Annotated in this window: 449 protein-coding genes and 6 tRNA genes (2 of these 455 running past the window's edge); 201 read left to right on the forward strand and 254 right to left on the reverse strand. The window is 48.3% G+C overall.

What is annotated here, in order from left to right; genetic code table 11:
• The 6 genes in view from ribBA to ASG34_RS02460 are tightly spaced (at most 12 nt apart) and all read left to right on the forward strand, a layout consistent with a single transcriptional unit that may run on beyond the window.
• On the forward strand, nt 1–498 hold the 3' portion of the coding sequence (gene ribBA, locus ASG34_RS02435; RefSeq protein ID WP_055826084.1) for a bifunctional 3,4-dihydroxy-2-butanone-4-phosphate synthase/GTP cyclohydrolase II. Its footprint begins 612 nt before the window's first position; the window shows 498 of its 1,110 coding nt (coding positions 613–1,110); its start codon lies off the left edge, out of view; its stop codon occupies nt 496–498.
• Nucleotides 495–1,100 (forward strand): YqgE/AlgH family protein, encoded by a 606-nt coding sequence (locus ASG34_RS02440; protein ID WP_055826085.1) that lies wholly within the window; start codon nt 495–497, stop codon nt 1,098–1,100. Before ribBA ends, ASG34_RS02440 begins: the two co-directional genes overlap by 4 nt.
• Entirely contained in the window at nt 1,093–1,593 is a 501-nt protein-coding gene (ruvX, locus tag ASG34_RS02445; protein ID WP_055826087.1) for a Holliday junction resolvase RuvX, read from the forward strand. Before ASG34_RS02440 ends, ruvX begins: the two co-directional genes overlap by 8 nt.
• A 12-nt stretch (nt 1,594–1,605) precedes the next feature.
• Nucleotides 1,606–2,169: a bifunctional pyr operon transcriptional regulator/uracil phosphoribosyltransferase PyrR gene (pyrR, locus tag ASG34_RS02450; RefSeq protein WP_055826089.1), complete on the forward strand. Its 564-nt coding sequence runs from the start codon at nt 1,606–1,608 to the stop codon at nt 2,167–2,169.
• Between the two features lies 1 nt (nt 2,170).
• Entirely contained in the window at nt 2,171–3,127 is a 957-nt protein-coding gene (locus ASG34_RS02455; protein WP_055826091.1) for an aspartate carbamoyltransferase catalytic subunit, read from the forward strand.
• Nucleotides 3,124–4,422: a dihydroorotase gene (locus tag ASG34_RS02460; RefSeq protein WP_055826093.1), complete on the forward strand. Its 1,299-nt coding sequence runs from the start codon at nt 3,124–3,126 to the stop codon at nt 4,420–4,422. The genes ASG34_RS02455 and ASG34_RS02460 overlap by 4 nt, the downstream gene beginning before the upstream one ends.
• Nucleotides 4,423–4,522: 100 nt before the next feature.
• On the opposite strand, the gene ASG34_RS02465 is transcribed toward ASG34_RS02460, so the two are convergent.
• On the reverse strand, nt 4,523–5,683 hold the full coding sequence (locus tag ASG34_RS02465) for a PilT/PilU family type 4a pilus ATPase (protein ID WP_055826095.1): 1,161 nt from the start codon (nt 5,681–5,683) through the stop codon (nt 4,523–4,525).
• 8 nt (nt 5,684–5,691) lie between these two features.
• Nucleotides 5,692–6,735 (reverse strand): type IV pilus twitching motility protein PilT, encoded by a 1,044-nt coding sequence (locus tag ASG34_RS02470; RefSeq protein WP_055826097.1) that lies wholly within the window; start codon nt 6,733–6,735, stop codon nt 5,692–5,694.
• 63 nt (nt 6,736–6,798) lie between these two features.
• On the opposite strand from ASG34_RS02470, the gene ASG34_RS02475 reads away from it, so the two are divergent.
• Genes ASG34_RS02475 through ASG34_RS02485 form a run of 3 tightly spaced genes read left to right on the forward strand, consistent with a single transcriptional unit; the run spans nt 6,799 to nt 8,917 of the window.
• Nucleotides 6,799–7,533 (forward strand): YggS family pyridoxal phosphate-dependent enzyme, encoded by a 735-nt coding sequence (locus tag ASG34_RS02475; RefSeq protein ID WP_055826100.1) that lies wholly within the window; start codon nt 6,799–6,801, stop codon nt 7,531–7,533.
• A 2-nt stretch (nt 7,534–7,535) separates the two neighbouring features.
• Nucleotides 7,536–8,366, forward strand: coding sequence for a pyrroline-5-carboxylate reductase (proC, locus tag ASG34_RS02480; protein ID WP_055826102.1), 831 nt, complete (start codon nt 7,536–7,538; stop codon nt 8,364–8,366).
• A 14-nt stretch (nt 8,367–8,380) separates the two neighbouring features.
• Nucleotides 8,381–8,917 carry a YggT family protein gene (locus tag ASG34_RS02485; RefSeq protein WP_235559636.1) on the forward strand — a complete coding sequence of 179 codons (537 nt, stop codon included), beginning with the start codon at nt 8,381–8,383 and terminating at the stop codon, nt 8,915–8,917.
• Between the two features lie 50 nt (nt 8,918–8,967).
• On the opposite strand, the gene rng is transcribed toward ASG34_RS02485, so the two are convergent.
• Together rng and ASG34_RS02495 are read right to left on the reverse strand one after the other, a co-directional pair.
• The gene (rng, locus tag ASG34_RS02490) at nt 8,968–10,434 is read right to left on the reverse strand and encodes a ribonuclease G (protein WP_200934435.1); all 1,467 of its coding nucleotides are present in this window, start codon (nt 10,432–10,434) and stop codon (nt 8,968–8,970) included.
• A gap of 49 nt (nt 10,435–10,483) precedes the next feature.
• Entirely contained in the window at nt 10,484–11,050 is a 567-nt protein-coding gene (locus ASG34_RS02495) for a Maf family protein (protein WP_055826108.1), read from the reverse strand.
• A gap of 175 nt (nt 11,051–11,225) precedes the next feature.
• Between ASG34_RS02495 and ASG34_RS02500 the strand changes: the two genes are divergently transcribed.
• The 6 genes from ASG34_RS02500 (at nt 11,226) to ASG34_RS02525 (ending at nt 15,040) form a co-directional block, all read left to right on the forward strand.
• Nucleotides 11,226–12,086 carry an ATP-binding protein gene (locus tag ASG34_RS02500; protein ID WP_055826110.1) on the forward strand — a complete coding sequence of 287 codons (861 nt, stop codon included), beginning with the start codon at nt 11,226–11,228 and terminating at the stop codon, nt 12,084–12,086.
• 2 nt (nt 12,087–12,088) lie between these two features.
• On the forward strand, nt 12,089–13,042 hold the full coding sequence (locus tag ASG34_RS02505; RefSeq protein WP_055826111.1) for a Nudix family hydrolase: 954 nt from the start codon (nt 12,089–12,091) through the stop codon (nt 13,040–13,042).
• Between the two features lie 2 nt (nt 13,043–13,044).
• Nucleotides 13,045–13,485 carry a septal ring lytic transglycosylase RlpA family protein gene (locus ASG34_RS02510; RefSeq protein WP_055826113.1) on the forward strand — a complete coding sequence of 147 codons (441 nt, stop codon included), beginning with the start codon at nt 13,045–13,047 and terminating at the stop codon, nt 13,483–13,485.
• A 337-nt stretch (nt 13,486–13,822) separates the two neighbouring features.
• The gene (locus ASG34_RS02515; protein WP_055826115.1) at nt 13,823–14,254 is read left to right on the forward strand and encodes a DoxX family protein; all 432 of its coding nucleotides are present in this window, start codon (nt 13,823–13,825) and stop codon (nt 14,252–14,254) included.
• A gap of 187 nt (nt 14,255–14,441) precedes the next feature.
• Nucleotides 14,442–14,792 carry a hypothetical protein gene (locus ASG34_RS02520; protein WP_055826117.1) on the forward strand — a complete coding sequence of 117 codons (351 nt, stop codon included), beginning with the start codon at nt 14,442–14,444 and terminating at the stop codon, nt 14,790–14,792.
• 23 nt (nt 14,793–14,815) lie between these two features.
• Nucleotides 14,816–15,040, forward strand: a complete 225-nt coding sequence (locus tag ASG34_RS02525; RefSeq protein WP_055826119.1) for a VF530 family DNA-binding protein — start codon at nt 14,816–14,818, stop codon at nt 15,038–15,040.
• A 20-nt stretch (nt 15,041–15,060) separates the two neighbouring features.
• Here the strand turns inward: ASG34_RS02525 and ASG34_RS02530 are convergent, their stop codons facing one another.
• From ASG34_RS02530 to ASG34_RS02550, 5 genes are all read right to left on the reverse strand, one after another.
• Nucleotides 15,061–15,933 carry an alpha/beta hydrolase gene (locus tag ASG34_RS02530; RefSeq protein ID WP_055826122.1) on the reverse strand — a complete coding sequence of 291 codons (873 nt, stop codon included), beginning with the start codon at nt 15,931–15,933 and terminating at the stop codon, nt 15,061–15,063.
• 563 nt (nt 15,934–16,496) lie between these two features.
• Entirely contained in the window at nt 16,497–16,685 is a 189-nt protein-coding gene (locus tag ASG34_RS02535; RefSeq protein WP_055826124.1) for a DNA gyrase inhibitor YacG, read from the reverse strand.
• A complete protein-coding gene (gene zapD, locus ASG34_RS02540; RefSeq protein WP_055826127.1) occupies nt 16,685–17,458 on the reverse strand; it encodes a cell division protein ZapD in 774 nt (257 codons plus the stop codon). The genes ASG34_RS02535 and zapD overlap by 1 nt, the downstream gene beginning before the upstream one ends.
• A gap of 69 nt (nt 17,459–17,527) precedes the next feature.
• Nucleotides 17,528–18,130: a dephospho-CoA kinase gene (gene coaE, locus ASG34_RS02545; RefSeq protein WP_055826129.1), complete on the reverse strand. Its 603-nt coding sequence runs from the start codon at nt 18,128–18,130 to the stop codon at nt 17,528–17,530.
• A 27-nt stretch (nt 18,131–18,157) separates the two neighbouring features.
• A complete protein-coding gene (locus ASG34_RS02550) occupies nt 18,158–19,030 on the reverse strand; it encodes a prepilin peptidase (RefSeq protein WP_055826131.1) in 873 nt (290 codons plus the stop codon).
• Nucleotides 19,031–19,241: 211 nt separating this feature from the next.
• Between ASG34_RS02550 and ASG34_RS02555 the strand changes: the two genes are divergently transcribed.
• Nucleotides 19,242–19,640 (forward strand): hypothetical protein, encoded by a 399-nt coding sequence (locus tag ASG34_RS02555; protein ID WP_055826133.1) that lies wholly within the window; start codon nt 19,242–19,244, stop codon nt 19,638–19,640.
• Nucleotides 19,641–19,684: 44 nt separating this feature from the next.
• Here the strand turns inward: ASG34_RS02555 and ASG34_RS02560 are convergent, their stop codons facing one another.
• From ASG34_RS02560 to recA, 7 genes are all read right to left on the reverse strand, one after another.
• The gene (locus tag ASG34_RS02560) at nt 19,685–20,617 is read right to left on the reverse strand and encodes a polyprenyl synthetase family protein (protein WP_055827283.1); all 933 of its coding nucleotides are present in this window, start codon (nt 20,615–20,617) and stop codon (nt 19,685–19,687) included.
• Nucleotides 20,618–20,923: 306 nt separating this feature from the next.
• Nucleotides 20,924–21,000, reverse strand: a tRNA-Arg gene (locus ASG34_RS02565).
• A gap of 58 nt (nt 21,001–21,058) precedes the next feature.
• Nucleotides 21,059–21,152 (reverse strand) — tRNA-Ser (locus ASG34_RS02570).
• A 118-nt stretch (nt 21,153–21,270) separates the two neighbouring features.
• Nucleotides 21,271–22,500, reverse strand: a complete 1,230-nt coding sequence (locus ASG34_RS02575) for an aspartate kinase (protein ID WP_055826136.1) — start codon at nt 22,498–22,500, stop codon at nt 21,271–21,273.
• 25 nt (nt 22,501–22,525) lie between these two features.
• Nucleotides 22,526–25,177, reverse strand: a complete 2,652-nt coding sequence (gene alaS, locus ASG34_RS02580; protein ID WP_055826138.1) for an alanine--tRNA ligase — start codon at nt 25,175–25,177, stop codon at nt 22,526–22,528.
• Nucleotides 25,152–25,625 (reverse strand): recombination regulator RecX, encoded by a 474-nt coding sequence (recX, locus tag ASG34_RS02585; protein WP_055826139.1) that lies wholly within the window; start codon nt 25,623–25,625, stop codon nt 25,152–25,154. Before recX ends, alaS begins: the two co-directional genes overlap by 26 nt.
• Before the next feature lie 5 nt (nt 25,626–25,630).
• On the reverse strand, nt 25,631–26,659 hold the full coding sequence (recA, locus tag ASG34_RS02590; RefSeq protein ID WP_055826141.1) for a recombinase RecA: 1,029 nt from the start codon (nt 26,657–26,659) through the stop codon (nt 25,631–25,633).
• A 201-nt stretch (nt 26,660–26,860) separates the two neighbouring features.
• Here recA and ASG34_RS02595 point away from each other — a divergent pair, with 201 nt between their 5' ends.
• On the forward strand, nt 26,861–27,205 hold the full coding sequence (locus ASG34_RS02595) for a hypothetical protein (RefSeq protein WP_055826143.1): 345 nt from the start codon (nt 26,861–26,863) through the stop codon (nt 27,203–27,205).
• A 5-nt stretch (nt 27,206–27,210) separates the two neighbouring features.
• Here the strand turns inward: ASG34_RS02595 and ASG34_RS02600 are convergent, their stop codons facing one another.
• Genes ASG34_RS02600 through mog form a run of 5 tightly spaced genes read right to left on the reverse strand, consistent with a single transcriptional unit; the run spans nt 27,211 to nt 30,123 of the window.
• On the reverse strand, nt 27,211–27,714 hold the full coding sequence (locus ASG34_RS02600) for a CinA family protein (RefSeq protein WP_055827287.1): 504 nt from the start codon (nt 27,712–27,714) through the stop codon (nt 27,211–27,213).
• On the reverse strand, nt 27,714–28,220 hold the full coding sequence (locus ASG34_RS02605; RefSeq protein WP_055827290.1) for a phosphatidylglycerophosphatase A family protein: 507 nt from the start codon (nt 28,218–28,220) through the stop codon (nt 27,714–27,716). The genes ASG34_RS02600 and ASG34_RS02605 overlap by 1 nt, the downstream gene beginning before the upstream one ends.
• A complete protein-coding gene (gene thiL, locus ASG34_RS02610) occupies nt 28,204–29,163 on the reverse strand; it encodes a thiamine-phosphate kinase (RefSeq protein ID WP_055826145.1) in 960 nt (319 codons plus the stop codon). The genes ASG34_RS02605 and thiL overlap by 17 nt, the downstream gene beginning before the upstream one ends.
• Nucleotides 29,156–29,515: a hypothetical protein gene (locus tag ASG34_RS02615; RefSeq protein WP_235559637.1), complete on the reverse strand. Its 360-nt coding sequence runs from the start codon at nt 29,513–29,515 to the stop codon at nt 29,156–29,158. Before ASG34_RS02615 ends, thiL begins: the two co-directional genes overlap by 8 nt.
• Nucleotides 29,512–30,123, reverse strand: a complete 612-nt coding sequence (gene mog, locus ASG34_RS02620) for a molybdopterin adenylyltransferase (RefSeq protein WP_055826149.1) — start codon at nt 30,121–30,123, stop codon at nt 29,512–29,514. The genes ASG34_RS02615 and mog overlap by 4 nt, the downstream gene beginning before the upstream one ends.
• Nucleotides 30,124–30,244: 121 nt before the next feature.
• Here mog and ASG34_RS02625 point away from each other — a divergent pair, with 121 nt between their 5' ends.
• Both ASG34_RS02625 and ASG34_RS02630 read left to right on the forward strand, forming a co-directional pair.
• Nucleotides 30,245–31,045 (forward strand): PDZ domain-containing protein, encoded by an 801-nt coding sequence (locus ASG34_RS02625; RefSeq protein WP_235559638.1) that lies wholly within the window; start codon nt 30,245–30,247, stop codon nt 31,043–31,045.
• A 48-nt stretch (nt 31,046–31,093) separates the two neighbouring features.
• Nucleotides 31,094–33,094, forward strand: a complete 2,001-nt coding sequence (locus ASG34_RS02630) for a site-specific recombinase (protein WP_055826151.1) — start codon at nt 31,094–31,096, stop codon at nt 33,092–33,094.
• A 61-nt stretch (nt 33,095–33,155) separates the two neighbouring features.
• Here ASG34_RS02630 and ASG34_RS02635 read toward each other — a convergent pair whose 3' ends face one another.
• Nucleotides 33,156–33,392: a sulfurtransferase TusA family protein gene (locus ASG34_RS02635; RefSeq protein WP_088178513.1), complete on the reverse strand. Its 237-nt coding sequence runs from the start codon at nt 33,390–33,392 to the stop codon at nt 33,156–33,158.
• 158 nt (nt 33,393–33,550) lie between these two features.
• Nucleotides 33,551–34,063, reverse strand: coding sequence for a ribosome biogenesis factor YjgA (yjgA, locus tag ASG34_RS02640; protein ID WP_229007692.1), 513 nt, complete (start codon nt 34,061–34,063; stop codon nt 33,551–33,553).
• Between the two features lie 107 nt (nt 34,064–34,170).
• Between yjgA and pmbA the strand changes: the two genes are divergently transcribed.
• Nucleotides 34,171–35,493 (forward strand): metalloprotease PmbA, encoded by a 1,323-nt coding sequence (pmbA, locus tag ASG34_RS02645; protein ID WP_055826153.1) that lies wholly within the window; start codon nt 34,171–34,173, stop codon nt 35,491–35,493.
• A 94-nt stretch (nt 35,494–35,587) separates the two neighbouring features.
• Here pmbA and ASG34_RS02650 read toward each other — a convergent pair whose 3' ends face one another.
• The 6 genes from ASG34_RS02650 to panC form a co-directional block, all read right to left on the reverse strand.
• Nucleotides 35,588–36,664: an MlaA family lipoprotein gene (locus ASG34_RS02650; RefSeq protein ID WP_055826155.1), complete on the reverse strand. Its 1,077-nt coding sequence runs from the start codon at nt 36,662–36,664 to the stop codon at nt 35,588–35,590.
• 221 nt (nt 36,665–36,885) lie between these two features.
• Entirely contained in the window at nt 36,886–38,316 is a 1,431-nt protein-coding gene (locus tag ASG34_RS02655) for a cryptochrome/photolyase family protein (RefSeq protein ID WP_055826157.1), read from the reverse strand.
• Nucleotides 38,309–38,785: a 23S rRNA (pseudouridine(1915)-N(3))-methyltransferase RlmH gene (gene rlmH, locus ASG34_RS02660; protein ID WP_055826159.1), complete on the reverse strand. Its 477-nt coding sequence runs from the start codon at nt 38,783–38,785 to the stop codon at nt 38,309–38,311. The genes ASG34_RS02655 and rlmH overlap by 8 nt, the downstream gene beginning before the upstream one ends.
• Before the next feature lie 148 nt (nt 38,786–38,933).
• Nucleotides 38,934–39,305 (reverse strand): ribosome silencing factor, encoded by a 372-nt coding sequence (gene rsfS, locus ASG34_RS02665; RefSeq protein WP_055826162.1) that lies wholly within the window; start codon nt 39,303–39,305, stop codon nt 38,934–38,936.
• Between the two features lie 17 nt (nt 39,306–39,322).
• A complete protein-coding gene (panD, locus tag ASG34_RS02670; protein ID WP_055826164.1) occupies nt 39,323–39,703 on the reverse strand; it encodes an aspartate 1-decarboxylase in 381 nt (126 codons plus the stop codon).
• 102 nt (nt 39,704–39,805) lie between these two features.
• On the reverse strand, nt 39,806–40,660 hold the full coding sequence (gene panC, locus ASG34_RS02675) for a pantoate--beta-alanine ligase (RefSeq protein WP_055826167.1): 855 nt from the start codon (nt 40,658–40,660) through the stop codon (nt 39,806–39,808).
• A 154-nt stretch (nt 40,661–40,814) separates the two neighbouring features.
• On the opposite strand from panC, the gene mscL reads away from it, so the two are divergent.
• A complete protein-coding gene (mscL, locus tag ASG34_RS02680) occupies nt 40,815–41,231 on the forward strand; it encodes a large conductance mechanosensitive channel protein MscL (RefSeq protein WP_055826169.1) in 417 nt (138 codons plus the stop codon).
• Between the two features lie 62 nt (nt 41,232–41,293).
• On the opposite strand, the gene ASG34_RS02685 is transcribed toward mscL, so the two are convergent.
• On the reverse strand, nt 41,294–41,677 hold the full coding sequence (locus tag ASG34_RS02685) for a hypothetical protein (protein ID WP_055826171.1): 384 nt from the start codon (nt 41,675–41,677) through the stop codon (nt 41,294–41,296).
• 77 nt (nt 41,678–41,754) lie between these two features.
• Entirely contained in the window at nt 41,755–42,615 is an 861-nt protein-coding gene (locus tag ASG34_RS02690) for an HlyC/CorC family transporter (protein WP_055826173.1), read from the reverse strand.
• Nucleotides 42,616–42,774: 159 nt separating this feature from the next.
• Between ASG34_RS02690 and ASG34_RS02695 the strand changes: the two genes are divergently transcribed.
• Nucleotides 42,775–46,464: a DUF748 domain-containing protein gene (locus ASG34_RS02695; protein WP_055826175.1), complete on the forward strand. Its 3,690-nt coding sequence runs from the start codon at nt 42,775–42,777 to the stop codon at nt 46,462–46,464.
• Between the two features lie 56 nt (nt 46,465–46,520).
• On the opposite strand, the gene ASG34_RS02700 is transcribed toward ASG34_RS02695, so the two are convergent.
• From ASG34_RS02700 to ASG34_RS02710, 3 genes are read right to left on the reverse strand one after another with little or no spacing between them, the layout of a single operon-like run.
• Nucleotides 46,521–47,159, reverse strand: a complete 639-nt coding sequence (locus ASG34_RS02700) for a site-2 protease family protein (protein ID WP_055826177.1) — start codon at nt 47,157–47,159, stop codon at nt 46,521–46,523.
• A 30-nt stretch (nt 47,160–47,189) separates the two neighbouring features.
• Nucleotides 47,190–47,801, reverse strand: coding sequence for an L-threonylcarbamoyladenylate synthase (locus ASG34_RS02705; protein WP_055826179.1), 612 nt, complete (start codon nt 47,799–47,801; stop codon nt 47,190–47,192).
• 5 nt (nt 47,802–47,806) lie between these two features.
• The gene (locus ASG34_RS02710) at nt 47,807–48,658 is read right to left on the reverse strand and encodes a 3',5'-nucleoside bisphosphate phosphatase (RefSeq protein WP_055826182.1); all 852 of its coding nucleotides are present in this window, start codon (nt 48,656–48,658) and stop codon (nt 47,807–47,809) included.
• Between the two features lie 143 nt (nt 48,659–48,801).
• Between ASG34_RS02710 and ASG34_RS02715 the strand changes: the two genes are divergently transcribed.
• The 13 genes from ASG34_RS02715 to ASG34_RS02775 all read left to right on the forward strand — a co-directional run bounded on the left by ASG34_RS02715 (nt 48,802) and on the right by ASG34_RS02775 (nt 62,275).
• Nucleotides 48,802–49,344 carry a septation protein A gene (locus ASG34_RS02715; protein ID WP_055826184.1) on the forward strand — a complete coding sequence of 181 codons (543 nt, stop codon included), beginning with the start codon at nt 48,802–48,804 and terminating at the stop codon, nt 49,342–49,344.
• Between the two features lie 21 nt (nt 49,345–49,365).
• On the forward strand, nt 49,366–49,665 hold the full coding sequence (locus ASG34_RS02720; protein WP_055826186.1) for a YciI family protein: 300 nt from the start codon (nt 49,366–49,368) through the stop codon (nt 49,663–49,665).
• The gene (locus ASG34_RS02725; protein WP_055826188.1) at nt 49,665–49,928 is read left to right on the forward strand and encodes a BolA family protein; all 264 of its coding nucleotides are present in this window, start codon (nt 49,665–49,667) and stop codon (nt 49,926–49,928) included. The genes ASG34_RS02720 and ASG34_RS02725 overlap by 1 nt, the downstream gene beginning before the upstream one ends.
• Nucleotides 49,929–49,978: 50 nt before the next feature.
• Complete coding sequence (locus tag ASG34_RS02730; protein ID WP_055826189.1) at nt 49,979–50,794, forward strand: peptidylprolyl isomerase; 816 nt, start codon at nt 49,979–49,981, stop codon at nt 50,792–50,794.
• A 156-nt stretch (nt 50,795–50,950) separates the two neighbouring features.
• Nucleotides 50,951–51,196: a FeoA family protein gene (locus ASG34_RS02735; RefSeq protein ID WP_055826191.1), complete on the forward strand. Its 246-nt coding sequence runs from the start codon at nt 50,951–50,953 to the stop codon at nt 51,194–51,196.
• Nucleotides 51,193–52,983, forward strand: coding sequence for a ferrous iron transport protein B (feoB, locus tag ASG34_RS02740; protein WP_055826193.1), 1,791 nt, complete (start codon nt 51,193–51,195; stop codon nt 52,981–52,983). Before ASG34_RS02735 ends, feoB begins: the two co-directional genes overlap by 4 nt.
• A 157-nt stretch (nt 52,984–53,140) precedes the next feature.
• A complete protein-coding gene (gene purL, locus ASG34_RS02745) occupies nt 53,141–57,049 on the forward strand; it encodes a phosphoribosylformylglycinamidine synthase (RefSeq protein WP_055826195.1) in 3,909 nt (1,302 codons plus the stop codon).
• A gap of 56 nt (nt 57,050–57,105) precedes the next feature.
• The gene (locus ASG34_RS02750; protein ID WP_055827301.1) at nt 57,106–57,591 is read left to right on the forward strand and encodes an ankyrin repeat domain-containing protein; all 486 of its coding nucleotides are present in this window, start codon (nt 57,106–57,108) and stop codon (nt 57,589–57,591) included.
• Nucleotides 57,592–57,789: 198 nt separating this feature from the next.
• Nucleotides 57,790–58,164: a c-type cytochrome gene (locus ASG34_RS02755; RefSeq protein WP_055826197.1), complete on the forward strand. Its 375-nt coding sequence runs from the start codon at nt 57,790–57,792 to the stop codon at nt 58,162–58,164.
• Between the two features lie 5 nt (nt 58,165–58,169).
• Nucleotides 58,170–59,459, forward strand: coding sequence for an NAD(P)/FAD-dependent oxidoreductase (locus ASG34_RS02760; RefSeq protein WP_200934423.1), 1,290 nt, complete (start codon nt 58,170–58,172; stop codon nt 59,457–59,459).
• A 28-nt stretch (nt 59,460–59,487) separates the two neighbouring features.
• Nucleotides 59,488–60,729: a PQQ-dependent sugar dehydrogenase gene (locus tag ASG34_RS02765; RefSeq protein ID WP_055826201.1), complete on the forward strand. Its 1,242-nt coding sequence runs from the start codon at nt 59,488–59,490 to the stop codon at nt 60,727–60,729.
• 80 nt (nt 60,730–60,809) lie between these two features.
• A complete protein-coding gene (locus ASG34_RS02770) occupies nt 60,810–61,391 on the forward strand; it encodes a hypothetical protein (protein WP_055826204.1) in 582 nt (193 codons plus the stop codon).
• 8 nt (nt 61,392–61,399) lie between these two features.
• Entirely contained in the window at nt 61,400–62,275 is an 876-nt protein-coding gene (locus ASG34_RS02775; RefSeq protein WP_055826205.1) for an SMP-30/gluconolactonase/LRE family protein, read from the forward strand.
• Nucleotides 62,276–62,399: 124 nt separating this feature from the next.
• Here the strand turns inward: ASG34_RS02775 and ASG34_RS02780 are convergent, their stop codons facing one another.
• Nucleotides 62,400–62,588 (reverse strand): hypothetical protein, encoded by a 189-nt coding sequence (locus ASG34_RS02780; protein ID WP_235559639.1) that lies wholly within the window; start codon nt 62,586–62,588, stop codon nt 62,400–62,402.
• A gap of 173 nt (nt 62,589–62,761) precedes the next feature.
• On the opposite strand from ASG34_RS02780, the gene ASG34_RS02785 reads away from it, so the two are divergent.
• From ASG34_RS02785 to ASG34_RS02800, 4 genes are all read left to right on the forward strand, one after another.
• On the forward strand, nt 62,762–63,439 hold the full coding sequence (locus ASG34_RS02785) for a response regulator (RefSeq protein ID WP_055826210.1): 678 nt from the start codon (nt 62,762–62,764) through the stop codon (nt 63,437–63,439).
• Complete coding sequence (locus ASG34_RS02790) at nt 63,436–64,881, forward strand: sensor histidine kinase (protein WP_235559640.1); 1,446 nt, start codon at nt 63,436–63,438, stop codon at nt 64,879–64,881. The genes ASG34_RS02785 and ASG34_RS02790 overlap by 4 nt, the downstream gene beginning before the upstream one ends.
• The gene (locus ASG34_RS02795) at nt 64,832–65,638 is read left to right on the forward strand and encodes a ferritin-like domain-containing protein (RefSeq protein ID WP_055826212.1); all 807 of its coding nucleotides are present in this window, start codon (nt 64,832–64,834) and stop codon (nt 65,636–65,638) included. The genes ASG34_RS02790 and ASG34_RS02795 overlap by 50 nt, the downstream gene beginning before the upstream one ends.
• 283 nt (nt 65,639–65,921) lie before the next feature.
• Nucleotides 65,922–66,665, forward strand: a complete 744-nt coding sequence (locus ASG34_RS02800; RefSeq protein WP_235559641.1) for an EAL domain-containing protein — start codon at nt 65,922–65,924, stop codon at nt 66,663–66,665.
• Nucleotides 66,666–66,694: 29 nt separating this feature from the next.
• Here the strand turns inward: ASG34_RS02800 and chrA are convergent, their stop codons facing one another.
• Together chrA and serB are read right to left on the reverse strand one after the other, a co-directional pair.
• Nucleotides 66,695–68,041: a chromate efflux transporter gene (gene chrA, locus ASG34_RS02805; protein WP_055826216.1), complete on the reverse strand. Its 1,347-nt coding sequence runs from the start codon at nt 68,039–68,041 to the stop codon at nt 66,695–66,697.
• 65 nt (nt 68,042–68,106) lie between these two features.
• Nucleotides 68,107–68,946, reverse strand: coding sequence for a phosphoserine phosphatase SerB (gene serB / locus ASG34_RS02810; RefSeq protein ID WP_055826218.1), 840 nt, complete (start codon nt 68,944–68,946; stop codon nt 68,107–68,109).
• Between the two features lie 163 nt (nt 68,947–69,109).
• Between serB and ASG34_RS02815 the strand changes: the two genes are divergently transcribed.
• From ASG34_RS02815 to ASG34_RS02850, 8 genes are all read left to right on the forward strand, one after another.
• Nucleotides 69,110–69,880 (forward strand): hypothetical protein, encoded by a 771-nt coding sequence (locus ASG34_RS02815; protein WP_055826221.1) that lies wholly within the window; start codon nt 69,110–69,112, stop codon nt 69,878–69,880.
• Between the two features lie 135 nt (nt 69,881–70,015).
• Nucleotides 70,016–71,185, forward strand: a complete 1,170-nt coding sequence (gene sucC, locus ASG34_RS02820) for an ADP-forming succinate--CoA ligase subunit beta (RefSeq protein WP_055826223.1) — start codon at nt 70,016–70,018, stop codon at nt 71,183–71,185.
• Between the two features lie 2 nt (nt 71,186–71,187).
• The gene (gene sucD, locus ASG34_RS02825) at nt 71,188–72,069 is read left to right on the forward strand and encodes a succinate--CoA ligase subunit alpha (protein WP_055826224.1); all 882 of its coding nucleotides are present in this window, start codon (nt 71,188–71,190) and stop codon (nt 72,067–72,069) included.
• A 165-nt stretch (nt 72,070–72,234) separates the two neighbouring features.
• Entirely contained in the window at nt 72,235–73,140 is a 906-nt protein-coding gene (locus tag ASG34_RS02830; protein ID WP_082504804.1) for an ankyrin repeat domain-containing protein, read from the forward strand.
• 11 nt (nt 73,141–73,151) lie between these two features.
• Nucleotides 73,152–74,753 (forward strand): NAD+ synthase, encoded by a 1,602-nt coding sequence (locus tag ASG34_RS02835; protein WP_055826226.1) that lies wholly within the window; start codon nt 73,152–73,154, stop codon nt 74,751–74,753.
• Nucleotides 74,754–74,850: 97 nt separating this feature from the next.
• Nucleotides 74,851–75,189 (forward strand): P-II family nitrogen regulator, encoded by a 339-nt coding sequence (locus ASG34_RS02840; RefSeq protein ID WP_055826229.1) that lies wholly within the window; start codon nt 74,851–74,853, stop codon nt 75,187–75,189.
• Between the two features lie 69 nt (nt 75,190–75,258).
• Entirely contained in the window at nt 75,259–75,603 is a 345-nt protein-coding gene (locus ASG34_RS02845; protein ID WP_055826230.1) for a DMT family protein, read from the forward strand.
• A gap of 132 nt (nt 75,604–75,735) precedes the next feature.
• Entirely contained in the window at nt 75,736–76,227 is a 492-nt protein-coding gene (locus tag ASG34_RS02850) for an FxDxF family PEP-CTERM protein (protein ID WP_229007724.1), read from the forward strand.
• 84 nt (nt 76,228–76,311) lie between these two features.
• Here ASG34_RS02850 and kdsB read toward each other — a convergent pair whose 3' ends face one another.
• The 9 genes from kdsB to ASG34_RS02895 all read right to left on the reverse strand — a co-directional run bounded on the left by kdsB (nt 76,312) and on the right by ASG34_RS02895 (nt 85,682).
• Complete coding sequence (gene kdsB, locus ASG34_RS02855) at nt 76,312–77,055, reverse strand: 3-deoxy-manno-octulosonate cytidylyltransferase (protein WP_055826234.1); 744 nt, start codon at nt 77,053–77,055, stop codon at nt 76,312–76,314.
• A 9-nt stretch (nt 77,056–77,064) separates the two neighbouring features.
• A complete protein-coding gene (locus ASG34_RS02860; protein ID WP_055826237.1) occupies nt 77,065–77,247 on the reverse strand; it encodes a Trm112 family protein in 183 nt (60 codons plus the stop codon).
• Nucleotide 77,248: 1 nt separating this feature from the next.
• A complete protein-coding gene (lpxK, locus tag ASG34_RS02865) occupies nt 77,249–78,262 on the reverse strand; it encodes a tetraacyldisaccharide 4'-kinase (protein WP_055826239.1) in 1,014 nt (337 codons plus the stop codon).
• Complete coding sequence (msbA, locus tag ASG34_RS02870; RefSeq protein ID WP_055826241.1) at nt 78,262–80,016, reverse strand: lipid A export permease/ATP-binding protein MsbA; 1,755 nt, start codon at nt 80,014–80,016, stop codon at nt 78,262–78,264. Before msbA ends, lpxK begins: the two co-directional genes overlap by 1 nt.
• A gap of 86 nt (nt 80,017–80,102) precedes the next feature.
• Nucleotides 80,103–80,531, reverse strand: a complete 429-nt coding sequence (locus ASG34_RS02875; protein WP_055826243.1) for an ExbD/TolR family protein — start codon at nt 80,529–80,531, stop codon at nt 80,103–80,105.
• A gap of 36 nt (nt 80,532–80,567) precedes the next feature.
• Entirely contained in the window at nt 80,568–81,173 is a 606-nt protein-coding gene (locus tag ASG34_RS02880; protein WP_055826245.1) for a MotA/TolQ/ExbB proton channel family protein, read from the reverse strand.
• An 84-nt stretch (nt 81,174–81,257) separates the two neighbouring features.
• Nucleotides 81,258–83,666: a DNA internalization-related competence protein ComEC/Rec2 gene (locus ASG34_RS02885; protein ID WP_055826247.1), complete on the reverse strand. Its 2,409-nt coding sequence runs from the start codon at nt 83,664–83,666 to the stop codon at nt 81,258–81,260.
• 8 nt (nt 83,667–83,674) lie between these two features.
• Nucleotides 83,675–84,382, reverse strand: a complete 708-nt coding sequence (locus ASG34_RS02890) for an ABC transporter ATP-binding protein (RefSeq protein WP_055826249.1) — start codon at nt 84,380–84,382, stop codon at nt 83,675–83,677.
• On the reverse strand, nt 84,375–85,682 hold the full coding sequence (locus ASG34_RS02895) for a lipoprotein-releasing ABC transporter permease subunit (RefSeq protein ID WP_055826251.1): 1,308 nt from the start codon (nt 85,680–85,682) through the stop codon (nt 84,375–84,377). The genes ASG34_RS02890 and ASG34_RS02895 overlap by 8 nt, the downstream gene beginning before the upstream one ends.
• A 252-nt stretch (nt 85,683–85,934) precedes the next feature.
• Here ASG34_RS02895 and ASG34_RS02900 point away from each other — a divergent pair, with 252 nt between their 5' ends.
• The gene (locus ASG34_RS02900) at nt 85,935–86,138 is read left to right on the forward strand and encodes a CsbD family protein (protein WP_055826253.1); all 204 of its coding nucleotides are present in this window, start codon (nt 85,935–85,937) and stop codon (nt 86,136–86,138) included.
• 74 nt (nt 86,139–86,212) lie between these two features.
• Here the strand turns inward: ASG34_RS02900 and ppc are convergent, their stop codons facing one another.
• Nucleotides 86,213–89,002, reverse strand: a complete 2,790-nt coding sequence (gene ppc / locus ASG34_RS02905; RefSeq protein WP_055826255.1) for a phosphoenolpyruvate carboxylase — start codon at nt 89,000–89,002, stop codon at nt 86,213–86,215.
• Nucleotides 89,003–89,245: 243 nt separating this feature from the next.
• On the opposite strand from ppc, the gene ASG34_RS02910 reads away from it, so the two are divergent.
• Complete coding sequence (locus ASG34_RS02910) at nt 89,246–89,470, forward strand: hypothetical protein (RefSeq protein ID WP_229007732.1); 225 nt, start codon at nt 89,246–89,248, stop codon at nt 89,468–89,470.
• Between the two features lie 15 nt (nt 89,471–89,485).
• Here the strand turns inward: ASG34_RS02910 and ASG34_RS02915 are convergent, their stop codons facing one another.
• The 5 genes from ASG34_RS02915 to rsmD are packed head-to-tail and all read right to left on the reverse strand — an operon-like array spanning nt 89,486 to nt 91,520.
• Nucleotides 89,486–89,746 (reverse strand): hypothetical protein, encoded by a 261-nt coding sequence (locus ASG34_RS02915; RefSeq protein WP_055826257.1) that lies wholly within the window; start codon nt 89,744–89,746, stop codon nt 89,486–89,488.
• Complete coding sequence (gene gloA / locus ASG34_RS02920; protein ID WP_055826258.1) at nt 89,739–90,146, reverse strand: lactoylglutathione lyase; 408 nt, start codon at nt 90,144–90,146, stop codon at nt 89,739–89,741. Before gloA ends, ASG34_RS02915 begins: the two co-directional genes overlap by 8 nt.
• Nucleotides 90,147–90,185: 39 nt before the next feature.
• On the reverse strand, nt 90,186–90,434 hold the full coding sequence (locus tag ASG34_RS02925) for a YfhL family 4Fe-4S dicluster ferredoxin (RefSeq protein ID WP_055826260.1): 249 nt from the start codon (nt 90,432–90,434) through the stop codon (nt 90,186–90,188).
• A gap of 8 nt (nt 90,435–90,442) precedes the next feature.
• Nucleotides 90,443–90,928 carry a pantetheine-phosphate adenylyltransferase gene (gene coaD, locus ASG34_RS02930; RefSeq protein WP_055826263.1) on the reverse strand — a complete coding sequence of 162 codons (486 nt, stop codon included), beginning with the start codon at nt 90,926–90,928 and terminating at the stop codon, nt 90,443–90,445.
• A 31-nt stretch (nt 90,929–90,959) separates the two neighbouring features.
• Nucleotides 90,960–91,520: a 16S rRNA (guanine(966)-N(2))-methyltransferase RsmD gene (gene rsmD, locus ASG34_RS02935; RefSeq protein WP_055826264.1), complete on the reverse strand. Its 561-nt coding sequence runs from the start codon at nt 91,518–91,520 to the stop codon at nt 90,960–90,962.
• 180 nt (nt 91,521–91,700) lie between these two features.
• Here rsmD and ASG34_RS02940 point away from each other — a divergent pair, with 180 nt between their 5' ends.
• Nucleotides 91,701–91,850: a PLDc N-terminal domain-containing protein gene (locus ASG34_RS02940; protein ID WP_235559642.1), complete on the forward strand. Its 150-nt coding sequence runs from the start codon at nt 91,701–91,703 to the stop codon at nt 91,848–91,850.
• A gap of 58 nt (nt 91,851–91,908) precedes the next feature.
• Here ASG34_RS02940 and ASG34_RS02945 read toward each other — a convergent pair whose 3' ends face one another.
• Together ASG34_RS02945 and ASG34_RS02950 are read right to left on the reverse strand one after the other, a co-directional pair.
• Nucleotides 91,909–93,219 carry a M16 family metallopeptidase gene (locus ASG34_RS02945; protein WP_055826267.1) on the reverse strand — a complete coding sequence of 437 codons (1,311 nt, stop codon included), beginning with the start codon at nt 93,217–93,219 and terminating at the stop codon, nt 91,909–91,911.
• Nucleotides 93,220–93,281: 62 nt separating this feature from the next.
• Complete coding sequence (locus tag ASG34_RS02950) at nt 93,282–94,673, reverse strand: M16 family metallopeptidase (RefSeq protein ID WP_055826269.1); 1,392 nt, start codon at nt 94,671–94,673, stop codon at nt 93,282–93,284.
• A gap of 176 nt (nt 94,674–94,849) precedes the next feature.
• Between ASG34_RS02950 and ftsY the strand changes: the two genes are divergently transcribed.
• The 3 genes from ftsY to ftsX all read left to right on the forward strand — a co-directional run bounded on the left by ftsY (nt 94,850) and on the right by ftsX (nt 97,459).
• Entirely contained in the window at nt 94,850–95,833 is a 984-nt protein-coding gene (ftsY, locus tag ASG34_RS02955) for a signal recognition particle-docking protein FtsY (RefSeq protein WP_055826271.1), read from the forward strand.
• Between the two features lie 61 nt (nt 95,834–95,894).
• Nucleotides 95,895–96,572: a cell division ATP-binding protein FtsE gene (ftsE, locus tag ASG34_RS02960; RefSeq protein ID WP_055826274.1), complete on the forward strand. Its 678-nt coding sequence runs from the start codon at nt 95,895–95,897 to the stop codon at nt 96,570–96,572.
• Entirely contained in the window at nt 96,569–97,459 is an 891-nt protein-coding gene (ftsX, locus tag ASG34_RS02965) for a permease-like cell division protein FtsX (protein ID WP_055826276.1), read from the forward strand. Before ftsE ends, ftsX begins: the two co-directional genes overlap by 4 nt.
• A gap of 289 nt (nt 97,460–97,748) precedes the next feature.
• Here the strand turns inward: ftsX and ASG34_RS02970 are convergent, their stop codons facing one another.
• Nucleotides 97,749–99,395 carry an electron transfer flavoprotein-ubiquinone oxidoreductase gene (locus ASG34_RS02970; RefSeq protein WP_055826278.1) on the reverse strand — a complete coding sequence of 549 codons (1,647 nt, stop codon included), beginning with the start codon at nt 99,393–99,395 and terminating at the stop codon, nt 97,749–97,751.
• Between the two features lie 28 nt (nt 99,396–99,423).
• On the reverse strand, nt 99,424–100,362 hold the full coding sequence (locus ASG34_RS02975) for a LysR family transcriptional regulator (protein ID WP_055826279.1): 939 nt from the start codon (nt 100,360–100,362) through the stop codon (nt 99,424–99,426).
• Between the two features lie 150 nt (nt 100,363–100,512).
• Between ASG34_RS02975 and ASG34_RS02980 the strand changes: the two genes are divergently transcribed.
• From ASG34_RS02980 to ASG34_RS02995, 4 genes are read left to right on the forward strand one after another with little or no spacing between them, the layout of a single operon-like run.
• Nucleotides 100,513–101,265, forward strand: a complete 753-nt coding sequence (locus ASG34_RS02980) for an electron transfer flavoprotein subunit beta/FixA family protein (RefSeq protein WP_055826281.1) — start codon at nt 100,513–100,515, stop codon at nt 101,263–101,265.
• Nucleotides 101,262–102,191 (forward strand): electron transfer flavoprotein subunit alpha/FixB family protein, encoded by a 930-nt coding sequence (locus ASG34_RS02985; RefSeq protein ID WP_055826283.1) that lies wholly within the window; start codon nt 101,262–101,264, stop codon nt 102,189–102,191. The genes ASG34_RS02980 and ASG34_RS02985 overlap by 4 nt, the downstream gene beginning before the upstream one ends.
• A gap of 50 nt (nt 102,192–102,241) precedes the next feature.
• Nucleotides 102,242–103,024 carry a ferredoxin--NADP reductase gene (locus ASG34_RS02990; protein WP_055826285.1) on the forward strand — a complete coding sequence of 261 codons (783 nt, stop codon included), beginning with the start codon at nt 102,242–102,244 and terminating at the stop codon, nt 103,022–103,024.
• A gap of 56 nt (nt 103,025–103,080) precedes the next feature.
• On the forward strand, nt 103,081–103,548 hold the full coding sequence (locus tag ASG34_RS02995; protein ID WP_055826287.1) for a GNAT family N-acetyltransferase: 468 nt from the start codon (nt 103,081–103,083) through the stop codon (nt 103,546–103,548).
• Nucleotides 103,549–103,572: 24 nt separating this feature from the next.
• On the opposite strand, the gene ASG34_RS03000 is transcribed toward ASG34_RS02995, so the two are convergent.
• Nucleotides 103,573–104,991: an MFS transporter gene (locus ASG34_RS03000; RefSeq protein ID WP_055826290.1), complete on the reverse strand. Its 1,419-nt coding sequence runs from the start codon at nt 104,989–104,991 to the stop codon at nt 103,573–103,575.
• Between the two features lie 178 nt (nt 104,992–105,169).
• On the reverse strand, nt 105,170–105,961 hold the full coding sequence (locus ASG34_RS03005) for an SDR family NAD(P)-dependent oxidoreductase (protein ID WP_055826292.1): 792 nt from the start codon (nt 105,959–105,961) through the stop codon (nt 105,170–105,172).
• A gap of 435 nt (nt 105,962–106,396) precedes the next feature.
• Between ASG34_RS03005 and ASG34_RS03010 the strand changes: the two genes are divergently transcribed.
• The 4 genes from ASG34_RS03010 (at nt 106,397) to ASG34_RS03025 (ending at nt 111,907) form a co-directional block, all read left to right on the forward strand.
• On the forward strand, nt 106,397–106,813 hold the full coding sequence (locus ASG34_RS03010) for a DUF6152 family protein (RefSeq protein WP_229007741.1): 417 nt from the start codon (nt 106,397–106,399) through the stop codon (nt 106,811–106,813).
• Between the two features lie 42 nt (nt 106,814–106,855).
• Nucleotides 106,856–107,659 carry a hypothetical protein gene (locus ASG34_RS03015; protein WP_229007742.1) on the forward strand — a complete coding sequence of 268 codons (804 nt, stop codon included), beginning with the start codon at nt 106,856–106,858 and terminating at the stop codon, nt 107,657–107,659.
• Nucleotides 107,660–107,715: 56 nt separating this feature from the next.
• The gene (locus ASG34_RS03020) at nt 107,716–108,738 is read left to right on the forward strand and encodes a hypothetical protein (protein WP_055826294.1); all 1,023 of its coding nucleotides are present in this window, start codon (nt 107,716–107,718) and stop codon (nt 108,736–108,738) included.
• 361 nt (nt 108,739–109,099) lie between these two features.
• Nucleotides 109,100–111,907 (forward strand): TonB-dependent receptor, encoded by a 2,808-nt coding sequence (locus tag ASG34_RS03025; protein ID WP_162239321.1) that lies wholly within the window; start codon nt 109,100–109,102, stop codon nt 111,905–111,907.
• Between the two features lie 70 nt (nt 111,908–111,977).
• On the opposite strand, the gene ASG34_RS03030 is transcribed toward ASG34_RS03025, so the two are convergent.
• From ASG34_RS03030 to ASG34_RS03130, 21 genes are all read right to left on the reverse strand, one after another.
• The gene (locus ASG34_RS03030; RefSeq protein WP_055826298.1) at nt 111,978–112,349 is read right to left on the reverse strand and encodes a hypothetical protein; all 372 of its coding nucleotides are present in this window, start codon (nt 112,347–112,349) and stop codon (nt 111,978–111,980) included.
• Nucleotides 112,349–113,803 (reverse strand): DUF1501 domain-containing protein, encoded by a 1,455-nt coding sequence (locus ASG34_RS03035; protein WP_055826300.1) that lies wholly within the window; start codon nt 113,801–113,803, stop codon nt 112,349–112,351. Before ASG34_RS03035 ends, ASG34_RS03030 begins: the two co-directional genes overlap by 1 nt.
• 60 nt (nt 113,804–113,863) lie before the next feature.
• Nucleotides 113,864–116,179: a DUF1549 and DUF1553 domain-containing protein gene (locus ASG34_RS03040; RefSeq protein WP_082504779.1), complete on the reverse strand. Its 2,316-nt coding sequence runs from the start codon at nt 116,177–116,179 to the stop codon at nt 113,864–113,866.
• A 398-nt stretch (nt 116,180–116,577) separates the two neighbouring features.
• On the reverse strand, nt 116,578–117,510 hold the full coding sequence (locus tag ASG34_RS03045) for a response regulator (protein WP_055826302.1): 933 nt from the start codon (nt 117,508–117,510) through the stop codon (nt 116,578–116,580).
• Nucleotides 117,507–120,941, reverse strand: coding sequence for a hybrid sensor histidine kinase/response regulator (locus ASG34_RS03050; protein WP_055826304.1), 3,435 nt, complete (start codon nt 120,939–120,941; stop codon nt 117,507–117,509). The genes ASG34_RS03045 and ASG34_RS03050 overlap by 4 nt, the downstream gene beginning before the upstream one ends.
• A gap of 217 nt (nt 120,942–121,158) precedes the next feature.
• Nucleotides 121,159–121,722: a HupE/UreJ family protein gene (locus ASG34_RS03055; RefSeq protein ID WP_055826307.1), complete on the reverse strand. Its 564-nt coding sequence runs from the start codon at nt 121,720–121,722 to the stop codon at nt 121,159–121,161.
• A gap of 160 nt (nt 121,723–121,882) precedes the next feature.
• Nucleotides 121,883–122,536: an urease accessory protein UreG gene (ureG, locus tag ASG34_RS03060; protein WP_055826309.1), complete on the reverse strand. Its 654-nt coding sequence runs from the start codon at nt 122,534–122,536 to the stop codon at nt 121,883–121,885.
• Nucleotides 122,533–123,216 (reverse strand): urease accessory protein UreF, encoded by a 684-nt coding sequence (locus ASG34_RS03065; RefSeq protein WP_055826311.1) that lies wholly within the window; start codon nt 123,214–123,216, stop codon nt 122,533–122,535. Before ASG34_RS03065 ends, ureG begins: the two co-directional genes overlap by 4 nt.
• Nucleotides 123,209–123,697: an urease accessory protein UreE gene (gene ureE / locus ASG34_RS03070; RefSeq protein WP_055826312.1), complete on the reverse strand. Its 489-nt coding sequence runs from the start codon at nt 123,695–123,697 to the stop codon at nt 123,209–123,211. Before ureE ends, ASG34_RS03065 begins: the two co-directional genes overlap by 8 nt.
• An 86-nt stretch (nt 123,698–123,783) precedes the next feature.
• Nucleotides 123,784–125,487, reverse strand: a complete 1,704-nt coding sequence (ureC, locus tag ASG34_RS03075; RefSeq protein WP_055826314.1) for an urease subunit alpha — start codon at nt 125,485–125,487, stop codon at nt 123,784–123,786.
• 37 nt (nt 125,488–125,524) lie between these two features.
• Nucleotides 125,525–125,833 (reverse strand): urease subunit beta, encoded by a 309-nt coding sequence (locus ASG34_RS03080; RefSeq protein ID WP_055826316.1) that lies wholly within the window; start codon nt 125,831–125,833, stop codon nt 125,525–125,527.
• Between the two features lie 161 nt (nt 125,834–125,994).
• The gene (ureA, locus tag ASG34_RS03085; protein WP_055826318.1) at nt 125,995–126,297 is read right to left on the reverse strand and encodes an urease subunit gamma; all 303 of its coding nucleotides are present in this window, start codon (nt 126,295–126,297) and stop codon (nt 125,995–125,997) included.
• Nucleotides 126,298–126,361: 64 nt separating this feature from the next.
• On the reverse strand, nt 126,362–127,231 hold the full coding sequence (locus tag ASG34_RS03090; RefSeq protein WP_055826320.1) for an urease accessory protein UreD: 870 nt from the start codon (nt 127,229–127,231) through the stop codon (nt 126,362–126,364).
• 125 nt (nt 127,232–127,356) lie between these two features.
• Complete coding sequence (gene urtE, locus ASG34_RS03095; RefSeq protein WP_055826322.1) at nt 127,357–128,046, reverse strand: urea ABC transporter ATP-binding subunit UrtE; 690 nt, start codon at nt 128,044–128,046, stop codon at nt 127,357–127,359.
• 11 nt (nt 128,047–128,057) lie between these two features.
• On the reverse strand, nt 128,058–128,801 hold the full coding sequence (gene urtD, locus ASG34_RS03100) for an urea ABC transporter ATP-binding protein UrtD (RefSeq protein ID WP_055826325.1): 744 nt from the start codon (nt 128,799–128,801) through the stop codon (nt 128,058–128,060).
• Nucleotides 128,798–130,081 carry an urea ABC transporter permease subunit UrtC gene (gene urtC, locus ASG34_RS03105; RefSeq protein WP_055826327.1) on the reverse strand — a complete coding sequence of 428 codons (1,284 nt, stop codon included), beginning with the start codon at nt 130,079–130,081 and terminating at the stop codon, nt 128,798–128,800. Before urtC ends, urtD begins: the two co-directional genes overlap by 4 nt.
• A 115-nt stretch (nt 130,082–130,196) precedes the next feature.
• Complete coding sequence (gene urtB / locus ASG34_RS03110) at nt 130,197–131,114, reverse strand: urea ABC transporter permease subunit UrtB (protein ID WP_055826329.1); 918 nt, start codon at nt 131,112–131,114, stop codon at nt 130,197–130,199.
• Nucleotides 131,115–131,222: 108 nt separating this feature from the next.
• Nucleotides 131,223–132,461 (reverse strand): urea ABC transporter substrate-binding protein, encoded by a 1,239-nt coding sequence (gene urtA / locus ASG34_RS03115; RefSeq protein WP_055826331.1) that lies wholly within the window; start codon nt 132,459–132,461, stop codon nt 131,223–131,225.
• Nucleotides 132,462–132,603: 142 nt separating this feature from the next.
• A complete protein-coding gene (locus ASG34_RS03120; protein WP_055826332.1) occupies nt 132,604–132,942 on the reverse strand; it encodes an FmdB family zinc ribbon protein in 339 nt (112 codons plus the stop codon).
• Between the two features lie 53 nt (nt 132,943–132,995).
• Nucleotides 132,996–134,219, reverse strand: coding sequence for a formamidase (gene fmdA / locus ASG34_RS03125; RefSeq protein ID WP_055826334.1), 1,224 nt, complete (start codon nt 134,217–134,219; stop codon nt 132,996–132,998).
• A gap of 40 nt (nt 134,220–134,259) precedes the next feature.
• Nucleotides 134,260–135,432: a hypothetical protein gene (locus ASG34_RS03130; protein WP_055826335.1), complete on the reverse strand. Its 1,173-nt coding sequence runs from the start codon at nt 135,430–135,432 to the stop codon at nt 134,260–134,262.
• A gap of 162 nt (nt 135,433–135,594) precedes the next feature.
• Here ASG34_RS03130 and ASG34_RS03135 point away from each other — a divergent pair, with 162 nt between their 5' ends.
• From ASG34_RS03135 to ASG34_RS13755, 3 genes are all read left to right on the forward strand, one after another.
• Entirely contained in the window at nt 135,595–136,230 is a 636-nt protein-coding gene (locus tag ASG34_RS03135) for a hypothetical protein (RefSeq protein WP_235559643.1), read from the forward strand.
• A 255-nt stretch (nt 136,231–136,485) separates the two neighbouring features.
• Nucleotides 136,486–136,959, forward strand: a complete 474-nt coding sequence (locus tag ASG34_RS03140) for a hypothetical protein (protein ID WP_055826338.1) — start codon at nt 136,486–136,488, stop codon at nt 136,957–136,959.
• Nucleotides 136,960–137,082: 123 nt separating this feature from the next.
• On the forward strand, nt 137,083–137,412 hold the full coding sequence (locus tag ASG34_RS13755) for a DUF2171 domain-containing protein (RefSeq protein WP_082504780.1): 330 nt from the start codon (nt 137,083–137,085) through the stop codon (nt 137,410–137,412).
• 138 nt (nt 137,413–137,550) lie between these two features.
• Here ASG34_RS13755 and ASG34_RS03150 read toward each other — a convergent pair whose 3' ends face one another.
• From ASG34_RS03150 to ASG34_RS03170, 5 genes are read right to left on the reverse strand one after another with little or no spacing between them, the layout of a single operon-like run.
• Complete coding sequence (locus tag ASG34_RS03150) at nt 137,551–138,198, reverse strand: tetratricopeptide repeat protein (protein ID WP_055826340.1); 648 nt, start codon at nt 138,196–138,198, stop codon at nt 137,551–137,553.
• 18 nt (nt 138,199–138,216) lie between these two features.
• Entirely contained in the window at nt 138,217–139,008 is a 792-nt protein-coding gene (locus ASG34_RS03155; protein ID WP_055826342.1) for an SDR family oxidoreductase, read from the reverse strand.
• Nucleotide 139,009: 1 nt separating this feature from the next.
• Nucleotides 139,010–139,675 (reverse strand): TenA family transcriptional regulator, encoded by a 666-nt coding sequence (locus tag ASG34_RS03160; protein WP_055826343.1) that lies wholly within the window; start codon nt 139,673–139,675, stop codon nt 139,010–139,012.
• Nucleotides 139,672–141,165, reverse strand: coding sequence for an AMP-binding protein (locus tag ASG34_RS03165; RefSeq protein ID WP_055826345.1), 1,494 nt, complete (start codon nt 141,163–141,165; stop codon nt 139,672–139,674). Before ASG34_RS03165 ends, ASG34_RS03160 begins: the two co-directional genes overlap by 4 nt.
• 4 nt (nt 141,166–141,169) lie before the next feature.
• Nucleotides 141,170–141,811: a thermostable hemolysin gene (locus tag ASG34_RS03170; protein ID WP_055826347.1), complete on the reverse strand. Its 642-nt coding sequence runs from the start codon at nt 141,809–141,811 to the stop codon at nt 141,170–141,172.
• A gap of 532 nt (nt 141,812–142,343) precedes the next feature.
• Here ASG34_RS03170 and rpoH point away from each other — a divergent pair.
• A complete protein-coding gene (gene rpoH, locus ASG34_RS03175) occupies nt 142,344–143,198 on the forward strand; it encodes an RNA polymerase sigma factor RpoH (RefSeq protein ID WP_200934437.1) in 855 nt (284 codons plus the stop codon).
• Between the two features lie 69 nt (nt 143,199–143,267).
• Here the strand turns inward: rpoH and ASG34_RS03180 are convergent, their stop codons facing one another.
• Complete coding sequence (locus ASG34_RS03180; RefSeq protein WP_055826348.1) at nt 143,268–145,223, reverse strand: dynamin family protein; 1,956 nt, start codon at nt 145,221–145,223, stop codon at nt 143,268–143,270.
• Nucleotides 145,224–145,458: 235 nt separating this feature from the next.
• Here ASG34_RS03180 and ASG34_RS03185 point away from each other — a divergent pair, with 235 nt between their 5' ends.
• The 6 genes from ASG34_RS03185 (at nt 145,459) to ASG34_RS03210 (ending at nt 151,973) form a co-directional block, all read left to right on the forward strand.
• Nucleotides 145,459–145,836: a gamma-butyrobetaine hydroxylase-like domain-containing protein gene (locus ASG34_RS03185; protein ID WP_055826350.1), complete on the forward strand. Its 378-nt coding sequence runs from the start codon at nt 145,459–145,461 to the stop codon at nt 145,834–145,836.
• A 1-nt stretch (nt 145,837) separates the two neighbouring features.
• On the forward strand, nt 145,838–146,605 hold the full coding sequence (ubiE, locus tag ASG34_RS03190) for a bifunctional demethylmenaquinone methyltransferase/2-methoxy-6-polyprenyl-1,4-benzoquinol methylase UbiE (RefSeq protein ID WP_055826352.1): 768 nt from the start codon (nt 145,838–145,840) through the stop codon (nt 146,603–146,605).
• 4 nt (nt 146,606–146,609) lie between these two features.
• Complete coding sequence (locus ASG34_RS03195; protein ID WP_055826354.1) at nt 146,610–147,203, forward strand: ubiquinone biosynthesis accessory factor UbiJ; 594 nt, start codon at nt 146,610–146,612, stop codon at nt 147,201–147,203.
• Nucleotides 147,204–147,205: 2 nt separating this feature from the next.
• Entirely contained in the window at nt 147,206–148,753 is a 1,548-nt protein-coding gene (gene ubiB, locus ASG34_RS03200) for a ubiquinone biosynthesis regulatory protein kinase UbiB (RefSeq protein ID WP_055826356.1), read from the forward strand.
• 135 nt (nt 148,754–148,888) lie between these two features.
• A complete protein-coding gene (locus ASG34_RS03205; protein ID WP_055826358.1) occupies nt 148,889–150,358 on the forward strand; it encodes a sodium:solute symporter family protein in 1,470 nt (489 codons plus the stop codon).
• Between the two features lie 151 nt (nt 150,359–150,509).
• A complete protein-coding gene (locus ASG34_RS03210) occupies nt 150,510–151,973 on the forward strand; it encodes a sensor domain-containing diguanylate cyclase (protein ID WP_055826360.1) in 1,464 nt (487 codons plus the stop codon).
• A 41-nt stretch (nt 151,974–152,014) separates the two neighbouring features.
• Here the strand turns inward: ASG34_RS03210 and mutM are convergent, their stop codons facing one another.
• The 5 genes from mutM to ASG34_RS03235 are packed head-to-tail and all read right to left on the reverse strand — an operon-like array spanning nt 152,015 to nt 156,986.
• The gene (gene mutM, locus ASG34_RS03215) at nt 152,015–152,869 is read right to left on the reverse strand and encodes a bifunctional DNA-formamidopyrimidine glycosylase/DNA-(apurinic or apyrimidinic site) lyase (protein WP_055826362.1); all 855 of its coding nucleotides are present in this window, start codon (nt 152,867–152,869) and stop codon (nt 152,015–152,017) included.
• A 3-nt stretch (nt 152,870–152,872) separates the two neighbouring features.
• Entirely contained in the window at nt 152,873–153,781 is a 909-nt protein-coding gene (locus ASG34_RS03220) for a DUF4340 domain-containing protein (protein ID WP_055826364.1), read from the reverse strand.
• A gap of 53 nt (nt 153,782–153,834) precedes the next feature.
• Complete coding sequence (locus ASG34_RS03225) at nt 153,835–155,220, reverse strand: GldG family protein (RefSeq protein ID WP_055826365.1); 1,386 nt, start codon at nt 155,218–155,220, stop codon at nt 153,835–153,837.
• 30 nt (nt 155,221–155,250) lie between these two features.
• A complete protein-coding gene (locus ASG34_RS03230) occupies nt 155,251–155,994 on the reverse strand; it encodes an ABC transporter permease (RefSeq protein ID WP_055826367.1) in 744 nt (247 codons plus the stop codon).
• 38 nt (nt 155,995–156,032) lie between these two features.
• Nucleotides 156,033–156,986, reverse strand: a complete 954-nt coding sequence (locus tag ASG34_RS03235) for an ABC transporter ATP-binding protein (RefSeq protein WP_055826368.1) — start codon at nt 156,984–156,986, stop codon at nt 156,033–156,035.
• Between the two features lie 294 nt (nt 156,987–157,280).
• On the opposite strand from ASG34_RS03235, the gene ASG34_RS03240 reads away from it, so the two are divergent.
• From ASG34_RS03240 to pth, 8 genes are all read left to right on the forward strand, one after another.
• On the forward strand, nt 157,281–158,987 hold the full coding sequence (locus ASG34_RS03240) for a tetratricopeptide repeat protein (RefSeq protein WP_235559644.1): 1,707 nt from the start codon (nt 157,281–157,283) through the stop codon (nt 158,985–158,987).
• A 74-nt stretch (nt 158,988–159,061) separates the two neighbouring features.
• Nucleotides 159,062–159,622 (forward strand): lipoprotein insertase outer membrane protein LolB, encoded by a 561-nt coding sequence (gene lolB / locus ASG34_RS03245; RefSeq protein ID WP_235559645.1) that lies wholly within the window; start codon nt 159,062–159,064, stop codon nt 159,620–159,622.
• Between the two features lie 93 nt (nt 159,623–159,715).
• Nucleotides 159,716–161,155, forward strand: a complete 1,440-nt coding sequence (locus tag ASG34_RS03250) for a carbonic anhydrase (RefSeq protein ID WP_200934425.1) — start codon at nt 159,716–159,718, stop codon at nt 161,153–161,155.
• 80 nt (nt 161,156–161,235) lie between these two features.
• Nucleotides 161,236–162,111, forward strand: a complete 876-nt coding sequence (gene ispE, locus ASG34_RS03255) for a 4-(cytidine 5'-diphospho)-2-C-methyl-D-erythritol kinase (protein ID WP_055827337.1) — start codon at nt 161,236–161,238, stop codon at nt 162,109–162,111.
• Nucleotides 162,112–162,147: 36 nt separating this feature from the next.
• Nucleotides 162,148–162,224: transfer RNA gene (locus ASG34_RS03260), tRNA-Gln, on the forward strand.
• Between the two features lie 125 nt (nt 162,225–162,349).
• A complete protein-coding gene (locus ASG34_RS03265) occupies nt 162,350–163,285 on the forward strand; it encodes a ribose-phosphate pyrophosphokinase (protein ID WP_055826374.1) in 936 nt (311 codons plus the stop codon).
• Nucleotides 163,286–163,403: 118 nt separating this feature from the next.
• Nucleotides 163,404–164,024 carry a 50S ribosomal protein L25/general stress protein Ctc gene (locus tag ASG34_RS03270; protein ID WP_055826376.1) on the forward strand — a complete coding sequence of 207 codons (621 nt, stop codon included), beginning with the start codon at nt 163,404–163,406 and terminating at the stop codon, nt 164,022–164,024.
• Nucleotides 164,025–164,189: 165 nt separating this feature from the next.
• Entirely contained in the window at nt 164,190–164,762 is a 573-nt protein-coding gene (gene pth, locus ASG34_RS03275) for an aminoacyl-tRNA hydrolase (RefSeq protein ID WP_055826378.1), read from the forward strand.
• A gap of 42 nt (nt 164,763–164,804) precedes the next feature.
• On the opposite strand, the gene ASG34_RS03280 is transcribed toward pth, so the two are convergent.
• Entirely contained in the window at nt 164,805–167,567 is a 2,763-nt protein-coding gene (locus tag ASG34_RS03280; RefSeq protein WP_055826379.1) for a bifunctional diguanylate cyclase/phosphodiesterase, read from the reverse strand.
• Between the two features lie 214 nt (nt 167,568–167,781).
• Here ASG34_RS03280 and ychF point away from each other — a divergent pair, with 214 nt between their 5' ends.
• The 3 genes from ychF (at nt 167,782) to ASG34_RS03295 (ending at nt 170,540) form a co-directional block, all read left to right on the forward strand.
• A complete protein-coding gene (ychF, locus tag ASG34_RS03285; protein WP_055826381.1) occupies nt 167,782–168,867 on the forward strand; it encodes a redox-regulated ATPase YchF in 1,086 nt (361 codons plus the stop codon).
• 81 nt (nt 168,868–168,948) lie between these two features.
• Nucleotides 168,949–169,025: transfer RNA gene (locus tag ASG34_RS03290), tRNA-Met, on the forward strand.
• A gap of 90 nt (nt 169,026–169,115) precedes the next feature.
• Complete coding sequence (locus ASG34_RS03295) at nt 169,116–170,540, forward strand: DUF6538 domain-containing protein (protein WP_055826383.1); 1,425 nt, start codon at nt 169,116–169,118, stop codon at nt 170,538–170,540.
• Between the two features lie 1,093 nt (nt 170,541–171,633).
• On the opposite strand, the gene ASG34_RS03300 is transcribed toward ASG34_RS03295, so the two are convergent.
• Nucleotides 171,634–172,215 (reverse strand): recombinase family protein, encoded by a 582-nt coding sequence (locus tag ASG34_RS03300; protein WP_055826385.1) that lies wholly within the window; start codon nt 172,213–172,215, stop codon nt 171,634–171,636.
• 220 nt (nt 172,216–172,435) lie between these two features.
• Here ASG34_RS03300 and ASG34_RS03305 point away from each other — a divergent pair, with 220 nt between their 5' ends.
• Nucleotides 172,436–172,822, forward strand: coding sequence for a hypothetical protein (locus ASG34_RS03305; protein ID WP_156376449.1), 387 nt, complete (start codon nt 172,436–172,438; stop codon nt 172,820–172,822).
• 35 nt (nt 172,823–172,857) lie between these two features.
• On the opposite strand, the gene ASG34_RS03310 is transcribed toward ASG34_RS03305, so the two are convergent.
• The gene (locus tag ASG34_RS03310; RefSeq protein WP_055826390.1) at nt 172,858–173,850 is read right to left on the reverse strand and encodes a hypothetical protein; all 993 of its coding nucleotides are present in this window, start codon (nt 173,848–173,850) and stop codon (nt 172,858–172,860) included.
• Nucleotides 173,851–173,978: 128 nt separating this feature from the next.
• Between ASG34_RS03310 and ASG34_RS03315 the strand changes: the two genes are divergently transcribed.
• A complete protein-coding gene (locus ASG34_RS03315) occupies nt 173,979–174,467 on the forward strand; it encodes a Pycsar system effector family protein (protein ID WP_055826391.1) in 489 nt (162 codons plus the stop codon).
• A gap of 15 nt (nt 174,468–174,482) precedes the next feature.
• A complete protein-coding gene (locus tag ASG34_RS03320) occupies nt 174,483–175,184 on the forward strand; it encodes an adenylate/guanylate cyclase domain-containing protein (RefSeq protein WP_055826393.1) in 702 nt (233 codons plus the stop codon).
• Nucleotides 175,185–175,691: 507 nt separating this feature from the next.
• Here ASG34_RS03320 and ASG34_RS03325 read toward each other — a convergent pair.
• From ASG34_RS03325 to ASG34_RS03335, 3 genes are read right to left on the reverse strand one after another with little or no spacing between them, the layout of a single operon-like run.
• Entirely contained in the window at nt 175,692–175,994 is a 303-nt protein-coding gene (locus ASG34_RS03325; protein WP_055826396.1) for a hypothetical protein, read from the reverse strand.
• A 26-nt stretch (nt 175,995–176,020) separates the two neighbouring features.
• Complete coding sequence (locus tag ASG34_RS03330; RefSeq protein WP_055826398.1) at nt 176,021–176,953, reverse strand: hypothetical protein; 933 nt, start codon at nt 176,951–176,953, stop codon at nt 176,021–176,023.
• A gap of 13 nt (nt 176,954–176,966) precedes the next feature.
• Nucleotides 176,967–177,890, reverse strand: coding sequence for an HNH endonuclease (locus ASG34_RS03335; RefSeq protein ID WP_055826400.1), 924 nt, complete (start codon nt 177,888–177,890; stop codon nt 176,967–176,969).
• A 156-nt stretch (nt 177,891–178,046) separates the two neighbouring features.
• Between ASG34_RS03335 and ASG34_RS03340 the strand changes: the two genes are divergently transcribed.
• The 10 genes from ASG34_RS03340 (at nt 178,047) to ASG34_RS03385 (ending at nt 186,362) form a co-directional block, all read left to right on the forward strand.
• Nucleotides 178,047–178,394, forward strand: coding sequence for a YkvA family protein (locus tag ASG34_RS03340; protein WP_055826402.1), 348 nt, complete (start codon nt 178,047–178,049; stop codon nt 178,392–178,394).
• Between the two features lie 1,253 nt (nt 178,395–179,647).
• Nucleotides 179,648–179,932, forward strand: a complete 285-nt coding sequence (locus ASG34_RS03345; RefSeq protein ID WP_055826404.1) for a hypothetical protein — start codon at nt 179,648–179,650, stop codon at nt 179,930–179,932.
• A gap of 95 nt (nt 179,933–180,027) precedes the next feature.
• The gene (locus ASG34_RS03350) at nt 180,028–182,277 is read left to right on the forward strand and encodes an ATP-dependent DNA helicase (protein ID WP_055827340.1); all 2,250 of its coding nucleotides are present in this window, start codon (nt 180,028–180,030) and stop codon (nt 182,275–182,277) included.
• Between the two features lie 93 nt (nt 182,278–182,370).
• Nucleotides 182,371–182,661 carry a hypothetical protein gene (locus tag ASG34_RS03355; RefSeq protein WP_055826407.1) on the forward strand — a complete coding sequence of 97 codons (291 nt, stop codon included), beginning with the start codon at nt 182,371–182,373 and terminating at the stop codon, nt 182,659–182,661.
• A gap of 171 nt (nt 182,662–182,832) precedes the next feature.
• Nucleotides 182,833–183,339, forward strand: coding sequence for a hypothetical protein (locus ASG34_RS03360; protein ID WP_055826409.1), 507 nt, complete (start codon nt 182,833–182,835; stop codon nt 183,337–183,339).
• A gap of 175 nt (nt 183,340–183,514) precedes the next feature.
• The gene (locus ASG34_RS03365) at nt 183,515–183,853 is read left to right on the forward strand and encodes an ArsR/SmtB family transcription factor (protein WP_055826411.1); all 339 of its coding nucleotides are present in this window, start codon (nt 183,515–183,517) and stop codon (nt 183,851–183,853) included.
• Nucleotides 183,850–184,314, forward strand: a complete 465-nt coding sequence (locus ASG34_RS03370; protein WP_055826413.1) for an ArsI/CadI family heavy metal resistance metalloenzyme — start codon at nt 183,850–183,852, stop codon at nt 184,312–184,314. The genes ASG34_RS03365 and ASG34_RS03370 overlap by 4 nt, the downstream gene beginning before the upstream one ends.
• Nucleotides 184,301–185,344: an ACR3 family arsenite efflux transporter gene (gene arsB / locus ASG34_RS03375; RefSeq protein WP_055826415.1), complete on the forward strand. Its 1,044-nt coding sequence runs from the start codon at nt 184,301–184,303 to the stop codon at nt 185,342–185,344. The genes ASG34_RS03370 and arsB overlap by 14 nt, the downstream gene beginning before the upstream one ends.
• 16 nt (nt 185,345–185,360) lie before the next feature.
• A complete protein-coding gene (locus ASG34_RS03380) occupies nt 185,361–185,837 on the forward strand; it encodes an arsenate reductase ArsC (RefSeq protein ID WP_055826418.1) in 477 nt (158 codons plus the stop codon).
• A 90-nt stretch (nt 185,838–185,927) separates the two neighbouring features.
• Nucleotides 185,928–186,362 (forward strand): GlcG/HbpS family heme-binding protein, encoded by a 435-nt coding sequence (locus ASG34_RS03385; RefSeq protein WP_055826420.1) that lies wholly within the window; start codon nt 185,928–185,930, stop codon nt 186,360–186,362.
• 180 nt (nt 186,363–186,542) lie between these two features.
• Here the strand turns inward: ASG34_RS03385 and ASG34_RS03390 are convergent, their stop codons facing one another.
• Together ASG34_RS03390 and ASG34_RS03395 are read right to left on the reverse strand one after the other, a co-directional pair.
• Nucleotides 186,543–187,706 carry a PEP-CTERM sorting domain-containing protein gene (locus ASG34_RS03390; protein ID WP_157256764.1) on the reverse strand — a complete coding sequence of 388 codons (1,164 nt, stop codon included), beginning with the start codon at nt 187,704–187,706 and terminating at the stop codon, nt 186,543–186,545.
• 351 nt (nt 187,707–188,057) lie between these two features.
• Nucleotides 188,058–188,960 (reverse strand): LysR family transcriptional regulator, encoded by a 903-nt coding sequence (locus tag ASG34_RS03395; RefSeq protein WP_055826426.1) that lies wholly within the window; start codon nt 188,958–188,960, stop codon nt 188,058–188,060.
• A gap of 118 nt (nt 188,961–189,078) precedes the next feature.
• Here ASG34_RS03395 and ASG34_RS03400 point away from each other — a divergent pair, with 118 nt between their 5' ends.
• Entirely contained in the window at nt 189,079–190,065 is a 987-nt protein-coding gene (locus ASG34_RS03400; protein WP_055826429.1) for an MBL fold metallo-hydrolase, read from the forward strand.
• Between the two features lie 58 nt (nt 190,066–190,123).
• Here ASG34_RS03400 and ASG34_RS03405 read toward each other — a convergent pair whose 3' ends face one another.
• Complete coding sequence (locus tag ASG34_RS03405; RefSeq protein WP_055826432.1) at nt 190,124–190,879, reverse strand: SDR family NAD(P)-dependent oxidoreductase; 756 nt, start codon at nt 190,877–190,879, stop codon at nt 190,124–190,126.
• 116 nt (nt 190,880–190,995) lie between these two features.
• Between ASG34_RS03405 and ASG34_RS03410 the strand changes: the two genes are divergently transcribed.
• On the forward strand, nt 190,996–191,910 hold the full coding sequence (locus tag ASG34_RS03410) for a LysR family transcriptional regulator (protein WP_055826434.1): 915 nt from the start codon (nt 190,996–190,998) through the stop codon (nt 191,908–191,910).
• Between the two features lie 60 nt (nt 191,911–191,970).
• Here the strand turns inward: ASG34_RS03410 and ASG34_RS03415 are convergent, their stop codons facing one another.
• The 3 genes from ASG34_RS03415 to ASG34_RS03425 all read right to left on the reverse strand — a co-directional run bounded on the left by ASG34_RS03415 (nt 191,971) and on the right by ASG34_RS03425 (nt 193,753).
• Entirely contained in the window at nt 191,971–192,282 is a 312-nt protein-coding gene (locus ASG34_RS03415) for a hypothetical protein (protein WP_055826437.1), read from the reverse strand.
• Between the two features lie 32 nt (nt 192,283–192,314).
• Nucleotides 192,315–192,842, reverse strand: a complete 528-nt coding sequence (locus ASG34_RS03420; RefSeq protein WP_235559646.1) for an RNA polymerase sigma factor — start codon at nt 192,840–192,842, stop codon at nt 192,315–192,317.
• Between the two features lie 101 nt (nt 192,843–192,943).
• Nucleotides 192,944–193,753: an AraC family transcriptional regulator gene (locus tag ASG34_RS03425; protein ID WP_055826444.1), complete on the reverse strand. Its 810-nt coding sequence runs from the start codon at nt 193,751–193,753 to the stop codon at nt 192,944–192,946.
• A 103-nt stretch (nt 193,754–193,856) separates the two neighbouring features.
• Here ASG34_RS03425 and ASG34_RS03430 point away from each other — a divergent pair, with 103 nt between their 5' ends.
• Complete coding sequence (locus ASG34_RS03430; RefSeq protein ID WP_055826446.1) at nt 193,857–194,390, forward strand: carboxymuconolactone decarboxylase family protein; 534 nt, start codon at nt 193,857–193,859, stop codon at nt 194,388–194,390.
• A 72-nt stretch (nt 194,391–194,462) separates the two neighbouring features.
• On the opposite strand, the gene ASG34_RS03435 is transcribed toward ASG34_RS03430, so the two are convergent.
• Genes ASG34_RS03435 through ASG34_RS03445 form a run of 3 tightly spaced genes read right to left on the reverse strand, consistent with a single transcriptional unit; the run spans nt 194,463 to nt 196,754 of the window.
• A complete protein-coding gene (locus ASG34_RS03435) occupies nt 194,463–195,212 on the reverse strand; it encodes an alpha/beta fold hydrolase (protein WP_055826448.1) in 750 nt (249 codons plus the stop codon).
• A gap of 37 nt (nt 195,213–195,249) precedes the next feature.
• Nucleotides 195,250–196,185: a Kiwa anti-phage protein KwaB-like domain-containing protein gene (locus tag ASG34_RS13935; RefSeq protein ID WP_055826451.1), complete on the reverse strand. Its 936-nt coding sequence runs from the start codon at nt 196,183–196,185 to the stop codon at nt 195,250–195,252.
• A complete protein-coding gene (locus ASG34_RS03445) occupies nt 196,182–196,754 on the reverse strand; it encodes a hypothetical protein (RefSeq protein ID WP_055826453.1) in 573 nt (190 codons plus the stop codon). Before ASG34_RS03445 ends, ASG34_RS13935 begins: the two co-directional genes overlap by 4 nt.
• Nucleotides 196,755–196,940: 186 nt before the next feature.
• Between ASG34_RS03445 and ASG34_RS03450 the strand changes: the two genes are divergently transcribed.
• The 4 genes from ASG34_RS03450 (at nt 196,941) to ASG34_RS03465 (ending at nt 199,626) form a co-directional block, all read left to right on the forward strand.
• Nucleotides 196,941–197,249, forward strand: a complete 309-nt coding sequence (locus ASG34_RS03450; RefSeq protein WP_055826456.1) for a BON domain-containing protein — start codon at nt 196,941–196,943, stop codon at nt 197,247–197,249.
• Between the two features lie 270 nt (nt 197,250–197,519).
• Entirely contained in the window at nt 197,520–197,816 is a 297-nt protein-coding gene (locus ASG34_RS13940) for a hypothetical protein (RefSeq protein ID WP_055826459.1), read from the forward strand.
• A complete protein-coding gene (locus ASG34_RS03460) occupies nt 197,728–198,138 on the forward strand; it encodes a Pvc16 family protein (protein ID WP_082504781.1) in 411 nt (136 codons plus the stop codon). The genes ASG34_RS13940 and ASG34_RS03460 overlap by 89 nt, the downstream gene beginning before the upstream one ends.
• A 3-nt stretch (nt 198,139–198,141) precedes the next feature.
• Nucleotides 198,142–199,626, forward strand: coding sequence for a phage tail sheath family protein (locus tag ASG34_RS03465; protein WP_055826464.1), 1,485 nt, complete (start codon nt 198,142–198,144; stop codon nt 199,624–199,626).
• Nucleotides 199,627–199,697: 71 nt separating this feature from the next.
• On the opposite strand, the gene ASG34_RS03470 is transcribed toward ASG34_RS03465, so the two are convergent.
• From ASG34_RS03470 to ASG34_RS03495, 7 genes are all read right to left on the reverse strand, one after another.
• Complete coding sequence (locus tag ASG34_RS03470; RefSeq protein ID WP_055826468.1) at nt 199,698–200,036, reverse strand: four-helix bundle copper-binding protein; 339 nt, start codon at nt 200,034–200,036, stop codon at nt 199,698–199,700.
• Nucleotides 200,037–200,142: 106 nt separating this feature from the next.
• A complete protein-coding gene (locus tag ASG34_RS03475) occupies nt 200,143–200,448 on the reverse strand; it encodes a hypothetical protein (protein ID WP_235559648.1) in 306 nt (101 codons plus the stop codon).
• Nucleotides 200,449–200,570: 122 nt separating this feature from the next.
• Nucleotides 200,571–201,104, reverse strand: a complete 534-nt coding sequence (locus tag ASG34_RS03480) for a c-type cytochrome (protein WP_055826471.1) — start codon at nt 201,102–201,104, stop codon at nt 200,571–200,573.
• A gap of 256 nt (nt 201,105–201,360) precedes the next feature.
• Nucleotides 201,361–201,528, reverse strand: a complete 168-nt coding sequence (locus ASG34_RS13945) for a hypothetical protein (RefSeq protein ID WP_156376450.1) — start codon at nt 201,526–201,528, stop codon at nt 201,361–201,363.
• A gap of 234 nt (nt 201,529–201,762) precedes the next feature.
• Nucleotides 201,763–202,197, reverse strand: coding sequence for a hypothetical protein (locus ASG34_RS03485; protein WP_055826474.1), 435 nt, complete (start codon nt 202,195–202,197; stop codon nt 201,763–201,765).
• A 208-nt stretch (nt 202,198–202,405) separates the two neighbouring features.
• The gene (locus ASG34_RS03490; RefSeq protein ID WP_055826476.1) at nt 202,406–203,269 is read right to left on the reverse strand and encodes an SDR family oxidoreductase; all 864 of its coding nucleotides are present in this window, start codon (nt 203,267–203,269) and stop codon (nt 202,406–202,408) included.
• 139 nt (nt 203,270–203,408) lie between these two features.
• Nucleotides 203,409–203,732: a hypothetical protein gene (locus ASG34_RS03495; protein ID WP_055826479.1), complete on the reverse strand. Its 324-nt coding sequence runs from the start codon at nt 203,730–203,732 to the stop codon at nt 203,409–203,411.
• Nucleotides 203,733–204,179: 447 nt separating this feature from the next.
• Here ASG34_RS03495 and ASG34_RS03500 point away from each other — a divergent pair, with 447 nt between their 5' ends.
• The 5 genes from ASG34_RS03500 to ASG34_RS03520 all read left to right on the forward strand — a co-directional run bounded on the left by ASG34_RS03500 (nt 204,180) and on the right by ASG34_RS03520 (nt 209,008).
• Nucleotides 204,180–204,383: a hypothetical protein gene (locus ASG34_RS03500; protein WP_055826482.1), complete on the forward strand. Its 204-nt coding sequence runs from the start codon at nt 204,180–204,182 to the stop codon at nt 204,381–204,383.
• Between the two features lie 35 nt (nt 204,384–204,418).
• Nucleotides 204,419–205,765 (forward strand): SAM-dependent methyltransferase, encoded by a 1,347-nt coding sequence (locus ASG34_RS03505; RefSeq protein WP_082504782.1) that lies wholly within the window; start codon nt 204,419–204,421, stop codon nt 205,763–205,765.
• Between the two features lie 38 nt (nt 205,766–205,803).
• Nucleotides 205,804–207,135 (forward strand): PQQ-dependent sugar dehydrogenase, encoded by a 1,332-nt coding sequence (locus tag ASG34_RS03510; protein WP_055826485.1) that lies wholly within the window; start codon nt 205,804–205,806, stop codon nt 207,133–207,135.
• Between the two features lie 72 nt (nt 207,136–207,207).
• Complete coding sequence (locus tag ASG34_RS03515) at nt 207,208–208,311, forward strand: DNA topoisomerase IB (protein WP_055826488.1); 1,104 nt, start codon at nt 207,208–207,210, stop codon at nt 208,309–208,311.
• Between the two features lie 79 nt (nt 208,312–208,390).
• Nucleotides 208,391–209,008 carry a LuxR C-terminal-related transcriptional regulator gene (locus ASG34_RS03520; RefSeq protein WP_055826491.1) on the forward strand — a complete coding sequence of 206 codons (618 nt, stop codon included), beginning with the start codon at nt 208,391–208,393 and terminating at the stop codon, nt 209,006–209,008.
• A 93-nt stretch (nt 209,009–209,101) separates the two neighbouring features.
• Here the strand turns inward: ASG34_RS03520 and ASG34_RS03525 are convergent, their stop codons facing one another.
• Nucleotides 209,102–209,704, reverse strand: coding sequence for a Yip1 family protein (locus tag ASG34_RS03525; protein ID WP_055826494.1), 603 nt, complete (start codon nt 209,702–209,704; stop codon nt 209,102–209,104).
• Between the two features lie 400 nt (nt 209,705–210,104).
• On the opposite strand from ASG34_RS03525, the gene ASG34_RS03530 reads away from it, so the two are divergent.
• The gene (locus ASG34_RS03530; RefSeq protein ID WP_055826497.1) at nt 210,105–210,569 is read left to right on the forward strand and encodes a PA2169 family four-helix-bundle protein; all 465 of its coding nucleotides are present in this window, start codon (nt 210,105–210,107) and stop codon (nt 210,567–210,569) included.
• A 65-nt stretch (nt 210,570–210,634) separates the two neighbouring features.
• Here the strand turns inward: ASG34_RS03530 and ASG34_RS03535 are convergent, their stop codons facing one another.
• Nucleotides 210,635–210,877, reverse strand: coding sequence for a DUF2171 domain-containing protein (locus ASG34_RS03535; protein WP_055826501.1), 243 nt, complete (start codon nt 210,875–210,877; stop codon nt 210,635–210,637).
• Nucleotides 210,878–211,187: 310 nt separating this feature from the next.
• On the opposite strand from ASG34_RS03535, the gene ASG34_RS03540 reads away from it, so the two are divergent.
• Entirely contained in the window at nt 211,188–211,385 is a 198-nt protein-coding gene (locus ASG34_RS03540) for a hypothetical protein (RefSeq protein WP_055826504.1), read from the forward strand.
• A gap of 66 nt (nt 211,386–211,451) precedes the next feature.
• On the forward strand, nt 211,452–211,946 hold the full coding sequence (locus ASG34_RS03545; protein ID WP_055826508.1) for a pyridoxamine 5'-phosphate oxidase family protein: 495 nt from the start codon (nt 211,452–211,454) through the stop codon (nt 211,944–211,946).
• A gap of 66 nt (nt 211,947–212,012) precedes the next feature.
• Here the strand turns inward: ASG34_RS03545 and pqqA are convergent, their stop codons facing one another.
• From pqqA to ASG34_RS03565, 5 genes are all read right to left on the reverse strand, one after another.
• Entirely contained in the window at nt 212,013–212,084 is a 72-nt protein-coding gene (gene pqqA, locus ASG34_RS14210; RefSeq protein ID WP_081624291.1) for a pyrroloquinoline quinone precursor peptide PqqA, read from the reverse strand.
• A gap of 114 nt (nt 212,085–212,198) precedes the next feature.
• Nucleotides 212,199–213,353, reverse strand: coding sequence for a Na+/H+ antiporter NhaA (gene nhaA, locus ASG34_RS03550; RefSeq protein WP_055826513.1), 1,155 nt, complete (start codon nt 213,351–213,353; stop codon nt 212,199–212,201).
• A gap of 57 nt (nt 213,354–213,410) precedes the next feature.
• Nucleotides 213,411–214,496: a phospholipase A gene (locus ASG34_RS03555; RefSeq protein ID WP_055826516.1), complete on the reverse strand. Its 1,086-nt coding sequence runs from the start codon at nt 214,494–214,496 to the stop codon at nt 213,411–213,413.
• A gap of 67 nt (nt 214,497–214,563) precedes the next feature.
• Nucleotides 214,564–215,622: an aldo/keto reductase gene (locus ASG34_RS03560; RefSeq protein ID WP_055826518.1), complete on the reverse strand. Its 1,059-nt coding sequence runs from the start codon at nt 215,620–215,622 to the stop codon at nt 214,564–214,566.
• Nucleotides 215,622–216,194 (reverse strand): hypothetical protein, encoded by a 573-nt coding sequence (locus ASG34_RS03565; RefSeq protein WP_055826521.1) that lies wholly within the window; start codon nt 216,192–216,194, stop codon nt 215,622–215,624. Before ASG34_RS03565 ends, ASG34_RS03560 begins: the two co-directional genes overlap by 1 nt.
• Before the next feature lie 281 nt (nt 216,195–216,475).
• Between ASG34_RS03565 and ASG34_RS03570 the strand changes: the two genes are divergently transcribed.
• From ASG34_RS03570 to ASG34_RS03580, 3 genes are all read left to right on the forward strand, one after another.
• On the forward strand, nt 216,476–216,934 hold the full coding sequence (locus ASG34_RS03570; RefSeq protein WP_235559649.1) for a hypothetical protein: 459 nt from the start codon (nt 216,476–216,478) through the stop codon (nt 216,932–216,934).
• A gap of 4 nt (nt 216,935–216,938) precedes the next feature.
• On the forward strand, nt 216,939–217,496 hold the full coding sequence (locus ASG34_RS03575) for a YMGG-like glycine zipper-containing protein (RefSeq protein WP_055826527.1): 558 nt from the start codon (nt 216,939–216,941) through the stop codon (nt 217,494–217,496).
• A 214-nt stretch (nt 217,497–217,710) separates the two neighbouring features.
• Nucleotides 217,711–218,568: a DUF6279 family lipoprotein gene (locus ASG34_RS03580; RefSeq protein ID WP_055826531.1), complete on the forward strand. Its 858-nt coding sequence runs from the start codon at nt 217,711–217,713 to the stop codon at nt 218,566–218,568.
• 65 nt (nt 218,569–218,633) lie between these two features.
• Here the strand turns inward: ASG34_RS03580 and ASG34_RS03585 are convergent, their stop codons facing one another.
• Nucleotides 218,634–219,392 (reverse strand): SDR family oxidoreductase, encoded by a 759-nt coding sequence (locus tag ASG34_RS03585; protein WP_055826534.1) that lies wholly within the window; start codon nt 219,390–219,392, stop codon nt 218,634–218,636.
• A gap of 113 nt (nt 219,393–219,505) precedes the next feature.
• On the opposite strand from ASG34_RS03585, the gene ASG34_RS03590 reads away from it, so the two are divergent.
• Nucleotides 219,506–220,402 (forward strand): LysR family transcriptional regulator, encoded by an 897-nt coding sequence (locus ASG34_RS03590; RefSeq protein WP_055826537.1) that lies wholly within the window; start codon nt 219,506–219,508, stop codon nt 220,400–220,402.
• Here the strand turns inward: ASG34_RS03590 and ada are convergent.
• Together ada and ASG34_RS03600 are read right to left on the reverse strand one after the other, a co-directional pair.
• The gene (gene ada, locus ASG34_RS03595; RefSeq protein WP_055826540.1) at nt 220,399–221,469 is read right to left on the reverse strand and encodes a bifunctional DNA-binding transcriptional regulator/O6-methylguanine-DNA methyltransferase Ada; all 1,071 of its coding nucleotides are present in this window, start codon (nt 221,467–221,469) and stop codon (nt 220,399–220,401) included. The two genes, ASG34_RS03590 and ada, sit on opposite strands and share 4 nt — an antisense overlap.
• A 110-nt stretch (nt 221,470–221,579) precedes the next feature.
• On the reverse strand, nt 221,580–222,503 hold the full coding sequence (locus ASG34_RS03600) for a LysR family transcriptional regulator (protein WP_055826543.1): 924 nt from the start codon (nt 222,501–222,503) through the stop codon (nt 221,580–221,582).
• 115 nt (nt 222,504–222,618) lie between these two features.
• Between ASG34_RS03600 and ASG34_RS03605 the strand changes: the two genes are divergently transcribed.
• Nucleotides 222,619–222,870, forward strand: a complete 252-nt coding sequence (locus ASG34_RS03605; RefSeq protein WP_055826546.1) for a DUF2798 domain-containing protein — start codon at nt 222,619–222,621, stop codon at nt 222,868–222,870.
• A gap of 64 nt (nt 222,871–222,934) precedes the next feature.
• Here the strand turns inward: ASG34_RS03605 and ASG34_RS03610 are convergent, their stop codons facing one another.
• Nucleotides 222,935–223,588, reverse strand: coding sequence for a nucleoside-diphosphate sugar epimerase (locus ASG34_RS03610; RefSeq protein WP_055826549.1), 654 nt, complete (start codon nt 223,586–223,588; stop codon nt 222,935–222,937).
• A 143-nt stretch (nt 223,589–223,731) separates the two neighbouring features.
• On the opposite strand from ASG34_RS03610, the gene ASG34_RS03615 reads away from it, so the two are divergent.
• Nucleotides 223,732–224,865 (forward strand): MFS transporter, encoded by a 1,134-nt coding sequence (locus tag ASG34_RS03615; protein WP_055826552.1) that lies wholly within the window; start codon nt 223,732–223,734, stop codon nt 224,863–224,865.
• A gap of 304 nt (nt 224,866–225,169) precedes the next feature.
• On the forward strand, nt 225,170–226,267 hold the full coding sequence (locus ASG34_RS03620) for a hypothetical protein (RefSeq protein ID WP_055826555.1): 1,098 nt from the start codon (nt 225,170–225,172) through the stop codon (nt 226,265–226,267).
• Nucleotides 226,268–227,551: 1,284 nt separating this feature from the next.
• Here ASG34_RS03620 and ASG34_RS03625 read toward each other — a convergent pair.
• The 8 genes from ASG34_RS03625 to msuE all read right to left on the reverse strand — a co-directional run bounded on the left by ASG34_RS03625 (nt 227,552) and on the right by msuE (nt 235,786).
• A complete protein-coding gene (locus ASG34_RS03625) occupies nt 227,552–228,325 on the reverse strand; it encodes an ABC transporter ATP-binding protein (RefSeq protein ID WP_055826558.1) in 774 nt (257 codons plus the stop codon).
• 277 nt (nt 228,326–228,602) lie between these two features.
• Nucleotides 228,603–229,949, reverse strand: a complete 1,347-nt coding sequence (locus ASG34_RS03630; protein WP_055826561.1) for an ABC transporter substrate-binding protein — start codon at nt 229,947–229,949, stop codon at nt 228,603–228,605.
• A 128-nt stretch (nt 229,950–230,077) separates the two neighbouring features.
• Nucleotides 230,078–231,145 (reverse strand): branched-chain amino acid ABC transporter permease, encoded by a 1,068-nt coding sequence (locus tag ASG34_RS03635; protein ID WP_055826564.1) that lies wholly within the window; start codon nt 231,143–231,145, stop codon nt 230,078–230,080.
• 11 nt (nt 231,146–231,156) lie between these two features.
• Nucleotides 231,157–232,038 carry a branched-chain amino acid ABC transporter permease gene (locus ASG34_RS03640; protein WP_055826566.1) on the reverse strand — a complete coding sequence of 294 codons (882 nt, stop codon included), beginning with the start codon at nt 232,036–232,038 and terminating at the stop codon, nt 231,157–231,159.
• 32 nt (nt 232,039–232,070) lie between these two features.
• On the reverse strand, nt 232,071–232,847 hold the full coding sequence (locus ASG34_RS03645; protein ID WP_055826568.1) for an ABC transporter ATP-binding protein: 777 nt from the start codon (nt 232,845–232,847) through the stop codon (nt 232,071–232,073).
• Nucleotides 232,848–232,877: 30 nt separating this feature from the next.
• Nucleotides 232,878–234,041 carry an AMP-binding protein gene (locus ASG34_RS03650; RefSeq protein ID WP_055826571.1) on the reverse strand — a complete coding sequence of 388 codons (1,164 nt, stop codon included), beginning with the start codon at nt 234,039–234,041 and terminating at the stop codon, nt 232,878–232,880.
• A 24-nt stretch (nt 234,042–234,065) separates the two neighbouring features.
• Nucleotides 234,066–235,154 (reverse strand): dimethylsulfone monooxygenase SfnG, encoded by a 1,089-nt coding sequence (gene sfnG / locus ASG34_RS03655; protein WP_055826575.1) that lies wholly within the window; start codon nt 235,152–235,154, stop codon nt 234,066–234,068.
• Between the two features lie 59 nt (nt 235,155–235,213).
• The gene (msuE, locus tag ASG34_RS03660; protein ID WP_055826578.1) at nt 235,214–235,786 is read right to left on the reverse strand and encodes an FMN reductase; all 573 of its coding nucleotides are present in this window, start codon (nt 235,784–235,786) and stop codon (nt 235,214–235,216) included.
• A 454-nt stretch (nt 235,787–236,240) separates the two neighbouring features.
• On the opposite strand from msuE, the gene ASG34_RS03665 reads away from it, so the two are divergent.
• Entirely contained in the window at nt 236,241–237,494 is a 1,254-nt protein-coding gene (locus ASG34_RS03665) for an SfnB family sulfur acquisition oxidoreductase (RefSeq protein WP_055826580.1), read from the forward strand.
• Between the two features lie 98 nt (nt 237,495–237,592).
• Here ASG34_RS03665 and ribB read toward each other — a convergent pair whose 3' ends face one another.
• Genes ribB through ssuD form a run of 4 tightly spaced genes read right to left on the reverse strand, consistent with a single transcriptional unit; the run spans nt 237,593 to nt 241,607 of the window.
• On the reverse strand, nt 237,593–238,303 hold the full coding sequence (ribB, locus tag ASG34_RS03670) for a 3,4-dihydroxy-2-butanone-4-phosphate synthase (RefSeq protein WP_082504783.1): 711 nt from the start codon (nt 238,301–238,303) through the stop codon (nt 237,593–237,595).
• A 13-nt stretch (nt 238,304–238,316) separates the two neighbouring features.
• On the reverse strand, nt 238,317–239,177 hold the full coding sequence (locus ASG34_RS03675) for an amidohydrolase family protein (protein WP_055826583.1): 861 nt from the start codon (nt 239,175–239,177) through the stop codon (nt 238,317–238,319).
• A gap of 21 nt (nt 239,178–239,198) precedes the next feature.
• Entirely contained in the window at nt 239,199–240,464 is a 1,266-nt protein-coding gene (locus ASG34_RS03680) for an acyl-CoA dehydrogenase family protein (protein WP_082504784.1), read from the reverse strand.
• 9 nt (nt 240,465–240,473) lie between these two features.
• Nucleotides 240,474–241,607: an FMNH2-dependent alkanesulfonate monooxygenase gene (ssuD, locus tag ASG34_RS03685; RefSeq protein ID WP_055826587.1), complete on the reverse strand. Its 1,134-nt coding sequence runs from the start codon at nt 241,605–241,607 to the stop codon at nt 240,474–240,476.
• 380 nt (nt 241,608–241,987) lie between these two features.
• Here ssuD and ASG34_RS03690 point away from each other — a divergent pair, with 380 nt between their 5' ends.
• From ASG34_RS03690 to ribA, 3 genes are read left to right on the forward strand one after another with little or no spacing between them, the layout of a single operon-like run.
• A complete protein-coding gene (locus ASG34_RS03690; protein WP_055826590.1) occupies nt 241,988–243,196 on the forward strand; it encodes an acyl-CoA dehydrogenase family protein in 1,209 nt (402 codons plus the stop codon).
• A 5-nt stretch (nt 243,197–243,201) separates the two neighbouring features.
• Entirely contained in the window at nt 243,202–244,314 is a 1,113-nt protein-coding gene (locus tag ASG34_RS03695; RefSeq protein ID WP_055827354.1) for a sigma-54 interaction domain-containing protein, read from the forward strand.
• Nucleotides 244,301–244,930 (forward strand): GTP cyclohydrolase II, encoded by a 630-nt coding sequence (ribA, locus tag ASG34_RS03700; RefSeq protein ID WP_055826592.1) that lies wholly within the window; start codon nt 244,301–244,303, stop codon nt 244,928–244,930. Before ASG34_RS03695 ends, ribA begins: the two co-directional genes overlap by 14 nt.
• A gap of 301 nt (nt 244,931–245,231) precedes the next feature.
• On the opposite strand, the gene ASG34_RS03705 is transcribed toward ribA, so the two are convergent.
• From ASG34_RS03705 to paoA, 3 genes are read right to left on the reverse strand one after another with little or no spacing between them, the layout of a single operon-like run.
• Nucleotides 245,232–247,502 carry a xanthine dehydrogenase family protein molybdopterin-binding subunit gene (locus tag ASG34_RS03705; protein ID WP_055826594.1) on the reverse strand — a complete coding sequence of 757 codons (2,271 nt, stop codon included), beginning with the start codon at nt 247,500–247,502 and terminating at the stop codon, nt 245,232–245,234.
• 2 nt (nt 247,503–247,504) lie between these two features.
• On the reverse strand, nt 247,505–248,518 hold the full coding sequence (locus ASG34_RS03710; protein WP_327037584.1) for an FAD binding domain-containing protein: 1,014 nt from the start codon (nt 248,516–248,518) through the stop codon (nt 247,505–247,507).
• Complete coding sequence (paoA, locus tag ASG34_RS03715; RefSeq protein WP_055826599.1) at nt 248,452–249,099, reverse strand: aldehyde dehydrogenase iron-sulfur subunit PaoA; 648 nt, start codon at nt 249,097–249,099, stop codon at nt 248,452–248,454. The genes ASG34_RS03710 and paoA overlap by 67 nt, the downstream gene beginning before the upstream one ends.
• Nucleotides 249,100–249,612: 513 nt before the next feature.
• Here paoA and ASG34_RS03720 point away from each other — a divergent pair.
• The 3 genes from ASG34_RS03720 (at nt 249,613) to ASG34_RS03730 (ending at nt 252,499) form a co-directional block, all read left to right on the forward strand.
• Nucleotides 249,613–249,900: a co-chaperone GroES gene (locus tag ASG34_RS03720; RefSeq protein ID WP_055826602.1), complete on the forward strand. Its 288-nt coding sequence runs from the start codon at nt 249,613–249,615 to the stop codon at nt 249,898–249,900.
• Between the two features lie 113 nt (nt 249,901–250,013).
• Complete coding sequence (gene groL / locus ASG34_RS03725; protein ID WP_055826605.1) at nt 250,014–251,651, forward strand: chaperonin GroEL; 1,638 nt, start codon at nt 250,014–250,016, stop codon at nt 251,649–251,651.
• 233 nt (nt 251,652–251,884) lie between these two features.
• Nucleotides 251,885–252,499: an FKBP-type peptidyl-prolyl cis-trans isomerase gene (locus ASG34_RS03730; protein ID WP_055826609.1), complete on the forward strand. Its 615-nt coding sequence runs from the start codon at nt 251,885–251,887 to the stop codon at nt 252,497–252,499.
• Nucleotides 252,500–252,593: 94 nt separating this feature from the next.
• On the opposite strand, the gene ASG34_RS03735 is transcribed toward ASG34_RS03730, so the two are convergent.
• The 5 genes from ASG34_RS03735 to ASG34_RS03755 all read right to left on the reverse strand — a co-directional run bounded on the left by ASG34_RS03735 (nt 252,594) and on the right by ASG34_RS03755 (nt 256,046).
• Nucleotides 252,594–253,529: an SdiA-regulated domain-containing protein gene (locus ASG34_RS03735; RefSeq protein WP_082504785.1), complete on the reverse strand. Its 936-nt coding sequence runs from the start codon at nt 253,527–253,529 to the stop codon at nt 252,594–252,596.
• A 208-nt stretch (nt 253,530–253,737) separates the two neighbouring features.
• Nucleotides 253,738–254,730: an NAD(P)H-dependent glycerol-3-phosphate dehydrogenase gene (locus ASG34_RS03740; RefSeq protein WP_055826612.1), complete on the reverse strand. Its 993-nt coding sequence runs from the start codon at nt 254,728–254,730 to the stop codon at nt 253,738–253,740.
• A gap of 69 nt (nt 254,731–254,799) precedes the next feature.
• Nucleotides 254,800–255,276 (reverse strand): protein-export chaperone SecB, encoded by a 477-nt coding sequence (gene secB, locus ASG34_RS03745; protein ID WP_055826615.1) that lies wholly within the window; start codon nt 255,274–255,276, stop codon nt 254,800–254,802.
• A gap of 105 nt (nt 255,277–255,381) precedes the next feature.
• The gene (gene grxC / locus ASG34_RS03750; RefSeq protein ID WP_055826622.1) at nt 255,382–255,639 is read right to left on the reverse strand and encodes a glutaredoxin 3; all 258 of its coding nucleotides are present in this window, start codon (nt 255,637–255,639) and stop codon (nt 255,382–255,384) included.
• A gap of 50 nt (nt 255,640–255,689) precedes the next feature.
• A complete protein-coding gene (locus ASG34_RS03755) occupies nt 255,690–256,046 on the reverse strand; it encodes a rhodanese-like domain-containing protein (RefSeq protein WP_235559651.1) in 357 nt (118 codons plus the stop codon).
• 189 nt (nt 256,047–256,235) lie between these two features.
• Between ASG34_RS03755 and gpmI the strand changes: the two genes are divergently transcribed.
• The gene (gpmI, locus tag ASG34_RS03760) at nt 256,236–257,786 is read left to right on the forward strand and encodes a 2,3-bisphosphoglycerate-independent phosphoglycerate mutase (RefSeq protein WP_055826627.1); all 1,551 of its coding nucleotides are present in this window, start codon (nt 256,236–256,238) and stop codon (nt 257,784–257,786) included.
• Nucleotides 257,787–257,875: 89 nt separating this feature from the next.
• The gene (locus ASG34_RS03765; protein ID WP_235559652.1) at nt 257,876–259,189 is read left to right on the forward strand and encodes a murein hydrolase activator EnvC family protein; all 1,314 of its coding nucleotides are present in this window, start codon (nt 257,876–257,878) and stop codon (nt 259,187–259,189) included.
• A 275-nt stretch (nt 259,190–259,464) separates the two neighbouring features.
• Here the strand turns inward: ASG34_RS03765 and ASG34_RS03770 are convergent, their stop codons facing one another.
• From ASG34_RS03770 to ASG34_RS03790, 5 genes are all read right to left on the reverse strand, one after another.
• On the reverse strand, nt 259,465–259,764 hold the full coding sequence (locus tag ASG34_RS03770) for a hypothetical protein (protein ID WP_055826632.1): 300 nt from the start codon (nt 259,762–259,764) through the stop codon (nt 259,465–259,467).
• Between the two features lie 57 nt (nt 259,765–259,821).
• A complete protein-coding gene (locus ASG34_RS03775; RefSeq protein ID WP_055826634.1) occupies nt 259,822–260,241 on the reverse strand; it encodes a secondary thiamine-phosphate synthase enzyme YjbQ in 420 nt (139 codons plus the stop codon).
• Nucleotides 260,242–260,339: 98 nt separating this feature from the next.
• The gene (locus ASG34_RS03780) at nt 260,340–260,870 is read right to left on the reverse strand and encodes a hypothetical protein (RefSeq protein WP_229007848.1); all 531 of its coding nucleotides are present in this window, start codon (nt 260,868–260,870) and stop codon (nt 260,340–260,342) included.
• Between the two features lie 85 nt (nt 260,871–260,955).
• Complete coding sequence (gene clpB, locus ASG34_RS03785) at nt 260,956–263,538, reverse strand: ATP-dependent chaperone ClpB (RefSeq protein WP_055827363.1); 2,583 nt, start codon at nt 263,536–263,538, stop codon at nt 260,956–260,958.
• Nucleotides 263,539–263,668: 130 nt separating this feature from the next.
• Nucleotides 263,669–264,859, reverse strand: a complete 1,191-nt coding sequence (locus ASG34_RS03790; RefSeq protein ID WP_235559653.1) for a sialidase family protein — start codon at nt 264,857–264,859, stop codon at nt 263,669–263,671.
• 138 nt (nt 264,860–264,997) lie between these two features.
• On the opposite strand from ASG34_RS03790, the gene ASG34_RS03795 reads away from it, so the two are divergent.
• Nucleotides 264,998–267,943 carry an EAL domain-containing protein gene (locus ASG34_RS03795; protein WP_055826638.1) on the forward strand — a complete coding sequence of 982 codons (2,946 nt, stop codon included), beginning with the start codon at nt 264,998–265,000 and terminating at the stop codon, nt 267,941–267,943.
• Nucleotides 267,936–269,216: an HD-GYP domain-containing protein gene (locus ASG34_RS03800; protein WP_055826641.1), complete on the forward strand. Its 1,281-nt coding sequence runs from the start codon at nt 267,936–267,938 to the stop codon at nt 269,214–269,216. The genes ASG34_RS03795 and ASG34_RS03800 overlap by 8 nt, the downstream gene beginning before the upstream one ends.
• 86 nt (nt 269,217–269,302) lie before the next feature.
• On the opposite strand, the gene ASG34_RS03805 is transcribed toward ASG34_RS03800, so the two are convergent.
• From ASG34_RS03805 to ASG34_RS03825, 5 genes are all read right to left on the reverse strand, one after another.
• Nucleotides 269,303–269,776 carry a copper chaperone PCu(A)C gene (locus tag ASG34_RS03805; protein ID WP_055826645.1) on the reverse strand — a complete coding sequence of 158 codons (474 nt, stop codon included), beginning with the start codon at nt 269,774–269,776 and terminating at the stop codon, nt 269,303–269,305.
• The gene (locus ASG34_RS03810) at nt 269,773–271,140 is read right to left on the reverse strand and encodes a PepSY-associated TM helix domain-containing protein (RefSeq protein WP_055826649.1); all 1,368 of its coding nucleotides are present in this window, start codon (nt 271,138–271,140) and stop codon (nt 269,773–269,775) included. Before ASG34_RS03810 ends, ASG34_RS03805 begins: the two co-directional genes overlap by 4 nt.
• 54 nt (nt 271,141–271,194) lie before the next feature.
• Nucleotides 271,195–273,261 carry a TonB-dependent receptor family protein gene (locus tag ASG34_RS03815; protein WP_055826652.1) on the reverse strand — a complete coding sequence of 689 codons (2,067 nt, stop codon included), beginning with the start codon at nt 273,259–273,261 and terminating at the stop codon, nt 271,195–271,197.
• Between the two features lie 71 nt (nt 273,262–273,332).
• Entirely contained in the window at nt 273,333–273,581 is a 249-nt protein-coding gene (locus ASG34_RS03820) for a helix-turn-helix domain-containing protein (RefSeq protein WP_055826655.1), read from the reverse strand.
• Between the two features lie 66 nt (nt 273,582–273,647).
• Nucleotides 273,648–274,082 (reverse strand): DUF2946 domain-containing protein, encoded by a 435-nt coding sequence (locus ASG34_RS03825; RefSeq protein ID WP_235559654.1) that lies wholly within the window; start codon nt 274,080–274,082, stop codon nt 273,648–273,650.
• 62 nt (nt 274,083–274,144) lie between these two features.
• Between ASG34_RS03825 and ASG34_RS03830 the strand changes: the two genes are divergently transcribed.
• Together ASG34_RS03830 and ASG34_RS03835 are read left to right on the forward strand one after the other, a co-directional pair.
• Nucleotides 274,145–275,035: a DUF808 domain-containing protein gene (locus ASG34_RS03830; protein ID WP_055826658.1), complete on the forward strand. Its 891-nt coding sequence runs from the start codon at nt 274,145–274,147 to the stop codon at nt 275,033–275,035.
• 46 nt (nt 275,036–275,081) lie between these two features.
• Nucleotides 275,082–277,388 (forward strand): putative bifunctional diguanylate cyclase/phosphodiesterase, encoded by a 2,307-nt coding sequence (locus tag ASG34_RS03835; RefSeq protein ID WP_200934426.1) that lies wholly within the window; start codon nt 275,082–275,084, stop codon nt 277,386–277,388.
• Here the strand turns inward: ASG34_RS03835 and ASG34_RS03840 are convergent.
• The 8 genes from ASG34_RS03840 to murJ form a co-directional block, all read right to left on the reverse strand.
• A complete protein-coding gene (locus tag ASG34_RS03840; protein ID WP_055826661.1) occupies nt 277,385–277,705 on the reverse strand; it encodes a DUF1905 domain-containing protein in 321 nt (106 codons plus the stop codon). The genes ASG34_RS03835 and ASG34_RS03840 overlap by 4 nt on opposite strands.
• Nucleotides 277,706–277,750: 45 nt before the next feature.
• Entirely contained in the window at nt 277,751–278,224 is a 474-nt protein-coding gene (gene lspA, locus ASG34_RS03845) for a signal peptidase II (RefSeq protein WP_055827373.1), read from the reverse strand.
• A 7-nt stretch (nt 278,225–278,231) separates the two neighbouring features.
• A complete protein-coding gene (gene ileS / locus ASG34_RS03850) occupies nt 278,232–281,090 on the reverse strand; it encodes an isoleucine--tRNA ligase (RefSeq protein WP_055826664.1) in 2,859 nt (952 codons plus the stop codon).
• A gap of 63 nt (nt 281,091–281,153) precedes the next feature.
• Complete coding sequence (locus tag ASG34_RS03855) at nt 281,154–282,056, reverse strand: bifunctional riboflavin kinase/FAD synthetase (RefSeq protein ID WP_055826667.1); 903 nt, start codon at nt 282,054–282,056, stop codon at nt 281,154–281,156.
• A gap of 12 nt (nt 282,057–282,068) precedes the next feature.
• Nucleotides 282,069–282,638 carry a PsbP-related protein gene (locus ASG34_RS03860; RefSeq protein WP_055826670.1) on the reverse strand — a complete coding sequence of 190 codons (570 nt, stop codon included), beginning with the start codon at nt 282,636–282,638 and terminating at the stop codon, nt 282,069–282,071.
• Nucleotides 282,639–282,662: 24 nt separating this feature from the next.
• Entirely contained in the window at nt 282,663–283,817 is a 1,155-nt protein-coding gene (locus tag ASG34_RS03865) for a M48 family metallopeptidase (protein ID WP_055826672.1), read from the reverse strand.
• Nucleotides 283,814–284,545: a hypothetical protein gene (locus ASG34_RS03870; protein WP_055826675.1), complete on the reverse strand. Its 732-nt coding sequence runs from the start codon at nt 284,543–284,545 to the stop codon at nt 283,814–283,816. Before ASG34_RS03870 ends, ASG34_RS03865 begins: the two co-directional genes overlap by 4 nt.
• Before the next feature lie 41 nt (nt 284,546–284,586).
• Entirely contained in the window at nt 284,587–286,131 is a 1,545-nt protein-coding gene (gene murJ, locus ASG34_RS03875) for a murein biosynthesis integral membrane protein MurJ (protein ID WP_055826677.1), read from the reverse strand.
• A 241-nt stretch (nt 286,132–286,372) separates the two neighbouring features.
• Here murJ and rpsT point away from each other — a divergent pair, with 241 nt between their 5' ends.
• Nucleotides 286,373–286,774 carry a 30S ribosomal protein S20 gene (gene rpsT, locus ASG34_RS13770; RefSeq protein WP_082487973.1) on the forward strand — a complete coding sequence of 134 codons (402 nt, stop codon included), beginning with the start codon at nt 286,373–286,375 and terminating at the stop codon, nt 286,772–286,774.
• A 362-nt stretch (nt 286,775–287,136) separates the two neighbouring features.
• On the opposite strand, the gene ASG34_RS03885 is transcribed toward rpsT, so the two are convergent.
• From ASG34_RS03885 to ASG34_RS03915, 7 genes are all read right to left on the reverse strand, one after another.
• Nucleotides 287,137–288,330 carry a 5-(carboxyamino)imidazole ribonucleotide synthase gene (locus tag ASG34_RS03885; RefSeq protein WP_055826680.1) on the reverse strand — a complete coding sequence of 398 codons (1,194 nt, stop codon included), beginning with the start codon at nt 288,328–288,330 and terminating at the stop codon, nt 287,137–287,139.
• Between the two features lie 92 nt (nt 288,331–288,422).
• Nucleotides 288,423–288,917, reverse strand: a complete 495-nt coding sequence (gene purE, locus ASG34_RS03890) for a 5-(carboxyamino)imidazole ribonucleotide mutase (protein WP_055826681.1) — start codon at nt 288,915–288,917, stop codon at nt 288,423–288,425.
• Between the two features lie 89 nt (nt 288,918–289,006).
• Complete coding sequence (proB, locus tag ASG34_RS03895; protein ID WP_055826684.1) at nt 289,007–290,128, reverse strand: glutamate 5-kinase; 1,122 nt, start codon at nt 290,126–290,128, stop codon at nt 289,007–289,009.
• 23 nt (nt 290,129–290,151) lie between these two features.
• The gene (gene obgE, locus ASG34_RS03900) at nt 290,152–291,228 is read right to left on the reverse strand and encodes a GTPase ObgE (protein ID WP_055827376.1); all 1,077 of its coding nucleotides are present in this window, start codon (nt 291,226–291,228) and stop codon (nt 290,152–290,154) included.
• A 219-nt stretch (nt 291,229–291,447) separates the two neighbouring features.
• Entirely contained in the window at nt 291,448–291,705 is a 258-nt protein-coding gene (gene rpmA / locus ASG34_RS03905; protein WP_055826688.1) for a 50S ribosomal protein L27, read from the reverse strand.
• 30 nt (nt 291,706–291,735) lie between these two features.
• Nucleotides 291,736–292,047, reverse strand: a complete 312-nt coding sequence (gene rplU, locus ASG34_RS03910; protein WP_055826691.1) for a 50S ribosomal protein L21 — start codon at nt 292,045–292,047, stop codon at nt 291,736–291,738.
• A gap of 115 nt (nt 292,048–292,162) precedes the next feature.
• Complete coding sequence (locus ASG34_RS03915; protein ID WP_055826693.1) at nt 292,163–292,510, reverse strand: hypothetical protein; 348 nt, start codon at nt 292,508–292,510, stop codon at nt 292,163–292,165.
• 121 nt (nt 292,511–292,631) lie between these two features.
• Here ASG34_RS03915 and ASG34_RS03920 point away from each other — a divergent pair, with 121 nt between their 5' ends.
• Together ASG34_RS03920 and ccoG are read left to right on the forward strand one after the other, a co-directional pair.
• Nucleotides 292,632–294,056: an aminotransferase-like domain-containing protein gene (locus tag ASG34_RS03920; RefSeq protein ID WP_055827378.1), complete on the forward strand. Its 1,425-nt coding sequence runs from the start codon at nt 292,632–292,634 to the stop codon at nt 294,054–294,056.
• 88 nt (nt 294,057–294,144) lie between these two features.
• Nucleotides 294,145–295,557: a cytochrome c oxidase accessory protein CcoG gene (gene ccoG / locus ASG34_RS03925; protein WP_055826696.1), complete on the forward strand. Its 1,413-nt coding sequence runs from the start codon at nt 294,145–294,147 to the stop codon at nt 295,555–295,557.
• A gap of 38 nt (nt 295,558–295,595) precedes the next feature.
• On the opposite strand, the gene ASG34_RS03930 is transcribed toward ccoG, so the two are convergent.
• Complete coding sequence (locus tag ASG34_RS03930; protein WP_055826698.1) at nt 295,596–296,987, reverse strand: exonuclease domain-containing protein; 1,392 nt, start codon at nt 296,985–296,987, stop codon at nt 295,596–295,598.
• A 273-nt stretch (nt 296,988–297,260) separates the two neighbouring features.
• On the opposite strand from ASG34_RS03930, the gene ASG34_RS03935 reads away from it, so the two are divergent.
• Nucleotides 297,261–297,698 carry a MarR family winged helix-turn-helix transcriptional regulator gene (locus tag ASG34_RS03935; protein ID WP_055826701.1) on the forward strand — a complete coding sequence of 146 codons (438 nt, stop codon included), beginning with the start codon at nt 297,261–297,263 and terminating at the stop codon, nt 297,696–297,698.
• A gap of 71 nt (nt 297,699–297,769) precedes the next feature.
• Here the strand turns inward: ASG34_RS03935 and ASG34_RS03940 are convergent, their stop codons facing one another.
• From ASG34_RS03940 to ASG34_RS03960, 5 genes are all read right to left on the reverse strand, one after another.
• Nucleotides 297,770–298,009: a hypothetical protein gene (locus ASG34_RS03940; protein WP_055826703.1), complete on the reverse strand. Its 240-nt coding sequence runs from the start codon at nt 298,007–298,009 to the stop codon at nt 297,770–297,772.
• Nucleotides 298,010–298,038: 29 nt separating this feature from the next.
• Entirely contained in the window at nt 298,039–298,323 is a 285-nt protein-coding gene (locus ASG34_RS03945; RefSeq protein WP_229007869.1) for a hypothetical protein, read from the reverse strand.
• 10 nt (nt 298,324–298,333) lie between these two features.
• A complete protein-coding gene (locus ASG34_RS03950) occupies nt 298,334–298,543 on the reverse strand; it encodes a hypothetical protein (protein ID WP_055826707.1) in 210 nt (69 codons plus the stop codon).
• Between the two features lie 167 nt (nt 298,544–298,710).
• On the reverse strand, nt 298,711–300,963 hold the full coding sequence (locus ASG34_RS03955; protein ID WP_235559655.1) for a putative bifunctional diguanylate cyclase/phosphodiesterase: 2,253 nt from the start codon (nt 300,961–300,963) through the stop codon (nt 298,711–298,713).
• A 311-nt stretch (nt 300,964–301,274) separates the two neighbouring features.
• Entirely contained in the window at nt 301,275–302,420 is a 1,146-nt protein-coding gene (locus ASG34_RS03960; protein ID WP_055826710.1) for a GGDEF domain-containing protein, read from the reverse strand.
• Nucleotides 302,421–302,620: 200 nt separating this feature from the next.
• Between ASG34_RS03960 and ASG34_RS03965 the strand changes: the two genes are divergently transcribed.
• The 3 genes from ASG34_RS03965 (at nt 302,621) to ASG34_RS03975 (ending at nt 306,538) form a co-directional block, all read left to right on the forward strand.
• A complete protein-coding gene (locus ASG34_RS03965; RefSeq protein ID WP_055826712.1) occupies nt 302,621–303,643 on the forward strand; it encodes an LLM class flavin-dependent oxidoreductase in 1,023 nt (340 codons plus the stop codon).
• A 379-nt stretch (nt 303,644–304,022) separates the two neighbouring features.
• A complete protein-coding gene (locus ASG34_RS03970) occupies nt 304,023–305,672 on the forward strand; it encodes a histidine kinase famiy protein (RefSeq protein WP_055826713.1) in 1,650 nt (549 codons plus the stop codon).
• A gap of 347 nt (nt 305,673–306,019) precedes the next feature.
• Nucleotides 306,020–306,538, forward strand: coding sequence for a hypothetical protein (locus ASG34_RS03975; RefSeq protein WP_200934427.1), 519 nt, complete (start codon nt 306,020–306,022; stop codon nt 306,536–306,538).
• Nucleotides 306,539–306,678: 140 nt separating this feature from the next.
• On the opposite strand, the gene ASG34_RS03980 is transcribed toward ASG34_RS03975, so the two are convergent.
• The 9 genes from ASG34_RS03980 to ASG34_RS04015 all read right to left on the reverse strand — a co-directional run bounded on the left by ASG34_RS03980 (nt 306,679) and on the right by ASG34_RS04015 (nt 314,529).
• Entirely contained in the window at nt 306,679–306,978 is a 300-nt protein-coding gene (locus tag ASG34_RS03980) for a hypothetical protein (protein WP_055826715.1), read from the reverse strand.
• Nucleotides 306,979–307,168: 190 nt separating this feature from the next.
• Nucleotides 307,169–307,510, reverse strand: coding sequence for a PilZ domain-containing protein (locus ASG34_RS13775; protein ID WP_082487975.1), 342 nt, complete (start codon nt 307,508–307,510; stop codon nt 307,169–307,171).
• Nucleotides 307,511–307,729: 219 nt separating this feature from the next.
• On the reverse strand, nt 307,730–308,407 hold the full coding sequence (locus ASG34_RS03985) for an alternative oxidase (protein WP_235559656.1): 678 nt from the start codon (nt 308,405–308,407) through the stop codon (nt 307,730–307,732).
• Nucleotides 308,408–308,616: 209 nt separating this feature from the next.
• On the reverse strand, nt 308,617–309,714 hold the full coding sequence (locus ASG34_RS03990) for a catalase family protein (RefSeq protein ID WP_055826718.1): 1,098 nt from the start codon (nt 309,712–309,714) through the stop codon (nt 308,617–308,619).
• Nucleotides 309,715–309,781: 67 nt separating this feature from the next.
• Nucleotides 309,782–310,069: a hypothetical protein gene (locus ASG34_RS03995; protein ID WP_055826722.1), complete on the reverse strand. Its 288-nt coding sequence runs from the start codon at nt 310,067–310,069 to the stop codon at nt 309,782–309,784.
• A 163-nt stretch (nt 310,070–310,232) separates the two neighbouring features.
• Nucleotides 310,233–310,469, reverse strand: a complete 237-nt coding sequence (locus ASG34_RS04000; RefSeq protein ID WP_055826725.1) for a hypothetical protein — start codon at nt 310,467–310,469, stop codon at nt 310,233–310,235.
• A gap of 45 nt (nt 310,470–310,514) precedes the next feature.
• Nucleotides 310,515–310,754, reverse strand: coding sequence for a hypothetical protein (locus tag ASG34_RS04005; RefSeq protein WP_055826728.1), 240 nt, complete (start codon nt 310,752–310,754; stop codon nt 310,515–310,517).
• Between the two features lie 281 nt (nt 310,755–311,035).
• The gene (locus tag ASG34_RS04010; RefSeq protein WP_055826730.1) at nt 311,036–312,196 is read right to left on the reverse strand and encodes a hypothetical protein; all 1,161 of its coding nucleotides are present in this window, start codon (nt 312,194–312,196) and stop codon (nt 311,036–311,038) included.
• Nucleotides 312,197–312,402: 206 nt separating this feature from the next.
• The gene (locus ASG34_RS04015; protein ID WP_055826733.1) at nt 312,403–314,529 is read right to left on the reverse strand and encodes a molybdopterin-containing oxidoreductase family protein; all 2,127 of its coding nucleotides are present in this window, start codon (nt 314,527–314,529) and stop codon (nt 312,403–312,405) included.
• 400 nt (nt 314,530–314,929) lie between these two features.
• On the opposite strand from ASG34_RS04015, the gene ASG34_RS14105 reads away from it, so the two are divergent.
• Nucleotides 314,930–315,127, forward strand: coding sequence for a hypothetical protein (locus tag ASG34_RS14105; RefSeq protein ID WP_235559657.1), 198 nt, complete (start codon nt 314,930–314,932; stop codon nt 315,125–315,127).
• A 414-nt stretch (nt 315,128–315,541) separates the two neighbouring features.
• On the opposite strand, the gene ASG34_RS04025 is transcribed toward ASG34_RS14105, so the two are convergent.
• Genes ASG34_RS04025 through ASG34_RS04035 form a run of 3 tightly spaced genes read right to left on the reverse strand, consistent with a single transcriptional unit; the run spans nt 315,542 to nt 317,733 of the window.
• Nucleotides 315,542–316,591 carry an aldo/keto reductase gene (locus ASG34_RS04025; protein WP_055826736.1) on the reverse strand — a complete coding sequence of 350 codons (1,050 nt, stop codon included), beginning with the start codon at nt 316,589–316,591 and terminating at the stop codon, nt 315,542–315,544.
• A 17-nt stretch (nt 316,592–316,608) separates the two neighbouring features.
• Nucleotides 316,609–317,181 (reverse strand): TetR/AcrR family transcriptional regulator, encoded by a 573-nt coding sequence (locus ASG34_RS04030; RefSeq protein WP_055826738.1) that lies wholly within the window; start codon nt 317,179–317,181, stop codon nt 316,609–316,611.
• Nucleotides 317,182–317,229: 48 nt separating this feature from the next.
• Entirely contained in the window at nt 317,230–317,733 is a 504-nt protein-coding gene (locus ASG34_RS04035; protein ID WP_235559658.1) for a GlcG/HbpS family heme-binding protein, read from the reverse strand.
• Between the two features lie 385 nt (nt 317,734–318,118).
• Here ASG34_RS04035 and ASG34_RS04040 point away from each other — a divergent pair, with 385 nt between their 5' ends.
• The 3 genes from ASG34_RS04040 to xth all read left to right on the forward strand — a co-directional run bounded on the left by ASG34_RS04040 (nt 318,119) and on the right by xth (nt 323,245).
• Nucleotides 318,119–319,633 carry an ATPase domain-containing protein gene (locus ASG34_RS04040; protein ID WP_055826744.1) on the forward strand — a complete coding sequence of 505 codons (1,515 nt, stop codon included), beginning with the start codon at nt 318,119–318,121 and terminating at the stop codon, nt 319,631–319,633.
• A 4-nt stretch (nt 319,634–319,637) separates the two neighbouring features.
• Complete coding sequence (locus ASG34_RS04045; protein ID WP_162239322.1) at nt 319,638–322,091, forward strand: hybrid sensor histidine kinase/response regulator; 2,454 nt, start codon at nt 319,638–319,640, stop codon at nt 322,089–322,091.
• A 362-nt stretch (nt 322,092–322,453) separates the two neighbouring features.
• A complete protein-coding gene (xth, locus tag ASG34_RS04050; RefSeq protein ID WP_055826749.1) occupies nt 322,454–323,245 on the forward strand; it encodes an exodeoxyribonuclease III in 792 nt (263 codons plus the stop codon).
• Nucleotides 323,246–323,291: 46 nt separating this feature from the next.
• On the opposite strand, the gene cheY is transcribed toward xth, so the two are convergent.
• Complete coding sequence (gene cheY, locus ASG34_RS04055) at nt 323,292–323,684, reverse strand: chemotaxis response regulator CheY (RefSeq protein ID WP_055826752.1); 393 nt, start codon at nt 323,682–323,684, stop codon at nt 323,292–323,294.
• Between the two features lie 615 nt (nt 323,685–324,299).
• Here cheY and ASG34_RS04060 point away from each other — a divergent pair.
• Genes ASG34_RS04060 through ASG34_RS13780 form a run of 4 tightly spaced genes read left to right on the forward strand, consistent with a single transcriptional unit; the run spans nt 324,300 to nt 329,261 of the window.
• Nucleotides 324,300–326,261 carry a TonB-dependent receptor plug domain-containing protein gene (locus ASG34_RS04060; protein ID WP_055826757.1) on the forward strand — a complete coding sequence of 654 codons (1,962 nt, stop codon included), beginning with the start codon at nt 324,300–324,302 and terminating at the stop codon, nt 326,259–326,261.
• Nucleotides 326,258–326,767, forward strand: coding sequence for a YfiR family protein (locus tag ASG34_RS04065; RefSeq protein WP_157256766.1), 510 nt, complete (start codon nt 326,258–326,260; stop codon nt 326,765–326,767). The genes ASG34_RS04060 and ASG34_RS04065 overlap by 4 nt, the downstream gene beginning before the upstream one ends.
• Entirely contained in the window at nt 326,767–328,887 is a 2,121-nt protein-coding gene (locus ASG34_RS04070) for a putative bifunctional diguanylate cyclase/phosphodiesterase (protein ID WP_055826763.1), read from the forward strand. Before ASG34_RS04065 ends, ASG34_RS04070 begins: the two co-directional genes overlap by 1 nt.
• 5 nt (nt 328,888–328,892) lie before the next feature.
• Entirely contained in the window at nt 328,893–329,261 is a 369-nt protein-coding gene (locus ASG34_RS13780) for an AraC family transcriptional regulator (RefSeq protein ID WP_255352313.1), read from the forward strand.
• Between the two features lie 179 nt (nt 329,262–329,440).
• Here ASG34_RS13780 and ASG34_RS14215 read toward each other — a convergent pair whose 3' ends face one another.
• The 4 genes from ASG34_RS14215 to ffh form a co-directional block, all read right to left on the reverse strand.
• Nucleotides 329,441–329,566 carry a hypothetical protein gene (locus ASG34_RS14215; protein WP_268776149.1) on the reverse strand — a complete coding sequence of 42 codons (126 nt, stop codon included), beginning with the start codon at nt 329,564–329,566 and terminating at the stop codon, nt 329,441–329,443.
• 222 nt (nt 329,567–329,788) lie between these two features.
• Nucleotides 329,789–330,988, reverse strand: a complete 1,200-nt coding sequence (locus ASG34_RS14110) for a PEP-CTERM sorting domain-containing protein (protein ID WP_235559659.1) — start codon at nt 330,986–330,988, stop codon at nt 329,789–329,791.
• Between the two features lie 85 nt (nt 330,989–331,073).
• Nucleotides 331,074–331,149 (reverse strand) — tRNA-Lys (locus ASG34_RS04075).
• Nucleotides 331,150–331,287: 138 nt separating this feature from the next.
• Complete coding sequence (gene ffh, locus ASG34_RS04080; RefSeq protein ID WP_055826767.1) at nt 331,288–332,649, reverse strand: signal recognition particle protein; 1,362 nt, start codon at nt 332,647–332,649, stop codon at nt 331,288–331,290.
• Nucleotides 332,650–332,731: 82 nt separating this feature from the next.
• Here ffh and ASG34_RS04085 point away from each other — a divergent pair, with 82 nt between their 5' ends.
• A complete protein-coding gene (locus ASG34_RS04085) occupies nt 332,732–333,565 on the forward strand; it encodes a cytochrome C assembly family protein (RefSeq protein WP_055826770.1) in 834 nt (277 codons plus the stop codon).
• 184 nt (nt 333,566–333,749) lie between these two features.
• Nucleotides 333,750–334,859, forward strand: coding sequence for a porin (locus ASG34_RS04090; RefSeq protein WP_088178515.1), 1,110 nt, complete (start codon nt 333,750–333,752; stop codon nt 334,857–334,859).
• Nucleotides 334,860–334,911: 52 nt separating this feature from the next.
• Here the strand turns inward: ASG34_RS04090 and ASG34_RS04095 are convergent, their stop codons facing one another.
• From ASG34_RS04095 to pssA, 4 genes are all read right to left on the reverse strand, one after another.
• The gene (locus ASG34_RS04095; protein ID WP_055826773.1) at nt 334,912–335,580 is read right to left on the reverse strand and encodes an HAD family hydrolase; all 669 of its coding nucleotides are present in this window, start codon (nt 335,578–335,580) and stop codon (nt 334,912–334,914) included.
• A 24-nt stretch (nt 335,581–335,604) separates the two neighbouring features.
• Nucleotides 335,605–336,498, reverse strand: a complete 894-nt coding sequence (gene yedA, locus ASG34_RS04100; protein ID WP_055826776.1) for a drug/metabolite exporter YedA — start codon at nt 336,496–336,498, stop codon at nt 335,605–335,607.
• Nucleotides 336,499–336,705: 207 nt separating this feature from the next.
• Nucleotides 336,706–338,241 (reverse strand): 2-isopropylmalate synthase, encoded by a 1,536-nt coding sequence (locus tag ASG34_RS04105; protein WP_055826779.1) that lies wholly within the window; start codon nt 338,239–338,241, stop codon nt 336,706–336,708.
• Between the two features lie 149 nt (nt 338,242–338,390).
• A complete protein-coding gene (pssA, locus tag ASG34_RS04110; RefSeq protein ID WP_055826782.1) occupies nt 338,391–339,179 on the reverse strand; it encodes a CDP-diacylglycerol--serine O-phosphatidyltransferase in 789 nt (262 codons plus the stop codon).
• 155 nt (nt 339,180–339,334) lie between these two features.
• Here pssA and ASG34_RS04115 point away from each other — a divergent pair, with 155 nt between their 5' ends.
• The 11 genes from ASG34_RS04115 to ASG34_RS04170 all read left to right on the forward strand — a co-directional run bounded on the left by ASG34_RS04115 (nt 339,335) and on the right by ASG34_RS04170 (nt 355,188).
• Nucleotides 339,335–340,558, forward strand: coding sequence for a tRNA guanosine(34) transglycosylase Tgt (locus tag ASG34_RS04115; protein WP_055826784.1), 1,224 nt, complete (start codon nt 339,335–339,337; stop codon nt 340,556–340,558).
• 479 nt (nt 340,559–341,037) lie between these two features.
• Nucleotides 341,038–341,352, forward strand: a complete 315-nt coding sequence (gene yajC, locus ASG34_RS04120) for a preprotein translocase subunit YajC (protein ID WP_055826787.1) — start codon at nt 341,038–341,040, stop codon at nt 341,350–341,352.
• Between the two features lie 46 nt (nt 341,353–341,398).
• On the forward strand, nt 341,399–343,228 hold the full coding sequence (gene secD / locus ASG34_RS04125; protein WP_055826790.1) for a protein translocase subunit SecD: 1,830 nt from the start codon (nt 341,399–341,401) through the stop codon (nt 343,226–343,228).
• 47 nt (nt 343,229–343,275) lie between these two features.
• Nucleotides 343,276–344,220, forward strand: coding sequence for a protein translocase subunit SecF (gene secF, locus ASG34_RS04130; RefSeq protein WP_055826793.1), 945 nt, complete (start codon nt 343,276–343,278; stop codon nt 344,218–344,220).
• A gap of 160 nt (nt 344,221–344,380) precedes the next feature.
• On the forward strand, nt 344,381–345,649 hold the full coding sequence (locus ASG34_RS04135) for an HlyC/CorC family transporter (protein ID WP_055826796.1): 1,269 nt from the start codon (nt 344,381–344,383) through the stop codon (nt 345,647–345,649).
• A gap of 99 nt (nt 345,650–345,748) precedes the next feature.
• The gene (gene clpS, locus ASG34_RS04140) at nt 345,749–346,060 is read left to right on the forward strand and encodes an ATP-dependent Clp protease adapter ClpS (RefSeq protein WP_055826799.1); all 312 of its coding nucleotides are present in this window, start codon (nt 345,749–345,751) and stop codon (nt 346,058–346,060) included.
• A 316-nt stretch (nt 346,061–346,376) separates the two neighbouring features.
• On the forward strand, nt 346,377–348,632 hold the full coding sequence (gene clpA / locus ASG34_RS04145) for an ATP-dependent Clp protease ATP-binding subunit ClpA (RefSeq protein ID WP_055826803.1): 2,256 nt from the start codon (nt 346,377–346,379) through the stop codon (nt 348,630–348,632).
• Nucleotides 348,633–349,301: 669 nt separating this feature from the next.
• Nucleotides 349,302–350,552, forward strand: a complete 1,251-nt coding sequence (locus ASG34_RS04155; protein ID WP_229007909.1) for a TolC family protein — start codon at nt 349,302–349,304, stop codon at nt 350,550–350,552.
• Nucleotides 350,553–350,562: 10 nt separating this feature from the next.
• Entirely contained in the window at nt 350,563–351,714 is a 1,152-nt protein-coding gene (locus ASG34_RS04160; protein ID WP_055826809.1) for an efflux RND transporter periplasmic adaptor subunit, read from the forward strand.
• 3 nt (nt 351,715–351,717) lie between these two features.
• On the forward strand, nt 351,718–354,819 hold the full coding sequence (locus ASG34_RS04165) for an efflux RND transporter permease subunit (protein WP_055826812.1): 3,102 nt from the start codon (nt 351,718–351,720) through the stop codon (nt 354,817–354,819).
• A gap of 36 nt (nt 354,820–354,855) precedes the next feature.
• Nucleotides 354,856–355,188, forward strand: coding sequence for a P-II family nitrogen regulator (locus ASG34_RS04170; RefSeq protein ID WP_055826814.1), 333 nt, complete (start codon nt 354,856–354,858; stop codon nt 355,186–355,188).
• A 65-nt stretch (nt 355,189–355,253) separates the two neighbouring features.
• On the opposite strand, the gene ASG34_RS04175 is transcribed toward ASG34_RS04170, so the two are convergent.
• From ASG34_RS04175 to dapA, 3 genes are read right to left on the reverse strand one after another with little or no spacing between them, the layout of a single operon-like run.
• Nucleotides 355,254–356,021 (reverse strand): MBL fold metallo-hydrolase, encoded by a 768-nt coding sequence (locus ASG34_RS04175; RefSeq protein ID WP_055826815.1) that lies wholly within the window; start codon nt 356,019–356,021, stop codon nt 355,254–355,256.
• 11 nt (nt 356,022–356,032) lie between these two features.
• Entirely contained in the window at nt 356,033–357,289 is a 1,257-nt protein-coding gene (bamC, locus tag ASG34_RS04180; protein WP_055827391.1) for an outer membrane protein assembly factor BamC, read from the reverse strand.
• 18 nt (nt 357,290–357,307) lie between these two features.
• Nucleotides 357,308–358,186, reverse strand: coding sequence for a 4-hydroxy-tetrahydrodipicolinate synthase (gene dapA / locus ASG34_RS04185; protein WP_055826816.1), 879 nt, complete (start codon nt 358,184–358,186; stop codon nt 357,308–357,310).
• Nucleotides 358,187–358,478: 292 nt separating this feature from the next.
• Here dapA and rsxB point away from each other — a divergent pair, with 292 nt between their 5' ends.
• From rsxB to ASG34_RS04205, 4 genes are all read left to right on the forward strand, one after another.
• A complete protein-coding gene (rsxB, locus tag ASG34_RS04190) occupies nt 358,479–359,177 on the forward strand; it encodes an electron transport complex subunit RsxB (RefSeq protein WP_055826817.1) in 699 nt (232 codons plus the stop codon).
• Between the two features lie 41 nt (nt 359,178–359,218).
• Nucleotides 359,219–359,878, forward strand: a complete 660-nt coding sequence (gene nth / locus ASG34_RS04195) for an endonuclease III (RefSeq protein WP_055826818.1) — start codon at nt 359,219–359,221, stop codon at nt 359,876–359,878.
• 2 nt (nt 359,879–359,880) lie between these two features.
• Entirely contained in the window at nt 359,881–360,330 is a 450-nt protein-coding gene (locus ASG34_RS04200) for a DUF1841 family protein (protein WP_055826819.1), read from the forward strand.
• Nucleotides 360,331–360,830: 500 nt separating this feature from the next.
• Nucleotides 360,831–361,298: a MarR family winged helix-turn-helix transcriptional regulator gene (locus ASG34_RS04205; protein ID WP_055826821.1), complete on the forward strand. Its 468-nt coding sequence runs from the start codon at nt 360,831–360,833 to the stop codon at nt 361,296–361,298.
• Between the two features lie 87 nt (nt 361,299–361,385).
• On the opposite strand, the gene ASG34_RS04210 is transcribed toward ASG34_RS04205, so the two are convergent.
• The 3 genes from ASG34_RS04210 to ASG34_RS04220 all read right to left on the reverse strand — a co-directional run bounded on the left by ASG34_RS04210 (nt 361,386) and on the right by ASG34_RS04220 (nt 365,368).
• A complete protein-coding gene (locus tag ASG34_RS04210; protein WP_055826822.1) occupies nt 361,386–361,574 on the reverse strand; it encodes a DUF1289 domain-containing protein in 189 nt (62 codons plus the stop codon).
• Between the two features lie 46 nt (nt 361,575–361,620).
• Nucleotides 361,621–364,359: a preprotein translocase subunit SecA gene (gene secA, locus ASG34_RS04215; protein WP_055826824.1), complete on the reverse strand. Its 2,739-nt coding sequence runs from the start codon at nt 364,357–364,359 to the stop codon at nt 361,621–361,623.
• A gap of 106 nt (nt 364,360–364,465) precedes the next feature.
• On the reverse strand, nt 364,466–365,368 hold the full coding sequence (locus ASG34_RS04220; protein ID WP_055826827.1) for a M23 family metallopeptidase: 903 nt from the start codon (nt 365,366–365,368) through the stop codon (nt 364,466–364,468).
• Nucleotides 365,369–365,482: 114 nt separating this feature from the next.
• On the opposite strand from ASG34_RS04220, the gene ASG34_RS04225 reads away from it, so the two are divergent.
• Together ASG34_RS04225 and ASG34_RS04230 are read left to right on the forward strand one after the other, a co-directional pair.
• Entirely contained in the window at nt 365,483–365,929 is a 447-nt protein-coding gene (locus ASG34_RS04225) for a DciA family protein (protein ID WP_055826831.1), read from the forward strand.
• A 237-nt stretch (nt 365,930–366,166) separates the two neighbouring features.
• A complete protein-coding gene (locus ASG34_RS04230; RefSeq protein WP_055826833.1) occupies nt 366,167–368,197 on the forward strand; it encodes a sodium-translocating pyrophosphatase in 2,031 nt (676 codons plus the stop codon).
• 71 nt (nt 368,198–368,268) lie between these two features.
• On the opposite strand, the gene ppa is transcribed toward ASG34_RS04230, so the two are convergent.
• The 4 genes from ppa to gap (ASG34_RS04250) form a co-directional block, all read right to left on the reverse strand.
• A complete protein-coding gene (gene ppa / locus ASG34_RS04235) occupies nt 368,269–368,817 on the reverse strand; it encodes an inorganic diphosphatase (protein WP_055826835.1) in 549 nt (182 codons plus the stop codon).
• Nucleotides 368,818–368,887: 70 nt separating this feature from the next.
• Entirely contained in the window at nt 368,888–369,184 is a 297-nt protein-coding gene (locus ASG34_RS04240; RefSeq protein ID WP_055826839.1) for a YkvA family protein, read from the reverse strand.
• A 12-nt stretch (nt 369,185–369,196) separates the two neighbouring features.
• Entirely contained in the window at nt 369,197–370,096 is a 900-nt protein-coding gene (locus tag ASG34_RS04245) for a phosphoribosylaminoimidazolesuccinocarboxamide synthase (protein WP_055826841.1), read from the reverse strand.
• A 101-nt stretch (nt 370,097–370,197) separates the two neighbouring features.
• Nucleotides 370,198–371,256: a type I glyceraldehyde-3-phosphate dehydrogenase gene (gap, locus tag ASG34_RS04250; RefSeq protein ID WP_055826844.1), complete on the reverse strand. Its 1,059-nt coding sequence runs from the start codon at nt 371,254–371,256 to the stop codon at nt 370,198–370,200.
• Nucleotides 371,257–371,407: 151 nt separating this feature from the next.
• Between gap (ASG34_RS04250) and ASG34_RS04255 the strand changes: the two genes are divergently transcribed.
• Entirely contained in the window at nt 371,408–372,397 is a 990-nt protein-coding gene (locus tag ASG34_RS04255) for a sensor domain-containing diguanylate cyclase (protein WP_055826848.1), read from the forward strand.
• A 32-nt stretch (nt 372,398–372,429) separates the two neighbouring features.
• Here ASG34_RS04255 and ASG34_RS04260 read toward each other — a convergent pair whose 3' ends face one another.
• A complete protein-coding gene (locus ASG34_RS04260) occupies nt 372,430–373,623 on the reverse strand; it encodes a phosphoglycerate kinase (RefSeq protein ID WP_055826851.1) in 1,194 nt (397 codons plus the stop codon).
• A gap of 95 nt (nt 373,624–373,718) precedes the next feature.
• The gene (gap, locus tag ASG34_RS04265) at nt 373,719–374,720 is read right to left on the reverse strand and encodes a type I glyceraldehyde-3-phosphate dehydrogenase (protein ID WP_055826854.1); all 1,002 of its coding nucleotides are present in this window, start codon (nt 374,718–374,720) and stop codon (nt 373,719–373,721) included.
• A gap of 201 nt (nt 374,721–374,921) precedes the next feature.
• Between gap (ASG34_RS04265) and msrA the strand changes: the two genes are divergently transcribed.
• Nucleotides 374,922–375,431: a peptide-methionine (S)-S-oxide reductase MsrA gene (gene msrA, locus ASG34_RS04270; RefSeq protein WP_055826857.1), complete on the forward strand. Its 510-nt coding sequence runs from the start codon at nt 374,922–374,924 to the stop codon at nt 375,429–375,431.
• Between the two features lie 14 nt (nt 375,432–375,445).
• On the opposite strand, the gene ASG34_RS04275 is transcribed toward msrA, so the two are convergent.
• Nucleotides 375,446–375,988, reverse strand: coding sequence for an RNA pyrophosphohydrolase (locus ASG34_RS04275; protein ID WP_055826861.1), 543 nt, complete (start codon nt 375,986–375,988; stop codon nt 375,446–375,448).
• Nucleotides 375,989–376,129: 141 nt separating this feature from the next.
• Nucleotides 376,130–376,849 carry a hypothetical protein gene (locus tag ASG34_RS04280; protein WP_055826864.1) on the reverse strand — a complete coding sequence of 240 codons (720 nt, stop codon included), beginning with the start codon at nt 376,847–376,849 and terminating at the stop codon, nt 376,130–376,132.
• 247 nt (nt 376,850–377,096) lie between these two features.
• On the opposite strand from ASG34_RS04280, the gene ASG34_RS04285 reads away from it, so the two are divergent.
• The 9 genes from ASG34_RS04285 to folE2 all read left to right on the forward strand — a co-directional run bounded on the left by ASG34_RS04285 (nt 377,097) and on the right by folE2 (nt 384,748).
• Nucleotides 377,097–378,068, forward strand: a complete 972-nt coding sequence (locus ASG34_RS04285; protein ID WP_055826867.1) for a beta-propeller fold lactonase family protein — start codon at nt 377,097–377,099, stop codon at nt 378,066–378,068.
• A gap of 162 nt (nt 378,069–378,230) precedes the next feature.
• Entirely contained in the window at nt 378,231–378,776 is a 546-nt protein-coding gene (locus ASG34_RS04290) for an SRPBCC family protein (RefSeq protein WP_055826870.1), read from the forward strand.
• Nucleotides 378,777–379,226: 450 nt separating this feature from the next.
• Entirely contained in the window at nt 379,227–379,589 is a 363-nt protein-coding gene (locus tag ASG34_RS14250) for a pilin (protein WP_055826873.1), read from the forward strand.
• Between the two features lie 120 nt (nt 379,590–379,709).
• Nucleotides 379,710–380,066, forward strand: coding sequence for a pilin (locus ASG34_RS14255; protein ID WP_055826876.1), 357 nt, complete (start codon nt 379,710–379,712; stop codon nt 380,064–380,066).
• Nucleotides 380,067–380,150: 84 nt separating this feature from the next.
• The gene (locus ASG34_RS04305; protein ID WP_055826878.1) at nt 380,151–380,801 is read left to right on the forward strand and encodes an alpha/beta hydrolase; all 651 of its coding nucleotides are present in this window, start codon (nt 380,151–380,153) and stop codon (nt 380,799–380,801) included.
• A gap of 81 nt (nt 380,802–380,882) precedes the next feature.
• Nucleotides 380,883–381,128: an exodeoxyribonuclease VII small subunit gene (gene xseB, locus ASG34_RS04310; RefSeq protein WP_055826881.1), complete on the forward strand. Its 246-nt coding sequence runs from the start codon at nt 380,883–380,885 to the stop codon at nt 381,126–381,128.
• A 24-nt stretch (nt 381,129–381,152) separates the two neighbouring features.
• On the forward strand, nt 381,153–382,043 hold the full coding sequence (locus ASG34_RS04315) for a polyprenyl synthetase family protein (protein WP_055826884.1): 891 nt from the start codon (nt 381,153–381,155) through the stop codon (nt 382,041–382,043).
• A 2-nt stretch (nt 382,044–382,045) separates the two neighbouring features.
• On the forward strand, nt 382,046–383,890 hold the full coding sequence (gene dxs / locus ASG34_RS04320; protein ID WP_055826886.1) for a 1-deoxy-D-xylulose-5-phosphate synthase: 1,845 nt from the start codon (nt 382,046–382,048) through the stop codon (nt 383,888–383,890).
• A gap of 51 nt (nt 383,891–383,941) precedes the next feature.
• Nucleotides 383,942–384,748: a GTP cyclohydrolase FolE2 gene (gene folE2 / locus ASG34_RS04325; protein ID WP_055826888.1), complete on the forward strand. Its 807-nt coding sequence runs from the start codon at nt 383,942–383,944 to the stop codon at nt 384,746–384,748.
• Between the two features lie 59 nt (nt 384,749–384,807).
• Here the strand turns inward: folE2 and ASG34_RS04330 are convergent, their stop codons facing one another.
• Together ASG34_RS04330 and aroC are read right to left on the reverse strand one after the other, a co-directional pair.
• A complete protein-coding gene (locus ASG34_RS04330; RefSeq protein ID WP_055826891.1) occupies nt 384,808–385,980 on the reverse strand; it encodes an MFS transporter in 1,173 nt (390 codons plus the stop codon).
• Between the two features lie 89 nt (nt 385,981–386,069).
• Nucleotides 386,070–387,161 carry a chorismate synthase gene (gene aroC / locus ASG34_RS04335; RefSeq protein ID WP_055826894.1) on the reverse strand — a complete coding sequence of 364 codons (1,092 nt, stop codon included), beginning with the start codon at nt 387,159–387,161 and terminating at the stop codon, nt 386,070–386,072.
• A gap of 140 nt (nt 387,162–387,301) precedes the next feature.
• On the opposite strand from aroC, the gene corA reads away from it, so the two are divergent.
• Nucleotides 387,302–388,393 carry a magnesium/cobalt transporter CorA gene (gene corA, locus ASG34_RS04340; RefSeq protein ID WP_055827394.1) on the forward strand — a complete coding sequence of 364 codons (1,092 nt, stop codon included), beginning with the start codon at nt 387,302–387,304 and terminating at the stop codon, nt 388,391–388,393.
• 9 nt (nt 388,394–388,402) lie between these two features.
• Here corA and ASG34_RS04345 read toward each other — a convergent pair whose 3' ends face one another.
• The 5 genes from ASG34_RS04345 to waaC form a co-directional block, all read right to left on the reverse strand.
• Nucleotides 388,403–389,185 (reverse strand): ParA family protein, encoded by a 783-nt coding sequence (locus ASG34_RS04345; protein WP_055826897.1) that lies wholly within the window; start codon nt 389,183–389,185, stop codon nt 388,403–388,405.
• 460 nt (nt 389,186–389,645) lie between these two features.
• Entirely contained in the window at nt 389,646–390,779 is a 1,134-nt protein-coding gene (gene dnaJ, locus ASG34_RS04350) for a molecular chaperone DnaJ (protein ID WP_055826900.1), read from the reverse strand.
• Nucleotides 390,780–390,905: 126 nt separating this feature from the next.
• Nucleotides 390,906–392,828 carry a molecular chaperone DnaK gene (dnaK, locus tag ASG34_RS04355; protein WP_055826902.1) on the reverse strand — a complete coding sequence of 641 codons (1,923 nt, stop codon included), beginning with the start codon at nt 392,826–392,828 and terminating at the stop codon, nt 390,906–390,908.
• A gap of 126 nt (nt 392,829–392,954) precedes the next feature.
• Nucleotides 392,955–393,485, reverse strand: coding sequence for a nucleotide exchange factor GrpE (gene grpE, locus ASG34_RS04360; RefSeq protein ID WP_055826905.1), 531 nt, complete (start codon nt 393,483–393,485; stop codon nt 392,955–392,957).
• A gap of 134 nt (nt 393,486–393,619) precedes the next feature.
• Nucleotides 393,620–394,615 carry a lipopolysaccharide heptosyltransferase I gene (gene waaC, locus ASG34_RS04365; RefSeq protein WP_055826906.1) on the reverse strand — a complete coding sequence of 332 codons (996 nt, stop codon included), beginning with the start codon at nt 394,613–394,615 and terminating at the stop codon, nt 393,620–393,622.
• A 29-nt stretch (nt 394,616–394,644) separates the two neighbouring features.
• On the opposite strand from waaC, the gene ASG34_RS04370 reads away from it, so the two are divergent.
• Complete coding sequence (locus tag ASG34_RS04370) at nt 394,645–395,793, forward strand: glycosyltransferase family 4 protein (RefSeq protein ID WP_055826909.1); 1,149 nt, start codon at nt 394,645–394,647, stop codon at nt 395,791–395,793.
• Between the two features lie 85 nt (nt 395,794–395,878).
• Entirely contained in the window at nt 395,879–396,625 is a 747-nt protein-coding gene (rfaP, locus tag ASG34_RS04375; RefSeq protein WP_055826912.1) for a lipopolysaccharide core heptose(I) kinase RfaP, read from the forward strand.
• Nucleotides 396,626–396,690: 65 nt separating this feature from the next.
• Here the strand turns inward: rfaP and ASG34_RS04380 are convergent, their stop codons facing one another.
• The 6 genes from ASG34_RS04380 to bioB are packed head-to-tail and all read right to left on the reverse strand — an operon-like array spanning nt 396,691 to nt 402,294.
• Complete coding sequence (locus tag ASG34_RS04380; protein WP_055827397.1) at nt 396,691–397,740, reverse strand: rhomboid family intramembrane serine protease; 1,050 nt, start codon at nt 397,738–397,740, stop codon at nt 396,691–396,693.
• Nucleotides 397,741–397,758: 18 nt separating this feature from the next.
• Nucleotides 397,759–398,409: a dethiobiotin synthase gene (gene bioD / locus ASG34_RS04385; protein ID WP_055826915.1), complete on the reverse strand. Its 651-nt coding sequence runs from the start codon at nt 398,407–398,409 to the stop codon at nt 397,759–397,761.
• A 3-nt stretch (nt 398,410–398,412) separates the two neighbouring features.
• Nucleotides 398,413–399,285: a malonyl-ACP O-methyltransferase BioC gene (bioC, locus tag ASG34_RS04390; RefSeq protein ID WP_055826918.1), complete on the reverse strand. Its 873-nt coding sequence runs from the start codon at nt 399,283–399,285 to the stop codon at nt 398,413–398,415.
• Nucleotides 399,286–400,080, reverse strand: a complete 795-nt coding sequence (gene bioH / locus ASG34_RS04395; protein WP_055826921.1) for a pimeloyl-ACP methyl ester esterase BioH — start codon at nt 400,078–400,080, stop codon at nt 399,286–399,288.
• The gene (bioF, locus tag ASG34_RS04400; protein ID WP_055826925.1) at nt 400,077–401,252 is read right to left on the reverse strand and encodes an 8-amino-7-oxononanoate synthase; all 1,176 of its coding nucleotides are present in this window, start codon (nt 401,250–401,252) and stop codon (nt 400,077–400,079) included. Before bioF ends, bioH begins: the two co-directional genes overlap by 4 nt.
• Before the next feature lie 7 nt (nt 401,253–401,259).
• Complete coding sequence (gene bioB, locus ASG34_RS04405; RefSeq protein ID WP_082504791.1) at nt 401,260–402,294, reverse strand: biotin synthase BioB; 1,035 nt, start codon at nt 402,292–402,294, stop codon at nt 401,260–401,262.
• 155 nt (nt 402,295–402,449) lie between these two features.
• On the opposite strand from bioB, the gene ASG34_RS04410 reads away from it, so the two are divergent.
• Nucleotides 402,450–403,145: a ComF family protein gene (locus ASG34_RS04410; RefSeq protein ID WP_082504792.1), complete on the forward strand. Its 696-nt coding sequence runs from the start codon at nt 402,450–402,452 to the stop codon at nt 403,143–403,145.
• Nucleotides 403,146–403,187: 42 nt separating this feature from the next.
• On the opposite strand, the gene ASG34_RS04415 is transcribed toward ASG34_RS04410, so the two are convergent.
• The 15 genes from ASG34_RS04415 to ASG34_RS04485 all read right to left on the reverse strand — a co-directional run bounded on the left by ASG34_RS04415 (nt 403,188) and on the right by ASG34_RS04485 (nt 419,369).
• Complete coding sequence (locus tag ASG34_RS04415; protein ID WP_055826932.1) at nt 403,188–404,444, reverse strand: tetratricopeptide repeat protein; 1,257 nt, start codon at nt 404,442–404,444, stop codon at nt 403,188–403,190.
• A gap of 21 nt (nt 404,445–404,465) precedes the next feature.
• On the reverse strand, nt 404,466–405,356 hold the full coding sequence (locus tag ASG34_RS04420; protein ID WP_055826934.1) for an ExeA family protein: 891 nt from the start codon (nt 405,354–405,356) through the stop codon (nt 404,466–404,468).
• A 9-nt stretch (nt 405,357–405,365) separates the two neighbouring features.
• On the reverse strand, nt 405,366–407,117 hold the full coding sequence (locus ASG34_RS04425; protein ID WP_055826937.1) for a secretin N-terminal domain-containing protein: 1,752 nt from the start codon (nt 407,115–407,117) through the stop codon (nt 405,366–405,368).
• A gap of 64 nt (nt 407,118–407,181) precedes the next feature.
• Complete coding sequence (locus tag ASG34_RS04430; RefSeq protein WP_229007949.1) at nt 407,182–407,571, reverse strand: hypothetical protein; 390 nt, start codon at nt 407,569–407,571, stop codon at nt 407,182–407,184.
• 1 nt (nt 407,572) lies between these two features.
• On the reverse strand, nt 407,573–408,292 hold the full coding sequence (gspM, locus tag ASG34_RS04435; protein WP_055826940.1) for a type II secretion system protein GspM: 720 nt from the start codon (nt 408,290–408,292) through the stop codon (nt 407,573–407,575).
• A 15-nt stretch (nt 408,293–408,307) separates the two neighbouring features.
• Nucleotides 408,308–409,177 (reverse strand): PilN domain-containing protein, encoded by an 870-nt coding sequence (locus tag ASG34_RS04440; RefSeq protein WP_055826944.1) that lies wholly within the window; start codon nt 409,175–409,177, stop codon nt 408,308–408,310.
• Nucleotides 409,174–410,112 (reverse strand): type IV pilus biogenesis protein PilM, encoded by a 939-nt coding sequence (gene pilM / locus ASG34_RS04445; RefSeq protein ID WP_055826946.1) that lies wholly within the window; start codon nt 410,110–410,112, stop codon nt 409,174–409,176. The genes ASG34_RS04440 and pilM overlap by 4 nt, the downstream gene beginning before the upstream one ends.
• 279 nt (nt 410,113–410,391) lie before the next feature.
• A complete protein-coding gene (locus ASG34_RS14125) occupies nt 410,392–413,442 on the reverse strand; it encodes a DUF6701 domain-containing protein (RefSeq protein WP_235559661.1) in 3,051 nt (1,016 codons plus the stop codon).
• Nucleotides 413,443–413,455: 13 nt separating this feature from the next.
• Nucleotides 413,456–413,899: a hypothetical protein gene (locus ASG34_RS04455; RefSeq protein ID WP_055826949.1), complete on the reverse strand. Its 444-nt coding sequence runs from the start codon at nt 413,897–413,899 to the stop codon at nt 413,456–413,458.
• Complete coding sequence (locus ASG34_RS04460) at nt 413,896–414,675, reverse strand: prepilin-type N-terminal cleavage/methylation domain-containing protein (RefSeq protein WP_055826952.1); 780 nt, start codon at nt 414,673–414,675, stop codon at nt 413,896–413,898. The genes ASG34_RS04455 and ASG34_RS04460 overlap by 4 nt, the downstream gene beginning before the upstream one ends.
• A complete protein-coding gene (locus ASG34_RS04465; protein ID WP_055826955.1) occupies nt 414,659–415,273 on the reverse strand; it encodes a type IV pilus modification PilV family protein in 615 nt (204 codons plus the stop codon). The genes ASG34_RS04460 and ASG34_RS04465 overlap by 17 nt, the downstream gene beginning before the upstream one ends.
• A gap of 24 nt (nt 415,274–415,297) precedes the next feature.
• A complete protein-coding gene (locus ASG34_RS04470) occupies nt 415,298–415,783 on the reverse strand; it encodes a pilus assembly FimT family protein (RefSeq protein WP_055826959.1) in 486 nt (161 codons plus the stop codon).
• Nucleotides 415,784–415,790: 7 nt separating this feature from the next.
• Complete coding sequence (locus tag ASG34_RS14260) at nt 415,791–416,246, reverse strand: prepilin-type N-terminal cleavage/methylation domain-containing protein (protein WP_055826962.1); 456 nt, start codon at nt 416,244–416,246, stop codon at nt 415,791–415,793.
• A 196-nt stretch (nt 416,247–416,442) separates the two neighbouring features.
• A complete protein-coding gene (locus ASG34_RS04480; RefSeq protein WP_055826966.1) occupies nt 416,443–417,657 on the reverse strand; it encodes a type II secretion system F family protein in 1,215 nt (404 codons plus the stop codon).
• Between the two features lie 5 nt (nt 417,658–417,662).
• On the reverse strand, nt 417,663–419,369 hold the full coding sequence (locus tag ASG34_RS04485; protein WP_200934428.1) for a GspE/PulE family protein: 1,707 nt from the start codon (nt 419,367–419,369) through the stop codon (nt 417,663–417,665).
• An 85-nt stretch (nt 419,370–419,454) separates the two neighbouring features.
• Between ASG34_RS04485 and trmL the strand changes: the two genes are divergently transcribed.
• Both trmL and ASG34_RS04495 read left to right on the forward strand, forming a co-directional pair.
• Nucleotides 419,455–419,919: a tRNA (uridine(34)/cytosine(34)/5-carboxymethylaminomethyluridine(34)-2'-O)-methyltransferase TrmL gene (gene trmL / locus ASG34_RS04490; protein WP_055826970.1), complete on the forward strand. Its 465-nt coding sequence runs from the start codon at nt 419,455–419,457 to the stop codon at nt 419,917–419,919.
• A gap of 248 nt (nt 419,920–420,167) precedes the next feature.
• The gene (locus tag ASG34_RS04495; protein WP_055826973.1) at nt 420,168–422,336 is read left to right on the forward strand and encodes a UvrD-helicase domain-containing protein; all 2,169 of its coding nucleotides are present in this window, start codon (nt 420,168–420,170) and stop codon (nt 422,334–422,336) included.
• 97 nt (nt 422,337–422,433) lie between these two features.
• Here the strand turns inward: ASG34_RS04495 and ASG34_RS04500 are convergent, their stop codons facing one another.
• The 4 genes from ASG34_RS04500 to ASG34_RS04515 all read right to left on the reverse strand — a co-directional run bounded on the left by ASG34_RS04500 (nt 422,434) and on the right by ASG34_RS04515 (nt 425,444).
• Nucleotides 422,434–423,225 (reverse strand): BPSS1780 family membrane protein, encoded by a 792-nt coding sequence (locus ASG34_RS04500; protein ID WP_055826975.1) that lies wholly within the window; start codon nt 423,223–423,225, stop codon nt 422,434–422,436.
• Nucleotides 423,226–423,246: 21 nt separating this feature from the next.
• On the reverse strand, nt 423,247–424,173 hold the full coding sequence (locus tag ASG34_RS04505) for a homoserine kinase (RefSeq protein WP_055826979.1): 927 nt from the start codon (nt 424,171–424,173) through the stop codon (nt 423,247–423,249).
• Between the two features lie 46 nt (nt 424,174–424,219).
• Nucleotides 424,220–424,561 carry a DUF2782 domain-containing protein gene (locus ASG34_RS04510; protein ID WP_055826982.1) on the reverse strand — a complete coding sequence of 114 codons (342 nt, stop codon included), beginning with the start codon at nt 424,559–424,561 and terminating at the stop codon, nt 424,220–424,222.
• A gap of 157 nt (nt 424,562–424,718) precedes the next feature.
• Complete coding sequence (locus ASG34_RS04515) at nt 424,719–425,444, reverse strand: TIGR00730 family Rossman fold protein (RefSeq protein ID WP_055826985.1); 726 nt, start codon at nt 425,442–425,444, stop codon at nt 424,719–424,721.
• Between the two features lie 276 nt (nt 425,445–425,720).
• Here ASG34_RS04515 and polA point away from each other — a divergent pair, with 276 nt between their 5' ends.
• The 5 genes from polA (at nt 425,721) to ASG34_RS04540 (ending at nt 430,372) form a co-directional block, all read left to right on the forward strand.
• Nucleotides 425,721–428,480 (forward strand): DNA polymerase I, encoded by a 2,760-nt coding sequence (polA, locus tag ASG34_RS04520; RefSeq protein ID WP_055826987.1) that lies wholly within the window; start codon nt 425,721–425,723, stop codon nt 428,478–428,480.
• A 56-nt stretch (nt 428,481–428,536) separates the two neighbouring features.
• Entirely contained in the window at nt 428,537–428,755 is a 219-nt protein-coding gene (locus ASG34_RS04525; protein ID WP_055826990.1) for a hypothetical protein, read from the forward strand.
• A 190-nt stretch (nt 428,756–428,945) separates the two neighbouring features.
• Nucleotides 428,946–429,185, forward strand: coding sequence for a GlsB/YeaQ/YmgE family stress response membrane protein (locus tag ASG34_RS04530; RefSeq protein ID WP_055826995.1), 240 nt, complete (start codon nt 428,946–428,948; stop codon nt 429,183–429,185).
• Nucleotides 429,186–429,351: 166 nt separating this feature from the next.
• Entirely contained in the window at nt 429,352–430,092 is a 741-nt protein-coding gene (locus tag ASG34_RS04535) for a competence/damage-inducible protein A (protein WP_082504793.1), read from the forward strand.
• 4 nt (nt 430,093–430,096) lie between these two features.
• Nucleotides 430,097–430,372 (forward strand): zinc/iron-chelating domain-containing protein, encoded by a 276-nt coding sequence (locus ASG34_RS04540; protein WP_055827410.1) that lies wholly within the window; start codon nt 430,097–430,099, stop codon nt 430,370–430,372.
• Here the strand turns inward: ASG34_RS04540 and lgt are convergent.
• The 5 genes from lgt to ASG34_RS04565 form a co-directional block, all read right to left on the reverse strand.
• The gene (lgt, locus tag ASG34_RS04545; RefSeq protein ID WP_055827001.1) at nt 430,369–431,160 is read right to left on the reverse strand and encodes a prolipoprotein diacylglyceryl transferase; all 792 of its coding nucleotides are present in this window, start codon (nt 431,158–431,160) and stop codon (nt 430,369–430,371) included. The genes ASG34_RS04540 and lgt overlap by 4 nt on opposite strands.
• A gap of 50 nt (nt 431,161–431,210) precedes the next feature.
• The gene (locus ASG34_RS04550) at nt 431,211–432,509 is read right to left on the reverse strand and encodes an MFS transporter (RefSeq protein ID WP_055827005.1); all 1,299 of its coding nucleotides are present in this window, start codon (nt 432,507–432,509) and stop codon (nt 431,211–431,213) included.
• 103 nt (nt 432,510–432,612) lie between these two features.
• On the reverse strand, nt 432,613–434,064 hold the full coding sequence (locus ASG34_RS04555) for an efflux transporter outer membrane subunit (RefSeq protein WP_055827413.1): 1,452 nt from the start codon (nt 434,062–434,064) through the stop codon (nt 432,613–432,615).
• Between the two features lie 8 nt (nt 434,065–434,072).
• Entirely contained in the window at nt 434,073–437,207 is a 3,135-nt protein-coding gene (locus ASG34_RS04560; protein WP_055827008.1) for an efflux RND transporter permease subunit, read from the reverse strand.
• Nucleotides 437,208–437,300: 93 nt separating this feature from the next.
• Complete coding sequence (locus ASG34_RS04565; protein ID WP_055827011.1) at nt 437,301–438,488, reverse strand: efflux RND transporter periplasmic adaptor subunit; 1,188 nt, start codon at nt 438,486–438,488, stop codon at nt 437,301–437,303.
• Nucleotides 438,489–438,675: 187 nt separating this feature from the next.
• On the opposite strand from ASG34_RS04565, the gene ASG34_RS04570 reads away from it, so the two are divergent.
• The 8 genes from ASG34_RS04570 (at nt 438,676) to ASG34_RS04605 (ending at nt 447,509) form a co-directional block, all read left to right on the forward strand.
• Nucleotides 438,676–439,302, forward strand: coding sequence for a TetR family transcriptional regulator (locus tag ASG34_RS04570; protein ID WP_055827013.1), 627 nt, complete (start codon nt 438,676–438,678; stop codon nt 439,300–439,302).
• An 89-nt stretch (nt 439,303–439,391) separates the two neighbouring features.
• On the forward strand, nt 439,392–440,423 hold the full coding sequence (gene dusB, locus ASG34_RS04575) for a tRNA dihydrouridine synthase DusB (RefSeq protein ID WP_055827016.1): 1,032 nt from the start codon (nt 439,392–439,394) through the stop codon (nt 440,421–440,423).
• A complete protein-coding gene (locus ASG34_RS04580) occupies nt 440,423–440,659 on the forward strand; it encodes a helix-turn-helix domain-containing protein (protein ID WP_055827018.1) in 237 nt (78 codons plus the stop codon). Before dusB ends, ASG34_RS04580 begins: the two co-directional genes overlap by 1 nt.
• A 71-nt stretch (nt 440,660–440,730) precedes the next feature.
• Entirely contained in the window at nt 440,731–442,335 is a 1,605-nt protein-coding gene (gene purH / locus ASG34_RS04585) for a bifunctional phosphoribosylaminoimidazolecarboxamide formyltransferase/IMP cyclohydrolase (RefSeq protein WP_055827021.1), read from the forward strand.
• Between the two features lie 117 nt (nt 442,336–442,452).
• Nucleotides 442,453–443,724, forward strand: a complete 1,272-nt coding sequence (gene purD, locus ASG34_RS04590) for a phosphoribosylamine--glycine ligase (RefSeq protein ID WP_055827024.1) — start codon at nt 442,453–442,455, stop codon at nt 443,722–443,724.
• 3 nt (nt 443,725–443,727) lie between these two features.
• Nucleotides 443,728–444,642 carry an oxygen-dependent coproporphyrinogen oxidase gene (hemF, locus tag ASG34_RS04595; protein ID WP_055827027.1) on the forward strand — a complete coding sequence of 305 codons (915 nt, stop codon included), beginning with the start codon at nt 443,728–443,730 and terminating at the stop codon, nt 444,640–444,642.
• Nucleotides 444,643–444,644: 2 nt separating this feature from the next.
• A complete protein-coding gene (locus ASG34_RS04600) occupies nt 444,645–445,949 on the forward strand; it encodes a M18 family aminopeptidase (protein WP_055827030.1) in 1,305 nt (434 codons plus the stop codon).
• 162 nt (nt 445,950–446,111) lie between these two features.
• Nucleotides 446,112–447,509: an amino acid permease gene (locus ASG34_RS04605; RefSeq protein ID WP_055827032.1), complete on the forward strand. Its 1,398-nt coding sequence runs from the start codon at nt 446,112–446,114 to the stop codon at nt 447,507–447,509.
• 78 nt (nt 447,510–447,587) lie between these two features.
• Here ASG34_RS04605 and ASG34_RS04610 read toward each other — a convergent pair whose 3' ends face one another.
• From ASG34_RS04610 to ASG34_RS04630, 5 genes are all read right to left on the reverse strand, one after another.
• Entirely contained in the window at nt 447,588–447,911 is a 324-nt protein-coding gene (locus ASG34_RS04610; RefSeq protein WP_055827416.1) for a c-type cytochrome, read from the reverse strand.
• 206 nt (nt 447,912–448,117) lie between these two features.
• Entirely contained in the window at nt 448,118–449,053 is a 936-nt protein-coding gene (locus ASG34_RS04615) for a D-hexose-6-phosphate mutarotase (protein ID WP_055827035.1), read from the reverse strand.
• Nucleotides 449,050–450,909, reverse strand: coding sequence for a dihydroxy-acid dehydratase (gene ilvD, locus ASG34_RS04620; protein WP_055827038.1), 1,860 nt, complete (start codon nt 450,907–450,909; stop codon nt 449,050–449,052). The genes ASG34_RS04615 and ilvD overlap by 4 nt, the downstream gene beginning before the upstream one ends.
• Nucleotides 450,910–451,169: 260 nt before the next feature.
• Entirely contained in the window at nt 451,170–451,349 is a 180-nt protein-coding gene (locus tag ASG34_RS04625; RefSeq protein ID WP_055827041.1) for a YbdD/YjiX family protein, read from the reverse strand.
• Between the two features lie 27 nt (nt 451,350–451,376).
• On the reverse strand, nt 451,377–453,440 hold the full coding sequence (locus ASG34_RS04630; protein WP_055827043.1) for a carbon starvation CstA family protein: 2,064 nt from the start codon (nt 453,438–453,440) through the stop codon (nt 451,377–451,379).
• A 251-nt stretch (nt 453,441–453,691) separates the two neighbouring features.
• On the opposite strand from ASG34_RS04630, the gene ASG34_RS04635 reads away from it, so the two are divergent.
• Nucleotides 453,692–453,925, forward strand: a complete 234-nt coding sequence (locus ASG34_RS04635; protein ID WP_055827046.1) for an ANTAR domain-containing protein — start codon at nt 453,692–453,694, stop codon at nt 453,923–453,925.
• Between the two features lie 163 nt (nt 453,926–454,088).
• Nucleotides 454,089–454,164 (forward strand) — tRNA-Val (locus tag ASG34_RS04640).
• A gap of 28 nt (nt 454,165–454,192) precedes the next feature.
• On the opposite strand, the gene radC is transcribed toward ASG34_RS04640, so the two are convergent.
• On the reverse strand, nt 454,193–454,867 hold the full coding sequence (radC, locus tag ASG34_RS04645; RefSeq protein ID WP_055827049.1) for a RadC family protein: 675 nt from the start codon (nt 454,865–454,867) through the stop codon (nt 454,193–454,195).
• Between the two features lie 19 nt (nt 454,868–454,886).
• On the reverse strand, nt 454,887–455,654 hold the full coding sequence (locus ASG34_RS04650) for a hypothetical protein (RefSeq protein WP_055827052.1): 768 nt from the start codon (nt 455,652–455,654) through the stop codon (nt 454,887–454,889).
• Nucleotides 455,655–455,751: 97 nt separating this feature from the next.
• Between ASG34_RS04650 and coaBC the strand changes: the two genes are divergently transcribed.
• The 5 genes from coaBC (at nt 455,752) to rpmG (ending at nt 460,253) form a co-directional block, all read left to right on the forward strand.
• Nucleotides 455,752–456,957, forward strand: coding sequence for a bifunctional phosphopantothenoylcysteine decarboxylase/phosphopantothenate--cysteine ligase CoaBC (gene coaBC, locus ASG34_RS04655; RefSeq protein WP_055827055.1), 1,206 nt, complete (start codon nt 455,752–455,754; stop codon nt 456,955–456,957).
• Between the two features lie 108 nt (nt 456,958–457,065).
• Complete coding sequence (locus ASG34_RS04660) at nt 457,066–459,165, forward strand: TonB-dependent receptor family protein (RefSeq protein ID WP_055827058.1); 2,100 nt, start codon at nt 457,066–457,068, stop codon at nt 459,163–459,165.
• Nucleotides 459,166–459,280: 115 nt separating this feature from the next.
• Nucleotides 459,281–459,733: a dUTP diphosphatase gene (gene dut, locus ASG34_RS04665; RefSeq protein WP_055827061.1), complete on the forward strand. Its 453-nt coding sequence runs from the start codon at nt 459,281–459,283 to the stop codon at nt 459,731–459,733.
• Between the two features lie 95 nt (nt 459,734–459,828).
• Entirely contained in the window at nt 459,829–460,065 is a 237-nt protein-coding gene (gene rpmB / locus ASG34_RS04670; RefSeq protein ID WP_055827066.1) for a 50S ribosomal protein L28, read from the forward strand.
• A gap of 32 nt (nt 460,066–460,097) precedes the next feature.
• On the forward strand, nt 460,098–460,253 hold the full coding sequence (rpmG, locus tag ASG34_RS04675; protein ID WP_011478679.1) for a 50S ribosomal protein L33: 156 nt from the start codon (nt 460,098–460,100) through the stop codon (nt 460,251–460,253).
• 79 nt (nt 460,254–460,332) lie between these two features.
• Here the strand turns inward: rpmG and ASG34_RS04680 are convergent, their stop codons facing one another.
• Nucleotides 460,333–461,373 carry the 3' portion of a mechanosensitive ion channel family protein gene (locus ASG34_RS04680; RefSeq protein WP_055827068.1) on the reverse strand. The gene runs 261 nt beyond the window's last position, so 1,041 of the gene's 1,302 nt are visible here — the last part of the coding sequence; its start codon lies beyond the right edge, outside the window; it ends in the stop codon at nt 460,333–460,335.

Here is a 461,373-nt window from a genome sequence, read left to right on the forward strand (position 1 = left end):
GAAACCCTGATTGAGCGCAGTGCCGAGCGCAAAATTGAAACGGCTTTCGGCCCCATGCAACTGATAGCCTATCGCGACAATATTGCGCAGGAAACGCATCTGGTGCTGGTGAAAGGTGATCCGTTAACCGCTACTGAAACCCTGGTACGGGTGCATGAACCTTTATCCATGATTGACCTGCTGGATAGCAGCCATCAATCGCATAGTTGGAATCTGTTACAAGCCATGCGTACCATCAGCAATGCGCCGTGTGGTGTAATTGTGTTAATCAACCATGATGAAGATGGCCTGGGACTGACAGACAGGATTTTACGCGCAGACCAGAAAATCACACTCAACCAGGAATTACGAAACTACGGCATCGGCTCACAAATCCTGCTCGACCTGGGCGTGAAGAAAATGCGCCTGATGGCTGCACCGCGCAAAATGCCAAGCATGGATGGTTTCGGCCTTGAAATCACCGGCTACCTCAGCGAAGAAGAGGCGTCACCCTTATGAGTGAACAATTACCTTTGTCCGATATCAGCGAACGATTAAACCTGACTGGCCAGATTCTCATTGCCATGCCAGCCATGCAAGACCCCTATTTCAGCAAAAGCGTGATCCTGATTTGCAGCCACGACCATGATGGCGCCATGGGTATGATCCTCAATCATCCGTTACAACTCAATGTCGGAGACCTGTTTGAGCAACTGGATATGCCATGCGACGCCCCTCACCAACAGGACCGTCTGGTACATTTTGGTGGGCCGGTGCAGGTCGAGCGCGGCTTTGTGCTGCACACACCTGCTACTGAATTCAACACCACGCTGGGCTTGTCTGAAGGGCTGGCGATGACTTCTTCCAAGGATATCCTGGAAGCGGCAGCACGCGATGAAGCCCCAAAGGATATGTTTATCGCTCTCGGTTATACCGGCTGGTCTTCAGGCCAACTGGAGGATGAAATCCAGGCCAATGCCTGGCTCACCCTGCCGCTGGATGACCGCGAGCATTTACATAAGCTCATCTTCAACCTGCCCAATGATGACAAAGTGTTGTGGGCCATGCAGCAGTTAGGCGTAGATTACGCCACCCTGTCCGAGGTTGCAGGGCATGCCTGAGATCAAGCACAGCAAGCAACCCTTAACGCAAAGTCACCTGCCTATTACCGAACGCCTTTATCCAGATATTAGCGGCAGTGTGCTCGCGTTTGATTTCGGTGAAAAAAGGATTGGCGTCGCAGTGGGTGAAACCCTGCTCGCACTGGCGCATCCGCTGCTCACCATTGAAGCGGAAGATAATGCCGGAAAATTTGACCGCATCGCGGCTATATTGCAGGAATGGCAACCGGTTCTACTCATCGTTGGACTACCCATGACCATGGACGGCGACGCCCATGCGATGACCGCCCTGGCACAGAAATTTGCGCAGCGCCTTGAGGGCCGCTTTAACTTACCCGTGATGATGATAGATGAGCGCCTGACTTCAGCCGAAGCGTCACAATCACTGCGCGAAGCAGGGGTCCGGGGCCGTGCGCAAAAACAACATTTGGACCAGGTTGCCGCACAAACTATATTACAATCTTACTTTGACGCCTATCACTCACGTTCATAGCACAGGACTCTCATGATACTGCCTGACCCCGAACAGTTGCTGGATCAGCTTTACCAACAATTAAAACCCCGCGTCCATGAAAATACCGCTTTGGTCGGCATCTACACCGGCGGCGTGTGGCTGATGGAAAAATTGCTGCAACGCCTGCAAACCGAACTGGGGCGTGACATTGCCCATGGAAAACTGAATGCATCCATGTACCGCGATGACTACGCCAGACGCGGCATGAAAACCACCGCCCAACCCGGCCACATCCCTTTTGACGTGAATGACAGGCATATCATCCTGATCGACGATATTTTCTACACCGGCCGCACAGTGCGCGCTGTGATTAACGAGCTATTTGATTATGGTCGCCCTGGCTTGATAGAACTGGCCGCACTGATCAACCGTGGTGGCGCACAATTACCGATTCGTCCTGATATCGTTGGCGCCGATATCCCATTGCTGGCCCACCAGGCATTTGAACTTTCCATCAATACGCAGGGACGTTTGCACCTGACGGTGACAGATTCCAGCCAGTCTGCTACCCATTCCCCAGAAGCCAATCTGCCTAACGACAGTGGAGCCAATTAACATGTACAACCCGCAACTGAACGCGCAGGGGCAACTACAACACCTGCTCAGTATCGAGGGCCTGCCCAAACGTATCCTGACTGATATTCTGGACGCTGCTGAAAACTTCGTCGGGGTAGCTGAGCGCGAAATCAAGAAAGTGCCGCTATTACGTGGCAAAACGGTCTGCAACCTGTTTTTTGAAAACAGTACCCGTACGCGCACCACCTTTGAAATTGCTGCCAAACGTTTGTCTGCCGATGTGTTAAACCTGAATGTCAGCACCTCATCGCAATCCAAAGGCGAGACCATACTTGACACGGTCAACAACCTGATTGCCATGCATGCCGACATGTTTGTGGTGCGCCACCAGCAGAGCGGCGCCGCTCACTTTATCGCACAGCATGTACCGCCGCATATCAGCGTAATCAATGCCGGTGATGGCCGCCACGCGCACCCTACCCAGGGCTTGCTGGATGTATTTACCATCCGCAAATACAAACCTGAAATGCATAATCTGCGCGTTGCAATCGTGGGAGACATATTGCATTCCCGCGTGGCACGTAGCGAAATTCACGCACTCGCCACGCTAGGTGTACCTGAAATCCGTGTCATTGCACCCCGCACCTTATTGCCTGCAGAAGTGGAAAAACTGGGCGTACAGGTTTATCACAATATGGATCAAGGTTTGAAAGACGTTGATGTGATCATGATGCTGCGCCTGCAAAACGAACGCATGTCCGGCGCCCTGCTGCCAAGTACACAGGAATTTTTCCAGACCTTTGGCCTGACACCCGAGCGGCTGACGCTGGCAAGGCCAGATGCGATTGTCATGCACCCGGGGCCAATGAACCGTGGGGTTGAAATCGACTCCAGCGTGGCGGATGGGAAACAATCGGTCATTCTTCCGCAAGTCACCTATGGCATCGCGGTACGCATGGCCGTGATGGCAATTCTTGGGGGAGGCAACGCGGCATGAATATAGTCATCAAGCAAGGCCGTGTGATCGATGCCAGCCAGCAACTGGATCAAGTCTGCGATATCTATATCAGTGGCGATAAAATTACCGCCATCGGCAATGCACCAGCCGGTTTCAAGGCAGACCAGACGCTGGATGCCAATGGCAAATGGGTACTGCCCGGCCTGGTAGATTTGTGTGCGCGCCTGCGTGAACCTGGTAGCGAATACAAAGCTACCCTGTTGAGCGAATTACGTGCAGCTATGGCCGGTGGTGTCACCAGCCTGGCATGCCCACCGGATACCGATCCGGTACTGGATGAACCTGGGCTGGTTGAAATGCTCAAGCACAGGGCGAAGTCACATGCCCTGGCAAATGTCTATCCTTTAGGTGCCGTTACCCGCCAGTTAGAAGGCCATTTCCTCACTGAGATGTTTGCCCTGACGTCAGCCGGTTGCGTCGGTTTTTCACAGGCTGACACACCGATTGTCGATACGCAAGTGCTCTGGCGTGCCTTTGAATACTCTGCCACCTTCGGCTATACCCTGTTTATGCGTGCAGAAGATCCGTATCTGGCAAAAAACGGTGTTGCACATGATGGCGAAGTTGCTTCCAGGTTAGGCCTGAAAGGTATCCCGGTTGCAGCTGAAAGCATCGCCCTGCAAACCATGCTGCGTATTGCCCAAAACACTGGCGCTTCATTACATATTGCCCGTGTTTCCACGGCGGAGTCTGTGGAATTGATACGCCAGGCCAAACAAGCTGGTGTACGCCTGACTGCTGATGTCAGCATTCAGCACCTGCACCTGACAGAAATGGATATAGGATTTTTTGACAGTATGGTGCACCTGAAACCACCAGTACGTACCCAGCGCGACCGCGACGCTTTGCGCGCCGGTTTGCTGGATGGCACGCTGGATGCCATTTGCTCTGACCACACACCGGTTGATGATGACGATAAAGCCTTGCCTTTCGCCGAATCCCGCCCCGGCGCGTCAGCACTGGAATTATTGCTCCCATTGACTTTAAAATGGGCAGCGCAAGCCAAGCTTTCACCCGCACAAGCGCTACTGAAAATCACGCAAACGCCTGCCAATATTTTAGGCGTGCCGGCAGGCACCCTCAAAGTCGGGGCGATTGCCGATGTAGTGATTTACGACCCGGAAATCGAATGGCGTGTAGATAGCCGCGTGTTGGTCAGCCAAGGAAAAAACACACCGTTCCTGAATCAGTCACTGGCAGGAAAAGTCTCGGCAACTTTCACCAGCGGTGAATTGGTATTCCAGCAGGAATCATTGCAGCAAACCAAGTCCTAAGCAGTTGCAGGTGCCAGAAATAAACAAGCCCCACTAACCAACGCTAGTGGGGCTTGCTATATTCAACTCTTATTCTTTACGACTGTCTCAAAGAATCACTTTATAAAATATCAAGGTTGGAAATCTTGTTTTGATCCTGATTTTCCGGGTTTGCCAGCTTGCTGTTCAGTTTAATTTTCAGTCGCAAATCATTCACCGAGTCGGCATTACGCAATGCATCGTCATAAGTGATTTTGCTGGCTTCATAAAGCTCAAACAAGGCCTGGTCAAAGGTTTGCATACCTAACTCACGCGATTTGGCCATGATCTCTTTAATCGCGTGCACATCGCCTTTGTAAATCAGGTCAGAAATCAATGGCGAATGTAGCAATACTTCAACCGCCGCCACACGACCACTGCCATCGACTTTGGGAATCAAGCGCTGCGAAGCGATACAACGCAGATTGAGTGATAAATCCATCAGTAATTGCTGACGTCGTTCTTCGGGGAAAAAGTTAATAATCCGGTCTAATGCCTGGTTGGTACTGTTGGCGTGCAAAGTCGCCAGGCACAGGTGGCCGGTCTCAGAGAAGGCAATCGCATAATCCATGGTCTCACGATCGCGGATTTCGCCAATCATAATCACGTCCGGCGCCTGGCGCAGGGTATTTTTCAGCGCCGCGTGCCAGTTCTCAGTATCTACACCTACTTCGCGCTGGGTAACGATACAGTTTTTGTGGCCGTGGATAAATTCCACCGGGTCTTCAATGGTAATAATATGGCCATAGCTGCTTTCATTACGATGGCCTAGCATTGCCGCCATCGAAGTAGATTTACCCGAACCGGTACCACCGACAAAAATCACCAGTCCGCGCTTGGCCATCACTACGTCTTTAAGGACTGGCGGCAGTTTCAAATCATCAAATTTTGGAATATTGGTATTAATGACGCGGAATACCAGGCCCACCGCGCTACGTTGAATAAACGCATTCACGCGGAAGCGGCCAACTGACGACATGCTAATCGCAAAATTGCATTCCAGGGTTTCTTTAAACTCCTGGGCTTGCTTGTCATTCATCACTGCACGGGCAATTTCGGCAGTTTGCTGCGTATTCAGAGTTTGCGATGACACCGGTGTCAGTTTGCCATCAATCTTCATGGCGGGCGGAAAACCGGCTGTAATAAACAAGTCAGACGCTTTTTTGGTGACCATCAGCTTGAGCAGGTCGTTCACAAACTTTTCAGTTTGTGCTCGGTCTTCGCCTGTTTGTATAGTATCCATCCTGTTTCTTAGCCCATGATTGAGTCGCGGTTTGCTGCTTTGGTACGTGCTTCATCTGCACTGATCACATTGCGCTTTACCAGATCCTGCAAGTTCTGGTCCAAAGTTTGCATGCCTACGTTTTGCCCTGTTTGAATCGCAGAGTACATCTGTGCGATCTTGTTTTCACGAATCAGGTTACGGATCGCCGGTGTGCCTATCATGATTTCATGCGCTGCCACACGGCCTTGCTCATCTTTGGTTTTACAGAGTGTTTGCGAGATCACCGCACGCAATGATTCGGAAAGCATGGAGCGCACCATTTCTTTTTCAGCGGCAGGGAACACATCGACCACCCGGTCTATGGTTTTTGCAGCAGAGCTGGTGTGCAAGGTTCCAAATACCAAATGACCGGTTTCCGCAGCTGTCAGCGCCAGGCGTATGGTTTCGAGGTCACGCATCTCACCTACCAGAATCACATCCGGGTCTTCACGCAGTGCCGAGCGCAAGGCATTATCGAACGACTGTGTATGTGGGCCGACTTCACGCTGGTTGATCAGGGATTTCTTAGAGGTATGCACAAATTCGATCGGGTCTTCCACGGTCAGGATATGCGACATTTGCGTCTCGTTGATGTAATCAACCATGGCTGCCAGGGTGGTGGATTTCCCGGAACCGGTAGGACCGGTCACCAGCACAATGCCACGTGGCGTATCTGCAAGGTCTTTAAATACCTTGGGTGCATTCAATTCTTCCAGCGTAAGCACTTTGCTCGGAATAGTACGAAATACGGCACCGGCACCACGTTGCTGGTTAAATGCATTGACCCGGAAACGTGCCAGGTCAGGGATTTCAAACGAGAAATCGCATTCCAGGTTTTCTTCATACACTTTGCGCTGGCTGTCATTCATGATGTCATACAGCATGCGATGCACTTCAGCGTGCTCCATGGCCGGCAAATTGATTTTACGCACATCGCCATGCACACGGATCATCGGTGGCAAACCGGAAGATAAATGTAAGTCTGACGCTTTATTTTTAACAGAAAATGTCAATAAATCTGAAATATCCACATTTGACTCCAGTGATTTTTATATAATGTTATTTTGTCTTTCAAACTGCATACCGGCACACCCATGACTGCGCTTAACAACCTGGCCGATAATATTGCCGATATTCAGCAACATATTGCCCAAGCCAAAACGAGCTTTAAAGCGCCACAACAAGTAACGCTATGTGCAGTCAGCAAGTCGCAACCACCCGAGGCCATTCGCAGGGCTTTTGAGGCAGGTCAAACCATATTTGGCGAAAACTATCTGCAAGAAGCGCTGATGAAACAGCAGCAATTACAGGACTGTGCAATAGAATGGCATTTTATTGGGCCGATTCAAAGCAACAAAACACAGCAAATTGCCCGTCAATTCGATTGGGTACACTCAGTTGACCGCCTGAAAATCGCACAACGCTTGTCAGATGCACGCACTGCAGAACTCGCGCCGCTGAACATTTGCCTGCAGGTAAATATTAGCGAAGAGGCAAGCAAGAGTGGTGCCAGCGGCCAGGAACTGCTGGAACTTGCCTTAAATATCAAACAATTGCCGCATTTACGCTTGCGCGGACTGATGGCGATTCCGGCGCCCCAACAGGATTTTGATGCGCAACGTGACCAATTCCGGCAGGTGCGGGTATTGTTAGAGCAATTGAATAGCCATGGCCTACAACTCGATACTTTGTCGATTGGCATGAGCGGTGATTACCAAGCTGCCATCGCCGAAGGCGGCACATTGGTACGTATAGGTACCGCAATCTTTGGTGCACGTTTGCCGAAAACTTCCCCAGATTCAGATTTAGCTACCAAAGGAGCTGTTTAAACATGTCCTCACTCGCATCGCCCCGTATCACTTTTATTGGTGGCGGCAATATGGCGCAAGCACTTATCACCGGCCTTAGACAGCGCGATTTTGCCATGCAACAGATTACCGTGATTGATCCGGATGCCAGCAAGCAAGACAGATTGCAGCAAACCCTGGGAGTCCGCACCGCACAGGCGCTGTCGGCGGAAGCTTTGCAGGCGGATGTCATTGTACTGGCGGTAAAACCGCAGCAATTGAAAACAGTCGCTGAATCACTTGCACCCTACCTGCAGTCACAACTGGTTATTTCAGTGGCAGCAGGTATTCGTACCACCGATTTAAGCCGCTGGTTAAATGGCTACAGCACGTTGATACGCACCATGCCGAATACACCGGCACAAATCCAGGCGGGAGTGACCGGCGTTTACGCACTAGCGAGTGTCAGCGAAGGCCAGCGTCTACTGGCAGATAGTTTGCTGCAAGCGGCAGGTGACGTGGTGTGGCTGACCGATGAAGCACAACTGGATGCCGTCACCGCCATTTCCGGCAGTGGCCCGGCCTATGTATTTTTGCTGATTGAAGCACTCACCGATGCGGGAGTCGCGCTGGGGCTGGATAAAGACCAGGCATTACAACTGAGTGTGGCGACTTTTAAAGGCGCCAGCCTGCTCGCCGCCGCAAGCGAGACACCCATTGCCACATTACGTGAGCAAGTCACTTCCAAAGGCGGCACCACCGAACAAGGTTTGCTGAGCCTTAATCAGCATAATATTCATGCCATCATGCAACATGCGGCACAACAAGCGGCCAACCGGGCAAAAACCCTGGGCGACGAACTGGGAGGACAATAACAATGTTAGGTGAAATGAGCATATTTTTGCTGAGGACAGTATTCGGGATTTTGACGTTTTTACTGGTGTTACGTTTTTTGATGCAATGGACCCGCACCTCGTTTCAGAACCAGCTCGGGCAAATGACTGTGGTGCTGACCGACTTTATGGTCAAACCTGCGCGCAAGCTGATACGCCCGGTCAGGCAATGGGATATGTCGACTTTATTGCTGGCCTTGCTCATGCAGGTGATTTTATTCGCGCTGCTTTCCACCCTGTCCGGATTGCCGCCTGCACCGCTGTTCTGGTTATGGCAGGCCGTAGTTGGCGTATTGGCGCAAATCATTGACGTATTTTTCTATGCGATTCTGTTGATGGCAATCTTAAGCTGGGTTAACCCTTACAGCCCGATTTACGGCGTACTCAACCAGCTGAGTTCGCCTATCCTTGACCCGTTGCGCCGTGTATTGCCGCAGATTCAAGGCTTTGATTTTTCAGCATTGGTCGCGCTGATCTTATTGCAAATGATCAGCCGAGTGGTGATACCAGGGTTGGCAGTCGGCGTTATTTAATTGGATTACCGGGCGGCTGAAAGGTCGCCCGGCTTGCATCGTGACTATTTTTACATCCATACGATATCGAACTCTTCACGCCCGTACTGGGTATCCGGGTGCAGTGTCACCGGCTTTTTAATAAAGTCGGAAAGGCTGGCGAGGCTTTGTGACTCCTCATCGCCCAGCATATTGATCACTTCTGGCGACGCCAGGATTTTAAAGGCATTGGCACTCTTGAACTGCCTGGATTCACGCAGCAATTCACGCATGATTTCGTAACTGATGGTTTGTGCCGTTTTCAGTTCGCCACGTCCCTGGCATGCCTTGCAGGATTCACACAACAAATGCGCCAGGCTTTCACGCGTGCGTTTACGCGTCAGTTCCACCAGGCCTAAAGCAGAAAAGCCGTTGACGTTGATACGCGCCCTATCCAGGGTGACCGCTTTGCGCAATTCCTCGAGTACTGCTTCCCGCTGTGCGTCTTCATCCATATCGATAAAATCAACAATGATAATGCCGCCCAGGTTGCGCAAACGCAGTTGGCGGGCGATGGTTTGTGCCGCCTCAAGATTGGTTTTGAAAATGGTGTCGGACAGGTTTTTACCGCTGACAAAACTGCCGGTATTCACATCGACAGTGGTGAGCGCTTCCGTCTGGTCAAAGATCAGGTAGCCACCGGATTTAAGCTCTACTTTACGTGACAGCGCTTTTTCGATTTCATTTTCAATATCATAAAACTCGAACAGGGAACGCTCGCCCTTGTAATGTGTAAGAGGTTTTACTGCGTGCGAAACATATAATTCAGCAAACTCTTTCAAGCGCTCAAACATTTCGCGGGAATCCACACGGATATTGGTGGTTTCCTTGCACACCACATCACGCAAGATCCGGCGCGGCAAACTGAGGTCGTAAAAAATCAGCGAACGCTCACCGACGGTTTTGCTCTCGGTCTGGATCTTGCTCCACACCCGGCGCAGGTACTCAATGTCAGCCAGCAACTCTTCATCAGTAGCAGCCTCTGACATAGTGCGGATAATGTAACCACCTTCGCGATCTTCCGGCAGCAAACCAAGCAGACGATTACGTAAAAATTCGCGCTCTTCCTCAATATCAATCCGCTGTGAAACGCCGATATGTTTTTGATAAGGCAAATAAACCAGGAAACGGCCGGCAATACTGATTTCAGTGGTCAGGCGCGCACCCTTGGTGCCAATCGCTTCCTTGATCACTTGCACGATAATCGATTGGCCTTCGTGCAGTACTTCCTGAATCGGCCGGTCAGTTTTAACATCGCCTTCTTCAGCATGGCAATCCATGATATCCGCTGCATGCAGAAAAGCCGCGCGGGGCAAGCCTATTTCAACAAACGCAGATTGCATACCTGGTAACACGCGCACGACCGTGCCGCGATAAATGTTGCCGACAATACCAAGTGAAGATGCACGTTCAATATGCAACTCCTGAACGACACCCTGTTCCAGAATCGCCACCCGAGTCTCCTGCGGCGTGACGTTAATTAGTACTTCCTGCGCCAATGACATTTTGCTTTACCCGATCCCAACTATTATCGTTTTTTTCCAGAGTTTACCACGCGTGCAACAACTGCGCCGTTTCATGCAGCGGTAAGCCCATCACCCCGCTGTAACTGCCGTCAATGCGCGATATCCAGGCACCTGCGCGGCCCTGTATTCCATAGGCACCGGCTTTGTCCATCGGTTCACCGCTAGCCACATAATCCTGCAAAACATCCTTAGGCACTTGCATCATTTCCACGCGCGTTGTGTTCAATAAAGAGTGCACCTCCCCTGCCTGGTAAACCGCCACCGCGGTATGCACCAGATGCACGCTGCCACTCAGGCGGGACAACATCGCCATCGCCTCTTCAGCATTCTCTGGTTTGCCAAGAATGTCTTGTCCCAGCGCCACCGTGGTATCCGCAGCCAGAATGGGTATTCCGCTATCCGCATAAGTAGCAGCAATCGCCAGCGCCTTGGCTTTTGCCAGACGTTGTACATATAGTGCCGGGTCTTCTCCTGTGAGGGTGGACTCATCAATATCTGCCGGCACGATTTCGCACTGCACACCAAGTTGCGCCAGTAGCTCGACACGGCGCGGGCTGCGCGACGCCAGAATAATCTTTTGTTGTTGCATAGTTAAGTAGCCTGTTGAAATTGAAAACGTGACTGGTATAAGCCCGACAAGTTACCACAAAGGCGCCGATATTTTCGGTAAAGCCCTTTTGCCAAAGCAACACTGCCACTGACAGCCCTTTCCGGCATTGTGTACAATAGCCGCTCAGCTCACATCATGATTTAAGAAAACCTGCATGAATTCGATTGAACACCTGCTACAGCGCGCCGAACAACTAATCACGCGCCTGGAAACCCTGTTACCTGCTTCACTGGCAGAACCTAACTGGCAAGTGACCGCCTGGCGCTGGGTCAAACATGGTGCGCAAAGCCAGTTGCAAGCAGTCGAACACCCACATACGGTTTCACTGGAAGATATCCGGTTTATCGACAGGCAAAAAACTGAAGTAGTACGCAATACCAAACAATTCCTGCAAGGCCTGCCTGCCAACCATGTATTGCTGACGGGTGCGCGTGGCACCGGCAAATCGTCATTGGTAAAAGCCTTGCTGAATGCTTATTCAGACACTGGTTTAAGGCTGATCGAAGTCGATAAACAAGATTTAACCGACCTGCCACAAATCACGCAATTGATCAGGAACCGCCCGGAAAAATTCATTATTTTCTGTGACGACCTCACGTTTGAAGCGAATGACACCGGCTACAAAGCCTTGAAAGTCATCCTCGACGGCTCAATTGAAAACGCCTCTTCCAATTTGTTGGTATACGCAACTTCCAATCGCAAAAACCTCATGCCTGAGTATATGGCGGATAACCAGCCGATACTGGAAAAAAGCGGCGAAATTCGCCCGAATGACACCATAGATGAAAAAACCTCATTAGCAGAACGCTTTGGCTTGTGGTTATCGTTTTACAGTTTTGACCAGGATGAATACCTGAGCATTGCAGAACACTGGCTGCAAACTTTTGGCGTCAGCATGGATGACACTGCCCGCCATGCTGCCTTGCAGTTTTACCATACCCGCGGTGCCCGCAGCGGACGCGTCGCTTACCAGTTTGCCAAGGATTATGCCGGCAAACTGCAACTGAAATCTTAATAATGGCAAAACTAGTCCAAGTCGCGGTCGCCATCCTGATACGTCCAAACGGTGAATACCTGCTCGCCAGCCGGCCTGATGGCAAGGGCTGGGCAGGCTGGTGGGAATTCCCCGGTGGCAAGATCGAAGCTGGCGAAACTCCGGAACACGCATTGATCCGTGAATCACAAGAAGAGCTAGGTATCACACCGACAAAGATTCAACCCTGGATAAAACGCCGTTACGACTACCCTGCCACGCATGATGCAGAAGCCAAAACCGTGCTGCTGCATTTCTTTTTTGTCAGCGAATGGGAAGGAGAATTGCAGGCACGTGAAGGCCAGCAGTTTGCCTGGCAGCATCCTCAAAAGCTCAATGTCAGCCCGGTGCTCCCCGCAAATGCCCCTATCATGCAGGCGCTATCATTACCCTCTGTGTACGCCATCAGCAATGTGCAGGAAATGGGGGAACATGCTTTCTTGCAAGCATTGAGAAAACAACTGGATCAAGGCCTGCAACTGCTGCAAATCCGCGAACCGCAACTCGACAAAGACAACCTCACTCAGTTGAGCACAAAAGTATTGTCATTGTGTGCGCCTTACGACTGTCGCTGCCTGTTGAATGGCAGCCCGGAGCAAGCCATGCAACTCGGCTACCAAGGTGTGCACCTTAACAGCCAGCGCCTGATGACCATGATGACTAAGCCAGGCAACCTGCTCATTGGCGCTTCCTGCCACGATGCTGGGCAACTGCAAAAAGCACAAGCCCTGCAACTCGATTTTGCGCTACTCTCGCCTGTATTACAGACACGCAGTCATCCGGAATCACCTAGATTAGGCTGGGAGAAATTTGGTGAAATGCTCAATGGTCTGGAAATACCGGTTTATGCGCTGGGCGGAATGCAACTGGAACACTTGGCACATGCCCAAGCCTATGGTGCGCGCGGCGTCGCTATGCAACGGGCGATCTGGATATAACTATGACTGTATCCAACCTTGCATCGCATCTGTCTTCAAAACATAAACTCAAAGCAGGGATTAAATTGACAAGGTATCTTTTAATTTTTATCGCTTTCGTTATTAGTGGATGTAGCACCCTCAGCCCAAGGTCGAATGCAGACTGGGTTGGATACAAGGAAAGTGGAAAGGCGTCATATTACGCCAACAGCCACCAGTCAAAAAAGACGGCAAGCGGTGAGCTATATAAACAGGAACTTAAAACAGGTGCACATAAAGTTTTGCCATTTGGTTCGCTGGTTAAAGTGACAAACGTCGATACTGCTAAATCGGTGATTGTCAAAATCAATGATCGTGGTCCCTATGTAAAGGGACGGGTAATTGATCTTTCAAAGTCTGCATTCAGTGAGATCGGCAGCATTTCAAACGGTGTTATTGATGTGCAAATCGAGGTTATCGAATAATATCTCACTCAAGCGTTTGATCTTATATAACTCGAGGACTTTCAACTCTGCCTGGCGCTGGGCATTTTAGCGCCAAAGTTTAGCGCGCAGCGACTATACATGGTGGAAACCGAATTCTTAAGGGCAAAGTGCATACGAATGGGCGAGTTGCAAATCGCGCAGGATAATTTTCGAATTGCCAACGCGAAATCAGAGGGCCGGGCATTTCACAGCGAGGACAAAAGTACAAAAGCTGCTAACTGAGAAGATCAGCAGCTAACAAATCATTTCAGGCGTTCGGCTTCGCCAGCGCCTGCATTACAACGCTAGCCATGAGCACAAATTTTGGAAACTAAGAATGCGGTCAAAAAATACTGAGAAAGTCCTACACCCAAAGCTTGGGTTTCCCAGAATTCTCGCGCTTGCTTTTGTTTTCTTATGGTTTTTTATTGGTGGAATTGCGCATTTTGCCTTTACTGAACTCGAGATGAAAATTATGCCTCCCTGGTTGCCGGCACACAGGGAACTGGTGCTGATTAGTGGCTTCTTTGAGTTGGCAGGCGCTATCGGGATTTTATTTGCCCGCACTCGTCGTATTGCGGGTTGGGGACTGATTCTTTTAACTATTGCAGTAACACCTGCGAATGTTTTTATGTTGCAAAACGCGAGCCAGTTTCCCGAGGTGCCTTATTGGGCGCTAGTCGCTCGCTTACCTTTGCAGATACTGTTGTTGTTATGTATTTGGTGGGCAACCAAGCCTCCGGTACTACATTTTCGCGCAACTAAATAAAATCCATATTGTGCTGTACCAAGGCTGCAATTTAAGTCGAGATAAAACCTGATAATTTTAGAAGTGTATTGAAACGCTCATTGTCTTATAGGCTGGGAACAGGAAGTTAATTTTTTAAAGGCCTAACCTACTACCAAAGCATGATTAGCTAACTTCCGCACCTTTGCTTTAGGCTACAATCGTTATCATGTACGAATCAAAAAATAAGCCACCTATTCCACATAGACTGTTCGCCAAGCGTGTGGCGCTCCATGCTGTAATAGCTATCGGTTTGCTGATGCTTTCACTGGCTATAGGGATGGCGGGCTACATGCATTATGAGCAGCTCGCGTGGCGCGATGCCTTTTTAAACTCGGCAATGCTAATGGGTGGCATGGGGCCTGTGGATGCGCCAAAAACAGATGATGGAAAAATCTTTGCCGGCCTGTATGCACTATATGCGGGGCTTGTTTTTATAGTCACGGTTGGTTTGGTTCTTACGCCAATTGTGCATCGCATCATGCACAAATTTCACTGGCAGCAAGATAGCCAGGCTTAATAAAAAAACATAACCTGCCCCAAATGACTACCTCTAAACCTGCTCAGCCAAATAATCCCTTACATGGTGTCACCCTTGAAAGTATCGTGACGAGGCTTGTTGACCATTACGGCTGGGATAAACTTGGCGATAAAATCAATATCAATTGCTTTAAGAATGATCCATCGGTGAAATCCAGCCTCAAGTTTTTACGCAAAACACCCTGGGCCAGGGAACAGGTGGAAAACCTTTATCTTTCCACTTTCTAACTAAGTAGCTGGCAACGGCTTTAATGCTGTTTTATAAACGCTGCAATCGTATCTAACATACGTTTGTCACGTAGCGGTTTTGCCAGTTTGGCAGCCATATCGACATGGCCATACCCAGCAAACTCGGCGACCTCTACCGGCCCGCCTGCAGCCTTGATTTTAGCCGCCAGGTTATACGTGTTTCTGGGCCAGACGGTGCCGTCTTTGGTACCTACCATTAGCAACATGGGTGGATTGTTGCCAGTGACAAAATTGATGGGTTGCGATTTGGCCCGCTGGTCTTCCGGGCCAAAAATTGTTTTTAATCGATTACTTTTGAGCGGCAGAAAATCATACGGGCCAGCCAATCCTATCATGCCGGCGAAGTCTTTTGGTTTGCTGTTCTGCTCTGCAAGAAACTCAGTATCTAATGCCAGCATGGCGGCGATATGCGCACCGGCAGAATGGCCTGCCAGGAAAATGCGATCAGGGTCGCCTCCCAATTCGGCTGCGTGCAATTTCACCCATTTAGCAGCTTTGGCAGGGTCTTCCATAAAGCCTGGAAATAGCACCTCAGGGTAAACGCGATAATCGGGAATGATGGTGATAAAACCCTGCGATGTCATGGCTTCGCCTATAAACTTATAACTCCCGCGATTGCCGGAATCCCAGCTTCCGCCGTAAAAGAACACCACGACAGGCAGGCCTTTGTTGGTAGTGCCAGTGCCAGCAATATCCTTTGAGGTATCTGGCTGCGCATTATTAGCCAGCAAACGATGTTTAGGGATATAGATATCTAATGCTTGCCTGGGTAAGTCACCATAAGCCACCCCCTCTCTCAATTGATATTCTTTATCCGAAATGACAGCATTAAGTATGTTGACCGGCGAGCAAGCAGTGGCGAGAAAACCCATGATAATTAAAACAATATAGTAAAAACTGGTTGGGAAGATCGATGGACTGGCATGGCAATGAGGCATAAATTGTTATTAGTGTCGGCAATAAGCATCAGTGGATGAATGAATAGCGTATAAATGAATTACACCGATATGAGCTTTAAATGCTGAAAAAATTCATTTCAAAGCCAGAGTAAGTGTGCGTAAAGTCCTGCCAGAATTTTCGAGTTAGCTATTTTGCTAACCATCATGATGCCTGCAAATGAAAATTGCAGTTTAAGCAATTACTTGTGTATAAATATTTCTTTAACAGGTAGTGTTTGGCCTTCCAGCCGTTACAGCTCAAATGGCAAAGGTGGGGCGTAATAATATGCCGTAGATTTTTCTCGCATCGCAATGATTGTCATTGCTTTATAACCCGTTTTACTAATCGTCTTAGATGATAAAAGGCACTTGAATTCATTGAGCTTTTTATTATTTAACGGTGCTATTACCTGGAGTGAATACTGCCAGCGAAAAAAGGCATGTTAATTATTTGTGCGAGAATTCAATAATTACACTCGCGTGTAACCATTAAAGTTTTATTCAGGCTCGTCAAGATCGGGGGGCGTGGTATCAGGAATCCTGAATTTTTCCGTAGCCCAGTCGCCTAAATCCATCAACTTACAGCGTTCGCTGCAAAACGGCCTGTATGCATTGGCGGTCGAATACTCTGTCATTTCGCCACAGCCCGGGCAAGCAACCTTGCGTGGCTTTACTGCTGCTTGCATCAATTGTGTCCTGGCCCAGTAAAATTGCAGATAATCATCTTAAAAGGGATATCTTGCTCGCAAGCCTTAGGCCGTTGCACAAAATCCAGTTTCTGGAAACGGATATTGATGGCGTATTTATTGGCACTCACCTCGGGGAAACACTCATCATGGCTAATTTCAATCCGCAATAGTTGTGCAGGTTTGTGCCCTGAAAGTTGCTGTTGGTAAGCGCCTTTATGCGCCACCAAGGACATGACTTGACCGCTGCCGCGCAGCAATTGCAGGAGCATGCGTATCGCTTCGTACATTGGCATCAGGCGGCCCAGCCATTGCGCAAAGTCGGTTCTACGACGATCTACACTCAAATACAGCCAATGCCGGTAGGAAGGCAGGTCAAACTCGCAGACACCGCCTGGAATACCGGCACGCTGTTTCACGCTCATCAACCAGTCATTGTCACGTAACGATTGGCCCAGTTTCTGGTGATCTGATCTTAATAGCGTGGCACACCGGTCCAGGCTAGCCAGGGTTTCACCAAGGGCATTTTGATCAATATTCGGATTGCCCTGCAAGAATGAAAGCTGGACTTTATGCCTGTCCAGTTCCTGCAATAAATCGACTTTTAAATCGCCACGATCAATCAGGTCCAGGATTTGTAACAGCGTTAGCAGCGCCACATGGTGATTCACCTCATGGCCTACTTCAATGTGATGCAGCATCTTTACAAACAAATCTTCCAGGCGGAGATATGTTCTGATGCGCTCGTTAAATGGAAACTCGTAGCTAGACACGGCAGCCTTTTCTGTCAGCTGATACTTGAAAAGTATGCAATAAAAGCCTGATTATGAAACCCTTTTTACTCAGTGGCAAGTTTTTGAGAAAATTTGATGAAAGTTAAGCACTTTTTCACGTAAATTTTCCAGGGTTTGATTGTTTTCAATGACTGAATCTGCAATTTCCAAACGCGCTTCGCGACTGCTCTGCGCGGCGATAATAGCTTCTGCCATGGCTTCGGATAGCGCACTACGTTGCATCACTCGCGAGATTTGTATTTGCTCAATGCAATCGATCACCAGCACATGGTCAATCATGCGCCAGTCATCACGGCTTTCGACCAATAGCGGAATCGCTAATACGACATAAGGCTGTGCAGCATAATGTGCAATCTGCTGTACAGCCTCTTCACGGATGGCAGGATGCATAATGTTATTTAATTTATCCAGCGCATCTGGTTCTGAAAATACCAGCTCGCGCAATTTGGTACGGTCCAGCTGACCCTCAGCGTCAAACATCGCATCCCCGAAAGCCTGACGCACAGCCTGCATGGCTACGCTGTCGGGAGTGCTCATTGCACGGGCGATTTCATCCAGGTCTACCACTGGCACACCCAGTTCAATAAAGGTTTTACACACCTCGCTTTTGCCACTGCCTATGCCGCCGGTAACGGCCACTACTTTAGTCATTGATAATATATTCGGGTACGAAGGAAATTAAGGGGCCAGGTAAAAAGAGGCCAAAGCTTGCCCATAAAACAGTGCGGCTATACCACCCAGAGCCAGAAAAGGACCGAACGGAATGGCAGTCTGGCGGGTTTTACCTTTGAATAAAATAAGCGCTATGCCAATCACACTACCGACCACTGAGCTGAGCAATATGACCGCTGGCAGTAATTGCCAGCCAAACCAGGCGCCAATAGCAGCCAGCAGTTTAAAGTCACCATAGCCCATACCTTCTTTACCAGTCACCAGCTTGAACAACCAATACACAGCCCACAGCACCAGGTAACCTGCCATCGCACCTACAACTGCTGAAGTGATGTCGGTGAACCCGTTATTTAAATTCAGCAGCAAGCCCAGCCACAACAATGGCAAAGTGATGTCATCCGGCAATAACTGGGTATCAAAGTCTATAAAAGTTAATGCGATTAATGCAAAGACGAATATCAGGGCAAATAATGTCAGGTGGCTATAACCATATTGCACTGCCACTGCCAGCGACAGTGCCCCGGACACAGCCTCTACCAGGGGATACCGCGCTGAAATAGAGGCTTTACAGGCTTTGCAACGCCCGCGTAAAAACAGGTAGCTGACGACAGGGATATTTTCCAGTGCACCTATCATGTGTCCGCAATGAGGGCAGGTAGAACGCGGAACTACCAGGTTATATTTAGGCTGCTCGGGTACAGGTTGGCCTTGCAAATCCAGGCAGTTAGCGTGCCACTCACGCTCCATCATTTTGGGCAGGCGATGTATGACTACGTTAAGGAAACTGCCAACCAGCAAGCCCATCACCAGGCATACACCCTGCAGAAAATGTGGTTGCGTTCTCAACAAACTTAAAACAGGCTCAAGGATTTCTGTCATGATACCGATAACACTATTAAGGTTGCTGCATCATCTCATCGTTAATACAAGTAATCAAGGCTAAAAGCCTGTGACGCATGGTAAAGCCTGTTAGAAAGCGGAAATTACTGCCTTGAAAACAGGTTCAATGTCACCATTTATGTGTAAGATGAGAATTGCACTCCAGCCGAGTGACTTCGAATCCGAATCTTATTAGTGAAGGAAGTTGCCTATGTCTGATCAAATCAAATTCACGCCTCCCAGCGAAGTCGAACTGGGCCAGGTAGAACATCCTGCCTGGGATGAACCGGTTATCTGCCGTGTTGAAGTCGACCTGCCAGGATGGTTGGCAAACCTGACCGGACAATCACACTGGGAAGTTTACAGTGAAGAGGAAGAGGAAAATTGCGTCAGCTTCGCCATGCGCGCATCACAAAAACATGGCCTGCATACCATTACCAGTCGTATCGACAATGCATTGCAAGCTGAAGTGACGCTTTACCATAATGGTTACGCAGTGGTAGATGTCAATGGCGAATCATTGTTTGATGGCGCGTTGACTAACGCAACCAATGAATGCGCAAGACTCAGTTATTACCATGCCAGTGGTGAACCGATAGCGCTAAACTAACGTAAGAGGTGTGGCATGCATTGAAAAATGCATGCTGCCGGTTCTTATTGTTGGCGGCTGACTGAAAACCTGGCTAAATCCAGCAATGCTTGCTTAGCCGGGCTTGTTTCAAAAATATCTAGTGCTTCACAGGCGAACTGTGCTTCTTTTTGTGCAACCGAACGCACATAATCAAATGCTTTTACTGCATGCAGGATTTCCAGTACTTGTTCGAGGTGCGTAACCTGCCCTTCCAGTAATGCCTGTTTTACCAGTTCTGATTGTGCGGTTGGCGCTTGCTGGATCGCATACAGCATCGGCAATGTGACCTTACCCTCTGCCAGATCATTGCCTAGCGTTTTACCAAATTTTTCACTATCTCCGGTCAGATCCAGTACATCATCAATCAACTGAAATGCCGTACCTAAATGCATGCCATAGGTTGCCAGCGCTTCTTCGCGTTCGGGGCTAGCCTGGCATTGCACGGCTCCCAGGCGGGTGGCCGCTTCAAATAACTTGGCTGTTTTAAAATGGATAACTTGCAGGTAATCCTGCTCACTGACGCCTATATTGCGCACATTGAGCAATTGCAGGACTTCGCCTTCAGAAATAGTATTAGTAGCGTCAGCCAGAATTTCCATCACGCGCATGTTCTGCAGCTTGACCATCATCTGGAAAGCACGGGAATACAAGAAATCACCCACCAGTACGCTGGCTGGGTTGCCATACACATGATTGGCGGTGGATTTACCGCGACGTAAGTCAGAAGCGTCTACTACGTCATCATGCAGCAAAGTCGCCGTGTGAATAAACTCAATGATGACTGCCAGCTGATGATGTGCAGGCGTGACTCGTGTGCCAGCCAAATCTCCCGACATTAACACCAATGCCGGACGCAGGCGTTTGCCGCCACTATGGATGATATATTCCGAGATTTGATTAATGAGCGGAACTTGCGATGACAAAGACTGGCGAATAACGACATCCACCTGCTGCATATCGTCTGCAATCCGCGCCAAACAGGCATTTAAAGACACTAACATACCAATAAAAAAACAAAGCTAGAGCATATCATATCTGACACTCCTCTCGCTATGCAGGAATGCTAGTGCAGGCAATACCGATACGCTGAATATTTAGCCCAGTTTGATTGGAAAATTAACGATTAAGACTTTTCTTACGTTTGATGCGTTTAAAAATCTAGGGCTACTTTTAAAAGATTTTCTTTTTAATAAGAGAATATAATTGAGATGGAGTGGAAAAGAAAAAAGCCTTGTTTCGTGAGAAACAAGGCTTTTATTTTTTGGCGCGCCCGGAGCGATTCGAACGCCCGACCCTTTGGTTCGTAGCCAAATACTCTATCCAACTGAGCTACGGGCGCCAAGGTGTTACAACGCTGTTGCAACAAGGTCAGCATTATAACACAAGTTTAAATTTTTTGGCGGTGAGCGAGGGATTCGAACCCTCGATACAGGTTTAAGCCCATATGCTTCCTTAGCAGGGAAGTGCCTTCGACCACTCGGCCAGCTCACCGTTTTAAACGAGTACTACATTACTGCTCAACACAGTATTGCTACTGCATCGAAGGGCGCCATAGTACGCGAAAACCCTTCGTAAATCAACGCAAAATTAAAGAATGTTTTTAGTCAGATTACGCATCATCCAAAGCAAAAGCTTTATGCAACACACGCACTGCCAGTTCCATATATTTCTCTTCAATCACCACGGCAATTTTGATTTCACTGGTGGAAATCATCTGGATATTGATGCCTTCTTCCGCAAGAGTGCGGAACATCTGGCTGGCGATGCCCACATGTGAACGCATACCAACACCCACTACAGATACTTTAGCAATTTTGTCGTCGCCACTGATTTCACGTGCCTGGATATGGCCCTGCACTTTGTCACGCAAAATACCCAGCGCTTTGTTCATTTCATTCTTGTGTACGGTAAACGTAAAGTCGGTGGTGCCATCTGCGCCGACGTTCTGGATGATCATGTCCACATCAATATTGGCATCGGCCACCGGGCCTAAAATCTGGTAAGCGATACCCGGTTTGTCAGGCACGCCTGCCACAGTCACTTTTGCTTCATCGCGGTTAAATGCAATGCCGGAGATGATTGGATCTTCCATGTTTTCCTCATTTTCTTCAAACGTAATCAATGTGCCATCGCCCTCTTCCTCAAAGCTGGAAAGCACACGCAGTTTCACTTTATATTTGCCGGCAAACTCCACTGAGCGAATTTGCAATACTTTGGAACCTTGAGATGCCAGTTCCAGCATCTCTTCAAAGGTAATTTTTTCAAGGCGGCGCGCTTCTGGCACCACGCGCGGGTCCGTGGTATATACGCCATCGACATCTGTATAAATCTGACATTCGTCCGCACCCAGGGCCGCAGCCAAGGCGACGCCGGTGGTATCAGAACCACCGCGACCAAGGGTCGTAATATTGCCATTGGCATCTACACCCTGGAAACCGGCGACGACACAGACATAGCCATCATCAAGGTCTTTTTTCAGGTGATGTTGATCAATATCCAGAATACGGGCTTTGGTATGCGCATCATCGGTCAGAATTCTCACCTGTGAACCGGTATAGCTTTTAGCTTTAATGCCCAGCTCCGACAATGCCAGTGCCGTCATGCCTATCGTCACCTGCTCGCCGGTAGACAACATCACATCGAGTTCACGCGGATCCGGATCCGGCATGATTTCTTTAGCCAGTGCAATCAGACGGTTGGTTTCACCGGACATGGCCGACACTACCACTACGACCTGATGACCCATGGCTTTATAACGCGCGACGCGCCTGGCCACATTGCGGATACGCTCAGGATTTGCCACTGAGGTACCACCATATTTTTGTACTATTAATGCCATTATTAAGCTCTAATTATCAAATAAATTAATGTAATTTTTGTTTTACCCACTCAGGTACACTACTTAATGCCTGTGGCAGTTTGCTGGCATCTGTACCGCCCGCCATTGCCATATCTGGCTTACCGCCACCCTTACCACCTACCTGGCCGGCAACATGGTTCACCAGCTCACCAGCTTTAAGCTTGCCAATCAAATCCGCAGTCACACCTGCAGCCAAACTGACTTTGCCGTCAGACACACTTGCCAGCACAATCACGGCCGATTTGAGTTTGTCTTTCAGTTTATCCATGGTTTCACGCAGGGCGTTGGCATCAGCACCTTCCAGAGTCGCTGCCAACAAGTTAACACCATCGACATTCTGCACCTGGTTCACCAGGTCATCGCCCTGCGCGCTGGCCAATTTCGATTTCAGACGCGCCAGTTCTTTTTCAAGGGACCTGACGTTATCCAGCACCTGGGAAATTTTGGCCGGTAATTCGTGTGCAGGTGCTTTGAGTTCACCAGCCACCTTATTAATCAGCACTTGCTGCGCTTGCACCAGTTTGAGTGCACCCTCGCCAGTGGTCGCTTCAATACGGCGTACGCCCGCAGCAACACCGCTTTCAGATGTGATTTTGAACAGGCCTATATCACCAGTGCGGCTCACGTGTGTCCCACCGCATAATTCTCTTGAAGTCCCGATATCCAACACGCGTACTTCATCGCCATACTTTTCCCCAAACAGCATCATGGCACCTGTTTGCTGAGCGGCTTCAATATCCATTAGTTTTGCCAGTGTGTCGGTATTGGTCAAAATCTCGGCATTGACCAGCGCCTCCACTTTGGCGATTTGTGCATCGGTCACCGGTGAATTGTGCACAAAGTCAAAACGGGTTTTTTCAGTATCGACGAGGCTGCCTTTTTGCTGCACATGTTCACCCAGCACTTCACGCAACGCTTTATGCATTAAATGTGTGGCTGAGTGGTTACGCATGGTCGCGTGGCGTGCTTGCAGGTTGACCTTGGCCGTTAAAGCATCACCCACAGACAGGGTCCCGGTTTTCAGCACCCCGTGGTGGCCGAATACCGCTGCCTGGATTTTCTGGGTATCTTCCACTTCAAAAATACCATTAGCAGATTTAAGCTCACCACTATCGCCAATCTGGCCGCCGGACTCGGCATAGAAAGGGGTGTCATCCAGCACGACTGCGCCAAGGTCGCCTTCATTCAATGATTTAACAGGGCTGCCGTCTTTATACAAGGCTAATACTTTGGCTGGTGTTTCCAGTTTTTCGTAGCCATGAAAACTGGTGGCCTGGCCTGCATATTCCAGGTTAAGTGCCATTTTGAATTTACCGGCCGCACGTGCCTGGTCTTTCTGGCGTGCCATGGCTGCATCAAAACCGGCCGTATCGACAGTAACACCGCGTTCACGGCAAATATCCGCAGTTAAATCCAGCGGAAACCCGAAAGTGTCATGTAGTTTAAACGCCAGATCACCATTGAATACCGCTGGCTTGGTCGCCAATTCTGTTTCCAGAATCTGCATGCCATTTTCGATTGTTTCAAAGAACCGGTCTTCCTCCTGTTTAAGCACTTGTGTAATACGTGCTTGATTACTGATCAATTCAGGATAAGCCTCACCCATTTCCAGCACCAGATCTGCCACCAGCTTATGGAAAAATGCAGCACGACAGCCCAGTTTGTAGCCATGGCGAATCGCCCGGCGAATGATACGGCGCAGCACATAGCCACGACCTTCATTGCCTGCAATCACACCATCAGCGATCAGGAAAGAACAGGCGCGAATATGATCAGCCAGCACTTTCAGGCTAGGGCTTTCCAAATCGGCAGTTTTAGTTTCACGTGCCGCGGCTTTAATCAGTGCCTGAAATAAATCGATTTCGTAGTTGGCATGCACGCCTTGCAATACCGCAGAAATCCGCTCCAGGCCCATACCGGTATCTACCGAAGGTTTAGGTAAAGGATGCATGACGCCCGCTTCATCACGGTTGAATTGCATGAACACGTTATTCCAGATTTCGATAAAACGGTCACCATCTTCATCGGGGCTGCCTGGTGGGCCTCCAGGAATATGATCGCCGTGATCATAGAAAATCTCGGTACAGGGGCCGCATGGGCCGGTATCGCCCATCATCCAGAAGTTATCTGAGGCATAACGCGCACCCTTGTTGTCGCCAATGCGTACAATCTTGTCAGCAGGCACGCCGATTTCCTTGTTCCAGATGTCATAAGCTTCATCATCTTCAGCATAGACCGTCACCATCAGGCGCTCTTTAGGCAAGGCGTATACTTGAGTCAGTAACTCCCAAGCGAACGTAATTGCGTCGCGCTTGAAATAATCGCCAAAACTAAAGTTACCCAGCATCTCGAAAAATGTATGGTGACGCGCGGTATAACCCACGTTTTCCAGGTCATTATGCTTGCCACCTGCACGCACACATTTTTGCGAAGAAGCGGCACGGGTGTAAGCGCGTTTATCAAAACCGAGGAACACATCCTTGAACTGGTTCATACCCGCATTTGTGAACAACAAGGTGGGGTCACCATGTGGCACCAGCGAGCTGGAAGCCACCACCTGATGGCCTTTAGAAGCAAAAAAATCCAGGAATGCCTGGCGGATTTGCTTGCTGGAAGGTTTACTTCCGTAACTAACTGTAGTCTTCTGGAATGTCATCTTCTGCGTGTCTATTCAAAATTTTCTTGATTACATCAAACGTAAAACCCCGGCTCTGTAAAAAACGGGCTTGTTTAGCCCATTCTTCACGCGTGGTCGGGGACGCTTTAAACTTTTTGCGCCAGACTTCACTGGCGCGTTCCACTTCATTGACCTGTAATACAGCCACTGCCTCGGCTACCAGAGCATCGTCAACGCCCTTCTCTCTTAGCTCATTAGCCACACGTGCAGCGCCGAACTTCACCTGACGGGCATGTATCATTTGCTCGGTGTAGCGGGCATCGCTTAACCAGCCGCGCGTCTTGAAATCAGTAATCAATGCAGGAATATCATCCTCTTCATTGGCATAGGCTTTCAGTTTCTGCGCCAGTTCAGCCTCGGAATATTCCCTTTTACTTAGATATTCCAGGGCACGCTGACGCAGTGACTTTGCAGGCTGCTCACGCAAATGCTTTAATCATCCTCAGTTCTGGCAGCAGTCATGCCATCTGCCAGGATGTTGGAATTGGCACGAATCTGCGCTTCAATTTCAGCGGCAATGGCCGGGTTTTCGCGCAGGAATTCCTTGGCGTTTTCTTTACCCTGGCCGATTTTTTCACCCTTGTAGCTATACCATGCGCCAGACTTCTCAACCAGTTTGGCGTTAGAACCTAACTCAATCACTTCGCCCAAACGGGAGATACCTTCGCCATACATGATGTCGAATTCAGCCTGCTTGAATGGAGGCGCGACCTTGTTTTTGATCACTTTGACGCGCGTCTCGGAACCAGTGACTTCATCACCCTTTTTGATGGCACCGGTACGGCGGATATCCAGGCGAACAGAAGCGTAGAATTTAAGCGCGTTACCGCCAGTGGTCGTTTCAGGGTTACCGAACATGACACCGATTTTCATACGGATCTGGTTAATAAAGATCACCAGCGTATTGGTACGTTTGATATTGCCGGTCAATTTACGCAAAGCTTGCGACATCAGGCGTGCCTGCAGGCCCATGTGGCTATCGCCCATTTCGCCTTCAATTTCGGCACGTGGAGTCAAGGCGGCAACCGAGTCGACCACCACGATATCCACTGAACCGGAACGCACCAGCATATCTGCAATTTCGAGCGCCTGCTCGCCCGTATCCGGCTGCGAGATCAACAAATCAGGCACATTCACACCCAGTTTGGCTGCGTATTGCGGGTCCAGCGCATGCTCGGCATCAATAAATGCAGCAACGCCACCCAGTTTCTGCATTTCGGCAATCACTGACAAGGTCAATGTGGTTTTACCTGAAGATTCAGGACCGTAAATTTCGACAATACGGCCACGCGGCAAACCACCGACGCCAAGGGCAATATCCAGGCCTAACGAGCCGGTTGATACCACCTGTAAATCTTCACCGATATCAGCATCGCCCATACGCATAATGGAACCTTTGCCAAATTGCTTTTCAATCTGGGAAAGTGCGGCGGCGAGTGCTTTGCTTTTGTTGTCATCCATGGTGTTGCCTTCTGTATGTAGGGGAAAATGCGTTTTTAATTTAAACGCTATATAATCAGATAAATAACTGCTAATTATTTCATAAATCGACCATCAGTGATATGGCATTCGAACGATTAGTGTAGTGAATTGTCAACCGTAATAAGGCATACACGTTTAATAGCCATCATGCTTTAATCGTTTTCCGTGAGAGGAGCCTTTATGAAGATCGTTAAATACATTTTAGGTGTTGCATTAAGCAGCATAGCAGCATTATCTGCCCATGCTGATAACAACTGGTCAGTCGGTGTAGTAGTGGGTAACCCTTATGCAGCTCCACCCGTTTACTACGCGCCACCACCGGTGTATTACGCACCACCGCCAGTGGTAATTTATCGTCACCCGCATAGTACTTACTACGGTGCACCAGCGGTCGGTTATGCGCCACCAGCACCCGGCTTTATCCAGTTTGGTTATGGTAACGGCGGGTACCGGAATTATGACCGAGGCCCCCGCGGCGGTTGGGGACGTGGTCATGACCATGGTCACCACCACCATCACCATTAGCGCGGTCAGGTTTCTTTAATCAGTGTTAGCAAGCCTGCCAGTGAATAACTGGCAGCTTGTTGACGAATGTCTGCTCTATCCCCATCAAAATAGCGTGTTGCTACCAGCAGTTTTTTCGGTTGCTTGTTGTTGAAGCTTATCGCCCAGCCGAAACAAACCATTCCCACTGGCTTTTGCACAGAACCTCCGCTTGGGCCAGCGATGCCGGTCACGGAAGCACTGATATTGGCGCGACTATGTTGTAATGCGCCTAAAGCCATCGCTTGAGCGACCGGTTCACTGACTGCGCCATGCTTACCAATCAGGGTTTCAGGCACGCCTAGCATTTCTGTTTTTGCTTCATTGCTATAAGTAACAAAGCCACGGTCAAACCAGCCTGAGCTTCCGGCGATAGCAGTGATCGCTTGTGAAATCATGCCACCGGTACATGATTCAGCCAGAGCCAGTTGCAAATTTTTAGCTTGCAACGCTTTTCCCACGGTTTGGCTTAACGTTTCGAGGTCATCCATTACAGCGACCATTTAATCAGTTGCAAAACGATGATTGCCATCATTGCTGCCAGTGCATCATCCAGCATCACACCCAAGCCACCTTTGACGTGCCTGTCTGCCCAACTGATTGGAAACGGTTTCCAGATATCAAACAGGCGGAATGACACAAATGCGGCCAATCCCCAGCCCCAGGTCAATGGCACGGTGATAAGAATCGCTGCCATGGCGACAATTTCATCCCAGACAATGGCACCATGATCATTTACGCCTAACGCGCGACCGGTAAAAGCACTGCACCAGATACCAAATATAAACATCAACAGAATAGCCAGCCATTGTTGCGATTCCGGCAAGTGCATGATGACCCAGAATAACGGAAAACCTAACAGCGTGCCTGCTGTGCCTGGCGCTTTGGGAAACAGCCCAGTACCTAGTCCCAGACTGAAGAAATGCAAAGGATGCGAGAAAAGCAGCGCCCAGTCAGGATCAGTGGCTGGATAACGGTGGTTAGCCAAAATGCAAATATCCTTTCTGCGATAACTCGATCTGAACTTCACCATCCGTGACGTTCAGGCCAGTTGCTTCGGTAATACTACCTATCCGCGTTAAAGGCAGATTAAGTTTGTCTGATAATGCCAATACTTCGTCACGTCGCTGCGCAGATACAGTAAAACATAATTCATAATCATCGCCTCCAGCCAGCACTGCCTGCTGAAGTACTGACTGCGCAATATTGTTGACCAATTGAGGTTTGGAGAATAACGCCCAATCAAGCTCGGCGCCTTTGCCGGAAGCCTGGAGGATATGGTTCAAATCCGCCAGCAAGCCATCTGAAATATCAAGTGCTGTATGCGCGATGTCACGCAATGCCAGCCCCAGGGTCACCCGAGGTTGTGGTTGATGCATGGCAGGCGCAAAATTCGCTACATCTTCCGCATGCAAATCAAGCTTACCCAGTTTATTTTGCAACCACAATGCCGCTTTACCTAGCGTACCGCTGACCCAGATATCATCACCAACCTGCGCCCCACTACGCTTAATCGCTTTGCCCAGCGGCACTTCACCTAAAATATTAATCGCTATGTTTAATGGTCCGCGCGTGGTATCACCACCAATCACTAAGACGCCATAGTTATCGGCACAGGCGAATAAGCCCTGGCTAAAACCTTGCAACCAGTCATGATTGATTTCCGGCAAAGCAATCGACAATGTTGCCCATTTAGGATTGGCGCCCATGGCTGCCATATCACTGATATTGACCGCCAGGGCTTTCCACCCTATTGAGTAAGGATCAGCCTCAGCAAAAAAATGCGTCCCTGATACGGACATGTCGGCAGAGACAGCCAGTTGATAGCCTGGCATTACGCTGATCAATGCTGCATCATCACCAATACCCAAATCGGGATTACTCACATCTGCTGTGCCCGGACGGGTAAAGTATTGAGCGATAAGATCAAACTCAGCCATGCCGTTTTTTCCACCAGCGTTCTAGCGAAACTATCACTAGCCAGGCCAAGCTGATGCCTGCTAAATCTGCGAACCAATCATAGACGCTGGGCTGACGTGTGGTTGTCAGCACACCTTGCAACACTTCCATTAATGCACCAAACACCGTCAATCCAATCGCGATAGACAGTCTGTGCGTTGGGAAAGCCATCAGGCCCCAGAACGTCACACCGCCAAAAGCAATAATGTGTTGTATTTTGTCTTTGTAGATGGAGACATCATTAGATGGCGGCATTTCCATTAATAACAAATAGGTCAATATGCTGAAACAGGTGATAAAAATCAGGGTGGAAATCTTTTTGTAATTCATCATTCATTCGTTTTTTGACGTTGGGCAGATTTGGGTCTAAAAGACTTAACAATACTTTCTGCAGTTTCAAGATACGGCATAGGCTGATTGACTGTCGCCAGTAAATCGAGGCAATATGGCACCGCTGCAAAAATCCCCGGCACCAATGTATTGCCCTCGGCATCTTTTAATCCTTCCAGCGTTTCCTGAATTGATTTTGGCTGCCCTGGCAAGTTTATTACCAGGCATTGCTTGCGAATCACTGCCACCTGCCGTGACAAAATGGCAGTGGGAACAAAGCGTAAACTGATTTGACGCATTTGCTCACCAAAACCAGGCATTTCGCGATCTGCAATTGCAAGCGTGGCTTCCGGGGTAACATCTCTAACCGAAGGTCCGGTGCCCCCGGTGGTGAGGATCAAATGACATTGTTCTTCATCGACTAATTGCTTGAGTGTGTCTGAAATGGTGGCCTGCTCATCGGCAATCAAGCGGGTCACGATTTCAAAAGGTGAAGTCAGGGTTTTTTCAAGCCAGGAAGACAATGCTGGAATGCCCTTGTCTTCATAAACGCCTTGCGAAGCGCGATCACTGATGGAAACCAGCCCAATGCGCGTGAATTGTTGTTGCATAACTTGAGGTCTATGTTAAGTTGGTCTGTATTGAGATGGTCTGTGTTAATGTACCAGCACATCATAACATTACCCGACACATCAGTAAGCTGAAAAGGTGTCATTCGTCATGGAGAGTCAGATGAAAGTCTTATGCAAAGCAGCGCGTGTAACAGGTCGAGCCGCCTCGCCTCGCCAGTGGTTTATTCTATTGCCTTCGCTGGTAATCATTACCTTGCTGATGTTCTCGAAAACAGTATTGGCAAATGAAAACCCTTATGCTGCCAATTACCAGGCACAAAACCAGGGTAATTTACATTCACTGCAAAACAATCCCGAGCCGCAATTACTTATTGGTACCCGTCGTGATGCCGACAATATCAAAATGCTGGAAAACGGCTATGACCTGATGGGCCTGAGTGAGTTTGAAGCAGGAGACATCGCACCCGAACAGGCGATTGTTCATGGACGCAATATCCAGGCGGATACCATACTGGTGTATGTTAAAAAATCCGGTAATGCGACACCGGCCTCCAAGATGGAAGTGATTAAAGAAGCCGTCAAAAAAGGCCAATCGCTGACTGAAAAAGATATGGCGATAGACCCAGGCAAATACCGCTATTACGCAACCTACTGGGCCAAATTGCCGCCGCCAGTGCTAGGCGTGCATGTGATTAAACTGGTTGCCCGTAAATCTTCTCAACAGGATGAACAAGCCCAGGCGACTGATGTCAATGAAGGCGTTAGAGTGATTGCTGTGATACATGGCTCTGCTGCAGAGCAAGGCGGGTTATTGCGCGGAGACCAGTTACTGAGCCTCAACCAGGAAAAAGTAAATGATGCTGCGACTTTATCCAGCCTGGTGAGACGCTTCAAAGGCAATACGGTCACCATAAAAATTCAACGGCAATCTGAACAGCTTTCGTTAAAAGTCGCCCTTTAACTGCGAGCCATTCTGAACTGTCATCATATTAAATAGAAAGTGTTTCAAATGTTTCAAGTTACGTTCGAGCATCAGGCAGCCCGCATAGCGTCTGGTCATATCGACGACATCCAGTTTTTACGGGCGCTGCTTGATGATATTCGCCCTCGTCACTCAAGCGATACCGAAAGTGCAAGCAAGTCGATACAGGCGCTGTGTTTCTTGCTACAACAGCAACCTTCATTTGCCCTGGAATTGCGAAACAGCATCCTGCGCCTTTTGAACGAAAAAAGTGTGATTTCACTGTATTCCGAGCATGGCATCCAGTCTGACTTAGGATTTTTTACTGAAATCTACCGGCGGTTTTCCCATAAATTATTACCTGAAGTCCCAGACCCTAGATACCTGAAAGATGAATTTGGCCAAGTCTTTCACCACACTCATGATGCCAACTGGGTAACCGGCGTGCCAAATACCGTATGGCGCGACTTTATACATACCCTGGCATTAGGTGAAGGAAATGATTTGCAGCAGGAGAGCTGCATTCAAGAATTGAAAGATGCATTACAGGTACTCTCTTACCGCTTATCCGCTTCTGGCCTGGACCCTGAGCTTATTTTGCAGCATGAAGACCTGGAAAATAACACTTCGCCATTCATCACCCAGAATATCGAAATCCAGAAATTTCTGTCGCTCACCACTACCACTGCAGACGACATACAGCATATTTATGACGTATTGAAACGCTGCCAGAACCTTAACGATGAAATCCGCAAAGCGAATGCAAAGACCGGTACCAGCATTTCGCTGACTGCCCTGATGCAAAGAATGCAGCAGCAAATTCATCGCATGCAATTATTAGTGGATATTCTGCACGGGCTTTTACTCAAGCATGATGTCAGTGATGCGATTACGCGTTTGTTCAAGCAACTGGTATATGCAGAGTGTAAAAAGAATAACCTGTCCGAATATTGGCGTCATAACACCGAGTTACTGGCCCTGCGCGTGACTGAAAACGCCAGCCACACCGGTGAGCATTACATTGCACAGCATCGGCAGGAGTATTTCAAGCTGATGGGTTCAGCCATGGGCGCCGGGGTCATTATTGCCTTTATGGCCATGTTTAAAATCATCATCGCCAGCTATCACTTTGCCCCGCTTGCCGAAGCCATTTTCTTTAGCCTGAATTATGGCTTAGGGTTTGTCCTGATTCATCTGCTGCATTTCACAGTTGCCACCAAACAACCGGCGATGACGGCGGCAACAATTGCATCAGCGATTGATGATGACGGGCACGATAGCAAAAATATACATAGTCTGGTCAACATTGTCGCGCAGACGACCAGCAGCCAGACAATCGCCATTCTGGGTAATGTGATCGTCGTGATTCCGATGGCAATGTTTATCGACTGGCTGGTAGTGCAATATAGCGGCCATCATTTTATAGGTGAGGCCAAAGCCAATATCTTGCTGGACTCCAACAATCCATTGATCAGCCTCAGCGCGCTGTATGCTGCAGTGGCTGGTGTGTGCCTGTTCTTGTCCGGCCTGATTGCGGGCTATCATGACAATTTGGCGGCTTATAACCGCATTCCTGAACGTATTGCCCACCTGCCGTTTTTACAACGCCTGCTGGGGAAAGCGCGCCTGCACCGTATTTCAGAATATATACGCCATAATCTGGGCGCACTGGCCGGTAACTTCTATTTTGGCTGCCTACTTGGGTTTGCCTCCGGGTTGGGAGTGATGCTTGGCTTACCTCTGGATATCCGTCACGTGACTTTTGTAGCGGCATTCTCGGGCTATGCATTTTCTGCACTGGATTTCCAGATCACCTATTACATGCTTGGTACAGCCTTACTCGGGATTTTTGTGGTGGCGACCATTAACTTGCTGACCAGCTTTGGTTTAGCCATTTTTGTCGCCATGAAATCACGGCAAGTACGCTACCGGCATTGGAAAGCTTTTGCGCTGGAATTACTGACTTTGCTTTATCGCCAACCTTGGAAATTCTTTTTGCCACCTAAAAAGATGGGGATGGAGACTAGACTTGAGAAAACTAGCCACTAAGTAAAAGCAACTTAGTGGCTATTTAATAGATTTCTTTGTTTCCTATGTGGAGCTTTTGTTATCAGGAAGTTTTTTCTATTACAAAGTGAAATATGCCGTCTTCCTTTTTAAAGGATAGCAAGGTCACCGGATGATTGGTAATCAAGTTACGGATATTTTGCTCGCTACCTAGTGCTGTTGTTTTAACCAGGATAATCTGGCCAATGGACAGTTTATCTATTGCTTCCTTGGTTTTTAACATCGGTTCAGGACTTTCCAGCCCTGTTAAATCCAACTCTAAATCAACGTTCTGTTTCACGATAACCCCTAGATAGACAGTACTTCGGCAAATGCCAGGTACTTTTTTAAATTGTAGTGCATTATTGGGAGCCGTAAAATTACCCACTTTACAGGCAGCATATAAACTTGCATTAAACGACAAGCTAGCCGTCTGACTTTACGGCCCCAACTTAACCACTATTCGGTATGTTCATCCGGCGCGTTTGTAGCACCTTCAGCCAGGTCCCGTATCATCTTGAATAACTCACGGCTGCTCTTGGGCGGCTTATTGGCAGCCAGCTCTTTTTGCGCATTGCGGATCAATGTACGCATATGCTGCACATCGGTATGCGGATATTCCACCAGAAATGCCTCAACCGCCTTTGCGTCTTCTATCAGGCGTGTACGCCAGCGTTCCATCTGGTGAAAGCGGGCATTTTCTTCCACATGCTTACCTTCCCATTTCTGCAGTTGCTCTACGATTGGCGCCAGGTCAATGTCACGCATTAAACGTCCAATATATTGCAATTGGCGGCGGATAGCCCCGTTGGCAGTCAAGCGCTTTGCTTCGGCAATCGCGTCACTCAAGGCTTCGTCCAGTTGTAACTTTTTTAATCTCTCTTTTGGCAGTTCAAGTAATTGCCGTCCGATCTCCTGCGCGGCATCGGCTTCTGCTTTTAATTTGGTTTTACTGGGTTGGGAATCTTCCATGGGTTTAGCTATCATTCGCGGTTGTGCAGTTATGGTAAAAGCAATCTCTGCCAAATCACGGTATGATACCAGCTTTAATTGCCAAGCAAAAAACAAGCGCTCATAGCATGCAACTGGAACAACTCAAACAAATCTCTGAAGATATTATTCAACTGGCCAGGCAGGCAGGGGCCAGCAGTGCCGAGGCCGATGTCAGTTTCGGCACCGGCCAGAATGTTTCTGTCCGCCAGGGCGAGACTGAAAATATTGAGTACAACCGTGACAAAGGTTGTTCGGTGACGGTGTATTTCGGGCAGAGAAAAGGCTATGCCAGCACTTCTGACCTTAGTTTACAGGCGCTTAAAGATACCGTCGAAGCCGCCTGTAATATTGCGAAATATACTGCAGAAGATCCTTTTTGCGGCCTGGCCGATGCTGAATGCATGGCAAAAGAACTCCCGGACTTGTCGTTACACCATCCGTGGGCTATCGATGTCGATCAGGCGCTGGAATTAGCCAGGCGCTGTGAAGCAGCAGCACTTGCAGTAGACCCGCGCATCAGCAATAGTGAAGGCGGCAGCGTTTATAGCCAAAATGGCGCATTTGTATACGCAAATAGTCACGGTTTTGTTGGCGGTTACCCTAGCTCACGCCATAGCATTAGCTGTTCAGTGATTGCCGAATCCAACAACCAGATGCAACGCGATTACTGGTATAGCAGTGCGCGTGATGCGCTGGACCTGGAGTCACCAGAGCAAGTGGGCCAAATCGCAGGCTCACGCACGGTCAAAAGATTAGACGCCCACCCACTCAAGACAGGCCAGTATCCGGTGTTATTTGAAGCACCGTTGGCAAGTGGACTTATCGGTACGCTGCTGAGTGCAATTTCAGGAGGTAATCTATATAGAAAATCTTCTTTTTTACTTGATAGCCTGGGGCAAACAATTGCCAGCCCGTTATTGCATATCGATGAAGATCCTTTCATTCTCAAAGGTGCTGGCAGCAGCCCGTTTGATAATGAAGGCGTTGCCTGCCAGAAACGTACCCTGATAGAGAATGGCGTGCTGCAGGGTTATTTGCTTGGCAGCTACTCTGCACGCAAACTGGGCATGCAATCCACCGGCAATGCCGGTGGCGCCCATAACATCCTAGTGCGGTCTACCGGTCATAACCTCGAACAATTATTACAGACCATGGGCACCGGAATACTGGTGACAGAACTACTTGGTCATGGCATGAATATGATTACGGGTGATTACTCACGTGGTGCTGCTGGTTACTGGGTTGAAAACGGGGTCATTAGTCACCCGGTAGAAGAGATCACGATTGCCAGCAATATGCAGGAAATGCTGAAAGGTATAGTTGCGATTGGCAACGATATTATTCCGAATAGCTCCAAGCTGACCGGCTCAATATTAATTGATCGCATGACCGTCGCCTCGGCTGACTAGCCCTAGAGAATGCGGTACAAATAAAAAAGGCTTTGCATCACTGCAAAGCCTTTTTTGTCGCACTAACCAATGATCGCTAAAAGGATCAAGCCCCTTATTTAGCTTCCAGTGTTAGTAAAGTATCGTCGATACCTGCAACTACTTCTGTGGCAGTGCTTTCCATTACCACAGGCTCTACAGGAGTTGGTTGCTCGCTCACTTGATCAAGTAATGGTGGCAACGCCTCTTCTGGTGCAGATTCAATGGCTGGTGTTTCAGCCAGGTCAGCAGAAATATCAGGTGTTGTTTGCTCAGTGGATACTGTCGACTCTTCAACAGCAGGCTGTTGAACTTCTACCGTTGCCGCATCTGTAGTCAGCATGCCTGCTTGCTCCTCAATCGGTACAGCTGATTGCAATACAACGGTTTCAGAAACAGCTGGCTCAGCTGCAGCACCATTTGCAGCTGGTTCATCTTCTGGCTCAAATTCATCCTGCAACAACTCTGCCGGCACAATGCCATCCTGAACCATGCTTGCTCGGCGTTGCAGGTAGGCATCACGCATGAAAGCATACGGGTCGATAGAGGCATCATCTACCAGGTCTTTGGCATCCAGCAATTGCGTACGTTTGTCTATAAACTGCACTAAACGCACCTGGTTATGCGCGCGGATCTGGCCGGTGTTATGCAGGTAGGTAATCGGGTCTGAAGTCACAGTATCAAATGCCAGACCACCCGCATCCCGCACAGTACTTGGTCCCAAAATCGGCAATACTAGGTAAGGGCCTGTGCCGACGCCCCAGTGACCTAAAGTCTGACCGAAGTCTTCCTGATGTTTTGGGAAGTTGTCTTTACTGGCGACATCGATCACGCCAGCGATACCGAAGGTGGTATTGATCACAAAACGACCCGCATCGGTAAATGCCTGCGCAAATTTGAGTTGCAGCAAGTCGTTAACCACTGTGGTCAAAGTACCCAGGTTATTGAAAAAGTTGGTGATGCCAGTACGCACTGGTGATGGTGTAACTGCCTTATATGCCTTGGCAACCGGCTTCATAGCATATTTATCGACCACATCGTTGAATTTGTAAATCCCGCGGTTAACCCCTTCAAGCGGATCTTTATTGGTGGTTGCACACCCTGAAAGGCCAACAAGTACGGCAATCAATAAAACGGCTTTTAGTTTATTCATATTTGTCATTATATTTAGATCAAGCGCCTTGGTATCAATAGCATTAAAAAATCATCTTGGCGTGTAACAAGCGTAGACTTGAAACACCCTGCAATCACTTTTATCGGCGCCTTCTTCAATAATTGAAGGGCAACAACGCTATCGCGATCTACTACAGAATCCTTACTACTAGCTTAATAACTGCAAAGTAAAACGAGTTTATTCTACATCAAATGTCATTTTTACTTCACATTATTTTTGTATAGCGATAATGCCTCTTGCCTTTGTACAGCATGGTCTACAATAGCCATGGGATAATGTATTTGAGGCATACTGACGAGCAAATCTTTCTTGTTTGAAGTATCCGCATATGGAGCATGAATCTTCCTGTCATCTAACCCCGTTAACTCAGGTACATATTTGCGGATAAACTTGCCTTTTGCATCAAACTTTTCCGACTGTGACTGCGGATTAAAGATCCTGAAATAGGGCTGCGCATCACATCCGGTGGAAGCCGCCCATTGCCAGCCGCCATTATTGGCAGCAAAGTCAAAATCAATTAATTTCTCGGCAAAATATTGCTCGCCCCAGCGCCAGTCGATCAGCAAATCCTTAACCAGAAAACTAGCTACCACCATACGCAAGCGATTATGCATATAGCCGGTCTCATTCAACTGCCGCATCGCTGCATCCACAATTGGATAACCGGTACGCCCTTCACACCATGCCGCAAACCAGTCGCGGTTATTGGGAAAAGGTAACTGGTCATACTCCAGCCTGTATGCGCGCCGTTCCAGTTGCAAATCCGGCCGGTGATAACACACCTGGAAGTAAAAATCGCGCCAGATCAATTCACTCAGCCAGGTTGCAGCACCTTCATTACCTGCCAAAGACAATTGCCAGGCTGCATGGGCCAACTGGCGAATTGAGATAGTGCCAAATCGCAAATGCACCGACAAATAAGAGACACCTTTGATGGCAGGATAGTTGCGTGCATCATGATAATCTTCTATGCGCTGTAAAAAGTCATCAAACAACTGTTGCGCACCCTTGATGCCTGTCGGCAAGCGCATCGTTTTCAAGTTGGTGCGGGAGAAACCCATACTTTCCAACGACGGCATACTTTCAGCCTTGCCACCGGCCAATGACTTAAGGTAACGTTGTACCGGATAGGCCTTTAAGTAAAACGGATTCAACTTGGCCAGATGCGCACGTTTATAAGGCGTGAATACGCCATAAGGCTTACCGGTCTGGGTCAGGATTTCGTCCTGTTCAAATAGCACCTGATCTTTGAACAAATGGAGCGTTTTGTCTACGCGCAATAAAGCCTGTGCCACCTTCTCATCTCGTGCAATAGCCAGCGGCTCGTAATCACGATTGGCGTACACTGCGGCGACTTCGAGCTGTTGTGCCAGCCTGGGTATTTCTTCTATGGCTTTGCCATGGCGTATTAAAAGGTCGCCGCCCTTTTGCTGAAGTGCCAGTTTAAGTTCATTAAGACTTTCCCAGATAAATTCAACCCGCCGGTCGTATTTATCAGGCAAGGCATCCAGTATATCGGTATCAAACACAAACGCCACGTACACTTGCGCGTGAAGCTTCAAGGCGTGATACAAGGCAGCATGATCGTCAATGCGCAGGTCGCGACGCAACCAGACCAAAGCTTTAGACATGATTATCCCGGTGATAAGGATGACCACTTAGGACCGTGTGGGCGCGATAGAGTTGCTCGGCGAGCATTACACGCACCATTCCATGTGGCATGGTGAGCTTGGAAAGACTGAATAACCACTGTGCCTGCGTCTTCAGTTGCGGGTGTAAACCATCCGCGCCGCCTACCACCAGCGCCACATCGCGGCCCATTTCCTGCCAGCCTTTTAACTTGTCTGCCAATTGCAAGGTAGTCACGGCTTGACCGCGCTCATCCAGCGCCACCAGGTAATCCTTGCCGACCACTTCAAGAATGCGCCTGGCTTCCGCCTCTTGCACCACTTCGCTATTTTTTCCTGCTGCCCGTTTGTCAGGTTTGATTTCGATAATGCGGGTTTCAAGCTCGCGCGGCATGCGCTTTAAATACTCGGCACAAGCCGATTCAACCCAGTCGGGCATTTTATGTCCCACCGAGATGATATTCAGCTTCATACAGGGATGACGAAGATTGTGCTGGAGAAATTACTGTTTGCGTTCACACGCAAAACCTTGGTGCAAACAAAAACTCACTCCGGTTTTGGTGTCCGGTGCAATGTGCACGTTCTTATGCGCGTACATAGTGAGTAGGCAGATCGCTTAATTAAGCAGCGGAAGCAGCGCGGCGCGATTGCGATTCGCTCCACAATTGCTCAAGGTTGTAATAAGCGCGGGTGGCAGGCACCATCACATGAATAACGATCTCGCCCAGGTCAACAAGCACCCATTCACCGTCTTTTTCACCTTCAATGCCACGCGCATCAACGCCTTTTTCTTTCAGTTTCTCGCGAACGTTATCCGCAATCGCCTTACATTGGCGGGTGGAATTACCGCTCGCTACAATCATGTAGCTGGTAACGGTGGTCATCTGACGCACATCCATTACCGTAATATCAAAGGCTTTAATATCTTCCAGCGCGTCTACAACGGCTGCTTTTATATCTTCAAGAGGGAGAGTTTTATCTATAGGTTGCATAGGCACATTCAATGGGTTCAGGCAGCTTGCGCCGGGATATGGTCTTTTTGTTCGACGACACGGTTGTGTGTATCGACATAGACCAGTTGTGGATGGTAGTTGGCCAATTCGGCTTCGGTGTATTGTGAATAACTTGCAATGATGATCAGGTCATCCGGATCTGCTTTGTGCGCTGCGGCCCCATTGACTGAAATGACACCAGAGTGACGCTCAGCGCGAATCGCGTAGGTTGTAAACCGCTCGCCATTGTTGATATTGTAAATCTGGATCTGCTCATATTCATGGATATTGGCAGCTTCCAGCAAGGCTTCATCGATGGCGCAACTACCTTCGTAGTGCAGCTCGCTGTGCGTCACACGCACCCGATGCAGCTTTGATTTCAACATGGTTCTTTGCATTGCATCCCTTCGGTTAATTTCCGCCAGCGCGGAAAAGGTCGTAATTATAAAGTTATCAATAGCTTAGCGCAAAATAATTTTCATAAAACCGTGACGATTTCTCTAAAGATTGACTTCACAATTATCAATCAAACGGGTATTACCCAGTTTGGCCGCCGCCACTATCACTAGTTCAGTTTTATCTGGGGATGGATCACTCAAATCCGTTTGAGAGCGGATATCTACATAATCTACCTGCCAGCCCTGCTTTTCCAGACTGGAAATGCTTTCCTGGCAAAGCGTAACATAATCACGCCTGCCATGTTCCAAGGCAGTTCGCATCTGCTGTAATTGTGCATATAACTGGGCCGCCTGATGCTTTTGTTCTGGTGTCAGATAGCCATTGCGGGAGCTCATCGCCAGGCCTGAAGGTTCGCGCATGGTATCCACACCCAATATTTCAATGCCAAAATTAAGCTGGCGCACCATTGTGCGTATCACCATCAGTTGCTGGCAATCTTTTTTACCAAACACCGCCAGGTCAGGTTTAACCATATTGAATAATTTGGTCACCACCGTGGCGACGCCGGCAAAGTGGCCTGGACGGCTGGCTCCGCACAATATATCGGCCAAAGGCGGTGGTTGCACAATCACCTGTTGCATTAAATCCTGCCCATTAAAGTCAGGGTACATTTCATCTACCGCAGGCGCAAACACGACATCTGCACCCACAGTACGTAACTGATCGCAATCGGCTCGCAACGTACGCGGATAGCTGCCGAAATCTTCGTTGGCACCGAATTGCAGTGGATTGACGAAAATACTGACTACCACGATATCGGCTCGGCCTTTAGCCTGGGTTACCAACTGGCAATGCCCAGCATGCAAGTTACCCATGGTCGGCACAAAACCAATACGCTTGCCTGCACAACCATCGAGGAAAGCGCGCAACTCGCGCAAAGTATGAAACAACTGCATGCTAGTGCTTACCCTTTAAAGGCTTAAGATCGCAGCAATATAACACAGCGCAGTTTGGCATTCGATGCTGTCAGCCAATTGACAAGCAGGCGAACCAACGCCTATAGTCGGTTATGCAATCTTGTATAAATAACAATTAGAGGAGTGTGAAGTTATGAGTGTGGCATCCGAATTCAAACAATTTGCGCTAAAAGGCAACGTCATGGATCTGGCAGTCGGTGTGATCATCGGCGGTGCATTTGGTAAAATCGTGGACTCTCTGGTCAATGATATTATCATGCCAGTGATCGGCAAGATTTTCGGTGGCTTCGATTTCAGTAATATGTATTTCCCGCTGAACGGGCAATCTGCCGACCTTGCCTTGGTAGAAGCAAAAAAACTGGGGGCTGTACTTGCTTATGGTAACTTTATTACCATTGTGCTCAACTTCATTATCCTGGCTTTTATCATCTTCCAGATGGTGAAATTCATGAATAGCTTGAAACAAGCTGAACCGCCACCAGCACCAGCTGCTACGCCGGAAGACATTGTATTACTACGTGAAATTCGCGATAGCCTGAAGAAGAAATAAACGATTCAGTATGCATCAACAATAAAGGGCGCCCAGGCGCCCTTTATTTTGAACCTAAAATCTTAAGGTGTTGGTTGTATTTCATAAGTCTGGCCCGATGTCGCATCTGAACCATCATTATTCAAAAATACAATCACGCTCACCTGGTCATCAATCAGGTCCAGCTCCGTGGTCGGGTAATAAGCGCCCTGCGGATCCTTATTGATATTATGATAATGCCAGATAGAAGCCACTACACGACCACTGTCCTTTAGCTTCACATCTTCGGCTCGTGCCGGCTCACCCAGCAACGCAATAATTTCAGAGCGCTTAAGCTTGCCAATGGCAGTGACAAAGCCCTGCTCGTCTTGCGGGAGTTTTTCAGTCGTATTGCCCGCCAACACGGAAGTGCTTAAAGTAACCAGCGCCAACGTTGCCAAGAGGGTAAACCAGGATTGTGTTTTCATTTTAACGCTCCTTTTCAGATACTAAGGCAATCAAAACAAAAATTGGTTCGCACCAGTGAGGCACTCACACAATTTCTTTAAACAGATTCAATCGGGTAAACTTCTTCCGGCAACTGTTCGACCATCAATACATGTACCCGACGGCTATCTGCATGCACCACAGTAACACTGAGGTTACCTATGCGGATCTGCTCGCCTCGTTTAGGTAAATGGCCGAAATGATTAACCACCAGACCACCTACGGTAGAAAACTCTTCGTCGCTAAAGTCGGTGCCAATCGTCTCATTTAGCTCGCCAATTTCAGTCAGCGCCTTGACGCGGTATTTGCCGGCGTCTTGCAGAATAATGTTGCCTTCATCCTCGTCGTCGTCATATTCATCTTCAATATCGCCGACAATTTGCTCGAGTACATCTTCAATGGTGACCATACCTGCCACGCCACCATATTCATCCACCACGATGGCGATATGGTTGCGGTTGCTGCGAAACTCTTTCAACAGCACATTCAAGCGTTTGGATTCGGGAATAAACACTGCCGGACGCAGCATGTCCCGTAATTCAAAGGTTTGATTGGCGTAATAACGCAGCAAATCCTTGGCTAGAAGAATCCCTATCACATCGTTTTTATTATCTTCAATAACCGGGAAACGGGAGTGGGCTGTTTCAATGACAAATGGCAGAAAGGTCTCGGCGGGTTGCGCAATATCGATCACATCCATTTGTGAGCGTGGGATCATGACATCCCTGACTTGCATCTCGCTAACCTGTAGGACACCCTCAATCATGGCGAGGGAATCGCCATCCATCAGGTGGTTTTCATAAGCCCCGTGCAGCAACTCAACCAGCTGCTCGCGATCTTCTGGCTCGCGCAGAAGGAAATGACTTAATCGTTCTAATAAAGAGGGTTTATGGGACAACTTTTCCGGCTCAGAAGCCATATGTACTGCTGAAAACAGCATCCTGTGTAAAGAGATGATTTAAGCATACATTAAAAACGATGAATATGTCACCTCCGGCCACTGGCCTACTGTGGATTTATGCCTGATTTAAGGTGGTTATTGGCACTTTTCGGCACAAATCTGCTAAATTATCTCGCTATGTTAAATCGCTTTTTTCTCCTGCTGGCTGCGCTGCGTGCATCGCTTATCTTTAAAATTATTGCCGGATTACTTATTTTCTATTTTTTGTTCGCCTGGCTAGCCATTAATCCCCTGGCGAAATGGCTGCTACCTAAAATCGCCGAAACCCAATTGGCGAGTAAAGCCTCCGTTGAAAAAGTCATTTTTGATCCTTTCCGCCTGATAGCGACGATAGAGCACCTTGCGCTGGCTGAGAAAAGCGGCGCACCGTTAGCGTCTTTTGACAAATTGGTCGTAGATATGGAATTCAGCGGGCTGTTTAGCTGGGCCTGGAAAATGAAACATATCGAATTAACTGCACCCCAAGTGAACGTCCATATTTCCAAGCAAGGAAAACTCAACTGGTCAGACCTGATTGCCAAGCTTAACGAAGAGCCATCTCCGCCAGAAAAAGACCTGCCGCGTGTGATTATTGAAAATATTGATATTCGTAAAGGTGATATCGAATATCTGGATGACCAGCATTCAACACCGCTACAAGCCTCCTTAAAACCGCTGGACTTCGAACTGGATGGCTTCTCGACCTTGCCTGAAGACCGTGGTGATTACCTGATAGCCGCCAAACTGCCTTACCAGGGTGGGACGTTGAAGTGGAAAGGTAACTTTGGTGTTAATCCACTGGCATCGCAAGGCTCACTTGCCATAGAAGGGTTGAAAATTGCGAAACTCGTACAATGGGTGAACACTCAATCATGGCCATTTCAACCAGATGCAGGCACCTTTTCCAGTCAGTTAAACTATGATTTTTCACTACCAGACCAGCATCCTAAACTGTTAGTAGCTAATGCGACATTTGCGATTGATACCTTGGCGGGAAAACTGGCACAAGGTGATCGAGTAACATTCAACCAGATCAAGCTCCTGATCAGGCAATTTGCATTTACCCAGCCATCGCATACCACGATTACAACACAAGGCATTACCCTTAATCTTGATCAACTCAAGTTACAAAAACCGCAAGCAGAATTTACACTGGCCTCAGCCAATGCCACCTTACCCATGCTTGAGTTTACCGATAAGGACCATGCGCAAGTCACTTTTGAAAATCTCAACTTGCAATTTGCGCAATTGCTATTGCAGCATCAGCAAAAAAGTCTTTTCCAGCTCCCCGCATTATCTGTAGAGCAAGTCAGTCTGAATCTGGCCGAACGCCAGGCAGACGTCGGAAAAATATTGCTGGCGGATGGCAAATTTTCTGCAACCCATCACGCCAATGGCACACTGGATTGGCAGCAGGCATTAGCCACCGCAACCGCATCAAAAACAGAACAAAAAGTGTCTGCAAATAAGGAAAAATCCGAGGCTACGCAAAAACCGGATGCCCCTTTCCATTTAAATATAGGCGAAGTTGCGCTAGAACATTGGCAACTCGCTTACCTTGACCAGCAGTTTGCGAAACCCTTGGAAGCGAATATCGCCGACTTTAACTTGCATCTGGCGCTAGACCAGCAAACAGACACACAGATAAAACAAATCAAGGCCGAAGCCAAGCAGCTCAGCGTGCAATCGGACAAGAAACCAGTCGCGCAACTGGGCAGTCTGGCGCTTACTGATGGTTCATTGGGATTGGCTCAACAAAAAATCAATCTGGGCGCCCTTCAACTTACCGGTCTCAAAACCAGTGTGATCAGGCAAGCTGACCAGCAGTTAAACTGGCAGGCATTACTTGCCCCGGCGGCTAAAATGGCAGAAGTCATGCCGACACAAGGAAACAGCATTTCTGTGCCAAGCAAGCCAAAAGCGACTACTTCTGCAGCATCGGAAAAATCTGCCTGGGCATTTGGTTTAAAACGTTTTACCTTGCAGAAGGCCGATATTCATATTGAAGACAATACCACCGCTACACCGGTGATATTGGATGTCGCAGATGGTAGCATTGAGCTTGCTGACCTGAGCCAGCAGATGACACGTGCATTACCGGTGAAAGCCGCTTTCAAAGTAAAGCAGGGCGGGCAGTTCAGCGCCCATGGCAAATTATCTCCTTCACCCTTTAAGACTGACTTGCAATTATCGCTGGTCGATTTATCACTCAAACCATTCGCTCCCTATATCCAGCAAGTCGCCTTGCTCAACTTGCAAGATGGAAGCGCCAGTATTCAGGGGAAACTCCAGAAAATCAGCAATGGTGCGACCACCTTTGATGGCGGATTCAATGTCAAAAATTGGTCACTGCTGGAAGAAGCCAGCCAGCAACCTTTTCTGCGTTGGGAATCATTGCAGGGAGATAGACTTGCCCTTTCGCTGGCACCCAACCGCCTGCAAGTAAACACGCTAACGCTGAATAGCGCGCAAACAAAATTTATTATTTACCCTGACCGTAGCCTGAACATTTCCAAGGTCATGCGAACCTCGCCGACTACAGCCAGCAAACAAACTGCCACCAAACCAGCCGGCAATGAGCCACCCGTGACAGCGGCTGACACTAAGCCAGCGAATACAAATAACCATTCACCGGACTTTCCTGTCAGCGTGGATACGGTGCGTATCAATGGCGCCAAACTCGAATTCGCGGATTTGTCATTGCCACAACCTTTTGGGACCAACATCCACTCGCTTGGCGGAGTCATCAACGGCATTTCAACCAATCCCGTTGCAACAGCCCAGGTAGAGCTTGATGGCAAGGTAGATGAATATGGGGCAGCGCGTATTCAAGGGTCGTTGCAACCATTCAAAGCAACTGAGTTTACCGATATCAAACTGGCGTTTAGCAATCTTGATATGAACCGGCTCACACCCTACTCCGGCAAATTTGCCGGGCGCAAAATTGAATCCGGCAAACTATCGGTGGACCTCGAGTACAAGATCAAACAGCGCCAGTTGACGGGTGAAAACAAATTTGTGCTCAAGAAACTGACGTTAGGTGAAAAAATAGATAGCAAAGATGCGCCTGACCTGCCACTCGACCTTGCCATCGCCATCCTGGAAGACAGTGACGGTGTGATTGACCTGGATTTACCGATCAGCGGCAGCCTGGATGACCCTAAATTCAGCTACGGCGGTATTATGTGGAAAGCCTTTACCAACGTGCTGACTAAAATTGTGACCGCCCCATTCAGCGCATTAGGCAAACTGTTTGGCAGTAGCGAAAAACTAGAGGCTATTGTGTTTGAGGCAGGAAAAACTGCAATTTCGCCTCCGGAACTGGAAAAGCTGCACGCAGTCAGCAAAGCACTGGAAAAACGCCAGCAATTGAAATTAGGTATTATTCCTGGTTATGACACGGCAGCGGATACCCGTGCCATCCAGGAAATGATACTGCGCAAACAAGTCGCTGAAGAGATGGGCATACGTCTTGAAGCGGGGCAATCGGCCGGGCCAATAGACTTGAATAACCCAAAAGTACAAATAGCCATAAAAGCTTTACACGACCGTCTGACCAATAAAGGCCTGCTCAAACGCCTGGCCGCCAAACTGGAAAAAGTACCCGAAGGTTTTTACCCAAAGGCGCAAGAAGCATTAACCACCAGCATTCAGGTCACGGAAACCGACTTGCAGAACCTGGCCAAATCCCGTGCAGACTCTATTCAGAAAACATTGCAAGAGGCGGGAGTCAGTGCGCAAAGAGTGACGTCAGAGAATCCCGTGACGGTCAAAGGGGATAGAAACCAGGTGCCAAGTAAATTGACACTGGATGTGATAAAAAATTAGCTGGAGCTACAGAATCAAGGTCATTAAGAGTGACCTTGATTAATTGATTGGAAAATCTACATTACCAGTACCGTCAGTAACTGCTGAAAAAACCTCAATGCCGGTGACAGGATCATACTTAATACGCCGGTAAATAACAGCGCAATCAAGATCAGCATACCGTAACGCTCTACCTTGGAAAATGCGATTGCTGCTCGCATCGGCAACAGACTCACAGCCATCCTGCCACCATCTAATGGGGGTAATGGCAATAAATTCAGTACTAACAGCACCAGGTTAATCTGAATGCCGGCAATACTCATTTGTGAGAGGAAATCCTGCGCTGACAGCGGAAACAGTTCAATCCTGGCAAGAATCAAACCCCAGCCTATTGCCATGACAAAGTTGGAGGCAGGCCCGGCCAATGCGACCCATAGCATATCTTTTTTAGGATGACGCAAATTAGCGAAATTCACCGGCACTGGCTTAGCCCAGCCAAACAACACGCCACCCAGCATCACGCTTAATGCAGGTAATAAAATAGTGCCGACAGGATCAATATGCTTAAACGGGTTCAGCGTAATCCTGCCCATACGCTCAGCCGTCAAATCCCCAAAATATTTCGCCGCATAGCCATGCGCGGCTTCATGCACGGTAATCGCGAACAAGATGGGTAATGCATAAGCTGCGATTTTTTGTATGACGGTTAATTCCATTTGATTTCAAATTCCTAAATTCTGACCTAGTCAAGGCCAGGGAGCAACACCGGCACGTACCAGCTCTGGTGGGTCTTGGGTCAAATCCAGCACTGTGGTTGCGCCAACATGCGCAATATCACTATCTATCACCGCATCCACCTGGTGTTCGAGTGTCTCGCGTATTTCCCAGCCGACCGACATCGGCACATCATCGCCAGGCAATTGCAAGGTCATGCTTATTAAAGGCATATTCAACGACTCAAGCAATTCTTGCGTGACGATATGCTTGGGTACGCGTAATCCTATGGTGCTGCGTTTAGGGTGCTGCAGGCGGCGAGGCACTTCGCGACTGGCTTCCAGCAAAAAGGTATAAGCGCCGGGAGTTAAGGCTTTGAGTAAACGGAACTGGCTGTTATTTACTTTGGCATAGGTGCCAATCTCGGCCAGGTCGCGGCAGATTAAAGTAAAAGGATGGTCATCATCCACGCCGCGCATGCGCCGGATACGCGTTTGTGCGTCCTTAAACTCCATCGAGCAGACCAGTGCATAACTGGAATCTGTCGGGCAGGCAATCACACCGCCCTGCTGTATCAACTGGGCTGCCTGCTGGATCAATCTGGTCTGCGGATTTTCCGCATGAATAATAAAATATTGTGCCATCGTAACTATTGCAGCAGGCTTGCTTCCGGCCAATCCTGCCAGACAGGCACGCAGCCGGCTGGCAAATCCGGCAAGCGCCCCATTTCCATGTAGGACATACCAGGCCCATGGTAATCAGACCCTTGTGAAGCTTTCAGGTCAAAACGGTGCGCAAGTTTGGCAAACTGTGCATATTGTGGTGGCTGATGGCTCCCAGTGACCACTTCCAGCGCCACACCCCCTTGATCCCTGAACTCATTCAATAGCAAATGCATATTAACGAAGCCTAGGCCATATCTGCCCGGATGCGCCAGCACCGCTTGGCCACCGCTATCTTTAATCAGCGTCAGCGCCTCTTCGAGGCTCATCCACTCATGATTCACATAGCCAGGCTTGCCTTTAACCATGTATTTTTTAAACACGGATTTAATGTTTTTTGCGTGCCCCTGTTTCACCAGGAACTGGGCAAAATGGCTACGCGTCATTACGCTATTGCCGGATATTTCCCGTGCACCCTCATAGGCATTGGCAATACCGGCCTTCGCCAGCCCCTCGGCTATCTGGCGGGCACGCGCATCGCGTCCCTCCCGCACTCTGGCAAAAGCCTCCAGCAGTGCAGGATGCTGAGGATTAACGCGCAATCCAACAATATGCAAAGTTCGCTTTTTCCAGGTGGCTGAAATCTCAACCCCATCAATCAAATGAATGCCATGCTGCTCGGCGGCCACACGTGCACGTGCCAGCCCACTCACTTCATCATGATCGGTCAATGCCAGCACACGTACACCTTTACTGGCGGCGTGAGCCACAAGCTCTTCAGGCGAAAGCAAACCATCAGACATGGTTGAGTGGCAATGCAAATCGATGGGGACTGTCATGATTGATGATAATGCTGATTCGGTAATTGGGAGGAAACTTCGCCTGTTCTGACCTTCGTTAGGAAACGAACTTTGCAATTCGACAGAAATCATAGCAAAATAGTGCCCTCACAGATAGCAGGAATTCAGTCACCTGATCCCACATGCAAGTCATTATCGATTTATTGCCCGTCATCCTCTTTTTTATCGCCTATAAAAAAGCAGGTATTTTTGTAGCCACCTCTGTTGCTATTATCAGCACATTAGTACTCATGCTGGTCGTGTGGCTAAAACGCGGCAAAATTGACAAGATGCTGATGATTAATGGCGCGGTAATCACAGTGCTTGGCGGTATCACCTTATTGCTACACGATAAAACCTACATCATGTGGAAGCCAACCGTGATTTACTGGATAGGCGCACTGGCACTTTTATCCAGCCGCTACATTTTCCAGAACAACCTGATTGCCCGCATGCTGGGCAAAATAATAGCCCCGCCAAATAATGTATGGGATAAGCTAAACCTGTGCTGGGTACTCTTTTTAGTAGGTTTGGGCAGTTTAAACCTGTACGTGGCTTTTCATTATGATGAGAATGCCTGGGTAAATTTCAAATTATTCGGCACGACCAGCATCATGTTCATATTCATTATTTCGCAGGTGTTTGTGCTAAAAGATTATTGGATAGAGCACACACCGCCTGCCTGAGAAAACTGACGGATAGTCCTTATGTTATACATGATTTACGCCCAGGATAATGCCAACAGCCTGCCGTTGCGCCTGCAGCACAGGCCTGCCCACCTGGAGCGCCTGCAGCAGTTGCAAGCCGAAGGCCGCTTGGTACTGGCAGGCCCGTTACCTGCCATTGATAATATAGACCCGGGCGAAGCCGGTTTTAGCGGCAGCCTGATCGTGGCAGAATTTGAGTCATTACAGGCCGCTACCGAATGGGCTGACAACGACCCTTTCAAGCATGCAGGCGTCTATGGCAACATTGTAGTGAACCCTTTCCGCAAGACGTTGCCATAATGCTGCAAACTGAAATTACACAACGTCTGCAAGCACTTCAGCCCGAACAACTCGACATCGAAGACGACAGTGCTTTGCACAAAGGACACGCAGGAAACACGGGCGGCGGGCACTTTACCATCACGGTGAAAAGCTCGCTATTTTCAGGAAAATCACAGATAATGCGCCATCGCATGGTATATCAATGCTTGCAAGATTTGATGCCTCATCGCATACATGCGCTCAGTATCAACGCATTATCCACTGATGAGTCATCTGATTGAAACAATTCTGTTTTTTAATATTGCACCATTTCGTTTTTTAAGGATATTGCATGAAATTTTTGAAAATGATGTTGGCGATTGCATGCTTCAGCGCATTGCCACATGCTTACGCAGCTGATGCTGATGCCATTGCTACTGTTAACGGTAAACCAATCAAGAAAACCTGGGTTGAATTTATCTTAAGAGATGCTGAAGCACGTACTGGCCAAAAAGCCAACGATGGCATGAAAGCCGCTGTCGTGAATGAACTGGTAGGTTCTGAACTGGCTTACCAGGAAGCGCAAAAAGCAGGCATTGATAAACAGCCTGACTTTATCGCGAGTGAAGAACTGGCTCGTCGCAAACTGTTGGTAAATGCGTTCCTGGCTGATTTCATCAGAAAAAACCCAGTGACTGAAGCCGAGAAAAAAGAAGGTTACGAGCAGTACAAAAAAGAGCTGGGCGACAAGGAATACAACGCACGCCACATTTTGGTTAAAACCGATGTTGAAGCAAAAGCGATTATTGCAGACCTGAAAAAGGGCACTGACTTTGCCAAGATTGCCAAAGAGAAATCATTGGACCCTGGCTCTAAAGAAAAAGGTGGCGACTTGGGCTGGTTCTCACCGGCTGGTATGGTTAAACCATTTGCAGACGCATTGCTAGTGTTGAAAAAAGGCGAAACAACACCTGAGCCGGTTCAGTCTCAATTCGGCTGGCACGTAATTAAACTTGTGGATACACGTGCATTGCAAGTGCCTCCTTTTGACAAAGTTAAAGAAGGCATTGAGCGTACTATTCAGCAACGCAAGCTTGAAAAATACATGTTGAGCCTGAAAGACAAAGCGAAAATTGAAGTAACAGGCGTTGAGAAAAAAACACCTTAATCGCTTCAGTGTTGATGAGTTAAAAGCCAGCCCATGCTGGCTTTTACTTTTTAATGTGCCTGTAAATTGCAGTAATCGCCATTTAAGGTTTTACTCACCTCTGGGTTCTGCGATAAAATCAAGAATTGTTCTCATTTGCAGGCTTGCTTAGCCCCTATGCAACTCAACGCACTCAAACCCGGCGAATCCGCAATCATCAATGGCATCCAGGCCGAACAGGCACTGGTACAACGCCTGCATGCCTTAGGATTTCGCCCGGGAAAGCAGGTGCAAGTTGTCCGCCAGGCCGCCTTCAACGGACCTTTACATATCCGTATAGGCTCAACGGATGTAGTGATCCGCGTGCAAGATGCGCAGGCCATTCATTTAGCTAACCCTTCACCTGAATCCTTGTCCGCATGAAACGTGTTGCTCTACTCGGCATGCCCAACACGGGCAAATCCACCTTGTTTAATCGATTAAGCGGTGCCTCGGCACGGGTCGGCAACTGGCCAGGAATGACAGTAGACCTGTTGAGCGCCAAAATTTTACTTGGCGGCCATATTGCTGAACTCGTGGATTTGCCTGGCCTGTATGACCTGCACGGGTTTTCAGATGATGAAGAAGTCGTCAGGCATTTCCTTAGTAATCATCCGATCGACCTGGCGCTGATTATCCTCAACAGCGCGCAGATTGACCGGCAACTCTCTCTAGCTTTGCAGATCCGCGCATTGGGTTTACCAACCGTGTTGCTACTGAATATGGAAGACGAAGCGAAACGCGCTGGCATCACCATAGACACCAAGCAGATGAGCCAGGAACTTGGCATGCCGGTGCTGACTATCAGCGCCAAATACGGCAGCGGTTGCCCGGAAGCTTTGCAATTGGCAGCCAGAGTGCTTGAAAAAAAAACACCTGCAAGCGACCCCCAGCTGATTGCTACTCAGCTGCAAGCCGACAATGCCGTCGAACAGGAAATGCAACGCATTATTGACCGTTCGGTGCAAATGCCTTTGCAGCTGAATACGTCGACGACTGATCGCATTGACCGTGTGCTCCTGCACCCGTGGTTTGGTTTACCTTTATTTTTTCTCGCTATTTTTCTGTTATTCCAGTTTATTTTCACCATAGGTGCTCCGTTACAGGATGCCACTGCCTGGATTTTTGACACTTTACGGGGTGAAATACTGGATCCGGCATTGTCAGGACTGCCAACATGGCTCAATGGATTATTACTGGACGGGCTTTATACTGGCCTGAGCACGGTCGCCGCTTTTGTGCCGATTATTGTGCTGTTTTTCCTGGTGATGAGTATGGTGGAAGATAGCGGCTATCTCTCCCGAGCTGCTTTCCTCATGGATACATTGATGGCCAAAATGGGGCTGGATGGACGTGGATTCGTGATGGTACTGATGGGGTTTGGCTGTAACGTACCGGCGCTGATGGGCACCCGTGTCATGCGTAGCCGCCCTATGCGCCTGCTGACCATGCTGACGATCCCCTTGTCACTGTGTTCTGCACGTTTGCAGGTATTCCTGTTTATGATCGCCATACTCTTCCCTCCTTCACAGGCAGCAATGGCACTGTTCTCGCTATATATGGTGAGTTTTTTCACTATTTTCCTCACTGCCATCCTGTTCAAACAGAAATTTGTCAGCAGTGAACCGTTTGTGCTCGAATTACCTCCATATCGTTTCCCTACGCCAAATCAAATCTGGATACGTGGCTGGCAGGAAGTCAAACATTTCCTCTATCGCGCTACTAAATTTATCGTCATCGGGGTGTTGATGGTCTGGCTGTTAACGCATTTGCCTACCACGGCAGTCCCGGCAAGCTCAGAAACCTGGGCCGGCAGCATAGGTCGCTTTTTTGCGCCGGTGCTTGACCCGATCGGCATTGATAATCACCTGGCGATTGCGCTTATATTTGGTTTTGTCGCCAAAGAGATTGTCGTGGGTTCGCTGGCCGTGATTTATGGTTTACAGGGAGATGCGCTTAGCCATCAGATCGCCGCCAATATTGATTGGGTACAAGGCATGAGTTTTATGCTGTTTACACTGATTTATACGCCGTGCCTGTCAACCATTGCCACTTTGCGGTCAGAAAGCAAAAGCCGCGGATTTATGTGGCTTTCGCTTGGCTGGTCACTTGGCCTGGCGTGGCTCATCAGCCTGGCTTTCTATCAAGGCGTTCGCGCACTTGGCTATTAATCAGCCAAAAGCTGCATTTAAACTCAAATCGATCCAGACAATTTCACGGCAACTCGCGGCTGCTGTTTTTAACCGGCGCTTGTTTTTGGCACTGCGGGACTGTTCACTTTCTGCTAAAATAGCGGTTTGAATTTTCACCGAAAAATCCACTCGCCTCATGTCTAATCAAGCGCAATTTTTAAGCCTGCGCGGCAGTGCCGCCCTCTCCCAGTTCCGTCTCGATAAACTCTATAGCACACTCAAAGTCAGCGCCCCGAATATTGCGCATATTGCTACGGAGTTTGTGCATTTTGCTTTTAGCGAAAATGCATTAAGCGCGGCAGAGCAAGATACCCTTCAGCAGATTTTGACCTACGGCCCACAAACCAAAGCCGAGACTGCCGCCGGCGAATTGTTGCTGGTGATTCCACGCATAGGCACCATTTCACCATGGGCTTCCCGTGCCACCGATATCGCGTACAACTGTGGTTTGCACTTATTGCGCCTTGAACGTGGCATTGCCTATTTCGTCACCACCCGCGATGGACAGCCACTGACGGACGCTGAAAAACAGGCTTTGCGTGCAGTGATACAAGACCGCATGACTGAAACGGTGATTTACAGCGTGGCAGATGCCGAAAAGCTGTATCACCATGCCGACCCGAAACCATTAGCAAGCATTGATATCCTGGCCGGTGGTAAGGCAGCTCTAGAAGCCGCCAATAATGAAATGGGCCTGGCACTGTCTCCGGACGAAGTGGATTACCTGCTTGAGAACTACCTTAAAATGGGCCGCAACCCGACCGATGTCGAGTTGATGATGTTTGCGCAGGCCAACTCCGAGCATTGCCGCCATAAAATCTTTAATGCCGACTGGGTGATCGACGGTGTACAACAAGAGCTGTCGTTATTTAATATGATCCGCAACACGCATAAGCTGAACCCGGGCACGACCGTGGTCGCTTATTCGGATAACAGCTCGATTGTGCAAGGCCAGAAAACCAAACGTTTTTACCCATCGGCCGACCGCAGCTACCAGTTCGTTGAAGATGACATGCACTACCTGATGAAGGTAGAAACCCATAACCACCCAACCGCCATTTCACCATTTGCCGGGGCTGCCACTGGCGCCGGCGGCGAAATTCGTGATGAAGGTGCTACCGGTATCGGTTCCAAACCCAAAGCAGGCCTGGCTGGATTCTCGGTTTCCAACCTCAACCTGCCTGACTTTGAGCAACCATGGGAGTCGAACTACGGTAAACCTGGCCGTATCGCCAGCCCGTTGCAAATCATGATCGACGGCCCATTAGGCGGTGCAGCGTACAACAACGAATTTGGCCGTCCTAATATTGCCGGTTACTTCCGTACATTTGAGCTGGAAACCACTGGTGCCGATGGCAATGCTGAAGTCCGCGGCTACCATAAACCGATTATGCTGGCCGGTGGTGTCGGTAATATTTCCGGCAGCCATAGCCATAAAAACACTATTCCTGCGGGCGCAGCGCTTATTCAGCTAGGTGGCCCTGCTATGCTGATTGGCCTCGGCGGTGGTGCGGCATCCAGCATGGATACGGGGGCCAACACTGAAAACCTGGACTTTGACTCAGTGCAACGCGGCAACCCTGAATTACAGCGTCGTGCCCAGGAAGTCATTGACCGTTGCTGGCAGTTGGGCGACAAAAATCCGATTGTAAGCATTCACGATGTCGGTGCCGGCGGTATCTCCAACGCTTTTCCTGAGTTGGTTAACGATGCCAAAGTCGGTGCGATATTCCAGTTGCGCGATGTGCATAATGAAGAACCTGGCATGGCTCCACGTGAATTGTGGAGTAACGAAGCGCAAGAACGTTATGTGCTGGCAGTGACCCAGGATCAGTTGCCATTATTTGAAGAAATTTGTGCCCGCGAACGCTGCCCATTTGCGGTGGTGGGCATTGCAACTGCTGAACGTCATTTGACGGTGGAAGATAGCCACTTTGCCAATAAACCGGTGGATATGGATTTATCCGTATTGCTGGGCAAACCACCAAAAATGTTGCGTGATGTGAAGTCTAGCCAAAAAACTTTATCTGCATTCGATACCAGTAAGATTGATTTACAAGAGGCTGTTGCCCGGGTATTGCGTTTGCCTGGCGTGGCTGACAAAACTTTCCTGATTACCATTGGTGACCGTACGGTCACTGGCCTGATTGCGCGCGACCAGATGGTCGGCCCATGGCAAGTGCCTGTCAGCAATGTCGCTGTGACGTGTGCCGGTTACGAAACCAACGAAGGTGAAGCGTTTGCCATCGGCGAAAAAGCGCCTTTGGCATTGCTAGATGCGCCAGCTTCAGGCCGTATGGCGATTGGTGAAGCGATTACCAATATTGCCGCCGCTTCAATTAGCGACATCGGCAACCTGAAACTTTCCGCGAACTGGATGGCACCAGCGGGCCACCCGGGTGAAGATGCTGCCTTATACGAAACGGTAAAAACGGTGGGGATGGAGTTATGCCCTGCCCTTGGCATCAGTATCCCGGTGGGTAAAGATTCCATGAGCATGAAAACAGTGTGGAATGAAGATGGCCAGAACAAAGCTGTCACATCACCCATTTCACTGGTGATTTCAGCGTTCGCCAATACTTCAGATGTGCGCAAAACACTGACGCCACAATTGCGTACCGATCTCGGCGACAGTGAATTAATCCTGATTGACCTGGGTAATGGCAAAAACCGCATGGGTGGCTCGTCACTGGCGCAAGTGTATAGCCAGCTAGGCGACACGGTGCCGGATGTAGATCAGCCTTCACAGCTGAAAGCATTTTTTACCGCCATCCAGCAATTGAATGCTGATGGCAAACTGCTGGCTTACCATGACCGTTCTGATGGCGGCCTCTATGTGACTTTGGCAGAGATGGGGTTTGCCGGTCATTGTGGCTTAACTGTGGATTTGAGCAAGCTGCCGGGCGACAGCATCAGCGTTTTGTTTAATGAAGAACTGGGTGCCGTATTGCAAGTGCGCGCAGCTGAAGCTGCAGACATTAGTAGCTTGTTGCAACAAACATTGGGCAGTAGCGTTCACCGCATAGGCAACGTTAACAATGGTCACGACATTGTCATCAAGCATGGCGCCACTCACTACCAGGCCGCTCGTATAGACCTGCATCGCATGTGGTCTGAAACCACTTACAGGATGCAAAGCCTGCGTGACAATCCAGCCTGTGCGCAGCAAGAATACGACCGTATCCTGAATGCAGATGATGTAGGCCTGCACGCAAAGTTAACGTTTGATATTAACGACAATATTGCCGCGCCTTATATCAATACCGGCAAACGCCCGAATATGGCGATCTTGCGCGAGCAAGGCGTTAATGGCCAGACTGAAATGGCCGCTGCATTTGATCGTGCCGGGTTTAACAGCGTTGATGTGCATATGAGCGACGTCATCAGTGGCCGCGTGTCACTGAAGGACTTCGCTGGACTGGTGGCCTGTGGTGGCTTCTCGTATGGCGACGTGCTTGGTGCCGGTGAAGGCTGGGCAAAATCCATCCTGTTCAACAACCGTGCGCGCGATGAATTCAGCGGCTTCTTCAACCGTGGTGACACGTTTGCACTAGGCGTGTGTAACGGTTGCCAGATGATGAGCAACCTGCACAGCATTATTCCTGGCGCTGACCTCTGGCCGCATTTTGTGCGCAATAAATCAGAACAATTCGAGGCACGCTTTGCGCTGGTAGAGATTTTAAGCTCGCCATCCATCTTTTTTGATGGCATGGCAGGCAGCCGTATGCCGATTGCTGTGGCCCATGGTGAAGGATTTACGGAATTTACTGATGCCAACGCTGTCACAAATGTGCTAAAACAGCAGCTGGCAAGTGTGCGTTTTGTGGATCATGCGTCAACGCCGACGGAAGTCTATCCGTTTAACCCTAACGGTTCCGCCCAGGGGTTGACCGGATTCACCACTCCGGATGGGCGTTTCAGTATCATGATGCCACATCCGGAACGCGTGTTCAGGACTGTGCAGAACTCATGGCATCCGGATGACTGGCAGGAAGATAGCCCGTGGATGCGTATGTTCCGCAACGCCCGCAAGTTTGTTGCTTAAGCAATAAAGCAAAGTTGTTAATTTTAAAAAATGAAAATCAGGTGTTTGGAGAAATTATGAAATCGATTAAATGTTTACTGGCCTTACTCGCCTTGTCCTTTTCACTGCAGGCTTTTGCGCTGTCAGATGAAGAATATATGGAGTTTACTGAAGCGCTTACCGGCGGCAATGTTAAAGTCGTCAAGAAATACGTAGAAACTGACCCAAGCCTGGTTAACCAGAAGTTTTTCGCTTGGGAACCCTTGCAAATGGCGGCTTCTAAAGGTCGAATGGACGTAGTGAAATACCTGATTTCAAAAGGTGCTGACAAAGATTACGTTCACCCGGCCAGCAACAATACGGCTTTTCATATGGCTGCCTTTATTGGCGACGAAAAATTAATGAGATATCTGGCCGCACAAGGGGCTGATGTGAATAAAAAACTGAAAGGTGATGTTTCATTGATCCGTTATTTCAGGGAAGAGCACAATGAAAAAATGGTTGCGTTACTCACAGAGCTCGGCACTAAAGATGACGGCTGTAAGGAAGAAAAATGCTTTTAATGTATGGTAAATACCATCATTAAAAACAAAAAAACGGTCATGGCTTGCATGGCCGTTTTTTTTGCATGAAATCTCTGCAGTCCAGCGATGTAATTTTTAGTAAGCGGATTCTCTAATGTAACCAGAGTCACGCACACCACCGCGATGACTTAGAATAATATAAAACAAGAATAACTAAACCAGACTCCTGGGGGATTGATGAAAAGATTGCACCTGAGTATTGCACTGGCTTGTAGTGTGACGTGGATAATGCCACTGTCCCTTTATGCTCAAGACAATGATGCACAAAATATTTCTCATGCGATAACGACACTCGCCGCCTCTTGTGCCGCTTGCCATGGCCCTCAAGGAAACAGTTTGGGTGGTACGCCTACCCTGGCGGCGTTAAATAAAGACTATTTTATCCAACGCATGCAGGGTTTCAAAAACGGCTCAATTTCATCTACCGTGATGCATCATCATGCCAAGGGCTTGAAGGATGAAGAAATCACCGCATTGGCAAATTACTTTGCTCTCCAGCAAAGACACACGCCCACAGTTGCACCACATCAGTCTTTTCAGGGGGCACAATAATGCGTATGAACAAACACCTCCCCTCAGCTCTTGAAACGTCATCCCGCAGACAATTTGTTCGCTCAGTTATTTATGGAGGCCTGGCTTTTTATGGCATGCCTGCGTTTGCGCGTGCCAGTAAACCACCTCTTGGGCATGTAGTGATCGTAGGTGCCGGTTTTGCCGGGCTGACAGCCGCCAAATATCTTCGCGAATGGAGTCTGGGCAATATCAAGGTGACTATTGTTGAACCGAATCCACAGTTTATTTCCTGCCCGCAAAGTAACCTGGTATTAGGCGGCAGCCGCACGCTGGATGATTTAAGTTTTTCTTACGCGCTGGCACGCAAGCAGCATAACCTGCAATGGATTAAAGATGCGGTCACCGCGGTAGATATCGCAAACAAACAGGTGACCCTGTCACGCGGGAGTTTACGTTATGACCGCCTGGTACTGGCGCCAGGTGTAGATTTTGATTACAGCCGAATCCCTGGCATGCCTGCGCCGATTGCTGATATTCCACATGCCTGGAAAGCGGGCAAACAAACATTGCAATTACGCCAGCAACTGGAAAGCATGCCGGATGGCGGCGTATTCGTGATGACCATTCCGGCAGGCCCTTACCGTTGCCCGCCCGGGCCTTATGAGCGTGCCTGCCAGGTCGCGCATTATTTCAAACAATACAAGCCAGGTAGCAAGGTCATTATCCTGGATGCCAATGCCGATATCACTTCTAAAAAAGGCCTGTTTTTGCAGAGCTTTCAAGGCGCCTATCAGGGCATCATTGAATACCACAATAACAGCGGCATTTTGCAATTAGACACCGCCAGTAAAACCATCAAGACAGACTTTGAGACAGTGAAAGCGGATGTACTGAATGTGATTCCACCACAACTGGCAGGCAAAGTGGCTCAAACTGCTGGGCTGGCCAATGTTGATCAGCGCTGGTGCGAAGTAGACTTTACAACCTATGCTTCAAATGTAAATTCGGATGTACATATTATTGGTGACAGTATTTCGGCGGGTTTGCCAAAATCTGCGCACATGGCGACTTCGCAAGCCAAAATCTGCGCTGCCGCCATTGTTGATATTCAGTCAGGCATCCCGCCGAATCCGCTGCCGGTATTTGCTAACACCTGCTACAGCTTTGTCGACGACAAACAGGCAATGCACGTGGCAAACGTCTACCGTTATGATCCTGCCAAAAAATCCATGGTGTCCGCTGAAGGCGGTGGTGTGTCTACGAAAGCCACGGACCAGGAAGGTGACTATGCTCAAGCCTGGGTGCAAAACATCTGGGCGGATACATTGACATAATGACTGTCCACTTGAATCTGCCGCTGCAATGAAATTATCAAAACGTCTGTTAACAGGCTTACTCGGCGTATGCAGTGTCGTCGCGGTAGTTTTCATTCAAACTATTGCTTTAGCGCAAACTGAAGTCCCGGCTCAAAAGCAAACCACAGCCCCAGCTTCGCTGAAACAAGACCCAAAAGTGCAAACAGCGCTGTCCAGATTAAGCGTTGCAGACGGTCTGAAAATCGAACTTTTCAGTGATGTAAGTCAATGGGGATCGCCACGCATGCTGGCCCTGGACAAACAGGGTCGCTTGCTGGTGAGCCTGACAGATCAAGGTCGCGTCATTCGATTGAATCAGCAGGGAGAGGTTGAAGTCATTGCCCAGGGATTGGATGCGCCGCATGGCATAACGCTCCTGGGTGAAGATTTGTTGATTGCCGAGCAGACAGGAGTAGTGAAACTGGTCAAACAAGGTGATCGCTGGGCATCACCCCAACCTTTTATCCGCAACCTGCCTGGCGGCGGACACAGTTCAAAAACGGTAAAAGTATCTTCCGATGGTTTTATCTATATTAATGTCGGTTCCAGCTGCAATGTATGCACTGAAGAGAATGCCATGCGTGCTACGTTGCTGAGATTCACTGCGGATGGTCGCCCGGCGGGTGCTTTGCAAACGGTTGGCCGGCATGCGCAAGGCGCCATCTGGGCCACAGGGCTGCGCAACACGCAAGGGTTTGCCTGGCACCCAGAAACCGGCGACCTGTTTGCCACCAATAACGGTGCTGATAACCGCAGTGGTGTTAAAAATGGTCCCGCAAATGATGACTTGCCTCCGGAGCACTTGAACCAGATCATACCCGCCAAAAATTACGGCTGGCCTTATTGCTGGGCAGACATCAAAAATCAGGGGCACATGTTTCAAGATCCAAACTTTACCGGCGAAGCCGATGTATGCAAACAAACACAAGCACCAGCCATTACCCTGCCGGCACATAGCACACCCATAGGATTAACATTCTTGCACCGGAGCCGTTTGCCGGAAAACATGCAACAGGATGCGATTGTCGCCTTGCATGGTTCATGGAATCGCCGACAGTCAAGTGGATATGCTTTGTACCGTATAAAATTCAGGAACCATCAACCGGTCGCCACCGTCCCATTCATTGAAGGCTGGTTGCAAGGTAACCAGTCGTGGGGAAGACCAGTAGATGTGATTGTTGGCGCTGATGGCTGGCTTTATGTCAGTGATGATCAAACTGGCTGGATTTATCGCGTACGCAATGACTAAGTCCAGTTGCAATCCTTATGTGTGATCCCCATTTGGGATAGTGAATCAGCCATTTAATGCTGATATAACAGGAGCAAGGCATGAAGCAAATTTTAATGACCGTGGGCTTGATCTGTGCAAGCTGGATCGGCGTCGCTAACGCTGCAACTACGCCGGCATTAGTCATTCAGGTACCGGATACTTTTTACCAGCATCCGGTACGTTTATTACACCCTTATGCCAATTACTGGCATAACCGTGGAGAGTCGGCTGATAAAGTAAGTGCATCTGCTTTTCAGTCCCAGCATTACACCACCTCAAGTTGCACAGCAGATGCGAATGGCCAGGCGCTGGTTGTTATTGAGCCGAATATGTTTTATAACCCGCAAATGGGCGTATTTCATAGCCAGATCACTGCACGTGTTTATACCAAAGCAAGCGCAGACAGCGCCTTGGGTAAACCGCTATTGACCGCCAAAGGCGAAGGCCAGTCACGAGGCTGGATCACTTACAATGTTGAAAACTTTGCCCAGAAATCTTACCAGCAGGCATTCGACCAGGTGATTCAGCAGTTACAGAAAGATCCTGTGTTCAAACAATCAGTTGAGCAAGCGTCTGTACAGAATTTTGAGGCTTTATGCGATAGTATCAACACTATTACCCAACCAAAATTATTCTTTTAGGAGCAACCATGTTGTCTTGCTATCGTCACCGCGTTATCTCAAGTTTATTCGCAGCAGCGTTCTTTTCTTTAAGCAGCTATAGCCATGCACATGGGCTGGATCCGGTTAACGGATTGCTTACCCCTGAATCGGTCATTCAGGCAGCAGATGGCAAACTGTATGTATCCGAAATTAACGAGTTTGGTAAAGATGGCGATGGCCAGATCCGCGTCATTGATCACGGAAAATCCAGCGTGCTGGTGCAAGGCCTGGATGATCCCAAAGGATTGACCATCATCGGCACTGACCTGTTTGTGGCTGATAAAAGCAGAGTATGGCGCGTATCACTCAACCAAACCCCAGCTAAGGCCGAGGTGTATATCGCTGCTACTGAGTTTCCTCAAGTACCGCAATTTTTGAATGACTTGGCTGCAGATGCAAACGGCAATCTATATGTCAGCGACAGTGGCGACATTATGGGCACCGGCAAAGGCGGTGCAGTTTATAAAATTACGCCGCAACGCAAACTCAGCCTGGTGATTGATGGCAAAGCAGATCCGCGGGTGCTGGCGCCTAACGGCTTACTGGCAGATGCCAAAGGCGAACACCTGTTAATCGTTGATTTTACCTCCGGTATTCTTTACAACTATGATCTGGCAGCCCGTAAGTTACAGGAAATTGCCAGTGGATCTGGCGGCGCTGATGGCATCGTTCGTCAGGCAAACGGTACGGTTTATGTGAGTGACTGGAAAAACGGCAAGGTTTACCGTGTCGATAACAACAAGGCTGTGCTGCTTAAAGATGGTTATCAGTCTGCCGCAGATATCGCGCTCAGCCAGGATGATCATCATCTGCTGGTACCGGATATGAAAGCAGGCGCGCTGGATGTCATCCGTCTGAAGTAACTGAACGAGATCGACAGACAAAAAAAACCACGCTTGCGCGTGGTTAAGTGAGAGGATACACACGAAACCGCTAATTGTCTCAGCTATACCGCAGGGAATACAGCTAGCTTTGGCAACATCACAGTTACTTGCTTTGCGCAGTTTTTTTGTCAACCTCCTTTCGGGGGTTAACCACTGGCTGCGCACCAGCGTGTTTGGCAGACCTGAGATGCTTGTTCATCTCGACTTGTTCTTGAGGAGTCGGGTTGGTTCTCGCAGTACAGGCAATCGAAATCAACAAGCCTAGCATTACGATAGAACGCTTCCTCATCATCGCTCCTTACATATGTTCCAATGGCGCTTTTTAAATTTTTTCATCGCACGGTGATATGTATTCCGTGTCGTCACCATTGCACAATACGCCCCTCCCCTTACAGCCAACTTACAAACCAAAAAGACAGATAATTTGGAGTACACTGCACTCGTTCATATTGATTGGCAGACATAATGCGCTTATTAATTGTTGAAGATGATTTGGTCATTGCAAACGGGCTGGTGCGCGTACTGACGCAGGCAGAATATGCAGTGGACCATGTGGCAGATGGCAAACAGGCCATACGTGCCATTCAGGATGGTGTTTATGACTTGGTGATTTTAGACCTGGGATTGCCGACGATGGACGGCACGCAGGTATTGTCGCACTTACGACAGCAGGCAAACCCGGTAGCGGTGTTGATACTCACAGCGCGAGAGGATGTCGCCACGCGCGTACAGGCGCTGGACCTGGGCGCTGATGACTTCCTTACCAAACCTTTCCACCTTGAAGAACTCGAGGCGCGCGTGCGGGCGCTCATACGCCGCAGTAAACTAGGTAATAACTTACCGTTGCAATGCGGCAATCTGAAGCTGGATGTTCCTAACAAATTGGCTAGCATTAACGAGCAGGCAATTACCTTGTCAGCCCGTGAACTGCATCTGCTGGAAACCCTGATGATGCGCATGGGTAAGATTATCGCTAAAGAACAGATTATGGAATCGCTTTGTAACTGGGACGAGTCCCTCGGTGACAATGCGATTGAAGTGTATATCCACCGCCTGCGCAAAAAGATCGAACCAAGTGGTGCACGCATCCGCACCGTTCGTGGCCTGGGTTACATGCTGGAAGCTGAACATATCAACCCATGATGGCACCACCCCGCTCGCTCAAAAACCAGTTACGTTTATGGTTGCTGCTCACCATGTTGTTTGTGCTGGGCATTTCTGCGGCTATCTCTTACTCGCGCGCATTGCATTATGCAACGCAGGCTTATGACCAGGCGTTGCTGCGTACGGTGCTGGCACTTTCCGACGAAGTGATCGTCGATGAGCATAACCAGGTCAAAATCGAATTGCCGGAAATCGCCAGCCATTTACTCAGCTACAACGAAGGTGATCATATCTATATCCGCATTACCGGCCCCGAAGGCAAGCTGGTATTTGGTGAAGCCCACCTGCCGTTACCCACACACCCGGTGATAGGCAATCAGGAGATATATTACAACAGCACCTACAAGGGCGAACCTATTCGTGTGGTGACTTTCGCGTTACCGGTCAGCACCGAGCCCAATGCAGGGAATATCCTGATTAGCATGGCGGAAACCACCGCCAAACGGGACGCGATGGTGGCAGAGATGGTGGAGGAAATGTTGCTGCCGCAAGTACTGATGATGATACTGGCCGCCATCGTGATCGAGCTAGGTATTTTTTTCGCACTCAAACCGATGCAAGATTTAAAAAACGCTTTGCATGAACGTTCTTACCGCGATTTAAGTGCACTAGATACTGACTCCACGCCACACGAGCTTCAGCCTTTGGTACAAGCCATGAACGCCTTGCTGGAACGGGTCAAATCCGGACTACAGCAACAGCAGCAATTTATTGCGGATGCCTCACATCAATTACGCACTCCCATTGCCGGCTTGCAAACGCAGGCTGAACTGGCCCTGCGCAGTGAGCCGCCAGAGTCAGTGAAAGAACCGCTTAATTTCATATTGCGCAGTACTACGCGGCTATCGCACCTGATACAGCGGCTATTGAGTATGGCCAGAACAGATGCGGCAACCACTCAATTGAAATTCCAGACAGTATCGCTGACCAGCATTATTTACGAAGAATGCGCACGCTGGATAGGCCCGGCAACTGACAAAGGGCTTGAGCTCGAAGTGTTGATTGAAACCCAGCATGATCATGTCTGGGGCGATGCCTTGATGTTGTCCGAGATGCTTAACAACCTATTGGAAAACGCTATTCTGTATACGCCTGAACAAGGGCTGATCAAAATCAGGCTATGGCAAACCGCTAGCGATGTGTTTTTGCAGGTCACAGATAACGGGGTGGGCATTCCCCCAGAACAGGCTGCTCGCATATTCGAGCGCTTTTACCGGCTCAACCCCAATCAGGGCAACGGTTGTGGTCTTGGCTTGGCGATTGTGGCCGAAGTAGCCGAGCATCATAACGCCACGATTAATGTCAGCCCTGGATTAGAGCATCCGGTGACACACGACACCGGTAGCCAATTCACGGTAAAATTCGGCTGCTATGATGCCCTGCCTCAGAACACTCGCCCTGCAAATACTCACGCTCAGTGACCCGCGACTAAAATGCACACGAGTGCATTTGCTGTGGGATGACTTGAATACAGGAAATTTGCACCTAAATACCTCGCTTAAATTACATAGTGATGCGCCTATTCCAGGCCGGCCTGAGCGCCCAGCGTTAGTCCCGCCCAGGGAGCTTAAACGCCGCGCCATGAATACGGTTGAAGGGCGTGCTGCCCTGATTCACGCACTCGCGCATATCGAATTCAATGCTATCAATCTCGCCTTAGATGCCGTCTGGCGGTTTGCAGACATGCCAGCAGAGTATTACAGAGACTGGTTGCAAGTGGCGAAAGAAGAGGCTTATCACTTCACCTTACTGCGGAAACACCTGCAAAATCTTGGGTTTGATTACGGTGATTTTGATGGTCACAACAGCTTGTGGGAAATGGTCGAAAAAACACAATCCGATGTGCTGGCCCGCATGGCATTGGTGCCGCGAACCCTGGAAGCACGTGGCCTGGATGCAAGCCCGCCGTTAAAACAAAAGCTGGCACAAGCCGGTGACCATGCGGCAGCGGCTATCCTCGATATTATTCTGCGTGATGAAATAGGCCATGTCGCCATTGGTAATCGCTGGTTCCACTTTTTGTGTGATCAACGTGGTCTTGACTCAATCGCAACGTTTGAAGAACTGTGTGCTCAATTCCAGGCCCCCAAATTAAAACCGCCATTTAATATGCAAGCACGCAAACAGGCCGGATTTACCGATCAGGAATTAGCCTATTTAAACGGGGAATTTGTTTAAAAACTGGTATCCCCCTTTATTTATTTTGCCACCTGACAACTATCTTAATATCTGTAATTACACGGTTATTTGCAAACCCTAGTCTCAACAAAGTACCGTTTTCGGTAATATTTATATCCAAAACATACTTTTTTTAAAACTAGAAAGCCTAAACTGACGTAAGAACTATCTTTTATTTAAACAATCGCAATATGAGTGAAATCATTAAAATAGGCTTCTATTTAGCCTGCACAAGATTTCAGGTCTGTTTTAGTTACTTATAATGCAAAAGGAACCAATTGAAATGAATTGCGGCAAGTGTAATCCACAAGATCTGGGAATTGATTTCTCAATGGCTTTTCAGCCGATTGTGGCATTTCAAGAAAAGAACGTGTGGGGTTACGAATCGCTGGTGCGTGGCCTCAACAATGAACCCGCTTCTTTCATCCTTGATCAGGTGAATGGATCAAAAGTGCACAGCTTCGACCAGATCATCAGGTCACGATCCATCAGACTCGCCAATAAACTTCAATTTGACCAGATACTCTCTATCAACTTTTTGCCTAACGCAGTCTATAACCCTGAAAACTGTATTCAGGCGACTTTAAAAGTGTGTGATGAATTGGGTTTTGATAAAAAACGTATTATGTTTGAAGTGACAGAAGCAGAAAAAATTACTGACCACGCACATTTGAAGAATATTTTTACTGAATACAAGAAGCACCAGTTTCTGACAGCGATTGATGATTTTGGCGCAGGTTACTCAGGTCTCAACCTGTTAGCGGAGTGGCAACCGGACATTATCAAGCTGGATATGAATCTGATCCGCGATATTGATAAAAACAAAACCAAACAATTGATTGTGAAAAGTATTTTGGATGTATGTCATGGCTTGAATATCACCGTGATTTCCGAAGGTATAGAAACGGGCGGTGAATTGTCAGTCATGGTGGATTTTGGCGTCAATCTATACCAGGGCTATTATTTCGCCCGACCACTTTTCGAGAACTTGCCTGCGATTCCTGAGGAATGTTTTAATCTCGGTTGATTCGGCACACTTTAGCCTATTGATTCACATTAAATTAACCATTGCGCCACCGCACCCACCAACCCGCTCACTAAAATCACAATCGCCACATTTACGCGATATTTGAGCACCGCAATCAGCGCCAGTAAGCTGAGCACAATTGAAAACCAATCGATACCGTTTGCCATACCCTGCGGCCAGAAGATATGCCATGCAAAAAATAAAGCCAGATTAAAAATAACGCCCACCACGGCGGCAGTCACACCGCTCAAAGGTGCGGTAAACTTGAGGTTACCATGCGTGGTTTCAATCAAAGGTCCGCCTAGGAAAATAAAAACCAGGCTAGGTAAAAAAGTAAAAAAAGTCACAATGGTTGCTGCCACAATGCCTGATAAACCGGCATGTCCCGCACCCAGTATTTCGTTGTTCCAGCCACTGACATAAGCAACAAATGTCACGACCATAATCAGTGGGCCGGGCGTCGTTTCACCGAGTGCCAGTGCATCCATCATCTGGCCTGCCGTTAACCACTGGTAGTGCTCAACAGCCCCTTGATAAACATAAGGCAATACCGCATAAGCGCCACCAAAAGTGAGCAGCGCTGCCTTGGTAAAAAACCAGCCCATCTGCGTAAAATCGCCTTGCCAGCCATACAGACCAACCAGTATCAGCATCACTGTTACCCACAGAAAAATAGCACATAAGATCACATGCCGGAAACGTTGCCAGCTGAATATCGCATGGAGCGGCGTTGGAGTAGCGTCATCAATCAATGCCGGAGAATGGGCTTGATGGGTTACAGCATGCCCGCTTATCTGTTGGAAATAATGAGGAAAGTAATAACCACCGGCCACACCAGCCAGGGCGGCAAACAATACAATCAGCGGAAACGGCAGCTTAAAGAAAAAAATACCGATAAATGCCAGGATGGCAATGCTCCACAGCAATGGATTTTTGAGGGTTTTGCTACCTATGCGGTAAGCAGCAAATAAAACAATGGCGATCACCGCCGGTTTGATACCATGAAAAATACCTGCCACGGTGGGGATTGAGCCATAAGCCATATACACCCATGCTAAAGCGACTAGCATAAAAAATGATGGCAGAAAGAAAAGGATACCGGCAATCAGGCCACCTGCCGTACGGTGCATCAGCCAGCCGATATAAGTCGCCAGTTGCTGCGCTTCAGGGCCAGGCAATAGCATGCAGTAATTCAGTGCATGTAAAAAGCGGCTTTCTGATATCCAGCGTTTCTGTTCAACCAGGTCATGGTGCATCAGTGCAATCTGACCGGCTGGGCCGCCGAAGCTGATACATCCCAACTTAAACCAGTAGAGGCTGGCTTCGGTTAACGAGACCGCCTGTGGCGGAGAATCTGTTTCTGTGGACACGCTCATGACGCCTTCTCAACAAGGTTATGCTACCAACATACACGTCCGATATGACAATTACCGATGTGGGACTACATCGTTAACAGGTTTGCCACACCATCAAGGCCGACTATATTTAATGCATACTTGGCCTGTTGCTGTACCACAGGCTTGGCATGATAGGCCACCCCAACTTCAGACACTGACATCATTTTCAGATCATTGGCACCATCACCAATCGCAATTGTCTGTTGGGCGGTTAAGCCAAGCTGGTCACGCAGTTTGACCAGCTCGTCGGCTTTGCGCTGGGCATCGACAATATCGCCCAGCACTTGACCAGTCAATTTGCCATCAACGATTTCGAGAGTGTTGGAAACGGCGTAATCCAGCCCTAGCGTTTGTTGCACATAATGCGCAAACACAGTAAAACCACCCGATACCACCATGGTTTTAATGCCGTGCTGTTTACAGGTATCTATCCACTGCGGAACGCCGGGATTAAAACGTAATCGTTCATCTATTACTTGTTGCAGTGCTGTTTCCGGCAAACCTTTGAGGAGTGCAACACGCTTGCGCAAACTGGCGGAGAAATCGAGTTCACCACGCATGGCTGCTTCGGTGATCTCGGCCACTTGCGGTTTGATATTCATCATGTCTGCAATTTCATCTATGCATTCGATCGAAATCAGGGTGGAATCCATATCCATGACGCACAGACCAAATTTTGCCAGACGATGCGCGTCTTCAACCAATGCACAATCAATTTGCTGGCTGGCACAAAATGCTTTCACCTCCACATAATCGCCTTCGGCAACCGGCAGGTAATATGCATGCTGAGCGACTTGTGCAAACTGGTTATAGCCACCAACCAGGCCATGAATGTGCGTGAGATGCGCCATGCTGATGGCAGGCCCTTGAACCACTAAACGCATGATGAAATCAATTCGAATTTAAAGGCTGAATTATACCAGCGGAAGCCACAATGCCTGATTTTGTATTGTTCAGGCATATTTCTGTTTTAGGATTCGCTCCGCCGATGGTATGCTTGCCAAAAAATTTGAAACTTAGTATTCAACATCTCACCTGGGGAAAGTAATGAAACAAGCGTCTCAAACATTACCGTGGCTTAACCTGCCTAACCTGCCATTGCCGCTTAAAGCTTTGTTCGTAGGTTATTTGCTGGTGGTTGGCGTGGGCTTGTGTATGGCCGGTTTGCAAATCATGCTGACACACGGCATGGCTGACGGTAAATTTGGTTTATCTGTAAACGACATTGTATACAGCTATTACGGTGACCGTAGCGGCACTAAACTGGCAAGCAAACTGAATGGTTCGATGTCAGACAAAGCGCCGCTGGAAGTGCGTCAGGACATTATCAAGTGGGCGCAGCAAGGCGCTCCACAAGACCAGTGGGAATCACACTATAAACAGATTTTTGCCCAGCACTGTGTCATGTGCCACAGCAATATTCCCGGCATTCCTGACTTTACCAAATATGAAGAAGTCAAAGCGCGCGCTGAAGTGAATGAAGGCGCGACTATTAGTGGCTTGACCCGCGTGTCGCATATCCACTTATTTGGTATCAGCTTTATCTTCTTTTTCATTGGCCTTATTTTCAGCTTCGCTGTCAATGTGCCAAAAACCGCCAAAGTGATTGCTATCGGCTTTCCTTTCGCCTTTTTGATTGCCGATGTGATGTCATGGTGGCTGACCAAATGGTCGCCCCATTTTGCATGGTTAACCATTATCGGCGGCATGGGCTATAGCTTGGCTTCCAGCTATATGTGGATTATCAGCATGTATCAGATGCTGATACTTTCGCGCAATGGAAAAGTTTACGGCAATGCCTGGGCTGAAGACCTCTAAGCAATAAGTTCGTATAGCCAATACCGCACTTTAGCCAGAAAACCGCACTTGGGTGCGGTTTTTTTGTTTGCAGCCTAGCTTTGAGTGGGTATTTGCGCGAAAATAACAGCTTAATCATAAAAACAGTTTATTTTCATGAATCTGCACGAATATCAGGCTAAACAATTACTGCAAAAGTATGGTTTGGTCACTCCCGCCGGCCTGGTTGTCCAATCCGAAGAAGCTGCTGCAGCCGCCACCAAAGAACTGGGTGGTGAAGCCTGGGTGGTGAAAGCCCAGGTACATGCCGGTGGCCGTGGTAAAGCTGGTGGCGTAAAGGTCGTGAAATCGGCCCTGGAAGCGCAAACAATGGCTGGTGGCCTGCTCGGCAAACACCTCGTCACCTACCAGAATGCACCTGATGGCCAGCCTGTACATCAGGTGCTGGTGGAGCAGACATTGCCGATTGCGCGAGAACTGTATCTTTCAATGCTGGTAGACCGCAGCCTGGAACGTGTGGTCATGGTCGCTTCCAGTGCAGGCGGTATGGATATTGAAGAAATCGCAGCTACGCAGCCAGACAAAATTCTGCAGGAAATCTGTGACCCGCTGAATGGCCTGGTCGACTACCAGGCGCGTAACCTAGCGTTTGGCTTAGGCTTAAGTGGTGACCAGATTGCGGCTTTCACCAAACTGGCCAAAGGCCTGTACAAATTATTCAAGGATAACGATTTATCCCTGCTGGAAATCAACCCACTGGTGGTGACCACTGAAGGAAAACTGGTCGCGCTCGATTGCAAGATGACCGTTGATGATAACGCGCTCTATCGCCAGAAACCGTTTGCGGAAATTCGCGACTGGTCACAGGATGATGCCAAGGAAGCTGAAGCGCATCACAGCGGACTGAATTACATTGCACTGAATGGGAACATCGGCTGTATGGTGAATGGCGCCGGCCTGGCGATGGCAACCATGGACCTGATCAAGCTACATGGCGGCATGCCGGCTAACTTCCTGGATGTCGGCGGCGGTGCCACGGCGGAAACCGTGACCAAGGCATTCAAAATTATCCTGGCAGACCAGAACGTAAAAGCCATCCTGGTGAATATTTTCGGCGGCATTATGCGCTGCGACATCATTGCGACCGGCATTATCACTGCTGTGAAAGAAGTAGGCATGACTATTCCGGTTGTCGTTCGACTGGAAGGCACCAATGTGGAGCTGGGTAAACAAATGTTGCGCGAAAGCGGCCTGAATATTATTTCGGCAGAAGGCCTGACCGATGGGGCAAAACAAGCAGTTAAAGCAGTAAGTGAAGGTGTGTAGTCATGGCAATTTTAGTTGATAAAAATACCAAAGTATTGTGCCAGGGCTTTACCGGTAAACAGGGCACATTCCATTCTGAACAAGCCTTGGCTTACGGCACTCAAATGGTCGGTGGCGTGACGCCGGGCAAAGGTGGCCAGCTTCATTTAAACCTGCCGGTGTTTAACACCATGCGCGAAGCGGTCAAAGAAACCCAGGCCAATGCCAGCGTGATTTATGTACCACCGCCATTTGCCGCTGACTCTATCCTTGAGGCTGCTGATGCCGGCATAGCACTGATTGTGTGTATCACTGAGGGTATTCCGGTGCTGGATATGCTGAATGTGAAAGCAGCCTTGCTTGCTAACGGCACCCGACTGATTGGCCCCAATTGCCCTGGCGTGATTACGCCGGATGAATGCAAAATCGGCATTATGCCGGGCAGCATCCATCAACGCGGCAAGGTTGGCGTGGTTTCCAGGTCTGGCACATTGACTTATGAAGCCGTACATCAAACCTCTGCGCTTGGATTAGGTCAGACGACCTGTGTCGGCATTGGTGGCGACCCGATCAAAGGCCTGAACTTTATTGATTGCCTGGCACTCTTCCAGAATGACCCGGAAACCGAAGCGATTATCATGGTGGGGGAAATTGGTGGTAGCGATGAAGAGGCCGCGGCTGACTTTATCAAACACCATGTGACCAAACCAGTGGCGGCTTATATTGCCGGGTTGACTGCCCCTAAAGGTAAACGTATGGGCCATGCAGGTGCCATTATCTCCGGCGGTTCTGGCCGTGCTGAAGACAAAATCACAGCGTTGGAAGCCGCGGGCTGCGTGGTAGCTGATTCACCTGCAGGCCTGGGTGAAGCGGTATTGGCGGCGATTCAACGTGCTGCAAAATAATTGTTTGGAGATAGCATGAAGCGTATTGCGCGGACGACTTATTGGACCAGCTTGTTGTTGTGTGGCACCGTACTGTTGCTAGGCTTGTCCTTGACCGCTGAAGCTGCAAGCAAAAAAAAGAGTAAAACCAGCCCCGACGAAGCGACCATAGTCGATAAATCAGCCATGGATGCGCCGCCGGTAGACGCCAGCGCAAACATTTCCTATCTGCTGATTGCATCCTCCAAAGGAGATGTCGCAACGGTAAAAGCGTTGCTCAAAAGCGGCGCTAATCCCAATGTCACCGATGCAGAAAAAATAACACCTATCATGTATGCCGCGCGTAAAAACCAGGCAGAAGTCATACGTGTCTTATTGGAAAGTGGTGCCAGCATCAATGCCAAAGACCAGGGTGGCTGGACTGCGCTGATGTTTGCCGCCAAGAAAAACAATATTGATGCCGTGAAAGTATTGCTGGATAAAGGCGCTGATGTAAAAGTCCGTGATCCGGATGGCTGGAGTGCGCTTGGCCTGGCGGCGACTTCAGGCTACAGTGATCTGGTCGGCATGATCATCGCGAAAGGTTTTGATGCCAATGTGCGCGCCAGTGATGGCAAAACAGTGCTGATGTATGCAGCTAAAAGTGGCAGCGTGCCTACTATCACTGCGATTCTTAAAAACGGCGCTGATCCTAACCTGAAAGATAAGCTCGGCACTACTGCGCTAATGATTGCAGCCCGCGAAGGCTTTACGCCTGCCGTGATCTCCTTGCTCGAACAAGGTGCGAAAATTGATGAAGAAGATGAACACGAATGGACAGCGTTGACCTGGGCGGTAAAAAAAGACCAGAAGGATGTCGCCAAAGCTCTGCTGGAGCGCAAGGCGGATATTGATCATCAGGATAGCGAAGGCACACCGCTACTACATTTGGCCGTCAGCAATAATTCACCAGACATGGCGGACTTGCTCCTTAAACACGGTGCCAATGTCAAAACACGCGACCAGTATGGCCTGACTGCTTATGTCTATGCTTTAAAAGCGCAAAACCCGGCCATGGTCGAACTGATTAAAGCCGCAGGTGGCAAATACTGAATGTCCGCTGCATGAAACTCGCCATAGCCCAAATGAATAGCATGGTTGGCGCCATGCAACAGAATGCTGAACATATACTGGAACGCGCCAGCCTGGCCTATGCCGAAGGCGCGCGGCTGCTGCTGACCCCTGAACTGTCACTGTGCGGATATCCGCCGGAAGATTTATTATTCAGGCAGGATTTTTACGAGGCGAATCAACGCGCATTGCATTGGCTGGAACAGCAGTTGCCAAGCGATATGGCAGTGGTGATTGGTCACCCTCAGGAAATTGCTGGCAACCGCTACAATGCAGCTTCCGTGATCCATTCAAAACGTATTCAGGCTACTTACCATAAGCATCACCTGCCCAATTACAATGTGTTTGATGAAGAACGTTATTTTGAAGCGGGCGAGCTACCAGTGGTGTTTGAATGGCAAGGCACGCGTTATGGCATTTTAATCTGTGCAGATATCTGGGAACCGGCGCCCGCACTGCAATCCTTGCAGGCAGATGCGCAAGTCTTGCTGGTGATTAATGCATCCCCCTATCACATGCACAAGCAGCTCACTCGCTACCAGGTTTTGCGAGACCGTATCCGCGAAACCGGCCTGCCGATTATTTACGCGAATATGGTGGGGGGGCAGGATGAACTGGTGTTTGATGGTGGCTCATTCGCTATGAACAATCAGGGCGAGCTCATGCAAGAATTACCGATGTTTGAAGATAAGCTGAGCTATGTGTTACTGGAAAACAACCAACCGGTTGCTACGACACTTGAGACGCATCCGCCATTAGAAGCGACGGTTTATCAAGCTTTGCAATTAGGCTTAAAAGATTACGTCAATAAAAACCGTTTCCCTGGTGTGGTGCTGGGTTTATCGGGTGGCATTGACTCTGCGCTGACACTGGCAATCGCGGTCGATGCATTGGGTAAGGAACGTGTGAAAGCAGTGATGATGCCTTCGGAATTCACTGCAGATATCAGCATTGACGATGCCGCAGAAATGGCCAGACTGCTGGATGTGGAATATAGTGTGTTGCCGATCAAACCTTTATTCAATGGCTTTTGTCAGGCGCTGGCTGAAGAGTTTACTGGTAAGGCATTTGATACCACTGAAGAAAACTTGCAGGCGCGTATCCGAGGCATGTTGCTGATGGCGATCAGTAATAAATTCGGTAATATGGTGATTACCACCGGCAACAAATCAGAAACAGCAGTTGGTTACAGCACCCTGTATGGTGACATGGCGGGTGGTTTTGCGTTAATCAAGGATGTGCCTAAAACGCTAGTTTATAAACTCGCCCGCTACCGCAATAGTCTCGGCCAAGTCATTCCAGAGAGAATTATCACACGTCCCCCAAGTGCCGAATTACGTGCTGACCAAACCGACCAGGATAGTTTGCCGGCCTATGAAATACTGGATGCGATTATGGAAGCTTATGCCGAGAAAGACCTCAGCATTGAAGATATTATCCAACAAGGCTATGCAAGGGCAGATGTCGAAAGAGTGACCCGCCTGATAGACAGAAACGAATATAAACGCAGGCAGGCTGCAGTGGGGGTCCGTATCACTGAGCGTGGATTCGGCAAAGACCGACGTTACCCGATCACCTGCAACTTATCATTTTAGTTTTACAAATTAATTACTCAGTCATTCAGTAACCATGGCATTTGAATTAAAAGCAGCGGTTGCGTAGAATGTTTTAAAAATTAATCACGGAGCACTTATGAAAAAACTAGAAGCCGTCATCAAACCATTCAAACTAGACGAAGTGCGCGAGGCCTTATCAGAAATTGGTGTCAACGGACTAACCGTCACAGAAGTCAAAGGATTTGGACGTCAGAAAGGCCATACCGAGCTTTACCGTGGTGCGGAATATGTGGTGGACTTTCTGCCAAAAATCAAAGTAGAAGTTGTCCTGGCAGAAAACATGCTGGATAACGCGATCGAAGCGATTATTAAGGCTGCGCACACCGGCAAGATCGGTGATGGCAAAATTTTTGTAACTTCGGTAGAGCAAGTGATTCGTATCAGAACCGGTGAAACAGGCGAAGCCGCTATTTAAGCCAAATTACTTTATTCCCATGGCAACTTTGACCTGAAGTTGCCATTCTTACTTCCTACAGGAAAACCAATGAGTTTTACCCTCCTTAAAACCATTGTACTGCTTAGCATTTCCAACCTGTTTATGCTGTTTGCCTGGTATGGCCATCTCAAAAACCTGAATAGCAAACCCTGGATCATCGCCGCCCTGATTAGCTGGGGTATCGCCCTGATTGAGTACCTGTTCCAGGTACCGGCCAATCGCATAGGATTCACACAATTAAACCTGGCGCAACTTAAAATCCTGCAGGAAGTGATTACACTGGTGATCTTTGTACCGTTTGCCATTTTCTATATGCAACAGCCGCTGAAGTGGGACTACCTTTGGGCAGGCTTGTGCATAATGGGCGCGGTATACTTTATTTTCCGCCATTGACTTTCGCCAGCGGCTTACCAGCGTTCTACATGCTCATTGACCCTAACGGGCTATTTCATTTAATAGTCCGCATCCTTATGATTGCCACATTAACAAATCCAAATAACCAATCTTAATCAGGGAAAAAATATCATGAAAAAATTACTTGCCGCAGCGTTGTTGTTAGCCAGTACTTCCGTTTTTGCTACCACCACTACATTTAGTGGCTATGACCAGCCAGGTACAAGCAATTCAAAAACCACCAAAATCAGTATTTCTTATCTGGATGGTAGTTTTGACCTGTCAGGCGTATTGGATCCTAGCTTCAGATTGATTAATGAGCATAACTCAGGTTTCTATAACGGTTTAACTCTGATTAGCGATGCGGATGATACTTTTACATACTCTCCTATCATTTTCCCTTTGCACGATTTTGACCTGACAAGATACACATTCAGCTTCTCAAATCTGGCTGCTGGTACTTACACATTGCAATTCAACCTGATTGCAGGTGGTCACTACAACGGTAGCTACACTATTTCGCCAGTCACCATTCCGGTACCGGAGCCAGAAACTTATGGCATGATGCTGGTAGGCCTGGGCCTGATGGGTACCATTGCACTGCGCCGCCAGAAAAACCGCTAGTTTTTAGCTTTAGTCTTAAATAAAAAGCCTCAATTAATGAGGCTTTTTTTATTGCTCGCAAAACTGAATAACGTTTTAGCATGCCTATGATTGCATGGCAAAAATCTGTCGTACCGCTTCTAAATCGGCGGCGGTATCCACGCCACTGGCCGGTGCGTTCTCAGTCACTGTCACAGCCACCTGGTAACCATGGTATAACACGCGCAACTGTTCCAGACTCTCAATCTTTTCAAGGGCAGTGGCTGGTAAACTGGCATATTGCTTAAGAAAACCAACGCGATAGGCATAGATACCAATGTGCCTATGGGCGATTAACTGCTCCCGGAATTCTGAATCACGTGGATAAGGAATAGGCGCGCGACTGAAGTACAGCGCCTGGTTGTGAACATTTAACACCACTTTGACGATATTGGGATTCTCAAAAGCTGCGCCGTCATGAATGGGATGGCAAGCCGTTGCCATGACTGCTTGCGTATCTTTGGCCAAAGCCTGTGCGACCTCATTGATCAATATCGGATCTATTAGCGGCTCATCGCCTTGTACATTCACCACAATCGTCTCATCGGGCCAGCCCATTTTTTGGACGACCTCGGCAATCCGGTCAGTGCCTGAAAGATGATCTTCACGTGTCATCACTGAGGCAAATCCAAACTGTTCGGCCACCTGTGTAATGGGAGTGTGGTCAGTTGCAATCACCACTTCGCCTGCCTGGCTTTTATTAGCCTGGATAGCTACCTGGATTACCATAGGTTTGCCGGCAATATCCAGCAAAGGCTTACCCGGCAGGCGGCTACTGGCAAAACGGGCAGGAATTACCACTTTAAACATGCGTCTGCCCTACTCTGTGTATTCGTGTTCTTCCAAACGGCGGGCTTCGTCTTCCAGCATGACCGGAATGCCATCACGCACCGGATAGGCCAGGCGGGCCGACCTGGAGATTAATTCCTGTTTTTGTTTGTCGTATACCAGCGGCCCTTTGGTGACCGGACAGACCAGAATTTCCAGTAATTTGGGATTCATTTTAAATTTCCTTCGCGTTTTTTAGCAGGCCCAATACGCAGCCTGCCAAGGTTTGCTGATGTCCTATTGGTGTCAGTTCGGCAGTCACTGGTAGAAACCAGGCATTGTTTAAATCAAGATGTCGACATTTTACGGCATCTTTCTCGGTCATCAGTAGGGTTTTGCCTGCCGCATCCTGAAAATCTTGTCTGGTATATGCATAATGGTCGGCAAAAACTCTCGTCTCAAATACCAGCCCCATTGCAATCAGTGAGTCGAAAAACCTGTGCGGATGTCCTATTCCTGCTATAGCTAACAACGGTTTCTGTTTCAATGCCTGCGCTGAGATTGGACTTGAAAAATCAGAAACAGCCGTCCACTCACCGGCTTGCAAAGATTGTTGAAAACAAGGTTGTTCGAGGGGGACGATTGGTAATTGCCCGGTCTCAACGATGACATCAACTTTTTGCAGGCGGCTCAGGGATTCGCGCAATGGTCCAGCAGGTAATAAACGACCATTACCCAGGCCATGCGGACGCTGCACAACTGCAATTTCAATATCCCGCTGCAAATCATAATGCTGAAGGCCATCATCACAAATTAGGACATCTGTTTGCGGATACGCCTGTAATAAAGCCCGGCCACTTTCTGCACGTAGCGGGTGCACCCACACCGGGCACGCAGTCCGATGTGCGATCAGCACCGGCTCATCACCATATTCAGCAGGCATACTGGTTGGGGTGACTTTGCCAGTGTGCTGTCCCCCATATCCGCGACTCAAAATACCCGGATGGTAGCCAGCTGCCCGTAAAGCATTGGCGAGATAAATGACCAGTGGAGTTTTGCCTACGCCACCTACTGAAATATTGCCCACCACAATAACGGGAACCGGCAGCTTGCTGCTGGAAAACAATCCAGCTCGATATAGCGCTCTGCGCAAGGCGGCCAGGCTTGCGAACAGCCAGGTTAATGGCAACAGCAGGCATTGCGCCCAGCCTTTATATTGCCACTGCTGTTCAAACCATCTGCGCCACATTAATCGTCTTTAAACTCTTTGTGATAGAGCTTGTTGTAGTATCCGTTCAGCGCCAGCAGCTCTTGATGTGAACCGGTTTCAATAATTTTTCCGTGATCCATTACGAAAATCCGGTCAGCATTTTCAACAGTGCTCAGCCGGTGCGCAATCACAATAGTCGTCCGGTTCTGCATCAATCTATCCAGCGCATTTTGCACATGCAACTCAGACTCGCTATCCAGTGCAGAGGTTGCCTCATCCAGCAATAGTATAGGCGCATTTTTAAGGATAGCCCGCGCAATGGCAATGCGTTGTCGTTGACCGCCAGATAAACGCACGCCTCTATCGCCTATTTCACTTTGCAAGCCAAGCGGCATGTGCTCGATGAATTCCCAGGCGTTGGCAGCTTTGGCTGCTGAGATCACTTCTTCTTCGCTGGCGTTACGCAACGCACCGTAGGCGATGTTGTTAAAAATGGTGTCGTTAAATAATACGATATCCTGGCTTACCAGTGAAAACTGGGCACGCAGACTATTCAACTGGTAATCGCGCACATTCACACCATCAAGCGATACTGTTCCCTCTTGCACTTCGTAAAAACGCGGCAACAGGTTGACCAATGTTGTTTTGCCACTGCCGGAACGGCCAACCAGCGCTACTTTCTCACCGGCCCGCACATCAAAACTAAGCTGGTTTAATGCACTTTTCTTGGCCTGGGGGTAACGCACAGTCACGTCCTTAAAGCTTAGCTCTCCCCGCGCATGCGCAATGCGGTAGTCGCCACTTTCACGCTCGTTATCCAGGTCCATCAGCTCGAATACGCTTTGCGCAGCTGCCAGGCCAACCTGTACATCTTCATTTGCGGCAGTAATATGTTTGATGGGGGCAATCAGCATCAGTAAGGCCCCAACAAAAGCGGCAAATTCACCCACTGTGAACTGACCCAACGCGTAGTAAACCACCAGGCCTAAAGCGACTGCGGACAAAATTTCAATCACAAAGCTATTCAGGCCGGAGATTCTGGCAGTGCGTAATTCCAGTGTGCGATTTTTTGCGACTACATTGGCAAATCGCTCATTCTCGAATGTTTGCGCGCCAAAAATCTTGACGATACGCTGGGCTGAAATCGCTTCTTCAGCCGTTTTGGTGATTTCCCCCACCGCTTCCTGGACTTTTTTAGCATTGGCACGTAATTTTGGCGTTGAGCGCGCGAGATACATACCCATCAATGGCGCCACCGCAGCAAACACCAGCGTCAGCTTCCAGTCCAGGTAGAGCATGTAAGCGACCAGCCCGATGACTGTCAGCACGTCGCGTAAAACATTCAACGCCGAACGGGTAACTACGTTGGAGAGACGTTCAATGTCGTAAGTGAGTTTTGAAACCAACAATCCGTTGGAATTGGCATCAAAGAAACTGACAGGCAGCATCAATAACTTGGAAAACACCTGGTTGCGTAATATCTCAACTACGCGCCGCGCAACAATACGCAAGCTATACGATGAAAAGAACCCTGCCAAGGCGCGAATAGCCATCAGGCCAAACAGCATTAATGGCAATAGCAGCATTTCCTGTGCAGACTCTTTCACAAACCCATCGTCAGTGATTTTTTTAATCAATGCCAGAAATGCGGTGTTACTAGTAGAGAGGACAGCGGTGGCCACCATGGAGACCAAGAAATGGAATTTAAATTGCCAGGCATAAGCAATCAACCGGCGGTATAACTGGCCGGGATTAATGATTTTATTCTGCTCAGATTTCTGTCTACGGGACATGCAAATTCTCGGATACTATAAACAAATAGCCCGCCAAAGTTGACGGGCTTGTTTGCAGGCAATCACAGCAAGCTGCAACTCACACATCAATGCGAGTTTACCTGTGTTGCAAAGGTAATATGGGTGTAATTCGCCATGCGCGAGGCTTCCATAATATTAATGACCGACTGATGCGTGGCTTTTGCATCCGCGTTAATAATGATGGTTGGCTCTTTACCGGCCGGGCCACTGGCAGCTGCTTGGGTTAATGCGTTCGACAAATCCGCGACTACCGCACCATTCGCCTCTTTACCGTTTACCAGGTAACGGCCACTGGCATCGACTTCAACCGTAATCGTCAATGGTTTTTCCTGCGGCGAACTGGCGTCCGCGGTAGGTAAATTGATTTGCAGTTCACTGGTACGTGAAAAGGTGGCACTGACGATCAGGAAGATAATAATCACCAGCAACACATCAATCAGTGGAATAAAGTTAATTTCCAACTCTTCGTCGCGGACACCACGCTTGAAATTCATAAATTGCCTTAGCCTTGTATCTTGACTGTGATCAGCTTAATTGCGATCGCCATGAATAATTTCAACCAGCTTGATGGCTTGCTGCTCCATATCCACCAGGAAACCGTCTACTTTACTGCGGAAATAGCGGTAGGCAATCATGGCTGGCACAGCGACCACAATACCAGCGGCGGTGTTGTACAGTGCCACTGAAATACCGCGTGCGAACTGGGCCACATCGTGACCGCTGTTGGTAAACGAACCAAACAGTTCTACCATACCAATCACAGTACCCAGCAAGCCGAGCAATGGGGCGACAGTAGCGATTGTGCCCAGGGTTGGCAAATACTGTTCCAGCTTGTGTGCGACGGCACGGCCGGTTTCTTCAATCGCTTCTTTTGTGATTTCACGGGAGTTACCGATATTGGCAAGTGCGCTGGCGAACACTTTTCCTAACAGGGAGTGGGCTTCCAGGCGGCTTAAGGTTTCACGGGTGATGCCACCTTGCTTAAGCCAGTTTTGTACTTCAGGCAATAATTGATCAGGAGTGACGACCGATGCGCGCAAGGCCCAGGAACGCTCCACAATAATCGCCAGTGCAATGACTGAAGCAATAACCAGAGGCCAGATTGGCCATCCGGCCGCTAAAATGATTTCCCACACAGCAAACACTCCAGTTGTTTTTAAACTTCCGCTACTTTAGCGTTAACCAGCCTTAAGGGCAAGTTTTGTCCAGTATCTGCGCCGTTACAATTCCCAGTAATGCGGTTCTATTTGCCGCCATCGTTTGACTACTGGCGCCTCGCCTGATAAGAAATCAATCAAGATGGCGCCATCGTTGTCTGATCGCAATACTGTTGTCTCGATTGCTTGATAACGTGAAATCACCTCCGGTTTGGGATGACCGAAGCGGTTAAGGTAACCGACAGTGGCGATGGCAATCGCAGGTTTGGTCGCATTAACAAAGCCGATGGTGGAAGAAGTTTTACTGCCATGATGAGGCATGGTCATCACGGTTGTCGCTAACTGATCCGGTTCGGATGCCAGTAAGCGGCGTTCGGCTTCCTTCTCGATATCCCCCGTCAGCAGCAAGCTACCATGAGGTGATTGGACTTGAAGCACGCAACTTTTATCATTATCTTTTAAATCTGTATCGGTGTTTTTTTCGGGTGACAGCATGCGGAAACTAATATTATCCCACTGCCATTGCTGACCCTGATAACACGGTTGCGGCCGCAAAACTGGCGGATTCGGTAAGGTTTGAATTTGTTTGAAAAAATCAGACGCCGGCGTTAGCGAGCTTAGAAAATTATCGACCGATACGCCTGCCAGCACTGAAGCCATACCGCCAGAATGATCATTATCATCGTGAGAAATGACTACTGCATCCAGATGACTCACCCCCAAATGGCGTAAATAAGGAAGTACGATGCGCTGACCGGCATCGCTTTCTTCATTATAAGCAGGCCCGGCGTCATACAGCATAGTATGGTGAGCGGTTTGCACCAGCACACTGAGTCCCTGCCCGACATCCAGCACCGTTACCCGCATTTGACCAGGCTGCAATGCGACTTGCGTAGGTAATAAGAGTGGAAGCCACAACAATAGCCCGGCCCAGCGCAACGGCCAGCCACGCGGCATTAACCAGACCAGCATGCCTGCCATCGCCAGCAGCCAGGCCCAGATCGGTGGCGTGGATAAATAGCAGACCGCGCCCGGCAGTTGGCGTAACCAGTGCAATCCATGTGCGCACCATTCCCACAGAGTAGCGGACAGGTGTAACAAAAAGTCGAGCGGCAGTATAGCGCCATCGATGGCAAGCGGCACGATAGCCAGGCTCACAATGGGAATGGCCAAACCATTCGCCAGTGGTGAAATCAGCGAAAGCTGATTAAAAAGTAAAATAAGTACCGGCACAAACGCCAGCGTGATCACCCACTGGGTTTGCAATGCACTTTGCCACCAGCGCGCGGGCCGCAAACGGCCACTCATGGCAAAAGCCAGAATAGTCACCGCGCCAAATGATAGCCAAAATCCGGGTGCCATTACCGCCCAGGGATCCACCACTAACACCACCCACACCGCGGCACTCAATACCCATGAAAAAGGCAATCGCTGCTTGAGGCTAAGCATGACGATCATGGTCAGCAGCATCAATAATGTACGTTCGGTGGGGATTGAAAAGCCGGCCAGTGCAGAATAGGCAATCGCCACCAGCGCACCACCGACCCCTGCCGCCAGCCTTGACGGTATTCGCAAAGCAAGGCGTGGGCGCAATCGCCAGGCCCAGCCAGTAAGCAGATATCCCATAGACGCCAGCATGGTGATATGTAGCCCTGAAATGCTGATGAGATGATTGATGCCAGTATCCACAAACAGCTGCCAGTCTGCCCGAGCAATCTGGCTATCATCGCCGATCACTAACGCCCGCAATACAGCGCTTTGCGGGGTCGTTCCCAACACTTTTTCAATGCGATTACCGACAGCAGCACGCCAATGAGCAATAAGTGCCGATGGTTTCCACACTAGTCTTTGCAATCGGAGCATAGGTGTTTTGCTCACAATGGCCCCACTAGCGCCGATGTTATTAGACAGGCACCACGCCGCATAATCAAAGCCATGCGGGTTTCTAGTGGCATGCGGGCGCTTTAGCCTGACACTCCATTGCCAGCGCTCTCCTGCCTGCAAGATCGGTAATACAGGAGATGCTTTAGCTGACTCGCCACGATAGGATTGATGATAGAGATGCAACCTTACCCGTTTAGGCATGGGGCAATCTGCCGTGAAACTGCGCTCAACAGCAAAATCCACATGTTGCCCGCGGGCATCACGTTCAGGCACACTGACAATCACGCCTTGTACAGCAATGACCTGTTGCTCGCAGTCTGAGGGTAGTTGCGTTTGCAGGCGGTCCCATGCAAGCAACTGCGCCCAGGCAAACCCGAGTGCAGCAATCAATACAATAATGAATAGTTTACGGAAGGTATGTTGATAAGGAATATGCCGAGCGGCTATCACCTGATTGCCATAGGCTAAGCACCCGATGAGGATTAAGGCTGCCAGCCAGCCCAGCCATGCACTAACTGACCACAGATGCGGTTGTTGCTGAAACAGCCACACACCAAACAACAACCCGACTGTGGCGCCCGGCAGCATGGTATGCGTTACACCGGGGTAAGCGCTGGCTCGGAAATAGATTCAAGGGGTTGCAGTGTGCCGTCTTGCAACCGGTATTGCTTGTGCATGCGTGCAGCCAATGATAAATCATGTGTCACCACCACCAGCGCAGTGCCGCGCTCAACCTGGATGTTTAACAATAACTCAAACACCTGCTCGGCGGTTTGCCGGTCAAGGTTACCGGTTGGCTCATCTGCCAGCACGCAACGCGGCTCTGTCACCAACGCACGTGCAAGTGCAGCCCGCTGCCGTTCACCGCCGGACAATTCGCCTGGGGTATGTTCCAGTCTATGGGCAAGACCGACCAGAGTCAGGTAATACTCGGCTTGTGCCAATGCTTGCGCACGTGGAATGCGGCGGATAAACAAAGGCATGGCTACATTTTCCAGCGCACTGAATTCTGGCAACAAATGATGAAACTGGTACACAAAACCCAGGTACTGGTTACGCATGGCGCTTTTTTCCACTTCGGATAACGTGGTCAACGGTTTACCCAGCCATTGCACTTCGCCGTGCGTAGGCGCATCCAGCCCGCCTAGCAAATGCAACAGCGTACTTTTGCCGCTGCCAGAAGCACCGACAATCGCGATATGTTCACCGGCAGCCAGGCTCAGATCCACTCCGGTTAACACCGAGGTATCCAGGCCCTGATAGGTTTTAGCCAGGCCCTGGCACTGCAAAATCAGATTACTCATAGCGCAAAGCCTCCGCTGGATTCATTTTGGAAGCGCGGCCACTTGGATACAGTGTCGCCACCAGGCTCAGGAAAATGGACAAGCCGATAATCGTTGTGACATCCGACCACATCAGCTTGGAAGGCAGATCACTGATGTAATACACGTCTTTGGATAAAAACTGCACATTAAAAGTACGCTCTATCCATGGCACCACCGTTTCAATATTCAGCGCCAGGATCACACCAAGCAATGCACCAGAGACAGTACCAATCACGCCTATCATGGCGCCTTGCACGACAAACATACGCCGTATCGCCTGCGGCGTGGCGCCCATGGTCCGCAAAATCGCGATATCGGCACGCTTGTCGGTCACAGCCATGACCAGCGTCGACACGATATTAAACGCAGCCACGGCCACAATCAGCGCCAGGATAATAAACATCACGCGTTTTTCCAGCTGAATCGCCTTAAAGAAATTGGCATGCTGTTGGGTCCAGTCAGTAATGTAATAGTTCGGCCCCAGCGCTTGCATCAACTCACGGCTAACGCGGTCTGCAGCAAACAGGTCAGCCAGTTTCAAACGCAAGCCGGACACCTGGTCGCCCAAGCGATATAGTTTGGCAGCGTCATCCAGGTGTATCAATGCCAACCCGGCATCATATTCATACATACCCACCTGAAAAATACCGGTCACGGTAAATTGTTTGATACGTGGTACCAGACCCGCTGGCGTTACCTGGCCTTGCGGTGCCATCAGCACCACCTTTTCGCCTATGCGCACGCCCAGTGCCTGCGCCAGGTCACCGCCGAGGACGATATTGAATTTCCCCGCCTGCAAATCCTCTAATTTACCTATTTTCATTTGCGTCGATAAATCCGACACTGCGCCTTCGGCCGAAGGCAGCACCCCACGAATTAACACGCCTTGCACTGCCTGGTCACGCGTCAGCATGCCTTGCGCCATCACATAGGGCGCCATGCCTTGTACCGGGCTGGAGAATGTTTTTGGTGGCAGGGATTGAATCTGGCTTTGCACATGCTGCCAGTCAGACAAGCCAGCATCAAAACTGCGTACTTCTATGTGTGAAGCCACACCCAGAATGCGTTTACGCAATTCGTCCTGGAAACCATTCATCACAGACAATACGACAATCAAAGCCATCACACCCAAAGCGATGCCTATCATGCTGGTCAGTGAAATAAATGAAATGAAATGATTGTTACGTTTGGCACGTGTGTAGCGCCAGCCTATCCACAATTCATAAGGTAGCCGTTGGGCCAACGCGTGTTTAAACGCGGAAAAAGAAGCTTTATTCATGCTCGCATGTTAACAGGTTTAAAGCCTAATTTGATCGCAAAAGCGCAAGGTTTAAACGAGTTGTGATACATCCATACCGGCTTCAAACTCATAAAACGGGTGATGTCCTAAATAGAGAGTGTGCGATTAATTGTCAGTCAAGTCTTACGCACAAATACTCGATTCACCGACTTATCTCCAAACTAATTCTGGATACTATGATTCCCAGGTCGTTGACCGATACTAATCCAAAAAACTAAGGAGACTTACATCATGAATAAAGACATTTTTGAGGGTAACTGGAAACAACTTAAAGGTAAGGTTCAAGAGCAATGGGGCAAGTTGACCAATGACGACCTTGATGTGATCGAAGGTAAACGCGAACAAGTGGTTGGTAAAATCCAGGAACGTTACGGCATCACTAAAGATGAAGCTGAAAAGCAAATCAACACATGGGAAAACGATCACCGCGGATAATCCGTGATTGATTCTCAAAAAAGGACAAGCTCAGCTTGTCCTTTTTTACTATCTAAAACACTAAAACTTCAACACTAACCGGTATTCCTCAATCCAGCCGCAATCCCGTTAATCGTCAGCGGGATTGCCAATTTGAGTTTTTCATCAGTCTCGCCGTTGCGGTAACGTTGAATCATTTCCACCTGCAAGTGATTGAGTGGATCCAGATAAGGCAAACGCTCACGTATAGATTTTGCCAATACCGGCTGGCTGGCAAGCCTTTGCGTGCTTCCAAGTAACAAATTCACTACCTCTGTGGTCAATTTGTGTTCCTGCTCTATACGGCTAAAAATTTCTTCACGCAAAGTGCGGTCAGGCAGCAGGTGTGCGTAATGCCTGGCAACGATGAGGTCGGTTTTGGCTAGCACCATATCCACGTTATTGATCAACGTTTTGAATATAGGCCAGCCAAGCAGCATCTCTCTTAGCAGTGCCAAACGGGATTCTTTATCACTGCCTGGCTGGTGTAGGTATTGATGAATTGCACTACCCAATCCATACCAGCCTGGCAACAATAAACGGCACTGCCCCCATGAAAAGCCCCAGGGGATGGCGCGCAAGTCTTCAATGCGCCGCGTAGATTTGCGCGAGGCCGGGCGGCTGCCTAGATTCAATCCGGCAATCTCCTCAATGGGCGTGGTACTGAAAAAGTATTCGGCAAAGCCCGGTGTTTCATAAACCAGGCTCCGATAAGTGGTCATGGCAGTGGCGGAGAGCGTTTCCATCACACTCTCGAATGCACGCCGTTTAGCCGGCTCCAGCTGATCAGAAGGAAATAAGCTGGCATCAAGTGTCGCGGCAATCAGCGTTTCTAGGTGCTGGCGCCCGACCACCGGGTCTGCATATTTATTGGCAATGATTTCGCCTTGCTCGGTTAACCTGATCTGGCCATCGACCGTGCCTTGCGGCTGCGCCATGATTGCCTGGTAAGTCGGCCCACCGCCACGCCCCACCGTACCGCCGCGCCCATGAAACAAGCGCAGCTTCACTTTAGCCTGCTGGAACAACTCCACCAGTGAAATTTCGGCTTTGTATAACTCCCAGTTAGAAGTCAGGAAACCGCCATCTTTATTACTGTCCGAATAACCAAGCATGACTTCCTGCTCACTGCCCTGATTGCGGATCACGTGCCGAATGCCCAGCAAGCTCAACCATTTGCCCATAATCATAGGGGCGTCGCGCAGGTCGGCAATGGTTTCAAACAGGGGAACGATATTTAAATCTACCTGGATATTCGCCGAACCCCATACGCCACGCAGCAAGCCCGCTTCGCGTTGCAGCAGGGCGACTTCCAGCAGGTCGGACAGTGTTTCAGTATGCGAAATAATATACTGGCGCACGGCGTGGCTGCCAAAGCGTTCCCGCATTTCCCGCACAGCTTCCAACACGCCGATTTCTTTGTGCACCAGCTCGGAATATTGCTGGAAAGGCGAGAACAGCAGCCGTGGCTGTTTCAACTCTTCCAGCAAAATACCTATTTTTTCATCTTCATTGAATCCGGCATAATCAAATTCATAGCCCGCTTTTTGCAATAGCTCGGTGATCACGGCTTCATGTACATCTGAAGACTGGCGTACATCCACGGTCGCCAGATGAAAGCCAAAAGACTCAATCGCTTTCATCAGCTTGCCCAGACGCGGATAGATCAGCGCCTCACCGTGATGTTTGCGTAAAGACTCCGCAATGGTCTGCAAAGGTTGCAGCAACCCTTCGTAACCTTCATATGGTAAAAGATCGCTATCGCTGTCATCTGCCCAATTGCAAGACGGCAGCAAATTTTTTGCAGTCACCAATAAACGGTCATGAATGCCATTCAGTGCCAAGCGATAAGGCTCATCCATGCGATGTGCAGACTGGTCACGCGACGCTTTGGCCAGCGCCAGCACGCCCTCTTCCACCGCGATCAGTCGGGTGGAGACACCTAGCTCACGCTTAAGTTGGGCTAGTTCCTGCAGATAAAAACGCAACACGGTCGCCGCCTGCAAACGCAACGCTTCACGTAAGGTAGTACCATCGACAAACGGATTACCATCCCGGTCGCCCCCGATCCAGCTACCCATGCGTAAAAAAGCTGGCAAGTGATAGTGGTTGCCTGCTGGCAGCAGTGCCTCCAGATCACGTTCCAGATCCTGCAACAGTTCAGGAATGGCATGCAAAAACGTGCTCTCGTAATAGGTCAGTGCATTTTCTATCTCATTCACTACGGTCAATTTTGAAAAACGCAGCATACGGGTTTGCCACAAGGCAGCAACCGCTCCCTGCAGCAGCAAGGTATTACGTGTCAGCTGGCGTTCTGCCATTAAGTGGGCACGCTCTGCCAGCAACTCTACAATGCGGCGCTCAATATCAAGCACGCTTTTACGTTGTACTTCAGTAGGATGCGCTGTCAATACTGGCGACACCAATGCATCATCAAAAAACTGGTGCACAGTATCAAAAGGGACTGCCTGGTCGCGCAACAGTGCCAATGAATGTGCCAGCATTCCTGCCACTGCGATACCTTGGTTAGAATTGGCGATTTGCTGGCCATACAAATCTTCAGCCAGGTTTACCAGATGCTTGTAATAACTCAGCGCGCGGACGACACACACAGTTTGTGCTGGTGTCAGCGCTGCCAGCAATTGCTCCAGCTGTAATGAGGCATTCTGATCGTGCGTGTGGTGGAATTTGGTCGCCGCCTGGCGGATAGAGTCGATCTGTGCAAAAACGGCTGGCCCGTCTACTTCCTGAATGGCCTGGTCAAGCAAATTCCCCAATAGATGGATATTATCTGCCAGTCGCGCTTCTGCCGAAACAGTGCTGCTGGCCTCTGGTTTTTTTATCATGGTGTCTTCTCCCCTAGCTCAGTGATACACTAGCAACAAGCAGGCCACCTCTATATTGGGATTTTCCACTTAAAAATCATAAGCTTAAAAAAATCATGCTACGGATTTTTTTAACTGCATTTAAAAAGTGCACCGATTTGGCCCACATTGAAATAGGCTCAGGGTTACAAGCGGGGATTGAGCACCTTTATTACAATGAATGTGCAAGACAATGAACTATATAACGCATCATGGTCATATTTGATGGATATAAAACAGATGGATGAAAATCGATTGATACAACAATTGCTGAGTATCTGGCAATCCATGGCCCCGCAAGGCGCGTGGGTTCAGGATGGTTTTTTGTTGTTCATGAGTGTGATTGCAGTGGTGATGCTGTTTTTTTCAGGCACAGTGATAGGTCTTTTTGTGCAATCGCTATGGGGAATTTTTGTGACCCATCGTCACGCTGTAGAATCTGAAACTTAGTTAACAATCCTGGTATTACTTCAGGTTAGAAGCCAATAACTGCCTGATGGCCTCCAGTTCACTTTGTACATCATCTGCATAATCCTCATACTTGCGGCCATCGGTTTTCGCATACCAGTATTTACTATTCCAGGTATCCCCTTCGACTTTATGCAACACCGCATGTATCCAGTTTGCCGTGGAGTCACTGTAATCCTGCGCAATCATGTGCGCAGCATCCCAGTCACTGACCTGCGCCAGTTCCACGGCCTCAAGCAAATGCGCTTGGTTAGACATGCTGCGGATACTCGATAGTCCCCTTCTGGATAAATTCGATCTTATAGCCGTCCGGGTCTTCAATAAACGCAATTATAATCGTGCCGTGTTTCATCGGCCCGGCTTCACGTATCACCTTGCCGCCCTGGGCTTTCACCTGTTCACAGGCCTGGTAGGCATCATCCACTTCAATCGCCATATGGCCATAGGCTGCACCCATATCGTAACTAGATTTGCCATAGTTGTAGGTCAATTCCAGCACCGTATTGTTGTATTCGTTGCCATAACCGACGAATGCCAGCGTGAATTCGCCATCCGGGTAATCCTGGGTACGAATTAATTTCATACCCAACACGCCAGTGTAAAAATCGATAGAACGTTGTAAATCGCCAACGCGCAACATGGTATGTAAAATTCGCATCATTACCCCTTATATTATTACTGCTCTCAATATTGATACTTACACACTGGTAATGCGCAAGTACTTTTCCATTAACTGTTCCTGTGTTTCCGGTCGGTCCGGGTCTAGCGGAATACAACTGATTGGGCATACCTGCTGGCATTGCGGCTCTTCAAAATGTCCTACGCATTGCGTGCACAGGTCGGGATTAATTTCATAAATCTCTTCGCCTTGCGATATGGCTTCATTAGGGCACACGGGCTCGCACACATCGCAATTAATGCATTCATCAGTAATAAATAAAGACATACGTAGTATTAAGCCGCCAGCTTTTGTTTGATAGCCGCTTCAACGCCAGGAGAAACAAACTGGTTTACATCACCGCCCAGACGGGCAACTTCTCGCACCAAGCTGGATGAAATAAACATATACTCTTCTGCCGGCGTCATAAACAAGGTTTCCAGTTTTGGGTACAGCTTGCGGTTCATGCCTGCGAGCTGGAATTCGTATTCAAAATCGCTCGCTGCTCGCAAGCCACGAATCACCATTTGCGCGCCCTGTGATTGTACAAATTGCATTAACAGGCCATCAAAACCCACCACCTTGATGTTCTCGCCAGCAAATACCGATTGCGCCAATGCCACACGCTCTTGCAGGCTGAACAGGGTTTGTTTGCTGGTACTGCCAGCCACGGCCACGATGACATCGTCAAAGAGGTTGGCAGCACGGCGCACAATATCTTCATGCCCCATGGTAATCGGGTCAAAAGTACCCGGATAGACTGCAATTCTGGTTTTGCTCATTCACTGATATTCCCGAAAGTCATGCGCACGCTTAGACAGCTGTTGCTGTCGCTGGCGTGATTGCTGGCTGCAGCAGATGGTAATAGACTTGCCCTGCCTTGCCAGACTTGACCACTTGCCAGTCAGAATCAGATTTTAACGCATATTCGGCTTCTACATACAGCCAGCCGTCATTGGACAAATGGGCAGCCAAGTGTGGCAGCAATTTATCCAGCCATTGTTTATGATACGGCGGATCGCAAAAAATAACATCGTATCGTTGCGTGTTTTGCGCCAGGAACTTTAGCGCATCAGCCTGGCGGATATCGGCTTTTGTCGCATCCAGCAATTGCTGATTCTGCACCAAGGCCTGGAATGGCGCTTTGGCGAGTTCCAGCATGGTGACTTTGCTTGCATTGCGGGACAGCGCTTCAAACCCTAGCGCGCCGGTGCCGGCAAATAAATCCAGGCAGGTTTTTCCTGTCAACTCTTGCCCCAGCCAGTTAAACAAGGTTTGACGCACGCGATCAGAGGTAGGACGCAAGCCCTCAGCATCGGGAAATTTTAATACCCGACTACGCCAGACCCCTGCATTTAGACGAACTTGATTCATGAATACTACTCAATTCATTAGCGACCAGGTCAGCATTATAAAGGGGATGCATACAGAAGGCATCGCGTTTAACCCATAAAACGGATCGTGCTATTATTCACAGCAATTAATAAAGGAAATTACATCGAATTTTTATTTGGATTTGGTCTGCTAGGCAGCTTAATAGGGTTAGCGCTAACATTGTTTTGGGTATGGATGCTGGTCGATTGCCTTGCCGATCAGAAAGAAGACAAACTGGTCTGGTTCCTGGTGATTTTCTTCCTTAATCTGGTGGGCGCTGTTTTATATTACTTCCTGGCACGCAAAAAACGTAAGGGTTCAGTACTTTAAAACAATCAAGCCATTATCAAAAAAGCCGACAATTTGTCGGCTTTCCTTTTTCACTCAGCTACTCGGATCCAACAATCACAGTGGCAAAATTCTCAGGATGCAAGCGGCGTTTGAACGCATCATTCACTTGCTGCACAGTTACTTGCGCAACGCGATCATTAAAACTGTCCAGATAGTCCAACGGCAATTTGTAGAAGCCAATAATATTCAAATACTCCAGAATCTTGCCATTGCTGTCGATACGTAACGGGAAACCACCGATCAGGTTATCCTTGGCTGCCTGCAGTTCTTTTTCGGTCACACCTTTATCAATAAACTGCTGTACGGTTTGCTTGACCAGCTGCAATCCTTCTTCCGCCTGCTCTTTCTTGGTTTGCAAGCCGATCTGGAACGGGCCTAACTCTGCCATCGGTAGAAAATAGCTATAAACGCTGTACGCCAGGCCGCGTTTTTCACGTACTTCTTCGGTCAGCCGTGAAACAAAACCGCCACCCCCTAAAATATAGTTACCGACATATAGCGGGAAGAAATCTGCATCACCGCGCTTGTTACCGGGCTGGCCCAACAGAATATGCGCCTGCAAGGCAGGATGCGGTAACTTTTTCACGCTGGCAGTTTTCAGCGCTGGTACTGGCGGCACCGCTGCCACCGCCGGGCCTTGCGGCAAACCTGCACTTAGGCGCTCGGCAATCTGTTTGGCCTGTGCCGCCGTTAAATCACCTATCAATGAAATTACTGCTGACTTGGCTGTGTAATGTGTCTCATAAAACTGGCGCAAGTGCGTCACGGTTAAGGATTGCACCGTATCAATTTCACCGCTCTGGTCGAGACTGTAAGGATGCGTGCCATACAGCGAGCGCATAAACGCTTTTTGCGCGATGCTGTCAGGCTCGGTTTCGGCTTCCTGCAAGCCCGCAACAATCCGCGCCTGTTCACGCTTCAATACCGCCTCGGGAAAATCGGGTTTGTGCAACACAAAACTAAAGGCTTCTAGCGCAACGGCTTGCTCACTGGTCAGTGTACGTAACTTGAATCCGGCACGGTCCGCATCAAAGTTACCACCAAGCACAGCGCCAATATCGGCAAAACGGTTGGTCAGGGTTTCTTCATCCAGCCCGCCAGCGACGAGTGCCATCAGGTGTTGTGTCACTCCCGCAGCGCCTGAAGTTTCCGGCGAATCGTGCGCGCTGCCTGCCGGGAAATTGACGCTGATATCCATCATAGGCAAAGCATGGTTTTCAACAAAATAGACCTCACTGCCCTGTGCGGTGGTCCAGTGCTGAATGTTCAAACCAGCCAGCACATTGATGGCATGGCTTTGCAGCAACAATGCCAGCAGCGTGATTTTTAAATACTTAAAAGCTTTCATTCTGTTTCCTACACAACGTGTGTTACGCGATTTCCGTTACGGATTTAAATTTATTGCCAGCTTTAATGCTGGTGTGGTCGCCCGGCCGGTTTGGCATTCGGGTCCATCGGTTGCGGATCCAGCGTAACCAGGGTCATCTGGTCCGGGACCAGGTATTTCCTGGCTACCGTCTGCACCTGTTCGGAGGTCACTGCCTGTACGCGTGCTGCGTTTTTTTCCAGCAGGCTCAATGGATAACCCATGGTTTCCAGTTGGCCGATCTGCATCGCCTGGTAAAACATCGAATCCCGTTTATAGACATCTGCGGCAATCACGGCGGCTTTTACCCTGTGCAACTCGGCAGCCGTAACACCCTTGTTTTTTACTTCTTCCACCAGCTCCCAAATGGCTTTTTGCAGTGCCTCCAGCGCGACGCCTTCACTGGGTGAAGCGGCAATCTCAAACATCGACTCCTGGCCACGGTTGGTACCGTCATAACCACTATCTACATCCAGCGCAATCGCCTGCTCACGGACCAGTTTCTGGTTGAGTCGCGATGCATCATTGCCACTTAAAATACTGGATAACACTTCCAGCGCGTATGGCTCCCAATCCTGCTCATTGTAAGCAGACCCGTTTTTCATGGCTGGCGCGTGAAAGCCCATCGTAAAATAAGGTAACTTGGCCGGTGCCTTGACAATCGCACGCCGCTCACCCAGCTGTGCGGGTTCCACCTGGGGTTTACGCACAGGCAACGGTTTGGCCGCCAGCTTGCCGAACGTGTCTTGCGCCAGCTTGAATACTTCTTTGGCATTGACATCCCCGACCACCACGACGGTGACATTGTTGGGTGTGTACCAGGTGTTGTACCAGTCACGAGCATCTTGTGCCGTCATGTTGTCGAGGTCGTTCATAAACCCCACCACCGGGCGGCCATAAGGATGCGCACGATAAGATGATGCTTCAAACTGTTCATTGACACGCGACTGGGGTTTATCTTCTGTACGCCAGCGACGCTCCTCCTTGACCACTTCAATTTCCTTGGCAAATTCGGCATCGGTAATCTGCAGATTGGCCATACGATCAGCTTCCAGCTTGAAGGATAATGGCAGTTTTGATTTTTCCAGCTGCTGGAAATAACAGGTGTAATCCTTGCTGGTAAACGCATTTTCCTTACCGCCTGCGGCTGCCACCTGGCGTGAAAACTGTCCGGCCGGGACTTTTTTCGTGCCCTTGAACATCATGTGTTCCAGCACATGGGCAACCCCTGTTTTGCCATTGACCTCGTCCAGCGAGCCGGCGCGGTACCATACTTGTGAAACCACCACCGGCGCCCGGTGGTCTTCCTGCACAATCACCTTGAGGCCATTTTTCAAGGTGGTTTGCACAATTTCGGCCGCTTGCAAGTGACTGGCACTTAATAACGTAGCCAGAATCAAGATTGCCTGATTACGCATGGGAAAACTTTTTGTCATGGATGAAATCACTATAGAAACAGGTTTTAAAAGCAGAGGTGTGACCGAATGCTTGACTACTAAGTTCGCCAGACTATAACGTTATCTGTACAACACATATATTCCAGAACGCCTTTGCCGTGGCGGTAAAGCGCGATTCGGCATAAAATAACCATATTACCGAGTTTTAAGCTGCCATGTTCAATCCCTTTGCCAAAAAAACCGAGTCTTCTGCCCCTCCTCCTGAAGAAACTACCAGCCTGAGCTGGGCACAACGCCTCAAAAATGGCCTGGCGAAAACCCGCCTGCAGCTGGGCGGTCAACTAAGCGCCTTATTCGGTGGCGGCAAGATAGATGAAGACATTTATGAGGAACTGGAAACTATCCTGTTGACCTCGGATGTCGGTATCAATGCCACACAGCATTTGCTAGAGCAGCTACGCGCCCGCGTCAAACGGCAAGAATTACAAGACACCATTGCACTAAAGCAGGCACTGAAAGAAACGCTTTCTGACCTGCTCTCTCCGTTACAAGTGCCGCTGGATGTCAGCGGCCACCAGCCTTATGTGATGATGATGGTAGGCGTCAATGGTGCCGGTAAAACCACCACCATAGGCAAACTGGCAAAATACCTGCAGGCGCAAGGGCATAGCGTTTTGATCGCAGCCGGTGATACTTTTCGTGCTGCGGCACGTGAACAATTGCAGGTGTGGGGAGAGCGTAACGATGTACATGTGATTGCCTCGGAAAGTGGCGACCCTGCCGCAGTGATTTATGATGCAGTCAACTCGGCTATTGCCAGGAAAATAGATGTGGTGATTGCCGACACCGCTGGCCGTTTGCCGACACAGTTGCACCTGATGGATGAGATCAAGAAAGTCCAGCGCGTGATTGACAAGGCATTGCCAGGGGCACCGCATGAAATCCTGCTGGTGCTGGATGCCAACACAGGCCAGAACGCGGTTAACCAACTGAAAGCCTTTAACGATGCGCTTGGCGTCACCGGCCTGGCACTAACCAAACTGGACGGCACTGCCAAAGGCGGCGTGATTGCAGCGATTGCGCATTTGAGCCAGCAATCTGCACATAGCACCCCCGTACGTTTTATCGGTGTCGGCGAAAGTATTGATGACTTGCGTCCCTTTGACGCCAATGACTTTATTGATGCCCTGATTGATTAGACGTGACACTCTTTAACTATCCATTGTTAAACCAGAATGTTAAAACCAGATTATCAAAAACATGATTGCATTTAACAACGTCAGCATGCGTTACCCGAATAGCGCGCACCTGTTCCGCCAGGTCAGTTTCAACATAGAAAAAGGTGACTTTGTGCTGATCACCGGCCAGTCCGGCGCCGGGAAAAGCACTTTGCTCAAACTGATGGCAGGCATAGAAGCGCCCTCCGGCGGCCATATCCTGATCAACGAACAGGATATCAGCCAGTTGCATCAAAACGCCATTCCCTACCTGCGCCGCCGTTTTGGGCTGGTGTTCCAGGATCACAAACTACTTTATGACCGTAACAGCTTTGAAAATGTCGCCCTCCCACTAAGCATACAGGGCATTACCGGCGAAGAAGCTGCCCGCCGTGTGCGTGCTGCATTGGACAAAGTAGGCTTGCTAAACAAAGAAAAAGCCATGCCTATCACCTTGTCTGGCGGCGAACAACAGCGGCTGGCCATTGCACGGGCGGTAGTGAGCCGTCCCTCAATCGTTATTGCCGATGAACCTACAGGCGGCCTGGACAGGGTCGCTTCGCTGGAAATCATGCAACTGCTGAAAGCCTTTAATGATGTCGGCGTCACCGTTGTCATCGCCATGCATGATGTGGCGCAAGTGAGCACCATCGCCTATAGAACCTTGCATATAGACCAGCAGACAATCACGGCGATGCCAGCCCAGGTGGGTATGCTATGAAAAACTGGCTCAATCAACATACGCTTGCGATTAAATTGGTTATGCAGAGGCTGAAGTCGCACTGGCTGAACACCCTGACCATTTGCCTAGTGATCGGTATTACTGTCACCTTGCCAGGCTTGTTGTTCGTCGGCGTGGACAATCTGCAAGACGCCTCGCGCTCCATCAAGCAGGACGCGCAGATGAGTGCATTCCTCAAACCTGCGCTGAACGGCAATGTCATACAGCGTTTAATTAATGATGTGCAGGAATTACCCCAGGTAAAAGAAGTACGCTTTGTCTCCAAGGAAGACGCGATAAAACAGCTGGGGGAACAATTCCTGCAAAAAGACCTGCTTGCAGATTTGCCGCAGAACCCGTTACCGGATGCTTTGTTTATCACCTTGGCCGACACAAACCCGATTACAGCCAAATCGGTGCAGGATATCCTGCAAAAACGGGCAGAAGTGGAAGAACTAGTCATCGATAGCGTCTGGATGGAACGCCTGAACTCCATGCTGGTGCTTGGTAAACGCATTGCGCTGATCTTTGCCAGCCTGCTGGGGATCGCCATGATCACAGTCATCAGCAATACGGTACGCATGCAGGTGCTGACACATGAAGCCGAGATTGAAGTGAGCCGGTTGATTGGCGCGACACACAGTTTTATCCGCCGCCCGTTTTTATATATGGGTAGTGTGTATGGCTTGGGTGGTGGTCTGATTGCGGTTGGCTTGTTGTTTGCGATCGTCTGGAACCTCAAACAGCCAGTGCAGCTGCTGGCAAATAATTACCAGAGTAATTTCCAGTTGGTGTTTCATCTGGTGAATATTGGCGGATTGATTTTATTGGCTTCGACGTTGATAGGCTGGATCGCGGCGTTTATTGCTTTGACGCAGAAACGTTAAGCGACCTCGCTGGGGAGACTGCTGGCGGATACTGGATCCATCTTACTCAATAACAGTTCGGCATACGGGCGTTGGCCGAAACCCAGGTAGTGTTCATATAGAGCTTGGAACAACAATGAGAGAATGTTTCACTTTCTGTGAAATTCTAATCGTTATTTCTTTAGAACTTCTATTAAGCACGACCTTAGCTCTTTTATCGTAACCAAACCAAATATTACTCTCGCCTGGATTCTCCCTTGCAGGGCGCGCTGGCTTCTGCATAAGCCAGCCGTTACGTAGGTGACCTAAATTACTGCGAAACGTAATTTGGCCCGCTGCCACCCTCTGGTGGTACCCACGTAATATTCTGCGTAGGGTCTTTGATATCGCAAGTTTTGCAATGAATGCAGTTTTGCGCATTAATCTGCAACACTTGCGTCCCTTCCTGCTCAATAAACTCATACACCCCCGCCGGACAATACCGCTGTTCCGGGCCCGCATACTTCGGCAGATTAACCCGCTCGGGAATATCCTTCACCGTCAATTTTAAATGGCATGGCTGCTGGTCATCATGCCCGATATTGCACAGGCTAACCGAGCTCAGCTTATCAAAAGTCAGTACACCATCTGGCTTAGCATACTCAGGCTGCCGACTATTTTTGGCTTCATCCAGCGTGGAATGATCAGCAGTGGTGTGTTTCAAAGTCCAGGGCAAAGTAATACCGAAGCCGGACAACCACATTTCCGCACCACCCAGCACAGTGCCTACCCACGTGCCCCAACGCGACAAGTAAGGTTTCACGTTGCGCACAGCAGTTAAATCCTGCCATACCCACGATGCCCGCAGCTTTTGCGGATAACTGGTCAATATTTCCGGTGCGCCCTGCTGAATGGCGTCAAACACCGATTCTGCCGCCAGCATGCCGGATTTCATTGCGTAGTGGCTACCCTTGATCTTGGGCACATTTACCAGGCCAGCGCTGCATCCCAGCAATGCACCACCAGGAAATGCCAACTCTGGCAATGCCTGTATGCCGCCTTCTGAAATAGCACGTGCGCCGTAACTGATTCGTTGCCCGCCTTCCAGCAATGCTTTCAGTTTCGGGTGGGTTTTATAGGTCTGGAAAATATCAAATAAAGACAGGTACGGATTGCTGTAATCCAGGTGCACCACATAGCCGACTGACACCTGGTTTTCACCATGATGATAGATAAAGCCACCGCCACCGGTATTAGCATCCAGCGGCCAGCCTAACGTATGCTCAATCTGGCCTTTCTGATGCAGGTCCGGTTTGATGCGCCAGATTTCTTTGAAGCCCAAGCCGTATTTGGCCGGACTGGAAGCCGCGCGTAAACCATAACGTGCTTCAAGCTGTTTGGTCAGCGAACCACGTGTGCCTTCGGCCACCAAGGTATATTTGGCACGGATCTCGATCCCAGGCGTGTAATTTCCAGTGGGATTGCCTTGTTTATCCAGGCCCATATCACCGGTAATCACGCCTACCATGCGGCCGGCGTCATCATAACTTGGCGTTTGTGCAGAAAAGCCTGTGTAGATTTCCACACCCAATTCTTCCGCTTGCGTAGCCAGCCAGCGGCAAACTTCACCCAGGCTGACAATATAGTTGCCGTGATTGCGCATCAGCGGCGGCAACGTCCAATCGGGCAATGCCCAGTCTTTTTCCTTACCCAGCACGACAAAAGTATCTTTACCCACCGGCGTATTCAAAGGTGCGCCCAAAGCTTGCCAGTCTGGCAATAGCTCCTGCAAGGCCCTGGGGTCCAGCACTGCGCCGGAGAAGATATGACTGCCGACTTCGGCACCCTTTTCCAGAATACAAACACTCAGTTCCTGACCTTGCGTCTGTGCTAATTGCTTGAGACGGATGGCGGCTGATAATCCTGCCGGGCCAGCCCCGACAATCAGCACATCATATTCCATTACATCTCTTTCCATGCTTCCTCCAACATTCAGGTTCCCGCCATTAGGCAATTGCCGGGATATCAATTAAATCGCTACGCGTCGCCCCTTGGGTGAACGCCTGGCAAAACGCCAGGAACTGGCGGATACCGCCGGTCTGGTACTTTTGTCTATGCCATAAAAAATAAAAATTTCGGTGAAACTGCAAACTATGGTTTTCGATCGGCACCAGGCTGCCGCGCCGGAATGCATCTTTAAGTGCCAGCCTGGAAATACAGCCTATGCCCAGCCCCGACTCCACCGCACGCTTGATGGCCTCGGTATGTTCCAGCTCCAGCGTGATATTGAGCCTGGAATAATCCTGGCTGAATGCGCGGTCAAATGTCTCACGCGTACCAGAGCCTTTTTCACGCACTATCCACGGTTGCAACAGCAAGTCAGACTTATAGATGGTTTTACCTGTCTGCGCTAATAGCGCCAAGGGATGCGAAGGTGCGGCAAAAATGACCAGCTCATCTGCAATCCAGGGCGCTACAGCAATATCCGGATGATTACACTCGCCCTCTATCATACCCAAATCCAGTGTATGATTCGCAATTTGCTCAACGATGGTACGGGTATTTTGCACTTGTAGCTGGATGTGGCTTTGGGGATATTGCTGCAGGAATTTGGCAACCAGCAAGGTGACCAGGTAATTGCCGACGGTGAGTGTAGCGCCTATTTTCAAATGCCCATAGCCTTGCTGGCCATGCAGCATGCGTTCGATTTCACGGGCGCGGTCCAGCAACTCGACGGCTTTAGGCAGTAATTGTTGCCCGGATTCATTGATACGCAGGCTTTTACCGACGCGGTCAAACAACTGGATTTCAAATTGCTTTTCCAGCTCGATCAAGGCGGTGCTGGCAGCGGATTGAGACAGGGCCAGTTGCTCACAGGCACGGGAGACACTGCCAGCCCGGCTGATGGCGACGAAAATCTCTAATTGCCTGAGGGTGTATTTCATTAAGTAAAAGGATTATGCGAGATTTACGTCGCATCAATATCAATCTATAAAATAGATATATATTATTATAATAATCAATTTAATAAATATTACAAGCTAGCTTAAAATGCTCGGCTACGAGCAAGAACATCTCAGAGAAAGCAACGTTTTATGAAAGCATTAATAGCGATCAAAAGGGTCGTTGATTATAACATTCAAGTCCGCGTGAAAGCCGACGGTTCCAATGTGGATATTGATGGCGTCAAGATGGGCATCAACCCTTTCGATGAAAACGCGATTGAAGAAGCCATTCGCCTGAAAGAAAAAGGCATCGTCAGCGAGATCGTTGCAGTGACTATCGGTGGCGCGGCCAACCAGGATATATTGCGCCACGCGCTGGCGATGGGTGCAGACCGCGCCATGCTGATTGAGACACAGGAAACCTTGCATTCCCTGGGTGTGGCTAAAGTATTGAAAGCGGTAGTAGAGCGCGAACAGCCAAACCTGATTTTGCTCGGTAAACAGGCCATTGATGATGATGCTGGCCAAACTGGCCAGATGCTGGCAGCCTTGCTGAAATTGCCGCAAGCCACCTACGCTTCGCAAATCACGATTGAAGGTAACCAGGCAACTGTAGTCCGTGAAATTGATGGTGGTACGCAAACACTGGCTGTCAGCCTGCCAGCCGTGATTACTGCTGACTTGCGCCTGAACGAACCACGCTATGTCAAACTGCCTAACCTGATGATGGCGAGAAAAAAACCACTGGAAAACGTGCCATTGGACTCCCTGAATATTTCCCTCAGCCACAATGTGCAGCAACTGAAAGTTGCCACACCACCTGCCCGCCCAGCTGGCGTGATGGTGAAAGATGTGAATGAATTACTGAGCAAATTGCGTACGCATGAGGGGATTTTGGGATGAGCACACTGATTATTGCCGAACACGACGGCCAGCATTTGAATGAACAGCTCGCGCGTGCCATCACTGCTGCGCAGCATTGGAAGCAGCCGGTAGATGTGCTCATTGCCGGGGCCCAGCCAGATGACCTGGCCTCACAGATTGCTGCCTTACAGGGTGTGAATAGCGTATTGGTCGCAAGTGATGCGGCCTTGCAACATCCGACTGCCGAACACCTGACTGATATCATCGTGCCGCTGGCTGCCAATTACAACGTAGTGCTGGCTGCGCACAGCGCCTTTAGCAAAAATGTGCTGCCTCGCGTTGCTGCCTTGCTGGATGTGAATATGCTGTCCGACGTGCTGGAGATTCTGGATCGTAACACTTACGTGCGTGGCATTTATGCCGGTAACGTACTGGCAACCGTGCATAACCAGGATGCGACGCAAGTGTTAACCGTGCGCGGCAGCAAATTTGCCGCTGCACCGTCTGGCGCTACAGCAGAGATTAAAGCAATTGCAACGCCAGCCGCCCCGCAAGGCAGCCGCTGGGTATCTGAAGCATTTAACAAGTCCGAACGCCCCGCCCTGACTGCTGCCAAAGTGGTGGTTTCCGGTGGCCGCGCCCTAGGTAGTGCAGATGCTTTCGCCCAGGTGATCGCGCCATTGGCGGATAAACTGCATGCAGCCATTGGCGCCAGCCGTGCAGCCGTAGATGCCGGTTATGCGCCCAACGATTTACAAGTGGGACAGACCGGCGTAGTGGTTGCCCCCGAACTGTATATCGCCGTCGGTATTTCCGGCGCGATCCAGCATGCGTACGGCATGAAGGACAGCAAGGTGGTTGTGGCTATTAACCAGGACCCGGAAGCACAAATCTTCAAGATTGCAGACTACGGCCTGGTGGCAGACTTGTTTGAAGTCGTGCCTCAGTTGACAGCTGCGTTATAATAATCCCTTTAAATTCAAACCCTTTGCCTAGTCGCGAGTAAAAATAAAACATGAGTAATAAAAAATATTCCACCGAAACGATCCTGAGCGTTCACCACTGGAACGACACCCTGTTTAGTTTTAAGTCCACGCGCGACCCAGGTTTGCGTTTTGAAAACGGCCAGTTTGTGATGATAGGCATGGAAGTTGACGGCCTGCCACTGACTCGCGCCTATAGTATTGCCAGCCCTAATTACGAAGAGCATCTGGAGTTTTTCAGTATTAAAGTGCCTAACGGCCCGCTGACTTCACGCCTGCAGCATCTTAAAGTGGGCGACCCATTACTGGTGAGCCGCAAGCCGACCGGTACACTGGTGACGCATGATTTGAAACCAGGTAAAAACCTGTATTTCTTCTCTACCGGAACCGGCCTGGCGCCTTTCATGAGCCTGATCCAGGATATCGAAGTATATGACCGCTTTGAAAAAGTCATCCTGATTCATGGCGTACGATATGTAAATGAACTGGCCTATGAAGAATTCATCACCAAAGATTTGCCGAATAACGAATTCTTTGGTGAAGAAGTGAAGAACAAGCTGATCTACTACCCGACAGTGACACGCGAACCATTCAGAAACCAGGGCCGCCTGACTGACCTGGTGGAAAGCGGCAAGCTGTTTGAAGACATCGGCCTGCCACCGCTAAACCCGGAAACTGACCGCGCCATGATATGCGGTAGCCCGGCCATGCTGGTAGACACCGCTGCCATGCTGGACAAACGCGGGTTCAAGGTTTCACCGCGTATCGGCGAGTTGGGTGACTATGTGATTGAGAAGGCTTTCGTAGAAAAATAAGCCTACTCACAAAAACTAACACAGCAATATGATCGCAGTGTCCAGATATCAATAGTATGAGCAAGATATCTGACACTGCGATTTCTTTTGAGCAAGCTGAGCTCTCTGACCTGCCGGCATTAAGCGCCCTGCTCACCCTGCTGTTTTTGCAGGAGCAAGAATTCACACCTGACCCTGCCGCCCAGCAATTAGGCCTGGCTGCTATTCTTGAGCAACAGGACAGCGGCCGTATCCTGGTGGCACGATATCAGGGTGAAGTAATTGCCATGGTAAGTTTACTGTTTACAATCTCCACCGCATTGGGTGGCCGTGTTGCTTTGCTGGAAGATATGGTCGTAAACCCGACACATCGTGGCAAAGGCATAGGCTCGCAATTGCTGGCCTATGCCCTGGCGTTTGCCCGGACGGAGCAGATACTCAGAATTACCTTACTCACAGATCACGACAATCTAGCCGCTCAGCACTTCTATCAACAGCATGGTTTTCAGCAGTCCGGCATGCAAGCGTGGCGCTTGATACTTTAAACTTCTGAGTTGGAATCGGGCGAATTAACGTCGGGCATCTTTCATGCCGATGGCAACCACAATCGCCAGCACAAACACGACGGAAAGTAACAAAAAACCTTGCGCATATGCCTGGAAGGTTCCGGCAGAGGTTGCGCCGCACATTTCCTGCCGCCATTCAAGAAACACTGCCATCATAGTCACACCGACCACGCCACCCAATTGTCTGGCATAACTGACCACCACCGAAGACTGCCCTAAATCTTGCGGCTCCATCTCGTGCAAGGTAGCAAGATTGAGTGCGGGCAGGATCATACCGAGGCCGATACGGCCAACCACAGTGGCGGCGACAATTTCCCAGTATTGCACCGTATCGGCCGCGACGACAAACACCAAAAACGAGGCGCCAAATATAGACAAGCCTGCCAGCGTGATGCGCCTGGGGGACAATTTATCCGCCATTTGCCCGGCAAACGGGATCGTCAGTACCAGCGCGATGCCGGAAGGGAGCAGCAACAATCCGGCGTCAGTGGCACTGAAAGACAAGGCTGTTTGTAAAAATACCGGTATCAAATAGGTAGAGGCAAATAAACCAAAGCCATAGGCAAACGCCACAAAAGTACCGCGGCTAAAAGTTGGCTTGGAGAACAGGTGCAATTGAATAATAGCGTGCGGCAACCTACGCGCATGGCGTATGTAGCATGCCATGGAGACGACTAGCAAAGTGGCATAACCCAAAGTCCAGAATGCTATCAAGCCGCTATGATGCAAACTTGATACAAACTCGATTAATCCTATGGAGGCGGCAGATAGCCAGCCCAGGCCTGACCAGTCAAATGGTTGCACCTCCCTTTTGCGTGGCGCCGGCAACCAGATGCGGGCGGCGATCAGCGCCAGGAATGCAAACGGCACACCTAACAGGAAAATAGCTTGCCAGCCAAATTGGTCCAGCATCCAGCCGCTGATGGAAGGTGCAATCGCAGGCGTAAAAGCAATGCCGACAATCAGGATGCCTGATGCACGCCCCTGGATATTAGGTGGAAATAAGCGCATTAATGCCATGATGCCCAGCGGTTGCAACACGCCCGCTGCCAGGCCTTGCACCAGGCGTGCGATAACAACGTGGACAAAGGTATGCGAATAAAACCCTGCCACACTGGCGGCAATCAACAGCCATAAGGCCGCCATAAATACACGCCGCAGGCCAAAGCGCTCAAGCAGCCAGGCGGCAGGCAACATGGCAATGGTCATGGCAGCCAGGAAAGCCGTCATCGCCCACTGCACATGGTCTTGCCCCAAATGGAACGTTCTCGTTAACGCTGGCACCGCCACATTGAAACTGGAGGTGCATAATACCCCGGCTATCGTGCCCAGGCCGATGATGCATAACACCATCCACTTATACTGCTCACCATAATGCTGCGTTAAGGCATCATAGGAATGCACTCGTCTAAACAATCTCACAGATTTCGCCTGTTCTTTTTATTCAGCGTAAATAGCCATACAGCATTGTGACTTACAATTACCGAAGCCGGTTCACCATGAAATGAAATAGACTAGCCCCGCACTATATGGTTATCGTTAAACCACCAGGACGCTTAAGTGATTAAGCCTTCGCGCCAAAGCTTGAAAACATACCCGGCTAAAACGCGCTCTTGATGACGCCGCCATCTACGCGTAAAGCAGCACCTGTCGTTGCGGAAGATAAGGGGCTGGCAATATAGGCCACCAGATTAGCGACTTCTTCAGTGGTAGCAAATCGCTTGATCAGCGAGGTTGGCCTGACATGTTCAAAAAACTCCTGCTCGAATGCTTCCTGTGATTTGTTTTCTGCCTGAGCAAGTGCTTCAACAAAGTCGCCTACCCCACGGGATCGTGTAGGCCCGGGCAATATGCTGTTGACGGTAATCTGCGTCCCCGCCAAAGATTCCGCCAGACCACGCGCGACCGCAATCTGGGCAGATTTTGTCATGCCGTAATGAATCATTTCCGGCGGAATCTGCACGCCGCTTTCACTGGAAATAAACACGATACGGCCCCAGTCTTTTTGCTTCATGCCGGCCAGGTAAAGCCTGGCGAGACGAACACCACTTAATACATTCACATCAAAAAAACGCTGCCAGTCAGCGTCAGGAATATCTTCAAAATTCTTGGGCTCGAAGATCCCCAGATTATTCACCAGTACATCGATTTCCGGATAGTCCGCCACCAGCTTCTCGGCCACCTCTGCCTGCGTTAAATCTCCGGCAAAGCCCGAAACTTTTTTACCGGTCGCATGCTGAATATCCTCGATCGCCTGCTGCACCGAACGTTCAGAACGCCCGTTAATGACTACTTCTGCCCCTTCTTTTGCTAATAAGGTAGCTATTGCCAAACCGATCCCCGCCGTGGAGCCGGAGACCAATACCTTTTTACCTGCCAGTTGCAAGTCCATAACCGCGCCTTTCCATTTAGTTTAAAAATTGACAGTTATTCTATTGCGACTTGAGTATTTGCGCCATGCAAGAAAAGATGCTTCGGCGTTTCGGAATTTTCTTGAGAATAGCCTCTGCAATCGGCTCAAAATCTATAGAGATACCTCCCTTATCTATGTGCTGTCAAAGCACCAGCAGCTTTACCTTTGCTGTTTATACGGCAACATAAAAATTCAATCATTCTCACAATTCCTAATCCAATAAAAGAATAATCATTTAAATTAAATCAATCACTTAGCCGAAGTGAGCAAATGACGCAATCCGCTTTTCCAAGCTGGCATGCTAGATGCTAAAGAGATCAGCACCAGAAACGAATAAAGATTGACCTGCCATACGGGATCATCATTCAAAAGATATGACCCGACTATCATTTTTTCAAAATCAAGGAGATACCTTTGAAAACCGCCCATCCATTAGGCATCGCAGCGCTTGCACTGACTACAGCCACTTCATTCATCGTACCTGCGAATGCACACCATGCCTTTTCAGCTGAGTTCGATGCCAATAACCCTGTTGAAGTTAAAGGGGTAGTTACCAAGCTGGAGCTTACCAATCCACACAGCTGGTTATACATAGACGTTAAAAACCCTGATGGAAGCGTGACGAACTGGGGTTTTGAATTCGGGGCGCCGTTCAGCCTGCGCGAAAAAGGAATTAATAAAACCGTTCTCAAAGCAGGGGTAGAAGTTTCAATCAAAGGCTACCGTTCTAAAAACGATAAAGAATATGGTTATGCAGTGACTACTACCCTTGCGGATGGCCGTAGCTTCAAAACAGGCGGCGCGCAGGATGCTCCTACAGTAAACCCATAAACATTTTAATAATCATCCATTTAAGGAAAACAAGGAGTCACTTTGAAAACGCTATCCTTACAGCTCGGCAAGCCATCCTGGCGCGTCGGCTTGCACGCTTTGATCCTGGTCGTGGCAAGCACCCTTACCAGCCAGGCTTATGCCGCTGAAAAACTGCCGCGCCTGGCTAATGGCAAGCCTGACTTTTCCGGCATCTGGCAAACCACCAGCGCAGCCGATTATGATCTTGAGCCACACTCTAATCGCAAAGACGCCCCGCCAAGTGCCGGCAACGTTGAAGGCAACCTGATTCCCTACCTGCCCAAAGCATTGGAGCAACGTAAGAAGAACTTTGAAGCACGTGCCACCGACGACCCCGCGTTAAAAGGTTATACCTTGGGTGCCGTACGCGGTGTGTACTATCCTGAGCCCTTCCAGATTTTCCAGCGCGCCAATGACTTGTTCGTTGTACACCAGTTCGGCCATTCGGTACGCACTATCTACACCAACGGTACAGACCATCCGCTGGAACCTAATGACTGGTGGTTAGGCGACTCCCGCGCAAAGTGGGAAGGCGACACGCTGGTAGTGGACGTCAAGCACTTCAATGGCAAGACCTGGCTGGACCGTTCCGGCAACTTCCACAGTGATGCACTGCATGTGGTTGAAAAATGGAAATACCTGGACGCCAATACCATCGAGTACAAAGCCACGCTGGAAGATGAAAACGTCTACAGCAAACCCTGGACACTGAGCGTAATCTTGTACCGCCACCGCGAAAAGAACTTCCAGTTGATCGAGGATTACCGTTTCACCCTTGATTACGATGAGTACTATCCACCTAAACGCCCGGCCAACGCCGAATAGCTCCTTTACGACATCGCGATCACTAAAGATAAGTAATCTATCAAGAGAGAATAAGTATGCAAACCAACTCATCTATCAAGCATCCGCTGGCCTCGTTGTCAAATGTGGTGGCGGGTTGCCTGTTACTCACCCCGCTGCTTGGTATTTCTGCCGATCAGCCAGCAAAAACGCCACCGGCTAAACCAGTTGCAGCGACAGCTGGCAGCACGCAAGGTACGCCCAACCCTGAAGTGGCCCGCTGGGAAAAAGAATTTCCGGCCATCGCTTCAGGCAAATGGACTGGCGCACGTACTGCGGACGGTCAACCGGATATTTCAGGCCACTGGTCCAACACCATTGCCAACCACAACAATTTCACTGACCCGCAAGGCGGTATTCCTCACGACCCCAATCCTAACCGCCTGGCCAAAGGCCCGCGTAATGAACGTGCGCCTAGCCGCGTCAGCGATCCGGCAGACGGCCAATTGCCATTACGGCCATGGGCTTTGGAAAAAGTGAAGGAGTTCCAGATCGGTTTCCACGACCCGAAAAAACCTGAATACATAGAGCCATTGGCACGTTGCGCGCCGGGTGGCGTTCCCAAGACCTTTACCTGGCATGGTTTTGAGATCAGCCAGTATCCAGGTTATGTGCTGTTCCAGTTCAATTCCGGCACCCGCATTATTCACCTGGATAACAAACCGCACCTGCCGGACTACATCAAGCTGTGGAACGGTGATTCGCGCGGCCACTGGGAAGGCAACACACTGGTAGTGGATGTAAGCAACCATAACGGTAAAGCCTTATTTGGCCGTTCTGGCGAGTTCGTTAGCGAAAATGCAAAAATCCAGGAACGCTATATTTTTGATAAAGACAACAAACGCTTTAACTATGTTGCGACGTTCGATGACCCTGAGGTTTATACGCGACCATTTACAGTGACCATACCCGCCAAACGCTGGACAGCTGCTGATAAGACCAATGGCTGGCAATTTGAAGCCACTATTGCCAATCACCCACAGGGCAAAGTTTTTCTAGATCGAGAAGAACGTATTTGTACCGAAAATAACGGTGGATTCGGTTTAGGCGCCCGTAGATAAGAAACTGTTAGAGACTCAAAAGCCGGAAGCGAATGCTTCCGGCTTTTTTATAAATTATTTTGTATCTAAAATGATACAAATTGAATCTATCATTCATTATTAATCATTAAAATGACGTCAAAAACAAACATCATGTTTCTGTATAAACAGTTTGCTTGAAATATGTTTTATCATCAACAAAATAACTCATCCCCCCACGTATTTACATAAAAAAACACAATACTCAATGTTTATTTTTCATTAAAAATCAGTTACTTATTAAATCACATATAGATCACACCGATTAAAACTCCCTTACTCTGGATATGGAATGCAAGTTGCTAAAGCCATGGCACCTCAAACAAGTAAAGGGACTCTAAAAGTGAACTATATAAAAAAATATCCGGCCGATCAGATTGTCCGGCCGCTCTTTCGACGAACATTGATTAGCATTGCCGTTGCCGGACTTTCGCTGACTGCAGTTAATCCAGTCTACGCGGCTGACGATCAGGAAGTGAACGAACTAAGGCAAGAGGTCGAACGATTGAAACAAGCGCTTAGTCGTTCTGAAAAAGCCTTGGCGGAGGAAAAGTCTGAGAAAACGGGTACTGAAAAGACTGAAACCGAGGCAACAACCACTCAGTCACCGCAACAGGCACAAACAACGCGGCCGGAAGATGCGAATGAACTGGATTCGCTGGTCGTTACCGCTCGCAAGAAAAATTCATTAGAAAAAGTGAAGGACAAATCCGCTTCTATTTCCATAGTCAGTGGTGAAGAACTGGATCGCTTCCAGGCAACAAATATAACCGAAGTATTGCGTCGCGTAGGTAATGTTAACTTTAACTATGGCAACCCGCGAACAGGCTCTTTGACATTGCGCGGTATTACTACCGGATCAAGCGACCAGATTGACCCGACTGTCGGCGTCGTTATCGATGGCGTAAGCATTGCTTACACACCTTTGGCAAATGGATATATTTACACAGACATAGATACCGTTGATGTCACCCGCGGCCCGCAAGGAACCGCTGGGGGTAAAGCCAGTAATATTGGACGCATAACATTTAAAACGAAAGAACCAACGTTTTACCCGGTCGCCAGTGTTTCACAAACATTTGGCGAGTGGCATACATCAAAAACCCAAGCCGTCGTTGGCGGGCCTATTATTGATGACCTGTTAGCCTGGCGCGGTAGTTTTGTACGTGACCAGCAAGAAGGGCCATTTAAAGAACAGTTTCCAGATTCTGAAGGTCGAGGCAGCTATCAGAATACAGACCGTACATTTGGTCGAATCCAATTTCTACTTACTCCATCTGAGAACTTTAACGCCAAGCTCAGCTACGAGCTTCAGCCTAAAGGTTCAGAATTTGTGAATGGCAATACTGTCAGGCATCCAGAACCAACGACTTATAGTGATGGGGTTGCCAGACCAGCCAACCTTGTAGATACCAATTATAAAAAATATGTTAATCGCTCCTGGTTTAACCAGTCACCATCCACGTGGAATCCATCAACAGACTTTTATAGATATATGACCAATACCGACAATAATGGTGCGATCATCACCAGTTCGGAAGGCTTGACCGCTAATCTATATTTAAATGCCGTTGGACATGAGTTTAAGTCGATTACAGGCTGGCGCAATCACTGGTTCAGCGCCTCTAACGATGAAGGAACTCCGTATGACATCACCAAAAGTGGGGGTTATATTACTGACTTTAAGCAACTCAGTCAGGAGTTTAGATTCAACTCAATCAAAGATGAAAACAGCCTCGTTGATTACCAAGGTGGTTTGCTATATTTAAAAACAGATAATCACTCTTTAGGAAGTCGCACGCGTTATGGTAATGATGCTGGTGCATTTCAGGCCAGCGATGCTTTGTATAATAGTTTGAATGCATCTGCTGCTGGCCAGGCTTTGTTGAAAGATTCTCTAAACCTGGCATATCGCTCACAAAATACAATAGTAGAAAACAAGAGTATAGGCCTGAATGCGCAAGCAGATTGGCATTTAAGCAAGCCACTTACCTTGACCACTGGATACGCTATTTCGGTAGAGGATAGAAGTACGACACAAGGATTATTTTTACTTGATCCAGGCGTGGGTGTCGACCTGACAACCGCTTTTGGCAACAGTGCGACCACCACAGGTATTGGTGGCTCGGCAGAAGCACAAGCGGCGGCTGATAGGCTTGCTGCACGGTATTTTGGCACTGGTTCAACCTTTGCCGGCCTTACCGCCCCTCAACAAACGCTGTTACGTGATGCAGCGCGTGTGCGTAACGGAACTTTGCAACCAGGCTCAGCCTATCCTTACGTCAAGGCAAAACCTTGGGAAGGAGCCGTACAATCCGGTGTTGTAACCTTGACGGATAAGATCAACGACCAGCTCTCTGCTTACGGATCCGTACAATACGGTGAAAAAGCAGGTATCGCACAGATCAGTGCAGGCGGAGTGCCTAGCCTTATTGATAAAGAGCGTACAACCGGTCTGGAATTTGGTGTGCGTACATCCCTGCTGGATAACCAGTTGCTATTCAATGCCAACGTTTATCTCAACGACATCAAGAACTTCCAGACCACGGTCGCCAATGTAGACCCGGTGGCCACTGCCATCAATGTCGCTGGAGGTAATTGTAGCGGTGCCGATTGCCAGGCATATATTAGCCAGGTCGGCAACGTGCCAAAGGTTCGTGCGAAAGGCCTGGAAATCGATGCTACCTATCTCGGCTTGGAACACTTCAACTTCCGCTTGGCTGCTGCATATAACGATGCCCGCTATGCAGATGATGTGTATTTCGCTTTTCCTAGTGAGCAAAATCCAGGAACATTACCTGCCAACCAGCGCTTCTACAATGCCAAAGGTGACACACTAACCCAGGCGCCTAAATTTACCAGCAACCTGTATGCGGGCTATAACTTGCCAGTATTTGGCAATTATGTGTTTCATGCAGACGCCAACTACAAATACTTCAGTAGTTACTTCACCAGCACCTCATCTTATGACAAAGTCGATGGTTATGGTCTGCTGGATTTAGGTGTGGGTATAGGCCGCAGGGATGGCTTATTTGATGCAAACGTACTGGTAAAAAATGCGTTTGATAAAGAATACAACCCATACGGTTTTGCCAGCTATACCCCCTCGCTACCGCGCTGGATCGGGATTGTGTTCACTAGCAAACTGTAACGAAACTTTTAATAGTTAAAAAAACCAGCGTGAAAACGCTGGTTTTTTATTGGGCATTACAACAAGTTTTTTATAAATCGTGGCAGGACTTGCAGGTACGGGATAACACAGTCGCCTTTTGCCCGGCATGCTCGAAATCACCGGCATCCACCAGGAATTTAATCTCTTTGGTGAGCTCATGGCTTTTTTGTGCCAGCCCTAACTGCTCGTCAGAATCAGCCTTAAGCGTGTAATAAGACTCCACCTTGGAGAACATGCCTATCAATCTCTGCACGTCGTCATTGCTGGCTGTCTTGTTATTCAACGCCAAGTGATTAGTCAGGCTTTTGCTGGTATCTTCAACTTCATGCATGAAGTCTTCATCGACTTCAAAATCCCCTGCTTCTACACTCCAGCTGGCGGCAAGCATGACCGCCAGCATCATGACTACCCGCAAACGCATTATGCCAGCAGTTCATCAATCACCCGGCCATATACCACAGTCGGTCTCTCAGAACGTCCATTATTCAGATAGGTTACTTTGAGGTGATCCAGGCCTAACAGATGCAGGACCGTTGCATGGAGGTCATACGTGTCAACAGCATCATCTTTATTTGTTACCTTCAGGCCAATGGCATCGGTTTCACCATAGGAGGAACCTGCTTTCACACCACCGCCAGCAATCCATTGGGTGTAGCCAAAGGCATTATGGTCACGACCTGTGCCGCTTTCACTCCAGGGTGAGCGGCCAAATTCTGAAGCCCATACCACCAGCGTACTATCCAGCAAACCACGTGATTCGAGGTCAGCCAGCAAACCTGCGACCGGTTTATCCACCATACGTGACATCAGGCCATGGTTGCCGTCCAGGTCATGGTGCGCATCCCAGTCATCGGCAGAACCTTCCGGCCTGTTATCTGGCGCGGCGGATACCACTTGCACAAACCGTACGCCTCGTTCCACCAGACGACGTGCACGTAACAAGGTAGCGCCATACCCTTCACTGGTGTTGTCATCCAGGCCATAAAGGGCTTTGGTAGCAGCGGATTCTCCTTTAAGGTCTACGGCTTCAGGCGCTGTCAGTTGCATACGTTCAGCCAGTTCATATGACCGTAACCGCGCTTGCAACTCGGTATCATGGGTGTGTCCCAAACCACGCAACCGGTCTAACTGGTTAAGTAAGTCCAGCGAATTTCGCTGTTGTGAAACTGAGCGCAGTTCGGGGCGATCCAGATAAACAATAGGGGAATCACCAGGACGGAAAGCAGTACCCTGGTACACAGCCGGCAGGAAGCCGGAACTCCAGTTGACCGAACCGGCATCCGGTTCACGCATGCCGTTGTACAGTACCACATAAGAAGGCAGGTCGCGGTTGGCTGAGCCAAGTGCATAATTCACCCAGGCGCCCAGTGAAGGCCGGCCAGGGTTTAAATCCCCGGTATTCAGCTTGAGGATAGAAATATCATGCGTGGCACCCACGGTCACGCTGGAGCGAATAAATGCCATCTTGTCGGCCTGACTGGCCATGTTAGGCAGCAGATTTGAAAACCAGGCACCACTGTCACCATGCTGCTTCCAGTCACGGTTGTTAGCCGCATACAGTTTGCCTACGCCCCCTTGAGTAAAGGTTTTAAGCCCTCTGAGGAAAGAGGCTGGTACATCTTGCCCGGCCAGCCTAATCAGTTCCGGTTTATAGTCAAACAAATCGAGTGAGGAAGGCGCACCTTTCATATGCAGCCAGATCACCGACTTCACCTTGCCAGCAAAGTGCGTCGGTTTTGGTGCGAGCGGATCCACCAGGTCGGACGCCATGGCCGTCCCAATAAAGCCAACGCCTGGAATAAATCCAGCCGCAGCGGCTGCGCCACCCAGGCCTAAACCGGCATTGATCAAAAACTTCCTGCGACTGTCATTCATTGTTTTCCCCAAAGCTTAAAAACGTTAATCCTAGAAACTCACATTTAAGGTAATACGGACTTAGAACCTGTATACAAACTCATTGGTATTCACCAGGCTTTGCACCATATCGACGAAAGCTGCGGTACGTACCGGGTTAAGGTGGCTGGTATCTGCCACACCTATGGGAACGGCGACAGCAAATCGGCCATCCTTGGCCTGCGTTTTAATGATGTTTTCCTGCTTATTCAGGAAATCCTGCAATGAGGCGCGCTCCTGGTTGCTAGGCAAGCGGGAGAAAATCACCTGATACAACCGGTCCAGCTGTGCTTTTTCATTGGTACCGGCTTCATTAATCACACGGCCAGCCAGCGACTGCGACCAGTTGACCACCAGCGGGCTGTTGAATAAGGTCAACGCCTGCAAGGGGGTAGTGGTGACATCACGTTTGTGATGGGCCTTGGAAGGATCCGCCGGATCAAAATTCTGCAACATCGGATAGGGCAAGCTGCGTTTACTGTAGATATAGATCGAACGGCGGTTCCAGTCAGATGTAGTTTTTGAAACCGGCCACAGGCGGTTGCCATTCTCATCCACAGGCCCCTGATCGCCCGCCGTCACAGGCGGCAATACCGATGGGCCGCCTACTTCCTCGTTTAGCACGCCGGCTACATAGAGCAAGGAATCACGGATCACTTCAGCTTCCAGTCGTTTGCGCGGATAAGTGGCCAGTAATTTGTTTTCCGGATCGACTTTGGCCGCTTCCGGACGCTCTGCTGAAGACTGGCGGTAGACGCTGGACAGCAGAATCTGGCGATGCAGTTTCTTGATGCTCCAACCCTGCTCGGTGAAGTTAGTCGCCAGCCAGTCAAGCAGTTCGGGATGCGTAGGTTTGTCGCCGGCACGCCCAAAATTCTCAGCCGTGGAGATAATGCCGCGGTCAAAGTATTGCGCCCACACGCGGTTGACATATACACGGGCAGTGAGAGGATTTTCCGGGCTGGCCAGCCAGTTAGCGAGCGCAGTCCTGCGGCCTGAAGAAGCGGCGGTCGGCTTGATGTCGAGTGTGGCATTACCCCACAGCTTTGGCAGGCCTGGCTGCACAGCTTCGGTTGGCCGCTCATGAATACCACCGAACCGTACAAAGGTCGGTGGGATATCAGTCGCGCTCAGCTCTGTCGCTGCCGTGTAATTTGAGGAACCACTGGCAGGTTTCAGGTCATCAAACTTGCGCAATTCTTTCTGCAGGCGCTGGTATTCATCCCACGCAGCCACCTTATCCGGCGTATGCTCCGGATGCTCCTTGGTTTCAGCCACCAGTTTCAGGTAGCCGGTGCCACCATTCACGCCAGACACAGACTGCCAGCGGAAATTAATCCATTTATCCAGCCCGTTCTGTTCCTTTTCCGGCTTTTGCAAGGCAGCCAGGGTGTCGGTGATATAGCGCGACTTCTGGTACTGAATGCTGGCATCCTTGTATGGATCCAGCACTTTGCGTTGAGCATCACGGATATGTTTGGTTGCGGCCTGGTATTTGACAAACTGCTCCACATATTGCTTGTCCCAGACACTTTCAGAACCTTTTGCTAGCTCTTTTTTGGTATCAAACACCGTGTTGGAGAACACCGATTGGAACTGGAAATACTCTTTCTGACTGATTTTGTCCTGCTTGTGGTTATGGCAACGCGCACATGCCATGGTGGTGGCCAGGAAAGTCTCGCTCACATTGTCAGCAATATCGGTTTCAATCTGGTATTTGCGCTGTATCATGTCGCGCGAATTGCTGTTATCAGGATAGCCAGCGAGATAACCCGTGGCGATTTTTGCTTCCTGGCTGTCCGGCCATAATTCATCCCCGGCAATTTGCTCCTTGATAAACAGGTCAAACGGCTTGTCCTGGTTAAAGGCCGCAATCACATAATCGCGATAGCGCCAGTTATTTGGACGCCCGGCATCATTCTCAAATCCTGCACTATCGGCATACCGCGCCAGATCCAGCCAGCGACGTGCCTGACGCTCCCCGAAGCGAGGAGATGCCAGCAGGCGATCTACCAGCTTTTCATAGGCGTCAGAAGACCTGTCAGCGGCAAAAGACTTCACCTCTTCGGGGGTAGGTGGCAAGCCCCAGGCATCCAGGGTAGCCCGGCGGATAAAAGTTACTCGATCAACTTCTACAGCAGGCTTTAACTGTTTACTTTCCAGCTGCGCCAGAACAAAACTATCGATAGGCGTGCGTACCCATGCTTTTTGCGACACCACCGGCACAGCAGGTTTTTGCGCTGTCTCATAAGGTGACCAGCGTTTTTCTGTCACTGAATTAGCCGGACTCCCCTCTTCAGCCATTAACGGACCAGCAAATAAGACTGACAGTAAAGCCAGGCACTGTATGTTCTTCATTGTTTTTATTTCCATCATCAGGTAAATGTTAGAAAACGCACCGTATCGGTTACGACACCATTACATCGGCTACAGGGGATATAGCAAACGCTATACCAGATGATAAAAATGCTTACATCACATAACTTATTGCAATAGAAACAATGAGATAAGGATTACTAAAGGCAGGCCGGGAGATAAGAAAAATAATTTAACAAAAGAAAATTTGTTTTAAATAAAACAGTAGGCTGTTGCAGCAACAACAGCTTAAAAATCCAGATCAGCAAAAAATACCAACAAAAAAACCATCACCAGGCCTGGTGATGGTTTTTCTGATGACATCAGCTTTGAACTGCTAACCGAGTTAGCGATTACCGGATAAAAATTAAAATACTTATTCAACCCCCTGTGGGTTAAAACTAGAATTTAATTTTTGAAGCGACCAGCGAAGCGGCAGCTGTCCTGGTTTCCACCCCGAGTTTCTGGAACACGTGTTCAAGATGTTTATTGATAGTGCGCGGGCTGGTACCCAGGATCTCACCAACGTCCTTATTGGTTTTGCCCTTGACTGTCCAGTAAAGCACTTCTGATTCACGTTTGGTGAGCTGGAATACCTTACCCAGTGATTCAATCTGCAGTTCGTCCGAGTGCTCGCGCAGCACGATTACCCATTGCTCTTCACTGGTATTGGCTACCGTGAGGCTGAGCCGCGCACTGCCTTGATTAACATTCAAGGTTTGCATGGTTTGCTTGGCGGAAAATTGCTGTACACAGTTTTCCAGCCATTGATAAATCATGGGTGGCAAAGTCTGCACTGCGCTGTAAGCCTCTTTGGCTACCCATTCGGCGAAATACTGTTCCAGGTATTGCTTGGCTAAAGGCGTTTGCCAGACCAGCCGTTTATCCGCAGGTAGAATGGCTATCGTGGCCTGGCCAAAGGCATCCAGGGCAGAAGTGGCCTGATGCATTTTTGTGGCATTCTGCACATGCGCTTTCACACGGGCCAACACTTCCGCCGGACGCACGGGCTTGGTCACATAATCCACGCCACCGGCGTCAAACGCCATGGTGACGTGTTCAATTTCAGTCAGGCCGGTCATGAAAATCACCGGGATATGCTGGGTTTCGGCGGTGGCCTTGATGCGCCTGCAGGTGGCAAATCCATCCAGGCCAGGCATCATCGCATCCATCAGGATCACATGCGGCTGCATCAGGTGGGCGACCTGCAAGGCCATTTCACCTGAATTGGCGACACAGACCTGATAGCCAGACTCATCCAGGGCATCATGCAGATAAGCCAGGTTTTCCGGCACATCATCTACAATCAACACGGTATAGTTTGGGTTGGTCATTTTGCATCCTCAATCAAGCGTTGCAGTGTAGCAAAATCAAAGCGGTCTATGGCTTGTTGCAGAGCGTTAATCAATGTTTGATGATGTGAATATTTTTGCGCCAATGTCGCAAGTACTTCTCGCGCACCTTTTACATAGCCGACCTTGGCATACTGCATCAGGTTTTCCATTAATTCTGCCGGAATAGCGGGGGCGTCTTTTGGAACTGGTATCGCCTGAGCGTCTGACAGCAGTAACTGGGTCTCTTTGTTGCTATCTACATACCGCCAGACCAGGCCCAGGCGGTGCCCTACCCAATCCAGCACTTCGTCCAGATTCACCGGTTTAACAAAGAAATCCTGTGCCGGTATTTTGGCCTGGTTATCCAGGCTGCGGTCGTAGGCATTGGCAGACACAATCGCGATAGGAATCTGCGAGTGATGCACCTCGCGGATAATATAAGCGGCTTCCCAGCCATCCATCACCGGCATCGCCAGATCCATCAAGATCAAATCAGCTTTCACTGTCCGATACTGATTTACACAAGCCTGGCCATTGGCCGCCTCATGGATAATAAACCCCAGTGGCTGCAAGGTATCCCGCAACAACTCTCTATCGACTTCTTCATTATCCACCACCAGAATAGTGCGGGGCGAGCCTTCGTAGCCGGTACGTTGCCTGACCGCCTGTTTGGATAAATGCGCAGTCTCGCGGATTTGCGGTAAAAACAACCGGATGTCAAAACGTGTGCCATACCCAACCACGCTGTCGAAATGAATTTCACCACCCATCAGTTGCGTTAACAGCTTGCTGATCGTCAAACCCAAGCCAGTGCCCCCAATGCCGACCACATTCGCTGCACTGCCCCGCTCAAATGGCTCAAAGATTTTCTCAACCTCATTCGGAGCAATACCGGGGCCGGTATCCTGAATTTCAATCTGTGCAATTTCACGTGCGTAGCTGATGCGGAAAATCACACTACCCTTGGTGGTAAATTTCACCGCATTACCGAGGATATTTACCAATATCTGCATCAGGCGCTTGTGGTCTGCACGCACATATTCGGGCAAGGTGCCGCTCTGTTCAAACTTGAAAGTCAGGCCTTTATTTTGTGCCTGGATTTCAAACATACTCACCATATGGCTGATGAATTCGGGAAAATGCAGTGGCTTCACATCAAACGCCATTTTGCCACTTTCAATACGCGCGATATCCAGCGTACTCTCAATCAGTGACAGCAAATGCTCACCGCCACGGCTGATGGTTTTGATTGCCTGTTTACGATGCGCAGGGATACTGTCATCGTTAGTCAATAATTGGGCATAGCCAAGAATGCTATTGAGTGGCGTGCGCAATTCATGGCTGATGCCGGTAATGTAACGGCTCTTGGCCTGGTTAGCCTCTTCAGCCAAGCGGCGGGCTTTTTGCAATTGGGTATCGGTTTTTTTATGAGATTCAATCTCTTCCAGCAACAGGCCTGTCTGCCGGTTGGATTCTTCCTGTGCGACGCGGCGGCTGGCAGAAGTCAGCACCAGCCACCAGGCCACAATGCCGCCCAAAAACAGCAATGCAACAAACACCTTGAGATAGCCAGAGCGGAAGCGTGCCATCAGTTCAGGATACTGCTGCCCTATGGTCAATGAATCATGCAGGTAAATCAAGCTGATGGTCGCGCCAAATAACAGCATGGCTATCACCATCAGCAACAAGAAGTGCGCCACACCACCGTTAAGATGTGGCCAAAAGCGCTTTGGCAGGATTTTTCTATTGACTGCTTCCCACTGCGCACTTAACCGTGCCTGCGGTTTACAGGCATCATGACATCTTGCGTCCAGGCAGCAGCATAAGGAGCAGATCGCGCCGCCATATGCCGGGCAATGCGCCATATCGCTGACTTCATATTCACGTTCACAAATCACACATTGCTTGGTCGCTGAAGGTTGCAGATAGATCGGGCGCTGCCTGGCCAGGTAATACTTGCCTTTGGTATACCAGGCAATCAGCGGCGATAGAAGCATCGCGGTAAATAATGAAATAAAAGTAGAAAAGGATTGCGCTACTACACCCATGACACCGGTGTAAGCCGCAATCGAAATCGCCGATGCAATAAACATGGCCCCCACGCCAACCGGGTTGATGTCATATAGATAAGCACGGCGGAATTCAATGCCTTTCGGGCTTAACCCGAGCGGTTTATTAATGACCAGATCAGCAACCACTGCAGCAATCCAGGCAATGGCAATATTGGCATACAGCCCGAGGATTTCTTCCAGTGCCTGGAACACATTCAGCTCCATCAGCACAATGGCAATCATCACGTTGAAGGCTACCCAGACGATACGCCCTGGATGGCTATGGGTGAGCCGCGCAAAAAAATTAGACCATGCCAGTGAGCCGGCATAGGCATTGGTCATATTGACCTTGATTTGCGACACACAGACAAATAAGGCCGTGATTGCCAGCGCAATGTCGTGATTGCTGAACACATGCTCAAAACCAACCAGATACATGTGCGTCGGGTTGACCGCAGAGCTGATTGGCATATTCCGAGTAAATACCAGGTAGGCTAACAAAGCCCCTGCCAGCATTTTGAGCATGCCGAGAATGACCCAACCGGGGCCAGCCATTAATACACCAATATTCCAGCGCCAGTAATTTTCTTTAGTTCTCGCCGGCATAAAGCGCAAAAAGTCGACTTGCTCACCAACCTGCGGAATCAGCGCCACACCAACAGCGGTCGCCGCACCAAACATCAACCAGTTGAAATGCCCACCATTGGTGGATGTCCCGGCAAAATTACTTAGCCTGTGCAACACATCGGGATCCGCATGCAGAATCGCAAAAAATGGCAGGAACATCAGCGCGATCCAGATCGGCTGAGTGATCATCTGGATGCGGCTGATCAGGGTCACGCCATGTGTGACTAACGGAATGACAATCAGTGCGCTGACCAGGTAACCCAGGTATAGCGGCAAATGGAAATAGAGCTCAAGCGCATAGCCCATAATCGCCGCTTCCAGCGAAAACAGGATAAAGGTGAACGAGGCATAAATAAAAGACGATATCGTCGAGCCGATATAACCAAATCCGGCGCCGCGGGTCAGCAGATCCATATCCAGCCCATATTTGGCCGCGTAATAGCTGATAGGCAGACCGGTCAGGAAGATAATCGCGCCGACAGCCAAAATCGCCCATAAGGCATTGGGGAAACCGTAATTAATGGTGATTGTGCCGCCAATCGCTTCCAGCACCAGGAAAGAAATGGCGCCCAACGCAGTATTGGATACCCGTAAAATGGACCATTTGCGAAAGGCACGCGGCGTGTAGCGCAGCGCATAATCCTCAATCGTCTCGTTCGCTACCCAATTGTTATAGTCGCGACGAATCTTGACGATACGCTGTATCGGTTCGGCAGTAATTTCGCTAGCTAATCCGGGAGACGGCGTAGACAATCAATAACCCTTTAATGATGACAGGCTTTAATAACATGCCTGTGGCAATGCACCACAGACCAAAAACTTTCCCCACGCTATATTAAGGTCTGCAGGTAAATCAATCATTACGTTAATTGACGTAGCGATGAAAGGCAAGCAACATCACAGGCCTTTACATTAAAAAAGCGGATCTCAATGATCCGCTTCAAGGTGATTCGTATTTATAAATTCGTGATCAGGCAATCAGCCAGTAAGCGCCCAAGCCCATCATCATGCCGCCCAGCAATTGCGTAGTGGCTTTTAGCCACGGCTGTTGCTGGCGACCCAATATCCAACCCAGGCCATGCAGCGTGGCTGTTGCCAGCACCATGCCAGTTAATGAACTCCAGCTTTGGCCAAGCTCAACACCATGCACATAACCATGCGCAGCCGCTACCAATCCCACCAGGCTAAACTGCGCCCATTTAGATAATTCCACTTTTGCAATCAGTAAACCACCCATCACCAGCACACTTGCCGCCACCATGACTTCCGCCAGTGACATCGGCAACCACACCATCGCCAGTGCCGCGAACACTGCCATCACACTGACAAACAACACTGGTAATTGCCAGCCCTGTTGCGTCTGGCGACGTGCTGCCCAGATACCTAAGGACAACATTACCAGCAGATGATCCCATCCGGTCAGTGGATGTAAAAAGCCAGTTGCGAACCCCGCCTGTAAGTCATGTCCAGGATGCGCGTATGCCACACCCGATAACACACTAGCCCCGATACCTAAAAGAATACTTTTTTTCATAGAATCTTCTCCCACAGAATTGTAACTATTTATTTAGCTCGCCCATGATCATCTACTTAAAGCTGAACGCTGCTTGTTTGTGGCAAGGCGCATGAGCGCAGACAGTACAAATAGTACGGCAAGCCCATGCAACACCGCCACAGACAGGCAGCGTTCAGCTTTATTGCATGAGGCCTTGTTTTTCGATGAAGGAGACAATCTCCTCCAGCCCCTGCCCACTCTTCAGGTTACTGAAAATAAACGGTTTTTCACCTCGCATGCGTTTTGCATCCTGATCCATCACTTCCAGCGAAGCGCCAACCATAGGCGCCAGGTCAATCTTGTTGATCACCAGCAAATCAGACTTGGTAATGCCCGGGCCGCCCTTGCGCGGGATTTTCTCACCGGCGGCTACGTCGATCACATAAATCGTCAGGTCAGATAGCTCAGGGCTGAATGTTGCCGCCAGGTTATCGCCACCGCTTTCGACAAACACAATATCCAGCGTCTGGAAGCGTTTACTTAACTGATCCACCGCTTCCAGGTTCATGGAGGCATCTTCACGAATCGCCGTATGCGGACAACCGCCGGTTTCCACGCCGATGATACGCTCAGGCGATAACGCCTCGTTGCGCGTCAGGAATTCGGCATCTTCCTTGGTATAGATATCGTTAGTCACCACGGCAATGTTGTACAGCTCACGCAAACGCTGGCAAAGCGCAAGTGTTAAAGCCGTTTTACCGGAACCGACCGGGCCACCAATGCCGATACGCAAAGGCTCTTTGTACTCGGTAACCGCGGGGGTGGGTGTTTCAAATTGGGTATGTATTTTCATGATCTGAATAATCTACTGTATTGCGTTTCGTGTTGGCAGCCGGCAATGCTGAGTAACGGGTTAAAGTTGCTCATGGCATCATCCGGCAATTGCATAGCGGCCTCTATCACTTGTGGCAAGCGCTCTCCCAAGCTAAGCAGGATGGTCTGCCCGGCCACCTGACCAAGCGGCACCGCTTTCATGGCAGCGCTGGCCTGATTTTCCAGCCAGCCCCAGATATAACCATGCAGCAGCTGTTCAGCCGGAATTTGCCAATGCTGGGCAATGGCTGCATACAAAGTCGGGAAAGATGGTGATTCCAGTGCGTTAATCTGTGCCACCAATGCGGGCGACATGGGCTTGAGGTCATTCAGCAGTCGCCGCAGGGAGTAGCCCATTTGCCGTGTCTCTGCCCATCCTTCAGCGGTGTCCCGCCCTGCCTGGTAAAACATGTCCCACTCTTGCACTGCGACTAAATCCTGTGCCTGCCAGGCCTGGTATAAACGGTACAGCACCGGCAATTCAAAACGGGCCTGATAAATCTGCAAACTGTCGCCTATCCAGGCTTGTGCGGTTGCAACACTGGTAACTTCACCCGATTCAATCGCCCATTCCAGTCCTTGCGAATAGCCATAAGCACCGACTGGCAACAACGGGCTAGCCAATTGCAGCAAGCGACTGAGTGCCAGGGCATTAACCATGCGCACGTCCACTATTTTTTGGTCGTAACGAATGCAAGGCATCTTCCCCATGGCGATGACCGCCACCGTAAGCGCCGGCTTCCGGCTCAAAAGGCGCGTTAACCTCGCTCACCTGCATGCCTAACCCCAACAGCATATCTCTCAGCACATAATCCTGCTCCAGGCGTAACCAGCCATCGCCAATTTGCAATGGCACGTGACGGTTACCTAAATGATAGGCTGCACACATCAGGTCGCGAGGTGTAGGTGCAATGACGTTATAGACCGGCTCTTGCGCTGCCACAATCTGGACGACCAGGCCATTCTCAGACTTGAGTAGATCGCCACCACGCAGGATGATGCCCCGGGTTAAAAACAATGCCGCTTCGTTGCCCGAAGCCAATTTCACGCGCAGGCGACTTTTCTGCCGCAGGTCAAAAGGCAGTTCCAGTGTGTCGTCTATATGACCACTGACAGTAATACGTTCGGTGAGATGAATCATTTTTATCTTTTATAAACTCAGTTCCATCAATGAGCGAGCGGGATAAAGTACAAAGTGCCCGGAACGATGCAATTTGCCCACATTGATCAGAATAAAAAGTAGCGTTGTGCCATAGGCAACACTTCCGCCGGTTCACAGACCAAGGGCATGCCATCAGCAAGCACTTCATAAGTTTCGGGATCGACGTCGATCTTGGGTAACCAGGTGTTATGCACCATGTCGGATTTTTTAACGTCACGTGTACCTTTGACAGCGACTAGTGTTTTTTGCAACCCCAGTGCCTTCAGTTCAGGATTTTCCAGCCCGGCTTGCGAAACAAAGGTCACTGCCGTTTTCAAGCCACCGCCATACGCGCCAAACATGGGACGGTAATGCACGGGTTGCGGGGTTGGAATGGAAGCATTGGGGTCACCCATTGCAGCCGCCGCAATCATGCCGCCCTTAATAATGGTAAAAGGCTTCACCCCAAAGAATGCCGGTTTCCAGACCACCAGGTCAGCCAGTTTGCCCACTTCAACAGAACCGACCACATGCGAGACACCGTGCGTAATGGCAGGATTGATGGTGTATTTGGCTATATAGCGCTTGATACGGAAATTATCATTACCAGCTGTGTCTTCCGCCAGTGGTCCACGCTGAATTTTCATCTTATGCGCGGTTTGCCAGGTGCGGATAATTACTTCACCAACTCGCCCCATGGCCTGTGAATCAGACGACATCATCGAGAAGGCGCCAAGGTCATGGAATATATCTTCCGCAGCAATTGTTTCGCGGCGGATACGGCTTTCGGCAAACGCGATATCTTCTGCAATTGCAGGATCCAGGTGATGACAGACCATCAGCATATCCAGATGTTCGTCGATGGTATTAACGGTAAATGGTTTTGTTGGATTAGTAGAGGAAGGCAATACATTCGGATAGCCAGCCGCCTTGATAATATCCGGCGCATGGCCGCCACCCGCCCCTTCGGTATGGAACGTATGGATGGTGCGGCCCTTGAACGCACCAATAGTAGTCTCAACAAAGCCTGATTCATTCAGGGTATCCGAATGAATGGCAACCTGCACATCCATTTCGTCAGCGACGCTCAGGCAATTATCAATGGCTGCCGGTGTGGTTCCCCAGTCTTCGTGCAATTTAAGCCCGATCACACCCGCCCGTACTTGCTCACGCAGTGGTTCAGGCAAACTCACGTTCCCCTTACCCAGAAAACCCAGGTTCATGGGGAAAGCATCTGCGGCCTGCAACATACGATGGATATGCCATGGTCCTGGTGTACAGGTAGTGGCGAAAGTGCCAGTCGCCGGGCCGGTACCGCCACCAATCATGGTGGTGACGCCGGACATCAATGCTTCTTCGATCTGTTGCGGGCAAATAAAATGGATATGCGTATCAATACCGCCTGCAGTAATGATCATGCCTTCACCGGCAATGACTTCAGTACCTGCGCCCACTGCAATTGTGACGCCGGGCTGGATATCAGGATTGCCTGCCTTGCCGATGGCAGAAATATAACCACCTTTGATACCAATATCGGCTTTAACAATACCCCAGTGATCAATAATCAATGCATTTGTAATCACGGTATCAGCAACTTCAGCTGCCAGGCCTTGCCCCTGGCCCATGCCATCGCGGATCACTTTGCCGCCGCCAAACTTCACTTCCTCGCCATAGATGGTGAAGTCTTTTTCGACCTCCACCCACAACTCGGTATCCGCCAACCTTACCTTGTCACCGACAGTCGGGCCGAACATTTCAGCATAGGCGCGTTTATCCATTTTCACTGTCATTGTTTTTCCTTATTGCTCTGACTTTATTGCTCGCCTGCTATTTCAGGGCGCCCATGACTTTACCGGCAAAGCCGTAGACTTCACGCTTGCCCACCAGTTTGACCAATTGCACTGTACGCGTCTGGCCTGGTTCAAACCGCACCGCCGTCCCCGCCGCAATATTCAAGCGGGCACCGTAAGCTAAAGCCCGGTCAAAAGACAACGCTTCATTCGTCTCATAAAAATGATAATGTGAGCCGACCTGGATCGGCCGGTCACCCGTGTTCGCCACATCCAGCGTCACCGTTTCACGCCCTGTGTTTAATTCGATGTCGCCTGCTGCGACCTGCATTTCGCCAGGAATCATTAATTACTCCAGTCGTTTCTTACTTTATTTTCAAACATTATTTCTCTGCATATTCAGGCGTGGAGTTGCAAGCGTGGAGGGCAAGGTGCACAACCGCAGACAGTACAATAAGTACGGCAAGGATAAGCAACACCGCCATCTGCGCTTGCAACATCGAGCCCTTATGGAATCGGGTGGTGGACGGTGACTAGCTTCGTCCCATCCGGGAATGTTGCCTCTATCTGGATATCCGGAATCATCTCCGGCACCCCTTCCATCACTTCATCACGTGCCAGCAAAGTCGTGCCATAACTCATCAGTTCCGCCACCGTTTTGCCGTCCCGCGCCCCTTCCATGATCGCCGCGGAAATAAAAGCGACGGACTCAGGATAATTCAGCTTCAAACCACGTGCCTTGCGCCGCTCGGCCAACAGAGCGGCGGTGAAAATCAATAATTTATCTTTTTCTCTTGGGGTTAATTCCATAAGCGGCTAATTCCATAAATGGTGAGCTACGTAGACAAATGCTCTTTGACTATTTCTTTGGCGATCAGGTATTCCAGATACGTGGCCTGATGGCGTCTTTTTGATAATACCACGGCCTTAAAATCTGCCAGCAATGCTCAAAGTATTGCCTGGCCTGCTGCGATGCATTACCAATATAACGGATACACAGCACATCAGGTAAGGCTGTGATACCTACGTTGGCATTTGATAACACTATCTCACGGCAGGCTTGTAACAATTCGGCAGGTACAGCGCCTGCACATACCAGAAAGGTGCCGAATACCGCTGCACCCCCCAAACCAACTCGACTGGTCTTGACCAGGTCATCCGCCTGCATGCGCGCACGCTCGTTCCAGATCAATCTACCATTTCGAGTGATACGCTGATTTAATTGGTAAAAACCAGTTTGCCAGATTTCCTGTTGCGCCTGGCGGCCAAGGCAAACGATATCCCACGCCGCCAAAGTGGCATCTGCTGCCAGCGCTATCTCTGCAGAAAAACCTACTTCTGCAGCATCAAATAAAATATTTTCCTGTGGCAACCATTCTAGGCCACTGCCTGCCGCCAATTGAAAGGTGAGCGTTTGTGTCGCTTTGGTACCATTGGCCTTGTACCACTTGCCTGCACCAGGCGTCGTCAACAAGGCTCTTGCACCTTCTCCGACTTGTACCTGTAAATGCAGTGCGTCGCCACCTGCCACCCCACCGGGAGGATGCACCACTACCGCATGACAGATATCTTCGCCTTCAGGATGCAGGCTTTTCTGAACAACCAATGGTCCATGATGCAGACGATGTGCCAGGTAAGAGCGTGCATCACGCCTGGCGAAGCCAAGCTCAAGCCTTGCTTGCCAGTGTTTTGTGGCAGTGAGCTTTAAGGGTGGCGATACGATCGCAGGCTTTAAATCATCCATAACGGCATCATGCCACAGCTTAGAAAATTATTTTAATACTTGGCACAGAGAACACTGAGTTCACTGAGAAAAACTTAACTCAGCATTTGAAATCTGTGTTCTCTGTAGCTAAAACAATCCTAAAGCTAAACAGACAAATAGCTTTTCACCTTGGCAGCATCGACATTATCGCGGGTATCTTCATGAATAAAGCGGCCTTTATCAATCACGATAATACGGTCAGCCACTTCCATCGTGAAACTCAACACCTGCTCTGAAACAATGATGGTGATTTCACGCATTTTGCGGATTTCGTTCAATACCCTGGCAATATCCTTGATGATAGAAGGCTGAATCCCTTCGGTTGGCTCATCCAGCAATAACACTTTAGGATTAGTCACCAGCGCACGGGCAATCGCCAGTTGCTGTTGCTGACCACCAGACAGGTTACCGCCCTTGCGCTTGCGCATTTCATGCAGCACGGGGAACAAGGCAAAAATATCATCGGGGATCTCGCGGCTGGAAGATTTCTCCAACCCGGTTTCGATATTTTCCTGCACCGTCATGTTAGGGAAAATCCAGCGGCCTTGTGGTACATAAGCCAGGCCCTTCATCACTCGATCATGCGTAGCGGCACCTTGCAGATCCACGCCGTCCACAGTGGCCTTGCTGGATTTGCTAGGCAAAATACCCATCAATGACTTGAACAAGGTCGTTTTACCCATACCATTGCGGCCCATAATCGCCAGGGTTTCGTTTTTATTGGCTTTGAAGTTCAGGCCATGAATCACCTGGCTTTGGCCATAACTCACCTGCAAATTCTCAATTTCAAACATGCTGTGCTCCTCTAATGGCCTAGATATACTTCAATGACTTTTTCGTCAGCTTGCACTTTTTCCATCGGCCCTTCGGCCAGGATTTTGCCTTGGTGCAGTACAGTGACCTTGTGTGCGATTTTCTTGACGAATTCCATGTCGTGCTCGATCACAATCACTGACCTGTTCTGGCAAATGCGGTTAAGCAACTCAGCCGTCTGGTCGCGTTCTTTTGCACTCATGCCAGCGACTGGTTCATCCAGCATCAGCAACTCCGGCTCCTGCATCAGCAGCATGCCAATCTCCAGCCATTGTTTCTGGCCGTGGCTGAGCAAAGCTGATTCCATATCCAGGAACTCGGTCAGCATAATGTCTTCTGCTACCTTGCGTACCCGGTCTTCCACTTCCTGTGTACGTTTGAAAGTCAGGCTGCCAAACACGCCACGGCCTTTCGGGTAAGAAACTTCCAGATTCTGGTACACAGACAGATTTTCATAAATCGATGGATTCTGGAATTTACGGCCTACCCCTGAGCGTACGATTTCGTGCTCAGAGAGCTTGGTCAATTCGGTATTGTTAAACTTGATCGACCCGGCGGTAGATTTGGTTTTACCGCAAATCAGGTCAAGCACCGTGGTTTTTCCGGCACCGTTAGGGCCCACCAGTACACGCAGTTCATTTTTGTCGATATACATGGTCAAGCTATCCACTGCTTTAAAGCCATCGAAGGAGACGGTCAAATCTTCTACTGCCAAGACGAAGTCGGTGTTACTCATGCTTCTGCTCCTCTTAATTTATTACCCTCGATTGCAGATGTTGCATCTGCTTTCTTGCGCGGTGATCTCTTGGTGGCTACACCGGTAGAGTCTGTAGCCAGGGATGTTTCAATGCTTGTTTCGGTAAGTACTGCTTGTGCTTCTACCTTAGAAGTACTTACCTCAAGCTTTTTTGCAGGTGCCTTGTCTTTGAACCAGCCATATTTAGTCGCGTATTTATCCCAGATACCAGCCAAACCGCTTGGGAAGAACATCACCACTGCGATAAACAGCCCGCCCATCAGGAACAGCCACATTTCAGGATAAGTTTCCGAAAACACGGTTTTTCCATAATTCACCAGCAAGGTGCCATAGACAGCGCCAACCAGTGAAGCACGGCCACCCACTGCACAGAAGATCACCATTTCAATTGATGGCACGATACCGACGAAGGATGGTGACATAAAGCCCACCTGCAGGGTAAACATGGCACCACCCACCGCGGACATCATCGCAGCCAGGCAGAAGATAAAGATTTTGAAATTGGAGACGTCGTAACCGGAGAAACGTACGCGCTCTTCTTTGTCACGCATCGCCAGCAACAACATACCGAACTTGCTGCTCATGATGTACTTGGACAGGAAGATCGCACCGAACAGCAACAGGCCATTTACAAAGTACAGGATGTATTTGGCAGAATCACTACGGATATCCCAGCCCAGCATGGTACGCAAATCAGTCATCCCATTCACACCGCCGGTATAACCTTGCTGTCCAACAATCAGGATACTCAGGATCAGCGCCACGGCTTGCGTAATGATGGAGAAATACACACCGCCCACCCGACGTTTAAACATGGCGTAACCGATGATGTAGGCGAACAATGCCGGAATGGTCAGCACGGCAAAGATAGTGAAAGGCAAACTCTTGAACGGCTCCCAGAACCATGGCAAGGCAGTCAGCTGGTTCCAGTCCATGAAGTCAGGAATACCAGGGGTAGACTGGATCTTGGTACTCAGCGGATCAGAAGCCTCCAGTTTAAGGAACATGGCCATGGCATAACCGCCGAGGCCGAAAAAGATACCCTGGCCTAAACTCAGGATACCGCCGTGCCCCCACAGCATGACCAGGCCGACAGCAACAAACGCGTAAGTCAGGTATTTACCGATTAAATTGAGGCGGAAGATATCTAAGCCCAGTGGCAGTACAACGAAGATGATGGCAGCCAGCACAGCCAGGCTGATCACTCCCTCTTTACCACCCAGTACAGGGCTGGCTTTCATTTTTTCCCATAATGTCATCAAGATTTCTCCTCTGTTGATGCGTTGATTCTATTGCGGCAGGGCAAAACACTTAATACGTTCATTTACTTATGGCAACGCGTGGGAAACCTGTTCACACGTTGCCATCACCCTTTTATTTACGCAGTTTGGAGGCAAACAAGCCCTCTGGTTTCATCATCAGGATAGTGACGATGACGAGCAAGGTAGACACCTTACCCATAGAGCTGGTCATAAAGAATTGCAGGATAGATTGTGCCTGGGCGATACCGAAGGCAGAGGCAATCGTACCGACGATACTTGCTGCGCCGCCAAACACCACCACCATAAAGCTGTCGACGATGTACAAGGTACCTGTGGTCGGGCCAGTGGAAGCAATGGTAGTAAACGCAGCACCAGCGATTCCGGCAATGCCGCAGCCCAGTGCAAATGTGACGCGGTCAACTTTGGAAGTGTTGATACCTACTGCACCAGCCATGGTGCGGTTTTGTACGGTAGCGCGCACACGCAGGCCCCAGCGGGACTTGTACATAAACATATACACACCGAAAGTCACCAGCGCTGCCAGCACCATCACGAATACGCCATTAATAGGAATATCAATATCTGGTGTCGGTTTAAATGACCCAAGCATCCATTCAGGCAACTCGGCGCTGACTTCTTTGGCGCCAAAGGTCGAGCGGAAAATTTGCTGCATGACCAGGCTCAAACCCCAGGTGGCCAGCAAGGTGTCCAGTGGTCGCTTGTAGAGGTGCCGGATCATAATGAATTCGATAAAATAACCGACGGCGAATGCCAGTAAAAAGGCAATCGCTATGGCAAATATAAAGTAATAATTAGTGAATCCGTAGGTCGCGGCCACTTTGGAAAGCAGGACCGTGGTATACGCACCGATGGTCATGAACTCACCATGTGCCATGTTAATTACACCCATTTGCCCGAAAATAATTGCGAGACCAAGTGCCATCAGCAGCAACACTGTAAACATGCTCAGGCCGGAAAAACCCTGCATCACCACAATATTGCCTATATCTGCCATCGAATAACCAAACATACAGGTCTCCTTGAAACTTAAAAAACACACACTAATGGGATTGAATACTTGCGCTAAACGGTAGCCGGCAAAACCGGCTACCGCTCAGGCATTTAAGACCAGACTAGTTTATTGGTAGCCTTTTGGAAATGGATCAGGTTTGATGTAACCAGAGGTGTAAACCACTTTCGCCTGGCCATCTTTACCCCACTGACCAATACGCAGTTTGGTAGTCAGGTGATGGTTAGCTTCTACAGTCACAGGGCCTTCTGGTGCATCTTTAAACTCGTAGCCAGGCAATGCTGCTTGAACCTTGTCTACATCGAAGCTGCCAGCACGTTCAACCGCTGCTTTGTACAACCATGGGCCCAGGTAAGCCGCTTGCGTCACGTCGCCGATCACAGCATCTTTACCCCAGCGTTTTTTGAAGGCTTCAACAAATTTTTTGTTTGCATCGTTGTCTTGCGACTGGAAGTATTTCATGGCTGAGTAGAAGCCAGCCAGGTTCTCACCACCGATACCTAATACTTCATCCTCGGTCACTGAGATGGTCAACATGGTTTGCTTGCTTGAGTTCAGGCCAGCTGCGTTCAACTGTTTGAACCAGGCAACGTTACTACCACCCACAACCGCTGCATAAATCACGTCAGGTCTTTTCAGTTTGATTTTGTTGATCACAGAACCAAATTGCGTATCACCCAAAGCGATGTACTCTTCACCTACCACTTTGCCGCCCAGATGTTGCTCGATGTGTTTACGGGCAATTTTCATGGAAGTACGTGGCCAGATGTAATCAGAACCGATCAGGTAGAAAGTTTTAGCTTTCTTCTCTTTAGCGATCCAGTCCAGACCTGCCAGGATTTGTTGTGTCGCTTCCTGACCTGTGTAGAACACGTTTTTAGATTGCTCTAAACCTTCGTAGAATGTTGGATAGAACAGCAAGCCGTTGTCTTTTTCAAACACTGGCAATGCAGCCTTACGTGAAGCGGATGTCCAGCAGCCCATCACAGAAGCCACTTTATCTTTTTCCAGCAGTTTCTTCGCTTTTTCAGCAAAAGTCGGCCAGTCAGATGCGCCGTCTTCCTGCACGACTTCGATCTTGCGACCCAGGATACCGCCCATGGCGTTGATCTGCTCAATCGCCAGCTTTTCAGCCTGGATAGAACCTGTTTCACTGATCGCCATCGTGCCGGTTGCGGAGTGCAGGATACCGACTTTGACGGTTGTGTCAGTCACGGCCAAGCCGGTGGTGTTCACTTTTGCTGTTGGATAGTCTGCAGCAAATGCGTGTCCGGTAACGAGACCCGCTGCCATCATGGCACCTAACATCGCGCCTTTGATAAAACCCCTTCTGTTCAAGGTACTCATTACAACTCTCCTTTAAAAATCAGTTAACTTCAAAATTAAACATTGCTCACTACATACTGTATTCAGGAACTGCTTTATTACGATGAGGGCTTTAGTCGGCTGATCAGACGAGTGTCCGATCAGCTTTACTTGGTCGATCAGACTAGTGTCCGATCATCCAGGGCCTGGCCGTTTTCTTGGTTTGCATCTGCATCGCCGGTTTGCCGTTATCAGGGTTCACCTTGGTGGTGGTTTTACAGGTATGTGAGCCTGTACAACCACAACTTGAGCGGCGACCACTGCGTGGCTCGTGGGCAGATTTCTCGTTACGTTCATGCGCAGACCGTTGTTGCTTGCCCATGATGGCCAGTTTAGGCACCGACAGGATGCGCGGACTTTCAGACCCACAGCAATCACAATCAGCTGGCAAACTGGATTCACTCATCTTGCGTAGCGCGGTAAACACACCACAGCTGTCACACTCATATTCGTAAAGAGGCATCTCGCTTTTCCTTATGCAAACTTTTAAAACGTAAACCTAAGTTTCCTTAAATCTTACGTACTTGGCGCCACATTGATTCCAGGTGGGACTTCGATCTTCGGTCCATCAGCATTTGGACGGATATCAAATTCGAAGATCTCGGTCGGGACCCACAACGTTGCACATGCATTCGGGATATCTACAATGCCGCTGATATGACCTTCTACCGGGGCCGTGCCGAGGATAGCCACCGCCTGTTCGCCGCTGTAGCCGAATTTCTTCAGGTACTCGATCGCATTCAGGCAAGCCTGGCGGTAAGCCACATGTACATCCAGGTAGTGTTGTTTACCAGCTTCATCTACCGAGATACCTTCAAAAATCACATAATCACGATAAGTCGGAGTGATCGGGCTAGGCTGGAAAATCGGGTTCTTGATACCGTATTTCTTGACGCCATCCTTGATCAGGCTGACTTTGATGTCCAGGTAGCCGGCCATTTCAATCGCACCGCAGAAAGTAATTTCACCATCGCCTTGTGAGAAGTGCAGATCACCCATGGAGAGACCACCGTCTTTCACATACACCGGGAAATATACTTTTGAGCCTTTGGTCAGGTTCTTGATGTCGCAGTTACCGCCGTGGTCACGTGGCGGAACGGTACGCGCACCTTCCGCTGCCGCTTTTTTGGCAGCATCACCTGACAAGCGGCCCATTACCGCAGATTGTGGCTCCGGTGGCAGTGCCAGCGCCGGTACGCGGTCAGGGTCGGTGGCAATCAGCGCAGCTTCACGCTCATTCCAGGTTTCCAGTAACTCACGTGATGGCAGGCAACCAATCAAGCCAGGATGCATGATGCCGGCATAACGCACCTTAGGTACATGGCGGGAAGTAGTGTAAACGCCGTGGAAATCCCAGATTGACTTGCTTGCCTTAGGGAAATGGTCAGTCAGGAAACCGCCGCCATTTTCCTTGGCAAACAGGCCGTTAAAGCCCCATTGCTGGTCTTCAAACGTACCCACGTCGAGGATATCCACCACCATCAGGTCGCCCGGTTCAGCACCTTCAACCCCGATAGGGCCACTCAGGTAGTGCACCTGGGTCAGGTCCACATCACGGATATCGTTGGCGCTGTCGTTGTTACCGATCTGGCCGCCGGTCCAGTCCATGCACTCGACACGGAACTCGTCACCAGGCTTGACCATGGCAATCATCGGCAGGTCCGGGTGCCAACGGTTATGGATCTGACCGTCCTGCTCCCAGGGTTTTTTATCCAAATCCAGTTTCACTATTGTTTTCATTACACTCATCTCCTTTGTGAGAAAGGGTTATAAGGTTTGTTTAAAATTGCATCTGTAACGCAAGTTTGAAGAAATTGTCGCTAGAGGTAGTAGGCGTATCTGTCTTGCCATAAGTTGCGGTGATCACTGAGTTGTATGGAGCAATCACATAGTTGGCACCGACTTCGAAACGTTTGGTATCTGCACCAGTACGGGTATTGACGCTGCCAGCGGTTGTCAGGCCATCTGCATCAAACTTCTGATAGCGAACGATAGGCATGATTTTTCCCCAGCCGACTGGATCATTGAACAGGTAGCCAAGTCCAGCGGAGTAAGCTTTACCTTGTTCAGCCAAAAAGACATTGTCTGTATCGTAGTAGTAGTAGGCTGCTTCGGCAGAGAATGTGCCAGGACCCACATCTTTTTTCTCAAGTAAAAAGTCAACGCTATAGGATGTGTAATCACCTATTGCGCCAGTCGTAGCCACGGCACCGTCTTTTTTCACGCGCCCTGCAACACCAATAGAAAGAATATCTTTAGCACCAAAATAATTACCTGTACCGTAATAGCCAGGCTCAGCATCCCAGAAGTTATATTGCACACGACCTGCATACATCAACTTATCTTTCACTGCTGGTGATTCACCTTGCGCACCTACACCACTGAAACGGAAAGTTTTATCGCCTTCAAATGCACCGAAAGAAACAGCCAAGTGATCTTCCAGAAAACTGGTTACAACCGCTACACCTTCATCACGGCCAATGACACCACCGTTCCAGCCATAACGTGAAGCGATATTTGCCCAATAGCCTCCACCCATGGAGTAGTAAGGACCGGCCATGTTTGCGCGGTCACTTGGAGACAGGAAACGACCTGCCCAAATTGCAACTTCAGGAGTCAATTGGAATTGCACGTTAGCGTCAATCACTTCAATATTGCTACCTACATCGCTACCGCCACCGGATTTCTCAGTGTTCAACATCCCCTTGATGTATTTATTGAATGAACCTGACAAATACAAACGTGCACTATCCAGCGCAAAATCGTTTGAGCGGTCACGGCCGTTGTTAGACGCGTCTTCAACAGAGTTGTAACTGGTGATAAAACCGAAGCCGGCACTGATATACTTGTCTTCACCAAAACTGATAGTGGCGCCCGCATTTGCCAATTGCGCACCCAAGCCACAAGCCATTGCTACAGCGGTATGCAAGGCACATTTTTTAATATTCATCATCTAAAACTCCCTTTCTCGTTAACTTCAAAACAATCACAGTCGATCAAAACTTGTGCCCAGATTAACGACAGGGAGGTGTAGGACAAATACGTCAATTTGCGTAGGATGCTAAATAGCAAACCCCGCTAGACTTCGCATAACAAATTGAGAACAGGACTCGCAATGCGTCTTTTAACTTACTTAATATTGATAGCTTTATTGACCGGTTGTGGCGAGGTTTCATATAAGCGCGGAGGTTCGCAACAGGATATAGACAGGGCGCACCAAGCCTGCCGCGGCAGCGGCGATCAACTGAGCGCCTGCCTGGCAGAACAAGGCTGGCAAAAACCAAAAGTTGACGCGATGGATCCGCTGTTTGCGACCATAGAAACCCATGACAACCACCAGGAAGTCATCAGCAAGCCGAGTCCGTTTATTGAGATCACTCCGGATAAAAAGGAAAAACCAGTCGTACCTGCTGTTGCGAAAACACCACAGAATAGTGCTACGACGTTAACCAAGCCTACAGAGATAGCTGCACCTACCGCCGCTGCAACGACAACCAGCACGACCGCTGAAGAGAAAACAGACAAGGCCGCCAGCCACTCAACAGTAAATGACGGCCCCGATGTGGAATACGCGATTAACTCCTGGTGGAAAATGGGGGCATTTCCAGACAAGCTGAAACAGGATCAAGTCTCCTGCGAGAAGAAACTGGGGCCAGATTATTTACCCAACTACAAAACCCAGACGTTCAAACGCGCCTTTGTAGTATGTATGCATGATTTGGGATGGATGGCGATCAGGAATATTAAGTAAGGTATCGCTTATTAAATTACACGCAGGAAAATTGCACTTCATTTTCCTGCATCCTTTAAGCTATCACTTTAATAAACATCTTTTCTGCTTATCTGCCACTCTCACTAGGATAAATTCCTATCCAGCTGTCAGCGCATTCTGACGAAGCTATCAGATTTATGAGACTACTTTCCTTTTGTACAGATTTTTAAAATGCCCACCATACATTTATTTCATGCTTAATCTAATAAGCATGTTTATCTGAGAGGAAATACCATGATTAAAAATGTAGCGATGGGTATAGTATTTTTAACAACTTCAGCGCTAGCCTATGCAGATGGCGTCGCTGTCAGTATTGGTCAACCGGGATTTTATGGTCAGATCGTTTTAGGTGACCCCTACCCGGCCCCACAAGTCGTCTATGCGCAACCGGTGATTATCCAACCACCACCTGTAGCTGTTGTCCAACCCCCTATGTATTTGCGTGTCCCGCCTGGCCAGATGAAAAAATGGTCACGCTATTGTGGTCACTACGGCGCATGTGGCAGACAAGTATATTTTGTCCAGGACTCCTGGTACCAAAACGTATATGCGCCACGCTATGTGTCTTATGCACATGATCATGGTGATTACAGGGGTAGAGACGACCACGGACATGACCATTATGACCACAAAGGTCACGGCCCCAAGCATGGTGATCGTGGCCCTGGTCCTGGTAAAGGACGCGGTCATGGCAAAGGCAAAGACTAGGCTTTTTTCCGTAATTCTTACAAAGTCATCAGCCATCTCCTGATAAACCTTATTGGCACTCACATTTATGATTTTGATTCGATGAAGAAAAAATAAATGATGAATGTTAAGGAGATTGGAAGTATGAATAATTCCCCAAAAAATCTGGTAGAAGAAATTATTGATAACGTTGTTACCCCAGACGCAAGTAATGAAAGTTTACTGTCGCAGGAAAGAAACTTGAATATAAACCAGATTCTTCCGGAAATGCCGGTCGTCTGTTCGCAAGGTGGTCAGTTTGCAACAGTGGATCACCTTGAAGGCACTGACTGCATCAAGTTGAATAAAGATAGTAACGGTCAGCATCACTATATTCCGACCAGTTGGGTAATCAGTACTGAAAATGGCGAAGTTGTCGTTGATCGCCCTGGCGATGAAGCAATGAAAAATTGGTCGCTAACACCAATTCATTGATGCATTCTCTGCTATTCAATGAGTATTATTTTAAACAGACTCAAGGTTAACTCTTTGAGTCTGTTTGATAATTAAGCGTCGATATCTCGCTGAAATTTTATTATCCATTCGACAAACAATTAGGCTGGTCACTTTAAGTCAGACTTTACTCTTGGCTAACTTCAACCCTGCTTCAACTTCAGCTCTGCGGCCGGCATCAGCGTCTTCGCGTCCAATCCTTGGTGCGGCAACCAATGCTTTTTCATAATACGGAATGGCTTGCTTATATTCACCTTGTTCACTCAGAAAATCCGCATAAAAAAAGTTGGGATCTATGCCAGCTGGATTTATCTGTAATGCCTTTTCAAGATAAGCTTTAGCTTTTTTCTTGTCGCCGAATCCGATTGGCCAGCCTGGTACCTTGTAATATAGTGAACCTAAACTGGTATACGCTGATCCTTGGAGCGCATTTGGATTAGACTTTTCGGCTGCAAGCAGCAAGTCACGTGCCTTTTCGGCAAGTTTAAGTGCCCCAAGCCCACCTTTCGCTTTAGCATAACCAGCATTGGCAATGCCCTCCCAGATCAGGGCTTCCGGGGCATTAGCATTTCTCTCAGTGATCAGGTGCGCTTCTTCGGACAGACTTTTGAACGCAGACTCCTGTGCATCTTTAGGGGTACTGTAATTGGCCTTCGCCCATTCGTGCTGCAAACTGGCAATACTTCCATCAAGTTTTTCATCGGCCATGACTAAGCCGGAAAATAAACTGAGTAAGAGAACGGAAATACCTAGCCGATAATGTTTCATGAGAATGCTCCTTAAAAGTTATAAAAAATGACTTGCAATGGCTGTATCTTTTTTAATACCACTGCTGACTAATTTTGGACACACGCCATTTAGCCAGGCAAAGAATGACTGTGGCTGCCCTATAAACACTTCTTGTTGATTTTTTTCAAGGCCGCGAACAATACGGTTGGCAACCACTACCGGCTCATCCATTTCACTGTTAGTCTTCTCCCACATGGCAACAGTATTGGCATCGTTCATCGCTGTGTTAATCCCTCTGGGTGCAATATAAGTGACGCCAATATTGGTACCTAATAGCTCACGGCGTAAGGATTGAGAAAATCCATGAATAGCGAACTTGCTGGCGCAGTAGGTTGCAAAATGAGGAAAACCCAAAGAGCCAAATATTGAGCCGACAAATACTAAATGGCCTGTACCCCTCAGCAGGAATTCTGCAAGCATTGCGTTAGTAAGCTGAATCGGTATGGTTACATTTGTTTCTATCATTTGCTCGATGCGCTCTGGAGTCTGCTGTTCAAATTTAATGAAATCCATGACACCTGCGTTATTGATTAAAATATCGACCCCGCCCATATATCGCCTGGCAGCTTTTGAAACGTGAGAAATTGCTCCCGTTTCACTGAGATCAATCCCAATAGTGTGCGCACTTTTGCCAATCTGAAATAACGAATTTTTCAGTTGTAGCAATTTGGCCTCATCACGGCCAACCAAGGTGAGTTCAGCGTCTCTTCTGGCAAGTGCGATTGCAAGCTCTTGGCCTAACCCGCCTGTTGCACCAGTCAGGAGAATTCGTTTTTCTTTGAGGTCCATATCAAGCCTTCCCAATGAACTGCTCACCCAAATCCCGAAAGATATCGGCATACAATTTGTAAAATACCTTGGCAGCATGCACCAATAACTGCTGATCTTTCTCATCAGAGATTTTGTTAACAATCTCCTCATAGAATTGCGTGTGCTCGACATCAAGAGCGCCATGAGAAGCCAGATAACTAAAGCAGTTGGCTGGCAGATTCAGGCTTTGAGAAATTGCTTTTGCTGCATGGCTCGCCACTGCTGTACTCGTCCCTTCAAGTACTAATACCATGCCAAAAAAGCCGATTGGATTGACACGGTTAACCATATCATATGCGTATGAAACCATCAGTTCAGTGGCCAGGCCTGGCTTGCCATGGCGTACTTTTTCTTTATCAAATCCGCAGGCTTCAATATCGTTCAGCACCCACTCCTGATGACCCATTTCTTCTTCGATATATTCACCAGTCGCCACCCGTAACCACTCGTATCGCTCCTCTAAACGTCCGCCTGTGGACATCAGTAATGGAATGGTATGTTTAACATGATGGTAAGCCTGGGTGAGGAATGCCACATAGGCTTCCAGACTCAACTCACCTGCAGCACCGAGTGTAATTAGCGGCAGACTTAACAGTGCTTTTCTGTCCGGTTCTGTTGCTTGCAAAAGCTGTTCGTAAAAGGTCATGCCAATTCCTTGTATAAGTGATCAATCGCTGCCTGGTGTACTTGATAAATTGCCTGTCGTTTCAGTCTGCCATTCAGGGTTAACTGTTGATTGGCACTACTAAATGGGCTGACCGGCACCCACTGTTTGATACGGGCGTAATCTGGCAACTGTTGATTAATTTCCGCGATTGATTCGGAAATCAATTTCTCGGATATGCCTGGTTTACATACGATGAGTGCAATATTCCATGGCTGCGCTTCTCCATAAACACACGCTTGGGCAATGTACGGAGAATTCAATAAGGCGCATTCAAGCCATTCGGGTGAAACGTTTCGACCAAACGATGTGATGAACATGTTCTTTTTGCGACCTTTGATATATACATATCCCTGCGCATCCACGGTACCTATGTCACCAGTGGCTAACCACTCATGGCGAGCAACTTCCGCTTGTCCGGTATACCCTAGGAAATGCGTACCTTTCACCAATATCTCACCATCATCGGCCAGCTTGATTTCCAGATGTTGCAAAGGTTTACCAACACTGCCGACTTGATTTTCGGACATGGTATTTAAAGCAACCACTGAGGCACATTCAGATAGCCCATAACCCTGAAAGACTGGCACTCCAAGCTTATTGGCTCTGGACAGCAATTGGCTCGCCACAGCTGCACCACCCACTGCAAGAAAGCGCAAATTGGGCAGAGGCAAGGCCCCGGACTCAATCACACTGACCAGTGCATTGAGTAGCTCTGGAATGAAAATAGCGGTGTTGGCTTGCGTGTCCGATAGTGCATAATGCAATTGCTGAGCATCTAATTGACTGCCATTTAATCCCACTTCCTGGCTGGAGAGTAAATGCACCTTTGCGCCTGCAAGCAGGGCTGCATAAACACCCGCTACATTTTCCAAAAGTGTAGCTAGTGGCAATACGCATAAATGATTCGCTTCACCAGTGATCCCGGTTGCGTGAATCACAGACTCAGCTACATTCAACATGCTTTCTACACTTAAGCACACGCCCTTCGGGGTTCCGGTGGTGCCAGAGGTATAGGTAATTTTTACAGTTCCTTTTGGTAAACGCTTTGGAGGAACACTTAACTCGATTTGCATGACGCGTTTACCTGCAATCAGTAACGTCATTTTTCTCTTGATTAAGCTTGCAAAAATTCCACTGAATCGTTCAGGCTGGTCTGTAATCAATGTCCCGACACCGGCATCCAAAACCGCATGGAAGATTTGCGTGTCAGTGAAGAAAAATGGAAGAGGCACTAACGGAATTTCACAACCTAATACAGCGATGTCCAATACAACCCATGCCGGATGATTGGAAATTGCAAAAGCAATCGGCTGACAACTACTATCCAGAGCTAACTCGCGTCTCAGTTGATCAACTCCGAGCTGCAAATGCGCATAGGTAAGTGCTGTGCTGCTACCCTGCAATGCAACGGAATGAGGGCTTAGTAAGGCATGTTTCGCTAAAGCTTGTTCAAAAGTAGCGTATTGCATTTTCTTACCTCACAGGCTGACGAACAACCACGACTTGTGGCTGGTTATCGTAGTAACGCCCCCAGTTGGCTAGTTCACCAGGGGGTAAGCGCATGGGGTCCACTGGTGATAAAGGCAGTACATCGACGCCACCTTTAATCAATCCATTTTGTAATGTGTGATGAGCAGTCGCCACACAATACTGCACCCCTGCATTGATGCTATGTTGAATTACATGTGAGATAAGGATGCCGGCGTTTCTGGGATTGGCAACAGCAAGATTGCCGATCTCAGTGATATCTGAACGTTGGATTTTGCAATTCAGGTTTTGCGATATAACGTTTTCAATAGGTTCATCCAGATACTGTTCCAGGAATAAAGATGAATCGCTTGCATCGCGCATTCCAAACGCCGCCATCAATTGATGATTCTGATCTCGTAAAGCGATCAGTTTAGGCATGAAATTTTTTACATGCGCGCCGTATGCAAAATCGAAAACTGCTGCAATGAAGTTTTCGACCTCGATTCGATCCGAATGAGTTGCATTTATTTCAAACGCGTTAATCTCTTGCAGGGTATATCTTTTGGGTTTTGCAAAGACGCGTAAATCATAGGCTCTTTCAGCATAAAAGGCCTGAGGAAACACTGGGATCGATGCGCTGAACATATAGGCTTTCCGTAAGAATACGATCCTAACTGAGCAATCGACATGCCAGTAAAAAAATTACTTTAAAATCATTAAGTTAAAGAAATTAAATTGATAATTCATGCAATAAATGCATAGCTGCGAAAGAAAAGCCCTGCAAACTTTGCAGACAATTTATCGCCTAAACTCGCGAATTAATTCTTACTTAGATTGAGGGCCGATAACTTCTCTAATAGCATGTATATCCACTCTAGATAAATAAATTGGAACACCATGTTTTTGCATCTATAGAAAATTTAGATATTTTTACCGGGCTCATATTTTTAAATTTAACTTTTCTTTCCAACTACTCTCTAAATGACGCTATGCCCCGCATTATCAATTGCTCAGTATCAATGAAAATGGGGACATTACCTGTTTTAGATTAAATGCTATGGCAACCGCCAACTTGCAAATCATCACAATTTGCCTGAACTTTTCTATCAGGCTAGCACTCTCACTCTTTGAGTGCTAAAATTAGTTTAAACCTCTTTATCAAACAAGGAGCTTTACCATTAACGCTTTAACTATACCTGTCGTTTCCTCAGCGGACAGCTTGGATAAATACCTGCAAACCATCAAGCAGTTTCCAATACTCACGCCTGAAGAAGAATACAGCTATGCCAAACGCTTGAAAGAAACCGGCGACCTTGAGTCCGCACGTGGGCTGATTGTTTCGCATCTTCGCCTGGTTGCCAGTATTGCGCGTGGTTACAGCGGCTATGGCTTACCGCAAGCTGACCTTATTCAGGAAGGTAACATTGGCTTGATGAAAGCAGTCAAACGCTTTGACCCTGAGCGCGGCGTGCGCCTGGTGTCTTTTGCCATGCACTGGATTAAAGCTGAAATTCATGAATACATTGTGCGCAACTGGCGCTTGGTGAAAACCGCGACTACTAAAGCACAACGTAAGCTATTCTTTAATCTGCGTAGCATGAAGCAAGGCTTTGAAACATTAAGCCCGGATGATGTAAATCGTATCGCTACCGAACTGAATGTAAAACCTGAAGAAGTCGTTGAAATGGAATATCGCCTGAATGGTCAGGAGATTCCACTGGATGCTCAGGTAGATGATGATGGTGAGGAAGCGTACAGCCCGATTGCTTACTTGCAGGATGAAGGTCCTGAGCCGTCAGCTTTACTTGAGACATTGCAAACAGAGCATATGCAGACTGAAGGCTTAAGTAATGCCATGCAACAGCTGGATGAGCGTAGCCGCCGTGTGTTGCAGGCGCGCTGGTTGACTGAGGGCGATGTATCTACTCTGCACGAACTTGCAGCTGAGTTCAATGTGTCTGCGGAACGTATCCGCCAGATTGAGCAAAAGGCGATGCAGAAAATCAAGACTTACATGCTGGAAAGCAAATAATAAAAACGGGTGCTTAGGCACCCGTTTTTATTTGTGTTATTCAACTATTATCTATCTCTAACTAATAATCTAAGCCGCCTGCACAATCACATCTTCGTGTTGCAGGGTATGTAAGGCTTTGCCATTTAGTTGCTCCAATTCGGCAAGTTGTTGCCTGATGGTCAGTTCGACCTGCTCCAGGTCTGCAATACGCTCTTCCAATGTATCAGTCGCCTGGTAAATACGTTTAATACTTTCCACGCGGCGTTTCAATTGCACATGATGCTCACGCATCTGGCTTTCCATAGGCGCAATCACGGCTTTCAGCCAGCTTTCAGCGTCACGGTTGGCTGCTTCATACTCAAGAATCACATGACTGGCCAATGTTTCAAAAAACTTGCTGGTTAAGGTGAATTTTTCATGCGCAATCATATTGAATGTCGTATTGAACTGATCGCGATATATGGTTTCAAGCTTATTAAGCGCTTTGAGGTAGCGCGAAGTTGAAAATGGGGGTGGGCTTTTCTGCAACAGGCCGTGTTCTTTCGAGAATTTTTCGTACATGGCTTCCATCATTTTTTTGATTTCGAGCACATGAATGTCCGCTTCCATCATGCGGCGCTTCAAGTCACTGAAAAAATCATCCATGGCCTGGCGCATGGTTTTCGTGAATGACGCTTTCATCATATTGTCGCGTGTTTCGCGCACTTTGTTTTTGAGTGCCGGCATGCCCAGGTGATGAAACAACTGGTTGGATTGCACCGAAAATACGCTACGTAGCGCTTGATAACGCTGCAAACCAATTTCAAAATTGACTTTATCCTGCTTCACCTTGCGCATCATTTGCGCAATCACATCTTCGTTTTTGCCTTGCAGGCATCTTAGCTCATCGGTTTGATCGATAACACTTTGCAAGCGCGTTTCCAAAATGCTGCGCGTTTGCAGCATCATATCTTCGAGTTCGCTATGTATGCTTTCACGCACAATTTCCTGCTTGGCAGGAATCAATTCATCAGAGAGATTTTTTTCCAGCTGTAACAAACGGCTTTTTGCCAGTAACTGATGATCTCCAGTCACTTTTGCCAGCAGGCCTTTCTGAGCAGAGGTGGGTAAAATCTGCTCACGTGAAAGGCCCAGGAGTTCGGCAGTTGTTTGCAACTGGCGAGACAGTTCGGCTTGAATTTCATCGTCAGTTTTTAGCGGATCCCATAGGCCATCTATCTTGTTGAGCACCGCCATGCGCCCTTTTTGCTTCCAGCGTGCACCACTGATGTAACGGCGCCAGACTTCCATTTCGGACTTGGTGACACCGGTATCGGCACCCAGTATAAACAGTACTGCATGCGCATTTGGCAGCATGCTCATGGTTAATTCCGGCTCGGCACCAATCGCGTTTAACCCTGGCGTATCCAGAATGACTAAACCTTGTTTGAGCAAAGCGTGCGGAAAATTAATCACCGCATAGCGCCAGCACGGGATTTCCATCAAGCCATCCTGGCCGATAAGCATTAAGTCATCGGGATGGTCAGGATGGTATAAACCTAATGCTTGCGCTTCTTCACGCGTGACGCGACGGGTGCGGCTGACCTCTTTAAAGGCTTCAACCATGCTCTCGCGGGAATGGGCGTCGAATTCAATCACCGACCATGCCTGCGGCATGCGTCTGTATTCACTGATGGATATTTGATTGGCGCCGCTCTCGATCGGCAATAATGACAGGCTGACTGGCTTGCCCAGGTCATAACGAAGTTCGGTAGGACACATCGTGGTGCGGCCGGCACCGGAAGGTAATAAGCGATGACCATAATCTGAAAAGAAAATAGCGTTGATCAGTTCGGACTTGCCACGGGAAAACTCTGCCACAAATGCGACCGTCAGTTTATCTTCCCGCAAACGGTTAAGCTGCTGCTGAATACGTTCTTCAAGTTGCACATCGCTGAGTTGCTTATCAGCCAACCAGCGCCGATACTCCCCCAATACATCAGCAATCGTCTCACGCCAGCGCGTATACAAATCAAATTGTTGTGCCAGTCTGTTATTTTCCATAGGACCTGCTTATATAGTTATCCGGTAACCTACTTAGGATTGCCTGTTTTTTCATTAATCTATCATGATTTCGTAAAAGTTCAAATAAATCATGAAGGTATAGCCATTAATTCATAAATAAAATGAATTATCAACCATAAGATTAGACATATACGCACTTATGCGTAGGTGGTTGTCATCTGCTATCATTCACATAAGCTATATAACGGTCCAAAGTACGACATTCTTCAATGCCATGAGCGGTCTTCAAGCAGAAACTCCAACCCCTACCCTGATCCAGTTACATCAGGGATCGCGCTTGCTGGAAATTCATTTCGATAACCATACCGAATGTATGCTCTCATGCGAGTTTTTGCGGGTGTATTCGCCTTCGGCAGAAGTGCGCGGTCATGGTGCCGGGCAGGAAGTCCTGCAAACAGGTAAAGAACTTGTGAACATCAGCGGAATCGAACCGGTGGGCCGATATGCTATTAAACTGATTTTTGATGATGGTCATGATACCGGCCTGTATTCATGGGATTATCTGTACTACCTGGCCCAACACTATGAAAGCCTGTGGCAGGACTACATAACCAAGCTAACCATCGCCGGCCACACCCGTAAGGAAACCTAATATGCAAGACAACACTGAGCAGGATAAAACGACCCACTTTGGCTTTGAAACGGTCGCCGAGCACGACAAGCAAAAGAAAGTCGGCGAGGTTTTCCATTCTGTGGCGCAAAAATACAACATCATGAATGATGTGATGTCGGCCGGATTGCACCGCTTATGGAAGCGCTTTGCAGTGGATGTCAGCGGCGTTGGCCAGGGTGACAAGGTGCTGGATATTGCTGGTGGCAGTGGTGACTTATCCAGCCTGTTTGCCAAAAAAGTAGGTACCCAAGCAGCACATAACCCCGGTCAGGTAATTTTGACCGATATTAATGCCTCCATGCTGAGTGTGGGCCGTGACCGCATGATAGATGCAGGGTTGAATATTCCGGCTGCCCAATGCAATGCCGAAATACTGCCATTTGCAGATGAAACATTTAACTGTGTGATCGTGGCATTCGGCTTGCGCAATATGACACATAAAGATAATGCGCTGAGTGAAATGCATCGTGTACTGAAACCGGGTGGCCGCCTGCTGGTACTTGAGTTCTCCAAAGTATGGCAACCACTTGAAAAATTATACGATACCTATTCTTTCAAACTGCTGCCCAAACTTGGTAAATGGATTGCCAATGATGAACCCAGTTACCGTTACCTGGCTGAAAGCATCCGCATGCATCCGGACCAGGAGACACTGAAACAGATGATGCATGACGCCGGTTTTGCCAAAGTGGATTATTACAACCTGACAGCGGGCGTTGTTGCCTTGCACAAAGGCATTAAACTTTAATTCTATGTTTAAACCATTGATTCAATTTGTGCTGCAACACCTGATGCAGCAAAACAGCTGGACTGCACCCCTGCTTCAGCCATATGCCAACCAGACCATCTGCATGGATTTCAAGGTGGCCCGGGTCGCCCTTACCATCCTGCAAAATGGTGAACTGGCCGTCGCTGCCGACTCCGCGACGGCGGACGCCACGATTCATTTACCCCCTAGCCTGGCCATGCGTTTGTTACGCAAAGACCCGCTCGCCTCCAGCCTGATTAAAATTGATGGTGATGTCGCTTTGGGTATTGAAATCGGCAAAATATTCTCTGCTATCCGTTGGGATGTAGAAGAGGACTTGAGCAAAATTGTCGGTGACGTCGCCGCCTACCAGGTAGTGCAACTGGGCCAGGAAAAATTCAAACAACTGCAAGCCAATGCCAAAAATCTCGGGGAAATGCTGGTGGAATACTGGCAGGAAGAGCAACCCTTGATTGCCAAGAAATCCAGTATTGAACGCTTCAACCAGTCAGTAGACCAGCTGCGCGAAGATACTGACCGTCTGCAATCGCGCGTCGACAGATTGCTGGCGGCCGCGCCCTCGACAGAAAGCCGATAAACATGCACTGGTTTCGCCTCTTCCATATTATCGGCATTTTTATCTGGTATCGACTGGACATCTTTTTTGTACGCGAAGAGAAATCCAATACATTACCGCGCCTGCTAAACCTGCTGTTCTTCTGGCGCCAGGCACCCCATCAGCGCGCGATCAGGTTACGGCTGGCACTGGAAAGACTAGGGCCGATTTTTGTTAAGTTCGGCCAGATGCTGTCTACCCGCCGCGACCTGTTACCGCCTGATGTGGCCGATGAACTGACAAAACTGCAAGACCGGGTACCACCATTTGCATTCAGCATGGTAGAAACCATCCTGATGGATGCTTTTAATGCACCACTTCAGAGTACTTATGCCGATTTCGACCCGGTGCCGGTCGCCAGCGCCTCTGTCGCGCAAGTGCATTTCGCCACCCTGCACAGTGGTGAACAGGTAGCAGTTAAAGTATTGCGCCCAGGTATTGCTGCGATTATCCATCGTGATATTGCGCTATTACGCACGCTGGCATGGTGGGTCAAAAAACTGTCAAATGAAGGCCGCCGCCTGAAGCCGGATGAAATGGTGGATGAATTTGCCCGCCATACAGAGCATGAACTAGACCTGACGCTTGAAGCTGCGCAATGCTCACAGCTGGGCCGCAACTTCAGTGACAAGCGCCTGCTAGTACCCGTTGTTTACTGGGACTATTCGCGCAAACAAGTCATGACCATGCAGCGCATGTTTGGCACACCTGTGCGTGATACCTACACATTAAAAGAAGCAGGAATCAACCTTACCCAACTCGCACACGAAGGTGTTGAAATATTCTTCACCCAGGTGTTTCGTGATGGCTTCTTCCACGCGGATATGCACCCCGGTAATATCCAGGTTGTGACCGAAGGCCCGGATAAGGGAAAATTTATTGCCCTGGATTTCGGGATTATGGGCAGCTTGTCCCCGACAGACCAATATTACCTGGCGCGGAATTTTCTGGCATTTTTCAACCGTGATTACCGCGATGTCGCGGTAGCGCATATTGAATCTGGCTGGGTGCCAGCGGATACCAACGTTGAAGCGCTGGAAACGGCGATCCGTGCCATCTGTGAACCGATTTTTGAGAAACCGCTTAAGGATATTTCGTTTGGCCGTACCCTGCTCAGCCTGTTTCAGATGTCACGCCGTTTTGGCGTCAACATTCAACCGCAGCTGATCATGCTGCAAAAAACCCTGCTCAATATTGAAGGCATGGGGCGTGAACTCGATCCCAACATCGACTTATGGCATAGCGCCAAACCATTCCTCAAACGCTGGATGAGCGAGCAGATAGGCTGGCGCAGGTTAATCAAATCCGCCAAGCATGAATTACCTTATATGCTGGCACACGCGGCTGAAATCCCAAGGTTATTCGAGCAATATTTACGTAACCAGAGTGAGTTTGCCAAACAGCAAAGCCATATTGATGCCATGCTGGCAACGCAACACAAACAAGCGATCTGGCAGAAATGGTTTATCAGCGCCATTGGCGTACTGGTATTGTTACAACTCGCCAGTTTGTTCTTGTTATTCACAAATTAAGTTGCAACACGCACGCACAAGTAAAAAAGCCTGGGTTTCAGGCTTTTTTACTTTTCCAGACAAAACAAACCCTATCCTTAAACAGGTTTTGTTTTAAAATCTGCCTTTTGCAACGGCCTTAAAAGGATAGAGATAGTGCTGCTCTGGTTTGTAATAGCGTATTTGCTGGTCTCCATTGCAATTGGCCTGTTTGCAGCCAGAAATGTTCACAGCACCAAGGACTATGCGGTCGCTGGCCGCCATTTACCGCTACCCGTCGTCATGGCGACGGTATTTGCCACCTGGTTTGGCGCCGAAGCTGTGTTTGGCGTTTCCGCGACTTTCGTACGCGAGGGCCTGACCGGCGTTGCGGCTGACCCGTTTGGCTCCAGTATGTGCCTGATCATTGCCGGTATCTTCTTTTCCAGCCGCCTGTATAAACTCAATATCCTGACCCTTGGCGACTTTTATCGCATGCGTTATAACCGCACGGTAGAAATCCTCACCACTATTGCCATCGTCGTCTCCTACATGGGCTGGGTCGCGGCACAAATCAAAGCACTGGGACTGATTTTCAACCTGATCAGCGATGGCCATATTCCGGAACAGACCGGCATGATTCTAGGCACCGCGATTGTCCTCACTTACACGACATTAGGCGGCATGCTATCTGTCGCTATCCTCGATTTTGTGCAGATGATTGTAGTGATAGGCGGGCTGCTTTATATCGCCAGCATTGTTTCCGGCCAGACGGGTGGCGTGGGTCCGGTGATAGAGCATGCACGCAATGCCGGAAAACTGCATTTTTTCCCGCAATCCACCAACTGGAGCGTCTGGCTGACTTTCCTGGGCGGCTGGCTCACCATGATGCTGGGCTCGATTCCACAGCAAGATGTTTTCCAGCGTATCACCTCGGCAAAAACGGCCAATATTGCGCTATGGGGTTCTTTACTGGGTGCCAGCATTTATTTCTGCTTCACTTTCGTGCCCATGTTCATTGCTTACGCGGCAACGTTGATAGACCCTGCCACCTTTGGTGCGCTAGTTGAATCGGACTCTCAGCGTGTGTTGCCTACCTTGGTGCTAACGCATACGCCGTTACTGGCCCAGGCAATTTTCTTTGGCGCAGTGCTGTCGGCCATCATGAGTTGCTCTTCTGCGACCTTGCTGGCGCCTTCTGTCACTTTTGCCGAAAATGTCATTAAAGGATTTGTCCCCACCATGACCGACCATGCATTCCTGCGCGTCATGCGCCTGTGCCTGGTCGGCTTTGCCGGTATGGTGCTGTTTTATGCGCTGAATTCCGAGCTCTCTATTTTCGGCATGGTAGAAAGTGCTTATAAAATCACCTTGGCTGGCGCATTTGTGCCACTCTTTTTTGGGGCATTCTGGAAACGTGCCAGCAGCCAGGGTGCGCTCGCTGCGATTATTTTTGGTATCGGCAGCTGGATACTGGTAGAAGTCATGATTGGTGACGAAAGCGTGATTCCGGCACAATTACTGGGATTGGTCATCAGCGCGATAGCGATGGTGGCAGGCTCACTGCTACCACAAAAATTTGGCGGCTCACCGCAACCGCCGCATGGTTATCTGCACGAACATGCTTCGCGCAGGCATACAGAATAAACCTTCGCAGGTAACGCTTGATATAAAATGATCGGATCCGGAACGGTATTTATGGAACTGCAGTTTATAGCCACGACTGTTCCCGCAAACAAAACAGGCGGGCATTCAGGATAATGCCGGGGCGTTTCAGCAATTTGTAAGCAAGCATTTTATGGTAGTCAACAAACGGTTTTACATCATCATCCTCAGCGTCATTGTGTTGACAGGTTTTCTGGCGACCAGCCTGATTGGTTACTTTGTGGCCAAAGACTCGTTGACCGAGCGCCTGCAGCAGGAAATGCTGCCTCTTACCAGCGACAATATCTACTCGGAAATCCAGCGTGACTTGTTACAGCCACTGCTGATTTCTTCGCTGATGGCTAATGATGTATTTGTGTTTGACTGGGTAAATGGTGGCGAAAAAGATGCCAGCAAGATGACCAGTTACCTGGCCCAGATCCAGAAAAAATATAACACCATCACCGCATTTTTCATCTCCGAAAAATCCAGGCTTTACTATCATCCATCGGGTGTATTAAAGAAAATTTCGGAAAAGCATGAAGATGAAAGCTGGTATTTTGAGGCAAAAAATTCACGAAATCCTTATGTCATCAATATTGATCGCGACACCGCAGACGTACGTCGCTTAAGCATTTTTGTGAATTACCGGATTGAGGACAAATCAGGCAATTTTATCGGCATCATCGGTGTTGGCCTGGCCTTACAATCGGTGGTTGAACTGATAGAAAACTATCAAAAACGCTATGGCCGCGAGATTTACTTCGTTAACCGCCAGGGCGAAATCATGTTGCGAAGCAGCCAGTATCATGCCGAGCTGCATAACGAAAATAAAGCGGCATTGAGCAAGGCATTTGTCAAAATCCTGACTTCTCCAAGCGCGTCATCTTCATTTAAAACCAATAATGGCAGTACGCTTTACCTCAACAGCAGGCTGGTGCCCGAGTTTGACTGGCATTTGATTGTCGAGCAGGTCAACGATCCGAGCTCTGACCGCATTGAAACTGCCTTTATTATTAATATGGCAGTAGCGCTGGTTATTAGCGTGATTGTATTGTTACTCGCACATGTGGCGGTGCGTGGTTACCATGAAAGACTGGAGTCAATGGCGACACAAGATAAGCTAACCGGTGCCACCAGCCGCCAGGTATTTGAGTTTTACTTTGGTCAGGCTGTTGCGCGCTGCAAACGGCGTGACGAATCACTGTCATTAGTTTTGCTGGATATCGACCTGTTCAAGCTGATTAACGATAACTATGGCCACCAGGCTGGCGATTTGGTACTGACCCGAATTGCCCAGCTGATTAAATCCCACGTGCGTGAAGAAGATATTGTTTGCCGCTGGGGCGGTGAAGAATTCCTGCTCTTACTGACGAGCTGCGATCTTGAGCGCGCGCGGGGAATTACCGAAATCATCCGGTCAGCAGTCGCTGGTTTGGAATTTCACTTCAACAACCAGATTGTCAGGGTGACGATTAGTGCCGGGCTGGCAGAAATGCAGCAAAGTGAAGCGTTCGCCCAAGTGGTTGAACGTGCTGACCATCACCTTTATGAAGCCAAACATGCCGGACGCAACTGCATTAAACCTGATAGCGATACGGATAACGAGACGGCTTGATAAGGCTGGCTTGATGAAGCGTTATTTGAAAATCTGGCAGTTTACACAAGTGCACGCGGCTGGCATGTCGCGCAATAAAAAGTAGAGCGCTGGCCCAGGCGTATATTAGCAATCAATTGACCACACACACGGCAAGGCTGTCCTGTACGGCCGTAGACATAGTAGGTCTGCTGAAAATAACCAGGGTTGCCATCTGCGCCAAAAAAGTCCCTCAAACTACTCCCACCAGCTTCCAGCGCCGCAAGCAATGTTGCCTTGATCTCTGCTACCAGCAACTGGCATTGTGCTAGCGTCAGACTTCTGGATGGTGTCTCCGGATGAATACGCGCCCGGAACAAAGACTCACTGGCATAGATATTCCCGACGCCGACAACAATATGCGCATCCATAATCGTTGGTTTGATTGCCGCATTACGTGAGCGTAATTGCTGGAACAAATACTCGCCATCAAACGCGGCATCCAGAGGTTCCGGCCCAAGGCTACTTAGTAATGGATGCTCAGATGGTTCTTTATCTAGCCACAAGACGGCACCAAAACGTCTTGGGTCACGCAAGCGGATTACTCGCCCATCTTCAAAGGCAATATCGACGTGGTCATGTTTCTCATGCGGAAAGTAGCGCTCCAGCAAACATAGCCTGCCCGACATACCCAAATGCAGTAACAATACGCCTTGGGAGACCGGCTCCCCAGCATCGCTAATTTCGCCGACTTCCATCAGGATATATTTGGCTCTACGGGTGAGCTGCAATACCCGTTTGCCGTGCAAATACTGTGGTAAATCAGCCGGAATCGGCCATCTCAGGCCATGATGGCGGACAGTGACTTCGCTGATGCGCGCACCCTGTACCGGCAACAAACCGAGGCGGGTGACCTCTACCTCAGGTAATTCTGGCATGCGTTATTTGCTTTTCGGGGCCTGGATATTCACCGGTGGATTGACCATAGTGAAACCAACATCGTTTGGGAAGTGATAAATAATGCCTTCATCGGGGCGTGCCAGCAGGTATTCCGGGGATTCCTGTATTTTATCAAAGTGCACTTTTTTGCCATCGCGCAGCAGCACTTCGAAAGACGCGTAAGGTTGTCTGCGATCCGGCGTATACACTTCAACTGAAGTCGCCTGCGCCTGTTTCCAGCTAAAGTCCAGCCACTCATTCATTTCATTCTGGGTAGGCTTGGCCTTGGGGTCGTTTGCTGACCATTTCCCATCAGTTGCCAGCGCAATCTTGAGGGCGTTTTCTTCCCACTGTTCAAGATGCGCCAGGTCTAGGCCAGCCAGCTGTTTGCGCTCGGCAGGTGACAGCGGTGTTTTATCTATCATCTCAATAGGCTGCGTTGACGCCGCCTCACTATATTGGCCGGATAGCATATACACATTGCCTGCGTAGCCTACATACTGCTCTTCGGTGACAGGATTATGCGTGCCGAAAATAAACACATGCTCGCCCTGCGCGCCTGACAGAGTCACTTTCAACTCCGGCTGGTCCAGTCCGTATTTCGCGGCATCCTGCAATGGCAACTTGGTACCGCTGGTGGCAGCAATCACAGACAAGGCACGCTGGACAGACATCTGGTCAGCACGTGCGGCATATGGCTTGCGCATCATCCAGTAACCATCCTGGCGTTCAAAAATGGTCGGCGCCTTGGCTGGGAATTCGATTTTCAATGCCTCTGCATCCGCCATTTTGAGGCTAGACACATCATACTTGGCAGCCAGCGCTTTTTCTTCAGGTTTCAGGTGCAGGAAAACGGCAATGCCAACCACGACTGCCAGCAGCAACAGGTTCAAAATCCATCTTTTTTTCATTGCGACCAACTCCGTGCGCGATACGACTTCAATAATTCACAAACTCTACTCAATTATGCTTTACGGCGTTTCCACCACAGGAAAAAGCCTGCGATCAGGATAATGACCGGCAACACATACTGGGTGCCATAGCCGACGACTAATGCCGCAATAGAGCCTGATGGGATATTAATATTGATATCTTTCAAGGGCATGGGTTGGATAGTAATCAAACGGTCATCACCTGCCAGCCAGTTGATGATATTAATACCCAGGTCAAGATTACCGCCATTGGTGATAAACGTATTAGCCAGGAAATTAGCATTGCCAACCACCACCACGCGTTGACCTTTTTTACCAAATTGACGCTCTAAAGCCACACCGATATTAATCGGGCCGGCTTTGTCCTTGCCCTGGTCAAAACGGACTTTAAGGTTTTGCGCACCGGCTGGTATTTTGTCCGATTCCAGCCAGCCGTTCTGGGCCACATCAATCAGGCGCCCTACTTTCCAGCCCAGGTCATCAGATGCGTGACCATCGATCTCGTGTGCCTCAGGGAATACGGTGCGCAACATGAAATTACGGGTAATCGGATGATCACCATAGAGGCTGGCAAATGACATTTTAGGGTCCGCGCCATACTGTTCAGCCGTGCGGTCAACCACCATGCCTGCTGAAACCTTGATACCAAGATAATCGGCAACCTCTTGCAAACCATGCAGGTTATCATCATCCAACAACCAGAGCACATTGCCACCGGCTTCAATATAAGCCTTGATTTTCTTGGCCTCTACCGCACTGACATCTACTTGCGGTGCTGCGATTACCAGCATGGAACCGTTAGCCGGTACATCTTGAGCAATGGTTAAATCAGGATTGGCGAACTTGAAGCCTTTGCTTTCCAGTTGCTTGCCAAACTCGCCCAGGTCATGGTTTTTCTCGCCTTGCAGCAAGCGCTCACCGTGTCCATCCAGGTACATTACCGGCTGGTTATTGGTACGTGACAGGCGTACCAGCAAATTGGTCATCTCCTGCTCGGCGAACGGCGGGTTAATGTGCTCGCTGCGTTTGTTGTATTCAACGATGGTTTCTCCATCCACCTTGACACCGGCTTCTTGCGCCAGTTTTGGCTCTTCGGATGGATTGACGAAATTGATGAACACATTTTTCTTTTCGCGCTGGTAACGGGCCACGAAATCCAGCATACCCTTGCGGAAAGTGTCTCCGTTACTGGCGTCATCCTTGGTCGCATAGACGGTAATATTGATATCACCATCCATCTGCTTGAGCACATTGATACTGCCCTGAGTGAGGATATTACGGTTGGCCTGTGTGATATCTTTTGCCCAACGGTACTGGTTAGATAGATAGCCCAGCATGACTATCATGGTTAAAAACACCAGCACGAACATCCAGTTTTGTGCCAATAACTGCAATCTAAATTTACGGTTAATTTTCATAATGCTTTCAAACTTAAAAAACAGTTCCTGTTAACCACGCAGACGATCAGCATCCAGGCGACGGATGGTCAAAGTTAAAAATGTGATGATGAATAAAATAAAGAAGGCCAGGTCAGCGGTATCGAGCAGCCCATTGGCAAATGACTGGAAATGGGTGGAGAAAGAAAACTGCCCTGCTACATTGGTAGGGTCGTTTGCGAAAAAACGCCCCAGGATCATCAGGATAAACGACACAATAAAACTCAAGATACCGGCAATAATAGGTTGGGAAGTCAGGCTGGAAAAGTAAATCCCCAGCGCACAGAAGCTCCCGGTCAATAATAGCAGTCCCAGGGTGTTCGCAATGATGTATCCAAAGTCTATGTCGGACCACAGATTGAGCGTAGATAGCATCAGGCCTATATAGAGGATCAGGCTAGACAGGAATATCATCAGTCCTAGAAATTTACCCACGACGATATCGGTAATGGACAGTGGTGAGCTAAACAGAAACGGTAAAGTTTGGCTACGGCGTTCCTCGGCAATCAGGCGCATTGAAAGTAAAGGCACGGCGAACAGCATGATAAAAGAGGCCGAACCATAGACACTCTGCGATACAGATTGCGTAATACCAAACCGCTCGGCCGGGCGAATGGCACCAGAGGCGACATCCAGGTAATCAGTCACGCCATTGGCGAAGTAGTTACCAAACATCGCGGCGATCACAGCCAGGATAATCCACCCCATAGGCGAGGCGAACATGCTTTGTAGTTCTTTTCTTGCTATATTCAACATACGTGGTCTTTCAATGTAGACAGTCTTGCAGAATCAGCTTAAGCCGCTTTTGGCAGGTCTGACGAAGTGGCAGAATCATGATAGGTCAGCTGAACGAATACGTCTTCCAGGCTGGTCTGGTCAGGAGCGATATGATACAGCCCCCAGCCATTTTTAACTGCAGCCTGCACAATCGCTTCGTGCGGCTGGCTACCTTCATGAAAGCGGATGCGCCATAAACCGTCTGCGGCTTCAACCTCTGCGACACCTTCGATGGCAGCCAGCTGCGCAACATCTGGTGACTGACGAAGACCTACCAGCAATTTGTTACCGATACGCTGCTGTTTCAGCACATCAATGCCACCATTAAACACCAGCTTGCCTTTATCGATAATCTGCACGTGGTCACACACCATTTCCACTTCCGGCAGGATATGCGTAGACACAATCACGCTATGCGCCTGGCCAATTTCTTTAATCAAAGCACGGATATCGCGAATCTGGATAGGGTCCAGACCGACAGTCGGTTCGTCCAGAATCACCACCATAGGGTTATGAATAATCGCTTGAGCGATGCCAACGCGTTGTTGATAGCCGTTAGACAGGTTCTCAATCAGGCGCTTGCTCATGTGCGTTAACCCGCAACGCTCCTTGGCATGTTCAACCGCCTTTTTAATGTGTTTGCTGGAAACGTTATGCAGTCGTGCTGCAATAGTCAGGTATTCGTCTACCGTAAACTCTTTGTACAGCGGGCGCATCTCCGGCAAATAACCGATCAATGCCTTGGCTTCCTTGGGACTTTCTATCATATCGATACCACAGATTTTCACGCTGCCGGCACTAGGTGCAAGGTTGCCGGTCAACATTTTCATCGTGGTGGATTTACCTGCGCCATTCGGGCCGAGAAATCCGAGTACTTGTCCTTGCTGCAAGGTAAAAGTCACGTCACTTACTGCGGCACGACCTCCATAAAGACGGGTCAATTCAATTGCTTCAACTGTCAAATTTGCCATAATTCTTCCACACACCTGCTTACTCAAGACTTTGCCTTACTCCGGCACAATGATGCACCGGCAAGCAAATTCCTAGACAAAGTTTTCACCAAAAAGTTATAGTGTCTACATCACGTTTTATCAGTGGCTGAAGACCGATGATAAACGCCAATTACAATTCAGTTACAAATCGCACATTATGGATGAACTTGCAGCAACTGTCACGGACTAAACTAAAACTCAGCGATCACTATTGCCCGCTTCATGACCCTCACTGCAGCCTCCATTACAAGACTTATTAAACAGGAATCAAGTATGCCTCAAACCCGCCGCCCAAAGCTTAAACCAACCTTACTGCGCCGCCCGGCGTTGGCGCTGTGGCTTGCATTATTGGCACCCCCTGTCTGGTCTGCCAGCAGCTCTCCCACGATGACCACACCCACTGCCGAATTTGTGTACAAATACCTGTTGGGAGAAGTGGCGGCTCAGCGCGGTGAGTTTGTACTAGCCAGCCAGTTGTTCCTCGATTTAGCGAAACAAACCCGCGACCCATTACTGGCAGAACGTGCCACCCAGGCGGCCACCATCGCACGCGCGCCGCAACTCGCTCTGCCTTCCGCAGAGCTTTGGTCTGAACTGGTGCCAGACTCCATCCCTGCCGCACAAGCCGCCAGCCAGTTATTAATCGCCAACGGTGAACTGAAAAAAGCGGTGCCTAATATCCAGAAAGTACTGGCGGATGAGCGCATACGCCCAAGTGCCTTTATGGAACTGAACAGTCTAATGATGCGCGTGACAGATAAGAACAGTGTGCTGGAAACCATCCAGTTGCTGGCTAAACCTTATCCTAAATTGCCTGAAGCGCATTTTGCTATCTCGCAGGCGGCTTACTTTGCGCGCAATGAAGCTTTGATGGAAAAAGAGCTGAAAGAAGCCTCGAAACTGCGCCCTGGCTGGGAAGCACCGGCACAGATCCGCGGCCAGATGCTGACTGAGAAAGACCCGCAAAAAGGCATCGCCTATTACAGGGAATTCCTGCAATCGCACCCGGAAGCTGACCAGATCAGGCTGGCGCTGGCACGCACGCTGCTTTTACAGAAAAACCCTACCGAAGCAAAAGTAGAATTCACCAAACTGGTGGAAAGACACCAGAACAATCCGGAAATGAACGTGATTGTTGGCCTGCTGGCGCTGGACGCCAAAGAATATGAATTTGCTGACCGCTATCTGCAGCATGCACTGGAGGTAGGATTCAAGGAACCGAACAAGGTCTACTTCAATCTGGGCCGCTCGGCTGCTGAACAGCATGATGATACCCGCGCGCTACAGTGGTTTGACAAAATTACCGATGGTGAACAGTTCCTGGCCGGGAGATTAGCGGCAGCGGCGATTATTGCCCGTCGCGACGGCATCGATGCCGCGATTGCCATGCTGGATAATGTCAGCGGCCTCACCCCTGAACAACAAACCCTGGTTGTGCAAAACCAGGCTCTGCTACTCAACCAGACCAAACGCACAGATGAAGCTTATGCCCTGCTGAAAAAGGCAGTGCAAAAATATCCGGATAGTCCTGAGCTTTTGTATGACTATGCGTTGAATGCCGAGCGTGTGGGTAATTTCAAGGTGATGGAAGACACCTTGAGTAAAGTGATCCAAATGAAACCGGATTTCGCGGCTGCTTACAATGCACTTGGATACTCATTTGCTGATCGCAACATCAAGCTGATCGAAGCCAAAGCGCTGATTGAAGCCGCCACCAAGTTGTCACCAGAAGATCATTACATCATGGATAGCCTGGGCTGGGTTTATTACAGATTAGGCGACATGGGTCATGCTGTTGAGCAATTACGCCGTGCTTATGCGATTCAGCAAGATCCTGAAATCGCTGCCCACCTGGCCGAGGTGTTATGGAAGCAAGGCCAGCGTGAAGAAGCCAAGCAAATCCTGGATAAGGCGCTTTCTGCCAATCCGGAAAACGAAGTGCTTGCCTCTACGGCGCAAAAACTTAAATCACCACTGTAATGCCGCTGCTTTTGAAACTGTCTACGCCCCTGGCCTGGGGCAGAATTGTTGCAAGCTGCTGTTTGGCGTTAGCCGTGGCAGCTTGCAGCATCCTGCCAAAACAGCCAGTGAGCCAGACTGCAAGCGCTGCTTCACAGCAACGCATACAAACGCTCGCAGCAGTAAAACAGTTTTCTTTAGAAGCCAAGCTGGCTGTGCAATACAACGGCAAAGGCTATACCGCAAGGCTGGACTGGCAACATGATGGTCAGGAAGATCACATGCGCATTTTCAGCCCCTTAGGCCAGCAAGTCGCGCTGATTCATCGCACTGCAAATTCCGTCACCCTCACCGACCAGGCGGGCAAACAGCATCAGGCTGGTGATGTTGCCAGCCTGACTGAGCGCTTGCTAGGCTGGAGATTGCCACTGGCAGGCCTAAGCCAGTGGATATTAGGTATTCCGCATAATGCCAGCCCATACCAGGCCAGCTATCTTCCTGGTGGCGAACCTGCTACCTTAACCCAGGATGACTGGCGCATAGAATATGATGACTACCAGACAGCTTCAATAAATGGCATCACAGCGTCGTTGCCATACACCACCCGCTTGCAACAGCAGGATGTGCGGCTAAAACTGGTGATTCAGCATTGGTAATAAATCTGTATTAAAAACAGCCGATCATCACAACCTGCGGTAAAAGCCTGCGTTCTAACTAAAGATTCATCCCCAGATGTCGATAATGGCACTATGAGCCGTTATCAGTTTTCAATCATTTACTATCGCTTTTGGCTAGCCTCCGGCCTGCTAATCCTCGCCTGCTTGCCGTCTATGGATTGCCAGGCTGCGCAATGGCTGTCGATCAAGAAAACAGATCTCAACCAACTGATGGTTGACAAGCAATCACTGGTAGAAGAAAAAAATTACATCAAAGCCTGGGTAAAAGTGGATTACCGCCAGCCGCAAAAAAATGTGGAGTCGGTAGACCGTGTTTACAATCACGCCAAAGCACTATGGTATTTTGATTGCGCCAAGCGTAAAGCAGCGACTATCCAGGTATTTCAATATGACCAGGGTGAGCTGGTCTATTCAGCTGGTACTACACTCAAACAAGCCGATTTTATCGAGCCACTGCCTGACTCCGAAGTGGAAATTACGCAGCAATATGCCTGCAAATGGCAAGCCAAGGAAAAGCAGCGCGCCGAAGCCATCGCCAATCGGGCGGCCAACCCTATCAAGCCAGCTGTTGCTAACGATAAAGATAAACCCGCTTCTCCAAATAGTGTAGCCGAACCTGCGACACCGGCTGCAGAGGCCGCACCTGCGGAGAAAACCAGCGCCGCCGCTAAACCCGCTGCAGAAAAACCTGCGCCCGCCAAAGATGAGCCAGCCAAAAAAGCTGAGCAAGCGCCTGCAACAGAGCAAACCAAAGCATCGGAAAAAGACAAGAACAAAGCCGCCAAGCAAGACAAACCTGCCCAACAAGGCAAAGAGGAGAAGCAGGATAAAGATAAAGAAGATAAGTCCTGGGCCTATAGTGGTCCGCATGGTCCTGATAAATGGGGCAGCTTAAACCCTGATTTTGCGGTATGTAATGCTGGTAGCCAGCAATCTCCGATTAACGTGGACAACACCATCACCGCAGCGCTGAAGCCGATCAAACGCTTGCAAAAGTTTCCGCTGAAGAATATTGCCCTAAAAGACCACAGCCTGATTCTAGATGCGGGTAGCGGTAATATGATGGTGCTGGATCAAAAGCCTTACCAGTTGAAATATATCAGCGTGCATGCGCCTTCCGAGCACCAGATTAAAGAAAAGTCTTATGCGGCAGAATTGCAAATGGTGCATGAAGACAAGGCCGGGCATCGCGTGATTATTGCCGTCATGCTGGAAGAAGGCACTGCGAATAGCACATTGGAAACGTTGATCAGCAGCATTCCTAAAGAAAAAGGACAAAGCAAATCTCTGGCGATCCGGGTCACACCGGCAGAGTTGATGCCAACGAAACCGGCGTACTACCGCTACACCGGCTCATTGACCTCCCCGCCTTGTACCGAAGGTGTGCAATGGATCATCATGAAGGAAGCTTTAAAAATATCCAAAGCACAGCTGACCAGATTGCAACAGGCGATTGGCGAACCAAACTTGCGTCCTATCCAGGACAGCCAGGGCCGCATGATTCTGGAATAAGGCCAGGATTTAAAGTTAGCCTCGTTCCAGAATCAATATGCATGTGCCTTTAAGTGAGGCACATGCTTTACAATACGCGCATGGATTCTTCGTTATATTTCGCGCCGTGCAAGCTCAACCTGTTTCTACATATCACTGGTCGCCGTGCCGATGGCTACCATGCCCTGCAAAGCATTTTCCTGCTGCTAGACCATGGCGATGACTTGCGCATTGGTGTACGGACTGACGGCCAAATCGTGCACCAAAACCCGCTCGCCGGCGTGCCGCCGGAAAAAGACCTCGCCGTTCGTGCTGCCCGTGCCTTAAAAACTGCCAGCGGTTGCCAGTTTGGCGCGGATATTCATTGCACTAAACGCATTCCTATGGGAGGTGGCCTTGGCGGCGGCAGTTCAGATGCCGCTACCACCCTGCTGGCCCTTAACCAATTATGGCAACTGAATTACTCGCGTGAGCAGCTGATGCAGATTGGCTTAAACCTGGGTGCCGATGTACCGGTATTTATTTTTGGCCAAACTGCCTGGGCAGAAGGTGTTGGCGAACAACTTTCGGCAGTCACTTTAACCGCTGAAATGCAGGAAAAATACTATGTGGTGATTACCCCGCAAATTCAGGTTCCAACGGCTGAAATATTTGCGCATCAAGCATTGACAAGAGATTCAAAACCATTGAGAATAGCGGACTTTTCAAACGGCGCTAATTCCAGCGCGTTCTGGCAGCAAGCCAAAAACGATATGGAACCAGTTGTTTGTGCACTCTATCCTGAAGTTAACAATACGTTGGCCTGGTTAAAACAATACGGCGATGCTCGTATGAGTGGCTCCGGTGCTTCAGTATTTGTGGCGGTAGACAGTGCAAAAAAAGCAGATGAATTGATTGCAAACAGACCAGAAAACACTTCTGGTTTTTGGGCAAAAGGGTTAAAATACCATCCGCTTTTCAGCTCGGCAAAAGATTAAATTGCCGGCAGTAAAAGTGATAGTAGAAAAGTTTTTTGGGGAGTCGCCAAGCTGGTTAAGGCACCGGATTTTGATTCCGGCATGCGAAGGTTCGAATCCTTCCTCCTCAGCCAAATATAAAGCGTGTAGATTTAACAATTTACACGCTTATTTTTTTGCAGGTTTCTGCCTCCGGCAGGAATTCGGGTTTTAAGACATCGTTTTCGCTGAAAAGGGTACAACGTTGAGTAACGCCAACATGATGGTTTTTACCGGCAATGCCAATCCGGTACTGGCACAAGAAGTTGCCACGCATTTGGGCATTGAATTAGGGCGCGCTGATGTTGGCCGGTTTTCGGATGGCGAAATCATGCTGGAGCTGCTGGAAAACGTGCGCGGCCGTGATGTATTCGTGCTGCAATCCACCAGTTATCCAACCAATGACAGCCTGATGGAAGTCATGGTCATGGTAGATGCATTGCGTCGCTCATCCGCTGGCCGTATTACCGCAGCGATTCCCTACCTTGGCTATTCTCGCCAGGACAGACGCCCGCGCTCTGCCCGTGTTGCGATTACGGCCAAAGTGGTGGCAAACATGCTTACCAGCGTCGGTGTAAACCGTTTGCTGACCATGGATTTGCATTCCGACCAGATTCAGGGTTTCTTTGATATTCCGGTCGACAATATTTATGCAACGCCGATTTTGCTGGATGACCTGGCCCTGCAAGGTTATGAAAACCTGGTGGTCGTTTCGCCGGATGTTGGTGGTGTAGTGCGTGCACGCGCCGCTGCTAAACAATTGAATGCTGACCTGGCAATTATTGACAAGCGTCGCCCAAAAGCGAACGTTGCCAAGGTCATGAATATTATTGGTGAGGTTGAAGGCCGCACCTGCGTCATCATGGATGATATGGTGGATACCGCAAATACCCTGTGCGAAGCCGCAGCAGCGCTGAAAAATCAGGGTGCGTTGAAAGTGGTGGCTTATGCTACTCACCCTGTACTGTCAGGCGGCGCCGGCGAGCGCATACTGAATTCGGAGCTGGATGAGTTGGTAGTTACCAATACCATTGCGCTAAACGACAATGCTCGGGCCTGTAGAAAGATCCGCCAACTGAGTGCGGCAACCTTGCTGGCTGAAACCATCAAGCGCATCAGCCAGGAAGAGTCAGTTTCTTCGCTGTTTATGGACTGAATGTCATAAACAGTTAAGGCTAGGATTAAAGAATAAGTTTTACACCACCAGCTGGTCGCGGCGGGTGGATTTTAGTGTAGTACCACCATTTTTCATGGTGTTTTTAGGAGTTTTCCACATGAGTATCGAAATTAAAGCCGTCAAACGTGACGTTAAAGGTACGGGTGCGAGCCGCCGTCTACGTCGCGCTGGCAATGTGCCAGGTGTAGTGTATGGTGGTGAAAAGCCAGCCATCTCTATCGAGTTTGATCATAAAGAACTGTTTATGCAGTTCCGCCACGAAGCTTTCCACGCTTCTATCCTGAGCCTGGTTCTGGATGGCAAAACAGAAAGCGTGTTACTGCGTGACTACCAACTGCACCCAGTGCGCAATACGATTCAGCATATCGACTTTCAACGTGTGTCTGCTTCAGAAAAAATCCACGTTAAAGTGCCTTTCCACTTCATCAATGAAGATGTAGCACCAGGCGTTAAACTGGGTGGCGGTAATATCTCGCACATCCAGACTGAAGCTGATATCAGTTGCCTGGCAAAAGACCTGCCAGAGTTTATTGAAATCGACCTGGGCAACCTGGAAACAGGCCATTCAGTACACTTGTCTGAAGTCAAACTGCCTAAAGGCGTTGAGTTCGTACAACTGGCACATGGTGATGACGCAGCGATTGCAACACTCCTGAAACCACGCGGTGGTGAAGAAGAAGTGGCTGCTGAAGAGGAGGCACCACCAGCAGCTGAATAATCATCGGCCAGGCCGGCGATTTAACGCTAAAATAAACGCGCACAGTTTTGTGCGCGTTTTTTTATGGCGACAGGTTATTAGATTGAATTTCCACGTGAAATATATAGGCTAATTTTATTGCAGCCACTCTTAAAGCTGTGCGCTTTTAATCATTAAAGACAACTCATGAGCGGGATCAAATTAATTGTAGGCCTGGGTAACCCGGGTGAAAAGTACACCATGACCCGGCACAACGCCGGCTTCTGGCTGGTAGATATTCTAGCGCAGCAATCTGGCAGCCGTTTATCTCCTGAAGCCAAACTGTTTGGCATCGCCGGAAAATGGTCGCCGCATGCTGACAAATGGCTTCTAAAACCCACAACGTTTATGAATGCCAGCGGAAAATCCGTCGCTGCACTCGCCAATTACTACAAAATATTACCTGCCGAAATTCTGGTGGTGCATGATGAGCTGGATTTACTACCCGGTCAGGCAAAACTGAAGTTCGGCGGCGGCCATGGTGGTCACAATGGCCTGCGGGATATTCATGCAGCATTAAACACGCCTGAGTATTGGCGCTTGCGCATAGGCATAGGTCACCCCGGCAACAAAGCAGAAGTGGTTAATTTTGTATTGAAAGCGGCCAGTAAATACGAACAGCAGGCCATCGATGACAGCATTATTAAAGCCACTACCGTGACTGATCTATTGGCACAAGGCCAGTTTGAAAAGGCCATGCTGCAACTGCATAGCAAATAACAACGCCACTATCAGCGGTGCGCTGAATGACTTCAAAACAACCTACTGCGACACGGTATGCTGCTGCCACTGGTGGACCCAATTGACAAAATCATCTGGCCGCAGTGGTTGCGAGAAATAAAAGCCTTGGCCGTGATCACAACCCATATCGCGTAATATTTCCAGCTGGCGCAGACTTTCAATACCTTCTGCAATCACCTGCATGCCCAGGCTGTGAGCCATCATGATAATGGCACGGCACAAAGCTTCATCTTCACTGGAAGTCTCCAGTTCGCGTACAAACGAACGGTCTATTTTGACGTAATTAATCGGGAATTTTTTCAGGTAAGACAATGACGAATAGCCTGTACCAAAATCATCCAGCGCCACCTGCACGCCCGCCTGCTGGTATAACGCCAGGCGTTCACTCACCTGCGAATTGGCATCCATTAACAAGCGCTCAGTGATTTCCACTACTACCATGTTGCGTTCGGTATTGCCGCTTAAAATCTCTTTTAGCCAGTCATGCTGTTTTTTATACTCGGATGCAAACTGCACAGGCGATTTATTAATCGCCACCTGAAAATCAGCATGTAAACTCTGCCGCCATGTGCAGCATTGCTGGATTGCGGTTTTAAATACCCAGTCGCCAATCGGCACAATCAGCAAGGTATCTTCTGCAATACTGATAAACTCCATCGGCGGGATAATGCCTTTAACCGGATGCTGCCAGCGTATCAGTGCTTCTGCTTTTAACACGGCGTTGGTTTGCAGATTGACCACCGGCTGGTATTCGAGGAAAAACTGCTGGCCCTTTATCGCCATATGCAGGTCATGCGACAACAGCATGCGGTTTTCAGCATGCTCCTGCATGCGGGGCGTAAAGTAGGTGAAGCAGTTACCACCCTTCTGCTTGGATGCATACATGGCCTGATCCACCCGTTTCATCAGGTCATCTTTATTGCTGGCATCATCCGGGAAAATCGCAATCCCCAGGCTGGCGGCAACATACGCATGGCTGTTTTCCAGCTTGAATGGTGTAGACAGGCTATCAATCACCTTCTGTGCAATATTCTCCACATAAGCTGCATGCGCATCGGTGAGCATCAATACAAATTCGTCACCGCCCAACCGCGCCACCAGGCCGTTTTCATCAATACATTGTGTCAGGCGTTGCCCAGCATGTTTCAGTAACAGGTCGCCCTGATCGTGGCCTTGCGAATCATTCACCTCTTTAAAGCGGTCTAGGTCTAGAAAGATAATCGCCACTTTATGGTTATTGTTCTTAACCAGTCGCAATTGCTGATCCAGGCGTTCAAAGAACATGCGCCGGTTAGGCAAGCCGGTCAACGTGTCCACATTCGCGTATTGCCAGATCGCCTCTTCAGACTGCTTGATTTTGCTGATATCTGCCAACGTGCCAAGTACCCGCAATGACTTGCCCTCGTCATCGCGTTTGAACACCATGCCGCGGTCATACACCCACTTCCAGCTACCATCCTTGCATGCCATGCGATATTCCATCGCGTAGTGGTCACGCTCGCCATCCAGCACCTGTTGCAGCATGGCCATCGCCGCCGGGTAATCATCTTCATGAATACGCCTATGCCAGCTGCCAGGCTGGTGATCAAACTCATGCGGTAAAAACCCCAGCATGCCTTTCCAGCGGTCAGAATATACAATGCGGGATTCCGGTACATACCAATCCCACAAACCATCGCCGGTACTTTCCAGTGCCAGCATCCAGCGCTGCTCGCTGGTATTAAATTCCTGGTTAAATTTCTCCAGTGCCTGCTGAGTCTGGCTGCGCATCACTGCGAAGTAGGCAATGCCGCCCAGCAACATACTGAGGAAAATCCCCAGAATACCGATACGGTTTGCCTGGCCATAATCAATTGTCGCTTCAAATGCAGGCGTGGAGCGGGCCCGCAAACTCCACTCCTGCCCATTGATGCCCAGCACATGCGACATGCCGTAAATCGCCTTCAGTGCGTGCAGTTGCGATTCGTCATTGCTGTGGTACAACGGCGTCTGTCCCTTGCCTTTGACCTGGTCAAACACATCAAAATGCACATGCCGCTGCTCTGTCTGGTGCAGCGCTTCACTTAAGAAAACCGCCACATCGAAACGCAAAAATACCCAGCCATTTAACATGCGCCTGCGGTCATGCACAGGAATATCCGTCAGCTTGCCGCGATACACCGGCGCATGTAACACATAATGTTTTTGCAGCGGCAAAATATCATCTATCATCGAATGGGTAGCCATTACCAGCTGCCCACCATCCCCAGACGTTAGCAAATCAGCCCTTATCGCTGCATGACCAAAAGCATTCTTGAATAATACTTCACGGTTGGTATCGTTTCGAGGCTCCACATAGATGATAGGCGCGAACTCGTCGCCCTTGAATGTATTGCCACGCTCCTGCAACAGTTTCTGGATAGGCATTTCCAGGTCTTTAAAAGTATCAGGGTGTTGCAGGTTGATGTATTTGATAAATCCGATCGCGCTCAGGCTGGCATCACCGGGGCGCTCGATAAAGTCATTCACATAGAGTTTGAATTCATCGGCAGAAACATGCTCTGAAGAAATATAAAGCTGTTCAACCCCCTTTAATATCTGGCGGTAGACCTCTATCCTGTGCTGAATATCTTCCGCGGCATTGACGACGGATTGCCTGAATTGTATTTCCTGCAATGCTTCCGCATGGTGACGCTCGCTGACCCACAGCAAGAGTGTAGTCAGCACCGCTCCCGAAAATATCACCCCGGCAATCCAGCGCGACATTAGGAGTTGTCGCAACGGCGCCATTTCGAAAAGAAACATTTCTCATCCTTATCCAGGAAGATGCATGACAGGATGATTATGCCCCCGCTGTCATGCAATGTATATTGTCATCATCCTGCCCGCCTGCCTGTATAAAAGCAAGTCATTGCAAGATACTTTTGTTGTATTTCTTTACTAACGGTAAAATATCACTTTTATTCAATGCCAACCGCAAAAATCTTGCGCGGCAGCACACACTGAAAGCCATTCCATTATGAAATGCGGTATTGTCGGCCTGCCAAACGTAGGCAAATCCACCCTGTTTAATGCAATTACTAAAGCCGGCATCGCCGCAGAAAACTACCCCTTCTGTACCATCGAGCCTAACGTTGGCATTGTTGAAGTACCGGATAACCGCCTGCAACCGCTGATTGACCTGGTCAAGCCGCAAAAAGTCCAGCCTGCCATTGTGGAATTCGTAGATATTGCCGGCCTGGTTGCCGGCGCTTCCAAAGGTGAAGGCCTGGGTAACAAATTCCTCGCCAACATCCGCGAGACTGATGCCATTGCCCACGTCGTACGCTGTTTTGAAGATGGCAACGTGATTCACGTAGCTGGCAAAATCGATCCGCTGGCCGATATTGAAGTGATCAATACCGAGCTGGCACTGGCGGATATGGAAACCGTAGAAAAAACCATGCAGCGCGAAGGCAAAAAAGCCAAAAGTGGCGACAAAGACGCCATCGCACTTATAAAAGTATTAGACAAAGTATTACCGTGCCTGAACGAAGCCAAAGCCGTACGCACACTGAACCTGGATTCTGATGAACTCGCATTGCTGAAACCGCTGTGCCTGATCACCGTAAAACCAGTGATGTACATCACCAACGTGATTGAAGGTGGGTTTGAAAACAATCCACACCTGGACAAAGTACTAGCCCTGGCAAAAACCGAGAAAGCACCCGTCGTGACTATCTGCGCCAAAATCGAAGGTGAAATCTCCGAACTGGACGAAGAAGACAAACTGCTGTTCCTGGAAGAGCTAGGCCAGGATGAACCAGGCCTCAACCGCGTCATCCGCGCAGCATACGATTTGCTAGGCCTGCAAACCTACTTCACCGCCGGCGTACAGGAAGTCCGCGCCTGGACTGTGAAAAAAGGTGCCACCGCACCGCAAGCTGCTGGCGTCATCCACACCGACTTCGAACGCGGCTTTATCCGCGCCGAAGTGATTGCCTACAATGACTACGTGCAATACAAAGGTGAGAAAGGCTCGCAGGAAGCAGGCAAAATGCGTCTGGAAGGCAAGGAATACATCGTGCAGGACGGCGATGTCATGCACTTCCGCTTCAATGTTTAACTGACTTAAAAGACTGCGAAAACACTATAAACGATTGTTGTCGTCCCTAGACACAACTGCTATAATCGCGGTCTTTCAAATGGTGATGTAGCTCAGCTGGTTAGAGCACAGGATTCATAATCCTGGGGTCGAGGGTTCAAGTCCCTCTTTCACCACCAAAATACTAAATAAGCCATTGATTTAATAGATCAATGGCTTATTTTTTGCCTTAATTCCGACTATGGTGGTACACAAGGGTGGTACACATCATGTCAGCCAACTTCTTGACGCAATCACGTCACAGGTCAATTTATTACTTCCGGCGCCGCATACCGTTCGACCTGCAACATCACTTCCCTAACACCATACTGAAAAAATCACTTAACACTGCCAGTAAGAAGCAGGCTATTATCCTGGCGCGTGGCCTTGCTAGCCAGGTAGACAGAATTTTTGAACATATCCGAAGTATGAAAAAGAATAACGAAGAAGACTTAATTGAAATCTCATGGGGCTTTGAGCTGCATTACGATGAGCATCAACAACCAATTCTCAAAGTTACAGATGCCCAACCTCAGGACACTGAGTCGATAACGGCTGTGGTTACAGCCGCGCTAAACGCCTCTAACAATAAACAACATAGCAAACCACTCGACCAACCGATAGGCGCGACTATAGCCCCCTCAAAATGCTTTCAGGACTATATTGAGTTGTACTTTTCAAAATCAGAGCTGAAGCCAAACACGATAGCAAACTACAAGAGCAAACTCGAAGACGCCAGGCAGTTCTTTGGTGAAAACTCAAGCCCTTTAAGCATCACACAAATCGGCATTGTTCAGTATTCAGACCACGTGAAGGCCAGAATCGAAAATATCACGACCCAAGGGCTTTACATTCAAGTTGTATTGTCATTCGTCAACTGGCACCGCATTCGTGAAGGTCTCGGAACTTTAACGTCATCTACATTGATCCCTACTCGGCTTACGCCGCAACATGAAGATAGAGAGGAATTTAGTGATGATGATATGCATATCATATTTACGAATGCGTACAGATATAGTCGTCAGCAACCACACAAGTGGTGGGTAACAATTGCTGTTGCCTTTTTAGGTTGCCGAATAGAAGAGTTATGCCAGGTGAACATCAAAAGTGACTTGTTTCATGATCAAGCTCAGGACATTTGGTATTTCAACTTTAATGAATCTCCTGACGCAGATGGCAGCCAGAAGAAATCACTTAAAAAGATGACAAGTTGGAGAAAGGTGCCTATTCACCGAACATTAATTAAACACGGTTTTATTGACTACCTTAAGTCGCAGTCTGCAAAGGGTGCAAACCGTCCATTTGAACTGCGCTGGGCGGCTAGGGTCGTTGAAGCTGATGGCATTCACAAATGGAGCCATTACGTAACTAAATGGGCAGGCAGGGAACTGACTAAGCTTGCCGAAGATAACCGGGTTGTGAAAGGCAAGAAAACATACTTCCATTCTATGCGGCATACATTCGCCAGACTAATGCAGGATGCCGGCGTGGCTGGTGAGATTAGCGAAGCACTCGCTGGTCGCAATGCCGGTATTGGTGAACAGGAACGGTATGGGAAAATTAAGAACAACTACGCTTTGCTTTACAAAGAAGGTATCGAGAAAGGCCTAGGGCCGCTCGAAGATATTTTGGAGTCAGTAATAAATCATAAGTAACACCCATATATAAATACTATTAATAGTATTTATATATGTATTAATAATAATCTTCAGGTGGGGAGACGAAACTCCCCCTAACCCCTTTAAAATTAAAGAGGTCAGTTTTATCCTGAACACAATTACCAAATTTCTTCAGTATGGGTCCCTCCTGCAATTCCTGTACTTTTATTGATTTGTAACCACTTACAGGTCCGACGATAGTTACAATCTCACTGGCACGGCTACTAGGACCTCAATTTAGTTGAGGCAACTCCACCGATAAGTTTCAGCCAGAATCCTTCTTGACTTCGCTGACATATAGCTACAATTGTGGCTGCTACTACATGGTCAACTTATACAACTGTGCCAGAACGTTTGGATGCCGCTAGCACGCACAGAGGGCTTCTAGGTACATTATAGTCAGCGATGACTTATCTTTTACGCTGTAAGCAAAATAAACTTAGCCTGGAAAATTGATTTGGCAAAACTACCTGAAAGCGGCTTCCAAGATGCCTTTAATTGCACAATAGCCCACTTGTAGAACCGCCACTTACAATCACCCACCCTACCCCATATCTACCTATAAAATATCGCGTTTAAACGTGACTTATGAAACAAAAGAAGAGTGTACGGATATTACTTATGAATGAGATTGCATCTGTATTTTCAGTTAATTACTATTAGAATGCTGTAAGTCTATTTCACAGTTCATGCCTATGCGCGAAGTCGAAAGCCATTCCCATTCATTCCTACCCGGTACGTGGCCATTTAAAGTTCCAACGACAGCTGCTGGCTTCACGACTGATCGGCTTTTAAAGGAAAACTTGCCGATCTTACGTGTGTTTCACTCCTCAGACGGAGACTGGCAATTTTTCAATGGAGATATTGCGGATGATGACGAGTGTAAGTTGGTCTGCTTAGGGTGTATGTACACACGGGATAGCACCATTGGTATCTTAAGCAGCCTTCCATGTGGATGGTTTGCAAGCAGAGAATCAATTGATAGCTCTTGGGAATGCGAGCCATATGAAGAGGATGGCTCTGAAATTTGATATTGTAGCAAAGCAAAACGGCTTGCAATTTATTCGCACCAGACATTTAAACTATCATACTAAGCAGCTCTTAAGTATTGATAGAGAGTTTCCCTGGCTATTCCATATTCACGTGCTAATGCAGCTCTGTTTTTGTGGTTATTGGCTTTATCTTTAGCCACCAGCTCAGCCATGTCATCATCACTCAATGACCTCTTACGGCCGGTATAAACACCGTTAGCCTTGGCAATAGCAATACCTTCGCGCTGACGCTCTTTAATTAGCGAGCGTTCAAACTCCGCAAAGGCACCCATTACCGACAACATCAATTTAGACATGGGCGAATCTTCGCCAGTGAATGTCATGCTTTCCTTAATAAACTGTACCGCCACGCCCCTAGCAGTTAGATCACCGACAATCCTCCGGAGATCATCTAAGTTTCGTGCAAGTCGATCCATTGAATGAACAATGAATGTATCGCCATTACGAAGATGTTTCAGAGCTGCTTGAAGTTGTGGCCGATCAACACTCTTACCACTGGCATGATCGGTGAAAAGCATATCCAGATTTAACCCTGCTAACTGATCCTCTTGCCTGGCTGTCTTTTGATCTATTGTCGAAACACGAATGTATCCAACTAGCTGACCTTTACTACCTGTCATCCTTCTTTCCCTATGCGAATGTGTCAGCATAGACTCTAGGATGATGCCTGATAGGTGTCAAGTAAATGGTGAACCAATCCTAAACTTACACAAATCTCACAATCTACTGACGTCAGGTTTAAGTACACTCCAAACTGACAGATTAACTGAGCTATTGTAGGAGTTGAGTGCAAATCCTACAATTTACAAAACTGAGTTTTATAACCTCTTGGGAGAAAAGATGATTTCAGCACTTGAATACGCGGACCTAAACGGATTACAAATTTCGGATGTGATGCAGAAAATCCATGCCGGAGAGTTAAAAGCAGTTGAGATTGAAAACATTTGGTTCATCAAAGGTTTTGATAGCCCTCTAGATAAAAAGAAATATCAGACACCTATTACATCAACAGTTATGAATACATTCGCAATACTTACATTATTCAGTGGTTTTATATTGGTGCTGTTTCTGATCACTGGCGACAATAGAATAGGTTTGTTTGGCTATAGCGCGACTGTAATTGGTGCTGTAGCATGCATTTTACAAGGGACACTATTTGTTATTTTAGGTCAGGTCGTATTTTATTTATCTAAAATAGAATTTAATACCAGAAAGAGTTCTGATTAATTCACAGCAAGGGTATTGAATCAAAAAGTATATTGCTACTCCCCCTTCTTTGGAACTAGCTTTGCTACTGAATCGAACAGTTCTTTGACAGAGCCGATCACCACGTCCGATCGATTATTGTCATTATTATGAGTAGTTGGCGCAGTGAAAATAACATTCGTTGCGCCTGTTACGATTTGATCCCGAACAGCAGGCTCACGTGTTAGGTCCCCATAGTTTGGAAGTGATGTAGCCACTGCTGCTTTATGCGCATACTCTTCTTCAAAGTCTCGTTCTTTTCTATATTGCGAAAAAGAAAAACCAAATGCTGCATACAATGGAAATAGTACTATTGAGCGAATCGCAATCGTCGCCCATAAAACTTGAGAGGTAACAGGATATTTATTTGGTGTTAATATCGCTGCGCCGATCTCGGCAGTGAATGAATATGTAGCGGTAATAGAGTAACTACCCGCAACTAATGCAATCAAACCCCAAACTATTCGACCATAAAGTAGAGTTGTTTTGCGAGAAGTGAATGCTTGCGATAAAGAACCTGCAACAGCAGGAGCAATCAAAGCTTTAACCTCTTTGCTAAGTTGATTATATTCAGATTTCGCCGTCCCTACATCATCTAGTTCGGCGCTTATTGTTCGAGTATTTCGCTCAAAAGTCAGACTACCAAAAGCCGAAGACACCATATGGTATATTCTTAAGTGGTAATCAACCGAGTCTAGATGAGAAATGAAATTGATAAAATCATTAGGATTTTTATTGACTTTGAAAGCCGCATATGAGTTGATCAAATTGACTATCATTGAGTCAACAGAGTTAAGAGTTGTCCAAGAAAATTCATCCCAGCTATCATTCTCAAGCAACTGCTTTAAAACCGCTCCAATATGGTTTGCAGTTTTCTTGGCATCTTCAAAAGACAAGCCCTCAACAGCGTCAGGAAACTCCCCCTCAAGCTTTTCAAAAGCTGGTAACAATTCCTCAACAACCGATTTGGCATTTGACTTTAATCGATTAATTACAGTTTTCTTGGCCATCCAGCTTCCTTTATAAAATTTATCCTTGATTTGCAACTTTGTTAAACATACAGGAATTCCTACATAATTTACAATCTTTGCATATTTCTAGATAAACTAACCTCAACTGATTTAAGCATTTATTCAATATGTCAAATATTCGAAATAAAATTGACGATGCCAAATGGCTATTGGAGCGAATGTTGAGTTGGGTAGCTGCAGCCGATGTTAAAACTGGAATTGTTTTAAGCATTCAAATTGCAATGTTTGGTGGGCTAGCGGCTACTTATAGTACAGCTGATATAGTCAATCGCTCAAACGCTGCCTATTTCTTCGTTGCTTTGGCTTGTGGCAGTCTAATCTCTGCTGTTTCTTGTGCTGCCGCTGCTGCAATCCCCAGAATCTCAGGTCCTATACGCTCAAATATTTACTTTGGCCGAATTGTTAAAGTTCCTGTTGCCAGCTTCAATGCTGCATTTGAAAAACTTAACGATGCGGATTTCCTGCAAGATCTCACCTCTCAGATACATCGAAATGCTGAGATTGCCAACTTAAAACATGCATGGATTCGATCAAGTATGGAGTGGACTTTTGGTAGCGCGATTCCTTGGTCGGTAGCAATTCTATTATTAATTTAATGGTTTGAGATAATTATGAGTCTACAGGATGATCTTAAAGCTCTTGTTAGCGCTACCTTTTCTGATCTTTGGGAAGTCCAGCAAACAACCAGCATTCCTGAGCCAGCTGATTTAAAACTTGGCGCGAACCATGCAAAAGACCTAGAAACTGCAACAGTACTATATGCTGACCTTGATGGCTCTACCTCCATGGTTGATAGCATGCCTTGGTATTTTAGTGCTGAAGTTTATAAAAACTACTTACGTTGCGCAGCGTTAATCATCCGAAGTGAAACTGGAATAATCACGGCTTATGATGGAGATCGCATCATGGCAGTATTTACTGGCAATGGTAAGAACACTCACGCAGTAAGAGCAGCTTTCAAAATAAGCTATGCAGTTGAATGCATTATCAACCCTGCTCTGACGAAACAATATTCCACTAGTGATTTCATTGTAAAACACGTCATTGGCATTGATACAAGTCAACTTCATGCAGCTCGTACAGGTGTTCGTGGAGATTCAGATATTGTTTGGATCGGTAGAGCAGCAAATTATGCTGCTAAATTGACATCAATGCCTGCGCAAAAAATTTGGATCACTGAAGATGTTTATAACAGACTCAATGATTTTGAAAAATTCACCACAACTGGTGAACTTGCATGGCAAGCTTCAATTTGGTTCGCAATGAACAATCAAAGAATTTATAGCTCGGATTGCGCCTGGACTGAAGTGTAGCCTTTGTAATTCCGGATGTATAAGTACAATTTCAAAAATTCTCGGAAAATTTAATCACCATACCCTCCAACACTTATAGTACCTATTTAGACTTTTTCTTTTTAAATACCCATCCAGCTTGCTATATTGCAAACCAATCTACCCTTAACTAGGGTCAATTACCGGACATATTTTTAAAATCGCTGTTTTATGGTGACATCTCCATGACAGTTCAGTGACATTTTTTGAGCTAAGTCCCTAATGCTACAAGAAAAGTTCTTAAAATCACTTCAGGCTCGAAATGTCACAATTTTGCTCAGTATTTAATTTATTCAAGGGCATTGTTGGCAAAATGTCACAGCAAGTGTCACAGTATTTGACCAAATTTGTTAAATCCACCAGCGCAGAAAATAGCTAAACAGCTGAGAATGATCTATTGATAGGACATGCACAGCACGCTCTCAAACGCATTAATTCAATAAACCTGCCCAGAAAGCGCTTATACTAAATTGGCGGTCTTGTAGCGCTTTAAATGGCGGTTTTCCTGAGATACTCCTGCTCTAATTGACACCATTGATCCGAGCTAAAGTTAACTGGCTCTTGTGCAATCATTCTTCTCTTTAACTTCAATTGACTATCCGCCTTAAATCTTTCATAGCGCATTGTGGACACCTGAATGGCTTGGTTCCAGTCTTCATCAGATGCATTTTCAATCAAAGCCTCAAGCAGAAGCTCTGGAAGAACGTTTGCATTATTGGAAAATCTTCTTAGCAGAGGAACAGCTGAGGATTCTTTAGTAGTAGATATTAAGTTTATTGCTAACATTTGCATGAAATATCCTTTACTCAAATTTAAAGTTAATTCCTCAGTAAAAAGGCGGAGACTAATGCTGCGTCGGAATTTCGATAAGTGCCTATGTATACATCAACGGCAGCACTGGAGCTTTTCAGGATTGAGATTAGTGGACTCAAAGTTTGTCTGATAGATTCATCGGCCTGAAGCTGCCCGCTACCCAATCCAAAGACTGGTATAAAAATTGAATTAAGATGATTTGTATTGCAGTAATTTATGGCAAATTCGATTATTTCTCGGTTTGCAGCCTCTTCAATGAGAACAACCCCTGACCCTCGCTTCTCAATGGCAACTGCATGAACAATAGCTTTTACGCCCCGGCTGTAAGCAGCAAAGGGGGGAGATACGAAACACTGCCCCAATCTGTATGGCCCTGAGTATGGCAAATCTTTCTTTTTTTTATTTATATAATCCCCCAAAGAATCCTCAATTAGCCCTCCACTTGCATCAAATGATGCCGCAAGACGCCTTACTCTACCCGATACTGATGTGCTGCTGAGACTAGCTATATCAAAATCTTTATTTTCAGAAGCTACTATCACATCAATATTCAAAACTCCTAGAAGTGAGCCGCAATAACAATAAACTCTAGAATTTCCTGCAGTTACAGGACCCGTCAAACTTACCGTATCTACAATTGATTCTCGTTGATTAGTTACACTTTTTTTAGCCAAATACGCAAAGATAAATGTAAGTATTAGAAAAATACCGCCAGCTAATAATGGTGACAGCGGAATTTCAGAGGGAGGGTTTGTAAAATTTGATGATAACTTTTCTAAAACTGGTTGCCACCAAGGTGTGATCCACGCCCCTGCACAAAAAGACAACGATGAAATAGCAAGTAAGCTATAAACATTGCTGGGGCGCAATAGGCGCTTCATCGCAAATTCAAATAACAATCCAATTACAAACTCAAGCTTTTTAACTATACGCCACATGCCTCAAACCCAGTCATTTTTTAAATATATTATCCCGGTGAAATTTCATAAACCCACTTTGCTCCTTGTTTAGCCCCCCACAACCATCAGTGGGGTCTATAGCCCAAGTTTTTAGTATGTCGCTAGAAAGATTACTTGAGACTAACATTGCTCCATCATCTGTAAAGCTGATATATCCACGATCAAAGAGATGATCAATATGCGGGGAAAGCAAAAGCCCATTGTTACCGTCAAGCTTCTCGTCATCAGTTGAGCTTCTCCATGGTTTGATATGGCTGGCAATTAAATGAGACTTAACATTCACTCCTGTTACCCGGCAAGCTGATTCCACATCGGCAACATTCTTACGAAACAGCCCTTGTCCACGCCTTGCCTTAATCAATTGCAGCTTGTGAGTTTCTCCAATGTCTTTGCGAGCGGAAATTTTTCTTTCTTCACTAATGTCCTGATCACTTAAACTGGTTTCATCAGCCTCAGTCTTTACAACATCAACCTGACCATCTAAAAGTCGATTTAACTCCTCTGCCATTGGCTCAGGAATTTGACATAAGTAGACTTGATTACCTTTACCATTCGACTTTATTGGTGAGTGCATTGATGGCAGCAACTCCCTTAAAGAGTCCATATGCTTTGATGGAGTCAACGGCAGTTCAATTAAACTAAAATCGACTTTAACAAGCCACCCGTCATCACTCCAGCTTGCCCCCGCTGCTCCAAACTCTGGTTTAGACTCAGATACGGCTCGTGATAACGCTATACCTATAGCGTTAATTGAACCGTTGTAATATGAATAAACAACATCCCCCGGCTCTATTTTTGTCATGTTGTCGTATGAGTTACTAGATGAGCCGTTTCTATTGCGCTTAGGCGACCACATGAAGCCTTCATAGACTTCTTGCTTATAGGTTTGCTTTTGATTCACCCACCAATATTTCATACATTTCCTTCTTTGTTATTCTTATTGAATTATTGAGTAAGCATAACACCTGGGAATAAGATCTATATCAAAGAACCTTATGCCTGATTCTGAGTTAGAATTATGTAAGTATTTACATAATTTTTAGATCTATTTTTTACGATAAGGGGATTTAGTATGTCAGAAGAAAAACATGCCTTTGAAGAAAACTATTCAGACAGCGACTTCTGGGACAAAGTAATTACGTTCGCAAAAACTGCCGGCATAGAAGTAATTCAAAAAGCTCTCTGGCTATATTACGCTGCTCAAAGCCCACTTACACCCTCATGGGCGAAAACTGTAATCTACGGCGCACTTGGTTATTTCATCTTCCCAGTTGATGCTATTCCTGACGTCGTACCTGTCGTTGGCTACGCCGATGACCTTGGTGTTCTCGCTGCAGCATTAGGCACCGTAAGCATGTATGTAGATGACGAGGTTAAAGCACTAGCCTCGCAGAAATTGAAAGATTGGTTTGGTGAGTAACCCGTATACTTGTTATTGCACATGTTCCTCAACTGACCTGCCACGTAGGTAGACGGGTAAAGCCATAAAGCTAGCAGTAATGTCTAAATAGATAGTTTCAAATAAGAAGCTCATTACTACGAATGACCTACAAGCTAACCATTCTCGACCTGCAAAGAAATACAAAAATATTTCGTTTGCAGGTCGCTAGGGCATCTCCGGGAACTGATATTTTTAAAGAGTTACCTATTTAGAAACTAATTAACTTTGGATGTATAAGGTCATTTTCAAAAACTCCAAAAAAAATTAATCACCATACCGTTCAGCACTTATATTTCCCTATAAGACTTTTTCTTTCCCACCGCGTGACAACATATCCGAAGCATTGCGACGGTGTTAATAGGGTCAATAATCATCAAGAATTCAAATAAGGCTGTTTTAGAGTGACACTTGTGCGACAGTTCGGTGACATTTCGCTCTAGAATGCGCTCTGCATGGTAGTGGTTGCTTAGTCAAATTATCCCAAATGTCACTATTTCAAGCTCGTCAAAGCTCAAAATGTCACACATTACTAAATAAATGTCATAGGAAATGTCACTATTTTGACTGAAATGTCACATTGCAATTAGGTGCAACCCACCAGTACACGATGGTGTCTGTGAAGTTATTTGCACCCCATTGAGTTTACGTACACAGGACGATCTGAGAGACACTTTATTAATTCATCAAGGGTATTGACACATACACCGACTCAATTGGCGGTCTTGTAGAGCGTCCTAGATGCATCACAGTTGCTTTTTCTTTTGCGGTTTAACTAACCCAGGCTTCTTACCGAGAGACTCTAAACCGCAGCAATTCAACCTTGCTGACAAGAAGCATAGCCACATTGCTGTTCGTTAAAGTCGGTAAATACGGTAAAGACGATATTGCATGTATTTCAGGTACAAGTTTGTCCAACGTGGCTACTTCGGTTATGCTTTTAGGTGGTACACATTTTATCAATTCACACCACCAGGCTGAATTTAGGTCTATATAAATCAACAGGTTAATTTAATCCTGGGGTCGAGGGTTCAAGTCCCTCTTTCACCACCAGATACAAAAACGGCTTCCAGAAATGGGAGCCGTTTTTATTTGTGTCATTTACTTAACCAGATATTTATTTTGATGCTAAAACTCAATGAATTCTGCTGCAATCTTAAAGCTTCACTAGACCTAAAAAGCTTTAGAATAGTGGGATTGAATCCATCTAAATATATTTCAAAGTCAACATTCGCATGGAAATCAACAACAGTTTTGAATTAGAGTTTATTGCCTGTTTTTCCATGCATCTGGAAAATATCTACAGCGAACACAACCATCCGAAAGACACCAGACAAAGGGATAGGTACTCTGAACTGATTGCCTTCATCAAAGAGTCACCTTTTGAAAGTGCGTTGGAAAAATACAGGCAAATATCACTCGCGGATACTGACATCAGCCTTTTCGACGAGTCCACGATCAAAATGGCGCAGAGACTGGCAAGAATTGAAATGGACCTGCCTCTCGTGCTTGATAATTAAAGTTCTAAATTCCCCAAAGTAGGCCAGCCATTAAGTTAGTCGCAAATTTAGCAATCTCAGAAGATCTTAAAGCCATCTTTAAGTATGTGATTTCTGTGCGCACGCTGTGTGAACTGACTGCCAAAACCGGTAGCCTGGATCAACGCTTCACGCCCGCCCCTACTGCGATAGAAGGCATGCTGGGTCATGTGGCCGTGGCCTACCGTCGCGAGCATTATTACCAGACTGAAATTACCCTCACCGGTGAATACCAGAATATCTTTGTGCGTGGCAGGGCGGATGGCTTTGACCCGGAGCTCAACCAGCTGGAAGAAGTGAAAACCTACAAAGGGCATCTGGACCGCATGCCTGAGAACCACAGGTTGCTGCACTGGGCGCAGGCCAAGGTGTATGCGCATCTGATGTGTCTGGAGAAAGAGCTCCCCTCCATCAACGTGGCCCTGGTGTATTACAACGTGACTTCCAAAGAGGAAACGCTGCTGGTTGAAGAATATTCGGCAGCTAACTTGCAAGCATTCTTTGAGTCATTGTGTCGCAAATTGCTGGTTTGGGCGGAGCAGGAACTGGCACACAGAGCCAGCAGGGATAGTGAATTATCCAGACTCAATTTCCCGTATCCTGAATTCAGGACTGGTCAAAGAGTGCTGGCAGAGTCGGTCTATAAATCAGCCATGAAACAACGGCACCAGTTGATTCAGGCCACCACAGGCATAGGGAAAACACTGGGCACTATCTTTCCCCTATTAAAAGCCATGCCAGAAGCCAAACTGGACAAGGTCTTTTTCCTGACTGCCAAATCATCCGGCCGTGAGCTGGGATTGAATGCCATCAGAACGGTACAAAAGACCAATCCAGGCTTGCCTATCAGAACACTGGAATTAACCTCCCGCGAGAAGTCGTGTGAGCATCCGGACAAATCCTGTCATGGCGAGTCATGCCCATTAGCCAATGGTTTTTATGACCGTTTGCCCAACGCCAGAAATGAGGCGCTTAAACTAAATATGATGGATAAAAGCACCATCCGAAAGGTTGCGCTTAAACACCAGATTTGCCCGTACTACCTGTCTCAGGATCTGGCTAACTGGAGCGATGTGGTGGTGGGTGATTACAACTACTATTTTGATCTGCACGCTTTGCTGTATGCGGGCACTGTGCTCAATGAATGGAAAGTCAGTGTGCTGGTTGACGAAGCGCACAACATGATCGAGCGCTCACGCAAAATGTATAGTGCAGAATTGAATTATGGCGCTTTCAACGAAATGCTGGCGCATGTGCCAAAGTCATTAAAAGGTGTACTGGAAAAACTGAATGTCAGCTGGGCGGTATTGAACCGTAGGCAGACGGTGCGTTATGAAGTGTATCCCTATATCCCTGAAGAGTTTGAAGATGCATTACAACGCGTGATCTCAAAAATCACTGATTATCTTGCGGAGTACCCCACTTTCAATGATGCCAAAGTGCTCAATTTCTATTTTGATGCCTTGCAGTTTTCCACGCTGGCTGAATCATTTGGGGATCACTCCCTATTCGACATCACTAAAACCGAAACCAGTGTCGGCCTGTTTCAGCAAGACGCCACGTTATGCATCCGCAATGTGATTCCGGCAAAACATTTAACCCCCCGCTTCCAGGCAGCCAATTCAAACACTTTATTTTCAGCCACATTAAGCCCCTCCTCATTTTTTAATGACATGCTGGGCCTTCCTGAAAATACCAGTTTTCTGGATGTGGAATCTCCTTTTGATGCCAGTCAATTGAAAGTGAAGGTAGCCAGACATATTTCAACCAGGTTTAAAGAGCGGCATTCATCCCATGAACCGATTGTGCATCTGGTGGCAAAGCAGTTCATCGAGAGACCGGGCAATTACATATTGTTTTTGAGCAGTTTTGATTACCTGAACGATGTGCAATCCTTGTTCAATAGCTTATATCCTCACATTCCAACGCGCGCGCAATTGAGGGTAATGTCGGAAATGGATAAACAGCAATTTATAAATGACTTCACCCTCACTTCAGAAGGCATCGCGTTTGCGGTATTGGGCGGCTCATTCGGTGAAGCGATTGACTTAACGGGTGACAGGTTAATCGGCGCCTTTATTGCCACCTTAGGCTTGCCACAACTCAATGATGTGAATGAGCAAATGCGCTTGAGAATGGAAAAGATATTTGGCTTGGGTTATGAATACACCTACCTCTATCCGGGATTGCAAAAAGTCGTCCAGGCAGCCGGCAGAGTGATCCGCACCACCAATGATAGTGGCGTGATTCATTTAATGGACGACCGCTACAACCAATCCAAAATTAAAAAACTGCTGCCTAAGTGGTGGCCATCCCCAGATCATTAACGTCTGCATTCAATCTAGAGCTTCAAAAAAATGAACATATTGAAGCGCATAAAATCATATAAGGTTAAACAAGTAATTGACTAACCTCTGAGAATGAAGCTTTCGGCCAAAATAAAATCAAAACGCTTAGAAATTATCCAGATCGTTGAGAAAAATCACGCGTTATATCCTCGAATACTTTTCAACGATTTACATGGCTATGATCTTGATGAAACATTTCTAGAAATCGTGGTCGACCGTACCTATGAGTTTATGCCAGAAGATATTGGCAAAATTCAACATCAACTGGAACAGCTGTTAGACGTCGCTGTATACGCTTGTACACCCAACCAGCTACCAGACGCTGATCGCGAAAGGCTATTAGCGGTTGCAAAGGTGATCTGACTTCCTGGCGCTGACGGCGTCAGTCATTGAATTAAAACATATGGCAATACTTGCTGGATGCTAATTCGTTGAGGCGCCTTCCTACATTCGAATCAGAATAATCACACTCGTCACATCACATTCCAATACCTACACTGGTCGCTCTAATAAAAAACATTTTGGAGAACAACTATGACTACAGTTACCGGTTTATTTAAAGATCAGGAAAGTGCAGAGCGTGCATATCTTTCTGCTACTGAAGCGGGTTACGGCGCGAATGACATCAGCGTCATCATGTCCGAGGAAACGCGTGAGCGCTACTACGGTAAAAATGCCACACTAGAAACTGAAGTGGGCAGCAAAGCGGCTGAAGGCGCGGCTATCGGCGGTGCACTTGGTGCAACGGCAGGTGCGATTGCAGCTGCTATCGCCGCTGTTGGTACAGCCATTGTGGTACCTGGCTTGGGTCTGGTCATTGCCGGTCCATTGGCCGCAGGTATTGCAGGTGCTGGTGCTGGCGGGGTGACCGCCGGCCTGGTTGGTGCACTGATTGGCTGGGGTATTCCGGAAGATACCCTGAAACAATACGAAACTGATGTTAAAGAGGGTGGCATCCTGATTGGTGTTAATTCAAAAAATGATGAAGACACACGCCGTTTTCAAAGCGACTGGGGTAATCCAGAACTCAATCGCGTTTAAAAGCCGGATTAAATAGCACTGCCATGAAAAACCACCTCCGGGTGGTTTTTTATCACGCCCTTTTAGAGAATGATTTATCGCTCATTGAAGCGCATCACAGTCTTTGAAGCAATCACCTTACTTAACAATCTGCCAGTGCTTGCATTATTTCCATATTTATGGAAATATAGAATCTATGGAAACGACAACAGCAGTTACGCAACTCTCAGCCATTGCCCAAGAGGCCAGGCTGGAGATATTCCGGTTACTGGTTCAGGCAGGTGCCGAAGGCCTGCCGGCGGGCTCAATTGGTGAACAGCTCAAGATTCCTGCGAGCACCTTGTCTTTCCACCTGAAAGAACTGACCCATGCCGGATTAACCAGCTCACGGCAGGTCAGCCGGTTTATTTATTACACAGCCAACTATGAAGCCATGAACACCCTGCTCGCTTACCTCACCCAGAACTGCTGCGCAGGCCAGGCTGTGTGTTGCCCTGACCTCAATTGCCACCCCGAAACGGAAAACAATCCATGAAACGTATGCACCTGCATGTCGCTGTCGACAATATCCCGCAAAGCGTCAGGTTCTACTCGGCACTTTTTGGAACCTCCCCGACGGTTGAGAAACCTGACTATGCCAAATGGATGCTGGAAAGCCCACACGTGAATTTCGCCATTAGCTCGCGCGGTGCCAAAGCGGGCCTGGACCATATCGGCATCCAGGTTGAAACAGAAGAAGAGCTGGAGGATATCAGGACACGACTGGAACAAGCCGAGATGTCACTCCTTACCCAGGAGGGGACCACCTGCTGTTACGCCAGATCAGACAAGCATTGGGTGCAAGATCCCTCAGGCATTGCCTGGGAAAGTTACCGCACGCTGGAAAGCGCGCCCACGTTTAACAATGCAGAAACCGAAAGTGCATGCTGTACGCCAGTAACGCAAGCCATACAAATCACCCCGAGAAAGTCAAAAGAACATCATGGCTGCTGCTAACCCAACTGCAATCTCTAGCTTTGAACGTAACCTGACCTGGTGGGTACTGGGCTGCATAGTGGTCGGGATAGCATTAGGCCACGCCTTTCCCGCCTTCTTCCAGGCCATAGGTGGCTTAAAGGTTGCCGAAGTAAACCTGCCAGTGGCCGTACTGATCTGGCTGATGATTATCCCCATGTTGCTAAAAATCGACTTCAGCACCATGAAAGAAGTCCTCGCGCACAGCAAGGGCATAGGCGTAACCTTGTTCATTAACTGGGTAGTCAAGCCGTTCTCGATGGCCTTACTTGCGTGGGTCTTTATAAGGCATCTGTTCGCAGACCTGCTACCGGCAGACCAGCTCGACAGCTACATCGCTGGCTTGATTCTGTTAGCTGCTGCCCCCTGCACGGCCATGGTGTTCGTCTGGAGCCAGCTTTGCAATGGTGAGCCCAGGTTCACGCTGTCGCAGGTCGCACTCAATGACACTATTATGCTGTTTGCCTTTGCCCCCCTGGTAGCGCTTTTGCTTGGCCTTTCCAGCATCGCTGTGCCATGGGACACGCTCTTTATGTCCGTGGTTGTCTTTATCATTGTGCCTGTCTTGATCAGCCAGGCTCTGCGTAAGGTCATGCTGGCAAAAGGGCAAGGCGCACTTGAAAAGTTACTTAAGCGCATCCAGCCTGTTTCCCTGTCCGCCTTACTGGCAACGCTTGTTTTACTATTTGGCTTCCAAGGCCAGCAGATCCTGGAACAACCACTTATCATCGCCTTGCTTGCCGTGCCTATCATCATTCAGGTGTACTTCAATTCCATGCTGGCTTACTGGCTGAACAAAAAACTCAAGGTCGCCCACTGTGTTGCTGCGCCATCTGCACTCATCGGTGCTTCCAACTTCTTTGAGCTGGCTGTGGCAACAGCTATCGCACTGTTTGGCTTTCACTCAGGGGCAGCGCTGGCCACTGTCGTCGGCGTGCTGGTAGAAGTCCCTGTCATGCTATCCGTCGTTTCCATCGTCAACCGTAGCCGTACCTGGTACGAGACTCAATAATGTTTGAAAGCAGTCTATGAATATCCTGTTTCTATGCACCGGCAACTCCTGCCGCTCCATCCTGGCAGAAGCCACGTTTAACGCACTAGCCCCGGCAGGCATGCAAGCCATGAGCGCCGGCAGCCAGCCTACAGGCGAAGTACATCCGCGTTCCCTGGCATTGCTTAAGCGTGAAGGCATCGCCACAGAAGGCTATTACAGCAAGTCGTGGGATAACCTGCCAGCAACGCCAGACATTGTGATCACAGTGTGTAGCAATGCTGCCGGAGAAACCTGCCCGGCTTATTTAGGGAATGTATTAAGGGCACATTGGGGCGTTGATGACCCTGCAAAAACAACGGGAAGCGAAGCTGAAATAGAAGCCTCATTCTTCAAAGCTTACTCCACGCTGCGCAAACGCATAGAGGCACTCTTAACCCTGGATGCCGCGTTGCTGGCAGATAAAAATACACTGCAAAAAGAATTGCAGCGCATAGGCGAAAGCATCTCCTAGCGGCTAATTTGGGTTTCAAACAAACTTTCAATGAATTTAAATGGGCTGCGGTAGTCGTATTTGTTCCATTCATAAAAATAAGGAAAACAAATGCACGTAAGCTTTGAAGTCGCACAAGAAATCATAGATAAAGCAGTTGAAAAATCCAAAGAGATCGGCGTCAAGATGTGTATCGCCGTACTGGATTCTGGCGGCAACCTGAAAAGCTTCACAAGAATGGATGATGCGTGGGTCGGCAGTATCGATATTGCCATCAAAAAAGCGAAAACCGCCTGTTACTTCGCCATGCCATCTGGCGAAATCGGCAAACTTTCAGTGCCTGGCTCGCCTTTATACGGCATTGAGCACTCCAATGATGGCTTGATCACTTTCCCGGGTGGGTTACCGATTGTGGATGAAGAAGGCATGTTGATTGGTGCTATCGGTGTAAGCGGGGATACGGTTGAAAACGATCACTTGGTTGCGCAAGCCGGTGTGAATGTGGCTGGTGTCTGTGATGTGCCTAAGCATCCTTGGCGTACATAGTTTCAGATCAGATCAGAAAACTAATAACAGCGCTATTTAAAAAGCAGCAGGACCCAAGCGAATACCTTGAGTCCTGCTTGCAAAATACTTCATGAGTGTCGATAAACTCTAACAAAAATCAAAGATAACTTCGGATTTTTGCTCACTGCCTTTGGCGTGATAATCACGCTACTGGATAGATTATTGTTTCCGACGCGCAAACATCATCCCGATCAATAATAATCCTGCCATCAACATCGCTTTGTTTTCAGGTTCTGGCACTGGGATTGCGACTGCAGCCATCTCAGCCTGCGAAAAGATCGTGTAGTAATTGCTACCCGAAGCCTGCGAATCCTGCGCGAGCATCACATTGTAAAAGTTAGAGCCAGGAATGTTGTGCCATACCCAATAAGACTCTGACTCATTCAGCCCACTGCTGGTATCAAAAAACGTCACAACCTGCGTGGTCTGGAAATCATTGCTTAAACCTAGTGAAGACGCAACATCATCATCAATAATCAGCGTTGCCCCGGTAAATGTTGTGGGTGTAGCACGACCAGTTTCAATTCTCAGATAAATATCATAAAAGCCACCGGTAGAACCTTGCATCACGACACTGTAACTGCCATTCGTGTTATTAGGCGGCGAATACACATTACCGCCACCGTAAAAATTTGAACCTGGAACATTTAATGTGAATGACCCACCACCACTACCGGCGACATCTGGCGTGCTATCAACCGGCACTTGATCGAAGTTGTTCCAGCCCACATACATTGAAGTTGTCGCACTACCCCATGGTGTGGCGGAATCCCATGTATCCATGGCAGCGTGTGCATTGACTGTTGTAGTGGCGGCTGTGACTAGCAACGCATGTTTGAACAATTTAACTTTTGATATTTTCTTGAGGTAAGTACTTGCCTTACGATTCAAAAATAACATGAACATAGCCGCAAGCATCAAGCTGCTACTCATTGGCTCCGGTACTGGAGTGACTGAACCAACCACTGCGATGTCTACCTGGGTGAAGTTAGTTTGATTAAAAAGATTGCCAACGTTGAGCACCTTGAATTGATATGTGCTGTCCGCCGGTATTCCCTGAAACAGCCAATAGTACTCATACTCCAGGAAATTAGAATCGGAATAGGCAACGATACTTGTAGCCATATACGAATCGGTGCTGGTAAATAAATAGGCATCCGTCAGTACCGGCGCCTTGTAGGTCTCCAGTCTCAAATACACATCAAAAGTACCCGGCAAAGTGGGGTCCATACCCGATATATTTGAGCTTAAAATTCCACTGACATTCCCAGCCGGATTCGGCATGCTCACGTTGCCACTACCGTAATATGGAGTGGGAGCCATAAAAACTGGCCCGCCATTGTAAGGATAAAAAAACACGGACCCTGTACCACTCCCAGGAGCATCGGGCGTGTTGTCTTGGGGCAGCACGTCGAACACATTCCACCCCGCATAATAAGTTGGCGAAGAACCCCAAGGTGCTGCCGCATCCCATACATCGAATGCAGCTTTGGCTGGACTTACAAAAAATAGAAAAACATATAGAACTGTCAACAAACGTATGAATTTATTCATGATTTTAACAGTGCATAAGATGCACTAAAAATGCGAATTAAATGAATATCTGCCAGAGCAACACTTTCAAACTTGCTGCACTTTCAAAGTTTGATCATTAGATTCGTGAGCTTTGATCTCCTAGAATTTAGCTTGTGTAAACTGCTGCCTTAACCAAACCATCGCCTCGTCCTCTTGAGACTTTACATGCCACGCCATGCCTAGCTCGAAAGGCGGGATTGAGAATGGCAGCTCAATCAAATCCAACGTATCTTGATACTTCTCAAGTAACTGCTTAGGTAAGGTGGCGACGCAATCGCTATTAGTGAGCACCAAAGCAATCTGGTTATAACTGGGCACAGACGCCACGATATTCCTGGTTTGCGACTGCTCGGATAACAAATGATCAATTGAGCTGGATAAGTCACCTTTTGCAGATACGATGACATGCGAGAGTTGACAATATTCATTGAGCGTCGGTTTTTTGGTGCCTCTCGCATGCCTTTTTTTCTGCGCCATGATAAAGCTGTCTTTCATTAAGTACCTGACTTTGAGGCTGTCTGGCATTTTGTTGATATCGCCTATGTATAAGTCAATATGGCCTTTCTCTAGGTCTTCTTTCACATTCACGCCAAACACTGACACGAATGAAATTTGCAGCCCGGGATTATTAAAGGAAAGAACCTTTTTTAAGACTGGCAAGCCCAGAATCGTGAATACACTATCGTTGGTTGCAATGGTGAATTTGCGGCGCGAGGTGAGTGGGTCAAAGCTGGATTTGAAATTGACGGCAAACTTAAGCTCGTTAATGGATGCCCTTAATTTATGCTGAAGGTTTAAAGCCCGCTCAGTGAGCACCATACCGCGCCCTACTTCAGCCGGAACCAGCAACGGGTCTTCAAACAGCACCCGCAGCCTGGCTAACTGCGTAGAGAGCGCTGGCTGGCTGATATTCAGTCTCTGCGCCGCCTTGGTGACGTTTTTTTCTTCCAGAAGAATATCCAGCGAAATCAATAAAGGGAGGTCGGCTCTTTTAATATCCATAATATTTATACTTCCAATACAAATATTCAATTTTAAATAATCATTAATTATACGTATTCTGACGGCAATTTAAATGAAAAGGAGAATATTGATGAGAAATGTGCAAGGCAGAAAAAGAATGAGATTCAAAAAGACGGTTTTAGCCATCGGCTTATTGTTACAGTGCCTGACTTACGCCAACACTTCTGTTGCCGGAGCTGAATTACCAGCAAGCCCTGTTGCTAAATACCATGCTGAAACTGGTTATTACACGTTTAAATTAGGTACGTATGAAATCACGGTGATTTCGGATGGCACGGTACCTCAAGACTTACATGCATTGCTAAAAGGCGCGCCCCAGCAAACGGTGGATGGCTTGTTGGAGCAGGTGCATTTGCATATCCCGGTAGAGGCATCCATCAATGTGTTTTTAATTAACACAGGCAAGAAGTTAATACTGGTGGATACGGGTGCGGGCGATTTTTTTGGCAAGGGGTTTGGCGGCAAGTTTAGTGAGCGCTTAAACAAGTTGGGCGTGAAGCCTGAGGATATTTCTGACATATTGATCACTCATATCCATACCGATCATACAGGCGGCCTGGTGCATGAGGGCAAAGCGGTTTTCCCCCATGCGAATATCTATGTAGGTAAAGCCGATGTAGCTTTTTTTCTGGATGCTAAAAACCAAAACGGGGTGAATGGCTATGACAAAGCCTATTTCCAGCAGGCACAAACTGCGATGCAGCCTTATGTGGCGTTGGGCCGTGTAAAACCGCTGAGTGGCGTACAAAAAATTCTTGCTGATTTTAATGCTTACCCGACACCCGGCCATACCCCTGGGCATTACTATTACAGGTTAGAAAGCCAGGGCCAGTCGATTACATTCATTGGTGACTCCGTGCATGTTGAAGCGGTGCAGTTTCCTCAACCTGACATCACCATTACTTACGATGTTGACCAACCTAGTGCAGCGAAACAACGACAGACTCAATTCGATCAACTTGCTAAAAGCAAGGCCATGATTGCCGCCCCACACTTGCCGTATCCTGGGATTGGCTACATTCATACGCAAAAAGAAGGGTTTGCATTTATCCGTGCAGAATTTCATGACAGGGATGGACTGTGATTAAGCAGATTTAGACGTGAAAAAGCCCTCTCAATGAGGGCCTTTATTTTAGGCTAGGTTAAATCTGTGCCTGGCCCCCATCTATAAAAAACTCAATCCCGTTAATAAAGCTGGCATCTGGTGATGAGAGGAATGCCACAGCTTTCGCGACTTCATCAGGGTCGCCCACCCTGCCCATAGGCACTTGAGCGCCTAAGTAATCCAGCAAGCCTTGTTGCTGCGCTGGGTCGTTACCGGCCAGTTCAACCAGGCCTGGGGTTTTGATCGGGCCAGGGCTGACCACATTGACACGAATACCGCGGTCTTTGAGGTCTAAAATCCAGCTTCGGGCCAGGTTGCGGATTGCGGCTTTTGAGGCGCTGTAAATACTGAATGCGGCGGTACCTTTGATGCTGGTGGTTGAGCCGGTTAATACAATAGACGCGCCATCTTTAAGCAACGGCAAGGCTTTTTGCACGGTAAAGATCACGCCTTTTACGTTCCGGCCAAAAATATCTTCATAGTGATCTTCAGTAATGGCGCCTAATGGCAACATGTTACCGCCACCTGCATTGGCGTAAATAACGTCAATTTGTGAGTGATTTTGCTGTACTGCATCATAGAGACGGTCAATGTCCGCCAGCTTGGACATATCGGCCTGGATGCCTTTCACCTTACCGCCTATGGTTTTGATGGCGGCCTCTAGTTCAGCCTGTCTGCGACCAGTGATATAGACATAAGCGCCCTGGTTTGAAAAATGTTTGGCTGTGGCCAGGCCGATACCGCTAGTGCCACCCGTAACCACGACGACTTTGTTTTCAAATGTTGTTGACATGATATTTCTCCTTAAGTAATTAAATGAACGTCACTGCATGGATGAAATATTGCCAGTGGGCCAATAAATGCACTAGACTGCTTTTTTGAGTTTAATTGTTCCAATAATGAGCCAATATGCGTGACATTAATGATTACATCTTGTTTGCGGAGGTGGTGAGTGGCGGCAGTTTTGCAGCGGCCAGCCGACGCGTACGTATCCCTAAATCCACCATTAGTCGAAGAATCGGTTTGCTGGAAGAAAGGCTGGGCGTACGCTTGATTGAACGGTCCACCAGACGGTTTCGGGTAACTGAAATCGGGCAATCGTTTTATGAGCGGTGCAAAGTGATTATGCTGGATGTAGAACAGGCGGATTCTATTGTCTCGGAGTCACTTAGCGAACCGAAAGGATTGGTGCGGTGCAGTTGCCCGCTGGGTTTGTACGAAACCCTCTCCTCTATTTTTTCTTCATTTCTGTTGGCCTTTCCCCAAGCCAAGTTGCAGCTGGTGGCCGGAGATAATGCGGTGAACCTGATCGAGGATAGAATCGATGTCGCCATCAGGGTGCGTACGGTTTTGGATACCGATGGCTCGCTGGTAATGAGGACGCTTGGCCATTCTGAACGCATCCTTGTGGCCTCACCGACGCTGGCAAAAAAAATAGATCAATCTAGCCTGGACAATTTATCCAGCCTGCCGACCATTGCGACTTCGGACCAGAACCATGCCATCGAATGGCAATTCCATCATGCTTCGTTAGGAGAAAAATCTATCTGGCATGAACCCATATTGAGTTGTGTGGATTTTTCAACGGTGAGAGAGGCGGCTATGACTGGGATTGGCATTGCATTGCTGCCTGACCATACGTGCAGCGAGGCTTTGAATGAAGGCAAACTGGTAAAGGTTTTCCCTGAATGGAAAACCACCATGGGTATTCTGCATATTGTGTTCACGACCCGACGCGGTTTGCCACCAGTGGTGCGGGCATTTATTGATCATCTGGCGGCTCAGGTGAAACAGACTGCCACTACCCCAAATTTAAAAATATAAAACGGCTTCTGTTGCCAGAAGCCGTTCTTCATATGTGGCCTTCCTTGTTTTATGCTGCCATTATGACTCCGCATCCTGTTTGAATTTAAACCGACTGAACAGGCCACAACGGACTTTTTCTGCCTCATCTGCGGTCATGGCGCCATCGCAGCAATGCCTGTGGTGATGCCCATGACGACCTCTGAATCCACCAAAAAGAATCCTGCTCAGAATCAACAGCCCGACTGCATGCCAATAATCAATCGCATGAATACCATCGGCTAATGAAATAACCACGTGGTTCCACAACAGCATGACCACATACGATAACGCTGCAATGCAGGCTACGGCTAACGCTGCAAAGCCAGTACATTTACTTTTACAACTTTTCATTCATCTCTCCAATCATTAAGTCATTAATACGATTAGTCACTGGCATGCAGTTGCTCTCTGAGGAAAGTCACTGCGTACCTTTTTCTTGCTAACAAGGTGTTGATAGAAACACCGGTTTCTGCGGCAATTTGTTTGAAGCTTTTGCCATCAATCTCATGTGCGATAAACACTTGTCGTTGCTCAATTGGTAGCTGATTAAGCGTCGCAATCACGTGTTCAACCAGCATTTTTCTTTCGTAAATTGAGGCCGGAGTTTCGTTTTCAATCGAAAGTATCGATTCCAGCCATAGGGAGTCTTCATCCTCATCCTGGTCAAGTGTGACCTCCTGCTTTTGCTTTCTAAAACGGTCAATAATGCGATTTTTTGCCACACGATATAACCACGCACCGACCTGCTCCAGCGGCTCGGGCAAGCGATAAGCCGACACAAACTCGTAGAACACATCCTGCAAAATATCATCTGCGTCACCGGCATTCGGGACACTTTTTCTGATGAAATTGCGTAGTCTGGCTTTTTCTTTATTGAATGTTTCTGTGATCACAGAATCTTGTTGGGCCATGCGCAAGTTGTTTTCTAAATGTATATCCATGCTGTGTAGACGTTTCAGCTTTGGAAATATTGTATGGAGGCTGAAATATGCTTAAAAATTGAGTGGCGCAGCTAATGCCACTCCGTCGGTGTAACGCCTAGCCGTTTTGCAAACACCCGGCTGAACGCCGCTGAACTTTGATAACCCACTTGGCTGGCGATACTTTTGAGTGGCTTGCCTTGTCGGATCAGGTTTTGCGCAATGGAGAGCCGCCAATCGGTGAGATAGTCTAACGGCGTCGTGCCTACCGTGGCTTTAAAGTTAGCCGCGAACCTGGCGCGTGACATGCCGGATACATCGGCCAGGGTTTCCAGTGTCCACGGATGTGATGGGTTTTCGTGCATGGCTTTCACGGCCTGCGCCAGGCGAGTATCGGCCAATGCTGCAAAAATGCTTTGCTGCAACTGACCGTGCTGAATCACATGCCGTAATACCTGAATCAGGAAATACTCTGCCAATCGGTCTAAGGCAGCCTGCCTTCCCAATGCTTGCTCAAATGCCTCGCTAAACAATAATTGCAGGGTGGGCGCAATGAGCTGCACTTCATTCAGAGGCACGATCACAAATTCTGGCAATGCAGTCGCCAACGGGCTACGCACACTGGCACCTAAATCAATCGAGGCACACACCAGCTCACAGGCTGAGCCCGCCACAGGCGTGAGCATATGTATGCTGGGGCGCGGGAAAAACACTACGCTGGGCTGTTCTATCTGTGAAATAGGCTGGCCTTTCCACATGAGGTCTAGCTTGCCGGACCGTAGTAAGTGGATATGTCCCACCTGCCCTGATCCATCAAAGTTTGCAATTTCACATAGATCACCGGTAAAAAATACTTTGGCAGACAGTGAAATCTGATTCAAAAGGGGTAATAATGGGTCCAAACGATACTACTGATCAACATAATGAGACCTTTGATAATCATTAGTATTGCATGATATCTCCAACGCACAAAGCGTCTTAATAAACCAAACAAGGAGATTTATCATGGCACGAATTCAAACTATCAACCGCGAAACCGCCAGTGCGGAGATCAATGCAACGCTAGACACAGTCAAAGCCAAGCTGGGCAAAGTCCCTAATTTGATTGCCACTTTTGCGCAGGCACCGGTTGCGTTAAATGCTTACCTCAGCTTAAGTGAAGGAGTCACCAAAGGCCGCTTGACCGCCAAACAAAGGGAGTCACTTGCACTTGCCATTGGGCAGGCCAATAGTTGCCAGTATTGCCTGTCTGCGCATAGCCTGATTGCCAGGGGGGCTGGCCTTAACTCAGAGGCTATCCAGGCCGCACGCCACGCCGGGGCAAACGATGAAGTGACTGATGGATTGTTGAAACTGGCGGTGAAAATTGTGCAACAGCGTGGGGTATTGTCAGAACAGGACTTGAGTGAAGCGCATTTGGCAGGTGTCGATGACGGTTTAATTCTGGAAGTGATTGCCAATGTTGCTTTAAACACATTGACCAACTACACCAACCATATTGCGCAGACGGAGATTGATTTTCCGGTGGTGGCAGTGTAAGCACGAGATCAGGCCACAACGCTGTGGCCTGATGAATTCTGTTGGTGATAATTGCTGAGGTTAATTAACTGGCTAAACAAGGAAATTTTCAACCGTTTGTATAAACAGCTGTGGCTGTTCGGCATGTACCCAATGATCCGTTGGCAGACTGATAAATTCGGCTTTAGGGAAATGCTGCTTAATCTCAGCAATATCACTTTCTTGCACATATTGACTGCGCTCGCCGCGAATAAACAGGCAAGGCTTTGCAAAGTGCGCTGAAAGTGCAGCCTGAAATTTTGGGTAGTTAACTTTGATTGCTGGCAGGTTGATCCGCCACTGTAACTGCCCTTCTACTTTTACCAGGTTAGTCAGTAAAAACTGGCGCACCATCAGGTTGCTGATCGGTGCCTTTAATGCGCGATCAACATCATTACGTGATTCCGCATGGCTTAAGTCTACGGTCATCATGGCATTGATTAAATGCGTGTGTTCATCGGCATAAGCACGCATCGCCATATCGACCACAATCAACTTGCTGACACGCTCAGGGTATTGCGTGGCAAATTGCATGGCGACCTTGCCGCCTAAAGAATGCCCCAGTAAATGAATCTGCTCTAAATCTAAGGCATCGCATAGCTCCAGCAGGTCATCTGCCATGTCAGCATAGCTTTGCGACTCACTATGCGGCGACCGGCCATGATTGCGCAGATCAATACTGATCACCTGGAAATGTTGAGCAAAATGTTTGGCGATATTGCCCCAGTTATCGGCTGAGCCGAACAGGCCGTGTATAAGGACTAACGGCAGCCCCTCGCCTAGCTTTTGATAATGTAGTTGCATACTTTAGGTATGCCGGCATTCGCCGGCAGTAATGATATTAAGTGACTTTTTTCTTGACGGCGGCATCAAACATTTCGTGGTTGATCGGCGATTCCAGTCGGCCGTTATTCAGCAATGTCAGTACCAGGTCTATCGAAGCTTCATTAATGACAATCGCGCCATTCTCGACTTGCAGACCCCAGTTTTTCAGCTGGTTGACCTTGACCAGTTCTTCCATGAATGTGGCGTCTTTGTAGTAGCCACTTTTCTGGATCGAAGACACCTTGCGCAGGTAATTCAGGTTGGCGCCTATATGTTCTTTGAGCAAGCTGGCATCGTTGAATATGTTCAGGTCTACAAATTCCTTTAGCACCACATCTCGGTTTTTCTCCATGCCGGCGCGGAAATTCAACGTCTTTTCAAACTCTTTTTTATTGGCGATGAAAGTCGTGCCGTCATAAGTGAAAAAATCCACCTGGGTATCGATGGTGAAGATCTCCTTTTCATCCAGGTCTTTCAGTTCCTGGTCTTTGAACTGGATAAAAGACACATGCGACAGGCGGGCTGCATGATTGAATTTATTGATTTTGCGGTAGGCATAGATGGCTTTGTCCTGGTGCTCGAGCTTGATCACCATCGCCCATGAATCCAGCAATTGCTCATATTGCTCGACTTTGGCGTTGGCGGTGCCTTTTTCGATCTCGGCCTGAATCAGGGTGACATCAGTCTCAGACGAAGCAATGGTTAACAGGCTTTTGTCCTGGTCGGCGGTTAGGAAGTCGTAATCATCCAGCTGGTAGTCCTGATCGAGGATTTTTTCGGTGACTGCATTTTTAAGCTTTTGCTCAAGTTTGGCATCAGTATCTACTTTTAACACCGAATATTTTGCCTGCTGCTGGCTGAGCTTTCTTTTCACCAGCCAGAAAGTGGTCACCCAATGCTTGAAATCACTGGCGCGCAGGGCCTGCAAGGTGTTTTTCACATTAGTCGTCACTGAGATACTCCTTCGCCTGCTTCCTTCGTGACTTCTACATGAGTGACAAAGTACATTAAATTGGAAAGCCGTTTGATCGCGCAATAATCACCAATCTGGAAATGCTGCTTTGACAGCAACAGACCCTGCCTCTCTTGTGTGCCATCCTTGAACTGGCAGTCATACAGCCCGTAACCGGCCAGCGCCAGCACCGGGTTAACGAATACATTTTGCGTACGATATGACAGCACAAACATGAGGCTCAAAAAGATAAACAGGCATAACAGCAATTTCCAGTCACCCAGGTCAAACTTGTAAAAAGACATCATGTAGGGGATGGTATAAGTAAACATATCGCCGGATTTATTGGATACCTTGGAAATCTTCACCGGCACGCCCTGCCTGATATTGCGCGCTGCGCTCAAGGCAAATAAAGCGCTGAGCGCGAAGATCACAAGAATGGTGAGCGCACGCATCGGGTGCTCGAAATAGAGCGTGTCTTCATTCAAGTCCTTGATGATGAGAATCAGGCCCAACGGTGCGTAGCCGCTGATAAAAATGGCTAGCGCCGATAAAAAATGCAGTTGCATATTGCAAGCTTAGATAAGTTGATCCACCCAAGAATACAGGCAGTTTGCATTGCAATCAAATGGCATGCAACGGTGGTTAAAGCAAGTCAGCCCATTCCTACGTTACTATCAGAATTTAGTGTATTCACGGCATGAGGCGATTTTTGAATAATGGAACCTCCTAAATCCACTCAAGAAGGAAACATTATGAAAAATACAATCAAATCATTATTGCTGGTAAGTGCTTTGGCTTTGCCTATGACTGGTTTTGCTGCTGACGGTGACTCATTGGGTACCAAAGTAGAAGATTCAGTGATCACTACTAAAGTTAAAGCTGCTTTCGCTAAAGACAAAGTTGTTAGCGCAACTGACATCAGCGTCGAAACTGATAGCAATGGCCTGGTACAACTGTCAGGCAATGCAAAATCTAAAGCTGAAGCTCAAAAAGCAGAAAAAATTGCTAAGAGCATCAAAGGCGTAACTGCCGTTAAAAACGAAATCGTTGTTGCTAACTAAGCAGCAATCGATACTTAGATAGACAAGACTTACAACTCGCCACATCTAAGCGCAGGACTTGCCCATAGGAATTTCAAAATTCCTATGGGTATTTAATTTTCAGGGCTCTTATTCTTGAGCTAAATACATCCTCACCATCTTCAGTTGCCACCCGGCTTTGCTTTTATCATTCATTGATTCGCAACATACAGCGTCACATTAGCGCAACGTTAAGGGTCGCGCGCCCGTGCTAACCGTCCTATAATGGCTTGAACAGTCTGGGGAGAAGCCATGATCGCGCATGCATTAACCATCATTGTGAATGAGTTAAATCATCAACTCGTAGAGGCGTACGGTATCAGTAGTAATGCCACACCAGCCGAATTGCATGATCTTTCTTCTGCAAATGCTCAGTCCGCGACGCGTGAAGGTTTGAACCTGACGCTGGTGAATATTCAGGAAGATGCCGGGTTAAAAAATTCGCCGCCGGGCATGAGCCATGAGCCCCTCCCATACCGTTTATCAATCGCCACCGCTGCAGCTAAACCTGCTTGTGTTGCTGTCCGCGACTTATGCATCCTATACTGAAGCATTGTTAATGCTTGGACGCGCCATGCAGTTTTTCCACGCACAGCCATTGTTTAGCGAAATGAATGTGAAGCACGAATCGATGACGCATAACGCGCCGACGCATGCGCTGGACAGATTGCGCGAATTCAAGCTTGCGATTGATTTATATTCCCCGACACTGGAAGAAACGCATGATGTGTGGTCGACATTGAAGGCAGTGCCAGTACCTTCTGCACTATATAAATTACGTTTACTGACCGTAGCGACAGATGCGCCGGACACCAAGGTATTACCTATGCTGGAAAGACGGCTGCCCACCCCTAACCGCGATAAAAATTAAATCATGGCCCAATACAAAACTCCAGGCGTGTATGTAGAAGAAATCGTCAAGCTACCCCCGACAGTCACCGAGGTTGAAACCGCATTTCCGGTGTTTATCGGCTATACAGAAAAAGCTGAGCGCGATGGTGCATCGTTGTTGCAGGTGCCGACCAGAATCTCGTCCTTAGTTGAATATGAATCCTGCTTTGGTGGTGCGCCTGCACAGTCTGTGACGCTATGGCTAGATGAGCAAAACCAGGTCGCTGATACCAGGGTTGATCATGTTTTTTACCTGTATGACAGCTTGCGTTTGTATTTTTTTAATGGTGGCGGCCCATGCATGATAGTGTCAGTTGGCGGCTACAGCAGTGCTATTTCCGCAGCAGCCCTTGCTCATGGATTAAGCAGTATTGAAAAGCTATCTGAGCCAACCATCATCGTGATGCCGGAAGCCGTTGCCACTGAAAAATATGGCGCGCCGCTATATATGGCTGCACTGGCGCAATGTGCAGAGGTGCACAACCGTATCGTTATTTGCGACTTGGGTTACCACTCAACCGATACTGATTTTAGCGAAGTCGTGGATACATTCAGAAACGAGATCGGTAATGAGAATCTTAAATACGGAGCGGCTTATGGGCCATGGCTGATCAGTACTCTTCCCAGAGAAATCCGGTTTGCACATTTGGCCCTCAAGCGCACAACAGATGGCACCGACATCCGGCCGGAGAGCCTGACAAGCGATGCCAGTATTCTTGAATTGATCGCACAGATCCGCCTGGCAGAAACCTCAGGAAACAGTGTTGAGATAGAAGCTACAGCAGTTAACACTCAAATTGGGCATAAATCTTTACAGCAGCTATACAACGAACTCTACTCCCAGTTTGAATTATTCAAAACTTGGGTGACTCAATCGACGGCAGCCCTGAATACCATCCCGCCAGGCGGCGTAATGGCGGGCATTTATGCACGCGTAGATGCTAATCGTGGCGTCTGGAAAGCCCCGGCTAATGTGTCTATCAATGAGGTCGTAGAGCCTGTATTTGCAATCACAGATGACCTGCAAGAAACGCTGAACGTGCATGCTACGGGTAAATCCATCAATGCTATTCGTCGTTTTAGCGGCAAAGGGACCCTGGTGTGGGGCGCGCGGACCTTGGCAGGCAATGACAATGAGTGGCGTTACATCAGTGTGCGCAGATACTTCAACTTTATCGAAGCATCCGTTAAACAAGCGATTCAGGCATTTATATTTGAACCCAACGATGCTAATACCTGGGTCAAAATTAAAGCCATGATTGAAAGTTTCCTAACACTGCAGTGGCGTGTAGGCGCATTACAAGGTGCTAAACCTGAACATGCTTTTTACGTAGCTATTGGCTTGAACAAGACCATGACAGCCTTGGATATCTTAGAGGGGCGCATGCTACTGGAGATCGGGTTGGCCAGCGTGAGGCCAGCTGAATTTATCATTCTGAAATTTAGCCAGAAAATGGCTCAGAATTAATTCTTATCAACGTTGAGACATAAAAAAATGGAGAGGCTACATTGCCTCTCCATTTTTATTCTTGATAGTGCTTATGCATACTCGGCAACACCTACCTTGAGGCATTCTTCGGCACAACGTCTGCAAGCTTCCGCACAGAGACGGCAATGCTCAGATGCATGTTTTTCACATTCTTCCGCACAGGCAGTACAAATCTCAGCACAGTCCTCGCAGACCAAATCAACAAACTCACTACCACGGGCAATAAATGAAGCTGTCAGACGGCAAAAGTCGGCACAATCCATGTCATGTTCAATGCAGGTTCGCATCATCGGGTTGGCTTCGCTTTCGCAAGCGATGGCACAGCTGTCACATGCATCTGCAGCCTTTTTACAGAGATCCATGCACAATTTTAAATTCTGTTCGTTCATCTTAATCTCCCAAATAATAAATCAGCTGTCAGGAACCACATTTGATAATAGTGACTTACGTTCTCACCCCTATTGAAAAGGAGTGAAAACGTAAATTTACAGAGGGTTATTTACCCTGTTGAACGTTAGTACCACCATCAGCAGGTTGCTCATGGAAGCGTTTGCTTTTTTCCATATTGCTGCCAGGCTTGGATTGTTTATTACCAGAGCCTTGGTTGGCACTGTTACCATTGTTGTTGTCTTGCTGTTCTTGCAGGTAATCACCATTTTTGGTGGTGTTAGGCACTTCTTTTTTCTGCTGATGCGCAGGCGGTACATCACGACCCGCTCCAGCATTAGTGTCGGCTGCAAAGGCAGCAGTCGTCGTACACATAAACAGGCCTGCAAGTAAAACTGTGAGTAATTTATTCATGGTATCTCCTCAAAAATTATTGGATTGCTTCTTATTTTAGAAGCGTGATAACCATGTTACTTACCCACGTTTTACTTGTATGTAAGCAGGGCTACGAATGTGATGTAGGATAATGACGAGCGCTAACTATCCTCGTTACCGGTCAGGCTGCCATGGCTACGAATCCAGGCAATTACCTTCAATAACTCATCCGGTGAGATACCATTATTAGGGTCGGAAGGGTCCATCAGGCCTTTACCTTTTGCACCCATACCGCCATTAGTACCATTCCATACCGTTTCAAACATGCCTTTGTTAGTGGCATCTTTGGCATAATTATAATTTGGGCCAGTCAATGCCGGGCCTACCTGGCCACCGGCTTCAGGGCCATGACACTGTGTACATGAATACAGCTGGAAAATTTTCTTACCGGCTTTAATCGCATCATCCTTACCCACATAAGGGTTTTTACCAGTGGCTAAAAATTCTTTCGCTGCTGGCGTATCAAATAACTCAGGTTTGATTTCCAATGGGGAGCCATCCTGAGTTTTCACGAATTTGATGGCCGGTCCACTGGCACCTGCAGAAGCAGCCTCACCAGAACCGGATTCATTTTTGTTACAGGCCGTAAGGCCTGTGATCAACACCAACATGCCAAGTCCGAGCTTAGTATTCATGCTTATTCTCCTTAGTATTAAATGTTCTCTTGAAAAATTATTGTAGTCACTGCTTATATAAGCATTGCTTGCAGACCGATTATGAATAAAACAGAAAGTGCCGCCCATGTAAGAATGGCGCAATCTTTTGTAGGACGATTCGGACAGAAGATTTTTTTCGCTATCAAATCTGGAAGGATTTCATCAGCCTCAGGCATTAAAAAAGCCCGGATTTCTCCAGGCTTTTCTATATGCAGCTAGTTAGAATTTGCTTACTCTAGCCGTGCTGCTTGTTACTTTGCTGACGGGACTTATCTTGCTGGCTACCAGGCGATTGCTGTTTTCCACCTTGCGCATGTTGCTGCTGATCTTTGCTGGTAGAGCCAGATATTTTAGAACTTGATTTATCCTGCTGCTGATTTTTGTTATTTTGTACATTTGCCATTGTTAAATCTCCTTCGGAATATTATTTAGTCAAACCGTTACTTGAATGACCTAAATGTTTCTTGAGAAATATAGTAACGTGAGTTCATGATAAAAGTGTTTTAGCAATGACTTTATCGTGAAAGCGCCTAATCTGCTGTCAGAATATCCAACCTTTTCCCCCATATATAACCAATTGTCAGAAACAAAAAAACCTGGATGACTCCAGGTTTTTTATGATCAAGCGTAGCAGGCATTAATTACCACTATCGCCTTCACCTTGCTTATTGCCACCTGACAAAGGCTGGCTACCAGGCGCCTCATCTTTACCAATATTGGACTGTTGCTTTTGGGCTGGGTCAAGATGCTCAGTACCTGCCCCAATGCCTTGTTGCTGTTGATCTTGCTTAGGCTGATTCTGTCCTTGTTGGCTTGAATTCTGGCCTTGCTGATTATGCTGACCCTGGTTTTTCTGATCTTGGCTGGATTGACCCTGGTTCTGCTGACCTTGTCTTTGTTGATCCTGACCTGGTTGAACCTGATTCTTCTGGTCCTGGTTGTGTTGACCTTGGTTGTGTTGACCTTGGCCTGCTTGATTTTGCCCTTGCTGGCCTTGACCTTGTTGGCTTTGATTCTGCTGACCTTGATTTTTCTGATCTTGGCCTACTTGATTATCTTGTGGATTTGACATATCGCTTCTCCTAATGTGTAGATGCAGCCAAAGGGTTAGTAGGCTGAATCCCTAATTTTAAATTTAACCCTAAGTTATCTTAGGTGACCCCAACTGCCGCGGTTATCATCCAATGACGTATTCTGTTGTCAGACAAACTAATGCTAAACGGTTAACATTTAATAAACATGTCCGCTAATTAATCTACCCGGCGACATGTGGAAAATGGTTAGCCATTCACAACTTCACCACCGTTTGCATGTAAAACCTGGCCAGTCATATACGAAGAGTCCTGGCAGGCTAAAAAAACATACGCAGGCGCAATTTCACTTGGCTGCCCTGGGCGCTTCATTGGCACCTGATTACCAAACTCACTCACTTTCTTCTCATCAAAAGTGGAAGGGATCAAAGGTGTCCACACCGGCCCTGGAGCGACAGCGTTTACATAAATCTCTTCTTCGACCAACTGCTTTGCTAATGAACGGGTAAATGAAACCACCGCGCCTTTGGTCGATGAGTAATCCAGCAGTTCAGGGCTGCCACGATAAGCGGTAACGGAAGTGGTATTAATAATGTGGCTCTTTTTCGGCAAATGCGGCAATGCCGCCTTGACCAGGTAAAACATAGAGAAAATATTGTTGCGGAAAGTATGTTCCAGTTGTCGCTGAGTAATATCGAGGATACTTTTTTGCGGAAATTGCTGGGCGGCGTTGTTAATCACAATATCCAGCTTGCCAAACTGTTTTAAAGTATTCAGCACGGATTGCTGACAAAATGCTTCATCTGAAATATCTCCCGGCAGTAACAAACATTTGCTACCGTAAGATTCGACCAGCGCTTTCGTCTTATGCGCATCCTCGTGCTCATCAAGATAGACAATCGCCACATTGGCGCCTTCAGCTGCAAAGTGCACCGCCACTGCGCGTCCAATACCACTATCACCGCCGGTAATGATGGCTACTTTATCTTTTAATTTACCACCTGCACTATATGCAGCATCAATATAAACTGGTGCTGGCTTCATCTCTTCTTCCGAACCCGGTTGATCTTCCTGATGTTGTGGCGGGTTAAGTTTTTCTTTTGCTGCTTCCATACAAGTTCTCCTAACGGCTAGTTGGCAGGATAGCTAACTAGCAAAACTACTGTGCTTCATGTGCGTATATCTGTGACATGTGTTCTAGGTGGAAAAACCAGGTTATCACCTGGCTTTTTCCAGAGTGGCTTTCTGTGACCTAATTCTGCAGATTGTTTTCAAACGAGGTAGGCTGCATAGGCTCTCGAGGGGGAGGAATATCTTTCTCGCGGTTTGGCAAACCTTCAGCAGGTACTTCTGGTGGCACAATCACGCCGCGCTCGTGTGGCATTTTCGGTGGCACATTCACGCTATCCGAATCCATATCACAGGAAGGTTTTTTTGAGTTTGGGGAGTTATCACAGGGGGGCACTGCATTATTTACCGGAGGTTTGGTGAGGGGCTTTTTAACTGGTTTATCAGCACCCCAGGCCGTCCCTATCATTGGCATCATTACAAGTATCATCACAATTAATTTACGCATAACTACTGCTCCTTTATTTATTGTTAAGGGAAATACTACTGAACCAGAAATAAACGGTTTTATTGAATTTCCACGTTATTTTAGGGGCACATTAATAACCATGTCATAGGCAAAAACTGATTTCACTGTAGGAATCGGTTTCAATTTTTGTACTAATTGAGCGTTGCAACAAGAAAAAAACGTCAAATTCGAGAGGGGTAATTTAGCCAGATATTAGCCATGAATTAGGCACCTTAACAGGCGTAAAGACTTGTGTCAGACAGGTCTGACAATACAATCAGTAGCCGACCTATGTTGAAAAACATACTTCATTTTTACACTCAAGCCTTCGTTTGACAGTAATCATCATTTTCTGAAAGCTGGAAAATTGATCTCAGCCTGACTCATGCAAAATGCTGTGGGTTCATTAGAAGTTTTCAGTTAAATCATGTATTAGCAGGAGTCTTTATGCGTAATACCAATCAAGCTCTATCCATGTACGAAAACTCGCTGTATGAAAACTCGCTGGTTTCTGCAATGAGTGTTGAGAAAGCCAGGATGGAGATCGCCAAAGCGCGTTTACTACTCGCCTGCCCTCGTCCGATGTTGGCGAATTCGTATGATTCAAACGATGCTGATTTTTCGACTAACCCTGATTCAGATAATGCCTAGCCATTGTTTTACAGATCAATTTGGAGACAGATAACATGTTAAGCAACACTCATCACCTGCTTCCATTTGATCAAGCATGGCAATTTGACGAAACCAGTTTAACTTTCTCATCCAGTTTACCTAGTGCATCCAACGAATTACCCTCGCCTGATACTGCCGGTGCAGTCAATGAAACATCGAAAGCACGTTTTATCCTGAACCGTTTATTCCAGGACTATAGTGGATCGTTTGCGGTTCGCTTATGGAATGGCAGCATGCTTTATATCGGCAACGACACACCTGCATTTACATTTTGCCTGGAACAAGCGTCAGTGTTGCGCGACATGGTGTTTTTCAGTGATCCGGCTCGTTTGGCAGAGGCCTACTTTGCCGGTGAAGTACAAATTTTAGGTGATTTCAATGCAGCTATGCAGCTGCGTTATTATTTTGAGTCGCTGTCATTGCCACTGCATGAAAAATTGGGACTGGTATTTAAAGCGCTGACACTTGCTGATAATCAGACTGATGTTGCCGAAACAGACCAACATACTGTTGCAACCAATCAATTGCAAAAAAATGAATCCCCAGCATTTACCCTTGATTACGACCTACCCAGTGCTTTTTACCGTTTGTGGCTAGATGAAAGAATGCTGCATTCATGTGCCTTTTTTAGCAATGCTTCACAAGACCTTGCTCAAGCGCAGCATAACCAGCTCGATCTTATATGCCTGAAACTGCATCTGCAACATGGCGACAGGTTATTGGATGTGAGTGGTAGCTGGGGCGGACTGGCATATTGGGCGGCTAAAAACTATGGTGCATTTGTACACACTTTAGTCCAAAACCCTGAACAATATGCGCACGTATCTGCCGAGATCAAAAAACAAGGGCTGGAAAAACTGGTGACTGTGGAGCAAGGTCGATATGACAGTTTGTCCGATTTTGCGTGCTACGACAAAGCCGTGAATATTGATGTTTGCGGACAGGTTGGCGAACAAAACCTGCGAGCTTATCTCGCTAAAATCCATCAGGTGCTGAAACCAGGCGGATTGCTCCTTCATCATGCCATCACCACTGAAAGCCCTGGTCGCCAGCATGAGCTCTCCACCGAATTCATTAACCGCCAGATATTTGCTGATGGTCCCTTAACCTCCCTATCCCATTTTCGCGAACAAATGCATGCGGCAAAGCTGGAAGTATTTAACGTGGAGGGGTTGCGTCGGCACCAGGCACTGACATTACGCCGCTGGCTGGCAAAAATGGAACAATTTCACCAAGAAATTACACAGATCGTCGGTGAGCGTACTTATCGCATCTGGCGCCTGTATATGACAGCTTGCGCCATTCAGTTTGAACAAGGCGTCACCGGCACTCACCAGATTCTCGCCGTCCGCACAACATAATTAAATTGCCATCATAAAATAGCCTGAGGAGTTACAACATGCAAACCACACCCCCACAACACCTGCTAAAAGCTTCCCTGTTAATGATCGCCCTGAGTGGCTGCTCGCAACCAGCAAAACTGCCCGAAGCAGCGGGCTTTGGTCCCGAACCCGATTTATCTTCCTATCAGACCGGTTTAATCCCTACCGTTAATGTCGCCAAGGCGGTTGGCTGGCCGGAAGGAAAAAAACCAACTTCAGCACCTGGCACTAACGTAGTTGCGTTTGCCACTGATTTACAACATCCGCGCTGGCTATATGAATTACCGAATGGGGATATTCTGGTGGCTGAAACTAACCATCATGAAAAAAGCGATGGCTTTAGCCTGAAAGGCTGGATCGCCGGTTTGTTTATGAAAGAAGGCGGTGCCGGTGCTGAGAGCTTTAACCGCATTACATTGCTGCGCGATATCGATGGCGATGGCGTCGCTGACCAAAAGCACATTTTTTTGCAAAATCTTAACTCGCCTTTTGGCATGGCTTTGGTAGGTAATACATTTTATGTCGCCAATGCGGATGCACTGGTGAAGTTTCCTTATGAAGAAGGCCAGACTGAGATCACTGCGCCGGGAGTGAAAGTGACCGATTTACCTGCCGAACGCAATCACCACTGGACCAAAAATATTCTGCCAAACAAAGATGGCAGCAAGATTTATGTCACCGTGGGCTCCAACAGCAATGTTGGCGAAAACGGTATGGAGACTGAAAAAGAGCGCGCTGCCATCTGGGAGGTGGATGCGGCTTCCGGTCAGCATAATATTTTCGCTTCCGGATTACGCAACCCAAACGGCATGACCTGGGAACCAGACAGTGGTGCCTTGTGGGTAGTAGTGAATGAACGCGATGAAATCGGCAGCGACCTGGTGCCTGACTACATGACCTCTGTCTCGCAAGGAGGATTTTATGGCTGGCCTTACAGCTACTATGGCCAGCATGTGGACACCCGCATCAAGCCACAACAGCCGGAATTGGTCGCTAAAGCCATTAAACCGGATTATGCGCTGGGTTCGCATACCGCTTCATTAGGCCTCACTGCCGCAAAAGGCAACAACCTGCCTGACCAATTCAAGAATGGCATGTTTATTGGCCAGCATGGTTCCTGGAACCGGATTCCATATAGCGGCTATAAAGTGATTTTTGTGCCGTTTGAAAGTGGCAAACCAGCAGGTAAACCGATTGATGTGCTGACTGAATTCCTCAATGTAGATGGCGAGGCACAAGGCCGTCCGGTCGGTGTCATTGTTGATAAACGTGGTCACCTGTTAGTGGCTGATGATGTCGGCAATGTTATCTGGAATGTTAAAGGCAATAATAAAACCGCGACAAAATAAGACCAGCATTTACGCTGTGCTCCTGATAGCGGGAGCGCAGCGTTTAATTATTGAAAGATATGTTTTTAACTGATGATGGACTCTGAACTGTCAAAAAATACCCGATCACTGGCTGAAGATACACATACTTCGATTGATATCGACGTTGCGCGTGAAGCCAGGTTAAACAAGCTGCATTACATCCAGGACAACACGCCTGGGTTTAGCAGGGAACGCTTTCGCGGAAAATTCAGGTATTTGGATCTGCAGGGTCAGTTGATCAAGGCAGAAAACGAAATCAGCCGCATTATTGCGTTAAGAATCCCCCCCGCCTGGGAAGCGGTATGGATTTGCGCCCGCGCCAACGGACATCTCCAAGCCACCGGCCGCGATGTGAAGGGCCGCAAACAATATCTCTACCACGCTGAATGGCGCCGACTAAGGGAAGCGAAGAAATACGAGCACATGATAGAGTTTGGACGGCAGTTACCTGCTATCCGCAAGCACATTGCACACGACCTGGCGTCATCCGGCCTGGGCAAAGAAAAAGTGCTGGCAATGATGATTTACCTGCTCGAAAACACCTTGATCCGAATAGGCAATGACGAATATGCCAAAACCAATAAATCATTTGGTCTTACTACCTTGCGCAATCGCCATGTCGAGATAGCGGGCAGCGAAGTCAAATTCCATTTCCGTGGCAAAAGCGGTGTCGAACATAGCGTCAGCTTGAAAGACCGCAGGCTGGCGCGCATGATACGCAATATGCGCGAGTTGCCGGGCCAGGCACTTTTTCAGTATGTTGATGCTGAAGGAGAACGCCACACCATAGGCTCATCAGATGTGAATGAGTATTTGCAGCAAATCACCGAAGGCGATTTTACCGCCAAGGATTTCCGCACCTGGTTTGGCAGCTTGCATACGCTGCTGGCTCTGAGCGAGCTGGAGCCATTTACCAGTGTCACCGAAGCCAAGAAAAATATAGTGGCAGCCATTCGTATTGCGGCTTCAAAACTGGGTAATACGCCGGCGATATGCCGCAATAGCTATGTGCATCCTTTTATTCTCGAACACTACCTGTCCGGCAGTGGATTTACACACGATGTGCAAGAAGCCGAATATAAGGATACCGAGCTGAATCCAGCCGAGCAATATATGTTGTGCTTATTAAAACAAAGGGTAAGCGCACAATCATGAATTTATTGATCACAAGTTTAGTTTGTAAAAAGTTATGTTTTTTGCTGACTCTTCTTCCCTTTGATCTGGAGACGAAGAAATGAAAAAAATATTATTACTCTATGGCCATGAATTAAGTCATAACGCACTAAAAGCCTTGATAGACGCCGATGGCACCATGCATCTCGCTGAAGAAGTGAGTGATGTCGGGGAAGCCATCGAAAAAATCCGCACCCAGCAATTTGATGTAGTGGTACTGGACGTTTCCGCGCCCAATAAAAACGGTTTGGAAACTTTTTGTGACCTGAAACAGGCTTACCCGAATTTAGCCATATTGATTATTAATGGCAGTGACCAGGTAGACCGGATGGCGAATTTCACCCGCCTAGGCTGCAGAGGCTATCTGTCTTACACCGCCACCAGCGCACAAGTAGTACCGGCGATTAAAGCCTTGGCACGTGGCCAGACCTATTATGCGTCGACGCATGAGAAGCTGGATGAAAGAGATCACCCTTTACTTCATGAGCGCTTGTCTATTCGCGAACTGCAGGTGTTTTTTAAACTGATTAAAGGACAGGCGGTAAATTCAGTGGCGGAAGAGCTTTCTATCGCACCCGGTTCGGTCAGTGTATTCAGGTCCAAGATACTGAAGAAAATGAATATGCATAATAATGCTTCGTTAATCCACTATGCGCTTGATCATCACCTGATTAATTAAGCGCTGAGTTGCTCGCCACCTTTAATTCACATATCAGATTAAAACAAAAAAACCTGCACTCAACCGAGCGCAGGTTTTTTTAATAATCAATATCTAGGACTTTTTGACCGCGAATTGCAATTGTTCAATCGCTTCCCATGAAATCAGGGATCCGATCATCACCACGGCAAATCCCAAGCCGGCAGTACAAACAATCGCTAGTGTCAGTGTTGCGATCGCACCACGCTCTTGTATCGTGAATATATATTTCACCCCACGATAAACCAGGCCGATTGAAATCAGCACGGCCACCGCATGCACAATCACATTAAAGCTCAGGCTAGGCACTACATAAAAAATAGAAGTTAGCCATAATGGTGTGGTGGCGATCGCAATCATCAGTAACGAGTCACGAAACGATGGCTTCCTATTCACCATTTCTGCCAGGTTCTGCGTAATCCAGGCCATCGCTAGAATGACACTGATTTGTAACAAAAGCAGCTCGGCACTGATGACCATCAAACGGTTACCGGGTAAGGTATCCATAAACTGTTTCGGGTAATTATGGTACAAACGGAAATACATCATCGCGCATGGAATCAGCGACAGCGGCAGTACATAGAACAAAATTAACTGCATGGCACTGGGTTTTTCAGCTTTAAAGCTTTTTTCCCTGCTTTTAGGCGTGACATAACTAAACAAGCGGATGAGATTCATAATGTACTCCTGACTACTATTAAAATTGGTGATGGCTTAGATTCAAAAGCCCGTTAGTAGCCATTATCCAGCGTTGCAGAAAAGTCACTACAAGACTGCGTCTGATTTGAATGTAGGAAAAAGCACATTTCGCATGAAGTAGATTCCCACAATGTTAGCCTGACTAAAATCCTGACTAAAATCATTGATACCCGCCTTTCGCGCATGCTCCGTTATTTGCTTCCAAGGCAAGACTCAATGAATAACCACGCTGAAATATCGCATAGCAAAGTTTCGTGAGCGCCTATATTTTATTGTAAAGGCATTCCTACAGGTATTTACGACTCTCTCTGATTCAGATGGCGAGATGCTGTTGGCATACTGACATTTCTACTCTTAAATTTTAACTTTGGAGAACGACATGGCAGATAACGACGAAGTAATTTCTACACTCAATGATTTGATTGAAACTTCTAAAGATGGTGAAGAAGGATTCCGCAGTTCAGCAGAAAATGTGGACGACCCACAGTTGAAAGCATTCTTTTTACGCCGATCCTTAGAAGTGGCTTCCAGCGTGAAAGAACTGCAAGGTCTGGTACGTTCATTAGGTGGCGACCCTGCCGATTCAACCACCTTGGGCGGTGCGTTGCATAGACGCTGGATTGATTTGAAAACAGCGTTGTCCAGCAATGACACAGTCGCAGTGTTGAATGAAGCTGAACGCGGTGAAGACGTTGCACTGAAGGCTTATCGTAAAGCGGCTGAAAAAGACTTGCCAATCAACGTGCGCATGGTGGTTACTCGCCAACTTGAAGGCGCTAAACGTAATCATGACGAAGTGAAACATTTGCGTGACGCAGCACGTGCTGCAGCTGAAGTACACTAAGGCGTGAAGCAGAAAAAAGCCCTGTCATATGGCAGGGCTTTTTTGCTTCTACAATGTGAAAAACGTTAAACGTTTTCCATTGATTTAGTGGTCCAGTCCTTTTTAACTTGCTCAAGCGTGCGGTTAATCTTTACCACACCGCCTTCAGTAGAAATGACCCAGCTAACCGGAATGTAATGGTGAGTGCCTGAATCATCCTTCTTCAGCTTGATCGAATCGGGCCCAGTGGTGTGATCAACTACCGCGAACTCTTCAGCTTGTGCAGTCACTACCGGCATATCTTCTTTAATTTCATGAGCTTCAATCATATTTAACTTCCCTTCGTTGGCATTAGTTAATCCAGATGCGTACTGAATTCGAACTTCTATTTTGCCTGCAAGCCGCCTCTAGCCTCTAGGGCACTATGACTGAATGTTTTGTAGGAATATTCAACTGGTTGTGACTATCCATGCTTCCTTGTGACTGACATAAAAATAAATGTTATCTGACAGCCTTATCCTTGAATGTCCTACGGCAAGTTCAAGAGTGAAAATTTATGATTACTCATAACAGGTTAGTCGTAAAGAAATATATAGAACCTATTTCTTGAGACTAGCTTTAAATACAGGAGATTATTCGATGGCTTTATTTTATGTAAGCGCTAGCAAACCCAAGCAAGACGTTCCATTCTGGACATCCAGCGTAATTGCGCAGGATATGGAAGAGAGTTACCGGATAGGCAAAGAGCGATTTGAAAGCGAAAACCCCGATTTAAATATAGAGGACTTTACCTTGGTTGCGACCGGTGAATCTGCTGAAAAATCGATTACGACTTAACTAACAAAATACCTGGCTTAACCACTATTGAATTAATTTACATTGATCTATTTAAAAGGAAAAAGAATGAAAATTCACCCTCAAACAACAGAAGAACTGACCAAACTGGGCGAGCTGATTGAAGACTTCAGAATTTCAATGCTCACCTTTATCGATGACAAAGGTGCTTTAATCAGCCAGCCTATGGGTCCGATAGAAATGGATAGTGATGGCAATATCTGGTTTTTTACTGACAGCACTTCAGAAAAAGCGCAGCACCTGGATGAATTAAACCTCGCCTTTAGCGGCGAGCCTGACGGCACTTATATTTCCCTGTCAGGTTACGGCGAGCTGGTGACAGATCAGGCGCGTAAAGAAGAGCTATGGTCGCCATTTGTGAAACCCTGGTTTCCTGATGGTCCTGATTCGCCTAATTTGGCGTTGCTTAAGTTTGTACCGCATACCGCTGAATATTGGGACGCACCGCATAGTTCCGTGGTCAGGTTGTTTGCAATGGCAGCTTCCATTGTTGCCGCAAGACCCATCGGCCTGGGCGACCATGGACATTTAAACCATCTATAACAACAGGCTTTACAAACAACAAACCCGACACTACGTCGGGTTTGTTTATGCAAGTTAACGCTTGAATTATTTGTTCATGACGTACATAGTCACTTCAAAGCCAAAACGCATTTCAGTAGCAGCTGGTTTAGTCCACATAGTCATTCTCCTAGAAGGTTAAGAGCGCATCACATGATGCATCTCGTTAGGAATAACTATACGCAGATGCCGTGCACAAGGCTTGCGTAGCATCCCTAAAAGTCAGTCATGATTTTACGTAGTGAGCGTTTTCGGTGGCAGCACGATCTTAAGCCACCACCAGCCGATAACTCCGGAAAACAATGAACCCGCCAGAATCGCCATTTTAGAGATATGGATGATTTCTTCTTCACCAACATAGGCCAGGTTGGTGATAAAAATAGACATGGTAAAGCCTATGCCGCCAAGAATACCAGCGCCGATTATATGCCCCCATCGTAACGAAGAAGGCAGCTTACATAGGCCAGCTTTCACCGCAAGCCACGCTGCCAATGCAATACCAACCGGTTTGCCAATCAGTAAACCAGCGATAATACCTATGCTATTGCTGTGAGAGAACATGTCTTGCAAACTGCGCATATCAATCGCCAGCCCGGTATTGGCAAATGCGAAAATCGGCAAAATCAGGAAAGCCACAGGCAAATAAAGGGCATGTTCAAGTTTATGCGAAAGTGAATCCTGGTCTTCCCTTGAAAAGGGGATGGTAAACGCCAGCGCAACGCCGGCGACAGTGGGATGTACACCGGATTGCAGCGTTAACCACCACACCATCACGCCACCCAGTATGTATGGCACCATGAAGCGCACCTGCCACCTGTTCAACAACAATAAGCATGCGATGACTGCCAGAGCAGCGAGCAGATAAGCCAGCGAGATGGAGGAGGTATAAAACACGGCGATCACGATAGCCGCACCAAGGTCATCAATCACCGCAAATGCCACCAGGAACACCTTCAAAGCGACGGGTACACGCGATCTCAATACCGATAGCACTCCAATAGCAAACGCGATATCCGTTGCCATCGGGATACCTATACCTGACTGGTACTCGGTGCCATGATTGAATGTCCAGAAGATCAGGGCCGGAGTTAACATACCGCCGATGGCGGCAACAGTCGGCAATAAGGCATCATTGAGATTGGATAGCTCACCGACATATAGCTCGCGCTTCAACTCCAGGCCAATCAGCAAAAAGAAAATGGCCATTAGCCCATCGTTTACCCACTCTTCCAAACTCAGATCCAACCAGTGGACATGCCAAAACGCATGGTATTCCCCGGCTAAACCGCTGTTGGCAATGACAAGCGCCAGTATGGTGAACAGCAATAGCAGTAAACTACTTGACTGATCGGACGCAAAAAGCCTGCGAAGTTGATTAAATAGCCACATAAGCCGTCATGTTACCTTGATACATACTTGCCAATACACTTTTACAGAAACTTGGAATTACTCCCCAATGGCAAAGCCAATTCCGAACATCGTTTGTGCCTGGTTGTAATCCAGCAGTGATACACCATAGCCACTTGCCAGCATGGCGTAAAATTTAACACTTTCGCTCTTGAGTGGTTTGTATTGCACATCAACCTTCACGTAGCCTTTGTTATCGCTGCGCAAATTGTTGCGCAATGTAAAACTGGCAGCCGTGTCATTGGCTTCATTATCCCAGCGCAAGCTTACGTCGCCATAACCCATGTACTTGCTGATGTCAGGGTTGTCATCTTCTGATTTACTTTCAGGAATACGCCACCATGGCTTGAACAACAGGCTGTAACGCTCGTTCAGTTGCCAGCCGCCTTGCAGGTAAATCCTGTTCCAGCTGCGTGACAGTGGCTGTGAACGCCCATTGGAGTCATGCACTATGCCCAGGTTCAACATGTCCGGCATGACTGCCCACTGTTTGGTTTCGCCAGGTTTATTAAGGCCTAATGACAAAATCAGTTCAGGGGAATAGTTGTGGTCACGCATGGGGCGCGATTGGTCTTTTTCGGTCACTTGCCAGAAAGATTGCTGGGTGTAAGCACCCCAAAGCCTCGCGCTATGTACCCAGTTATTCTCGGGCAACCAGTCAGACAAATTCATTAGTTGGGTTTTCAGGCTGATCTGGAAATGCAGGTCACTGTTACTCAAATCTCTATTCTGGGTGTTAGGCCTGGAAGGTGAGGTAGGTACATCGTTCGGGTTAGAAGAAATCGAACCGACCACGTAGTTCAGTTGATACGTTTCCAGATCGGTGAAATGCAACTCGTCATCAGGGTTCAAATGCCATTTGCGTGCCAGGAAGCCGGTTTTGGCATCCACCGTTTTCACAAGATTTTCCTGCTTGGGCGTTAAGGCCACGGCAGCGACTTGCGTGGTTGCATATTGTGCTGCAACCTGGTCAAAACACACCAGCCGGCGACTGGCATCATCGATAAACTCGGTTTTGCAGGTACGCAGAGCATTTTGCATATCATTGGTGGTCGCTGCATGTGCTCCGCTGGAAAACATTAATGCCAGCATCATCAGGCCAGTCAGCCCATTACTTTTTAACATACGATTTTCCTTATCCAATTACTTTAAACAGCATAGTGGTTACTACGCTCTATATATCTTTGATTCATCAGGGCGCTGGATTCATCATGATTAAATGCAACTGCTCAATTTCTTGCAAAACCTCATCGCTTAAGTGAACCTTATAAGCAGCAACATTTTCTTGGAGCTGCGTCATGTTGGTCGCGCCAATAATGGTAGTCCCCATAAACCAGCGGTGATAGACAAAGCTCAAAGCGAGCTGAGTCGGCGTCAGTCCGTGCGCTTTTGCCAGCGCAGCGTAGGCAGTGGAGGCGGCCAGCACACCCGGCTTTTTGTAACGCTGCGCATAACCAAGAAACATGGTGACCCGGCCCTGCGCGGCAGGATTTTTAACATATTTGCCAGTCAAATGGCCAAATGCCAGCGGTGAATACGCCGCCAGGCTGATACGTTCGCGGTATAGGATTTCTGCCATGCCAAACTCAAGACCGCGGTTCATCAGGTTATAACAGTTCTGCAATACAGAAATACGCGGCAATCCCTGTTCGCGCGCAATTCTTAAAAACTCCATCACTCCCCAGGGCTGCTCATTGCTAAGCCCGATTGTGCGCACCTTGCCTTCCTTGATCAGCTCAGCCAGCGTTTCCAGCTGGTGCTGAATAGGCACCCATGCCATCGGTTGGCCGCCGCTATCAAGTTCAGCTTCAGGATCAAACTGGTATTGGCCAAACATAGGCACGTTGCGCTCCGGCCAATGCAGGTAAAGCACATCCAGGTAATCGGTTTGCAGTCTCTGCAAGCTGTCATGCACGGCCTGGCGGATATTCGCCCTATCCATGCCGGTGGGACCTCCGCGGATCCAATGCATGCCGCGCCGCGGCCCGGCTATCTTGCTTGCCAGTACAAAGCGGTCGCGCGGTTGCTTCTTGATCCAGTGGCCAAGGATGGTTTCAGTGCGGGTGACTGTTTCGGCTTTGGGCGGCACCGGATACATTTCAGCGGTATCGATAAAGTTAATGCCTTGCGCCATGGCAAAATCCAGCTGGTTCTCTGCATCCTGTTGGGTATTCTGATCGCCATACGTCATAGTGCCCAAAGCAATTTTAGAAACGCGGATGCCGCTGTCTCCCAGATACGTCTCATCCATTAATGCAACACCTGCTTTTCTGTTGGTACCTGCATTACGATGCTGGAAACGGCTTGTGGTTCCTTCTCTGCCGGTAAAACCCAACCGGCGTCTTTACTGGCGATCATCAACATGCGGCTGATCGCCAATACCAACTCTTTATTCAAGCCCATATTGACGTTCATGCCGCCTGCACATACCAGCTGCATGCTGTTCAATTGATCATTGATAGACACAAATCTGGCCTCGATTGCCAATAACTCTTGCTCACTCACTGAAGATCCGCGTTGCTGATAAGCAGTATCAAAATCCAGCGCTTCCAGGTTTTGCACCGCTTCTGCTTCCTGTTCAAACTGGCGTGTCGCTTCTGCCGGGGATTGCATATTATCCAGCAAGGCAGCAGTCACTGAAGTCGCGGCCACCGGCAAATGCGCCTCACGGTTTAACACAATGAATATTTGCCGCGCGACGCGGAAAGTAATCCATACGCGGACTTCCTGCTCATTATTGACAGCCGCTTTCAACAGCAGGCGATCCTGCTGGTTGTCATAAGCCAAATTGATTTGCTGCACGGATTGGGATTGAGGTTGCATCTTGTACTTCCTGGAATCAAGCAATTTGCTTGCGCACTCTGTACGCACTTTGACAAGTTACTAAAAGCAGCCTTAAAAAGATAGGCTATCAAGCGGCTTTTTATGGAAATGTTTCACTTTGGGCGTGTTGGCAACAAATGTGGCTACAGGGCAATACGCTTTCAAACACTATAGATACAAACTGATACAAAACAACAAGGGTATTTATGAATAGATTTCATTATTCTCCAGTCTTAATTGCTAAGCGTATTACCGAAGTTTTTTGGGAGTAAATGATGAAAATGAAATCAAGTATTTTAGCAGGTGTGCTGGTTAGCCTGGCGCTAATCAGCAACATCGCACAAGCGCATCCACCCGGTCACCGCGGAGGCTGGCGTGGCAGTGTAGGCGTCTATGTCGGCAGCCCCTACCCGTTCTATGCGCCTCCGCCAGCGTTTGCATATTCTTATGGCTATCCTTATTACCCATACCCATATGCTTACAGCCAGCCGCAGGTGATTGTGACACAACCACCACAACCTCAGGTATATATCGAACAGGGTGGGAGTATCACTTCAGTGCCTGATGCCAACGCCAACGCTCAGCCACCAGCACAGGCTGCGCCCTCTACCAGCGCAGGTAACAGCCAGGGTTACTGGTATTACTGTGAGCAGTCAGAGACTTATTATCCATACGTGAAAGAATGCCCGGCCGGCTGGAAACAGGTGACACCAACACCTCCAGCGACTTCGGCGAAATAAGCATATGAGCAAGACAACAAATATTGCGCTTTTCAGTTTGACACTGGCTTTAACGGCCTGCGCAACAACCCCGACCGGCCCTAGCAACATGGCCTTACCCGGCACCGGCAAAGACTTCAACACATTCAGGAGTGCCGATTTATCCTGCCGGGATTTTGCCATGACGCAGATCGGTTCCAAATCGGTCAATCAGCAATATAACGAGAGCCTGGCCGCGACCACCGCAGTTGGCACTGTCATCGGTGCCGCGATAGGCGCTGCCGCTGGCGGTGGCCAGGGTGCTGCGATTGGTGCCGGTGTGGGCGCATTATCCGGCGGTGCGATTGGCGCAGATACCGCCGCGGCTAGTGGCGAGAATGCCCAGCAAAAATACGACAATGCGTATTTTCAATGCATGTATGCGGCAGGTCATAAAATCCCCGTGCCTGCCAGCATGGCTAAAACCTATACCCAGGGCACCAGCTCAACCCAAATCACCAGAACGCAAACTACAATCGGTACGCCTCCTGAGAGGTCAACTTACTACCCTCCTCCACCGCCACCCCCTGGCTATCAGCGTTAATAAACCAAACAGGCAGCCATTTTGCGCTGCCTGATGGCGACTGGTCTGTTCATTTTCTATTCCGGGCCGCGCATACGCAGGCACAGGTGCGCCTGCGTAAAGATGGTTTCGGCAAAGATAGCGCTGCTGATGAGCCAGGCCAGCTTCACAATAAAACACTAGCTATAAATCACTGCATCGCAAACTTAAGTATTGCAGGCGTGGTCCTAGAGTCATGCAAATAATTAAAAACCTGTTTATCCTGGCGCTCGCTTTTTCAACTCTCAGTTGTAGTGTGGTAAAAACCGCTTACAACAACGCGCCTGCGCTGATCGCATGGCGGCTGGATGATTACTTTAATTTCAGCGATGCGCAAAAAGCCAAACTTAAACCAGCGCTGCAGGAGTTGCATGCATGGCACCGTAAAAACGAGCTGCCTCGTTATGTGGCGTTGCTGGATGAAATAAACAACGATCTAGGCCATGAGGTGACTGCAGAAACCGCCTGCCAGCGCATTGAATCCATCAAATCAAATGCGCAGGCGCTGCAAACGAAATTCATCCCTATCATAGTGGACATTGGCGCTACCCTGAGCGATAAACAATTGCAGCATTTCCAGCAAAAGCTGGAAAAACGCAATGCAGAATGGAAAGAGGAATGGTGGCAGGAAACCGCCGAAGAACAGCGCGAGGTGAGACTGGAGAAATCCAAAGAGTATGCTGAAAAAATATATGGGGATTTAAACGAAAAACAAATAAACATCTTAAAACAAAGCATTGCCAGGAATAATGTGGATCCGGCTACTATCTACTCTGAAATTCTACGGCGTGATGAAGATGCGTTGAATATTTTAAAAGCCCTACGAAACCCTTCCACGTCAAACGAAGAAAAATCACAACTGGTCCGGGCAGGTTTTGAGCGTATGCAAAACAGTCCCAATCTGGCTTACCAGGCGCACATAGATAAAATCACGCAACAAACCTGTGAAACCATCGCCAGCCTGCATGCAAGTACAAATGCGAAACAACGGTTGCATGCTCAACAGTGGGTAGAAGATTACAAGACGCAATTCACCCAACTGCAAAGCAAATAACCTGATGGATTTAAGGTGAGAAAAAAACAGGCATGAGAATGCCTGTTTTTTTATCCATGCGCTTATTAAATCAACATCCCGCCTGATGCCTCTATCCGTTGCGCATTCACCCAGCGGTTATCTTCAGACAGCAAACTGGTAATCATGGGGCCGATATCATCCGGCACCCCAACACGGCCAAGCGCGGTTTGTGAGGCTATAAACGCATTCACATCCTTGTTGTCCCGTACCAGGCCCTGGCCAAAATCGGTTTCAATCGCACCCGGGGCCACAGTATTTACCGCAATCCCCCTTGCCCCCAGCTCTTTAGCCATATAGCGCGTCAGTACCTCGATGCCACCTTTCATGGCTGCATAAGCGCTGTAGCCAGGTAAAGTAAATCGTGCAAGACCACTGGAAATATTGATAATGCGACCACCATCAGTAATCAATGGCAGTAATTTCTGCGTCACGAAGAAAGTAGATTTCAGGTGGATATTCACCATGTCATCAAAGATCTGCTCAGTCGTTTCCGCAAACGGCGCAGTGATTCCCGTCCCTGCATTATTTATAAGAAAATCAAAGTTAGCGGTTTGCCACCGTGTATTTAAAGCCTGTTTCAAATTTGCCGCAAACACATCAAACGTGTTCACTTGAGCTACATCCAATTGCAAAGCCACCGCTTTGCGGCCCAATCCCTGAATTTCACTCACTACCTCGTGCGCCAATGCCTGATTGCTTTGGTAAGTCAGCACGACATCTATGCCTTTTCTCGCCATTGCCAACGCCGTGTTTTTGCCCAATCCACGGCTGGCACCAGTAATCAATCCAATCTTTGTAGCCATTTTTAATCTCCTGTAGTGATTTAAAGTAGCGCCAGTTTATTGTTATCACTACCAAAGATAAATATGCATTATTTGATTATACTGTTCATATTAAATGAACAATTGGCATACCTATGGATAGGAACGAGACATTAAAGCGGTTTGTACGTGTGGCAGAACTTGGCAGTTTTACCAAAGCTGCCGAAAGCCTGGCATTGCCCAAAGCCAGCGTCTCGCAAGCCATACAGCAACTGGAAACCAAACTGCAAACCCAGCTGTTTCATCGCACCACACGCAAAGTGCAACTGACACCGGACGGCCAACTGTTTTATGAAAAAAGCAAAGATGTGCTTAGTGAAATTGAAGAACTGGAAACCCTGTTCATTAGCGATGACAGTCAAATTTCCGGCGTCATCCGCGTCAATATGTCGCACCCTATGGCGCGGCATCTGGTGATTCCTGCCTTACCGGCATTCCTGCAACGCTACCCTAACCTGTCCATAGACATCAGCAGCGAAGACCGCAAGGTTGACCTGATCAGCGAAGGCTATGATTGTGTGGTCAGAACTGGCGTTGTCGAAGAATCAGGCATGATCATGCGCAAAATTGGCGAAATGCAGCAAACCAACTTTGCCAGTCCCGCCTATATTGCCGAACATGGTGAACCACGCAGTATCGAAGATTTACAGAACCACTACCTGATTCATTACCAGACCAGCACCAACAAGCGATTTGATGCATTTGAATATAGCGTAAAAGGCCAAGCGCAAAGCTATAAAATGAAAAGCCGTATCTGCGTCAATAACACGGATGCCTATCGCGCAGCCTGCGCCGCCGGACTAGGCATCATGCAAGCGCCCAGGTTTGGCGCGCATGAACTTTTGGCTAGTGGTAACCTGGTTGAGATTTTGCGTAATAGCACAGCGCCAGCCATGCCAGTTTCACTTCTTTTCCCGCATAGACGCAATCTGTCCAAGCGGGTACGTATTTTTATGGACTGGCTAAGCGAAGTGATTAAAACGCAGCTTTAACGAATCTTCATTTTCTCTGATTCAATCAACATCTTTTTACTCTCCACGCCCCAACGATAACCGGAAAGTGAACCATCCAGCCTGACCACGCGATGACAGGGGATTACCACCGCCAGTGTATTGGCGGCACACGCGCTGGCCACTGCCCGTACCGCTTTTGGCATACCCAGCTTTTGGGCTAGTTGACTGTAAGTAATGGTCTTTCCGCAAGGAATCTCACGCAAGGCTTGCCACACCCTTTGCTGGAAAGCCGTCCCTTGTATATCCAATGGCAATTCCAATCCGAGCTTGGGTGCTTCGATAAAACCGACCACCTGTGCGACAAGCGACTCATATCCAGCATCACCACCAATGAGATTTGCCTGAGGAAACTTATCCTGCAATTCACGTAATAAAGTATCCGGAGCATCACCCATGGAAATTGCACATATGCCTTTGGCACTGCTGGCTACCAGGAGGCTACCGAGCGAACATTCAGCCAGGGCAAAACGGATCTCGGTATTAGCGCCGCCTTTCTTGTATTGCGAAGGCTTCATGCCCAAGGTCTGGCTGGATTTTTCATAAAAGCGGCTATTCGATTCATAGCCTGCCGCATAAATGGCATCGGTGATATTGATATTGGCTTGTAGATTTTGACGCACGTTGTGTGCTCTATGCGCCGACGCATAAGCTTTAGGGGTTAATCCAGTCATGGATTTGAACAGCCGGTGAAAGTGATATTTGCTTAATGCTACGTGAGCGGCCAACTGCGTCAGCGTAGGCGCTACCTCAGCACTTTCTATCAGGCGACAGGCTTCGGCAACCTTTTCTGCATGTGCAGCCGACAAAACGAGTTGATCTGGTTTGCAACGCTTGCAGGGCCGGAACCCGGCTTTCTCTGCCTCGCTGGCGGTCACGTAAAATTCAACATTTTCCGGCAAAGGTAGCCGTGCGCCACACGATGGGCGACAGTAAATGCCGGTGGTTTTTACTGAATAAAAGAATGCTCCGTCTGAGTCACGGTCTCGCGTGAGCACTTGCTGCCAGCGGGGATCACTCCTGATATCTGGTTCACGGTCACTATGCATGGTCACACTATCCTGCCTGAACTTGTTTGGATAATCTCAAAGATACCCGGAAATTAAAATTCAAGAACGCCGATTCTTGCTTTTGAATTAGTGCGATGCGTTTTCCACAATTACCAGCTTTGCGGAATGGCACTCACCAGGTAGTCTACAAACGCCCGCACTTTGTTGGTGATGGCATGCCGGTCACGGAAACAGGCATAGAACTCCAGTGGAACTGTATCCGATTGAACCTCGTCAGCGCTGGCAGGATCGGGCTGAAATAATGCGACTAGCGCTCCCCGGTTAATATCTTTATTGGCGATAAATGTCGCCAGGCGCGTAATCCCCGCGCCTTCAAGCACCAGGCGATGCAGTGAGTCAATGTCATTGCAAATGATGCTGGGCGTGATTTCGGGCGCATAACGGATACCTTGACGTACAAATGTCCAGCTGAATAGACGACCATCCACAGGCACACGAAACATCAGGCAGTCATGCTGCGACAACGCTTCTGGATTGTTCGGGATGCCTTTTCGTTGCAAATAGTCTGGAGAAGCACAATAGACGACAGGTGCGGTTGCAATCTTTCTGGCGACCAGGCCAGGTTCCAGCTGTTCCTTGAAGCGGATACTGACATCAATATCTTCGGTGACGTGATCCAGGCTGCGGTCAGATAACACGACTTCAATCGACAGTTTAGGAAAATGGCGCGCAAATACCGGAATCAAAGGCATCAGGATATGCCGCCCGAAAGCCACGGAGGTGCCTACCCGTAAACGCCCTTGCGGCTGGCCATGAAACTCAGTCACTGCAGATTGCGCACGAGCCAGACCCGCAATAAGATGCTCAACTTCTGCGTAATACAGCTCGCCACTTTCCGTCATCGCCAGATTGCGTGTAGTACGAATCAGCAAGCGCGTGCCGAGTGACTTTTCAAGACGCTGTATATTCTGGCTGGCTGCAGCAGCAGTGATGCCTTGTAACCGCGCTCCGGCAGCAATGCTGCCTGCCTGTACCGCTTTGACGAAACTTTCAATACTTCTGAGCGTATCCATAACTATCGAATAATGAATGCATTCGATAGTTTATCTTTAAGATGAATAAATAATCAATCTTCTACCGGACCAGTAAAGATACAAATAAAGTGTCGCTTCGAATATGGAGGTGAAAATGAAACAAGTAAACAGTACATACAGAATTCCAAAAAGGTTTACCCCTTATGTGTTTGCTTTCTTTATGGCAGGCATCATGGCTTTTTTAATGTCCATGGTGATTGTGGCGGCGAATAGCGGCATCCATAGCGGATATATTTGGCGTGTATTGCACGCCTACACACTGGCAATGCCGGTGGCATTTTTTTGCGTGCTGATTGTCAGGCCGGTCGTGATGCACCTGATATCAGTCGTGGTACACATTGATTAAACATGACTTCAACCGGCTATCTTTTGCGGTTCTGCAAAGATAGCCAACTGCACATCCACGCTGATCATGTATTAAAACCTTGAATCTCACCCGATAGCAACACGCGTTTTCCTTGATGTCTGGGGACTTCAGAAACCAATGCCAGGGCAATTTTTCTTGCCTCAACCGCTTTGTAATTCATGGGCAGTAATGGATTCAAAAGCGTGCTGAGCCAGGTGCCTATTTTCTCGCCAACCCGTCTGGGCTGGTTCAGCTTTTCCCTGTCACCGATGATCAATGAAGGCCGGGCGATAATGAGTGTTTCTAACGCCAGGCTGGATAATGCATCTTCCAATTCGCCTTTCACCCGATTATAAAAAATGGAAGCGTTGGCGTTGGCCCCCATGGCACTGACTAAGCCCAGACGCTTTGCACCCGCCGAAAATCCTGCATGCGCGACTGCCAGATTTGCCTCAAAATCCACCGCCCGGAATGCCTCCTGGCTGCCCGCCTGTTTGATGGTAGTGCCTAACGCGAGATAGATTTCATCCAGAGGAGGCAAAGCAGGAATAAACTTAAAATCCACTACCTGGATAGTTAACTTCGGGTGTGAGATATTTAAAGGACGCCGGCCTAATACATGCACCTCTGCCACGGAACTATCCTGCAATAAATACGCCAATAGTGAGGAACCTACCAAGCCTGATGCGCCAGCCAGAACAACTCGACGATTTGCCATTTGTGATACCTCCCTGGAGTAAATCTGTTTTCCTGAAATCATTCAGACACCAATGATCTATATGATGAGTGACCGCAAAGGCGAGTGTAGGCCAAAAACATATCAACTCAAAAGAAGTACCTATAATTTTATACAGGAAATCAATGCCAGCTTTAAATAGTAACGCCGCGAGATTAGCCACCAGGCTCGCTTTTTTTGTGGGTGGATTTGGTCTTTCATGCTGGGCACCTTTGATTCCCTTTATGCGGGAGAAGCTGCATCTGGATCCCGGCGTGTTAGGTACATTATTGTTATGCCTGGGCCTAGGCTCCGTTTCTGCCATGGTGATGACCGGCGCCATCAGTGCGCGTTTTGGTAGCCGCGCCATCATCATCCTGAGTGGCTTCTCGCTTGCCATGACCGTCATGCTACTCCCGGTTGCTGAAAGCACCCTGCAACTCGCCATTACCTTATTGTTTTTTGGCGCATCGTTAGGCTCACTGGATGTATCCATGAACCTGCACGCAGTCGAGGTAGAAAAAGCTTCCGAGTGTTCATTGATGTCGGGTTTTCATGCCATGTTCAGTGTGGGCGGCTTTGCTGGTTCGGCCATCATGACCTTGATGCTGAGTTTGCATATGACCACGTTCAGCAGTGCCTTGGGCTCTGCTATTTTATTAGCCGTATTAATGTTGGCAACCTGGCCTCGGCTATCGCAAACGCCTAAAGGTGAGCAAGGACAACTTTTTTCCTTGCCCAGAGGTATTGTGCTGATCCTGGCTTTGTTGACCGGCATTGCCTTCCTGGTCGAAGGCGCCATGCTGGACTGGAGCGCCTTGCTGATTACCGATACCGGTTTAGTACCCACCGCACAAGGCGGCCTGCCCTATATTGTGTTCTCCATTGCCATGCTAAGCGGCCGTTTTATGGGAGATGGCCTGAGTAATCGTTTAGGGGATCGCACGGTTTTATTATGGGGAGGTATCATCGCAGTGCTGGGGATGTTTATCGCCGTGCATGCAAGCTCAGCGCTCGCCGCGTTGACAGGATTTCTCCTGATTGGCGCAGGCGCTTCCAATACGGCGCCTATCCTATTCAGGCTGGCAGGTGCGCAAACCCAGATGCCGACCGGTCTGGCGGTGGCGGCTATTTCCACTGTTGGCTATTCCGGCGTCTTGCTCGGCCCCGCCTTGATCGGGTTTGTCGCGCAACAAATCGGCCTGCCCAATGCATTTATCATGCTGGCATTGCTGCTTGGTTTAGTGCCGGTTTTCTCATTCATGATTACCAAAAAATAAGCCGGAAAAATAAATCGTGTTGCTGCTTCACTGGCCATTTCATGCTTGTAAAGCAGCAACTTAAGGATGCCTGATTTACCTTATTTGACCGCCACATCATGCCCTGCTGACTCAACGGCATAGCACCAGCAAACGTGCCGATTACCCAGCATACCCCATATACCAAAAAACACATTAAGCCATTGTTTTAATTAAGTTTTTATAATGGCACACTTTCTGCAATAAGCAGATTGGTATCACTTCGTTTTGCGCCTGAAAACGCTCGAAAGTCTTATTCCAATCTTTCAAACAGCAGAGAGTTAAAATGACAACAAAATTAAAAATTCATCGTAAACAGTTAGCGGTTCTCACCGGGATGATCCTCAGCAGCCAGGCTTATGCAGATCCGACTATCCAACGGGATGAAAACCTGTTCCTCAATATCGGCCTGGCTTCACGCGTGAGCTTCAGTTCGATCAGCGATGCCGCCCAGAACGGTAGAAGCCGCTCAAAAGACTTTGAAGTAGAAGAGGCGCGTTTATACACCAATGGTAAATTGCATAAAAACGTGACCTATGAATTCAACTTCGCGCGCAATGTCGCTGATGACAAAATCGAATTGCTGGATGGTCACCTGGGCCTGGAAATCAACAACTACGTGAATATCTGGGCAGGCCGCTTCCTGCCGGCAGCCAGCCGTGCATCCGCCTCGGCACCAATGTATTCCACCACCTTTGACTTCCCGATAGCGGAACAGGGTTCTTATGAATTTGCCGGTCGTGACAATGGCGCGGTATTTTTTGGCTGGGACCAAAGTGCCGCATTTAAATACTATGTGTCTGCGACCAACGGACGCCAGGGCGGCTCAAACCAGTCTGACAACTTGTCATATGCCACCCGCCTGCAATACAACTTCTGGGATACCGAGCCGGGCTTTTACAACCTTGCCAGCTATGATGGTAAAAAGTCTATCCTTTCCATCGGCGGTTCCTACCGTTACCAGAAAGACGGCACCGGGACGATTCTTAACCAGGGCGATTCCAAATACTGGAACGTGGATGCGCGCCTGGAAAAACCGTTGAGCAATGGCGCGGTGCTGGGCGCTGAAGCGTCTTATTACAATTATGACAACGACAATACCGGTGACACCGTATTACCGGAGGCAAAAGGCTTTTTCGTAAATGGTAGTTACACCTTTGCCGATACGGTATGGATAGGTAAATTCCAGCCAAAAGTGATTTACCAGGAATTTAACAACGATACCACCGGCCTGGATCGCAAGCGCGTGGATGTGGGCGTGGGTTACCTGATTGATGGTGACAGCAACAAACGTATCGATGTGTTCTACTTCAGGGAGAACCGTAATAACCTGCCGGATATCGACGGCATTAAGGCCATTTTCCATGTAGCGCATTTTTTCTAACCCGCCTGCATTCACATCTTAAAAAAACGGCTTTCTGAGCCGTTTTTTTATGGCGAACGCAAGTTTATTTACAACGAGATAAAGTCAACGCTATATTGCATGCTCGTCATTCTGGCGTAGCGATTTCGCACAGCATGCTGTGCTTTCTGCGTAACAGCTGACTTCCGCAGAAGCCAGCGCGCCCTGCAAAAATATCGTCATTCTGGCGGAGGCCAGAATCCAGGCAAGGTTGATGCCAAGCTTGATTAAATCGAAGAGCGGGTTCTACGCTTGCTGTATTTCCTAAATAGGTATTTCTTCAGAATATTCACTGTTCTTTTTCGCCTCTAGGCGAGTGTCTTTCCTTTGCTTGCCCAAAGCAAAGGCACCAAAGTAAAGGGCACCCTAGCCTCCGCTTTTTCCCTGTGTTGCTCATCAGCGCGGGCGGCCAACGAAACTCGCCCTAGCGGCTTGCATAAGACGCAAACCACCGCGGAACTCGAACAGACGCTGGCCGACAACTCCCACGCTGACTGCGCTACTCGGCGCGTCAGATAGGGGCCCGGGAAAACCACACGCTTTCGCTTGAGTGTAATTCCTTACATTGCATCACGCTCGACAATTGCGGCAAAATAAATTAAAGAATTAGAGTTACCAGAGTTTACGCTTTGTTTTCAAACCTCAAAATTCACTTAGCGCCCTCCAACCTTCATGTTCAAATATTGGTTCATCGTGGTGGTTTTAAACGGGCCCCTATCTGACGCGCCGAGTAGCGCAGGCAAAACAAGAGATAAGGGAGCGTTTGTTTGAGTCCCGCAGCAGCTCACGTTCTATGTGAGCTGCCAGGTCGAGTTTCGCGACCGCTTGTTTTGACGAGCAACGCAGGAAACAAGCGGAAGCTAGGGTGCCCTTTACTTTGGTGACTTTGCTTTGGGCAAGCAAAGGAAAGACACTCGCCTAGGGGCGAAATAAAACGGTGAATATTCTGAAGAAATATATATTTAGGATATATAGCAAGCGCAGGACTCGCTATTCGATTGACACTAAGTTAATCATCGCCTTGCCTGGATTCTGGCCTCCGCCAGAATGACGTCCTGTTGCATGACGCGCTGGCTTTTGCGTAAGCCAACAGCTCCGCAGGCGCAGAGCATGCTCTGCGAAATCCCTGCTACACCCTTCGCCGGAATGACGACCTAGTTCAATTGTCAGATTGCGCTACTGAAATAAGCTCTGACTAAATGAAACCTCAGACCAGAGAAAGCCACCTCTCCAAAATGAAGTCTCTTAAAAATAAATCATCCCCAATCACTGCTTACCCAAATACGAGTCACTCAACGCCTGACTGCTTGCTATTGTCTGCGCATCGCCATGATGCGTAATATGCCCACTCTCCAGCACATAGGCATAATCAGCATATCTCAACGCCACCGTGGCATTCTGCTCAGCCAGCAGGAAACTCAAGCCTTGCGTCTGCTGCAACTGGTGCACAATCTCGAAAATTTCTTCCACGATCTGTGGTGCCAGCCCCATGGAAGGTTCATCCAGCAGGATCAGCTTTGGGTTTGCCATTAGCGCACGCCCTATCGCCACCATCTGCTGCTCGCCACCAGAGGTATAACCGGCGTGATTCTTACGTAATAACTTGAGCCGGGGGAAAAAGTTATACACTTTCTCCAGTTCCTGCGATAACACCTTGGCGGATGGGCGGCGTACAAATGCGCCGGTCAGCAGGTTTTCTTCTACCGTTAAATGGCCGAAACAATGCCGGCCTTCCAGCACTTGCACCAGGCCTTGTGATACCAGCTGTGCAGGCGTGGCCTGGGTCACATCCAGGCCTTGGTAAAAAATCCGGCCCTGCACAATTTCACCTCGCTGCGCGGGAATCAGGCCGGAAATGGCTTTGAGTATGGTGCTTTTACCCGCCCCATTTGCGCCCAATAAGGCGACAATCGCTTGCGGCCCTACCTGTAGCGAAATATGTTTGATGGCAAAAATGACTTTTTCATAAATCACTTCAATATTATCCAGCTGCAAAATGGCATCGGCAGCCGGATTAAGTTTTTCACTGGTCTGGGACATATCTGTGCTCCTCAATTTGATCTCATGGATACTGTTGTGACATTGCCCAAGGCATCAAACTAAAGAAAACAAGGATTCAGTGGCTACGCGAACAAATTGCTGCGTTGCGCAAGCTTTTCTAATTACAGCATTGTAACCAAGCCGTACTTTTGTACTGTCTTGGTTCCTGCGTTCAGTGCGCCTTGCACTTTGTACCGCTCGCTCACTGACTCCATGTTTTCTTGAACATGCATACCGCCTCCACGGTATGCATCTCCAATCAAGACAATGTTAAGAATTACTTGGCAGCGACAGTTTCCTTGCTGCAATCACGCGGGGTGATGCCTTTTTCCTTGGCATATTCGTGTGACGATTTTTCGATGATAGGACGCAACAACTGGCGGTCAGCCTGCACCCATTCTGAAATCACGTTCCACTTGCTGCCGTCCCATTGCTGGAAGCGCACCGCACCGCCGCCTTCGTGGTCAGCGCAACTTAACTTCAATGGTTGCACCAGACCCAGGGCACCGAGTTCAGTGAGGCGTTTGTCATCCAGCTTGAGGTTCTCAAAGCCCCAGCGCACTTCTTCCCCGGTCAACGGGCGTTTGCCGAATTTGGCCTGCGCCACGCGAACCGCCTCTACGTTCAGGATGCCATTCACCACACCCAGGTTGTAATACACATTACCAAACCGTTTCGGGTCTTGCAGGTTGCCTTTGCCGGCTTTGATCACGTATTGATTGATACCTTGCAACACCGGGAAACTGGTGCCTGAGGGATGCGTGGTGATCGAGATAAAGCCTTTTGCTGCACTGCCTGCTGGCGCCGCATCATCTTCGGAGTTACTCCAGATATTGCCGATGATATGGTTGGCAGGGAAACCGGTTTTTTGTGCGGTTTTCAATGCTACCGGGTTCATCACCCCCCAGCCGCGCAGGATCACCCAGTCAGGCTTGATACGGCGGATGGTCAGCCATTGTGATTGTTGCTCGTTACCAGGATGCGGCACTTCCAGCAAAGTCAGCTCAAAGCCATATTTCTTGGCCAGCAGTTCCAGGATAGGGCTGGTTTCCTTGCCGTAAGGTGAGCCGTGATACAAGGTCACGATTTTTTTGCCTTTGAGTTTATCCAGCCCACCGGATTGAGTCGCAATGTAATTCACGATTGCAGACACTTCGCTGTACGGGTTTAACTGCAACGGGAACGCATACGGGAACACACTGCCGTCAGTCGAATCTGTACGGCCATGGTTGATGGTGATCAGCGGCAATTTGTCAGCGGTAGAGCGTTCCAGCGTGGCATAAGCGATACCGACTGATAGTGGATTGGTCGCTGCGGCTGGCGCGCCGTTCAGGCCCTTTTTCAGGCGCTCGTAGCACTCGACACCTTTTTCAACCACGTATTCCGTTTCGCACTCACTCCAGGTGAATTTGACGCCATTGACGCCGCCTTCTTTGGCATTGACGTATTGCAGGTAATCGATAAATCCGCCAAAAAAGCCTGAGCCACCGGCTGCATAAGGCCCGATCCTGTAGCTTTGTAATGGGAAATATTGTTCGTTCGCCGCCTGCACTTGCGCAGTGACGCTAGCGATGCCTAACCCTAATGCCAGCAGCAGCCAGCGATGTTTGCCTAAAAATTTCACTTTGAGACTCCTTGGTTTTAAAATAAATATTGAACTATAAAAACAGTTACTAATCGTTTTTGGTTATATAAAAAATTGTAATGAGCCTATTCAACACATGAAAAATCTCCCTTAATGCATTGGATAAACTAGAAACGTAGCGGCCAGACGCGCAGCCGTTGCTTGACGGTTTGCCAGACTTTGGCTAACCCGTTGGGCTCTTTGATCAGGAAAAATATGATCAATGCGCCGAAAATCATCTTCTGAAAATTCTCCAGCTGCCCGGGGTCAATCGCGCCGGCAAACAAGCCCGATGACAGGTTCGACAGTAATATCGGGAACAGCACAATAAAAGCCGCACCCAAAAAATTACCTAAAATGCTGCCCATGCCACCAATAATGATGATGAACAAAATCTGGAATGAGCGCGTCAAGTCAAAGCCGTGCGGCTCGACGGTACCCAGGTAAGTGAAAGCCCAAAGTGCACCTGCAATGCCCAGGTAGAATGAACTGATCGCAAAAGCCAGCAATTTGGTTTTGGGCACGGAGATGCCAATCACGGCCGCCGCAGTATCCATGTCCCGTACCGCCATCCACTTCCTGCCCAGCTCACCGCTGACTATCGTTTTGGCTAACAAGCCAAGCGCGACCACCACGGTCAACGTCAGCAAGTAGCGTCCCACCGGCGAATTGAAATCAGAACCGAACACATGCAATGGCGGCGCTGTGATCACCCCGGAAGAAGAGTTGTTGGAAAACCAGGTGAAATTGGTGAACACCCATTGCACAAAAAACTGGGCTGCAAGGGTAGAGACAATCAAATAAAAGCCTTTGATCCGCAAACTGGGCAAACCGAAAACCAGACCTACACCACCGGCAGTGAGCCCGCCTAAAATCAGACTGATGATCAATGGCAGCCCTTCAATACGAAGATTGAAGTTATAGGTGGCAAACGCACCCACCGCCATAAACGCCGCTGAACCCAAAGATAATTGCCCGGCATAGCCAGTCAGTAAATTTAGCCCCAGCCCTGCCAGTGACAGCACCAGGAAAGGAATCAGGATCGCGCTAAACCAGTAATCATTGCCTATGGATGGCACCACCAGGAAAGCAAAAGCCAGCAAAAGTGCAAATGCCAACCGCTCCTGCTTGAGCCGGAAAAATCGTTTATCAAAACGATATGTGGTTACAAACTGTCCAGATTCTTTATAAAGCATATTGCATCCTGCTAAACGCGTTCAATCGCTTTGTCGCCAAACAATCCATATGGCCTGACCAGCAAAAACAGCATCGCCAGCACATACGGAAACCAGTTTTCGATGCCGCCACCGATCAGCGGGCCGATAAATACTTCCGCCAGTTTTTCAGAGGCGCCGACAATAAGCCCGCCGACAATCGCCCCTTCTATCGAAGTAAAGCCGCCAATAATCAGTACCGGCAATGCCTTCAGGACAATCAGGGATAAAGAGAATTGCACGCCGACCCGCGCACCCCAGAGGATGCCTGCGACCAGACCGACAAACCCGGCTACAGCCCATACAATCAGCCATAAACGCTGCAATTTGATCCCCACTGCCAGGGCAGCCAACTGATCGTCAGCCACCGCTCTCAGCGAAATACCGATGCGTGTTTTGTTAAACAAAAAGCCGAGCAAGGCGACTAAACCACCGGCAATGCCGGCAGCAAATAAATCAAACTGTGACAGCAGGATGCCGAATACCTCATAAGGCTCGTCATTGATACCGATGTCGAGCGCATGCACTTGTGCGCCCCATACAGCTTGCGCCAAGCCTTCAACAATATAGCTCAGGCCCAGCGTGGCCATAAACAGGGTGATAGGCGAACGATTCACCAGCTGCCGCAGCACCAGCACTTCTATCAACCAGGCCAGCACCGCCATGGTGATCAATGTAATTGCAAATGCACCCCAGAACGGAATACCGCGTTCAACCAGGCTGACGAAGGTCAATGCGGCAAACAGCACCATAGAGCCCTGCGCAAAATTAAACACGCCGGAGGCTTTGTAAATCAGCACAAAGCCGATGGCGACCAGTGAATACATCACCCCGGCCAGCAAACCGCCGGTGAATACTTCCAGAAAAAAATTCATTGTTTCGTCATCCTCTGCCAGCCTGGGCCAATTTAGTGTTTAGTACCCAGGTAGGCGGCAAGCACTTCGGGATTGACCCGCACTTCGTCCGGTGTGCCATCGCCAATTTTCTTGCCGTAATCCAGTACCACCACATGGTCTGAAAGCGACATCACGACGCCGATATCATGTTCGATCAACACGATGGTGGTGCCAAACTCCTGGCGGGTCTCTACGATAAAGCGGCTCATCTCGGCTTTCTCCTCGGCATTCATGCCGGCCATAGGTTCATCCAGCAATAGCAACTCGGGTTCTGCCGCCAGTGCACGCGCCAGTTCAACCCGTTTCTGCAAACCATAGGGCAAATTGCCGACGATGCTGTTTCGCCAAGGTTGCAGCTTGAGGAAAGCGATCACCTGCTCGGCCTTTTGCCTTTGCTGTGGGGCGTCAGCGGGTGCCCGCCCGACATTAAACACCTGCTCTATCCAGCTGCTTTTCACTTTGAGGTTAGTGCCGGTCAGCACGTTATCCAGCACTGACATGCCTTTGAATAAGGCAATATTCTGGAAAGTCCTCGCTACACCACGCCTGGCTGCCCATTGCGGATGCATGTTTTTCCTGGCATTACCCTTGTAAACAATTTGCCCTTCATCAGCCTGGTAAACGCCATTGATCACATTTAACAGTGAGCTTTTACCAGCGCCATTGGGGCCAATCAGGGCGCAGATTTCGCCTTTTTTCACTGAAAAACTGATGTCGGTGATGGCTTTTACCCCCTTAAAGGATAAGGAGATACCATCCAGGCGTAATAGCTGCGTTGCATTTGTCATACTGCTGCGCCTTTCATATTGCCGCATCGTTCATATTGCTGCTCTAAGGTTTTTCAAACCAAAGTAATGTTCAGTATGGCTGGGTGGGCGTGGAATCACTTGTAAAGGACTGGCCTGCCAGTCTGCCTCTTCCGGCCAGTCCCGCACCTGGATACCGATTGATTTAAAGAATTGCTCCGCTTCGGCTGATAAAGGCTCGCCAACCAATAGTGGCACGCGCGCATGCCGCAAACCCAGCACATCTTTTAAAGGCAGAATCACCAGCCAGTTTGCAATTGCCGCCAGCAGCGGCACGCGTTTCTGGTAGTGATGCAGCGCCCATTTAACTAATGTAAATTGCCAGCTGGCTGGAAGCGGCCAGCGTGATTGAACCAATGTATACAGCCTTTGATAGGTCGCTGCTGTGCCTGCGACCAGGGTCGGCCCCAGTTCGCGGCGATCAGTGTCCCGGGTGGACAGGTTCTCGGGGAAATTAAGCTTGAAACCGGCCAGCAACCAGGGTGAAAGCAGGTAGCGCGCATGGCCGCTGGCGGCAAAAGCACGCGCTGCCAGCGCTTCTTCTTTATCAGTCAGTAACTCATGAACCACCAGCTGACGGCCATTTTTCAACAACTCGGCGTGGCTGAGTTCACGGTATTCCAGTTGATAGGCATCGCCCAAACGGTAAAAACGGAAAGCAACACTTTCCGGCGTCGCCACGGCGGCCAGTGTGCCAGGTACAGCTTCACCAACCGAGATGATGTTCGTGTAAGCATGAATGGCAGGATGGGTGTAATCGGCCAGGCCGCGCGCATTGGCATAAATCAGCACTGACACATCCGGCTTGGCGTCAAACACCTGGTCAACTTGCGCTTGCGCTTCAGCAAACACAAATTGTGGCCGCAAGGTATGCAACAGATCCAGCAACTGTGGTTGTGCGTAGGCCGGGTCTAATGGTGCAGCGATACCTCCCAGCCAGTGTGCTGCCAGAGACAGCAACAAGGCTTCCGGCCTTGGCTCACTGAGCAGGAACAGCGTATCGCCGCTGCCGAACCCTTGCTGCTTTAAAAATCGCGCTGCCAGCAGCACTTCGTTGTGTACTGCGTGCCAGGGTTGTGCATGCCAGATACCCAGTTTTTTATGGCGGATAGCGACCTGTGCAGGCCGCTTTTCAGCCTGCACAGCGAGCCAGTCGGGTAATGTATCAGCGGCCATCGTCTTTAGCTCTGTTAGTCTTGATCAGGCGGCCTTCGCCAGTTTTTTGGCTTCCAGCTCACGCACCAGTGGCAATACTTTTTCACCAAAGTAAGCCACCTCTTCCTGGAAGTGCAGGAAGCCGGACAGGATCAGGTCAACGCCAACAGCTTTCAATTCAACAATACGTTCAGCAATCTGTTGCGGCGTACCGATCAGGTTGGTTTTAAAACCATCGTTGTACTGCACCAGATCTTCAAACGTCGATTTTGCCCAGTTGCCTTCTTTTTCCGGGCTGGCAGCACCAGCATTTTTCACTTCATGACCAAAGGCATTCACGGCCTCCGGGTTGGCCTTATCGATAATTTCTTTCAGCACAGCCCTGGCCTCTTCTTCAGTGTCGCGCGCAATCACGAAAGCATTCACGCCGACTTTGACGCTGTGATTATTGGCAGCAGCCTTGGCGCGGATATCATCCACCTGTGCCTTGATGCCTTCCACGGTATTGCCATTGGTGAAATACCAGTCAGACACGCTGGCGGCATTATCACGGGCAGCACGCGAACTGCCACCCTGGAATATTTCCGGATGCGGCTGCTGCAATGGTTTTGGTTTCAATGTGTAGTTGCTAAAGCGGTAGAAGTCACCGCGGTAGGTAAAATTATCCTGGGTCCATATGCCTTTTAAGGCTTCGATAAATTCTTTTGAACGGCGATAGCGCTCATCATGGTCCAGCCAATGTTCACCAATCGCGGTAAATTCGCCGCGGAACCAGCCGGAAACGATATTGACCGCGACGCGGCCTTCGGTCAGCAAATCAATGGTTGCCAGCTGCTTGGCAGCCAGTACCGGGTTCCAGGGACCTGGCAGAATCGCTGCAATCACTTTCAGTTTGGTAGTCGCCGCCAGCAAGGCATGTGAAAACGAGACTGACTCATGCTGGAACTCAGCGCCATAACCGGCAGTAAAGCGAATCTGGCTCAAGGCATATTCAAAACCCGCCTTTTCGGCAATTTGTGCCAGTTTACGGTTGTAATCGATATCCCAGCTGGTGCGCTGTTCGATATTACTGACCACCAGGCCACCACTGACGTTAGGTACCCAATATGCAAATTTAATGTTTTCTGTACTCATCACCCAATCTCCAAATCTGTTTTTCTCTAATACTGGTTTTCTCTAAATACTGGCCTGCGTCAAACCGCTTGCAAGCTGGCAGCCTTCACAAGTTCACGATGTGTTAATAATGGCAACGCGCGTTCTATCGCCAGCTCGATACGCGCTTTCACGGTTTCACTTTTCACTTTGTAGTTTTCAAAGTCGCCCTCGGTGGCGTATACGCCAATAGGCAAGGTCAATGCCTGGAAAAAGCTGAATAGCGGCCTCAGCTCATGGTCGATAATCAGGGCATGGCGCTCACTGCCGCCGGTCGCTGCCAGCAATACCGGCACATCAATCAATGCTTCGTAATTGACCAGGTCAAACAGGTGTTTGAACAAACCAGTGTAAGACGCGCGGTAAACCGGCGTTGCCACAATCAGCAGATCAGCGGTTTCAATCGCTTCAATATCTTTCTGCACTTTCGCAGGCAGCTGTTTAGGGTCAAATGAAGACACCAGGCTGCTGCCGATTTCGCTCAACTCAATAGAATGCAGTTCAATCGGGATATGCTGGCCCAGCTGCTGGGTCAAGGCTTCTACCAGGGCGGCAGTGCGTGAAGGTAATTTATAGCTGCCTGATACAGCAGTAACTCTTAATGGACGACTCATGTGTGGCTCCTAAACTTTGGTTGCCGGCGCCAATTTGATGTGTTCAATATCGGTGAGCCAGCTCCTTGTAGATATAGCAGCAACCATGCCAGGAGTATTTTTTTATATATTTCAATGACTTATGAAAATTAAGTGCTGTTTAACCATGTTGAAATTTAGCAATATATGCTGATGCGCTGCTGATATAGCAGCAGCTAAAACAGAAATACAGCACCTGACTCACGCTTTACCAGCTAAAAACTGGCTATTAGGTGCTGATTAATCAGCACCCATTCAGCAGAAAGCTGTTTCTAAAAGCGCTCAACGTCATAACGAAATTAAATAAACCATTTAAATTCAATTACTTATCTATTGGCATGCTAAATGCAATAGCTACATCGACGCGCAGCGCTATTTAACAACTAAATGACTGCGCTTTTAAATCTCCCTTATTTTTAGTTAGAAGGATTCAAATATGACTGCACATGCAAGCAAAGTTGCGCATTTGCCCGAGAGCCTGAACCAGGCGCACGAACATCGCGGCAGGGATGCCGCCCATATTATTAAAAGTGATGCCGAAGCCATCGCGGTTGCACATCAGGTAGCCACTGAAATCGCCAAAGAGGCTTCAATCCGCGACAAGGAAAGACGCTTGCCGCGCAAAGAGCTGGACTTATTCTCTAGTAGCGGCTTGTGGGGCATTACCGTGCCTAAGGAGTATGGCGGCGCAGGCGTTTCGAACAAAACGCTGGCAGAAGTGATTGCAATAGTGGCAGAAGCTGACCCCAGCATAGGCCAGATCCCGCAAAACCATTTGTATATGGTGGAAGGTTTGCGCCTGGATGGCACGGATTTCCAGAAGCGCTACTTTTTTGACCTGGTGCTGCAAGGCGTACGCTTTGGCAATGCTTTTTCTGAAGTCGGCACCAAAAGCGTTAATGATGTGAAAACCAAGCTGACACCCGCCAACAGCGGCTACTTCCTGAATGGCAAAAAATTCTATTCCTCAGGCGCGTTGCTGGCGGATTGGGTGCCAGTGGTGGCCAAAGACGAAAACGATAACACCGTGGTGGCGTTTGTCCCGGCTGGCGCTGAAGGCCTCACTATAATTGATGACTGGTCCAGCTTCGGCCAGCGCACTACTGCGAGCGGCACCACCATCCTGGACAATATTTTTGTGCCCAGCGAACATGTGGTACCACATCACCTGGCGTTTGACCGCCCTACCGCCATGGGCCCGGTGGCACAAATCATCCAGGCAGCGGTAGATACCGGCATTGCCCGTGCGGCATTTAAGGACACACTGCATTTCGTGCGTAATTACACCCGTCCATGGATAGATACCGAGCTGGAACACGGTTATGAAGATCCGCACACGATTAAGGATATCGGCGACCTGCAAATCCGTATCCATGCGACGGACGCTTTATTGGCCCGCGCCGGTGAATACATCGATGAAGCGCAACGCAACCCGAACGAAGAAACTGTCGCGGAAGCTTCGATTGCAGTGGCTGAAGCCAAAGTGCTCAGTACCGAAACCGCGCTGCTGGCCGGCAGCAAGTTATTTGAGCTGGCAGGTACACGTTCTACATTGGGTGAATACAACCTGGACAGGCACTGGCGCAATGCCCGGACGCACACACTGCATGACCCGGTACGCTGGAAATACCATGCAGTGGGCAATTACAGCCTGAACAAGGTGAAGCCACCGCGCCATCCATGGATTTGATTCAAGGATTCAGCTAAAAATAAAGCCCTCGATTGAGGGCTTTATTTTATATAGCTACCTGAAAAGCACAGCGTTTTTTCAGTTACCGCCAGGCATTTTTAAATATAGCTGATTGCGGAATCCAGCAGTTTATTCTGCAAACGGCTAGGCGCCGGACGTTCGCTTTGATAAGGGAAAGTTTGCTCCAGGTCCTGCTCACGGTACATAATCATTTCAGCAATGGTGATGATTTTCAAACCATGCTTTTTAGCGAATAACAGCAGGTCCGGTCGCCTTGCCATACTGCCATCGTCATTGACGATTTCGCACAACACACCGACAGGGCTGAGGCCTGCCATCCGTGCTAAATCATAAGCGGCTTCGGTATGCCCCGGGCGTTCGAGCACACCACCTACCCGCGCCCGTAACGGGAATATATGGCCAGGTCTATGAAACTCGCTTGCCTGGCTGTTACTGTTGGCCAATGCCCTTAACGTTAAGGCTCTGTCCGCAGCAGAAATGCCGCTGGTGGTGCCGTATTTATAATCCACACTGACGGTAAAAGCAGTCCTGAACGGGTCTGCATTTTGAGCCACCATTTGCGGCAGTGCCAGCGCATTCAGTCGCTCTTCACCGAGAGCGACGCACACCAGACCACTGCTATGCCTTACCAGAAACGCCATTTGTTCAGTCGTGATCTTCTCCGCAGCGATGATTAAATCACCTTCATTTTCGCGGTCAGTGTCATCCACCACAATCACAAACTCGCCATTGGCGATAGCCTCAATCGCTTGGCTGACAGCATCAAACTTTTCAAGATTATTTTGCATTTAAAACACTTCCTTATTCTTTTTCGCCCAGATTTAATAATCCGGCTGCGTTGCTGTAAAACACTTTCTCCAATACTTCGTCCTTGAAACCCAGTTGGATGAAATCATCTATGGTTTGCTGCATAGGCCGGAAAGGATACGAGGTGCCAAACAACAGCTGGTCACCCAAAAACTTGTTTGCTGCCTGCACATAGAGCTCAGCACCCGGCTGGAAGATATACATATCAGGTACCAGGTATAAGTTGGGGTAGCGGAAAGCCGCACCAACGATTTCGTTCACAAACGGGTAATAGCCGTGAAAACAAATGATATTTAAATCCGGGTATTTCCTGGCTAGCCTGGCAACCGCATTCGGGTGCGCATAATCCAGGTCTGGCGTGGTTGGTCCGGACATCACGCACACCGGTACCTTGTGGCGTTGGCACGCCTGATAAACCGGATCAAATATCGGGTCATCTACATAACGTGCAGGCTTGCCGAAACCGGGTTCGATGTTGATGGCTTTGAACTGGTGTTGATGGATAGCCTGATCAATCGCCGCCAATGCACTCTCCACCCCGCGGGTTTCTATATCCACCGAGCCCAATCCCACCAGCTTAGGGCTGTGACTGACCAGTTGCGCGACCTGGTGATCATCTATCGTCAGATCAGGGGTTTCGCGGCCGACTACCACAGCGTAATCAATCCCAGCCTCATCAATTTCCTGCAGGTACCCTTCAACCGTGTAAGAGCGCCGGAAATGTTCAGGCTCCAGCGAGCCCACCCGCTGGTTAAGCCATTTTGCTGTTGCGTATGAAGGCGTGTTCGGGGTTGCGCCAAAAAAGTCATGCAAAAATGCAGGACGGTTGCGCATATCAATTATTTTTTGTTTCATGAAATCAATTCAATCAAGAGTTTAAGCGTAGAAACTTGGGGTTGGATAATTGCCGTTCAGCGCCCAATCCCCCAGGTCTTTCAGTTTGTAATCCACCGGGTCGTGTAAGGTGTATACCCGCAAGTTGCGCCAGTACCTGTCCATGCGCAGTTTGGCCGTGGTGGCCCTGGCACCTGCAACCTCGAATATGCGCGTCGTCACATCCAGGCCGGATTTTGTCGCATTCACCTTGGCGGAAAACACCGCCAGCGCCAGTTCACCCCTGGTTTTTTCATCCAGGGACAGATCTTTTTCCCAGGCCAGGTCAAGCAAAGCGGCTGCGTGGTCCGCAATGATGGCAGAGGCATGCAGACCGGCCCAGAATTCGCCGTAATGCAGCAGCGTAAACGGGTCCTGGTGTATGGTTTGCGCCAGCGAGCCAGACCAGACGCGGCTGTTGCTGCTGGTGTATTTGACGCCTTCTTCCAACGCGCCTTCGGCAATGCCAATGTAGATATTGGTGAATATCAATTGCGCGACCAGCGAGCGCAGGCTGGCAAAAGAAGAACTCAGCGGACCCGGATCAATCAGTAATTCGCCATCTTCGACCAATAGCTGCTCAAACTCTGCACTTCCACTGTCGGTCTGGCGCTGGCCGATATTGTCCCAATCGCCTTTCAGGTGTATGCCCTTACGCTGAGTAGGTACCGCCGCCACCAGGAACTTGCCGGTATTTTCCTCAATGGCGGAGACAATCATGTAGTCCGAATCCATAGAGCCCGAGCAAAAACTTTTCTGGCCGGTGAATTCATAACCACCGGGAATCTTGCGTGCAATGGTGCGGTTATCCAGCGGATTGAGCGCGTTGCCCCACCACAAATTATGGCTGGCGGTTAACCGGTAATAGTGCTGCCATTGATCATCACTGGCGTACAGGCGGATAGAAGTCAGCATCAGGAACTGGAAGGCAAATACCTGGGCGATGGAACTGTCGACGCGGGCGATCTGGCGGATGATGGTATAGATTTCCTGCCAGTTGCCACCCAGGCCGCCATAGGTTTGCGGGATGAGTAATTTCAATAACCCGCTATCGCGAACCGCCTGCCTTTGCTCGTAAGGCGTGCCGCCTGCCGCATCGCGCTCTACCGCTGTTTTGGCTAAATAGGCAACCAGTTGCTGCGTAACTTGCTGCGGGTTGCCACTAAACGCAATGCCATGCTGATTAAAAGTGTCCTTCTTTAATGTACCGCCGTTCAATGCTATTTCTTTGGATTCATCTTTCTGGCGGGCGTTAACTGCAAGTGTCATTACTTTCCCCTACGCCGCATGTTTAACCGGTCTGGCCGCGCCAAAGGGCCCGGTCATGTTGGTGTTGATACTCACCTCGGCTTCTACCCTGGGCTGCACCGGCAATAGCGGGAACAACAACTCGGCGACGCGGTAAGACTCTTCCAGATGCGGATAGCCGGAGAAGATAAAGTAATCAATCCCTAGCGATTGATACTCTTTGATCCTGTCAGCCACTTCCTGTGGGTTACCTACCAGCGCAGTACCCGCGCCGCCGCGCACCAAACCTACCCCTGCCCACAAATTGGGAGACACTTCCAGCTTGTCACGCAGACCCTGATGTAATTCGGTCATTTTCTTTTGCGCGACTGAATCAAAATTCGCAACTGCTGCCTGTGCAGCAGCAATCGTGTCATCGGTCACATGCGAGATTAAATCCTCGGCTGCCGCCCAGGCTTGCTCACTGTTTTCGCGCACAATCACATGCAGGCGGATACCGAAGCGGATACTGCGCCCCTGCTGTGCCGCCGCCTCGCGAATCACGCGGATTTTTTCCGCTACCGCTGCCGGTGGCTCGCCCCAGGTCAAATGCACATCCACATGCTTGCTGCTCAGTGCAATGGCTGCTTCAGAAGCACCACCGATAAATAATGGCGGATAAGGCTTTTGCAGGCTGCCGGTGGGCAGGCTGGCACCTTTCACGCGCAAGTAATCGCCTTCAAAATCAACCACTTCTTCTGCCAGTACTGCACGCCAGATAGATAAAAATTCTTCCGCTTCTGCATAGCGCTCGTCATGGGCAAGAAAGCTGCCTTCGGCCTGCTGCTCTGCCGGGTCGCCACCAGCCACTACATTGATCAGCAAACGCCCCCCGGAAATGCGGTCCAGGGTGGAGGCCATCCTGGCGGACACCACTGGGGATATAAATCCAGGACGGGTTGCCACTAAAAATTTGAGTTGTTTGGTTTCATTGATCAGGGCAGAAGAAATCACCCAGGCGTCTTCGCAGGAACGTCCGGACGGAACCAACACCCCACCAAACCCAAGCCTGTCGGCTGCCTGTGCAATTTGTTTTAAATAAGAGAATGTTGCCGGCCTGGCACCCTTGCTGGTGCCTAGGTAACGCTGGTCACCATGTGTGGGTAAAAACCAGAAGATTTCCATGATAGTGCTTTCCTTCACTCGTGCTACAGATTGAGTGAACAATTGCAAAGAGCATGCCATAAATAAAAATCAATCAATTCAGTCACTTAAATAATAGAAATTCAATGTTGCTGGATAAGCAGCACAATCAACCGGGGTGCTGCTGTATCAGCAGCATAGTTGCTGATACAGCAGCAGATGTGGTTTTAATAAGAAATACAGAGTTATTTGATTGCCACAACCGCAACCTATCTATAAATAAATAAGCTATTGTTTTATATATACTTATTGCCAATATCAACACACTATTAAAGCAGAGGCATGCTGAAAATCAGCACTCAATTGAGTTGGCACAAATCCTGCTGAATATTCCAGCATAAGCAATAAGCTGGATATAACTTTTGAATATAAATCAATTTGCCCTCATACCCACAGTGCACCTGAGTGATGGGTTGGAACCTTTGGCGGTAGCGAGACTATTGGCTGATTCATTTGCACTGACCGCAGTGGAGCGTGATCATCGCGGTGGCACACCAAAATTTGAACGTGATGCGTTGCGCAACAGCGGCCTGCTGTCGTTAATCATTCCGCAGCAATATGGTGGCTATGGTGCCAACTGGCAGGAAACCTTGCTGGTAGTACGTGAGTTTGCCAAGGTGGATAGTTCGATTGCGCATGTGTATGGCTTTCAACACCTGATGCTGGCAACTGTGCGCCTGTTTTCGCGGCCTGACCAATGGGAACGCTGGTTTGAGCAAACTGCACAACTGGACTGGTTCTGGGGTAATGCACTTAACCCTTTAGATGACAGGACGATTTCCAAATCGTACGCGCACTGGCATGAGTTTTCCGGCAAGAAAAGTTTTTGTTCCGGCGCGCTGGATTCGGAAATGCTAATTGCATCGGCTATCAAGAAAACAGATGGCGAATTGGTGATTGCGGCTATTCCCACGTTGCGGACGGGTATTACCATCATGGATGACTGGGACAATATCGGCCAGCGCCAAACTGATAGCGGCACCGTGAATTTCGAGAAAGTACGCGTTGAAGAAAACGAACTGCTGACCGAGCCGGGGCCACTCAGCAACCCTTTTGCATGTTTAAGGCCGCTGATCGCGCAATTGATCCTGACCAATATTTACCTGGGCATTGCAGAAGGCGCTTTTAATGATGCGCAAAACTACACCTTGCACGAAGCCAGGCCATGGAAGAATTCTAACGTGGCTTTGACTAGTGAAGATCCTTATATCCTCAGCCATTATGGCGAGTTTTGGGTGAGCCTGGAGGCCACACGTGCGCTGACCAACCTGGCGGCAGAAAAACTGGATAACGCCTGGGCAAAAGAACTGGCATTAACTGAAGAAGAGCGTGGCCTGGTAGCAATCAGCATCAGTGCCGCCAAAGTGCTGGCTACCCGCACCGGCCTGGATATTACCAGCCGCATGTTCGAAGTCGCGGGCTCAAGGGCAACACATGCAGGCTTGAGACTGGACCGGCATTGGCGTAACCTGAGAACACATACCCTGCATGACCCCATAGATTACAAAATCAAGGAGCTGGGTGAATGGGCGCTGAATGGCAGCTTCCCTAACCCTACATTTTACTCATGAAAATTATGGACAAATTTATCGAGCAACTGGATTACGCGAATGATGTGACCACCCGCGAGAACGAAAAGAAGCTGCTGACGCTGCCGAATTCGCGTTCGCTGACGACCTCTATCCGTGCCACGGCGCAGGTGTTTGAAGACCCTAAATCTATCGCACTGCTGAGCCGCATCAATCAGATCGCGCCCAGTGATGCTAATGTACTGATCATAGGGGAAACGGGTACCGGCAAGGAACTGATCGCCAGGCATGTGCATGAACTGAGCAACCGTAAAGGCAAACCGTTTGTCGCGGTGAATTGCGGCGCGTTTTCTGAAACCCTGGTTGAAAGCGAACTATTCGGCCATGAGAAAGGTGCGTTTACCGGCGCCTTTGTTGCGAAAGCAGGCTGGTTTGAAGCGGCTAATGGCGGGACACTGTTCCTCGATGAAATTGGCGATTTACCGCTCAACATCCAGGTCAAATTGCTGCGTGTGTTGCAAGAGCGCGAAGTCGTCCGCCTTGGCGCCCGAAAATCGACACCGATTGATGTGCGTTTGGTGGCGGCTACTAATGTCCGGCTGGAGGAAGCAGTACAGGCGGGGAATTTCCGGGAAGATTTATTCTATCGCTTACGCGTTGCCCACCTGGAATTACCAACCTTAAGAAACCGCCCTGGCGATATACTGCCGCTGGCTGAGTACTTCGTCGGTGAATACACCCGCCGCCTGGGTTATTCAGAAATCCGCCTGGATGACTCCGCCAGGCAGAAACTGCTACAGCACAGCTGGCCAGGCAACATCCGTGAACTGGAAAATGTCATCCACCACTCGCTGCTCATCTGCAAAAACAATCTGGTACGTAGCGAAGATCTGCACCTGTCCTCCATCCAATTGCACCGCCAGAAATCCGAACAGCAAGTGCAACATCAGGCTGAAGCAGATGTTCTGGAAGAAGCCTTCGACCAGTTATTTGAGTCAGGCAAAGAGGATTTGTATACCTATTTTGAAGACGCGTTCGTCAAAGCCGCCTATGACCATTGCCACCAGAATCAGGTGCAAACCGCCAAATTACTCGGCGTCAGCAGAAATGTAGTAAGGGCCAAGCTGATCAAAATGGGAGCCATTAATGCGCTTAGATGATTTGCAGCCAGCATTAGAGGCCGAGCGCATCACCCTGAAAGCGACTTCGAAATTACCCACGCAATACGGCGAATACCTGTTGCATGTGTTTGAAGACGCGCAAACCCATATTGAACATATCGCATTGGTGCTGGGTGATATTGCAGGCAAAAACAACGTGTTAACCCGCGTGCATTCAGAATGCCTGACGGGTGACGTGTTTTCATCGCAACGCTGCGATTGCGGGGACCAGTTCAAACTTGCGCAGACACTAATCCAGCAAGAAGAAAAAGGCGTCATCATCTACTTGCGCGGCCAGGAAGGCAGAGGCATAGGTATAACCAACAAGATACTGGCTTATGCACTACAAGATAGCGGGCTGGACACCGTGGACGCCAACCTTAAACTAAACCTGCCGGTGGATAGCAGACAATATGAAGCCGCTGCTGTCATTTTAAAAAAACTCAGTATCGCTTCCATCACCCTGCTCACTAATAATCCAGGAAAGGTCTCATCGTTGCTTTCCCATAAAATCGTGATTGATAAAATCCGACCTTTGCAGACAGAAGTGAACGCCTCGAATCAATCCTATTTGTATACTAAGAAATTAAAATTGGGACATGTGCTATCGATATAAAACAATCAAACTCTATAACTTGATTGATTAAGGCAGTCTGCAACGCCATGATTCCAGAAGCGTAAGCATGCCCTCCTACGCAACCAACCCAAGAAAAGCCAAATTGGCCCTACTCATATAAATCCTTACTGAAACCTTAAAAACACCAGTCACGATTTGGCATTTGAGACAGCCATGGTAATAACTATCTGTGTAGAATCATAAAAATTTATGTCTTATAAAAAAATGACTCGAACACTTTTATATATTTTATCGATAACTTTAAGCGTTCTTATTGGAGTTTCAGGGATGACTATGAAATCTATCCCACCTTGATCGAGATTTTGCCAATAAGTTTGTCGAGGGTGACAGGATAGTCACGCACACGAACACCTGTGGCATTGTAAATGGCGTTCGATACTGCTGCAGCCACACCACAGATACCCAACTCCCCGACGCCTTTGGCTTTCATAGGGGATGAGATAGGATCAGTTTCTTCCAGGAAAATCACTTCCTGGTGCGGAATGTCTGCATGTACTGGGACTTCATAACCCGCCAGGTCATGATTCACAAAATAACCATAGCGCTGGTCGACCTCCAGTGACTCCATCAAAGCAGCCCCTACCCCCATGGTCATCGCGCCAATCACCTGGCTACGTGCCGTTTTTGGATTAAGGATGCGCCCGGCTGCGCAAACGGCTAACATACGGCGAATCCTGGTTTCGCCGGTGTAAGCATCCACAGCAACCTCTACAAAATGTGCACCAAAGGTGGACTGCTGGTATTTTTTATCAAGATCACCGAATTCAATCGTATCTTCAGCGTTTATACCTTGGCTGCCCGCCAATTCCGCCAGAGTAAAGCTCTTTGAGCCATGAAGGATTTTCTCATCAGCAAAAACAGCACTCTCGATATTGAAATTTGCTTTTTGCGCGATGGCTTCCCGCAATTTGACACAGGCAGCATACACACCTGAAGTAGAACTGTTACCGCCCCACTGACCGCCTGAACCAGATGAAACCGGAAAATTCGAGTCGCCAAGTCTGACATTGACCTTTGCTAAAGGCACGCCCATCATTTCCGCCGCCGTTTGGGCAATGATGGTGTAGCTGCCGGTACCGATGTCCGTCATGTCAGTTTCAACAGTCAAATAGCCACGCCGATCCAGACGTATGCGCGCAGCTGATTTCGTGACGATGTTATCCCGATAAGCGGATGCGACTCCCAATCCAATCAACCAGCGGCCTTCACGCAATACCCCAGGCTTAGCTTTTCGTTTGCTCCATCCAAATTGTTTAGCGCCAGTTTGGAAGCACTTCACCAGTTGGCGTAAGGAAAATGGTGGATGAGGATTTGGTGGCTCTTTTTCTTCAGTTTTTTTGGATTGTGAATCTGTCGATGAAGGTTTAGCAGGAGAGTCCGGAACAGTTTGAGTGTCATTCCTGATGCGGAACTCAATGGGATCCATGCCTAATTTCTCTGCCATTTCATCCATGGCGATTTCCAGCGCCGCCAGCCCGGAAGCCTCGTTTGGCGCACGCATGGCGTTGGCTTCAGGTAGATCCAGCCTGGACACGCGATTCGAGGTCATCCGGTTTGCTCCCGCATACAGGGAGCGCGTCTGGAATGCGCCGGCCTCAGGCCCGCCCTCCGGCAAGTTGCCCGACCAGCTTTCATGGCCGATAGCGGTAATCAGTCCATCTTTATTAGCGCCAATGCGTATGCGCTGAATCGTTGCGGAACGGTGCGTTGTATTGTTAGGGATCAAAGCGCGCTGCAAACTCACTTTCACGGGGCGTTGTGCGGCCCTGGCTGCAAGGGCGGCCATTAAGGCATCAGAGCGCAAAAATAATTTGGCACCAAATCCACCACCGATATACGGGGATATCACCCGCACTTTTTCCTTGGCAATGCCGAGAGTCTTCGCCATATCTCCAACCGCCCAATCGATCATCTGATTAGAGGTCCATAGTGTTAACTGGCCGCCATCCCAGGCTGCAATCGTGGCATGCGGTTCCATCATCGAATGCGATTCATGGGAGGTGGAGTAAGTCGCATCCAACTTTAAAGATGATGATGCAAAAGCGGCGTCGAAATTACCTACGGCACTCTCACCCGCTGTACCCGTATCATCTGTGGGGACGCCTTTGGGCTTTTCTTTTTCCAGGTCATAATAGCCCTTGGATCGCTCATACTTAACCTGGATCAGGTGAGCGGCAGCCCGGGCTTGTTCAAAGGTTTCGGCCACCACAATGGCGATAGCCTGGTGATAGTGCTGAATTTCTGGGCCACCCAGCAACAGGGCTGTATTGAATTTACCTTTAGCGAGCTTTCCCGCATTTTGGTAAGTCACGATTGTGATTACGCCAGGATAAGCTTTGGCAGCTGATAAATTAAGTGAGGTAATGTGGCCTTTTGCAATACTCGATCCAAGTATGTAACCATAGGCCTGGTTTGCGATAACGTCATTCCGGTCATAGGCATAAGGCGCGGTGCCAGTGGTTTTGAGCGGGCCATCAATGCGGGAAACGGGCTGACCCACCACTTTCAGCTGGTCTATAGGGTTATTGGTTGCCGGGGTATCGAATTTCATGGTTATGCCTTCGCTTCATTGATGACCGACGCTAGCGTACGTTCCACCAGGGACACTTTAAATGCATTGTCATGTGTGGTACGCGCATTTGCCAACAACTTAGCCGACACTGCTTTGGCCCCTTTCGGCAAAGCCCGCTCAGCTTCCTCAACGCGCCAGGGCTTATGTGCCACGCCGCCTAGCGCCACTCTGCCTGATCCGTCTCGTTGAATAATGGCTGCAACAGATACAAGAGCAAAGGCATAAGATGCGCGGTCCCTTACTTTCCGGTAAATGTGAATGCCTCCAACAGGCGGCGGAAGTGTCACCGCAGTGATCAATTCCCCCTTCTCCAGCGTATGTTCAATCTGGGGTGTATTACCAGGTAACCTGTGCAACTCAGCAATAGGTATTGATCGGGTTGACCCGTTCGAACGAACAGTCTCAATCGTCGCATCCAATACCCGCATGGCAACAGCCATGTCGCTCGGATGAGTAGCAATACATTGATCACTCACGCCTACAATCGCATGATTGCGGCTATATCCACCAAGTGCCGCACAGCCAGTGCCGGGCTCCCGTTTGTTACAGGGCAGATTGGTATCATAAAAATAAGGACAGCGAGTACGCTGTAATAAGTTACCAGCCGTGGTTGCCTGATTTCTCAGTTGACCGGAGGCGCCTGCAAGCAAGGCTCTTGAAAGGACGCCATATTTGCGCCGCACAATGTCATGCGCAGCAAGGTCTGTATTGCGCACCAGGGCACCGATTCGTAAACCACCATCGGTGGTAGGTTCAATTTTATCCAAGCCAAGGTCATTGATATCAATTAAATGGCCAGGGGTCTCTACCTGCAATTTCATTAAATCGAGGAGGTTAGTCCCGCCTGCTATGAATTTCGAATTACTGATACGTGCTGCTTTGACAGCTGCATCAACCGGTAAATTGACTCTCTCATAAGTAAATGCTTTCATCTGGATACCCCGGCAACTTCTGTGATGGCTTCCTGGATATTTGAATAAGCACCACAGCGGCATAAATTACCGCTCATGCGTTCTCTGAACTCAATAGTGCTCATCTCAATTGGGTGTGTCAGATCCTCCGTGACATGACTCGGTATCCCGGCTTTGATCTCATCAAGCATCGCAACTGCGGAGCAGATTTGTCCCGGAGTACAGAATCCGCATTGATAGCCATCGTGCTTGATGAAAGCAGCCTGCATCGGATGTAGATTATTCGGAGTACCCAAACCTTCAATCGTTGTGATGTCGTGGCCTTCTTGCATCACGGCAAGGGTCAGGCATGAAGCGATACGTCGTCCGTCTACGATCACGGTACAAGCGCCACACTGGCCTTGATCACAGCCTTTTTTCGTCCCGGTGAGATGCAATCGCTCCCGCAGGGCGTCAAGTAGCGTAGTTCGTGAATCAACCAGTAACTGGTGCTCACTGCCATTCACTTTCAATAAGACATTCACCTTGGAAGGCTCGGTAGTCTGTGAAGGCTGGATAACTGATCTGGCTTCAGCTTCTGTCGCAATTTTGGCAACCGCTATCGCTCCACTTGAAGCGGCAGTATTTCTTATGAATTTACGTCTGTTTGGATCGAATTCAGCCATTCTTCACTTCCTTGAAAAAGAGATTGCCGGATTAATCAATACTATTCGCGACACCTAGAGTGATAGATAAGAGTAGATTAAGTTCCTGTTCGATACAGCGGAGACAGGAATGAGAAGAATGCAGCCCGGAAAATCTGATAGAAAATAAATAACAATCTAAGACATTCATTATTTTAAAGCCCCAGAAACAAAGGTCCTGAAGACAAGTATTTACTTACGGGTATTTGAAAAGTAATTAAAGATTTCAAATTTTCTGCACTTGAAATTTGCTAGAAAAATAACTGACCCCTAGAATTGATTCTTCACATAAATAATGAATTGTCTGTAATCGGCGCTACAGCAAATGTTTGCCTGCCCACAAATTTTTTTAATTTCCCCTCTTGAAATGTGGCTTTATACCCCAAATTAGCAATCAAGGTGCGCGAGTGCTAAAATGCGTGCTGCAACTCAACGTTGGTTATTTTTTATTAAAACGCTTCCCAAATAATACTTTAGGAATACAAGGAGACTTTTATGAGTATTCGTCCATTGCATGATCGAGTGATTGTTAAACGCGCCGCTGAAGAGCGCACAACCGCTTCTGGTATTGTGATTCCAGACAGCGCAACTGAAAAACCTGATCAAGGCATTGTGCAAGCCGTTGGTAACGGTAAAAAAGATGACAACGGCAAATCTATTCCGTTGGACGTAAAAGTGGGCGACAAAGTGTTGTTCGGCAAATACTCCGGTCAAGCAGTTAAGGTCGATGGCGAAGAGCTGTTGGTTATGCGCGAAGAAGACATCATGGCGATTGTTGAGTAATTCTGACCGCTTTGAAGGCGATTCTGCTTGCAGCATCCCTTTTTCAGCGCTTCATGATTAGACACAATTTCTGGTAAAAACTAATTGAATATTAAGCATTTAGGAGAATTTAAATGGCAGCTAAAGACGTAAGATTTGGTGATGACGTTCGCCAAAAAATGGTAAACGGTGTCAACGTATTGGCTAACGCAGTGCGCGTGACTTTGGGCCCTAAAGGCCGCAATGTGGTGTTGGAGCGTTCATTCGGCGCGCCTACTATCACTAAAGATGGTGTATCTGTTGCCAAAGAAATCGAATTGAAAGACAAGTTCGAAAACATGGGCGCACAGATGGTGAAAGAAGTGGCTTCTAAAACCAATGACATCGCCGGTGACGGTACAACTACTGCCACAGTGTTGGCACAAGCGATCATTCGCGAAGGCATGAAATCTGTAGCGGCTGGTATGAACCCGATGGACCTGAAGCGCGGTATCGATAAAGCAGTTGAAGCTGCTGTGGCTGACCTGGCTGCACAATCCAAGCCATGTACAACCAGCAAGGAAATTGCACAAGTAGGTGCGATTTCTGCTAACTCCGATAGCTCAGTTGGCCAGATCATTGCTGATGCAATGGACAAAGTGGGTAAAGAAGGCGTGATCACTGTTGAAGACGGTTCAGGCCTGACCAATGAATTAGATGTAGTTGAAGGTATGCAGTTTGACCGCGGTTACCTGTCTCCTTACTTCATCAACAATCCAGAGCGTCAAATTTCGTTGCTGGACAATCCTTTCGTGTTATTGCACGACAAAAAAATCTCTAACATCCGTGACCTGTTGCCTACACTGGAGCAAGTGGCTAAAGCTGGCCGTCCATTGCTGATCATTTCAGAAGATGTAGATGGCGAAGCACTGGCTACCCTGGTGGTGAACAACATCCGCGGCATCCTGAAAACCACTGCTGTGAAAGCACCTGGTTTTGGTGACCGTCGTAAAGCCATGTTGGAAGACATTGCTGTGTTGACCGGTGGTACCGTTATTTCTGAAGAAGTTGGCCTGAAACTGGAAAGTGTTCAACTGACTGACTTGGGCCAAGCGAAACGCATCGAAGTGGGTAAAGAAAACACCATCATCATTGACGGCGCTGGCAACGAAGAAACCATCAAAGCGCGTATCGGCCAGATCAAAACTCAAATCGAAGAAGCGACTAGCGACTACGACCGTGAAAAACTGCAAGAACGCGTAGCCAAACTGGCTGGTGGTGTTGCTGTGATCAAGGTTGGCGCGACGACTGAAATCGAAATGAAAGAGAAAAAAGCCCGCGTGGAAGATGCTTTGCATGCAACACGTGCTGCGGTTGAAGAAGGTATCGTAGCTGGTGGTGGCGTGGCGCTGATCCGTGCCCGTGATGCGATTGCTAAAGTCAAAGGTGAGAACCTGGACCAGGAAGCAGGCGTGAAAATTGTTCTGCGCGCGGTTGAAGAGCCATTGCGCCAGATCACGCAAAACGCTGGTGTTGAGCCATCTGTAGTCGTGAACAATGTAGCGGCTGGCAAAGGCAACTACGGTTACAACGCTGCTAACGAAACTTACGGCGACATGATCGAAATGGGCATTCTGGACCCAACTAAAGTAACCCGTTCTGCATTGCAGAATGCCGCTTCAGTCGCTGGCTTAATGCTGACGACGGATTGCATGGTTGCTGAGTTGCCTAAAGAAGATGCGCCAGCGATGCCGGATATGGGTGGTATGGGTGGCATGGGCGGTATGATGTAATTTTGCATTTAAGCAGTTCAGTGATACTGCGTTGCGCAAGTCTTGCCATACTAAAATGTATTGTCTTCGACTTGCGCGCCTTGTCTCACTTTCGTGCTTAACGCAAAATGCCCTAAGTAGCATTTCAGACAAAACCCGCTTTGGCGGGTTTTGTTTTATAGGCTTTCTCGGACATAATTACGCATTATGTTGTCGATACAAAGCAACATCCTCAAATCACGAAAGAACCCTTAATGACAATCGAATTGAAAACTCTGACCCAACGCCTGAGCTACATCGTGGGTGAAAACCTGGCTCACCAGCTCAAGAATGATAATCTTGAGCTGGATGCAGACGTGGTTGCGCTTGCTGTCCGCGATGTGATGACAGACCAGCCATCCCGTTTATCGAATGAAGAAAAGCAAAGCGCGGTTGAGCAGGTACAGAAAGAAAGCCAGGCAAAACAAGTGGCTGCACAGGCAAAAAACAAGGCTGATGGCGTGGCTTACCTGGCTGAGAATGCTAAAAAAGAAGGCGTGACAACTACTGAGAGCGGCCTGCAATATAAAGTACTGGTGACTGGCAATGGTGCAAAACCTGTCCCTAGCGATCGCGTAAAAGTGCATTACAGAGGCACGCTGATCGATGGCACCGTATTTGATAGCTCTTATGACCGTGGTGAACCTATCGTTTTCCCGGTGACCGGTGTGATTTCTGGCTGGGTAGAAGGCTTGCAGTTAATGCAGGTTGGCAGCAAATTCGAGCTGACCATCCCTTCTGAACTGGCTTATGGTGCTAACGGTAGCGGCCCGGTGATTGGTCCGGATGCGACGCTAGTATTTGAAGTTGAGTTGTTGGGTATCGAATAACTGCTTTAAACGAGACAAATTAGTGCAGAAAAACCCGCCAAGGCGGGTTTTTTCATTATCTCAGCTTTAAATCAGTCACTGCTAATAAGCTGACTCAAGTGCGGCTGGATTTAGGCTTGAATACGTAGAAAAGGTTAGGCTCGCTGACGATATATACATTGCCTTCATCATCGATGGAAACGCCTTCGGCTTGCGGGACATTTTCGTGCAATCCGTGAAAGCCTTTCCATAAGGCTAATGACCCCAGCGTTTGCCCTTGTTCGTTAAACTGCTTGATCAATTTGGATTCATCACTGAGCAAAAAGAAATGACCAGTACGCTCATGATAGGTCACAGAAGACAAATCCCTTAGTGCCCATTTTAACGCGGGATCAAATTGTGTCATCCGCTGCACTTCTATCTGGCTCTGTTTGTCTTCATTCGGCTCATACAAACCCGTCACAGACATCACATACTTTGGATCACGCTCTTTGACGACGATCAGCCGGTGGTGCACGCTATCCCACGTTACTCCCTCAAAATTCTTGTTACCACGCTCGTTCATGCCAAACTTCAGCAACCGTGCATCCTTGATTGAGAGTTCACGCGTCTCCGGTTTTATTTGCAGTAGCCAGAGTTTGCTTTCGCGCTCATCTGCCACGACATAATAATCTTTCTCCAGGTGTGAGATGCCTTCGAGGTCGTCAGTGCCGTGGACTTTGATTTCGCGGATAGGTTTGCCATCGCGGGTTAACTCTACAATCATGCTCATATCATTGAGCACGGTAAACAATGTGCCTGTTTCATTATTGAACGCCAGGCCAGAAGCATTTTTGTAATCAGCGAGCTGCTTGCCTTCGATGGCTACCTCATATTCGGATAGATCGAGGCCATGATGATCATGATGAGTGAATTGATGCCACACATGCCAGGCCAGCGCTTCGGCCTTCATGACATACAGGGTGGAGGCGATGGACGCAATGATCGCCAGAGTAAAGCCTGCTTTTAACAACTTTGTTTTACTAAACTGCAAAATAATCTTCTCATTCATTTGAGCTAACTACTTGACTGCGCACGCTATTGTTAGTTCCTGGTTTTATAGGACATTTACATGACAAGGATGCGATACGGTGCAATAGCCCGCGACAGGATTAGCTGGAAAAATTTTAAACAGGATCTAAGTGCCTGTGAAGCACTTAGATGAATTCATTAAAAATAAACAAATTCTAGAAACTGGACTGGAATGACTGGCAAATGAATCAGGCAGATTCCTGGCGTTGACCACGGCCTAATAGAGCACTGACGGCGTCTTGCGCGGTTTTTTGATTAGTCAGCAACTGATTCACTTCAAAAGTAATTGGCATCTCGACATGAATAACCTCAGCGCGCCGCATTACTTCCCGTGCTGTATTCACACCCTCAGCGACATGTCCGAGACCGGCCAGAATGCTTTCCAGTGATTTCCCTGAAGCCAGTTGCAATCCTACTTCACGGTTGCGGGAATATTGGCCGGTACACGTCAGGATCAGGTCACCTGCCCCGGCCAGACCCATAAAGGTATCAGCTTTAGCACCTAAAGCCATGCCAAAGCGGGTAATTTCAGCAAGGCCACGGGTAATCATGGCTGCGCGTGCATTATTACCAAAACCCATACCATCTGAGATGCCGGCGGCAATTGCCATCACGTTTTTCACTGCACCACCCACTGAGGCACCAATGACATCAGTGCTGTTGTATACACGCAGACAGCTTCCATGGATTAACTGCGCGGCTTCTTGGGCAAGTTCTGTATGGTTGGCCGCGAGCGTAATCGCGGTTGGCAAGCCACGTACCAGTTCAGCGGCAAAACTGGGGCCGCTTAATACGCCCCAAGGGTAACCACTGCCCAGTTCTTCCTGTGCCACTTCAAAAGGCAGTTTTGCAGTTTGTGGCTCCAAGCCCTTATTGGCCCAGATCAAAGGCTGGCTTATTCCCAACGCTTTCAGCTGTTGCAAAATCGGACGGAAACCCGCAGTCGGCACCACAGATAAAATCAAATCTGATTTAGCAACGGCTGTTGCGAGGTCATCTTCAACGGTCAGTTTTTCAGGGAAAGGGAATTCACCCAGGTAGAGGGGGTTGGCGCGCGCTTTACGCATACCGGAAACGTGACCACTATTACGCGCCCACAGCACCACTTCATGCCGTAATGCGATATGCATGGCAAGCGCGGTACCCCAGGCACCTGCACCCAAAACTGCGACTTTACTCATTTACATTTATCCAGAAAAAACAGGCCATCACTGACCTATTTTTTTGCTTAAATAAAATAGTCTTAAAAATTAATTAGGCGCGCCAGCGGCTTGGGCAGCCTGCTGTTGCTGTTGCAGGTACAACGCTTCAAAATTGATAGGGTTCAGCAATACTGGCATGAAACCGGCACGTGTCACCATATCGGAAATTGCTTCGCGCGCGTATGGGAACAGGATGTTAGGGCAAGCTACTGACAGGATAGGTTCAAGATTTTCTTGCGGAACATTACGGATCGCGAAAATGCCGGATTGGTTAACTTCTACCAGGAATGCAGTTTTGTCTTCAATTTTAGCAGTCACCGTCACCTTGATAGACACATTGAAAATGCCATCCTGTACTTGCTCAACCGCATTGCCCAACTCTACGTTGATTTGCGGGGTAGTACGCTCGGTGAAAATTGCTGGTGCATTTGGCACTTCGATGGATGCATCGTGCACGTACAGTTTTTCAATACTGAAAACTGGACCTGCGTTTTGTTCTGCTTGGTTTTGTGGTTCCTGAGCCATGAATCGTCCTTATAATATCTACGCAAAGCCGCTATTCTAACTGGTCATCCACGGCCTGACTATGTGTTTTTTGTGAAGGTTTTGATCTGGATTTCAATCCCGACATCAGGCCGCCAGCAATGGATCCAACTCACCGCGTACATCCAGTGCATGCAAATCATCAAAACCACCTACATGTCGCTCATCAATGTAGATTTGCGGCACGGTGCGGCGACCGGTTTTCTCCATCATTTCTGCGCGCAGTTCAGGTTGTAGATCTATACGGATTTTTTCAATCTCGGTCACACCCTTGTTGCGCAGCAAACGTTCGGCATTGATGCAATAAGGGCAGACTGCCGAGGTATACATCATTACTTTTGCCATGATTCCCTTTCCAACTTCACTTTAATGATTGTTCAAAGATTACTCAGCTGTTATTTTCCCAGAGGCATCTTGGCTTCAATCCAGGCCTGCATACCGCCTTTTAACTGATGCAATGCCGAAAACTGCTTTTCCCGGAGTACTTTCACCGCTGCGCGAGTACGGTTGCCCCGCTCGCAGACCAGCAATACCGGTTTGTCCTTGAACTTCTCCAGCTCTGCTACGCGGGTTGCCAATTGCGACAACGGGATATTGCGCGCGCCTTGCAAGTGCCCTTGCTTGAATTCATCAGGCTCGCGCACATCCAGAACCAAAACCTGCTTGCGGCTCATCAGCATCACCGCTTCAGTGACTGTTAGCAATGTGCTACCCGCTGCAGAGCGGTTTAACAGTGGAAATAGTAGAGCCACGCCTGAGCCAATTGCCAGCCCGATTAATAGTACATTTTCTTTAAAGAATTCCACTTGATCTTTTACCTAAGCTTGTTGTCGAACCTGTCGCCCGCATCACCGTTGTTAGGTATGCGCCGCCAGCGGTTGCGATTATAATAGAGTAATTCTTGAATCCGACTTTCAGTCACCACATTTAAACGGTAAGCCATGTCAATTAAACCTGTTATTTTACTGATTCTGGATGGCTTCGGTCATAGCGAAATCCCGGAGCACAATGCAGTACTGCAAGCCAACACACCTAATCTGGATCAACTCAAGGCTCATTATCCCCATGGGCTGATTAACGCCTCTGAACATTACGTTGGCCTGCCCGCAGGGCAAATGGGTAACTCTGAAGTAGGCCACCTGAATATTGGGGCAGGACGTATCGTTTTTCAAGACTTTGAGCGCATAAACAATAGCATCAGCAGTGGCGAGTTTTATAAACTGCCAACACTGGTCAACACCATGCAAACCGTCAAAGCTAACGACAAAGCTCTGCATATCCTGGGATTGCTGTCCGATGGCGGGGTCCATAGCTACCAGCCGCATATCCATGCATTAATCGAAATGGCTAAACAGCAAGGCCTGAACAAGGTTTACATCCATGCATTCCTCGACGGTCGAGATACCCCGCCTAAAAGTGCTCAACCCAACCTTGAAGCGCTGGAAAAAGAGCTGAAACTGCAAGGCGTGGGCAAGGTTGCCACAGTAGGTGGCCGTTTTTATGGCATGGATAGAGACAAGCGCTGGGAACGCGTTTCAGTCGCTTATGAATTACTGGTGAATGGTGTAGCAGAGTATGTCGCGCCGGACAGCCTGACTGCCTTGCAACAGGCTTATGCGCGCGATGAAAGTGACGAGTTTGTTAAATGTACGGCTATCAGAAACGCTGATGATGCGCCTGTGCGCATGGAAGATGGCGATGCGCTAGTGTTCATGAATTTCAGGAGTGACCGCGCGCGCCAACTCACTGATGCGTTGCTGAAACCAGACTTTGATGGCTTTGCGCGTAGCCGTGTGCCTGCATTTAGCCACTATTTGACACTTACGCAATATGATAAAAACCAGCGTTTGGCGCAACCTATTTTTGCACCTTTCACTGTGCCGAACACATTTGGCGAATATGTAGCCAACCTCGGCCTCAAACAATTACGGATTGCCGAAACCGAAAAATATCCGCATGTGACCTTCTTTTTTAACGGTGGCGAAGAAACCGTATTTACGGGTGAAGACCGCATTCTGGTGCCCTCCCCCAAGGTGGCCACTTACGATTTGCAACCGGAAATGAGCGCCCCTGAGCTCACCGACAAACTGGTGGCTGCTATTGAGTCCAGGCAGTACCAGGCGGTGATTTGCAATTATGCCAATGGTGATATGGTCGGCCATACCGGCAACCTGCAAGCGGCGATTAAAGCCGTTGAAACGCTGGATACATGCGTGGGCAGAGTCGTCGCAGCAGCACAAAAAAGCGGGGCCGAAGTCATCATCACTGCCGACCACGGCAATGCCGAAAGCATGTTTGATCACGACAGTGCCCAAGCGCATACCCAACATACCACTAATCTCGTGCCGTTCATTTACATTGGCCGCTCGGGGAAAGTAAATGAAAGTGGCGCGCTGTCTGATATTGCACCGACGTTACTGAAATTAATGGGTTTGCCAAAACCGGCAGAAATGACTGGTGAAAGCCTGGTTACATTGAATGAAGCAGCCTAAGCAAACTTTGTTGGTGCATGCCTGATATCCTGTTAGTTCGCCCCCTTTTGCGCAGATTGTTTTCAGCATCGGCCCTCCTTGCCCTGTTCATGGCCGCGCCGATCATGGCTGTGGCTGCGAACAATGACAAGGCTGAGGCAGCCAAAGGTGATCTGGAACAGGTCAAAGAAAAAATCCAGCAACTGGCCAATGCCATCAAAGCTTCGCAACTGGCGAAACAGGATGCCAATGAAGCTTTAAAAGCCTCTGAGACCGCCATCAGTGCTTCACGTAAAAAGCTACGCGAAATCCAGGATGCGCAGCAGGAAAATCGTGGCAAGTTGCAAGACCTGCAAAAACAAATGTCTTTGCTACAAAGGCAAGTGAACCAGCAACGCGAGTTGCTTAGTCAGCAGCTAAATCAGCAATATCGTCATGGCAATAATAGTCCGTTGCAGATGCTGTTACAGCAACAAGACCCGGCCAATACCACACGTAATCTGAAATATCTCGGTTACTTGACAGCTGCACACCAGCAGCAAATACAATCCCTGCAGGATAACCGTGACGCTATTGAACGCGTGCGCGCCGCTACCACTGAACAGCTGCATGAAACTGACCGGCTGGCGAATCAATATACCGAAACCACGCATAAACTGGTGAATGAAAAATCAAAGCGTGCCGAGGCACTGACCCAGCTTTCCAAACAGATCGAAACTCAGGAGCAGCAACTGGTGCGCCTGAAAAAAGATGAGGAAGCGTTATCCAGGCTATTCCAGCGACTGGCGGCAGAAGCAAAAAAACGTGAGCAGGAAGCAATCGTCCGCGCCAAACGTGAAAAGGAAGCAGCTGCCAAACGCTCAGCCGAACTTGCACGCAAGAAGAAAGCTAGTGGCCGCACGTTTGAACACTCTTCACAAGCCAAGGTAGATGCGCAGAAAGGCGATGATAGTGAATCGGAATCTCAGAGCAATACTGTAGTTGCAAAAAATGAGACCTTGCCTGAATACAACGCGTCTAAAGAAAATTTTGCTCAATTGCGTGGCCGGTTACGCTTGCCTGCACGCGGCGAAGTGATCAATCGATTCGGCAGCGCACGTGCAGATACCGGTGTCAACTGGAAGGGACTGTTTATACGCGCCAAAGAAGGCAGCGAGGTTAAATCTGTCGCCGGCGGGCAAGTGGTGTTTGCCGACTGGATGCGCGGGTTTGGTAACCTGATTGTCATTGACCACGGCAATGGCTATATGAGCCTGTATGGCAATAATGAAGCGCTGTATAAATCTTCAGGCCAGGCGGTCAAAAGTGGAGATACGATTGCTGCGGTCGGTAACAGTGGTGGCAATGCCGAGAATGGCGTGTATTACGAATTGCGCCGCAACAGCATTCCGTTTGATCCGCTGCAATGGAGCAGCGTCCGTTAACGCACAAGGCTAGACTTGGTTTGGCTAAACTGGGTGCGAATTTCATTCTCACAACCCGCATTCTTTGAATAAGCTATTGGAAATAATATTGATGGGTGGTGAAGTGCTTAGGGCTAACAGTCCCGCACTAAAAAGAAGTCTAAAAATAGAAGTTTAAGACTTTGGGAAGAACATCGAAGCCTTTACACATCAGATGAAACACTGTGCAACAGACTTCGAATGGTATATCTATTCATCAACTAGCAACTCATAGGGAGTTGCCAGGCTCAACAAGGTTATTCTGCTTTAGGTGCTTCATCAGCAGGAATTTCTGGCTGTGGTGTATTAGCAAGCGCAGCTTCTGACTGCTTTTCCAACTCTTCCTTAGAAATGGTAATACCAGGCACGCGTTCATTTTCTGCAGGCTCATAGCCACCGCCGCCGCTAGACTTTGCTGGGGCAGGTGTATCAGCCGCAGCGGCCGGGGTTGCCTCTGCTGCGGGGGCTGCTGTTTCAGGTGCGGGGGCTTCTTCTTTTCCACACGCCACCAGGCCCAACGCCAAAATAAATGTCAGCAAGTAAGTATTCCATCTCATAAGTTTCTCCTTTTATTACTTCATTATAAAATTATAGGTACTGCAAAAAACGACTGGCTATTCGCCAATCACATGCATCAACACCCGCCTGCGGGCTGGCTGATGTCTATGTTCAAACAGGAAAATTCCCTGCCATTGCCCTAGTGCCACTCCGCCGTCAATCACAGGAATAGACAAACTGGTTTGCGTTAATGCGGTTCTCACATGGGCAGGCATATCATCTGGCCCTTCCACTCTGTGTATAAACAAATCGTCACCATCCGGCGCGATTCGGTTAAAAAATGCTTCCAGATCTACCAATACATCACTGTCATAATTTTCATTGACCAGCAAACTGGCGGAAGTATGCTGAATATATAAAGTCAGTAAGCCGCTTTGTATCCCTGACTGCTTTATCCATTGCACCACTTGCGGCGTAATGTCGTACAAACGTCTACCTTGTGCATTAATTGAAAGTGTTTCATGAAGCTGTTTCATGCCGGTTTCCGCTATCAAAAAACTTAATTATACTGGCTCAAGACTAAGCGACCCATCTCTGCAATCAGTACTACAGCGGCTTCCCATCTGTTCTTTACTTACCAATAGCGCCAACCCATACCACCGCCCCAGTAAGGTCTGTATCCCCAAGGGCCGCCATAATAACCGGGACCGTAAAACCATGGGTCCATGCTACGCAGTCTGGCAGAATCACGTTCTCGCTTAAGTCGAGTCTCTGCTTCCACACGCGCTTTTTCACGCTTGTTGATTTCATCGGCAATGGCATTTTGTTGCGCCAAGGCATTGGCCTGCTGCATATAGTCGAGCACGCCTTTTGAAATTCCTTTTTGATGCCAGCTAAGCACTTCAGATGCAGTCAGTGAATAACGGGATTGGGACTGTTTTATCGCCTCAATAATTTCAGCATCTGGCTTGCCTTTTTTGCTCATGCTGGCAATCTCCTCTAGACTCAAAGTTGATTGTGCAGGTGGCACCAATGCTGCCAGTTGTTCTGGCGAGATTCTCTCAATCTGCACTGGCTGCTGCGGTTGCGTGGCGCAACCTGCCAGGCCGCCGAGTACAAAAATGGCAGAGATTAAACGCAAGAGTTTTAAGTGATTCATCATCATTTCAGTTTTTATCCCTATATTAAAAGAATAGGGCCACAATCATTGTGACCCTAAGTAATGGCGATGGTTCGCTTGCAGTATGCGATTAAGCTTTACTGAACTGCATTTTTCCTGCAGAAAAGTCCACTTTGATTGTATCCTTGGCTGCAAATTGCCCGGCCAGAATTTCTTTTGCCAGCGGATTTTCTATTTCGCCCTGAATCGCCCGTTTCAATGGCCGCGCCCCATACACCGGGTCAAACCCGGCATTGGCGATTTCCGCCAGCGCTGCATCCGTTACTTCCAGATGCATATCCATGGCAGCCACACGTTTTGCCAGCAACTGCAACTGAATGTTTGCAATGGATTTCACATGCGCTTCGCCCAGTGAATGGAAGACAATGACTTCATCGATACGGTTGATAAACTCCGGACGGAAATGCGTTTTCACCTCACCCATCACTGCCAGTTTGACCACCTGGTAATCCTGATCAGCCATACTTTGTATCATCTGGCTTCCGAGGTTTGAGGTCATGATAATCACGGTATTTTTAAAATCCACCGTGCGCCCCTGACCATCCGTCAGGCGGCCATCATCCAGTACCTGTAGCAACACATTGAATACATCCGGGTGTGCTTTCTCCACTTCATCCAGCAAAATCACTGAATAAGGCTTACGACGCACAGCCTCGGTCAGGGTGCCGCCCTCCTCATATCCGACATAGCCGGGAGGCGCACCGATCAGGCGCGAGACCGAGTGTTTTTCCATAAATTCACTCATATCTATGCGGATCAGGTGCTCTTCACTGTCAAACAAAAAACCAGCCAATGCTTTGCAAAGCTCGGTTTTACCAACACCAGTAGGCCCCAGGAACAGGAAGCTGCCATAAGGACGATTAGGGTCGCTTAAACCACTGCGCGAACGGCGAATCGCATCCGATACCAAGCGTACAGCCTCATCCTGGCCGACCACACGTTCATGCAGTTTGTTTTCCATACCCAGCAGTTTTTCGCGCTCACCGGTCATCATTTTGCTGACTGGAATGCCGGTTGCGCGGCTGACTACTTCGGCGATTTCGTCGGCACCGACTTCAGTACGCAGCATTTTATGTTTGACCTGGTGCTGCACATCAGCCGTGTCATCATGTTTTAACTGTGCTTCGAGCTGGGGCAATTTTCCGTATTGCAACTCAGACACACGCTGCCAGTCACCCTTGCGGGTAGCTGCTTCCATATCCAGCTTGACCTTTTCAATCGCTTCCTTGACGCCTGCAGAGCCTTGGACTGCGGCTTTCTCAGCCTTCCAGATTTCTTCCAGGTCGGCATACTCTTTTTCAAGCCGGTCTATTTCGTCTTCAATCAAGGTGAAACGTTTCTGGCTGGCTTCATCTTTCTCGCGCCGCACAGCTTCGCGCTCAATTTTGAGCTGGATCAAACGACGGTCAAGTTTGTCCATCACCTCCGGTTTGGAGTCAATTTCCATCTTGATACGGGACGCAGCCTCGTCAATCAGGTCGATGGCTTTATCCGGCAAAAAGCGGTCTGTGATGTAGCGATTGGATAATTCTGCGGCGGCGACAATCGCTGGGTCAGTGATTTCCACCCCATGGTGCAGTTCATACCTTTCCTGCAAACCACGCAGAATCGCAATGGTTGCTTCCACTGTAGGCTCATCGACCAGCACCTTCTGGAAGCGGCGCTCCAGCGCAGCGTCTTTTTCAATATATTTACGATACTCATCTAAGGTAGTCGCTCCGACACAGTGCAGTTCACCGCGTGCCAGGGCAGGTTTCAGCATATTGCCGGCATCCATGGCACCTTCTGATTTACCGGCGCCAACCATGGTATGAATTTCATCGATAAACACAATGGTCTGACCCTCATCCTGAGCCAGCTCTTTCAACACTGCTTTCAGGCGCTCTTCAAACTCACCTCGGTATTTGGCACCGGCCAGCAATGCTGCCATATCCAGGCTGAGGACTTTTTTGTTCTTGAGTGAATCAGGCACTTCGCCATTAACGATACGCTGCGCCAGCCCTTCGACAATGGCAGTTTTACCGACCCCTGGCTCACCGATCAATACCGGGTTATTTTTGGTGCGGCGTTGCAATACCTGAATGGCACGGCGTATCTCATCGTCACGGCCAATCACCGGATCCAGCTTACCGGCACGGGCGCGCTCGGTTAGGTCCAGCGTAAATTTCTTCAACGCTTCGCGCTGTCCTTCAGCCTCCTGGCTATTTACGGTGTCATTGCCACGCACGGCTTTAATGGCTTGTTCCAGCGTGGCCTTATTCAAGCCATGCTGTTTCAGCAATCTACCGGTTTCGCCCTTGTCATCAGTCAAGGCCAGCAGGAACATTTCGCTGGCAATGTAGCTGTCGCCACTTTTCTGGGCGAGTTTGTCGGTGACATTGAGCAGGTTATTCAGGTCTCGTGAAATAGTGACTTCACCACTGTTTTCACTGACCTTAGGCAAGGCATCTACAGCCTGTTGGAGGCTGGTTTTCAAGGCATTCACTTGCGCGCCTGCCCGTGAGAGCAAAGCGGCCACGCTGCTATCGTCCTGGTTCAGCATCGCCAGTAATAAATGTGGTGCTTCTATCGTTGGTTGGTCGGCGCCGACTGCCATGCTTTGCGCATCGGCAAGTGCCTGCTGGAATTTGGTAGTGAGCTTATCAAAACGCACGTTAAACCCTTTCACACAAAAGTCATGCCGCATACTGCGACGGGATAACCCTATAATGAGGCGGGTTTTTGTGTTTTCAATAGAGCCAGATCAAATTCGGGTCAGTTTTACAGGCTTGGGTATTACATTTCTATTGCGGATATGGCATTAAAATCAGCCCTTTTTCAGCACTGTTCACCGCCAGCATTGACTGGCCGCGAACATTCAGCCATTGCGGATAATCAAGTTTGCCCGCACTGTGAATAGCCAAGGTCGGCAAACCCCAGGTTTTACCGCCATCCAGTGAAGTCATCGTCATCATATCCATGCCTTCATTGTTGCGTTCCTGCCATGCCAGCCAGACTTTGTCTCCCACGCTCAGCAGTGCCGGATGCCCGGCGTTCTTTTTTGGGTCTCCAATGGGTCTCGGCGGTGTCATCACCCACGCTTGCCCATCCATACGCACCAGGCGCAATCCCGGCTTGTTACCGGCACCATCAAAATACGCCAGGTGGTAACCAAAACCTTCACCCACTGCAAGGGAGGCACCGTGATGCGGGCATCCATCAATCTTCCAGCGGCCATAGCTGGCACGCACGATAGCCGGCTTGCCAGCGCCTGCCTTATTTATTTCCGCCATGGCATGGTCGCGCTCGCTACCTTCGAACACATGCCGCCACAGTACAGCCACTGTGCTATCAGGTTTACTGGTCATGGCAATCCGGCAACATTCGCAACTACTATCCGCGAGCTTTTGCTCCGGCATAAAGCTTTTGCCCTGGTCGGTGGATATAGCGTAATAAATCCCGGCGCCGTTATAGGTTTTTCCGGCAGCCTTTGCCGCCACCAGGTCTCGCTTATCAACCCATGCAACGGTAATGGTGCCGTCAGCAGCTACCTGCAAGGCCTCAAACGCATGCGTGATCTCTGCCCTGTCTTGATGCACAATATATGGGTCATCAAAGTGCTTACCACCATCGGTGGAGCGAGCAAACCAGACATAGCCAGCATAGGCTTTTCTAAGTGACTCAGTCCAACTGAGGTAGATATTGCCATTACTGGCAATCGCAATCTTAGGCCTCGCCTCCGCACTGGCAGACACTTTCATTGGCTTAGTGTTCACTGCCACTTCTGGACTGAAATGTTGCCCGGCGTCCTCACTGGAAGAAACCCACACTTGACCCTTGCTTGTACGTGCCTGCCACACTCTGCCATCACTGTCTGTTGTCAGGCTGATCGCCAGTCCGGATGCAGAATGATCAGCATGGCTGTCATGCGCATTCACCTGGCTAAAATAACCAAAACCCAGGACCACCATCAATCCGTTCACCAGCCATCTCACCGCTAGATTTCCTTACTAAAATATATTAAAAAAAATAATTCTTTACAAATAACAAAGCTGCTAAAGTTAAGGGGGTCAAAAGCCGTTAACCCAAATAACTGGATGAATAACGACGACATGTCGAATAGCAATTAATTTATGACTATGCAAGCAACCTTTGATCATCATAGCACAGCGTGGCTACAGCCTTTGGCGGCCGCCATGCCGGATATGCCCATGCTGGCAATCAACCACCGGGCACAGTGCTCGGCTGCCAACGAGATTGCAAAAACGTTGCTGGGAGAAAGCATAGGCAGCTTGCCCAAAGAGATGCAACAGGCATTGATAAAAGCCATACGCGAGAATAAAACCGAACTTATAGTGCAAACCCGCTTGAATGGTTTAAACCGCGAGTTTAAATGCCGCCTGTTTTATGCCCAGAATGGCCGGCGTGCAATTGGCTTGATGCTGGAAGAACAAGAAAATACATTAGCCCAGCAATTAGTGCACATGCAATCCATTGTGCATTCATTGATTGAAATGAGCCCTGACCTGATCTGCATCAAAGACCATGACAATCGCTGGATGATGGCCAATCAGCGTATGTTGAACACCTTTCAGATCGACAATAACGATTACGAATTCCGGAATAATCTGCAAATTGCGGATAACTTGCATCCGGTATTCCGGAACAGTTTTGAACACCACGAGAAGTCTGACCAGACTGTATGGCAAACGCGCCAGCCTTACCACAATGAAGAACTGGTGCATTTGCCGCAAGGTGGTTACAAAACGCTGGAAGTGAATAAAACCGCTTATTACGACCAGGATGAACAGCCCAGCCACCTGATTAGCGTGGCGCGTGATGTCAGCGAGCAAAAGTTTATTGAAAGCCAATTAGTCAATCGAAGCGCGGTGCTGGATACGTTAATTTCTTGCGACTGGATGCTGCATTCGGCAGAACGCTGGCAAACCGTTGCGGAAAATGTGTTGCAGCAATGCTGCCTGTCTTTCCGCTTTAGCCGTGCGATTTTGCTGCAACATCACACAACAACGACTGCACGCAAAAAAACCGAAACACGTTCCAAAGCTTTATTCCACTGGGCGACCAACGGCTTCCATTCGACTTACGAGCATTGGGAGAAAATTTCATTCCACTCCCCTGAACTGAAGCGCTGGCATGAGTTGCTCTCCAAAGGGCAGCCCGTCATGTGCGATGCGCATACCTTGCCGGAAGATGAGCGTTTCCTGCTCAAATCGCATGACACCGTCAACCTGGTGATTGTGCCGCTGATGATAGATCATGAGTGGTGGGGATCAATGGTGATTGAGCGTTGTTTCGATGCCGAGAGCACCAGCTCGCAAGAATTAGGCTCTTTGATGGCGATTGGTCGTACCTTGAGCGTGGCCATTGACCGCGAGCAAACCGGCAAAAGTCTGAAACTGGCCAAGATTGCCTTCGACAGTACCACCGAGGGCATCATGATTGTGAATCCCGCCGGGGAGCTGGTAGGGATTAATGAAGGCTACACCCTGATCACTGGCTTTGATGAAGCTGAAGTACTGGGGACCAAACCGCAAATCTTCCGCCAACGCCCGCGTGGCCTGTTTGGCGCACTCAAACGTCATGGCAAATGGTCAGGCGAGATTGAGACCGTACGTAAGAGTGGTGAAAGCTATACCGAATGGATGACGATTACCGCAGTGCGCAACCATGCCAACGTGATTACCAATTATGTGGGTGTGTTTGCGGACATCACCGAAATGAAGCGCTCACAAGTGCAACTCAATTCGCTGGTCAACCACGACCCATTAACAGGCCTGCCTAACCGCAGATTGATTAATCATCTGTTTACACATGCCATTCAGCGGGCTAACCGCAATGAGCAGCAGGCAGCGGTATTGTTTATTGACCTGGACAGGTTCAAGAATATTAATGACAGCCTGGGTCATTACACAGGCGACCAGCTGCTGCTGGGCGTGACCGAGCGTATCCAGGCCTCTTTGCGAGAATCTGACATTGTCGGCCGACTGGGTGGTGATGAATTTATTGTGTTGCTGGAAAACCTGCACAACAAGGCAGATGCTGCGCAAAAAGCACAGGATATCCTGGATACGCTGAAACGCCAGTTCATGATTGATCATCATGAAATATTTATCGGCGCCAGTATTGGTATTTCCATGTATCCTCATGACGCCAAGGATGTTGAAGGCCTGATCAAGGCCGCTGACCTCGCGATGTACCAGGTCAAAAACAATGGTAAAAACCACGTGGCATTCTACGACGCTGCGTTGAGTCGTAATGCGGTGGAGCATTTCCAGCTGGAAACAGAGTTGCGCCAGGCGCTATCCAGAAAACAGCTCAAAATGTTCTACCAGGCGCAAATTGACCTGACTACCGGCATGATTATCGGGGCAGAAGCGTTGATACGCTGGCAGCACCCGACCCAGGGCTTGATTCCACCCATGAAATTTATTCCGCTGGCGGAAGAAACCGGCTTGATCTTAAGCATAGGTGAATGGGCATTGCGTGAATCTGTGCGCCAGGCGCATGCGTGGCACAAACTGCATCCCGAATTCAAAAAAATTGCGATCAATGTGTCCGCCGTGCAAATCATGAAGAGCAAGTTTGCCGATACTGTATACGGCATCCTGATGGAAAGTGATTGTGACCCGGCCATCATAGAGCTTGAAATCACCGAAAGCACGCTGATGCAACATACGCAGCATGTGGTAGATACCTTCAACCAGTTAAAGAAACTGGGTATCAGCATTGCGATTGATGATTTTGGCACCGGCTATTCATCGCTGTCGCACTTAAAACGTTTGCCATTAGACCAGATTAAAATAGACCGCAGCTTTGTCAAAGATTTGCCAGATGACAAAGATGATGCGGCTATTACCAGTGCCATTTATGCGATGGCGACCCAGTTGGGATTCACTGTCGTTGCTGAAGGAGTAGAAACAGAAGAACAGGAAAAATTTTTACAGCGTTTGGGTTGCCAGACGGCGCAAGGCTATTTGTATGCCTACCCGGTCAATTCGGACGACTTTTTGCAGTTATTAGTGTTAAATAATCAAAGAAAAATAAAACGCCATGCCTAATCACGCCTCCGATACTTTTTACATCGACATAGAACAACTCCAGATCGGACTCTACATCCATCTGGATTTGGGATGGATGGACCACCCATTCTCCATCAGCAACTTCAAAGTCACTGAAGAATCCCAGATTGAAACCATTAAATCTTTGGGGCTCACGCAATTGCGTTACGACCCGAGACGCAGTTCCAGCACACCTTTAAGGTCTGGCAGCCACAACAATGTGGTTGAATTTCCTTTGAAGAAGGCGTTTTTACCAAGACTGGAAGTGATAGACGACAGCCCTGAATTAAGCACTGCACAAAAAAAACAATTGGCACTCAAGCACGCGATTACAGAAAGCGAGCAAAAATTCCTTAAGGCCAGCTCCGATGTGTGGAACATACAGAAAATGTCTGTTGAGCATCCAGACAAAGCTTTTGGCCTGGCATCAACCGTGGTGCAAGACCTGGTAACCAGCACACTGACTGAGGGTGACGTGGCCATCCATGCCATGAATGGCCATCGTATTGGCGACCAGCATTACCAGCATGAGCTGAATATCCTGGTGCTTTCAATGCTGTTGGCAAAAAACCTGGATATTTCGGATGATGACGCCGTTATTCTAGGCATGGCCGCCATTTTGCACGATATTGGCAAAAGGCAGATCAGCGACAAGATTTTATTGAAAAAAGACCCGTTAAGTGTGCGCGAAACCGCCATTTACCAAACCCACGTAATGCTGGGCCTGAATATGCTTAAAGAGGTTTCAGTCCCCAGGAAAATACTCTCCATCATAGGCCAGCATCATGAGTTTGCCGATGGCAGTGGTTATCCGAAAGGCCTGCATTGCGATGATATTGATCCGTTATCGCATATCCTGATTATTACAAATATGTACGATAACCTGTGCAACCCTTCAAATCCGGCGTTGGCCAAAACCCCATATGAAGCCTTAAGCGTGATGTTTGCCCAGCAGCGCCACCAGTTTGACCAGACGATTCTGCGCCGCTTTATCAAGTGCCTTGGCATTTATCCTCCAGGCAGCGTGATCAGACTTTCTGACCAGAAACTGGCGACCGTATTATCGACCAATCCACAACAACCTTTGCGCCCGTTTATTCAGATGATCACGGATGACAATGACGAAGATGGTGAAATTATCGACTTGCGTGAAGTGTTGGATCTAAATATTATCCAATGCCTTAAACCTGAGCAGTTACCTACTATCCTGCAAAAAATGATGCGCCAGAAACAGCGCACCAGCTACTTCCTGGACAAAGTCATCAGCGCTTAGTTAACGTTGAAAATGCCTCCTGTGAATACAAGAGGCATTATTAATCAGGCTGTCCTCTGACCAAGTCAGCCTCTTGGTTACAGCAATCAATGATGCATATGCATATGAGAATCTGAGTCAGATTCTGGAGGCGCAGTTGCAATGGCTTTGATTGATACGGTAGCCTTGTTTCCGGCTTCATCCTGCGTCACTAAACTGATAGGCACTGTTTCACCTTCTTTGATCTGGTGTTTCAATTCCATCAGCATAATATGAAACCCGCCTGGCTTTAACTCCACCAGCTTTCCGGCTTTGAGCTGTAAACGGTCGACTCTTTTCATCCTCATGATATTGCCCGTCATCGACATTGAATGCAGCTCAGTTTTACCTGCAACTGGTGAGGATAACGCTACAATCTCAACATTTTTATCAGAGGTTAATTGCATATAGGCAGCGCCCACTGGCTGCCCCGTCACAGTCGGTTTTACCCATGCATTCGCTACCTTCAGTTCTGCATGGGCTGCGATGGTGAAACAGGACATGCTGATAGCCACCACTATTTTTTTTACATAAGACTTCATTGCTGCTCCTTTGTAATCACAAACTGCCAGAGGGTGTCGAAAATGAGTGCACATAATATGGAAACACCAAGCAACGGAAATATAACACCCAGCGCCATGGTAATGATGGCGACATTACGCGTTATTTTTCCATCTTGCCGCTTGGGTGGTGCTGCCACGCGTTTGCCGGCCGGGCGGCGCTTCCACCACATCGTTACTGAGGAAATGGTTAGCAGCAACAAGGCAATACAGCCTGCCAGCATGATCAACTGGCTGATCAAGCCATATTGCTTGCCTTGGTGCACAGAGGTTCCCCATTCAGTCACTTTGGCGACAGGTCCATATTCTGCATAACCGGTATCGATGAGTGTCTTTCCTGAGTACTGGTCAATATGAATCACCCTCTCCTGCATCGCATCGGCGGGAAACTGCAAGGCGGTATATACGCCGCCAGGCCCCATGGGGAGGCGAATCGAATACCCCGGTTTCAAGCTGGCGGACTCAAACACATGCCGCGCAGCATCCAACCCGATAGATACAATAGCGCCATTCGATGGGTCATCACTTGAAGTCGGCAAAGTGGTTTTCTCCAGCGTCCACGGCACATCGCCTTGTGACTCGAGTGGTATATTGGATTGCGGAACCGCAGCCCAGAGATAGGTGGGGAAACCCCAGCCATAGGCAGTGCTGATTTTCCCCAGCTGTTGCCCCCAGAACGCAGACCATGGCATCCCCGTCAAAGCAAGGAACAGAATAATGCCACCGCCGATCAAGCCAGTGAGCGCATGCACATCGCGCCACCACACCCGCTTGTCAGGCGTTTCACGCACACGCATAATGTTCGCACTTTTACCACGCGGCCACCAAAGATACAGGCCGGTGATGACCAGCACCATCGTCCAGCCCGCCACAACCTCCACCAGCCAGTTTGCCCAAGTGCCGACTAAGGTCAGAGAGTGCAGCTTTTTGACGATCAGCTCCCATTGCTGGCTCTCGGCGTGTGCACCCAGGATTTGACCGGTAAAAGGATTCACCAGCACCTGCACGGTTTCACCATGTGGCTGTTTGATGAGTATGCCCATGCTGCGATCAATGGTTGCTGGCGTTTGTACCAGTTTCACTTCGCCGGGATACTCGAGTAACACCTGTTGCGTCAGTCGCTGCAGGGAGATCGCCGCTTGCGAGGAAGGCGCAACGAAGCGCTCATTGTGATAAATCCAATCATTAATCTCATTTTTAAAAAGATATAGACTTCCGGTGATCGCGAGGTTAAGCAAGATTGGTAAGCATAATAATCCGGCAAAAAAATGCCAGCGCCACACACGTGCATAGAGTGCAGAACTGGCTTTTGCTGGGGGGATCAGCTTTGTATTGACTGATTGCATCTGTAGCACCGATTGTTATTTATTAAGCCCGGCATTATTTACCCGGGCTATTTATTAGTAAGTCCAAGTCACACCAAGGTAAGCGGTGCGGCCATCGCCAGGAAAAAATTGGGCTGGACTTGTAAAGGCGCGTCTTGCATCGGCGATGACACCAGTCGTCGCAGCATATTTCTGGTCAGCTAGGTTACGTCCCTCCACAAACCATGACCAATGCTGATTGATTTTCTGTCCGGCTTTGACTCCCCACAGGAAATAGCTATCTGCATATAGCGTCTCAGCAAAGTCAACATTGTAGCGTTGTGGTGACCACTCGATGGTTGGGCCGATATAGAAGTTTTCGAGAAAGTCGCTGCCCCGGTACAACAGCTCGGCCCGCAACAAAGACCGTTGAATCCCGGGCAGGCGGTTATTACCGAATGTTGGATCACCATCGAGCTTGAAATCATTGATTAACAGACTGGAACGCCATTGCAGGCTGTAAGGAAGTCTCGCCGTCAGTCCAAACTCCAGGCCACGATGGATGGTTTTCCCGGCATTGATGGTCTGGTTAGCGAAAGGTGAACCTACGGCCCCCACCTGAAGCAGCTCATCCTGCAAGCGCGCTTGATAAAGCGCGATATCCCAATCAATAAACTCACTATTACCACGTGAGCCAATTTCAAACGTAGTGCCTTTCTGTGCATTTAAGCTGCTGACGACCAGGCTATTTAACTCACCAAAACTTGGCGGCTCAAAACTGCGCGATGCATTGGCAAATAGTTGTACTTGCGGTTGCAATTGATATAGCACACCCAGTTTCGGGCTGGTCTGGCTATAAGTTTTATCAACGCTCTGGTTACCGCTGGCGGTGATCAGCTGATCCTGTGAATCGCGTTTGGATTTGGCATATTGCACACCGGCAATCACTGTCCATTGTTCGTCCAGGCTTAACCTGTCTTCGAGATAGGCTTCAAAGTTGGAAGCTTTCTGGTCAAAATTATTCAGTAACGCACCACGCTTGGCATTCACATTCACGAAGTTTTTTGCATCCGTACGTCCTCGAGTCGGAGAAAGTCCGGCAATAAACTCATTTTTAAGTCCGAACAACTCTCCCATGTGCGACCATCTTGCCGTCAGGCCCACATCGTTGGATGACTGGTCAATCACGCCGGTAGTATCGCCAAAATTGCCTATCGGGTGATATAAACTTTTATGCGAATAAAAAGCGCCTAGTTCCAGTTTGCTCTGGTCAAACAGAATGGTTGTTTTATTCGCCAGTCTGCTCACGTTAATATCCCGTTGATTAATGCCTTGCCCAGGAGTCACAGTTGCCTGCCTGGGGTCATCTTTCAATTGCGATTTGGTCAGGCTACTGGAAAGCTGCGAATCGTTGTTGACGTAACCAAAGTAAAAGCGGGTTTCAACCTGCTCATTTATTTTGATGCCCACATTACCGGTCAGGCGATCAGCACTTTGCTGCGCATTATCACGGAAGCTATCAGTGTGATATTTACTGGCAGTGACGAAATAATCTACGTCATCTTTGACACCGCCGGTGCTGATGCCCAGGCGGGCATAGCCATAACTACCGCCTTCAGTGCGTATTTCCAGCGGAGACGCCGTGTAGCCGGTGCGAGAAATAAAATTGATGCTGCCGCCCAGATTGCTTGAACCATATTGCAGGGCATTGGCGCCACGATATACTTCAATATAATCCGTCGACATCGGGTCGATGGCAGGAAAGTCAAAGCCGCCGTCAGCCAGGTTAATGGCGATACCATCTTGCATTAATTTCAAACCACGCCCGTGAAATGTGCGCTGCAGGCCGGAGCCGCGAATCGATAACCGTGTTTCTTCAGCGCCAAAACGTGACTGTGCGAGCACGCCGGTCGCCATGCCCAGCGTATCCTGCATATTACTGGTGCGCCCTTCACGTACGGTCACCATATCCACTAAGGTGGTACCGCCTGCTGTTTTCGCCAGCTCTTTTTTGGCCGCCTCAATGTCCGGCTGCGTTAGTGATGTTTTCTGTTTTTCTGAAACCACATGCACGGTATCCAGATGTTGTGTTCCCTCATGCTCAGCATGTGCGAGATAAGGTAAAGCTGACAAAATCGCCAGCCCGATGTTGGTATATTTCATTGCGAATTCTTTCTTTATTTTTAATAGGCATTCACTCTGCTTACTAACTCTTAATCAGCAGAGTGAGTTATTCAGGCAGCAAATACTTGCCTGGCGGCCGAGTCGGGCTGCCAGCTGATCAATGCCGAAATATCGCAAGTGAAATACGCACACAGCTTGTCCAGGTGCTCGGTACAAGCGTTGTAAGCAGGATTTTTGACCATGCGATGCAAGGTCATGCGGCTGATAGCCGTGGATTCGGCGATTTCTTTAAGGGTGATGTGGCGTTTCCACTCCACCTGTTTGGCAAAAATCATTGCCTGTAGGTTGATAACGATCATTGAGATGACTCCATCCATGCCTGCGAAGCAGGCATTACTCAGAATCCGGCCACCATGTGGACGGGCTTAGATTGAGTGTGGAGTCAGTGGCGGTGCGCGTGAGGGATGCGCAGTAGGGTAAAAACTGGAAACAACAGGTGGCTGATATTCGCTAAGGGCGATCTCAGCCTGAGCTTGCTGAAACAGAATGTAAGCTGGGTTAGGCGCAGGCAAGGTTATTTCATCCAGCGCCATATGGCAAAACGGGCAATGATTAAGATGGTGGCTCAGTGACACTGGCTTTTGCGAAGGCTTAAAGTCTATCAGCGTGGATAATTGCTTGCCTTGCGTGGTAATCACCTGCACCAACAGTTTACTGCCCTGGGTAGAACAGATTTGTTGCATAAACGTGCCACCGTTTTGCATGGGGAAAGCCAGGCTCAAAGTCGGGATAAGCGAAGCCAGCATGATTGCCATCAATGCCATGCGCGCCATCCATTTTTGAAATTTGACCGTCACCATGGCGTCATTCTAACGGCAATCCTTTAGAATAAACAACTCTTTCATTGTTTCAGGATATTTTCATGGCCACCCCAAGCCTGCTTGCCTTATTAGACGACATCACCACCATGCTGGATGACGTTTCCGTCATGAGCCAAGTAGCCGCCAAAAAAACGGCTGGCGTATTAGGCGATGACCTGGCATTGAATGCACAACAAGTGACCGGAATAGCGGCAAAACGCGAATTGCCGGTGGTGTGGGCGGTAGCGCGCGGGTCTTTCCTGAATAAACTAGTACTGGTACCTGCGGCCCTGCTGATCAGCGCTTTCATTCCGTTGCTGATTACTCCGTTACTGATGCTGGGTGGTGCATTTTTATGTTACGAAGGCTTTGAAAAAATCTGGCATAAATTGCATGAAAAAAAAGGCGACACACACGAAAAAGTGCATGTACCTTTGCAAAACCCTGACACTGATTTGGTTGCGCTGGAAAAAGAAAAAATTAAAGGTGCGGTGCGCACTGACTTTATTTTGTCGGCCGAGATTATCGTAATCTCTTTGGGAGTGGTGGCTGAAGCCGCATTGACCCAGCGCATTGTGGTGCTTTCGATCATTGCCGTCCTGATGACAATTGGTGTTTACGGCCTGGTGGCGTTTATCGTCAAAATGGATGATATCGGCTTGTGGTTAATGCAGCGCCAGGGACAAAATGTTACCTCGCAATCGATACGTAAACTTGGCTGGGGCATGGTGCGCATAGTGCCTTACCTGATGCGTTTGTTAAGTGTGCTGGGAACCGCCGCCATGTTCCTGGTGGGTGGTGGCATTATCGCGCATGGTATCCCTCAACTACACGGTTTGACTGAACTTGCGCTACCCTGGTCTTTACTCGTCAATGCAGGCGTTGGCATACTCACTGGCGCATTATGTTTTGTGCTGATTAGCAGCGTGAAGTTATTTATCAATAAAGACTAGTTTTTTTCTAAGCCCTTGTTAGAATTGACTTAACAAGGGGGGCTGCATGACACTTTCTCGTAAAGTTATTGGTGTTGCTTTATCCATAACCATTATCTGCCTGCTAGCAACCATTCATGCCACCCCAGAAATGTCACTGTGGCTGGATAATATTCACTGGTTCACCACCAATGCAGCCTGCCTGATATTGGCCATGCTGGGATATCTGCGCGCGAATACTACCCATCGCCCCTGCAAAGGCTGGTTTGTGATTGGCACCCTGTTCTACTTTACGGGTGGCTTAATGTGGATCTTTGAAGTCCTCTCGCAGCAATCGCAATTCCCTGCCCAGTCCGATATCTTTTACCCGTTGATGGGCCCCTGTATTATCGTCGGCTTCATCATCGCGTTACGCACTCAGCTCTCCCACTCAAAAGCCTGGGCATTTACTGTAGATGCAACGGCATTCAGCATCGCCATTCTGGGCTATGTGCTGATTTCTTACTTACCAAAATCCGCAGGAATCAGCCTGTTTCAACTTGCCGTACTCACCGCCTACCCCGCCAGCATGCTCAGTGCATCCATGGTTTCGTTGCTGTTAATTCCCTACCTGAGACCGGTATGTATGCTGCCCTGGCTATTGCTTAGCGCAGGGCTGGCACTGTTAGGAATATGCTGGATGCAATGGAATTTGAATGCGCTAAATCACCTCCCGCAAACCAGCCTGTATATTAATTACGGCTTCTCAGTGGCTGATTTACTGATAGGCAGCGGCCTCTATGGCTGGCAGGTACGCATCGCCAAAAAAACAAGCTATCATCGTCAATGCAGGCGGCTACGCGGCTGGATTCCGGTGATCGCTTTTATCTTCAGCATTTGCACATTGATACAGATCTGGTGGCAAAGTGGCCCACACCCATATGCTTATCACATTGCCATCGGCTCAGTTGTTTCTATCCTTATTTTTTCCGCGCTCAGGCAAAGCATATTGTTAAATGAAAGCGAGCGGCTGTTACGCGCCGAGAAAAAGCTGGCTGAAAAAGAACTGGAATATCAGCAACTGTCGCGGCTGGACGCGCTGACACAGTTACCTAACCGCATCACTATGTTGAGCCTGCTTGAACATAATATTATTAATGCCGCCAGCGAGAGCGGGATGGTGTCATTAATGATGATTGATTTAAGGCATTTTCAAAGCATTAACGACAGCTTTGGCCATCGCGCAGGCGATCTATTCTTGATTGAGATATCCCAACGTTTGCAATACATTGCGAATGAAAGTGGCGAGTTAGGCCGTGTGCATGGCGATAAATTTGCCTTGATTATCACCCAGCATAAATCAGACGCCGAGTTGTTAAGGCTGGCCAATAATCTATGCAAAATCGTCCATAAACCTGTGATGATTGAAGATCATGAATTGATACTTGATGCCTGCATTGGTATCAGCGTCTACCCGCGCGATGCAGAGAATGCAGACCAGCTGGCACGTAGTGCGAATACAGCGTTGGCCCATGCCAAATGCTCTACTGAACAGTCATTTTTGTTTTATTGCAAAGAACAAACCAAGCAGGCACAAAACCGGTTTAAGCTGGATGTGCAATTGCGCAAAGCGATTAAAAAGCAGGAGTTCTTTCTGGTTTTCCAGCCGATATTCAAACTAAATAAACAAAAGCAACCTCAAGTCGCCAATATAGAAGCACTTATCCGTTGGAAAAACAGCAAAGGCGAGATTATCTCGCCGATCGAATTTATTCCATATGCCGAACAGTCCGGGCTTATCCTGCCGATTGGTGAATGGGTCATCGCTGAGGCCATCCGCCATTTATCTTTACTTACATATGCACATGATCAAGCGCCAGGGCTATCCATCAATATCTCCCCGCGCCAATTTCGCGACCATCACTTGCCTTCCCGAGTGGCACAGCACTTAAAACAATATGCCATTGCCCCTGGACGTATCACGCTGGAGATCACCGAAAGCGCAGTATTTGAGCATGAAGAACAGGCACTCGAAATGCTCAATCAGCTAAAAGCGATGGGCGTGCGTGTGTCACTGGACGATTTTGGCGTGGGTAATTCTTCGCTGTTTAAACTGAAACACCTGCCAATTGACGAACTCAAGATTGACCGTGCTTTTATGGTTGATGTACCGGATAGCAGTTCGGATAGTGAAATTGTCAGCACCATCGTTAAAACGGCAGGCATTTTAGGGATTTCAGTCGTAGTAGAAGGAATAGAAACCCAGGCGCAACTCGACTTTTTAGGGAAGATCGGCTGCGATTGTATTCAAGGTTTTTTACTTGGAAAGCCTATGCCCATTCAAGATATTCAGGCACTCCTGAAATCTGACAGGACAGATCAACAGCCGGCTTAATGCTTAAACGTCAATTTCAACGTGACGGTGATTTCACTGCCAACAGTCACACCCAGCTTTTTACGAACATCCGCTTTTAAAAACAGTGCATAACGGCCACCTTCAAATACCGGAAAAATGGAGGTTTGCCATTGTTGATCCTGCACAGTGACTTCGACTTTGACTGCGCCCCAACCTCTACGCTTGGTTTGATGATATTGGCTTAGAGTGTGTATTTCATCAGACATCTGTTCAGGCAAACTGATGTAATGCCAAATGCTTTTGCTGCCCTGCCAGACTTTGATGACATCAGTAAAAGTGTAGTTCAACCCTTCCATACACACGCACTTTCATCAGCTGGTGACTGCAAAACTATGTGGCTACTAGCCAGGATTCTTAAAACTATCCAGTACCAACATAGCTACGCCCACGCAAATGGCACTATCAGCCACATTGAACGCTGGCCATGCCCATTGTTCATAATAAAACAGCAGAAAATCAACCACATAGCCCAAGGTCAGGCGGTCATACAAATTACCAAGTGCACCGCCTAACACCAGTGCGATAGCAAAGCAGAACAATGTTTTCTGTGGATACTTGACCAGCAAATAGACCATGACTACAGATGCCAGCGTAGACACCGCGGTGAAAAATCCATGCTGCCAGCCACCGGCATTCGCGAGAAGGCTGAAGGCGGCGCCGGTATTGTGATAGCGTACCAGATCAAAAAAACCAGTTACTGGCACATGTTCACCATACACAAATGCCTGCTGGATCAGGTGCTTGGTATAGAGGTCGAGCACAATCACAATTGCGCTCAACACAAACCACGGCATTGCCGACCTTATATTGCGCATAGAGACATTAAGCATACTTGCGTGCTTCACCAGTACCAAACAGGTTGCTGACGCAACGGCCACAAATGCTTGGGTGCGCCGCATCACTGCCTACATCGGCACGGTAATGCCAGCAACGGTCGCATTTCTGATATACACTTGGTTTAACCAGGATTTTCTGCGCCGCCGCATCCGCCACTTGATAAGTCTTCGCTGCAGAAGTGATGGTGACAAACCGCAAGTCATCCTGCAGGCTTTTCAGTGCGTCGAATGCCTCACCCGCCACATGGAATTCCAGTTCTGCTTGCAGCGAAGAACCGACCTTTCCTTCACCACGCAACAGTTCGATTTCCTTGGCAGCCTGGCTGCGCAAATCAATCATGATCTGCCAGTGTTGCAATTGCGTATCGCTCAAGCCATGCGCAGGCAAGCTATACCACTCTTCTTCAAACACGGTCGCTACTTCATCCAGCCTCAACGTCTGCCAGATTTCGTCCGCAGTAAAGCTCAGGATAGGGGCCATCAAACGCATCAAAGCGTGAGTGATGTGATACAGCGCACTCTGCGCGGCACGGCGTGCATGCGAAGTTTCGCCACTGGTATATAGACGGTCTTTCAGGATATCCAGGTAGAAACCACCCAGATCCTCGGAGCAGAAACCAACGAATTTCTGTACCGCCAGGTGGAATTCGTATTTATCGTAATCCGCAAGGATACCTGCCTGCAATTGCTGTGTCAGATGCAAGGCATAACGATCGATTTCCAGCCACTGCTCTATTGGCAACAAGTCTTTACTGGCATCAAAATCCGCCAGGTTAGAAAGCAGGAAGCGCAAGGTATTGCGGATACGGCGATACCCGTCAGCGACACGTTTCAGGATTTCATCACTGATGGTCAATTCACCGGAGTAATCGGTAGAAGCTACCCATAAGCGCAGGATATCCGCGCCGTAAGTGTCCATCACTTTTTGCGGTGCAACCACATTGCCTTTGGATTTGCTCATTTTATGACCGGCACCATCCACAACAAAACCGTGTGTCAGCAAGGCGTTATAAGGTGCATGGCCGTCAATCGCACAACCGGTCAACAAACTTGACTGAAACCAGCCTCTATGCTGGTCAGAGCCTTCTAGGTATAAATCTGCCACTGGTTTGCCTGCTGCTGCTCGCGCTTGTGCTTCAACCGCCAATGACGGATGTTGTGAAGAACGGATAACTGCGTAATGCGTAGCGCCGGAGTCAAACCAGACATCCAGGGTGTCGGTGACTTTTTTGTATTGCTCGGCATTTTGCGGCGCATACTGATTGAGGAAAGCATTACCATCCAGGCTAAACCAGGCTTCCACACCTTGTTGCTCAACCTGTTTGCAAACAGTCTCAAGCAAATTCAATGTGTCAGGGTGCGGTGCGCCGGTTTCTTTATGTACAAAGAAAGGCATAGGCACGCCCCAGTTACGCTGACGCGACACGCACCAATCCGGACGATTCTTAATCATCGCTTCCAAACGCGCACGGCCCCAGCTAGGGAAAAACTCGGTAGCGTCCACTGCAGTATTCGCTTGCTCACGCAAAGGTTTGCCATCTGTACCAACAGAGTTCATGCCGATAAACCATTGATGTGTCGCTAATTGCATCAATGGCGTTTTATGGCGCCAGCAATGCGGAAAGCTATGGTTCAGGCGTGCAGAGGCAAACAGAACACCGTTTTCTTGTAGCTTTGCCAGAATAATCTTGTTTGCTTCCTGACGGCTCAAGCCACGGATTTCGGTAAACTCGACCAGTTCGCTGGTAAAAAACTTGCCATCTCCACCAATCAGCACGCGCGGTTTTTCATTCGGAAAATTGGCGCGCATTACCAGCCAGTCATCGTTACCGTGTGCTGCAGCGGTATGCACCAGGCCGGTACCGGCTTCAGTCGTGACGTGGTCGCCGGTAATCACCGGCACCTGACGGTTATCGAATGGATGTTGCAATATTAATCCACGCAAGGCTTCGCCTTTTGCGCTGGCAAGCACAGCAGTGTTTTCTTCGGTATACCGCGCCAACGTTTTTTCAGCCAGCTCGCGTGCAAGGATCAACAAGCCATTGCTGGTTTGAATCAGGTCATAATCCAGCTCGGCATTCACGCTCACCGCCTGGTTAGCAGGCAGTGTCCATGGCGTCGTGGTCCAGATCACCGCGTAAGCATCACCTATTACATTAGCCCCAAACGCTTTAACCAGCGCCGCGTTATCTGCGACTTTAAAACCAACATCGATCGCTGGTGAGTTCACATCCTCGTACTCAACTTCGGCTTCAGCCAAGGCTGAACCGCAGTCAACACACCAGTGCACCGGCTTGCTACCTTGATACAGGTAACCGTTTTTATAGATATCGCCCAAAGCACGCATGATGTCAGCTTCGGTATCAAAGGCCATGGTCAGGTAGGGATGATCCCAATCACCAAACACACCCAGGCGTATAAAGTCTTTTTTCTGTTTCTCTACCTGTTCGGCAGCATAGGCGCGGCATAATTCACGGAATTTGGCCGGAGCTATATTTTTGCCGTGGGCTTTTTCAACCACCAGTTCAATCGGCAGACCGTGGCAATCCCATCCCGGCACATAAGGCGCGTCAAAACCAGACATGGTTTTGGATTTGATAATGATATCTTTGAGGATTTTATTCACTGCATGACCAATGTGAATGTCACCGTTGGCATACGGCGGACCATCATGCAAAATGAATTTTTTAGCGCCCTGGCGTTTGGTGCGAATGCGCTCATACACTTTGCGCTGCTGCCAGCCAGCTAGCCAGGCCGGTTCACGCTTGGCTAAATCGCCACGCATGGGGAAACTGGTCTCAGGTAAATTCAGTTTGTATTTAGAATCTTTATTTTGGTCAGTCATTTAAAAAATCTCAACATTGCATGCCCTGCATTTTCATAAGGCATGACACACTATTTCTTTTAACTATTTAACGGCACCGGACTGGAAGTATTGTTTAGCATGCAGAACGTCGGCTGCAATCTGTGCTGTCAGTGCGTCCAAGCCGGCAAATTTCATCTCATCACGCAATTTGTGCAAAAACTCCACATGCACATGCTGATCATATAAATCACCATTAAAATCAAACACATGCACTTCCAATTTGAGTTTGGGGATACCTTCAATGGTGGGTCGCACGCCCAGATTGGCAACTGCCGGTAAATTGTTCAATTTTACCGCATAAACCCCGGTGAGTGCAGGCCGTTCGTGGCGCATATGCACGTTAGCCGTGGGGAAGCCAAGCTGCCTGCCTAATTTTGCTCCATGCACCACCTTGCCGCTGATGCTGTAAGTGCGCCCTAGCAAAGTATGTGCTTTTGCAAAATCGCCTGCTGCCAGTGCGTTACGCACCAGGGTGCTGGACACCCGTTCACCGTCAAATTGCACTTCCGGCAAGGGGATAACGTTGAATCCATGTTCAATCAAAGTTTGTACAGTGCCTGCCCGTTTGGCACCAAAACAGAAATCTTCACCCACCATGACCACATTGGCATTAAGCTGGTGCTGCAATGTCTGCATGAACGTGGCCGGGGTCTGGGCAGCAAAAGCATGGCTAAAGCGTTGCACATAGACACGCTGCACACCAAATTCAGCAAAATACTCCAGCTTTTCCCGCATGGAGGCCAGTCGTGCAGGCGCATTTTGCGGCACAAAAAATTCGCGTGGATGAGGTTCAAACGTCATCACTGCCGGAACAATCCGGTAGGTTTGAGCAAAGGCAACTAATTGGCGTAATAACGCCTGATGCCCAAGGTGCATCCCATCAAAGTTACCGATCGCAATCGTCTGAGGTAAAGAGCTATCAGGGATGTGTCTGTATATTTTCACTGAATACTTAAATTAACCCGTGATCTTGAAGCTGGTTACTGTTTGATTAAAAGTCTGTTTATCACGTTCAAAATAATGAATTGAAGGAGCCTGATAGCTAATTCTGTAATAATTTTGGGCGCTAACCAAGCCATAAGTGACCTGCTCGAACCTCAATCCTTTTTCATTTAAATATTGAATATGCAAACGAAAGGCTTTTTGGTCAGAAACATTTTCCAAAGTGTTTTCAAGCACTTTGATACTGGCGGCATTGCTGCTCTTAGCCTTAATTTCAGCCAACTCCAATTCTGCAAGATCCGAAATAGGCATATTGGCTGCTGCTGTTTTCTTAATGCGGGAGAACGCTTTATCTGGCTTCAATGCCTCAATCCGGATTGATTGCAAACTGTAACCATCTTTTGATATCCATAGCGCATTTTCGCTTTGATATCCGTTGATCTGCACCCACCCTACCGGCAAACTCACTTTAAAGTTTTTATTGGTATCAACATACTCTGCTTTTGTCAGTCGTGTGAATGGTCCGCCACATGAAGTGAGTAATGTAATTAAACTGATGATTATAATTTTTTTATAGAAATGCATGATTTGCCTTTTTTAGTTTTCAGATTATTGTTTAGCAAGGGTTTCAAGGTAACTATTTACATAACTCTTATCACTGGCCTCTGGTACCAGCTCTAAATAACGCTTGAATTCGCTGGCTGCCTGCTCTCTCTTACTCTGACTCATTAACAGCAAACCCCTTGAGCGATATACCGGTGCAAAATCAGAATCGAGCTCTATTGCCCGGTCAAATTCACGCAACGCGATGTCAATGTCATCTTTTTCGTTACGTTTTCGGTGCGCTTCCCCCAGATAGTAATGTACTGTGGGCGGGTATCGTTTCAGTACGTTTTCATCAGACAGCAATGCAATGACATGCTTATAACGGCCAAAACTGAATTCCTGCTCTAGTACTTCAATACGCAACTGATTCACTTTGGCAGCATATTCCGCTTCATTCATAACCCCCGTGTTCGACTCTTGCGCCGCCAGCTTGGTAAAGTTGTCTACCCGATCTTTAAGTTTTGGATGGGTGGAATAAAAAAAGCCTTCCTGCGCCTCTGATAACTTCACCTCCCTAGCTAGATGTTCAAAGACTTTATGCGCTTCATGGGGATCATAGCCCGCTTGAACAAGACGCTTGAAACCCATATTATCGGCCTCAGCTTCAAGTTCACGGGAATATCCATAAATTGAGGAAGTTGCAAGGATATTACCTATCAATCCAACGATAGGAATGCCGATGACGGCAGTAATCGTAGCAAATGCAGAAGATCCCTTTATGGACTGTTGGTTGAAGTAACCATGTCTATAAACAAAATGCGCGCCTTCATGTGCAAGTACGGTTGCCAACTGTGCCTCATTGTCAAAACGGGCGAGCAGGCCGGTATGCATGTAAATATGTCCATTAGGGATAGCGAATGCATTTAATACTGGAGAGTTGACTACATGCACTTTGATAAGCCCCGCGAATTCCGGATAAAGTTTATCCATAATTCCTTGTAGATAAGTCTCAAGTTCAGGTGAGGCATAAATCTGTCCGCCTTTGCGGATGGCCTTTTCAAAATCAGTACTGGCAGACCACAGACGTTGTTCATCTGATTCCAGCTTCTGCAATGAACTCGCATCAGAATAGGGCAAACGCGATTCAGCCCATGCAACTTGCTGCATCAACAAGATGCCAGTCAGCAGCGCACTCAATGTTTTTCTGATTGTTCTCATAATCCGGCCTGGTTTTCAAGACTTACGCGGCCGGGGTAATTTAAGAACATTTCATTCATCATTTTATTGACGTCTTCGGCTATCCTAAGATCCTTACTATCCATGGCGAAGCCATAATTCATCCATAGAATATCCCCTGACCTTAAATCCACCAGAGCTGCTGATAAAAACGTTGGACTAGGAGGAAGAACCACACCAAACATGGCAGCGAATACACGTGCCGCCTTGCGGCCACCGGTTGAAATATAATCTTCACCAACAATAAACAAGGCAGCATCTGCTCCTGATCTTTCCGCCAGCGTTTTTAATCCGGAACCTAATGTATAGTCAAACTCTGTGCGTTTATGTTTCCAGGCATCAAATTCTGCACGTGAGTAATAAAATGCGTTGAATCCGACTACATCGTATAAAGCGACATGTTCATCCAGGCTGGCAATTTCTTCAGGAGATAAATTTTCTGGCAACTCCAACTTATCAAACAAATGTCTAGAAGCAATTTGAGCGGCAAGCGCCGAGCGCACGTTATTCTTGGCTTTGATTGACCATTCATCCACCTTTTCAGCCACACCACCAACAGATAGTTCCTTGACGAAAATTTCAGGTTCAATAAGTACTATTTTCTTAGGCAAACTACCCAAGTCCAGATGGGCTTTCTTAATACTGGTGTCTGCTGACCATGCTACTGAAGTGGTAAAAAATAATACAAAAGCAATCAGGTTTTTGTTCATATTGTTCCTCATTTATTATTGTCTGATAAATACTTGATGAATTAATTAACAACCCTACGTGAAAAATCTCTTGGCCTGAATCCAAGTATGCCAAGCATAGCAAAATACACAGCTATTCCTAATACCACTACACCAGCTAAATGCATTAATCGCGGCAAAACTGGCATACTCAGCCAGTCACCTGACCATGTTGCAACAAAATGAAGGCCCACTGCCATTACTGTGACGGCCAATAATAGTTTTGCGAGGAATGCCAGCCAACCTTTATTTGGCACGAAGGCTCCGGTTCTTTGCAATGTGACCCATAACAAAGTCGCATTTAAACAAGCGCCCAATCCTACTGCCAGTGCCAGTCCTGCATGGCGCAACGGGGTAAAGTAAAGGAATAGTACATTTAATATTTGCGTCATCACCAAGGTGAAGATGGCAATTTTGACTGGGGTTCTGACATTCTGGCGAGCATAAAAACCTGGCGCCAACACCTTCACCATAATCAGCCCTAACAAGCTAAGGCTATACGCAATCAATGCGCGCTCGGTTTGCGCAACGTCGATCTCGGTAAATTTACCGTAATAGAATAGGCTGGCAACCAATGGTTTAGAAAGTACAGCCATGGCGACAGCGGCAGGAATAGCAAGCATAAAGGTCAGACGCAAACCCCAATCCAGCAATTGCGAAAATTCGGCTGGAGATTTATCGACATGTGCTTTGGATAAGCTTGGCAAAAGAATTGTGCCTAGTGCAACCCCAAGTACGCCGGTCGGAAATTCCATTAACCGGTCCGCATAATATAGCCACGAGACACTGCCAGTGGGCATAAATGAAGCAAATACATTGTTAAGTACAATTGAAATTTGCGCAACAGACACGCCAAAAATGGCTGGTCCCATTAACTTAAGAATACGCCGCACACCTTCATCCTGGATATTCAGCGCATAGCGCGGCAACATGCCGATTTTTTGCAAAGAAGGTAATTGGTAAAGTAACTGAATGATGCCTCCGACAAACACTGCCCAGGCCAGCACGTAAACTGAATTATTAAAATGTGGTGCCACAAATAAAGCCGCCGTTATAAAACTGAGGTTAAGCCACACCGGCGTAAAGGCAGGCACCTGGAATTTGCTGTGTGCATTGAGTACACCACCGGCCATAGATACCAGCGAAATAAACAGAATATAGGGAAAGGTAATGCGCAATAAATCGGTGGTTAGCGCAAACTTGGCCTGATCTCCCACAAACCCTGGCGAAGTCAGTCGCACAATCAAAGGTGCCGCCAGCATACCAACGATAGTAATGGCGACCAGAAACAGTCCCAGCAAACTGGAGACATGGTTGATCAGAGCCTTGGTTGCTTCCGGCGTGCGCTGTTTGCGGTATTCGGACAAAATAGGCACGAATGCCTGGCTAAAAGCGCCCTCGCCGGAAATGCGGCGTAACAGATTGGGGATTTTAAATGCCACAAAAAAAGCATCAGTCGCCATGCCTGCGCCAAAAATACGGGCAATCAGCGTATCGCGGACAAACCCCAGCAGGCGCGAGATAAACGTCATGCCACCGACAGTGGCCAAAGCTTTAAGCAAGTTCATATGGGGTATTCAGGTTTCCGGCAGTCTGGTAAAAAATGCTAGGTGCAGGCAGCTTTTGCTTTATTATTCCGCCTGCAATTTTCAATCTTTTAGAACAATTGTTCTTGAGTCGGGCGATTTTACCATGCGACTATTTCGAATCCGCAGAAATATGATTTTCGCCTTGCAAAAACCGAGCAAAAACAGTATTATGCACGGTTTCGTATTACACCCCTTTTGAAAAGTTACAGGATAAACGAATATGGCAAACACCGCACAAGCACGCAAACGCGCGCGCCAATCCGTAAAAGTGAACGCACACAACGCTGCGTTACGTTCAACTTTACGCACTGCGATCAAAAAAGTAATTAAAGCAATTCAAACTGGTGACAAAGCTGCTGCAGTTGCGTCTTACCAGGAAAACGTGAGCGTGATTGACCGTATCGCTGACAAAAAAATTATTCACAAAAACAAAGCTGCTCGTCACAAAAGCCGTTTGACAGCTGCGATCAAAGCATTGTCAGGTGACGCACCTGCAACTTTGACTTCTGTGAAAAAAGCAGTTGCTCCTAAAGCAGCTCCGAAAAAAGCTGCTGCTAAAGCCGAAGCCGCGCCAGCCAAAAAAGCTGCCGCCAAGCCTCGCGCGAAAAAAGCTGCTGAATAATTTCAGTAGGGGTGCTTACTTAAAAAGCCAGACATATGTCTGGCTTTTTTATTGCCTGCAAGGCTGGTTATCAAGCCGTTCAAATTCTAAAGCTGTGGATTTTATATATTCAAGAATATGAGTATAACGCTCATCACTAGCACTATTAAGTTCAATAGCAATTATTGAACTTCCTCCGACATAAGCCAAGCCCGCGTATTCAGTACAATATCAACTATATCCTCTTTGGCGTGTATCGACTCGTGTCAGAATTTCAGAATTAAAGAGCTTCGACTTTAAAAGACTCCATCCCTGCTTGAACAAATACAAATAAAAAAATCTCGGCTTTTCAGCCGAGACTTGTAATACATACCTCTTAAGTACTACTCACCTATATGCAATTCACTGCGCGCCACCTTGGCTGTATTTAATACTGCCTGCGCATCATTGCCAATCACGGTGAAATGGCCCATCTTGCGGCTTTTGCGCGGCTCATGTTTGCCATATAAATGCATCTTGAGATTACCGTGTGCAAAAGCTTTGTCCCAGGCCGGCTCTTTCTGTTTCCCACTATACAGCCAGCTATCGCCAAGGATATTCACCATCACGGCATTGCTGTGCAAGCCTGGATTGCCTAACGCCTGGCCAGTAATTACACGCACCTGCTGTTCAAACTGGTTGGTAATACAGGCATCCAGCGTGTAATGGCCGGAATTATGTGGTCGCGGTGCAATCTCATTAATCAGTAACTGGTTACCGACAACGAAAAACTCCACGCCTAGCACGCCGACATAATTGAGCCTGGCTGCCAGTTTTTTTGCCAGTTCCTGTGCATTGGCCTTGATCACCTCAGAACAACGGGCTGGGGCGATGCTGATATCCAGGATGCCATTCAAATGGCTGTTTTCGGCGGTTGGAAAAGCTGCAATATTGCCATGCACATCACGCGCCAGCACTACTGACACTTCAAGGTCGAGCGCCAGCATTTTTTCCAGCACACAGACTTCCTGCTTGAAATTCTGGAATGCTGCTTTGGCTTCAGCCTGGTTAGCCACCCTCGCCTGGCCTTTGCCATCGTAGCCAAAACGCGCCACTTTAAGTACCGCAGGATACATGTCGCCATCTTCCGGCAGGTCGCTTTCACGAGTGACTGCGACAAATGGGCCAATTGGCAAACCAGCTTCTTTGAAAAAAGTTTTTTCCTTAATTCTGTGCTGGGCAATCGCTACGGCGTCGGCGCTTGGATGAACGATGGTCGATGTTGCCAGCGTAGCCAGTGTTTCAGCTGGCACGTTTTCAAATTCGGTCGAAATCGCCGCGCAGGTTTCAGCCATGGTTTTCAGCGCCGCTGCATCATCATAAGCTGCACATAAATGCACATCAGCAATCATGCCTGCCGGGCTATTTTTGTCCGGGTCGAGCACAGTGACTTTGTAGCCCATTTCGTGCGCTGCGATCACGAAAAAACGGCCCAACTGGCCGCCGCCTAACATGCCCAACATGGCGGCTGGCTGAATCACGCTGGATTCATTTGAAGGATGTAAACTTTGATTTTGAATATTTGCTTGCGAACTCATCAACAATCCCCATCATGCCCTGACAGAATTACCTTGTACGGTTATTCTAATTATGTGTAACGCTAAGCCAGGGTATGTTTATTGAAAAAAAATTAAGGCTGCTCAGGCAAGGCCATGGCATGCACTTTTTCAGCCTGCTTCTGGCGAAACTCTGCCAGTTTTTTTGCCAAAGCTGCATCCTGGTTGGCCAATACCGAGACTGCAAACAGGCCGGCATTCGCCGCGCCTGCATCGCCAATCGCGAATGTAGCTACCGGGATACCTTTAGGCATTTGCACGATAGATAGCAGTGAATCCTGACCTTGCAAATGTTTGGATGGGACCGGCACACCAAGTACCGGCAATGTGGTTTTCGCCGCCACCATGCCAGGCAGATGCGCAGCCCCGCCAGCACCTGCGATAATCACTTGAAAACCTTTTGTCGCCGCTGACTCGGCAAACTCGAACATCAGGTCCGGCGTCCGGTGTGCGGATACCACGCGGGCTTCATAAGCCACGCCAAAATCTGCCAGCATTTGCGCGGCATTTCTCATCACCGGCCAATCGCTGTCAGATCCCATAATGATGGCTACCAGAGGTTTACTCATATCACACAACCTTTTTAGTTAACTTTATTCAGTGCAAAACATGTTTTGATAAAACTTAAATCACCATGCAAGTGCATGAGTGGCTTGTTTTATAACACCACAAGGTTATCCCTGTGTATCAGTTCTTTTTCTTCTACATAGCCAAGTATGTTTTTAATCTCGCTACTCGGTTTGCGCATGATGCGACGGACTTCGCTGGCATGGTAATTCACAATGCCGCGCGCCCATTCTTTACCTTCGGCATCGACACAGGCCACTACATCGCCACGCTCAAACTGGCCAATCACCTCGACTACCCCTATCGGCAGCAGGCTTTTGCCATCCTTGCATAATACATTTACTGCACCTGCATCAAGCACCAGTTTTCCACCCAGACGTAAATGATCTGCCAGCCATTGCTTTTTGGCGATGATTTTCATTTTGCCTGCTTGCAGGTGGGTACCGATCGCTTCGCCCTGACTTAATCGTACCAGCACTTGCGGCTCACGGCCGGATGCAATCACCGTATGCGCGCCACTATTGGCGGCACGTTTGGCAGCCAGTATTTTAGTGAGCATACCGCCGGTGCCGACTGCGCTGCCAGCGCCACCCGCCATTGCTTCCAAAGCAGGATTACCTGCCATTTCGAAATGCACAAATACGGCATTGGGGTCTTTGCGCGGATCAGCAGAATAAAGACCTTGCTGGTCGGTGAGTATAATCAGTGCATCGGCTTCAATCAGGTTAGCGACCAGGGCACCCAGCGTGTCATTATCACCAAAACGGATTTCTTCAGTGACCACCGTATCATTTTCATTAATGATGGGAATCACGTTCAAATCAAGCAAGGTGCGCAAGGTAGTGCGCGCATTGAGATAGCGCTTGCGGTCGGCCAGATCGTCATGGGTCAGTAGTAATTGGGCAGTGTGCAAGCCATGTTGTGCAAAGCATTGCTCATACATTTGCACCAGCCCCATCTGCCCTACTGCCGCAGCAGCTTGCAACTCGTTGATTTCCACAGGACGTTTTTTCCAGCCCAGGCGCTGCATGCCTTCAGCCACGGCGCCACTGGATACCAGTACCACATGCTTGCCCTGCTTAACCAGGGCACTGATTTGCTCGGCCCAAGCAGCAATCGCAGCCCTGTCCAGGCCTTGGCCATTATTGGTGACCAGGCTGGATCCGACCTTTACAATCAGGGTTTTACTATCTTGAATAAGGGAGACACCCATACCGATTTTTTATTATCTGTTATTTATTCAATCACTTGTGGTGCTTGAACCGCCGGTGCTGCTTGCTGTTGGTCAGCTTCAGCATGACGCTGCACGCGCGCCTGGTCGATATGATCCATGATGGCATACGTCAGCTCTTTACAGCCAATACCGCTGATCGCAGAAATAGCGAACACGGGACCATCCCAGCCATAGGCTTTGACAAAATCTGCGACCTTCTCAGCACTGTCAGGCAGCATGTCGATTTTATTCAATACCAGCCAGCGAGGTTTGTCATATAACTCTTGATCGTATTTCTTTAACTCGTTAACGATGGCTTTAGCTTCTTTCACTGGATCGACCAATTCATCAAACGGCGCGATGTCGACCAGATGTAGTAATAAAGAAGTACGTTGCAGATGGCGCAAGAATTGATGGCCCAAACCAGCACCTTCAGCGGCACCTTCAATCAAGCCGGGTACATCAGCGATGACGAAACTGCGATTGCTATCGACACGCACAACGCCAAGATTGGGGTGCAGCGTGGTAAACGGGTAATCGGCGACTTTTGGTTTAGCAGCTGATACCGAGCGTATAAATGTGGATTTGCCTGCATTTGGCATACCCAGCAAACCGACATCTGCCAGCACTTTTAGCTCCAGGTATAGCTCGAAAGCTTCACCCGGATCGCCTTTGGTACATTGGCGAGGTGCACGGTTGGTACTAGTTTTAAAGTGAATATTGCCCAGGCCACCTTTACCGCCACTGGCGATCATCACCTGCTGGCCGTCGACATTGAGGTCAACCATGGTATTGCCGGTCGCTTTGTCGCTGATAGTGGTACCTACAGGCACACGCAGCACCATATCATCGCCACCCTTGCCGTAGCAATCTGATCCGCTACCGTTCTCACCGCGCTGGGCTTTGAAAGTTCGGGTATAGCGATAATCCACCAGGGTATTGATATTGCGGTCTGCGAGCACGAATACCGAACCGCCCTTGCCACCATCACCACCATTGGGACCGCCCATAGGCTCGTACTTTTCACGGCGGAATGTGGCTACGCCATTACCGCCGTCGCCGGCGTAAACTTTGATAGTAGCTTCGTCAATAAACTTCATGATCAATTTGCCTTTTAAGCGCATTGTTGCGTTACACGGTGCTCAATATCCTTGTGTACTTTTGTACATTCCGGTTTTTGCGTGCCGTGTGCCTTGCACTGCATCTTAAAATTTCAAATTGCCTGTGCTTATTAACAGGCAATTATACAAGGCTACAATCTGATAACTATAAAGTAAAAAGCCCCGTCAAGCGACAGGGCTTTTTACATGAATCTGCGATTAAACCGCTTCGATGCTCACTGTATGACGCTTTAACGCGCCTTTGATAGCAAATTTAACTTTGCCTTCAACCAGTGCATACAGCGTGTGGTCTTTACCCATGCCAACGTTTTCGCCAGCATGCATTTTTGTACCACGTTGACGCACGATAATGCTACCGGCGTTAACAACTGTTTCACCAAAAGCTTTTACGCCCAGGCGTTTGGCTTGTGAGTCGCGGCCGTTACGTGAACTACCGCCTGCTTTTTTGTGTGCCATGTTTGATTCCTTACTCTAGCAATCTGCCGATTAAGCAGAAATAGTATCGATTTGAATTTCAGTATAGCTCTGACGATGACCTTGAGTCTTGCGATAGTGCTTACGACGACGCATTTTAAAGATCATCACTTTGTCACCACGGCCATGTGATACCACGGTGGCATTCACTGTAGCGCCGGCTATCAAAGGTGCACCAACCGTAGTCGTTTCGCCGTTTGCAATCAACAATACTTTGTCGATCACAACAGTAGAACCCACGTCGCCAACCAATTTTTCAACTTTTAATTTTTCACCAGCGGTAACTTTGTACTGTTTGCCACCTGTTTTAATCACTGCGTACATAAAAATGCCTTAAACGTCGCCTTTTAAAGAACCCGCAATTATACGCAATTAATTCAAGAATGCAAATACATTTGCGTATATTCAACAGCGAATGCGGGTGGTGAATGGATGAGTGTCAAGCCAGCAGCGATTTAGTTGCTGGTGCCGCTCGCCAAGGCTTGATTATACCGTGTGTATAGAACGCGTACACACTTAATATGGCATTGAGAAAACCATCAGCCAATAAAGCAAAAACACCTGCTGGCGCGCGATAGTCATTAATGCGATACAGCGGCGGCATTTCAATATTATTCAATGAGCTTAATGGCTGAAAATGCACAGAGGCAACCTCCTGATCGGCCAGCATGACTTTGACATTGAACATATCCGTAATCGATAACTGCAAGGATTGCCCGTCGCTAAGCCAGAGTAGGTAATGTCTTTTGTTCAAGCGTTCAATATGACTGATGATTAGCTGGGGCATGAGGAAATATCTCAATCTGCAAAAAGCAGCATCCTAAACATAATGACACTTGCCAAACAGCTTCAGTTTGGATTTAATTTACCATATCAGTTGCCCGGCAACGATGTCGCAAGGTTACTACGTGAAAAAATACGAAATCATTGCCGAAGAAATTGCCAGCACCATCCAGCAAGGGTTACTCAATCGTGGCGACAAATTGCCTTCGATACGCCAGATTCAGGCCCTGAAACAGGTGAATGCCTCCACCGTGTTCCAGGCATATTATTTACTGGAAGCGCGTGGCCTGCTGGTCACGCGGCCACGTTCGGGCTATTACGTGGCCGGGCCATTGCGTAGCGAACGGTCACTCGCACCAGCAAGCCCTGCGCAAACCGGCCTGCCGACCATTTTGCAAATCAGCGATCTGGTCTTTACTGTTCTGGATCGCATTAAAGATCCTCAGCACGTGCCGTTCGGCTCGGCGTTTCCCAGCCCATTGCACTTTCCCCTTTCAAAACTGGCTGACCATATGGTGGCCTCTGTTCGCCGCATGCAACCGTCTGATACGGTAAGTGATATCGGGCAAGGCGATTTTGAGTTGCGACGCCAGATTGCATTGCGTTACCAGTTGGATGGCACGCAAACTGATGCAACAGATATCGTCGTGACAAACGGTGCACTTGAAGCGCTCAATCTGAGCCTGGCCGCCGTAACCCAGCCTGGTGATAGCGTGATCATAGAGTCACCGAGCTTTTATGCTGCTTTGCAGGCAATTGAAAGAATGGGGCTAAAGGCGATTGAAGTACCTAGCCATCCCGAGCATGGTATTGATCTAGCTGCGCTGGAACTGGCCATCACTCAACACCAGCCCAAAGCCTGCTGGCTGATGACCAATTTTCAAAACCCCACCGGTAGCCTGATGCCGGAAGATAAAAAGCAGGCACTCGTTGCTTTAGTGACACGACACCGATTGCCGCTGATCGAAGATGACGTCTATCGCGAATTGTATTTTGGCAAGCAGCGTCCGCTGCCAGCCAAGGCCTGGGATACGGAAGGCTGGGTCATGCATTGCAGCTCTTTTTCCAAATCGCTGGCGCCGGGTTACCGCGTCGGCTGGGTCTCGGCGGGACGGTTTACTGACAAGATCACGCGCTTGAAAATCTCGACCACCCTTGCCACGTCCATCCCGGCCCAGCATGCACTGGCAAGTTACCTGGCGAAAGGCGGTTATGATAAATACCTGCGCCAACTCAGACACCAGCTCATGTTGCAGCAACTGCAGTTTTCACAGGCCATTCATCAGCACTTTCCCGAGCAGGTACGCTTTAACCAGCCACAAGGAGGCTATTTTTTCTGGATGCAACTGCCAGAACAGTGCGATAGCTTGCAGCTTTTTCAGCAGGCAATCACCCAAAATATCAGTCTTGCACCTGGGCATATGTTTTCGTCGCAACAACAATACGCCAACTTTATCCGCCTCAATTATGGGCACCCATTAAACCCAGCAGGCCTGCAAGCTATCCAGACACTGGGCAAGCTCACTTTAAAAACACTCACACCAAACTGATATGGTTTTTTAATTAAAAACTGAATCTGTTTTAGTTTTTGCAAACAGCCTATAGTGCGCTCGTCTCCAGTCGTTTTCGAGTGTCATCATGCAAGCCTCTCGTAGCAAAACCGTGATTCCCATTGTGGCCACCCCGGTCACGGAAAAAACCATGTCCTTGTATCAGAAAACCGCGAAGATTTATCCGCGAACGGTCAACGGCTATTTCAAAAACTGGCGCTGGCTGATGATCTGGCTCACGCAAATCGTTTTTTATGGCTTGCCCTGGCTGCAATATGGCGAACGCCAGGCGTTTTTAATGGATATCAACGCGCAGCGGTTTTACCTGTTTGGGATGGTGATTTTTCCGCAGGATCTGTTTTACCTGGCGCTGCTATTAATCGTGTGCGCGCTGGGTTTGTTTTTGTTTACGGCTGTCGCCGGTCGCTTGTGGTGTGGCTTCTCCTGCCCGCAATCGGTGTATACAGAAATATTCTTATGGATGGAACGCCGCATTGAAGGTGACCGTATGGCGCGGCTGAAGCTGGATGCGCAGCCCTGGGGATTAAGAAAAACAGCTATTAAATTTAGCAAGCATGGTGTCTGGCTCGGTTTTGCGATGGTGACAGGGATATCGTTTGTCGGTTACTTCACGCCTATTCGCGAACTGACACCGGCATTGCTGAATTTTCAGCTGAGTGGCTGGGAATGGTTCTGGTTTGGTTTTTACAGTGTTGCCACTTATGGCAATGCCGGCTTTCTGCGCGAGCAGGTGTGCAAACATATGTGTCCCTATGCGCGCTTCCAGAGTGCCATGTTTGATAATCACACGCTGATTGTGGCTTACGACAGCGAACGTGGAGAACCACGCGGCGGCCGCAGCAAAGGGCAGGATTTCAAGGCCGAGGGCCTGGGCTCTTGCATAGATTGCAACATCTGCGTGCAGGTATGTCCGGTGGGGATTGATATCCGCCAGGGCTTGCAATATGAATGCATCAGCTGCGGCCTGTGCATTGATGCCTGCGATGAGGTAATGGATAAAATGCAATACCCGCGCGGGTTGATCCGATTTTCTGCAGGCGGCAATACCAGCGAACATGGTTTATTAAGCCATATGTTACGCCCGCGTGTGCTGATTTATAGCGCATTGTTTGCGCTGATATTTGGCTGGATGGCGTACAGCATGTTGCATAAACCAAACTTCAAGGTCGACATCATGCGGGACCGTAACATCATGTACCGGGAAACCAGCCAGGGTGTAGAAAACCTTTATCAGTTACACCTGATCAATGCCACCGAGCAAGCACAGCACTACCGTATTCGTGCCAAAGGGCTGCCTGAAATCAAGGTAGAAAGTGAACAGTCACTCACTGTTAACGCTACCAAGGAAGCATTAATACCGCTAAGCCTGGCGATCCCCCATTCAGAAAGAGCGGGAAGCCAGCGCATTACGATTGAAGTCACTGCGCAGCCTTCTGGCGAGACGGTATCGACCGACAGCACCTTTTATATACCACGTTAATTGACTACCTCTTCACCCGCGCAAGCCGGACTGCCGTGTTAAAGCGGCAGGTTCAGCACGCGGGTCTTTTTTTGCGCAAATACTTTATTCAGCAGTTTATAAGTATCCAGGTCGAATTTAAGCTTAGTGATTTGTGTGCTTAATCCTTGCAGGCTTTCATCACTATCCGCCACTCCCAGGTATACCCAATGCTCGAACACATGAATCTGCCTTATATCGTTTTCCAGACTGTACTCCTCAATACCAATTTTGCCTGCGAAAGGCCAGGCCTTGAGTTTGTGGGCTATTAACGCCTGTTGCAGCCGCAAGCCGTGCATCTCGGTTGATTCATGACCGCAACAGGCGCCTTTGCAGTGTTTCAACTGATACGCCAGACAAGCGCTGCTGCTGTCGCTTTCCAGCCCTAATGTTTTCAGGCATAAGCGATTTTGCTGGGCAATTTTACGCAAGGCTTCAGTTGCCTGGTGACGGCTTTTAAACGTGCCGAACATGCGATTCAACTGGCTGGAGTCCATATCCTCTTCATCAACGAGCCTGATCATTGGTTGCGCAGACGAATCCAGTAACCAGCTGCAAAGTTGGCGCTCTTGCCGCATCTGACGGTTGTAGGCCGGTGCTCGCTCCCTGATCAGGCGCGACTCCAGTATTACAGCACTCAACTCTCCGGCGGTGGGTATCCACTCCAAGCGCTTAATCTCCAGCACCAGGCGCTTATCCTTACCGGTAGCTCGCTCATTGCTAAAATGAGAGAGTACGCGGGCACGCATATTTGTCCCTTTGCCTATATATAACAGCGAGTCGTTTTCACCATAAAACTGGTACACGCCTGGTGTTTCCGGCAATTCACCAATCAGGTTTGCATCAATATGCGGCGGCAATACAGGCGATGCCATCAGTTTTTGCGCAGCGCTCTGGATGACAGTCTCACCCAACTGCTGCCTCGCATCAGCCAGCATTCTCAGGATGGCTTCGACGTCGCCCATTGCGCGGTGGCGGGCCAGGCCTTCGATTTTATGGCGGGCCACAATCGCATCTATGCCGTGGCTGAAATGTTCCGGGTATAACAGACGCGATAGCTTGACCGTGCATAACACTTTTTGCTGAAAGTTGATGCCCATACGCTTGAATTCGGTTTTGAGGAAACCATAATCAAACCTGACATTGTGAGCCGCCAGCACACTGCCTTCCAGAAAAGCCAGCAGCTGGCCTGCCACTTCAGAAAACTCGGGAGCATTTTCAACCATGGCATTGTTGATGCCGGTCAATGACTGGATAAATGGGGGAATCGCCATTTGCGGATTGACCAATGTCTGCCAGCGGGCAGTTTCGACCCCATCATCAAAACGCACCAGCGCAATTTCGGTAATGCGGTCTTTTAGCGGGGTGGCGCCTGTGGTTTCGAGATCAAGAAAAGTGATGGACGGCAGCATAATTCCGAGGAGTCAATTCGTGGCACTAAAAGTAATGTGCGCCCATATATTTTATCTTATATATTTTATCTTAATTGATACGCTTATAAGGGGCTTTAAATCTATGACTCAGGCAACGCAGAGCGGTTCTTTGCCGAGATTGACAATAATTTAAGCATGCAACAGCCAATTATACTGAATTACCTTCATAACTACGTAAAACAACTCTAGACAGTGTCAGTAATTGATGCTGTAATATTCGGATTCCATTGATGACAATTTAAAGCTCCATTCATGCCGAATTTATACCTAGAAAATCAGCTATGTTTTTCACTTTACTCCGCAACGCATGCCCTACTTCGATCCTATAAGCCCGACCTTGATAAGCTGAATCTAACGTACCCTCAATATCTGGTACTGGTCGCACTTTGGCAATACAAGCAGCTTTCAATTAAAGAAATCGCCGAAAAATTGCTGTTGGAACCGGCTACGATTACGCCTGTGGTAAAACGGCTGGAAGTGAAGAAACTGACTAAACGTACGCGCCAGAAAGATGATGAGCGGGTAGTGATTGTCAGCCTGACTGAAGAGGGTTTGAACCTGCGCAGCAAGTTGTCTGAAGTGCAAAAGCGCGTTGCCTGCGATACCGGCTTGTCTGATGCAGCCTTCCATACACTCAATAAAACCTTGAGTGAATTAACAAGAAACGTCAGCTCGAAATCTGTAGATTAAAATTTAATCTGAAAAACAAAAGGCAGTGACGGTTAAGTCACTGCCTTTTTTAATACCATTTTCTTCTGTTATCAGGCGTTTTTCAACTGACGCATAAACGCCTCAAATGAGCCTTTGGTGGCTTGCAATGCATGTAACTTGCTCACCGATTCAGTTAAAGATTCACTCATCATTTCCAGCGCATCTTCATCCAACCTCAAACTCATGGCTCCTATTTCCAGCTCAACCGTGCGGTGGGTTTCACAGTAATGTACGCGGAAACCCGCCTGGCCTGATAACAAAATTTTCTTACACATTGAATGTTCGCTCATGATTAGTTTCATTGAATTAATGGATGGAATTAGCGGCACTCTCGCATGGGGCTAGTGTGTAGCGCTGATTGCTCGTACTCATTCACCAGCAACGTCCACTGCACACACATGCGACGCGACACCCTGCAGATCAGATCTGAATCTGCATATTCAGGCGCGGTCAGCGTTTCTGCCAAACGCAAGGCTTGCTTGGCCAGCTCGTAAGTGGGCTTTTTAATATATAGCGTTGCGATGTATAGCAATGACGCCATGACGGACTCTGCGTCCGGCAGTGACGGATCAAAGCGCATTGTCTCTTTTCCGATTGCCTGCATGATGATCCTTTCAAATACTCATTTCTATCTCGGTTTGCATCACAATTCTGGCGGCAGCTTTGCGCAGCATTTCGTTAATCACAATAAAACTATCCGCTTCGAACTTGAGCGTTGTGCCGCCAACTTCAACTTCTACCGTATCTGAAGATTTGTGATAAAGCACTTTACAAGCCGTTTTACCTGCCAGCATGGTCTTGCCCACTACAGTTTGACGCTTCATTATCACTCTCCTCTTGGTTAACTTTCAAGTAAATGATAATTATTATCATTTGGGAAGTCAACTATTTTATTTTTGTGGTGCTTGTTGAAGCAGGTGGGAAATCTAAGAAAATGCACACATTAGCATGTGCATTCAGGATGGTATCAACAGAATTGCCGAATGTTTAACTATTGATTTTCCGATAAGAAAGATGTTGCATCTTCGCTACGCATAGGTCGGCTTAAATAATAGCCTTGCATCTCATCGCAGCCATGCGCCAGCAGGAATGCTTTCTGCTCGGCCGTTTCCACGCCTTCAGCGATAGTTTTTAATCCCAGGCTGCGCGCCAGCTGGATAATAGCGATCACAATCGCCTTGTCCTCATCATCGGTAGAAATATCGCGAACGAACGACTGGTCGATCTTTAACTTATAGACTTTAAACTTTTTAAGGTAACTCAGCGATGAGTACCCGGTACCGAAATCATCAATCGACAACCGGATACCCAACAGATCGAGCGCATCCATCATATTGACGGCCCCTTCAGGGTTTTCCAGCGCCACGCCTTCTGTCAACTCAAGTTCAAGCGCCTGCGGCATCACCTGGTAGCGATGCAATATTCTCTGCACCAATGCCGGCAATTCGGGATCACGGAACTGGATGCTGGATAAATTTACCGATACACAAATATTATGAATACCCGCTTGTTGCCATTGCTGTATTTGTTGCACAGCCTGTTCAAGCACCCAGCTGCCTATCGAAATAATCAAACCACTGGTTTCTGCCAGAGGAATAAATTCGGCCGGCGACACTGCACCCAATTGCGGATGCTGCCAGCGTAATAAGGCCTCTACCCCAACCAGTTTTTTGGTAGTGAGATCCATTTGCGGTTGGTAATACACTTCCAATTGTCTCAAGGAGATTGCCTGACGCAAGGCATTTGCCATTTGCAAATGCCGGGTGGTCTGGATTTGCATCTGGTTACTGAAAAAACGGTAGCCGTTACGGCTTTCCTTTTTGGTACGGTACATGGCGACATCGGCATTGCGTTGCAGAGTTTCAATATCCAGCCCATCGTCAGGATAAATGGCAATGCCAACCGAAGCGGTCACGGTTAGCTGATATTGGTCTATCACCAAAGGTTGCTCGACCGCCACGAGCAAACGCTCCACCACCTCTTTAGCAACATCATGCCCTGAACCCGCCAATAAAAACACAAACTCATCCCCGCCCAAACGGCAAATCGTATCTTCCGGGCGAACCAGGTTTTGAAAGCGCTTGGTCAGTTCAATCAGCAAGCTGTCGCCATAGCGGTGTCCCAGGCTGTCATTTACATCCTTGAAATGATCCAGGTCGAGGAACATCAAGGCAAACTGGCTATCATTCGCCCAGGCATTCTCGATTTCCTTGGTAACACGCTCATTCAACAGATTACGATTGGGCAAGCTGGTCAGCGCATCATAATTGGCTAAAAATTTTATGCGCGCTTCATAGTCTTTGCGGCGGGTAATATCGCGCAGGAAAGCGCTGTAATAGCGCTCTCCACTGCTGACTATTTCTATAATGGTCAATTCCACCGGGAATTCAGTGCCATTGCTACGCATCGCTGTAATTTCGATAGAACGGCCCAGCAGTTTGGATTCTCGAGAATGTTGCAGCCGTTGCAGACCTTTGTTGTGCGCCTCCCTGTAGCTTTCAGGGACAATCACTTCTGCCAGACTTCTACCCACGGCATCACTACGTTTATAACCAAAAATACGCTCGGCCGCTTTATTCCACTCGATGATAAAACCGCCGGTATCCATATTGATAATCGCATCCAGCGCATTTTCCATCACCTGACGCGCACGCTGCTCGCTGGCCAGCAGGCTTTTTTGATATTGCGTGCGCTCCTGCTGCACTGCAAAACGGTCCAGTGCGAAGTCAATATTCGCCACCATGTCCATCAACAGGCGCTGGGTGTCAGGATCAAAAGCGTGTTCTTCAGAGGCATATAATGAAAGGCAAGCGACCACTTTACCTTCGGTATGTAGCGGCAAGAAGGCCGCGGCTTTCCAGGAAAACTCTGCTGCAGAAGCATGCCATAAAGACGCAACCGGGTTTGTTTGAAAATCCCGTAGCCAGTAAGGCTGGTCGGTGGAAATGGCTAGCCCACAAGGACCTCTTCCATTAGGCTGTTCCGGATCTGCAGAAATAGACACTTTGTTGAGATATTCAAGCCCGGTACCAAAAGCTGCAGCCACATTCACTTGTTTTGTTTCTGGATTGACTTCGCCAACCCAGGCCATTTTCGCGTGACCGAAATCGACGATGATGCGGCAAATTTTCTCAAATAGCGCCTGCCGATCGTGGCTTTGCACAATCGCCTGGCTGCATTGACTCAGTGCAAGATAAAGCTGCGTCAATTGCTGATGATGCTTTACAGTTTGCGACGTGCTCATCAACCACTCCGCTACAGATACATATAAACACATTCATGCGCTTGTAAAATCAAGCACATGCCTGAACCCGCTAATCACAAGTACTGGTCCTGCTATTTTATTTCTTGCTGTACATGATGATATACATTCACAGTAATAAATAAAAACTATTCCTGAAACTGTCATCTACTTGCGAAACTGCCTTTATTTCTCAAACTGTAAGTGAAAGGATAAAAATCAAAGCATAGAATATGCAGAGGAAAGACCTGCAGTTTAACTATCAACTGAAGAATTTGGATATGGGTCTAGAAGAGCGTTAGAACAGGCAACTGTTAAGATGCCCAGTGTACTTTTCCACAACCTAATAATTTGGCCTGGTACATGGCTTTATCGGCCAGCGAAAGTAGCTGTTCTATCGTGTCGCCTTCTTTGCAAAGTGCCAGTCCTATGGATGCCCCTAGCTGCCGTTCAGATGCCTGAATCACGAACTCCTGCTCAAACACCATCAGGCATTTGCTGGCAACCATCTCTACCGAAGACTTGGCGTGTCCTTGCAGATCAGAAAGCACAATCACAAATTCGTCGCCACCTACCCTTGCCAGCGTGTCGCTACCACGAATGACCTTACCCAACCGGCGTGACACTTCTATGAGTGCCAGATCGCCAGCCTCGTGTCCAAGCTGGTCATTAACCGCCTTGAATCCATTCAGGTCCAGATACAAAATCGCGGTGCTGGTTTTTTTAACTTCTGCAATTTCGATCGCTTGCTGTATGCGCACAGCCAGCAATTTACGGTTTGGCAAGCCGGTTAAGTTATCGTGGTGAGCAACGTGGTTCAGCTCCAGGTTTTGCGCGGATATTTTTTGATAAGCCTCTTTGAGTGACCCGATTAAATCCTCATTCTCGAAGCTGATGCGCTGCGCCTGCCGTAACGAATGATTAAAACGATAAGTGACGCCTACCATCAGCAAATAGAAAATCACACTGAACACCGCCATCACAGCATTCGGCGTGCTGTTGCCGGTCGCAAAAATCACTACCGTAGGCAACATCGCAGGCAGGCTGAATGCAAAAAACGCAGGAATACAGGAAGCCATGGTCACCACGCCACCCATGACCATCGCCTGGATAGCCGTAATCACGATAATCTCCGTCATCGGCGGCGCATCAGTGATCAGAAAACCTAGCGCCCCCCACACTATCCCAGATAAAGCCAGGGTCAGACAATACTGATAAGCTAACTTGCGATCAAACCCCTGCCTGGCTAATTTGTTTTTGCAGCGCTGCGTTAACCACCAGCGTATCGCAATCACCACATATACAAGGAAAGCCCAGGCAAAAAACAAGTGGCGGTTATCAGAATCCAGCTGTGAAATAGAGATCAGCAAACCACCGAGGGCACTACCGATTAACGGAATATGGGCGCTCGACATCAGCCGATGAAACAGCGCTTCGTCAACACGGCCCTCTAAACTCATCAAACTTTCTCACTCTTAATGCTTGTTAAAACTAAATAAATAGCCATCTTATTTAAACTCATGCTAATACAAGCCTGCAAAAATAACCAGTTTACGATCAGGGTTTTTCATTTCATTACAATCACGCATGATTGAATTAATGTGTCAAAAAACTCACTGACTTGGTGAACGAATCACCATTAAGTAATCAAACCTATGACATGCTAAACATCGAACACACCACCAGACCCAAGTTATCAGTCCTTGATCTTTCCCCTATTGCTGAAGGCAGTCATGCAGGACAATCGTTCAAGCATACGCTGGATCTTGCCCAGCATGCAGAAAAGTGGGGTTACCATCGTTATTGGTTGGCTGAGCATCATGGCATGCCTGGTATCGCCAGTGCCGCCACATCGATTCTGATAGGTCATGTCGCAGCGGGCACGAGCAGTATCCGTGTCGGCGCTGGCGGCATCATGCTGCCCAACCATTCACCATTAGTGATTGCTGAACAATTTGGCACTTTAGAATCTCTATTCCCCAAACGGATCGATCTCGGCGTTGGGCGTGCGCCAGGTTCTGATCAATTGACTGCGCGCGCCCTGCGAAGAAATCTTGATTCGGATGCTGATGCTTTTCCTCAAGATGTAATGGAGTTACTGGATTACTTTTCTGCTGAACCCAAGCGTCCGGTAAAAGCGATTCCGGGAACGGGATTAGAAATACCGGTATGGATTCTTGGCTCCAGCTTATTTGGTGCACAGCTTGCCGCGGCTTTGGGCTTGCCTTTCGCATTCGCCTCGCACTTTGCTCCGGCCTATATGCTGCAAGCGATTGAAATTTACCGGGAAACTTTCAAGCCCTCACAATACCTGGATAAACCTTATCTGATGCTTGGATTTAATGTTTTTGCCGCAGATACTGAGGAAGAAGCCATTTTCCTGGCTTCCTCAATGCAGCAGGCATTTGTCAATTTGCGCAGTGGAAATCCAACCAGATTACCGCCGCCAGTGTTTGATCTATGGAACCAACTGGGCGGTGCTGAGCGTGCGATTCTGAACCAGGTGTTATCTTGCTCGGCAATCGGTGACGGTAAAAAAGTTATCAGTGACATACTGGCTTTTATTGCCAAAACCGGCGCTGATGAGTTGATGATTACATCGCAGATCTTTGATCATACAGCGCGGCTCAGATCATATGAAATTACGGCGAATGTTTACAAAACCACTCTATTCGAAGCGTAGGCCTGATTAGACACGCTCATTTATGTCCAACTTGGCATCTGTTTTAAAAATTACTTTTAAATTAAAACCAACCTGCAAGCATTATGATAATATTTATCACGGCAACCATAATATTTGGTGCTTATCTACATCTAGATTTATTTCCCTATCTACCCACTCTCCGGAGTGGTTTTTTTTGCCTGTTGATAGCAGATACAACCAATCCATGGAACTTAGCCCTTTTCAAGAGGACTTATTAAATATCTGACAGACAAAATACGGCTATAACGGTAATATCACGCGTTGATAAATATATTGCATAAATGTACGCAAGCATTTGGTTTTATTGAGTAAATATATTTATGCCCATTAATAACAAATACAAGCATTACAAAAATTTATGAGCAAACATCCCGAAAAGCCTTCCCATTCGCAAGGCTCCACAATTGAAGTCACCGAATACCACGATAACGCGATTGCAGAGCATAAAGACGATATCTTTTTTGCCGCGATTGAAAGTACACGCATGCCGATGCTGGTGACAGACCCGAGGCAACCGGATAATCCTATCGTGTTTGCCAACAGGGCATTTATTTCCATGAGTGGCTACAAAGCTGAAGAAATCATCGGTCATAACTGTCGTTTTTTACAGGGGCCAGATACGGATTCTCATACCGTGAATTCGATACGTGAAGCAATTGCTTCGCGCACCGAAATCACTACTGAAATTCTCAATTACCGCAAGGATGGCTCTTCGTTCTGGAATGCCCTCTACATCTCGCCGGTGTACAACAAGAAAAAAGAACTTGTGTATTATTTTGCTTCGCAACTGGATGTCAGCCGACGCCGCGATGCCGAAGATGCTTTAACGCAGGCGCAGAAAATGGAAGCGTTAGGCCAGCTTACCGGCGGTATTTCGCATGACTTTAATAATTTCCTGCAAGTGATGTCTGGCCATGTCGATATCCTCAAATTGAAGATAGACCGCCAACAAGCGGATGATGCCTCCATCCTGCGCGGGTTGGAAAGCATACGCAGTGCAGTGACCAGAGCGTCAGCACTGACACAGCAATTGCTGGCATTTGCCCGCAAGCAACGCCTGGATGGCCGTATCGTCAATCTCAACAACGTGGCGCAAGGCATTAGTGATCTTGTTCTTAAAACGCTGGGGCCTGAAATATCACTGCAACGCGAGCTTGACCCTGACCTGCACAATTGCCAGCTCGACCCGACCCAGCTTGAAGCCTGCCTGATTAACGTGCTGGTGAATGCCCGTGATGCGATGCCTAAAGGCGGCAAAGTTACCCTGGTTACCGAAAATGTAACCGTGTCACCGGAAGACATCAGCGCCTATGCTGGATTGCCACCTGGCCGCTATGTGTCGATTGCGATCACCGATACCGGCACCGGGATTCCACCGGAAATCTTGAATCGCGTGATGGATCCTTTCTTTACCACCAAGGAAGAAGGCAAAGGCACTGGCCTTGGCCTTTCAATGGTGTATGGTTTTGCCAAACAATCCGGTGGTACTGCGACCATTTATTCAGAGTTGAATGTGGGTACCACCGTGCGTATCTACTTTAAAGCGACTGACCAGACCCGCCATGTTGACCTGGCTGGCACTAAAACGCAGGCAGATCGTGGCGGCAAAGAAACAGTCCTGGTGGTGGATGACCGGCCTGAAGTGTCTGAATTAGCAATGGAAATGTTGCTGACGCTTGGCTACGAAGTGATTGTGTCCAATAGCGCGATTGAAGCGATCAATACCACCAAGAAGCTGGTTGAAAAAAAACAGCCTCCTCAATTACTGTTTTCGGACATTATTATGCCTGGCGGTATCAATGGCATTATGCTGGCGCGGGAATTGCGTAAACTGATCCCTAACCTGCCGGTTCTCCTCACCACTGGCTATGCCGGGTCACCGGATAAAGAACAGGATCAGGGTGTAGAGTTTGAAGTCCTGACCAAGCCATACAAAATGGCAGATCTGGCTAAAAAAGTGAGGTCCGTATTGGAAGGCCCTACGGTATTACAGAATCGCAGAAAATAATCCCTGCCAGCGTTTGAATCTTAGCGTATCACTGGTGAAAATTGACGGAAGATCTTTCACCAGTGATTTGCTGTCTGTTTTCATGATTGGCTATTCCTTATCGCGTTTGATATGCGTGATCATGGCTTCACGCTTTATCACAACTCTATCATGCCGCCGACTTCACAATCCCAAAACCCGCTAGACTTCATTGCATTAGCTGGCAGACTCCGATATAAATTAGGATAAATATATTGTATGATTTAAGCGGCTATTTCTTGCGCCGTGACTCCGGAGCAAGTTGAATCAGTCATCATTTAATTCGTTAGCGGATGAAGTAATCCTGATAAAAATAAAGGGAACATGCCATGCAAATATTCACTAAAAAAGCGAGCAAAACACTGTGCCAGATAGCTCTTTTTCCTTTGCTCCTGAACCCATTGTTTGGTCATACTTCAAGCGACGGTGCCAAAGTAATATGCACTTCACCACAAGCATCTTTAAATAAAGCAGGTGTTAAACAGGATGTAATTGCGCTGATGAGCATGGATGAGGTACTGCCGGACTGCACGCAGCATGTCACCCAGGCAAAGATTAAAAATGTTGCTTACAGCGAAAGCGGTATTTCATTACAAAGTATGAACTTCAAATGGCATGAAACTGATACTACCGTGCTCACCAATATCGGTGAAAATGCAGCATTAACCATTGATGAGATCCGAAGTGCAAGCCAATTTATCCAGGTTGGCAAAAGTTACCTTATGCACTTCCAATTGTGTCAAGGCGCATCGCCAAGCCTTATCAGCATGTATACACTGGGCAATGTCGGACTGAATACCAAAAAAAGTAAAGTTAAAGTAACCACCAAATCATTAAAATCGGTTTAGTAGATGGCTGATTAATGATTTGAAAATGATCGACTTCAGCGCATCAATAGACTGATTTAGTATGGCATCTAGCCAATTGCATCAGTTCACATCCCGCAGCTGCATTTTTCAGAATTGCGGTCATCCAAACCAGAATCAATTTAGTCAGGAATCCCCTCATCCGGACTAGCCAAATCAAAATCAGGTTCAATAGGATTACCAGCATCCTGATCAAGGTCAGGATCCACTTCTTCCTCTGTTAAATCATCATCCTCAACGTCCAGCGAAGGTGCATTAATCAGTTCGGGGTCTATTGTGTCGGGGTCCGCAGGATCAGCTTCATAATCTGCAGAATTTTCTGCAGGCTCCTCCTCAGGAGTTTCTACCACATTGGTAGTAGATGGGTCCAGACTGCTTTTAAGGGAATTATCGGCGCTGCCTACTTCTGACTTCAGGTCCATACTAAATCTCCAGTTTAAATGCTAAGCGGAAAGATTTGAGTTTAGTTTGGGATTTTAAGTGTGGTAAGTCAGATAGCACTGATTGTTCTGTAGGCAAGCTATTACTGAATTTGCCAACGTTAATCTTCTAAAACAAAAAACTCAAGGTATTGACCTTGAGTCTAGCCAGCTTATTAAACTTTAGCCCGGATTATCTTGCCATCACCGATTGGATCAAGGTTTTATTTTCTGGCGTTACTTCAAGAAACTCCAGGTTTGTTCTAAAACCTTTCATGCCACTGAGGGATGAGAAAACAACCCGGCAATTAAATTTGAAATGTCGAAGGGATGACCCGACAAATACAGGCACATTCACTTTGCACAATTGTCCAGCCTTATATTGCCTGTCAGCAAAAAGACTCATGCCCGTATGAGAAATATCGTGGGTGAATACTGTATATTCACCGCCCAACCCATCTACAAGTTGAGACTTCTTTTGCCAAGAACGACGGTTTGATTCTACGGAGATGCTGCGCAAACTACTGGGGGACATGGATTTCTGTTACTTTCTCTACTACTTTACATTATATGCCGGATAAGCTCTGATCTGAATAAATAAGTGCCCTGTTTGCAGGGGTTTACAGTTGCAGCCTTTCATTCATGATTATTCTGTACTGCTCCATTACTTTGAATAATCTAAGTCACTCATAGACATCATAGTGGTGTGTCATTTTACAAATGCCTGATAGAGGAAAGAAGCGCCAAAGAATACTCAGGCATTTTCCAGTTGGTTTGCGAACCCGTGATTAACATCCCTGTGTTTGGCTTCGTCTTCTCTTACCACGACCACTACATCGCGCAAGCGGGCTTCTTTTGGCAGATCCCAATATTCAATAGCAATATCCGGCGCGGGTACGTTTTCACATTTTCCAGCGTCTATTTCTGCAAGGTACTCACCATAGCTGTAGATGGCCTCCTCTTCCAGATACCCCACGATCCGATGAGCTACTTTTGAAGAGAATATATACAAAATGAAATATAAATTATAAAAAACGCCTTGAGCGATGATGACCAGCAACCGTTCGAATAAACTGGGCTTTGCAATTTGCACAAAGGTGAGCAGATGCATACGTTCATTCTCGGCTTCATCCAACAGGATATTGATCCAGCCATCATCATTTTCCATCCGCCTTAACGAACGCAAATGTTGTAAAGCACCACCCACCATGCCTGGTACAGCTGCAATCGTTTCAAGTACAACGGCACGATGCCCGTAGCGGCCTGAAAAAAATGCATCCGCAAAAAACCGCATGAATTTGACTATGGCCAAGGCAATACGGTCGGAGACACTATTTGGTTCGTGATATGGCGCGGCAGTTTTATTTTTAATCATGTTGTACGTATATTTTTTAAGAAAGTCGGCATCGGCTTTTTGACAATAATCTGACATGCAGGTGCCATGGCAAGATTCTCAAAAAAATCGAATAATTAATTTTGCCAGCTTTGACCATGCACAATTCGTACAGGAAAAGCATTGAGGTCGTTTCAGGCCTTATAAGTGCCGTATAGGCTCTTTATACGGTCATGCAAAAATACTGAAAGACCGTTACAACAGCTCCAACCAACCGCAGCCCGTTGATGCAATCAAATGCGGTTTGCTCATACCTCTTCCAAAGCGTTTATTTCTGCAATTGGGCAACCGTTAAATTGCTTGCGGAAGTTGCTGGAGCTTTGATAAACGTGGCGGCGTGCACGCATGACGGGCCCCAACGGACGATGATCCTGAACTCCATTCCATGGACTGAAAGTCAGCCTGTCCTCAATTTGTGGAAAGGTGGCATCATCCCAGGACACCTGCGGGGTTGCCTCTAAGGTGGCGACAGCAATGTATGGACTTTCCACTTCAGGCCACACCACTGAAGCATCTTCAATCGGCATAGTTTCGATGTTTGTACATAATTGCGCACGCAGCTCCCATTTCGCTGTATGCGTTTTGAAGAACGCTGAAACCGCTTCCCTGATTCCATTTTCCTTACCAGCTTCCAATGGTGCATCTTTCAAGGCGGTCAATTCAGGTGCAATGGGCACTAAAGAAAACTTCGCCATGTATTTCCCATATAGCAAAGGCACTTGCGTGAAGAAAGTCTCACCTAGAATGTTGGTTTGCGGATGGCCTCCCAGACTTTTAATGGTCGGGCTTTCGCCACCTAATCTTTCTATCAATCTTTCCGTGCCACGCAAGACTGCGGAAAACACTCTTTTTAAACCCTCTGCCTTATCTGTAGTTTTCGCAAGCAATTTCAGGCCAGGCACAAAACTCTTGGCATCGGCTTTTAAAAAGGCCGGGCCATTTACCATCAGGAAATCCTGTGTTCTGCTTGTGGGCTCTCCGGTTAAGCGTTCACCTTCAACACCCATGAGTTTGATCGCAATACCTCGCGGAGTGGAAACACTGTCGTGCATGATATCGCCAGGACTGGTGGAAAAACGCATAATCGCCGGATATATGCCTTCAGAAGCAAAAATGCCCTGTTTTAAAAAGTCCGGCGGATCTCTTTTAATGGTTAACTTACCGCGAATCAAACCATGTGGCTTTGCATGAACGCTACGTACCGCCCGGCCATAATCCTTAGACGTAATGTCGGAAATTTCCTGAAGAGTTTCTACCAACTCCTGGATAGTGTCGCCTTCATCATCCTGAATCTTTTCATAATCAGGTCTATAAATGAGGGGGTTTAAGCTGATAGTGGCGTTCATAAAGTTCCATGATCATAATTGGGGGCTGCGAATAAAAAAGAGATTGCTGCATGCAATCTCTTTTTTATTACTTGGTAGCCGCTCCTGGTGCTGGTTCTGAATCGGTAGGCTGTAATGGATTCTCTTCAGCGCCATTGGCTTTGGGATGATTGTGATTGGCTTTTTTCTGCGTATGGTTACGCTTTTTGTTATGTTTGTTGGTAGTCGTCGATTTATTACTATTTTTGCTTTGATCCTGTGCTTGTGGGGTTTCCTGGGTACCCAGTTCGGCCCCATCTGTCTGGTTATCAGTATCAGCAGCATTAGTTGTCATTGCAAATGCCGAGAATAATAATGCGATCAAAAGTTTGTTCATATCTATGTCCCTATAAAATTGAAATCATTACTGGATTTAACTCTTTTCTAGACTGCTAGCCATTTAATGACATATCTGGTCTCAGGCCTATCCGTAGTGCTCTCATTTACATGTAGGACGTGACTGACTATGAATGAATTCCAGAGTCGCTTTTGGGATTGAATTATTGTTGTGAGTCAGGCTTAACCGTCGGTTGAGCAAAATTTTGCGGCTCCCTGTCATTAATTGGGAGCGGATTGGCGGCTTCAGAGTTAGTGATGGATTTTACTGTTTCACTCAGAGGTTCAGCAGCAGGAGGTGTATCGGATTCATTCCAACTGATAAACACTAAACCAACAGCTATCGCGCCAGCCAAATAAAAAACTACTGTTGCAATAAGATTAAAGGTTTTATTCGTCATCTCTGTACTCCACATTGAGGAAGTGCGGAAGCTATATCAAGAAACTTAAATCCCGGCATCCGGATTGCTGATATCGTTCGGAAACTTCTTGTTTCGGTCATCAATATTCTGCTTATTCAAACTTCTATCCTGATTGCCTTTGTTTGCTTCATCTTTCTCATATCCCCGTGAGTCATCAGCCGGATCTGTATTGGCTGGATCAATCGAATTCGGGTTTGAAGGGTCAAGACGGCTTTCATCAATATGATTGACGCTGTGCGGGTTAGTGTATTTATTCAAGGCCATAGCAATCTCCAATTAGGTTTAGTTTTAACTCACTCAATAATGAACTCAAAGAAAACTTTGCTACATACCTTTAAAGCTGAAATTTCTGTAGGAAAACGCGTACTTAAATCATTGAAAATATCTGATTTAATCATCTATCAGAAATTTCACGAGTCACTTAGGTTTAACTAAAGAAAAACGGCTTACATTCCTGCAAGCCGCTTTTTAGTTTTGATAGGATAAGCTAATTAAACCTATGACAAACGCATCAAACGTTTAGTGTTCTCCGTGTAAAACACAACTCAATGACCTTGGCCACTCTTAAGAATATCGGTGTTAAAACCAAACACCTTACCCGCCAAAATAAACACCACCCATACCAGCACACCAAAGGGCAAATAACCTGCAAAACCCAGTAGTGGCATTTCAGCATGAATATGAATTACATTGACATAGGGGATATCGTAAAGCCAGTAATTCGGGTTGGTGACAGGTAATGTTGGATGCGCACTGCCGTAGTTCCAAACCTCCCAAAAAAATCCATTAAACAAGGAGCTGAGTGCCATCAGAAGCACCGGGCTCCAATTTCCTTTAGCCATGTCCGTAAATGGGGTCCAGATACCGCACATCATCAATATGCCAGCAATACCTATCAAAGGCGCGATCCACATTGCCCAGAATAATGGGTAAGGCCAGAACGGCACGGCAGCAAACAATAAAAAACTCAGATACAACATCGGCTTTGCTGGCAGTGCAAGCGCGGGGCCCTGGGCATAGCGCCCGGCAATTTTAGGAAAAGCATTCAACAAGGTATACCACTCAAAAACGGCAGGCCAAACGGTGCTGTAGGCAAAAATAAATATCCACACGATCGTGGCATGGCTTAACCCGGGGATCTCGGTATTTGGGTAATACCAGTTACCTAAGGCAAAGTAATCGAAATATTCAAAGAAATACCAGCCACCAATCGATACAACCGCACTAATCAGAAATGTTTTGGGGCGACTAGCGAACAGAGAGTAACCGCCAGAATAACGGAATGTCAGGCCATCAAGTACAAAGATAAAGCCCCACCACATCGGCGTAAACGCGTAATACACCAAATCACCAAATGGTGTCGTGCGCGTCCACATCAACCACCAGAAAAACAGTGTCACAACCGCCCCCACCCAAAACCACCAGGGCAAGGCACGCAGTGCAGGCTGCGGGGATGGGGCGACTGGCTTAAAACCAAACCATTGCGGAAAAATCATAAAAACAGCAAATGTCGCTTCAAGCAGGGCAACCCCAATAAAAACAATCAGATTAAACCCCGGAGGTTCTTCAACAAACTGTGGTGGAAAAACACCAAAACCGGGTGGTAGATGCGTAGACGGATAAGCAAACCAGGATGCCGTTAGCGGAATTAATAACATCGCTAAAACGGTCATCACCAGCACAGAACGTGTTGAAGTTCCAAACATAAACAATCCTCCCCTTGATTTACAAACGATTTATTACTCAACGATGAGCTTTTATTAATATTGGAATAATTAATTTGCAGCAATCATTAATATACCCTGAAAAATAAAAGATACCCAAGGTGTTCACCTTGGGTATCTTTATAAATGTAACCCCTCTGTGAGTCAAACACAGCACCTGATAGCTTGAACCCTCTGCCTCTGTTTATTCAAACCAGCTCGACTTCAACCAGGTTATCGCTAAACGTATTTGAATGACCCATGTCGCCATACTCAGCGGAACTGATACAGTTCACAGTACCATTGTTGAGTTGGCGCCAATAGCCTAATGTTGCTACGACGATTCCAGGATTTACATCTGTAGTGACGCGTGCCAGACCCTCAAAAGCACCTCTGTCATTAAATACCTTTACCACCATTCCATCCTGAACGTCTCTTGCTAATGCATCGACCGGGTTGATCATCAGGTATTGCTCTCCTTGCACGCGGATTTTGGATTCCATATTCGCGTATGAGGAATTGATGAAGCCATGGCTTTTAGGAGAAATGATGTTCAAAGGGAACCTGGCTGCCAGCACAGCATTGGTATCAGCTGATTCTCGACTTGCAATATATGCAGGTAATGGATCCAGATCTTCCCCGGGTTGAAAACCCTCGTACATCTGCCTGAAAGGCCCGGCAACGAAATTCTTCGCGCCTTCGACCATGAACATGCATTTACCAGTTGGGGTAGGGAAATTGCCCTGACGATGGGGTGCACGGTCGTCTTTGGTACCCACATTCAATCTGGCAAACCCATGCTCACGCATATAGTTGAGATCAATCCCCTTGCAAGCGGGTGAACTCCAGTCGACATAATTCTGCAGGCACTCGCCATCAGTCCATTTGAAATTGTCTTCTTCGAATCCCAACCGTTTGGCTAAGCGGCGGAATATCTCATTATTTGGTAATGCCTCTCCGGGGGGCTCGATACATTTGGTGTTATACGTCAGATACAAATGGCCCCAGGATAAAATCATGTCTTCCTGCTCCGCCCCCATGGCTGCCGGCAAGATGATATCTGCATAAGAAGCCGTATCGGAAATGAAGTGATCGGCCACGATGGTGAACAGGTCTTCCCGCTTCAAGCCTTCGATTACCTTGTCGGTTTCAGGAGACTGTGTGACAGGATTGGTATTCCACACCATGATGGATTTAATGGGCGTTTCCAGAGGCGTTTCGCCAAGCAGGGCTCTGCCTAATTGCAAGATATTCACGACAGGCGTACCTTCGGGAATGAGATCCGGCCTGCAAATCACATCAAATTTGTAGGGGTGCTCCCAGACCGGGAATTGTAGCGCCCCTCCTCCCACATGACGCCAGGCACCGATGAGTGCAGGCAGACAGGTGACTGCCCGTATCGCCTGGCTTCCACCATAATTCCGTTCCAAAGCCACGCCTATGCGGATGGCTGCCGGGGGAGTTGAAGCATATTCACGCGCGAACAACCGAATCTCGTCTGCTGGTATACCTGTTATTTCGGCAGCCCATTCCGGAGTACAGGTTTTCGCCCTTTCCGCCAGCTCTGCATACCCGACCGTATACCTTTCGACATAGTCATGATCGACCAGATTTTCTTCAATGATTACGTTCATCATCGCCATCGCCAAAGCGCCATCGGTGCCCGGCTTGGGTGCAATATGCCAATCCGCTTCTTTCGCCGTTTTGGAAGCGAAAGAATCCACCACCACGATCTTCGCGCCTCTTTTTTGCGCCTCTTTGATGATGTGCCAGTGATGTAGATTGGTGGAGACAGAGTTACATGCCCAGATCACAATGAAATTTGCATGTATGAAACTTTCGGGGTCTACCCCGGCGGTAGGCCCAACAGTCAGTAACCAGGCGGTACAGGAGCCTTCACCACAAAAGGTCCTTTCGCATACGGTAGCACCCAATCGATTAAAAAAGGCATCCCCGCCGTTGAGTCCATGTACCAGTCCCTGATTGCCCAGATAGCTGACTGGCAGTATAGAGCGGGGACCATCCTCTTGAATAAGCGTTTTCCATCGGTCAACGATAGTATCCAGCGCTTCATCCCAGGTGATTTGCTGAAATTGTTTGCTTCCTTTTGGCCCTACCCGCTTCATCGGGTATAGAAGACGGTTTGGGTGATAATGCCGCTTTTCGTAATCCTTCAATTTTACGCACAACCCGCCACGCGTCATCGGATGATTAGGATTACCTGAAACCGACACCAGCTCCCCGTTCTTGACATGGAATTGCATGGAACAGGTATCGGGACAATCATGAGGACACCCACCATGAAAGGTTTCAATTACATCTGCAACATCATTCATCTTCCACTCCTTGAAAAGCAATCAATTGATAACAGCTAAAACAAGCAGACTAAAACAATACGCCAGGCAATCTATTAAACATACTAACTTGTACGGGCTTAAAAACAAAGACTCAAGGCATTAAGCTTGAATCCTTAAATTAGTATTGCTTTTCTGTAAAATGCGAGCATGCGCTCTCCTGAACTAGAGGTATGCAAAATTGATCTTCATGAATAATCCAAGCCAACATAATGGCCAACGATTGTCACCGAGATTACCGTCGTATATTCCAATTCCTGATTTTCTGGCTATGTTTAAAGACGTGAGATTATGGGTAAGGTTTGAGGCTGCGGGCCTGAAGCTGAGTGATGTATTGGATAGTTGTGATCTTTAAATATAAGTCTCCTAATGTTATGTGAATATGAATTTATTTAAGCCCTTATTTGTTACAGTATTTATCTTTCTATCAGCGATTGCGCACGCCGGCATTGACATCAAACCTATTCAACATCCAATTGATGCATGGTATGAAAACAAAATGGCTGAAGAGATAGTTTCATCAACTGCTGACATGCGTAACATTACTAATGAAGCCAGGGTTAAGTGGATTCAGAAATGAATATCGTCTACAAGCGGCTCATGAAAAGATTGAATTCGACCCAGCAAGTGGCGCTTAGGAAAGCAACAACAATGGCTGAAGTACAGAGATACCGAAGGTAAAGCTATTAGTAAAATTATCTCATCACAGCAAGGCACTATTCACCAATTAACCGGCACAAACTTAGGCATGCAGCTAGTACGTTCCCGAGCATTGAACCTGCTCGCATATGAACAAGAGTTTGAGAAATAATATAATCAAGCTATTCATCTGCAGCCTGGATAAGTCCTGACTTCCACACCAAGCCAACATAACGGCCAGCGTTTTGCCCGGGGAAGCTGGATCAGTCAGCCCCTGATTGTTTGGCTATGACTCAAAACGTGTGACTATGAGCAGGCTTTACAGTTTGTGAATGATTTTTGAGTATTAAATGGTTTAAGCTGGTTTTATTAGCACCTGCAAATCATTGCCGCCGGACAGGCTTCTATAAGAAGAGTTTATTTGTTCATGCGGTACACCCAACGCTACTGCACTCGCTGCATCCAATCGCGCAACCATTTCAGGGGGCAAACTGATATCCAAAGCACCTAAGGTGGCATCTAATTGTTCTACTGTGCGAGGTCCTAATATTGGTATGATTGAAGTTGTCGATCTAGCGGCCTTGTCTAGCAACCAGGCAATAGCAATGTGGGTTGGACTAGCCCCCAACTCATCTGCAATGGACAAAATCGTATTGAGCAATTCAGTTTCTTTTTCTGACTTTTCAGTATGGACCAGCATACCTAGCTTAGTTAAGCGAGTGTCCACATGTTGATCCCGATACTTGCCTGTCAGAAAGCCTCCACCAAGCGGTGACCAGGTGGTAACTCCCAACCCTAAAGACTCTGACATTGGGATCAGCTCTCGATCTGGCGAACGTTCTGCCAAGCTGTATTCAATCTGAATGCCGATGATGGGAGACCACCCTTTCAAATCTGCCATCAAGTCCGCCCGTGCAATCCGCCATGCAGGAAAGTTGGAAAGGCCCGCATAAATTACTTTCCCGCTGCGCACCAAATCATCTAATCCACGCAGGATTTCTTCCATAGGCGTGACACCATCACTGATATGCACCCAGTAAAGGTCAATGCGGTCCGTTTTCAGCCGCTTTAAGCTTTCCTCAACAGCGCGCACCATGTTCTTACGGCTGTTACCGGTTCTGGAAATCCCGGCATCGGGTGCAGTTGCATTGCTATATTTGGTTGCAACGACAAATTGATCCCTATCCGAGGCAATGAAATCACCTAATAATGACTCTGACTCACCGCGTTGATATGCGTTTGCAGTATCAAAGAAATTCCCACCCGCATTTACATACTGATCAAAAATCTTTTTAGCCTCTTCAGGCGCAGCGCCATGCCCCCACCCTGTACCGAAGTTGCCCGTACCCAGTGCTAACTCAGACACCCTCAATCCAGAATTCCGGCCAAATACTTTAAATTTCATATGCGTCTTTCTTGATACTACTCATTCAAAGTCATTTTTTTCGAGGTATCCAGAATCTCTTCAGATAATTCACTCGTGCCTGCGGCTCTAGCCAATATCAATGCACCCACCCATTGAGAAAACATGGCGATAGAGTTCTCGCGCTTTTCTTGCTCAGATTCGCCAGGAACAATCTTTGATAGAAGCTTAACGACTGACTCAATACTACCTTCGAAAACTTTTTGAACTGTTATATCATGGCGTGACACTTCAGGCGCCAATGTTGAAAACACACATGTTGTAGCTAACTCGTCTCTATTTTTGGTTGAGAGATAAGAGCTGCCGATGCGAGCAAGAGGATTCTCAATTTCAGGATTGGCTATATGCTCTTCCCATCTTTTTAGAGTTTTATCGCAAGCTCGTTGGCAAGCTTGAGCGATCAAATCCTCTTTTGACTGGAAGGTTTTATAAAACCCGCCGACAGTCAATCCAGCACTTTTCATTAAATCAGCTACACCAATACCATCAAACCCATGCTCCTTAAATAGGGTTGACGCAGTGTCTAGCACCAGTTCACGATTCTCTACAGATTTAGCCCTACTTACTCTCATCAGTGTTCTTTCACATGAAATCCAACTATTTTGCTGTGACTTTCGATATTACTTATTTAAAAGTGATTGAATCGCATCGATACCCGCTTGAGCACAAGCAGCATCTTGATCAGGCATGCCACCACTGACACCTATAGCGCCTAAAAATTCTTTACCAACGCTAAAGGGAATACCCCCACCTAAAGTAACGAAACCAGGCAAGTTAGCTAGACCTGGCGCTGGCCCACCTTTTTTATCCTTACCAAAAGAAAATTCCTCAAGCGCGCTTGTTGGTAGCTGCATGCCAGCAGAATTTAACGCTTTGAGCTTTGATAATTCAGCGGAAGCAATATAAGCGCCATTCATACGTTGAAAATAGATTGGATTAGCGCCTGCATCAACGATAGTAATGCTCATTTTCCAACCTTCTTTTGTAGCTTTGGCTTGGCAACCTGCAGCTATCTTTTGCGCTGTTTCAAGATTAAGTACAGGCTGGGTTTCAAATGCATGCGCTTGGAAACTGACACTCGCTGCGGCAAATGCCAGATTGATGAATAAATGTTTGGGATTCATGTCCATGTCCTTTAGTAAATAGAAACAGCCATATGATTACGACCGTAATCTAATAATAAAGGGGCTTCTTGCACAAGTCAAATTTAGATTATGAATATAATCTATTTTGCATAATCCTATGAAATATTTGCGCAGCTGTAACCAAGACCCTAGGCGTAAACCTAGAGTCTCTCATCTATAACTGCCTATCTCACAATGGAATCTAGCCCCAAAATTCCTCACGTCTGGATAATCCTTAGCCCTTTTAAACCAACAACGTGTGGGATTATCCTGATAAGGTTGTAGGATAATCTCATGTAATAAGTTATCTAGTTATCTCTGTGTTGACGAGGTGTTACAAGACATGTAGGTTGTGAACTATAAATTTAATTTTTACTAATATTTAATGAACACTATTTCAGAAAATATCAAAATTGCAAGAACAGGCATAGAAGGGTTAGATGCTGTGCTTAAAGGCGGATTGCCTGCCGGCCGTTTTTATCTATTAGAAGGTGCCCCTGGCTCTGGAAAAACGACAGTTGCTATACAGTTTTTGATGGAAGGTTTGTCCAATGGTGAAAAGGTACTTTATGTAACTTTGTCAGAAACTGCTGAAGAATTATATGCAGTCGGGCAATCACATGACTGGAATTTAGAAACAATGCCATTGTTCGAGTTAGCACAGGCAGATGTTGCACTAAGTTTTGATCGTGAACAAAGTATTTTGCATCCTTGGGAGGTTGAGCTTTCCGAGACTATTAAATTAATCACTGATAAAGTTGAAGAAATAAAACCGAGTAGAGTTGTTTTTGATAGCTTGTCAGAAATGCGATTGCTAGCACAGGACTCGCTGCGCTATAGACGACAGCTATTGATGCTTAAACAACACTTTGCCTCAAAAAAAATTACGGTTTTACTCGTTGATGATATGACGGGAAATGCTGGCGAACGTGATGTGCATCTACACAGCCTCTGTCATGGAGTGATTACGCTAGAACGAAAAACACTTGAGTTCGGTGGAGCAACTAGGAAATTACAAGTTCAAAAGCTAAGAGGTGTTGATTTCATAGCTGGCTTCCACGACTTCGCGATAAAAAAAGGTGGAGTAAATGTTTATGCAAGATTAATTGCCTCTAAATTTCATACTGAATTTTTAGAGGAGCCTGTTCAATCTGGAATAGATGAATTAGACAAATTGCTAGATGGAGGCATGCTAAAAGGCACTACTACACTGATTACTGGCCCTGCTGGCAGCGGTAAAACGAATATTGCCCTTCAGTATGTTGCCGAAACTTGCAAGCGTGGTGAGCGGGCCGTTATCTATGAGTTTGATGAGCGTATCGGCACATTACTTACCAGATCAAAACTTTTAGGATTTGATCTACAACAATATATAGCTTCAGGTCAATTAAACATCAGGCAGATGGATCCAGCCGAGATTACACCAGGTGAATTTGCGTGTTTAGTCAAAAAGGAGGTCGAGGAATTTGATGTGAAAATGATAGTAGTGGATAGCTTGGCAGGTTACATGTCCTCTATGCCACAAGAAAAGCAACTACTTCTTCAAATGCATGAAATGCTGTCTTATCTCAACCAACAAGGTATCGTTACCTTATTAATCAATCCGCAACAAAGCCTTGTAGGAACGATGTCGGTGACAGGTTTGAATGTTAGCTATATAGCCGATACGGTAATTTTATTACGCTTCTTTGAATTTGAAGGCAGGATCAGGAAAGCCATATCCATCATCAAAAACCGTGGTGGTTCTCATGAAGATACCATTCGTGAACTGAGGATCGACTCTAAAGGATTACGCGTTGGTGAAGTGTTAGATGGCTTCAAGGGCGTGTTAACCGGTGTACCAGATTACAAAGGCAGTTCAGATCAACTATTAGAACCACGCACAGATGATACCCAATAGTTTAATGGGTAAATGCACTGTATTAATTCTCGCTTCATTTGGTAAAGATGCCGAATATTGTCTCGCATTGTTAGAAACTGCGGGTATTGAAGCTGATGTAATTCATTCAGTACATGAATTAGCGCTTGCGATAAACGATAATACAGGCTCAATTTTGTTGACCAGCGAGTCAATTGCTCGAATCAATCTCAATGAATTAGTTGAAGCGTTGAATGCGCAACCAACCTGGTCAGATATTCCCTTTATATATTTAGCACCGGCTAGGCAAGTATCTTCTTCTACAAACAGTGTTGCAGTACGTAATCTATTGCCCGAAAGAATCTCGAATGTCATGGTTCTTGAAAGACCGTTAAGTAGAGAGTCCTTAATTAGTGCCGTTAAGTGGGCATTATCTGCAAGACTCAGACAATACGTTATTCGTGATCAACTGGAACAACTGAGGCAAACATCTGAACAATTACGCGTTTCAAATGAACGTATCGATTTAGCACTCAATTCTGGCACGGTGTTAGGGACATGGATTTGGGATGTCCAACATGATGTTTTGACAGGCGATGAACGCTTAGCTAAAAGCTTTGGATCCAGCCCGGACGTATTCATAGAGGGAGTCGCTGTTGATACGTTTGTGCAATTAGTACATCCTCAAGATCAAGCCTATCTGAATCAGATGATTGCCAAAACAGTCCAAAATGGTGGAGTCTACCGAGCTGAATATCGTGTTAAAAATGGAGACGGAAACTGGCGCTGGGTTGAAGCCAATGGATATTGCGAATTAGACGCGCAGGGTGTGGCTATACGGTTTCCTGGTGTCCTGATCGACATAGATGAGCGTAAAAATGCAGAGGAGTCTTTAAAACAGAGCGAAAGTGAGCTTCGATTAGTCACAGACTCTTTACCTGTATTAATTGCATTTATTGATATGGAACGCCGGATCAAGTTTGTGAACAATGCTTGCGAAACTTGGTTTTACAGACATGAGAGTGATCTCATTGGCAATCAGATCGATAATTTTTTAGTGGAAAGAACTAATCATGGTTCTTTAGAGCACATCGCTAACGCTCTAGCTGGCAAAATTGTTCACTGCGAACTTGTTTGGCCACATATAGACGGCAAAAGAAGAGAAGCCGAAGTAAGGTTTTTACCTCGATTGTCTGAAAGTGCTGTAGTTGATGGTTTTCACTTATTTGTAATGGAAATTACAGATCGGAAAATTGCAGAAGAGATTTACCACCAATCCCAGATCGTTTTAGAACAGCGCGTTGCTGAACGTACTTTAGCCTTACAAAAAGCTATGGATGAGCGATTGGCTGCAGAAGATGCATTGCGACAGTCTCAAAAGATGGAATCTGTCGGCCAACTAACTGGTGGAATCGCACATGACTTTAATAACTTACTTCAAGGTATCACCGGTTCATTGAACGTCATTAAAAAAAGTCTGCAACTCGGAAAAACTGTAGATGTTGAACGTTATATTGATAATGCCTTGAGTGCATCTTTCAGAGCGGCTGGATTGACGCATCGGTTACTAGCTTTTTCACGTAGGCAGCCCTTAGACCCTAAGCCTGTTCAAGTCAACCCTCTCATTAGGACTATGGATGATCTATTAATTCGAACGCTAGATGAAAAGATATCGTTTGTACTAGATCTGGAAGATAAGCTATGGGAAACACTTTGTGATATCAACCAATTAGAAAGTGCAATTCTCAATCTGGCCATTAATGCTCGTGATGCCATGCCTGATGGTGGTCAGTTAAAAATTTCTACACGCAATGTAGTTGAGAAGAAGTTTGCTAGCCAAGATGATGCCGAGTTTGTCAGAATCTCTGTCAGTGATACCGGTACTGGCATGTCACCTGATGTTATTGAACGTGCATTCGATCCGTTTTTCACTACCAAACCTCAAGGTCAAGGTACTGGGCTTGGTCTATCAATGATTTATGGTTTTACCAGACAGTCCGATGGATTCAGTAAAATAGAAAGTACGCTGGGTGCCGGAACTACATTGCATCTTTATCTACCTAGACACCAAAGCCAACACGAGGCCTTGCCAGCCACTGAAGTCTCAAACTTTCCCAATTCAATTACAGCTGATGGGCAAGTCATATTGGTAGTCGAAGACGATGAAATAATCAGAGCCCTTGTTGTAGACGCCCTTGAAGATGTAGGCTTTAAAACTCTTCAAGCCAGTGATGGCCCTTCTGGTTTGGACATCTTAAAAAGCAAAGCGTCAATTAATTTACTACTCACAGATATAGGTTTGCCCGGTTTAAATGGCAAACAAATTGCAGATGCTGCTCTAGTTGATAGGGCTGAACTAAAAGTTTTATTCATGACAGGTTATGCAGAGGCTGCAGTTGCATCCTCTGGATTTTTACGTGAGGGAATGGCATTAATCACTAAACCATTTGAAATGGAATCATTGGTTACGAAAGTAACTGAGCTAGTTAAAATTATATAAGGATTACGATTGACTCCTAACTCAGCTACTGATTCTGCTCCTAAATTAAGCGATCAACAATTTCCAGAACCTTAACCTTTAATTGTTCTTGGCCAGGACGAGGTGCTTTAGCAACAGCAAGCCGAATTAAATCCTCTCCAGACACTAAGGTCTCTTGAAATTTGATTTCGAATAATATCCAGTTTATCTCACTTCAAACAAATAAGACCCAAGCCGTTAACTTTGAGTCTTTATCATTGGTCACCCTCTGTGAGTCGAACACAGGACCAACTGATAACTTATTGAGCCGACCATTTGATTTTTCTGTATATAAACTCATCAAATGATCGCTCAGCCGAAAGCCACTACAACATAATATCCATATGAAGATTGTCACTTACAACATTAATGGGATCAATAATCGGATTGAGCGATTATTGGAGTGGTTAGCCGAAACAGAGCCTGATGCAGTGTGTCTCCAGGAGCTTAAGTCAGAAACGAATAAGTTTCCAGTCAAGGCTATTGAGAAAGCGGGTTATGGTGCTTTATGGCAAGGTCAAAAAGCCTGGAACGGTGTCGCTATACTTAGTAGAGATAGTGAGCCACTTTTAATACGCCGCAGCTTACCCGGAGACCCCGCTGACAAACAAGCAAGGTATATTGAAGCGGCTGTAAATGGATTGATTCTGGCCAGTTTATATTTGCCTAACGGCAATCCCCAACCGGGCCCAAAATTTGACTATAAATTAGCATGGTTTCAGCGGTTGAACGTTCATGCTAAAGAGCTTTTAGATACCGGTTTGCCTGTGGTTCTCGCTGGCGACTATAACGTTGTTCCAACCGATCTAGATATATACAAAACCACTTCATGGGACGACGATGCCCTTTTACAGCCTGAAAGTCGTACAGCATTCGCAGATCTGGTTAAGCAAGGCTGGACAGATGCATTGAGGTCATGTCATCCCAATGAAAGCATTTACACATATTGGGACTACAAACGAAATCGCTGGTCTCGAAATGCCGGATTGAGAATCGACCACTTGTTACTGAGCCCGGTATTGGCCGCAGGTCTCCGAAATGCAAATGTGGATAAGGATTATAGAGGCATAGAAGGTGCCAGTGACCACGCGCCAACATGGGTGGAGTTTGATTGGGAGCCTGTGATTACAAACTAATTTTTTTCATGAACTCCATTTGAGTTGAGATTCATGCAAATCAAGCTTAGCCTTTATCAATTTTCTCAAAAATTTTAGTTAATTTGTCTTCCAAAGTTGCTGAGGTGAATGGCTTCACTACATAACCACTGGCTTTGGCTTGGGCGGCGGCAATAATATTTTCTTTTTTTGCTTCCGCCGTCACCATAAGAACAGGCAAATTACACAATTTAGGGTCGGCACGAATGTTTTGAAGCATAGTAAGACCATCCATATTAGGCATATTCCAATCAGACACTACAAACTCGAAATTACCGTCGCGAAGCTTTTCTAGCGCTTCAACACCATCTTCAGCTTCCTCTACATTGTTATAGCCGAGTTCCTTCAGTAAATTACGTACAATTCTTCGCATTGTAGAGAAATCGTCTACCACCAGAAATTTAGTATTTGGGTTACCCACTGTTACTCCACTGTTCTAAAAAGGTTTGATACTGGTTGATTCAAAATTGAGCTATTGGCAGCTTACTTGGGTGGAACTGTTGAAAAATAAATAGTGGGATTGTGCAGACTTTGAAAATTAGTCATGAAAAGTAGATATGTATGCTAAATCAGTTTAACAGCACAGGCATTGTTAAAACATCCAATTTCATAATATGAGCGGTAATACAACTAAAGAGTTTTCCGACGGTGGGCACAAGAATGAATCGATGTAATCATTCATCGGTGCTACAAGGTAAGGAACTCCGGAAGAGTGTTCAGGTTTGATAGGTTGTTATTAGATAACATCGTAATATAGGCACTAATGAAATGAGGACTACATCGGTGCGATTTTTGCTAATTTAGATGTTTCAATAGTGATATTATTTCCTACACTTTCTGCATGAAAGTCTAGTTGTGACTGCATAATCGTGGGCCATCTTTTGATGGCTTTTTTTCATTCATTGATGAGCAACCACATATTTAAATTGGGTTGGTACAAGAAAGCATTTTTCACAGCCATTATTTCTCGATATTGAGAGTAACAGAATGGCTGATTTTTTACTGAAGATTTATTTAATAAAGCCGTTAAACGTGAATGAAGTTCAGATCTCAAAATCGAGTTATTTATGCCTACGTCGCAATAATTGTTATACAGGGATGCACCAGTGTTTTTGCCGCATCCACCGATGTCACTGACATTCCTTTTGAACACCTTATACAGACAGACATTATCACCGCATCGAGGATCGGCCAGCAGATTAGTAACGCGCCCTCTGCAGTCAGCACAGTCACTGCGGAAGATATTCGCAAATTTGGTTATCGAACTTTGGCTGACATTATCGGCAGCATGCGCGGGTTATATACCACCAATGACCGCACCTACACCTATATGGGGGGGCGCGGATTTGGCCGGACCGGCGATTATGCTGGCAGGGTGATGTTGTTAATCGATGGCTACCAGGCCAATGACAATCTCTACAACGCTGCCTACCTGGGCAATGACGGGCTACTGGATGCCGAGCTGATAGACAGGGTCGAATATGTTTCTGGCCCCGGTGGCGTCACTTATGGAAACGGCGCATTTTACGGCATCATTAATGTCATCACTAAAAAAGGCAGTGATATCAATGGAGTGCAAACTGCTCTGGATGCCGGCAGTTTTGGCAGCCAGAAGGAACGGGTGACCTATGGCAAGACGTTGGCCAATGGCTTAAATATATTACTGTCAGCCTCACGGTTCGCCAGTGATGGCCAGACACATTATTATCCTGAATTTGATTCGCCTGCCACCAATAATGGCCGAGCAGAAAACCTGGATGATGAGCGCAACCGACGTTTTTTTGGCAAGCTAATTTTTGATAAATGGACCTTAATAGGTGCATTTGTTAGCCGCCGTAAAAGTGATCCGACTGCACAGTTTGGTGCGGACTTTAATGTCAGCCCTAATTGGATCCAGGATAGCAACGGCTTTATCGATCTCAAATACGACGCTGATTTCAACGCGCAGCATAAGGCTTCTTACCGAACCTATTATGGCCAGTATCAGTACCGTAGCCGTGCAGTGTTCACCGGGGAATTTTATTCGGAAAAAAATATGGGTCGCTGGTGGGGGGCAGAAGCAAAATTCACCAATACCAGCATCGCCAATCACAAGCTGCTCTATGGTGTCGAATATCGAAATGATTACCAGCAGGACTTTTACTTGCCAGATGCTTCGCTGGAGCACAGCCAGTACCTGATAAGTGGTTATACGCAAGATGAATATCAGTGGCTGCGTAACGTGCGCTTGAATATGGGGGCTCGTTATGACTACGGTGGAAAAAATGCCACTTTTGTCAGCCCGCGTGTGGCCGCTATTTATTCGGCAACCGAAGAAACGGATGTGAAGGTTTCGTATGCTTCGGCATTCAGGAGACCGAATGTCTATGAGAAATACTATTCCGACCCCAGTTTTCTGCTACCGAACAGGAACCTGAGGAAAGAAACAGTGGATGCGACGGAATTGGTGATTGAAAGTCGTCCGGATAGCCAGACCAAAATACAGAATTCATTTTTCTATTACACAACGCAAAACCTTATATCCGCCAGCGAAGTAGGGGGACCAGGCATCATTCAGTATGGCAACTGGGATAAGGCCATCACCAGGGGGGCGGATATCGAGCTGGACCATTTCTGGAAATCTGGTATGCATCTGAAAACCAGTTATGCCTGGCAACTGGTTGAAGATGGCAATGGACAGTGGATGGTCAATTCACCCAGACATTTGTTCAAGTCCAACTTTTCCATGCCATTACTCAGCAACCAGCTCTACCTCGGCGTGGAATTGCAATCGTTTGGCAAGCGTTTAAGCGAGCAGCGAAACGACATAGCTGGCTACAGCTTAGTCAATGTCAGTCTGTCTTCCACCCACCTGATTCCGCATGTGAATGTCAGTGCGACGGTGCGCAACCTGTTTGACCGCGATTATGCGATTGCCGCGTCGGGTTTCAATGCGCAGGAAACCATTCTTCAAGATGGCAGGAATATTTGGCTACAAATGGTGTATCAATGGCCATGAAGAAACCTCTGCTGTTGATGATGGGCCTGCTGTGCCATCATGGCCATGCTCTTGCAGCGGCAATCCCCGAATTGGATATGCGCTCTGCCTACCTATATAACTTTGCTCAATTTACAGACTGGCCAGTCAATGATCAGCCGACCTTCAATATCTGTACCTTGGAAAAAGTTAGCGATAGTATCAGCCCGGAAGTGCTGGCTAATAAAACGGTCCATGGAAAGAAAATCCGGCTTGCACGTTTTTCGGAATCGACGGATGCCACCGAGTGCCAGTTGGTTTACCTAAATTCCTCAGACGCCGCCTATGTCGCAAAAATTGCCAAGATGCTGAGCACCGAGCATGTGCTGACCGTAGGGGAAGAATTTAACGGCAGCGGTCCAGGGATAATCAACTTGTCGATCAAGAACAACCGTCTAGTGTTTGATCTTGACCTCGCACGTGCGCGCAAAGCCAATATTTCTCTGAGTTCAAAATTGATTCCGCTTGCCCAGAAAGTGCATGAATAATGTTTTCTGCCAGATTGAATAATCTGTCTATCCAGATTAAATTATTGTTGGCCCAGGGAGTAGTGACGATTTCTGCCCTATTTGTGTTGTTGGCCATCGTTCTCGGCTACGGCTACACCAGTTTCAGGAATGACTTGTACAATGACTTGGACACCCAGGCCACCATCATTGAACATAGCAGCACTGCCGCGCTGCTCTTTGATGACAAAAATGCAGCAAATGAAATATTGTCCACGTTGAATCTAATGGGCAGCATCAACCGCGCTTATCTCTTTCACGAGACTGGTCATTTGCTGGCCACCTATGACAAAAATCAACAAACCGTGCGCGCCTCCGAAATCCGCTTGCCCGCGTTACGCAAATTGAAATCCAGTTTCAAAACGCATATCCTGACCCGGGATATCGTGTTTGATCACCGTGTAATCGGCACTATTTTTATAGAAGCCAACCTGGATAAATTGAATACCCGGCTCGGCCTGCTGGTCCTGGCGGTCATGATTGCTGCCTTCATAGGATTGATCATCTCACTGCTAGTCTCAATTAGGATCAACAAATTTTTGACGCAACCCATTCTGGCCTTAACCAACCTGGTAGATAAAGTCTCCAGCAGTCATGACTACACCGTACGTAGCCACCTGTTAACTAAAGATGAGATAGGCAGCCTGTCAGTGGGGATCAACGCCATGCTGCGCAGCATTGAGCAAAGGGATGAGCTGCTGGAAGCTGAGCTGGCCAAACAGAAGCAGGCGGAGAAAGCCCTTGACCGGCTGGCCTATTTTGACACCGTTACCCAGCTGCCTAACCGACACTATTTCAACCAGCAATTGCAAAAGAAAATTATAGAGGCTGAGCGCCTCAACAAAGTCTGCTGCCTGATGTTCATTGATCTTGATGACTTCAAGGTCATCAATGATACCTATGGGCACCGGGTTGGCGACGAGTTGCTGGCGGATGTAGGGCATCGCCTTAAGGAAAACCTCAGGCCTGGCGATGAAGTATTCCGTATAGGCGGCGATGAGTTCGCTATCCTGATTTCTGATAATAACCAGTTTTCCCATGCGCGGGAATTAGCCGCTAAAGTCATCCACAACTGTGCTGAAAAATTCATCATCAATAACAATGACCTATATATCGGCGTCAGCATAGGTATTAGCGGTTCAACCCAGCCTGGCATACAGGCTACAGATTTGCTGCGCTCAGCCGACAGCGCAATGTATAGGGCAAAAAATGAGGGCAAGAATAATTTCAAACTCTTTTCCAAGGAAATTGATGATGAATCTCATTTCAGGAACTATCTGGAAACCGCGCTTAGAAGTGCACTGGGACGCAATGAATTTGAAGTGTATTACCAACCCATCATCAACCTGAAGTCCGAGCAGATCGTCGGTTTTGAGGCTTTGCTAAGGTGGCATGAACCCATTTATGGAGATATCAGCCCCGGCATTTTCATTCCATGCGCGGAGCGTATCGGTGTAATTATCCCGATAGGTGAATGGGTGTTACGTCAAGCCTGCCTGCAACAGAAAAAGTTGCGAGATGAGTTTGGTATCGATTTCATGATGAACGTGAATCTTTCAGGGAGACAGCTGCGAGAGTTTGATGTGGTGCATAAAATCCTGGATGTTGTGTCGGAAACCGGCATCAACCCGACCGCCTTGAATATTGAGCTGACTGAAAGCGTGCTGATGGATAACTCCCAGTCTACGATCAATAAATTCCATGTCTTGCGCGCTGCAGGGGTAAGCATTTCCATTGATGATTTTGGTACCGGCTATTCATCATTAAGCTACCTGAAGCGGTTCCCAATCAATACAATCAAGATTGATCGCAGTTTTATCATGGATATCTCGCACGATTCAGAGGACCAGGCCATTACGCTGGCAATCATTGCCCTGGCAAACACGCTCAAACTCACCGTTGTGGCTGAAGGTGTTGAGACGACTGAACAAAAGAGGATTTTAAGGCAAAATAATTGCGAGAAGGCTCAAGGCTATTTATTTAGTAAACCATTACCATCGCCTGCACTAGAAAGTGTGGTTAAAGCTAATTTCTCACTAAATACTCTTGAAGAGCATAATCAAAACTTGATTAATTATGTGGACTCATCAAATTTGGATTAAAGAATATCCCGAAAAATGGGCCCGTTGAGAAGCTTAACAATACGGTAGGTCAATTCATCGCTTGGAGGAAAACAACGGGGCTGTCCCCCAAAAACAAAAGCAGAACTTTTGGGATCGCTTATAACAATCCAGATACAGCTGAACCTTCACAATTTCGCTTTGACATTGCTGGCGAAGTTAAAAGTGATGTCCCAGAAAATACGCATGGAATCGTTATGAAAACTATTCCTGATGGCCGTTGCGCAGTAGTAAGGCATTTGGGATCACATAACCGCTTGGGAGAGTCAATCTATCCCTTATACCGGGAACGGCTGCCTAATAGTGGCGAAGAATTACGTGACTACCCACTTTACTTTCAATTTATTTTTTCCTAACGTTGAGCTAAAGGGCTGGCTTTGGCCAGTTCCGCTTGAATGAGGGTTAGGTTATCTTCCTTTTTAAGCTCTGCTATTCAACTATTAATTGCACTATACCAAACAAAAAAGACCCGAGGCGTTAACCCTGAGTCTCTCATCTAGTACGGCCCACCTAAAGATCGAACTTTGTACTCACGCTAAGCCACTTCCGCTTGGGCAAACTCGAACTCCCACGCCAAGCCAACATAATGGTCAACGATCTCAGCGGGGATTACCGTCGTATCAGTCAGTCCCTGATTGCTTGCCTGTGACTCAAGACGCACGACTATGGGCAGGCTTCAGGGCGGCAAGGAAGTTAGTTTTGGGAAAAAGCTGACTGGTCAATCAAAAAAATCCTGAAACGCCGAAATTCTGAAAAACTGAACCTGTTGGAAAATAGTGAAAAACTGAATTCTGAAACGCTGAAAAGAAAAACGGCTCACATTTCTGCAAGCCATCTTTATATTTTGGTAGGTGTGCGGGAATCAAACTCACGACAAAGGTTGCTAATTAACCTTTCGACGTCTTTGCATAAAAACTACCACCCCTAAACCAGCTAGCAACATGCCCAAATTTTCAGGTTCTGGAACTGACAAAACTGGACTAAGAATATATACTTTTCCAGCTACGGGAGATGAAATTAATATTTGCCCCATATCATTTATATCTAAAGGTACAACAACACCAGCCATGCCAAAATCTGAAGGTTTATTAATTAGATCTGTAATTGAACTCAGTAATCGAAAACCATTTGTGATGTCCCAAATGAAACCTTGAACTTGGTTACCAGCAATCGTGCCTAGAACACTTCCTGAATTATTTATCGCTGTTGCTGATATTTGACTTCCATTGAATTCCTCAGGGATATTTATATTAATCAATCCTTGTACGGGGTCCCAGAAGAACGGTCGACTCTGATAATAAAATTCACTTGAATCTAAAGTAAAAGACCCTACAACTTGCCCTAAGTCATTAACTGCTGCCGCTGAGCTGCCAACAAGATGGGGTAAATCAAATAAACGGGTTAAGCCATCTTGCTGAGTGCCAATCGCAGCAAAAGATCTAGCTTCGGTCAAACTTGATATTGAACCAACGACTACACCATTGTTATTGATGGAACTAATATTTACTGAAGTATTTTCTGCAAGGTTATTTGTATTTAATAACTTATGTCCACTAACAGTATCCCAAAAATAGTATTGATTAGTATCGTTATGACCAACAACCGTACCATTATTGTTAATCGCAATAGCTTTCGAGGAACCATCAGTAGCATTTATAAATTCAATCTCCTTGATACCGTTTGTTTGATTCCAAATGAATGCTCTATTCCCAGATTGACCAACTACAACCCCGCCATCATTGATGGCAGTTGCTGTACCGCTCACACCAAACATTGAGTATTCTGTTTTCACAAATCCAAGCTTTTGAAAATTGCCATTGCTATCCCATTTAAGCGGAATGAGTCCCAAATGTGGCCACGACTCTGCATCATCATAAAAATCAATTCCAAGACTCTCTCCAACAACTTCTCCAGAATTATTAATGGCATATGCATAGCTATAATTCAATCCGTTGACAGACGAGTAATCATTAAGCTGCACAAGGCTGTAGAGATCAACAGAATATGCGTTAGTCAAATGATGAAAAAAAAGAAACGATGAAAAAAATATACCGCGTGTAATTGTTTTTATTCTTTTCGACACTTTATTAATACCTTTTAATTTAATTGAACTCTGAAACGCTGAAAAGAAAAACGGCTCACATTTCTGCAAGCCGTCTTTTGTGTTTTGGTAGGGTGTGCGGGGATCGAACCCACGACAAACGGATTAAAAGTCCGCTGCTCTACCAGCTGAGCTAACACCCCATTGTTTTCTAGCTTGCTGCGCTGTTTTGCGTCAAATTTGAAAGAACGCGATTATGGGGGATTTACGGGAATTGGTCAATGCTGTTTTTGCTTTTTTGTATAAAAAGTTTATTTTGACAGAATCCCGTTTTCATGACCTCACATGCCCGGGAATTTACCGCCCATCATGCCGCCCATGCCGCGCATCATCTTGGCCATGCCGCCTTTGCTGAACATCTTCATCATTTTTTGCGTTTCTTCAAACTGGTTGAGCAGGCGGTTCACATCTTGAACCTGCACGCCACTACCGGCCGCAATACGTTTTTTACGTGTCGCTTTGATCAGTTCGGGTTTACTGCGCTCTTCCGGGGTCATGCTATTGATAATGCCTTCAATGCGGCGCAGGGATTTATCAACGTCGTCAGTATTGATTTTTTGCGCCATGCCGGCAATTTGCGAAGGCATTTTATCCATCAGCGATGCCATGCCGCCCATTTTGCGCATTTGCAGCATTTGCGACTTAAAGTCGTTGAGGTCAAACTTGGCGCCGGACTTGATTTTGTCGGCGACTTTTTTCGCCTCGTCGAGGTCGACTTTTTTATGCGCTTCTTCAATCAGGCTCAGTACATCGCCCATGCCGAGGATACGGCCTGCCATACGGTCTGGATGGAAAGGTTCCAGGCCATCGATTTTTTCACTGACGCCGATAAACTTGATTGGCTGACCTGTGACATGGCGCACAGATAAGGCGGCACCGCCACGCGAGTCACCATCCAGCTTGGTGACAATCACGCCTGTCAGTGGCAAGGCTTCGCCAAAGGCTTTAGCGGTATTAACGGCATCCTGGCCTTGCATGGCGTCGACTACAAACAGGGTTTCGGTCGGTTTGAGTAACGCGTGCAAGTCTTTGATTTCTGCCATCATGGCTTCATCAATCGCCAGGCGGCCTGCGGTATCGAAAATCACCACATCGTAGTAATTCTTTTTCGCCTGCTCCATCACCTGTGCAGCGATTTCGAGCGGCTTTTGCTGCGGATTGCTGTCGAAGCAATCAATGTCCAGTTGTTTCGCCAGCGTCTGCAACTGGGTAATCGCAGCCGGACGGTACACATCGGCACTGGCCAGCAATACTTTTTTCTTTTGTTCTTTGAGTAACTTGGCCAATTTGCCGGAAGTGGTGGTTTTACCGGCACCCTGCAAACCTGCCATCAGGATCACCACCGGAGGTACTGCCGCCAGGTTGAGGCCAACGTTGGCTTTACCCATCAATTCAGTCAATTCGTCATTGACGACTTCAATCACGGCTTGCCCTGGTGTCAGGCTTTGCAGCACTTCGCGGCCATTGGCGCGCTCTTTGACACGAGCGATAAAGTCTTTGACTACCGGCAAGGCCACATCTGCTTCGAGCAGCGCCATCCGCACTTCACGCATCGCATCGGCAATGTTGTCTTCAGTTAAACGTGCTTGGCCTCGCAGGTTTTTAATCACGCCCTGCAAACGGCCGGTCAGGTTTTCCAGCATGGGTAAACTCTCTTTAAAACAGGTCTTTGAATAAGCTAGGGATTTTACATCATGCTAGGCGAATACGCCGAGTTTTGCCATAATGCAACCCATGATTCAGCATCTTATTCCCTATCTGGTCGTCGCGTTTATCTATATGGCAGTGGCGATGGATTACTGGCGTATTGCCAGGCAAAACAAGCCTGCCAGTGAAACGCAGGCATCGTTCCAGCTTCATAGTGCCATGGTGGCATTAGGCGTGATTTTGCATGGCTGGCTGCTTTACCGCGACATGTTTGCAGTGGGTGGATTCAACCTTGGCGTCTACTTCGCCCTTTCGGCTATCCTCTGGCTGACGGTGCTGATTTACTGGATAGCTGACCTGAAGCACGCACTTCACAGCCTGCAGGCTTTTGTATTACCACCAGCCGCCTTGTTTGTACTGATGCCAGCGTTTGCCATCAAAGATTACTACGTGAATACCGCAGGCCTGTCACTGTTTAGCCTGCATATCGTTATCGCCATCTTGGCCTACAGCCTGTTTACGTTCGCTGCGCTGCATGCCTGCCTGATGCGCATGGCCGAGCGCGCCTTGCACCAGAAAAACAGCTGGCTGGCGTTGCCCGGCTTCCCGCCGTTGATGGTGATGGACGCCTTGCTGTTCAGGGTGTTACATATCGGTTTTGTATTGCTGACGATTACCTTGGTTAGTGGCATGCTGTTTAGCGAAGAAATTTTCGACCAGCCATTACAGTTCAACCATAAAACTATATTTTCGATAGCCTCCTGGCTGATTTATGCGTGGTTGCTATTTGGCCGCTTTAAATATGGCTGGCGTGGCAAAACCGCTACCCGCTGGACGCTGTTTGGTTTTGTGCTGCTGCTGTTGGCTTATATAGGTAGCCGTTTCGTGTTGCACGTGGTGTTGAATCGCTAGAAATCAGAATTCAATATTAAACGCACCTTCTTTGGTGCGTTTTTTTATTCCTGACATGATTGGAAATGCAGTTATTTTCTAACGCTCATCTGACCAATTAATTCAGTGAACATACATTATGTTTACGTAATTGATACATGGCTTATTACATACTGCCATTACCCAATCCGAGTGAATATTGCTGATGTCTATTTTACCGTTGCTGCTTGGCTTATTGATTAGTTATACCGCTTTTGCGCATGAGCCAAGCAATCTCGCCGAGCCTGCGTCTAAAGATACCTCTAGCCCTGTACTTCAATTCAGTGGTTACCTGGAAACTTATTACATTCACGATTTCAACGACCCAGGCAACCATCGCCGTCCAGAGTTCGTTTACAGCCATCATGTGACTGATAGCCCAAGTGTTAATTTGGCCATGTTAAAAGCTGCTTTAAGCACAGAGCGACTCCGCAGCAATCTGACTTTGGGATCAGGCACCTATATGCGGGCTAACTATGCGGCAGAACCTCGTGGTTTACGCAACATCTATGAAGCGAATATCGGCATTAAGCTTTCAGCAGAAAACAACTTGTGGCTGGATATGGGGGTGATGCCTTCGCATATCGGTTTTGAAAGCGCGGTGGGCCAGGATAACTGGACACTCACACGTAGCCTGATGGCGGATAACTCGCCATACTTTGAGACCGGTGCAAAACTAAGTTATATCACCAAGGATAACAAATGGCAGATCAGCGGCTTATTACTCACTGGCTGGCAGCGCATAAATCGCCCTGACGGCAACACCACGCCTGCGATCGGGCACCAGCTGGTCTATAAACCAAACGACAGGCTTACTGTTAATAGCAGCTCATTTATCGGCAACGATAAATCGGATGCCCAACGTCAGATGCGCTACTTTCACGATTTTTATGTGCAATGGCAGCTGGATGAACATTGGGGATTGATCACCGCGTTTGATATCGGCGCAGACCAAGCTGCTCCCGGCAGTGGGCGCTATCATGTGTGGTACAGCCCAAACCTTGTATTGCGCTACAGCTATTCAGACCGCCTGCAATTTGCCGCGCGGCTGGAACACTATTACGACAAACACGGCGTGATTATCAACACTGGCACTGATGATGGTTTTCAAACCACCGGTTATTCAGTCAATATGGATTACCGCCTTAACCAGCGCATGGTATGGCGGAATGAATTACGCAAACTGACTAGCCGCGATGCCATTTTTGATAAAGATGGCACTCGCAGCGTAGACAATAACTTAATGGCAGTGACAGCGCTGACGCTGAGTTTTTAAAGCACTGTCCAATTTAAGCTTAACAATTACAGATTTGTATAGCGCAAGACCCCTAGCGCAGGCTGATCATTGGCCACTGATGCGCATTGGCATAAGCCGTTAATGTAGGGTCAGCATCCACCGCAACAGGATTAGTCACCAGCTTCATCAACGGTAAATCGTTGTGCGAGTCACTGTAGAAATAACTGGTTTCAAAATCGGCCAGTGTTTGCCCTTTGGCGGCCAGCCACTCGTTCAACCGCGTCACTTTACCTTGCTGGAAGCTGGGGGTGCCGCTTACGCCACCTGTAAATTCGCCATTCACCATTTCAGGATCAGTACCAATCAGGTGTTCAATACCATAAGCGGTGGCAATCGGTTTGGTCACAAAACTGTTCGTAGCAGTAATCACCATGCACAGGTCGCCATTCGCCTTATGCTTGTTCACCAGCGCCTGCGCTTTTTGCGTCATCATCGGGCGGATCACGTTAGTCATATATTTTTTGTGCAGTTCATCCAGAAACGCCTTCGGGTGCTGCGCCAATGGTTGTAACTGAAACGCGAGAAAGGCAAAAATATCCAGGTTGCCATTTTTGTAATCGAGATAGAACTGCTCGTTACGCGCTTTATGCGTTTTCTCGTCGAGCAAACCTTCCCCAATCAAGAAAATACTCCAGTTATAGTCACTATCCCCCGCCAGCAGGGTGTTATCCAAGTCAAACAAGGCCAGGTTTTGCTTCATAAAACAACGGTCCAATCCAATTAATTAAACGATCTTTTCTTCCGGTATGGCTTCAGTTGTCGAAGTCAGCACCAGAAACACACCAACCAGAATCACAGCCAGCGCAATATATTCCATCGCATGAATCTGCTCATCGGCAAACCAGACGCCGACGACAAATGCCACTACCGGATTCACGAAAGTATTACTGCTCGCCACCATGGGACGCACATTGTGCAGCAACCAATGGTAAGCAGAAAACGCCACGATAGAGCCGAACACAATCATGAATACAATCGCAGCCCATGAGCGTGTGCTGATTTCTACCGGCCATTGCTCACCAAACGCGGCGCTGAAAACAAATGCAATCAGGCCACCGCACAACATCTGGCTGGCTGCGCCTATCAGGCCTTGTGGCATCGCCATATGTTTACTCCACACAGATCCCAGCGACCAAGAGGCTGCAGCAAACATTAGCAGAAATGCACTCAGCCAATCACCCTGCAAACTGCCGCGGGTATTCAATAGCAAAATCCCGATCAGCCCGATGGCAATACCCAGCCATTCACGACGGCTGATTCTGTGTCCCCACAGGCTGGAAAAAATCGCCATCCAGATTGGTGCAGTGGCAATCGCCAGCGCTGCGACACTGGATGAGACATGCAACTGCACATGCGAAACGGTGCCATTGCCCAACACCGGCAGTAGCAAGCCCACTAACGCGGCACCACGCCATTGAATCAAACTGGGAGCGGCGTAACCCATGCCTCGCAGGATGGCGTAAAGCAGTGCCCCGGCAACTGTGAAACGAATGCCGACCATGATAAATGGCGGAAAACTCTCAATCGCATATTTGATCGCGAGATAGGTCGAGCCCCATATGAGGTAAGTGCAGGCCAGTGCACTGATGATTAACAGCCATTTTTGCCTAGAAGACATTCAAATCCCTTACAACCTGGACCACTGTATGGAACATTTCATTTATTGATGACTTAGGGTTGAGGGCCATTTAAAAAGTGAGGGGTCTACTGAATAAACCTTCAAGCGGTTAAAACATTCATTCAAACTTTATTTCATGAAAAACCATGATGAATGTTCAATCGTTAAAGCGCACCAATCAAATGCGCTTTAACTGATTGGGTGCAATTAATCGACTTGAGGATTTAGCTTCTCAGCTTTGGCATATAGCTTGTTTAACGCATTCAGATAGGCTTTGGCTGATGCCACCACGATGTCAGTATCTGCGCCCTGCCCGTTAACCACGCGGCCACCTTTTGCCAAACGCACCGTCACTTCGCCTTGCGCATCGGTGCCGCTAGTGATGTTATTCACTGAATAAAGCAGCAATTCTGTCTCGCTATTGACCACATTTTCAATCGCTTTAAAGGTGGCATCCACCGGACCGCCGCCAGTGGCTTCGGTCCGTTGCTCGGTGCCATCACGGTTGATGGTCAATACTGCATGCGGGATTTCGCCGGTTTGCGAAGCGACTTGCAGATAAGCCAGCTTGAATAATTCAGCAGTATCCTGCACGACTTCGTCATTCACCAGCGCATGCAAATCTTCGTCAAAGATTTCCGATTTTTTATCGGCCAGTTCCTTAAAGCGTGCAAAGGCGGCATTCAGGGCGTCATCACTTTCCAGCTCAATCCCCAGCTCTTTCAAGCGGGTACGGAAAGCGTTGCGGCCAGACAATTTGCCCAGAGTCAGTTTATTCGCGCCCCAGCCCACATCTTCGGCGCGCATGATTTCGTAGGTTTCACGGTGCTTGAGCACACCATCCTGGTGGATGCCGGATTCATGCGCAAACGCATTGGCACCAACAATCGCCTTGTTTGGCTGTACTGGGTAACCGGTAATGGTGGAGACCAGTTTGGAGGCAGGCACGATTTGCGTAGTATCAATCCGCGTGGTGAGGTTAAAAATATCGCTGCGGGTTTTAATCGCCATCACGATTTCCTCCAGGCTGGCGTTACCCGCACGCTCACCGAGGCCGTTAATCGTGCATTCGACCTGGCGGGCACCATTCATCACGGCAGACAGGGAGTTTGCAACCGCCATGCCCAAATCATTATGGCAGTGGGTAGACCAAACCACTTTGTCCGCCCCTCTGACACGCTTGATCAGTTCAGCCATGCGCTCGCCCCACACCGAAGGAATACTGTAGCCGACGGTGTCCGGCACGTTGATGGTTTTGGCCCCGGCATCAATCACGGCTTCAAATACACGCACAAGAAAATCAATCTCGGAACGTACGGCATCTTCGGCAGAGAATTCAACGTCTTCGGTATACTCGAGTGCCCACTTCACTGCCTGTACCGCACGCTCGACCACTTGGTCTTCGGTCATGCGCAGCTTGTTTTCCATATGGATTTTGCTGGTGGCAATAAAGGTATGGATACGGCCTTTGACGGCATGCCTGATGGCTTCACCGGCACGGCGCACATCATTTTCACTGGCACGGGCCAGCGAGCACACGGTAGAAGTTTTAATCACCTTGGCGATTTCTGAAATCGCATCAAAGTCTCCGGGGCTGGCAGCTGCAAATCCGGCCTCAATCACATCCACACCCAGCTTTTCCAGCTGGCGCGCAATGCGGATTTTTTCTTCTTTGGTCATTGCAGCGCCGGGGCTTTGCTCCCCGTCGCGCAATGTGGTATCAAAAATAATAATTTGTTCCATGAATGTATCCTAACCTGGTAGGCGGAATTTTACCTGCTTGGCAATCAATTGACCATCAAAGTCCCGCAGGATTCGCGGACTTACATAAGTACTTTCATCACGACCAACAAAAAACGCGCCAGGTTGGCGCGTCTCAGTTTCTACATGACTCAGGTTTTATTTTTTGCGGCCATTCTGTCGCGTGTCCATAAATAGTATCCGGATAATGCATACACAAACACCACACTGAATAACACTTCCGGCGGGCTATACGAAATCAGTACAAAGGCCAGCATCACTGCCAGAATCGCGACGAAAGGCACAGAGTGTCGCAGGTTGATATCCTTACCGCTGTAAAACTTGAGATCAGATACCATGGAACCGGCAGCAAAAATAGTCAGGCACCAGGCAATCCATTTCACCTGCACCGCACCAAAAAAGATTTCGCGACCATCAATATTATATTCGTATGAAACCCAGACAAACCCAGCCAGCAATGCTGCCGCTGCCGGGCTAGGCAACCCCTGGAAATAGCGTTTATCCTGGAAAGGGTCATCAATCTTGGTATTGAAACGCGCCAGTCGCAAGGCAGCACAGGCACAATAAATAAATGCTGCGATCCAGCCCAGTTTATTCATTGGTTGCAACGCCCACACATACACAATCAGTGCCGGTGCTACGCCAAACGAAACCATATCCGCCAGGCTGTCATATTCGGCGCCGAAGGCACTCTGCGTATTCGTCATCCGCGCAACACGGCCATCCAGGCCATCTAGTACCATGGCGATAAAAATCGCTATCGCAGACTGCTCAAAATGCTGGTTCATCGCCTGCACAATGGCATAGAAACCGCCAAACAAAGAGGCAGAGGTAAACAAATTGGGCAGCAAATAAATGCCACGTTGACGCAGAGTGGTGTGTTCTTCACGTCGGGACAGGCGGGTTTGTGGGTCAGCCATAAGAGAATTCAAGAATGCAGATATGCGCATTGTTGCGGGCAATCACAAAAAATGCAAGCTCAGCCAAGCGTTAAAACGGCCCTATCAAGCAAACGGGAAGCGCACCCTCGCTGTGATAAAATAGTCGTTTATTTCAGCTATTTAACGTCATTTTCATGCAGTTTTCTTTACACAACACCGATGACCTTGCCAGACGCGGCACCGTATACCTACCCCACGGCGAAGTACAAACTCCCGCTTTTATGCCGGTTGGCACTTACGGTACGGTCAAAGCCATGTCACCACTGGAGCTGAACGAAATCCAGGCGCACATCGTTCTCGGCAATACTTTTCACCTATGGTTACGCCCCGGTCTGGAAGTAGTGGCTGCACATGAAGGCTTGCATAAATTCATGGGCTGGAATAAACCGATACTCACCGATTCGGGTGGCTTCCAGGTCTGGAGCCTGGGTGAGTTGCGCAAAATTTCTGAGGCTGGCGTCAAGTTTAAATCTCCCATTAACGGGGACAGCTGCTTTCTGACACCCGAAGAATCCATGCGCATCCAGCGTGTACTCAACAGCGACATCGTCATGATTTTTGACGAATGCACACCCTACCCAGCGACTCATCATGAAGCCAGGCAGTCGATGGAACTCAGCCTGCGTTGGGCGCAACGCAGTCGTGATGCGTTCAATGTGTACCAGAATCAAACCATCCCCCAGGCAATGGCCTTGCAGGGTGGCGAAGACGAATTAAGGCAGCTAGTACAGCACAGCGAACAAGCCAATGACAACGGCAATGCAGTCACAACAAGCCAGGAGAAAAACGCCTTGTTCGGCATTATCCAGGGCGGTATGTTTGAAGACCTACGCGATATCTCCCGCCAGGGCCTGGAAAAGATAGGTTTTGATGGCTATGCAATTGGTGGCCTGTCAGTCGGCGAACCCAAAGAGGATATGCTGCGCATTTTGGCGCATACCGCACCACAAATGCCAAAATACAAACCACGTTACCTGATGGGCGTCGGTACGCCGGAAGATTTGGTGGATGCAGTCAGCTATGGCATCGATATGTTTGATTGCGTCATGCCAACGCGGAATGCACGTAATGGCTGGCTGTTTACGCAATACGGCGATGTCAAAATAAAGAATGCTACTTATAAAACTGACACACGTCCTCTGGATGAAGAATGTGAATGTTATACCTGCCGCAACTTTAGCCGTAGCTATTTGCATCATTTGTATCGGATTGGTGAGATTCTGGGTGCGCGTTTAAACACTATTCATAACTTGCATTACTATCAGTTTTTGATGCAGGGCATGCGGGCAGCTATTGAGGAAAACAGGTTTGAGACGTTTAAACTTGAATTCGCCAAGAAGCGGGCAGAGAAGCGCTAGACACAGAATACAAATACTCTTGGATAATTCAGCTATATATTTTTAATTAACATACGTCCCTTTTCGCCCCTTGGTGAGCAACGCAGGATACAAGGGGAAGCCAGCGTGTCCAGTTCTTTGCCCTATTACTTATGGACAAGCATCAGAAAGAAGGTCGACTAGGGGCGAATAGAAAAGATTAGGGGCCAAAGAAATACCTGTTAAAACTACGAGTAAGCGCGATACTAGCTTTTCTATTGCAGCCAAGCTTAAGCAAGCACCCTCTCAGAATTCATGCCTACGCCGGAATGACGAACTGAAAATTACGCTTCAAGTCTGACAAATAACAAGCGAAGCGCCCTATCACGAATATCTGCAAATCACCGCCCAAGCGTCCTTTTAACTTGCATACCCACCCCTCTTCTCCCCGCTCGTTCATTCTTCACCTGCCTGTGCTAAAATCGCGTGTTATTTAGTAGATTGATTCAGGAAGAAAAAATATGTTGATTAGTAATGCCTATGCAGCCACTGCAACAACCAGCGATATCATGAGCTTCGTGCCTATGATTGTTATTTTCGTGCTGTTCTACTTCATGCTGATCCGTCCGCAAGTGAAACAGGCAAAACAACACAAATCCATGCTGGAAACACTTAAAGCTGGTGACGAAGTCGCGACTACCGGTGGTATCGTCGGCAAAGTAACTAAAGTAGGCGAAAGCTTTATCAGCGTTGAGATCGCCGCAAACACTGTGGTCAATGTACAAAAGCACACCGTACAGACCTTGCTGCCACCTGGCACCATAAAATCCATTTAATTCAAGTGGCCACTTTCCAGTCCTTTATTCCGTATAAGAGTTTTTTATGAACCGTTATCCATTATGGAAATACGTGCTGATTGGCACAGTCATCGTCATTGGCTTGCTATACACCATCCCCAACTTTTTTGGTGAATCGCCAGCGGTGCAAATCAGCCCGGCGAAAACCTCGCTCAAAGTAGACGAAAGCCTGTTGCAAAAAGTGGAAAGCGCTTTAAAACTGGCGAATATTCCATTTGATGGGGTGTTTCTGGATGCAAGTGGCGTGAAAGTCCGCTTTGCCAATACAGATACCCAGTTATTAGCCAAAGATAAGCTGGTATCCACTTTGGGCAAAGATTACACCGTGGCACTCAACCTGGTGCCGCAAACGCCAAACTGGCTGCAAAGCATAGGCGCCAAGCCTATGTATTTGGGCCTGGATTTACGTGGTGGTGTGCATTTCCTGTTGCAGGTGGACATGAAAGCGGCTTTGGATAAAGCTGCGGAAAGCACCGTTGGCGATTTCCGCATGTCATTGCGTAAAGAAAAAATCAATTATTACGGGATTGAGCGCCAGGGCCAGGTGGTAGTGATTAAATTTGAATCTGAAGCGGAAGCGACTAAAGCGCGCAATCTGCTGGCAAAAGATTTTTCAGACCTGACATATAAAGTCAGCGGTAGCGACAAAGACTATAGCGTGACCGCCAGCATGAGCACCATGGCACAAAAACGCATTCAGGAGTTTGCACTGAAGCAGAACCTACAAACCTTGCATAACCGGATCAATGAACTGGGTGTGGCCGAGCCGATTGTGCAGCAGCAAGGCATAGACAGGATTGTGGTGCAATTACCTGGCGTGCAGGATACCGCGAAAGCCAAAGAAATTCTGGGTCGTACAGCGACACTGGAAATTCGCATGGTTGACGAAGAGAAAGCCGATATGGCGACTTTGCAAAAAGCGCAAAACGGCCAGGTACCCTTTGGCGATGAATTATATTTTGACCGTGACAGCCGTCCGGTATTGGTCAAGAAAAGTGTCGTGCTCACTGGTGACCGCATCACAGATGCAGGCCCTGGCGTAAATGGCCAGAATGGTTCTTCTGTTGTTAATGTCACACTGGATGGTCGTGGGGCTGGCATCTTCAAAAACGTTACCCGCGAAAATGTCGGCAAGCGCATGGCGATTTTGCTGATTGAAAAAGGTAGCACCGAAGTGGTGACAGCGCCTGTGATCAATGAAGAAATCGGTGGCGGCCGTGTGCAGATCTCCGGCATGGCGAATGCGCAGGAAGCGACTGACATTTCATTGCTGCTGCGTGCCGGTGCATTAGCTGCGCCTATGGAAATCATTGAAGAACGTACCGTTGGTCCAAGCATGGGTGAAGAAAATATCAAGCGGGGCGTGCACTCTACGTTATGGGGTTTTGCAGCCATTGCGGTGATGATGATCATCTACTACATGGTGTTCGGTGGCGTTTCCGTCATGGCATTGGGTGTCAACCTGTTGCTGCTGGTGGCGATTCTTTCCATGCTGCAAGCAACGCTGACCTTGCCAGGCCTGGCTGCGATTGCGCTGGCGCTGGGGATGGCGATTGATGCCAACGTGCTGATCAACGAGCGTATCCGTGAAGAGTTGCGCAATGGCAATACGCCGCAAGCCAGCATCCACGCTGGTTATGACCGTGCGTTTGACACGATTCTCGATTCCAACGTGACTACCTTGATTGCCGGTCTGGCGCTGTTTATGTTTGGTACCGGCCCGATCAAAGGCTTTGCCGTTGTACACGTATTGGGGATTATGACTTCGATGTTCAGCGCTGTGCTGGTATCCCGTGCGATGGTCAATCTGTTGTACGGCTATCGCCGCAAAATCGAGCGTCTACCGATCGGCTAACCGATTCGGTGCAGTGATTGCTGTCACAACCTATTTGAGAACAGATTATGGAATTATTCAGAATTAAAAAAGATATCCCGTTTATGAGTTACGGGCGTCTGACCACTTCAATATCGCTGATTACCTTTATATTGGCGGTGTTTTTCCTGATGCATCGCGGCTTGCATTACGGTGTGGATTTTACAGGCGGCACAGTGATGGAAGTGCATTACCCGACCACTGCCAATATCGGCAAAATCCGTGAAGTGATCGATAACACCGGCCTCAAAGATGTGACGGTACAAAATTTTGGCTCAAGCCAGGACGTACTGATCCGGTTGCCAGTCAAAAAAGAATTATCGATTGCGCAATTGTCGGAAAAAATCTCCTCATCCCTGAAAGATGCTGATAGCGGCGCAGAAATTCGCCGGGTAGAGTCTGTCGGTTCGCAGGTCGGCGAAGAGCTTTATGAAAATGGCGCACTGGCCTTATTGCTGGTATGTGCAGGGATTATGGGCTATCTGGCCTTACGTTTTGAGTGGCGTTTTGCTGTGGCCGCGATTATCGCCAACATGCATGACGTCATCATAATTCTCGGCTTTTTCGCTTTCTTCCAATGGGAGTTCAACCTGACAGTGCTCGCTGCCATTCTGGCGGTGCTTGGCTATTCAGTGAATGAATCAGTAGTGGTGTTTGACCGGGTACGTGAAAACTTCAAAAAAATGCGCAAGGCATCTGCAGTGCATGTGATTGATAATGCGATTACCCGCACGATGTCGCGCACTATCATCACCCACTTGATGACACAAACCATGGTTTGCTCCATGTTGTTTTTTGGCGGTGAAACCCTGCACAACTTCTCGCTGGCGCTGACCATTGGTATTTTGTTCGGTATTTATTCTTCAGTATTGGTTGCCTGCCCAATCGCCATGTGGCTGGGTGTAAGCCGTGCCAATCTGATTGGCGACGCCGAGAAAAAACCTAAAGAAGACGAAGCCGCACTCGCACCTTAAATATTGATTAACGTATGGCACATTAATGATGCGCCATAAAACTCCCACAATATGTGAGCAAACGGTTTTGCTAGGGACATGCGTTGATTAGTCTGTGTTTTTCTTGATTTTTAGCCACTGGTGGGTACACTAGTGGCTTCTTGTTTTTTACCCCACTCCCTTGGACAATATTCCTTTAAGTTGGCAGATCGGCTTATTAATTCTGCTACTGTCATTCACGGCTTTTTTCTCTGTTGCTGAAACCAGCCTGATGTCCGTCAACCGCTACCGCATGCGGCATATGGCGAAACAGGGTCACCGCGGTGCAAAACTGGCCAGCCGGCTCATCGCTCAAACCGATAAAACCCTGGGTGCCATCTTATTGGGCAATACCTTTTGTATCGTCGGCTCATCTACGCTGGAAGTGATTATTGCAGAGCGCCTATTTGGTGAAGGCGATTATGTGCTGATGCTGGGCTCTTTAGCCATTACCTTTGCCATTCTGGTATTCAGTGAAATTTCCCCAAAGGTGATTGCGGCGGCACATGCGGAAAAACTGGCATTTGCCACCAGCTACCTGCTGTATCCGCTGATCTGGCTTTTCAACCCGATTGTCTGGTTTGTTAACCTGTTTGTTAAAGGCTTCGTCAAACTTTTAGGCGTAAAAGTCAATTTTGACCAGGCGCACTCTGTCACCACCGATGAATTACGCAGTATTGTCAGTGACGCCGGGCAATATATCCCTTCGCAAAGCCGCATGATTTTACTTAACCTGCTCGATCTGGAAGACATCATTGTCGACCATGTGATGACAGCGCACACACAGGTTGAGTTTGTTGATCTGGACCATCCGATTGAACAGATCATGGAACAGCTGGCGAATAGCCATCATTCCCGATTGCCGGTCAGGCAAGGCGATCATGAAGATATTGTCGGCATCGTGCATGTACGCAAAGTACTGCCATTATTACGTGACTTCCATATCGGCAAAGCGCCGAGCAAAGGCTTGTTGCAGGCTGCGATTAGCCCTCCCTACTATATTCCGTCCGGTACGCCTCTATATACTCAGTTGCAACAGTTCCAGAAACACCATGAGCGGATTGCCCTGGTGGTGGATGAGTATGGTGAGTTCAGGGGCCTGCTGACGCTGGAAGATATTCTGGAGGAAGTAGTGGGTGAATTTACTACTCAATCGCCAGAGCGCACCAAGGATTTCCACCAAAATGAAGATGGTAGCTGGCTGGTGGATGGTAGCAGTCAGTTACGCGACATCAACCGTAAACTGAAACTCTTGCTGCCAATCGATGGTCCACGTACCTTGAACGGTCTGATTCTCGAACATTTCGAAGATATCCCGGAACCAGGCACCAGCTTTAAACTGGGCGAACATCGCCTGGAGATTGTTGACGTGCAGGACCGCATCGTCAAACTTGTCAAAATTTATCTTTAAAAGCCACAGTTATTATTTTTTAAACTGTAGTTACATAGCCAGCACTTGAATTTTTTCATACAAGGCGCACAATAAACTTAAGATCAGGTATGCAAAATTATGGTACGACCCAAGCGTGATGGCGATTTGGCACTGGATCCACAAACCGCCAAACCAAAACCTCCAGAGCTATATAAAGTGTTGTTATTAAACGACGATTACACTCCTATGGAGTTTGTTGTCGCCGTGATTGAGCAGTTTTTTTCTAAAACCCGCGAACAAGCCACGCAAATCATGCTCAAAGTGCATACTGAAGGCGCCGGAGTGTGCGGTGTCTACCCGCAGGATATCGCTGAAACCAAAATGCATCAGGTGATGGAATCAGCACAAGAAGCGCAGCATCCTTTGCAATGTGTGATTGAAGCAGCTTAAGTTCGATCATGCTTTCTCAAAATACCAAGGCATTCTGAGAATATCGAGGGAATATGGCGACATTCCCGCGCTTCAAGTTTACCCGGCAGGTGTTAGGATAAGGGTGTTATATTTTAATGCGGGATGCAGAACAAATTAATTAATAAGCAGCTTCACAAATTATTACTTAATAGCTCATACGAACCATTGAAATTTTCATCATCTAGCACGATATTAGTAAACATACAGAGGCTTGTAGGTGTACATTAATAGCGTGTGTGAACATTGCGTTTTTCCTAGTGTATTTTTGTAGTGTAGTGGATTAAGGAAAGTCATCATGATTGCTCAAGAACTTGAAGTTAGCCTGCACATGGCTTTTATGGACGCCAGACAAAAGCGTCACGAATTGATTACAGTTGAGCATCTGTTGCTGGCAATGTTGGATAACCCGACTGCCGCAGAAGTGTTACGCGCATGCGGAGCAAAATTCGATACCCTGCGTAGCGAGCTTACCCAATACATTGAAGAACACACTCCCACTGTCGCTGGTACTGATGAGGTTGATACGCAGCCTACACTTGGTTTTCAGCGTGTGATTCAGCGTGCCATGTTGCACGTGCAATCCTCCGGCAAAAAAGAAGTCACCGGCGCCAATGTACTGGTCGCTATTTATGGTGAGAAAGATTCTCATGCGGTGTTTTTCCTGCATCAGCAAGGCGTGACCCGCCTGGATGTAGTGAATTTCATCTCTCATGGCGTCGCCAAAATACAGGAAAGCGAGCCGAAAGCGAGCAATACCGAACAGGAAACTGAAGGTGAAAGTGTATCTACCGGTGCGCTGGAAAGCTTTACGCTAAACCTGAATGCGCAAGTCATTGCAGGCAAAATTGATCCGCTGATTGGCCGTGGACTTGAACTGGAACGCGTAATTCAAACTTTATGCCGCCGCCGCAAGAACAACCCGCTATTAGTGGGTGAAGCTGGCGTAGGTAAAACGGCGATTGCAGAGGGGCTGGCTTCACGTATCGTGAACCAGGAAATCCCTGAGGTATTGCAAGATGCCACCGTCTATTCTTTAGATATGGGTGCGTTGCTGGCCGGTACCAAATACCGTGGTGACTTTGAGCAACGTTTGAAGGCCGTGATGAAACAGTTGGCTGAGAAACCTGAAGCCATCCTGTTCATCGACGAGATCCATACACTCATTGGCGCGGGCTCCGCCAGCGGCGGTACCTTGGATGCCAGCAATCTGCTGAAACCGGCTTTATCTAACGGTTCGCTCAAATGCATAGGTGCCACTACCTATCAGGAATACCGCGGTATTTTTGAGAAAGATCACGCCCTGTCACGCCGCTTCCAGAAAATTGATGTAGCTGAACCTAGTGTGGCTGAAACGATTGAGATTCTTAAAGGGCTGAAAACACGTTTTGAAGAACATCATAGCGTGAAATACAGCGCCAGTGCATTGACTGTGGCAGCTGAATTATCTGCGAAATATATCAATGACCGTCACTTGCCAGATAAAGCGATTGATGTGATTGATGAGGCTGGTGCTGCGCAACGCATTCTGCCGAAAAGCAAGCAGAAGAAAATCATTGGCAATAAAGAGATTGAAGAAATCATTGCCAAGATTGCACGCATTCCGCCAAAAAATATTTCTACCGATGACCGCAATGCATTGAAAACGCTGGAACGCGATTTGAAAGCAGTGGTATTCGGCCAGGATAAAGCGATTGATGTATTGGCTTCAGCCGTGAAAATGGCGCGTAGTGGCCTGGGGAATGGTAACAAACCTATTGGTAGCTTCCTGTTTGCCGGCCCTACAGGTGTCGGTAAAACAGAAGTCGCGAAACAGCTGGCATATGTCTTGGGCATTGAGTTACTGCGGTTTGATATGTCTGAGTATATGGAGCGCCACGCCGTATCGCGTCTGATCGGTGCGCCTCCGGGCTATGTTGGTTTTGACCAGGGTGGGTTATTGACTGAAGCCGTGACCAAACAGCCATATTGCGTCCTACTGTTAGACGAAATTGAAAAAGCACATCCGGATATTTTCAATATCCTGCTGCAAGTAATGGATCATGGTACGTTGACTGATAATAATGGCCGCAAAGCAGATTTCCGCAATGTGACCATTATCATGACCACTAATGCGGGTGCGGAAAACCTGTCCAAGGCCAGCATCGGCTTTACCAACAGTAAAGACGTCACTGACGAGGCGGCGGATCTGAAGCGCTTGTTCAGCCCTGAGTTCCGTAACCGCCTGGATGCGACAGTGTCATTTGGAGCGCTGAACCAGGAAATCATTCTGCGTGTGGTCGATAAATTCCTCATGCAACTGGAAGATCAGTTGCACGAGAAAAAAGTCGATGTCACTTTCAGTGATGAGCTTAAAGCTTACCTGGGTAGAAAAGGCTTTGATCCACTGATGGGCGCGCGACCAATGGCTCGCCTAATTCAGGACACTATCCGTAAAGCATTGGCCGATGAGTTGTTATTCGGCAGGTTGAATGATGGTGGTCAGGTTCATATCGACATTGACGAAAACGACCAGATCAAGTTGATTTTCAAAGAAGAAACCATTTCGGCCTAAATCAGCCTTACTGGTCCGATTGTAACTAGGCACCCACAGCGACATCTACTATAATGTCGCTGTGGTTTTTGCACATTAACAGTGCATTCGCCATCCCGACTGAGGTTGAATCCAAAAATAAGTCATCTCAGATATGTATTAAATCAATAGGTTAAGCACGCATTCATCATTGGTACGGTACTTGCTCATTTCCATGAAAAGACGCGATACCTCCCGGTGCTGATTTTGTACATGCAAAAAATTTTTTATTTTCTACATTTGTTGTGCCTAGTGTTCGCATTGCAGACAACTGCTGCTGAGCCGGTAGTCACAACCACGCTGCTACAAACAGGTACTTCCGCAATCGTTATGTCCAACGCACTAGATGATACGTTGTCCGCGGACTTTGGCGATATAAGCAGTTGTATCGATATGCTTGAAGTGGCTGAGGTTGATGTAGATAAAATCACCCTGCCCGCTTTCAGCTACCCCCTGCATATAAGCTCCCATCAAGCACCCGAGCATCATTTACCTGATTATCATCCCCTCTTCGCTTTCTGGCTGGACCGGCCTCCCCAACTCGCTTAGCACTATCCTCCCTCTATCAACATTGTTGTTTTAGAGTGCAATATTAATTATTAATTAAGGTGACTATGTCATGATAGGCAAAGTCATCTGAGAAGGATTGTTATGTTAAGTCATACCCGCTGGCGGAAAGCGTGCAGACTCCTGTGGTTGTCTTGCCTGATCTCACCAATAGCCTTTGCTGAACCAACGTTTGACCTGAAAACCCTGCTGGATAAAGCCATCGCCGAAAACCCGACAATGGCGGTCAGCAAGGCCCAGATTGAAGCTGCTGCGGCAGGCATCACCGTTGCAAGATCTTTTTCTAACCCTGATCTCGAAATCATGGCAGGCCCGGCAAGATACCGTGGTGTCCCAACACCAGGCGCAAGCGAAAGAAACTATGGTGTCACCCTTTCGCAACCGCTGGAATTTCCTGGCACTCGTGCTTCACGCAGGGAGCTTGCTGAGCAGCAACTCACCTATGCTGAGAAGGGCATACAAACAACCGGTTTTGATCTTCGCAACCTGATCAAGCAAGCATATTTAACAGTACAGCTTCGCCAGCAAGTACTTGAGATGTTTGGTGCCAACCTGAATGTATTGCGGGAGATTCAAAGCAAGATCAAACGCAAAGTAGATGTTGGCGAAGCGGCCAGATACGAATTGATCAAGGCAGATACCGAATTACTGGTAGCTGAACGGGACTATGCCAGTGCACAAACACGCATCGATGAAGCGAAAGCCATCTTACGCGGCATGATAGGGAATATGCCGGATGACTTTGACATCAAACCTCAATCTCCCGTCATTGCCCCCTTGCCAGACATCGTAACTTTACGCCAGTCTGCAGAAAACAATCCTTATCTACAGCAACTGATCACCGCCAAGGATGGCGCAGAAGCCAGGTTAAAACTCGAGAAGGATTTACGCTTTCCCGGGCTGACATTAAAGTCTGACTTCACCCAGGATCCCGACCTGAATACGTTCAGGGTAGGTGTTGTGGTGCCATTGCCGGTATGGAACCGGCGTGAAGGCCAGATCGCCCAAGCTGCTGCCGGCATCGATGAAGCAGACGCCAATATCAAATTGCAAAAGCAAGTGCTACGCAAGGAAATCGACAGTGCTTACCAGCGGAATGTCATTGCCAGCAACCAGCTCAAAGTGTTTGAAAATGGTTTATTGCAACAATCGGAAGCCACGCTCAGCCGTGCTGAAGCCGCCTATAAATTTGGAGAACGCGGTATCCTGGAATATCTGGATGCGCAACGCGTCAATCGTGATGTCAGACGTGACTATCTGATTGCCAAATTCGATTATTTTTTCAGTGTATTGCAAATCGAACGTTTCATCGGTTCTGATTTGGTCCAACCATAAGGGAATGGTCATGTCTCGTATTTTAATTTCAACTTTGTTCACCGCCGCACTGGCGGTGATGTCCACCGCGTGCTCAGAAAAACCGGCACCGGCTCCTGAAACCAAAGCAGTGGTAGACCCTAACCTGGTGACACTCACCCCTGAACTGGAAGCCAATATCAAGATTGGGGCCGTCGACGAAGTGCAGTTTATCGATACCTTACGCATCCCGGGCCGCATTCAGGTAGATGAGCAATATGAGTCCAGGGCTGGCGCTTCCATCACTGGCCGTATCAGTACACTGGATGTAAATCTAGGCGACGAGGTCAAAGCCGGTCAGCGTCTGGCCACTATAAAAAGTACTGAACTCGCCCAATATCAATTGAATTACATCAAAGCCAGCCAGCAGGTGCAATTGCAGACCAAAGCGGTTGACCGTGCCAGACAATTGCTGGAAGCCGATGTCATCAGCCAGGCAGAGCTGCAACGCCGTGAAGGTGAATTGCATGCGGCTAATGCCGAAGTGAATGCCGCGCGTGACCAGTTAGTGGTGCTGGGCATGGCACCTGGCAGCATTTCGAAACTGGGTTTGCAAAACAGCGGCATGTCTACCAGCCAGGTAAATTCGAAAATCAGCGGTACCGTGATTGCACGTAAAGCACGGCTGGGACAAGTCGTGGCCCCAGCTGAAGAGTTGTTTGTGATTGCTGACCTGTCGCACGTCTGGGCGGTAGCAGAAATTCCTGAGCAGCAGATTGCCCATATCAGGGAAGGCCAGTCCCTGAACATAGAAGTGCCTGCACTGGATGATGTTGAACTGACCGGCACCCTGGCTTTTGTCGGCGATATCGTGAACCCTGCCACACGCACGGTGATGGCACGTGCCAATATCAGCAATAACAAGATGCTGTTGAAACCTGACATGCTGATCACGATACTGCTGGAGGCCAAACCGGAAAAAGTCATTGCGATTCCTTCCACTGCAATCGTGCGTGAAAACAATGCTGACCATGTATTTTCACAAACGCTTAAATCCAAACAGTTCAAATTGTTACCTGTCACATTGGGTAGAACTTATGATGACAAAAGAGAAGTATTACAAGGACTGCAACCTGGTGATCAAATCGTGCTGGACGGCGCTTTTCACGTGAACAACGAGCGTAAGCGCAAGGAAATGGAGTAAAGCATGATTGAATCGATGATTAGGGGCGCTCTAAAACAGCGCCTGATTGTGCTGGTAATTGCCATCGCACTGATTGGAGCCGGCTTATTTGCAGTACAGAAACTGTCTGTGGATGCTTTTCCTGATGTGACCAATGTGCAGGTGATGATTGCTACGCAAGCCACAGGAAAATCACCGGAAGAAGTTGAGCGTTTTATCACGGTACCTCTGGAAATCGCAATGACCGGCCTGCCCGGTCTGACAGAAATGCGTTCGGTCAACAAGAATGCTCTGTCACTGATTACCCTGGTATTCACGGACAGCACCGATGTGTATTTTGCCCGGCAACTGGTGATGGAACGCCTGATGGAAGTCATGGAACGCATGCCTGTCGGGGTCACACCTATTCTTGGGCCAGTCTCCACCGGCTTGGGTGAAGTTTACCAATTCACGCTGGACAAACCGAGTGATGGCAAAAAGGAGCTGACGCGGGAAGACCTGACCGAGAGGCGCGCCATCCAGGACTGGGTTGTGCGTCCATTGTTGCGCGGCATACCCGGCATTGCCGAAATCAACTCACAAGGCGGTTACGTCAAACAATACCAGGTGCTGGTCAACCCTGACCGGATGACGCACTTTTCTATTAAGCTCAAAGATGTCTACGAAGCATTGGCACGTAACAATGCCAATAGTGGTGGTGGCATTCTTCCTCACTATGCAGAGCAATACCTGATTCGTGGCGTTGGCCTGGTGCAAAACCTGGATGACATCCGCAATATGGTGCTCAAGGAAGAGAACGGAACGCCGGTCTATATCCGCGATGTGGCAGAAGTGACCATAGGCCATGAAGTACGTGTCGGCGTGGTACTCAAAAATGGTGATACCGAATCGGTTGGCGGCATTGCGATCATGATGCGCGGCGGTAACGCCAAAGAAGTGGTGAGTCGTATCAAAGCCCGTGTAGAGGAAATCAACAGCAAGGGCATGTTACCGCATGGCCTGCAAATTGTGCCTTATTATGACCGTAGCGAACTGGTTGACGCCGCGCTGCACACTGTCACCAAAGTGCTGATTGAAGGCATTATCCTGGTAGTGGTTATCCTGTTCCTGTTCCTGGGCGACGTACGTTCCAGCCTGATCGTGGTGGGTACATTAATCCTCACTCCGCTGATCACTTTTATGGTGATGAATCATTACGGTATTTCTGCCAACCTGATGTCACTGGGTGGCCTGGCGATTGCGGTTGGTTTGATGGTCGATGGCTCAGTGGTGGTGGTTGAAAACGCCTTTCACCATCTTGGGCATCGCAAGGACGAGAGCAAAATCCGTGTCGTTCTGGAAGCTGCCAGTGAAGTGGCCACACCGGTATTATTTGGTGTAGGCATTATCATCCTGGTGTTCTTGCCGCTGATGACTCTCGAAGGCATGGAGGGCAAGATGTTTGCGCCGCTGGCGTATACCATTGCTATCGCCCTGTTTGTCTCGCTGGTGTTATCACTGACGATGACGCCAGCGCTCTGCTCCTATTTTCTAAAAGGCGGTAGCGGCGAAGATACCAAGCTAATACAGACGATCAAGAAACCTTACTTGTCCGCCTTGACCTGGGTACTCCATAACGAGAAGAAAACAATTCTCTTCTCGGCCCTTCTGTTTGTCGGCACGATTGCACTGTTTCCTTTTTTGGGCACATCTTTCATCCCGGAAATGAAAGAAGGTTCTATCGTTCCAGGGATTAACCGGGTGCCCAACATTTCGCTGGAAGAATCCATGAAAATGGAAAATAAAGCGATGAAGCTGATTATGGAGCAAGTGCCAGGCGTTAAATCTGCCATTTCCGGGCTGGGACGTGGTGAAAGTCCGGCGGATGCACAGGCGCAAAACGAGTCCACCCCGATTATCAGCCTGAAACCGCGTGACGAATGGCCGGCAGGCTGGAATCAGGATGACATTGCCGAAAAAATGCGTGCTGTGCTCGAGAAAAATATTCCTGGCGTGCAAATTATCATGGCGCAACCGATTTCTGACCGTGTCGATGAATTGCTGACCGGCGTTCGTGCTGATGTGGCGGTCAAGATATTCGGCGAAGACCTGGATACGTTGAAACAGAAAGCGGATGAAATTGCCAAGATTGCCGGCACTGTCACTGGCGCAACCGAAATCAAGGTGGAAAAAGTATCAGGCCAACAATACCTGAATATCACGATTGACCGCCAGGCGATTGCCCGTCATGGTATTAATACTGCGGATGTCCACGATATCGTTGAAACGGCGATTGGTGGCAAAATCGCGACCGAAATTTTTGAAGGTCAACGCAGGTTCTCGGCGGCGGTGCGTTATCCGGAGTCTTTCCGTAATAACGAAGAAGCTATCCGCAATATTATGCTGACCTCGCCTAATGGTTCACGTGTGGCACTGGATGATGTGGCGGATATTGAGGTCAAGGATGGTCCGGCACAGATCAGCCGCGAACTGGCCAAGCGCCGTATTGTGATTGGTGTCAACGTGAAAGACCGGGACTTGGGTGGCTTTGTGGCAGAACTGCAGCAAGTTCTCGGACAAAGACTGCAACTACCAGATGGCTACTATCTTGAATACGGTGGCCAGTTCCAGAACATGGAACGCGCCATGGGTCACCTGATGGTCATCATTCCGGTCACCATTGCGGCGATTTTCTTCCTGCTATTCCTGCTGTTCCAGTCGATGCGCTTTGCCACCATGATTATTCTGGTATTGCCGTTTGCTTCGATTGGCGGCGTGATTGCCTTATTTATCACGGGTGAGTATTTGTCCGTACCGGCATCAGTTGGCTTTATTGCCTTGTGGGGGATTGCCGTGCTGAATGCGGTCGTACTGGTATCGTATATCCGCACCTTGCGTGATGAGGGCAAAAGCCAGATGGATGCGATCCTGCAAGGTTGTGCCCAGCGTTTCCGGCCGGTGATGATGACTGCCACTGTAGCCATGCTGGGCCTGGTACCTTTCCTGTTTGCCACTGGGCCAGGGTCAGAGGTACAGCGCCCACTGGCAATTGTTGTGATCGGCGGCTTGATCACTTCGACCCTGCTGACCCTTATTGTGGTACCAACGCTGTATCGTAAGTTTGAAGAAAGCAAGATAGAGGCATAATGCCGGCCAGTGAGTCAGTGCTCAAAAGGATATTTTATGAAAGAAATCAAAGCAGTCATACAGCCGGCCAGATTAGCAAAAATCCGCTCGGCACTGCGTAACATCAAAGGCTTCCCCGGCATGTCGGTTAACAAGGTTGAAGGCTGCGGGCACCATTTGCAAAAACCTAGCGTCGGCGTGCGGGAAGAACTGACGGATTACAGTCCTAAAGTGTATCTGTATATGGTGGTGCCAGATGAGCTGGTTGAAGGCGTGCTGCAAACTATCGTCGAGGTAGGGCACACCGGCAATATCGGTGACGGGATTGTATGGGTCACGCCGGTGGAGCGCATGATACGGTTATCTGAACAGATTCACGTGCTGGATTAAAAATCAGCGAGGTTAGCTTGATGTTAACCAATGCCATTTTCACAAGTGACAAGCTAACCTCGTATTTATAAGGCCCGCCAGTCCAGACCTTGCTCCTGGCTGGCGATTTGCACCCAGTCAGCTTCACATTGTAATACTTCACTCAACGCCTGCTTAGCCAAAGCAGGCGTATTATTTTTCTCGCTTAAATGCGCCGCCACTAAATGTTTCAGCTTGCTGTTATCCAGTTGCGCTAACAATTGCGCACTGGTCTGATTATCCAAGTGACCCAGCCAGCCACCGACACGCTTTTTTAGGGAGTAGGCATAAGGCCCGGTACGCAGCATTTCCAGGTCGTGGTTACATTCCAGAAGCAGGCCGTCACACCCTTGCAACATGGCGACAATGTGCGGCGTCACGCTACCAACATCCGTCAATACACCAAACTTGCGTACGCCATCGGAAAATACAAACTGGGCGGGTTCGCGCGCATCATGTGGCACCGGGTAAGGGCTTACCTCAATCTCTTCCAAGGCAAACGTTGTGTGGGCGTCAATGATATGTACAGAGACACTTTGAGAGGGAAGATAACGCTGGCACATCATATATGTGCCATGCGTTAACCATACCGGCACCTGATACCGCGCTGCAAGCTTAAAGGCACCGCGCGCATGGTCATCATGTTCATGCGTAATCAGGATACCTGTCAGCTGTTCAGGCTGCAGTCCCAGCCGACCTAACCGCTGCACCGTCTCCTTGACGCTAAACCCGCAGTCAAGCAAAAGCCGGGTTTCCCCGGCTTCCACTAGAGTCGCATTGCCTGCGCTGCCACTACCTAAAGAAGCAAACCGCACGCAGACCTTAATTACTTGAGTTGTTCATACAGCAAAGAAACAATCCGATTCGCCGTCGTGGACGTATTACGCTTGTTGTCAGCGGTCAATACATACACATCTGTGGTGTCATCGGCGTTTTCCAGCACCTGGATATGATACTGTTTACTGGATTTATCACCTTCTGCAGTACCTTTCCAGAATTTGGTCTTATCACCTTGCTTCACCTCAGAAGGGGTGGCAGTTTTTTCATCCTCATCACTGCCCCAGAACTTCAGGCGTTCGAGCAAGCCTTTTTTCTCCTTGATCGGGTCTTCAGCATCGGTGTCGGCATAACGAACGTAATAGATACCTTCGTTGCGGTTTTTATCTTCGGTCACAAACCCGATACGGTCTAACGACAGACCTACACGACGCCAGGCGCGATCAAATGGTTCATTCAATTTCAGCGTCACGCTCTGGTCAGCTTCTTTAACCACATCTGCACGTTTGTCTGAAGCTGCTTGCGTCATTACCTGGTCAGCTTTCTGTTCATCCAGGCCTAGCTTGACCATCATGCGCCGCAACAGCTCTGCATCAAGATCAGCATCAAACTCCTGACCGGCTGTATTTTTATTTTCTGCTGCATTAATACGATAACCGGTGTCAATTTTACCCAGCTGCGTGTTGACGTAATTCTTACCATCATCCGGCGCACCTGCCACCGTACGATGGGTCATGTAAATTTCGGTTGTACCGTCTTTTTCACCACGCTCCAGCCGGGTGCGGAATTTTCTTCTATCTGCAAAACCAGACAACTTATCCAGCCATGCATCAAACTTTTCGCCATAACCGCGATTATCTTCTTTAGGCTTAATCGCATCCGTCTGTAGCCACTCAGTCTCAATGACCCCAATTTCAGGATTTTCCACACGTACGGCAAAGCCCTGGTCCAGCCAGAAGTCGCGCACAATCGGCCACACTTTTTCCGGAGGTGCGTTGACTACCAGCCAGCGCTGGGTTCCGGCTTTCACCATACGCACATTCTTCATATCGCTCAGTACTGGTTGCGGGCCATTCTGCTCTTGCGCTTCCTGATTCTGGCTGTAGGTAGAATAGTTGGTCGCGCCTGGCACATTATAAGTACTACTTGTGCGCACTGAAGTCAGGTCAGGTGGCACTTCCAGTGATTTGGAACGTCCGGCACCCTTGTAATCAGAACTGTTATTTAAGAATGGTATCGAGTCGCAACTTGCCAACACGATGATTAAACACATCAGCAGCGTACGCTGTACAAACACATTACTCATGTAAGTCATTTTCCTCATTTAAGATGCGATTTCCGCCTGGTTCATGGCGTGACGTAGCACTTCATGATATTGGGTTGATAGATTCACCAGTGGTAAACGAATACCGGTAGCAATCAGACCCATTTGTTGTAACACCCATTTCACTGGAATAGGATTAGCCTCTACAAATAACTTTTGGTGCAAGCCAAACAGTTTGGCATTCGCTGCACGTGCACTCTCAAGATTACCTTTTAAAGCGGAATCACACATTTCATGCATCAATCCTGGTGCCACATTCGCCGTCACAGAAATGACGCCTTTGCCACCCAGCAACATCAACGCCAATGCACTCGCATCATCGCCGCTATACACAGCAAAATCTGCCGGCACGCGGAGCAATAAATCCGTACCGCGTTCTATGCCGCCTGTAGCATCTTTGATGCCTACAATGTTAGGTACACTGGCCAGGCGCAATACCGTTTCATTTGTCAGGTCGCAGCCTGTACGTCCTGGCACATTATAAAGAATTTGCGGGATATCAACGGCTTCAGCCACCGCTTTAAAATGCTGATACAAGCCTTCCTGTGAGGGCTTGTTGTAATAAGGCGCAACCAGCAGGCAAGCGTCTGCGCCAAGCGCTTTGGCTTTTGCAGTCAGTTCGATGGCTTCTGAAGTTGAGTTTGCTCCGGTACCTGCAATGACCGGGATACGCTTGGCTACATATTCAACCGTGGTCTTAATCAACGCACAATGCTCATCGACATCGACGGTTGGCGACTCACCTGTTGTGCCGACAATCACGATGCCGTCTGTGCCCGCTTCGATATGGAAATCGATCAGTTTTTTGAGGGCATCCAGATCCAAACGACCATCTTCAAACATTGGGGTTACAATTGCCACCAAACTGCCCGTTAACATACTTCTGCCATTCAACAATAAAGCGGTTATTTTAACTGATTATGCAACCGAACGCCAAGGAAGCCGACCGCAATACCATCATCCCTTGATGCTACCTAAATAACTGCAAACAATACGATTTCTCAACTAATCTTAGAAATCAAAAAAAGACAGTAATCTTGCTGGTAAAGCTTTCTTCTAAAGCCTTGAATCAAATAGCGCAACTTAGATTCAGCTATAATATGCCGATTGATAATTGAAGGTGGAAGAACGCTGACGACGTGACCTCATGCAACCATTAAGCCATGACGCGATGGCGACTCATACAGACGCTACCGCCAACAACCAGCACAGTTTAGATGACATTCTGATTGAGCGTATTGATGCAATATTGCCACAAACGCAATGTCAGCAATGCGGCTATGCCGGATGCAAACCTTATGCAACTGCTATCGTCCAGGGTTCGGCCAACATTAATCAATGCCCACCAGGTGGTGAAGCGGGCATACATGCTTTGTCGGTGATTTTAAATGTGCCTGACCTGCCCCTCAATACCGCACACGGCTTTACCAAACCCAAAGCGGTTGCTGTGATTGATGAGCAGCGTTGTATTGGTTGCACATTGTGCATTAAAGCATGCCCGGTCGATGCCATCTTAGGAGCATCCAAACACATGCATACGGTGATCAGCCAGGAATGTACCGGCTGTGAATTATGTTTAGCACCCTGCCCGGTCGATTGCATAACAATGCAGCCCTTGACTAAGCAACATGCAGAGACTGAGAAAGCTGCAGCCGCTCTGGCACGTCGACGTTATCAAAATCGACAAGCCCGACTGGAACGAGAAATAGAAACACGCGCACAGGGATTAGCTAAACGCAATCAGTCTATGGTTGTAGCTAGGGACCCATCAGTGAATGAGTCAATGTCCGCTTCCACTAACAATGACGCCATCAAAAAATCTGCCATTGCTGCGGCGATGGCACGCGTTAAAGCGCTAAAGTCAATCTAATAAAAATTCGTGATATGTACTCTTTTGACTAAGCTATTTGTATGAATGCCGCAAAAAGACTCGCTATTTTCCAGAGGCTGGCGCAAGCCATTCCTCACCCGGCTACCGAACTGGAATACACCACTACGTTTGAATTATTAATAGCAGTCATTCTCTCTGCCCAGGCTACGGATAAAGGCGTCAATATCGCCACGCGCAAGTTATTTAAAGTGGCCAACACACCGCAAGCCATTGTTGACTTGGGCATAGATGGACTTGAAAGCTACATTAAAACTATAGGTCTATATCGCGCCAAGGCACAAAATGTATTGAAATGTTGCCTGCAACTAATCTCGCTGCATGAGGGCCAAGTACCGGACAAGCGTGAAGCGTTGGAAGCGTTGGCAGGCGTGGGGCGCAAAACTGCCAATGTCATTTTGAATACGGCGTTTGGTCAGCCTACCATTGCTGTGGACACACATTTATTCCGCGTCGGAAACCGCACCAGACTGGCGCCAGGTAAGACGGTGCTTGAAGTCGAGCAGCGATTTTTAAGCACTACCCCAAAACAATTTTTACAGGATGCTCACCACTTGTTAATTTTGCATGGACGTTATACCTGCGTCGCGCGAAATCCCAAATGTGGCATCTGCTGCATAGTCGATTTATGCGAATACCGTGATAAACAAATACATCCGGTGTTGCCTCCAACAGGAAACTAAACATGGCTTTATTCAACCCTAGTCGAGACGAAGTCAGGCAATTTTTCTTTGATGCGTGGGCTAAATTCCAGCAGCAGAAAGTGCTGACCGGCCTTGAGAAAATGGCAGTCGGTATTATGCACCTGCATCCTGAATACCAAGCCATTCTGGACGCGCCGGAACAACATTTGCAACAAGCCTATTATCCGGAAATGGGCGAAACCAACCCATTTTTGCATATGAGCCTGCATCTATCCATACAAGAGCAGATCAGCATCAACCAGCCGGCCGGCATCACACAAGCTTATGGCAAACTATGTACCCGTTACCAAGAGGAGCATGAGGCACAACATGCTTTACTCGAATGCCTGGCAGAAACCATTTGGCTAGCACAGCGCAACCAGACCAGCCTCGATGTCGCGCATTACCTGCAATTGATAGAACAACGTGCAGGCAACACCTCATCCACCTGAATTCGAGACCGCTTGAGTCGACCTCTTGCAAAGCCATCCGGCCCCTCACCTATCAAAGAAACGGCCGATCTTGCTACATACCATCATCTATTGCTGATTTCATTACTATGATTTTACGGTTAAATAACTCGCCCAATCTGCAATACCCGATCACCTTTGCAAGCTACGCGTGAGTATGGATTAGTGACTTTGCATCAGCTTTATTTATCGCACGTATCAGTGATCTCTATCAATTAATAATGGGCCTGTCTCTTTTTTACAACAGGTCATTCTTAGCAACAGTTAGCATCAATTAGCACATGTATGTGGTAGGCCGCAAACTGAGGCCGTAATTGAAATCTATAGGAATTTTTCTAATTATTTTCAGTCCTAATTAAAACACATTGATTACCACAATAATAATTACCAGACAATTTTTTTGCATCTCCAGACCTTGCTGAACGAACTCTCCTTTCAGAAAATGGTAGAATGTCAACAAAGATTCTAAAAATATATTGATTATGCAGAATTCACTAGCAAAAGAAGCACTTAAGCAGTTCCGTATCATTTTTGGAGCTGTTAGACAGCATTTTAGAGAAATTGAATCAACTTGCGGCATTTCAGGATCCCAGCTATGGCTGTTACATGAAATTTCAACGCACCCGGAATTAGGGGTTTCAAGACTCGCAGAAAATCTGTCTATTCATCAATCTACCTGCAGTTTGCTAGTTGAAAAACTGGTCAAAAAGCAATTAGTTAAAAAACAGCGTTTGACTGAAGACCAGCGTAAGGTGGGTTTGTTGGTTACCCCGGCAGGACATGCAGTGCTGGCAAAAGCACCCCAACCAGTGGATGGCATTTTGCCGCAAGTGCTGGCATCGATGGAACTGGATGCGCTCAAAAACCTGAAAACCTCTTTGGAGCTGGTGGTTTCCAAACTGGATACTAAATCAGGCACCATGGGCAATCATCCTCTCGCAGACCTGTAATCTGCTTGGGGTAAGAAATAAAAAGCCGGCAGTGCCGGCTTTTTATTTAACTACGTCGTATACATTTATACCTAATACAAGAATCAATTAATCACCGAACACTGCCGCTTCGCGTGCAGATGCTTTCTTGATGACCTCGGACTTGGTTGCGTTATCCATATCCCACCACTGCTGGATCTCTTCCAGCGTGCGGTAACATCCTTCACAAAAACCGCTGGCATCATCAATACTACAAACGCCTATACATGGCGACGCAATAATAGCCTGATCAGACATTTTGTCCCTTTCCTACTAGCTTAATGTACCCCTTAATTTGGTGCATTTAGCTCAAAGCACCATGGCAATTTTTGAAACGTTTGCCTGAACCGCATGGACAGGGTTCATTACGGCCAACACGTACTCCTTCAGGCAAGTTTAACGGCTGTTTTTCAGCAGTCTCATTGCCACTATTGCTCAGAGCATTGTCGTAATCAGTGTGTTGATATTGCACATTGCCGACATCGGTAGCACGCAATGCTTCTTCAGCGCGACGTTCTTCTGCTTCAAGTTCTTCGCGTGAACGCACTTGCACCTGCATGGTAATTTTGGTGACTTCAGTTTTTACAGTATTCAGCAAAGACTCAAATAACTCGAATGCTTCGCGCTTGTATTCCTGTTTTGGATTCTTTTGCGCATAAGAGCGCAGGTGTATGCCCTGGCGCAGATGATCCAGCGCGGCCAAATGCTCACGCCAATGATTATCTAAGCTTTGCAGCATGACCGCACGCTCAAAATTACGCATGTTATCGTTACCGGCCAACGCTTCTTTGGAGGCATAGCTTTCATTCGCAGCTTCAACAATGCGTTCACGCAAACTTTCTGCATGTAAATCAGGATTGCTTTCCAGCCACTCACTCACTGGTAAAGGCAAGCTGGCATCTTCACGCAATGCGACTTCCAGCGCAGGCACATCCCACTGCTCCTCTACGCTGCCAGGAGGAATATGGGTATTGAACAAGCTATTGACGACATCCTCACGCATCGCGCGGATAGTTTGACCAACATCGACTGATTCCAGCAATTCGTTACGTTGTTCGTAGATGACCTTGCGCTGGTCATTCGACACATCATCGTATTCCAGCAATTGCTTGCGGATATCGAAGTTGCGGCCTTCCACTTTACGTTGCGCATTTTCAATCGCGCGTGTGACCATGGCATGCTCTATCGCTTCACCTTCAGGCATATTCAGGCGTGTCATAATCGCCGCGACGCGTTCGCCTGAGAAAATACGCAGTAACTGATCTTCAAGCGACAGGTAGAAACGGCTGGAACCTGGGTCACCCTGACGGCCAGAACGGCCACGCAGCTGGTTATCGACGCGGCGTGACTCATGGCGTTCGGTACCAATAATATGCAAGCCACCTGCGGCAAGCACTGCATCGTGGCGTTGCTGCCACTCCGCCTTCAGCTGCGCGATTTTTGTCGCTTTATCCGCATCATTTAAATTGGTATCGCTGTGAATAGCGTGAATTTCGCCTTCAGAATTACCGCCTAGGACAATGTCGGTACCACGACCTGCCATGTTGGTTGCAATGGTAATCATGCCGGGACGTCCGGCTTCGGCAACAATAGTCGCTTCGCGCTCGTGCTGCTTAGCATTAAGCACTTGATGTTCGAGTTTGGACTGCGTGAGAAGCTGCGAAATCAGCTCTGAGTTTTCAATCGATGTGGTACCGACCAACACTGGCTGCCCTTTAGCCTGGCATTGCTTGATATCTTCAATTACAGCCTTGTACTTTTCCATACCGGTGCGGTACACCTTGTCCATCGCATCCGAACGTTGCACAGGTCTGTGAGTAGGAATTACCACCGTTTCCAGCGCATAAATCTGGTTAAACTCGTAGGCCTCTGTATCGGCTGTACCCGTCATACCACTCAGTTTCTGGTACATGCGGAAGTAATTCTGGAACGTGATAGAAGCCAGTGTCTGGTTTTCTTTTTGGATCGCCACACCTTCCTTGGCTTCCACAGCCTGATGCAAACCATCTGACCAGCGACGACCCGGCATCATGCGGCCTGAGAATTCATCAACGATGACGATTTCATTATTACGTACAACATAATGCTGATCTCGATGGTAAAGGTTTTGCGCACGCAGTGAGGCATACAGATGATGCACTAACGTAATATTGGCTGGCTCATACAGGCTGGAACCCGCTGGTAACATGCCGGCTTGCTCGAGCAGTTGCTCGGCATGCTCATGCCCGGCTTCGCTCATAGTGACGCTTTGGGCTTTTTCATCCACCCAGAAATCGCCTTCGCCCTCTTCTTCTTGTTGACGTACCAGTTGCTTGGCGACTTCATTGATTGCACCGTACAGGTCCACACTGTGTTCAGCCTGGCCGGAGATGATGAGTGGCGTACGCGCCTCATCAATCAAAATGGAGTCAACTTCATCCACCAGCGCATAATGCAACGGACGTTGCACGCGTTCTTCTTTGCTGAACACCATGTTGTCGCGCAGGTAGTCAAAGCCGAACTCGTTATTAGTACCGTAAGTGATATCCGAGGCATAAGCTTGTTGCTTCGCATCATGCGGCATTTGCGAAAGATTAATACCGACGCTTAAGCCGAGGAAGTTGTACAGTTTACCCATCCATTCGGCATCGCGTTTAGCCAGGTAATCATTGACTGTAACGACATGCACACCTTTACCAGTCAATGCGTTAAGGTAAGTCGGCAAGGTCGCAACCAAAGTTTTACCTTCACCTGTACGCATCTCGGCGATTTTGCCAGCATGCAGTACCATGCCACCAATCAGTTGTACATCGAAATGACGCATGCCTAATGCACGCTTGCTGCCTTCACGAACTACGGCAAATGCTTCTGGCAACAATTTATCCAGTGTTTCACCTTGCGTATAGCGTTGCTTAAATTCCTCCGTTTTTGCCCGCAGCTGTTCATCACTTAGCGCCTGAATTTCAGGTTCCAAAGCGTTTACTTGTTTGACGGTTTGCTGATATTGCTTGACCAGGCGGTCGTTACGGCTACCAAAGAATTTTTTAAACAACGAGGCTAACATGAGTCACACCGATATCCGCCAGAGCGGGGTTAAAAGAATAAACTAGGATTGTATAAGATATAGAGGCGAATTGTCTTGATTATTGCACGCAAGCAATTGAATTCAGTCAGGAATGGTTCCTGAGATATTCACGGGGGTCGAGCGGGTTGCCGTTGAGGCGAATTTCATAATGCAAATGTGGGCCCGTAGAACGGCCAGTGCTACCAATCAATGCCACTTTCTGTCCCTTGGTTACGCGCTCACCTGCTTTAACGAGCAGTCTGGAATTGTGCGCATAACGGGTTTCCAGACCAGACCCATGATCGATCTTCAAAAGATTCCCGTAATCTGAAGTTTGTACAGCAGTAGTAACAATGCCGTCAGCTGCCGCATAAACCGGTGTGCCAGAAGCAGCCGGAAAATCTAAACCTTCATGAAAAGCACGATGCCCACTCATGGGGTCGATCCGCCACCCATAACTTGAAGAGCTAAATGCCGCGTCCACCGGACTGCTATTCGGCAACATTTCTCTTAACACACTTTTAAGTAGCAACTTTGCTTCTATCTTGCCCTGGTATTCATCACGGAAATCAAGGTCAGCCGACATTTGCTCAATAGTTGCTTTCAGGTCATCTTCGGTTAGGGGCGCATCCTTAACTAAAGGCCCGCCCTGGCCGAGCACTTCATTCACCGAGGTACGTTCGTTGATAGGCTCAGCGCTGGATTTAATCCCTGCCAGTTTGGATAAACGCTGGTTTTGCGCATCGAGGCGCAGAATACGCGCCTGTAATTCGCCAATTTGCTTCGCATAGGCATCCAGATGACTTTGTGTAGAAAGCATGGCACCTCTTAAATGGGGAGGCAGAATCGCTTTAACACCCTGACTTTTAATGACTTGTTGCGGTGTAATAAAAAACAAAGTCAGCACTACCGGCACAAGTATCAGCGCCAGCACCAGACCTACGCTTTCAAACATGCCTAGCGTCTTAGGCTTGGCCATTTTTTCTGAAACAATAATGATATTAATCATGCCAGGAACTCTCGCTTTTAGCCGAATACTCAAGGGAATGGCCCGTGAGAATAATCGGTGTAGTACAATATTCAAGCACTCTGCGGACAACCACGTAATTTAAAATCCAAACGCATGTTAAAAATCAATCGGATTTTCACAAACCATCACGAATTAAAACCTCTTTTAGAAGAGGCCAATGATCGTCAACAATTACAGCGGTTATGGTCTACGGTTGCCCCGGAACTATCTAAACTTTCTCATGTGCTGGCTTTGGAAGATGGCACACTCACAATCGGTGCTTATTCAGGTGCCGTTGCCAGCAAAATCAGGTTGTTAGAAACCGGATTGCTACGAAAAATCTGGGATTTTTGTCAAAATTCCCAGAAAAACAAAGGGTTAAACCTTAGCGCAATTAAAGTTAAAGTGCAAGTCAAATCTCGTCCAAAACCCAGACAGAAACGTATCCAGTCCCCGTCAGATCAAGCCCTGAGCACGCTGGAAGCATGCGCAGACAAGATTGAGAACCCAGCACTTGAAGCCGCTTTACGTCACTTTATTGACCGCCAGCGCGATACCTGACTCTTTTTTGCAAACCTTGCACCCTGTCGTCACCGAATCGTAGGTGCGTTTCACCGTTATGCTGCTTCTAATTGCACCTTACTTGTGCGCATTCTTTAAATAGTGCCATAATGCACCACGCTGTTACACTTCATTTACAACTCACATACCTAAGGAACGATTCAGCATTTACATCTTAAGTAACAGATTTAAGTAGTCATTACGTTCAACGCAGTTTCAAAAGGAACAGGAGAACACATGTCAGTCGCATTAATGTTGGCCATAGGCGCAGCAGTTTTGGCGGTACTTTATGGCGTAGTAATGAGTAAGTGGATTTCGGGATTACCTGCAGGCAACGCCCGCATGCAAGAAATTGCAGGGGCGATTCAACAAGGCGCGGCCGCCTACCTGGCCAGACAATACAAAACGATTGCCCTCGTCGGCGTCATTCTGGCTGTGCTTATTGGGATTTTCCTGGGCTTATACACCGCAATCGGGTTTGTGGTAGGCGCTGTGCTCTCGGGCGCTTGTGGGTTTATTGGAATGAATGTTTCCGTAAAAGCAAACGTGCGTACGGCACAAGCGGCCACCAATGGCATCGGGCCGGCGCTGGATGTCGCTTTTAAAGGCGGAGCAATTACCGGCATGCTGGTGGTAGGGCTGGGATTATTGGGTGTCGCCGGATTCTATATTTTTCTCGGTGCTGAACAGGCAACCGATTTGAATCCTTTAATCGGCCTCGCGTTTGGTTCATCACTGATTTCGATTTTTGCACGTTTGGGCGGCGGGATTTTCACCAAAGGCGCTGACGTTGGTGCCGACCTGGTGGGCAAGGTTGAAGCAGGCATTCCAGAAGATGATCCACGCAACCCGGCAGTGATTGCTGACAATGTAGGCGATAACGTTGGCGACTGTGCTGGCATGGCCGCCGATTTGTTTGAGACTTACGCCGTGACCCTGATTGCTACCATGGTGCTCGGTGGGCTAATGGCAGCTGAAGCGGGCGTCAACGGTGTGATATATCCGCTGCTGCTGGGTGCGGTATCTATCGTTGCCTCCATCATTGGCTGTTTCTTCGTAAAGGCATCGCCAGGCATGAAAAATGTAATGCCTGCGCTGTATAAGGGCTTGGCTGTAGCGGGTGTGCTGTCGCTTATTGCGTTTTACTTTGTCACGCAATATGCATTTCCGCAAGGTTACACTCACGGAGAAGTGACCGTATCCAACCTGGCGTTGTTTGGCGCTTGCGCAGTTGGGTTAGTACTCACTGCGGCACTGGTTTGGATCACAGAGTACTACACTGGTACTGACTACGCGCCGGTCAAGCACGTAGCACAAGCCTCCACCACTGGACATGCAACTAACATCATTGCGGGCATCGGCGTCTCCATGAAATCCACCGCCTTGCCAGTGCTTTCCGTTTGTGTAGCGATTTATGTGGCATTCCATCTGGCAGGGCTATATGGCGTTGCAATTGCTGCTATGGCCATGCTGAGCATGGCTGGCATCGTAGTGGCGCTGGATGCCTATGGCCCAATTACAGACAACGCAGGTGGCATCGCCGAAATGGCAGAATTGCCAAGTAGCGTGCGTGATGTCACTGACCCACTGGATGCGGTTGGCAATACCACCAAAGCCGTGACCAAAGGTTATGCGATTGGCTCTGCCGGACTGGCTTCGCTGGTTTTGTTTGCTGATTACACACATAAACTTGAAGGTGCCGGCATTACAGCCAGCTTTGATTTAAGCGATCCCAATGTGATTATTGGTTTGTTCCTCGGCGGCCTGATTCCCTTTCTGTTTGCGGCGATGGCGATGGAAGCCGTGGGTCGCGCCGCTGGCAGCGTGGTAGAAGAAGTGCGCCGCCAGTTCCGCGAAATCAAGGGCCTGATGGAAGGCACGGCCAAACCCGAATATGGCAAGGCAGTCGATCTGCTGACCACAGCGGCAATCAAGGAAATGATGATTCCTTCATTATTGCCAGTAGCTGCGCCAATACTGGTCGGCCTGTTCCTCGGCCCGGTTGCTTTAGGTGGCTTGCTGATGGGCACGATAGTCACGGGTTTATTTGTAGCAATTTCAATGTGTACTGGTGGTGGCGCCTGGGATAATGCCAAGAAATACATTGAAGATGGCCATCACGGCGGCAAAGGCTCAGATGCACACAAAGCCGCAGTGACCGGGGATACTGTAGGCGATCCTTACAAAGATACCGCCGGACCCGCTGTCAACCCGCTGATTAAGATTATTAACATCGTTGCATTATTGATTGTCCCGCTTCTACATTAATTCAATCGCGCTAAAACAAAAAAGTCGGCGATTGCCGACTTTTTTGTTTTCATTCAATTAACCATGAATATTTAGAATGCAGGCTTCACTTCTAAAGCGTTATAACGCTCCACGCCCCCAAGAATTTCAGCATGTGCCTCTTCAATGCCGGCCCAACCCTCAATCTTCACCCATTTGCCTTTATCCAGATCTTTGTAGTGTTCAAAGAAATGCGCAATCATGTCCAGGCGCCAAGGCGAAACATCACTTAATGTTCTTTGGTAAGCGTACAAACCGCATACTTTTTCAATAGGCACTGCCAGCACTTTGGCATCGCCACCGGCTTCATCAGTCATCTTCAGCATGCCCAATGGACGGCAACGCACCACTACGCCTGGCAGCAGTGGTACAGGTGTAATCACCAATACATCAACCGGGTCTCCATCATCACCCAAAGTGTGTGGAATGTAGCCATAGTTACATGGGTATTGCATGGAAGTACCCATAAAACGGTCAACAAACAATGCGCCGCTTTCTTTGTCTACTTCATATTTAACCGGGTCGCCATTGGCTGGAATTTCAATAATGACGTTAAAATCGTTCGGCAAGTCTTTGCCGCTTGCTACCAAATTCAATGACATCTTTTCAAACCTATTTCAAGAAAAGCCGCCATTATAGGCGATTAACATAAACCTTTGTTTGCAAACCGCATTATTTTTGATTTTCAGCAGCGCTTGCCTGATCTCGGCAAAATTGACGCACCTCAACCGGCGTTAATTTCAGAGCGAAGTAGAGCAATGTCGGGATAATCACCAGCTCATCAAGCTGGCCGATAATCGGGATAAAGTCCGGAATCAGGTCAAAGGGTAAAACCAGGTAGCCCATCGCCAGCCATAACAATCCTTTTGCCAACCTTGGGGTTTGCTGATGCGCATGTAGCGCCCGGTAAAACGCTAATTCTTGTTTGAATCTGCTGGCCAGGGTAGCCAGCTGTGCGCGAAAACTCATTAGTGTATTGAATTAATCGACTTGCAAGGTACGGCCAGTCAGCTTGGCGAATGCTTCCATATACTTATCAGAAGTTCGCTTCGCAATATCTGCTGGCAACTCCGGGCCCGGCGCTGTTTTATTCCAGTCACAAGTTTCCAGCCAGTCACGCACATATTGCTTGTCATAACTTGGGGGATTAGCACCTACCTGGTATTGATCAGCTGGCCAAAAACGCGATGAATCCGGTGTCAGCACTTCATCCATGACGTGCAATACACCATCTGCATCCACGCCAAATTCAAACTTAGTATCGGCAATAATAATGCCTTTGGTAAGCGCGTATTCAGCAGCTTGGGTATACAGCGCAATCGCCGCTTTTTCGACTTGGGCAGTCATATCCTTGCCAATCAACGCTTCGACTTGAGGAATACTGATATTTTCATCATGCTCGCCAACCTCAGCTTTGCTGGAAGGTGTAAATAAAGGGGCGGGTAATTGTTGTGCCAGTTGCAGCCCGGCAGGTAATGGAATGTCGCAAACGGTACCTTTGGCCTGATACTCTTTCCAGCCGCTACCGACCAGGTAACCACGCACAATCGCTTCCAGTGGCAATGCTTTCAGCTTTTTGACAACCACTGCACGGCCTTTGACTTGTTCAATTTCATCTGGGGCTACGACGGATTCCGGTGCTATTCCGGTCAGGTGATTGGGCACTACATTTGCCAGTTGTTCAAACCAGAAATTAGCCATTTGTGTCAGCATGGCACCTTTGTGTGGAATACCGGTTGGCAGAATCACATCAAACGCGCTCAATCGATCAGTACTGACAAGCAACATGGTTTGCGCGTCGATATCATAAATGTCGCGCACCTTGCCTTGATGCAATTTCTTCAGGCTTTTAATCGAAGTTTCCAGCAAAGGCGCACGCATAATATCTATCGCAAAAGTAAAACCGATATTATAAATGCACTGTTAGATGACTGGCGAACAATTTACCGTGGCATGTGGCTGAGTAATCAGCTTAAGACACGTTAAGCAGCTTCTGCCTCTACGGTTTGTTCTGGCAATTGCGTTATCACCAATTTGGCTTGTGCCACATAACTGGTTAGACGTAAAAGGTTGCAGGTGTAGCCATATTCGTTGTCGTACCAGCCGATCACTTTCACAAAAGTGGAATCGAGCATGATGCCGGCGCTGGCATCAAATACACTGGCTGCCGGATACCCACGGAAATCACTTGAGACCACTTGCTCTTCGGTATAGCCAAGCACGCCTTTTAAATCACGCTCGGAGGCAAATTTCATCGCCGCACAAATTTCTGTATATGAAGTTTCCTGTTCCAACTCCACAGTCAGGTCAACGACAGACACATCCGCTGAAGGGATACGCATCGCCATGCCCGTCAGCTTCTTGTTTAATTCAGGAATCACTTTACCGACTGCCTTTGCCGCGCCGGTGCTTGAAGGAATAATGTTTTCAAACACTCCACGCCCGCCGCGCCAGTCTTTTTTCGAGGTACCATCAACCGTTTTCTGCGTAGCCGTTGCCGCATGAATCGTCGTCATCAACCCACGCTTGACCCCAAACTGGTCTTGCAATACTTTTACGATAGGCGCCAGACCGTTGGTTGTGCAAGAAGCCGCAGATACAATCTCTTCGCCTTGGTAATCCAGGTGATTCACGCCAAAAACAAACATAGGGGTATCATCTTTACCTGGCGCCGATTGCACCACAATACTTGCACCTGCGGCAATATGCGCTGCACAAGATTCTTTTGTCAGAAAAACACCGGTACACTCAACCACCACATCGACTTCAACAGCTGCCCAGTCGATGTCCGCAGGATCTTTTTCGGCAGTCAAGCGTATTCTTTTGCCATCCACCACCAGAAAATCGCCCTCTAAGTGTGCATCATATGCCAGTCGGCCATGCACTGAATCATATTTCAGCATGTAGAGCATATGGTCCGGCTCCTCGATGCCATTGATGGCAACTACGTCCAGTTCATTGAACTCTGCCTGATTTAATGCGGCTCGCAGCACCATGCGGCCTATCCTGCCAAATCCGTTAATACCTACCCGAGTAGTCATTATTGATTTCTTTCATTGTTGGTTAGTTATCACACAAGCAATTTTAATGCTAATTTACATCACGAAAGTTAGACAGGCGGTTCCCGCTTGAATAGAATAAGACTGACACGCTATTCCCGTTGTAAGTTTCAGCAACCTTGTTGGATATTTTGTGGATATTGCAGAACAATTACTGAATGGTATTTTGGACACACTGCCACTGCAAATTGCAGTGATAGATGAGACGAGCAGCATTATTTATGTCAATCAGGCCTGGCGTTCATTCGGTTTGTTTTATGGTTTGGAGTTGGATACCGACTGGTTTGGTATTGCGTACCTGGACATCTGCCGTGCCAATGAAGATACTAATCTGCCACCATTGATTTCCGGCATTGAAAAAGTGTTAAGTGGCAAAGTCGGTCACTTCAGCATGGACTATCTGTGTCATACACCCACCAAACAACCCACCTGGCTCACTTTGAGCTTGCAGTCCATGCAAACATCTCTGGCTGATAACAAGCTTTTCTTGCTATCACTGACCAACATCACGCATCATAAGCAGGTTGAGGATCGCATCTCCGCGCTCACCCACACTGACCCGCTCACCGGCCTGGCTAATCGTCGCCGGTTAGAGCAATTCATGCGGGATGAATGGTCACGTGCCATCCGCCATCAATCCAGCTTAAGTGTGATGATGATAGATGCCGACCACTTCAAACAGCTGAATGACAGCATGGGGCATGCGGCCGGAGATGAGTGTTTGCGTAAGCTGGCAGGCATTTTAAAACGTTATAGCAACCGTCCCGGCGACATGGCTGCGCGCTATGGCGGCGAAGAGTTCGTGCTGATTCTGGGCCAGACCAACCAGCAGGAAGCGATTAAAATTGCCGAACGTATCCGCCAGAAAGTGATGGAGCTGGATATCCGCTTTGCCGGGCATCGCCTGATGACGATCAGCATCGGTATTGCGTCACTGGGCGTGCAGCATTCCACCACTCACAAAGAACAACATGCACGCAATCAGGCGCTGAATTTCAGTGAAGATGGTGACTTATTGCTGGAACAAGCTGATAAGGCACTGTATGTGGCGAAAAAACAAGGCAGGAACCGTGTTGAAGTGTATGACAAACATCACCGGTTGACTGTCCCGCTAACGTTTTAAAACATTAGCGGGAGAATGTATGTGGGTCAGGATCAGCTGGCGCGCTCTTCCAGGATAGCCACCGCCGGTAATGTTTTACCTTCGAGGAACTCGAGGAAAGCGCCGCCTGCAGTAGAAATATACGAAACCTTGTCGTAAATATCATATTTCTGGATAGCGGCAATCGTGTCGCCACCACCCGCCAGCGTGAATGCTTTTGTTTCTGCAATGGCTTTGGCTATGGTTTTGGTGCCCTCGCCAAACTGGTCAAATTCAAATACGCCAACCGGGCCATTCCATACCACAGTCCCCGCATTCATGATGATATCCACCAGCTCAGCCGCCGATTTCTCGCCAATATCAAAAATCATGTCGTCGGCTGCCACTTCATCGGCAGATTTTTTGACTGCCGGCTCGTTGGCATCAAACTGCTTACCCACTACCACATCCTTTGCGATCGGTACACAGGCGCCACGGTCGGACATTTTGCTCATCAAACCTTTGGCAGTCTCCACCAGGTCATCTTCACACAGGGACTTGCCCACTTCATGACCATCAGCCTTGAGGAAAGTATTGGCAATACCACCGCCTACCACTAATTGATCCACTTTATCAGAGAGGCTTTCCAGCACGGTCAGCTTGGTGGACACTTTAGAACCGCCGACAATAGCCACGAATGGCCTGGCTGGCGCCAGTAATGCTTTACCTAATGCATCCAGCTCTTCCGTCAGCAGAATACCGGCACAGGCCACAGGCGCAAATTTGGCAATGCCATGGGTCGAGGCTTCAGCGCGGTGCGCGGTGCCAAAGGCATCCATCACAAATATGTCGCACAAAGCAGCATACTTTTTGGCTAGTGCATCATCATTTTTCTTTTCGCCGACATTAAAGCGGCAGTTTTCCAGCAGGATAAGCTGGCCATCTTCTGTACCCAAACTATCAGCGGGCGCATTGGAAGCCAGCCAGTTTTTTACCAGGCGCACAGGTTGCCCAAGCAGCTTGCTCATGACATCAGCCACCGGCTTGAGGGAGTTCTCCTCTGAGTAAACGCCTTCTTCAGGACGACCCAGATGCGAAGTCACCATCACTTTGGCGCCCGCTTTTAAAGCAAACTCAATGGTCGGCATGCTGGCCACAATACGCGCATCGCTGGTGACCACGCCATCTTTTACCGGCACATTTAAGTCAGCACGGATAAACACACGCTTGCCGCGCAAATCAAGGTCGGTCATTTTGATGAATTTCATACATGCGCTCCGTAGCGATCAAGATTGATTAATAATTAAATAGGCAAAATGGATTATGACAGATATGCAAACGGGGCAATAAGCCCCGTCATCATTTAAGCAATATGTTGAACCAGACGCAACAGATTGCAGGTATAACCATATTCATTATCGTACCAGCCGATCACTTTGACAAAAGTAGGATCCAGCATCAAACCCGCATCCGCATCAAACACACTGGCGGCAGGGCTACTACGGAAATCTGTAGAGACTACTTTATCACTGGTGTAATCCAGCACTCCTTTTAATGCACCTTTAGAAGCTTGCTGCATGGCTTCACAGATAGCTTCATAAGTGGTTTCTTTACTTAGCTCTACAGTCAGGTCAACTACGGATACATCGGCAGATGGGACTCGCATGGACATACCAGTCAGCTTCTTATTTAGCGCAGGAATCACTTTACCCACTGCCTTGGCAGCACCGGTACTCGAAGGAATAATGTTTTCAAAAACACTGCGGCCGCCGCGCCAGTCTTTCTTGGAAGTGCCATCAACAGTCAGTTGCGAGGCGGTTGCTGCATGAATGGTAGTCATCAGGCCGCGTTTGACACCAAAATTGTCATGCAGCACTTTGGCTAAAGGCGCCAGGCCATTGGTGGTACACGAGGCAGCAGAAATAATGGCTTCGCCAGCATATTCCTGATGATTCACGCCATAAACAAACATAGGCGTGTCATCTTTACCCGGCGCCGATTGCACCACTTTTTTCGCACCACGGCTAAGGTGAGGCTGACAGCTGTCCAGCGTTAAAAAGGCCCCGGTAGATTCTACAATGACTTCCGCGCCGCCTTTGCTCCAGTCAATATGATTAGGGTCTCGCTCTGCAGTCAGGTGAATGCGTTTGCCATTCACGATTAAATTACCGCTGTCTGCTTCTACTGTGCCTTGAAAACGGCCATGTACGGAATCATATTTCAGCATATACATCATATACTCGATATCATATGAGCTATTGATAGCTACTACCTCAATATCTTTGAATTCGTCTTCTTGAACCGCCGCACGCAAAACCATGCGCCCAATACGCCCGAACCCATTAATCCCCAACTTCACAGCCATAGTTTTCCCCAAAACATGCAATAGAACTAAAACTCAGCATTTTAACCTAAACCTCCTATACTGGACAGATTGTAAGTAGTTGATTTGATACGCGAGAACATCATAAACAGGTTTGGAAATATTTTTAGTTTCTCGTTAGCTTATTTTTTAAATTTTTGATTATCCATTTCTTCACCCCTTGGAAAGAGAGCGTTTTCTAATATGTCAGACAAAATAATTCTTGCCGGTGGTTGTTTCTGGGGAATGCAGGATCTGTTTCGCCAGTTACCCGGCATTATCAGTACGCGCGTTGGCTACAGCGGCGGTGATGTGCAAAATGCGACGTATCGCAACCATGGCAATCATGCTGAGGCGATGGAAATTGTATACGATGCTGATCGCATCTCTTTGCGACAGCTATTAGTTTTCTTTTTCAAAATTCATGACCCAACCACATTTAACCGTCAGGGTAATGACATGGGGCCTTCATATCGCTCAGCGATTTTTTACCTGAACGAGCAACAGAAGCAAACTGCTGAAGAATTAATTAATGAAATGGATAGCTCAGGCATCTGGCCAGGCAAAGTGGTCACTGAAGTGACACCTGCCAGTGATTTTTGGGTAGCTGAGCCCGAGCATCAGGACTATCTGGTCCGTTACCCAGACGGCTATACTTGCCACCGAATTCGTCCAGAGTGGATTTTGCCGCGTGATATAACTGAGGCTGTTTGAAATATTAAATAGAGTTACTCATCGCTTACGGTAGGTAGCGCATTATTGGCCGGCTTGCGTGTCTTGCCGCCATAACGCTTGGCAGGATTGCGCAGAAAAACAGCCAACTCATTCAGGGCCAATTGGTAAACATCGCGCTTGAATTCAATCACATCTGCCAGCGGCACCCAGTATTCACTCCAGCGCCAGGCATCAAACTCCGGGTGCTCGGTGGCACGCAATGAGACATCGGAATCACGACCGGTTAGCCGTAATAAAAACCAGATTTGCTTTTGGCCTTTATAACTGCCGCGCCATTCACGCTTGATCCAGCTGGTGGGCACTTCATAACGCAGCCAATCCCGGGTGCGACCCAAAATTTTCACGTGCTCAGGCTTGAGGCCTACCTCCTCCATCAATTCACGATACATTGCCTGCTCAGGAGTTTCACCATACTTGATGCCTCCTTGAGGAAACTGCCATGCATGCTCTTTGATACGTTTGCCCCAAAACACCTGATTGTGGGAATTACATAAAATAATCCCCACGTTAGGACGGTATCCATCACGATCTAACATAAAAACTGCCTTCAATATTTACTGCAATTTTTTCACACTTTACAGTTTAATGAAAGGACATCCATGGTGACGTGGATGAAATGGCTGGCAGCTAACAAAAAAGCCCACCAACGGTGAGCTTTTTAATGCCTAGATTGCTAATCAGAATCTACGACGCAATGACAAAGCACCCATCAAAAGCAATCCCGTAAACAGCATGGCTGAAGTCTGCGCTTCAGGCACCGGGATGACGGTCGCACTTACAAAAGTGAAGTCTGACTGGTTGGTACAGTTATGGCAAGAATGTTTGGCAACACCAGGTGATGCACTAAATACGATGCTGTCGACTGAGCGGAAGCCAAAAGGATTATTCAATAGCCATGCGCCAGTCCCACCATCCACAGCGCCACTACCGAGGGATAAGGGAGAACCTTCGCCTGTCCAGCTCGCAGTATGTTTGCCAGTTGCCGTCAAATAAAAAGTATCACTCCCTCCGTCAGCAAAATTCACCAGGAATTTCGCGACCTCTTTCACATCATTATATTCAGGGCCGTCAAACAGTAAGCCAATTGTCAGTGTTGAAAAGATGACTTCTTTAGAAAAAGTGCCGGTCAGCGTTTCATCGATATCAATCTCGCCTGGTGTTCTTCCGCCAGAAATACCTACACCTGTCATACCATCTTGTGTCTTTTTCTGGAAGGATCTGCTACCTACAAAAGTAGCAGAAGTCCCGTCTGAAAAAGACGTGCTATAACTCGATTGCCCATTTACGAAATCAGTTCCTAACACTGTGCCTGTGGTTAACGCATTAGCAGAATGTGCTGCGACCAGGAAGGATATTGCCAATATCAACTTACTACCTAAAGAAAATGTTTTTTTCATTTCAAAGCTCCTCTGTATGAATGTTTAATAATCCCCATACTTATTGTAGGGTAATTAATGGGTCGGGAGTTTTTCCTACCCTACAAAAAGAGGTTAAAAACCCTTAATTTTCATACATTTACAAATTTCGTTCCTATTTGTTGCTTCTAAACAAAATTTTATGCAAACTCCGCTGTCAACCCGATTTAAGTCAAAGCGTTTTCCTGCCATGTCCTTTACTTCGAACACATCTACGTATCTAAAATCAATGCATAGACGCAAACCTGATTTCCGGCATATCAGCATGGGCATATTGCTCTCATTGCTGTGCAGTTTGGATGTAGTTGCCGGCAATATTGCTTACATTACCAATCAAGGCAGCGATTCAGTCTCAGTACTCGATATTGAAAACAAAAAAGTCACCCACACCATACTAGTCGGCAAAGCACCTGTAGGCGTGGCAATTGCCAGCAAACAAAAGCGCGTGTATATCAGCAACGCCAATAGCCAAACCGTTTCCGTCATCAACAGCCGCACCCAGCAATTGTTACAAGAAATTCCGGTGAATATTCAGGCAGTCGGCATTGCATTAAGCCGTGACGAGAAAATACTTTACGTGGCCGACTGGGGTGGTGCACAAGTGATTGCAGTAGACACGGCGCACCCGGAAAAACAAAAAGCTTTTAAAGCAGGCAAAACACCTTCAGGAATGCTACTGAGTGCAGATAATAAAAAACTGTTTATCGCCAACCGCGATAGTAATGATGTGACCGTGGTTGATACACGTACACTGCAAACGATTGCGCAGGTCAAGGTAGGTATCCATCCGTTTGCCCTGACCTTAAGCCCAGACGGCAAGATGGTATTTGTTGTGAACGTGGTCAGTAATAGCCTGACTCTGCTAAATGTAGATTCATACCAGACCAGCTCCATTAAAACCGGGCAACACCCTTATGGCGTAGCCATCAGTCCTGATGGACATTGGGCCTATGTCAGCAACAATCATGCAGAAACTGTGTCAGTGATTGAAATTGCCAATGGAAAAACAGTCAAGACCATTGACGTTGGCGAGTTTCCTGAGGGAATTGAATATGACAAATCGACACAGCAAGTTGTTGTCGCCAACTGGGGCTCTGATACCGTTTCTATCATTGATGCCAAGACCAATACGGTGACAAACACCATTCCCAGCCCAAAACTATGCCGGTCATTTGGGCAATTTATTCTGGAAGCAAAATAATAACCGTGTTTCCACCATTTCTTTTTTTTAGTTTTTTCACAGGATTGCCCATGAATTAGTCGCAAAGAGTCTTTTTTTTAGGTAAAGTCACGGGTTATTTTAAAACTCAGAAGACTGATTACTTTTAAGCTTTAAAACATCTGTAAATATCAGGAGATTGAAATGAAAAAAATATTTGGCATCATTGCCGTTTCTTTATTGCCATTGATTCCGTTGACGGCTGCTGCGCACGGTGCTGCGGCATTACGTTTTGAAAAAACTGTCACCATCAAGGCGCCACCGGCAAAAGTATGGGCCTTGCTGAAAGACTTCGGCAACGTACAAGCCTGGCACTCCGGCGTTGAGTCTACAAAAGTAGAACAGAAAAAAGACGAAAATGGTGATGACACCACTTATCGCACGGTCAAATTGAAAAATGGCGGCACCATGTACGAAAAACTGCGCTCAATTGATGACGCAGGCATGCGCCTGAAATACGAATACATTCTGGATAAAAGCACACTGCAACTGTCAAACTTTTATCCAACCGTTTCTGTGACTGCCAAAGGCAGCGAAACTGTGGTGACTGTTAAAGGCAGCTACACACGTGCCGACTCATCTAATATTCCAAAACCAGAACAAAACGATGATGCAGCAACTAAAGCCATCAATGAGTATTTTGATCCAGGCCTGGAAAGCCTGAAAAAGGTAGCCGAATCGGGAAAGTAATTAGCCAGGGTTCTGGAAAAAGTTCGCAAGGCAACAGTAAACCCTGGTGGAAATTCTGGTAAGTCTTACGTCGTAATATTTAAGTTTTTGCAAATGCAGTCCAGGCCAAAAGTCTTACACTGTCACAAAAAAAGGGATTGTGCACAACACAATCCCTTTTTTGCTTTCTCAAGCAGTGTTGTAAGCTGACAAAAAAAATCACTTTTGTTATAAAGACTGACTAAGTCTGTCACTTTTTCTCATTTCACTCGTATTGAATCTACTCCTCAGAAATGCACTTCAATTCGAAGAACTAAGACATAAAACTTATTTAATTCTTTTTTTTCAATCACTTATTGAATTAAATTTTGGTTGGCACATCTGTTGCTTATAGTTTCACCGAACACTGTTGGAAAAGCAGTGGCTGAACTAGAAGATGTTCACTCTAAAACTTGACTTGAAGGAAATATGATGAAAAAACACGTACAACAAGGTTTTACCCTGATTGAATTGATGATTGTGGTCGCTATTATTGGTATTTTGGCTTCTGTAGCGATTCCTGCGTACCAAGATTACACACGAGATGCAGCGAATAACGCTTGCATGGCTGAAGCAGGCGCTTATGCCAAAAGAGCTTTAACAGATATCTCGATTGGCAGAACACCAGTTGCGACACCTCCAACAGGCACAGGTGGAGCATGTGGAGGCACGATAACAAGTGCCGCAGCAATGACCTCGACAACTTTGGGCACTATCACTGCTACACCAAGAAATCCAGGCACAGGTACAGTAACCTGCGATTTGGCAACTGGTGGCAATTGCACACGATCATAATATCTACATAAGCAGATTGATAAAGAGCCCTGCATGTGCGGGGCTTTTATTTAATTGCAAGCTAGAAACAGAACGCTACAGCCAAGCCATTTTAAGCTTAACGATCAAAGGGCATTAAGAATGCATAGATATCATGGCTTCACGCTAATTGAATTAACTATCGTCGTTGCCATCATAGGCATTCTTGCGACTATCGCAATACCAGCCTATCAAAATTACACGCAAGAAGCCGCTGACAATGCATGTCTAGCTGAGGCAGACGCTTACGCAAGAAGAGTGAGCACGGACATTCAACTCAATAAACCATCTGCCGACATCCCCGCCCCCATTGCACGAGCATGCAGTGAAATAAACAATGGCGTACCACTCACGTCTGCAACCACTTTTTCAGCTTTAGCGAGAACACCCGGTACAGCCAATATCACCTGCGACCTGAGCGCAGAAGTATTGTGTTCCAGGTCTGTCGCTATACTTTAAGCGACCCGATGCTCTGACTTCTGCATTATTAAGTTCTGTACTACTCAGCTGATATACTGACAGCTTAATTCTGACTGCTAAACAATGCTGGAAAAGATCATCCTCAACACAAAAGATTCGACAGCCACCGTCATCTGGATGCATGGCCTGGGTGCTGACGGTCATGATTTTAAGCCCGTGGTGCATATGCTTGACCTGCCGCATATTAAATTCATACTGCCGCATGCACCTTATCGACCAGTGAGTCTGAACAATGGCTACGAGATGCGTGCCTGGTATGACATCTTTGGTCTTCAGCCGGATAGTCCCCAAGACGAGACTGGCATCAAAGAAATGCAGGGCACGATTAATACGATGATTGAGAGTGAAATCTCTACAGGCATTTCATCAAACCGAATTCTACTGGCCGGGTTTTCTCAAGGTGGCGCGATTGCGCTGCATACTGCTACACGGTTCAACCAGCCTTTAGCTGGTGTACTCGCGCTTTCCACTTACCTGCCTTTGAAAGGTAAACTTTCCAGTGAACAGCACCCCGTAAATCAACACATGCCTATCTGGATGGCACATGGGCGTTTTGATAATGTCATCGCATTATCTACTGCGCAATCCTCGCGAGAATTTTTGGAAGACGCTGGATATCCAGTGGAATGGCACGAATACGACATGCCGCATAGCGTCTGCGAACAGGAGATAGACGATATCCGCAACTTCCTGTTACGCGTGTTACCTGCCTGATCTGCTTCCGACCTTCTGAGAATAATCCCGCAACCGAAATAGTTTTGTTAAAATGTCAGGCGTTTTAACAGGTTGACCTTCATGAGTGTTTCAAAAAAATCTCCAGATGTGGCAAGTGATTCGCAAACTTTTGCACAGCGCATGACCGCGCTGGAGACGATTGTCAGAAACATGGAGTCAGGAGAGTTGCCTCTTGAAGACGCGCTCAAAGCTTATGCTGATGGCATGCAATTACTGCAAGCCTGTCAGACATCGTTACAGCAGGCTGAACAAACAGTTTTGATCTTGAATCAGCAACAGCAATTAAAACCCTTCGAACTTGAGTGATTCGCCACAATTTCACTTACAGTCATGAGCATTTCATTATTTCCATTCGAGCCTTGGGCAACCATTCACCAACAACAGGTTGAAGATGCCCTCGCGCGCGTGATGCCTTCAGAAGAGACGTCACCTTCAAGATTGCATTCTGCCATGCGTTACGCAGTGCTAGGCGGCGGTAAGCGCGTGCGGGCATTGCTTAGTTATGCGGCTGCCGAGCTTGTCAGAGCACCAGCAAAGTCGACCGATGCCGCTGCAGTGGCTGTAGAGTTGATACATGCGTTCTCACTAGTACACGACGATATGCCGTGCATGGATGACGATGATTTGCGTCGTGGCAAGCCCAGTTGCCACAAGCAATATGGCGATGCAACTGCGTTGCTGGTGGGTGATGCGTTGCAATCGCTTGCGTTTCAAACGATTGCTGACACCAATGCGCCACAAGCTTTAAAACAAGTGCAGATATTAGCGCAAGCTACCGGCTCGCGCGGCATGTGCGGTGGACAAAGTATAGATTTGCAAAGCACAGGCCAGCTATTGACTCGCAACGAGCTGGAAACCATGCATCAGTACAAAACGGGCGCATTGATCAGGGCTGCAACGTTGCTCGGTGCCTACGCAGCAGAAAGCACTTCTGAAGCTCACATAAGTTTGCTTAATCAATACAGCGAGAACATGGGCTTGGCGTTCCAGGTGGTAGATGACATTCTGGATGCCACTGCAGATACACAAACCCTGGGGAAAACGGCTGGGAAAGATGCCTTGCAGGAAAAATCGACCTATGTGAGCCTGCTTGGTATTGAGGAGGCTAATGCATTGGTTAAGAGATTGTATGAGCAAACCTTGCAGTTACTTGCCGGGTTTGATAAGCAGGCTGATCCACTTCGCGCGATTGCCCGTTTCATTTGTGAGCGCACATCCTAATGATGACTTCCCTGCTGTCCCGCATTGATTCTCCAACCGACCTGCGCCTGCTGGAGAGGTCACAGCTAAAAGCGCTAGCAGCAGAATTACGTGAATTCCTCATTCAAAGTGTCTCCAAAACCGGCGGTCATTTGTCGTCTAACCTTGGCGTGGTAGAGCTCACGATTGCATTGCATTACGTTTACAACACACCCGATGACCGGCTGGTATGGGACGTTGGCCATCAAACCTACCCGCATAAAATTTTAACCGGACGTCGTGATGCGATGGCGCACTTACGTAAAGCAGGCGGCATCGCCGGTTTTCCCAAACGTGACGAAAGCGCATACGATACTTTTGGTACCGGCCATTCAAGCACCTCTATTTCAGCTGCATTAGGCATGGCGGTTGCTGCCAAAACGCTGGGGTCTGACCGCCGCAGCGTCGCGATTATCGGCGATGGGGCAATGACAGCAGGCATGGCATTTGAAGCGTTGAATAATGCCGGTGATATGGACACCAACCTGCTGGTGATCCTGAATGACAATGACATGAGCATTTCCAACAATGTCGGTGCATTGAACAATTATCTGGCGCGCCTGATGTCCGGCAAACTGTATGACAGCGTGCGCCGTAGCGGGAAAAAAGTACTGGATATCATCCCTCCTGTCAAAGAGTTTGCCCGCCGTGCTGAAGAGCATGCCAAAGGCATGGTCACTCCCGGCACCTTGTTCGAAGAATTCGGATTTAATTACATTGGGCCTATTGATGGCCATGATATCGCGACGCTGGTAGATACCTTAAGCAACATCCGCCAATTACAAGGCCCACAGTTTCTGCACGTCGTCACGCAAAAAGGCAAAGGCTACAGTCCGGCGGAAGATAATCCGAATAAATATCACGGTGTCAGCAAGTTCGACCCGCTGAATGGCCATTGCATGACCCAGAGTGGGTGCCCTACTTATACCCAGATTTTTGGTGACTGGCTGGTGGATATGGCAGCGGCAGATAGCCGTTTGATTGGTATCACACCAGCGATGTGTGATGGCTCGGGCCTCAACCGTTTTGCGGAAAAGTATCCGCAACGTTATTTTGATGTAGGCATTGCAGAACAGCATGCGCTCACTTTTGCGGCAGGGATGGCCTGTGATGGCTTGAAGCCAGTGGTTGCCATCTATTCAACTTTCCTGCAACGCGCTTATGATCAATTGGTGCATGATATTGCGCTGCAAGACCTGGATGTGTTGCTGGCGATTGACCGTGCTGGCCTGGTAGGCGCTGATGGCCCCACACATGCTGGTAGCTTTGACTTAAGTTTTATGCGCTGTATCCCAAACATGGTGATCATGGCCCCGAGTGATGAGCAGGAATGCCGCCAGATGCTGACTACCGGCTATAAGTACAAAGGCCCGGCGGCTGTGCGGTATCCGCGTGGTAGCGGCATAGGTGCAGCGACTTTGGCCACACTGGACACGCTGGAAATCGGGAAGGCACAATTAGTCCGCCAGGGTAAAAAAGTCGCCATCCTTGCCTTTGGCAGCATGCTGCATCCGGCATTACAAGCTGCAGAAACGCTGGACGCGACTGTGGTAAATATGCGTTTTATCAAACCGCTGGATACGGACATGGTACTTGAAATATCCCGCACGCATGACCATATAGTGACTGTAGAAGAGAATGCGATCATGGGTGGCGCCGGTGCTGCCGTGATGGAATGCCTGCAAGCCCATCATATTGTCATATCCACTCTATGTTTAGGACTACCTGACCGTTTTATAGAGCATGGCTCGCATGAAACTATGTTGAGCGACTGCGGTCTAGACAAATCCGGTATTTGTTCTGCTATTGAGAAATTAATAGCTGAGTAGTATATTCAACCATTTATCAAATCGCGGGCAACTCCCGCTTTGGAACCCCTGATGAATCAACCCGTAATCCCTGCAGTGATTGAAGACGTACAAAATACTCCCGATGTGCGTCGCCTAGACATCAACAAGGTAGGTATCAAGTCTATCCGTCACCCTGTCATTGTCAAAGATAAAACCGGTGGTGAGCAACATACCGTAGCGGTGTTTGATATGTATGTGCATTTGCCGCACAACTTCAAAGGCACGCATATGTCGCGCTTTGTTGAGATCCTCAACATGAACGAAAGCGCCATTTCGATAGACTCGTTCGAGACGATTCTGCGTCAAATGGTGGAACGCCTGGAAGCGGAATCCGGTTATGTAGAGATGCGTTTCCCGTATTTCATCAACAAGGCCGCGCCTATATCTGGCGTGAAAAGCCTTCTGGATTACGAAGTCACTTTCATAGGTGAAATCAAGAACGGCCAGTTTGAAATTACCGTTCAGGTCATGGTGCCAGTCACCAGCTTATGTCCATGCAGCAAACAGATTTCAAATTACGGCGCGCATAATCAGCGTTCGCATGTGACAGTGACTGCCTTGCTGAACGAATTCATCTGGCTGGAAGATTTGATTTCACTAGTGGAAGATCAGGCCTCCTGCCAGTTGTATGGCTTACTCAAGCGGCCGGATGAGAAATTTGTGACTGAACGTGCGTATGACAATCCAAAATTTGTAGAAGACATGGTGCGCGATGTCGCAGCACAATTAAATGAAGAAAAACGCATTGTGAAATATGTGGTGGAATCAGAGAACTTTGAGAGCATCCACAACCATAGTGCTTATGCATTGATTGAGCGTGACAAACGTATTAATTAATTCTCTATTAGCGAAACAAGAACAGCCCGCAAGCGGGCTGTTTTCACATCTGCATTTAGCTAATGGCTGAACATGCCGCTGCGGGCATAGGGTTGCGATAAATGCAGTCCGAACATGACAATCGCTGCGCCTAATAAAGGAAATAAAGCAGCCAGCGTAAAAGTGAGCTGCCCGCCTAAGTACTGCAGCGAAAACCCGCCTAGCAAGCCACCAAGGGCACCGCCTATGCCATACGCGACACTGTTATAGATGGCCTGGCCTTTGGCCTGATGGCGGCCATTGAAATATTGCGTGACCACCTCTACCGCCGCCGCATGAAAGCTGCCAAAGGTAAATGCATGCATGGTTTGCGCCAGCAATAATAAACCCAGGTGATCCGGCACCAAACCCATCATGGAAAAACGGACAACACCTATCAACAGGCTGGCGACTAGAATCGTTTTCAGTTTGAAGCGGGACATAATCCACGGCATTTTGATAAATATGCCTATTTCGCAAATCACGCCTAACGCCCACAACCAGCCTATCATGCCTTTACTGTAACCGTGTTCTGCCAGGTAAATAGAATAAAAGTTATACATCAAGCCATGTGCGGTCACCATCATGGCACAGCCAACCAGAAGGGAAATAACCGCAGGTTGCTTCAGGATTTTCCACACAGAAAAACTGTCATTTGCATGAGGCGGCACATGCGCTTCAGGGAGTTTCCAGGTTAATCCGAACAGCACGCACTGCACAACCAGGATAAACCAGAGCAGGCTTTTAATGCCAAACCAGTCGGTTAAATAACCCAGCAAGATAGACGCTACGATAAAGCCCCAGGATCCCCATAGACGGATCTTGCTGTAATGGCCGTTGGTGCTCGCCAGATGCGCCAATAACAGAGACTCGGATAGTGGCAAGGTAGAGCTGGTAAACATACTTAATGCAGCCATGACCACAAACATGGTCATAAAATCATGTGCCCAGAAAATCGCTGTGAAACCAAATAACCCTAAAAATGCAGTGGTCCGGATCCAGCGCACTCTTTGCCTGGTGTGGTCAGCCAACCAGCCCCACAGGTTCGGTGCGATGATGCGACTGACCTGGAACAAAGACATCAGTATGCCAATATCAGCCGGTGAAAAGGATTCTGAGCTGAGGTACAACCCCCAATAAGGCACAAAAGCGCCGACGAAAAAGTAATAGATGAAATAAAAACGCGAGAGATTAAAGTGTAAAGCGTGACTCATTAAATACTCGCGTTTTTAAAGAATAACCGTGATCAGCTTGGCAGCCATCAGTCGGTTAGAAAATTGAAGGTTTGGTAATCTTTATGGATTTACAATGTGGGTACTGTCGTGTGCACATCGGCATTCTGACCACGATGGCGCAGAGCATGATCCATCAGCACCAGCGCTAACATGGCTTCCACAATCGGTGTTGCCCGTATGCCTACACAAGGATCGTGACGGCCAGTAGTTTGCATCATCACCGGCTCACCAGCGTGATTGATCGAGCGACGCTCTTGAGGAATACTCGACGTTGGTTTAAAAGCCACATTGACCACGATATCCTGACCACTGGAAATGCCACCCAATACGCCACCGGCATGGTTGGAAGCGAAACCTTGTGGCGTCAGCTCATCACAATGCTCACTGCCGCGTTGCGCTATAGAATCAAACCCTGCGCCGATTTCAACGCCTTTAACGGCATTAATCCCCATCATGGCATGCGCAATATCTGCATCCAGGCGGTCAAAAATAGGTTCACCCAGGCCGATTGGCATATGCTCGGCGACAACGGTAATTCGCGCACCGACAGAGTCGCGCTCGCTGCGGATTTGGTCCAGATAAGCTTCCAGTTGCGGCAGAATTTCCACATTTGGCGAGAAGAAAGGATTACCTTCTTGCGATATCGCATCCCAGCTAACAAATGGCACTTTTATTTCGCCCAGTTGGCTCAGATAGCCACGAATCTGCACGCCGTATTTTTGTTTCAGCCATTTTTTGGCAATGGCGCCTGCGGCTACGCGCACAGCCGTTTCACGAGCACTGGAACGGCCACCGCCACGATAATCGCGAATGCCATATTTTTGGGTGTATGTGTAGTCTGCATGTCCGGGCCGGAACGTATTCATGATCTTGCTGTAGTCTTGGGAGCGCTGGTCGGTATTGCGGATCAATAACCCGATAGGCGCACCAGTGGTTTTGCCTTCAAATACACCAGACAAAATTTCAACTTCATCAGCCTCACTGCGCTGGGTCACATGACGGGAAGTCCCAGGTTTACGTCTGTCCAGGTCAACCTGCAAATCCGCTGCCGACAATTCCAAACCTGGCGGGCAACCATCAACCACCCCGCCGATGGCCGGGCCGTGCGACTCGCCAAACGAAGTCAGGGTAAACAGCGTACCAATGGTGTTGCCAGACATGCGATTCTTTCATTGAATAGTTTCGCTTATTTTATCATAGACTGGCTTGTGGCCTGCCTGTTGGCTTTGCCGCTTAGCTTTGGCTTGATTTCCGCATAATGAACGCTTATGCTAAACCCGCATTGTTGATTCGTATACTTATGGCCAAACGCAAACACTCTCACCGCAAGCATCGCTTACTTGGTACTTCCAGCCCGGGATTAACACCTGAAAATGCCACAGAAAATGAAGCAACGCCTGCCTGTATCCATAGCATCAGCTACAACGCCAATGATATGGAGTCCAGGCAACTGACCATGCACGACATCGTGGAATGGCAGGCGCCTGCAGAACATACCTCGTGGATTAATGTACATGGCGTGCTGGACATTGCGTTGCTGCAAGCGGTTGCCCGTCGTTTTAAATTGCATCCGCTGGTTTTAGATGACATTCTAAATACCGAGCAACGGCCTAAACTGGATACTTACCCGGATTACCTTTTTCTTGAAACACGTTTGTTTTATTACGATGCGGAGTCCATGAGTGTCAGCTCAGAGCAAATCAGTATTGCATTGGGCCGTGAGTGGCTACTTAGCTTTCAGGAAAGGCCATCCGGCAGTTTTGAACCGGTGCGTGAGCGGTTACGGCAAGGCCAGGTGTTGTTGCGTCAAAGTGGCCCGGATTACCTTTGTTATGCACTGCTGGATAGTTTGATGGAGCGCTATTTCCAGGTGCTGGAAGCGATCAACGAAGATGCCGAGTTGCTTGAAACGCATTTGCTTGACCAGCCCAGCCCGGAATATCTGCAAAACATACACAGGCTCAAGCATGTCACCATTGAGTTGCGTCGTGCCGTGTGGCCGCTGCGCGAAGTGCTGAACAGCCTGATTCGTAATGAGCATGGCTTTTTTAGTCCGCAAACCTTGCCCTATTTACGCGACTTGTACGACCACACCGCACACTTTACAGAATCTCTTGAAGCTATCCGTGACATGCTGAGCGGCCTGATGGATATTTATATGACCAGTATCAGCCAGCGGGTGAACCTGGAAGTGCGCGCACTGACGGTAGTGGCCATGCTGTTTATGCCAGCTACATTAATCGCCGGTATTTTTGGTATGAATTTCGAAGAGATGCCATGGACACATGATCCGTATGGTTTCTGGTGGGCGATCCTTATCATGCTTGGCATTGCATCAGTGATGCTGCTGATGTTCTGGCGACGGCAATGGCTGGGAAGCCGCCATCGCTAAATGCAGTCACTATGATGTCGAAAGTGGCAGTTTCTTGATGACATCTTGCAGCTCAAAATACAGTGTCATGTAATCACGTGCCCCGGCACTCGCAGCATCATACTCAAACACATGCTGACCCATACGTGCGCACTCTGCCAGGGCCGCATGCTCTGAGATCTGGGTGAGCAGCACTTCGTTGCCAAACAGGCGACGCATTTCCTGCGCAACTTCAGCGGTCATTTCCTTACGTTTGTCGGCACGCGTCAGTAGAAAGCGGCGCTGGATGCGCCGTTTTAACACCGGCTCCAGCGCATTGAGTGCTTTGTCGACTTTAACAGCGGAATGAATGGATAAATAATCAGCAGACACCGGCACCAGCACCAGATCACTTGCGAAAACGGCACTTAGAGAAATGACACCGATTCCGGAGAAACAATCCATTAGCACTGCATATTCAGCATGCGTAGGCTGCAATTTAGCCAAGCCTACAGCCAGCCTTTTCAAAGCTGCAGGCCCGCGGCCAAACTGCGAATCCACATTCATCAGCTCTTTATTGGCTGTAATCAGCGGCAGCCCGTTACGCAAAGGCTGAATCAACTCTAGTAACGGCGTATCAGACTGATAAAACCTGAACAAATGCTTTTGCAAATCGAGGCCGATATGTTTGTAAGTCTCAGTCAGGCGCGCCTGCGGATCCATATCGATTAACAGAACGGGCTTATGCTGGCGTTGCCAGGCAGCGCCCAAATTAAGCGCAGTCGTTGTTGCCCCTACGTCTGCTTTAGCATTAAAAATAGCGATTTTTAACATGATGGATATGTGCAGAATCAACTTTTGAAGCTGATCCTGTAATGTAATTGCTAATCATCATAAACGATGTTGCGGTTACAGACTACACGCTGCTTACCATTAATTTCAGCAAGCTCGGAATATATGCGTGATGATGTTGCGAAAGTAGCAGACAAAAAGAAACCCGCTAAGGCGGGTTAAAAGGGGGTTTGGATCAGGAGGAAATCAATGCTAGTCGTTGACAAATCAACCAAGCTAGCCATTAAACAAAACGTTTTGTGTTTCGCTTAAAGATGGCTCTAGTTTAGGAGAGAGTTATTGCAATTATTTGACCGAGCTGTAACTGAATTGTAAAAATCAAAATTTAATTGTTATTGAATTGTAACCAATGCAATTTAGTGCCTTATTCCCCTGATACAAAAAATGAAAACGGATAAAGCAAAAAATTTCGATTTATCCGTTAATCCATTCATTTAAAAAATCAGCTAAAAAAGTCGCGCGCTTTATCTACCCAGCTTTTATTTTTCGGGCTGTGTTTGCCGGCATCTGCTTGGGTACTACTCTCAAATTCGCGCAACAAGTCTTTCTGCTTTTCAGTCAGGCGCACCGGCGTTTCTACCACCACGTGCACCATCAAATCGCCATGTTCACTGGAGCGCAATGGTTTGATGCCTTTGCCACGCAAACGGAATACACTGCCCGTTTGCGTTTCGGATGGGATTTTCATTTTCGCAGCGCCATCCAGTGTCGGCACTTCGATTTCCCCACCCAGAGCAGCCGTACTAAAACTGATAGGCATTTCACAATGCAGGTTTGCGCCTTCACGCTGGAAGATCGCATGTTCTTTTAAATGGACCACCACGTACAAATCACCTGTTGGCCCGCCATTTACACCTGCTTCACCTTCACCACTCAAGCGGATACGGTCACCTTCATCAACCCCGGCCGGAATTTTGACATTCAGGGTTTTGTTCTGCTTGATGCGGCCGCCACCATGGCAGGTTGGGCATGGTTCTTTTACCATCTTGCCACTGCCATGACATTTCGGGCACGTTTGCTGCACGGAGAAAAAGCCCTGTTGCATACGCACCTGGCCATGGCCGTTACAGGTGGTACAAGTCACAGGCGAAGTGCCTGGACGCGCGCCTGAACCATGACATGTTTCACAATTAGTCTGCACCGGGATACGGATCTTAGTCTCAGTCCCTTTAGCCGCGTCCTCCAGCGAAATTTCCAGGTTGTAACGCAGGTCAGCACCACGATACACATTCGATCGCTGGTTACGACCACCGCCGCCGCCAAAAATATCACCGAAAATATCGCCAAAAGCATCACTGAAATTACCGGAGTTAAATCCGCTGAAGCCACCACCGCCCATGCTCTGGTCGACACCAGCATGACCATACTGGTCATAAGCGGCACGTTTTTGCTCGTCGCTTAATATTTCGTAAGCTTCTTTGGCTTCCTTAAAGCTTTCTTCAGCTTTGGGGTTATCCGGGTTGCGGTCAGGGTGAAACTTCATTGCCAGTTTCTTGAAGGATTTTTTAATCTCTTCATCCCCAGCATCGCGGTTTACACCCAACACTTCATAGTAATCTTTTTTTGCAGCTGCCATATTTATTCCGATTATGCATTTGCGCCATCATGCGCCTGCGCCATACAAACAAACACACTCGCTATCAACGAAGTGTGTTTGCCGGCATCATAAAGAAGGGCAAGTGTCACCACCCGCCCTTTAGGATTAGTCTTTTTTCACTTCTTCAAACTCGGCATCTACCACGTCGCCTTCCACTGTTTTTTCATCCTGTGGTTGTGCGCCGCCTTCGGTATTGGCCTGTGCTTGTTGCTCAGCATAGACCTTCTCACCCAGTTTTTGTGATGCTTCCATCAAGGCATTGGTTTTAGCTTCAATGACCTCTTTGTCATCACCATCTTTGGCGACAGCTTCCAGCTCTTTCACCGCATCTTCAATCTTGGCTTTTTCATCGGCTTCGATCTTGTCACCGTGTTCAGCCAGAGATTTCTTCACGCTGTGCAATACGCTGTCAGCCTGGTTACGGGCATCCACCAGTTCACGCAGTTTTTTGTCTTCGTCAGCATATTTAGCAGCATCTTCTTCCATGCGCTGAATTTCCTCTTCAGACAAACCTGAGTTAGCCTTGATGGTGATTTTGTTCTCTTTGCCAGTGGCTTTGTCTTTAGCAGACACATGCAGAATACCGTTGGCATCAATATCGAAAGTCACCTCAATTTGTGGCATGCCACGTGGTGAAGGTGGAATATCGCTCAGGTTAAACTGACCCAGGCTCTTGTTGCCAGCAGCCATTTCACGCTCACCTTGCAACACATGAATCGTTACTGCGTTCTGGTTATCTTCCGCTGTCGAGAACACTTGTGATGCCTTGGTAGGAATCGTGGTGTTTTTCTTGATCAGCTTGGTCATCACGCTGCCCAGGGTTTCAATACCCAGGGATAACGGTGTTACATCCAGCAGCAATACATCTTTGACGTCACCTTTCAACACGCCACCCTGGATCGCAGCACCTACTGCCACTGCTTCATCCGGGTTTACGTCTTTACGTGGCTCCTTGCCAAAAATCTCTTTCACTTTCTCTTGCACTTTTGGCATGCGACTCTGACCACCCACCAAAATCACGTCAGAAATATCTGAAGGAGACACACCGGCATCTTTTAATGCTGTTTTACATGGACTGATAGTGCGCTCGATCAGGTCTTCTACCAATGACTCCAGTTTGGCACGCGTGATTTTTACCACCAAGTGTTTAGGGCCAGTGGCATCTGCCGTGATATAAGGCAAGTTCACTTCAGTTTGTTGCGCACCAGATAACTCAATCTTGGCTTTCTCAGCAGCCTCTTTCAGGCGTTGTTTGGCCAGCAAGTCGTTGCGCAAGTCCAGACCATTTTCCTTTTTGAACTCATCCGCCAAAAAGTCGATGATACGGTTATCAAAGTCTTCACCACCCAGGAATGTGTCGCCGTTAGTAGACAATACTTCAAACTGGTGCTCGCCATCGATTTCCGTAATTTCAATGATAGACACGTCGAACGTACCACCACCCAAGTCATATACCGCGATTTTGCGATCACCTTCTTGTTTATCCAGGCCAAATGCCAGAGCAGCAGCAGTTGGTTCGTTAATAATACGTTTAACGTCCAAACCGGCGATACGGCCCGCATCTTTGGTGGCCTGGCGCTGGCTATCGTTAAAGTAAGCTGGCACAGTAATCACTGCTTCAGTCACTTCTTCACCCAAATAGTCTTCCGCAGTTTTCTTCATTTTGCGCAAAACTTCAGCAGAAATCTGTGGCGGCGCTTGTTTCTTGTCGCGCACTTCAACCCAAGCATCACCGTTGTCTGCTTTAGAAATGGTGTAAGGCATCAAATCGATGTCTTTTTGCACTTCTTTTTCATCAAAGCGGCGACCAATCAAACGTTTCACCGCAAACAAGGTGTTTTTAGGGTTAGTCACTGCCTGGCGCTTGGCCGGTGCACCTACCAGAATTTCTCCGTCTTCCTGGTACGCAATAATAGATGGCGTTGTACGCGCACCTTCAGCGTTTTCAATCACACGTGGTTTGCCACCTTCCATGACGGCTACACATGAGTTGGTGGTCCCCAGGTCAATACCAATTATTTTTCCCATTCTTCGCTTCCTTAAATTTTATTAATCACATTCATTGTTAATCAAAACCTCATGTTTCGATAATTGGGATGCCTGAACAGATTTCAAGTCCCCAATGGAAATGTGGTTAAAATGTGGTTGTATAAATTATTTTGCTTGGATGACAGTCACCAGCGCCGGGCGCAATACACGCTCATTCAGTGCATAGCCTTTTTGCAGTACGCTCAAGACTGTATTAGGCTCACCTTCCGCCTGCACCATGCTGATTGCCTGATGCTTGTTGGGGTCAAACTTTTCGCCCAATGGATTGATTTCTGCAATATTGAATTTTTCGAACACACCCAGTAATTGCTTGGCGGTCAATTCAACACCATTTTTGTAGCTAGTGACATCCGCGTTTTCGACGACCAATGCCGCATCTAGGCTGTCCTTCACTGCCAGCAGCTCATTACTGAATTTCTCCAGTGCAAACTTGCGTGCTTTATCAATATCATCGAGCGCACGGCGGCGGACGTTTTCGCCCTCGGCTTTTACATACAGCACTTGGGCTTTTGCCTCTTCCAGTGCAGCTTCCAGCTCCACAATACGTGCCTCATGGTTATCAGTTTGTTGTGGATTTATCTCGTTGACAGCTTGCTCGTTCGGCGCTGACTCTACGGATGTTTGTGGTTCTTGCATGATGATCCCCTATAGAATTCAAGACTTTTTCGTTTCACGATTTCACAAACATGGGGATGCCCCTACTGATTTCAAGGGTAAGTAAACGATTTATCTAAAATTGAATGGCAACAATCCAGTGCCAGCGGCTGATACTAAGCTGTGACGTGGTTAATTGCTGACAAAACCGCAGCGACATCGGGGATTTTCTGCTTGCCGCCGAGATTAATTGCTGCCGCTTTGCGCCCGCCTGCAACCCCGGTTAATCGTGGGTCAGTATCTGTGTACAATGCCACGACAGGAGTATCCAGCGCGGCCGCCAAATGCGACAAGCCGGTATCTACCCCCACTGCAAATTTTGCCAGGGGAATTACCTGCGCTAATTGCTGCAAACCTAATTTAGGCAATACCACCGCTTGTGACAATTGTGTCTGATTCACTTGCGAAGCTATACGCTCTGCACGTGCGCGCTCTTCCGCTGAAGCCCACGGCAAGAACATCGCCAAACCCTGTGCAGCATAGTATTGCCCCAATGCTACCCAGTGCGCTTCGGGCCATAACTTACTGTCCCGGCTGGTTGCATGCAAAGCTATCCAACACAGTTCTGGCAAATGCAATACTTCTGGTAAATCAATTACTTTTGACTGATTACTTGTTAAGCCATAGTCTGGAAAATCCTGCGGCGCAGCGTACCCTAAGCTCAACGCCACCAAAGTACGGATACGCGTCACGGCATGTTGCTGATAAGAGATAGCAAATTTATGCTGGTATAAACGACTCGCCAATGGCTCACGGATAGAATGCGCATCGTAACCATATCGTGGCCCACGTGCCCAACGTGCTACCCAGGCACTTTTCATCAGTCCTTGCACATCAATAATGGCATCATAAGCTTGCGTGGCGATTGCGCGCTTAACTGCATTAATTTCACGCCAGGTTTGGCAACTTAACAATTGCTTGCGCCAACGGCGCATGGCAATGGTGAACACCTTCTGAACATGCGGATGCAAACGGGGAATATCAGCAAAGCTTTCTTCTACCAGCCAGTCAATCTGCGCATCCGGAAAATGCTGCAATATATCCTGCACGGCTGGCAGTGCATGGATCACGTCACCCATTGAGGTTGTTTTGACAATCAGAATCCGTTTCATGGGTGCTATTTTCGCATACAATCTCGGCCATGAAGTTTGCTTTTCTGATATTCAAATATTTCCCCTATGGCGGCGTACAGCGTGACATGCTGCGTATCGCAAAAGACTGTGTTGCGCTGGGTCACCAAGTGACGATTTTCACTGGTGAATGGCAAGGGCCGCAGCCAGCAAATATTCAGGTGAAATTATGTGCAAGCAACGGCTGGCGTAACCATACTAAACATGCCAGCCTCATTAGCGCGATGCAGCAGGCGGTGCGGGCAGAACCTTTTGACCTGGTGGTAGGCTTTAACCGCATGCAGCCGATAGACGTCTATTTTGCTGCAGACTCCTGCTTTATTGCTAAAGCACATGAAGAGCGGCCGTGGTGGTATAGGCTGACCAGCCGTTATCGCTGGTTCCAGCAGGCAGAAGCATCAATCTTCTCGCCAGGCAGCAACACCCACATTCTGACGCTGACGCCACAAGAACAAACGACATTCCAGCATTGGTACCAGACACCAAGCGAGCGTTTTCACTTGATCCCGCCTATCCTGGATCCGCAGCGATTCCCCAGTTTTAACCGTGCACACGGAAAGCAATGGCTGGCAGACACATTCGGTATATTGCCTGAGCAGATTGCACTGCTACTGGTAGGCTCAGGCTTTAAAACCAAGGGGGCTGACCGCGCAGTCACGGCCATTGCCAGTTTGCCGGAAAGTATGAGAAAAAATGTCCGCATGCTGATCATAGGCCAGGATAATCCACGCTGGTTGCAGAAACATATTGAGGCACATCATTTAAGCAGCCAGATACAGGTGCTGGGCGGTCGCGATGATATTCCACAGCTGATGCAAGCATGTGACTGGATGGTGCATCCGGCCAGACGCGAACTGGCTGGTCATGTATTGCTGGAAGCCATGGCTTGCGGTTTGCCGGTAGTCACTACAAATGTGTGCGGTTATGCCCCATATATAGAAAATGCAGGTGCAGGGATCGTACTTGCCAGTCCATTTACGCAATCCGCACTTGATCAGGCGCTTGCCACAGCACTGACCTCTGAGCGTGCAACGTTTAGCAAGGCCGGGCTGGCTTGTGCTAACCAATTAATGCAAGACAACCCAGGAAAGGCTGAGGCAAAGCTACTCACGCAGTTAGCTTCGGAAAAGAATATTGGCTCAACAAACACAGCACCGTAATCCTGTGCCACCATCCTCTGATACCCATCTTTGGCTGTCGCCTAAACACGCGTCTCGCTTAACGGAATTTTCTTTTGAAGATTTTATGGCATTAGAAGGCCATACCGTACGCGCGGCTGCCAATCGTAAAACCATGCGTCTCACGATTGCCGGACAATCCTACTTCATCAAACAGCATGGCGTCACTGGCTGGCAAGAGATTGTCAAAAACTGGCTGACTTTTAAACGCCCGATTATTGGCGCCATGACTGAAGTGCGTGCAATTCAGTCACTTGAAAACATTGGCATTGCGACTACTCCGATAGCAGCGTATGGCATACAAGGTCACTGTGCTGCCAGCCAGCGCTCATTTTTGTTGACTGAAGATTTAGGTGATATTGAATCACTGGAAGATATTTGCAAAAGCTGGCAATCGCAACCTGCCTCAGCAGAACAGCGCAACGCGATGTTAATCGCAGTGGCGAAGCTGGCGAAAAAATTTCATGCCGCAGGCTTATGCCATAGAGACTTTTACCTTTGCCATATCGCCCTGCAGAAATCTGCATCCTTAACAGCGGACACCGAATTTTATTTGCTGGATCTGCACCGCGTACTGCAAGGCGTTTCACCCAATGGCACTGCAGTGCGTAAAGATATTGCCGGACTGATTTTCTCGTGTATGGATTTTGGCTTTACGCGTGAAGACTGGCAGGTATTCAAGGCACACTACTTGCCGCAATCTGACGATTTCTGGAAACGGGCTTTCACTCGGGCTCATCGTTTGCATGGCAAATTCCATAGCCCGAAACAACAAAAGAAATTCAAGCAACAGAGAGATGCGACGGATTTATAGCGCCATCGCTTTAAATTGCAGGGCTGGATTGAATACGTTTTACTGAAAACGTATGAATGCGCGTTTTACTGGGCTGCGCGACCAGGCGTAAATGGAATGTTACGTAACTTATCTGCAGCAGCTTTACTGTCTTCACTGCGTTTCAAGGCATAAGCCTTGGCTTGTTCCAGCAACGCCGCGGACGGCAGATTAGGGTCATCCGGTAGCGAGGAAAGTTTTTCAAAACTTTCCTCGTAGGTATTCGCCACTTCTTCATCAATTTGGGTAGCCATGTCGTCAAAGCTGACACTGCCCTCGCGCCCTTCCAGCATAATGGCGTTCCATTTGCGGTTGGCCTGCTGGTCTATCAGGGTAAACTTTTGCACCTGTTTGCGGATGGCGAGTTCTTCATGCCAGCGATATTTAGGTTCCGGCAAATGCGTCAGCAAAATCGCGATAGCAATCAGCCAGCTGATGCCGGAAAGAAAACGCCACTTTTGCAGATGCGGATGATGCGCTTCACTGGTCGGCAGCAATAATACTGCGCCAACAATCCCGGTCACAAAGCCGCCAATATGCGCCGAGTTATCAATGCCAGGGATAATAAATCCCATGATAATCGTCAGCGCCGAGAATGCCAGGGCACCCCAGAATAGCCAGCGGAATTCGACTTGTTGCATATGCTGCCTGGCATACCAGACATACACCAGCAGCGCACCGTAGATCCCAAAAATGGCGCCCGAAGCACCACCGGAAACTGCTTCATTGCCCTGGATCACCAGTGACAACAAGTTACCTGCAATGCCGCTGACAATATAAATACTTAAGAATCGCACCGGGCCAAACATGCGTTCAACCAGCTTGCCGCCATCCCATAAAGCCAGCATATTCATGCCTAAATGCAATGCGCCAAAATGCAGGAACATGGCAGAACCGAGTCGCCACCATTGTCCGTCTGCCGTAGCAGGCGCAAAGTTAGCGCCCCAGGTCAGTTGCACATTGTTAGGCGAATGCCAGAAGCCGGCACCACCCCAGAGCATGATCACAAACACCAATAGATTGATAGCAATCAATGCCTTTGTGACTGGCGGCACAGGTGCGTGCATGCCAATCTGGCTTAGGGGGGATTGGCCCATTTCTGACTGTTTTACCATCTAGGTTTCTTGTCCTTGATAAGGCAAATGCAAAACGGGCGGCTGCTGTACCCACTCAACCAGCGTCTGCAGGTTTTCTTGCTGCATGCTCATGTGAGGGTCAATCTGGTTAGCTACCCAACCGCAAAACGGAATTTTTTGCTGCTGCAAAACCTGCCTGGTCAGCAACGCGTGATTAATACAACCAAGTCGCATGCCTACCACCACCAGCGCAGGCAGTTCAAGCACTCGTAGCAGATCGCCCATGGTTTGGGTTTTATTGAGCGGAACCAGCAAACCGCCTGCACCTTCTACAATGACCACATCTGCCAGCTCAGTTAATGCAGTATAAGCAGCCTTGATGACATCCAGTTGAATTTCTGTACCCGCTTGCTCAGCAGCAATATGCGGGGCAATTGGCGGTTGAAAACAATAGGGATTGACCAGTTCAGTTGGTGCCTGCACATTTGAGGCGGCGATTAATTGCCTCACATCTTCATTTTGCCAGCGGCCATCTACCCAATCGCAACCGGACGCAAGAGGCTTCATCCCCACCACTTTCAGGCCTTGTGCGGCAAAGTGCTGCATCAGGCGCACTGTCACCGTAGTTTTCCCGACGCCGGTATCAGTCCCGGTGACGAAGAAATGGCGCGGCAACGAATCGATTGTCATCACTTATTCTGCTGTGACTTTGCGCGGCATCAGTTGTATCGGGCTGCTGCCGGGTTCGGTGTACGGCTGGCTACCTGTCCATGCGTGCACAAATACGACTTCATAGGTCGCTGGCAGCTTTCCCTGCTGGCGGAAACCTTCATAACCCTGGCGCAATTTCTGCAAAAACCCTTTTCCGGTCAATCCTTTAGGTCGCCCGGCAGTGGCATTATGCGCGCCAATCGCCTTGAGGTCGCGCATCACCGACTCAACGGTATCGTAAGTCAGGGTGTAATGCATGACATCCAGCACGGGTGCATTGAATCCGGCGCGGGTCATGGCATCGCCAATATCATGCATATCGATAAAACGGCTGACATGTGTATGATCGGCACCTGAAGCTGCCCGCAATTCTTTCAAGGTATCCGGCCCCAATGTAGCGAACATTAGCAAGCCATCAGGGCGTAGCACGCGACGGAATTCCTGCAAGGCGGCATCCAGATCATTACACCATTGCATAGCCAGGTTGGACCACACCATATCCACACTACCTGTGGCTAACGGAATGGTTTCGATATCCGCACAGACAAAGCGCGGCTGTGATTGCCAGAATTTATATGTTGGAAAAAGTGTACGTGTACGTGCCAGCATGCCCTCGGCGATATCCAGCGCGATGCCTTTTGCGGCTTTATATTGTTTGAGTAAGGCGTATAAACCATGCCCGGTGCCGCATCCGGCATCGAGGATGACTTGCGGTTGCAGCTTGACGACATCCAGACGGCTTAGCATTTCTTCACGCACCTGGCGCTGCAAAATGGCGGCGGCATCATACTGTTTTGCCGCACGATGGAACGCCTGCCGCATGCGCGCCTTGTCTATTGAATATTCATCCTGCATTCAAGTCTCCGCAACAGCGCGCACCGCGGAGTCTTCGGCCATAAATGTGTCTACCGCTTCGCAGAAAGCATCGGCATGCGAGAGAAACGGCGCATGCGCTGCCCCGGCAATCACACGCAGTTTTGCGCGTTGCAGATGCATAGCCAACCAGTGTGCTGCACTGACTGGTGCCAGGGTGTCACGGTCACCGTGGATAATCAGGGTTGGGTGATACAGGCGGCTGACTTCTTCACGTATATCCGTTTGCAACAGGATATCCAGCGCCAGATTCAGACTTTCCTGTGTCGGCGTTGGCTTGGCAGCGAAAGCGATACGTAACTGACGCACGGTGCTACGGGCGTCTTTGGCATGCATGCATTGTAAAGTCAGAAAGTTGAGCAAAGTTGTTTGAAAGTCTTTTTCAAAACGCTCATTGAATTGCTGAAAGTGCCTGGCCTCAATGCCGTGCGGCCAATCTGGCTTGCTGACAAAACACGGGTTATTACCCACCAGAATGAGTTTCTCAACCCGGTCCGGCTGGTTTAAGGCAATCCGTTGCGCGACTAACCCACCTAATGACCAGCCCAGGATACTGGAAACTCCCGGGATTTCCTCGGCGATGGTTTCAGCCATGCTATGCAAATGGTAGGGAGTAATCGGGCGGCTTTGGCCCATGCCGGGCAGATCCACCAGAAACAAGCGGTAGTTGGCCGACAGGCGTTTGGTGATGCGCTCCCAGACGGCACTATTCATGCCCCAACCGTGCAGCAGCACCAGCGGCTTGCCCTGACCCATCATTTCTATGAAACAACTCATGCCTGTTCCCTGACCGGAATGATGCGCTCGGCTTCATGTAATGCATCAATCAAGGCGCGCACTTCTTGCTCACCATGCGTGGCAGAAAGCGAAATACGTAAACGCGAGCTGTTGACCGGTACGGTAGGCGGACGAATAGCAGGTACGAGAATACCGCGCGTTTGCAGATATTGGCTCAGCGCAAGTGCTTCAAAATTATCGCCGACGATCAATGGCTGTATCGCAGTTTCTGATGGCAGTAAATGCCAGCGCGTGAGTGACAGCTCACTTTTCAGCAAATTGATCATGGCAAATAATTGTTGCCTGCGCGCATCGCCATGTTCAATTTCATGAACCGAAGCTAACAAAGCTGCCGATAATGGCGGTGGCGCCGGCGTGGTGTAGATATAGCTGTTGGCATACTGGATCAGGTAATCAATCACCACCTGCTCCCCGGCAACAAATGCGCCGGCAACTCCGGCAGCTTTCCCCAGCGTACCCATCATGATTAAACGTGGCGATTCCAGACCCAGATGTTTCAATGTGCCGCGGCCTTGCGGGCCCAACACACCAAACCCATGCGCATCATCTACGTAGAGATAAGCATCGTAACGTTCGCAAAGCTCAAGATATGCGGCCAGGGGTGCGATATCTCCATCCATGCTGAATACGGCGTCTGCAGTAATCAATTTGTGGCGGGCTGTACTGGCTTGCAGCAGCTTTTCCAAAGCAGCGACATCATTGTGTGGAAAGCGGTGATGATTGGCGCGCGACAAAAAAGCGCCATCATTCAGGCAGGCGTGGTTAAGCTTGTCCGAAAACACCGCGTCGTCGCGTCCCATCAAGGCACTGATCACGCCGATATTTGCCATGTAGCCGGTGGAGAATAATAAAGCCGCCGGTTTGCCTACCAATGTCGCCAATGCATGCTCAAGTTGGTCGTGATAACGGTGATGGCCGGTAATTAAATTGGAGGCACCGCTACCTACACCCGCCTCTGCCGCCGCTTGTTGCAAGGCGGTCACCAGCGCAGCATCGTTTGCCAGGCCAAGGTAATCGTTACTGCAAAATGAGAGATATCGCTGACCATTGGCGGTGATATGCTCGGCTTGCGGCGAATCCAGTAACCGACGCTGACGCGTTAGTCCCAAGGTTTTGCGCTTTTCAAGATCGGCTTGTAAAAAGTCCAGCATATGATTACTAGATTTTCTTCAGGCCTAGTTTGGCAAATAACGCATTATCAGCATCCGCTTCCGGGTTGCCGGTTGTGAGCAACTTCTCACCATAGAAAATACTGTTGGCGCCGGCCAGGAAACATAGCGCCTGCACTGCGTCGCCCATGCTTTGGCGACCTGCAGACAAACGGACAAAGCTATTCGGCATGGTGACGCGCGCAGCAGCAATCGTGCGCACGAATTCCAGTGGATCCAGCGCCTCGGTACCATGCATAGGTGTACCCTCGACCTGCGTTAACAAGTTAATCGGTACGCTTTCAGGCGGTTGCTCCATATTTGCCAGCTGCGCCAGCAAACCGGCACGCTGCGCACGGCTTTCGCCCATGCCGATAATACCGCCACAGCAGACGTTGATATCCACACTACGCACGCGATCCAAGGTATCCAGGCGATCCTGGTAAGTGCGTGTGCTGATCACATCACCGTAATATTCCGGCGCAGTATCCAGGTTGTGGTTGTAATAATCCAGGCCAGCCTCTTTAAGCTGCTCGGCCTGGCCATCTTTCAACATGCCTAGCGTAGCGCAGGTTTCCAAGCCCATGGCTTTCACTTCAGCAATCATTTTCAACACCGGGTCGAGGTCACGTTGTTTAGGTCCGCGCCAGGCAGCACCCATACAGAAACGGCTGGCACCGCTGTCTTTGGCCGCTTTGGCCGCAGCCAGCACGTCATCCAGCTTCATTAAAGGTTCGTTTTCTACCTCAGTGTGATATCGCGCAGCTTGTGGGCAATACCCGCAATCTTCTGAACAGCCACCGGTTTTAATCGACAGTAAGGTACTGACCTGTACCGCGTTCGGCTCATGGTGTTCTCTATGCACCAGTTGTGCCTTGTGTAGCAGGTCATTGAACGGCAGTTCAAACAATGCCATGATGTCATCGACCGACCAGCGTTCGACAGTCACGTGATCGCAATTACCGGCAGCTTTGAGGCCATCGATATTAATGATGGAAGTTTGCAGTTCGCTGTTACAAGCGCTAGAAGAAGTTTGTTGTTCCATAGTAATCGCAGACAGTTTTAAGATGATTTTAATTGGGCTGAATTATAGGTTGTTTACTCTGAAACGTGAAAAATTTTTACAATAGCTTAAATATTAATCACATACAACTTTTACAATGGCTACAAGCCTGGTTAAAAGCCAGCCAGCCTTGCCCTATGTGTGCAACGCCTGCCCAGAAATATCAGCACGAATATTGGTCAGAACCCAAGACAGGTCATGCACCATTTTGCAATGATTGCGCGGCCGCACTACCCTGGTATACCTCATCGCGCTGCCCACAGTGCGCACTGCCTACATTAAATGGCGATTACTGTGGCATTTGCCTGCAACATCCACCTGCATTTGACCGGACGTTTGCACCTTTCCGCTATGCTTATCCGCTAGACCGCTTGTTGCAACAATTCAAGTACCATCAGCAATTACCCATAGGCAAATTAATCACGGAGGCTGTGCTGCCGCATTTGCCGACATTGTTAGCCGCTAATATCCCGGACGTGATGATTGCCATGCCCATGCATACACAAAGAGTGCGCCAGCGAGGTTTTAACCATGCCCTGGAACTGGCAAAGCACTTACAAAAAGCATTGAAGATTCCGCTGGATATTGATGGTTGCACGCGCGTGATGGACACGCCATCGCAAGCGGGCATGGACATGAAAACCAGAATCCGCAATTTACGCGGTGCGTTTGCTTCACCAAAAGATTGGCAGGGAAAACATGTGCTGGTTGTAGATGACGTCATGACTACCGGTGCAAGCATGCATGCGCTGGCAAAGGTACTCAAACAAGCGGGGGCTGGACAAGTGTCGGCGCTGGTGTTTGCGCGCACATTAAAAAGTACAGAAGAATAAAGTGCTATTTCAGGAGAGCAATAAACTTACCGCGCTCGCCACTTACTCGTCACGCGGTTGCACTGAACCACCAAGCTGGCGGATACGCTGATTAACAAATTCGGCTAGGCGCTCACTTAATGGCATGGTCTGCGCTGACTGTAATTGTTGCAAGGCTTGCGCATTTTGGCCGCTTGCCTGTAAAGAAATAGCGTAAGCCACCACCCACTGCGCCTGACCCGGACGCAAAATAATCGCCCGCTCAAAGTAAGGCAATGCTGCCTGGTGCTGGCCCAGTTGCTGACAAGCGATTGCCTGCATCCATTGGCTTTCGGCGTCACGCGCCAACACAGTGGCAAATGGTTTTAAAGTCAGCAACACAGCCTCGGGCTGATTGTGTGACAACTGCCATTTAGCCAGGGATTTGGATAACCCGACTTGCTCTGGATTACGCTTGATGCCTGCCTGCAATACGGCTACAGCTTCAGCCTCCTGCTTGGTTTCAAACAGATAAGCGGCGAGTAATTGACGGGCATCTTCAGATTGCGGATACGTGACCAGTGCTTGGCGTAAAATGGTTAATGCTTCACTCAACCGCCCTTTTTGCTCATGATCAACTGCTTTTTGAATCAGCAAGTTCACTTCCTGTTCCGGCCGCACATGCTTGTTCACAGTACCATTGGTTTCTGTGGATGTTTCGGCAGTGGCTTTGCTTTTAACAGCGTTACCTGATTCCAGCGGCGGTTCAACGACAGAAACCACCGTGCCTGATGAATTGCTTTCGGTCGGCTTGATGGAAAATTCGCCTTCAACCTGTGGTGCTTCACCTTTGGCTGAAGTTTGCTTAGAGACAACCGTTTGTTTAGACACAGGCGCAGGCGTCACTTTTTGACGAATAGGCGGCTTGGTCACAGACTCAGCAAGCTCGGCTTGCCATTCACTAAACAGAGATTTGGTTAATTGTGGATGTGCATCCACGACTGGATTGCCTTCACTTGGTGGCGGTTGTGCTGTTTTTACAACGGCTGCTTTTGCTGGCACTGATGTGGCTGTTAACTTGTTTTGTGACTTTTTATCGCTACCCAATGGAATACTGGCTAAAGTTGATCTGTAAAACGCTGACAATTCGGTTCGGTTGAATATTATCCAAGCGACCAAGCCCGCAATCATCAATAGCCAAATCAGGCGTTTGGCCCATTGCCGGGAAGTAGAAGGTTGATGTGTCAAAACCGGTTTGACTTGTTGCCCGGCCCAGCCATCATTCATGGTCCCGCCCTGGCGCGCTTCAACATCTTTCAATACCTGATTAATTAAACTCACTGCTTATCCTCAAAGCCCTGATCAACGGCCAACACCGGCAAGAGCAGAATGAAATGCCAGCCACCATTTTAAGCCATGGCTCCACCACCGGTGTTGCGCTTTTACACTGGCTTGTGTATCGAGGATAGCGGCTTTGACATCTTCTGCAGATACACCCTGTTGGCCTCTGCCAAACGCTGACAACAAGGATTTGTGCGCCAGGATATTCAGTAACCTGGGGATGCCATTGGCATAGCGGTAAAGTAGCCGCATGCTGGCCGGTGTGAAAACCATGCCGCCCTGGTATCCGGCCACATGCATACGATGATTGAGGTAGAACCCCAATTCAGACCATTGCAAGCCTTTAAGCTGATACTCAAAACTGATGCGCTGGCGCAACTGGCGGATAGACGGATGGTTGATGCGTTCTTCCAGCTCTGGCTGCCCAAAAATCACTACCTGTATCAATTTACGTTTTTCGGTTTCCAGGTTACTTAACAGGCGTAATGCTTCCAGCGTTTCCAACGGCATCGCCTGCACTTCATCCAGGCAGACAATGACATGCGTGCCTTCTTCAGCAAAAGTAAGCAGTTTGCGATGCAGCGCATCTATCATGTCATGGTGGGTAAAATCCGGTTTGAAAGCCACGCCAAACTCGGTGGCCAAAGTCATCAGCAAGGCATGCGGGTCAAGATACGGGTTTGGGATAAACGCCACTTTGCAGGTGGGTTCAAGTGCTTTGAGCAGGCGTCGGCACAACAGCGTCTTGCCCGTGCCAACTTCGCCTGTAATTTTGACAAACCCTTCCCCGGACTGAATCGCCACCAGCAAGGTATTCAAAGCCTCTTGCAGGCTGCGCGTCGCATAATAAAAACTGGTATCCGGGGTAATGGTAAATGGATACTCTTTTAAACCAAAGTGTTGCAGGTACATAACCCGCTCCTAGAAGCTCTCACCCTTCAGTTTATCAATACGGCCCTGAGTTTCAAGCATATCTTCAGCCCAATTGTCGCCACCACGTACTACAGTGGATTTCAGAAGGATCACCAACTCGGTTTTTCTAGTGATTTCGCTCTTCTGGCGGAACAGGTTACCCAGGTATTTGATATCACCCAAACCCGGCACTTTAGTCCGTGTATTATCTATAGACTCGGACATCAACCCGCCGATTGCAATCACGTTGCCGTCCCGGGTGCGTACGATACTGTCGGTTTCGTTAATGTTGGAAGACGCAGTTGGGATAGTATATACACCACCGTTAGCACTGGACAATGTCACGGTCCTGTTGACCTGTGTCACATCGCTGACGAACGGGTGTACGTGCAGGATGATATTGTCGTTTTTATCGATCTGTGGTGTCACGTCCAGCGAGATACCGGAAAAATACGGTTGCAGCTGAATATCCGGTGTCACAATCGCACCACCAGTGGTGGTGGTCACGTTGGTTCTGACGTTAGTCACAAAAAACGCATCGTTACCGACTTTCAATACCGCTTTCTGGTTATTGATGGTTGCGATACGCGGGCTGGAAAGTACTTCCACATTACCCTGTGTTTCCAGAAAAGTAAGCAATGCAGAGAAGCCCTTGCCCTGTACAGCAAGTGCAAATACCGAGCCACCCAGTCCAATCGCAGAATTGTTATCCAGGAAACCTGGATTCGCTGCTGGCGAAGTAGTGACATTGCCATCCGTGATATTGCCAGTGTCACCATTCACAGTGCTGTTACCGCTTACATTACCGAAGGTCACATCACGGCCGCGCATAAACCTGGCTGCAGACCAGTTAATCCCTTGTTGTGAATCTTTATTCAATTGTACTTTGAGGATTTTAGCTTCCAGGATCACCTGGCGGTCTACCGTCACCTGCATCAGGCTGAGGAACTTCTCGACCTGGCGGATTTCCTTAGGCATCGCTTTGACCATGATCAGGCCGGACTGCGAGTTGATCACCACCTTGCGGCCACCCTCTTCACCGATCATGCTGTTCAGCGAGTTAGCCATCTCACCCCAGAAATCATTATTGGTACCCATGCTGACATCAGAGGCATACACCTGCAGATTGGCAGCGCCACCACCCGATGCTGCCGGTGCACCTACTGCAGTACCGCCGGAAGCTGCCGCAGCCTGACCACCGCCACCACTTGAATTGCTCACGGTGCCTGAAGTCACTTTCGTGGCTGAAGTACCTTTACGTGCTCCGCTGATGTAGTTCACCTGGAACACCCTTGTCTGGATATTTTGTGGCTCGACAAAAATCTGTTTGCCACTCATTTTGTACTCGTAGCCGTACAAATCACGCAACGCGTTCAGCGCTTCAAACAGCGTCACATCGCGCAAGTTAATCGAGATATCTCCCCTAAGGTCAGGACTCAATGCGATGCTGTAAGGACTGCCGGAGACGATACCCATCAACACCTGCGTAGCCGGCGCCTTATTGACGACCAGGTCGAATCTAGGCTCAACGCGTTTGGCAAGAGATTTGGGCGGTTCAATTTTAAGAGGCTCAAACAGTTCGTCGGTCACCTCTTTTGGCAACGGAGCTGTATGCCCTTTTGCCTGGGCAGCAGATTTGCTCAGCTCACTTTGAATTTTAGGGTTGATGGATGCATTGCTTGGCGCAAACGGATTGCTGTTGCACCCTGCCAGTCCGGCACCGATAATCACCACACCCAAGGTATTCACAAAAGTTTTCATAGCAGTCTCTCAATGTGTTTTTAACCTGAATGCTGAACATTTCAACACGCAGGTACTTATTACTTTATTTCTTTGCTTTTTTAGTCTGTTTGGCTGTTTTAGCTTTAATTTTTGCCGGTGGCTGGGCAGGCACGATATAGCTGGTCAAACCTAACCCGATCACTTTTTTCTCGCCGGTTTTACTGACGAATACCGCCTGCTGGTTTTTCACCGATGCTAGCTTGAAACCACTATAGCTCTCGCCCACTTGCACCATCTGGCCATTAACCACAGCAAATCCGCTCTTACCGTTATGCTGCAAAGCGGTCAGCTCCCATGGCTTTTCTGCCTGCATTTCTGCATTTGGCAAATACTCCATGACAGATGGCGGCGGCTTGGTGGGGTCCACCATTTCCGCAAAGGCGACACCTTGCATCAGCATTAACATCCACATTGCTTTTACCAATACGCGCATGCTAAATCCCCAACCATGCATTTTCGCCACTCAGGGTATATACCTGAACGGTCAATTCACTTTCCGGATAATCGGCTTTCAGCTCGGCGTTTTCCCATGCCACTCTCTGGCCAATCGCTTTCAGTGATTGTGCATAAGACATCAGCGCGAAGTATTTACCTTTCAGCCTGACTTTCACTGCATGCTGGTAAACATGCGGTACGTTTTTCCAGATATCTTCAGCGGTCGCATCCTGTGGATTGCTGGTGGCAGGCGCTTTTTGGTCCTGTATCAGTTTTCTTTGCTTCTCAATAAAGTCGACCACCGGCAGTGACTGCATTTCAATCACCTGCACATCGGTGTGCTTTTGCAAAAGCTTCTTCAGTAACAGCACCATTTCCTGCGGCGGCACCATATAGGCAGAAATTTTCACCAGGTCTGAGGACTGACTGGCGATTTTTGCATTCACGGCATCAATATCACGCTTAAAGCCATTGCTCTCAGGCTTTGGTGCAGCCTGGCTGGCAATAGTGGTCATCTGTTCGGTCAATGTTGTCGTGTCATTCTGTATTTTTAGAATCTCTTGTTGCGTGCCGGCTAACTGGACGCGTTGTGGCTCCAGCAAAAAGGTATCCATTAATCCAACCACGGCAAACAGGCCCGCGCCAAAAATCATCCAGCGCTCCCGCTTGGATAGCGCCAGCCATTTAGTGTTGAGTGTGTGTAACTGTTCAAATCGCATCAGGGGTGCACTTTCCTATGGCTGCTTCGCTTGTGGCTTAGCCTGGGTGCCGGTCTGGCTGACAAAGTCATCCCAGCTCAAAGCAGTGGCAGGTTTGCTTTTATCGCGTAGATCCTGGCCTTTAACATCGAATGCATAAATTTTCAGCTTGCTTGCTTCTTCAGGAACCGTTGCGTTTGCTGGTGCTGTGCTTGCAGGTGGCGTGACAGGATTATTCGTGGTGCTTGGAGTGGCAGAAGCACTTTTGCCCGAAGTGTCAGGGGTAGTCACTGGCGCAGCTGCAGGCGCAGTGGCTGGTATGGCCACAGCAGGTGCTTGTGGCGCAAGCTGCTTTTGCAATTCAACCTGTTTGAACTGCAAACCGGAAAACTGGGTACCTTCAAATACTTTTTGTGCAGATAACAAATCCAGGTACAAAGGAATTTCTTCCGTTTGCAATGCCTGGCCAGACAGTGATACATGTTGTGCAGCAGGCTCGATTTTAAAACCAGTCAACCACACGCCAGAAAGCTGCTGTGAGGCTAACCCACGCATATAATCAATCAGGTGGTAAGCATTCTCGGAAATAGATTGCTGGAAAATGGCCAGCATCTGCGATTGCATTTCAAATCGGCTATTCAGGTTTTTGAGTTCAGCTTCCAGCTGACTGTTATCAACCGGTACTGCTTTCTTGGCAAACTCCTCCACCTTTTTTTGCATGCTTTCGTACTGGATCACAGTTTGATTGCGCTGAGCCAGCAGCTGGGCATTTTCAGACTCAATACCGGTATAGAAATACACCATGACGATGGCAGCAAGAATATAGATCGCAGCTACGAAAGATAACGTGAACCAGTCTTTGGACTTGACAAGCCCGCTTTCAAACAAGTTGATTTGCTGACTCACGCGACTGCCTCCTCGCGTAAAGCTGCGCCCAGGGCGGGCAGCAACATCGCCTGTTTCTCCAGGCTGGCAAAGTCCTGGTTAGGCGGCAAATCAACGATGTCTTCCAGGTTGAATACATTGACCGGCACATACAAGCTGGTACTCAGCCCGCTCACCAGGTAATCACGATTGGCTACTGGTGACACCACCAACCGGTTAAGGCTTAAATATGGGAACTGGCGATCAAAGCTATCCAATGAACGTTGCAATTCGAGTACAAGTTTGTCGAAATTACTCTGGTATAAATCGCCCCTGTCATTCAGAAAATCTCTATCCAGCTCAATCAGGCGGGCATGATATAACTCGCCTTTGGCAGTGAATGTCAGCAAACATCCTCTGGGCAGCATGGTCAGCATCACCAGCGCACGGCCTTCGGTTTCCAGTAATTGCGCGATGTTACGCTGCACCAGCGCATGCACATCAATAGTTTTCAGGTTAAATCCCGCTTCTACAATCTGGTTACCGATCTGGGTAACCACAGATTTCTTGGCACAGATCGCCAGCATCGCCTGCTGGCGGTTTGAATACGAAGGATCAACAGGTATATCCACACCGTCTACTACGGCCTGTTCCACTGAATAGTCCAGCAGATCTTTCACCTTCCAGCGCAACGCCTGCTTAATCTCGGATTCAGGCATGGTGGGCTTTTCGATCTGCAACACATTGTATTGGTCCACATTCAGCATGACATTACACGGCATGGCCTTTAAGTCATTTTTGGTCACAAAATGTCGCAATGTGGAAGCTGCCTGCAAGGGGACCTGCTGAATCGCAGCCAATGAGACAGTTGGTTTAGCGCCATCCAGCCCGGGCGCTAACGCCACGGTGCTAACATGCATATCAGTGAAGCTTACCCCCACTTGTTGCTTGTTCTTTTGTCGTTTAAACCAACTCATATACACCCATTAGTTTGAATAATGAAATTTATTATTTAGAATCAATGCACAACAAATCAATTTTAAAGTGGATCATAAAGCATTGTCATATGATTGACTACACAAGCAACTGCGGCTTTACATATCAGATAACTTAAAATCTGCAAACTGTGGTATTTCGTTACAAAAACTGTCAGTCGCCATGCTTTTTATAACAGGTAGCAACTTTAGTGCCTGCTCTGCCAGTTCAATCCACTGATTAAAATAATAAAACCACCTGTTTAGGTGGTTTTGAGTGGACTAGAAGTTTTCTCGCATATAGATGATGGGGGCTTTGTAGACCCCGAATGTGGCGCGCCCGATGGGGTCAGGGTTTCCAAACCAATTAATAGCGCCATTAGTGGCGGCAGATTCAACTGCATTAGTACAAGTTCTTTCGGTTGGAGCTGCAGCTCCAAGATTTACTTCCAAATCCACACTACCTGTATTCGGATTAGTGCCTGTGACCCCAGGGGCACTTAAACGCAGACCAAGTTCACCTTCACTCATTGGCGAAGCAATACTCAGCTGGGTTTCGCATGCATTTAAGTTACCTCTATAATTTCTCATCGTAATGCTAGTGACGGGTATCGCTGTACAATTGTCATCTCTGTTTCTGACAAAGCCAGTTCCGTTCCAGAATTGAGCTTGAATCGGCACTGATAGAGGAAGTAACTCTGAACCATGTGCAGAGGTCACGGCGAGACGCCCAAACCTAAACCTAGGCTGAGGGACATTGGGGTCTGTTGGCGTGAGGATTTCAGCTCTGGTTGAATTAACTAACTCTGTACCATCGTTCCCTCTTGGTTGCGCAGTAATCCTATATGATCGGGGCTCCACAGGATTTGTCGGGCGCGTGACTCTATGCCTGGCCTGCACATTTGCTACGCCTGAATTCCAGGTCCCTGCAGGATTGGTCGTGCTAGCCGTGATAGTGACTCCATCAGGAATGGTCTGATTTGGAGCCACGGCCTGCAATTCAAAAAAATAATTAGCCCAGTTATTCAATCCGAATATGGCATAGTTTCCGGTGTAATACTGGGTGGTGACGTCAGCAGCATTTTTTGCCTCCAGAACAAATGGCGTGATCAAACCAGGGTCTTGATTATAGTAAGTGAAAACTCCACATCCATCCGTGTATGAAGTACTTGCCGTTATTTTGAAATGGTCCGGGATAAACCTTCCTATATAACTACTTGCAACAGTATTGCCGAACTTACACCCAAAGCGTTTTGGTGTACCGTTACCTGCAGTGTCAAACGTGTTGGTACAATCACCAGTTGCTATATCAACATCCGTGAAAGTGTCATCATAAACACCTTCGGCTTGGAATCTGAAATGCCCCACTTCGGAATATGTGAAATCTAAGCCACTGCTTACACCTGAAATTGCTTTTCCAAACAACCCATTCACCTGACCTAAAGAGGTCCCACCGGCATGTGTATCCAATTTGTTGCTATCCACTTTTGGCGTTCCGTTATAGTTAGCCTCATTTGTCGAGACAGTGACACTAAATTTATCTTGACCCGCTCTACGAACAGGGCTCGATGTGTGACTAGGAGTCAATTGCTGTGGGGCAACATTTGTAATATTTAGTGCCAAGGGGCGAACAGAAAAATTATCCGAGGAGCAACCAGTTTTATTTAGATTAAGGTCTCGTACTCTGCACCTTAAATTCGGATAAGAACCAAGTACATCAGAATTTGTAAAAGTGACTTTTTTCCTTCCGCTATCGGCAGCGGAGAAATTAACAGTTTTGCTAGCAATTACTGTAGATCCACATGTGCCGCCATTATCATTTACCAAATCGACAACAACGCCAGTTGCCGTATACGCAGTTGATTGACTTCCACTCGTTAAGACTGCCACAGCATCCAGTTCAAAACCAGTACTCATCATTTTTGTATAAATAGGATTGCGGGCAGTTGGCGTAGTTGTACGATTGTTATACGTCAGTCCATTTTCCATGCACTCGAATTTGTCTATACAAGGTGTATTGGTAAACGTAAAACTGCAACTCTGGGCGTTAGTAGTGGTATTTACGCACTTCACACCATTCAATGGTGCTCTAGCAAGATCACTGGCTCCCAAAGTGTAAGTAGCTGCAGCACTACCTTGCAGACTCACAGTATCAATTTGCGCATTCCCACCCACCTCGAATGATGAATTGGGAGAATTCACGGTAGGTGTAGTTGGCGAGACTGTTAGGTTTCCGGTTAATGAGCCAGCACTTAGAATTTGTCCAGTCGGACAAGGTACTGTAGATGACAGACAAGCTAACACCTGAATATCGACTGGACATAAGGAATTGGTACCAGGATGGCGGATTTCGAGATGATCATAACTTGGTACATAGGTCGAACCAATCACAAAATCATAGCTAAAAGTATATGTACCAGGCGATGTAAAGTCATACTCGATGGCAGCACCAGTATCAATATTGGTGGTTGAAATGGTATTGCTTAATGTCCTGGTTTTACCGATAGCGCAAGAGGTTTCCGGAGTAGTATCGTAAGTCCAGAATGTGTCCCATCTACCAACACAATAATTGCTGAACTTTCCAGACCGTTCACGAAATGACTCCACAATATCCAGATTATTGGGCAACGTGGTGCTTGAAGGGCAACCACCATTTATGACGGGATACGTCCCCACTACCTGACGACCATTGGTGTCCACATAACGGATCCCGCATCCATTGTCACTACCGCCCAAAAAGGTGTCTACAGCATGATAGTATCTGACAGGATTGCTGCTGCTAACTGGATATAATAAAGGAATATTTAGTGTGACTTCAGCTGTAACAAAAGAAAGTGGATAAGTATATTTCCACACCACTGTTACTTCAGGATTCCCCGAAACTATGCTGGTATTTGGAAGCGTGAATTTTGAAGTTGTCTGTTGCGTTTGCCCGCTTGAAGCAGTAGCTGGTGTGACTGATAAATCACCGGTAGTTGTATAAGCATTTGGATTGGAAACACCGTTTCTTGCGAACACAAAGTGGCTAGGACCATACAAGCGATTATTAGCTCTTATATATATGCCATTATCTAATCTGTTTCTGTCAGCACTTGTTGTCGGTATGCGCGAATCCTCAAACAACTGGCCTCTCACTGCGCCATTACTGTTAGGTTTGATGATTTGGATTTGACTGCCACGGTGAATGTGAATACGCAACCCGTCTGAGGCATTAGTACCGCCTCCAGCATTCAAAGTAACATCATCTGGCGGAGCAGCCATGACAATTGAAAGGTCAAATACAAAAAAAATGACCGCCATAAATGGCAATATTTTTTTTAACAATTTACACATGACATTTTTCTATTTAGTTACATTCTTCACCAGAGATAACGTCAATACACCGGCTCAATGTCACTGTTATCCTTCTCTCTATGTAATCTTTTGCTCCTACTACGCCTATTGAAGCAGTTGAAACTATCGTGTAGATGCCAATATTTTGAGTGCCGCCTTTGTCTTGTACAACGTTTTGATTGCAATTAAGAACAACATCAAAACCGTTAATTGTAAAAGGTGCAGGCGCAGCAGGACATCCTTGCATATTTGCTGGCGTCAGAACCTGAAAAGCAGTCCACTCTACTCCGGCCCTGGCTGCAAGATAGGCTTGTGCTCCTTGTACATCCTGAATAGTGCCCAAGTTGGCAAGCATCGCCAGCCGCATGGCATAGCCTACCAATGCTGCCAGTACGACCAGTAGAAATATTGCCATAGGCAACATAAAACCTTTTACACGAAAAGCGATGGGTTTCATGGCGAATTCACCACATTGATCAGATTCAATAATCTTGCTACCCCACCATTTTTTGAAAGCTCTAGCTGCACGGTCATGACGCCGGTATGTTGCATGACGCCTTGACTGTAAGTAAAACTGCAGCCTGTGACATCACCTACAACCACCCTGGCATTTGCTGCGTTAAAGTTGGCTGGGCGCACTGAAGGGATTGCGATATTGCTCACCATCAGTAAACGGTTGTTAGCCAAGTCACACACATAAGCGACAGCACCATTAACAATGTAAAAACGGCTGGCGGGAGAAGGTATCGGGAATACAGCACCGGCAAATTGCAACTGATTGACATTAGCATTGGGCGCTGTAGTGATAGTGCGGATGTTATCCCCGTCGTAAGCATCAGAACCTGGTATGCCAAGGTTGTATATTACGAGCTGGTCATTTGCGGTAACAGGCACGTTTTCTACCATCACACGCATGCTGTTAGCACCAAAGTCATCCTGATAATAACGGCCACCTGCTTTGATAGGTATGAACTCTACGAAATCGCCCCCTGGCGAGACCCATACACTATTGGGCAATGCATTTCTGATATCACGCGACATACGCCGCAATGAAATATCGGCGCGGTCTGCCAACTCGTAATAGGCTTCTGAATTCACATAAGCCATCACCGAGTGCCTGATAAAAGTTGATGAAATACCTCCGATAATGGCAGTGACAGTAATTACGATCACTAACTCTACCAAGGTAAAGCCGCTTACGTAGATTCTATATCTCTTAAACTCTCGGCGCATAACGAACCTTGAAACCAGTAAGCATGACTCTGGTATTGGAAGGCCCAGTCACAGTCACGTCGACTCTTAGAACCGCATCAGCAGGTAGGCCCGCAAAAGGTGCCGCACCACCTGCCTGCACGATAGCGACAGATGCAGCATAAGCTGTCAAACCAGGGATAGAAACGTTGCTGCCAATACGACAAATGCTTGCACACCCACCGCCTGGCATGATAAATCCGCCATAATCGGCTACATTATCGAAAGGGTTAGTTGCACCATACCGGCTCTCGCCGGCGGGTGATGGGCCGTTAAGATTATTCTGCGGGGTAGCACAATTACCGTAACCCACAGCGACTGATGCATTCGGGTCATCGGGATCACAAAATGTGAAGGGCATCTGCTGGATTTCCTGCATCAGCGATTCGGCAATCGCAATCGCCTGTTTACGCGCCAGAGGATCTGCTGAATGTCCGCTCATCCAGGCCAATGCGCCAACCACACCAGCAATAGCAGTGGTCACAATCACAATAAACACAACTAACTCCACTAGCGAAAATCCGCGATTAAATTTTCGTATGGAAGATACTATTTTATTTTTTCTTTTGAATTCAGGCATAAGACGCGGGGCTGCCAATCACGGTTACCGGATGTAGCCGGTTTCAGCTTCAACGTTCACTACTATTGATTGAGCTGGTCTATTCCTGTTAGCTACTGTATAAGTAGCTCCTGCATTAATTGCATTAATTAAAGGCTGCCCTAAACCCCTAAATTCCAAAACATTGCTGGATGGTTGTACACCAACATTTCTGGAAAAGGTCATCACATAAGGACCCTCGGTTTCAGGGTTAATGACCTCGCGTCCAGCTTGGCAGTTAACTCCGTTCACAAAACACAAAGTGACGGTATTGGGTATTGCCGCGTTGTTAGTGATTACATACACACTCGTGCGTTGCGCTATGGCAGTCTTCTGCGCATACCGTAATGTAGATGAAAGCAAACCCGCGTCACCGCGGGTTTCGAAAATATCACCATTTGCAAATCGTGGCGCGGCTATTGCTACCATGACACTCATCAGAGCAATCACAACCACTAGTTCAACAAGCGTGAATCCAGAGGAAGCCCTCATAGGTTCTTTAGTTACAATTCTGTGCAATGTTTGCTGCTGTGCCTATATTTCCAGTGTTTACGACACCGGTTTGTTCGGTATATACGAAAGAACAATTAGGAAAACCATTTAAGTTAAAGGTCATTATCCCTGCACCTGGTGTCGCAGTGAAAGTATTAGCATCAAGTTGTTGTAAAGCAGCTACTATCCCACCAGCATTCGCTTGTGGAAACCCAACGCCAGCAACTACGTTTACGTTATTGCCATCCATTAATACCTGGTTACCTTGTTGACCACCAGCAACCCATGCCGCTCTGGCCAAATTAGATGCTGAGCGCACTGAAGCTGCTAAGCCATTCATGCTAGCGCCACGAGCATTACCTTGCACGTTCACAAAACGCGGCAATGCTGTTGCTGCCAAAATACCTAGCACTGCGATAACCACAACCAATTCAACCAATGTAAAGCCAGCCTGTTTTTTCATTCCCTAGACTCCTAATCAAAATTTCCTGCCTTTATTGTCACAGTGACAGGTGCAAACTGCGTTAATTTAATGTCAGCAAAAAGCATGCCAGACAATTTTGGTCCATGTAACCGAATTTTCAAACCGTCCCCGAACCCTTACATTTACAACAGAAAGAAACTATTCCACTGTAAAAATACTTTTTATTGCTTAAAATTTAACCGCCTTTGAGCATGACTGAACTCATATCCCAGATTGGCAGGAACACCCCCAGCGCCAACACCAGGACCAGTGCGCCCAGAAACATAATCATAATGGGCTCGATTTGCGCACCTAGTGTTTTAACGTCATATTCAACGTCAGCTTGATACATATCGGCAATTTCCTGCATCAATTCATCCAGAGAGCCGGATTCCTCACCGATGGCGATCATCTGGAGCACTAAAGGGTTAAATACCCCGGTCTGTGTTGCTGTCCTTAAAATCGTCTCGCCGCGTTCAATCCCTGCAGACATGCTGAGGATTTTGATAGAAATATAGTCATTCTCTACAGTCTGGGATACCAGGCGTAAGGCGCCAAGGATAGGCAATCCGCTACGTGTCGAAAGCGCAAAGCTACGCGCAAACCTGGCCATGGTCCCCTTAAAGATAATCTTTCCTGCGATGGGAATGCGCATTTTTATGCGATCCCAGTTAGAGCGTCCGGAAGAAGTGCTGATATACGACTTAAACATATAGCCCGCACCCACTACTATTGCAATTAGCACATACCAGTAATTACGCATAAAACTGGAGAAAGCGATCAGAATTTTGGTGATGAACGGCAAATCGGCATGCATGCTGGCGAATACTTTTTCGAACTGGGGTATCACCATGATGTTAATCACAATAATAGCAATCGCCATCGCCGTCATCACGAACATCGGGTAACGCAAAGCTGACTTGATCTGCCCGCGCATGAAACGCTCGAATTCGATGTGTTCTGCCAGCCTCAGGAAAATATTATCGAGATTACCAGTGGTTTCACCGACCCGTATCATGCTGATATAAAAGTTATCAAACACTTTGGGATGCTCAGTCATTGCCATCGAAAGCTCACGCCCCGCATCCAGGCTGGTTTTTAGCTGCCCGACGACCTGAGCAAGCTTAGGGTTGCCTACCGAGCTCTGTATCCCGGTAAGCGCCCGCATGATAGGAATACCCGCCTTCAGTAAAGTAAACATCTGGCGGCTGAATAACATGATATCCAGGCTAGTGACTTTTTGTTCAAACAGGTTGAAAGCGACGGCAACTGCTGCTCTTTGCTTAATTTCAATCGGCGTGATTTTTGAAAGCATAAGCGCGCTGCCTAATGCATCCATGTCAGCAGCTTCCTGCACGCCGGAAACCATCAAGCCCTCTTCACTCCGACCTTTATATTCAAATACAGGCATAGACTTTACCCTTCAAACTGGTTATCTACACGCATGATTTCGTCCAGTGTCGTTTTACCCTGCAAAGCCAGCTGCAACGACTGATCTTTTAAGGTTTTACCTTTCAGTTTTTCACGGGCTTTCTGGATAAAAATATTGGTATCCGGCATGTTGGCTGCCATCGCCAAATCATTCGTCATTTCCAGAAGCTCATACAAGCCGATACGACCAAGATAGCCAGTGCGATTACAGTGTTGGCAACCTTTGCCATGCTTGAACACCGATGGAATTTCTTCCTGGGGTAGCACCTGACGTAACCAGACGGCCTCATTTTCGGTCGGCGTATGATCTATGGCACAGTGCGGACAAATCAATCGCACTAAACGTTGCGCCATCACACCCAACAGTGACATTGCCACCATGAAGCGCGGCACGCCCATGTCGATTAAACGCACGGGCGCAGTGGAGGCATCATTGGTATGCAATGTGGATAACACCAGGTGACCTGTCATGGAGGCGCGCAAGCCGGTTTGGGCGGTTTCTTCATCCCGCATCTCACCCACCAGCACGATATCCGGGTCTTGCCGCAAAATAGCACGTAACAGTTTGGGGAAGTCGAGCTCGATCTTTTCGCTCACCTGAGTCTGAATAATACCGGGTAAACGATATTCGACCGGGTCTTCGACGGTAATCACCTTGGTTTCAGGCGTATTGAGTTCACTCAGTGCCGAATAGAGGGTCGTTGTTTTTCCACTACCGGTCGGACCTGTAACCAGCACCATGCCACTTGGCCGGTTGATCATTTTGCGGAAGCGTGCCAGCAATTCTGGTGGCATGCCCAGCTTATCCAGCTGAAAGTGCGAAGTATTCTGGATCAGCAACCGCATCACTACAGTTTCGCCATACTGCGTAGGCATGGTAGAAATACGCATATCTACTGCACGGCCTTTGACGGTAAAGCCAAAACGGCCATCTTGCGGCAGGCGTTTCTCGGAAATATCCAGGCCGGCCATGATTTTGAGGCGCATGATCAGGGCAGACACAATTTTCATATCTGCCTGGGTCTGAAAATGCATGACGCCATCGATACGGAAACGGATCAGTAACTTGTTTTCCTGCGGTTCGATGTGTACGTCAGAAGCCCGCACTTGCACCGCATCTTCAAAAATTGTCTGCAATAACTTAACGACTGGGGCGTCATCAATACCCAGGTCTACACCCATCAGGCTGGCGAGATCGACATTGCTGGCAGCCAAGTCTTCCTGCAGCTCCAGGGCCAGTGAAGAGATTTGTTCGGTTTGCCGGTAAGAGCGGTCGATGGTCTGCATCAGCAGACTTTCCTGCACGACGACGATATCAATGTCTCGTTTAAGTAGTCTGACTAACTCGTCATAAGCATAGACATCGGAAGGATCGACCATCGCAATCAGGAAACTGTTTGGGCGTTCCTCCAGCAGAATGGCGCGGAAGCGGCGTGATTGCACTTCGGGGAGTTTCTGTACCTGTTTGGCGTCCAGTTCGTACTGGCCCAAATCCAGGAATGGGATATTCAGCTGATGTGCCACTGCCTCGGCAATCTGCCGTTCGTTGGCAAAGCCTTTATCGGCGATGACACGACCCAGGCGACGGCCAGTCTTGCGCTGCTCTTCCAGCGCTTGATCCAACTCTTCCTGTGTCATGAAATTCTGTCTGACCAGAATTTCACCTAATCTGATTTTTTCGGGACGTGCCATGGCGTTTTAATTATTTATCTAGCTACTTTTCGTTCTATCATATCACCAACATTCTAATCCTACGTTTCTAAACAAACCGCTAAAAATGTTTCATATCGTGCTTTTTGAGCCAGAAATTCCTCCCAATACGGGAAATATCATACGTTTATGTGCCAATGCCGGGGCAAAACTGCATTTGGTTAAGCCTTTGGGCTTTGAGTTATCAGACAAACACCTCAAACGGGCCGGGCTGGATTATCATGAATATGCCGACTTAACCGTGCATGAAGATTGGGGCTCCTGCTCGCAGGCATTACAAGGTAAGCGACTATTCGCACTGACCACTAAGGGCAGCACGCGGCACTCCGATTTACAGTATCAGGACGAAGATGTTTTTGTATTTGGCCCTGAATCCCGCGGATTGCCGGAAGACATCCGCGCCCAATTCGCACCTGAGCATCGTGTCAGGCTACCGATGCTGCCGCATAGCAGAAGCTTAAATTTATCCAACTCTGCTGCCATCCTGTTATACGAGGCATGGCGTCAGGTGGGTTTTCCGGGTGGAACATAAAGTATTAAGTAACTACACCCAAAAAAAGAATAAAAAAAGCCCCGATTAAGGGGTAAATCGGGGCAACAGGCCTCATCGTAAAGGCTTCCGCTCAGGGAGGAAAGAAGCGGAAAGATGATTCATCATCATCGTATCTGTATGAGTACGTGCCATTTAGAAAGTTCACAAGAATTTATTTATGCTCATGAATATCAATTTCAGCATGCAGTGTTCTCTGCTGAATTGCATCAGCATGCGATAATAATGACATGCAATCTGAAATCGATTTATTACAGGGCCTGAACGATAAACAACTGCAAGCGGTCACCCTGCCGCATGTATCTGCACTGATTCTCGCCGGTGCCGGTAGTGGCAAGACGCGGGTGCTCACTACCCGCATTGCCTGGCTGATTCAAACCGGACAGACCTCACCCATGGGTATTATGGCGGTGACCTTTACCAACAAAGCCGCAAAAGAAATGCTGACGCGCCTGACCAGCATGCTGCCGATTAACACGCGTGGCATGTGGGCGGGCACGTTTCATGGCTTGTGTAACCGCATGCTGCGCGCCCATTACCGTGAAGCCAGGTTACCCAGCACTTTCCAGATCCTGGATACGGCCGACCAGCTTTCTGCCATCAAACGCGTGATGAAAGTCATGAATGTGGATGACGAGAAATATCCACCAAAGCAAGTGATGGGCTATATCAATGGCTGCAAGGAAGAAGGTTTACGGGCAGATGCAGTGGAAGCCTATGATGGTCATAGCCAGAAACTGCGCGAGATTTATGCCGCTTACGACCAGCAGTGCAATCGTGATGGCGTGACCGACTTTGCAGAACTGCTGTTGCGTTGCTATGAGTTATTGCAGCGCGAACCGCACATCCGCGCACATTACCAGCAGCGCTTTCAATATATTCTGGTGGACGAGTTTCAGGACACCAACCGCTTGCAATATCTATGGTTAAAACTGTTGGGCGGCGCGCACAACAGTATTTTTGCCGTGGGTGATGATGACCAGAGTATCTACGCTTTCCGTGGTGCACGGGTTGGCAATATGTCCGACTTCCAGCGCGAGTTTCAAGTGGAAAACATCGTTAAGCTGGAAGAAAACTACCGTTCGCATAGCAATATTCTTGATGCAGCGAACGCGATTATTACCAACAACACTAATCGACTAGGCAAGAATTTATGGACCTCCGCTGGCAAGGGCGAGCCTATCCGTATCTACGAAGCTTATAACGATACTGATGAATCCCAATTTATTGTGGATGAAGTGAATATGCTGCAAAACGAAGGGGTGGCATTGGGCGACATCGCCTTGCTATACCGCAGTAATGCGCAGTCTCGTATCCTGGAGCATTCACTGTTCTCGGCCAATATTCCTTATCGCGTCTATGGTGGCTTGCGCTTTTTTGAGCGCGCTGAAGTCAAACATGCGCTGGCTTACATGCGCCTGATCGCCAATGCCAACGACGATACCGCTTTGTTACGCATTATCAATTTCCCGCCGCGTGGCATTGGTGCCCGCGGTCTTGAGCAGCTGCAAGAAGCCGCACGCCAGAACGAATGCAGCTTGTGGCAGGCAGCCACCAACAAAGTGGGCGAAGGCACATTAGGTGGCAAAGGGATTGATGGTTTTGTGGCTTTGATCCGCCATATGATAGACCAGACCTACGGCATCACTCTCGGTGAAACAGCAGAAATGGTCACTACCTTGAGTGGTTTGATGGCGCATTATCAAAATGACAAAGAGGGTGAAGACCGCGTAGAAAACTTGCAGGAATTAGTCACCGCTGCAGTGGCATTCAGTAATCGGGATTTGGGCAATCACCATAATATGGAAGAAGATGCTGACCTGATGACCCAGTTTCTGAACCATGCCAGCCTTGAAGCAGGCGACCACCAGGCGGATGTTGGTCATGAAGCATTGCAACTGATGACGGTGCACGCGGCTAAAGGCTTAGAGTTTCACAGCGTATTCATCTGCGGTGTTGAAGAAGGCCTGTTTCCGCATGAACAGTCTGCCTATGAAAATGGCGGCCTGGAAGAAGAGCGCCGCCTGATGTATGTCGCGGTCACCCGCGCCCGCCAGCGTCTATATTTAAGTCATGCGCAAAGCCGCATGCTGCATGGACAAGTGCGCTATGGCATTGCCTCACGTTTTATCGACGAGATCCCGGAAGAACTCACCAAACGGCTTAACAGCAAGCCGGCAGCCAAATCGTATGCCACGGGAGGCCAATACACGCCGGCAAAAAGCACGCAAGCGAGTTACCCTTTTAAAATCGGCCAAAGCGTACGTCACAACAAGTTTGGCGAAGGTGTCGTGGTCAGCTATGAAGGAAATGCCAACGATCTGGCAGTAAAAGTCAATTTTGGCAGTGCAGGATTGAAAACCTTGATGCTGGAATACGCCAAGCTGGAAAAAATATAAATCTATGTAGTTGGCGAAGTATTGATTAAGGAAATATATGTGAGCAACAAATAAAAAACGCCTGTTAAATACAGGCGTTTTTTATTATTTAATTTTGTTATGCGTGTATCACTGGCGCGGCTTTGAACACATCTTTATAACTGATATATTGAAATGCGAACATCAACGCATTAATGACCAGCAAAGCAGCGAATACCAGTAATGGCATCAGCAATTCAGCAAGCATGGGTATCAACGCGCCTAAAATCCCTATTACCAGGCCTAATCCCAGCATCACCACCAGCATGCCTAATGTCATCACCAGCCAGGATACACCCATGGGCATGGTGTATTTCAGCATGCCAGCAATGCTGGATTTAATGGCTTTTGGCAAATCGTAGCCGTTCAAGGCAATCAGCATCGGTGAGAACCAGGTAGCGATAAATAAAGGTAGCAATAAAAGAAGTACTTTCACCACAAATGACAGGGTATTTTCCAAAAACTGTGTCATTTGCGATTCACTCATGCCTGCCTTGGTTGGCGCATGCGCTACCAGGTCAGCCAGCTCGCTGCTGAGCAAATAAGTCGCCAGCACCGCATAAATCAGGCAGCTGACGCCAAGTAATACCAGCGTTTTGAAATGTGTTTGCAGTTGTTGCCAGACAATGCGTGGCGCCATTTCCCCTTGCAGATCTACCTGACGATAGAGCAAGACAACAAATGCCATGCAAGCTGGCCAGATCACTACTGAGAGCAAGCCGAGAAAGCCAAGCAAAGGCAGTGACGGCAGCACCATGAAAATCACGATATAGGCGAGCGACCATAGCATCCAGACATGTGGCTGCGTTTTAAACAAGGCCAGACTTTCACGCACCCAGCGTAAGCCCTGTTGGGTTCCGGTTTCTGTCATGACTCTCCCTTTTTAATATTTTTAATTTAAAGCTTTACGGTTAAGCAACACGCGTTCAAAATGCGCCGGATCTTTGGCATGCGTCAGCTCACCGGCCACTGGATAGTGAAAATCATACAGGCGGGATAACCAGAAACGCAAGGCAGCACGTCGCAGCAATGCAGGCCAATATGTTTTTTCGGCAGGTGTAAATGCGCGCACTGATTGGTAGGCATTCATAAACACGGCTAGCTTTTCATCCACAAATGCGCCTGTCGCATCCACACACCATTCATTCACGGCAATCGCAACGTCATACGCCAGCACATCATGGCATGCATAGTAAAAATCGATAAAGCCGCCCAGGTTGTCACCATCAAATAGCACGTTATCGCGGAACAGGTCACCATGGATGACCCCATGCGGAAGCTCGGATAAATCCAGGCCATGCTGAAACTCTAGCTCTTCCTGCAATAAATGTTGCTGTACCGGTGCCAGTTTTGGCATGACCTGCTGTGCAGTCATCACGCGCCAGCCTTGCCCACGCTGGTTGTGTGATTGATCATTGAAATCCAGCCCGGCAAAATGCATGCGCGCCAAGGTGAGCGCCACTGCCTCGATCTGCACCAGATTAGGGTTACTGACATCACTGCCTTTGAGGCAACTCACCATTAAGGCAGGTTTGCCGTGAATACGGTGTAAGGCTACGCCATTGCTATCTGTGATCGGCCTCGGGCATAACACACCATGCCGTGAAAGGTGCGCAAGCAAATGCACAAAATACGGCAGCTCATCGAAATCATTTTTTTCGAACACTGTCAGCACAAAGCGCGCATCGCTGGTCTCGACAAAATAATTGGTATTAGTGATACCAGCAGCGATGCCACGCAAAGTCTGCAATTCGCCAATATCAAAAGGCGCCAGCCACTCGCGCACTTCTTCCAAACTCAGGGTGGTAAAAACAGACATGTGATTTACAGGTCCGCCCATTTCGGGCAGACCTCAAAGATTATGATTAGAAACGGAACAGTGTCCACTTAGGTACTGATAGAGGTCGGGTCGGGCCATCATTCACCCAGTCACCATTGCGGTCTTCACGGTGCAAATAATAAGGCTTACCACTCGGCGGCGTAACTTTTACCATATATACATCGCCATTAATGCTATATTCCTCAATCTCATTTTCGCCATCTTTACGTTTGTTTATAGTCGGTTGGTCAATCGGCTGACCTTCAATGATTTTAGGAGGTGACGGTACTTCATCCAGGAGTTCTGCATTCGCAGGCGCTGCCCAGGCCGGCATCGCAAAACCGGCAGCACAAACCACTGCTAGCAAGAAACGGGAAAAATCACGCATGGAAAACTCCTTAGTTATTGGTTGCTATTCTAGCAAAAAGCCGCTTGTCAGCGACCATTGCAAGCACAATAACAAAAATAAATATCCCAGAAAAATATATAGTTGGGACAAACAAGCAATAACCATGCATTCAACTGCATGTTTAAAACTCAATACCTTATAAATAAAGCTGCATTTTGCGTTCAGCCGGGGTCAGTTCAAAACCGGTAGTTTCATAATGTTTGAAGATAGCATCCACAATTTGCTGTGGTTCATCTATGAGCTGGATTAAATCCATATCCGCTTCAGACGCCATACCCTCAGCGACCAATGTGTTGCGTAGCCAATCGATCAGTCCCGACCAATACTGGCTACCCACCAGAATAATGGGCAGCTTGCGGGTCTTCCCGGTTTGCACCAGCGTAATCGCTTCCATCAACTCATCCAGCGTGCCAAAGCCACCCGGCATCACTACAAAAGCACTGGCATACTTCACGAACATCACTTTGCGCATAAAGAAATACTTGAAGCTGATGCCGATATCCTGGTAAGGGTTGCCATGTTGCTCAAACGGTAAGCGGATGTTCAAACCCACGCTGGCACCACGTCCGGGGAAGGCGCCTTTATTAGCCGCTTCCATTATGCCCGGGCCGCCTCCTGAGAGCACGCTAAAGCCGGAATCTGACAGTAATCTTGCGATTTCTTCAGTCTGTTGATAATAAGGATGATCCGGCTTAGTCCGCGCACTGCCGAAAATGGAAACAGCAGGCATGATTGCCTTGAGATTTTCGGTGGCCCCTACAAATTCAGCCATAATCTCAAAGGCATGCCAGGATTCATGACTAGCATCAGCGCCATTGAGCAATTCCGGTTCTACCATGCTCGGCAGCTTTTGGTTATTCATACTACTGTCCTTCAAAACTCAAACAAAAATTAGTGTACATGAAGTCGCTTTGAATTGCGTAAAATACGCCATTGAATTAAGGATTCAAGTAACCAATTTTTAAGCTGGAAGCCATACGCATAGATCGTTGTAACCGATATGGTGATAAAGCGAGATTGCCGGTACCGCGCAGAGGCCTGCTCCTTGAATCCTGAATCCTTTACTTGATACCTTTTAACAAGCTTTATTCAATCAACGACACTGCATGCAGATTGAACAAGACATGAGAATACAACAATGAAAACCCTGCTTTTGGTAGACGGCTCCAGTTATCTTTACCGTGCCTTTCACGCCATGCCCGATTTGCGCAATTCAGCTAACGAACCAGTAGGCGCCATCCAAGGCGTATTAAATATGCTGCGCCGCCTGCATAAAGATTACCCTTCTGAATATAGCGCCTGCGTGTTCGATGCCAAAGGCAAAACTTTCCGCGATGATTTGTATCCTGAATACAAAGCCAACCGGGTCAGCATGCCGGATGATTTGCGGGTGCAGATTGAGCCTTTATATGAAACCATACGCGCCATGGGCTGGCCGCTGATTATTGAAGATGGCGTAGAAGCGGATGACGTGATCGGCGCACTGGCAAAGCAGGCAGAAAAAGAAGGCATTAAAACTATTATCTCTACTGGCGATAAAGATATCACCCAACTGGTGAATGAGCACATTACCGTAGTAAACACCATGCGCGACGCCTTCCGCAAAACCGATGATGTGCTGGATGTAGCAGGTGTGGAAAACAAGTTTGGCATCCCGCCAAGCAAGATTATCGATTATCTGATTCTGGTGGGGGACACCTCGGATAACGTGCCTGGCGTTGAAAAAGTAGGCCCCAAAACCGCTGTGAAATGGCTGACAGAGTATGGCTCACTTGACAACATCGTCGCCAATGCTGACAACATCAAGGGCGTGGTCGGCGATAACCTGCGCAAAGCCCTGCCCTGGCTACCAACAGCGCGTGAATTAATTACTATCCGCTGTGACGTGGGCGTGTGCGAACATTTTGATGACCTGATTCAACAGGCACCTGATATAGAAAAACTTCATAGCCTGTTTGACCATTTTGAATTCCGCACCTGGAAGCGCGAGCTGGACAAATTAGCTGACGGTTCGACCTCCAGCACTGCTCCTGCCACATCGCCACCCCCTTCAGCACCAATTGCAGCAAAAAATGATTATGTTCCCGACACCCGCCGGAAATACCAGGCGGTTTTGACAGAGGCTGAGCTGGATAGCTGGATAGCGCGTTTACAACAGGCAGAGCTGGTATGTTTTGATACCGAAACCACATCGCTAGACCCGCTACAGGCAAAAATTGTCGGTGTGTCATTCAGTGTCACGCCCGGCGAAGCGGCCTATGTGCCACTAACGCATGATTACTTTGATGCGCCTGCCCAACTGCCGTTGAATATCACTTTGGATAAATTGAAGCCTATTCTGGAAAGTCCGGCGATTAAAAAAGTCGGGCAGAATCTTAAATACGACATGCATGTACTGGCCAATCACGACATACAGCTGCAAGGCGTTGCTCACGATACGCTGTTGCAATCCTATGTGTTCGAAAGCCATAAAGGCCATGGCATGGATGAACTGAGTGAACGTCATCTGGGCATCACACCTATCCCGTTTGAGGCGGTAGCCGGCAAAGGTGCCAAGCAAGTGAGCTTTAACCAGGTGACGGTTGAACAAGCCACCGAGTATTCAGCAGAAGATGCTGATATCACGCTGCAACTGCACCGTGCGCTTTACCCGCAAGTGGCAGAGTCCACAAAACTAGACTTTATCTATACAAAGATAGAAATGCCCAGCATGCTGGCCTTGCAACGCATGGAGCGCCACGGCGTATTGATCGACAGCCATATGCTGAACCGCCAAAGCAATGAAATCGGCCTGCGCCTGATGGAACTGGAAAAACAAGCTTACGAACTGGCAGGACAGCCATTCAACCTGGGCAGCCCCAAACAGTTACAGGAAATCCTGTTTGGAAAATTAGGCATCAAGCCCTTGAAAAAAACCCCTTCCGGCGTGCCTTCCACCGATGAGGATGTATTGCAGGAACTGGCGCTGGATTACCCCTTGCCTAAAGTGCTTCTGGAATACCGCGGCCTGGCAAAACTTAAGTCCACCTATACCGACAAATTGCCCAAAATGATCAATCCTCAAACCGGGCGCGTGCACACCAACTACAACCAGGCAGTGGCGATCACCGGCCGCCTGGCAAGTAGTGATCCTAATTTGCAGAACATTCCCGTACGCACTGCCGAAGGCCGCCGTATCCGTGAAGCGTTTATCGCATCACCCGGCAGCCATATCGTGTCGGCTGACTATTCGCAAATTGAGCTGCGTATCATGGCCCATCTTTCACGGGATGCCGGTATGTTGAGCGCCTTTGCCAACAACGAAGATATTCATCGTGCAACCGCAGCAGAAATTTTTGGCGTAGCCAAAGAAGCGGTGGATAACGAACAACGCCGTTATGCCAAAGTGATTAATTTCGGCCTGATTTATGGCATGAGCGCATTCGGCCTCGCGCAAAACCTCAATATCGAGCGTAGCGCGGCACAAAGCTATATTGAGCGCTACTTTGCCCGTTACCCGGGCGTGCGTCAGTACATGAGCGAAACACGTGAACTGGCCAGACAGCAAGGTTATGTTGAAACTATTTTTGGCCGCAGATTATGGGTACCTGAAATCAACAGTGCCAATGGTAACCGTCGTGCCGGCGCTGAACGCGCGGCGATTAACGCGCCTATGCAAGGCACGGCCGCTGACCTGATCAAACTGGCGATGATTGCGGTGGATAAATGGCTGTTCGAAGAAAAACTGCAAACCAAACTGATTATGCAGGTACACGATGAGCTGGTGCTGGAAGTACCGGATACCGAACTCGAGCTGGTCAAACAGCAATTACCGTTACTCATGCAAAGTGTCGCCACGCTGGATGTGCCACTGCTGGCAGAGGTTGGCATCGGTTGCAATTGGGAAAGTGCACATTAGGCATTATGCATATGTTAAGGTAATGCTTCATTTAACTAAAAATAGGGGCATATCACATGAAATCATCTCTTGTTATCGGCATTATCTTGATTGCGCTGGGCGCAGCAGGATTGTTTTACAAAGGTTTTAGCTATGAAAGCAAAGAGACTGTAGCGAAAATTGGTTCACTGGAAGCCAGCGCTGATGTCACTAAAGATGTAGAAATTCCACAAGTGCTGAGCATTATTCTGATTGTTGCCGGTGCCGCGATTGTAGTGGTGGGCATGAAAAAATAATCTGTTCAGTACATGTTCATAACAACAGCCGTTTTAGAACAAAGCACTAAAAGGTAATCTGGAAGAAGGTAAAAACGCTATCAGTCTTTTCTGACAGGTTTTTCCTACAAATTCTGACAGATTGCAAAGCCTACACAGATTACTATGGCATTTCTTGACAACGTTTGATAACAACAATTAGGGAGCGGTTATGATTTGGACTATCGTGGTTGGCATTATTGCAGGTTGGTTGGCTGGTTTGATCATGAAAGGTGACGGCTATGGTTTGATCTGGGATTTGATCCTGGGTATTGCCGGTGCAGTTGTGGGTAGCTGGCTATTTGGTTTATTGGGTTTGAGTGCTAGCGGCGGCTTGATTGGCAGTATTATCGTAGCTACTATCGGTGCGGTATTCCTGATCTTCCTATCACGTGCATTGCGAAAAGCCTAGCATTTAACTTTTAGCTTTAAACAAAAAATGGCGGTGACTGAAAAGTCATCGCCATTTTCTATTCTTTCACAATAGCCTGGATATTACCTATCACCATAATCATCAGTGATGTTCAAACACAGTCAACGGTATAATAATCACTTTCAAACTTACAACTTTGCCGATTATGCCGTCCTTTGGAATCTATATTATTGGCGATGAAATATTGTCAGGTAAGCGTCAGGACGCGCATCTAAGCAAGGTCATTGCACTACTTTCAGCACGCGGGTTGCCATTAAGCTGGGCTTACTTTATCGCGGATATTCCCGAGCAGATCACCAGTCATTTAAAAGCCAGCATGGCGCGCGGCGATATCGTATTCAGTTTTGGCGGCATAGGCGCTACGCCGGATGACCATACCCGGCAATGTGCCGCGGAAGCAGCCGGTGTGATGATTGAGCGGCATCCAGGTGCTGTTGCCAACATTGAGGCGCGTTATGGTGCAAGCGCTTATCCTAAACGGGTGTTAATGGCTGACTTCCCTCAAGGGTGCGAACTCATTCCCAACCCAATTAATCAAGTGGCCGGATTCAGCATCAACCAGCATTATTTTGTGCCGGGCTTTCCTGAAATGGCTCACCCGATGGTTGAGTGGGTGCTGGAGACTTACTACAGACATTTATTCCATACGCTGGATCATCTGGAACAGGCAATTGTTGTGACTGAGGCTGGTGAAAGTGATTTGATCGATTTGATGAATCATATGCTGGCGCAGTATCCCGCGCTCAAACTATTCAGCTTGCCTCGCACTAATCAACGCAGGACCACCGAAGTTGGCATGAAAGGTGAAAGCTTGCTAGTTAAACAGGCCATGCTTGACCTCAAGGCGGGTGTTTCCGCGCTGGGATACCCTTGGGTGGATGTTTAGCAAAATGAACTGCCGTCCGCAGTGTGGCGCATGTTGCATAGCACCTTCTATCCACAGCCCGATTCCTGGCATGCCGAATGGCAAACCAGCCGGCACCCCCTGCATTCAACTGGATGAAGATTTCCGCTGCAAATTATTTGGCAAGCCGGAACGCCCGGCTTTTTGTGCAGGGCTACAACCTGATGTTGAAATGTGTGGCGACGCGCAGCAAGCGCGTACCTATGCCATCAACTGGTTGAGTGCGCTTGAGCTGGCGACGCGGCCAGACTCAAAACATTAAGGCTTGCGATAAGCCCAGCGCAGCATGGCCAGGCCAACCAGAATCATGGGGATGCATAGCCACTGACCCATGCTTAATCCTAGTGACAACAAACCTAAGAAGCTATCCGGCTCACGCGTGAATTCTACAAGGAAGCGGAAGCAGCCATAGCTGAGCAAAAACACCGCTGATACCGCACCTATGGGACGTTTTTTGCCGGCAAACACCCACAGGATCAAGAACATCGCTACACCCTCAAGTGCAAACTCATAAAGTTGCGAAGGATGACGCGCAAGTGTATCCACTTGCGGGAACACCATACCCCAATCTGATTGTGTGGGTCTTCCCCAAAGCTCACCATTGATAAAGTTACCCAGGCGGCCAGCGCCTAAGCCAATAGGAACTAACGGAGCGACAAAATCCATCAGCTGCAACCAGATCACGCCACGCTTGCGCGCGAATAATGCCATAGCCACCATCACGCCGATAAAGCCGCCATGGAAAGACATGCCGCCTTGCCACAGGGCGAATATCTCAAGTGGGTGTTGCAGGAAATACAGTGGCTGATAAAACAGCACATAGCCTAAGCGGCCACCTAGCACGACACCCAGCGCGATATAAAACAACATATCGTCAGGATCTTTGTGCTGCCAGGGAGAATTAGGGTCAATCTTTTTCAGGCGTTTAACCTGGTATTGCCCCAGCCAAAGTCCACCAAAAAAGCCCACCAGGTACATGAGACCATACCAATGGATACCAAAACTGCCGATTTGCAACGCGATAGGGTTAAATCCGGGGTGGATGAACATACTCAAATAGGGCTGTGATTTAAAAAGTGCATTATACCTGCTGAATACGTTCAGTCATGCCGGGTAAATCGTATGGGTTTCATTTGCCATACAGCCAGTATGCTGATGGCTGCCATAACGGACATATAAAACCCTACCCACGGTAATCCACCCTGCTGTACTAAAAACTGGGCCACTGCTGGCGCAAATGAAGCACCAAGAATACCGCCCAGCTGGTAAGCCAAACCGGCGCCGCTGTAGCGAACGGCCACGGGAAATTGCTCGGGCAGGAATGCGCCCATAGGGGCGAATGTCACGCCCATTAAAAATAGTGCTAAAAAAAGAAACAACACGATCAATACCAGATTGCCACTTGCGAAAGTGGGCGCTAGCGTGAAGCCTAATCCTAGCGCCATCAACTGGCCACTCATCAATACCGGGCGCCTGCCGACACGATCGGCCCACCAAGCGGCAAGGGGTGTCGCCACTGCCATGCCAATCACTGCGATGCATAACATGCCAAGGAATACGGGGCGTGCAATATGCAATGCCTGCGTGCCATAGCTCAAACAAAAAACAGTGGCCGTGTAAAACAGGTGATAGCACACTCCCATTGCCAGAGCTGCCAGCACAATCGCCTTGCCGTGTTGCAAGATCAATGTTTTAAGTGGCCAGCGATGAATATGCTGTTCTGACTTGGCTTGTGCAAAGGCTGGTGTTTCTGCCAATTTGAATCTGACATAAAACCCTACCATCACCAGCGCTGCACTAATGATAAATGGCACCCGCCAACCCCAAACTACAAACTGGGCTTCTGTCAGGCCCAGACTTAAACCCAGAAACGTCAGTGTTGCCAGTAAAAATCCGATTGAAGGCCCTAACTGTGGAAACATGCCATACCAGCCACGCTTACCTTCCGGTGCATATTCCGTTGCCAGCAATGCAGCACCGGCCCATTCGCCGCCCAAGCCTAGCCCCTGGCCAAAACGCAACAAGCAAAGTAACACCGGCGCCCATACGCCCAATGTGTCGTAACCGGGTAATAAACCTATTAAAAAAGTGGAAGCGCCCATCACCAGCAACGACGCTGCCAGTGTAGATTTACGCCCGATTCTGTCGCCAAAATGCCCGAACAATAATGCGCCCAAGGGACGCGCGATAAATGCCAGGCCGAAAGTTAGCAAAGCATTTAAAGATTGTATGGCCGGAGCACTGGCAGGAAAAAACACTTCCCCGATCACTAGGGCTGCCGCCATCGCATAGATATAAAAATCATAAATCTCTATGGCCGTGCCAATAAAACTGGCAAAGGCAATGCGTGCCATTGATGGTGAGTTGACGGATGGTAAAGTGGTGGATGGCGAATGCATGGCGCCATCTTAAGTGGGCTACACGCTTTTGCAAAGCAGCAAACAAAAAACCGGGTAGCGATTTCCCGCTATCCCGGTTTTACAGGCAAACAAAAGTGATCAATTACTTTTTGTAATACTCTTCCTGCTTTACGCTTTCTGGTTTCCAGCCACCACCTAATGCCTTGAATAAATCAACTGTGGCAATCAACGTATTTTGACGACTTTGCACCATGGCTTGCGTGGCTTCATTATGGTTACGTTGTGCATCCAGCACTTCCAGATAACTGGTGTAACCAGCTTGATAACGGTTTTGCGCCACTGTCAGGATATTAGCTGTGGTTTTTTCCTTGGATTGTGCAAGCGCCTCCTGCTCACGATACTGGCTGGTGTTCGACAGCGCATCGCTTACTTCGGTAAATGCAGTCTGCAAGGTATTCTGGTAACTTGCCAAGGTTTGTTTTTGCTGCGCTGTGGCCTGCTCTTCACGGGCTTTCAGACGCCCGCCATTGAAGATAGGCAGATTGATATCCAGACCCAGTGACCAGACACGGGCCGGGGATTTCAGCAGGTTGTTCAGCGCAATACTTTCCGCGCCGTACGTACCCGTCAGCGAGATACTTGGGTAGAACGCTGCGCGTGCAACCCCAATATTCGCATTCGCGGCAATCATGGCTTGCTCCGCCTGGCGTACATCCGGACGGGCTTCCATCAATGCGGAAGGCAGGCCGGTTGGCGGCGTGAGTGGTTGTGGCATGGCCATCAAGTCACCTGCCGGAATCTTCAACCCTAGATCAGTGGTTAATAAGCCCAGTTGATGCTCGCTTAAAGCCCGCTGCCTTTTCAGTTCCAGTGCTTGCGTCCGCAACGTGGTCACCACCAGCTCTGCCTGATGGGCATCCAGAATGGTAGCCACACCACCTTCAACACGGCGGTTTGCCAGATCAAAACTGTCTTGCGCAGTTTTCAGGTTCTGCTCATTCACGCGTAACTGCGCGTCTATGCTGCGTATCATCAGGTAGTTATTGGTCACCAGGCTGGAAAGAGACCAGGTAACCGCCTCTTTTGCGTAGCGGGTTGCCAGTAATTGCGCGCGTGCAGCTTCATTGGCGCGGCGCAGCTTGCCCCAGAAATCCAGCTCATAACTACCGTTCAAACCTACTTTGTAGGTTTTACGCGGGTTCTCGCCAAACACCGGGAAAATACCCGATTCGGTCACCCGGTTACGTATCCCTGAACCTGTCGCAGTCACAGTAGGCAACAAGCTGGCGCCACTTTCACGCGCAAACGCATCGGCTTCTTCAATACGCGCAACAGCGGATTGCAGGTTATTGTTTTTTGCCAGTGCGGTATCCACCAACTGATTCAGCTTGCTGTCATTAAACAATGTCCACCATTGTTGCAAGGCCAGTTGCTGCTCCTGAGTCAATTGGCCAGCTTCACCGCTGGTATATTGCGCAGGCACTACTGGCTCTGGCCGTGAATAAAATGGTCCAATCACCTGGCAACCAGCCAGTGACATGGTGACCAACCCTAACAGCAGAGACTGTTGCAATGGTTTTAAACTCAATTTCATTGTCGGTTTCATACCGATTCCTCTTCTTCAATATGACCGTGGTGACGCACTTTTTTCTCATTGGTCAACCAGGTAAAGAACAACGGGATAAAGATGGTGGCAATAAAGGTCGCCAGCAACATACCGCCAAACACGCCGGTACCCATAGACTGACGCGCTGCCGCACCCGCACCGGTCGCGAACACCAGTGGCAGAATACCTAACATAAATGCCATGGAAGTCATCACAATCGGTCTGAAACGTAAACGGGCAGCTTCCAGTGCGGCTTCAGCCAACGGCATGCCTTCTTCCATTTTCTGCGAGGCGAATTCCACGATCAGGATCGCATTTTTTGCCGCCAGCCCGATCAGGGTAATCAAGCCGATCTGGAAGTAGATGTCGTTATTCATGCCGCGTGTCAGCACTGCAATCAGGGCACCTGTCATCGCAAACGGAATCGCCATGATCACAGCTAATGGCAAGGCCCAGGTTTCAAACTGTGCCGCCAGGATCAGGAACACCATAATGGTCGCAAAGCCGAACGCAACCAGCGCCGCAGAACCGGTACGGTTCTCCTGGTAAGCTTGGCCAGTCCAGGCAATCTGGTAACCATCCGGCAGGTTTTCCCTGGCAATTTTTTCTACCAGTTTAATCGCATCGCCCGAGCTCACGCCCGGAGCACCGCTACCGAATACTTTGGCAGACAGCAGACCGTTATAACGCTCAAGTTGTTCAGCACCGACGATATTGCTGACTTTAGCCAACGCAGACATAGGGACCATATTGCCGTTTGGGCTGTCTTCCGTTGGCTGGCTACGTACATACACCTTGCCCAAATCCTCAGGCTTCATGCGGTATTCAGCTTCAGCTTGCAACTGCACACGGTAAGTACGGCCACTACGGTTAAAGTCGTTAACATATAGCGAACCCATGGTGCTTTGCAAGGTAGCGTAAATATCCGCAATCTTCACATTTTGTGATAATGCCTTGGCTTCGTCCACCTCAATAAACAATTGAGGAACAGTCGGCCGGAAGAAACTGTTAATACCGGTCAATTGCGGATTAGCTCGCATCGCATCCATAAAGTTATTCATGACTTGCGAAAGCTTGATGGCATCAGTATCGCCATGGGCTTGTACATATACTTCAAAACCACCTGCAGAACCCAGGCCACGAATCGCTGGCGGGTTCACCGCAAAGCCCATGCCGTCCGGCTGGCTCATGCCTATGCCAATCAGCTTGCCTACCATCTGGTCAGCATTGGTAGTACGCGCATCCCAGTCTGTCATACGCACAAACATGGTTGCCGCATTGGTTTTATTCGCACCGGTCAGGAGCTCAAAACCGTTCACAGCAAACTCATGCGCAGTCGCAGGATCTTTGGCTACGGCAGCACGGATATTTTCCGTGGTCTGCGAAGTACGTTTTAAAGTCGCACCATCCGGCATCACCACGATACTGATCACATAACCCTGATCCTCAGGTGGCACAAAGCCGCCCGGTACTGCACGGAACAGGAATATCATGACGATCACCATCCCACCAAACACGATAGCACCGATTACCTTGTGATGCAGGGTCAGGTTCACTGTGCCGGTATACCAACTGGTTAAACGGCCAAAACCACGGTTAAACGTCCTGAAGAAACCGTTCTCATGATGGCTGTTTTTCAGGATCATGGCGCAAAGGGCTGGGGTCAGCGTCAACGCCACCACACCCGAAATCACCACAGAAATCGCCACTGTCACCGCAAACTGGCGATACAGCTCACCGGCGATACCACCCTGGAAAGCCACCGGCACGAACACCGCACACAGCACCAGCACAATCGCCACCACCGCAGCCTGCACCTGGGCAATCGACTTTATCGCTGCCTGCAACGGATTGAGGTTTTCCTCTTTCATCAACCGTTCGGTGTTTTCCAGCACCACAATCGCGTCATCCACCACAATACCGATCGCCAGAATCATGGCAAACATGGTGAGCAGATTGATGGAGAACCCGAACAGGTATAACCCGGCAAACGTACCGACAATCGAAATCGGCACCGCAATCATCGGGATCAACGTCGCGCGCCAGCTTTGCAGGAACAGGAATACCACCAGCACTACCAAAATAAGCGCTTCACCAAAAGTGTGGAACACCTCTTCAATGGTCGCTTTTACGAAGTCACTGGTATCGTAAGGAATGTTGTAATCCATGCCCTCAGGGAACTTGGCCTTCAACTCATTGACTTTGGCCTTGATCGCTTCGGCAGTTTCCAGCGCATTGGCGCCACTTTGCAAGAAGATGGGTAATGCCACACCAGGCTGACCGTTCAATGCAGAAGCCACGTTATAGGTTTGCGCACCTAACTCAATACGTGCGACATCTTTCAGGCGCAACACACCATTCGGGCCTTGCGCGCGGATAATAATGTTACCGAATTCTTCCGGCTCGATTAAACGCCCTTTGGCGGTCACTGTAAATGACAATTGCTGGCTGGAGATTGCTGGTTCAGCACCAATCTTACCCGCAGCATACTGTGCATTTTGTGCGTTAATCGCGGCTTGAATATCGCTGGTAGAAACGCCTAGCTGCGCCATGCGGTCAGGACGCAACCAGATACGCATTGAGTAATCCTGTCCACCAAAAATGGTCACGTCACCCACGCCTTTAATACGTTTGAACTCATCCAGCACATTCAGCGTGGCGTAGTTACTCAGGAACAAGCGGTCATGCTCTTTTTTACTGGAGATCAGCATCACCACAAGCAAAATGTCGTTAGACCGTTTTTGCACAACCACACCGGTACGACGCACATCTTCAGGCAGGCGAGGCAAGGCAATGTTCACGCGGTTGCTGACGTTGAAGGTTGCCTGGTCTACATCGGTACCGATATCAAATGTGGCAGTGATGGTCAAAGTACCGCTACTGTCTGAGCTTGAGTTGAAGTAAAGCAGGTTTTCTACGCCGCTCAGCTGCTCCTCTATCGGTGCCGCCACTGTTTTAGACAGTGTCTCGGCACTTGCGCCAGGATAGCTGGCGGTAATCAGCACGGTTGGCGGCGCAATTTGCGGGTATTGCGCAATCGGCAATTTAAACGCCGCTGCCAACCCTGCCAACACGATGATGATAGACAGCACGCTGGCAAAGATCGGGCGTGTGATAAAAAATCGGGTCATATCGTTTTTCCTGAAATCGACCTGAATACTTTGTACTCAGGTCGTAAATAACATGATATTTGGTACAAAAAACGTAAGTAAAAACTTAAATACTTAGTGTTTCTCTGGCGCTGCCAGTTTTTCCTGGCCTGGTGCAGGCGCAGCTTCTGGCGCATGCGGTGCCACTGGTGCACCTGGGCGCACTTTAATCAGGTTATCGATAATCACCTGATCGCCAGCCTTCAAGCCGCTCAATACACTCCAGCGCTCACCGAACCAGCCACCCACCGTAATTGGTCGCACTGCAGCGGCGGTTTTGCCTTCTTTATCTTTTTCAACCACAAACACAAACTTGCCTTGCTGACCGGTTAAAACAGCAGTCTGCGGAATCAGGAATACGCCATCACGTTTACCCGTGGTCAAACGTACACGCACAAACTGGCCTGGCAATAAAGTGCTGTCAGGGTTCTGGAATTCTGCACGCAATTGCTGCGTGCCAAGTGCCGGGTCAATCTGGCTGGCTGAGAAGTTAATTTTTCCTAATAGTGGATATTCAGTGTTGTCACCAAGGATCAAGCGCACATCTTGTACCTTACCCGGACGCAAATGCCCGCCCAGGCTCAGCAGATCAGATTCTGACAAACTGAAGCGTACCCAGATTGGCGACACTTGCACAATCGTGCTCAGCAAAGTGGTATTGGCACTTGCCAGCGCACCTTCAGAAAGTACAAAGCGACCAGCGATACCGTTTTCCGGTGCTTTCACATGGGTATAAGACAGATTCAGTTCAGCTTCACGCAGTTGCGCCTGGTACTGCATCATGGTGGCAGTAGCGACTGAATTATCTGAAGTGGCATTATCGAACTCACGCTGGCTGATGGATTTTGTCTCCAGCAAGCCTTTCAGGCGTTGCGCTTCACGCGCCGTTTGTTCAATCCTGGCTTTTTGCTGGGCAATCATGGCTTTGGCCTGGTCGACTTGTAACTGGAACGGCATCGGGTCGATCAGGAACATATCCTGGCCAGCCTTGACTGACTGACCTTCCTGGTACAGACGCTTCAATATAATGCCGCCCACGCGAGGACGCACCTCAATTTCCTTGGCACCTTCGGTTTGTGCCACTACTTCAGTCTGGATCGGAACCGTTTCTGTAGTCACCGATTGCACTGTCACCGGCATGGCTTGCATGGCGCCGGCGGCTGGTGCCTGTTGGTTGGAAGATTTTCCGCAAGCACTTAATACAACGCCCAAAGCCAGTAAAACAAACGCACGATGAGGTTGGATACTCTGTGAAATCAACATGTTATCCCTTAATAATTTTCAAAATAAACTTGATTACATACATTCTTGGATGTATATTATATACAAACACGAATGTATGTAAATGGCTTTTGTAAAAATTTTACTAAAAGTGAGCCGACCCCTAGTCGGTAAAATACAGCACATTTAAGAAACTTTAATGATTAAAGTGAAAGAGCGATAAAAAGTTATGGTACGTAAAACCAAGGAAGACGCCGCGATTACCCGTCAACGGATTATTGATGCTGCGCGCGAAACGTTTTTGCTTAAAGGCGTCAGCCGCACCAGCCTTGAGCATATTGCCTCCCATGCTGGTGTCACCCGTGGCGCTGTCTACTGGCACTTTCAAAACAAGGCAGAATTATTTTACGCCATGCGTGAAGCCGTCTATCTGCCCTTGATTGACCGCATGGACGACACCTTATTAGGGAATGCTGATGAACGCAATCCCGACCCACTTGGCCGTATTCGCAAACATCTTGAAAACACCGTTCAAATGCTTGAAGAAGACCAGACCATGCGCGAAACCTATGAAGTCATGATGGCCAAGTGCGAATATGTCGACGAATTCGCCGATGTTCTCAAGTCCATTCTAAGCAATTGTAGCGGCCTTATCCACAAAATGGAGCAAGCTTATGCCAAAGCCCAAGAGCTCGGCCAAGTCAGCACGCAACTGACGGCTGCTGAACTGGCTTTGGATACCCATCTATTTTTCTCAGGCTTACTACATATGTGGGTGAAAGATACCGAAGGCACTTTATTTCGCGATACAGCCATGAAACTGATAGAAACACATATCAAACTGCGTAAAAAATAAGCAAAATAGCCTTTAACAATTCCATCGCTTCCGATTTGCAGTTAAAATAGTCAGTCTTTTCACTGACTTATCAGAACCTACTGATTCTCATGCAAATCGGATCCCACATCTTAAAGAACAACCTGGTTGTCGCGCCTATGGCTGGCGTCACCGACCGGCCATTCCGCATGTTATGCAAAAAAATGGGCGCAGGATTGGCCGTGTCTGAAATGGTCACTTCCAATTCTTTACTGTACGGCAGTGAAAAAACCAAACGCCGCGCCAACCATGAAGGCGAAGTCAGCCCGATCTCGGTGCAGATTGCCGGTGCCGAACCAGCGATGATGGCAGAAGCTGCCAAACACAACGTCGATAATGGTGCTCAGATTATTGATATCAACATGGGCTGCCCGGCCAAGAAAATCTGTAACGTGATGGCGGGCTCTGCCCTGCTCAGAGACGAACCGCTGGTATCGCAAATACTCAAAGCGGTAGTCAATGCCGTCGATGTACCAGTGACGCTTAAAATCCGTACCGGCTGGGACAGGCAAAATAAAAACGCCATCATGATTGCCAGAATGGCAGAAGATATTGGCGTGCAGGCGCTGACAATTCATGGCCGCACCCGCAACGACCTCTACCATGGTGATGCGGAGTACGACACCATTGCCGCCGTCAAACATGCCATCAATATTCCATTGATCGCCAATGGCGATATCACCACGCCTGAAAAAGCCAAATTTGTTTTGGATTACACCAAAGCCGATGCCGTGATGATTGGCCGTGCTGCCCAAGGCCGCCCATGGATTTTCCGAGAGACAGAGCATTTCCTGAATACCGGTGAACATATGCTGCCGCCTACCGTGGATGAAATCCACAGCGTCATGCTAGAACACCTGAATGATTTATATGTTTTTTATGGTGAGTTAACCGGCATGCGGGTCGCCCGCAAGCATATCTCCTGGTACACCAAAGGCCTGGCAGGTTCCGCCGCTTTTCGCCATAACATGAATACCCTGCAAACCATTGATTTGCAACTTAACGCCATCAATGACTTTTTCGCTGAACTCAGAGCCAAAAATGACAGGCTGGTATATGCAGAAGACAACGAACAAGAAAGCGACCAGGAGCTGGCAGCATAATGCAAACCGATAGTAAATTAAGCCTCGCCGTACGCGAGTCACTCGATGAATATTTCACCCACCTTGATGGCCAACCGCCTCATGCCATTTACAACATGGTATTGGGCTGTGTCGAAAAACCCATGCTGGAATATGTGTTGAACAAGGTAGGCGGCAATCAAAGCAAAGCCGCTGATATGCTGGACATCAACCGCAACACCCTAAGAAAAAAAATGGCCGCCTACGGCCTTGAGTGAAAACTCCCTTCCCGGCTTAACTGTTAAGCCAACCAAATTTTATAATCAAGCAACCTCTCACATTAAATACCATGACAATTAAACGCGCGCTTATCAGTGTCTCCGATAAAACCGGTGTGCTCGAACTGGCACAATCACTGCACCAACTGGGTGTGGAACTACTTTCAACCGGCGGCACCGCCAAACTTTTCCGTGACAACCAGATTCCGGTCAAAGAGGTCAGCGACTTCACTGGCTTTCCGGAAATGCTGGATGGCCGTGTGAAAACGTTGCATCCGAAAGTGCATGGCGGTTTGCTTGGCCGTCGCGACTTGCCGGAACATGTGGCCGCCATGCAAGAATATGGCATCGAGAACATCGATCTGCTGGTGGTTAACCTGTATCCGTTTGAAGCAACAGTTGCCAAGCCCGACTGTACGCTGGAAGATGCGATTGAGAATATCGATATTGGCGGTCCGGCCATGGTGCGCTCAGCAGCCAAAAACTGGAACGACGTAGCAGTGCTGACTGATGCTGCACAATATGCGGAAGTCACTGCCGAACTCAAAGCTAACAACGGTTCAGTTTCAAAAGCGACTCGCTTTAAATTATCCGTCGCCGCTTTTAACCGTATTGCCCAATACGATGCTGCAATCAGCAACTATCTGTCTGCGATTGATTTTGCTGAAACAGAATCTGCCGGCAAACCAGTGTTAAGCCAGTTCCCAGGCCAGATGAATAGCAACTTCATCAAAGTGCAGGACTTGCGCTATGGTGAAAACAGCCATCAGCAAGCCGCGTTCTACCGAGACCTTTACCCTGCTCCTGGCAGCTTGGCCACCGCCCAGCAATTACAGGGCAAAGAATTAAGTTATAACAACATCGCTGATGCAGATGCTGCCTGGGAAGCCGTGAAATCATTCAGCACACCAGCCTGCGTGATTGTGAAACATGCTAACCCATGTGGCGTGGCACTAGGTGCCAATGCATTTGAAGCTTACGGCAAAGCGTTTAAAACTGATCCGACTTCAGCATTTGGCGGCATTATTGCTTTCAATACCGTATTGGATGGTGCAGCCGCTGAGGTGGTGAGCAAGCAGTTTGTTGAAGTACTGATTGCACCTGAATACACGCCGGAAGCACTGGCTATTTTCAGCGCCAAAGCCAATGTTCGAGTGCTGAAAATAGCATTGCCAAAAGGTGGTAACAACGCTTGGGAGCAAGGGCGTAATGCCGTAGATTCTAAGCGCGTAGGTTCAGGCATTCTGTTGCAGTCGGCAGATAACCATGAGCTGCAACTTCCGGATATTAAAGTCGTCACCAAGCTGCAACCAAGCCCTGAGCAATTGCAGGATCTGCTGTTCGCCTGGAATGTGGCGAAATACGTGAAATCCAATGCCATCGTGTTCTGCGGCAATGGCATGACCTTGGGCGTTGGCGCGGGCCAGATGAGCCGCGTAGATAGCACCAAAATTGCAGCAATCAAGGCGCAAAATGCCGGTTTAAGCCTGCAAAATTCGGTGGTCGCTTCAGATGCTTTCTTCCCGTTTAGAGATGGCGTAGACGTACTGGCTGATGCAGGTGCCAGCTGCGTGATTCACCCGGGTGGCAGCATGCGCGATGAAGAAGTGATTGCTGCAGCGGATGAACGTGGCCTGGCCATGGTCGTTACCGGCATTCGTCATTTTAGACATTAAATCAATTCGCCACAGAGGACACAGGCATCACTGAGAAAAGCAGAAAATGCTTTGCAAGATTGAAATTCTCAGTGTGCTCTTCGCCCTCCGTGGCCATAACTTTGTAGGTAGTGAATTATGAAAATTTTAGTGATTGGTTCTGGCGGCCGTGAGCATGCCCTGGCCTGGAAAGTATCACACAATAAAGAAGTCAGCCGCGTGTTTGTCGCGCCTGGCAATGCCGGTACAGCTACCAATCCAGCCATGACCAATGTGCCGATTACCAAGATTGATGAACTGGTGAAATTTGCGCAAGATGAACAGATTGCCCTGACCATTGTTGGCCCGGAAGCGCCACTGTCACAAGGCGTGGTCGATGCTTTCCGTGCCGCAAACCTGAAAATATTTGGCCCGACCAAAGCCGCTGCGCAACTGGAAAGCTCCAAGGACTTTGCCAAATCCTTTATGTATCGCCACAACATCCCGACCGCAAAATACCAAACCTTTAGCGATGTCACTAAAGCGCATGAATATATTGATGCTAACGGCGCACCTATCGTGATTAAAGCCGATGGGCTGGCTGCAGGCAAAGGCGTGGTGGTGGCGATGACACTGGAAGAAGCTCATGCTGCCGTAGATGCCATGCTGTCTGATAATAAACTGGGTGACGCCGGTGCCCGCGTCGTCATTGAAGAATTCCTGGAAGGCGAAGAAGCCAGCTTCATGGTGATGGTTGATGGTAAAAACATACTGCCACTGGCCACCAGCCAGGACCACAAACGCCTGCTGGATGCTGATCAAGGCCCGAATACAGGTGGCATGGGCGCTTATTCTCCTGCACCTGTAGTCACTCCTGAAGTCCATGCAAAGGCCATGCGCGAAATTATTATCCCAACCGTAGAAGGCATGGCGAAAGATGGTATTCCTTATACCGGCTTTTTATATGCAGGGCTGATGATTTCACCCAAAGGTGAAGTAAAAACACTGGAATTCAACTGCCGCATGGGCGATCCGGAAACGCAGCCGATTATGATGCGTTTAAAATCTGACTTGGTGGCATTGGCAGCGCATGCTGCAGAGGGTACGCTTGACCAGGCCAGCGCAGAATGGGATAGCCGTTTTGCGCTAGGTGTAGTGATGGCAAGTGCTAACTATCCGGAAACACCAAAACTGGGTGATGAAATCACCGGCTTGCCGGCCGATGTACAGGACGGGCACGTATTCCATGCCGGCACTACTTTAAAAGACAGCAAAGTGCTTACAAGCGGTGGCCGCGTATTGTGTGTCACCGCATTGGGTGCGTCGGTTAAATCAGCGCAGGAATCAGCCTACAAAATCCTTGAATCCATCAAATTTGAAGGCGCGCAACACCGTAAAGATATTGGCTACCGCGCCATTAAAGCCAACTAAACCATGACAGAACAGATCCAACCTCAAGCCGTTTACGCCTTCCTGCAAGGATTACAGGCACGTATTGTCGAAGCGGTTGAGTTGGTCGATGGCAAAAATTTTTTGCAGGATAGCTGGCAGCGGCCGGAAGGCGGCGGCGGTAATTCCTGCCTGCTGGAAAATGGCAATGTGTTTGAGCGTGCCGGTGTGGGTTTCTCCCATGTACTTGGCAACAAACTACCACCAGCGGCCAGTGTTGCCCATCCGGAAGCAGCGGGCAGGCCATGGGAAGCCATGGGTGTATCGCTGGTATTCCACCCGCATAACCCTTACATCCCGACCGTGCATATGAATGTGCGTTTTTTTGTTGCCAGAGCGCAACAGGAAGGCGAGCAGGATATCTGGTGGTTTGGTGGTGGCATGGACCTCACGCCTTATTACGGCGAAGAAGAAGACTGTATCCATTTTCACCGTGTGAACAAAGAAGCGCTGGCTCCATTCGGTGCTGATTATTACACCAGGTTCAAGCAAGCCTGCGATGAATACTTTTTCCTCAAGCATCGCAAAGAACCACGCGGTGTAGGTGGTGTATTCTTTGATGATTTCAGCGAGCTGGGCTTTGAGCAGAGTTTTGCCTTGCAACGCGCGATTGGCGACGCATTTTTACAGGCTTACCTGCCTATCGTTCAAAGACGAAAAAATCAGCCTTATGGTGAGCGAGAGCGTGATTTCCAGTCCTACCGCCGTGGCCGTTATGTTGAATTCAACCTGATTTTTGACCGTGGTACCATATTCGGTTTACAGTCCAATGGCCGCACTGAATCCATCCTGCTCTCTATGCCGCCTGTAGTGAAATGGCGCTACGACTGGAAGCCCGAAAACGGCAGTCCTGAAGCCAAACTTTATACCGATTTTTTGATTGAGAAAGACTGGGTTTAAGCATGCAAGTATCAATAGAAGCCAGACAACGCGCACAGGCTCTGCTGAATTTTATTGATGTCAGCCCAAGTCCTTGGCATGCAGTAACCCAGGTAGAACAGGTACTAGCTGCACAGGGTTTTACCCAGCTGAATGAAAGTGATGCCTGGCAGTTTACTCAAGGCGGCAAATATTATGTCGTGCGTGATGGCGGGTCTATTATTGCGTTTGTACTTGGCCAAGCAGCCATCGCAGAACATGGGTTCCGCATCGTGGGGGCGCACACTGACTCTCCTGGCCTGCGCTTAAAACCCAAAGCTGCCTATAGTACTGAAGGCATCGCACAGCTTGGCGTAGAAGTGTATGGCGGGCCCATTTTAGCTACGTTTACTGACCGCGACTTGGGCTTGGCTGGGCGAGTGATTGTTAAAACAGTGTCAGGCCTTAGCTCGCACCTGGTCAAACTGGACCAGCCCATTGCCCGCCTGCCCAACCTGGCGATCCATATGAACCGCGAGGTCAATGAAAAAGGCCTGGTGCTCAATAAGCAAACCGGCCTACCCTTGATTTTCGGCCATGCCGCCAACAGCGAAGCCGCCAAACAATTACTGTCTGACACTTTAGCGAGTAGCTTGCAAGTAAACGCTGCGGATATCTTGAGCTGGGATCTGGCGTTTTATGACACCCAACGCGGCAGTTTCTGGGGTATAGAGCAAGAATTTATCGCCAACAGCCAGCTGGATAACCTGGCTTCCTGCCATGCGGCAATGGAAGCAATGATTGGCACCGAAAAACCGCAGGCGACCAGTATTTGTGCATTATTTGACCATGAAGAGGTCGGCTCTGAAAGTGCAACCGGTGCAGGTGGCAGTTTTTTACTGGATGTGATGGAGCGAATCTGTCACTCGCACGACCTGAGCCACGAAGACAAGCTGCGTAGTTATTCACAAAGCTTTTTTATCAGTGCAGATATGGCACATGCCTTTCATCCTAGCCATGCAGGCAGTTATGAACCTTGCCATCATGTACAGGTAAACCAGGGGCCGGTGATTAAAACCAACGCCAACCAGCGTTACAGCACCAACGCGGCTACCGCTGCACGCTTTATCCAGCTGTGTGACAGGGCTGGCGTGCCTTACCAGCAATATGCGCACCGCACCGATTTGGGTTGTGGCAGCACCATTGGCCCCATCATGGCCGCACAACTCGGCATTGCCACGGTAGATGTCGGCAACCCGATGTGGGCTATGCACAGCATACGCGAGAGCGCCGGGGTGCTGGATCATGAATATATGATCGCGACATTAAAACAGCATTTCGCCAGCTAGCAATCCGTTAACTCATCATCCGCAAAACAGTTTTCAAGCGACGGCCAAGTGACATTCACAACCACTTCGGCTGCAGTCTTCGAATAATTCACCCTGCCTTTCTCATCAGCATTGACGCTGGTATAACGATTGCTTTACCCTTGTAGCACAAGGGGATCAGCAATGTTCAAACAACTATTACGTAAAAAACCAATTCAACCTCATGCGCATACCGGCCTCAGAAAATGTCTGACCGCATTTGACCTGGCATTACTCGGTATCGGCGGCGCCATAGGCACCGGCATTTTTGTGCTGACCGGCATCGCAGCAGCAACACAATCCGGCCCGGCGGTCGTTCTGTCTTTTATTATTGCAGGCGTGGCCGCAGGCTTTGCTGCACTGGCTTATGCTGAACTGTCTTCCTCAATTGGTGGCTCAGGCAGTGCCTATGGTTATAGTTATGTCGCCTTCGGTGAGTTTGCCGCCTGGATGATGGGCTGGATGCTATTACTGGAATATGGTGTCGGTGCAGCAGCCGTCGCCAATGGCTGGGCTGGCTATTTCGTCAACACCGCTACTAATCTCGGCTTCCATATACCTGAACACCTGACTAAAGCGCCCGTCCTTGGCGGCACGATCAATCTTCCTGCATTCGCAATTATCTGGATATTAACCTTGCTGTTAATGACAGGCGTAAAAGAAAGTGCGCGCGCCAACAACATCATGGTGATTATCAAGCTTTCCACCATCGCGACCTTTATTGTGCTCTCCGTGGGCCATATTAATACTGATAACTGGCAACCTTTTATGCCATATGGCTGGTTCGAAACGCTGGATAATGGCAAAAACATAGGCGTTTTTGCAGGTGCATCGCTGGTGTTTTTTGCCTATTTCGGGTTTGATGCCGTGTCTACTGCCGCAGAAGAATGTAAAAATCCGCAACGGGATTTGCCCATCGGCCTGATTGCTTCTCTATTGTTTTGCACCATTATCTATATCATAGTTTCGGGTACCCTCACCGGCGTTGTTCCTTATGCAGAATTAAATACCTCATCCCCGGTGGCTTATGCGCTGACCAAGCTGGGATATCACTGGTCTTCAACCTTAGTCGCCACTGGCGTCATTGCAGGATTAATTACGGTACTGCTGGTGCTGCTCTATGGCCTGACGCGGATTCTGTTTGCCATGAGCCGCGATGGACTGATTTCGCCGATCTTTTCAGAAGTGAATCCTGATCGCCAGACGCCGAGCAAAATTATCCTGATGTGCGGCTTTGTGGTCTCTATCGTGGCCGGATTTATTCCGTTGGGTGAACTGGCTGAAACCGTCAATATTGGCACATTAGCCAGTTTCATTATGGTGTGTATCGGGGTGATTCGTTTGCGTATGACCCACCCTGACTTGGCACGACCCTTTAAGAATCCTTTTAATCCTTTAATCCCGGTTGCCGGGGTGGTGGCGTGTGGTGCCTTAATGTCATTCCTGCCTGCGGAAACCTGGCATCGTTTTATCACCTGGGCGGTAGTAGGCGCTGTTTTCTACTTTGTTTACTCTATCCGTCATAGCAAACTGGCCCGCTAGATAAACAGTGAGGCAAAAGAAATTGGCGAAATAAAAAAGCCGACTGCAAAGTCGGCTTTTTTAACTACACAAGCAATCTTAAAGAGACAGAACCCATTGAACAATCGTCTTGATATCTTCGTCTTTAACCTGCGGGCTGTTGGCAGGCATAGGAATATTTCCCCAAACACCGCTACCGCCTTTTTTCACTTTTTCAATCAGCTTAGCTTCAGCTGTTTTGTCGCCTTTGTATTTTGCCGCAACATCTTTATATGCTGGACCCAATACTTTTGCATCGACACTGTGGCAAGCTAAACAGCCACTTTTTTGTGCCAATGCTTTTGCGGCAGCTGCATCCGCCGCTTGAACCTGACCAGCCATGAGTAAGATGGCTGCTGTGATTGCAGAAAATAAAACTTTCATGCGCACTCCTTGAATATCTTTAAAATAATAAATCCCCAATGCAATTTTCATGCATGTGGCATCTTACCTGACCATCAAAATTCCACAAGTATGAAGCTGTGGAAATTTTCAGGCTAATCAAATATTTTCAATTGGATTGGTATTTTGCCAACAGGGGTAAAACGCACGTGCCGTGAATGCGTTGACACGCGCGTTTACAAAGAGATTTACAGCGTTTCGATGGAGTATTCGGCGCTTAAAATATGTTTGCGGCCAGGATTGATGACGACCATATTATCCAAGGCATTGGTGGTTTCTACACAAATGGTTTTGCGCCATTCATCACCCACACCCATATCGCCCATGGAGCCAGCTTTTTCTGCACCCGGATTCCATACGACAGTGGCATCACTGCCGGATTTTGCGATATGTACAATGCGGTTGAAGCCACTGTCATGGATCGCGCAATCAGAACTGTGATGCACATACACGCGATCATACTCACTACCATCAAAGGCTAATGCATTGTGCTCAACGTTACGTTCGTAATCCAGCAGCTTGTCCAGATAGACGCAATCCTGCATGCCGGTGATTTTGATATTTGATATATCGCTGACATTGAAATAGGTATGGAAAGCTTCACTGATGACAAATGGATGCTTAGCCAGATTGGTAGTCGCCAAATCAATACGCAAGCGGCGGCCAATTGTGATCGTCAGTGTCAATTCATACGGATAAGATAATTGGCGCTGCGCTTCTGGCGTTTGCTGCATTTCAAGGATGATGCGTGTGGCGCCGGTTGGCGTCGCATCAATATCCATCACGCGCCATGGAATCACGCGCGCAAAGCCATGCGGGCACAAGGTGCTGTCAGTCGGATGGGCACCAAACCATGGCCAGCAAATCGGGGTGCCACCACGGATAGAACGGCCTTTCACATAACGCGCATTACTTGAAAGCCACAACACCGGGTCAGCTAAAAACTTAGGTTGCCACTGCATGACATGGGCGCCCTGCAAGGCAATTTTGCCTGTCGCTAACGGGTTATCAATTTCAAGGTATTGCAAACCATTTTCGTCTTGCAGCTGGTTGACGTGCGCATGCAGTTTCAAGCGCTTTGTCATATCGGGTTGACCATGCTCCAATGTTGCGTGTGCGGTCATCTACTACCCCTTTCAATTTGTGACACATCTCTTACGGCACCTTTAGCGGCGCTGGTACTCATCGCGGCATATGCACGCAATGCAGGCGACACCACTCGCTCGCGGCTGACTGGTTTCCAAGCTTGATGCCCTTTGGCTTCCATCGTGGCACGGCGGTGCGCCATGTCTTCATCACTGATGACCAAATGGATGGTGCGATTAGGGATGTCGATCTCAATGGTATCTCCTTCCTCCACCAGACCAATTGCGCCACCTTCAGCGGCTTCTGGCGAAGCATGGCCAATACTTAAACCTGAGGTACCGCCTGAAAAACGGCCATCGGTGAGCAAGGCACATGCTTTACCCAAGCCTTTGGATTTAAGGTAAGACGTCGGGTATAACATCTCCTGCATGCCCGGTCCGCCACGCGGTCCTTCATAACGAATCACAACCACATCACCAGCCACTACCTGGTCAGCCAGAATGCTTTCAACCGCATCGTCCTGACTTTCATACACGCGCGCACGGCCGGTAAATTTCAGGATACTGTCATCGACACCGGCGGTTTTCACAATGCAACCATCCAGAGCGATATTGCCATACAGCACGGCCAAACCACCATCTTGCGAATAAGCGTGTTCCTTACTGCGGATACAGCCGTTTTCACGGTCATCATCCAGATCTGGCCACAACATGCTTTGACTGAAGGCAATGGTGGTCGATATACCGCCAGGGGCTGCGCGGTAAAACTTTTTCACCTCTTCATCTTGCGTGGTGACAATATCCCATTTGGCTAACGCTTCACCCATGCTTGCACTATGAACGGTTGGTACATCCGTATGGATGACACCGGCACGATTAAGTTCGCCTAGAATGCCCATCACGCCACCGGCTCTATGCACATCTTCCATATGATATTTACTGGTCGCCGGTGCCACTTTAGACACACAAGGTACCTGACGCGAAATGCGGTCGATATCACGCATGGTGAAATCAATCCCTGCCTCGTGCGCTGCTGCCAGCAGATGCAGCACGGTATTGGTAGAGCCACCCATCGCAACATCCAGGCTCATTGCATTCTCAAATGCCTGCATGTTGGCAATATTGCGCGGCAAGACTGAATAGTCATCCTGCTCGTAGTGCCGCTTGGCCAGATCCACAATCAGGCGACCTGCCTGCAAGAATAATTGCTTACGCGCGCCATGCGTTGCCAGCGTTGATCCATTACCAGGCAAACTCAACCCCAATGCTTCGGTCAGGCAATTCATTGAGTTCGCAGTAAACATGCCGGAACAGGAACCACAAGTCGGGCAGGCAGAACGTTCAACTTCAGCCACCTCTTCATCACTAACGCGGCTATCTGCCGCTTCCACCATCGCATCGACCAGATCCAGTTTACGTACGTTACCTTGCCAGTTAACTTTGCCGGCTTCCATCGGGCCGCCGGAGACAAATACCACCGGAATATTCAGGCGCAATGCCGCCATCAACATGCCAGGCGTAATCTTGTCACAGTTTGAGATACACACCAGCGCATCTGCGCAGTGTGCATTTACCATATATTCGACACTATCTGCGATCAAATCACGACTAGGCAAACTGTAAAGCATGCCGCTGTGACCCATGGCAATACCGTCATCCACGGCAATGGTGTTGAACTCTTTGGCTACGCCCCCCGCTTTTTCAATTTCACGTGCGACCAACTGCCCTAAATCTTTAAGATGGACATGCCCGGGCACAAACTGGGTAAACGAGTTTGAGATAGCGATAATCGGCTTGGAGAAGTCTTCATCTTTCATGCCGGTGGCACGCCAAAGTGCGCGAGCACCAGCCATGTTCCGACCTTGCGTAGTCGTGTGTGAGCGGTATTTAGGCATTTGAAATCTGGAATAATCAGTAAAGTCTTATTTTAACTGAATACGTACTGCGATGCGCGCCTGAAACAGGTTTGTTACATTCGCGTCCAAATAACTTCAGTATACAAACTTAGAAATGATGTTGGGATACAAAGGGCTTAAGGAGATTTAGTTACGAAATATCAATGTAGCGTGAACTGCAAGGCTCGACCTTGAGTATCCTGATTAAGTTAATTTTGATAACTTGAAAAAGTATTTAAAGACTAAAAGAATGTCTATCTCTAACAACACCTTTTAATGCCTTGCCACTTCTGATCCTGCCATTGCCTGAAAAATTCAGCACGTGATAATGGCGGAGTACTATCAGCCTCATCAGCATGATGCTCGGCATAATGCGCAAGATAACGTTCGTAAACGTCATCCCCTGACAATTGACGGATCCGCTGCCAAATATGTTTCATATGCTTCAAGGGATTATCTCCGTTAGCCTAGAACTTGCCCGCTACATACTTGGTTGGCACATAAGGCGTTTCCGTTGATGGCAACACCGGCTTGCCAGTAAAATAACGCAAGCTCATCACCACTACATCAATAAACACCACCCACAACACCGCTACAAAAAACAGAGTCAGCCAGGCATCTAGTTGTTGATTGAAGATTAATTGCGGCGCGACTTCTGCTTTATCAGGCGGCAATAACCCAGCAGCCAATTTGGCTGCCAAATCATTGGCTGCGGCAAAAAAACCTACCCGCGTATCACTGCTGAATATCTTCTCGTAAGCTGCGGTTGTGGTAATTGTAAGCAACCAGACTAAAGGCAAGCCGGTGATCCAGGCTTTGCCGGCTTTGCCCGACTTGATCAGAATACCCGTCCCCACTGACAATGCAATCGCGGCCAGCATCTGATTGGCAATACCAAACAACGGCCACAGGATATTTACTCCGCCATTCGGATCAATCACCCCGATATAGAGGAAATAACCCCAGCCGGCCACCACCAGCGCACTGGTGAAAATCACCGAAGGCGTATAAGAAGTTTCACCCAGTTTGGGGTGCAGATTGCCCAGCATGTCCTGCAACATGAAACGGCCGACACGGGTGCCCGCATCCAGCGTAGTCAGGATAAAAATGGCTTCGAACATTATGGCAAAGTGATACCACAGCGCCAGTAAGTTTTCACCAAACACTGTGCCTAAAATACTGGCCATACCCACAGCCAGGCTAGGCGCACCGCCTGTACGCGCAAACAACGTGCTTTCACCCATGGCACTGGCCAGGTGTTGCATCTGTTCCACCGAAACCTGATAACCCCAGCTGCTGATGGTATTTACAGCGTCGAGCGCTTCTTTACCAACCACGCCGGCAGGGCTGTTAATGGCAAAAAATACACCCGGTTCCAGAATAGTTGCGGCGATCATCGCCATCATCGCCACAAAACTTTCCAGCAACATGGCACCGTAACCTATCATGCGGATATCGCATTCACTAGTGATCAGCTTGGGTGTAGTGCCACTGGCTATTAAGGCGTGAAAACCGGAAATCGCCCCGCAAGCAATCGTAATAAACACAAACGGGAACAGCTTGCCGCCAAAGATAGGGCCTGTGCCATCAATAAAAGGCGTAATGGCAGGCATGCGGATATCCGGGCGCAACCATAAAATTGCAATTGCCAGCATCAGCACGGTACCCAGCTTCATAAAGGTGGATAAATAATCACGCGGCGCCAGCAGTAACCACACCGGCAACACTGCGGCGGCAAAACCATAAGCAATCACACTGAAAGCCAGCGGCAATCCTTCATGGTCAAACAGGGCAGCAAGCACAGGATGATGGTCTACCCAACCGCCCAATACTACTGAACCCAACAACAAAACCACACCAAGCAGCGAAGCTTCCAGCACACGCCCTGGCCGCAGGTATCGCATACAGATACCAACAATCATGGCGATAGGAATCGTTGCCGCCACGGTGGAGGTTCCCCATGGACTGTGTTTCATGGCATTTACCACTACCAGGCCTAACACCGCGATCAAAATAATCATGATCATAAAAGTGCCAAACATTGCTGCCACGCCACCAATGGCACCGATTTCGTCCCTAGCCATCTGCCCAAGGCTGCGACCATTGCGGCGGGTAGAAAGAAACAGTGTCACCATATCCTGCACCGCGCCGCCTAGTACAGCACCAATGAGTATCCATAGCGTGCCGGGCAGGTAGCCAAATTGCGCCGCCAGTGTAGGCCCTACCAAAGGACCAGGGCCGGCAATCGCGGCAAAGTGATGTCCGAATACTACCCAGCGATTGGTCGGCACAAAATCGCGGCCATTATTCAGGCGCTCAGCCGGAGTCGCGCGGGTCGCATCCAGGCTCAGAATACTTGCGGCGATCCAGGCAGCATAAAAACGATAGGCAATGGCATACACGCAGACAGCCGCAGTGATTAGCCACAATACATTCAGCGCCTCTCCTCTCGACAAGGCCACTTGCGCGACGGCAAATACTCCCAGCAATGTCAGCGATGCCCAGCCAGCGCGCCCTAACAAACCCTTCATAGTGTTTACTTTCTTTCTATTTTAATAGTTTTTATTGGAACTAAACCTTTAAGTCACGATAGAAATAGTCACAATCCGCAGCCTGGTGCAGTCGCACTGCAATAGTGCGAACTTCATCTACAAGGCTTTTATATCTGATTACCAGCATCCGGGCAATATACCTTAACAATCATGCACTTACAAATAATCGTTTAACTGGCATACAGATTGCTAATTCCTGTGGGAATTAAATTTATTTTACTTTTTAAAAAATGAGACCTAATACACCTAACCCTTCGACTGTAGCTGCCGCAGCGCAACATTCTTTGCTGAGCCAAGAAGACCAAAAGGTAGTGGATTCTGCGCGCGATATCCTGATGCGACAGCGCGCCTTGAACGAAGAGGAAGCTTATTCTTTGCTGTCTGAAATGGCGGACAAGCGAAAAACAGGAATGGCGGATATTTCATTGCAATTAATTAATATCACCAAACGATTAACCGTTTAAACTTCTGCGTACAAAAAGCTTCAAGCTTACCCATTGCTTTTACTGAAATTCCGACTTTCTGTTTGATACCCACCAGCTAATCTATTCCGACCATTAAAAACTCGCTGGCCCCTCTTGCAAGAACAAAAGGGTTAGGTATAATGCGGCCTTCGTTACAAGGCACGGGTGCTTAGCTCAGTTGGTAGAGCGTCGCCCTTACAAGGCGAATGTCAGCGGTTCGACCCCGTTAGCACCCACCAATCCCCTGCCTTTCCAAATAGTTTAGATTCAAATCAATCCCCGCTCGCTGAACGAAAATGTGTCCTGACCGGCCACAATGACATGATCCAGCACCTTCACATCCACCAGGTTAAGCGACTCTTTTAAAGTCTGGGTAAGCTGCTGATCCGCGCGACTGGGTGAAGCTGAACCGCCGGGATGATTATGACTGAGAATAACTGCAGCCGCATTGAGCTCCAGGGCACGCTTGACAACCTCTCGCGGATACACACTGGTTTGCATGAGACTGCCTTCAAACAATGTTTCGTAAGCGATCAAACGGTTTTGCGCATCCAGAAACAGGATGCCGAATACTTCGCGCAACAGATGGGATAACTGTAATTGCAAATAGGCTTTTACTTGTGCGGGAGAGCTGAAGCTATCCACTTGCTGCAGTGTTTCACCGAGCGCCCGCTTACTCATTTCCAGCACCGCCTGTAACTGGCAATATTTGCTTTCACCCATACCATGCACTTGCTGCACCTCATCCATACTGGCGGAGAAAATCCCATTCAGACTTTTGAAATGCTGCAACAGATCACGCGCCAAATCGACGGCGGTTTTACCGACCACGCCTACCCGTAAAAAGATTGCTAATAGCTCGGCGTCTGAAAGTGCGACTGCACCGGCCCGCAATAATTTTTCGCGCGGTCGCTCTTGTTCAGGCCAGTCTGTGATTGCCATCGCTCATCCTCGCATAAGCTTATTTTGCCCAGCCTATCTCTCGCGAGGTTGGCCGACCAATTATTGTCTCGTCCAGATTCCTCGCCATACGCGCCCGGTCTGGTGAAAGGGGGATTTTCCCCGCCATTATTTCGGCTATCTTTTGTGGATAAAGCGGTTGCATATAAGGCTCGGCATAACCTTGTGGTAACAAAGGTGCATTGGTGTTCAAGTCATATTTATCTGTTGCACTTAAGGTATGCAGCAACTCATGGGCGATCACCACCGTATTTCCCGCATGCTGATCACGGGCCGCGAACAAATTGACGCGCCCAATCTGGCCTTTTTGTAGCGCAGTTGAGTGTAATAGACGCGTGTGATTTTTCGCATCGTGGTACAGCAGGTATAACTTGATATCAATGGGCACCCCTACGCCAGGCTTATGTTGCCAGGCAAACCAGCGAAATTTAAGACTCCAGAGAATAATCTCCAGCCGATTTGCATTGAGGGCTGGTGGCGCTGGCGGTATTTCCGTGATGCTGGGGCCGAGATGAAAAACAATAGGCCGCGGTAATGGCAACTGATACCGGCGTGCTTCACGAGAAAAATACTGCTCTAAAACCTCAAAATCTTTTTCCTGCAAAGCCGCTATGTAGGTCTCAACTTCTGAAGATGCGTCTGCGTTGACCGGATATAAGGCCACATGCAAAGGCTTATGCCACTGTAATGCCTGATATTCATTCCAAACCTGCATAAGCGCAATCAACACCACTAAAACCCAGAAAAAAATCCGTATCTTTTTCAGCATCTACTTAACCTTTATGATTACCATATCTTAACATGTTTAAAGATGCGTTTATCCGGCCTGATTTCAAATGTACATGCTTTACAGTTAAAATACTGCCATGAATAGCGCTCATCTACAGCAAGATTATTTACAGTCACGTCATATACTGCTGGGCATCACCGGCGGGATTGCAGCTTACAAAACGGCTGAACTGATCCGCCTGCTGATCAAGCAAGGTCATACTGTTCAAGTGGTGATGACAGAAGCTGCTACTCACTTCATCACGCCAACCACCTTACAGGCGCTGTCCGGCAATCCGGTATTTATTGATAGCTGGGATTCCCGTATTGCAAATGCAATGCCGCATATTGAACTGAGTCGACAAGCAGACGCCCTTCTGGTTGCGCCAGCCAGTGCCGATTTTATTGCCAAGCTTGCGCATGGATTTGCTAACGATTTGCTGTCAACATTGTGCCTGGCACGTGAGTGCCCACTCCTGGTTGCACCGGCCATGAATAGGCAAATGTGGGAAAATGCTAGCACTCAACGCAATATTGCGCAGTTACTCAAAGATCAGGTAACAGTATTGGGGCCAGATAGTGGCGAACAAGCATGTGGTGAAGTCGGTCAAGGCAGGATGCTGGAGCCTGAAATTTTACTCGAAGGTTTGCAAACACATTTCACACCCAAGCTACTGGCAGGCAAGAAAATACTCATTACAGCCGGCGCCACCATGGAAATGCTGGATCCGGTACGTGGCATTACCAATATCAGTAGCGGAAAAATGGGTTATGCTTTGGCGAAAGTTGCCACGCAAATGGGCGCTGAAGTGACATTAGTCTATGGGCATGCAACTACTGCCAGACCGCAAGTCAGCCATGCAAGTTATGCCGGCACCGCCAACGAGATGTATCAAAGCGTCATGAGACAGATCGTAAATCAGGATGTTTTTATCGCGGTCGCGGCCGTGGCTGATTACAGCCCACTGACTCCAGCAGACCAGAAAATTAAAAAAAGTGAGGATACACTCACAATTCAACTTAAGAAGAACAAGGATATTCTCGCCGACGTCGCATCACTACCAAACCCACCCTACTGTGTTGGTTTTGCCGCCGAAACCGAGCATGTACTTGAGCACGCCACACAGAAACGGCTGGCGAAAAAGATACCGATGATCGTAGCAAACCAGGCCCGTCAGGCTTTAGGTAGTGACCATAACAGCGTTACCATCATCGATGAGACTGGTGAGTATCCCCTGGATATAGCCGACAAAACTACCATTGCAGCCAACATTCTCACTCACCTTAAGCATCAACTAAAATAATCTGCTTTAAAAGCATTACCTCTCGGTATTTTCATGAAAATACTGAGAGGTTCAACCTGACAAACAGCTTACAATCGCGCCATTTAATCCCCTTAGTATTGAGTAATTATGCGTGCTTTTGTATTTCGTTTGACGCCGGTTTGCCTGGCAATCTCATCCGCTTTTGGTTGCTTATCTGTGGCGGAGGCTGAAGAAGAAAAAACTTTGACACTTTCACCTGTTGTAGTGACTGCTACTCGTCAGGCGCAAAATAGCTTTGATTTGCCAATTGCAATCGACGTAGTGACTGAGAAAGACATCAAAGACGGCCAATTGCAAATGCAATTATCCGAGAGCCTGATTCGTGTTCCTGGCATCACAGCGCAAAACCGCACACAGCAAGCACAAGATCCCCAAATATCCAGCCGCGGCTTTGGTTCTCGCTCATCCTTTGGTGTGCGTGGTGTGCGCGTGTATGTAGATGGTATTCCATTGACCATGCCGGATGGCCAAGGTCAGCCGGGTGTTGTTGACCTTTCTGCAATCAAAAGCATAGAAGTAATGCGCGGACCTTTCTCTTCTCTTTACGGCAACTCATCTGGTGGCGTTATTCAGATGTTTACCCGAGATGCGCCACCAACACCAACTATAGGTGCTACCACCATGTTTGGTAGCTACGACACGAAAAGAAATGTATTGGAGGCGGCAGGTCAACTTGAGGGATTGGAATACATGCTGAATATCTCCAATTTTGAATCTGACGGGTATCGAGACCACAGCAGTAGTAATAAAAAAATGGCCACTGCCAAGTTTAAAATTAACATTAATGAAGGCACCAAGCTTACAACATTAATCAATTGGTTTGAACAAGATGCTCAAGATCCGCTCGGATTGACTAGAGTCGACGTTAGTAGAGATCGAAAAGCAGTGGTTGGTGCAGCAATAGGTGCTAACACTCAAGTATCTAGAAATCATACCCAAGTTGGCTTCAATTTGGAGCATGCAATCAACGAAACAAATAAGCTTTCTTTTATTCCATACGTGGGTACAAGAGAAAATTCACAAATCTTGCCATTCAATCCAACAGGGACTAATGCAAGAACTAGTCAAATATCCAGAAGTTTTTATGGCTCCGATCTTCGTTGGGACAACAATGGCATAGTTTTTGGAAGGAAATATAATGTATCTGTCGGTGTAAATTATGGAAAATCAGAAGATGATCGCTTAGATATTAATACTCAGATTGCAGGTGCGCCTGCAAATGTTACTAATCGCGATGAGGTAAACATTTCTACAAATTACGATCGTTATGTACAAGGTATGCTATCAGCTACAGAGAAGATTGATCTACATGCAGGTCTAAGAAGAACGAAAGTTAACCTAAAAGTTAAAGACAATTTAATCGCAGGCTTTGGCGATAATAGTGGTTCTGTCTCTTACAACAAAACCAATCCGGTTATTGGAGCCACTTGGAAAGTCACTCCTGAATTTAACATCTATACTAATTATGGGAAAGGTTTTGAAACCCCTTCTTTTATCGAGGCTGCTTATAACTCCACCACCAACGGAGCTACACCTAATTTAAGCCTTAAACCAAGTACAAGTGAAAACTTTGAAATAGGTACTAAAGCCTACTTAACTGACAACACAAAAGCAAACTTAACGCTCTACTACATTAAAACAGATGATGAAATTGTTGTGAGTCAAATCGACTTTGCAAATAGAAGCGTTTTTACCAATGCCAATAAATCAATAAGAAAAGGCGCCGAATTTTCCATAGAGTCAAATTTCGAAAACAACATATCAACGTACTTTTCATATACTTTATTAAGTGCAAAGTTTGACTCAGACTTTACAAGCCCAGCAAATGGATTAATCGCTTCAGGCAACCGCATTCCCGGCACTTATAGCAACCAGGCTTATGGCGAGATTCGCTGGAGATATGAGCCACTAGGCTTCTATACTGCTCTTGAAGGCCGTTACAACAGTAAAGTCTATGTGAATGACAGAAATACTGATGCCGCCTCCTCTTATGCAATATTCAACATACGCGCTGGCTTTGAGCAACTAGTGAGCAACTGGATGTTTAAAGAATTTATTCGTATTGAAAACTTGGCGGATAAGGAATTCATTGGCTCAGTACGCATTAATGATGCCAATAGCAGATTTTTTGAGCCTGCTGCTGAACGTAATTACCTACTCGGCCTCAGCGCCCAGTACAAGTTCTAAATTGCAAAATCTCTCAAGCCAGCAACCGCTGGCTTTTTTATTAGCTAGTTATCGCGCTTAGTGATTTTCATCGTTATTTGGTGTTTAATAGCGCAATCTTTTTGGAGCAAGCATTATGTCGATTACCGTAGACCTCAAAATTCTTGACCCTCGCTTGCATCACATGATGCCGACCTATGCTACGCCTGGCTCGGCAGGGCTGGATTTACGTGCCTGTATCGAGCATACACAGACCATACAGCCCGGTGAAACTATTATGATCCCTACTGGCATGGCGATTCATATTGACAATACGTACTATGCGGCGCTGATTTTGCCACGCTCCGGCTTAGGTCATAAACACGGCATCGTACTCGGCAACTTGGTAGGATTGATTGATTCAGATTATCAGGGGCAGTTGCTGGTTTCTTGCTGGAACCGCGGTAAAGAATCGTTTATTTTGAATCCTTTAGAACGTATTGCGCAGATGGTGATTGTGCCGGTGGTGCAGGCAGATTTTCATATTGTGGATGAATTTACATCAAGTGAACGTGGTGAAGGTGGCTTTGGCAGTACCGGAAAACATTAATCGCTAATTAAAGCATAACAATTGCTTGATTTAGGATTGCTTTTCATTCTATAATCTCGCTCTTTCTGAAAAAGATAAAGTATTTGGAGATAACCATGGCACGTGTATGTCAGGTAACAGGCAAAAAGCCTATGGTGGGTAACAATGTTTCTCACGCACAAAACAAAACAAAACGCCGCTTCTTGCCTAACTTGCAAAACCGTAAGTTTTGGGTTGAGAGCGAAAATCGTTGGGTAAAAATGCGTATTACTAACGCTGCTTTGCGTACTATCGACAAAAATGGTATCGACGCTGTGTTGGCTGATTTACGTGCAGCTGGCGAAAAAATCTAACTCGCGACATTTAGTCTGCAAAGGATATTATCATGCGTGAAAAAATCAAATTGGAATCAAGTGCTGGTACAGGTCATTTTTATACCACTACTAAAAACAAACGTACTATGCCTGAGAAAATGGAAATCAAAAAATTTGATCCAGTTGCTCGCAAGCATGTACTGTACAAAGAAACTAAATTGAAATAATTTATTTCTTACCGTCTTAATAAAAAAGCCTGCAAATGCAGGCTTTTTTATTGGCTGAAATATGTATTTAATTCTCAGCTTAGGCATCAGCTTGAGGCGTATTTAACGCAGCCTGGCCTGAAATAATGCGCACCTCCTGCTGAGGGTATGGGATGTGGATATTATTCTCTTTAAAACGCTGCCAGATCTCATAGTAAATATCGCTTTGCAGTCTTGCAGTAGCCTCTTCAGGATTGAGTACCCATACAGCCAGCAATAAGTCTATGCCGTATTGTCCGAATGATTTGATAGTCACATCAACTGCATTGTCATCCAGAATTGTCCTCTCATGCGTCTTACCAACTTCTTTTAATAATTGCATGGCCAGGTCCAGATCACTTCCATAGGATATCTGGACTTGAACAGGCACTTTTGCCTTGTGCGCAGCAGTCGTATGGTTGATGACCACATCCGTAATCATCATTTCGTTCGGGACAATGATTTCAGTACCATCCTGCTTGCGCAAGACCATATAGCGCGAGCGTAACTCCTTTACGATACCGTAATGACTGCTGATGGTGATGATATCCCCGAGATGAAGTGATTTGTCCATCAGGATGATAAAGCCGCTGACGTAATTGCTGGCAATTTTCTGTAAGCCAAAACCAAGGCCAACACCCAAGGCCCCACCAAATACTGATAGCATGGTGATATCTATACCCACGGCTGCCATGGACATCAGCAATGCAATCACCACGGCCACCATACGTACCAGCTTGACCATGATCACGCGCCAGTTGCTATTAATATCTGTTGAAGCCATCAGGCGCAGCTCAATCATGCGGCTGAGCCACAAAGCCACCAGCATGGTGACTACAATGGTCAATGCGCCTTGGATCAATAACAGCAAGTTAAGCTTTTGTTTGCCGGCACTGAACTGCACATCTTCCAGCACTTGTAATGCAGGCGCCAGAAAGCCGCTTATGTGCAATGCAACGATTACCCATACAGTCCAGGTGATGACGCGCTCAAACGAATGCAACCATGCACTAGGAGAGAACACATAGCGAAGTATATACACCACACTGCGAATAATCACCATCGCCAGCAGCATTCGCGCACCCAACTTCAGCAGGCCGAC

Source organism: Methylophilus sp. Leaf416 (assembly GCF_001424665.1).
Taxonomy (GTDB): domain Bacteria; phylum Pseudomonadota; class Gammaproteobacteria; order Burkholderiales; family Methylophilaceae; genus Methylophilus.

Coding starts and splice junctions, on each gene's coding strand:
- sucD (WP_055826224.1), top strand. CDS start 71,188: ATGGCAATTTTAGTTGATAAAAATACCAAAGTATTGTGCCAGGGCTTT.
- ASG34_RS04225 (WP_055826831.1), top strand. CDS start 365,483: ATGTTAAAAATCAATCGGATTTTCACAAACCATCACGAATTAAAACCT.
- ASG34_RS02765 (WP_055826201.1), top strand. CDS start 59,488: ATGAAATTATCAAAACGTCTGTTAACAGGCTTACTCGGCGTATGCAGT.
- urtD (WP_055826325.1), bottom strand. CDS start 128,801: ATGAGTAACACCGACTTCGTCTTGGCAGTAGAAGATTTGACCGTCTCC.
- ASG34_RS03265 (WP_055826374.1), top strand. CDS start 162,350: ATGATGGTTTTTACCGGCAATGCCAATCCGGTACTGGCACAAGAAGTT.
- ASG34_RS14105 (WP_235559657.1), top strand. CDS start 314,930: ATGAATTTATTTAAGCCCTTATTTGTTACAGTATTTATCTTTCTATCA.
- ASG34_RS03005 (WP_055826292.1), bottom strand. CDS start 105,961: ATGGACTTGCAACTGGCAGGTAAAAAGGTATTGGTCTCCGGCTCCACG.
- ASG34_RS03800 (WP_055826641.1), top strand. CDS start 267,936: ATGCCTAATCACGCCTCCGATACTTTTTACATCGACATAGAACAACTC.
- ASG34_RS03530 (WP_055826497.1), top strand. CDS start 210,105: ATGGCAGATAACGACGAAGTAATTTCTACACTCAATGATTTGATTGAA.
- purH (WP_055827021.1), top strand. CDS start 440,731: ATGACAATTAAACGCGCGCTTATCAGTGTCTCCGATAAAACCGGTGTG.
- ASG34_RS04165 (WP_055826812.1), top strand. CDS start 351,718: ATGATTGAATCGATGATTAGGGGCGCTCTAAAACAGCGCCTGATTGTG.
- ASG34_RS03645 (WP_055826568.1), bottom strand. CDS start 232,847: ATGACAAATGCAACGCAGCTATTACGCCTGGATGGTATCTCCTTATCC.
- mog (WP_055826149.1), bottom strand. CDS start 30,123: ATGCAACAACAATTCACGCGCATTGGGCTGGTTTCCATCAGTGATCGC.
- ASG34_RS02615 (WP_235559637.1), bottom strand. CDS start 29,515: ATGATGAATTACAAAAAGATTTCCACCCTGATTTTTATCACCTGTTTC.
- ASG34_RS04525 (WP_055826990.1), top strand. CDS start 428,537: ATGAAATCATCTCTTGTTATCGGCATTATCTTGATTGCGCTGGGCGCA.
- ASG34_RS03485 (WP_055826474.1), bottom strand. CDS start 202,197: ATGTCAAATCCACAAGATAATCAAGTAGGCCAAGATCAGAAAAATCAA.
- ASG34_RS02790 (WP_235559640.1), top strand. CDS start 63,436: ATGATGGCACCACCCCGCTCGCTCAAAAACCAGTTACGTTTATGGTTG.
- ASG34_RS02800 (WP_235559641.1), top strand. CDS start 65,922: ATGAATTGCGGCAAGTGTAATCCACAAGATCTGGGAATTGATTTCTCA.
- ASG34_RS03590 (WP_055826537.1), top strand. CDS start 219,506: ATGGATAGGAACGAGACATTAAAGCGGTTTGTACGTGTGGCAGAACTT.
- ASG34_RS02655 (WP_055826157.1), bottom strand. CDS start 38,316: ATGTCTAAAGCTTTGGTCTGGTTGCGTCGCGACCTGCGCATTGACGAT.
- ASG34_RS03475 (WP_235559648.1), bottom strand. CDS start 200,448: ATGAATAAATTACTCACAGTTTTACTTGCAGGCCTGTTTATGTGTACG.
- ASG34_RS03235 (WP_055826368.1), bottom strand. CDS start 156,986: ATGGCAAATTTGACAGTTGAAGCAATTGAATTGACCCGTCTTTATGGA.
- ASG34_RS02770 (WP_055826204.1), top strand. CDS start 60,810: ATGAAGCAAATTTTAATGACCGTGGGCTTGATCTGTGCAAGCTGGATC.
- ASG34_RS03570 (WP_235559649.1), top strand. CDS start 216,476: ATGAAATCAAGTATTTTAGCAGGTGTGCTGGTTAGCCTGGCGCTAATC.
- ASG34_RS03525 (WP_055826494.1), bottom strand. CDS start 209,704: ATGAATCTCATCCGCTTGTTTAGTTATGTCACGCCTAAAAGCAGGGAA.
- ASG34_RS03815 (WP_055826652.1), bottom strand. CDS start 273,261: ATGAAATATACCAACATCGGGCTGGCGATTTTGTCAGCTTTACCTTAT.
- ASG34_RS03320 (WP_055826393.1), top strand. CDS start 174,483: ATGAGTCTACAGGATGATCTTAAAGCTCTTGTTAGCGCTACCTTTTCT.
- rlmH (WP_055826159.1), bottom strand. CDS start 38,785: ATGAAGCTGAATATCATCTCGGTGGGACATAAAATGCCCGACTGGGTT.
- ASG34_RS03820 (WP_055826655.1), bottom strand. CDS start 273,581: ATGATCGTTATCAACCTACAGGCAATGATTTTTGCCAAACAGGTGGAG.
- pyrR (WP_055826089.1), top strand. CDS start 1,606: ATGATACTGCCTGACCCCGAACAGTTGCTGGATCAGCTTTACCAACAA.
- ASG34_RS03165 (WP_055826345.1), bottom strand. CDS start 141,165: ATGCAATACGCTACTTTTGAACAAGCTTTAGCGAAACATGCCTTACTA.
- coaE (WP_055826129.1), bottom strand. CDS start 18,130: ATGACTAAAGTAGTGGCCGTTACCGGCGGCATAGGCAGTGGCAAAAGC.
- ASG34_RS04650 (WP_055827052.1), bottom strand. CDS start 455,654: ATGCTGAAAAAGATACGGATTTTTTTCTGGGTTTTAGTGGTGTTGATT.
- ASG34_RS03225 (WP_055826365.1), bottom strand. CDS start 155,220: ATGAAAATTAACCGTAAATTTAGATTGCAGTTATTGGCACAAAACTGG.
- ASG34_RS02495 (WP_055826108.1), bottom strand. CDS start 11,050: ATGCAACAACAAAAGATTATTCTGGCGTCGCGCAGCCCGCGCCGTGTC.
- secB (WP_055826615.1), bottom strand. CDS start 255,276: ATGGCTCAGGAACCACAAAACCAAGCAGAACAAAACGCAGGTCCAGTT.
- ASG34_RS02975 (WP_055826279.1), bottom strand. CDS start 100,362: ATGAAATACACCCTCAGGCAATTAGAGATTTTCGTCGCCATCAGCCGG.
- rpmB (WP_055827066.1), top strand. CDS start 459,829: ATGGCACGTGTATGTCAGGTAACAGGCAAAAAGCCTATGGTGGGTAAC.
- dut (WP_055827061.1), top strand. CDS start 459,281: ATGTCGATTACCGTAGACCTCAAAATTCTTGACCCTCGCTTGCATCAC.
- ASG34_RS04565 (WP_055827011.1), bottom strand. CDS start 438,488: ATGTTGATTTCACAGAGTATCCAACCTCATCGTGCGTTTGTTTTACTG.
- ASG34_RS03500 (WP_055826482.1), top strand. CDS start 204,180: ATGCGTAATACCAATCAAGCTCTATCCATGTACGAAAACTCGCTGTAT.
- ASG34_RS04010 (WP_055826730.1), bottom strand. CDS start 312,196: ATGTTTGGAACTTCAACACGTTCTGTGCTGGTGATGACCGTTTTAGCG.
- gloA (WP_055826258.1), bottom strand. CDS start 90,146: ATGCGAATTTTACATACCATGTTGCGCGTTGGCGATTTACAACGTTCT.
- ASG34_RS04245 (WP_055826841.1), bottom strand. CDS start 370,096: ATGCGTGCGCCTTTGCTGGAAACTTCGATTAAAAGCCTGAAGAAATTG.
- ASG34_RS03965 (WP_055826712.1), top strand. CDS start 302,621: ATGCTAAACATCGAACACACCACCAGACCCAAGTTATCAGTCCTTGAT.
- ASG34_RS03775 (WP_055826634.1), bottom strand. CDS start 260,241: ATGAAACAGCTTCATGAAACACTTTCAATTAATGCACAAGGTAGACGT.
- ASG34_RS02685 (WP_055826171.1), bottom strand. CDS start 41,677: ATGAAAACACAATCCTGGTTTACCCTCTTGGCAACGTTGGCGCTGGTT.
- ASG34_RS04580 (WP_055827018.1), top strand. CDS start 440,423: ATGCAAACCGATAGTAAATTAAGCCTCGCCGTACGCGAGTCACTCGAT.
- ASG34_RS04570 (WP_055827013.1), top strand. CDS start 438,676: ATGGTACGTAAAACCAAGGAAGACGCCGCGATTACCCGTCAACGGATT.
- nth (WP_055826818.1), top strand. CDS start 359,219: ATGAATGCCGCAAAAAGACTCGCTATTTTCCAGAGGCTGGCGCAAGCC.
- ASG34_RS02715 (WP_055826184.1), top strand. CDS start 48,802: ATGCAAGTCATTATCGATTTATTGCCCGTCATCCTCTTTTTTATCGCC.
- ASG34_RS04510 (WP_055826982.1), bottom strand. CDS start 424,561: ATGCGTGATTTTTCCCGTTTCTTGCTAGCAGTGGTTTGTGCTGCCGGT.
- ASG34_RS02750 (WP_055827301.1), top strand. CDS start 57,106: ATGAAATCGATTAAATGTTTACTGGCCTTACTCGCCTTGTCCTTTTCA.
- bioF (WP_055826925.1), bottom strand. CDS start 401,252: ATGCTGGACTTTTTACAAGCCGATCTTGAAAAGCGCAAAACCTTGGGA.
- ASG34_RS04155 (WP_229007909.1), top strand. CDS start 349,302: ATGTTAAGTCATACCCGCTGGCGGAAAGCGTGCAGACTCCTGTGGTTG.
- msbA (WP_055826241.1), bottom strand. CDS start 80,016: ATGTCCCGTAGACAGAAATCTGAGCAGAATAAAATCATTAATCCCGGC.
- ASG34_RS03395 (WP_055826426.1), bottom strand. CDS start 188,960: ATGGATATTAAAAGAGCCGACCTCCCTTTATTGATTTCGCTGGATATT.
- serB (WP_055826218.1), bottom strand. CDS start 68,946: ATGCGTTTAGTGGTTCAAGGGCCTGCCATCAGCATGGCGCATCTCACG.
- ppc (WP_055826255.1), bottom strand. CDS start 89,002: ATGATAAAAAAACCAGAGGCCAGCAGCACTGTTTCGGCAGAAGCGCGA.
- proB (WP_055826684.1), bottom strand. CDS start 290,128: ATGGGTGTCTCCCTTATTCAAGATAGTAAAACCCTGATTGTAAAGGTC.
- ASG34_RS02950 (WP_055826269.1), bottom strand. CDS start 94,673: ATGACAAAAAGTTTTCCCATGCGTAATCAGGCAATCTTGATTCTGGCT.
- ASG34_RS04600 (WP_055827030.1), top strand. CDS start 444,645: ATGCAAGTATCAATAGAAGCCAGACAACGCGCACAGGCTCTGCTGAAT.
- ASG34_RS03335 (WP_055826400.1), bottom strand. CDS start 177,890: ATGAAATATTGGTGGGTGAATCAAAAGCAAACCTATAAGCAAGAAGTC.
- thiL (WP_055826145.1), bottom strand. CDS start 29,163: ATGGCTGAGTTTGATCTTATCGCTCAATACTTTACCCGTCCGGGCACA.
- ASG34_RS04220 (WP_055826827.1), bottom strand. CDS start 365,368: ATGATTAATATCATTATTGTTTCAGAAAAAATGGCCAAGCCTAAGACG.
- ASG34_RS03365 (WP_055826411.1), top strand. CDS start 183,515: ATGGAAACGACAACAGCAGTTACGCAACTCTCAGCCATTGCCCAAGAG.
- ASG34_RS04535 (WP_082504793.1), top strand. CDS start 429,352: ATGCCGTCCTTTGGAATCTATATTATTGGCGATGAAATATTGTCAGGT.
- ASG34_RS03360 (WP_055826409.1), top strand. CDS start 182,833: ATGACTACAGTTACCGGTTTATTTAAAGATCAGGAAAGTGCAGAGCGT.
- sfnG (WP_055826575.1), bottom strand. CDS start 235,154: ATGAGTACAGAAAACATTAAATTTGCATATTGGGTACCTAACGTCAGT.
- ASG34_RS02895 (WP_055826251.1), bottom strand. CDS start 85,682: ATGAATAAAGCTTCTTTTTCCGCGTTTAAACACGCGTTGGCCCAACGG.
- paoA (WP_055826599.1), bottom strand. CDS start 249,099: ATGGCTGAATTCGATCCAAACAGACGTAAATTCATAAGAAATACTGCC.
- ASG34_RS02985 (WP_055826283.1), top strand. CDS start 101,262: ATGAGCACACTGATTATTGCCGAACACGACGGCCAGCATTTGAATGAA.
- ASG34_RS03430 (WP_055826446.1), top strand. CDS start 193,857: ATGGCACGAATTCAAACTATCAACCGCGAAACCGCCAGTGCGGAGATC.
- ureC (WP_055826314.1), bottom strand. CDS start 125,487: ATGACAGTGAAAATGGATAAACGCGCCTATGCTGAAATGTTCGGCCCG.
- ASG34_RS03720 (WP_055826602.1), top strand. CDS start 249,613: ATGAGTATTCGTCCATTGCATGATCGAGTGATTGTTAAACGCGCCGCT.
- ASG34_RS03020 (WP_055826294.1), top strand. CDS start 107,716: ATGCAAACCAACTCATCTATCAAGCATCCGCTGGCCTCGTTGTCAAAT.
- ASG34_RS03370 (WP_055826413.1), top strand. CDS start 183,850: ATGAAACGTATGCACCTGCATGTCGCTGTCGACAATATCCCGCAAAGC.
- rpmA (WP_055826688.1), bottom strand. CDS start 291,705: ATGGCACACAAAAAAGCAGGCGGTAGTTCACGTAACGGCCGCGACTCA.
- corA (WP_055827394.1), top strand. CDS start 387,302: ATGGCCAAACGCAAACACTCTCACCGCAAGCATCGCTTACTTGGTACT.
- ASG34_RS03325 (WP_055826396.1), bottom strand. CDS start 175,994: ATGCAAATGTTAGCAATAAACTTAATATCTACTACTAAAGAATCCTCA.
- ubiE (WP_055826352.1), top strand. CDS start 145,838: ATGCAAGACAACACTGAGCAGGATAAAACGACCCACTTTGGCTTTGAA.
- ASG34_RS03915 (WP_055826693.1), bottom strand. CDS start 292,510: ATGCCCCAGCTAATCATCAGTCATATTGAACGCTTGAACAAAAGACAT.
- rsxB (WP_055826817.1), top strand. CDS start 358,479: ATGGCGACTCATACAGACGCTACCGCCAACAACCAGCACAGTTTAGAT.
- gap (WP_055826854.1), bottom strand. CDS start 374,720: ATGGCTGTGAAGTTGGGGATTAATGGGTTCGGGCGTATTGGGCGCATG.
- ASG34_RS02690 (WP_055826173.1), bottom strand. CDS start 42,615: ATGGCTTCTGAGCCGGAAAAGTTGTCCCATAAACCCTCTTTATTAGAA.
- ASG34_RS04015 (WP_055826733.1), bottom strand. CDS start 314,529: ATGAATGATGTTGCAGATGTAATTGAAACCTTTCATGGTGGGTGTCCT.
- ASG34_RS02730 (WP_055826189.1), top strand. CDS start 49,979: ATGAAATTTTTGAAAATGATGTTGGCGATTGCATGCTTCAGCGCATTG.
- ASG34_RS04515 (WP_055826985.1), bottom strand. CDS start 425,444: ATGAATAACCAAAAGCTGCCGAGCATGGTAGAACCGGAATTGCTCAAT.
- ASG34_RS03480 (WP_055826471.1), bottom strand. CDS start 201,104: ATGAATACTAAGCTCGGACTTGGCATGTTGGTGTTGATCACAGGCCTT.
- ASG34_RS04280 (WP_055826864.1), bottom strand. CDS start 376,849: ATGAAAAAAACATTTTCTTTAGGTAGTAAGTTGATATTGGCAATATCC.
- ASG34_RS04030 (WP_055826738.1), bottom strand. CDS start 317,181: ATGAGAGTAAGTAGGGCTAAATCTGTAGAGAATCGTGAACTGGTGCTA.
- ASG34_RS03295 (WP_055826383.1), top strand. CDS start 169,116: ATGTCAGCCAACTTCTTGACGCAATCACGTCACAGGTCAATTTATTAC.
- ASG34_RS04345 (WP_055826897.1), bottom strand. CDS start 389,185: ATGTTAAAAATCGCTATTTTTAATGCTAAAGCAGACGTAGGGGCAACA.
- ASG34_RS03930 (WP_055826698.1), bottom strand. CDS start 296,987: ATGCTGCCGTCCATCACTTTTCTTGATCTCGAAACCACAGGCGCCACC.
- ASG34_RS03180 (WP_055826348.1), bottom strand. CDS start 145,223: ATGGAAAATAACAGACTGGCACAACAATTTGATTTGTATACGCGCTGG.
- ASG34_RS03960 (WP_055826710.1), bottom strand. CDS start 302,420: ATGAGTTTAGAGGGCCGTGTTGACGAAGCGCTGTTTCATCGGCTGATG.
- ASG34_RS02910 (WP_229007732.1), top strand. CDS start 89,246: ATGGATATAAAACAGATGGATGAAAATCGATTGATACAACAATTGCTG.
- waaC (WP_055826906.1), bottom strand. CDS start 394,615: ATGAAACGGATTCTGATTGTCAAAACAACCTCAATGGGTGACGTGATC.
- ASG34_RS03045 (WP_055826302.1), bottom strand. CDS start 117,510: ATGACCAACCCAAACTATACCGTGTTGATTGTAGATGATGTGCCGGAA.
- ASG34_RS03620 (WP_055826555.1), top strand. CDS start 225,170: ATGACAACAAAATTAAAAATTCATCGTAAACAGTTAGCGGTTCTCACC.
- pilM (WP_055826946.1), bottom strand. CDS start 410,112: ATGAGTTGGTTTAAACGACAAAAGAACAAGCAACAAGTGGGGGTAAGC.
- ASG34_RS03230 (WP_055826367.1), bottom strand. CDS start 155,994: ATGTTGAATATAGCAAGAAAAGAACTACAAAGCATGTTCGCCTCGCCT.
- ASG34_RS04455 (WP_055826949.1), bottom strand. CDS start 413,899: ATGAAACCCATCGCTTTTCGTGTAAAAGGTTTTATGTTGCCTATGGCA.
- ASG34_RS03270 (WP_055826376.1), top strand. CDS start 163,404: ATGAGTATCGAAATTAAAGCCGTCAAACGTGACGTTAAAGGTACGGGT.
- ASG34_RS03575 (WP_055826527.1), top strand. CDS start 216,939: ATGAGCAAGACAACAAATATTGCGCTTTTCAGTTTGACACTGGCTTTA.
- ASG34_RS04170 (WP_055826814.1), top strand. CDS start 354,856: ATGAAAGAAATCAAAGCAGTCATACAGCCGGCCAGATTAGCAAAAATC.
- ASG34_RS03870 (WP_055826675.1), bottom strand. CDS start 284,545: ATGAACAAAAACCTGATTGCTTTTGTATTATTTTTTACCACTTCAGTA.
- ASG34_RS04500 (WP_055826975.1), bottom strand. CDS start 423,225: ATGACAGAAACCGGAACCCAACAGGGCTTACGCTGGGTGCGTGAAAGT.
- ASG34_RS04275 (WP_055826861.1), bottom strand. CDS start 375,988: ATGTTAGATCGTGATGGATACCGTCCTAACGTGGGGATTATTTTATGT.
- ASG34_RS04505 (WP_055826979.1), bottom strand. CDS start 424,173: ATGTCTGTTTTTACCACCCTGAGTTTGGAAGAAGTGCGCGAGTGGCTG.
- ASG34_RS02600 (WP_055827287.1), bottom strand. CDS start 27,714: ATGGATGACCTCGAAACGTTAAGCCAAACCGTGGGAAAAGCGTTGCAA.
- ASG34_RS03510 (WP_055826485.1), top strand. CDS start 205,804: ATGCAAACCACACCCCCACAACACCTGCTAAAAGCTTCCCTGTTAATG.
- alaS (WP_055826138.1), bottom strand. CDS start 25,177: ATGACATTCCAGAAGACTACAGTTAGTTACGGAAGTAAACCTTCCAGC.
- ASG34_RS03765 (WP_235559652.1), top strand. CDS start 257,876: ATGGCCGCGCCGATCATGGCTGTGGCTGCGAACAATGACAAGGCTGAG.
- ASG34_RS04425 (WP_055826937.1), bottom strand. CDS start 407,117: ATGAAAACTTTTGTGAATACCTTGGGTGTGGTGATTATCGGTGCCGGA.
- ASG34_RS04000 (WP_055826725.1), bottom strand. CDS start 310,469: ATGACGAATAAAACCTTTAATCTTATTGCAACAGTAGTTTTTTATTTG.
- dnaK (WP_055826902.1), bottom strand. CDS start 392,828: ATGGGAAAAATAATTGGTATTGACCTGGGGACCACCAACTCATGTGTA.
- ASG34_RS03705 (WP_055826594.1), bottom strand. CDS start 247,502: ATGAAATTCGATACCCCGGCAACCAATAACCCTATAGACCAGCTGAAA.
- ASG34_RS02785 (WP_055826210.1), top strand. CDS start 62,762: ATGCGCTTATTAATTGTTGAAGATGATTTGGTCATTGCAAACGGGCTG.
- polA (WP_055826987.1), top strand. CDS start 425,721: ATGAAAACCCTGCTTTTGGTAGACGGCTCCAGTTATCTTTACCGTGCC.
- dxs (WP_055826886.1), top strand. CDS start 382,046: ATGACTTCCCTGCTGTCCCGCATTGATTCTCCAACCGACCTGCGCCTG.
- ASG34_RS03615 (WP_055826552.1), top strand. CDS start 223,732: ATGCCAGCTTTAAATAGTAACGCCGCGAGATTAGCCACCAGGCTCGCT.
- ASG34_RS02630 (WP_055826151.1), top strand. CDS start 31,094: ATGTTTCAAGTTACGTTCGAGCATCAGGCAGCCCGCATAGCGTCTGGT.
- ssuD (WP_055826587.1), bottom strand. CDS start 241,607: ATGGAAATCTTCTGGTTTTTACCCACACATGGTGACCAGCGTTACCTA.
- ASG34_RS04485 (WP_200934428.1), bottom strand. CDS start 419,369: ATGGCACGTCCCGAAAAAATCAGATTAGGTGAAATTCTGGTCAGACAG.
- purE (WP_055826681.1), bottom strand. CDS start 288,917: ATGAGTAAACCTCTGGTAGCCATCATTATGGGATCTGACAGCGATTGG.
- radC (WP_055827049.1), bottom strand. CDS start 454,867: ATGGCAATCACAGACTGGCCTGAACAAGAGCGACCGCGCGAAAAATTA.
- ASG34_RS03250 (WP_200934425.1), top strand. CDS start 159,716: ATGAGCCGTTATCAGTTTTCAATCATTTACTATCGCTTTTGGCTAGCC.
- ASG34_RS03980 (WP_055826715.1), bottom strand. CDS start 306,978: ATGGACCTGAAGTCAGAAGTAGGCAGCGCCGATAATTCCCTTAAAAGC.
- ASG34_RS02925 (WP_055826260.1), bottom strand. CDS start 90,434: ATGTCTTTATTTATTACTGATGAATGCATTAATTGCGATGTGTGCGAG.
- ASG34_RS03810 (WP_055826649.1), bottom strand. CDS start 271,140: ATGCAATCAGTCAATACAAAGCTGATCCCCCCAGCAAAAGCCAGTTCT.
- pth (WP_055826378.1), top strand. CDS start 164,190: ATGAGCGGGATCAAATTAATTGTAGGCCTGGGTAACCCGGGTGAAAAG.
- ASG34_RS03490 (WP_055826476.1), bottom strand. CDS start 203,269: ATGGAAGCAGCAAAAGAAAAACTTAACCCGCCACAACATCAGGAAGAT.
- ASG34_RS03240 (WP_235559644.1), top strand. CDS start 157,281: ATGCCTCAAACCCGCCGCCCAAAGCTTAAACCAACCTTACTGCGCCGC.
- ASG34_RS03340 (WP_055826402.1), top strand. CDS start 178,047: ATGTCAGAAGAAAAACATGCCTTTGAAGAAAACTATTCAGACAGCGAC.
- ASG34_RS04540 (WP_055827410.1), top strand. CDS start 430,097: ATGAACTGCCGTCCGCAGTGTGGCGCATGTTGCATAGCACCTTCTATC.
- ASG34_RS04040 (WP_055826744.1), top strand. CDS start 318,119: ATGAACACTATTTCAGAAAATATCAAAATTGCAAGAACAGGCATAGAA.
- ASG34_RS04090 (WP_088178515.1), top strand. CDS start 333,750: ATGTCTATTTTACCGTTGCTGCTTGGCTTATTGATTAGTTATACCGCT.
- ASG34_RS04495 (WP_055826973.1), top strand. CDS start 420,168: ATGCAATCTGAAATCGATTTATTACAGGGCCTGAACGATAAACAACTG.
- ASG34_RS02520 (WP_055826117.1), top strand. CDS start 14,442: ATGTACGAATCAAAAAATAAGCCACCTATTCCACATAGACTGTTCGCC.
- ASG34_RS02515 (WP_055826115.1), top strand. CDS start 13,823: ATGCGGTCAAAAAATACTGAGAAAGTCCTACACCCAAAGCTTGGGTTT.
- urtB (WP_055826329.1), bottom strand. CDS start 131,114: ATGTTTGGTTATTCGATGGCAGATATAGGCAATATTGTGGTGATGCAG.
- ASG34_RS03405 (WP_055826432.1), bottom strand. CDS start 190,879: ATGTCAACAACATTTGAAAACAAAGTCGTCGTGGTTACGGGTGGCACT.
- ruvX (WP_055826087.1), top strand. CDS start 1,093: ATGCCTGAGATCAAGCACAGCAAGCAACCCTTAACGCAAAGTCACCTG.
- bamC (WP_055827391.1), bottom strand. CDS start 357,289: ATGAGTAATGTGTTTGTACAGCGTACGCTGCTGATGTGTTTAATCATC.
- ASG34_RS13940 (WP_055826459.1), top strand. CDS start 197,520: ATGATCGCGCATGCATTAACCATCATTGTGAATGAGTTAAATCATCAA.
- ASG34_RS03280 (WP_055826379.1), bottom strand. CDS start 167,567: ATGTTTCTTTTCGAAATGGCGCCGTTGCGACAACTCCTAATGTCGCGC.
- hemF (WP_055827027.1), top strand. CDS start 443,728: ATGACAGAACAGATCCAACCTCAAGCCGTTTACGCCTTCCTGCAAGGA.
- ASG34_RS03450 (WP_055826456.1), top strand. CDS start 196,941: ATGAAAAATACAATCAAATCATTATTGCTGGTAAGTGCTTTGGCTTTG.
- lspA (WP_055827373.1), bottom strand. CDS start 278,224: ATGCGCAATATAAGGTCGGCAATGCCGTGGTTTGTGTTGAGCGCAATT.
- murJ (WP_055826677.1), bottom strand. CDS start 286,131: ATGAACTTGCTTAAAGCTTTGGCCACTGTCGGTGGCATGACGTTTATC.
- ASG34_RS03415 (WP_055826437.1), bottom strand. CDS start 192,282: ATGAAAAGTTGTAAAAGTAAATGTACTGGCTTTGCAGCGTTAGCCGTA.
- ASG34_RS03710 (WP_327037584.1), bottom strand. CDS start 248,518: ATGCCGCTGTGGTGCTTATTCAAATATCCAGGAAGCCATCACAGAAGT.
- ASG34_RS02900 (WP_055826253.1), top strand. CDS start 85,935: ATGAATAAAGACATTTTTGAGGGTAACTGGAAACAACTTAAAGGTAAG.
- ASG34_RS02525 (WP_055826119.1), top strand. CDS start 14,816: ATGACTACCTCTAAACCTGCTCAGCCAAATAATCCCTTACATGGTGTC.
- ASG34_RS04635 (WP_055827046.1), top strand. CDS start 453,692: ATGAGACCTAATACACCTAACCCTTCGACTGTAGCTGCCGCAGCGCAA.
- ASG34_RS04085 (WP_055826770.1), top strand. CDS start 332,732: ATGCAACCCATGATTCAGCATCTTATTCCCTATCTGGTCGTCGCGTTT.
- dapA (WP_055826816.1), bottom strand. CDS start 358,186: ATGTTAACGGGCAGTTTGGTGGCAATTGTAACCCCAATGTTTGAAGAT.
- ASG34_RS13755 (WP_082504780.1), top strand. CDS start 137,083: ATGAATAATTCCCCAAAAAATCTGGTAGAAGAAATTATTGATAACGTT.
- ASG34_RS04530 (WP_055826995.1), top strand. CDS start 428,946: ATGATTTGGACTATCGTGGTTGGCATTATTGCAGGTTGGTTGGCTGGT.
- ASG34_RS03975 (WP_200934427.1), top strand. CDS start 306,020: ATGCAAATATTCACTAAAAAAGCGAGCAAAACACTGTGCCAGATAGCT.
- sucC (WP_055826223.1), top strand. CDS start 70,016: ATGAATCTGCACGAATATCAGGCTAAACAATTACTGCAAAAGTATGGT.
- ASG34_RS03380 (WP_055826418.1), top strand. CDS start 185,361: ATGAATATCCTGTTTCTATGCACCGGCAACTCCTGCCGCTCCATCCTG.
- urtE (WP_055826322.1), bottom strand. CDS start 128,046: ATGTTTGAAATTGAGAATTTGCAGGTGAGTTATGGCCAAAGCCAGGTG.
- ASG34_RS04410 (WP_082504792.1), top strand. CDS start 402,450: ATGTGTGCAACGCCTGCCCAGAAATATCAGCACGAATATTGGTCAGAA.
- ASG34_RS03385 (WP_055826420.1), top strand. CDS start 185,928: ATGCACGTAAGCTTTGAAGTCGCACAAGAAATCATAGATAAAGCAGTT.
- ASG34_RS04305 (WP_055826878.1), top strand. CDS start 380,151: ATGCTGGAAAAGATCATCCTCAACACAAAAGATTCGACAGCCACCGTC.
- ASG34_RS03780 (WP_229007848.1), bottom strand. CDS start 260,870: ATGATGATGAATCACTTAAAACTCTTGCGTTTAATCTCTGCCATTTTT.
- ileS (WP_055826664.1), bottom strand. CDS start 281,090: ATGACTGACCAAAATAAAGATTCTAAATACAAACTGAATTTACCTGAG.
- ASG34_RS02850 (WP_229007724.1), top strand. CDS start 75,736: ATGAAAAAATTACTTGCCGCAGCGTTGTTGTTAGCCAGTACTTCCGTT.
- ASG34_RS02970 (WP_055826278.1), bottom strand. CDS start 99,395: ATGGAAAGAGATGTAATGGAATATGATGTGCTGATTGTCGGGGCTGGC.
- ASG34_RS03680 (WP_082504784.1), bottom strand. CDS start 240,464: ATGACACTTGCAGTTAACGCCCGCCAGAAAGATGAATCCAAAGAAATA.
- lgt (WP_055827001.1), bottom strand. CDS start 431,160: ATGTTCATCCACCCCGGATTTAACCCTATCGCGTTGCAAATCGGCAGT.
- ASG34_RS03675 (WP_055826583.1), bottom strand. CDS start 239,177: ATGAAACAAAAAATAATTGATATGCGCAACCGTCCTGCATTTTTGCAT.
- ASG34_RS03065 (WP_055826311.1), bottom strand. CDS start 123,216: ATGGTTAATGCCCTGGCACTCAGTCGCTTGCTGCAATTGGCTAGCCCG.
- ASG34_RS14125 (WP_235559661.1), bottom strand. CDS start 413,442: ATGTGTAAATTGTTAAAAAAAATATTGCCATTTATGGCGGTCATTTTT.
- groL (WP_055826605.1), top strand. CDS start 250,014: ATGGCAGCTAAAGACGTAAGATTTGGTGATGACGTTCGCCAAAAAATG.
- ASG34_RS04615 (WP_055827035.1), bottom strand. CDS start 449,053: ATGACCGCACACGCAACATTGGAGCATGGTCAACCCGATATGACAAAG.
- ftsE (WP_055826274.1), top strand. CDS start 95,895: ATGATTGCATTTAACAACGTCAGCATGCGTTACCCGAATAGCGCGCAC.
- grxC (WP_055826622.1), bottom strand. CDS start 255,639: ATGGCAAAAGTAATGATGTATACCTCGGCAGTCTGCCCTTATTGCATC.
- proC (WP_055826102.1), top strand. CDS start 7,536: ATGTCCTCACTCGCATCGCCCCGTATCACTTTTATTGGTGGCGGCAAT.
- fmdA (WP_055826334.1), bottom strand. CDS start 134,219: ATGAAAACAATAGTGAAACTGGATTTGGATAAAAAACCCTGGGAGCAG.
- ASG34_RS03080 (WP_055826316.1), bottom strand. CDS start 125,833: ATGATTCCTGGCGAAATGCAGGTCGCAGCAGGCGACATCGAATTAAAC.
- ASG34_RS03560 (WP_055826518.1), bottom strand. CDS start 215,622: ATGGATGAGACGTATCTGGGAGACAGCGGCATCCGCGTTTCTAAAATT.
- ASG34_RS14250 (WP_055826873.1), top strand. CDS start 379,227: ATGAAAAAACACGTACAACAAGGTTTTACCCTGATTGAATTGATGATT.
- ASG34_RS02550 (WP_055826131.1), bottom strand. CDS start 19,030: ATGACAGAAATCCTTGAGCCTGTTTTAAGTTTGTTGAGAACGCAACCA.
- ASG34_RS02840 (WP_055826229.1), top strand. CDS start 74,851: ATGAAAAAACTAGAAGCCGTCATCAAACCATTCAAACTAGACGAAGTG.
- msrA (WP_055826857.1), top strand. CDS start 374,922: ATGTCAGACAAAATAATTCTTGCCGGTGGTTGTTTCTGGGGAATGCAG.
- rpsT (WP_082487973.1), top strand. CDS start 286,373: ATGGCAAACACCGCACAAGCACGCAAACGCGCGCGCCAATCCGTAAAA.
- ASG34_RS02440 (WP_055826085.1), top strand. CDS start 495: ATGAGTGAACAATTACCTTTGTCCGATATCAGCGAACGATTAAACCTG.
- urtA (WP_055826331.1), bottom strand. CDS start 132,461: ATGAGTACCTTGAACAGAAGGGGTTTTATCAAAGGCGCGATGTTAGGT.
- ASG34_RS02625 (WP_235559638.1), top strand. CDS start 30,245: ATGAAAGTCTTATGCAAAGCAGCGCGTGTAACAGGTCGAGCCGCCTCG.
- ureG (WP_055826309.1), bottom strand. CDS start 122,536: ATGAAAATACATACCCAATTTGAAACACCCACCCCCGCGGTTACCGAG.
- ASG34_RS02695 (WP_055826175.1), top strand. CDS start 42,775: ATGTTAAATCGCTTTTTTCTCCTGCTGGCTGCGCTGCGTGCATCGCTT.
- ASG34_RS02510 (WP_055826113.1), top strand. CDS start 13,045: ATGACTGTATCCAACCTTGCATCGCATCTGTCTTCAAAACATAAACTC.
- ASG34_RS02700 (WP_055826177.1), bottom strand. CDS start 47,159: ATGGAATTAACCGTCATACAAAAAATCGCAGCTTATGCATTACCCATC.
- kdsB (WP_055826234.1), bottom strand. CDS start 77,055: ATGTTTAAAGTGGTAATTCCTGCCCGTTTTGCCAGTAGCCGCCTGCCG.
- ASG34_RS04285 (WP_055826867.1), top strand. CDS start 377,097: ATGCATAGACGCAAACCTGATTTCCGGCATATCAGCATGGGCATATTG.
- ASG34_RS02775 (WP_055826205.1), top strand. CDS start 61,400: ATGTTGTCTTGCTATCGTCACCGCGTTATCTCAAGTTTATTCGCAGCA.
- obgE (WP_055827376.1), bottom strand. CDS start 291,228: ATGAAGTTTATTGACGAAGCTACTATCAAAGTTTACGCCGGCGACGGC.
- ASG34_RS02720 (WP_055826186.1), top strand. CDS start 49,366: ATGTTATACATGATTTACGCCCAGGATAATGCCAACAGCCTGCCGTTG.
- ASG34_RS03345 (WP_055826404.1), top strand. CDS start 179,648: ATGGAAATCAACAACAGTTTTGAATTAGAGTTTATTGCCTGTTTTTCC.
- ASG34_RS03315 (WP_055826391.1), top strand. CDS start 173,979: ATGTCAAATATTCGAAATAAAATTGACGATGCCAAATGGCTATTGGAG.
- ASG34_RS03390 (WP_157256764.1), bottom strand. CDS start 187,706: ATGGCTCCCACTCCATATTACGGTAGTGGCAACGTGAGCATGCCGAAT.
- bioC (WP_055826918.1), bottom strand. CDS start 399,285: ATGCAGGATGAATATTCAATAGACAAGGCGCGCATGCGGCAGGCGTTC.
- ASG34_RS02485 (WP_235559636.1), top strand. CDS start 8,381: ATGAGCATATTTTTGCTGAGGACAGTATTCGGGATTTTGACGTTTTTA.
- msuE (WP_055826578.1), bottom strand. CDS start 235,786: ATGAGTCGTCCATTAAGAGTTACTGCTGTATCAGGCAGCTATAAATTA.
- feoB (WP_055826193.1), top strand. CDS start 51,193: ATGAAACGTGTTGCTCTACTCGGCATGCCCAACACGGGCAAATCCACC.
- ASG34_RS02760 (WP_200934423.1), top strand. CDS start 58,170: ATGAACAAACACCTCCCCTCAGCTCTTGAAACGTCATCCCGCAGACAA.
- yedA (WP_055826776.1), bottom strand. CDS start 336,498: ATGTCTTCTAGGCAAAAATGGCTGTTAATCATCAGTGCACTGGCCTGC.
- ASG34_RS03400 (WP_055826429.1), top strand. CDS start 189,079: ATGAGATTCAAAAAGACGGTTTTAGCCATCGGCTTATTGTTACAGTGC.
- ASG34_RS03435 (WP_055826448.1), bottom strand. CDS start 195,212: ATGCAACTACATTATCAAAAGCTAGGCGAGGGGCTGCCGTTAGTCCTT.
- ASG34_RS04605 (WP_055827032.1), top strand. CDS start 446,112: ATGTTCAAACAACTATTACGTAAAAAACCAATTCAACCTCATGCGCAT.
- lpxK (WP_055826239.1), bottom strand. CDS start 78,262: ATGTGGCGCAGATGGTTTGAACAGCAGTGGCAATATAAAGGCTGGGCG.
- ASG34_RS04065 (WP_157256766.1), top strand. CDS start 326,258: ATGAAGAAACCTCTGCTGTTGATGATGGGCCTGCTGTGCCATCATGGC.
- ASG34_RS03465 (WP_055826464.1), top strand. CDS start 198,142: ATGGCCCAATACAAAACTCCAGGCGTGTATGTAGAAGAAATCGTCAAG.
- ftsX (WP_055826276.1), top strand. CDS start 96,569: ATGAAAAACTGGCTCAATCAACATACGCTTGCGATTAAATTGGTTATG.
- ASG34_RS03120 (WP_055826332.1), bottom strand. CDS start 132,942: ATGCCTCTTTACGAATATGAGTGTGACAGCTGTGGTGTGTTTACCGCG.
- ASG34_RS03945 (WP_229007869.1), bottom strand. CDS start 298,323: ATGCAGGCAATCGGAAAAGAGACAATGCGCTTTGATCCGTCACTGCCG.
- ASG34_RS04200 (WP_055826819.1), top strand. CDS start 359,881: ATGGCTTTATTCAACCCTAGTCGAGACGAAGTCAGGCAATTTTTCTTT.
- ASG34_RS03555 (WP_055826516.1), bottom strand. CDS start 214,496: ATGTTAAAAAGTAATGGGCTGACTGGCCTGATGATGCTGGCATTAATG.
- ribB (WP_082504783.1), bottom strand. CDS start 238,303: ATGCAAAATAATCTTGAAAAGTTTGATGCTGTCAGCCAAGCGATTGAG.
- xth (WP_055826749.1), top strand. CDS start 322,454: ATGAAGATTGTCACTTACAACATTAATGGGATCAATAATCGGATTGAG.
- yjgA (WP_229007692.1), bottom strand. CDS start 34,063: ATGGAAGATTCCCAACCCAGTAAAACCAAATTAAAAGCAGAAGCCGAT.
- yajC (WP_055826787.1), top strand. CDS start 341,038: ATGTTGATTAGTAATGCCTATGCAGCCACTGCAACAACCAGCGATATC.
- panD (WP_055826164.1), bottom strand. CDS start 39,703: ATGCAAAGAACCATGTTGAAATCAAAGCTGCATCGGGTGCGTGTGACG.
- ASG34_RS03605 (WP_055826546.1), top strand. CDS start 222,619: ATGAAACAAGTAAACAGTACATACAGAATTCCAAAAAGGTTTACCCCT.
- ASG34_RS02815 (WP_055826221.1), top strand. CDS start 69,110: ATGAAACAAGCGTCTCAAACATTACCGTGGCTTAACCTGCCTAACCTG.
- ASG34_RS03540 (WP_055826504.1), top strand. CDS start 211,188: ATGGCTTTATTTTATGTAAGCGCTAGCAAACCCAAGCAAGACGTTCCA.
- chrA (WP_055826216.1), bottom strand. CDS start 68,041: ATGAGCGTGTCCACAGAAACAGATTCTCCGCCACAGGCGGTCTCGTTA.
- ychF (WP_055826381.1), top strand. CDS start 167,782: ATGAAATGCGGTATTGTCGGCCTGCCAAACGTAGGCAAATCCACCCTG.
- ASG34_RS02710 (WP_055826182.1), bottom strand. CDS start 48,658: ATGACAGTCCCCATCGATTTGCATTGCCACTCAACCATGTCTGATGGT.
- ASG34_RS03740 (WP_055826612.1), bottom strand. CDS start 254,730: ATGAGTAAAGTCGCAGTTTTGGGTGCAGGTGCCTGGGGTACCGCGCTT.
- coaBC (WP_055827055.1), top strand. CDS start 455,752: ATGAATAGCGCTCATCTACAGCAAGATTATTTACAGTCACGTCATATA.
- ASG34_RS03955 (WP_235559655.1), bottom strand. CDS start 300,963: ATGAGCACGTCGCAAACTGTAAAGCATCATCAGCAATTGACGCAGCTT.
- ftsY (WP_055826271.1), top strand. CDS start 94,850: ATGTTCAATCCCTTTGCCAAAAAAACCGAGTCTTCTGCCCCTCCTCCT.
- ASG34_RS04610 (WP_055827416.1), bottom strand. CDS start 447,911: ATGAAAGTTTTATTTTCTGCAATCACAGCAGCCATCTTACTCATGGCT.
- ASG34_RS03735 (WP_082504785.1), bottom strand. CDS start 253,529: ATGAATGAGAAGATTATTTTGCAGTTTAGTAAAACAAAGTTGTTAAAA.
- ASG34_RS03040 (WP_082504779.1), bottom strand. CDS start 116,179: ATGAAGAACATACAGTGCCTGGCTTTACTGTCAGTCTTATTTGCTGGT.
- ASG34_RS02995 (WP_055826287.1), top strand. CDS start 103,081: ATGAGCAAGATATCTGACACTGCGATTTCTTTTGAGCAAGCTGAGCTC.
- gpmI (WP_055826627.1), top strand. CDS start 256,236: ATGTCAATTAAACCTGTTATTTTACTGATTCTGGATGGCTTCGGTCAT.
- ASG34_RS03460 (WP_082504781.1), top strand. CDS start 197,728: ATGAGCCCCTCCCATACCGTTTATCAATCGCCACCGCTGCAGCTAAAC.
- ASG34_RS03130 (WP_055826335.1), bottom strand. CDS start 135,432: ATGATGAATATTAAAAAATGTGCCTTGCATACCGCTGTAGCAATGGCT.
- recA (WP_055826141.1), bottom strand. CDS start 26,659: ATGGATGACAACAAAAGCAAAGCACTCGCCGCCGCACTTTCCCAGATT.
- dusB (WP_055827016.1), top strand. CDS start 439,392: ATGCAAATCGGATCCCACATCTTAAAGAACAACCTGGTTGTCGCGCCT.
- ASG34_RS03795 (WP_055826638.1), top strand. CDS start 264,998: ATGACTATGCAAGCAACCTTTGATCATCATAGCACAGCGTGGCTACAG.
- ASG34_RS03055 (WP_055826307.1), bottom strand. CDS start 121,722: ATGAAAAAAAGTATTCTTTTAGGTATCGGGGCTAGTGTGTTATCGGGT.
- ASG34_RS02475 (WP_055826100.1), top strand. CDS start 6,799: ATGACTGCGCTTAACAACCTGGCCGATAATATTGCCGATATTCAGCAA.
- ASG34_RS04035 (WP_235559658.1), bottom strand. CDS start 317,733: ATGAATCCCAAACATTTATTCATCAATCTGGCATTTGCCGCAGCGAGT.
- ASG34_RS03030 (WP_055826298.1), bottom strand. CDS start 112,349: ATGCGTTTGCGGGTAGTCATGATGCTGGCGGTCATGCTTGCCGCCAGC.
- ASG34_RS03420 (WP_235559646.1), bottom strand. CDS start 192,842: ATGGCCCAACAAGATTCTGTGATCACAGAAACATTCAATAAAGAAAAA.
- arsB (WP_055826415.1), top strand. CDS start 184,301: ATGGCTGCTGCTAACCCAACTGCAATCTCTAGCTTTGAACGTAACCTG.
- grpE (WP_055826905.1), bottom strand. CDS start 393,485: ATGCAAGAACCACAAACATCCGTAGAGTCAGCGCCGAACGAGCAAGCT.
- nhaA (WP_055826513.1), bottom strand. CDS start 213,353: ATGTGGCTATTTAATCAACTTCGCAGGCTTTTTGCGTCCGATCAGTCA.
- ASG34_RS02735 (WP_055826191.1), top strand. CDS start 50,951: ATGCAACTCAACGCACTCAAACCCGGCGAATCCGCAATCATCAATGGC.
- ASG34_RS04550 (WP_055827005.1), bottom strand. CDS start 432,509: ATGCATTCGCCATCCACCACTTTACCATCCGTCAACTCACCATCAATG.
- ASG34_RS03580 (WP_055826531.1), top strand. CDS start 217,711: ATGCAAATAATTAAAAACCTGTTTATCCTGGCGCTCGCTTTTTCAACT.
- ilvD (WP_055827038.1), bottom strand. CDS start 450,909: ATGCCTAAATACCGCTCACACACGACTACGCAAGGTCGGAACATGGCT.
- ASG34_RS03410 (WP_055826434.1), top strand. CDS start 190,996: ATGCGTGACATTAATGATTACATCTTGTTTGCGGAGGTGGTGAGTGGC.
- ASG34_RS02530 (WP_055826122.1), bottom strand. CDS start 15,933: ATGGGTTTTCTCGCCACTGCTTGCTCGCCGGTCAACATACTTAATGCT.
- ASG34_RS03825 (WP_235559654.1), bottom strand. CDS start 274,082: ATGGTGACGGTCAAATTTCAAAAATGGATGGCGCGCATGGCATTGATG.
- ASG34_RS03520 (WP_055826491.1), top strand. CDS start 208,391: ATGAAAAAAATATTATTACTCTATGGCCATGAATTAAGTCATAACGCA.
- ASG34_RS04380 (WP_055827397.1), bottom strand. CDS start 397,740: ATGGGCCAATCCCCCCTAAGCCAGATTGGCATGCACGCACCTGTGCCG.
- ASG34_RS03805 (WP_055826645.1), bottom strand. CDS start 269,776: ATGAAGTCTTATGTAAAAAAAATAGTGGTGGCTATCAGCATGTCCTGT.
- ribA (WP_055826592.1), top strand. CDS start 244,301: ATGCGCTTAGATGATTTGCAGCCAGCATTAGAGGCCGAGCGCATCACC.
- ASG34_RS02725 (WP_055826188.1), top strand. CDS start 49,665: ATGCTGCAAACTGAAATTACACAACGTCTGCAAGCACTTCAGCCCGAA.
- coaD (WP_055826263.1), bottom strand. CDS start 90,928: ATGAGCAAAACCAGAATTGCAGTCTATCCGGGTACTTTTGACCCGATT.
- ASG34_RS04330 (WP_055826891.1), bottom strand. CDS start 385,980: ATGAGTCACGCTTTACACTTTAATCTCTCGCGTTTTTATTTCATCTAT.
- trmL (WP_055826970.1), top strand. CDS start 419,455: ATGTTTCATATCGTGCTTTTTGAGCCAGAAATTCCTCCCAATACGGGA.
- ASG34_RS02755 (WP_055826197.1), top strand. CDS start 57,790: ATGAAAAGATTGCACCTGAGTATTGCACTGGCTTGTAGTGTGACGTGG.
- ASG34_RS03770 (WP_055826632.1), bottom strand. CDS start 259,764: ATGAGATGGAATACTTACTTGCTGACATTTATTTTGGCGTTGGGCCTG.
- ASG34_RS03305 (WP_156376449.1), top strand. CDS start 172,436: ATGATTTCAGCACTTGAATACGCGGACCTAAACGGATTACAAATTTCG.
- ASG34_RS04290 (WP_055826870.1), top strand. CDS start 378,231: ATGAAAAAAATATTTGGCATCATTGCCGTTTCTTTATTGCCATTGATT.
- ASG34_RS02990 (WP_055826285.1), top strand. CDS start 102,242: ATGAGTAATAAAAAATATTCCACCGAAACGATCCTGAGCGTTCACCAC.
- ASG34_RS02455 (WP_055826091.1), top strand. CDS start 2,171: ATGTACAACCCGCAACTGAACGCGCAGGGGCAACTACAACACCTGCTC.
- ASG34_RS03990 (WP_055826718.1), bottom strand. CDS start 309,714: ATGAACGCCACTATCAGCTTAAACCCCCTCATTTATAGACCTGATTAT.
- ASG34_RS04370 (WP_055826909.1), top strand. CDS start 394,645: ATGAAGTTTGCTTTTCTGATATTCAAATATTTCCCCTATGGCGGCGTA.
- ureE (WP_055826312.1), bottom strand. CDS start 123,697: ATGATTCATCTCACCGAACGTATTACTGTCAGTGGTCATATAGACGAC.
- ASG34_RS03730 (WP_055826609.1), top strand. CDS start 251,885: ATGACAATCGAATTGAAAACTCTGACCCAACGCCTGAGCTACATCGTG.
- ASG34_RS04025 (WP_055826736.1), bottom strand. CDS start 316,591: ATGAAATTTAAAGTATTTGGCCGGAATTCTGGATTGAGGGTGTCTGAG.
- ASG34_RS03970 (WP_055826713.1), top strand. CDS start 304,023: ATGAGCAAACATCCCGAAAAGCCTTCCCATTCGCAAGGCTCCACAATT.
- ASG34_RS02830 (WP_082504804.1), top strand. CDS start 72,235: ATGGATGCGCCGCCGGTAGACGCCAGCGCAAACATTTCCTATCTGCTG.
- gspM (WP_055826940.1), bottom strand. CDS start 408,292: ATGCGATTTGAACAGTTACACACACTCAACACTAAATGGCTGGCGCTA.
- ASG34_RS02505 (WP_055826111.1), top strand. CDS start 12,089: ATGGCAAAACTAGTCCAAGTCGCGGTCGCCATCCTGATACGTCCAAAC.
- ASG34_RS04630 (WP_055827043.1), bottom strand. CDS start 453,440: ATGAAGGGTTTGTTAGGGCGCGCTGGCTGGGCATCGCTGACATTGCTG.
- ASG34_RS03135 (WP_235559643.1), top strand. CDS start 135,595: ATGCGTCTTTTAACTTACTTAATATTGATAGCTTTATTGACCGGTTGT.
- ASG34_RS03515 (WP_055826488.1), top strand. CDS start 207,208: ATGATGGACTCTGAACTGTCAAAAAATACCCGATCACTGGCTGAAGAT.
- ASG34_RS03860 (WP_055826670.1), bottom strand. CDS start 282,638: ATGCATTTCTATAAAAAAATTATAATCATCAGTTTAATTACATTACTC.
- purL (WP_055826195.1), top strand. CDS start 53,141: ATGTCTAATCAAGCGCAATTTTTAAGCCTGCGCGGCAGTGCCGCCCTC.
- rfaP (WP_055826912.1), top strand. CDS start 395,879: ATGGCATTAGAAGGCCATACCGTACGCGCGGCTGCCAATCGTAAAACC.
- ASG34_RS03940 (WP_055826703.1), bottom strand. CDS start 298,009: ATGAGCGAACATTCAATGTGTAAGAAAATTTTGTTATCAGGCCAGGCG.
- ASG34_RS03160 (WP_055826343.1), bottom strand. CDS start 139,675: ATGACCTTTTACGAACAGCTTTTGCAAGCAACAGAACCGGACAGAAAA.
- ASG34_RS03565 (WP_055826521.1), bottom strand. CDS start 216,194: ATGCAACCTCAATCCCAATCCGTGCAGCAAATCAATTTGGCTTATGAC.
- ASG34_RS04230 (WP_055826833.1), top strand. CDS start 366,167: ATGTCAGTCGCATTAATGTTGGCCATAGGCGCAGCAGTTTTGGCGGTA.
- ASG34_RS03505 (WP_082504782.1), top strand. CDS start 204,419: ATGTTAAGCAACACTCATCACCTGCTTCCATTTGATCAAGCATGGCAA.
- folE2 (WP_055826888.1), top strand. CDS start 383,942: ATGAATCAACCCGTAATCCCTGCAGTGATTGAAGACGTACAAAATACT.
- ASG34_RS03220 (WP_055826364.1), bottom strand. CDS start 153,781: ATGAAAAAAAGATGGATTTTGAACCTGTTGCTGCTGGCAGTCGTGGTT.
- secA (WP_055826824.1), bottom strand. CDS start 364,359: ATGTTAGCCTCGTTGTTTAAAAAATTCTTTGGTAGCCGTAACGACCGC.
- ASG34_RS03695 (WP_055827354.1), top strand. CDS start 243,202: ATGGACAAATTTATCGAGCAACTGGATTACGCGAATGATGTGACCACC.
- xseB (WP_055826881.1), top strand. CDS start 380,883: ATGAGTGTTTCAAAAAAATCTCCAGATGTGGCAAGTGATTCGCAAACT.
- rpmG (WP_011478679.1), top strand. CDS start 460,098: ATGCGTGAAAAAATCAAATTGGAATCAAGTGCTGGTACAGGTCATTTT.
- ASG34_RS02575 (WP_055826136.1), bottom strand. CDS start 22,500: ATGGCATTAATAGTACAAAAATATGGTGGTACCTCAGTGGCAAATCCT.
- ASG34_RS04660 (WP_055827058.1), top strand. CDS start 457,066: ATGCGTGCTTTTGTATTTCGTTTGACGCCGGTTTGCCTGGCAATCTCA.
- ASG34_RS02835 (WP_055826226.1), top strand. CDS start 73,152: ATGAAACTCGCCATAGCCCAAATGAATAGCATGGTTGGCGCCATGCAA.
- ASG34_RS03470 (WP_055826468.1), bottom strand. CDS start 200,036: ATGAACGAACAGAATTTAAAATTGTGCATGGATCTCTGTAAAAAGGCT.
- ASG34_RS03640 (WP_055826566.1), bottom strand. CDS start 232,038: ATGAATTTTTTTCTGGAAGTATTCACCGGCGGTTTGCTGGCCGGGGTG.
- ASG34_RS03495 (WP_055826479.1), bottom strand. CDS start 203,732: ATGCGTAAATTAATTGTGATGATACTTGTAATGATGCCAATGATAGGG.
- ASG34_RS03535 (WP_055826501.1), bottom strand. CDS start 210,877: ATGATTGAAGCTCATGAAATTAAAGAAGATATGCCGGTAGTGACTGCA.
- ASG34_RS02845 (WP_055826230.1), top strand. CDS start 75,259: ATGAGTTTTACCCTCCTTAAAACCATTGTACTGCTTAGCATTTCCAAC.
- ppa (WP_055826835.1), bottom strand. CDS start 368,817: ATGTCATTGAATTTGGTAGCAAGCGGCAAAGACTTGCCGAACGATTTT.
- ASG34_RS02500 (WP_055826110.1), top strand. CDS start 11,226: ATGAATTCGATTGAACACCTGCTACAGCGCGCCGAACAACTAATCACG.
- ASG34_RS03310 (WP_055826390.1), bottom strand. CDS start 173,850: ATGGCCAAGAAAACTGTAATTAATCGATTAAAGTCAAATGCCAAATCG.
- ubiB (WP_055826356.1), top strand. CDS start 147,206: ATGCACTGGTTTCGCCTCTTCCATATTATCGGCATTTTTATCTGGTAT.
- ASG34_RS02875 (WP_055826243.1), bottom strand. CDS start 80,531: ATGAATTTCAAGCGTGGTGTCCGCGACGAAGAGTTGGAAATTAACTTT.
- ASG34_RS14260 (WP_055826962.1), bottom strand. CDS start 416,246: ATGAAAAAACAGGCTGGCTTTACATTGGTTGAATTGGTTGTGGTTATC.
- aroC (WP_055826894.1), bottom strand. CDS start 387,161: ATGTCTGGCAACACCATTGGTACGCTGTTTACCCTGACTTCGTTTGGC.
- clpS (WP_055826799.1), top strand. CDS start 345,749: ATGGTACGACCCAAGCGTGATGGCGATTTGGCACTGGATCCACAAACC.
- ASG34_RS04555 (WP_055827413.1), bottom strand. CDS start 434,064: ATGAAATTGAGTTTAAAACCATTGCAACAGTCTCTGCTGTTAGGGTTG.
- ASG34_RS04430 (WP_229007949.1), bottom strand. CDS start 407,571: ATGCGCGTATTGGTAAAAGCAATGTGGATGTTAATGCTGATGCAAGGT.
- ASG34_RS02535 (WP_055826124.1), bottom strand. CDS start 16,685: ATGCAAGCAGCAGTAAAGCCACGCAAGGTTGCTTGCCCGGGCTGTGGC.
- ASG34_RS13775 (WP_082487975.1), bottom strand. CDS start 307,510: ATGTCCCCCAGTAGTTTGCGCAGCATCTCCGTAGAATCAAACCGTCGT.
- ASG34_RS04105 (WP_055826779.1), bottom strand. CDS start 338,241: ATGGAACAAATTATTATTTTTGATACCACATTGCGCGACGGGGAGCAA.
- ASG34_RS03445 (WP_055826453.1), bottom strand. CDS start 196,754: ATGCAACTGCATTTTTTATCGGCGCTAGCCATTTTTATCAGCGGCTAC.
- ASG34_RS02945 (WP_055826267.1), bottom strand. CDS start 93,219: ATGAAAGCTTTTAAGTATTTAAAAATCACGCTGCTGGCATTGTTGCTG.
- ASG34_RS03885 (WP_055826680.1), bottom strand. CDS start 288,330: ATGAGTTCGCAAGCAAATATTCAAAATCAAAGTTTACATCCTTCAAAT.
- ASG34_RS04460 (WP_055826952.1), bottom strand. CDS start 414,675: ATGCGCCGAGAGTTTAAGAGATATAGAATCTACGTAAGCGGCTTTACC.
- secD (WP_055826790.1), top strand. CDS start 341,399: ATGAACCGTTATCCATTATGGAAATACGTGCTGATTGGCACAGTCATC.
- ASG34_RS02560 (WP_055827283.1), bottom strand. CDS start 20,617: ATGCAGCAGGTGGATGTCGTTATTCGCCAGTCTTTGTCATCGCAAGTT.
- ASG34_RS03610 (WP_055826549.1), bottom strand. CDS start 223,588: ATGGCAAATCGTCGAGTTGTTCTGGCTGGCGCATCAGGCTTGGTAGGT.
- rsfS (WP_055826162.1), bottom strand. CDS start 39,305: ATGCAACCTATAGATAAAACTCTCCCTCTTGAAGATATAAAAGCAGCC.
- ASG34_RS04470 (WP_055826959.1), bottom strand. CDS start 415,783: ATGAGGGCTTCCTCTGGATTCACGCTTGTTGAACTAGTGGTTGTGATT.
- ASG34_RS02860 (WP_055826237.1), bottom strand. CDS start 77,247: ATGAATCCCAAATTACTGGAAATTCTGGTCTGTCCGGTCACCAAAGGG.
- ASG34_RS04115 (WP_055826784.1), top strand. CDS start 339,335: ATGCAGTTTTCTTTACACAACACCGATGACCTTGCCAGACGCGGCACC.
- ureA (WP_055826318.1), bottom strand. CDS start 126,297: ATGGAATTAACCCCAAGAGAAAAAGATAAATTATTGATTTTCACCGCC.
- ASG34_RS02705 (WP_055826179.1), bottom strand. CDS start 47,801: ATGGCACAATATTTTATTATTCATGCGGAAAATCCGCAGACCAGATTG.
- rsmD (WP_055826264.1), bottom strand. CDS start 91,520: ATGAATCAAGTTCGTCTAAATGCAGGGGTCTGGCGTAGTCGGGTATTA.
- ASG34_RS03185 (WP_055826350.1), top strand. CDS start 145,459: ATGAGCGGTCTTCAAGCAGAAACTCCAACCCCTACCCTGATCCAGTTA.
- mscL (WP_055826169.1), top strand. CDS start 40,815: ATGAGTGTGGCATCCGAATTCAAACAATTTGCGCTAAAAGGCAACGTC.
- ccoG (WP_055826696.1), top strand. CDS start 294,145: ATGCAAGCCTCTCGTAGCAAAACCGTGATTCCCATTGTGGCCACCCCG.
- bioH (WP_055826921.1), bottom strand. CDS start 400,080: ATGAGTTGTTTCATAGAAATGATGGGTCAGGGCAAGCCGCTGGTGCTG.
- ASG34_RS02460 (WP_055826093.1), top strand. CDS start 3,124: ATGAATATAGTCATCAAGCAAGGCCGTGTGATCGATGCCAGCCAGCAA.
- rplU (WP_055826691.1), bottom strand. CDS start 292,047: ATGTACGCAGTGATTAAAACAGGTGGCAAACAGTACAAAGTTACCGCT.
- ASG34_RS03995 (WP_055826722.1), bottom strand. CDS start 310,069: ATGAACAAACTTTTGATCGCATTATTATTCTCGGCATTTGCAATGACA.
- ada (WP_055826540.1), bottom strand. CDS start 221,469: ATGCATAGTGACCGTGAACCAGATATCAGGAGTGATCCCCGCTGGCAG.
- ASG34_RS03170 (WP_055826347.1), bottom strand. CDS start 141,811: ATGTTCAGCGCATCGATCCCAGTGTTTCCTCAGGCCTTTTATGCTGAA.
- ASG34_RS04060 (WP_055826757.1), top strand. CDS start 324,300: ATGAAGTTCAGATCTCAAAATCGAGTTATTTATGCCTACGTCGCAATA.
- ASG34_RS04625 (WP_055827041.1), bottom strand. CDS start 451,349: ATGAAACATATTTGGCAGCGGATCCGTCAATTGTCAGGGGATGACGTT.
- ASG34_RS04070 (WP_055826763.1), top strand. CDS start 326,767: ATGTTTTCTGCCAGATTGAATAATCTGTCTATCCAGATTAAATTATTG.
- ASG34_RS02980 (WP_055826281.1), top strand. CDS start 100,513: ATGAAAGCATTAATAGCGATCAAAAGGGTCGTTGATTATAACATTCAA.
- ASG34_RS02915 (WP_055826257.1), bottom strand. CDS start 89,746: ATGTCTAACCAAGCGCATTTGCTTGAGGCCGTGGAACTGGCGCAGGTC.
- ASG34_RS03090 (WP_055826320.1), bottom strand. CDS start 127,231: ATGGATGATTTAAAGCCTGCGATCGTATCGCCACCCTTAAAGCTCACT.
- purD (WP_055827024.1), top strand. CDS start 442,453: ATGAAAATTTTAGTGATTGGTTCTGGCGGCCGTGAGCATGCCCTGGCC.
- ffh (WP_055826767.1), bottom strand. CDS start 332,649: ATGCTGGAAAACCTGACCGGCCGTTTGCAGGGCGTGATTAAAAACCTG.
- ASG34_RS03585 (WP_055826534.1), bottom strand. CDS start 219,392: ATGGCTACAAAGATTGGATTGATTACTGGTGCCAGCCGTGGATTGGGC.
- ASG34_RS02795 (WP_055826212.1), top strand. CDS start 64,832: ATGATGCCCTGCCTCAGAACACTCGCCCTGCAAATACTCACGCTCAGT.
- panC (WP_055826167.1), bottom strand. CDS start 40,660: ATGCAGTTGTTTCATACTTTGCGCGAGTTGCGCGCTTTCCTCGATGGT.
- ASG34_RS04045 (WP_162239322.1), top strand. CDS start 319,638: ATGGGTAAATGCACTGTATTAATTCTCGCTTCATTTGGTAAAGATGCC.
- ASG34_RS03155 (WP_055826342.1), bottom strand. CDS start 139,008: ATGGACCTCAAAGAAAAACGAATTCTCCTGACTGGTGCAACAGGCGGG.
- ASG34_RS03140 (WP_055826338.1), top strand. CDS start 136,486: ATGATTAAAAATGTAGCGATGGGTATAGTATTTTTAACAACTTCAGCG.
- ASG34_RS02595 (WP_055826143.1), top strand. CDS start 26,861: ATGAAGATCGTTAAATACATTTTAGGTGTTGCATTAAGCAGCATAGCA.
- ASG34_RS03635 (WP_055826564.1), bottom strand. CDS start 231,145: ATGCTTTATAAAGAATCTGGACAGTTTGTAACCACATATCGTTTTGAT.
- ASG34_RS04160 (WP_055826809.1), top strand. CDS start 350,563: ATGTCTCGTATTTTAATTTCAACTTTGTTCACCGCCGCACTGGCGGTG.
- ASG34_RS03665 (WP_055826580.1), top strand. CDS start 236,241: ATGACTGCACATGCAAGCAAAGTTGCGCATTTGCCCGAGAGCCTGAAC.
- ASG34_RS04420 (WP_055826934.1), bottom strand. CDS start 405,356: ATGTACCTGCAACACTTTGGTTTAAAAGAGTATCCATTTACCATTACC.
- secF (WP_055826793.1), top strand. CDS start 343,276: ATGGAATTATTCAGAATTAAAAAAGATATCCCGTTTATGAGTTACGGG.
- ASG34_RS03150 (WP_055826340.1), bottom strand. CDS start 138,198: ATGAAACATTATCGGCTAGGTATTTCCGTTCTCTTACTCAGTTTATTT.
- urtC (WP_055826327.1), bottom strand. CDS start 130,081: ATGACATTATGGGAAAAAATGAAAGCCAGCCCTGTACTGGGTGGTAAA.
- gap (WP_055826844.1), bottom strand. CDS start 371,256: ATGACTACTCGGGTAGGTATTAACGGATTTGGCAGGATAGGCCGCATG.
- ASG34_RS04315 (WP_055826884.1), top strand. CDS start 381,153: ATGAGCATTTCATTATTTCCATTCGAGCCTTGGGCAACCATTCACCAA.
- ASG34_RS03830 (WP_055826658.1), top strand. CDS start 274,145: ATGGCCACCCCAAGCCTGCTTGCCTTATTAGACGACATCACCACCATG.
- ASG34_RS02890 (WP_055826249.1), bottom strand. CDS start 84,382: ATGAGTAATCTGATTTTGCAGTGCCAGGGCCTGGCTAAAACCTATCAG.
- ASG34_RS03210 (WP_055826360.1), top strand. CDS start 150,510: ATGGTAGTCAACAAACGGTTTTACATCATCATCCTCAGCGTCATTGTG.
- ASG34_RS02650 (WP_055826155.1), bottom strand. CDS start 36,664: ATGAATAAACTAAAAGCCGTTTTATTGATTGCCGTACTTGTTGGCCTT.
- ASG34_RS03865 (WP_055826672.1), bottom strand. CDS start 283,817: ATGAGAACAATCAGAAAAACATTGAGTGCGCTGCTGACTGGCATCTTG.
- ASG34_RS03355 (WP_055826407.1), top strand. CDS start 182,371: ATGAAGCTTTCGGCCAAAATAAAATCAAAACGCTTAGAAATTATCCAG.
- ASG34_RS04210 (WP_055826822.1), bottom strand. CDS start 361,574: ATGTCTGATCAGGCTATTATTGCGTCGCCATGTATAGGCGTTTGTAGT.
- dnaJ (WP_055826900.1), bottom strand. CDS start 390,779: ATGGCAGCTGCAAAAAAAGATTACTATGAAGTGTTGGGTGTAAACCGC.
- ASG34_RS03300 (WP_055826385.1), bottom strand. CDS start 172,215: ATGACAGGTAGTAAAGGTCAGCTAGTTGGATACATTCGTGTTTCGACA.
- bioD (WP_055826915.1), bottom strand. CDS start 398,409: ATGACAATCGATTCGTTGCCGCGCCATTTCTTCGTCACCGGGACTGAT.
- ASG34_RS04095 (WP_055826773.1), bottom strand. CDS start 335,580: ATGAAGCAAAACCTGGCCTTGTTTGACTTGGATAACACCCTGCTGGCG.
- ASG34_RS03835 (WP_200934426.1), top strand. CDS start 275,082: ATGACACTTTCTCGTAAAGTTATTGGTGTTGCTTTATCCATAACCATT.
- ASG34_RS04480 (WP_055826966.1), bottom strand. CDS start 417,657: ATGCCTGTATTTGAATATAAAGGTCGGAGTGAAGAGGGCTTGATGGTT.
- ASG34_RS02780 (WP_235559639.1), bottom strand. CDS start 62,588: ATGATGAGGAAGCGTTCTATCGTAATGCTAGGCTTGTTGATTTCGATT.
- ASG34_RS04240 (WP_055826839.1), bottom strand. CDS start 369,184: ATGAGTTTTCGCGCACAGCTGGCTACCCTGGCCAGCAGATTCAAACAA.
- ASG34_RS03650 (WP_055826571.1), bottom strand. CDS start 234,041: ATGGCCGCTGATACATTACCCGACTGGCTCGCTGTGCAGGCTGAAAAG.
- clpA (WP_055826803.1), top strand. CDS start 346,377: ATGATTGCTCAAGAACTTGAAGTTAGCCTGCACATGGCTTTTATGGAC.
- ASG34_RS03625 (WP_055826558.1), bottom strand. CDS start 228,325: ATGTCCCAGACCAGTGAAAAACTTAATCCGGCTGCCGATGCCATTTTG.
- ASG34_RS03840 (WP_055826661.1), bottom strand. CDS start 277,705: ATGGAAGGGTTGAACTACACTTTTACTGATGTCATCAAAGTCTGGCAG.
- ASG34_RS04260 (WP_055826851.1), bottom strand. CDS start 373,623: ATGAAATTCATCAAAATGACCGACCTTGATTTGCGCGGCAAGCGTGTG.
- ASG34_RS14255 (WP_055826876.1), top strand. CDS start 379,710: ATGCATAGATATCATGGCTTCACGCTAATTGAATTAACTATCGTCGTT.
- ASG34_RS03600 (WP_055826543.1), bottom strand. CDS start 222,503: ATGGATACGCTCAGAAGTATTGAAAGTTTCGTCAAAGCGGTACAGGCA.
- ASG34_RS04465 (WP_055826955.1), bottom strand. CDS start 415,273: ATGCCTGAATTCAAAAGAAAAAATAAAATAGTATCTTCCATACGAAAA.
- mutM (WP_055826362.1), bottom strand. CDS start 152,869: ATGCCAGAATTACCTGAGGTAGAGGTCACCCGCCTCGGTTTGTTGCCG.
- ASG34_RS03195 (WP_055826354.1), top strand. CDS start 146,610: ATGTTTAAACCATTGATTCAATTTGTGCTGCAACACCTGATGCAGCAA.
- ASG34_RS13945 (WP_156376450.1), bottom strand. CDS start 201,528: ATGGCAAATGTACAAAATAACAAAAATCAGCAGCAGGATAAATCAAGT.
- pssA (WP_055826782.1), bottom strand. CDS start 339,179: ATGGCTGACCCACAAACCCGCCTGTCCCGACGTGAAGAACACACCACT.
- bioB (WP_082504791.1), bottom strand. CDS start 402,294: ATGGAACAACAAACTTCTTCTAGCGCTTGTAACAGCGAACTGCAAACT.
- ispE (WP_055827337.1), top strand. CDS start 161,236: ATGGATTCTTCGTTATATTTCGCGCCGTGCAAGCTCAACCTGTTTCTA.
- ASG34_RS03935 (WP_055826701.1), top strand. CDS start 297,261: ATGCCGAATTTATACCTAGAAAATCAGCTATGTTTTTCACTTTACTCC.
- pmbA (WP_055826153.1), top strand. CDS start 34,171: ATGCAACTGGAACAACTCAAACAAATCTCTGAAGATATTATTCAACTG.
- ASG34_RS03545 (WP_055826508.1), top strand. CDS start 211,452: ATGAAAATTCACCCTCAAACAACAGAAGAACTGACCAAACTGGGCGAG.
- ASG34_RS03035 (WP_055826300.1), bottom strand. CDS start 113,803: ATGAATGACAGTCGCAGGAAGTTTTTGATCAATGCCGGTTTAGGCCTG.
- ASG34_RS03985 (WP_235559656.1), bottom strand. CDS start 308,407: ATGTCAGATTATTGTCAAAAAGCCGATGCCGACTTTCTTAAAAAATAT.
- ASG34_RS02555 (WP_055826133.1), top strand. CDS start 19,242: ATGTCTGATCAAATCAAATTCACGCCTCCCAGCGAAGTCGAACTGGGC.
- ASG34_RS04205 (WP_055826821.1), top strand. CDS start 360,831: ATGCAGAATTCACTAGCAAAAGAAGCACTTAAGCAGTTCCGTATCATT.
- ASG34_RS03950 (WP_055826707.1), bottom strand. CDS start 298,543: ATGAAGCGTCAAACTGTAGTGGGCAAGACCATGCTGGCAGGTAAAACG.
- ASG34_RS04005 (WP_055826728.1), bottom strand. CDS start 310,754: ATGGCCTTGAATAAATACACTAACCCGCACAGCGTCAATCATATTGAT.
- ASG34_RS02465 (WP_055826095.1), bottom strand. CDS start 5,683: ATGGATACTATACAAACAGGCGAAGACCGAGCACAAACTGAAAAGTTT.
- ASG34_RS03330 (WP_055826398.1), bottom strand. CDS start 176,953: ATGTGGCGTATAGTTAAAAAGCTTGAGTTTGTAATTGGATTGTTATTT.
- ASG34_RS04560 (WP_055827008.1), bottom strand. CDS start 437,207: ATGACCCGATTTTTTATCACACGCCCGATCTTTGCCAGCGTGCTGTCT.
- ASG34_RS02885 (WP_055826247.1), bottom strand. CDS start 83,666: ATGCTGCCGGGCGCCACAGTCGGGTTGTTGTTTGGTGTGTGGCTGTTT.